Here is a 461,373-nt window from a genome sequence, read left to right as displayed (position 1 = left end):
GGGCAGCTGGAGAACATTCCTGACCATTACCCTGCCTTTATCGGCAAGAGGCATTGCAAGCGGGGTGCAGATTGTGTTCACGCTATGTCTCACCGCATTCACCACACCTCAGCTGATCGGCGGGGGAAGAGTCATGACACTTCCGGTATTTATATATCAGCGAACCTTGGACACCAACTGGCCGATGGCTGCGGTTGCCAGCCTGTTTTTACTTGTGTCTTCCATTGTTGTTTCGTTGCTTGTGAATAAAGGAGCAGAAACGTTGATGTTCCGTCGTTCCCGCAAGGGAGGTCAGGCGTATGGTTAAGTCGAACAGGGGCACCAAGCTGTTACTCTACATCTTTGTGGGTGCCGTAGCGATTTATTTGCTGCTGCCACTGCTGATGATTATGTTGACATCTGTAGGCTCAGGTTCAGCCAGCAAATTTCCCCCGGAAGGTCTAACCTTGAAGTGGTATGCCAATCTGAGTGAGCAGACCCAGTTTCTCGATGCATTCAAGAACAGCCTTATTGCTTCTACAGGGGCGGTTCTGCTGGCTTTGATTACAGGTACGCTTGCTGCGTTAGCAATCGTGCAATACCCTTTCCCGGGCTCTGGTATCTTAAGGGCATTTTTTGTATCTCCAATGGTTATGCCAAAAATTACGCTGGGTACTGCATACCTGATTTTATTCTCAAAAATGCATATTGCAGGCGGACTGTTTGCACTTATTTTGGGTGAAGCGGTCATTGTGCTGCCATTTGTGCTCACTATTGTTGGCAGTGCGTTAGCCAATCTGCACCCGGCTCATCGGGAAGCTGCCGCGGACCTTGGTGCTGGGCCGATACGCATTTTTTTCACAATTACGCTGCCACAGCTCCGACTATCCCTGCTTCTGTCAGGGTCAATCGCTTTTGTCTTCACTTTTGATCAGGTCGAGGCTGCACTGTTGTTGCTCCGTCAGGACAGCTACACGTTGCCAATACAGCTATTCCTGTATATGGAGAAATGGCAGGACCCAACGATAGCCGTGGTGTCTGTAGTTCTGATCGCGTTTGCGCTGGCTCTGTTTATGACGATTAAACTAGTGTTGCGCTCTGTACCAGGACTTGAAAGTTTGTTTGGTCGCAGGAAAACAAAAGGAGGACTGGATCAAAATGAATAATTCACAGCATCTATCCCATAGCTCAAGTCTGAACAGGGACCGGGCGGAAGAAGTGATGAAAACTCAGGGGCTAAGCGCCCTGATCGCAACAACTCCAGAGAACATTCAGTATGTCATCGGGTCCCAGCTGCGTGCAAGCAACTGGACCATGCAGATTTATGCGGTTTTACCTGCCGACAGATCTGCTAAGCCTTGTATCGTCATTCCAACGAATCGGTTAGGCGTTGTAGCCCAGTTCGGTATTACGGGGGTAGATATATTTGCCTACAGTGATTTCTTTGTGGAAGGTTCAATTGAAGGCAAACCTTCCACTGACGACATTGATCTCTTTTATTCTCTTCTGCAAACGACGGTTATTCATCCGGGTCCTGTTGAAGCACTCAAGGCTGCATTAAAACAGCTTGAGATCGAAGATCAGCCGATTGGAATCGATGAGATGCGGATCGCTCCCGATATTCTGGCTAGAATCAAGGAGGAGGTTCCTGACAGACCGGTAATTCCCGCATATAAGTTGTTCCGAGAAATCCGTCTGGTCAAGACACCTTTCGAAATCGAGCAACTTCGTCAGGCTGCCCAATTAAATGAACGGATTGAGCAGGAACTAATTGACCTGATTGCAGCAGGTGTTCATGAGAAGCAACTTGCCGATCATTATCGTCTGGCTGTGATGAGAGCGGGTGGAACTCCGGCAATGACAGCGGTAGGGGCAGGGCCACGTAGTGCGCTACCACTCATCGAAAATTATTTTCATATGATTGAGGTTGGAGATCAGGTCCGTTTCGATCTTTGCCTGCAGCTGGAAGGATACTGGGGAGATACGGGCCGCACGGTTGTTGCAGGGGAACCTACCGCTTGGATGAAAAAACATTTTGCTGCGGTCAAAAGTGGATGGGAGACGGCACTTGAAACGCTGCGCCCTGGCGTCAAGGCGTCGGAAGTATTCCATGCGGCAGTATCTCGCGTACAGCGTGAGGGGATTCCGCATTACCGACGTCAGCATGTCGGACATGCCATCGGGTTGGAACTGTACGACGATATAACCCTCTCCCCGGGTGACCAGCGGATACTGGAGTCCGGTATGGTGTTATGTGTTGAGGTACCCTATTACGAGCTAGGTGCTGGTGGGTTCCAAATCGAGGATACAATTGTTGTAACGCCAGATGGTTATGAGTTTCTGACCCATATGGAGCGGAAATTGTTCACTAAATAACGATAGATGGAAGGCTTCGCTGACCGGCGATCAGACCACAGTCGATCCAAGAAGCTTTCTTACTGGGAAAGTTGGAACATCCATGATTCAGCAGGGAACTAAGACGTTTCGTAACATTAGCCTTGCACTGTTCGCCGGAGGTTTTGTCACTTTTGCTTTGCTCTACAGCCTCCAGCCCCTGATGCCTGAGATTAGCAATGCATTCTCAATTACGCCGGCACACGCCAGTCTTACGTTATCCGTTACAACGATCGCCATGGCACTGACGATGCTGTTCATCGGGTCCTTATCTGATTCGGTGGGCCGACGCTTTATAATGACAGCGGCACTGGTGATATCTTCTGTTATTGCTTTGCTCAGCGCATTCAGCCCGGGATATACGGAGCTTCTTCTGCTTCGTATTCTCCAGGGTGTGGCACTCGCGGGGTTGCCAGCGATAGCCATGACATATCTGTCAGAAGAAATTGAACCTAGAAGTCTTGGTTATGCTATGGGCCTATATATCAGCGGCAATTCGATCGGAGGCATGGCCGGCCGTTTCATCAGCGGTGTGGTGACAGATTGGTTCAGTTGGCGCGCTGCTGTGGGGTTCATTGGTATTCTTGGACTGTGTGCAGCCGTTATTTTTTGGCTTGTTATCCCGCCATCCCGTCATTTTGTCAAAGCTGCACCCGGATTCAAAAATCCAATACCTCTTTTGTGGTCGCAATGTCGCAATCCAAGGCTGTTATGCCTGTATGGACTCGGTTTTCTCCTGATGGGGGGATTCGTGACCCTGTTCAACTATATCGGTTTTGAATTAACGGGTGAACCCTATCATCTTAGCCAGTCTATCGTTGGAAGTCTTTTTGTAGTATATCTGATGGGCACAGTCAGCAGTACCTGGATGGGCAGGATGGCAGATCGGTACGGCAGGTCACATGTGCTTGGAATCGCGCTGGGAATTATTCTGGCTGGTGCAGTCTGTACCGTTCATCCAGCGCTTTGGGTCAAAATTATCGGACTCGCCCTGTTTGCCTTCGGTTTCTTTGGCGGTCATTCCATCGCAAGCAGCTGGGTTGGACTTGTGGCCAATCAGCACAAATCTCAAGCCAATGCGTTGTATTTATTTTTCTACTATCTTGGTTCAAGCGTAAGTGGAACAGGAGGTGGACTGCTTTACAGTCATCTTGGGTGGATAGGCATTGTGGGGATGATCGGTGTGTATGTTTTGAGCGGTTTTGTCTTGTGTAATTTGCTTGTTCACAGGTTGAAGGGACGGGCTACATAAATCAACTTTTTCCGACAGCTATTGCATATCCTGAAATACCGAGTATAATACTTGGTAAATAGACGAAAAGGGGATGCAATAAACGATGAAAACACATGCTGAATTGAACTCACTTCTTGTTGACGATTATCTGGATCTCCTGAACATTGCGAAACAGCTAGGTGATGACGAATGGAAAGATGCTATTCTGCAAGCATTGAAGGAAGAAGTCGATGCGAATCATCATCTGGATTCCAAAGAGGTAAGACAGGATCTATGGATTCAATTTGAAGGCATTAATGAACAAATGCATGATCTGTTAATGCAATTGAAGCATGCCGACAGTCCTGAGGAGAAAGAACAGATTATTGAAATGATCTGGGGATTGAAAGTAGACCGTCATGCGATCACACGTAAACTTGAAACCATGAGCCGTGCCAGTGCTGGACATCAGTAAGCTCTAGGTTGATTATACATTGAAAACCCGCGTGTCTCCTGGGATCATCCCCTAGGTCGCACGCGGGTTTTGTTTTTGCTTTATTGTTTACTACACTTTAGTGAGTGTTCAAAAAGGTCGGTTTTCAGTACCGAGAAGATGGGATGAAGCTAGAAATGGAGTAGCGGAGCGTAGGGAAAACTACGTGAGCAACGGACATTTCGGCTGAATTCCATATTCGATGCTGATGATGCCATTAGGCATCCTTCGTAATCAAAAGCGGACTTTTTGAACTACTTCTATTAAAACTGTTTTGCGAAAGTGCGTGCTTGTTCGATAGCTTGTTGCTTGATCTCATCTGCACGATCTTTATATTGATTATGCCCCTCAACAAAAATGCCATCAAGCTTCGGCACACCGAGGAATGACATGATAATGCTTAAGTAACGATGACCGGATTCCATCTGAGCCGCTGGGCCATCGGAATAAATGCCGCCGCGAGCCTGAATATGCAGTGCTTTTTTATCAGACAGCAGTCCGACAGGACCTTGTTCGGTATAACGAAATGTTTTGCCAGCTACGCAGATCGAGTCCACATAAGCCTTCAGAATAGGAGGGAACGAGAAGTTCCACATCGGGGTTACAAAAACATATTTATCTGCTGAGGCAAATTGATCCGACAGTTCATTCAAACGGCTTACTTTGGTCTGCTCTTCGGAAGTCAGATCACTACCCGATTGCAGTTTGCCCCAACCACTGAAGACATCCGCATCGATATGGGGGATATCCGAGCGATACAGATCGAGGTGAACAACCTCATCAGAAGGGTGACTTTCACGATACGCATCAATAAACGCTTTACCTGTAGCCATACTGAAGGAGGTTTCATGATCATGAGGATGGGCAGTAATATACAATAAGGTAGACATGTAGTTCTTCCTCTCTGTGCGATTAATGGGGTGAAGTAAGCTTGGCAACGATGAAGCGACCGAAGTAGTATGCATCGTTTCCCTTGTTTTATACGTCAGAAAAGATATGAATGGATTGATCATGATACTGAATTGGATGCTTTATAGTGACCAGATACTCAATCCATGTATAATATACAGGACGAGTATTTATTTTCCAAAGACAATAGGATGAGTGAGATGAGCGCACATGGGAATGGACCTGGAGAAGCAACGATTAAGCATTGAAGCAGCGAAATTGTATTATCAGTCCGATTATAGCCAGCAGGATATTGCCGCAAGGTTGGGCGTGTCGCGTCCAACCGTATCAAGGTTACTTCAGTACGCCAAAGATCGTGGATATGTCCGGATTGAAATTATGGACCCGCTGGAGGATATCGACATCATTGCCGGAGAACTTAAGTCAAAATATGATCTGGATACGGCACTTGTGTGTTTTACCCCGTTGAAGAGTGATGAGGAAATACAGAAGCATATCAGTAAACGAGCAGCGGATTATCTTCAAGAGACGGTTCAGGATGCAGATATTATCGGGGTGACTTGGGGAACAACCATGCATGCTGTAGCACGCCAGCTTCGTCCCAAGCAGGTTAAAGGTGTCGAAGTCGTGCAATTGAAGGGGGGCGTAAGCCACTCCCATGTCAATACGTATGCCGCTGAGATTGTTCATTTGTTCGCTGAGGCATTCCATACGGTACCAAGGTATCTGCCGCTGCCTGTTATTTTCGACAACATTGAAGTAAAAAACATGGTGGAAGCGGATCGACATATCGGCAGAATCGTGGAACTCGGCAGACAGGCCAATATTGCTTTGTTTACCGTGGGTACTGTGAAGGAAGATGCATTATTGTTCAGGCTCGGTTACTTCAATGAAGAAGAGCAACAATTGCTGATGAACTCCGGTGCAGGTGACATTTGTTCACGCTTTTTCGACGCGGAAGGTCAGTTGATCAGTGAAGAGATTAACAGCAGAACCGTTGGAATTGATCTAGCCGAGTTGAGAAATAAGGAAAAATCAATCCTTGTCGCCGGGGGACAACGCAAAATTGAAGCCATACACGCCGCGCTCAAAGGTCATTACGCTAATATTCTGGTCACGGATCAGTACACAGCGCAGGCATTACTTCGATTTTAATTTCAAATGAATATGGATGACAACATCTGCCACGCAAAAAGGGCGGATGTTTTGCTTTTTTAGGAAGAAAATATAACGAAGAAGAAATGCAAGTGTAACTATGAACAAAAGTTCAAGTTGATTTTTACATATGTTCATGTTAGTGTAAGGGTATAGAAAATAACTAGTTCAGATAAGGGAGAGATTCAATTGACTACACCACAATTAGCTAAAATGATCGACCATACGTTGCTTCGTGCGGACGCAACGCAAAGTGAAATGGCCAAGTTAACCGAAGAAGCAAAGCAATATCAGTTTGCTTCCGTATGTGTTAACCCAGGCTGGGTTGCTTATGCAGCTGAGCAGTTGCAGGGTTCTGGCGTAGATATCTGCACCGTTATTGGTTTCCCTTTGGGGGCATCTACATCGGAGACAAAAGCTTTCGAAACGAAAGATGCGATTGCTAAAGGTGCAACTGAAGTCGATATGGTCATCAACATCAGTGCTTTGAAAGATGGCAAAGATGATTTCGTTGAACAAGATATTCGTGCTGTTGTTGAAGCGGCTGCGGGTAAAGCTTTGGTGAAAGTTATTATTGAAACTTGTCTGTTGACGGATGAAGAAAAAGTACGTGCTTGTCAGGCAGCTGTGCGAGCTGGAGCTGATTTTGTTAAAACTTCTACAGGTTTCTCCACAGGTGGAGCAACGCCAGAAGATATCGCTTTGATGCGTCGTACTGTAGGTCCTGATGTTGGCGTTAAAGCTTCCGGTGGCGTACGTAGCCTGGAAGATATGCAAAAAATGATCGAAGCGGGTGCAACTCGTATCGGTGCTAGTTCTGGCGTGAAGATTATGCAGGGCGAACAGTCTTCATCGTCTTACTAATTCGTTGTAATCTGACTCGTTAGATAACATCTAGGCTTTGCCTCACGGGATTAATCTTGTTCTTCATGTTAATCATTAATATGGAGAACAAGGTTCAAGCCTGAAAAAGCCTTTTTATTTTTTTAGCCTGAAAACTGATATAAAACGAATTTATTGTAAGCGCTTTACTTGTTTTCTGAAAGGTTTATTTCATTACATGCATGAAAAACCTTTGAGCTGAATTTTCACATCCGGCTTAACTACCTTCAAAGGAGAAATCAAATGAAATTTCTAATTGCCATTATCGGCTTACTCGTTGTTTTTGGACTGGCTTATATCGCAAGCAACGGCAAAAAGCAGATTCGTTACCGGCCGCTGGCTATCATGATTGTTTTGCAAGTTATACTAGCTTATGCTCTGTTGAATACAGGAGTGGGTACTTTTTTAATTGGCGGTTTCGCGACCGTATTTAAAAGTTTACTCGACTATGCGAATGAAGGTATCGCATTTGTATTTGGGGGTTTGACTACTGTAGGTGCCGAAAGCGGGGGGGCACCGTTCTTCCTCAGCGTATTGATGCCGATTGTTGTCATCTCCGCCCTTATCGGTATATTGCAGTATATCCGAATCTTGCCTTTTGTTATAAAATATATTGGTCTGGTATTAAGCAAAATCAACGGAATGGGCAGACTGGAATCATATAACGCGGTTGCTTCGGCTGTATTGGGGCAATCTGAAGTGTTCATTTCTGTAAAAAAACAAATTGGGTTGTTGCCAAAACATCGGCTGTACACCTTGTGTGCTTCGGCGATGTCCACGGTATCGATGTCGATTGTTGGTGCTTATATGACCATGATCGAGCCGAAATATGTGGTTACAGCTCTTGTACTGAACCTGTTTGGCGGTTTTATCATTGCTTCGATTGTGAATCCTTATGAGGTTACAGAGGAAGAAGATATATTGGAAGTACAGGAAGAGGAGAAACAGTCCTTCTTCGAAATGCTCGGCGAATACATCCTGGATGGATTCAAAGTTGCTATCATCGTAGCTGCGATGTTAATCGGTTTTGTTGCCTTGATTGCACTTGTTAACGGAATTTTCAGCGCGGTGCTTGGCATTTCGTTCCAAGAGCTACTTGGTTATGTGTTTGCACCATTTGCCTTCATCATGGGTGTTCCATGGAAAGAAGCGATTCAGGCAGGAAGTATTATGGCAACCAAAATGGTATCCAACGAATTCGTAGCTATGCTTAATTTGAAGGAGACTGCAATGTCTGCCAGAACAACGGGTATCGTATCTGTCTTCCTCGTGTCGTTCGCCAACTTCTCCTCCATCGGTATCATTGCTGGTGCGGTGAAGGGACTCCATGAGAAGCAAGGTAATGTGGTCGCCCGCTTCGGTCTGAAGCTGCTTTACGGTGCTTCGCTTGTCAGCGTGCTGTCAGCGATCATTACTGGACTGTTCTTGTAAACCGGATTATTGGAAGGAGTGCTTAGATTATGTCAACATTCAAAAGAGTACATCTGATCGTTATGGATTCTGTAGGGATCGGCGAAGCGCCGGATGCAGCAGAATTTGATGATTTTGATGTAGATACCTTCGGTCACATTGCACGTGAACGCGGAGGTCTGAAAATGCCTCACATGGCCAGTCTCGGACTGTCCAACATTAAAGAGATCGAGGGTGTCCCTGTAGCGGATGCACCAAAAGCGTATTACACCAAGATGCAGGAAGCATCCAGAGGCAAAGATACTATGACAGGTCACTGGGAGCTGATGGGTCTTTACATTGATACACCTTTCCGTGTGTTCGAGAATGGTTTTCCCGATGAGTTGATTCAGCGTATTGAAGAGAAAACGGGCCGCAAGGTGATTGGTAACAAACCGGCCAGCGGCACGGAAATTCTGGATGAGCTGGGTGCAGAGCATGTTGAAACTGGCGCGCTCATCGTCTACACATCCGCGGATTCGGTTCTGCAAATTGCAGCACATGAGGACGTTGTTCCACTGAAAGAGCTGTATGAGATCTGTGAGTTCTGCCGTGAAATTACACTAGAAGATCCGTATATGCTCGGCCGCATTATTGCACGTCCATTTGTAGGTGAAGCGGGTAACTGGAAACGTACTGCAAATCGTCATGACTATGCGCTTAAACCTTTTGGTCGTACGGTTATGAATGAACTGCAAGATAGCGGATTTGATGTGATTGCTTTGGGTAAAATCGCAGATATCTATGATGGCGAAGGTGTAACTAAGGCTGTTCGTACCGTCTCTAACATGGATGGCATGGACAAGTTGTCTGAAACGATGGATGAAGAGTTCACTGGACTCAGCTTCCTGAACCTGGTTGATTTTGATGCCCTGTACGGTCACCGTCGTGATCCGCAAGGTTATGCTCAGGCACTTGAAGACTATGATGCACGGCTGCCAGAGATTTTTGCCAAAATGACCAATGATGATCTGCTGCTGATCACAGCTGACCATGGTAACGATCCAACATACCGCGGTACAGACCATACACGTGAATATGTACCACTGCTTGCCTACTCTCCGCGCTTCAGCGAGGGCAAAAAGCTTGATCTGCGCAGCACATTTGCTGACCTTGGCGCAACCGTAGCCGAGAACTTTGGAGTGAAAATGCCGGAATACGGCACCAGCTTCCTGAAAGATTTGAAATAACTTTTTCAAAAACTGGATAGGGGAGGTCGGAGTAGCTGCGGCTGCTCCGGTCCTGCCATCATAATAGACTAATTTGTATAACTGGAGGAGATTCATTCATGAGTACACATATTGGAGCAAAACCCGGGGATATCGCAGAAACGATCCTTTTGCCAGGAGACCCTTTACGCGCGAAATATATTGCAGATACGTACCTTGAAGATGTTGTATGTTACAACGAAGTTCGTGGAATGCTCGGTTACACAGGTACATATCAAGGACACCGGATTTCGGTGCAAGGTTCAGGGATGGGAATTCCGTCCTTCGCAATCTATGCTAACGAATTGATCAGCGAATATGGCGTAAAAAACCTGATTCGTGTGGGTACTTGTGGCGGTATGCAGGAGCATGTACATGTACGTGACGTCATCCTTGCACAAGCAGCATGTACAGATTCCAGCATGAACAAACACGTATTCGGTGGATATGACTTCTCACCAATTGCTACGTTCTCCCTGCTGAAAGAAGCATATGACCGTGCAACAGCTAAAGGTATGAAAATTCACGTCGGTAACGTATTCAGCTCCGATTCTTTCTACCGCGATGACCGTTCCGTAACCGAGAAGTTGATGAAACACGGCGTACTCGGCGTAGAGATGGAAACAACAGCATTGTACACCATCGCTGCCAAGTTTGGTGTTAACGCACTGACCATCCTGACGGTAAGTGACCACTTGCTGACAGGCGAAGAAACATCTGCCGAAGAGCGTCAAAAAACGTTCAACGACATGATGGTAGTTGCCCTGGACACAGCAATCACACTGTAATTGTTATTCATAATCATTTGATTTTAATCGAAACTTTTGTTTTAAGCACGGAGTGAAGGAACCGGAATCGATTCTGAAGAAGCGAAGCGTTCGCCTTTGTCTCCGAGTTTTCTCCATTACAAATGGAATCAAAAAAACTTGGAGACAACAGCGATCTAAGGAACGATCCGGAGCCGTAACGACTAACAACAAAGTGTTCAATACAATCAATACACACACAAGGAGAGATCATCATGAGAATGGTAGACATTATTGCTAAGAAACGCGACGGAAAAGAACTGACAACGGCTGAGATTGATTTTGTTGTTCAAGGATACACACAAGGAGAAATCCCGGACTATCAAGTCAGCGCATGGGCGATGGCGGTATTCTTCAAAGATATGACAGACAAGGAACGCGCCGATCTGACGATGTCGATGGTGAATTCGGGTGAAACGATCGACCTGTCCGCTATCGAAGGCATCAAAGTAGACAAGCACTCCACAGGAGGAGTGGGCGATACAACAACACTGGTACTCGCTCCACTTGTTGCTGCGCTGGATGTTCCGGTTGCCAAAATGTCCGGACGTGGACTTGGTCACACGGGTGGTACAACAGACAAGCTGGAATCCGTTGCTGGTTTCCACGTAGAGCTTGAAAAAGAAGAGTTCATTCGTCTCGTAAACGAACACAAGGTTGCAGTTATCGGACAAAGTGGTAACCTTACGCCTGCAGACAAAAAGCTCTATGCACTGCGTGACGTAACAGCTACCGTTAACTCCATCCCACTGATCGCCAGCTCCATCATGAGCAAGAAAATTGCAGCAGGTGCAGATGCGATCGTGTTGGATGTTAAAACGGGTGCTGGTGCATTCATGAAAACAACGGAAGATGCTAAAGAACTGGCGCATGCCATGGTAAGCATCGGTAACAATGTTGGCCGTAAAACGATGGCTGTTATCTCCGATATGTCCCAACCACTGGGTCTGGCGATTGGTAACGCGCTTGAAGTAAAAGAAGCCATCCTCACACTGCAAGGTAAAGGTCCAAAAGATCTGGAAGAACTGTGTCTGGCACTTGGACGTCAGATGGTATTCCTTGCTGGCAAGGCAGATTCCTTGGAGCACGCTGAGGAGAAATTGAAAGAAGTGATCCAGAACGGTAAAGCCTTGGAGAAATTCAAAGATTTCCTGGCAAACCAAGGCGGAGACGCTTCGGTTGTGGATCATCCAGAGCGCTTGCCTCAAGCACAGTATCTGGTTGAAGTTCCAGCAGACAAAGATGGCTATGTTGCCGGAATCGTCGCTGACGAAATCGGAACTGCAGCAATGCTACTCGGCGCAGGCCGTGCAACGAAAGAGTCCGAGATCGATCTCGCGGTTGGTCTGATGCTGAACAAAAAAGTCGGTGATCCAGTCAAAGCTGGTGAGTCCCTCGTTACAATCCATGCCAATCGTGAAGACGTAGCAGATGTCATCGCGAAGATCAAAGAAAACATTACGATTGCGGATCATGCCGATGCTCCTGTATTGGTTCATGATATCGTAACGGAATAATACATTCCGAGCAGACGAGATGTAATCTCATGTCTGACTGAACATGAAAGCCTCGAAGCGATGTAATCCATCGCTTTGGGGCTTTTTTATATACGAAATATTAGATATGAACCTTATATTTTGTGAGATTATATTTACTCTTACTTCAATATTTGAGATAATATTTAAGTTATATTTTTCCTTTTGAGGAGGGTAGGAATCAGGTTAATATAATGATCATCAATAATAGCTCTTTTGAGATACGAGGCATCTCAAGAAAGCTAAATTCCACTCGTTAAAAAGGATAAAATGTTAGGTTTTTAAGCAAGTACATACTTTAGGAGGAATTTAAGTTGTTTAGGAATTTTCAGAAAACATTATTTAGAAGAACATTTATTGTGTTGAACGTTTTCATTTTATTGTTTGTAGCGACAGTTCAATTTAAAGCAGAGGCAGCCAATTCAAACTTTGCTTATGGTGAACTGGAAGCGGGAGCAATCATGCAATGGGGGGGGACAGCACTCCTAGCAGCAGCGGGAAATGCAACAAGTATTGATCCCGTTATTATGGAGCAAGTTCATCAATTTGGACAACAGGCATGGCAAGATGCAGATACATCTACAAAATTAGAAATTACGTCCTCCATTCAGGGGTACGGCGATTTATGGGGTACCAATAGAAAGTACAGTCTACAATGGTCCTCAGATGCGCAGATTTATTTGGTGAAAAAATGGAATGAATACTTCGGTGCAGGAGCCCTGATTAATGCTTCAAACAATAAAATAGATACAGTTGCTACAATTAATTCGGTTATTATGAATTCAATTGCTGATGCCAGAATGGCTGATACAGGGTTTTATCGAGACTTAGGATTCATAAAAAATGCGTTTGGTAAAGATATTTTCCTTAGAGGAGTTCAGATAGATTATCATGGAGCAATAAATATAAATTTTAATGAACCTTATACAATTCCGAGTGACAGCCCATTATTAAAAAAGAAGTTTCCCAACGCGCTTGTGGCTTATCGCGAAGCGGTGAAGGAGTTAGGTATCAAGCCTACATATCAAACGGTACAGCCTCGTTTTGGATTGCATCAGCATCCTTACACGCGTTATGAACCGTTAGCCTTCCCTGAAGAATTCCCAACGAGACTAACCCTTCCCGCCCTTAAAGGAATCGTTAATAACCAAGGTGTAATAACAACTCTCGAAAAACCAAACATTGGTCGGGTCGGAAACAGTTTAACAGGAGAAATCGCCATTAGTTATCCTACATATATTGGAGACACAGGCACGTTTACAAAGGCGGATTCCGTAACTCAGGCACCTCCAGAAGAACCGGTTAATGGAGGTGGGAATGGTAATGGAGAGGGAAGTTACAATGACACGCCTACTTATTCACCGCTTGATCTTATTGTATATAAAGCCATGGTGCAATTCATACAAGAATACCGAATTAATCATTCGAATAACCTGGACCAGCTACTGGAGTATATGAAATTAAATGATTCCGGCAAACCATCCAACAAGCAAGTTTGGAATGAGTGGTTGGGAAGCTTCACCAAATAAAGACTTGAAAACACACTATGAAATGTATAGTGTGTTTTTTTGTTTCATTATTTTAGGTTTCTTATAGCCTATCAGTTCTTCTTAATTGTTATTAAGCTTATCATACGCCATCACCGAATCCGCGTTGGTATAAATATAAGGCGTGGATGGCTCAGATACAGGTGTCACCTTTGTGGCCCGAATCTCAATCGTATCCTTACCGTTCACCTGTGCAGAGCCTATGCTGCCATCGATTTGTACCCAACTGTCTGTAGGAAAGCTATCCGCGTCGGGCATGTGAATCATTACACCGAAGGGGGCCGCATCAGCGGGGCAGCACATGACGAGAAATCGTCCCAGTGCAAAATGTGATTCATGATCCATGCTTTTGTCACGGTAGACAAACCCGGTTAACGAGATATCTTTTCCTGCAAATTGTCGCTGGAACATGTCGATTGTCCCGAGTGTTTCAGAGAAAATCTCGGGATAAACTTTAATGACGGGCTCAACATACAATATCTCTGCCAACTCAGCGAATTCGCGGCTGTACTCATCTGGAGGGACGAATTGTACTTTGGTAGCTGATGCAGACTGAACAGCCGTTGTTTGTTGTGTGAGATCTTGTACAGTTAATTGCGTTATAGGATCCGGTAAGGGTTCTTTGCGACGAATCTCGGGAGGGGCATAGGTGAGAGACATGCCTTTTTGGCTAGCCATGGAGCTGCCGAGAGCCCGGTCAGGTAACAGAAACCCCAGCAATAAGGGTATGGCAATCAGACCATATACCAACGAGCTGCGTAGGAAACCGGAAGGAGGTGGATGTTCACAATCGCAATGAACCTCGTTACTACTGAACAGTCCATGCCAGGCCATGATAACAGCAATAAACAATAAGGGAACAGGACAGCATAGCAGCAGTTTTTGCATCGTGGGTGCCAGATAATAATGAAGCGAATCACTTGAATTCAAGTGAATAATGTACACTGCCACCCCGCCGATCCAGCCTGCACGGATCAGGTTATGCCATTGGATGACGTGTGACCTTGGAACAGGAGGTTTGTTCATTGTATAGATAGTGTGGTTCATAATCATCACCTCATCTCTATTCATAGTCAGTATGAAAGTTCATGGGATTAACCATTCAGGTCATGAAGTATGTTGCTCAACCTTTATACCAGCAGGTTAATCAACCACGAGCCGGCGAAGACAAGCGTAATAATGGCTAGACTTAGACCAATAACAAACCGGGTACGGAAGGTGGAGAGCAGCATCAGGGTGCTTTTGAAATCCAGCATTGGACCAAGCACAAGGAAGGATACCAGCGGCCCCAGTGCAAATGTATGTGAGAACGCAGAAGCCACAAAAGCATCAGAAGTGGAGCAGAGAGACAGTACATAAGCAAATCCCATCATGAACACATAGGAGGCAACAGGACCATTACCAAGTGAGATCAGATCGCTGCGGCTAATGAATGTCTGGATGCAGGCTGTAATCAAGGCACCGATCACCAGATATTTGCTCATATCGACAAATTCGTCTCCGGCGTGAATGAAGAAGCTGCGCCAGTTTTTCACATGGTTGTGATCATGTGCATTTGCGTGCGCGTGAGGTTGCGCCATTTTAAAACCAGGATGCGTCTTAACCTCTGTCGCTGCGACTTTTGGCATCCGAAGGGGAATTCGACGAACAAACACATACACAAGCATGCCTATGGAAGCTGCTACAGCAAAGGCCAGTCCCATGCGGGCAATGGTAATCTCAGGATGGGAGGGAAAGGCGAGCAAGGTTGCGGTAAATACGATGGGATTGACTACGGGACCACTCAAGATGAATGTCACTGCGATATAGGCTGGCATGCCTTTGTGCATCAACCGTCTTACTACCGGGATCATGCCACATTCGCAGATGGGAAAAATAATACCGAGTAGTCCTGCAACCAGCACACCGCCGATCGGATTCTTGGGTGTGAGTTTGCGGACCATTTCTTCGGATACGAACCACTGCATGAGCGAGGACAATAGTACACCCATGAGCAGAAAAGGTGCGGCTTCAAGGAAAATACCTATGAATACGGTTTTCATATTTTGCAAAGCTTCACTGTTCCATGCTTCCTTCAGGTCTGGAGCCATTGTGATCAACACGGGAACAAGAAATGCACAAGGGATCAGGAAGGACAGGAGCTTCAAATTGGCTGCCATTTTCATGAAACAGACCTCCACAACTAGGACTTTGCTAAAATATATGCTTGTACGTGCAGCAACATACATCATTCCTATGTTCTAATCAACATTTTTACGATTAATCAAGATTCTTCATCATATTAGAGTTGACAACTAAAAGAAAACTGCGTATAGTTCGGATTGATCTTATTTAATAGTAATAATTACGATTAAAATTACAACTTAAACAGAGTGGAGGAAGCAGAAATGTCAGATCAACAGGTTCAACAGCGGGTTCCAGTAACCGTACTGAGTGGATATTTGGGTGCAGGCAAAACGACACTTCTCAATCATGTGCTTCATAACCGTGAGGGGATGCGTGTTGCTGTCATCGTCAATGATCTCAGTGAGGTTAATATCGATGCGGGTTTAATACGAGATGGTGGAGGATTATCGCGCATTGATGAGAAGCTTGTAGAGATGTCCAATGGTTGCATCTGCTGCACATTGCGGGAGGATCTGCTGAAAGAAGTCGAGCGGCTGGCGCTAGATGGTTCTTTTGACTACATATTGATTGAATCCACTGGGATTGGTGAGCCGGTACCTGTTGCGCAGACGTTTACGTATATCGACGAGGAACTCGGCATTGATTTGACGAAATTCACCCGTCTCGACACGATGGTTACGGTTGTTGATGCTGCCCAGTTCTGGCGTGATTTTTATTCCAAAGAAACACTGAAGGATCGTGGACAGGAAGCGGGGGAGGACGATGTTCGCGGAATCGTTCATCTGCTGACGGATCAGGTGGAATTCTGTGATGTGCTGATTCTGAACAAGTGTGATCTGGTATCGGAGGAAGAACTGACGAAGCTTGAGAAGGCACTACACGCCATGCAGCCGGAAGCCAAGCTCATTCGAACAACACATGGGCAGATTGATCCGAGAGAGATATTGAATACGGGACGTTTTGATTTTGAAAAAGCAAGCCAGTCCGCGGGTTGGATCCGCGAATTAATGAAAGAGGAACATACGCCGGAGACTGAAGAATATGGAATTCATTCATTTGTCTATCATCGTAAACGTCCATTCCACCCGGAACGCTTACTGCGTTGGATTGCGAAATGGCCAGATAACATCGTGCGATCCAAAGGTCTGATGTGGCTGGCGACAAGAAACCATATGGCGATCTCTTTCAGTCATGCAGGCACATCGAAGCAGCTTGCGCCAGCAGGAATATGGGTAGGTGCGATGAGTGAGGAGGAAAGGCAACTTCATTTTGGCGACACGCTGCCAAGCATACCGGACTGGGATGATGAGTGGGATGACCGGGTAACCAAATTAGTATTTATCGGCATCGATATGAACCGGGCGGAGATCGAACGTACATTGGATGAGACCCTTCTTACAGAGGAGGAGATGTTGATGAACTGGCGTGAACTGAAAGATCCTTTTCCAGCGTGGAGTTGAAGTGAAAAGAAAAGATCTTCAAGTGCAATAATGCCCCTGAAGATCAATGATTATATTGCATTAATGACTTTAGCTAAAGTACAAATCGCCAAGATAAAAATCACCGTTGCCACTTTTTTGCGGACTAAACACAAAGGTAAGGTACACTCCATAGGAACCCGTCCATCCTTGTGGATAATAAATGGCTTTGTAACTGTGTCTTGTTTTGGTTTTATCATCCATTGCAATCACTTTAAAATCAGCTGATTTCACATTAATCAACTGATCTGCATATTTAGTCAGCGTTTTTTTATCATTTGCTGCAATGATACCTTTGACTGTAGTCTTAAATTTATCTTTCTGGGATTGCTTACCCAGATCAAAAATGTCGATCTCGGGATTTTCAATAACTTTAGCATCTATGTATTTATCAAATTCACTAGTGCTACCTGTTTTAAGTGCTTTACCATACATTTTGATCAATGTTAAAGATTCTTTCTGCAATTTGACTATCATCTGAGCGTCAGTTCCAGTCATCTTGATTGAGCCAGAAGTGCTTGAGTTACTTGAACTACTTGGTTTACTTGAATCTTCAGAACCTTTGGTACCTGTACTGCTGTTATTACTTGAACTACTAGACTTACTGTTACCTGAATTAGTGATACTTACAACTTTGTTGCTAACATTCAGAGATACGTTGGCTCCGAGTGCTTCTGCTGTGGTATTTACAGGCAAGTATACATCACCGTCATATACCAGTGCATTCAGTTTGTCTCCAGCTTCATTCTTGGGTGTCCAAGACAGACCGTTTACTTTAAAGCTAATATTGCTGTCGAGTGCTGCTTCAATATCTTGAATTCCGTTTGAAGCTGCTACACCCAGGGCACCGAAAGCCAAACTGCATGCTACCAATGACCCAATAAAAGTTGATTTTTTGATCTTCATCTAGTTCCTCCGTAGGTAAAGTATAATGCTACCAAAGCAGTATATCATATGAAATTATATTGTGCATACAAAATTTTACTGTAACAGATATAGAGTTGACAAAAGAAAAGCCATAGACTAATATCATTAAATAGTAATAATTACGATTAAATAAGAGGAGGCAACAACCATGAGAGTCATTGTAACTTTAGCCTGCACCGAGTGCGGGGACCGCAACTATACAACAACCAAGAACAAACGTAACCATCCAGAGAGACTTGAGATGAAGAAGTACTCCCCACGTTTGAAGAAAATGACGATCCACCGGGAAACCAGATAAAATTTTTTTGTTATTTTTAAATCGTAATATTTACGAAAAGAGGGAAAGGCATGATACTATCCTCCATGCATGATGTTGTATTTGGATATGGCAAAGAGCCGGTCATTGATCAACTGTCGCTGGATATCCATGTGGGAGAGTTCATAGGCATCACAGGTCCCAATGGTTCTGCCAAAACAACCCTGTTAAAGCTGCTGCTGGGGCTATTGAAGCCCTGGAGCGGCACGATACATATGAGTCCGCAGTTGAAACGTGGGAACAAGTCCAATATCGGTTATGTGCCCCAGCAGGTGGCATCGTTTAATAGTGGATTTCCCAGTACGGTGAATGAACTGGTCCGGTCCGGGTGTTACACCAGGCTGGGATTATTCCGCAGATTCACAGCAGAGCAGGATGCCATCGTTGAACGCAGTTTGCGGGAAGTTGGCATGTGGGAATATCGGAATACACGCGTCGGTGAGCTGTCTGGTGGACAGAAGCAGCGGATCTGTATTGCCAGAGCTATGGCTGGGCAACCGCAAGTTCTGGTACTGGATGAGCCAACAACGGGAATGGACCGCCACAGCCGTGAAGGATTTTACAATCTGATGCGCCACTATGCTGATGTTCATGGGTTAACGATTATTATGGTTACTCACGGACTGGAAGAGATGGGGAATCGATTGGATCGTACGATTACTCTGGAGCGGCAAGAAAGTGAGGAATGGCAGTGTTTGAGTACGAATTCATGCAACGTGCCTTCTGGGCAGGTGGACTGATTGGAGTCATCGCTCCAATTCTCGGGGTTTATCTGATGCTCAGGAGGCAGGTCCTAATGGCAGACACGTTATCCCATGTCTCACTCGCAGGGGTGGCGCTCGGTTCAGTCATGAATCTTAACCCGGTGATCTGCGGATTCGCCGTTGCAATTATCGGTGCCTTACTGGTTGAACAACTGCGGCGAAGTTACCGAACCTACAGCGAGGTACCTGTGGCGATCATCATGACTTCGGGGCTGGCTCTTGCTGTGGTATTGATGAGTCTCAAAACCAATCTGTCCAAGACCTTCAGCTCATACTTATTTGGATCTATTGTCGCGGTTAGCGATATGCAGTTGTGGATGATGGCGGGAGTATGTGTCATTGGTTTACTTTTTTTCATCTTACTCCGAAGACCGCTCTATAGCTTTACGTTTGATGAAGAGACAGCTTCCATTGGAGGCGTTCAGGTGAGAGGTTTATCGTTTGCATTTGCCATTCTGACAGGAATGACTGTAGCTTCAGCCATGCCCATCGTTGGTGTGTTGCTGGTTTCTGCTCTTATTGTATTGCCTGCTGCCTTGGCACTAAGAGTGTCTCGCAGTTTTACAGCAGCGATGATCGTCGCGGTAATCACGGGGGTAATCGGTATTTTTAGCGGACTGACAACATCTTACCATCTAAATACACCACCGGGAGGAACGATTGCTCTCATCCTGTTGGTCTTCCTATTGACTGGAATATCAGCGCAAAAGCTGATTGCACGATACAACCGCAAGCGTCACCGTAAAGAAACGAAATCACAGCACGTCATTCTGGTCAACCATTCTAGGAGGAATACATCACATGAAATTCAGTAAAAAAGCTACGCTCGGATTGTTGTTTAGTCTTACACTTATCGTCGCAGGCTGCGGACAAAAATCCGCTTCTGATACAAATACAGCTTCGACGGGCACTTCCGTTCCAGTCGAGAGTGAAGCAGCAAAATTAAACGTGCAGGTCAGTTTCTACCCGATGTATGAGTTCACCAAAAACGTGGCAGGTGATCTGGCCGATGTGCATACACTCGTTCCAGCAGGAATGGAGCCCCATGATTGGGAGCCTACACCACAGGACATTGCCAGCATTGAGAAAGCGGATGTGCTTGTATACAACGGTGCCGGTATGGAATCATGGATTGATCAGGTCACCGGAAGTCTGAGTAACACTTCACTCATTCAAGCGGAAGCAAGCAAGGGCATCAACCTTCTTGAAGGTGGAGAGCATGATCACCATCATGAAGATTCAGAGGCAACAGAACATGACCACGATCATGCAGATGAAGCAACTGCTGAAGAACAACACGATCATGATCATGACGCCGAGGCAGAAGAAGGACATGTACATGATCATGGTGGACTCGATCCCCATGTGTGGCTGTCACCTGCATTGGCTGTAAAGGAAGTGCGCAATATTGAAGCTGGTTTGGCGCAGGCTGCCCCGGAACATGCTGAACAGTTCAAGCAGAATGCAGATGCTTACATTGCTCAACTGGAGTCACTGGATCAGGACTTCAAGGCGGCTGTGACGGATAGCAAACGCAAAGATTTCATCACACAACACGCTGCATTTGGCTACCTTGCCAAGGAATATGGATTGCAACAGGTGCCCATCGCAGGATTGTCTCCTGAGCAAGAACCTTCGGCAGCACAGATGGCATCTGTCATTGATTTTGCGAAAGAGCATCAGGTGAAAACGATTTTCTTCGAAACACTGGTTTCATCCAAAGTGTCTGAGACGATCGCAAGTGAAGTGGGGGCCAAAACGGCTGTACTGAACCCGATAGAGGGACTCACCGAGGAAGAAATTGCGGCGGGAATGGACTACATTAGCGTGATGAGACAAAATTTGGAGGCTCTGAAACTGGCGCTGAACGAATAATAAAAGATCGATTTGATGCCTCTCACCGAAAAAGGTACAATAATACAACATGCTGAGGAATGGACCGCCATTCCTTTGCCTTTTTGCAAAGCAGAGAGCACAGTGATGTGCTCTCTGCTTTGTTGAATAAGGTGACCGGATCGAGGAGAACAGGAGGACGCATTGCATGAATTTAAATGAGGAACATGAATTGCTGTTAAGTGAACAGCCTGCCCATCTGTGGAGACGGCGTAAGCTGGAGCTGATGCACTGGACGGAACGTGATAAACATACGGTATCCGCGAAGAAAACAGAGATTTGGAACGGTGTTGAAGTTGATGCCGAGCTTGTGAAGACATTGTCCATACTTCAGAGTGCGGGCGTGAGGACGGAATTTTCATGTGCAGGGGTGAGTCCGCTTGATGAACCTGTCGATCATTCCCTTTATGCTTATGTTACCCTGATACAAAGTGAGGTTGCAGATCAATTCGTGCACTATGCTCTCCGTCGGATGCGGAATCGACTGCTCGTTACGCTAGAGGCCGAAAAGGGCCGCTATGATCTATCTTCTTTTTTCATTGGACACAATCGGAGCTTCTGCTGGTGGATGGAGCACTGTGCCTTACAGTTCGGAAGCCGAAACGAATCGAGTGAAAAAAGCGTAGTATAAAGAATAGGCTTGTTTACTTGAAGGTAAGGGAGGTTTAACACGATTGAATAAGTGGGTCAAAACGATACTTTTTCTACTAGGCTCCGTCTTTCTTACACGATTCATCCCATTTTCGTCCTTGTTCCGTAACCTGGATACGATGATTCACGAATTCGGTCATGCACTAATGACACTGGTATTGTCCGGCAAAGTGCTGCGCATTGAATTATACGCTGATCATAGTGGTGTAACTTACTCTTCCATGCTGACGCCAGGCAGATCGATCCTGGTTTCTCTGGCGGGATATATCAGTGCATCTCTGTTCGCCTTACTGTTGTTTTACTTATACCGCAAAGGCTTGCACATGTGGGGACTTGGTATTATGACGGCTGTCGCTCTGGTGTCGCTCCTGTTATATGTAAGAGGGGAGTTCGGCATGTTATGGCTGACCGGGTTCATCGTACTGAACGTTGTCATTATGATTTTTGGCGCCAAGATCGTGAAGTTCTATTATCTGTTACTGGCGTTTCTTACGCTGGAAGAGTCGGTTGTTAGTGCGGTATACGTTGGACTGATGTCCTGGACTCAACCTTCACGGGCAGGGGATGCGGCGAATCTCGCTCAGCAGACATTCCTTCCGGCGCTATTCTGGGGAACGCTGTTTGCTTTGTTTGCACTATGGTGTGCCAAGGGAGCACTCAGTCTCTTTTTCCGCAAAGAAGGTACTTCGCGATCGTCACGGTCTCGGGGATTACGAAGAGCGTAACGGATATAAAGTTATATAAAAGCAAAGAAGGCACTTCTTTTCTTTATGAAAGGAAAGTGCCTTTTCTTTTTGGACTTACATCTGATATTAAAGTCTGATAATAAAGATTATTGAACCTAATCTCCAAGATTATCCCATAACACATAAAAGTAATAAATCTCTTCCATAATCGCCTTATCATCCTCTGCCGCAACGCCGCCCTTGATCCGAGCAAGCGTGCCCAGAATATCATATATCGTTTCACGTTCCACACTGAACTGAATGCGGTTAACGACTTTATCCCAGGCCTTCATTGCGTAATCAACTTGAGACTTGGCTTCAGTCCATTTTTTGCTCTCAACCTGTTTCTCTAACGTTTGTATAGATTCAAGCAAGCGATCATCGGTGCCAAAGGGCTTTTTGAGAAAGGATCCGCTAGCCATAATTGCAACGAACACAAGAATGAGGAAGATCGGAAGCACATATAACAGCCAGAAACGCGTTTTCATTCAACCGCCTCCTTGATGTGAAGAGTTTAGAAAGGCCCCTCATAATCGCCCATATCGATTTTTTCGGTGATTTTATCCTTGAACAGATCAACATACAATTTGTCATTGGGCAGTATGGCGGCAAAAGCAATATCCTGTATCGTGATCTTTTGTTTCTTAAGCTGCTCGCTGAGCCAGTTGATATCTTTGTTTCTTTCCTCCAGATTTTGCTTAATCAGCAGGCCATCAATGATAATCTCGGTCATCAGCTTGCTCTTGGGCGGGTGCATATGCATATCTTTGGCGGTTACAGGCTGATTCTCAGGTTTCAAAACAACCGAGAGGCTACCATCCGGCTCCAGAATCGCATAATCCAAAGTCGTAATATCAAATACATCCTTTTGCCGCAGCATCATGGTCAATTCATCAAATTTGACTCGCATTTTACTCAGGTTCTGTTCAAGAATTTTACCGTTTTGGATGATCAATGTGGGGTCAGAGTCCATTAGTTTAGAGATGGTTCGATTCTTCAGTGTAATGTACTGAAAGATGATCGTAATGATTGTGAAAATGGTCAAGGCCACAAAATGAATCCACGCCTTGGACGAAAGATCGGTTGCAAACGTACCCGCAATGGAACCAATTGTAATGCCGTTAATGTAATCAAAATACGTCAAGTTACCCATCTGCTGCTTTCCTAGTACCCTTGTATAGATGATCAGGGTCAGAAAGGCAATAATAGACCGTACAGCAACAACCCATGTTTCTTCCATCATGTATGTATCACCTTCCTTTATTTCACCGTAGCTGTATTAAGAGGTTGTTTAAAAAGTTTGCTTTCGAACAGGTATTATAACAAGCTTTTCCTATGCTGGAGGATCTTATGCTTGAACGCAAAAAACCGAAACCTGGGTATGTATCCCAAGCTTCGGTCTCTATAAATTCTCTATATTAGTTGAACTGATTCATTTACACGTTAATCCTTATACACCGGAATACGCCATAAATCCGCCATCTACCGGAATGACTGTGCCAGTGACAAAGCCGGATTGTCTTTCATCCGCAAGCCACATCAATGTGCCAAGCAGGTCTTCCGGTTTGCCAAAGCGGCGCATGGGTGTATGAGCAATAATTTTACTGGAACGTTCCGTTGGTGAGCCGTCTGGTTGCAGTAATAGATTACGGTTTTGCTCAGTCAGGAAAAATCCGGGTGCAATAGCGTTGACACGAATTCCGGATTCGGCCAGATGAACGGCGAGCCACTGCGTGAAGTTGTTAATGGCTGCCTTCGCAGCGCTATACGCAGGAACTTTCGTCATGGGCGATGGGGCGCTCATGGAAGAAATGTTTATGACAGTAGCGGGAACATCGCGCTCTATCATATGTTTTGCAAAGATCTGAGTAGGGATGAGAGAACCGACAAAATTCAAATCCATCACCTGACGAAATCCCTCTACACTTACATCGAAAAATGTAGTGACATCGTTCTTTTCCAGATCTTCCAATCTGAAAATTTCATTCGTGGTGTTGGCACTGGCGTTATTGCCACCCGCGCCATTGATCAGAATATCACATGGTCCGAGCTGTTCCAGCACCGCATCTGCCGCTGCTTGCACACTATCGGCCTGGGTTACGTCACAGGCAATAGCAATCGCTTTGCCACCGGCAGCTTCTATCGCAGATACAACTTCCTGTCCCTTGGACACCGTGCGGTTCAGGATGGCTACACTTGCACCGTGCCGAGCGAGTTCTTCCGCCATGGAGCGGCATAATACTCCAGCACCTCCGGTGATTACAGCTGTTCTGCCTTCAAGACGAGATGAGCGTTCATATTGGTGTTCACTCATGCTTTTGCCCTCCTTTGCAGGGAATCCCAGACGCCCCAGAGATACATGATCCCCAAAGCCCGGTCATAGAGTCCATAACCAGGTCGGCACTGTTCTCCCCAGAGGTGACGACCATGGTCGGGTCTTGCATAACCTTCATAACCGATATCATGATAAGCCTCAACAACCCCCGCAATATCGACGCTTCCATCTTGACTGCGGTGTGACGTTTCAATAAAGTCGCCGTTTTCGTAGATTTTGACATTACGAATGTGGGCAAATGGAATCCGATCCTTGAACTCGTGTATCATCCCGATAATGTCATTATCAGCATTCGCTCCCAAAGAGCCACTGCATAGTGTCACGCTGTTGTAAGGGCTATCATAAAGATTCAAATATTTCCGAACATTCTCCTGACTTGTAATAATCTTTGGTAATCCAAAGATTGGCCATGGCGGGTCATCTGGATGGATGGCCATTCGAATCCCCAGCCGTTCGGCTGTAGGCATAATCTCTTGCAGGAAATAACGTGCGTGCTCCCACATATGATCCTCGGTTACATCCTTGTAGGCTTCGAACAGACCTGTTAAATACTGCAATCGTTCCGGTTCCCAACCTGGCATGGTGAGTGCGGAGTTTTCCGTAATGCGTCGAACGAGTTCTAGAGGTTCTATATCTGCAAGTTTACTGTGCTCATAGAAGAGGGCAGTTGAGCCATCCTCCATTTCCTTGTGCATATCCGTGCGAAGCCAGTCGAAGATCGGCATAAAGTTGTAACAGATGACCTTCACACCAACTTGAGCCAGTTTCTCCATTGTTTTAATATAGTTCGCAATGTATTTATCCCTTGATGGCAGGCCCAACTTGATATCCTCATGGATGTTCACACTCTCAACGACATCCAGATGTAACCCGGCCTTGTCTGCTGCTGTTTTGACAGCGAGTATTTTGTCCATTGGCCATTCCTCGCCAGCAGGAACATCGTGCAGTGCCCACACAATACCTTCAACACCCGGAATCTGCCGGATATGATCCAGCGTTACCGTATCATTGCCTTCGCCGAACCAGCGAAAAACCATTCTCATCACGTTCACCTCATCATGAATAGTAGGAAGAAAAATTCAGTCATTGAAAATAGGACGGATATGTATCCTGCAGGACAGCCAAATCGGTGACAGTTAAATGCAAGTGTTCCTGCATCAGTCGCTCTGCTGTGTCGGCATCATGCTGCTGAATGGCCTTGACCATAGACCGGTGCTGTTCAATCAGGTGATCCCACTGGTGGTCCGAGGACAGGCGTAACATGCGACTTCGATTCAAATGTACATTCATCTGCTGGATAACAGTCCAGGTGTTGCTTTTGTTGCAGCCTGCAAAAAGAGTGCTATGGAATTCCTCATCCAATTGGAACATTCGTTCATCATCCGGTTTGACCCTGCATTCCTGTTGCCACGCAAGGTTCTGTTCAAGAGCGACCATCTGTTCGTTCGGAAAGTTCTCGCAGGCGAGCCTGATTACGGCTCGTTCGAGCTGTTCACGCATGAACCGTGCTTCCTCAACGAGATCGACCTGAATCAGAGAGACGTATGTGCCACGCTGTGGATACACTTCCAGCAGACCTTCCTGTGCAAGTCTTACAAAACTTTCTCGAACAGGTGTCCGGCTTACCTGGAACTCCAGCGAAATTTCCTTCTCAGAAATAGCTGTTCCCGGAGGCATTTTCAAACTCAAAATGAGTTGTTTCAGCGTGAAGTAAACGACATCTCGCGTTGAGTAAGATTGCTTATTATTCATGGAAGACATATTGCTCGCAACAGGCAACAAACCGGCTTTGGATGATAACTTTGGGGTATATTCCACAACTTCAACTCCTTCAATGACATACTACCATACTTGTATGGTAGTATGGAAGCGCTTTATAAGCATTATATTAAATTTAGTTGATGGTTCACTTGCAGTTCAAGTGATTAAAGAGTACAATTCAGTCATTAGGTTCGAATGTTTAAACCAACAGACATCAAACAGATAAAATAGACGTAGAAACAATGAAGAAGAAATAGTATAGAGGTGAAACCATGGGACAAAAAGCAATTAGCGTTTTTCAAACCTGTATTCCGTTATTTCAGGTGTTAAGTGACAACCATCGTCAATCCATTTTGCTGACACTCACCGAGAAGGGCAGAATGACGGTGAATGAAATTACCGAACAATCCAGCCTATCCCGGCCAGCCATATCTCATCATCTCAAGCTGTTGTTAGAGAAAGGGCTTATATCTGTGGAACAGAAGGGCACACAGCGTTATTATTCGGCTTCATTGAATGCATCGGTGGAACTGCTGAAGGAACTGGTAGCTGCTTTGGAAGAAGAGTGTCTGTAGATTAATCGTGATAAAACATGCTTTTGCATGTGCCTTATAGGTTCGTAAGTTTAAACGCTTGATCAATAATGAATAGAGGAGTATGTATATATGACAACGACTATACAGGAAGTAACCAGTCAGGAAGTTGAACAGATTTTAGAGCAGCAACGACAGTTCTTTCGTTCCGGGGCCACAAGATCGGCAGAAGCTCGAATTGCCCGTCTGACCCAACTGAAGCAGGCCATTCAAAAGTACGAATCCAGACTGACAGAAGCTCTCTATCAGGATTTGGGCAAAAGTGAGTTTGAATCCTACACAACCGAGATCGGATTTATGATGGATAGCATCACACACACCATTCGTAAAGTCAATAAATGGGTGAAACCCGTTAAAGTGAAAACGCAAATGGCACTCCTTGGTTCGAAAAGTTATATCATACCCGAACCCTACGGGGCGGTTCTGATTATCGGACCGTTTAATTATCCTTTTCAACTCTTAATCGAACCATTGGTAGGTGCTATTGCAGCAGGTAACACAGCCGTGCTCAAAGCGTCAGAGAATACACCTGCGGTGTCCGCTGTTGTACGTGAAATGATTGCGAGTGTGTTCGAACCGGCATACGTACAAGTGCTCGATGGTGCAAAAGATACAACAACAGCGCTGATTAACGCGCCATTCGACTATATCTTTTTTACAGGCAGTGTACCGGTTGGTAAGATTGTGATGGAGGCAGCTGCCAAAAATCTCGTTCCCGTTACGTTAGAACTGGGAGGCAAAAGTCCGGTCATCGTTGATGAACAGGCGGATATCAAAGTAGCAGCTGAGCGCATTATATGGGGCAAACTGCTCAATACAGGACAGACCTGTATCGCACCCGATTATTTACTTGTGCATGAGCGCGTGAAGGAACCGTTAATTACAGAGATGAAGGCAGCAATCGTGTCTTTCTTTGGTTCGGATATCCAGCACAACAAGGACTATGGGCGAATCGTGAACAAGGGACATTTTAAACGTCTGACGACTTTGATTGAGCGGGATCAGGCCAAAGTGATATATGGGGGAGCTTCGGATGAGGAAGATCGCTTCATTGAACCTACACTGATTGATGCGGAGTCCTGGGATGCAGCAACGATGGAAGATGAGATTTTTGGACCGATTCTGCCGATCATTAGTTATCGTAACCTGGATGAAGCCATTGTAGAAATCGTAAAGCGGCCGAAACCACTCGCCTTGTATCTGTTCACTTCCGACACCCGGGTTCAGGACAAAGTGCTGCGCGAAGTTTCTTTTGGAGGCGGCTGCATTAACGATACCATCACGCATGTAGCGAATCCACGTCTGCCGTTTGGCGGTGTTGGTCATTCTGGTGTTGGCTCGTATCATGGGCAGTACAGCTTCGAAACCTTCTCTCATCTCAAAAGTGTACTGAAAAAAAGCACCAAATTGAATCTGCCGATTCTGTATCCACCGTATGATAACAAGCTGAAGCTGATTAAGCGTTTGTTGAAATAAATAAGAAAGACAAACAGCCTGCTACTGGACCTATTCCAGAGCAGGCTGTTCCTGTCGGTAACGGGAGGGTGACATGCCGGACCAGCGCTTGAATTGACGACTGAAATGGGCAATATCCTTATAACCAAGCATGACGGCAATATTTTGAACGGACAGCTTCGGATTGCCCAGAAGAAGCTTCGCTTCATGCAAAACCAACTGGGATAATACAGCACGTGGAGACTGACCAAACACCTGCTTGAACACGCGATTACAGTGAGAAGAACTGATGCCCAGCTCTGCTGCAATATCATCAATGCCATAGTGACCGTTGGACTCGTGTCCCTGTTTGAATTGCTGACTCATCAGGCCTTGCAACCGATTACGAATCTGGTGGGCGAGTTCGATCTTCTCGTGTCCGTCGGTAAACCAGTGAGCTGCCTCTTTCGAGACCGCCTCCCACAGATGGCCAAATAGTTCAAATACCGCAGATTGCAGCTGCATACGCTGTACCATCGTATTTGCTGTTTCATCATCCGCAGATGACATCAATTTGCGCAGAACCGGCTCAATCTGCTGTGTAACCGGACTATCGCTACTAAATCGCACTTGTTTGATGCGCGCCAGCAACGATAGGAACAACTGATCATCAATGTCAAAATGCATGCAAAAATACGTGAATCCCTTGCCGTTATGGCTCTGGCTGGAATGAATGCTTCCCGGAGGAATCAGGAGCAGTTCGCCAGCCTTTTGAATGTATAGGGTACCATTCACCATCATGCGTTGCTCGCCTTCCGTGACATAATTCAATTCATATTGAGGGTGCTCATGTGCCGGATAATCCCAGTCCATACCCACACTTCGTAAATGAATGGCAAACAGATTGACCGTTGTTTGTACATCTGGATAAAAAACTTCATGGACACTTTCTCCCAAAGTAGGAGGCAAATACGTTGAAGACATGGAAGATCCCCCTTCATATGAGGTTGTTCAAAAAATGTGATTTTGATTACGCACGTATATCTAATGGAATTTTTTTGTGTAACCGCTTTAATCTATTATAGTCTATCAGCTTGATTTGGGTAAATATCCGATTGATTTGATCATGGTCGGAGGTGGAACCACGTGTTAGGATGGGGCTAATGAAAACGTATGCAACCATTCTGAGAGGGGTTATGATTCATGAATACGTCCAAATCCATCTTTTATAATGCACATCACGCACCGATTGGTGCTTTTGCGAGTTTTACACTGGGTTACAAAGGAGCCAAAGGCGGGCTGGGTCTTGAACTCGGCAAGCCGGCTGACCAGAATGTATATATTGGATTACAATCTCGCGATGGCGACCATTATCAGGCGCTTCCTTTTTATGAAGCTTCCGAGGATGAGAGCAGCCGCTATGATGTAGAGAAGTTGGAGAATGGGGACACTGCGTCGACAACAGCGACCAAAGTTCCACAACCTCTTATTACGGCTTTTCGCGATGAAGATATTACCCGTGAATTTACCTCAGGTACGGATACGTGGACTGCTGGAGATCTGACGTTCCGTATCTACTCGCCTGTACGTCCAGTACCTGATCCAACGAATGGGGATCGTGAAGAATTAATGGATGCACTCGTACCTGCCGTATTGGTTGAGATGACGATTGACAATACGGAAGGTCAACAATCCCGCAAAGCCTACTTTGGCTATCAGGGCAATGATCCGTACTCTGCGATGCGTCTGATTGGAGGACCGGAAGGTGGCTCCATCACAGGTGTGGGACAAGGTCGACTTACAGCGATTATGTCAGCAGATGACGGACTGTGGCCCGCACGCGGATTTACGTTGGAGAAACTGTTGCAGGAGAAACATCGGGAGAATCTGGCATTTGGACTTGGCTCAACCGCTGCACTACTGATGGAGGTTCCGGCTGGAGAGAAACGTACGTATCAATTCGCAGTATGTTTCTATCGCGGGGGCATTGTGACGACCGGAATGGACACAACGTATTGGTATACGCGGTACTTCTCCGATATTCAGGCAGCAGGAGAGTATGCACTTCAACGCTTCAGTGAGTTGACTGCATCCTGTGGAGAGGTTGAACAGCGCCTTGGATCGACTGCTTTGACCGAAGATCAATCATTCATGCTTGCTCATTCCATTCACAGCTATTATGCCAGTACTCAACTGCTGGATGCCGATGGTGAGCCACTCTGGGTGGTGAACGAAGGGGAGTATCGGATGATGAACACACTTGATCTGACGGCTGATCAGTTGTACTTCGAGCTTGCCTTGAATCCATGGACGGTGCGTAATGAGCTGGAGTGGTTTGTGAAACGATACAGTTATACGGATCAGGTTCGTTTCCCGGGGGAAGAGAAGTTATATCCGGGCGGAATCACCTTTACCCATGATATTGGTGTTGCCAATGTGTTCTCACGCCCTGGACACTCGGCATATGAGCTGGTTGGCATTGACGACTGTTTCTCACAGATGAGCCACGAGGAGCTGGTGAACTGGCTCTGCTGCGCGACAGTATACATTGAACAGACACAGGATCAAGCTTTTGTGAAAAACATCTTGCCTGTTATCCAAGATTGCTTCGAAAGCATGCTTAATCGGGACCATCCCGACGCAGAGCAGCGTAACGGTCTGATGGGTCTGGATAGCAGCCGTACCCAAGGTGGAGCGGAAATTACAACTTACGACAGCCTGGATGTGTCACTTGGTCAGTCTCGCAATAATATCTATCTGGCGGGTAAATGTTGGGCGGTCTATGTTGCATTGGAGAAGCTGTTCGCAACTGAGAAGTTGGCCGATCTGTCCCATCAAGCAGGGCTTCAAGCGGATCGCTGCGCTGCCAGTATTGCTGCACAGTTGACTGATGGCGGCTACATTCCAGCTGTTATTGCAGAAAATAATGATTCTCGAATCATTCCGGCGATTGAAGGTTTGGTGTTCCCGTACTTTACAGGCTGTGAAGCAGCACTGGATGTCAATGGTCGCTTTGGACCTTATCTGAAAGCACTCCAAACTCATCTGAAGACGGTTCTTGTACCGGGAACATGTCTGTTCGAAGATGGAGGCTGGAAACTGTCCTCAACAAGCAATAACTCGTGGCTGAGCAAAATCTATTTGTCCCAGTTTATCGCTAGAGAGCTGCTGGGTGTGGAATGGAATGAGACAGGCAAGGCTGCAGACGCGGCTCATGTCAACTGGCTGCTGCATCCGGAGGAATCCTACTGGTGCTGGAGTGATCAGATCCTGTCTGGTGTGGCAGTTGGCAGCAAGTACTATCCGCGTGGTGTAACGTCGATCCTATGGCTACTCGAAGGAAAAGGGAATCACCTTGGGCAGATCTATGCCAGCAAGGAGGCGGTACAATGAGCCAATCCGTCGTTCAATCTGCTTTGTCGGGTCCACAGTACGATGCGTGGCTGGGGTATCACTCTGAATTGCCAAGAGCGAATGAGTTTACCAAAAAGACGGCTCCTGCATGGAGCAAACTTATACTGGCGGAAGAGAACCATGGAGTGATCACAACAGCTCTGACCGAACTTTCACGGGGACTGGAGAGGTTATATGGCGTGAAACCGTCGGTCAGTCATCTGTCTGATGCTCAGGAAAATGAACGGGACAATCTCGCTTCCGCTCCCGCAATACGAATCGGCACTTGGACAGGGAGCGATTCCGTGGCTGGGTCGTTCAGTGAGACAGAGCGTTCAACTGTTCAAGGAGAAGGGTACATCATTCGTGAGAACGAGACCGAGGGTGTACTGGTCATTGGTTCAGAGACTCCTCAAGGTGTGTTGTATGGTGCATTCCATCTGCTTCGGGAACTGACAATGGATCAAGGAATTGCAAGTAAGGCGGATGACGCTGTGAGTAAGTGGAGCTTCATTACAGAGCAGCCAACCAATGCGCTACGGATGATTAATCAGTGGGATAACGTGGACGGCAGCATTGAGCGTGGGTACGCAGGAGAATCCATTTTCTATGATAACGGGGAATTCACGCTGGACTTGGGACGCATCCGGGATTACGCACGTTTGCTCGCTTCCACGGGAATCAATGCCATATCGATCAACAACGTCAATGTACACCGCCGTGAGAGTCTGTTTCTGACGGAACGTTATCTTAGTGATGTGGCGAAGGTTGCCGCTGAATTCAGAGCGTATGGTATTCGACTGTTCCTTAGCGCCAACTACGCAAGTCCAATTGAGATTGGTGGATTACGTACGGCTGATCCGCTGGATGCGCAGGTACGGGAATGGTGGAACATTCAAACGGCCAAGGTGTACGCAGCGATTCCGGATTTTGGCGGTTACCTGATCAAGGCAGACTCCGAGAATCGTCCGGGACCGTTCACGTATAACCGTGATCATGCCGATGGTGCGAACATGCTGGCTGAAGCCCTTCGGCCATTCGGTGGATTGGTCATCTGGCGTTGCTTTGTCTATAACTGCAAGCAGGACTGGCGGGATCGTTCCACTGACCGTGCACGTGCAGCCTATGACCACTTTAAGCCGCTGGACGGGCGTTTTGCCGAAAATGTCATTTTGCAAATCAAAAACGGGCCGATGGACTTTCAGGTGAGAGAGGCAGTATCCCCGCTGTTCGGCGCCATGGAAAATACAAATCAGGTGATTGAATTTCAGATCACACAGGAGTATACGGGGCAACAACGTCATCTCTGTTATCTGGTTCCCCAGTGGAAAGAAGTATTGGACTTTGACACATACGCCAAAGGCGAAGGTTCAGAGATCAAGCGAATCGCGGACGGTTCTCTGTATAAACGACCATACAGTGGCTTCGCCGCAGTATCCAATATTGGTGCAGATGCCTGTTGGACAGGACATCCACTCGCGCAGGCGAATCTATATGGATATGGAAGACTTGCGTGGAACCCGGAGCTGTCCGCGGAAGAGATTGCCGATGAGTGGGTGAGACTCACTTTTGGACATGAAGACGAAGTTGTGCGGCAAGTTACGGGCATGCTTTTGACTTCACTAGATATCTATGAGAATTATACGGCGCCTCTCGGTGTGGGCTGGATGGTTAACCCGGAACATCATTACGGGCCGAATGTAGATGGATACGAGTATTCCAAATGGGGAACGTATCACTTTGCCGATTGTCATGGCATTGGTGTAGATCGAACCGTGAACAGCGGTACAGGATACACGTCACAGTATCACCCTGAGAATGCTGATCGTTATGAGTCCGTAGACACCTGTCCGGATGAGCTGATCTTATTTTTCCATCACGTGCCATACACCCATGTTCTGCATTCGGGTAAAACGGTCATTCAGCATATTTATGATACACACTTTGAAGGTGTTGCGCAGGCAGAGGCGTTAGCCGAGACATGGAGAGGGCTGGAGGGTAAAATCGACCCAGTCATTTTCAGCAAAGTTGCTTCATTACAGGACAATCAGGCCGAACATGCCAAGGAATGGCGGGACATGATCAATACGTACTTCTATCGCAAGAGCGGCATAGCGGATGAACAAGGTCGAACTATCTATTGAGTGGAATTGCGGATGCAGATGAACTTGGTAATTAGGAAGGAAGTAAGAAGATACCTTGTTTTCTTTGATGTACAATAGACAGCATGGACATACATGAGGAGGAGAACCGTATGGGACAACATCAACTGCCCGAGACCATGAAAGCTGCTATCATGACAGAGCCAGGACACATTATTATTGAGGAACAACCCGTCCCGCAACCGGCAGCGGATGAGGTGTTAATCCAGGTAATGGCTGTCGGGGTATGTGGCTCGGATGTGCATTATTTTGAACATGGGCGCATTGGCAGATTTGTGGTGGAGAAACCGATCATTCTGGGTCATGAGTGTGCGGGGATCATTGCTGCTGTTGGCTCGAACGTATCCCGTCTGAAAACAGGGGATCGAGTTGCTATTGAGCCTGGGGTGACTTGCGGACGTTGCTCGGCATGCAAGGAAGGTCGTTATAACCTGTGTCCGGATGTACAATTTCTAGCGACCCCTCCGGTGGATGGGGCATTTGTACAGTACATGGTGATACGTGAAGATATGGTATTCCCGATCCCGGATCATCTGTCTTATGAGGAAGCAGCTATGAACGAGCCATTCTCTGTTGGTATTCACGCTGCACGCCGCAGCAAGTTGGCTCCGGGTACAACCCTGGCGATTATGGGTATGGGTCCCGTTGGACTCATGGCTGTGGCTGCTGCCAAATCTTTCGGTGTAGAGAAGATCATTGTAACGGATCTGGAGGAAGTTAGGCTGGAAGCAGCTCGCCGCATGGGTGCCACTCATACCATTAATGTGCGGAATGAAGATGCGCTGGCTGTGATTCGCGAGTTAACAGGTGGTGTGGGTGTTGATACCGCATGGGAAACAGCGGGGAATCCAAAGGCGTTACAATCTGCTCTGTATTCACTTCGACGTGGAGGCAAACTTGCGATTGTGGGCCTGCCTGCACAGGACGAGATCGCACTCAATGTTCCATTTATTGCGGACAATGAAGTTGATATCTATGGCATATTCCGTTATGCCAATACTTATCCGGCAGGAATTGAATTTCTGAGCTCCGGCCAGCATGACGTGATGTCCCTGATTACAGATCGTTATTCACTCGAAGAGACACAGCAAGCGATGGAGCGTGCATTACACAATAAAAGCGGCAGTCTGAAGGTCATGGTATATCCGAATGGTATGTAAGAACAACCTGGAAGAGTCCTGCGGTTCAGGACTCTTTTTTTGTTTTTTTTGCAAAAAAGTATGGGTCAAGCTCCCATAACATGGTATAATTCATGAAGATTTTAATATATAAATGGATACACACCATATTGGTGAATAAGTACTTAGCGAAAGGAACTGAAGGTTGTGAGAGTACATGAATTTATGATACACGCTGATTTTCATCGGGATGATTTGATGTCGGTATCTTCTCAAGCGTCGCGTTTTTCCTCGGATATTATTTTGTCGTATATGGAGTCTGAGCATGAGCATCGTGTAGATGTCAAAAGCCTGCTTGGAATGGCGTTACTACCCATTCGATATGGTAGTGTTGTCAGATTACAGACAAGAGGCAGGGATGAACTGGAGGCTTTGGAGTACATGTTGAATGTACTGGAGAAAGGGACGGCGTGACACCTGATTAGGTGCAAAATCACAGATATCATATTTTTTTTAGCTATTCCTCAAAACCTGCTGGTACTTTGTCCAAAAAAAGAGTATAATAAAATGTAGTTTGATTCTAAAGAAGTACCCATATTAAAGGAGTGTAAATAGATTATGCCAAAAGTTGACATCCATCCAAAGACACAACTCGTAATTTTTTACGATGCAAGTGCTGATTTCAAATTCCTGAGTTCTTCCACGAAGTTCTCTAACGAAACTATGGAATGGGAAGACGGTAACTCTTACCCAGTAATCCGTGTGGACACTAGTTCCGCATCCCACCCGTTCTTCACTGGTAAACAAAGAAACGTGGATATCGGTGGCCGTGTTGATAAATTTAACCGTAAATACAACATCACCAAATAAGTTTGTCCATACATTACAAAAAAACCTCGGGATTTGTCCTGAGGTTTTTTTGTGTACATTAAAAATTAATTCAACCAATTATTGCGCTTACAACACATTCGGATGTACACTAGGAAACGAGTACGAACATATTGGAGGAGGAAATAGAGATGAGCAGCATCACACATATGGTAACGTTTACACTTTACGCGGGTAAAGATACACCGGAGGCCGAAGCCTTTTTGAAGGAAAGTTCAGATGCACTGGCTGTCATTCCTGGGGTAGAGCAATTTCAGGTTCTGAAACAGGTAAGTGAGAAGAATGAGTTTGACTACAGTTTCTCGATGGTCTTTGTGGATCAGGCTGCGTATGATGCATATAACAATCACCCGGTTCACCGTCAATATGTAGAAGAGCGTTGGGAAAAGGAAGTCAGTCGCTTCCAGGAAATTGATCTCATTCAACATCATAATTAATAGTCTCCACATATAGGGAAAAAGTTGAACTACCATATACAGCATTGAACAATGCTGTATATCTCTCTGAATAATGCGTAATTAATGAACAAAAGTAACATATTTCCGAAATCGTTTTCGACCAAATGGATTCAAGGAGGTTTTCGCTGTTATGCAATTGGATCTCTCAGGAAAAACGGCTCTGGTTACAGGCGCAACCGGACAGCTGGGGAGAGTCATCGCCCGCACGTTGGCAGCCTGTGGCGCCAATCTGGCTCTACATTACATAAATAATGATACCAAGGCTCGGGAGCTTCAAGGTGAGATTGAAGCACTCGGTCGTCAGGCTGTTATTGTACAGGGAGATATTACAAAGCGGGATACAGCATTTCGGATGCGTGATGAGATTCAGTCTGTCCTCGGCGGAGTGGATATCGTTGTTGCCAATGCGGTCATTCAATATGAATGGACAACGGTGTTGGAACAGTCTCCTGAAGATTACTTGAGCCAGTTTGAATCCTGTGTCATGCAAAGTGTGTATCTTGCCAAAGCTTTCATACCGCATATGCAAAACGTCAGAGCCGGTCGCTTCATTGGTATCAATACAGAATGTGCGATGCAAAATTTCGCTCATCAATCGGCCTACACCGCTGGTAAGCGTGGAATGGACGGTGTATATCGCGTACTTGCCAAGGAGGTTGGTGAGTATCAGATTACCGTAAACCAGGTTGCACCTGGATGGACAATTAGTGAACGTGATCGGTCCAGTGAGCCTGGACATGATGAGGCATATACGCGTACCGTGCCGCTGAAGCGCAGGGGTGAAGATCAGGAAATCGCCAATGCGGTAGCTTTTCTCGCTTCGGACCTGTCCTCATTTATCACAGGTGCCTATATCCCGGTTAGTGGTGGCAATGTGATGCCTGCTATCTAGTGTCTGATTGAATTCGGGGATTTCACATAAAAATGAATTAACTGAGTTTAACCGTAATCCGTTTGTCATTCGACAAGCGGATTTTTTGGCATTTTGCTATAGCTGGAATAAAGGTTTAAGGGGCTGGTTTTGTTTCATATATCCAGACATACATATTGAGTTGGTTCGGTTTTCGAAAGATTGGGGTATAAGAATAGGTATATTAACCGAGTGGAAACATAATCAAAATGAGCAATTAAAGGAGACCCATCACTTATGAAAAAAACAGTCGCGGACGTTCTGGTTGAATCCTTATTGAACGCTGGCATCAAACGTATATATGGCATTGTTGGAGACTCCTTGAATGCGGTACTCGACTCCATTCGTCGTTCTGGGAAGATTGAATGGATTCATGTACGACATGAAGAAGTAGCTGCATTTGCTGCTGGGGCGGACGCTGAGGTCAGTGGAAGTATCGCTGTCTGCGCAGGTAGCAGTGGTCCTGGTAATATGCATCTGATTAATGGTCTGTATGACTGTCACCGCAATCGTGTTCCTGTACTCGCTATCGCTGCACATATCCCAAGTGACGAGATTGGCAGTGAATATTTTCAGGCGACCCATCCGGAGTATCTGTTTCAGGAATGTAGTCATTATTGTGAAGTCATTACAACAGCCAAACAGATGCCGCGTTCTCTGACGATGGCCATTCAGACAGCAGTTGCACGTTCGGGTGTGTCCGTCGTTGTATTGCCGGGGGATGTAGCAGGACTTGAAGCAGCGGATCTTCCTGTACCTGAGCATGTGTATCACGCAACCAACCCCGTGGTACATCCTTCTGAGCCGGAACTCGTGAAACTGGCGGAGTATCTGAATCAAGGCAAAAAAATTACGTTGTTGTGCGGTGCAGGCTGCGCGGGCGCTCGGGAACCCCTTATGCAGCTCTGTGATCGCTTGAAATCCCCGATGGTTATTGCACTACGAGGCAAGGAATATTTGGAGTATGACAACCCCTATTCCGTGGGTCTTACGGGTCTAATTGGGTATTCATCCGGTTATCATGCCATGATGGACTGTGATGTATTATTAATGCTGGGAACGGATTTCCCATATCGTCAATTCTATCCCGAAGATGCAAAAGTCCTTCAGGTCGACATTCAATCTTCCCATCTGGGTCGGCGCACGAAGCTGGATTACGGCGTATGTGGGGATGTGAAAGCGACCATTGAAACTTTACTTCCTTATCTAACAGAAGAACACAGTGACAAACATCTGCGTAAAAGTGTGGATCGTTATGTGAAAGTACGCAAAGATCTGGACGAGCTGGCCGTTGGAAAACCGGGTAAAAAGCCCATTCATCCGCAGTACCTGACCAAGGTCATTAGTGATGCCGCAGCTGAAAATGCTATCTTCACCTGTGATGTCGGTACTCCGACAGTATGGGCGGCCCGTTATATCGAGATGTCTCGTAATCGCAGACTGCTCGGTTCATTCAGTCATGGTACGATGGCAAACGCTTTGCCACAGGCCATTGGTGCTCAGGTCGCTGATCCGGGCAGACAAGTCATCTCTTTGTCGGGTGATGGCGGTATTACGATGCTGATGGGTGATCTGTTGACATTGAAACAGCATAATCTGCCGATTAAAGTTGTGGTGTTTAATAATGGAGCACTCGGTTTTGTTGAGCTGGAGATGAAAGCTGCCGGATTCCTGGAATCGGGAACAGAGCTTGTCAATCCCAACTTTGCGATGGTTGCTCAAGCCATGGGCATGGAAGGTATTCGGGTTGAGGATCCGGATGAACTCGAAGGAGCTGTACAGCGTGCGCTTCAGCATGAAGGTCCTGTGTTGATTGACGTGGTGGTGAATCGTCAGGAATTGTCCTTACCTCCGAAGATTGAGTTCAAACAGGCGGAAGGATTCACCTTATGGATGATGAAAGCCGTGCTCAACGGACGAGGGGACGAAATTATTGAATTGGCAAAAACGAATTTGCTGCGTTAAAGTGTTTCAAAAAGCGGATATGCACCGTTTGAAGTTGTAGAGATACTGACTTAAAAAGTATTGTATATGTAAAAGAGGAGCATGCAACAAGACGTTATAGTTGTATGCTCCTTCAATAAAAATGCTGAATATGTGACAAGTGATATAGTATGAATACATATTATATGATTTGTTTTTATATCGAAAGTCTATTAGAATAGGTAAAGTCAGGAAGGTTTTATGCCATTTTTGACCTACATATTGCATCATTGCATGTAAGTACGTTTCATATCGTATTCATCGATCCAATCACAAGATGACACACATACATGGAGGAGATCAACATGAGTCACGCAGGAAAAGTAGCCATTATTACTGGAGCAGGAAGTGGATTGGGCCAAGCAGCAGCATTGAAGCTGGCTGAGAAGGGTGCATCCATTGTCGTTGTGGATCTTGTCGAAGAGACAGGTCTTGAAACGGTTAAGCAGATTGAGAAGCTGGGAAGTAAAGCTATTTTTGTACAAGCAGATGTAAGTAAAGCACCTGAAGTTGAGAATTATGTGAAAAAAACAGTCGAAGAGTTCGGACGAATCGACATGTTCTTTAATAATGCAGGTATTGCAGGTCCTGGTATTAAGCTGATTGAACATACGATTGAGCAGTTTGACCAGATTATTGATATTAACCTGAGAAGTGTATTCTACGGGTTGAAGTATGTAATTACTGAAATGCTCAAAACAGGTGGGGGTTCCATTCTGAACACGGCCTCCACAGCCGGTATTGTTGGTGTACCCGCAGTTGCACCATACGCAGCAACCAAACATGGCGTAGTGGGCTTGACCCGCACAGCTGCGATTGAATATGGCAAGGACAACATTCGTGTAAATGCGATTGCACCAGGTACAATTGAGACACCGATGGTCATTCAGTTCGGTAAAGACAATCCTGAAGTGTTCAAGGCAACTGTTGACAGCATTCCATCCGGACGTCTGGGCAGACCGGAAGAGATCGCGAACTTGGTTTCCTTCCTGCTTGGAGATGAAGCGCCTTATATCAATGGTGCAGTATATCCGATCGATGGTGCAGTTACGGCCCAATAAGAGTTCTGCTTATCGGTAATAGAATAGCCGTTAAAATGGTTAAAGAGAGGCCACTGTTTGCATACAGTGCCTCTCTTTTTGGTTTGTCTTTTATACTACGAACTCATATCAGGCAGCGTTGTGAGATGTATCGGTGTGTGTACTTTTCGCAGATCCTGAACGATACGAGCCTATAACGATGATGACGGCAACAGCAACCCCGACAGCGCCAATCCAGGTAATGGATGATAATGAAACGCTGCTGACCGCGATTCCGCCAATACCTGCGCCGGCAGCCATGGCTAATTGCATAACCGAACTATTCAGACTTAGCATAATGCCAGAGGATTCCGGAGCCATGGTGACCAGGTTATATTGCTGAGTTGGACCCGAAGACCAGGCGGCAAAAGACCACAAAATCAGAACAAGGAAGACAGCGAGATGAGAGCTTGCTGTTATATTCAACAGGACCAGACTTACGATATGCAATGTCATGCCTGTGATCAGCGTTCGTTTGACACCCAATCGGTCAGCACTGAACCCTCCAACTTTTGAACCGATCAGACTTGCTATGCCAAATGCGAGTAAAGCTGAACTGAGTAGTGCTTCGCTCATTCCTGAAACGGATACAAGGTAAGGTGAAATGTACGTGTAGGCAATGGAATAACCACCTAACCAGAAAAATGTCACCAGCAGTGCCAAAACAATTCGTGGCTGTTTGAGCAAAGACAGTTGTTTCTTCAGCGGAACAGGCGCTTCTGCTTTGGAAGGCGGAATGGCGGCCGCAATTACCAGCATGGCGAGAACGCCAAGAACAGCGATACCGGCAAAAACAAGCTTCCAATCCCAAGATGCAGCCACAAGCCTTCCGAGCGGAACGCCAACAATCCCAAGATGCAGCCACAAGCCTTCCGAGCGGAACGCCAACAATCAAAGAAGCCGTAAATCCAGTGATTACTGTGGCGATTGCACTAGCTTGTTTGCCCTCCGCCGCTATTTGGGAAGCAACCGTTAATGCCGTGATAACAACAACACCCGCGCCTAAAGCCATCAACACTCGTGCTGCGACGAACAGTCCATAACCCGGCAACAGGTAAGCAAGAACATTAGCCACAACGAATAGACCGAGGAAGTATAACAACAGCTTGCGACGGTCCCAGCGTGAAGTCGATGCAATAATGACAGGTGTACCTAGCGCATATACAAGTGAAAAAATCGTAATGAGCTGTCCGGCAGCGATTAAAGAGATATTCATGGTATCTGCAATGCGATCCAAAATGCCGGCAATGACATATTCGGACGTTCCCACAAGGAAACTGACCAAGGCAAGAACATAGATTTTGAGCGTAGAAGACATGGAAACATAACCTCTTTCTGATTATTATTATATTTTTAGAAATATAGAAATAAAGACGATAGAACAAGACATGAATGCTCTGAATGCAACCCATCTGCGCGAATGGTAATGCTACAACTTAGATAATGAATAATGGCATAAGCGTTAACTTAGGTGACCTAGTTCTACTAATAAATATTGTACATTGTTTCAATATTTCTAATTATATAGAAATATGACTCAAATTTTTTTATTTATTTAGCAGATAGGGAACAAACTTTTGTGCGGTCTCCGTGTTCAGGCTGTAGTAGATATACGTACCTTTCTTTTGCGATGTAAGCAGACCACAATCGGACAGCTGTTTCAGGTGATGAGACAGAGTCGATAGGGCAACCGTAACAAGGCGGCTCTCCAGATCGGCAGGACACAGGTTGCTTTCGCCCGATAAAATCTGAATGATTTTGTAGCGTGTTTGTTCGCCCAGCGCTTTATGAATTTTGACAACTTGTTCAATCTCATTTGAGTTTGATTGCATAATGATCGGTCCTTTCGTCTTTATTTCTTATTTCTAGTAATATAGAAATAACAGTAGCATATGTTGTTTGAAAAGTAAACTCTCGGACGAAGATTCCATACTTTCTACTGCGTCTGTGTTAACAGCCGAAAGTCTGGAGTAACTTCCCCCGAGAGTTATGTGAGTTGTATATTACCGATCCAGAGAATCAACATAGTCTTTGGCTTCCTTCAACGAAAGACCTCTGGCTTCACGCAGTCGTTTGATCGCCATAATTTTTTTCCCTTGTTGTATAAGTGTAAGCAGTTCCTGATCCAGATCCGTTTGGGCTGGTTGGCTTGTATGGGAAGGAGGTGCTTCCTTCGGCGACAAGGTGTAATTGAAGTCGGATCGGACGCTGCCGGTTGAACCGTTCTCCAGACGCTCGACATCTCTTTTCAATTCATTTAATTTGCGTTGCAGGCTGGTGACTCTGACCAGTAACACAAAGATCAGAAGCAGCAAAACGATCCATACCAAGGTGTTCATTTCCATGATGTAATGTGCCTCACTTTCATTTATTCATATTTAGCCATTATTTTAGTTGAACCGGGATTTCCTTGACACCACGAACATTCATACCTGGTCTCCATTCCAGTTCATTCACATCTGCCTGAAGCTGTATATTTGGAAAACGATTCAGAAGTGTGCTGACTGCAATCTCACCTTCCAGACGAGCAAGCGGTGCTCCAAGGCAGAGATGAATGCCTTTGCCAAAAGCCAGATGCGAACTCTTCTCGCGTGTGATATCGAAAATATCAGCATCCTTAAACTGCTGTTCGTCCCGGTTGGCGGAATCAAGCGCAACAATGACAAGATCACCTTGAGCGATACGTTGTCCACGGAATTCAATATCTTCCAGAGCCCAGCGGGATGTGCTGAACTCCACCGGTCCATTATAGCGAAGCATCTCTTCAATGGCATTGTGAATAAGCTCGGGCTGGTTGATGAGCAGTTCGCGTTGCTCCGGATGCTCCAGCAGGGCGAGAATCCCATTTCCAATCAGATTCACGGTTGTTTCATGACCGGCAATAATTAATAAGGAGACAACGCCAAGCAGTTCTCGTTCAGTTAACTGCTGCCCGGATTCTTCCGCAATGACGAGCTGGCTGATCAGATCAGTGCCGGGATCTTGGCGAACTTTCGCAAACCAGGCCGTCAGGTAATCCGTAAACTCTCTGGCATGCTGCTCAAACAGCTCGGCGCTCTCGGCTATGGAAGCATCAATTATCGTATTGGACCAGATGCGGAATTTGTCACGATCCTCAAGAGGGACTCCCAGAATTTCACTAATGACAATGATGGGCAGCGGGAAGGCAAAGTCATCGATCAGATTCATTTTTTCCTGTGACGGGAGGTTGTCCAGCAGTTCATCAGCAATGTCCTGAATATGGCTCCGCATGTCTGCGACCAGTTTGGGTGTGAATGCTTTCTGCACAAGTCCCCGAAGACGTTTATGATCCGGCGGATCGGAGAACAACATATTATTGGAGAAGATGCTTTGATTGTCAGCGCCGTAACGTCGGACCATATCTTTGCTGAAGCGAGGATCTTTCAGGATCCGGACTGCATCCTCGTATCGCGTAATAATCCAGCCGAATTCCCCGTGAGGAAACATGAGTCTGAAAACAGGCTCCTCTTTTCTTAACATTTCATATACCGGGTAAGGGTTATGCGTGAATTCTTTCGTGAAAAACGCTGGCTTTGAGGACTCGTTGGATTCATTCGGATTCAAATGCAGCATCTCCTCTCATATTCCTGCATAATACCTGCACCCTCTATATATTCAATACACAAGCTTTTGAAACCTTGTTTTTTCTTCATATGGATGATAGAGCAGGAAAATAGAGGAAGATGGAAGAAGACATGGTAGAGAGAATCGGTTATTATGCTTGGTAAAAATGAAAATGAGGTGAACGCTGACATGTCTTACGCACAACTTCCTTTGCATCACCACCAGATTCCGGCAAGTCGAATGGTTCTTGGCTGTATGCGGTTTGGGGGTGAATGGGATGGGCTCCCCATTACTTCAGATCTTGTCGTAGAAGGTCATCGAGCTGTAGAAGCAGCTATCGAAATAGGCATTAATCACTTTGACCTAGCGGATATTTACACACGTGGTAAGGCAGAGCATGTCTTGGGACGAGTTTTATCGGAAACTCCCGGTTTGCGTGAACAGATCATTATACAGTCGAAGTGTGGTATACGTCTTGTGGGTGATGATGAAGGGCCACAGCGTTATGACACCTCAGGTGCACATATCCTGGCGAGTGTGGACGGTATCCTGGAACGGCTCGGAATCGATTATCTGGATATTTTGCTGTTACATCGTCCTGATCCACTTGCCCATCCGCAAGAGATTGGAGAAGCACTGGCTGAGCTGCATCATTCCGGTAAAGTGCGCCATTTTGGTGTGTCCAACATGGGTTCTGAACAGATTCGTCTTCTTCAGCTTCATAGTAAAGTACCTCTGATTGTGAACCAGCTGGAGATGAGTCTGGACAAAATCGGATTCGTAGAGGCTGGTGTGACGGTAAATCGTCCTCAAGCCAGAGACAACGTGTTTCCCTATGGCACGATGGAATATTGTCAGGCAGAGCATATTCAACTGCAAGCTTGGGGTCCCCTTGCTCAAGGGCGATTTACTGGCAGGGTAGTTGAGGGACAGCGGGCTGAGATTGAGCATACGGCTCAATTGGTTGATCGAATGGCTAAGGAGCGTGGAGTTACACCGGAGTCTATTGTACTGGCTTGGTTAATGAAGCATCCAGCAGGGATTCAACCTGTCATTGGTTCGATTCGACCAGAACGTATTCTGGCCTGTCGTGATGCAACAAATATTGAGCTTACCCGTTATGAGTGGTACGAGCTGTATTCCGCTTCATGCGGGCGTAGAATGTAAGTAGGGAATTCTGAGAGATTGGTTCGTTTCGATCAAAATTCATAGATGTTGGGTGAAATTTGGACATATAAGAAGACACAGGCTGCTGATGGCCTGTGTCTTCTTTGTAATAATCGGCTTCATTTGGTTGAAACACATGATCGAAAGTTTAATGAATCCTAAGGTCATATGACCTACAATGCGTATACATGGGTAATAAGCATGCTGATTCGGATCCGAAACCAGTGTGTTGGCACGGTTGTAAGGATGTTTCACCTTCATATTTGCGCTAGAGGCTATGTCCATGGACTTAGGAAGAGTGCTGATAAGAAGGACGTTTCAACCATTTTTATCGTTTTACAGGGTAGTTGCTGGAGTGCTGTGATAAAATGATAGGAATAAGAACATACGATCTGTTTATGTGAGAGGAGACACCTTGACGATGGAGATGCTTAAACCACCCGCCGAGACATTATACGAGGTTGAATTACGCGCGCTGCGAGAGGAAGATCAGGGGAAACGTCCCCCGAACTGGCTGTTATCTCCCGCCTATGTGCGCGATTTTATTATTGGCAGGGATAAGCCCGCGTTATTAAATGGAGAAGAGATCCCGATTACCCGCAAATTCTATGGCAATGACGTGTTAATTGAACGGGCAGTGGTTACTCTGGCAGGCAATCGAGGATTAATGCTCGTGGGAGAACCCGGGACAGCCAAGACCATGCTTAGCGAACTGCTGACCGCAGCGATCTCCGGTACCAGTCTAAACACGATTCAAGGTACAGCAGGCACAACAGAGGATATGATCAAGTATTCCTGGAATTACGCCATGTTGCTTGATAAAGGCCCTTCGGAAGCGGCACTTGTGCCATCACCGTTATATAACGGCATGAAGAAAGGTATTCTTACCCGTTTTGAAGAGATTACACGTTGTCCGGCTGAAGCGCAGGATAGTCTGATCAGTATTCTCAGTGACAAGGTCATGAGCATTCCTGAACTGGATGGTGGTGTACTGTTTGCCCAACCGGGATTTAACGTCATTGCTACAGCCAATATTCGGGATAAAGGTGTTAACGAAATGAGCGGTGCATTGAAACGTCGCTTCAATTTTGAAACAATCAAGCCCATTCATAACGTAAAGATGGAAGCTAAAATCATTGAATCCCAGGCACGAAGCCTGTTGTTACATAGTGGAATTGATATTGAAATTAACCCGGATGTGGTTGAATTGCTGGCTACAACATTCATGGAACTGCGCACCGGCATGACACGGGAAGGATACAAGCTCGATACCCCTCAAGCATCCATGAGTACGGCGGAAGCGGTGTCTGTCTATGTTCAGAGTGCGATGACTTCCTATTATTACGAAGATAAAGCTATTGGGCTGGATCGGTTGGTGCAGAATATGCTAGGGACCATTGCAAAGGAAAACGACAAGGATCTGTCCATTCTCAAAACCTACTTCTCCAAGGTCGTAAAAGAGCGTTCCAGAGAAGAGGGAATGTGGAAGGACTATTATGAGGAGAGAAAATGGATCGGTTAACAGCAGTTCTGGACCCTGATGTTGATCAGTTACAATCCTTGTTCGAATCCCAGGTGTATAACCTAAGTAATCCTACGGTCTATTATCCAATACGACACCATAGCCCTGCATGTTCGTATCACTTGTTACGATTAATTGGGGAGTACAAGCCGGATATCATTCTGATCGAAGGACCGGAGAGCGGTAATCCATTAATTTCAGTGCTGAGTGATGAGGCAACGATACCTCCTGTCAGTCTGTACTATACCTATGAGAGTGAACTAGAGAGAGAAGCCTGCTATTATCCGATGCTTCGGTATTCGCCTGAATATGTAGCTTTGAAAGAAGCAAAACGGCTGGACATTCCAGCGAAGTTTATTGATTTGGACTATCAACACTTCTCCAATCGTGCATCCAAATCCGGCCAGACAGAACAAAAGGAGATCTCTATTCAGGACGAAACCTTGCTTGCGGGGTCTGATTTCATTAACCGATTATGCCAAAAAACAAACTGTCGCAGTTTTGATGAATTGTGGGAAAAGGTGTTTGAAATTGGTGGTCTGGAAAAATCCACTCAGGCATTCGTGCAGGATGTATTCACGTATTGTACTTTATCCCGAATGTGCTATTCCACGGAACGATTACAGTCTTCAGGTGATCTGGCAAGAGAAGCACATATGAAACAACATATTCAACAAGCGGTGCAGGAGCATGACCGTGTGCTTGTCATTACCGGTGGGTTTCATACGTATGGACTGTTGATGTCAGAGAAACATGAATCGGAATTGGAACAGCCAGAAATGAATAAACGACATACAGACCAACGTTTGGATGGACAAGGTAAACCAGGAACGTCTCAACAAAGTGCGGTTAATCCAGATACGGTTCACCAACAAATGTACCCGATGGTCTATACCTTTGCTGAGGCGGATCGGCTCAATGGATATGCGAGCGGCATGCCTTATGTGAATTATTATGATCAGATCTGGAACCAGCTGCTTCGCAAAAAGAGTACACCGTATAATCTAACGGCTCTGGACTTGTTATCCCGGCTGATGCGCCAATTACGGGATGGTCACGAACATGTATCAACGAGTGATGCGATTGAGGCGTACAGCATGATTCAAGGTCTTGCCGGGCTTCGGGGTAAAAGGGAAGGCGGCGTCTATGAGTTGATGGATGCAGCACTCTCTTCCTTTGTGAAGGGGGAGCTTACCTTGGCGACCGATAAACCGCTGCAAGAGCTGCAGCAGTTATTGACTGGAGACGTCATTGGAAGCGTGGCTCCCAATTCATTCAGTATTCCCATCGTGGAGGACTTCAAGGCGCGTTGTACAGAGTACAAACTGCAGATTCGTACAACAGGTCAACACAAGAAAGTGCTGGATCTGTATGCGAAACCGGAGCATCGTCAGATAAGCCAATTGATTCAATGCATCACCTATCTGGTTCCGGAATTTGCGAAACGGCAATCGGGGCCGGACTGGATCGCAGAGCGTGATATGAATCTTGTTCGCGAAACCTGGGTTTATATGTACTCATCCCGTATTGAAGCCAGATTGATAGAAAACTCTCTCTATGGCGGAACACTTGCTGGAGCAGCCACACGCAAAATGGAAGAACAGATGCAAGAAATACCGGATCATCATAGCGGTGAACTTGCCCGACTCATGCTTCAAGCGTTGCTCATGGGGCTTCAAGACACAGCGATGAAACTCTATGAACAGGTGCGCTCGGCGCTGAGAACCGACGGGAATTTTCTATCCTTATGTAACAGTCTGCATATCTTGAACCGAATTCATCAACACCGCAGGTTGCTGGGATTATCTGACGAGCAACATCTCCCTGATCTGGTATCCGAAGCTTATAGAAACGCCGTGGACAAGTTGTTACAGCTCTCCAGAGCCAATTCGGATGAACATGAAGCCATTATTCAGGGATTGAAGCTGTTAGCTATGCTCGCGGAGTCATCAGAGGGGTATTTTCAGGATGAGACATTCCGAATACATCTGAATGAGCTTCTGTCGGATCAGCAGCTTCCGGCTCAGCTGGAGGGTGTGTGTGTGGCTATTTCCTCAGGGCTCGGTGACAGGCCCAGGGATGAGATTGTTGATCGTGCTCGCGGGTATATCCATGGTACACCGGATCAGACCCGTCAAACGGCACTTTTTTTACAGGGAGTATTCACTGTAGCACGTGACGCTTTTTTATATGAAGATCAGCTGTTGTCTGAGTTGAATTATTTGATTGAACAGTTATCCTACGACGACTTCATCAGTATGGTACCGGAATTAAGGCTGGCATTCACCTACTTTACACCCATGGAGACGGGCTTGATTGCGGAGCGGGTGGCGAGTCTGCATCAGGTTGAACCAGAGGAGATGTTGAGGCCTGCGGTCGATGAACAGATGCTGATTCAGTCCAAGACGTGGGATGAAGCGCTTCGAAAGGAGTTTGCTGCATGGAAGCTAATATGAATGAAGCGAATCGGACAACGGACGAAACCGGAGAAATCAATGAAAGTTCCAATCCGGATGGAAGCAAACGAGGGGATCAACATTCTGCTGAAACTTTAAATCGATGGCGTCTGGTTCTCGGTGAATCGGCGGAAGAAGGGTTGTGTAATACAGACCAATACACTTCTGCTGAATTTCAATATACGGAAATCGATGAGATTCTGGGGTATCTCTATAACCGTGAATACGGTGAAGAACAAGGTTATCGAAAAGAGGGAGGACGCGGTGCGTCTAACCTGACTGTACCGAAATGGCTGCACAAGGTCAGGGATCTATTCCCCAAACCAACGGTCGAAATATTGGAAAAACAGGCGCTTGATCGTTATGGGCTGACAGAATTGTTAACGGACAAAAAGTTGCTTGAATCCCTTGAACCCAACATGAATCTGCTCAAGAACATTATGCAGTTCAAAGGACGGATGAAAGGTGAGGTGTTAAAGAGCGCCAAGGATATCGTGCGAACCGTGGTTGAAGAGCTGCGTAGTAAGCTGGAATCTCAGACCCGAGCGAGTATCATGGGCAAGCGCAGTCGCTATACCTCGAGTTCAGTACGATCTTTGCGCAATCTGAATTTCAAGCGAACTATCACCAAGAATTTGAAGAATTACGATAAAAACAAGCGCAGGTTTGTAATTGATCGTCTATATTTCGACGGGAATATCCAGCCCCATAACAAGTGGAACATCATCATTGGTGTGGACGAGAGTGGCAGTATGCTGGATTCAGTCATCTACAGTTCGGTGATGGCCAGCATCTTCTACCGCTTGAATGCGCTTCGCACGAAATTATTCATATTTGATACGCAGGTTGTTGATCTGAGCGATAGACTGGAAGACCCCGTAGACGTGCTCATGAATGTACAGCTCGGTGGGGGGACACATATTACGAAAGCGTTGCGATATGGCGAGACGTTAATCGATAATCCAGGCAAAACCATCTTTATTCTGGTCAGTGATCTGGAGGAAGGGTACCCGATAGCGCAAATGTATAAAGCCTGTAAAGATATTATCGATGCAGGATGCAAGCTACTGGTTCTCACCGCGCTCGATTTTAACGGGGATTCAGTCTATAACAAACATGCCGCACAGACATTAACCAATATGGGGGCACATGTAGCAGCAATTACGCCTAACGAACTCGCGGATTGGATTGGCGAGATCATCACTTAAATTCAAGGAGGAATGTGTAATGCTTACCGCAGACCGCGCAGTTGAAACTTTGGTGGAGAAATTCGCAGTAACTTGTTCAAACGAGTATTCATTAAAAACAGATCGAAGCTCCGAAATTATTGATTACGTCTTGGGAACGACAGACAAGTTCCCGGATATGTTGGGAAATTCGAGTCATTATGTGTATCAAACGATTGATCTGCTCATGAAGCTTGCCAAAAAAGACGACGGAGATATCTTTTACCGTGCCGGGGCTATTGTGATATATCTGGAATCCAATTATTCCAAAAGAAATTCATGGAGAACGGATGCCTTTACTGTCTGTATGGGAAATGACTCCGAAGCTTATGGATTAAGCGGGAAGAGCAAAAGCGCTGATCGCATGGATGGATTGTTGTCTCGGTTGGAGAAAATCAAACAGTTTGCAGGCGAGAACGAAATTTTGACTGAATTAAAGAGTAAATTAAAGCGTGCCCAGTGGCTTTTTGATTCCAAAAAAGCGGACAGTCAAGGGGATTACCGGGATGTAATTAATGCATTAATGCTGCTGCAATTATATTCAAGACTCAGTGACACGGCTTCTCATCTTGCAGAGGTTCAATCTTCTGTTCAATCGTTACCAGTGTTGTTTCAACATGTAATGGCTAATGATGCAGATAAGTTGCGGGACGAGTTACATACGTTGATTGAACCTGTAGTGGTCAGTAATATTCAAGGAAAGCATAACGGATCTTCCCAAGAATTGAAGGATGAATTCCTCAAGGAGAAGCGTAGTCAGCTCATAGCTGAACTGTATCCCAATACGTCTTTCTCTTCAAAAGAGCAATGTTCAAACACAGTATTCCATCAAACAATGGTACTTGTGAGTGGTGCCTTGTTGTACCTGATTAACATTAGTGGAGGTAAACAACGGTTCCTTGATACAAATAGTGAGATTGGGCATGTTTTGCTTCACACAGTACATCAATTACATGAGATTTATCCACTTGAAGTTCGCCGTTACTTGCTGAGTATGGACCCTAGAGCCAAGAGTCCAAATGATCTACTTGCTGGACTTGTGCCTCTGGATGAACCTTATCAGTTGGTTGAAATGTTGCGGGACGAGCTTAATTCGTACACGGTATCTTGGAACATGTTACAATCCGCGATCGCGAATCGTCCTGAACAAGCGATTCGAGCATACGAGATTATCAAACCGCCATTCCTCAAACTCTGCATTCAGAAATTCATGGAGGATCAAGGATTGACATTGCCTAATGCGGAGGGGTCACTGGAGCAAGCGGTATTTAACGCTCTTCGGCATCCTTTGGACGGGGGACGTCAAGGACTTGCGATTGCAAGATACTTAAGTGGGGAAAACACCCTGGAGGAATATTGGGAGGACCCAAATAGTCGCGGGTTGTTTAATCAACTGAATCGGGATAAGAAGCGTGTTCACAACCTCATTAGTATTAGTTTTCTGCCCTTGGATTCGGAGGCGATGCGCAGGTTCGCAATCCTGACCACTCATCCCGATTGGACACTGGATATTATCTCGGACATGTACAATTCATACGCTTTTAGTGGAGAGCAACTGCTTCAACGTTACGGGCAAGACCCTGAGGTGCAACGTGAGAAATTGCTAACCAGCCTGATCTCACTTAATGGCATGACCGACTACAGATACAAATCGATGCCGCATGACGAATACCGCCGAATCATTCAGCAGAATCTGGACTATGCACTGACACAGTACAAGAAACTGCCAACAGATACACGCATTTTAATTCTGGAGATTACCTTTGAACAGCGTGATGAGTTATCGAAGAAAATATTGGCCGAAGCGATTCGTGCCGGATTGCAGGATTCTTCCAAAAAGGCCAACGGCGTGGCGTTAGCGGAATTCAACCGAATTCCTGATCAGGACTTGTATACGCTCATATACCTCTCGGAGAAAAAAGTGGCGATCAAAGAAATGGCTCTGACTGCAATCCGCAGTCTGGAAAACAGCAAGGAACTGTACGGTGAACTTTTGAAGAAAGAGAAGTCCGACGATTGGAAGAGCTTGATCCAAATTCTGCTAGATACCGCAGATCTAAGTCCAGAGTATGCCCATGCTGCACTCGCTGATCAGGCGGATGCCAAAAAGTTGTCGAGACTGAGCTGGTTGTCCTTGAAAGATCTCCCTTCACTGATACGTATTGAAGACAATCAGCCTTTAGATGACCGGATTAAACAGTATGCTTTGGTCCAATCATTGGATCATACATCCGGTCCTAATGAACGGTTGAATGAATTACGAGATTACGTAAGTGAGGCATCGCTCGCTCGTTTTGCAAGTGAACTGCTCCAGGTCTGGATTCAGGAAGGTGCTCCTGCAAAAGAGAAATGGGTGATGTATGTATCAGCACTCTTTGGCGATATTCACATTGTGAATATTCTGGCTCCGCAAATTAAGGAATGGACAGAAAACAGTCGTGGCGCGATTGCAGCAGATGCTGTAAAAGTGCTCGCTTATCTGAAAGATCCATCCGCTCTTATGGCGATTGACAAGATCAAACGTGGCGTGAAGAACCGTCAGGTGAAAGGTGCAGCAGAAGAAGCATTGCAACTTGCAGCCGATAATATGGGACTTACCTCGGAACAACTGGAGGATCGGCTGGTCACCACACTTGGTTTTGATGAAAAAGGAACCATGCAGCTGAGTTACGGAGAGCGTTCCTTCCTGGTTAAGGTCAATGGAGACTTACAAGTCGTTGTCTTAAATGAAGAAACGGGCAAATCCGTGAAGAGTCTGCCTGCTCCTGCACAGAAAGATGATCCTGAATTGGCAGCGCAGTCCAAGGCACGTTTCACACAGCTGAAAAAAGATCTCAAATCCATGGTTAACATTCAGGCGCAGCGTCTGGAAGAGTCATTGTCCAAGCAACGTCTGTGGTCTGCCGATGAGTGGAAAGCATTGTTTGTACAAAATGTAATCATGCAAAAATTTGCTGTTGGTCTGATCTGGGGAACGTATGAGGATGGCGCTCTGATCAGCACCTTCCGTTATATGGAGGACGGCACCTTCAATTCTGTGGATGAAGATGAGGTCGATCTGCCTTCGGATGCGCAAGTGGGACTTATACACCCGTTGGAACTGGATCAGGCAACGCTTGAAGGTTGGACAACGCAGTTGGAGGATTACGAGATCAAGCAGCCATTCGAGCAATTGAATCGTGAGATTCACCAGCCAGAAGATGAGGATAAAACGAAGAATGAATACGATCAACTGCCCGAGTCTGATTTCTCACCAACGGCTTTCCCCAAAGCACTGGAGAAATACGGCTGGATCAAAGGACCGGCTCAGGACGGCGGCTGGTATCATGAATTTTATAAAGAGTACGGAGATCTTGTTGCGGAATTGCAGTTCAGTGGTACGAGCATCACGTATTACGAGGGATTGGATGACATTACCCTGGAATCCCTTCATTTCTTCAAACCGAATAACAAGCAATATTATTACTATGGTGACAACAAATCCATTGCTCTAGGCAACGTTCCAGGTCGCGTGTTCAGTGAAACGATCTACGACATTCTGAGAGCAACGGGGCGTTGATGACGTGAATGGATTCAAGGAAAAATTCCGGATTTTTTCGAAGCTGTGTACGGAGGATTATTTGATTCGGTATGCCAACAAGGGGTTGTACAAAAGGTCTTTGAAAGAGTTGGACAATGGTGTAAGTGTAACGTACACATGGAATGCATCATCTGTGAGTTGTCAGCTCAGTGACGGGACACAATGTACGCTTGAAAATACGCTGGATCATTGGGAATGCTCCTGCCCGGCCGATCATATCTGCAAGCATGTGCTTATTGCAATTCTGTATGATCAACGGGAATATACGGCAGAGGATTCAATGAATGCAGACGAGAAGCATGCGCTGGATAAGGACTCAGGGATATCGGATAATGATCCGTTGGACGTACCAAAAAACGTATCAGTAACAGAATCAGCATCAAACTTAGTATCAAATGTGGACGATCCAAGCGAAATTCCGCATACAGTATCACGTGAGATCGAGTCTCGCTTCCGCTGGATGACGGAGTCTGACCTTACCGTGTTAATTAAATCGTATAGTTCTTCCATGATTGAGGAAGTTGTTTTCCGACTGAGATACCCAGAGGAAATTAAGATCATTGAAGATTCACTTCTTACGGTTCATCTGACCACCCAGAATATCGAGGTGTCTTTTACGGAGGAACCGAACCTTGCAAAAGCACTATGTAAGGTGAAGCAGACAGCCGGAAAAATGGCCAAGCTTGAAGCTTTGTTACGGTACCGGAACTTTAAAGGTCTGGATGATAGGGATGCATTAAGTGGACGGGTGTACGAGGCCAAGTTCTCTCTTCAGACAGTGCAGGAATGTCGGGTTATGCTGGCAGGATTGTTGAAGACGGGACTGGCCCGCCTTCCTCAGTCCTATATGGCACAACTGGAGACATTGGCAATTGCAGCTCATAGTGGCAACCTGCCTGACATAGAACGCAGTTTACGAGGGATTCAAGGAGAACTACAGTTGTTTTTCAACAGACATATACGTTTCTCCATGCAATCCATGTTGGATCGGGTAAGCAAGCTGTATCTTGCACTCCAGGTTCTTGAAGAAGAAAAGGTGTCTGCCATTCAGCAGAGTCAGCTCATTGGCAGTTTTCGAAGTAAATACTATACGGTGCCTTCACTTCATCTGTATGGACTGGGAGCTGACGCGTGGGAGACACGATCCGGTTTCCGTGGAATCACCTATTATTTCTATTGTTTCGATGATGAGGAAATCTACACCTATAGCGATGTACGTGCTGTATATTATGATGATCAGCAGTTCTCGTATACAGAGCATTATGGTGCATTCACACCATGGCTACCTAATCTGACCTTTCGCCAGTTCGTCGGTGAAGAAGTTCAATTCCATTCAGTTAAAGTGAATGAAGAACGCCGGATCTCTTCCGGGGAAGGTGCCAAGCTTGCGATTTTGCCACGAACGGGTGTGGAAACGTTGAATCTGGGCAAAACCATGCAAGATGTAACGACTGTACTTCAAGAGGAATCGCGGTCGTTCGACTTGTTTGCTGCTCCCAAAGAACGATTGGCTGTAATCAAAGTTGCTCGAATCGTGGACCATAACTTTGTCAAACAAACGCAGGAGCTTGTCCTGACGGTTGAGAATACCGAAGGGGAAAGACTGGCACTCACTCTCCCGTATTCATCTGACTGGCAGGCGATGATCCAAAGACTGGAGTCAGGATATGGTTCCCAATCGCTTGAACACTTCTATGCCTTTGTGCGTGTGGAACCAAAACGGATTAGCCCAATCAGTTTCCTGAAGGGCAAAACGGTGCTCAGTCTGAAACTGGATATCGGTAATGGGAGGATGGGCAGACTTGGAAGAATATAATCAGTTCATGCAGAGAATTAACGGCTGGTCAGAAGAGTTGCTGCTGCGCGGGTTATCTCAGTTTACGATCCGAGATATTGAGGTACTTGAGCAGCTCGCAGCGGAATCCTTGCGGTTGCAGATGAGTTTCCTGCATGAGTTGTTGAATCACCTCATCAAGGAAGGGCGTAGCGTGGCTCTTGGACAAGGTAATGAAGAGTTGCTGTTATTTCAGTATTGTCGTCTCACCCAATATGTACAATTGAGTGTGCAAGAAGAGGCGTAATATTGGTTAGTATTCCAAGCGAAGACCCATGAGAGCGATATGATGTAATAAACAAGATGTATTACAAGATGTATTATAGGATAAAAAAAGATTTGTAGAAGACCACAAGGTCACTGCAAATCTTTTTTTATCGTGGAGTAAGTAAAAGTCATTTGCCAAACGAATATAGGTAGGAAGCACGGATCAACACGAGCACTCGTGATCATATGAGCATGGAAGGGAGGGGACATCTAATCGTGGAAGAAGAACAGATACGGAAGGCAGTAGCGAATCGTGATCCTGAAGCCATGGAATGGGTGATGAACCACTACGCAGGTTTGTTATGGAAGATTGCTCATTCCATCCTACATCATGCATCGACAGAAGAGATTGAAGAATGCGTAGCAGATACATTTTTTGCTTTTTGGCAGAATCCGGATGCATTCCAGTCTGGGCGAAGTAGCCTGAAAAATTACCTTGCAACAATCACAAAACATAAAGCGATTGATCGCTACCGGAAATTTAATCGAAGAACTGAGCTTACATATGAAGAGGAGATTCATTCGGTGCAAACGGATGATTTGTTGGTTCAGATGATCAGTAAAGAGACGTATACGGAACTTAATCAAATGATTGAATCTTTTCCAGAACCGGAACGGGAGATTATGAAACGTCGGTTTTATGAAGGACAGAGACCCCATGAGATATCGGAAGCATTGTCCCTACACGTTAGGCAAGTCCATAACAAGCTTTATCGCTCCAGGCAACGATTGAGGACATGGTGGATGAACAGGAAATAAAGGAGGCGATCAAATGCGAAAATCCGAAAAAGAATTCACTGAGCAGAACCTCTTTAATATTAAAAAGTTGTTCTATGATAAAATGGCGATGAATGAACCACCAACCGTTACGAGATCAGATTCATCATTTTATCCACCTGTATTATATCCATCCGATCCATCCGCACAGACCAAGAAGTCCATGAATAAAAGAAAAAAGTATCGCAAAGCCATCTATATTCCTGTAACCGCTGCGTTATCGTTATGTCTTGTTACAGGTGCAGCTGCATCGGTGGGCATCATTGACCTGCCTTCTATTCTTCATTTTCTAGGTGCAGATCGGATTGGCATTCTTCAGCCTGTTCATCAGGTGAGTGAAGATCAAGGGATTCGAATGGAGGTTATAGGTGCTGTCAGGGACGGAGATACAACGGAAATCTATGTTTCATTATCGGATCTGACGGGTCATCGCATTGACGATACACTGGATGTATATGATTACAGAGTAACCGGAGGTAATGCAAACAACGCTCAGATTATTCATTATGATGATGCGAACAAAACGGCTATTGTCCGATTCCTCATTCAAGGAAAAGTCAGCAAAAATCGGATTACCGTTCAGATTAATACGCTGATGTCAGGTGCATCTCGACAAGATGGTTACAACGTACAAGTGGACTGGGAGCAGTTGTTACAAGAAAAGCAAAACAATAACTATGATATCGTGGATCAAGATCGTATAAGTGGCTTGGGAGGTAAAACCGATTTTCAATTGGAAAATGATCCAATTCCGGTACTGCATCAGGATGTAACGAATGTCCCCGTTTCCGGTATTGATTGGATGCATATTTCCAATATAGGTTTTGTGGAGGGCAAGTTACACATTCAGATTAATCCGAATAATGAGATAGGCGAGTATAATCATGGATATTTCTACTTCACGGATGAGCAAGGTCAAAAGCTCGATATTCCCCAATATTCCATTAGCTATGGACATTATATGAAAGATGGGGTCGGGTATGGAGGAGATTATGAGGAGTTTGTGTATGATCTGTCTGCTGTTGACAATTTAGATAAGCTGAGAATTCAAGGCAGCTTTACGAGCATAAGTGAAGTTGTGCAGGGAAATTGGAAAACGACCTTTAACTTGAGTCAAAATGCTTTGAGTAAAACAGGAAACATTCAGCTTGATACAAATGGAGGCTTACAGGCAAATGTTACTCTTTCCCCGGTTGGTGTCACACTTACAGGTGAGGCACTGAGTATGATTCGGATGGAGGATCTGAGTATTGAAGTGCACCTGAAGGATGGTACAAAGTTGACTGGCGCATCCGGTTTCCTCCAGCTGGATCAGGATCTCATTAAGTGGATATCCCCTAAGACCATTCCGGTGAATGATGTGAGCTACCTGCTAATCAATGGAGAGAAAGTAACTTTGCAAGATAGATAATATGAAAAGTGAATTAAAAATCTGGGGATAAGTGCAATCAGAAGGTTGTTCTGTTATCGGAGTGGTAAGTGAGAATATTCTTTAGTTCTACTTATATAAAATGAATTACATGTCATATCCCGATTTATGACGCATACCATTAGGCGAATGCGGTCATAAGGGAGGAAACTGAGATGTCCATGAGCGAACCGCTGTTAACGCAAATTGTGAATCAACACATTCCGGCTGGCGCAACGGTCGTCACTATTGATAAACCTGTTCAACATCCAGCGATCTATGCGGCCGATCTTACCGGTGACGGTATGCCGGAGATTGCTGCAGTCTATCAGATGAATGGTGAGCTGTATTTGCTCATTCTGAAATTTGTTCAAGGACATTGGATCAAGATGGCACTAATTAAGGGATTGGGGTATGGGGTGACTTTAATGACTGCAGCCCCTGTAACTTCAACGGCAAGGAACAATCTCATTATCGGTTGGCGGATTGGTTCTATTTGGTCTAAGCTTGCCGTATATGAGTGGACCGAATCAGGGCTCAAAGATCTGGCGCCTGACGATCTATACTATAGCTATGCAGAGATTATAGATATGCCTGGTCCGCATGGTCGAGATGGGAAAGTGGAGATTGCACTCTGGATACATGACACAGGTGAAGCCTATCGTGTGGAGATTATCCGATGGCAGAATGGGAAATGGGTTCCTGCACCGGACGTATATGCAACCTATTATCCAAAAGTGGTGCAATATTACGAGAAACTAACCCAGCAATATCCTGATTATATCTTTTACTGGTATTACCTTGCGGATGCTCAGTACCACGCGGGCCAGTATCCGGCAGCTCTCGCTTCAGTTCAGAAGGCACTCAGCTTCCCGGAAGCGTATCCTTCCAGAGAGGTACTACAAGAGCTGGAAAAGAAAATTAAGCAGGCGATGGTCCCTATAAGCCATGCCCGGGTAACGACATGGTTATATCCAGTCTCCGTTCGAACCACAAGTGGGACGCGTTCGGGGTATATGGATTCCCAAGGCCACATTCGGCTTGAGCCGGTTCTGGATGACGCGCAAGAGTTTCAGCCGAATGGATTGGCTGTGGTTGTGAAGGACGGTCGTGCCGGCGTTATTAATCTTCAGGGGCAGTATGTCGTTCAACCTGTATACGATTCCATCAATTCCTTTTCCGAAGAACGGGCGATAACAATTGATTCTCAAGGATTTAAGATGATTAATGAACAAGGTACAGTCCTGACCAAACGGGCGTACCCGTATATCTCAAATATGAACGACGGTCGAGCGTTATTTTACGATTCTAATCCTGGTCAGGCAGATGGATCGGTGAGTCGGTATGGTTATTTGGATGCGTCGGGCAATGAGGTGATACCTGCACAGTTCGCTTCTGCGAATGATTTTCAAGATGGTAAAGCGGTTGTGCAGATTAAGGACAATGAATATGCACTCATTAATCGCAATGGACATCGGCTCGCAACGTATCCATATGCCTATGTGGGACCACTAGGGGATGGACTGCTCGCTTTTCAAAAAGAGGGCTCGGGCAAATATGGGTACATCGACGAACGGGGTAATATTCGTATTCAGCCCAAATTTTCATCGGCATTTCCTTTTAACAACGGGCAAGCGATCGTTAATACAGCAGAGGACTACAAATCGATCTACGGTGTTATTAATACGGAGGGATCGTTTATCATTCAACCCGCCTATAATGACATCCGCGAACTAGGCGAGCATCGTTATGCGCTAGGGCAAGCAATTAATCCGGAGCAGCCGTATATTGGCTCTGTATACGCGATTGCAGATACCAATGGCAGAAGACTTACGGAGTTCCTATATCGCGAAGTAGGCAATTACAAAAATGGCCTTGCTTCCGCATCGGATGGCAGACAAACCTATCTGCTGGATCTGAGTGGAAGACCTGCCGCTGGGTATCCACATGTAGAAGGTTCGGGTACGCTGGAGGTCGTGGCACCAGATCTGATTAAGGCCTATGTAGACCAGCGCTTATCGTATGTGAACCGGGCCGGACAGATCATCTGGCGGCAAAATACAATCGTTCCACTTCATCCGCCGTACCGTGTACGCGAAGAGAAATATAAGCCGAACAGGGACTATCTCGTATATTATCCGCAGGTGGAGGGATTAACGAACCAAGCGGAGCAAATTGCGCTGAATGCCAAGTTGAAGCAACTCTCCCAAGTTAAACCGATCCCTGCCGATCAGCAGCTGGATTATACGTATACAGGTGATTTTGATATAACGTTTTATCAGCAGCAATTGCTACAACTGCAACTCACAGGTTATAACTACCCGGCTGGTGCAGCGCATGGTATGCCTACGATGATCTATGCAATCATTAATCTGACGAATGGTCAGTTGTATGAGTTGAAGGATTTATTTAAACCGAATAGTGACTATGTAAAAGTGTTGAGCCAGATTGTGGGGGATCAGATCAAAAATGATCCTCAATACTCGTATGTGTTTCCGGACACCTATACGGGGATTAGTGCGGATCAGCCGTTTTTTGTCACAGCGGATGCTCTACATCTCTACTTCAATCCATATGACATCGCTCCCTATGCGGCAGGGTTTCCAACGTTTACGATTCCTTTTGTCCAGATCAAGGACATCATTAATACAGAAGGTTCGTTCTGGAAAGCTTTCCATGAGTGATTGAGGGTACAGCCAACATTTTAACGAAAATATACGCTAGGGACGTTAAGGCGCAAAGACAGCGAATTTTTCCTGCTTTAAGCAAATGTCCGCTGATGCTTAGCTTATATAACAGTCAAAATGTTGGCGCTACCCCATATAGAACTACTATAAATCAATCATTCCATCCTTTACATACATCAATCCACTCTGAATAACTAGAGTATTTTTCTAATTGTTTTATGGTAAGTTCAATAGCACTATTGCTACTCCCGCAAGCTGGATAGATTGTCTCAAAACGTTTTAGAGATATGTCTAGACAAACAGAAACCTCATTTTTAATAGCAAATGGACAAACACCTCCAATGGCATGACCAACCATATCAATGGCTTCATCAGGAGAAAGCATTTTTGCTTTTGTTTTGAAATACTCTTTGAATTTTTTGTTATCCACTTTTGCATCACCGGCGGCTACTACTAAAACAGCTTGTCCATTCACCATAAAAGAAAGTGTTTTTGCGATTCTCTCTGGCTCACAATCTAATGCAGTTGCAGCCAAATCCACGGTTGCACTAGATACTTCAAATTCGATAATTTCAGAATCCATACCATATTGTTTAAAAAAATCTTTTACTTTTTCAATTGCCATAATCATCACACCTCATTTTAAAATATTTTCTAGAAGATCATAGATGAAACTTGCCTATGTTCTTGGGTAAAAAATCATGTTGTAAATGACACATGGTTCTTGATAGGGATTATTATAGGAATGAAAAACATTAGCACGAAAGCGGAGTGCTTGATTTTCTTTTAAAACAATTTTTTTTGTGTTGACTACCAGCTCTAACATACCTTGTAGCACAAAAACATATTCTTCCACACCTTCAAGGTGCCTTTCAGATGGATGGTGGCACCCAGGATCAAATTCGATATAGAATATTTCAACGTTACGTGTAGGGTCAAAAGGAAAAACAGGAAATGCTCTCATTTTTCCATCATTTTCAATGATAGCGTCTTTGGACCGTATATCAACCGCACTGCACTCATCTTCTAGCTCTTCCAATAATAAAGATAAAGGAACTTTTAAGCCGACTGCGATTTTCCAAAGAGTTGTAATCGTTGGTGAAGACTGTCCTCTTTCAATCTGTCCAAGCATAGGCTTACTTACATCAGTAAGTTTAGAAACATCTTCAAGTGTAAGATTTCTCGTTGCTCGTATTTCTTTTAACCGTTCTCCAATAGTTAATACTGGCGATTGCATTGCATCACTCCTTTTGTCTGTTATAGCATTATAAAATTTAATATAACATACTTATAGTTGAGTTCAATAGGCGGCAGTTAAATGATGTAAGTAACTCCTTCACATATTTATCCATACGAAATGGAAAATATTACGGGAGTTACAGATCAAAGAAGTCATATTTATCTATACAATCAAAAACGAAAACTTTCTCCAACAACAATTTTCTTTGCTTGGCGAGAATGTAAATACTTCACCAGTCATTCTCAAGTTACGCGACGAGGTCATATGTCCAATAGGGCTTATAAGATGCTGTGAGACAACAATAATCCGTGATGAGGTATTATTGCTCCGTGAAGAGGTAGTGATCATTCAGGGCTCTATGAGATATTAATGTGCGTATATAGCACTGAGCTATATTGAGAATGATTATTAATATCAGGAGGGGTGAGATGAACAACACATCTGAAGTGTCGGGACTAATGCAAGTAACGAAGGAGCGCAAAGGTCTGCTGATTACAGCAAGTATCTTCTCGACCCTGTCGAGTCTGTTGCAGATTGTTCCTTTTGTCGGAGTGTATAAGATCGTCGAGGAACTGCTAACGCATGCGGGGCAACCCTCTGCCATGGACAAAGATTTGTTGATCTATTGGGGGATCGTCGCATTCGTAGCCCTCATTGCAGGGCTTGTTGCGCTCTATATCGGGGGGATGTGCTCACACATTGCTGCGTTCAACATTTTGTACCAGCTCAGAGTGAGACTTGCGGAGCATGTTGCCAAAGTACCCATGGGGTATCACACCCGGACGGCAACCGGTGAGCTGAAGAAGATCATCGAAGTCAGTGTGGAGAAAATCGAGAAATTTATCGCCCATCAGTTGCCGGACCTGGTAAGTGCGATCGTTATTCCACTGATGCTCTTGGGATATATGTTCTGGCTCGATTATCGCATGGCGCTGACGCTTTTGGTTCCGATTGGAATAGGGTTCTGGCTCCAAAGTCGCCTTTTCCGCAGCGAAAAAGGCCGTCAGGCTTATCGTGATTTTCAACTTGCCATCGAAGAGATGAATGCGACGGGTGTTGAATACGTGAGAGGTATGCCGGCGGTGAAAGTATTTGGCATTACAGCTGATTCGTTTCTAACGTTTAAACAGGCGGTGACGCGGTACCGGGATATTTCGTTGAAAATAACTGATTTGTGTAAAACATCCTACGGGCTGTTTTTTGTAATCATGATCTCGTTATTTACCTTCATCGTTCCGTTGGGTATTCTGCTGTCGAGTGGAAATGCAGGCAATCAGTCGTTTGCGATCACGTTTATTCTGTTTCTAATCATTACCCCGAGTCTATCTGCTCCGTTATTGAAGTTGATGTATCTGGGTAGTGGGATGCGAGAGATTGTGGAAGGACAGAAACGGATAGAATCGGTGTTTGCCGAGTCGGTTGTACAAGAACCTGAGTTGCCCAAAGTTCCGGATACATATGAGGTTGCCTTTCGTCAGGTATCTTTTGCTTATGAACGTAAGGAGAGCGAAGCATATAAACCTGTACTTGATCAGGTTGATTTTGTAGCCAACGCAGGAGAGATGACCGCACTTGTCGGACCTTCTGGTGGAGGAAAGTCCACCATTGCGAATCTATTGCTTCGTTTCTGGGATGTACAGGAAGGTGAGATTACGATTGGTGGAATTCCGATTCAGGAGATGGGTACGGAGAAACTGATGGATACCGTGTCCTTTGTATTTCAGGATGTACATCTGTTCTACGATACAATTGAAGAAAATATTCGGATGGGCAATACATCAGCTTCACGACAGGACGTTATAGCTGCGGCTCAAACTGCTTGCTGTCATGAATTCATTGAGAAACTGGATGCCGGATATGACACCAAAATCGGAGAAGGCGGTACGTATCTATCTGGCGGTGAAGCACAGCGAATTGCAATTGCACGAGCACTGCTTAAAAATGCTCCCATTCTGGTCTTGGATGAAGCGACGGCCTACGCGGATGCAGAGAATGAGCACAAGATACAGCAAGGTCTGGCCCAATTGGTTCAAGGCAAAACGGTACTGATTATTGCTCATCGTCTAACAACGATTCGTGCAGCAGAGCAAATTCTTGTGATCCGGCAAGGGACAATTGCTGAGCGTGGGACACATGATCAATTGCGTGCATTAGGCGGAGTATATGAGCACATGTGGCAGGCCCATATCAGTGCGGCTTCCTGGAAGCTTGGAGGTGCAGGACGATGAAGAATTATTTATACAATATATCTGGGGGTAACCCGCGTAGTCTGCTACCTTCGGTAATTGCAGCGATTCTGGACGGGATTGCAAAGATTGTTCCTGCGGTGCTGCTTGTGGATATATTCAATACGATCTATAAGTCTTTCGCTGAACCAGACAAAGGACTGGATATCAACCGAATGTGGGTTGTATGCTGCATCCTGTTTGCCTGGCTTCTGGTGGAGTATGTGGCTTATGCTTCGCTCTATGACAAGACCTATCGGGCAGCATACAGCCTCGCGGCCTCAGGAAGGTTAAAGCTGGCCGAACATATTCGCCATCTGTCGCTGGGATTCTTCGGAAAACGTGATCCTGGGGATCTGACGAACCTGATCCTGAGTGATTATGGTCAGGTCGAGCATACGATCTCTCACAATCTGTCGCAGCTGATCAGCGCGATTGTGCTTCCGGTACTTGCTTTTGGCGGACTTCTGTTGGTGGATTGGAGAATGGCCGTAGCCATGTTTGTTGCGGTTCCCTTAGGTGTGGCTCTGTTATGGCTTACGGATTCGATTCAGGCACGACTGAGTGAGAACCATGTTCGAGCCAAAAACGAAGCCGCCAATCGGCTGCAGGAGTATCTGAGCGGTATTCGTGAGATTAAGGCCCACAATATGGGGGGCAAACGTTTTGAACGGCTGCGTCGTTCTTTTGACGAATTGAAATCAGCTTCCATTCGGTTAGAAGGTATTATGGGACCGATGATCATGGGCGCGATGTTGCTTGCACGATCAGGGATGACGTGGATGATTCTAGTGGGCAGTTATTTGCTTGCTGGTGGTGAGTTGTCCCTACCGGTATTTCTGTTATTTTTGCTGGTAGGTACAAAGGTATTCGAACCGTTAACGGTTGTACTGATGAGTTATGGGGAGATGCGGTACTCTGCATATAGTGCAAGACGCATTATGGATGTGCAGCAGGAGGCCCCGATGGCAGGAACGGGAGATGTACAGCCCAATCAGGCGATTTCATTCGACCGGGTGACCTTTGGATATGATGACCAGCAGCCTGTGTTGAAAGACTTGTCCTTTACGATTGAGCCGCATACCATTACTGCCTTGGTTGGCCCATCCGGTAGTGGTAAGAGTACAGTCACACGTCTCATTGCCCGCTTCTGGGATGTACAGCAAGGAACCATTCGCATTGGTGGCAGACCCGTTGATCAGATGAACCCCGAGAAGCTGTTGCAGGATATCTCTGTGGTCTTCCAGGACGTGTATCTGTTCCAGGATACGATCGGCAACAACATTCGTGTAGGAAAGAAAGACGCTTCGCAATTCGAGATTGAGGAAGCAGCACGCAGAGCTTGTTGTCATGAGTTTATCTCCAGTCTGCCTCGAGGGTACGATACGCTCGTTGGCGAGGGTGGATCGACGTTATCTGGTGGGGAGAAGCAACGGATTTCCATTGCACGTGCCTTGTTGAAAAATGCATCAATCGTATTGCTCGATGAAGCTACAGCTTCACTTGATCCGGAGAACGAAGCCGCCGTGCAGCAAGCGATTAATGAATTGGTCGCGGACAAGACGGTTATTTTGATTGCGCACCGATTAAAGACCATTCAGAATGCCGATCAGATCTTTGTATTGGACCAAGGTCAGCTCGTAGAGCAAGGAACGCATGCGCATTTGTTAGATCACTCAGGCATCTACGCTCGGTTGTGGCAATTACAACAGGATGCAGAAGGCTGGCATGTAAAATTGAACGGATCATGAGTTCGATGAGATTAATGAAGTAAATAAGCCTGATGTAGCTCTTGAACTGACATAAAAGGAGAATGACGACGATGTTTAAACGAATTCCTGTATGGATTGCACTATGCTGTATGCTCACCTTGGCGGCCTGTGGAACGACCCAGACCACCAATGAAGTGGCGAGCTCCTCAGAGGGAACCACACAAGCAACGACCAAAATGATTACCAACCCGAATGGAGAAGAAATTACGATCCCTTTGAATCCAGAACGTATTGTTGATCTATCCGGTTCTACAGAAGAGCTATTGATCATTGGGAAAACACCTGTTGCAACGATGAGTGCGGATTACGGTAACCCGGAGGAAATCACTCCAACCATTAAGGATCAACTGAGTGCAGATACCGTTAATCTGGGCTGGTATGGTTCACCGTTCAGCATTGAAGCTATAGCGGGTGCTAATCCGGACCTGATTATTCTGGGAAAGGATTTTAACACGGATCAATATGAAACTTTATCTAAAATTGCACCTACAATTGCATTGCCTTACTCTTACTATGATTGGAGAGAACGCCTGACATTCTTGGCAGATACGTTTGGAGAAGAAAGCAAGAAAGATGAATATCTGGCCAAGTATGATGCGAAATCTGCAGAGTGGAAACAAAAGCTGGAGGCGGCTGTACATGGTGAATCCTTTGCCGTAATTGAGACATATCCAAACAACCTGGTCATCTATTCCAATAAAGGGGCAGCTGAGATGTTATACGGTGAATGGGGCCAGAAGCGCACAGAGGGTATCCCTGATCCAGAGGGCTGGGGCGGTAAACAGATCGCACTGGAGGCTCTGGCTACCGTTAATCCGGATCGTCTGTTATTGATGGAGAATAGTGAGAACAAGATGGTCGATAGTAAGGTGTGGAATAACATGAACGCAGTGAAGAATGAAAAGATCTATAAAATCTCTAATGTCGATAATTATAATTATTCGTACACAGCGATGGGGAGAATGGAGCTTATGGACCGTTTGGGTACGATGATTCTGGAAGGTCAGAAGTAAGAAGTAGTCGTTGGATTAGAGCCATTGAAACGATAGATTAAATTTAACATTTAACAGAACCTAATAACGCCTATGTAATTGTGGAATTGTGTATTTTGTTCGAAATCATGTAACTTGAGCGGTTCTGGCTGCGTTTAGACATTGGGGTGATCTGATGTTGGTGAACGCGGTTCAACGGTACATGGTATTAGGACTTATATTTATAGGTATAAGCTTGACTGCATATCTCGTTCTTGAAAGGGTTGAAGGGTACCATATTACAACGACAGAGTATTACGGCTTACGCAATGCAGGGGGAGTAATATATATTCTTTCGCTTATCCTGGGATTCGGTCACTATTTAGTCGCTTTTTATGTTGTTATTATTAGCCCGATCTCATGGCTGCTGCGGAAATATGTACGTTTTCCTATGGTGAGAACTTTCATCTATATGGTTGGGTTTGGATGGGGCGGGCTGTGGGTTTTTGATCTCATGTACAATCCATATTTCGTGAATGGATACCATCTGAACCGAATGACATCGATATGGATATTTGCCATCGCCGGTTTAGTCTATGCTTTTTTAGAGAATAAGATTTGGCGAAGAGGGCAGATGCAGAACGAACAGAAGGCTACTTAACAAATGTTGAGTAGCTTTCTTGGTTTACATAATTATTATGGTGTTTTCATTGGGGGCTCAGTAGCTAAATACAATATTAGAAAGGATTATGTAAGAGTAAATAGTGATCATGATTAGAAAGGATTATGTAAGAGTAAATAGTGATCATGGTCAGCGGTTAAGTTAATTCGATATTTTGTTGTAAAATTCACAAAGGGTGCAAGTAAAATGAAATAGGAGTTTTATCGTAAAAAGGTAAAATTTTCTGTTATACTATTTGAGTTGTGTACATAAAGTTAGATATTTTAATGAAGGGAGTTCATGAAGTAAATTAGCCGTTTAGTTTAAAATTGTAGTTTGGAGGAAAGCATTTTGTATAAAGCAGGTTTTTGGATTAGATTAGGAGCAGGTGTATTGGATAGTCTTATTATTTCAATTCCGTTAGTGATTATTGCAGGTGTGCTGACGGGCAACTTTGATACGGATGAGCCGATTGCCAAACTGCTTAGTGCGTTATACTCAATTTTATTACCAGTTTACTGGTATGGTCGAACCATAGGCAAACGTATATGTGGAATTCGAATCCGCCAATACGATACACACGAACCGCCAAAAATTGGTACGATGCTGATGCGAGTTGTTGTAGCTGGACTTGTGTACGTATTAACTTTGGGTATCGGAGTTATTGTGAGTGCTTTTATGGTCGGTATGCGTGAGGATCGACGTGCGATTCATGACTTTGTAGCAGGAACAGAAGTAGTTTGGGATTAACTCGAAAAATATAAAGAATTCGCTGTACAGGGGTAAAAATCACTGTACAGCTTTTAAATCATTAGTACTGTTTCACAAAACTCGTATTTTGTACATATGTATACAGTTTGCATTTCCTCAAGCAGTTTCTTTTGAATATCAATCCTCTTCTACATAAAGACAAACAATAGCTTTCTTTTCATTTAGCAAATCACCTAGCCTTTTTACAAAACTCGACAGCCAGTTCCAGTCAAGTTGATGTTGTTGAAAGAATCTAATTCGCTGATTTGCGATTTTTCTTATAAATAATCCATCTCCATTAAAGGATTTGATTAACCTTTCAACTCCATTAATTACGAGGTAATTATAATTAGTGTGCTCCATTAACGAAGTAAACAAAACATTAACTGACACAGATGTCATGTTCAGACTTCGATCTTGGGATTTGTAGATTTCTTTGGTTTTCCATAATAATCGACAATGAGTATTTCTCCCTCATGGCTCAATAGATTACCCGCTATTACTTGAGTTAAATCTGGACCTATATTGTTTAATAAAATAGTAACCTTATTCTCAAAAAAAACAGTTCCTGTAGTCGCTGGTGCTTCCATACGGTTCACTCCCATATTAGTATAGTTCCGTTCGGATACTACTATTATTTAACAATTAGTTCCTTCACCTAGGAAACTAGGTGTTTTCTATGAGTGTTGCTCGTTTTCACTTTGAACGCCTGAATAGTGAACTGGAGCCTAAAATTCAAATACATCTGCTATATTGACATAAAGGTTTACAGATATTTGAATGCACTGACTATTCCATAAAAATCCAATATGAGAATACTGCTATTAGCTAGAACCATTACTAATCTGAATTTATAAATCGAATCAAAGTCAGCATCAGGGTCATCAACTACCTTCTCAATTAAATCCATCATGCGTTTTGGAAATAACAATGCAATAGTTGTAAATAACATCGCAAATCCGCTTAGCAAAATGTAAATAAGAGCACTCGCAGCCGTTTTAATTAACGAATCAGCTTCTCGAGTGACGGTTGAATTTTTTGATGCTTCGTTGAAATTTTGTGTTATCTGATTAAATTCAATAGACGACCAAATTGAGATGCTTATATTAACAATCGAAATAAGAATCAAATATATTATTGCCAAATTAACTGACCAATGATTAGTCTTCATGTGCCTTATCCCTATGCCTATTATCAACAAAGAGATACGTGTTACGTAGCTAAACCATATAATAACGAAACTTTCCTATGAACTTCTTTTATCTTGCGATCAGTAAGCTAATGAAAAAATAGAAACGAAGACACTGGAATACATAAGAATCTCACTATCAGTCATCCCTAGTTATAAATATAAGACTGATAAATGAGGGGTGGCCTGAAGCAGCTGATTATCAAAAGGAGATTAATTCCATTTATAAATGCTAAAACATCCTCCTAATAATAGGTTGATAAGTATTGTTCAGAAAATACTGATTTATAAACGGCAACTTTATATAGATCTCTCCCTTTCAAGCAAAGAATGATACACGTAATTAAGATTACTACTGAAGTGAAAATTGAAATGTGAATACATCAGTTAACATGTGATGCCCGCTGTATTAGTTTTTAATGAATCTCTTGCTTCAATTGTACTGAATGAATTACTAATGGAGTTTTAGCATCTAATATCGGAAAAGAACTCTCTGGGTTATGAATAGAAACTATTCTTCTTCTTCCCGTAACCTCTCTTCGTAGTCATCTTGAGCTTCTTTTTGTCGAATACGTTCTTCAAGATCTGCTTCAATTTCTTCCACGCTAATGTGTTCCTCATTGGCAAAAGCTGATTCTTTTTGTTCCTTATTTCGTTCAAATTCTGCCTCAAGTTCATCAGTACGTTCCTGGTCTTCGTAGGGTTCTGTATCTTCTTGAAATGCATCATCATAATCCTCATCATGACCTAGCGGATCAGTTGAACTGATCACTTCAACTTCATCCAGTTCAATGTAAGGTGAATCAATATCAATTAATTTAATTTGATCGTTATGTGTACCAGAAAAAATTTCAATATAAACCCTTGCATCTACCTGACATTTTATTACACTAGGAAGCTCAATGTTAGGTTCTCTACTACCAACATAATAATTATGATCAACATATACAGTAAAATTCACCTTACAATTAATAATCACTATTTCATCATCAATATCATTCATATAATTATTAATCTCTATATCTTCAACCACATCCACTGCAATAAAGTCTGAATTATATTCGATACTTTCTATATTTGTAAGCTTTTCTTCAATTTCTCCGTGCATATTTTCGTTAATATAAATTTCTATTTGCTCAGCTAATTCATATTCTTGATTATCAACTTTCTCCTGTAGTTCCTCGAAGTTTCTGCTTACAAATTCAAGACTCATTTTAATAAAATCATTGAAGTATATGACAAACACTTCGGCATTGTTCGCTTCCATCTCTTTACGTAGTTCTTCTCGTACTTCTACAATCTTGTTATCTGTTAGTTTGAACCAATCTTCTTTTTTATCTCTTGTTATAAACAAAATAGGTTTTTTTTCTTCATTGGACTTTTTTAATAATTCCTTCCAAATGATTAAATCCCCGAATTTATTTGTGGCTTTGTTTCGATCACTGTATCCTGGCGGGATACTATTTTCATATCGTATGGTACCTTCTTGTTCAATATCTGAGACCTCTTCGTCAGTAAACCCAGTGCTAGTTCTAGAACAAAGTGACTTTTGGAATACTTGTACCAATTTTGATTGAAGGAAATCTTTGTTCTCTTCGGTTGATAAAGCTACATTTAATTTGAACTTGCTGATTGCATCATACAAAACTTTATTTATATCGATTTCAGCAATTAAATCTGACAGCAACTCATGACCTTGTTCATCTAGTTTTTTGTGTAGCGATTGAAATTTTTCATCTATGGCCGAGATAGTTTTATCGAACTCCCTATCAAAATTATTTAGACTTCTAATTGAACCAGTTATTTCACCGGTATAATTGAGTTGGGGATCCATCTCAACATTAGCAACATGGGAAGGAATCCAAATACGATCTTCAATAAAAAGTAGAGTGTCCATTGCATATTTAGAAAGCGGTGAATTACATTCTTGTAAAAAAAGCAATGCAGATGTGTCAACGGATATGAGAGCACTTTTCCAAAGTCTCCTGAAATCTTGTTCACTTAGATAACTCATCTATTCTCCTCCATTACATATTCAGCTTGTATGTTTCGCATTTACCAGTAAAACTTAAAATCAGTTATAAGCGTGACCATGTGACCCAGATCTCTCCTCTTTATTTAACTCAGCTTTAATTACTCACTAAGACTACGATTATGTAAAATAAGAAATAAGGAATTTATTTCTGTACATAGATTTTTCAGTACATCATAGGAAGGCAACCCAAGCTGCGCTTGAAAAGATGGATGAGCCTGCATATTCCTAAATTTTCTTATGTTATGGAATTTATACTTTTGTTCAGTATCTATAATTCTTCTCTTAGACAATCTGTCAATCATAGCTGAAAGTGTCACACGGTTACCTTCAGAGTAATTTGATCCATAGACCTTCTCGTGAACATGAGCAACGGTAGCCTCAAAAGCCTTAAATGCTTGATCCAGCGATAGTGTCAGGAAACTCCAATATAAATAACCGTAGGCAAAGAGAGCTTTAGATACTTCTAACATCTCTTTTATGTCTGGAACAATATGTTCATTAAGATCAAGCTTATCGATCAACTCTATCAAGTGACTCTCCGTAATTTTTTGTTCTTCACCTGTCTGTAGATTGGGCTTAACAAAATAACTAAAAAGTTCATCAGCTTTATAAAAGTTCTCATTTGTTATTCGTTTCATATACATACCCCACTTTTCCAATAGTTTACTTGCTATACATCATATATAATAAATATTATCGGCTACTTAACTGATGAAACATAACCCTTGTTAAAGTTTCAAGTACTCACCTATACTTATGGATCAGAGAAGAGAATGATTGACTAAAAGTTGCAATTACTAGGAGTGAATATACTTTGTCAGCACAAACAAACGTCTCCTTTTCGATTTCTCATAGCCACAAAGCTGCAGAGTGGGATACAAAGAAAAATAAAAGGATTTCACCGAACGATGTAACTGCAGAATCTCATCGTTGAGCATCGTGGGTATGTGAGTTTGGCCATGAAGAGTTTAACCCGGTAAGGATCAGGGTTCGTGATGCCGGCTGTACTGACAATTTACTTCTGGTGAAATGATTAAGTACATCTCCCCATTCTGATGGCAACCAAACCTCATCACAGCTGATACTTTCTAAGATTGCTATTATTCCCTTATCATGGTCACTGTCTTTGTGTGTGCACACAGTAGCATTTACTTTATCCTTACCTACTATGTTTTGAAGTGTTTAGCCACTCTGATTCATCTCCACCATCTACCATTACCGATTTCTTTTAATTATGTACTCTTATTTCTAAATAGAACGAGTCACCTTTATTCAACTTAAACGCTATAAACTTTCCCAATATCCCTTCCTCCTCTTCCCATGGATAATAATATATATTCTCATTTACTCATCACTTTTTTTACATACTTCTCGGCCTTGTAATCCTTACGAACTTCATGCAGCGTAGTTGAATTTGTCTCTGACCAGGATTCAAGTAACCTTCTGGGTTCCGCTTCGATTATTTTACGTGCTTCAAGGGTGTCACCAGCCCTGAAGGCCTCAATAATGTTGGATAAGTCAGTTCGATCAATCAATTTCACATAATTGATACCTGCCAGCATTTCACATGAATCTGTGAATCTGGTTGTTGCAATGACAACCGCTTTTTTGGCCTTATAGTATCTCATACAAGAGAAGACTTCTTGAACGGCACTAATGCCTACCGGATTTTCTACAGCGTATCTTTTGGCTTGGATGACATTTCTGACTCCATCCGGATCAGTAAAAACTACGTCAGCTCCAAAGTCACGACTACCCACAGTCTTATATACACCGGAGTAGCCTAGCTCGATTAATAATCTGTATAGGTACATTTCAAAACCTGAGCCGTCACCCATCCTATCAATATCACCTAAAGTGATATCTCTTAGATCGTAATCCTCCTTATCAAATACAACGATAGTCTTTTGTTTTCTCGACAAGATGAGAATTAATATAGACAACACAAAAACTGCAGCAATAATCAGCAGAAAAATAATATAGTCCATTAGGTCTACCCTCCTTCTAATTTCTAGTACAACAATACCATATATTTCAAGGTTATAGATAGAATTTGTGATCGTAGTATTATGAAAATCAAGATTTTGAACTCTGTTAACAAGCCGTAGGCCAAGGTTTGAAGCGGATGACCCGGTACTTTTGTGAGCTTTTAGGGGTCTCCAGATCCGGCTACTATCGTTATCTTCAAGCAGCAGATGGTACGCTTAAAGCAGGCTCAGCGCGATGAAGATGTCTTTAAATGGGTGAAGAGAGCCTTTCATCGCCCAGGTTTTAAGAAAGGTTCACGTTCCAGCAAAATGACGCTCATCATGAGTTTGGTATCGTGTATAATCTCAAACGAATTCGCAGATTGATAAAGAAATTCGGTTTGGTCTGTCTTCATCTGAAACCCAAACCATTCAAACGGATGGTTAAGGCGGCTCAGGAGCACCTAACATTACCTAACCTTTTATAGAGAGACTGCATGAAAAGAATCCCTGGTCTCGCTCTTCTGACGGATATCACCTATCTACCTTAGTGACAGTCCAAGATGGCCTATTTGTAAACCATCCTCGATATTACTATCTAATCCGAAATGACACCAAGTTCCTGTCCTTTTCGGCAATGGAATAATGTCCTTGTCCCTCTACAAAAAAAGCCGCTATAATAGCGACTTCAATGAGACTATGTTCTTGTTCCTCGACACCCTTTAATCCTCTCTCAGCACAATCTTGCTGGCGACATCCTTGATCCTATGGCTGGCAGATTTTTGTTTCGCGTGTTTCATACATTCCACTTTTTAAAGCTATAACATTTGAGATCTTCACATAAGAAGATCTCGTTTTTGTGATTTGCTACAAATTACGGTAATTGCATTGCTCGATTCATAAAAATCTCATCTACTTGACTCAATGTCATTCCAAAATGTGTACTAGCTCTTTCAAGTATAATGGGATCGTGTATTTCAGGAACGTAATTGTTTCCGTAATCCGTTAAGATATCGAACTCCTTCATCATATAATTGTAAACTGTGTCAGCATCACTGTTTTTAGTATCACCGAATTGTTCACTTTTAGTTGCATAATATGCGAAGGAGGTTGGGGTAATTCGGTTTTTTCTGTAGAGTGCTACGTAATCATTAAAGCTAAAAGGAGATTCATCTTTGTAAAAATCATTTAAATATTTGTAGTAATTAATCAAATCCTCATTTCGACCCTTATAGTTCTTAGGGATGCTATATAAGGACTCTAATGCTTTTTTATCATCTCCAGCTTGGCCATAGATATGATATTTTGAAAAGTGATACATCATCTGGAGATCCTGATCTGTTGTTTGGATCTTATCAATAAACTCCGTTATGAGAGCGTATTGTCCTGTGGCTAAATAGCCATTTAACTCATCCCAAACCTTCTCGCTCTCGGTCGCTGCGGTCTGAGAATCACTCGTGCTAAAAGAATACGTATATCCGATCATTTTTCCAAGAGTCTCTTGGGACAAAACAAATTCACCCTCAAGATTCTCACCTTGTTTACCAATTATGTTTTGAACTGAAATAGGTTGTATGATACCTGCTTGAGACGTGATTTGAAGGCTATACTTTCCAGGAACTAACCCTGCTCCATTATTAGAAATCAACTCACTTTCTAACTTACCATTATTGACTTCAACTTCTTTCTGAGCTGAGAATCCATCTTCACCTGTTATAGATAAAACAAGTTTCATTCTATTTGGTAAATTAGTGGTGCCGGTGAAAAGGAGTCGGCTATCCTTATCGAAATCTTCTTTTACGGAAAGTTCAACATGGAGACTACTACTTGCTTTCTCTGAGCACGCACAGAATAAGAGAATTATACTAAGAAAGAGTAGTATAGATTTTGCATTGATTCTCATAAGCTATGTTTATACCTCCAATTTTTATTACTCCTTATATCGGAGAGACAGTTTTGAATGTTGATACCTTTAGAGATTGCAGTTATTTCGCAAGTTATAGACTTTTTCTAATTAGAAAGGATTATGGGTTTGGCTTATTAAGCCATCTAAGTCCAGCTTGTCCTAAACCTAAAAATTCTACTACCCAGTTGTATATATTAAACGGTTCTAATCCTATAAAATATAAACTACGCGTACAACTCCTTACAGTTGCACGCTCTTTTTTATGTCTTTGTAAGCCACAAATATCCAACTAATTACTAAAAAAGCATGTCAAACGTAAACCAAACGTATCTTTTAAATAAGTATCTGTTGCTAGGATAATTTGTTTCATAGAGTTTGTGATCGCTAATATTGATACTCCTGGTTGGACAATAGAAATTTCAAATTCTGTTTCATAACCAGCTCTCACCATCTTTTTTAACATATTTAAAGTTTGTAAGTTCCCTTTTTCAAATCGTGTTTCACCATAGCTTTTCTGTCTCGAATTTTCCCTTTCAATCATTCTTTGTATTATTTCTAATACATTATCATTCCAAACAATTGATTTTTCAGCTTGGCCGCAAACTTCATATAGATCTGAGACACGAGAACCGGGATGCTCTCCGTGTGAATACTTACAATGATAAAGATGAAATATAATTTTTCTATGCTGCATATCAATTTTAATAGAAACAATATCAGCAATTTCCCCTGATCCATCATCGTCAAAAATTATGTCTGAACTTTGATCGGTTTTAAGTGCATATGATCAATGTTTAGGTATTCATCTAATCGGCAATCGGATCAAGTTCTTGTCTTTTTCGGTAATCGGTACAAGTTCTTGTCCTTAGCTTGGGACAAGACTTGTACCCATAAAATAAAAAAGCCGCTAAAATAGCGACTTTCAATGGGACAATGTTCTTGTCCCTCGACAATAAACGACCATTACCAGGTTAAGGTGAACGACCATAACAGTAATTTGCTTTAAAGTTGTTGCTATTACCTTATACGTGTTTAGTGATAATCTCATTAATTGCACTAATTGAAGGTTGGAAGAAGTAACCCCCACCTGTCATCGTTACAAACTCTTGTAAATTTAGTGTTTTGTGCTCTAATACAAATGTTCTACTCCGATCAGTTGATGTATTTTGTCCGATTATAGGATCTTCTCCTTCAGAGCCCGGAGGATTTTTCTTATTATTTGCCCAAGTTTTTTGCAAGAACTCAAACTGTCTTTCTATGGATGTTTGATATGAAATAAACAATAATCCTCTTTCTTCCTCGGGCACCTCATTAAACGATCTTCCAAATGGAATACCTCTTCTTATAATGCGTCTAAGTAGTGTTTGCTCTGCAGAACCTAAATCAGTACCCATATCCCGAGGATTGACTTTACGTATATGTGCTGAAAAAGGGCATATTCCTCCAAGTCTATCGTTCGTTGCGCCACTTATTACTCGTCCGCCTACTTCCTTACTCATTTTGATTGGGGGCTCCACTTCATTGTATGAAAAGTGATTGCTTTCATACGCATCCTTTCCTATATTTTCTTGATCGTGCTCTGGAGAACGAATGATAGGAGCACCACTTGGCCATCGTCCCATTAATTTGGCTCCAATGAGATCCTCCGATAGTCCGGTCTGCACTTTAATTTGTTTTAAAGAATCTTGAAATGCTTTTACATCTTGGCGTAATCGTCGGAAAACCAAATATGAACCATTACGAGCCCATTTTGGTACATTAATGTACATATCAGGTCCCTTGAGTAGGGGTTGGATATCATCATCAGGGTGAGGCCTTGCTCCTTGTGCTGGGTATCCAAATACAAATTCCCCTGGCCAAATGAGCAGTTCTCCTGGTTTCGAGAATGAAAGAGATCTCTTTTCATCAGGGTCAATGAGTCTTGGAGTCAGGTAATCATGATCACCATCAGAGATTCGCCCTCTTACCCCTGGTTGCGAGATCCCGTCCTTAAACCCAAAATGCTCATGCCCTGGCTTGTCTGGTAGAACTCGTCCTACTTCTTCTTGAATTAAGCGAAGTCCTACATTTTCGGAAATCATCTTCTTTATAGTGTTTACTCTTTCTTGCAAAAAATTTTCATTATCGCTAGCAACGATTAGTACAAAGTCTGGATAGTTGTTCCATCCTCCATATTCCCATTGTTCCGGGTTCAAACGATCTCCAAGAGATCTTCTCGGCATGCCATCTTTAAAAGCTTCGCTTGTAAAATGTACTGATTCATCGGGAACTAGTTTTTCAAGTCCAACATAAGTGAATGCGACATTTATCCAGGTTGATGTTAGTCCTTGTGGATCTCGACCACCAAGTCTTTCACGCATCGACTTAAATAAATTATTAAAACGCAAAACTTCCTCCAGAGAGGAAATCTCGGGTAGAAGTTCCTTCAACCACTTTTTAGTCTGCTGAGGCTGGATGATCTTGAGAAATAGAAAGTTCTGAAAGTCTTTATTAAATCCGGCTAAAATATTTCCTTGGATATCCTGTATATCCAAGACCGGTTCAGATTGCTCTACCATCCATCTCAACCTTTCATAATTTAATTGCGTCTACTGCGCTGCATATCTGTTGGATGTATCATCATTTCAGCTACTGCAGCTGTATTTCCTGGACACTGATGCTGCACATTGTCTGCCTCGCCTTTACGGCATACAATGCCCGTTAATTTAATATCAATGAACCGAGCAACCTGACCACCGTAACGAATCGGTTTATCGTCAATTAAAACTTCTTCTCCATCTGGAATTTCATAGACCGCCCTGACTCCTAGCACTTCCTCACCACTAGATCCATCTTGTCCTCTGATTATTTTCCAATATGTTTTTGGATCGGTACCAGACTTAGTTTTCCACCCATTTGTATCTAAATCATCAATATATAGAGCAACAGGATTTTGTATGGTTATAAAGTACTTATCTCGTGCGAAATCATTTATGATACCCCCAATAAGTGGATCGCTCGCACGTCCTGCGTTTCCATAGTCACTACACTCAATCAACTCATCATATGCCTTTATTTCGTTGCCGTCTTTTATTCGGAGAACAGTAGCACGGGCAGCGATATTAATTTCAGCTGAAAGTGTATTGGACTCATGAGTTAAATGCATCTTGCCTTTTTCGGTATTCCATGCATTGTAAGGGTTATACTCTTCATTCATAAATAACTCTTCTTTAGAGATTCCATTTTTTATATATTGATTGTAAAGTTCTACAATTTTATCTTGATCCAGGGACTTCCAATATTCTTCTCCTTCACATGTAAACGTCACACGTTTGAGCCTACCCGTTTGTTCATCACGTTCTACATGCCATTCACAATATTCATCCTGTGGGCGATAAATATACTTTCCATTCTGAATTAACGTCTCCTCTGCTTCTTTATAAGCTAGCTCCCAATTATCTTGATATTTGTCCGCGATCAGTTTTGGGAATGCCTTCCAACGGATTGTTTTGGTAAGGTAATTTTCTGGAGTATCTATCTTTACAGGGTTGTAAAATTGACATTTTCCGACTCCAACTTCGGATTCGACCTCTGAAATGCACACGTCAAATCTTGTTGATATGTAATCACTCCATTGATTCTTTTGTTCTTCATTCATGTCTTCCAGAAAAGCAGGTGGATCAAATTGTTTAAGTTTTGCCATAGTAAGTTCCTCCTTATTAAATTTAAAATCAAGCTTCACAATGAGTTTTAGATTTATGTCAAAACCACTTGAATACTTTTGCATTGCTTAATTCAGATTCAGGAAGATCCTGTGCAACTTGGGTTTATAAAGTTCCTCTTGACGAATTCATGTTGCCTAGAAAAAGCTGCGATTCATTGATGGCACGTATATGCGTGCCATCATAACCGTCATTTAATCTAGAGACATCTAACGGAAACTGTGTTTTTTAATCGACTGTTTCTGCAAAAGCGATATAACTAACTAGCCCTGTAATATTTAACTTTTTCTCAATTAGCTCAGGTGATCTCATTGAAATTACTGTATTGATCCTAGCAAATGTGTTATTTATTTCTCTTACAAGCAATCCTACAGTCAGATTGCTACTTGAAATGTTTATTATTTTTCCAGACTCATCTTTGTAGTTAGGCAAATCAATACTGAAAGTGTTTAATGCGGTCCAACATGATTTAATAGGCACACCAAAATCTATATAATCATCAGTAACAAAATTCTCTGGATTATCTGGATCAGCATCAATTGTCATTGATCGCAATCGTGCATCATATTCTCTAATTAAAATCGCCACAGTTGTATACCACCTTCACAAAGAAATTTTCTTCTGACTGTCCATCCGTATGTTTTATCCTTTTTTGCTATTTCAAATGTGGATAACCCAAATTAAGCTGTTCCATTCCTCTAAGTGTTTAGTAGTACTATAAGATAGCTTTAATCGTGATGCCATCTTTTCAGTTTTTATCCATCCTCCTAATTCAATATATTCGCAAAATTATTATTAATAAACAGATCATAAATTATACATTGTTGGCAGTGGTGAAATTGACAAAGGTCAAGAAAATTTGAATTTTGATGGCGCTTATAGATGAGGAAACACAAAGACGTTAGTGGAACTGTAATAACTAATTTTACTAAGAATAAATGTTCTTAGATGGAGAACCATATAAGTAAATTAATTTTATGGAGGTAAGATTTGGATGAGCTACATAGATGGTGAGATTTTAACTTTTACACAGAACAATAATGAAATAAAACTTCGAGTGTATGGAGATGAGTTTTACGCGCGGTATGAGTCACTGGAGGGTTATACAGCTATATATGATGATAAGTTACAAAAGTTTTGTTATGCTTCCTTGGTAAATGGTGCTCTGACTTCAAATGGAATAGATATTACTTCTCCTCCACCAGCTGATTTAGAAGTGCACTTATTAGAAAATTCTGTTGTAAAAAATGGTAAATTCAATAAAAAATACAATGAACTTATTTCCAGTGAAAGTAATCCACATGAAAACAATACGAATAAAACTTTAGGGCCAAATAAGGGACTTCTCGAAGGAAGGTCCCTCGCTAAAGGGAATATTAATGGGTTGACAGTACTCGTTGATTTCCAAGACCTCAAATCTACTGTCACCAGCGACGATATTAATGAGATGTTAAATGGAGAGAATTATAAGGAGAATGGAAATTATTGCTCGGTAAATGAATATTTCAAAATTATATCATCTAACCAACTCGACTATAAAAACACGGTTATTGGACCTATAACCTTGCCTAATACAGTAGAGTATTATAAACGTAATCTTCTTGTGAAAGATGCTTTAGATATAATAATAAATGATCTCAATGTTGACCTTTCTGCAGTTGATTCAACTAATTCTAAAATTGTAGACTCCATCAACTTTTTATATGCGGGCAGAACAAGTTATGAAGGGAACCTCTGGCCCCACAATGGTAATGCTAATTTAAACTACAATGGATATAAAATTGATTTATATATGCTTACAAGTATGGGGAGGAATAAAAGTGATCTAAGTATTGGGACATTCTGTCATGAGACAGGCCATTTACTTTTACGTTTCCCTGATATGTATGATTATGGTGAACGTGATGGAGACAATATCAAGAGCAGTGGTATTGGCATGTATTGTCTAATGGGTTCAGGTAATCATTTAGATAATGGTCATACCCCCTCTCCAGTTTGTTCTTATCTAAGAGAGCTTGTAGGGTGGGCTCCTAATATTATTAATCTTAATGAGATAAACGGAGAACTTTCCATAAAGCATGGTGAATATAACACAATTTGCATGTATAGTACGCATAGCGAGAATGAATATTTTATTTTAGAAAATCGCACAAATTTAAATCTAGATAAATATCTCCCTTCCAGTGGTCTGGCTGTGTATCACTGTGATACTTTAGGTTCTAATGAATTACAGACAGGTAGCTCCAATAGACATTATCAATGTGCACTTCTACAAGCAGATGGTAATTCCGACTTGGAAAATGACGTTAACTCTGGTGATGGTACTGATCTATATTCCGAGAAAGATGGTGTAGTTATTTCTGGGAGTACTAATCCTTCAAGTAGGTTGTGGAATAACAGTGACTCGGGATTAGTTATTTCAGACATTTCCAGTCCAGGATCAGTTATAAAACTAAAGATATTAAACAAACCCAATTAATATTGGGGTTGCCGACGTCCTGTTAGCTTATCCCTCTAGCTTCTTGTTATCTGTACGAATCGTAAGCTCCATATAAGAAAATATGAAGAAACCTTGTCCAACAATAACCATTATGGTTTTGTATGGACAAGGTTTCATTTTCCAAACTATGGCTGTCAAAAATCACAATTCCCCAGAGTTAGATGATTCGGATGTTTGCTCATTGTGCACATCGATAAGGTAACTTATTGCCGGTTACTCGTTCTAACTTAGCCTTTAGGTCTTGTATTTGGTATTCAAACTGAAAATTTGCGTGATCGAATCAGGTATCGATGCTTTGAGTTCTTCCAATAATGCTTTTTGTTCTTCTAACGTTTGTAATCGGTCTTTCATATCATCAATCCATGAGTGGATTAAATGATGTCGGCGTCTTACGACCTTGTAGAAGAGTTCACTAACTACTCTTCATACAGCTATTGCTTCATCTATATAAACTTCAGACAACTCACCCACAAAACTTCCTTGTATACCTATTTTTTTAATCGCCCTTCATAATAACCTTCTTGTTATATACCCTGCATCACTATTAGCGGGCTCCGCACCATCATTAATTAGAAAAGAGCCGGTCTCACATGATCAAGTATCATTCTAAACGACTTTAAATCGTCAGTATATTGTTTACCATTTAACTCCATCAATTTTCTATTGGGATTAAAGAAGAAAACCGTATAAAAATATCCTTGTCACCATTAAGAGCTGTTGCAATACTTTTTAGTCCGCCTCCATAATCAATATTGGGATTTTGCATTTTTACAAATCCTGTGTCTTCTTTTTTGTAACACATAAATACATTGTTCCCAATTTCTAAAAATCTCTCGCTTACAGAAGCAGGATGATCCAGTGAATCAACCCCTGGTTCAAGATTAGGTCCACCTGGTTCACCAACAGGCATAAGTTAAACCAATGTTATCACACACTCAACTTGCTCCGTAAATTAACATTTTTTGATTTCTTAAAAAAATTAGTTAATATGCCCAATTGGTACAAGTTCTTGTCCCTAACAATGACAAATCAGCACTAAGTACGGTATCTGCCCCTTGATCCAAAATCACATTCGGCTTCCTCCCCTTTTCTTTGCTAAAGTGCTTGTTAACGAACTTGTTTTATCTATTTCAAATGGGATTACAGTTCAAGTGGAAGTCTCTCCTAGCGTTGAAGCTGGTCTCTTATTCATAATCCAACCCGTAGTCTGTTAATCGCTCAAAAGAGACTCGCTTCTACACTTAGATATTTATCTAATCGGAAATGGGAACAAGTTCGTGTCTTTCAACAGCTAGTTTCATTACGAAATTTCGCTTTTTTAATGCTTGGCAGCCTGTGTTTACCCTCAGAAACGCTGTTGCTTCATCGTGATGTGACAATTGTATAGTGTGTATTTGTCCCAATAAAACCTTTACCTGAATACTTAGATATTCATCTAATCGGCAATCGGACTATGTTCTTGTCAATTCCGGCAATCGGTACAAGTTCTTGTCCTTTGCTTGGGACAAGAACTTGTACCGATAAAATAAAAAAGCCGCTAAATTAGCGACTTCAATGGGACCATGTTCTTGTCCCTCGACAGGTATATTTACTCCATCCAAACATTCCTGCACTAGCCGGAACCTGCCTGCTATTCGTAGCGAACCCCCAATTAATGAAAGTCGAGAAACGGTACAAGCAAAAATACACCCCCTAGAATTTCATCGGCTAAACTCAGGGGTTTAATCCAATGTCTATTCTAAGGGGTGCACTTCATTTTCGAATGATGAAACTAAATTCTTCATCTTTTTCTTGCGACATTCTTGATCTCTAAATGGCGTTTTTTTTGTTTAGCACGCTTCATGCATTCGTTGTAGTAGCTTCTCCCCTCCCATTTTATATGTAGCATTAATGTTTAATTGTCTATTCCATCAAATCTGTTACTGCACCTCTTGAAGCAGAGGAAACTAATTTAGCATATTTGGCAAGTACACCGGATTTCACTTTCAGTGGCGGTTGTACCCAAGCTTGCGCTCGAGCGGCCAACTCTTCTTCTGGCACTTCAACCTTAATTTCCTGAATGTCGCTATCAATGGTGATAATATCTCCATTTTGGAGCAAAGAGATCGGTCCACCTACTTGTGCCTCAGGGGATACATGGCCGACTACAAATCCATGCGAGCCACCCGAGAACCTACCATCTGTTATGAGAGCAACTTTTCCCCCGAGACCTTTTCCTACAATGAGTGCTGTAACGGAAAGCATCTCAGGCATACCTGGTCCACCCTTCGGTCCACAATAGCGTATGACTAATACGTCCCCTTCTTGAATTTCATCATTCATGATCGCTTCTGTCGCTTCATCTTCGCTATCGTACACCTTTGTCGGTCCGGAAAACTGTTGTATCTTCATGCCTGACATTTTGGCAACAGCGCCTTCAGGAGCTAGGTTTCCTCGAAGCACAACCAGTGGTCCATTTGGTTTAAGCGGATTATTGAGTGGACGTATAATCTCTTGATCATTCTGTAGTGGAGCAGCTTCCGCTAAATTCTCCGCCAACGTTTTACCAGTTACGGTGAGGCAGTCCCCATGAAGTAATCCCTCAGCGAGCAATAGCTTCATTACCCCGGAAACACCACCAATATCATTCAAATCCTGCATGACATACTGACCACTTGGCTTCAGATCTGCCAAATGAGGAACACGCAAGCGAATTCGTTCAAAATCATCCAAGGTTAAATCCACTTCTACGGAGTGCGCAATAGCTAGCAGATGGAGAAATGCGTTGGTTGATCCCCCTAGAGCCATAACAACGGTGATCGCATTCTCAAATGCTTTCTTCGTCATAATGTCTCTTGGGTAGATTTCCTGTTCAAGAAGTGAGATGACCTGCTTACCGGCTGCTTCGCATTCCAATGCTTTATCCGCTGAGATAGCTGATGTCGAAGAAGAACCAGGCAAACACATACCCATTGCTTCTGCAGCTGCGGCCATCGTATTAGCGGTATACATCCCCCCACAAGCCCCTGGACCTGGACAAACACTGCATTCGACCTTATGCAATTGTTCATCTGTTATTTTTCCATCTTGATATTGCCCAACGGCTTCAAAAGCTGAAACGATATCCACTTTTTTACCGTCGAGATTACCAGGTTGAATGGTTCCTCCATATACATAAACAGAAGGAATATTCATCCGTCCAATAGCCATCAAACATGCAGGCGTATTCTTGTCACACCCACCGATTGCAACAACGCCGTCAAAACGCTCGGCTCCAGTCACAATTTCAATCGAATCAGCTATAGCTTCCCGACTTGGTAGCGAGAACAACATCCCGCCATGCCCCATCGAGATCCCATCAGAAACGGTAATCGTATTAAAAATTAGTGGGGCACCGCCGTTATTACGTGCGCCCCGCTTAGCTTGCACCGCTAAATCATTGATGTGCATATTACACGGTGTTACTTCACTCCACGTACTTGCTATTCCGATCATTGGCTTTTTAAAATCCTCATCTTGAAATCCAACTGCACGCAGCATCGCTCTGTTCGGTACCCGGTTAGCACCTTCACTGATTACCTTGCTTCGAATGCGAAGATCTTTTTTATTTTCCATGTTTCTTCCCTCATTTCAAAGTATTTCGTTCAGTTCCTGCATCGGTCGAATAAAATTTTGTTTCATTAAATTATGGGCATCGTTGCTATTTTTTCCTTCAAAAGCTTTAATAATCTGATCATGTTCTTCAACTGAAGCTAGTGTAGCCGTAATAGGTTGTTTTAAAAATACGTATTTAAATCGCCTAATGTGAATCTGAAGAGATGTATTAAATGTAGCTACATAAGGATTATCTGAGAGCTCCACAATATAATTATGAAATTGCTCATCCACCTCCATAGCCTGATAAACTTGTCCATTTTTAATAGAACTTGCGAATTCCAAATTTATGGATCTTAGTTTCTCGATCTGTTCTGGAACAATAGTTTGGGCGGTGATTTCAGCAGCTAAGGCCTGAAGAGCAGCCATCGTTGAATACATCTTAAAAATATCGTTTTTCTCAATATTCGTTACTTTTGTTTCTTTTCCTGGATGCATGGACACGAGGCCTTGAACTTCGAGTAACTGAAATGCCTCCCGAATCGGTGTACGGCTGACTCCAAGCGATTCAGCCATTTCCGCATCAATAAGCTTTTCACCTGGTTGCAGTGTTCCATCAATGATCCATCGCTGAATCTGAGAAAACGCTCTTTCTTTTGCGGACATACGGACTGGTAAGGAAAAATCTTTAGGTATTGGCATTCTTTTCATCCTCATTACAATTATTCTTATATGCAATATATCGCATACACGATCGAGAAGCAATTATTATTTCATTTACTCGCTCAATTAAGTTTATCCAGATAACTACCTGTTTTTATTGAGAGTCTGAGACAAAAAAGAGACTATAATTTAAGAGTCTTTCTTTGAGAAATGTTACATAAGTAATATATTTTAATGTGAATGTTCTTATATAAAATTATTTGGTACTAATGAGGGCTTATGTACTTTTTACTTAAGTACACATCTAATCGGCAATCGGACGATGTTCTTGTCCCTCGACATTTAACTCCCACCCCTCCATCGTATAATCTACCTAAAACGCCGAACTCATATTCCGAGTTCGGCGTTTTTAAAATTCAATGGACACAATTAATATGATAGAACGTTGTGTTAAACGTCTATTTTTAAAATGCTGTTCTACGTCCGCAGGCTTTTGAATGCCTTCCAGCCCTTAGTTTCGGGCTAGATGTTTTTGTTTGTCAGTAAAAAGTATTTTCGTATAACTTCCCCGTATGCGCATCAAGCACTTCGGGCGTCCGCTCGTGCTCGCTACCAATCATTTGATACACTAGTTCGTACGGGGCCTCTTCCGCCCTAGCATTGTGCATCCGTTCCCATTGCAGACGCAGCTTGGCCTGTGCCGTCCATCGGAGGATAGCTGTCTGGTAATCAAATGAAGGCACGGTCTCCAGCTTCTTTAACTGTTCTGGCCCTATGGAGGGGGACATCAAACTTTTGACCCTCCCATTAGAGCGGTCAACAGCTAGTTGATAGCATTCATCCCTGACAGATACGTCTTGAACATATACACCAAAGCGAATGATTTCCAAACTATCTTCGTCGTCGGTCTCTTCAGTTAGAAGCTTGAGATACGGCAACATTTCAGCTGCTAGTCCTCGGACATAGTCCATAGCTACTTCTATACATGCGTCTCGATCCCAGGTTAATGGAGCTAGTTGATCTGGCTTACCATGCGAAACAAAGTCAATCAGTTGTCCGGATTGGCTGTCTACTCGCGCCTTGACCGCTCCCTCCATCTGATCAGCCCAATAGGCCTTCCAAGACCGGTCATTCTTGGCTGGACGCTCTTCATTCTGTTGCTTCCACACCATCAACTTGGTGTTCGAGCCAATATTGTCGTCTTGTACTAACTGAAATTGGTCGTTGTTTACGCCAATCCACTCTTCTAGGCTTCGTGCGGGCGGGAACTCACCTGGCCACTCGTCCAGAGTTCTTGGGTCAGAGGGGACAGCTTCTGCCCTATAGGCTGTCGGAACTTCCTCCTGTGATGATGCAGTATAGATTAGTCCTCTACTTCGGGGGGCGTAAACAAGATGGACCTGATCGTCACCATCCGTGTACACGGCTTTGTCCAATACGCAATATTCCACATGTAGCAAAAAATTCGCCTTCATACACGCCATCTGTTCCTCTTCTGGTGTGATCATGGTTGGGAGTGCTGGCCCTGGAACGGTTCCAAAGTACCTAAATCCGACCACGCGACCGCTGGGATGAACCATAATCAGGCATCCCGTCTCAGGAAGTGGCAGCCCCATCGCCTTCTGCTGTCGTGTGTACACAAACATCCCTTCCATCCACTCCATCTCACAATACGGAAAATCACGCAGTGCGCCGGGATAATGATCTTCCAGGAATTGCTCTGCCTGCTGTTTGAGCTCCTCCTCAGATATCCGTGTCTCGTTGTCCAATGAGGCCCAGGAAATGGCATAGTCCAGCAAGTTGCCGTCCCTGGAGAGCGTGGCAGAAACGGCGTCATCACTCCCCGTTTTAACCCATAAGAATCCCGCTTCTCCCTTCCCTGTTCCCCTCCCGGTGTTCTCTTGATAGTCATTGACGATCAGATCATAATCCGGTGAAACGGCAAACTGGTGCTCTGCCTGTTGTCTTAACTGCAGGCGTAATGTATCCAGGTCTCGTTCGAGAAAATCTTGAGCCATTTCGTTGCGCAAATGTTCCAGCCCCTTCCGTAATTGTGTTTTTACAGTACCTAATGGCATATCCAGGAGATGGGCGATTTGCTGTTGGGTCAGGTCCTTCTTATATTTTAAGAACAGGAGCTGACGCAGCTTCGGATTCAGACTGGCCAATGCACGCTCCAGATCCAGGGTTTGATCGATATCATTAACGACCAATGGCTCTTGCGCCTGCGGGTCTTCGCTCAGGTAAACACGCTTGGATTTCTTCAAATGATTGAGCGCCCGGTTCACCACAATTCTGGTAAGCCAGCTCTCAAACGCTTCGGCTTGCTGCAGCGTTTGCAGTGACTCATAAGCCTTAACGAGGGCATCCTGAACGATATCCTCCGCATCTTTGGACTCCCGTACATAATGGCGAGCCACTCGGTGCAGCTTATCCGTTCGATCCTTTATAAGAGATACGAAGGCATCGTGATCTCCGTTTTGTGCGGCGTTGATTTGTTGCTGTGCATCGATCATTGTCGTTCACCTCCTGTTATATAGACAGCTAACTCGGGGGTTTGGATTTAATTAATGTAACATTATTCTTATAGTTGTTCACAAATAAGTGCATATGCTGATTATTTAGATATACACCTAATCGGCAATCGGTACAAGTTCTTATCCTTAGCTTGGGACAAGAACTTGTACCGATAAAATAAAAAAGCCGCTAAAATAGCGACTTCAATGGGAATATGTTCTTGTCCCTCGACAATTCATTTTGGAATGGGCTGGAAAAATGTTGATTCTCGTGATGTCAGGGCATCCTGTCGTCGATCGCTCAGCATGGGCCAGTACCTTCAGCTCTTTCACTTCATCAGTCCAATTATAAAGGTGAACATGAGTTGTGGCTGGATCTTATGGCAGATTTCCAGTGCTCGCTTCGTTGAGCCCCTTTACTGCCCATTAGCCCTTTCATCTCTGCTGTACCTTCTTCCAACAGAATTACCCGTTTTGTCGTAACAACCCCCGCATAACTTCATCGTCGAACGAATTGAATACAGTCAACGTGATAGATCTACGAAAACACGTTACATGCAATTTTAGGCAGCTAATTAAAAGCTCGACTTATTTTAAATTTCAGTATAATCTTGTAATTCTCTTGATCTTCAGATGAAGAGAATTGTCCTATCATCCGATGCATAACTTTTTCTATGATTTTTTCACCCAATTTATAACTTTCTACAGATTCATTCTTTATTTTTAATTTGTTTTCTACACAAATCACAAAATGATGATCTTCTATATAAGTAAATAAATTAATTTTTTGCTCTCGATCTGCATATTTTAGTATGTTCGACAGAAAATTATCAAATACACGTCCAATATTTTCCATATCCACAATAATTATGACATCCGTAGGGGAGGCATTTACAAGTACCTGAAATCCTTCCGCTCGAAGTACAGCTGTAATATCTGACAATACATCATGAATTGATTCCCGAACTGAAAGGGTTACTAAGTCTGCCTCCCTCTCTTTATCTAATAAAAAATATGAAAACAGATCGTCTGTACGATTCTTAAGTTGGAGAGCCTTTTGATACGCACTCTCGATTTGATACCTTGTTTCTACACATAAATCTTCTGGTGTATTACGGGCAAACTCTAAATACATGATGAGAGATGTCAGTGGCGTACGCATATCGTGAGACATTTCGGTTGCAAGATTTCTACTCTCATTTTGCAAATTTTCTATCCTTTCTAACCTGCCTAAAAATGCTTTACGTAGTTCCTCTATACTTTCCGCAATCATCGCCAATTCATCATACCCTCGTACCGTTATAGAATAGTCTAATGAGCCGCCTTCAAGGATATGAATTTCATTATTAATTGTGCGTAAATATTTGATCCCTCTACGTATTCCTAATAAAACAATGGTTATAAATAACATTGCGGACAGCAATATTTCAAGCATGTAGGCCACATTATAGTAGTGAGAAAAATAAAATCCATAGATTGAAACGTTACCTGTCCCATCCTTAAATTGTACTGGGTAAGAGTTCCGTCGATCATAATCAGTTTCAGGCTGACTTCCATATGCTCCTTCGTCATCAGCATGGTACAAGGAATCATATTGAAGCACCTGGTTCTGAAATACGTATAAAAATAAATTACTCTTCTGACTTTTAATCCAGTCTGAAAACGCAATACGATCTGTCGTTGACAGATCGTTTGCTGAAACATATTCTGAAAATTTTTGGACGTAAACTTGAGATTCGGACTTTAAACGCTCATCAGAAGTAAAATAATGATCCATAACCCGATTGCTTATGGACTGCAAAAGTAAAAAACAAAGAACACTTATGGTGAGAGCAATAATTATTAAAACAGTCAACTTTTTAGTTATTGTAAGTTTATGAGTGGCCAAAACGGTAACCTCTTCCCCATTCCGTTAAGATATACGCTGGTTTTGCTGGATCTTCTTCGATTTTCAATCGTAATTTTCGGATGTGTACTACTACCGTATTATTTGAACTGTAGAAATAAGGTTCCTTCCAAATACTCTCATAAATATTTTGGGCAGAGAAAATTTTATTTCTTCTGGTCATCAACAGTTTAAGTAGACCGTACTCCAGATCGGAAAGCTCAATCTTCTGACTGCCTTTCCATACATCGTTAAATTGTTCACTTACTTTTAAGCGTCCTCCGATAAGAAATGTTTCGCCATAATCCTTTTTATCTTGATAAATCGTATACCTACGCAACAAAGCAATAACTCTTGCCAGAAGCTCCTGTACAGAAAAAGGTTTAGTTAAGTAATCATCTCCACCGGCAAGCAAACCTTCCGTTTTGTCCAAAGTTCCGGATTTAGCAGTTAGAAAAAGAATAGGAACATTGTATCGTTCTCTGATTCGTATACAAGCCTCCAGTCCGTTTATTCCAGGCATCATAATATCCAGAATCACCAAATCCAATGACTCATTTACTAATTCAATTCCCTGTTCTCCATCTTTAGCTGTTGTTACTTCATAACCTTCACGGACAAGAGACATACGTAGCAGATCACGAATTTCCTGATCATCTTCAACCACTAAAATCCGGCTTGTCATAGTTCACCTCATACTTGATTTAACTTTTAGCTATCCGTGCGGAGCAATGGCTGTGTACTGCAACGGAAAGCTCCGCCGAAAGAACGAGAAATTTCGTAATCAACATATTCTACTTTGATTCCTCTTTTCTCAAGCTCTTTTCCAATTGTATTTTTGAATGCAATGTCCGTAACATATACTTTGCTACTGATTGGCAATCCATTTACTGCCAAATCTTGAGCATCCTTGTAACTCACTTCGATTTTGTCCCAATTTTTAAGTTCTTCTGGGAGCCCATTGGCTAACGAATCCATGCTAACAATCATTAATCCATCTCTTACAAAACTGATAGCACAATCCAGGTGCAATGTGCCAGGTTCTAGCTTCACCTCAACCACCTTATAACCTGATGGTGTCAAATAGTTTCTGAGCCAATCAATACCGGCTTTGTTTGAAGCTAGACCAGAATTACCGACAAATACAGTCTTTCCATACACGAGGATATCTCCACCTTCAAGGTAAGGACCGGCAGCAGAGTTGATTCCTTTAGAAACGTCTGGTTGTGGGACAGCTACATGCGGAACGTTATTTTGGGCTGCTTCCTTATCCAGAATACTTCTAACAGGTAAAACCTCAAGTCTCCGGTAAGCCGATTTAAATGAACCTTCAATTAGATGATTTCCGATTGTGAAGAATGGATCTCTGACAAAGAAATTAGTTACTCCTTCGCCACCTGTAATGCCATCTTTCACAGCCCCTAGTTGTTTTTCTTTTTCATTTAAAAGGCGTGGACGTTGAACCTCAACCCCGTATTTTTCAAGAACCTTTTTAAGATCTTCACGCTCTTTTTCCCACTTTTTCTGTGCCTCTGCCGGATCCGTATTCATTATAGACATGCCTCCTTCAGGCATAGGCATGTCTCCTTCTGGAAAATCATCAAAATTGAAGTGCATAAAAGCTTCAGATTGTGTCAATACAACTCTTTTTAGCGTGGCGAACTCACTCTCTACATATACATTGTTTTTCTCACTTTTTGTAGTCACAGTTCCATTCACTTCCGTAACTCTATTAACTTTAGACACACCAGTCGCCCCTGCCACTGGTAATATGCTAGTTACCAGTACAAGTGATAATGCTGTTGATCCAACCCACTTCAAACTCTTTCTTTTCATATTAATGCCCTCCTAATAATTTGTTTTAATGCTTACAGTTTGAATTATAGAGAGCAATTCTTAACAGTTTATGAAGGCATACTATTTTAATTTAAACTCCTTCCCGTAAGGTCTGACAAGAGATCTTTAAATGAATCACATCTTCTTCCATCAAAAACTTAAATACCCGCTTCTCCATGTTTTGGCTCATGCAGTTTAATAGAAGGATTGCTAGATAGATAGGTTTCTTCATGTGCAAAGCAAAATAAGGAACGTACAAAAGGGATACCGTGCCCTAGGCTGCTTGGTTTTAGACGATCAGATTGCTTTGCTAAGTATTCCTTCAGGAGATTTAGAGTTACTCCCGAAATATCGACATCCCCTAGATCAGAAACCAACATCTTGAGGGCTCAACCCTTGAATTCGTTTATCTGCCTTATAATGATTCCAAAGTTCAATTAAAATCATAATAAAACCTCCTATTAAGAGCAATTAATTAAGGATGTGATTATGGAACTTCGTCATCTAATTACCTTAAAGACCATCGTTGAAAAAGGGGGATTTAAGAAAGCAGCTTATCAACTAGGTTATGCTCAGTCTTCTGTCACAACGCATATTAAAGAATTGGAAACTGAACTTGGAAAACCTAGCTTTGATCGCTTGGGTAAACAAGTCGTTCTTACTCAGTATGGTCATCAATTCCTGCCGTATGCTTTAAAAATCATTGAGTTGTACACTCAAGCGCTCACTACAAATGATAAGGCAACTGGTAATTTAACACTCGGTATCTAGGAGTCTTTAATGATCTGTCGTAGTCCTTTAGCTCCTCCTTTTTTTGTTGTATTTACAACAAAAAAATATCGTTTATAATCATTCTAAAAGTATGTTTAATTTGTTTTTAATTAGAAAATGAATTTCTGAAAGGATTATAAGAAATGAAATCAAAAAAAATAGACTCAATTGAGGGGCTCAACATCGCTTTTCAAATAAGAGAAAAAGTGTTTGTGAAAGAACAAAATGTACCAATTGAAGATGAGTTTGATGATTATGATAATTTAGATGGACAGTGTGAGCACATCCTGGTCTATTTTAATGAACTACCCGCCGGAACAGGCAGAATTATTATTCGAGATGGCGTAGGTAAATTAGATCGAATATGTATCTTAAAACCTTATCGCGAATATGGTCTCGGTAAATTAATCGTTACATCACTGGAAGAAATTGCAGAAAATAAAGGAATATCCAAAGTTAAATTACACGGACAGACACATGCAGAGGGATTTTATCACAAGCTAGGATACCAGACTACTTCCGATGTATTTATGGAAGATGGAATTCCGCATTATCTAATGGTAAAAGATTTATTATCGAAATGATGCCGTTATCATGTGTAAATCTGGTCGGTTTGTTCTTGTCCTTAGCTTGGGACAAGAACTTGGTTCCTTAAAACAAAAAAAGTTGCTAAGCAGTTTGATTATAACCTGCCCTATCCTCGGTTTTATTGAGCTATCGTTTCCCGAATCTTTAGATTGCAACTTCTTCCATAACTCGCCTCAATTTCTTTAGACAATACATTTGTTTGTTCCCCTAGATATTTCAAGTCGTTAGTCAGAACTGTTGTTCGAAGTATTATCTGTTGAGCGAAGTCGAAGGCACCCAGTAGGGTGCCTTCGATGTTCTAACTGTCTCTCTTTGGCAAGTTGGATAAACGAACTCAAATCCATCAACCAACCTTGTTGGGACACTCGTTCATTGTAAAGAACGTGCAAGTGCTGCAACAGAACCGCGGAAATCGGGTCTGCCGTCAGCCGTCCACAAAAGCTCCGTCACAAATGTATGGCGATTCGGATCGTACAGCGGATCTCCTATAATGTTCTTGTACGTTCTTGCGTGAAACACAAATAGCGTCTCTTCGTCGTCCTCTGACACCGTGAAGGAATTATGACCGGGACCATACATTGAGATGCTCTCATCTGTCGAGAGAACCGCTGTTTGCGACTTGCGCCATGAGTTGGCATCGAGCAAATCAGCATCCGCATCGGCTTCAAGTAAGCCCATGCAATAATTGAAATCCGTGGCGCTAGCCGAGTAAGAGAGGAATACCCGATTATCCTTGCGAAGAAATGCCGCGCCTTCGTTTACTTTATAACCAATGATTTCCCAGTCATATTCCGGCATCGAAATCATCGTTTGCGGCCCAGTGAACGTCCACGGATTGCTCATTTTAGATATATACAGATTAGAGTTACCTTCAATATTCGGATCCTTTTGTGCCCATACGTAATAACGGCTGCCATTATGCTCAAAGGTAGTGGCATCGAGGGCGAAGCTTTCCCATTCGGTACGAACCTGCCCTCTTTCCATCCAACTGCCTTCGAGCGGATTGTCATTTTCATTCTCTAGCACGTACATCCGATGGTCGAACAAGCCTTCATTCGTTTCCGTCGTGTATGCGGCAGCGAAATACACGTACCATTTGTCATCAATAAAATGCAGTTCGGGTGCCCAAATATTGGCACTAAGGATACCATTCTCGCGCTTTCTCCAGATCACTACAGGAGTTGATGTAACAAGCTTCTCAAGGTTCTGGGCTCTACGGATTTCAATCCGATCATACTCCGGAACGGATGCTACGAAGTAATAATAACCATCCGAATGTCTGTAAATAAAAGGATCAGCTCTCTGTTCAATTAATGGTTGAATGTCGTGTGACGCTCGTAGTTGGATTTCCATCTTATCACCTGTTTCATCATAATATAGATTACCCTTTAACAGCGCCTGCAGTCATACCGTCTATGAAATATTTCTGAAAAGCAATGAATAGTATGAAAATTGGAATGATGGAGAAGAAGGAGCCCACGATCAATAAGTCATAGTTATTGCCATAAGGAGTTAACAACGTTTTCAAACCGATTGGAAGTGTATATTTACTCTGATCTCCGAGCACCATGAATGGCCACAATAGATTATTCCAGCTATTCATACCATTCAATATGGCCATTGCTGCAAACGATGGCTTCATAATCGGCATAATTAGTCTGAAATAAATCGCATACTCGTTTGCACCATCAACCCGCCCAGATTGAATAATCTCTTTGGGTATGCTTCGTAGATATTGCCTGAAGAAAAATATTGTCGCGGCATTGGCTATACCGGGCAGAATGATTGCCGAATAGCTATTCACCATTCCCAAATCATTAATTAGGCTGTACAAAGGAACCAGCAGTATTTCGAAAGGCACCATCATAATGAGTAAAACACATATAAAGAGGAAGTTCTTACCTTTAAAATGATATGCTGCAAAACCATATGCAACAAATGCGCTTACAAAAAGTGTTAAAATCACTTGAACGATTGTTAAAATCATACTGTTCCAAAACCACACAAAATAATCATGTTCTCCAGTAAACAGAAAGATGAAATTATCAAAACTCATTATTTCAAAATCCAAACTTAGGTTAAGACCATATCTAACTAATGATTCACCTGGTTTAAAGGAAGATAGGGCCACTGCGTAGAATGGGATCATAATTATAACGAATAGTATAATGAATAAACAAATAATTACTATTCTAGAGATGAAATCACTCCTCGTCTGACTTCTGCCCACTTTAATCCTCCTCCTTTTTGAACATTCCACTAAATTTTAACTGCGTTAAATTGATAACCATAGCAATGACTAACAGAATGATACCAACTGCAGCTGCGTAACCCAGCTTATTCTGCTCAATCCCTTGTCTATACAGATATCCAACAATGGTTAAGCCAATATTTTGGGGTGATTTGTTACCGTTGAACATCATCAGGCTCTCGGTAAACATTGCTAAACCTGCATAAACACTAATTGTTGTAACATATACCGTGGTCGGCTTCAATAATGGCATTGTGATCGTTCTAAACTTCTGCCAAGCAGATGCACCGTCAATTGAAGCAGCCTCATAATATTCATTGTCAATGCTTTTCAAACCCGATAGATAGTAAAGCATATTAACGCCTGTCCATCTCCAACATGCGAGGATTAACAGTGCTGCCATACTCCAATTTCCGTCTTTCAAAAATTTGATAGGCTCTACACCAAATAGACCTAGGAAACTGTTCATTAATGAACCTTCCATCTCACCGAATGTAAGGCGGAAAATGGTACCCGCAACTGCGACAGATGTCAATGCAGGGAGAAAGAAAGAAGATTTAAAAAACTCTCTTCCCATCATTAACTTACTGTTGATCATAACGGCGAATAACATGGGAAAAGGAATCAACAGCACTAAGGTTCCTAACATGTACACAACGCTATTTTTAATAGATGTCAAAAACACTTTATCAGTAAGTAATTTCGAATAATTTGCTTCACCAATCCATTTAGGATCCTGTCCCAGCATCCTATCTTGAAAGCTCATTACGAATGAATTTACAAGCGGAAAAAACCAGAATATCAAAAATATGAGTATAAATGGCAATACAAAAACATAAGGTGCAACTTTTTGAGAGTATACAAATTTCTTTATCATATTCTCAATCTCCCTTGACTATGGTTAAACCTGCCGACCACTGTACCTGCCGACAGGTTTAATCAAATCATTTACTTATTATATTTATTTCAATTCTTGTTCAATTGCTGCTTGTGCTTCATCCAACGCTTCCTTCACGTCTTGGCCATCTTCAAAGATAGCATTCAAAGTAACCGTATTGAATATATTGCCGATGGTTGGTGAAGCTTTAACGGACTTAATCGCTCTAATTTCGTCTTTGATTTCATTCAACGTATCAAATGCATTTGTTTTAAAGTATTGGACGTATTCATTTTCAGGGTTTTTCGTAACTGCATCATCTTTCCATACTTCCATGTTGATTGGGTCAAATCCAAGTGTATTCCAGATTTCTGTAGTAGCTTCTTTCGAAAGCTTAGCAAAGGCTACAAATTCTTTTGCCAACTGAACGTCTTTACCATTCTTAGTAACAACTGTGCCAGTACCGCCTAAGCCAACGGAACGAGGATTACCTTCTTCGAATACAGGCAATGGAGCTATTGCATACTTACCTTTAAGGTCTTTCATTTCGTTTACAAAGCGGGACATGTACCACTCAGGCATCAATGCACTTGCGTAGTTGCCTTTGTTATATTCACCTTTTGCTTCTTCTGTGTCGGGTTGTCCGCCAGGGATCGTATGAATAACATTGTTCTTCTGCAGATCGACTAACATTTCATACGCTTTAATCATTTCAGGCGAGTTCACTTTTGGATTACCATTTTCATCTGTAAAATCGGCATTTTGCTGAGCTAGTAGCAGCGATGCTTGCCACGAAGCTGATGTATCAGCAGTACCTAAGTACTTGCCAGTCTTTTCGTAAACCTTGATACCTGCTTGTTTGTAATCTTCCCACGTTTTGATTGTCTTGTAGTCAACACCTGCTTGTTCGAGAATTTCAGTGTTGTAGAAAGCAAGCGTAGCACCTACGTGATAATCAAAGCCATAAACCTGATCGGCTTTGGAGTAAATCTCGACACGTGAAGGAACAACAACGTCTTTGTATGGTGCAAATACATCATTCAAAGATTCCAGGGGAACGTTGTCACCTTCCAAGAATTTAGGGAATTGACCAAGCTCAATATCCGCGATATCAGGAGCACCTTTTCCGCTTGTAACTGCCAATAAGAGCTTGTTGTGCATATCATCGTAAGGCATAACCGTTACATTCAACTTAATCTGTTTGTCTGGGTTCTGTTGGTTCCATAACCCCAGCATTTTATCCAAATGCTTGCCGTGCAAATCTGCGAATGTCCAAAATGATAATTCTGTTGCATTCTCACCGGCATTAGCGCCTAATTGTTGTGTTTCCGTTTTTGAACCAGAAGGACTACCACATGCAGTAAAAACAAGTGACATAATCAGGAGAGTAACGATGGAGATTAAAGCACTGCGTTTTTTCATTTGTTCGTCATCCTCTCTTTTTTGTTATGCATTTGAAAAGTCGGCTGACTGGTTAGTTCTGTTAATTTAAGCGGTTACAACCCATCTTGGCACCACCATCCTTAACATAATTCTAACCTTTCAAAGAAAAGACCCCTTCGCAACAATTTCTCAGATTCCATATTGTAAGCGCTTTACAAGCCGTATTATAATATATATGAAATAAGCTTTATATAACCAATTGATTATAAAATCATAAAGTTTATGGGGAGATGCTACTCTTTGAAAAAGCTGGCGCTCTACAAACAAATTCGAGAAAATATTATACAGAAAATTAAATCAGGGCAGCTTCGGCCAACGGACCGCATTCCTTCTGAACAAGAACTAATGGACGAATTCAGAGTAAGTAAAATAACCGTCAGGAACGCCCTAACCCTACTAGCTGACGAAGGATTAATTATACGCGTACAAGGCAAAGGCTCATTCGTCTCTTCTAGTCTTGTTGTTTCTAGCATCAATTTCTCGCCATCCCCAAGCAGCGCGTGCTCCATGCCGCTCATCGGCTTCATCATTCCGACGATGAGAACCCGTGTCATTCAGAAGCTCGTTGACTACACGGAACACTTCCTACAAGAAGCCTGCCTCAGCATGGTACTAAGCATCACGCGCGAGTCCTCCTCTATCGAATCAAACGTCATTCGTACACTAACGGAGCTCGGTGTGAAGGGGTTGATCGTTTTTCCAACAGAAGATGAGAAGTATAACGAATCATTACTGCGTCTGTCGCTCGATAAATTCCCGTGTGTGTTCATCGACCGCTATCTGCGCAACATTGAGACGTACACCATTACATCCGACAATTACGGCGGTGCGTATAAAGCTGTATCCCATTTGTTATCCAAGAGTCATCAGCAGATTGCGCTCATCTCACCTGAAAATGCCAATACAGCCGTCGAGGATCGCACGCTCGGCTTTGAGCAGGCGTACACAGATCAAGGCATCTCGATTGACAAGAGCTTGTGGTGTCACATCCCTCTCGACATTCTACGCAGCGAGCAAGCATTGGACTATGTAAGCAACTTCTTGCAGAACCACAGTGGAATTTCGGCAGCCTTTTCCTTGACTGAAGAAACAGCACGCCTTACATCCGCCGCGATCAGTCTTCTGAACGTTCACTCAAATATCGACTTGCTATCTTTTGATAATCCACATCTTTCAGGCGTAGCTTATGTGCAGCAGGATGAACAGGAAATGGCACGAACAGCCGTAAAGCTGTTACGTGAACAAATGGATGATATCTATTCTCCTAAGAACGCCGTTATTCCCGTGCAACTCATCTTCCCTTGACACGACAAACGTTGCAGCCTACACAATGATCTTGTCTTCAGCTTGGGACAAGACTTGGTTCCTAAAAACAAAAAAAGGCACCTCTGTGGAGAGATACCTTTAGCTATATTATCCGCAAGACATGTTTCTGGCTGAGCAACGGATAAACATTGAATAATGCTGCAGATTTCAAACACCATAAATAAATTTAGTTGTCATTGTATACAGCCTCCCTTTTTCGCAGTACCACTACGATATCTGTCTGAGGTACAAATAAATTATAATTCGTTACATGCACTTGTCTCGTTTCGGTTACTGATTCTATCTTTAATTCAGGAGGAAGACAGCGCTCTATGTGAGTAATTAATGTTTCTTTGGTAAATCTCCAAATCACACCATCAATCGAAGAGTTCGCCATATAACCACCGTCCGTTACAGAACCTGAAAGAGACTTGAGAACAACCGGGTCCGCAATAATGATAGATCCACCGTCACGTAACAGTCTGCAGCTCTCTATGAAGGCTTTTTTGTGATAGCGAATGTGATGAAAGCTTCTTGCAAACAAAATCATATCGCAGCTATGATCAGGTAAAGAAGTCGGTTTATCAATGAAAGCATGGATATAAGAATTAAACCTTCCCCACTTCTTTCCAAGTTTTAGAGCATTTATATTCGGATCCATGTTAAGAAAACGAACATCCTTCTGCTTGCGAAGATACTTGTTCAATAAACCTGTACCACAGCCCACCTGAAGAACATCGCCCTTTAAAGGGGGTAAAACTTTGTAAACATTACGAGGAATAGGAAAATTTTGAACGTACATGGCCAATTCGTAGAAAATCGGATAACGCTCTTGCAATCGAACCAATTTACTGGTGTAGAAAGGATTCCGCTTTTTGTGACGTTTAAAGTCCCATTTGTTCAAATAGTAGATAGGGGTTAACAGCAAGAACAGAATAATAAAGACACTTTGGACGCTATAAATTCCAAGTTTACTAAAACGATCATTGGAATTATGAGACATCATTTGTTTAGAAGTATTCAAAATGATCACTCCCCTCTCACAACGCTATAAATGGTGTAGAACCTCTTTAACATAATAAACGAATCCAATATATGGTTGAATGCGCCGAAAAATACAGACATACTGTCCGTAAGCAATGCTTCCTTCCAAATGACTTACGAAGCGAAGGGAATCTGATCATGCACAATTCAATCGTATTTAGAGAAGAGTATTTTTTGACTCCTTCACCTCCGTCCATTTGAAGCTGACAAAAGAAGAGCCGTTTACGATGATGTATCACATGTGTTTCAACCACTGGATTTGAAAGAACAGGTTCCGTTATATATTATGAACTGTCTGTATAAGCCGTTTTTGGAGAAATCATTTTTTCGTGGAGGCCTCAATTGGACAATGTTTGTCGAGCGACGTAACGAATTTCGCAACGTATTCGAACGAATGTTACATCAACAGGAGGCTGGCTACGCCTTATTTAGCTGCTGCTCAATATCAATCATAGTCGTCTTGGTCTGGAATGGTACAATGTTCTTGTCCCTCATCTGAGCATCGAAAAAGCCGCCCACAGGCGACCTTTTGAGCAAGAATACGATTTTCAATTTGAAGTATGATCATCAGGACGATGGATCATATAGGTCTGCATCATGTTCTTCGATCCAATCAATTTGCCTGAATCCATAGCCAGCCATCGTTTGCTGCACATCCAGCACCTCTAATTCCGGTGCCTGCCAAGGCGTTTTTTTCGTTTCCATCGGTCATCCCCTCTTTCTACAAAAACTGGAACCGACTGGAACCAAGATGCGAGCACCCTTACATTACTTGTGCGATACAAACTTTTTAGGATACGATTTGTATCTTTGTGAAAATTATAAGACACAATAAGTATCTAAGTAAACAACTATTTCATCCCTTTCTATGGGTTAAGTATTTCCCTGTAGCGCTACTGACCCAAGTTAAAGCCCACTCTCCTCTATATAGCTTTTTTATTTTGATACTCATCTAATCGTTAATCGGACTATTTTCTTGTCCCTCCACAGGAAAAGAAGTTCCCTACTAAAACTCGTCGACACGCGCTTCACGCATTCAACTGGATAAAGCCATTAGGATATTATATGTGTCAACAAAATTCTAATTAAACTAAAAACCTTCTCTCCGAAGGAAAGAAGGCTTTATGTTTAATTAAGATAAATTTATTAATTCAATCAGTATACTGCTGAAGTATTCTTTGTTCAGCAGAGATTTTCTCCAAGTTTGAGTGAAACAACTGATCCTCCTCCTATCAAAAAAGCAGCCCCGTCAGGAGCTGCCTCATGTATTATGCCTTATATTGTAATCTTATCTGTTTCCGCTAACCAGCTAACTTACTCCGCACCCGGATAAGGATTGATCTTCTGGATCGTTCCATCTTCGTTGTAGTTCAGCTCCGAATATTTAACGCAGCGCTTGTGGTTGACGCCTTCCGACAGGGAGCTGTCGTGATAGAACAGATACCACTTGTCTTCAACTTGCACAATGGAGTGATGGGTTGTCCAGCCGATAACCGGAGAGAGAATCTCGCCCTTGAACGTGAATGGTCCCATCGGGTTCTTGCCGATCGCATATACGAGCTTATGCGTGGTTCCTGTAGAGTAGGACAGATAGTAATAGCCGTTATATTTATGCACCCATGGGCCTTCAAAATATCTCCGTTCCTCATCCCCAGCCAGAATCGGATTCCCGTCTTCATCGACAATCGATATCTCGGCAGGCTTGCCTTGGAAGGACAGCATGTCGTCGCTAAGCAGTGCAACTTGCGGTCCAAGCGCCGGCTGGTCAGGAGCAGGTCCTTCTGCATCTGGCACGAAGCTGCCGGTCTGCCATTTCTCCAACTGGCCACCCCAGAGTCCGCCGAAATAGATGTATGACTGATTGTCGTCATCCACCAATACGGCCGGATCGATACTGAAGCTGCCTTCCATATAATTCGGTTGCGGCATGAATGGGCCTGCCGGAGACTCTGATGTTGCCACACCCAGACGGAAGATGTCGTCATGATCCCGTGCCGGGAAAAACAGGTAATAGGTATTGTTCTTATAAGCGGCATCTGGTGCCCAGAGCTGCTTGGAGGCCCACGGAATATCTCTCAGATGCAACGCTTCGCCGTGATCAACCACCGGGGAATCGAAGTTGTTCATCGAGAGGACATGATAGTCTTCCATTTTATACTGGTCGCCGTTATCGTTGCTCGGCTCGTCATGATCGAGGTCATGGGAAGGATAGATGTAGATTTTGCCCTCGTAGACATGGACGGACGGGTCAGCAGTGAAGATGTGGGTTACGAGCGGTTGGTGGGGCTTAGGTAGTTGTTGTTGATTCATAAGGCATCTCCTTTGGTATTGGAATAATAGAATCCTTCATATACGGGATTACGGTAATTCATTGATTGCATCCTCAGAATTAAAAGCAAGCGTTTACAATCTCTAATGTTATTGTATAAGCTCCGCTTATTCTTTCCTAGTACACATAATAAAGAACTTCCCCCGAAAAAATGTACAATTCCCGCCCATCTCATAATTCTTATATTCTACAATGAAGTGATCTTTTTTGCGTTGTCTTGTCGCACATATTATTTCTTCTCCTCTGGATCGCAACCATTATATGTCTTCACAAGTTTTTGAGCTCGTAAGCTTTTTTCTCGAAGTTCCACCGTCTCACGTTCGTAATACACTTTTCCTTTATTATCACTGCACTCTTTCGGAAATATTTTCACTTATTTCTTCAGGATTTTCAACACCAATGATCAACTTTGATATTTTGAACATACCAACTTTCAAGCTATTCAAATCTAAATGAAGAGTTTCAAGCTCATTTTCAAAAAAGTGGAGTTGATAACCACCATTTGATCTAAATAACCCATTTCTTTTTTCTCCTAATAAAGCACCATATAGTTTAAAAGCCTTGGGTATTGGTCTACCTGTTGTTATTCCCTCGATTAAAGAGTATGGAATTTGCAACCCTTTATCTAATTTTAAAAAGGGTGAGTTTCCAAAGTCGATATTTACGTAGGTTTCCATTAGTTGAATTTTACGTTCCATATTTTGATTCCCCCATTTTCTTTTCAAATAATCCATTTATTTCATAACCCATAATTACATATAATACCCCAGACACCTCTTTTATTCATGAAAGTCTAAGCACTGCCCTCCGCGCCTTCGCGGGTTACGTCCTCCTTTTTATATTCCATTTCCAATCATTTATTAAAGAACCTACGCGTGTAGCATGTAGTGCTTAAACAGGGACTTATCTTTAACCTAAACACTAAGAAAATACTATATTTTCACTGGACAATTAGTTTATTTTTCCTACACATTTGTTAAATGAAATTGCATGAAACTTAGTTAGGTGTTTATCTAATCGGCAATCGGTACAAGTTCTTGTCCTCGACTCGGGACAAGAACTTGTACCGATAAACAAAAAAGCCGCTAAATTAGCGACTTCTTCATCTCTTTCAAGCGTCTCTTAGCACAAAATATATGCCTAGTTCTCAAGCTCATCTACTTGGTTACAACTGTATGTTATGACCTGCTGAAATCATCACCAATGTTAAAACAGAATGGTTTCGGGGGTAACCCCCTCAGGATACTCTTCTTCCCATACGTTTTTCTCTACATAGGCCTGGTACCACATCTCTGCAATTACATCCGGATCATTAATTGCGCCGGTACCTGACTCCTTGATCAATAAACCTAATGAGCGGTGGCCCACAAAAATCCCTTGAGCAGACAATGAAGTATGAAGATTAGCAACATAATTGCGTAACCCTGAAAGAGCAATACCGATATTCCCCATCATGGACACAGGGTACATGGCGGATAATCCTGAGGTAAAGAGCAAGGCTCCCTCTTTCCTGGCGAGCATAGCAGGGAGAACAGCATTGACGACATGGATGGCACTAACCACATTCGCCTCAAATGCGTCCCTGGCGTTCTCCGCCGTTAGCTCCAATACAGAAGTGGGAGGATAATTGCCTGCTGTTGGACTGAATTCCAACACATCAATCTGACCATACTTTTCTTTCATGTTGGTCATAGCCTGTGCAATCTGTTCCTTGTTAAAAATATCTGCTACGAAATAAGATGCCTCGATACCATCCGCTTTCAGTTCATCCACCATATCTTGCAGTTTTGCAGCATTTCTTGCAACTAATGCCACTTGGAAGCCGCGCTTGCCAAAGCTCTTCGCAATAGATAATCCTAATCCCTTACCTGCACCAATAATCGCCAGTGTTTTCATTTATGATTCTCCTTTTATGAATGAGTTAGTGAGTTCAATTGACAGTTTTGATTGTAAAACGTACACTTAAACGACTCAATGGTTGATATTGTTCAATCTGTTAATTAAACATCACTTTTGATAAATCCGACTATTATTTATGGAGGGGAAGTACGAATTGGGTAAAGATAAAGTGGATCTGCGCATTCTCAAAACGCGGAAAGCCATTAAAGAAGCGTTTCTGAGATTAGTACAAACCAAAGGCTATGAACGAATTACTGTGCAGGACATTGCCAAAGAAGCGATGATAAATCGCAACACATTTTATTTGCACTATGTAGATAAACCTCAATTCATGGAGAAGTTATTTCAGGAAAACGTGGAGAGTTTAAATGCTTGCTTAAGCCTGGAAGTGAGTTCAATTCATGAGATGGATAAAGATATGTTTGCTACCATGTTAAAAACGATTTTCGACGATATTGAAGCCAATATGATATTTTTTAAGACAATGATCACTCAAAATATTTATCCAAACTTCTCCGTTTACTTGAAAGAGGCTTTTAAAACGATCATTTTTTCGGGAATCGGCGATCATCGCCACGATGAGAAGATAAAAATTGGCATCGAATACATGATATCTGGATTGGTAGGAGTAATTTGTCTCTGGATAGTTGAACCGGAGAACTACAGGGTAGATAACTTTATCGAGCAACTGAGTGAAATTCACTATTCTAACATGGTTGACTTGCTGAAGGATACTTGATAATAAACTAGTATGATATGAACAGAAAGGCTATTCTTGCCGAATCTGATCTGGCTCGACTCCCTGCTTAGATCTGTCAGAACTAGGCAGGCATAGAATAATGTTTGCAGTCAGATACGAAGATAACGGTACTGTCCTTACTCCGGCGTTCTCAACGCTTCCAAGTACCATGAGCCTGTCATGAATCCACATGACAATCATATTTGGACACGAACATTTGAATTACTACCTCTGCCAAGAAGCCACAATTCGTGTTCCTAAGCATGAGCGTGAGATACCAAGAGCAATCTACGAAACCGACATCGACGAGTTCGTAAGCACATATTCGCGTCCCGATGGTTGGCGCAGATTGATTGGTCTTTACCGGAAAAACGTTATTTCTAATAAAAAAATCGTTATTCACGCGAATTCTTAAATTCATGTGCTTTTTTCTTGCCACATGATCTTCATCATGATGCTATTTAGATAGATACCTAATTCGAAATGACACAATGTTCTTGTCCTTAAAACAAAAAAAGCCGCTGTAATAGCGACTTTAATGGAACAATGTTCTTGTCCCTCGACAGTTTCGTTCTGTTTTTGTTTTTATAAGTTCCCCTTTCTTGCTTTTTTTAGCGATGTCACTCTTCGATCGAATTCATAATAACTTTAAGCCTTGCGAAGCATTTGTCTCTCGCTTAGATGTGAAAGCATATCCTTCGTCATGGCCTTCAAGTCGTAGCGAGCATGAAATCCCCATTCTGTTTTCGCTGCCGTTGCATCAATGGAATGCGGCCAGCTATCGGCAATCGCCTGTCTCTTCGGATCAACGTCATAATCGAGGATAAAGCCGGGAAGCTCATCCCGAATCGCTGCAGCGATCGCCTCCGGATCCACGCTCATTGCCGTGACATTAAATGAATTTCGGTGCATCAACCGGGAAGAATCCGCTTCCATCAAATCGATGATAGCGTTCAGGGCATCCGGCATATACATCATGTCCATGTTTGAGTCCTTGGCGATATAAGATGTATACCGGCCAGCCGTCACGGCTGCGTAATAAATTTCCACGGCGTAATCCGTCGTTCCTCCGCCGGGAGGCGTCATATAAGATATCAAACCCGGGAATCGCAGTCCCCTAGTATCCAGGCCGTATTTGTGAAAATAATAATCACAAAGCAGTTCGCCGGACACTTTGTTCACGCCGTACATCGTATTGGGCCTCTGGATCGTATCCTGAGGGGTATTGTCTTTCGGAGTCAAAGGACCAAAAGATCCAATGGAGCTTGGAGTGAAAAATTGGCAGCCGAGCTCCCTGGATATTTCAAGTGCATTCATCAATCCACCCATATTCAAATTCCAGGCAAGTAGCGGTTTCTCCTCTGCGGTAGCCGACAGCAGCGCAGCCAAATGGATGACGGTATCAACTTCGTACCGCTTGGCGATTTCGAACATCGCCTTATCATTCGTCACGTCCAGCAGCTCGAATGGCCCGGATCGGGTAATTTCGTGGGCTGATGACCTGAGATCCGTAGCAATGACGTGATCCGCACCATAAATTTCACGTAATTTAACAACTAACTCAGAACCGATTTGGCCCAGTGCTCCGGTCACCAAAATCTTGTTCATAAGACATTCCTCCCGAAATGTACTCCCGCGAATGTAGCTAAATCAGCTTCATTTCCTTGCCAACTTTCTCATAAACGGAGATCACCTGATCGAGCATATCCTTGGTATGGGCAGCTGTCGGCATGTTGCGTATTCTTCCGGTTCCTTTCGGAACCGTCGGAAACAGGATTGCCTTGGCGTAAACGCCTTCTTCATAAAGCCGTTTGCTGAACTGTTGGGTGGTTACTTCATCGCCAATGATACAAGGTGTGATCGGCGTTTCGCTTTGGCCTACATCATATCCAAGCCGGCTCAAGCCATTTTTCAAATCACTGCCGTTCTCCCACAGCTTCTCGATCAGCTCTTTGTCATTCATCAAAATGTCGACAGAAGCGCTACAAGAAGCGATTGTAGCCGGAGGTAGCGATGTCGAGAACAGAAACGGACGGCTTCTCAGCTTCAACCATTCGATCAGTTGTTTTTTACCCGCCACATAACCGCCGACAACGCCAATCGCCTTGGAAAGAGTACCAATTTGAAAGTCAATGCGGTCGGACAATCCAAAATGCTTCACGGTTCCCGCACCTGCTCCGAGAACGCCAGAACCGTGGGCATCATCCACATAAGTAATCAGATCGAATTCTTCTGCTATTTTCACGATTTCAGGCAGCTTTGCTATATCACCATCCATGGAGAAAACCCCGTCGGTGATGACCATAATTTTATGGTACTGACCGGATTCCTTGGCATCTTTCGCCTGCTGTCTTAAATCATTCATATCCGAATGCTTAAAGCGAATCACCTTGGCTCTCGACAGGCGGCAGCCATCAATAATCGAAGCGTGGTTCAGCTCATCTGATAAAATCGCATCATGCTGGTCCATTACCGCGGATATAGCAGCCATATTGCAGTTAAATCCCGATTGATACACGATAACGGCTTCCGTTTTTTTGAAACGGGCCAGTTTTTCTTCAAGCTCAATATGAAGATCCATCGTACCATTAATTGTTCTCACAGCCCCTGCGCCTGCCCCGTATGTCTGCGACGCCTTAACTGAAGCATCAATCAGGCGGTGATCTGTTGCCAGTCCCAAATAGTTATTGGAAGACAAATTGATTAAGGACTTTCCGTTGATACGAATAACAGGACCATTTGCACCCTGCAGCGTATCAATGACGTTATATAGACCTTTAGTCTTTAGATCTTCGATGTTCGAACTTAAAAATTGGTCCAATGCTTGACTTGACATTCCATTCCCTCCTCGATATACGCATGTCCTCGTACAGGAGACACAGTATTCTTCGAAAAAACCCTGTTATAAAAGGAAATAAACTAAATTCAATGTATCATCATTTTTATTTTTTGTACACATGTGGCGGACAAAAAAATAAAAAAATCTGCAAAAAAACATAGCGATTGCTTCCCCATTCTCGGAAGCAATCGCTACTAAATCTTTGCTATACTTTTTGTTACATTCTATACTAATTCATCATGTATTAAACTATTATTATGCAATGAGAAACTCTATTTCAACCTGTGAGGTGATTTGATGAACAAGATTTTAGCGATCTCGATTTTGGGAATGGGTTTAACAGGTGCTGTTTTAATCATCTCAATTGCTCTGTTGTTTAACCCCCCGATAGGAAGTGTGTTGAAGATGGTTACTGCTGCTTCAACATTATCTTTTATTATATTTGCTGTTTCGGCTTTGATATTTCGTCGGCGATTAGATGATGAAAATAGAGAATAGTATATTTATACTTCCTCGATTTAGGACGAATGCTTCGCAGTTGCAATCCTAACAATGTTTCTGCTTATCTTCAGAAAATAATGAAACATGCATCCCCCCCCTACAAGCACCCATGCTAAAAAATAGAATCTTCTGTTTTAAAATATATAGAAGCAGTAGCTTTATATCCTTATTTCTCCATAAAAGTCCAATATAGTTGTACCGTTCTTCCTGTTCGACCCGTTGTTTCTCTTTGTAGAGCGTTCGAATGGTTCTACAAAGTCACTTCTACTAAGCTTACAGCATGTAGATACTCAGCATCACCAAAATTACCGATCGGACTGTGAAAAATAAAAACGTCACTTTGTTGGGCAACACCCACTGTTTTCCCTTTATATCCAGGTACGTGATCGCTGACCTGCACTTGGGGCGTCCTAATCTACGGAGGAGCCCTTTTTCGTGATTTAAATACTCATACGTAAACATATACAAAAAAGGATCGTTAGCATTTCTGCAACGATCCCTGTTGTCAGTCCGCTAGTTGAAATCAGCAGATGATCAATTTGATGCCTTATTAAGTTTGATTAAGCTAACGTTTCTCGTTAGCTTAATCTCGACAATAGATCGCTTTCTTTGTAACGATCTCTCTTAAGCTTTTAGATTCTATAGGATAGCAGTGGAATTAATCTTTAGCTTACTCGAATAACTCTCTGAGCATCCTATCCTTGTTATTCACAAACTCTTTCATAATCATATAATGGTCGGTTTCTTCCAATACTTGGACTTCGATACCATCTGGCTTTAGATTGTAAATAATCGAATCTGGATATGCCATAAGGATTGGGGAATGGGTCGCAATTATAAATTGAGAGTTTTGCAAAACAAGTTCATGGATTCGTGTCAGCATCGCCATTTGGCGAAGGGGAGACAGTGCAGCCTCAGGCTCATCCAGTATATATAATCCATTCTCTCCGAACCGATGAATGAAAGTGGAAAAGAACGACTCTCCGTGCGATTGCTCATGCAAGGACTTGCCACCGTACGAATCTTTAATAGGGCGAATAGGGCGACCGAATGAAGGCTGACTGTCCAACTCATCGATCGTTGTGGCTAAATTATAATAACTTTCTGCCCGGAAAAAGAAGCCATCCCTCGGGCGTCGCGGACCTTTAATCAATTGTATATATTCATATAAGTTCGAGTGAGTAGCCTGGGTTGAGAAGGAAAAGTTGATCGTCCCACCCTCCGGGTTAAATCCCCATGCGACAGCAATGGACTCCATCAGTGTTGATTTGCCCATTCCATTTTCACCTACGATATAGGTTACCTTGGGGTGGAAATCAAGAGTATTTAGGTTTCGAATGACTGCCAAATCAAAGGGGTAACGATTATAGGTGGGTACTTGTTGCCGCTTAAGCTGAATTTGTCGTAAATAGGGATGCTGTATATTAATATAGTTCACTCCCTTTTAAAACTTTGATCGTTATGCTTACCTTTTTTTTGGAAAACACTGACTGATGTTTGTCTCAAGCTTTAGTTTACTCCATCAAACAAATAATACCATATACCGAAAATAACCTGTCCGTAAATCGATATCCGGTAAACATTCACCTCTCTCCACTGCTTTGATCTAAACCTTAAATTTTTCTCGCATAAAACATCCACAGTGCAAAAAATACGATTAAAACAAATAATAAGCAAGTTAGTAAGGTATAGAATATCAAGGGATTAAAGAAACCGGCGATCACGGAGGCAATGCCCATACCAATGAGAATGATTGCTGTGCTGAGTGTGCCGGCTCTCTGGAGTATCATTACACTCCGCTCGTCATTCTCCTCAATATACTGCTTCTTCAGCTCGGCTTCATTATTACTGGCTTTTATATACCTGACGAGGAAAAAAGCGACGGCCACTTCAACCCCGATAAAAGCTCCTGTGTGAAATCCCTTTATAAAACTAGGTAAATCGGGTAGTCCACCTCGGTAAAATATAAGTCCTACATAGATCAATAGGGTAGCAGCCGCTACCAGTGACAGTACGTTTTTGCGAGTTTTTACTTTAATCTTGTACTTGTCCATTTACATTTCCTCCACTTCGCTGAAATCAAAAACGTCTTCAATGGCGAGTCCAAAAAAATTGGCAATTTTGTAAGCAAGAATAAGGGAAGCCGTATACTTTCCCCTTTCAAGAGAGGTGATGGTTTGCCGGGTAACACCAACAATTCGTCCCAGCTCTTCCTGTGACAGCTTATGCTGCTTACGCAGTTCTGCAATTCTTGTCTTCAAGTGATCACGTCCTTGCAATGTTTACTTTGCATTTTTAGCATAGTTCACTTTGCATTATGTGTCAAGTTAACTTTGCATTGTTACTTACCTCTGAATGCAAAACAAGCAAAGTCCTCTTTGTAAAAGGAGGGCTTTGCTCGGTTGATTTTGTTTATATAAGATGCGAGAAGAGTTTACTTTAACAGAGCAAATGGTTGGAGCGCTTGGTGTTACCCCTATAGAAACGTATGTAGGCCGTGATTTAATGTTTGTATTGGAAAGTGAAAAAGCTGTTCAAACCGCTACACCTGATACTCTGGAACCAAAGATGGTATACTCGTACACTATTTATTCGGGTCTCGGTGCCACTTATCATCTCCCATTATTCTATCAACAATATGATGGGCTTCCCAAACAGCCGCAATCTCTAATCCTTCGCTTTCTTCGCGAGTAGAAGGTCTAATCTCTCCCAAATGATATATTTCATACCCTCCTGATATCCTATCAATGATACAGGCAGGTGGGGGCCACGCCTCTTCTTCATTCGGGAACGGACGATTCTCAACGACCGGCCAATCACCTGATTTCAGTACATCATCATATACACCCACGATAAATTGGTATTCCTCTTCTTGAGGTATCTCTTCTATCGTGTCACTTATCACATTATAGATTGCAATGCTGGCATCTTTAAGCCTTCTCCCAAAGGCAAACTTACCGTTAGGCAGAGGTATAGCGTAGATATCACCCAATTTTATTCGTTTACGTCTCTTATTTTTCACGGTTTTCCAAACTCCTTCGTTGAGGTTTTAAGTTAGTATTTTTCAAGTTCTGTCTTTAAATCCTCAATTAGTATATCGACTTCTAATACAGCAGAATCAGCATTATTTAAGAATATTGAAGGTTTAAAACCCTCTTTTTTTAAATTGGGTAGAAAATCGTCTATGAACTCGTACAAATCCATACTTTTACTTGAGTAAATTTCCCAACCATCAGTTGCACAGTATTCCGCGAATTCTTTCTTAGGCCAAAATGGAAGTAATTTATTACCTTTATCATCTTCAGTAACTGACCAACCATTCTCATAAAGCCCCCACACTTCTTCTGAATCCACTACTTTTTTGATGAAGTATTCATAACGAATATTTGCAGGGAGATTGATGACTGATTCAAATTCTTTCTGATTCATATTTCCTCCTAATGATGTTGTCCTTCGACAAGAGTTGCAGCCGATGAACTACAGTATCAAGTCTAAATTTAAACGACCGATTCCCAGGTAGAAATATTGGGAATCGGTCGTAAGCCTATTTTAGAGTATGAGATTTCAGGTCCGGTTTGCCCAGCATCTGTTCCATCTGATCTTCATTCGCTGTATCCGAAATCGCAAATTACTGTTCTTATTACTGTTCTTTATACACGCGTACATAATCCACTTGCATCGTCGCCGGGATATCGGAGGCGTTCGGGGTACGGCCGCCGTCAAAGTTTCCACCGATTGCCAAGTTCATAATGAGGTAGAACGGCTCATCAAAAGGTGCATTGGGATTATTCGGTGCAGTTGCGGAATACCACTGCTCGTTAGTGACTTTATAGTAAAACTTGCCGTCTACATACCATTTAATGTTGTCCTCTTCCCAGACTACCGAGTATACATGATAATCATTGGCAAAAGTTTGCCCCGCCGGGAAGTGATAATCGCCGCCCGAATACTGGTTCCCGGGCCATTGTCCACCAAAGTGTATAGTACCGCTTACTGATCCAGGCAGACGGCCTCTCGCTTCCATAACATCAATTTCTCCTGATGCAGCCCAAGTGCCGTATACCGAATCTTTTGGAAGCATCCACAGTGCTGGCCATACACCATCACCTGTAGGAAGCTTGGCACGAAAATCGACTCTGCCGTATTTCAAGGACAGTTTATCCTTGGTGTTAATCTTTCCCGAAGAATACTGTGCATACCGATTCGGGTCTTGGGGGAAAGATTTGCTGTCGTTCATGGCTTTGATATTCAGCTTTCCATCCTGTACATATACATTTTGGGTGCTGTTTGTGTAGTGCTGCAGTTCTGCATTTCCCCATCCCCAAGTACCGGGATCGTTGTTAAGATAATATCCTGTTTCATAGTTCCATTTACTTGTATCCAGCGTAGTTCCGTTGAATTCATCCTGCCAAATGAGGTTCATGCCCGCGATTGCCGGGTCGGTTGGCGTTCCGATCGAGATATCCTCTTGATCAGATACATCCGGACGCGGGGCATTTGGATTGCCGATGAAGGTATAGTTGACGAAGTTGTTGCCAATATTTCCACCCGCCTGTCCGTTCAGCGGATATCCGATACGGATCTGCATATTTTCTTGGATTGGCTGGAACCAAAGACCATAGATATAATCGGACCAGTAACCCCACTGATTGGCATCGGACATATTGTTATACCCATTACCGGAGTATGCAAATTTGCTCTGGCTGGAGTTACTCAAATCCACCCATTGCCCATTGATGTTAATCTGGTATACGAAGTTGCCTAGTTCCTTGGCGATTGGCGCGCCCCCATCAATTTTGGGAAGCGGAACCCCAATGGAACCATTCGCATCTGCTGTGAAGGTTGTTCCTTCGTATGGCGTAATGACATATGAATTTCTTGTAGGTTCATTAAACGTAATGGTATAAACAAGATTAGTCGAAGAAGTCTTTGATTCTAATTTGACATTGATCGACTCCGTTACGTTAAACCAGTACCCACCTCCGCCATCAGTGAAATGGCCAAAATTGTGATCGTAGATCCAGCCGCTGGCTGCGTTATTGTCAATATCAATCCAAGTGTTGCTGTTTACAGGTTTGACATACACCTTCAAATCATCCGCAACAGCTTCATAAGTGACCGCAGGATTATTGTTGAACGTTGGATATGTAAAGCCTGCACCGCCTGTGAAACTTGCTGTGATTTGTGGACCTTGTGTCGGGTTCATCGCTGTGATGGTTGTTTTGTTGATGTTTTGGAATACAAGTTGATACTCCAGCTTAACACCATTCGCTTTGGAGTACAGTTGAATCTCGGTTGTTGCGGAGAGGGTGAACCAATAACCATTGAAGCCGCCATCGCTCCAGTGCCCCCAGTTTTGGTTATAGATATAACCGCCTGCCTGGTCGATATCAACCCAGTTGTTTCCCACTTTTACATTAACGCCCACATCACTGTGAACATCATTCCATGTCGCGGAGCCTCCATTGAACTTAGGCATAACAAATCCGTAGCTGGCTTTGCCAACCCCAGATTTAGAAATAACAGGCCCGTCTGCTGGTGAGAAGTACTCCATTGAGGTTACGGTAGTTCCCGCTGCCTGAACCTTTGAAGTTGGCAGTATGCCAATACTAGCCAGCATCACAACCACAAGGAACATACCGAGTACCTTTTTCATAAACCGTTTCGCCGTAAAGTGAGATGGTTTCATAATTATCCTCCTTTAATAGAATAATAGCTTTTCCCAATCCATGTGCATTAAGGAAATCGCTTACATGAAGGGATATCTTTATTCTATCGAATAGGTTAATTCGCTGAAAAGGTACAATTGTTTTTGTGGTATCCCATTTTTTTGGCTTTTGATTCAATCTGCCTTCTGCCGCATCATCTGTCGGTACTCTGTGGGTTGGATCTGCATCACAAGTCGGAACGCGCGTGTAAAGCTTTTGTAGCTTTCATATCCAACCATAGCAGCCACCTCCACAATTTTATGATCGGTTTCGGCGAGAAGCCGCCGCGCTTTATCCAGACGCACATCTCGTAGGTATTCAGCAAAACCTTTACCAATATTCTTCTTAAACAGATTTGAAAAATAAGCATAATTAAGCGATACATGATTGGATACCATCGCGAGGTCCAGCGGTTTGTGGTAACTCTCGTGTATAAAACGAATAGCTTCATTTAGATCCTGCGAATGGCGATAGCTGCACTTATAGTCATAATATAACTGATTCAACCGAAGCAGCTGCTGTTGCAGTGCTTGTATATACTCACGCATCCCTTGATAATCAAAGAGATTACGCAAGGATTCAAGATCCAGCACTTCTTCCCCCATATAAGGGTGGATAACTCGTTCGTATTCCTCCATCATCTGAACGGTGGCGGCGCAGAGCTGTTGGGTATAGCGAATAGGATAACGTTGCAGCACCTTTTTGTGAAATATTGCAGAAATACCCTGAGTAATTGTTCCGCTGTTATCTGTTCCAACCGACTGGAACAGTTCATATAAGTCTTCATAGGGCAGTTGCCACTGCTGTTCCATATGCTCAATATGTGCTGGGGAGATACTGTACTGATCAGGAAACAGGTAACTGTGGCGATAGAGCTCAAGCACTTGGGTATAGCTGTCGGGTAGTTCTTTTAACCCCTGAATCGGGTTAGTCATGGCTGTTATGGCATCGATCTTTCCTTCCTTGAGTGCTGCAGGCAAAACACTTGGATCTATGGACGCATCCACCGCAAGGATCAGGTATGGGCGATGTTGTAGGCAAATACAACCTTGTCTGCCAAACACACGATAAGCAATGGCTTCCATGCTATGGGCGCTGCTGGCTCCGGCCTGGTTAATGCAAACTTCTTCCCGAAGCAGGGCTAGACGATAATTACGCCATAACGCATCATGTTGTTCCTCAATCTGAAGAATCCATGCGTCATCACATAACGCACCTTGCATAAACATTCTTAATTCTTTACGATCGGTCTCTTGGGCAAGACGGGATACACGCTGCATATTATGCGTAAGTGCCTGCCGTGTCTGGATCTCTTGCCATACATGCTCCAGGGAATGTTGCAGATCCTCGCGCTTCAAAGGTTTGAGCAAGTAACCCTTTGCCCCGAGCCCGATCGCTTTTTGGGCATATGTAAAATCACTATAACCGCTGATAATGAGGTATTCCACATCCATGTATTCCTCTTTGGTTTGAGCCATGAGTGCCAACCCATCCATATCCGGCATCCTAATATCGGTAATAACGATGTGAATGCAATGCTGCCGCAATAGGCACAGCGCCTCAATCCCACTCGCGGCACAGTATATGTTGTTCAGCTCCAGAGGAAATTGATGCAGCATGGCCTGCAGGCCGTCACGAATGTGTTTTTGATCGTCCACAATCAGGAGATTAATCATGCTCTACCACCCTCCAAGATTTACATTTTCCCAAGGCAAGCGTATCGTTACACAGGTATATGCACCTTGAACACTATCAATCCAAAGACCGCAATTCTTGCCATAATGAAGCTGTAATCGCTTATTCACGTTTTCCAAACCAAGTCCGCTCCTGCTAGTAACCATCGGTGTATCCGATTCGCTCCTCAGTACTGCCTGAAGACGGTGTAACATCTCAGGCTCTAACCCCTTTCCGTCATCTCTTATGTTAATGAAAAGCAGACTGTCATTCTCCACAGAAAAGGTAATCTCTATAGTTACCCTGCCGCCTGAAGGTGCCCCGTGATGAACTACATTTTCAACGATGGGCTGCATACACATCTTGGGAATGGCATAGCGAAGTATCTCCTGAGGAAGATCCGCCGTCATAACGATACTGCCACCTTCCATAAAGTTGATAAATTCAATATAACTTTGGATATTGGCAAGCTCCTCACGAAGAGCAACGGTATCGCTACGCCACTGCATGCTGTAACGTAGTTGGGAGCCCAACGACACCAATGAATTGGCTATAGCAGGCTGCCTCTGTACCTCTGCCACCATACGGATCGATTCCAGGGCGTTATATAAAAAATGAGAATTAATCTGTGAATGCAGGGAGTGCAACTGTGCGTTTTTGGCAATTAACTGCTTATCCACGACCTGTGTCATTAGACGTTTGACCTCATGTAACATTTTATTGTAATTCACCGCCACCTCATCGATTTCATCCCCTCTTTCGTTCTCATCAAGGCCTGTATCAATCATTGCATCCAGCTCGCCTTTCCGTACCTGACGCATGGATACCAGTACGCTGTCCAACCGCCGGAAAATACGCCGTGTCGTTTGGGATACGAGTAGCATAATCAGCAGCAATACACATAATGTAATCGTTACCACAAATACATACCAACTGCGCGGCCCCTTCATCAATGCCTGATGGGAAGCAATCTCGACCACATAAGTGTTCAACGGAGCGATGTATCGATACAATGCATAGAAGCTCTGATTTCCCACCTTAACCTGAAGCGGGCTTTCCTGCGGCAATATATCCAGCTGGTGATGAATACTGCCAAGGATCTCCTCCATCCCCTGCCCGTACTTCTCAGAAAACTCATGCTGGGGATTGTAAACATACTGGGGAGGATCGCTTGCGTTCATCAACACCGAAAAGAAGTCCCCCTTGCTCTCTTGGAGCAGGTCGCTGAAAAACATGCTGTGCGGGACTCGCACTTCCATAATACTAGGGCGTTTTTGTTCCTGTCCTTGAAGGCGAACCAGACGATAGTAGGATAATGTGTGTTCACCATCCCTAAAAGAAAATAAACGGTAAGCCGCACCACCTTCGTCCCGTAGCTTTATCCAATAATCCTGCGGCCAAAATTTCTTATAATGATAGATTTCAGGCCAGATTTCATACAAGTTTGGGTTATCAACGTAAAAGCTAAGCTCACTGATCATCGCATTGCTTTGAATGATATTAAGCATTTGCTCAAACTGGTTTTGCTTAAACTTCACCAGACGCAGTCCATCCACAAGCATATTGGAATGAATAAAATCCACAAATGACTTTTGAGTAAGGGCTGTATTGGAAGCGTTCTCAATCATGTCCATTCTTCTGCGCAATTGTTCATTCAGCCATGAAACGTGGCTGTTGCCCGTTGCCATAGCATCCTTATATAGCTGGGTTTCTTGCATGCGGATATACACAAAGGATATCAAAATAACAGGTATGGTAATCATCAGGCTAAATGCCAGAAACAGCTTTTGGGATATACGGGCATTGCGATAAAGTTTCCTCAATCTCGTTAGAAGGTATTTCATTCTGATGTATTCACCACCTTGGTTATACCATATATTACTAGTTAGCTGATAGTTAACGATGTAGTAGGGAATGGTTATCTGGCTATCTTGGTTTTCCGCAGTTCCAGTCCAGCCTGGCAGTATTCCATTACTTGGTTAAAGCCATAGTTCACACGGCGTATCAGAAAATTTTCAAAAATTTTGTCAAAGGCAGCTTCATCCTTCGCTGTAATCAGTTCTGGCAGTACTTCTTCCCAATTCTGAGAAATACGTGACCAGGCTAACGCGATATCGGAATCCCCTATAGGATCTAGTCCCTTATAGATGCCGCTGTCCAGATCGGCCTGTTGGTTGGCGAACTCCTCCATTTGCTTAATGGATGGGGCATTCTCTGGTCTCCACTTGTTAACGAAAGCAGGGTTTCGCAGCATCCAGTAGGTATCCATAATGCCATATTCCTTTTCCAGCCGCTCCCTATCCGTGTCATACAACTGAACCATCGCCGCAGTCAACTGCGGTTTGCCGTTTTTCATCGCCCAGGTTTCACCTTCTTTGCCCAAAAATATATCCCTTTGGCCTTCTTCGCTGGCCAGATAGGTCAAAAATCGGATGGCCCGTTCAGGGTTTTCCGTGGATTTGCTAATCATCGTAACCATCCAGCCATCCATGCTGCCAGGAAACAGTTTCGCGGATTCTCCCCTGCTGCTCCGGGGTCCATCTACAGCAATATAGTATGAACTCTGATTCGTAAGGACTTCCAATTTCGAATTGAGGTCCGATATGTCTGTCCATTCCCGAATCATCATAAAATATTGGGCATGGTTGGTTTTTTCCTGCACCTGTGCACTGGAGTCGACCAGAAAATCAACATTAATCAGGCCCTGCTCGTAAGCGATACGAAATGTTTTCAGCCACTCAATATAATCCGGATCTGTCATTCGGTCGTATACTTTACCGTTCTGTTCATGGGGGATCGCAAGCAGATTTTGCAAATATTCGGTCATCCCATAGGATGCATTCCCCTGTGCCCAGAACGGACTGATTAGCTGGCCTTTATAAACAGAATATTGATTCTTCAGCAATTGCAATGCATTTAGAAAACCTTTCGGTGTGGTAAGGTCCGGTTTGTCCATCGACTCATACAGATCTTTACGTACGAGAAAGGTTTGGTTCGCTCCCGTCAAGCCGGTTGAACGCATCTGTTCGGGACTGTACGCATCATTGGGAATGACATAGGTATGGCCGTCTTCCTGCCGATACCATTGTAGAGCACCATCACCTGCTACCTTGTAAAAGTAAGGATCATACTGGTCGGCTAGCTCATCCAGGGCATAGACGAGATTACTCTCCCGAAGTTTGTTAACCGCACTCTCCCAGGAGCCGATGGTTATCAGATCCGGCAGACTACCGGTCGTCAACATTCGTGATAACATCTCGCTTGGTTCACCAGTTGATACTTCAAATTCGATATTGACCCCTGTTTTTTGGGTGACATATTTGGAAGTCAGGCTCTCACCCCAAGTGTGCCCGTACCATTCGGCTCCAACGAACCACGTTAGATTCACGGGGGTGGTATCCAGCTTCCATGACGGTTCTTCCAGATTCAGATTAAGGCTCTGTATCTGCTCCGTGAAGTCAGCCTTTGTCGAAGCACCCTTATCTTCCGCTTGCTCTGACTCAGAACAAGCAGTCAAGCCTGACATCAGACACATCATCAACAAGGCTGTAATAAAAGGACTTCGAAACATAAACACCTGAGCGCCTCCTTTCTATACTGGCCATCTCCTTCCCCATCTGCAACAGCATTCATACTAGTGGTGGTACAACCGATTTTACTACCCTTGGATTAAAATGGAAATGGTTTAGTGGTCGATTCGCAGATGATCCGCAACATTCCCCCTAACGAAACATAACTTGTAATAAATCAATGGAAGGGAGACCAATTCGTGTATTTAATCTGGATACTTATTGTCGGTGGGCTAATTGGCTGGTTAAGCGGAAATCTGATTGGACGGGACGTGCCAGGAGGCGTACTTGGAAATATCATTGCTGGCTTTGTTGGATCGTGGTTAGGGTATGAACTGTTGGGACCGAGGGGGCCGGTGGTGGGTGGATTTCATATCATACCCGCGATCGTCGGGTCGATCATTGCTCTCTTGATTTTCTATGCTCTGGCGCGCGCTGGAGCGTTTCGAAGACGTTAACAGGCGGAGACGACAAGTTTTTACCCAATTGATTGGGTATTGACGTAAAGCTTCTTTCGCCACCGTTGCATCATCTTCTTCACAAAGCATAGTATCCACCCGGTAGTCGAATAAAGCCGCCGATCCTGTTGATCGGCGGCCTCCTTTGGTTTTATGGAAATTAGAAACCACCTCTAGAATGAATGATTTGTCCGGTGATCCATTGGGAATCGTCGCTTGCCAGAAAAGCAATCAGACGGGATACATCTTCAGGAAGACCGATCCTGCCCATCGGAAATTCCGGTAGCAAAGCTTTTTTCACTTCTTCTGACATCCAACCCGTGTCAGTAGGCCCGGGATCAACCGCATTCACAGTAATGTGAAACGGAGCCAGTTCAGCAGATAGACATTCGGTAAAGGTGGAGACAGCGCCTTTTGTTGCGGCATAAGCGAGATTGCCAGGCATCGGCTCCTTACCTTGACCGGACGTGAGGTTGATGATCCGGCCGCCGCAAAGGTCCTGATGGACGGCCAATTCAACCTCCAGCATACGCGCAAATTCGGCCGATAGCATGAATGTACCTCGAATGTTCATGGCACAGTGCGCATCGATCAATGATGCATTTAATTGACGGAAATCAGCTGCTACACTGTAGGTAGCGTTGTTGACGAGAATGGTCGGCAGCCCGAGAGCCGATCGGCATGCATCAAGCAGTTGCGCTGGAGAATTGGGATCGGTAAGATCGACCTCCATATGCGCTGCCTTAACGCCATAGGAGCGAAGTTCTTCGGCAAAGAGATCCGGCCAGTTTTTGTCAGCATCCCCCGGATTCTCTGTTTTATCGTAATCGTACAGATGGGTATAGAACACATTAGCGCCTTCTTGTGCCAACGTGCGGCAGACAGCGGTTCCAATACCTCCGGGGCGGCTTGTGCCTGTCACAATAGCGGTTTTTCCGTATAGTTTGGTCATTTTATTACCTCCGTTTAATAAGGGAGGGAGAAAACCATTTTTCATTGGAGATGGAATTATCCTAGGTATAACAAAAAGCGGATACATCAAGTATCCGCGCCCGGGTTTGATTCAAACGGTTCCTCGCGTCCCTTGAATGATTGCGGATCGGCATCACAAACCAGGTGTGTGGTTATAACCAAAACACCAAGTCGTGCGATCCAGTTTAGATAACCATTACAAGGAAGTCCACATTGTCCGACGAGTCCCCTTTCCTACATCTCCACTTCAAATATTACGAGTCAGACTCAATTACTGTCAAGATAAATACATGGGATTACATTTCCAGTGAATTGGTTGGGTGGTCAAGCATCCAGCTAACCTGCAGACTGTTCACTTTTTTGAATGTAACTTTATATTCGATTTTTACAACTTCAATTCATATCGTATATCAGGTAAATTCTCTTCATTTTCTTGTCCTCTATCAGTAATTTCAAACCCATTATTCTCATAAAATCTTTGGGCATTTTTATTCACTTCAAATGTATATAAAGTTAATTTTCCATTTGCTTGTGCTTTTGCTTTATTAAGCAAGGTTCGCCCTATTCCATTCCCTTGATAATCAATATGAATATAAAGTTGGCTTATCTCAGTTTCACTATAGGCAATCATTCCAACTACTTTTTCATCAATTAACGCTAAATCTATTTGATACTGTTTAGATAGTATATGATTTAAAAAATATAGATGGTTTTCGAAGCTATGGGTTTCAGCCTGACCAATTGCCCGTTCCTTACTATCTCTCCACATTTTCACTGTATGTTCAGCATACTTGGGATTATAGTTAGATATTTTAATTTCAAGTTTGTTCATTAATATACCGCCTTAAATAGAAAGATTTTCAAACGATGCAGTATTGACTTGAAAAATATCTTCTTGATCCAAGATTTCCGTTCCATTGTAAGTAATAATTCCTGATGAGAAATCAATGTCATCAGTGTTCTATGGCCACCAGTTACCTCTCCTGCCCGTCTATTATATGCGTTCATTAATTCTGATCAGTAATTTTTTTAAGATTTGCTTCTCCTCGTCATTAAGGACTTGAACGATTTCATCCTCCACTTTTTGAAATGAGTTATTGAAGTCTTCAATCAAGTCAACCGCTTTTGGTAATACATAAATATTTTTTTGCCGTTCATTATTGGCTGGGATTTTACGTTCGATGAAACCTTTTTGCTCTAGACCTTGAAGCATGCTTGTAACGCTTGCCCCACGCAGATGAAACCGATCTGCAAGATCCTTTTGAATAATATGATTATCTTGATTCTCATAAATATAATCGATTACTTTTCCTTGTTGAGAACTTAATCCTAGCTCTTTTATACTCTCATCCGCTCTTTTCTTTAACTTAAGACCGATAATTTGAAACAACTCCATATAAGGCGTATCTTCTCGGGAATGCATGACCGTCCATCGTCCCCTCTGTAATTGTTAGGAATCTAATTGTAAGTAGCTAAAATATACAGTGATCCCAGTAGGCTTGTCAAACAAAAGTTAGACTATTGACTGTTAGATATCTAACAGTTATACTCCGAAGTGTTGAAACACAAACACATTAGGAGGAGTTATGATGGAGAAATTAAATCAAAATGCTGGGTTAGAAGAAATTACGGCGATTACAAATGTACGAATCTTTGATGGATATCAGATTATTGCTCCCAGACATATTGTCATTAAAGGGGGTTCCATTATTTCAGTGGGCGGAGACATCCCAAGCGATGCAACAATTATCGATGGAGAAAATGCGACATTAATACCTGGTCTGATTGATGCACATGTCCATACCTCAATTGGCGGATTACGAGATGCCTTAAAATTCGGTGTTACAACAGAACTCGAAATGAACGGCGATTTTACGAAAAGAGGGCGCGAAATTCAGCTAAAAAATGTCGATGACATCGCAGACGTCCGATCTGCTGGTACAGCGATTACCGCTCCTGGTGGGCACCCAGATGAATTACTACCTGATGGAGATGAAATACCTGAATTCGTATTAAAGGAACTACAGAAGTTATCGGAGGAAGACCGGGAAGCAATGTTGGCCGCCTACGCTCACGATCACGACGAAATACCTCAAGTGACAACGGTTGAAGAAGCGATCAAACATGTGCATACCCAAGTGGAGAATGGATCTGACTATATTAAGATCATGATTGAAGAGGGAACGGTTATGGGTGCACCCGGCCTGCCTGTTCTAAGTGACGAGATTCTAAAAACAGCCGTTACTGAAGCCCACAAGTTCGATAAGTTGGTCATTGCCCACGTTTTGACGGCTCTTTCATCGAAAGCAGCCATCGATTTTGGAGTCGACGGTTTGGGGCACTTGTTTATCGACAGACCCGAGTACACGTCCGAATTGGTTAAATCCATAGCAGATTCTGGAGCTTTTGTTACACCGTGCTTGGTGTTAAATTCATCGATTATTGGTAATCCGGCATCGGAATTGGCTAATGATCCACGAGTTCATTCCAAATTAAGTCCGGATTGGATCGATATCTTGAACTCAAGCTTCAATACATTCCCACAAGGTAACATGGAGAACAGCTTTAAAAATGTGATGGATCTTCACCGTGCCGGAGTTGATATTCTTGTAGGGACGGATGTCGCACCGGTTCCCGTTCCGAACCTTGGTGGCCTTGCTCATGGGGCCAGTGTTCACCACGAAATGCAGCTGCTGGTGAAGGCTGGGTTCACTCCGATCGAAGCTCTTCAGTCGGCTACTTCCAAACCGGCCCGTTGCTTTGGTCTACAAGATCGTGGCCGGATTACCGAAGGTGCACGTGCTGATCTTATTCTCATAAACGGTGATCCGATCACTAATATTTCAGATACTTTGTCAATCAAATCCGTGTGGTTCAATGGTTCGCAAAAACTAGGCTAAAACTAGTAGTTTATATTTCCTAATTGTAAAATCACTAAGAAGAGGGATTGCAAAAATGCAGTCCCTCTTCGACTTTAATCTAATTATGCTTTTGGAATTGCCCCTATTTGTTGAAGCAAGCCAAGCATATCGGGTTGACCATACTCTTCAATAATTTGGCCATTAGAGATCCGATAAAAATTCATTGCATTTACTTCGATTTTTTTGCTCGTTGGTGGAAACCCGAGAAACTCTCCGTCTTGTGTGCCCTTCATGACAAAATGAGCTGCTATTAGTTCCTCTTCTGCTACCAGCTCCTTAACAGTCCATTGTATATCGGAAAAACCAGATCTCATCATATGAATTATGGAGAGATAACCACTTGGACCATTCATTGGTTCTTTTTGCATAGGTACATAAAAAACAGCATCTGGAGAAATCAATTCTTCAGCAAGTTCCTTGCTTGCCGTATTAATGAAGTTCGTGAAACGATACATCAATTGTTTGTTTTCTGTAATCGTCATATTTAAACCCCTTTCTATTTTCGTGAGCATATGCCTTCATTAAAATTTTATCTCTACTTTAGATAATTGGTAAGTAGGCACCTTAATGTTGCATAGGAACCTTTTTGTAACTAGTATTTTATCTTTAGGTTGCAGAGCCAATAAACTGATCTCTAAATGCTGTCTCCAAGAATTCAAGAACGTTAACATATGATTCAAAAAATAGTCACTCAGTTGCATAAACTCTCTTGCAAACTCCCCTCCTTTCATTTGATTTTTCATCGACAGAATTATAATATAAGCAATGTATTGTTTTGAAAGTAGGCACCTTTTTGTTATATAGGAACCTAATAGTAACTATTGGAGGTGATAATGTAGTGATTTCAAAAAAAGAGTTGCCGTTGTGTCCCGTCGCAACGACAGTTGGATTGATAGGTAACAAGTGGAAGTTATTGGTTATGAGGGATCTTTTGAAGGGAACTCATCGATTCGGAGAACTTCGTAAAAGTATCCCGGAGATCAGTCAAAAGGTTCTCACTGAAAATTTACGTTCAATGGAAGAGGACGGAATTGTCATTCGTACTGTTTTTGCAGAAGTCCCTCCGAGAGTCGAATACAGCTTAAGTGATTTAGGAAATTCACTGAAGCCAATTATATTCTCTATGGAAACATGGGGGCTCGGGTACCAGAAACTCAATGATGAACTTCCAAACGATATTCATCAGAGTGAATGATGTCAAATTGTTACTCCACGGTCATTTCAAAATAGAATGAATCCCTCTACATCTTCAAGTTAAATCAATGGAGGACTCATACGTCCTCCATTGACTCGTATGAGAGAGTTGATCTTCGAACACCAGTTTCTGCAATATTTCTATTGCATGAAGAAAAAACGGGCAAGATCCTCATTAAATGAATGGCTATTTAAAATCAAAATGGATATGCACTGTTTTTGGATACATGAATAATTTCAGATGGAAACCTTGCCTTAAAATATTTTTCGACTTTCAGATGAATTCTTTTCTCGTACCATTTCTCCCAGCCGTTCGCCTCAAATAATTGTGGCATCCCTAACCGCTTAGATCTCATCCCCATTTGACCATCACCAATCAATAGCGTATCAATCCAAATTCGATCAGTTATGCCTTGTAACATGTTAGCGAAATTAGGTGAAAAAGGTAGCACAGGGGAAATAGATACTTGTGTATGTATCCCTGCATCATTTATCTTTTTCAAGGCTTTAACTCGTAAATCTATTCCAGGAGCATAGGGCGAAAAAATTCGTTTCACGTCTTCGCGATCTGTCTCGATTGTCATTGAAACCATAATTCTACATTTTTCCTTTAATTTCAGCAGTATATCAAGGTCTCTGGCAACCAGCGGGCTTCTAGTTTGAATTTGAAGTGAATCTGGTGGGTTTTTATCCATTTCTTCCAACAGGCTTCTTGTAATGTTTGCCTTCTGCTCTACAGGTTGATAAGGATCTGTGGCTGATGACATGAATATACTTATGGGTTTATTTTTACGTCTTAGAAGAGAGACTTCCTTTAGATAGTTTTCTGCTGCATTTTTCTTGACATCCACCCACGATCCCCAAGGAATATCCTTAAACTTTTGAATAGGCATTTCTCTGACGTAACAGTATTCGCAAGCAAATGCACAACCCGTATAGGGATTTAGTGAATGAGTAAAACCAATATCTAGATAACCTTTTACTTCACTTAATATTTTCTTAGACACAATGTCTTTGATTTCAATTGGCATGACGCTACCATCCCCTCAATTACTTTTACGCCCACTTCTCCTCTTGAGTTTTATCTTAAAATTTCTCATGCTACTTGAAATGACGACTTGAAAATTACGTCCCACAAGCGAACCGGGAAATTGGGCATCCTACTGATTTCTCGACTGTCTTAAACCTGCTGCTATTCCTCCTCCTTCGTGGCTTTTCTTTTGAATGTCCTTACTGAATACAGGGGCAGATTTATAATAATGAAGTTTTTTATCTTTGACATCCAAACATAGTTTACTCTGCCTCTTTATTTATCTTTTTTGTGATTCCCGGTTTACCGAAAGATCTGCTCGTATTTGTTGCCGCACCCATAAGTTAGACTCTTATTTTCTATGTTCATGTGGGCAATTCAGTAATATCAACGTTCATATGTTCGGTAAGCATTAAGGTTACATCCACTTTCACTTTGCTCCACAATAGTGTCATTTTATGAAGGTAACCTCTTACGGAATAATCTACCGTTAAACTCAGCTCAGATCTCACTTCATCTATGATTTTTATATGATGTTCCTTTAGCCTTTGCTTTGATTTGTACATTTCTAAAGCTATTTTCTTTTGGGTACCGTCCAGGTAGTCAACATACACAGATTTCATTTTGAAGTTTGAAGCGTATATTTTATGCTTATCTACCTCCAGAGCACCTAACAGATAAGGGAGCTCCACTACCCTCTTTACGAGTGAAAGTTCCTCCAAAGTCTGTCGCACTTTACACGCCTCCTTCTTCAAGTTTTACAGCGACCAATTGATCAAAATCGACCCATTCAAATCCATTCTCCATTTCAATTTTGATTTTCTTTCCAAAGGTACTGACTGAAGTGACGATCCCGTGTATATACCGATTGCCTGACTCAGTAAATATTGCAAAGGTGGCTTGCAATGTATAATTGAGCGACATATCTATATTTTGTGTAATAATCTCCCACTCATCTTCATGGATCAGCGGTTTCGTTAGATAATGAACTTGAGTACGATGCTGTATAATCCGTTCTTTATGTTGTGGAAGCATCATGCGGCTCGATTCCCATAATCCATTGGCCTCCAGTTTTTTGCTCATTTATAATGCCCCCCAATTTTAGATGCTCGATCGATCGCTTGACCCGCAGCCGTAATGGAGCTTGCTCGTAGAATGGCAATGTCGCCAAATCGATCCTTAATGTCGTCCATCACCTGATCAATGGCCCGTTTCTGTTCTTGATCATCAAAAAAAGATAGTTGATATGTATCCGCGTTGGATAATTGAGACAGGGACACGCCTACACGGCGCACAGGTTGCCTATCCCAGTGTTGATGAAATATGCGTTTGGCTATCTTGCATACATCAATGGTTATGTTTGTAGGATCAGACAGTTTAACCTGCCTGTGAAAACCAGTGGGGTGGTCAAAATCCGCTCCAGACACACTTACGGACACGACACTACCCATCAGTCCCTTTTGGCGGGCTCTTCTGCATACTTCTGTGCAGATATCGAGAATAACCACTTCGATCTCCCAAGCCTCTGTGAAATCTCTAGGCAAGGTCATTCCGTTTCCGATATCTTTTTGTGTACTGTGCGTGTTGACGGTTACCGGCGAATTGTCGAGTCCATTTGCGACTCGCCAGATGACTTCTCCATTAACGCCCCACTTACTTCTTAATTTGGAAAGAGGCGTATTCGCCAAGTCTCTAATGGTTCGGATCCCCATCTTCCACAGATGTTTTTCCATTCTTGAGCCTATCCCCCACATATCGCGGATGGGCTTATCTCCAATATGGAGGTGTAACTCCTCTTTTTTTAAGCGGAAAATGCCCCCCTCTGCTTTTTTAGCGATTATATCGCAGCATAATTTACTGATGATTTTGTTTTCACCAATGCCAGCTCTCGCGTAAACGCCTGTTTCATTATAGATTTTGTCTTGAATTTGCTTGGCCAAATCGACTGGATCATTACCGAATAGATGCATAGACCCTGTAAAATCAGCGAATAATTCGTCTATACTGTACGGTTCGACCAGATCGGTGAACTCTTCAATAATGGACATGATTTGAGTGGATACTTCGATATATTCTTGCATGTGTGGTCTCACAATGATCAGTTCAGGGCACTTCTGAAGAGACTGCCAGAGTGGTTCCGCGGTAGACACACCCTTCGCTTTGGCTAGTGGACAAGCGGCAAGGATAATTCCAGAGCGTCTTGCGGGGTCTCCCGCAACAGCTAATGGTCTATTTTTGTATTGAGGCATTTTTGCCTTTTCGACTGAAGCATAAAAGCTCTGCATATCAATGAGCATAATGGTTCGTTGCTTAGTCAACACTGTAATCACTCCTGTACTTTTAAGAACGTATGTTTGTATATATTATAGACCGAACACATGTTCTTTATGCAAGAGGTAAATATTTATATTTAGATTTTGAAAACCCTAGGACACCATAATGAACTGTAGACTGGATATTGTCAGCCACTTTAGTCATCCAAATAATTAATTTTTAGTTTTATTATTGATGCACAAAAAACCAAGTACTTGTCTCACAAAGTGATAAGTACTTGGTCTATTTGATGGAATTTAAAGATTGGATCATCTTTCGTTCGATTGCAAATTATATTTCCTAATTCAATCTTTCCCCGTTGGATTCAATCACCTTTTTATACCAGTGGAAACTGTCCTTTTTACTTCTTTTCAGGGTACCTCCGCCCTCGTTATCCTTATCTACATAAATGAATCCGTAGCGTTTCTCCATTTCGCCAGTTGAGGCACTAACGATGTCGATGCAACCCCAAGCCGTGTAGCCGATAAGATTAACGCCATCGAGGATAGCTTCTCTCATTTGTTCGATATGATCTCGCAGGAAATTGATCCTGTACGTATCATGGATAGAGCCATCCTCTTCGATGACATCAACCGCTCCCAGACCATTTTCAACGATCATTATAGGGATTCTATACCGATCGTACACATGATTGAGTACGTAACGAAGTCCAACTGGATCGATTTGCCATCCCCAATCATTTGCCTTCAAATAAGGATTTTTGAATCCACCAAAGACATTCCCCTGGGTCTCATCACCTTCTGGGCGGGTACCCACTACATGAGACTTGTAGTAGCTGAAGCTATAGAAATCAACACAGCCTTGTTTTAGCACTTCTACGTCTTCTTCTGCCATCTCAATCTGAATATTGTTCTCATTAAAATATCTTTTGGCAAAGTCAGGGTATTCCCCTCTAACTTGCACGTCGCTGCTCAGCATATTGTTAATCTGATCCATTCTCAGAGCCTTCAACATATCTTCCGGTTTACATGTACTTCCGTAACCATGACTATAATTAATCATACAACCGATTTGGAGCGCCGGATTAATCTCATGAGCAAGTTTGACAGCTTTTGCACTTGCTATAAATTGATGATGTAAAGCCTGGAATCTTAATTGCGTACTATCCACAACCGTATTGTTAAATACACCACTATCATCAACTAATAATGCCCCTGCTATATATGCACCTGCTGGAACAATTAAACTATTGATCTCATTAAATGTAATCCAGTACTTCACGACATCCTTGTAACGGGTGAAAATGGTCTCACAATACCGTACGTAGCAGTCGATCATCTCTCTGGAAGCCCAGGCATTGAATTTCTCTGTTAGCGCAAACGGAGCTTCGTAATGTGAGATCGTAACGATAGGTTCAATATTATACTTTTTCAGTTCACTGAACACCTTGTCGTAAAATTGAAGTCCTGCTTCATTTGGCGTTACATCGTCCCCGTTGGGGAATATTCTGGACCAAGCAATGGACATTCTGAAGCATCGAAATCCCATCTCTGCAAACAGACGGATATCTTCTTTGTAATGATGGTAAAAGTCTACTGCCTCATGGGAAGGATAGTTTACACCCTCCTCAATGTGTTTAGTGATCCGTCTTGGAATAGTATGCGTTCCACCCGTCATCATATCTGCTGTACTTGCTTTTTTACCATCAATGTTCCAGGCACCCTCGTATTGATTCGCCGCTGTTGCGCCGCCCCACATAAAAGAGTCTGGGAATACGGTTGTGTTCTTCATTGGAAATTCCTCCTTATATGATCTTAATTAGTTTTTCCCCGATCGTAATCGATGGTTTATCTATACCAATTACATCTGTAAAGTCATCTGAATTCGTAACAATAATAGGTGTAGTCAGATCATAACCTTTGGCGGCTATTGCATCTGTATCGAATTCGATAAGTAAATCCCCAGCTTTTACTTCATCACCTTCTTGTACATGCACCTTGAAATGTTCACCTTTCAGCTTCACCGTGTTCATGCCGATATGAACGAGGAGTTCAGCGCCATTATTCGAGCTAATACCCATTGCGTGGAAGGTAGGGAATACCGCGGATATGACACCATCGGCTGGTGAAACAAGCTTTCCAATTGTAGGTTCAATGGCGATCCCTTTTCCCATAGCTCCAGTTGCAAAGGCTTCGTCCTTTATTGTTGATAACTCTAGAACTCGACCAGTCATTGGTGCTGTGAGTACATGTTCAGAAACACTAACAACAGGCACACGGTTTGTTGAAGATGAATTGGCTGGTGTTCGTTGATCCTCTCCATCCTCAGGCACATCTTCAAATCCTAAAATAAGCGTCATCAAGAAGGTAACAACAAAGCCAATGACCAGACCAATTGCCGCATGGATTAGGTTCCATGGATTATCAGTGATAAATGCTGGTAACGTAGCCAAGCCGGCAATGCCTAGAGCAGATCGAGCTACACCGAACAAGCCAACGTATATTCCGCCTACAATACCACCAATGACAACAGCGATCAGTGGTTTTTTTAACCGTAGATTTACACCAAACAATGCAGGTTCGCTAATTCCTAACAGCGCAGTTACGCTAGTAGAGTAAGCAACTTGTTTAAATGCTTTATTTTTGGTTCTTAATGCGACCGCGAGCGCAGCTGCACCTTGAGCTATATTGTGTACGAGCATACCTGGGCCAACAATGCCATCGGTTTTTGTCTGTGCATAAGCAGTGAGGACAACGGGTCCCAAACTATAGTGCATCCCCGTCAGAATCAGGAATGGGAATGCCCCGCCGATAATACCAGACACTAACCATCCTGCGTGTGTATTGACATAGGATACAGCAGAAGCAAGGTAGTTACCGGCAATCGCACCCAATGGTCCTAGAATAATTAATGTTAGAGGCGCCATAACAAGGATTACAACTAAAGGTTTCAAAATGGATTTGATCACGGAAGGAGAATACTTTTCAGCAAATCGTTCCACATATGACAGGATCCATACAGCTAGAATAATTGGAATAACGGAAGAAGAATACGTCGCTTGTGTGACAGGCAGACCCAAGAACGTAACAGGCTCACCTGCAGACATCAATGCCGAAAAGCTAGGATGTAACAAGATACCCGCAATGGTTAACGCAAAACCCACATTAGCTTTAAGTTTAACAGCAGCACTCCAAGCGAGCAGCATTGGCAAGAAGTAATAAGCCGCATCCCCGACGAAAGTCATAATCGTATTAAATTGACCGTCAAGGTCAACGAGATCAAAGGTTTTCAAAATAAGAAGAACTGCCTTAATCATGGCACAACCGATCATCGCCGGTAGGATGGGTGTAAAGATTCCGGAAATCGTGTCCAGAACAGTAGAAACTTTTCCTTTTTTCACAGTTGGAGCATCATTCTTGCTTGTAAAGTTCCCTAGCTGCGCAAGGGCTTTATAGACGTTGTTGACCTCATTACCAATAATGACCTGATACTGACCTCCACTACTGGCAACGCCCACAACTCCTTGTACGTTTTTCAGTGCTTCGTTGTTTGCAATCGACTCGTCTTTTAAGTTAAAGCGCAGCCTGGTAGCACAGTGTGTAACACTTTCAATGTTTTTTTCACCACCAACAAGTTTTAGAATGTCGGTAGCCGTTTGTTCATGTTTCATTTTTGTTCCCCCTTCAATGCATTATTCTACAAAAAAAGACCTAGAGTTCTATCGAATATAGATATGCTCTATACACGATGGAACTCTAGGTCTTGCCTGCATCACCAGTAACAATCCTAGTATAGTCATTATGGAGCGATGATGGGTCAATCCCTTTCTTCATCAGTCACCCTTTTGATATGAACAGTTAAATACACCAATTCGTCTTCGGTTAATTCTTTCCCATAGTCTACCCGAATCAACTGCGCAATTCTTAGACTACATTGGTACTCTAGCTTATATTTTTCTTTAATAATATTGAGGAAATCGTTATCATTACTTTTCATCACCGTATTGTTAAACAGACGATAGGCAAAAAACTTTAGATGCGTGATCAGTCTGGAGTAGTGAAGGGAGCTTTCGTTAAAGTGAATTTTGAACTGATAACGAATAATATTTAAGACCTTTTGAATCAATTGTGTCATCTTCATGGTATCTTCCATTTCAGATCCGAGCTCTGCATTGACGATATGAAGCGCAATAAAGCCGGCCTCATCTTCAGGCAACGTAATGTTGAATTCTTGATTAATCATATCCAAAGCCTTCAAAGCCACTCGATACTCATTGGCGTAGAATGCTTTAATTTCAGACAATAACGCATTGTTGAAGTTCATTCCCTGTTTATAGCGTGATACGGCGAAGTTAATATGGTCTGTTAGCGTCAAATATATATTTTCATTCAGCTCTTTATCCAAGGACTGCTTGGCATATTGAATAATACTATCGGACACACGGATGTACTCCATCGGAATCTGCGCGAGCAGGGCATATAATTTGCCAGTTACATTTTTGGACTTCAGGAAAAATTCTTTCTCAATCTTCTCTGTGTCCACATCGTCTCCTTTTTTCTTCTGAAAACCAATGCCACTTCCTAGAAGCATCATTTCCTGGCGTCTCTCATTTACAGCGCAGACGACATTATTATTAATAATTCGCGTGATTTTCATACGAATCTCCTTTTAAAATGAAACGTTAACAGAATTTAGCAAATAAAAAAGACCATTAATAGTGCACACATGGTAATTATACTCTACATGTTTGCATATTAATCGGTCTTGCCTGCTGATCAGTAACAATCCTGATTATATTCATTATTTACTTGTACGATTATCTTAGTGGAAGGTGTTAGATTTGTCAATATGGTCATTTGAAGTACTGATGGGGCATTTGCCTGAATAAAACAAGAGGATATCTCCCCTATCCTAGCTTACTTAATTAACTTATTTACAGTGATCATCAGTTCATCCAAAACGTTGTGATCGCCTTCTGAAATGCGTTCAATGACACAGCTCTTCATATGATGTTCCAAAAGCTGCTTTCCTACCCCATTCAACGCGGATTGAATGGAGGCAATTTGGTGCAACACGTCATCACAATACGTATCCTTCTCAATCATTCCTTTTACTCCACGCACTTGCCCTTCAATCCGATTCAACCGGCTAATTAATTTTCGCTTTGTACTCTCCGAATGATGGCTTTTCCGCTCGTTTGAAGATGTATGGTCACATGAGGCGTCCTCAAGTATCGTATCATCCATGTAGATCAACTCCTTTATTACACATTACCATCCCCCCCTACCCTATGTAAAGGGAGCAAGAAGTATCATGGTACGTGCTAAGAGAACGGCTTGTCATCAACCAAGATTGAATCGGTTGGGCAACCATCTACTGCATTTTGTAAGCATATTATACCCTCCACTCCTACAAAGATATATCAGTCAAAGGTATATTTTTATTAAGAATAACCCCGGACGGAAGTTGACCGGGGTCCTAACAGTTATTTAACTAACTCGCTGATTTCAGTTAGATTTTCGGCAAAGCCTACAAACACCTTATCTCCAATGACAATGGTTGGAACAACCTGTTTTCCAGTCAACTTCCAGACTTCCTCAGCGTACTTGGCATCTTCTTCACAATTGTAATCCGTATAGGGAAGCTCATGCTCTTTAAAGTAACGTTTAGCATAATTGCAATCGCTGCAGGTTGGGATTGAATAAATCTGAATGGATTCCGTCATGCCCAATTACTCTCCCTTGTATTTCAATATATATTACGCTCCGATGTTATATCCTTTTTTACGGATCGCTTCTTCAATTTCAGCGATTTGAACTTTAGATTCGTCAAATCGAAGTTCTACTGTTCCTTGTTCAAAATTAACGTGGCCTTCAGCGCCAAGAGCGCTAATTGCACCTTCAATTTTAGATACACAAGAACGGCAAGACATACCTTGAATTTTTACAGTTGCTTCTTTCACTGTTTTCACCCCCTTTCAAGCGTCTTAGACTTCAAGTTTTCCAGTGTCATTCGATTAACGAATTTGCTGAACTTTTCTTTGCCTTTTGCATGCATCTTATAATAATCAACAATTGCGGTAACGAAAGGAATAAGCTGATCCTCCGTTAATCCGGAATGTAGCAGCTTGGCGAAGGAGGGCTTAAGCCCCTTCGACTCGCCACCAACATAAACATTGAACTTATCGCGCATCTTTACGATCCCAATATCCTTAATCAACGGTTCACTTGTGCCTAAGGCGCATCCAGCATATCCAATCTTGAGTGGTGTAGGCGTATCGATACCGGAAATGGCCTGATTTAAATTTTTGGCTGTTTCCAAGCCTGTTTCTTCTGCACCTCTACAAAAGTTGCAAGCGATCAGACTTTTGGTTACAAATCCTGCAGGGTTTATTTCAAGACCGTGATCCTCAAGTTCATTTGTGATATGATCTCGTTGTTCAATCGATACTTCTGCGTAGAGTTGCTTAAAAGGTGTCATTTCCACTTTTGAATCGGGACCAATAATTTCGCCAATTTTAACTAGTTGCTCTGGAGTGAATAAGCTTCCACCAAGTTGGATTGCTGGACTAATCGCTATTTTAATTTGATCTCCCATGCTCATACCTCTCTACTCACTTTACATCTACGACAAAAGGTACTGTAAAGACTTCCCCATCATGCTGGAATTGGCCCCAGATTTTATAGATTCCGCTATGCGGGAAGGAGGTCATAAACTCCGCTTTTGGACCTGTTGCCTTTTCCTCTGTTGGATGAACATGCAGATATTGCTCTGCATCCTCAGAAAGGATAACAACATGACCTACAGCACCGAGGTATTGTTCCAGATTATTGATCCCTTCGTTCGTTGACGCATCCATGATATTAAAGGTCAGATTTACGTCGTTGTTGGCCTTTTTGGTACTCAATGAAAGTTCGATTTTTTTACCATCCACTTCTTTTACAAGGTTGGAATCCGCTTGAACAGGCTTTTGGGCTTTTTCTTGTCCCCCAACGTTCACCCATTCACTGAGTGCAGTACTCGCTCCACCTTTTGGAACAAAGTCGGCAAGGATTTTGTATTCGCCACCGACTGGAAATGAAGTTTCAATCGCAAACTTTCCATTGCCTTTATAATCAGGATGAATGTGATTAAAGTAAGAAAGATCTTTACTCACCACGATAAGGTGCATTCGTTTTTCGTGAACCATTTTAAATTCATTAACCGGATTACCATCGGCGTCCGTGATTTGGATTGTCAGATGCGAATTTTCATTGGCCTTCACATCTGATGCAAAGGAGAACGAGGCTTTAAGGGCACTTGCTGTTGAATCAGCATGAGGCCTTGCATGATCATGACTCGCACCTTCAGTTTCAGAATTCATCTCAGTATGATTCATACCACCATGTCCATCTGTATGTGCACTTTCTTTAGGGGTTCCGCAAGCAGACAACACACCGAAAGCTAAAACACCGGTTAACATTAGCATGATTTTTTTACTCCTCCTCATCATTTTGTTCGCTCCTATTCTAGTACTTTGACTAGTGACGTACTTTTACGCGTTGCAATCGCAGGGCGTTCAGAACGACGGATACCGAACTCAAGGCCATCGCTGCGCCTGCAACCCATGGTGCTAACAGACCGATAGCTGCAATAGGGATGCCTAAAGTGTTGTAACCAAGTGCCCAGAACAAGTTTTGCTTAATGTTGCGCATGGTCTTACGACTCATGTAGATAGCATCAGGAATACTGGATAGATCGCCGCGCATGAGTGTTACATCAGCTGCTTCCATCGCTACATCTGTCCCCGTACCAATCGCCATACCAATATCTGCAGTTGCCAAAGCCGGTGCATCATTGATACCATCGCCAACCATGGCCACTTTTTTACCTTGAGACTGAAGTTTTTTAACTTCTTCCGCTTTTCCTTCAGGCAAGACCTCTGCACGAACGTGGTCAATACCTACTTGAGCAGCGATGGCTTTTGCCGTCCGTTCATTGTCACCTGTAATCATAATGACCTGAATGCCCATTTCTTTCAGACGGCTCACTGCAGCTTTCGACGTTTCTTTAATTGTGTCTGCCACAGCGACCATACCTGCATATTGACCATCAATGGCAACCAGCATCGCAGTTTTCCCTGCTTCTTCCAAACGTGACATCGAATGATAAGCTGCTTTTGCATCGATATTATACTTTTCCATCAGTCGACGTGTACCCACGAGCAGTTGTTTACCTTCAACCATTGCTTGGATTCCGAAACCCGGAAATGCTTCAAAGGATTGAGTTCCTGGTAGTTCGATATTTCGTTCCTGGATGCCCACAACGATGGCTTCTGCAAGTGGATGCTCAGAATTTTTCTCTGCAGCTCCAACAAGTTTCAGGAATTCATTTTCATTGCCAAGAGCGACGACGTCAGTCAATTCAGGTTTACCTTTTGTAACAGTACCGGTTTTATCCAGAAGGATCGCATCAATTTTATGTGTCTGTTCCAGATGTTCCCCGCCTTTGAACAACACCCCTAGTTCAGCCGAACGACCAGACCCCGCCATAATGGATGTTGGGGTTGCAAGTCCAAGTGCACAAGGACATGCGATAACAAGAATCGCAATTGCTTTTTCTAACGAACCTGCAAAATCGCCTGGTGTAACCCAGAAGTACCAAACCACGAAAGCAACTATTGCAATCCCTACAACGATCGGGACGAATATGCCCGAGATCACATCGGCTACCCGCTGAATTGGTGCTTTTGATCCCTGAGCTTCTTCAACAACCTTAATAATTTGTGCAAGAGCGGTTTCTTTACCTACTTTGGTTGCTTTGATCCGAAGAATACCGTTTTTATTAATCGTAGCTCCAATCACAGCATCTCCGACTTTTTTCTCTACTGGAAGGCTTTCACCCGTAAGCATGGATTCATCTACAGATGAAATTCCTTCCAGCACCTCTCCGTCTACAGGTACTTTATCTCCTGGACGAATAAGCACAACATCTCCTACAATGACTTCATCCACTGGAATGGTAAGTTCTTTGCCATCCCGAACCACTAATGCCGTCTTCGCCTGCAGACTCATCAGTGATTTAATAGCCTCTGATGTTCGGCCTTTCGCAAGTGATTCAAACAATTTACCCATAAGAACCAGTGTAATAAGGACCGCACTCGTTTCATAATAGAGGGATGGACCATGATGCATCCCGTCAGCCATACTTGACCATTGAATGGTTAAATACAAACTATAGAAGTAGGCTGCAGAGGTACCAAGTGATACCAAAACATCCATGTTGGCACTCCCGTTTCGGAGAGCCTTATACGCACCCACATAGAACTGTCTACCAATATAAAATTGTACTGGTGTAGCCAGAATTAGTTGGAACCACGGATTCATAAACAAATCCGGTACATAGATCCATGAAGTGAACGAGAAGTGACCTACCATAGTCCACAACAGCGGCAAGGAAAGAATCGCCGAAATCAGTAATTTCCGTTTTTGATTACTCAGTTCTTTCGCACGATGGTCACTTGCACCGTTACTGGTACCGTCTTGTTTGACGATCGCTGTATAACCGAGTTTTCTTACCTTGTCTTTCATGTCTTCGATGGAAACTTCACCAGGAGAAAATTCAACTCGAGCCGTTTCCATGGCGAAGTTTACTGAAGCGTTAGTCACGCCGGGCAATTTGTTCAGGCCCTTTTCAATTTTGTTCGCACATGCTGCACAGGTCATGCCTTCAAGATTGAATTGCGCAACCTCTGATACGGAACCATATCCAAGTTTTTTGATTTTTTCCTCAAGTTCTTTCATTTCCACTTTCGTGGGATCATACGTTACACTCGCCTTTTCCAAAGCAAAGTTAACATTTGCTGATGTGACCCCGTCCATCTTACCGAGGCCTTTTTCGATTTTGTTTGCACAAGCTGCACAGGTCATACCTGTAATTTGTATACTCGACTGTTTTGTCTGAGCCGCTGCTGTTGCCACAATAACTCACTCCCCTCATCGTCCATTACTTACGCTACTTCGTAGCCTTGCTCTTCAATAACTTCTTTAATTTGCTCCAAGGAGACTTGATTTTCATCATACGTCGCTTCAACCGAATCATCACTGAGGTTCACCTTGCCACTCACTCCAATTTCTTTCAGAGCACCTTCGATGGAGTTTACACAATGTTGGCAGCTCATACCTTGTACATTCAAAACAATGTTTTTCATCTTATTTCGTCCCTTCTTGTGGGTGATTTTTTGGTTTAGTTTGACCTAAACGATGGGCTAAACTCTCGAGGCCAGTTTTTCAGGTCTCATCAAGCTCTTGTACAATACAATACCCCCCTACCCTATATTAGTCAACATATTTTTATACCCCCATACCCTATATGGACTATCTTTCTCGTTAGATCAATGAATTATGGAGAGAAGAACCGATTATTTATACGCTGATTGGTAATCGGATCATGTTCTTGTCCTTGATTTGGGAATAAAACTTGGACCGATAAAACAAAAAAGCCGCTAAAATAGCGACTTCAATGGGACCATGATCTTGTCCCACGATATAAAATTCCTTTATTTATGGTTGAATGTTACTCCATCCGCTTACATCACATTGTCCATAATCATTATCACCCACAGCAACCATCGTATCATCCGATTTCAGTCCAATCGTATGGGCACACCCCGCCGAAACAGCTCTAATTCCGTGCCAGCCACGTACATCACATTGGTTATGTTTATTCGAACCCACAGCAACCATTGTACCGTCGGACTTAAGACCAACAGTATGATAACTCCCCGCTGCAACTGCTACAATATCGCGCCATTCGCTTACATCGCATTCGCCATTATTATTTCTACCCACAGCCAATACCGTGCCATCCGATTTGAGCCCAACCGTATGAAGATACCCCGCCGAAACAGCCAATATGTCGCCCCAGTCGTTTACGCTACATTGGTTATACTTATTGTTACCAACTGCTGTTACCGTTCCGTCTATTTTTAAACCGACTGTATGCCAGTCACCCGTCGTGACCGATACAATATCGCGCCAGTTGCTCACGTTGCATTCCCCTTCATTATTTCGCCCCACCGCAACCACGGTGCCATCTGATTTAACCCCAACCGTACGGCACCAACCTGCCGAAACGGTTACAATATCGCGCCAATCGCTTACATCGCATTGGTCATGCTTATTCCAACCTATAGCTGTTACCGTACCATCAGATTTAAGACCAACTGTATGTGCATTACCGGTGTTCGTAGCCATATGAACATTACCAGCCGCAACTGCGACGATATCGCACCAATCGCTTACCTTACATTGACCATATTTATTATCACCCACAGCTGTTACTGTTCCGTCAGATTTAAGAGCAACGGTATGACGACGACCCGCCGCTATGGTACAGTTACGGAACCGTTTCGTCTCAAAAACCGCTTCATTCCGTGAATTGTAGTCCATATCTTTCTCCCTCCACCAATTGAAAATCCGTCGTTAGTTCAACTGTTAAGTCATAAAGTTTGTTGTTAAATCGCATGTTACAAAAGAAAGGCTCGCACAGGCAGGGTATTATTACTTCCCTGCCCAATACGAGCGTCTATGTCATATTGCACTCAAACGGTTGATCCGAATGTGTACTTTTAGCAATCGTTTCATTTCATGTAGCGATATTCTAGTAGATCCTTCAAATTTGAGATTTTCCGCAGCAGTTTCTCCCCGACATTGGTTTCCCTCACCAGCTTCCGCTCCAGTTCTTTGTCCACCAATCTTTTTAGAGATAACACGTCCGTTCCGTTACATAACACATCTTCTTTTGAATTAAATTTCTTATGGGCGACGAGCTGCATGCCAAAGGAATTGTACAACAAGGTATATCCGGCAATGCCCGTTGTGGATTGATAGGCTTTGGAAAAACCGCCGTCAATCACGATCATTTTTCCGTTTGCTTTAACAGGGCTCTCTCCACTAATTTCTTTGACTGGCGTGTGCCCGTTAATGACATGTCCATGATCTGGATTCAAATCAAACTCCTGCAAGATTATTCGACAGATATCTTCATTTTCACGTAAATGGTAGTACGGATTCTTTCTCTCTTTATGTGCTTCTTTATCTTGGATAAAATACCGTTCAAAAGTGGTCATTTCTCTCTTTCCAAAGAGCGAGGAACATTCTCCTGTCCAGATGTACCATACCATATCCGTCGCCAGATCTTCTGTCTCTTCCGGATGCGCAAAGGCGTAACGTAAATAATCTTCAAAAACATCAAGCAATTGACGGCCCGCATATGTCTTGTCTTCAATCTGCATTTCTTCCATATTTCCTTCTTCATCCAAAGGAATACAGCCGTGGATTAACAAATTCCCGTTGTATTTTAAATAAAGGCTGCCCTTTTTCATGAGAAAATTCATATGTCTGGCCATCTTTTCGGAATGCTGAACGGAAAACAACAACTTTTCCATCACCTGGCGTTCTTCCTCAAGCAATTGTTCGGGCTTCTGCGGATTTACGGTTGCAAAACAGGTGTTTTCTAGGTGGTACGTTTTACCGCAGATGTTGATTTCATTGTTGTCGTAATCAATCTGCTCCAGCAAAAGTCTTTCAGACATATTAAAGTATGGGCGTCTCTTGATAATCGGGCTTTCAAGTTTAAACTGAATCATGGCAATGGCTTGGTGAATTTTGGTGATCTGCAGAATTTCCTGCTCCGATACATTATGTCCAGCCTGTAACTTAGGTCTGAAGGACGGATTGTCTTCGTAATATTTCTCCGCCAGGTTTAGCAGTGGGCGCAGATTGATTCCGTATACATCTTCAATGATGTCCAGATTATCGTATCTGGCGCAGATCCGAATAATATTCGCAAGGCAGACCAGAGAACCTGCGTAGGCTCCGATCCAGAGGACATCATGGTTCCCCCACTGTATGTCTACAGAATGGTAGTTGATCAGCGTATCCATAATTTTATCGGGGTACGGCCCCCGGTCATAGATATCTCCAACTACATGAAGATGGTCAACCACCAGGCGCTGTGTCGTATAAGCAAGGCCGATAATGAGATTGTCCGCCTGGCCCAAGGATATAATTTGCCGATATATTTCCTCGTAATAAGGATCCTTATTGTTGGTCGAATCCGTCTTGTATAGAAGCTCTTCTACAATATATACATATTGCTCCGGCAGAGCTTTACGCAATTTTGAGCGTGTATACTTGGAAGAGGCATAAGAAATAAGCTTAAGCATGTGTTCAATTGTTAGTCTATACCACTGGTTCAAAGCCTGTTTATTGCTCAGTTCCCCTATAACCAGCTGTATTTTTTCTTCCGGGTAATAAACCAACGCCGCAAAATCATTGATTTCTTGATCCGTCCAAACCTCCCGGAATAATTCTTTGATTTTCTCTTTGACGGTACCCGAACCGTTTCGTAGTACATGCTGAAAAGCCTGAAACTCCCCATGCAAATCACTGACAAAATGCTCGGTTCCCTTCGGGAGATTGGAGATCGCTTCAAGGTTGATGATCTCTGTTATGATTTTTTCTTCCGTATCATACTTCTCGGCCAATAAATCTAGAAACTGCTCATCCAAAACAGATGTCCCCCTTCAAGGAAGTATGGTGTTGTATAGCCGGGTCCAAAAGCTTTAGACCGATATCAAATTACACTCTATACTTGGCATTGATTATATGATAATTATCAGCAATGCCTTCCCCCATCATACTCCAGTTCATCATATATGAACAAATTTCATTGAATGGATTTGAATGAAGCATGTTTGTAGTTATTTTAGTATTTTACACAATGAAAAATAAACGATCTATTCTCAGAATTTGCTTGTTTGAATTCCCAATCACCATATGTTTTAATTTTTGAAAAACCGATTTGTTTCAGCGACTCATCGAATTCTTCTTGATTTCGAAACCTCAGCTGCATTTTTTCATGCACTAACACTTTGTCTGTTTTAGTATTTTTTACAATTTCATAGAAAGTGTAAGTATCTCCCTCAAACCCTTCATATTCTGTATAAATTTCTAAAGGATCTCCGCTTAGTCTATCTTTAGCTAAGTCAGGAGTTTTGTCCTTCTCCCATTCTTCCCATCCTTTTACCAAAGGGTTTCTTGTATCAAAAATAAAGTGACCCCCGATTTTTAGGGATCGGAATACGTCTGAGATTACTCGCTTCCAACTATCATCTGTAAGAAATACCTGTGCAACATTCGCTGTCATAATTACCGCATCATAGGTATTGGTTTGTAAATCCGCACTATCACCTATAATCCATTCCACACTTTCAGAATTATCTTTACTTCTCGCTATTTCAATCGCTTCTTCATTGGGATCTATAGCGGTAATTTTATAACCGCACGGAACAAGATGAGTAGTCCATCTTCCTGTTCCACAGCCCAGGTCAGCTATAGATTCTACTTGTAATCTCTTTAACAATGCAAGGAAAAATTCATCGTCTTTTCCCCAATGGTTAATCTGGTCATATACTAATGGAATCATAAATAATGTCTCCTCACTTTCAACAGCGTTTTACTGTGCTTAACAGTTTGATGTCTCATACATAAGCTATACGGTCTTATTTTCATTCTGTGAACCAAACACTACCCTGGTTGCTTCTATAAAAGATAACATCATTGGTGAAAGCCACTTGTCTTTATGCCACAACATCTGTGTATATACCTGCAAGTCCGGAATTTGCCAGGGGAGGACAACAAGTTCTCCACGTTCAACTTCAGATTCCGCGACGATCTCAGGAAGAAAGGCAATACCGATTCCTGAAATTGCACATTGTTTAATGGCTTCAGCACTTTGAAACTCTAAATATGTAATGCTATCAATGCCCTCTTTCTCAAATGACCGATCAAACATCGTTCGATAGGGGCAACCCTTCTCATTTGTCAGGAACACTTCATCATGAAAATCTTCCAATTGCAGCACAGTTCGTTTGGCGAGTGGGTGATCTGGAGCAGCTAACAATCGGAAATGTTCTTCCAGCAAAGGTTCCACGGAAAGTCCACTCGAGCGAATGGGTTCATCCAACATATAAACAATATCCGTGGTCCCCTCAAAGAGCGTTTGCTTGAGCTCTTGATTCGGAACTGAGCGGAAAATTAAGCGAACTCCCGGATGCTGCGAACGAAACCGTTGGAAGACAGGTGGAAGCCGATAAGAGCAAATAACCTCATTCGCACTTATCGTTAAGGTTCCACTTAGTTTTTCATTATCATGGACAGCACTACGAGCCTCGTCCATTTTTTCGAGAACGCCTTGGGCGTGTGTTAAAAAGCGTTTACCCGCAGTTGTGAGCGCGAGTTGCTTGCCCAACCGATCAAAGAGGCGAACACCTAGCTCATCTTCCAATGCTTTAATTTGCATCGTGACGTTGGAAGGAACGTAGCTCAGCACTTCTGCTGCCCGCGTGAAATTCAATGTTTTTGCAACCGTACAAAACGTATTCAGTTGACGCAATTCCATCCAATGATCCCTCCTTCATCTTTCAATTTTATTGAATACTATCTTGAATTCTATTCACTTTTATTGAGAGTATCACAGCTCTATACTGAGTACAAGAGATCACAGTGAACCTGTGGTGTTTCATTTTGAAGGGAGCAATTATACGATGGATTATGAAATTTTTAATTTGGGTGATGTACTCTTACAATCAGGAGTGACGTTACCAAACGCTTATCTCGCTTATCAAACTTACGGAAAATTAAATGAACAGAAAGACAATGTTATTGTCTATCCAACGGCTTTTGGAGATCAGCATATTCAGAATGAATGGCTCATTGGCAGCGGGATGGCACTGGATCCAGAGAAATATTTTATTATCGTTCCCAATTTGCTGGGCAATGGGCTCTCTTCCTCTCCCAGTAACACGCCTCCTCCATTCGATCGGGCTAACTTTCCACAGGTAACCATCTATGACAACGTTCGATTCCAGCACCAACTGCTGACCGAAAAATTCGGTATTGAAAAGATTGCTCTCGTCGTCGGGTGGTCGATGGGCGGCATTCAGGCATTTCAATGGGGGGCAAGTTACCCGGAGATGGTTGAACGAATTGCACCTTTCGGAGGCATCGCCAAACCTTGGCCTCACACATTTGTGGTCCTGAAAGGCGTGAAAGCTTCACTGCTATCCGCAGTCGGCTTCGACTCAAGTAAATTAAACCAACTAAGTTCTACAGACATGCGTGCCGTTGGTCGGGTGTATGCGGGATGGGGACTATCACATGCATTTTATAGAGAAGAGCTATACCGTGAGATGGGATTTGACACATTGGAGGATTTTGTAGCTGGTGTTTGGGAATATAGCTTTATGAATATGGATCCGCATAATGTTCTGGCCATGTTATGGACAGGACAACATGCAGATATCAGTGCAACCCCCTCCTATAACGGAGACTTTGATAAAGCACTTCAGAGCATAAAAGCTTATGCCTGTATCATGCCGGGAAGCACGGATCTCTTCTGCACAGCGGCCGATAATGAATACGAAGCTAAGCGTATACCTAATGCTGTCTTGAAACCAATCCAATCGATCTGGGGCCATTTTGCCGGTCGTGGAATCAACAGTGCCGATAATCAATTTATTGATGACAATCTAAAACACTTGTTGTCACTTAGCGCTAATGAATAGATCGTCACTTGCATTGGGAATTCAGTGAAGAGAAGCGTTGATCTTTCGGAGGGAGAGCTCCCCCCAAGCAGTGGTGTTGTTGAGTGATGATGTAGAAATTAAGGAACCAGCAATAATGAAGTTGAGGACCTTATTCCGATGTTTCTTTTGCATCCTCTGCCAGTCTCATCTCTATGGCGTTCATCTTTAGTTCCACCGGATAACTCACTCTGGTTGCCATTACAAACACACCTCCAAGATGATCTTGAAGGTGTGTTTGATTAATACATATTCCTAAGGATTATAACTACAATTAAGTAAGTACAGTCATCGCCTCTCTTGTGAATGGAACCAGATCATCAGTACGTCCTTCTTGAATTTTCTTAACCCATTCAGGGTCGACTAGAAGAGCACGGCCTACAGCAACCAGATCAAACTCATTATTCTGAAGTCGTTGTACCAATCCTTCGATACTGGCGTTACTTGCGCCTTTACCTTCTGTGAACAGACTTGTAAAGTCACCATCAAGACCAATCGATCCAACAGTGATTGTCGGTTTACCAGTCAGTTTTTTGGTCCATCCAGCAAAATTCAGATCAGACCCTTCGAATTCCGGTTCCCAGAAACGGCGTGTGGAACAGTGGAAGATATCGACTCCAGCTTGAACTAACGGTGCGAGAAGCTGCTCCAGTAATTCCGGTGTTTCAGCCAATTTAGCCTGATAATCATCTGTCTTCCACTGAGATAAACGCAGTACAATAGGGAATTCCGATCCCACTACTTTACGGCAAGCCTCAATCACTTCAACTGCAAAACGTGTGCGAGCCATCATATCTCCACCGTAACGATCCGTACGAGAGTTGGTTTTCTCATACAGGAATTGGTCGATCAGATAGCCGTGTGCTCCATGGATTTCAACACCATCGAACCCAACGCGTTTCGCTTCTGAGGCTGCTTTTGCGAATTCCTGAACGATTGTAGCAATCTCAGCTTCCGAATAATCATTAACATGACCTTTGGCTCCCATATGCCAGATCTGTGGAATAATTCGACCACCAGCTTCATGTACTTCAGATACAACATGTGCCCAACCATTCATTGCAGCTTCACCATAAAAGTGCGGCACATTGGCTTGATTGGATGCATCCGGATGATTAATTATTGTCCCTTCTGTCACAATAAGCCCCACTGCGTTCTCTGCTCTGCGGCGGTAATAGCCCGCAACATTCGAACCCGGGATACCTTCCGGAGAAAATTGACGCGTCATCGGCGCCATCACGATCCGATTGGATAACTTCAAGTGACCTAACTCTATAGGTTGGAACAATGCTTCTACGGATTGAGAATAATTCATAATAACCTCCACATATTTCGTTTTTTTTATATAAATTGACCTAGGAGATGTTAAACAGCAATCAGCCTGGTTAACAGCTAGACGTTATTTCCAAATGAATCAATACACGATTTTTCTCGAAAAGCCCCACCTCCTTCAAGCTTTCGTGGTGTATTAATCCGCCTTCAATTATTTTTGACTTCGTAGTCAAGAATTTCACAAAAAAAAGATCAAGACATGATCATGCCAAATGAAGTACGCAGAACCGTCTCGATCTGTTCACGGGATGAACCTGATTTCTCCATAACTCTCACACCAAGAATGGTGTTATTTAGATAAGATGCAAGCTCTATACTCGTATACCGGTTGGAAATTAACTGTTGTTTCTGGCCACTACTTATGATCTTCTCTAATACCAGTTGAATCTCTTCTGCCATGAGCTCAGCTTCGCGTGTGACCTGCTCGTCATCTGTTCCGAATTCGAGTGATGCATTCACAATTAGACACCCTTGGCAGCTAGTTTCATCGTCTAAAAGGGAATATCGTAAGGTATCCAGTTTATCAACGGGAGACGAATCCAGGGCTTCAATCTCTTTCAGTTTCGCTATAACCTGTTCACGGTAAATTGCCAGCGCCTTCAGAAACAACGATCGCTTGTCTTTAAAAACACAGTACAAACTTTGCTTTTTGACTCCTGTAGTACGCGTAAGGTCCTCATAAGAAGTTGCTTTGAAGCCTTGATTCCAGAACACTTCCATAGACTGGTGTAATACACGATCGACATCAAATTCTCTTGGTCTGCTCATGGGATTAATGTATCAGTTATTGACCATGCAGTCAAGAACTGATCATTTTACATCCTAATCTCTACGGTATTTTCCTGCAGGTCCATTGAATGCGGTCTAACTCTTCCGGTAAGCAACCTTGTGAAAAGCATTGATATAACGAAACAGTGCTTCACCATCATCAGGCACATGCGTACTTGTATCCAGTGGTAGCATCATTGCCTGATACGGCTCTGGCACCATTCTATATTGATGGACATAGGAGGTTAGGATGAACCCGTTGCGTTGCCAGAACTGTATGCGTTCCTGATGAGCCTCTGTTGTCCCGAACTCCGCCTCGATAATCATACCTTTGATCCGGTGCTCCCTTAACGCCCAGGCTCTGAGCTGCTCTAGCATCCAGGTCCCTATGCCCCACCCACGCAACTTCTGTTCAACCGCGAGGTAATCGATGATCAGGATGCGGTCCGCAACCTTCCCCTCCAGTCCAGTAACAGCCATCGCAACCACTTCTCCATGATGCACGCCTGTGTGTAAATAACCAATCTTCCGGTCCAGCATACTGCGCAGAATCGCTTTTGTCTTAGCGCCGCTTTGAAAAGCCTCATGATAGATTCGCTCCATCCGCGCCCACAATGCTTCATCCCACTCCTCTATAGTCGTAAACTCTAATTCCAACATCTCATTCGCCTCCAGCTTTAATTCAGATTTATCGTGATTCAAGATATGTAAGAGATATTCCTTCCGGTTTAATGGATAATAATCGTATCTTGTACATGAAGGTACTTCACCATCGAAGGGCTGATAGCCATAAAATTCGGGCGGGTTAGACCTCTTTTTTCTGCGATTCTGAAGACTGTAGCATGCTTTTAATCTTAAAAGTTTATGTTTTTATCGTTCGCATACCTGGCGTATATTCACAAAATTCATCTATCCTGCTCGTTAACGTAATGAAGCAGCCGGTCTAACACAGGCAGCTTCATTTTCGTCGCTTATTCAATTATAGTTTCTACGTTAGCGTAATAAAGCATTAACTCTTAATATCTTCTTTAGCCTTTTGTCTATATCGAATTATGGAAAGAGGTAAATTAACTACTCCAAGAATAAAAGAAGAGCTAATAGATATCCATTGAGATATTGAAGGATAATTTGGTTTTCCGTCTCCTACAGGTCCTATTTTAGGTTGGTGGCTATCCCACAAAACATATAAGAGACCAACAGCAGGTAACAATATGCAAACTACACTTGCAACTATATGTAACACATACTTGTTCAATCCTACCCCTCCATTTATTGTATTCATGTCTTGAACTCTGTTTATATTATAACGTTATCTAAAACGGGAAATTACACTAACCTACTCCTTAGTTTAACAAAAAAATTTCTCCTTTAAGATATTTCCTAAAATAGTTTTCAATAACTGTTGGAAAATTTGCCGCTAAGGATTGTTGTTCATTTGTATTTAGAGAATGGAATGCGAAAGTCCTAATGATTGACCAAATAAAAAATGCTTCTAAATAACTCGACATAATTTTCTTCCAGTTGATTTACTTTGCTATACGATGAAATAAATACTTTCCTATTATCAGATGAAAGATGCAAATTTGAGAATTGTTAGTTGTGGTGTAACAAGGCTTGGAGGTTAGTACTCGCCTCAATCGGTACATAAAATGTATGCGGAAACCGTCGATAAGCTTGACGAGATCGTGTCTACGGCTTCATTCGCTGCGAACTTAATCCCATCACATCAAACTTTGGTGCAGTTGGACCTACTATCATTGGGTTAATGAGTTATGAATTATAAAACAAAGAAAGCAGCTGATCACTTGGGTCAGCTGCTTTCTTATTGTTATAGAAGGTTTTATACATCGTTAAGAGGCATGTAACAAACGAAGATGATACAAGTGTTTATTTATTGCAAAGATTTTTTCGTTTGTTTTCTTTTAGATAGAGAGTTATCAAGCAACGTTGTTACGATGCCAATCACAAGGGCAAGCGCACCGATCCATGGGATGTAGTTCAACAAACTGTGGTTGACAGCAATACCCCCGATACCAGCTCCGGCAGCCATTCCAACTTGTCCAATCGCGCTATGCAAACTAAGTACAATGCCTGAAGCAGCGGGAGCGAGACTTATAAGCTGGAATTGGATCGGCGTACCTGAGGACCAGGCTGCTATTGCCCAGAAAATAAGTAATATATATAGAAGAAATATGGATTGGCCTATAAACGGGAACAACAGTAATGCAGTGGCGTGGAGTACCATGCCACCAGCTAGTGTACGGAATGTGCCCCATTTATCTGTACTGAGTCCTCCTATTTTGGAACCAATAGCACTAGCGATACCAAATATAAACAGGGCTACCGTTACACCTTGATCACTCATACTAAATATATCAAGGAGATACGGTGAAATGTACGTAAATAAAATGGAATATGAGCCTAACCACACGAACGTAATCAGTAACGCTGCTGCGATACGCGGTTGCATGATGAATTTAAACTGATCACGCAAAGGAACAACTTCTTCAGCAACTACTTTGGGTATGATCAGCAGCGCTAGGAATAAGAGAATAAGTCCTATTACTCCAAGACCAATAAATATGATGTTCCAATCATAATGGGAAGCTACAACCCTACCTATGGGTACACCGATAACTAATGCCGTACTATTTCCCATAATAACTGTAGCAATTGAACTGCCTTGCTTTCCTGGATCAGCCAAAACCGCAGCAAGAGTAAGGAGCGTAACCTGAATAACACCGGCACTAAGTGCTGAAATAATTCTAGCTACGATAAGCATCTCATATCCTGTTATCGTTGCAATTAAAATGTTAATAACAGAGAATACAGTTAATGCATAAACTAAGAGTTTTTTTCGGTCTAATTTAGATGTGAAAGCAATTAAAAAAGGAGTACCTACGCCAAATGCTATAGAGAACACTGTAATTAGCTGTCCAGCAGAAGAAACTGAAATGTTGCTAGATTCAGCAATTTTGTCTAGGATCCCGGCAATAACATACTCTGATGCGCCATTAAGAAAACTAATTACAGCTAATAAATATATTTTCCACATATTTTTCAACAATTGCACCTTCTTATTTCTGTATTTCTAGAAAAATAGATTAATTAACTATTCACTAAAATAAATATTCTACATTCACTCATCTGGGACAAAACCATTTTCTATATAAGACCCTTCTATTGAATTAGTAGCTAAAGACCTTCCCACATTAAAACATCCGCTAATCGAATGGTTAGACTCATTTGTGTGTTCCACCTTTCAGTGTTAACTCCGTAAGAGATTTCTCCATATTCAGAGTATTCCTACTTATCGGTCTGTAATAAATTTTGTTTTGCAAAACTTATGTTACTTTTATTATTCAAATAAATATATACATTTTGGCATTTTAGTTTGAATTAACATGAGATCACATTTGTTACTCAAAAGTAACGCAGTGTTTTATTTTATTTAAAAACGGCAGCGTTCCAGAAATAACTTGGAATCACTGCCGCTATTAATAACACCAAATTAGGCTTTGACTGTGTACATCAATTCTTTTTCATTAATTGTGGTACGCCCAGCCGATTGGACATCGGTATATTGAACCATGTTCGTAATAATGACCGGGGTAATCATATTGTAACCCGCTTTTTCGATCTCTTCACGGTCAAATTCCATCAATAGATCACCTACGGATACTTTTGCTCCTGCCTGAATCTTGGGCGAGAAAAATTGGCCTTTCAGCTTTACCGTATCAATCCCGATGTGAATCAGCATCTCTGCGCCAAGATCACTTACGAGACCAATAGCGTGACCACTCTTAGAAACAGAGAATACTGTGCCGTTAACTGGGGAAACTGCACGTCCTTCTGAAGGTTGAATGGCAAATCCTTTACCCATCATTTCTTCTGAAAAAGCAGGATCTGGAACCAGGCTAAGTGGCTTAACTTCCCCACTCATAGGGCTGAATATTTGTTCATCCTGTAATTTAGTGTCTTCAGCTACTACAGGTATAGTTGCAGACGTTGCTGATGGTGCAGGTAACTCTTCCTGGAAGCCCAGAAAATAAGTAATTACGCTAGCTACAACGAATGCAATTAAAGCAGCAATCAGTGCAAAGAGCAGGTTGCTAATGTCTGGACCGACATATGAGGCAGCTCCCGGAAGACCTACAGTGCTAATGAAATAGGCTTTAACAGAAAAGGTTCCCAGAAACGCCCCAGCGACTGCGCCCCCAATGAGCGCTGCAATAAATGGTTTTTTGAATTTCATGTTAATTCCGTACATGGCAGGCTCCGTAATTCCCATAAGAGCGGTCAGTCCTGTAGAATATGAAAGTGATTTGGTTTGGGTGTTTTTAGACTTGAAGCCCACACCAAATGCAGCACCACCCTGGGCCATATTAGCTGCGAACATTAACGGAACGATAAAATCGTAACCAAGTGTTGCAATCGAACCAACTGCAAGCGGCAACAGTGCATAATGCATGCCTGTAATAATCAGCACAGACATTGTGCCACCAATCAAGATACTTGCCAAAATGGATGCGTTATCAAATAACCATCTGATACCCCCAGATAAACCGTTTCCAATAATGCCACCCAGTGGCCCGATCGCGATCAAGGTTAGTGGTACCATGATGAGTAACGTAACAGTTGGTACAACAATCAGTTTCAGTGAAGAATGAGTGATGCGGTCAATCGCTCTCTCCACGTAAGCAGCGATCCAGATTGCAATGACGATGGGAATAACCGATGATGCATAGGATGTGGCAATAACCGTAATGCCTGCAAACGAAGTATTACCCTCTTGAAGCAACGCTGTAATGGTTGGATGCATGAGACCAGTCGCTAGTGCAGCACCTACATAAACATTGCTCCCCATTTTCTTCGCAGCACTAATGGCTAGAATAATGGGCAGGAAGTAGAATGCTCCATCGCCAACCGCAGACAAAATGATATAGGTTGAACTTGTAATTGTCATCCAACCAAGAGCCACCAGAATGGACACGATCCCTTTGATCATACCTGCGCCAGCAATTGCTGGCAGGATTGGCGTGAACATGCCCGATATGAAATCAAATAATGCGCTGATCGGATTCCTTTGTTTCTTTCCGCCTTTTGGAGCACTCTCTGCGTTAGGTTTCATGCTCATATTGTTCACTAGTGCTTTGTACACTTCGGAAACTTCACTGCCAATAATCACCTGAAACTGTCCACCGTTTTCCGTTACACCCATAACGCCAGGTGTGTTTTTTAACGTTGTTCTGTCTGCTTGATTGTTATCGTTTAGATTGAATCTGAGTCGAGTCATACAGTGCGAAACTTGATCGATATTCTCTTCCCCACCAACCAGTTTGAGAATATCTTTGGACAATTGTTGTTTATCCATGATGTAAGGCTCCTTCGACGTATATTAAGGTAGTAAAGCTAAATTTTTGAGGATGGCAAAACAAACTCATTATGTTTTCATATGACAGCTATTGTGACATTCTCAAGCAGACTAAGGAAGCTCAACAAGCTTGAAACTGGAACTAGTTAAGGGTAGGTTGGTTTATTCGTTGCCACCTTCGTTCTCTGACCATGGACGCGTTAGCCAGTTATAATGGAAGTGCGAAACATATGTTATAACGTCATGTTACTCAGAACAGAGAAGAAAATATATATTGTTTAAGTGTTTAGTTTCCTTTGACACGAAATGATTTTTGTAACAAAAATGTAACGCGTTGTTTTTTGGGCATAGGTAATGTATACTGCCTAAGCAGGTTACCTATTATTTTTATTATGGTCTAAGGGAGTGTATATCCATGTTCACCAGTGAACAAATCTCATCCTATAATGAATTGGAACTATCTTTATATAACTATATTTCTCAGAACATGGAAAAAGTGGCGTACATGCGGATTAGAGAGCTGGCCGATGAAACTCATGTATCTACAGCCACCATTATGCGATTTTGCAGAAAGAATCAATGTGAGGGATTTTCGGAATTTAAAGTAAAACTTAAGATGCTCATTTCCCAAAAGGGTAAACTAACGAAGCAGGAGTTAAAAAGTCCACATCATGCTGTGTATGAGTTTTTTGAACGTTCTCAATCTCCTGAATTGGAGGAAAAAATTCAAACGGCAGCAAAGTTAATTGCTAAAGCCAGTAGCGTCATTTTTATTGGTATCGGGAGCTCTGGAATAATGGGTGAGTATGGAGCCCGATTTTTCTCAAATCTAGGGATCTGTTCCGTGTACATAAAAGATCCTCATTATCCTGTTCATATCAAAATGCAAAAAGACAGCGTTACGATTGCATTATCTACGCGAGGTGAAAACCCGTATGTTCTACCTTATCTCCAACGGATCAAGCAGGAGCAAAATAAAATTGTGGCGATAACAAACAATCGCCAATCCACCATGGCTAAAATATCAGATGTGAATATCCCTTATTATGTAAAAGAAGAGTATTATGAATCCACTAACATCACCACTCAGGTTCCTGTTGCGTTCCTTTTAGAATGGCTGGGACGAGAGGTTTTCAAAGAAATGGTAAATACAGAATTAGAGCTATGAGAGAGAACTCGATCTTTTTATAAACACGCACCAGAAAGAGAGCCCTCTAGGCTCTCTTTTCAGTCTTAATGACTCTCTATGGGATGACTACGTTAGACGCTTTCCATTACTTTTTTTCCTCGTGTTGCTGCAATTTGCGTCATAATCATTAGAATGATGATCACAATCATTCCAATCATAGCAGGTGTGAAACTATTGGAAGCATCATGAATCCAACCCAGCAATATTGGACCCATCGCTCCAATAACATACCCGGCAGATTGCTGCATCGCTGACCAGGAAGTTGCATCGTTCACATTGGTTGTAGAATCAATCGGTAACATCAGGTTTAAAGTGAACAAGCCCCCTGCTCCAACTCCAAAGAGTACAACGGAAACCATCGGTATGAAATTCATCATCAATAAAATCAAACCAACAATCATGAACAGAGATTCACCAACCATCCATACTCTTCTTGAAGGAAAGTTCTTCAATAATACAGGAAGTACAAAACTAATTGGGATTTGGATGACAACAAATATGGTCAGACAAAGCGTTGCATAGGATTTGCTATACCCCATTTCCTGAATCATTAACGGGAGCCACGCTGTAAAAGAATAAAACAACATAGCCATTAATCCAAATGAAAGCGTAAGCGTCCATGCGCTTCTATTTCCCCAGGGAAGTTTAATTTGCGGACGTTCTTTTCGTTCACTCACATGAGCAGATTCAGATCGCGGCTTCACCATGATCCACCAAATGATCGCTGCCACAAAGGCAATTAATGCCCACCCTCCTACCGCTGTCTGCCAAGAATTGAAGTATGCCTCTAAGGGAATGGATACCATTGAACTAACTGCAGCCCCTACAGTGATCGCAATACTATAGAGTGCAATCATGGATGGCACATGATCGGGAAAATACTTTTTAATAAAACCTGAAGTTAACGGGCCAATCGAAGCGATCCCGATACCTACGATCAATGCAGATAAAAGTAAAACGAACGTAGACTGTGTAAATAGCCGAGTGCCTATTCCGATTCCCACCACAATCAGGGAATATCCAATGATTCGTTCTATTCCCCATCTCCCACTTGCTTTGACGGCAAAAGGTGAAAATACGCCCATACATAGTACAGGTATAGAAGTTAGCAAACTGGCTAGTGCAGCGCTCATCCCCAGATCTTCCCGAATCGTATCTAGCAGCGGAGATATAGAATTAATAGCTGGGCGCAAATTCAATGTAGCAACAAATAATGCAATTATTAAAAACATTTTTTTTCTCATCTTCTACTCCCATTAGCGCCTGTCGCTATTCACGAAACAAACTGCTCCCGTTGCTCTGAATGACATCTTTATACCAGTGGAAGGATTTCTTACGATAGCGTTCCAATGTTCCTGAACCATCATCATGACGATCCACATAGATGAATCCGTACCGTTTTTTCATCTCTGCAGTTGTTGCACTAACCAAGTCAATACAACCCCATGATGCATATCCTATTAATTCAACACCATCTTGAATGGCTTCAGCAACTTGAAGCAAGTGCTCCTTCAAATATTTAATGCGATAATCATCAATAACGGTTTTATTACCATTTCCGTCCGTAATCAGTTCATCTACGGCTCCTAATCCATTTTCAACGATGAATAATGGCTTCTGATAACGATCATACATCGCATTCATGATGTACCTTAAGCCTTGAGGGTCGATCTGCCAGCCCCAATCACTCGCGGTCAAGAGCGGATTAGGAACACCACCAATCAGGTTTCCTTCTCCTTTAATTTGCTTGGCTGGATCAGCCGTTTCGCAACTACTTTGGTAGTAGCTAAAGGAAATAAAGTCAACGGTATTTTTCAGAATTTCTTCATCGCCAGGTTCAAAATGAATGGTAATTCCGTTATCTTTCAAATAACGTTTCATGTAGCCTGGGTAGTAACCACGCACATGGACATCCGTGAAACCTGTATTCTTATGATCAGCTTCCATCACTTTGATCATATCATTAGGGTCAGGAGTCAATGGGTAAATCGGCATAGCAATGACCATACAACCAATTTTGAAATCAGGGTTAATTTCATGCCCTATTTTAACCGCCAGAGCACTTGCAACAAACTCGTGGTGAACCGCTTGGTACAGATCCTGTTTGCTAAGTTGATCCGCATGCGTGTTAATCCCGCCGCCCACAAACGGGTGTTCCAGAATAGAATTAATCTCGTTAAATGTAAGCCAATACTTCACTTTGTCTTTATATCTGTCGAAAATGGCTCGCACATACCGTTCATAGAAACCGATCATTTTTCGATTCGCCCAGCCATCATATTCCCTAACGAGATGTAGAGGAGTCTCATAATGAGAGATCGTAACTAGAGGTTCAATTCCGTATTTCCGGCACTCGTCAAAAAGGTTGTCGTAAAATTGGAGGCCTTTTTCGTTTGGCTCAAGTTCATCCCCTTTGGGGAAGATTCTGGACCAGGCGATAGACGTGCGGAAAACTTTGAAACCCATTTCGGCAAGGAGTTTAATGTCCTCCTTGTATCGATGATAGAAGTCAATTGCGATTAACTTCATATTCTCCTCTGTTGGTTCTGTTGTTGGAGGTGTCTGAATGCCGTGCGGCATGATATCCGAAATGGATAGTCCTTTCCCGTCCTCTAGATATGCACCCTCAATTTGGTTCGCAGAGACGGAACCGCCCCACAAAAAACCATTAGGAAATTGAAATGTTTGACTCATTTAGTAAGCCCACCTTTCTTTTAAACCTTCAGCTGATCTGGATAAAAAACGAATCCCGCTTTATCGGTTTTTTATCATGTATTTGTTTGCACAACTTATGCTACATAGATTAATTCATAAAATATATGTTATTTCGTATTTAGTTCAAGGTATCACAGATTCACATTTGTAACATAAAAGTAACACAGTGTTTCAAAGGGTTGCTGCATGCTAGCTCGAGGGTAACTTTACTTTTAATAAGCGGAATGGCTCCGGTCAAACAGGGTGCAGCCTCCTCACTTGCGAGCAGCGTCACCTCGTTATTCAATTGTACGTCCTCATTCAAACACGAAAGAAACCCAAGGTCTATGAATCACCTGGGTTTCTCGACTATTAGTTGTGGTGGTTGTAATCACCCCTACATACAGCTTTTAAGTTGTTTTATTAGCTCATCGCAGGCTGAAGAGTTTCCAGCAGTTTCTTAATCTCTTCATCATAGTCCAGTTGGAATAATGGAATTACCTCATCTAATTTTTGCTGGTACAATTCCGGATCCTGGACACGAAGCGCTGCTCTTAATTCCATTTCTTCTTCTGAACCATTGTCGTTCAAAATCATGTCCAGGACATCCGCTTTGAAATATTCACTTGGAGGAAGGATCAAAGCATTCATCAGGAATTGCATAAAAAAGAGATGGTTATCTTTTTCCTGATCCGCTTTTTTCATCGCTTTCTTCGTAAATAAGTTGATATATTTCTGAGCAAAATCTACTCCTTTCAGTTCATAAGGCCCACCATGTTCTACCCCTCTCCAACGCAGGTCAGCCACGGAACTAAGCCACCAAGCCGGATCGATGGCCTGCTGCATACGCAGCAATACGTTCCGTTCAAACTGCGGATCGGGATGCAAGCGCTGTGCTTCCAAACATTTCCCTATAGTCTCAGCTTCGATCGCAGCAACGGTGATGCCTTGTCCATGAATTGGATCAAAGCTGCAAAATGCATCACCAAGGACGAGTAAACCAGATGGCCAATCTTCCATGAGTTCAAAATGCTGACGAATAGACTCGGATATACGATATCCGCGCGGCCCTTGCACAGGCTCCAACCGTTCCATCAACTCCACAATTTTATCTGAAGCAAATAGATGCTTGAGTTGTTCTTGAAACTCCTCTGGCTGAGTTGAAGGATACTCCTCCCCTCCAGCATTGAAAAGAATGAGTCCAGCGATATCATCCTCAATGCGCGTAAATATGCCTGCACGAATACCTTGCTCAGGATCTGAATCAGACATCACGAATTCATTTGGAATAGAGGATTTTATTTTGTAATAACGAGTGCTGTAACCAAGAGATACCTTCAGCACCTCCGGCTCCGGCACATTCAACCCTAATTTATCAAGCCATCTGATCAATTTGGAGGAACGACCAGAGGCATCAATAACCATATTCGCTGGAAGTTGGTCTTCTCGCTTCTCTCCTTTTCTTTCTTTTGTGTAAATTCCTGTAATGGAGTGCTGATCTTCAGAGACCATTAGCCCGGTAACTTCCAAGCTGGTTAAGATGCTTACATGAGAAATGTCCTGGAGTCGTTTGCGCAGCACCCATTCCAGCAAAGCTCTGCTGCACGATGCAATTTTGAATGAAGAAGGATCCTCCTTGTTAACTAATGTACCGTATCGATTAGTAACTATAAGCTTCTCATCGTGTGAAGAGATCGCTCCCAATGCTATCAATTCGTCATTGTAACCTGGGAAATAATGTTCCATAATCAGCGCGCCGCGTGGTTGTACACGGTGTGGATGAAAAGATTGAGGTACACCCTGCCGGTTATTTGGCTCCGAAGGGAATTCATCCCTCTCAATCACACATACTTCCTCATAATAATCGGCTAACATTCTTGCAGTAATTAATCCAGCAATCCCTGCTCCGATCACCACAGCTTTTTTCATGTCAGACACCGAAGATTCATCCTTTCTAGAAATTAGATTTTAATCTACACTTGTAGATCAATCAAAATATTACTTATAATACCAATATATAATCAAAATTTCTTTTATAGTAAGAATCAATATAGCGATGGCATATAGTTAAACTACGATATGGAAGTGGTGTAGATGAAAATCAATGAAAAAAAGCTTGATTTAAGAGTTGCCAGGACTCATAAATTGTTAATTACGGCCTTTAGAGATCTGTTATCTGAGCAAGGCAAACTATTCAGCAATATCACGATTAATGAGATATGTGATAAAGCGATGGTTCACCGTACAACGTTTTACAAACATTTTGAGGATAAATTTGCGCTGTTATCCGCTACCCTCACGTGGGTTCTTCAGGATTATTTACAAATGAGTATAGAAGATCGGCTTCGGCAGCCCTTGCAAAGCCTATCTAGATTCATGTTGGAGAATTTACTGGAGCCGATTGTTCAAAACCAGAAGAATGACAAGGGATTTACTGACTTTTTCAAAAACTATATCGGAGATATATCCAGAAGAGATTTTCTGGAACTAAAAAGAAGAGGTAAACCATTTTCACCCCCCATAGAACTCTTAGCCGAATATCATTCAGGGGTCATTAGTTTACTTGTCACGTGGTGGATATATCATCTTGAAGAAGATGTTACGGCAGGACAGATGGATGAGTATTACTATCAAATGGTTAACGAGAAAATCATGTTAGACTAGCATGAAGCTCACTCTACGCGACGTACCTAGCCAAGTTATCCAGCCTGACCTATTTTCACCACCAGAATAAGAAGGTATCTTATTGTTGAGATAAAATAAAAACCGATGGGCATTTTACTTATGTAAAGTCCCATCGGTTTCTTTAGTTTTAGGATAGTTCGGTTGAAGGCCACAGATGCTGTGAATCTAAAATATAAGTCGATAAAATTATGTCTACTGATCAAAAAAATGGGTTACTATGTAGCAAACTAGCAATGGTTGCTTACCAGAGGCCTATGAAGTAACAACCACCTATATTCATCTTACGAGTTATATTCATTGTAAGCATCTTCAGTCGTCTGCACGTTCTTCAGATACACGATCTGCCCTGACTCGTTCACACGCATAATATCTATACCCGCCTTCGCATACACCGTGCCATCTACTGCTTGCCCGCATACTGCCCAGTTAGTTCGATAACTGCCGTCGGGCTGAAGAACCCATGCATCCCACATATGTTTAATGTCTTTATTGTATTCATAAAAAGTCTTAATAACCACCTCGAATCCTGTACGACTGCTACCGTTTGAAACAATTTCAGCATTCTGCGTGAACAGGGATAACAAGTCCTTCATAGCCCGATCGTCAGTGCGAGATGCATCAAACAAGCGATAATAATTATTTAACATCGTGATGTTTGCATCGGTGTTCAGAGAGTTGGTAGTATTGCCAGCGGTAAGGCCATAAATTTATCCTTTTCAAATTGAAAATTCAGATCTGTTAATACTTGTTGATTACCAAAAAAACTCTTCTTAAACTCTGAAGTACCAATTTCATTTCATTCGGGGTCATACGGTGGGCGTGACTAGGCGGAAAGTTGTGACTGTGAATGTCTTCTCTTCAGTGAAGAAATCTCGTTTGGTAGTGAAATGTAAAAACTTCATAAATTCCTTCGTTTTTATACGACTCCTTCTTCATTTGCGTCCTGTAGTATGTCTTACATCGGGATAACGAAGGAGCACAACGAATGAAGAAAACGATGATGTTAACCTTACTCATAGTCATTACGGCAGGAATGATCTGGTTCAACTGGGGGCTTGTTAGGACAGGTCAGAATCAGCCGGACTCTACATTTGGCACCAGCGGCTGGCAGGAGAATAGGCTTATTGCACATGCATTTGGTGGAGTTAACGGGGCTAGCTACACCAATTCTTATGAGGCGTTTATAACCAATTACAATAGAGGGTACCGTTTGTTCGAGGTTGATCTGGTGCAGACGACGGACGGGAAACTTGTAGCCAGACATGATTGGTCGCAGAAGCTACAGCCGGATTTGGCCGCTCATCGCGGACGAAACGTAACAACGCTTCAGTTTGAAAACTCGCTTATTATGGGAAGATTCCACCCTCTTACACTGCCGGACATACTGCAGCTGATGCAGCAATATCCTGATTTTGACTTAATTGTGGATACGAAAGCAGGCAGCAAAGAGCAAATTCAGCAGCAGTTTGCGCATCTAGTCAATGAGGTTCAACGTACGGATCCTGCACTGCTCAACCGGATTATACCTGAAATTTTCAGCCCGGAAATGTATGACACGGTTATGGGAATCCACCCCTTTCCAAACAAAATATATTCACTTTACAAAACTGGCGCCTCCGCCGAAAGTATTGTAGAATTCGTAAGGGACAAACAACTGACAGCGGTTGCCATGCCTGTATACCGTGTGTATCTAAACCCCAATTTAGTTCCAACACTACATAAGTTTGGGGTAAAAAGCTATGTTCACACCGTCAACAGCAGACCGGTTATGCAGATTCTGTCCAGGTTCGGGGTGCATGGATTTTACACGGATCAGGAAGAATCACCAGCGGAGCTGATGCTTGCAGACGCTCCCCCCGGCCATGTTAAATTTTCGGGATACATGAGTTCCGGATTAGTAAATATAAGAAATATCGTGATGAAGGTGAGAATTAATGGCTATAAATAACATTCTTGTTGTAGACGATGAACCGGAAATTCGAGAAGCGCTTGTTATTTATTTGAAAAGCGAAGATGTGGATGTATTAACTGCCTCTAACGGATTGGAGGCGCTGGAAATTCTTGAACAAGAAACCATTCATCTTATTATCATGGACAACATGATGCCACAGCTCGATGGAATTAAAACGACATTTAAAATTCGTGAAAACAAAAATATACCGATCATTATGCTTTCCGCCAAGTCAGAAGATAGCGACAAGATTTTGGGACTCAACGTTGGGGCTGATGACTATATTACGAAGCCGTTCAATCCTCTAGAGCTGATCGCTAGAGTCAGATCTCAGCTGCGCCGGTTTACGAATTTAGGTTCCTTCCAGTCAAACGGGGATGAGCTCATTCAAGTAAGAGGACTCGTGCTGAACAAAAGCTCGAAGACTGTTGAGATAGATGGAGAGGACGTCAGATTGACCCCGAAAGAATACAAAATTTTGGAGCTGCTGATGGAGAACAAGGGTAGGGTTTTCTCAATCGAAGAGATTTATGAGCGCGTGTGGAATGAACTGATCTTCACTTCAGAGAATACGGTTGCCGTACATGTGAGAAACATTCGTGAAAAAATTGAAATCAATCCCAAAGACCCAAAATATTTAAAGGTGGTATGGGGAATTGGATACAAAATCGAGAAAAAATAAAGCCGATCGGAAGGTTCCAATCGACCTTATTGTCATCATTGTCGCCGCGATTCTATGGAGCCTCGTACTCATAAACAGGTATTCATACACGGGGTTGAGTCTGAGCTATTCAACTTCAAGTTATATCCAGACACTGCTTGCCTTAATTATTCTTTGCCTGCTGGCAAGCAGACTGTTTCTTTATTTTAAGGCACCCCATAGTAGGCGTTCCTTCTGGCATGGCAGTCTGCTGATGGATTACTTTCATATTTGGAGAACCGGTCTTAGAGCCAGTTTACAAAACGGGAGACTAACGTTTGGCCTCATCATGATGCTTTTGCTAACCGCGATAGCCGGCATTTGTATTTGGCAGGCAGTCACATATTACGGACAGGGGTGGCTTCTACTTTATTTGTTGCTCTACGTGTTGTTCTTGGTTCCATATATACTTTCCAAGCTTAGAAGATTCATCGCCATTATCAACGGGAGCAAAGAGATTGCCGAAGGAAATATTCAAAACACAATTCAGGATACCGGCAAGGATGATCTATCCAAGCTTGCTGGTTATATTAACAATATGAAAGCCGGGTATCAAAGCGCGCTGGAGAATCAAATGAAGAGCGAACGGTTAAAAACAGAGCTGATTACCAACGTATCACATGATTTGAAGACCCCACTTACTTCTATTATCAACTATGTTGATTTATTAAAAAAAGAAAATCTGTCTACAGAGACCACCCGATCCTATATTGAAACCCTGGACCGGAAGGCGCTACGGATGAAGCTGTTGATTGAAGACCTGTTCGAAATCTCAAAGATGGCCAGTGGTACAGTAGAGCTGGATATTGAGTACGTCGATGTCGCGACATTGTTGACACAGGCAATTGCCGAGTCCAACACCAGTATGGGACAAGCGTCGCCTGTGATTCGGGAGAGGATTGCGAAATTCCCGATCCATGCACATTTGGACGGCAATAAAATTTGGCGTGTATTCGAAAATTTAATTGGCAACGCGCAGAAATATTCGCTTCCGGGAACCAGAATCTATATTTATTTGGATGAGTCTGATGATCTGGTGCTATTCAAAATTCAAAATACTGCTGCTTATGAGATTGATTTTGCTGCGGAAGAGTTGTTCGAACGTTTCAAAAGAGCAGATGAATCCCGCCAGACAGAAGGCTCCGGCCTAGGGCTGTCCATTGTGAAAAGTATCGTTGAGCTGCACGGCGGGGAGATCAAAATCGAAATTCATGGTGATCAATTCAACGTTATTCTGCATTTGCCCAAGCAGCGCTTAATTTAAAAGTCCTAAAACTACGTTAACCCTCAATGCTCCTTTTCAGGAGTATGAGGGTTAACTTTTCATTTTTATTCAGGTATAAAAGGTGAATCGTATGAATGGCTTACCAACATCGATTCCTAAATATTAGTCCAGAAGGCTGTAGATCTGAATGCTCTCCACCTTGGCATCCTTGATATGGAACGACATCACATCCACATAATTGGATGGCTCGTAACGGAAGTCATCCTCCTCATTAGGGGCTCCATCACCAAGCAGTTTCCCCTCAGGGTAGGCGTTTTTGAGTGTATCCAGGCTATCTCCTGCTTTAATGTTTCGCACTGTCGCGTACTTGGGATCTGTGATTTCGATATGAAAGATGGAGTCTTGTTTTCCCTCTGGTATACTGATTGTTTTAATCTCCAGACCAGGATACGTATAGACCTTTTCTGTAAAACCGATTAACGTATCCATGTTTGTTCCATCGTCGGCACTGTACGTATGAGATTTCAGGTTATCCGGTTTGCCCAGCATCTGTTCCATCTGATCTTCATTCGCTGTATCCGAAATCGCAATGGTGTGCTCATTATAGACAAAAGCAAGCTCCTTCAGCACCACATTGCCTTCCTTCTCCATCGAACCTTCCTTAATAGCTTCAGTCCCCTTTTCTTCAGAACTTTCGGAAGCAGGAGCATTAGCATTTGTTGCTCCTTCGCCTTTGCTTTGTTCATTCGCTGTGTTCTGTCCGGTTGCTGGGGGCGTAGCATCATTGGACTGACAGCCCGCTAATGCCACCGTTAGTAGAGCACCTAGTACGATAACACCTGTTGCTTTGTTTATCAATTTCATCATGATCCCTCCATAAATGTGTGATTTGTTCTTATGAAGTGATTATAAATAAAACATTTGTTAGTCTCATAACAGAAATGTACCAATCTTGTAACGTTAATTATTTACGATTGTGTTTCCGCACGGGGCAACACAATCGTAACGGTTGTTCCTTCCCCGATTTGACTTTCCATGTCAATATAACCATTAAACCGCTCGACAATCTCCTTGCAAATAGAAAGCCCAAGACCTGAACCGTTCGCTGTGCTAGCATTTTTCGCCCGGTAAAAACGTTCCTGTACTCTCTCCAGCTCATCGCCCGCGATACCAATACCTTGATCACGTATCCGTATAACCACCTCACTTGGCGTATGCTCCATCTCTACTTTAATCTGTGAGTGACTTCCTGAGTATTTGATGGCATTGTCCACAAGATTGGCGATGGCATGGGACATCAACATGGGATTGACATCGGAGTAGACTTTTGTCAGACCTCCATCTGTTGATCCTCCCTCCACTTTACTAACCATAATCTCAATTCCTTTATCTTTGGCCTTGGCACCCATACTCGTTGCGACTTGCTGAATCAGTTCGTTTATTTCCGTTTTCTCGACTTCCAGTTCGTTAGAACCAGCCTTGTCGAATCGGGATAACAACAACAGTTCATTAATCAAGCGCGTCAGCCGATCTGATTCCTGCAACAGATGAGCATAGATTTTTTGTAACTCCTTGTCCTCGTTCTCCCCTTCAACCAAGTATTGAGAGAAACCACGAATGGCTGCCAAGGGTGTTTTTAACTCGTGAGATACGTTGGAGACGAATTGCCTCTGGTACTGAATGTAATCATGAAGCTGCCGCCCCATGGAATCCAGTCCATCTGCCAGCATGCCCAGCTCATCCTTACGGTTTAGATGAACTCTCCGAAACTCCTGCCTAGAGAAACTTTGCGCAGCGTCAAGCAACAGTTTAATCGGCTTGGTTGTGTTGCGGGCAATCCACAGACTGGATAACGTAATCAGTACAATAAATCCGCCTGCACCCGCAAACAGGATATAACGGATTTGATCCATAATCGCATAAAAGTAGGAAATGTCCTCCACGAACTCATACACATAAGCGTTCTCGTAGAATTGATCCTGAATGGGCGTCGCGAAATAAAGCAGATGATCTTCCGTTACGGTGTAGGCATAACTGCCGCTCAGGGCTTTCTCAATATTCTTTTCGAAAATAAGAGGTTTGCCATCATTAATGATGATGCCATCCACAGCCAAGCCCAGCAACTGCTTGGAGCTGTCATAGATACGTACTTCCTTGCCTGAAGCTTTCAGCTTCTCCAGAGCGAGTCTGACAATTTCCTTGGTCTGGGGCTCTCCTGAAGATGACCTATGCTGAGATAACACCTCACGGAAGGACAACTCGGACAGATCCGCCTTCTCCATCATCTGTTTCTCAATGGTAATGAAGCTGTAGTAATCGATGGCTTTATTCACCGCAAAAATGATGATGCCAAAGGACAGCACGGAGAAAAATAAATAATTCAGCAGTAACCGGGTTGCATACTTCAGGCCTCGCCACCTCCAAGTTGATAGCCAAATCCATAGATCGTCCTGACATACTTCGGTTCGTCCGCGTTATCCTCCAGCTTCTTCCGTAATCGCATGATGGTCATATCCACACTGCGACTGTCTCCCATAAAATCATATCCCCATCCGATCTGCAGCAGCTCATCCCGGGTAAAGATTTTGTCTGGCCTTTTGAGTAACGTTTCCAGAATTTTAAACTCTTTGGCCGTTAAAGACACGGGTACACCGTTTTTTAGCACCCTGCGGCTTTCCAGATCAAATGTCAGCTCTTCATGAATGATGCGTGTAGATTTCACTTCTGTTCCTTCACTTGATTCCTCCTTGCTCTCGTTTCTTCTCAGAATGACCTTGATCCGAGCGAGCAATTCACGATTGTCAAAAGGTTTGGTCATGTAATCTTCCGCCCCTAGCTCTAGTCCCAACACCTTGTCGATTACCTCATTTTTGGCAGAGAGCATGATCACAGGAACGGCACGTTTCCCGGTGATTTCCTTGCACAGGTCATATCCAGAGCAGTCAGGCAGCATTAAATCAAGCACCACCAGATCCGGCTGAAAAGTATCCAGCAGCTGCAAGGCTATTTTACCGTTCTCAGCCGTTTGAACGACGTAGTTTTCTCTTCTCAGTACAAGCTCAATTAAATCTCGAATTGCAATTTCATCATCAATGACTAGGATTTTCTTCAACTGTACACCCCTATCTAGCCTTGTTTTCACCAGCTTTAATCAATTATTAACCCATCTTAGCACAGGCGCTTTAGATTCCTCCACCAACAGGAAGATAAGGTATATTCCAACGAACCCAACATAACTTGTAATAAACCCGAAGAAAGGAGAACAATCCATGGATCTGCTCTGGGTACTCATTGTTGGTGGACTTATTGGCTGGTTAAGCGGCAACTTAATTGGGCGGGACGTACCGGGCGGTGTACTTGGGAACATTATCGCGGGTTTTATCGGTTCCTGGTTAGGAACGGAATTGCTGGGACCAAGGGGGCCGGTGATTGGCGGATTTCATATTATTCCCGCCATTGTTGGCTCGATTATTGCCCTGCTCATCTTTTTCGCTCTGGCACGCGGCGGAGCCTTCCGAAGACGTTAACATAGAGAGGCGAAAACCGATCCCGTCATTCATTAGTGCAGGATAAACATAGAAGGACCGAAAGCATTCATCGATGGAAGATGAACACTTACGGTCCTTTTTTTATTTTTGTACTGATTTCATCCATTGAGCCAAAAGACAGATCCACCATCCTCTTCATTTCTTCTCTAAAGTGCTTTGACGAGTTTGTTTTATCTAACTCAGCCCGCCGTTTATCTTGCTTCTTATGCTTCGTCAAGTTGTTCAGAAGCTACTAAGCGATGCGCCGAGACAAGCTGTCCGGCAGCATCCTTACCCCAAACTGAAATTTGAACTTGTTGTTCTGCTAAACCGCTTGTTGTAAAGACGAATTCAAAAGAATTAAAGTCTGCATAATAATTTTTGGTTAGGACTTGATTAGGATTGATAGAAATTAACTCAAGTACATATAGTGTTCTTGTTCCATTCAAATAATAACCCTGAATCAAGATATTTGAGCCATCGACTAAGTTGCGATTATCTATTTTGATCGTCAACTGTTGTGTCGGCCTTACACTATTAACAGGATTATTTTCTATCGGACCGGTGGATAAAATCATTCTCTCTTACCCCTTTCCAACATTTAATGTATTTCACTATGACCTGAGGTTTTACCAGCTCTCAGCAACACTAAATACCACATCAACTATATTTGAGCCTGCCCCACCAATATTTGATACAGCTAATGTTACGACCTGATTTTCAGGAAGCGTGAAATCGAATAGTTCTGAAGAAGCTAATATCCTGTTTCCTCCTGTTCCGCCTCCTGTAATTCCTTGAAAAACGACTTCCCCCCCAGTAATCGTCGTAGAAGAGTTGTTTACCAACAGAGCTGTTTCGCTATCGGGAATGATCGTTGTAGCTGTTGGATAATTAATAAATGCTCCGTCGAGAGTTCCACCCACAAGTACTTGATAACTAAGATCTACGGATGAGATAATGTTTATTTCTTCTAGATCCACTTGAACAGAGTTCGTTCTAGCTGATCCCGAAGGAAAGATTGCTTTTCTTGTAAATGATAGGACGGGTGTTAGTGTTGATGTGAGATTGGTAACCCTCCTCCTTTCCGAAGTGACTCTAAAGGTAGGATCATATTTTCCGATAATGCTATATTGTCTTCCTCCAACAAAAAGGGTGTAGGATGTAGCAGTTCCGTTATTATCGATTTGTGCTCTTAATGGAAGATTGGGGTCAATAAAACTCGTTTGACCAGTTGGGGAGAATCGGTGGACGGTAATTACCTCTTGCGCTAAAGTCGCCGGATTAGGGATGACCACTCTAAATTCGACTACTCCATATCCATACCAAGTAAATACGATTTGAAATATATTCCCTTTAGATAGATTAAGTGTCGCTCCGCTTGATCCAGTACCATCCAATCGGTCTACATTCCATGAACTTTGAGGAAAAGTTGTATCGGAGCCTCCTCGCCGTATGACCACGAATACATTTGTGCTATCCACTCCAAAAAAGGCCCCGTTCTGATCGTCAAAGAATCCCCATCTTCCAATCTGATTGCCTATCGGCAGTATAGGTATTCGAACGCCGATTCCGGCTTCTCCTGCGAATCCTGGCTCGTATCTACCTCGTAATACACTTTCTAGAATGGCCGAATCTGTTCCGTTAGTGGTATTGCTTAGATTAAATTCCGTTGCATCATTGGTAACCGTACCATCCCCAGCGGTTGTAACGGAATCTCTTAGAATGGATAGACCATATGCAGATGTTAACTCCACAATTGGGGTTTTTTCCGATACAATCAGCTCATCGAATTGCGAACTTATATTTGGACCCATATTTGAGATTATAATATCCGACAAGATAGTTCCTCCTTAGCAGGAAGGGAAAAGTGAATCCCCTCCTTCTCCTATTACTTTTTACCATTCTTCAGTAAGACTGAAGGTGGCCGTAACAGGATTAGTCCCCCCGCTTAAATTCGCTACGGCTAAAGTCACAATTTCAGAGTCAGGTAATTGGAAATCCAATAATGAAGAAGAAGCTGCTATTCTGACACTTCCCGCAACTCCGGCTACTAAGCCTTGTAATAGGACTTGACCATCCGCAATTGTCGTTAGTGTGTTGTTAATTAGAAGAGCTGTTTCCGAAGTTGGAATATTAGTCGTTGCTGTTGGAAAGTTTACGAAGCCTCCATTAATCGTTCCGCCTAATATGATCTGATAATAAATATCATCTGTAGTTATAAGATCAATACTTTCTAATTTGACACTCACTGAATTTGCCCTACCTGAACCTGGCGGGAAGGATGTCTTTCTTTGGAAAGACAAAATTGGTGTGAGTGACCCTGTTGCAGTTACAGTTCTCCTTTCGGAAGTAACCCTGAAAACGGGATTATATTTACCCAATATACTGTATTGTCTTCCTCCAACGAATAAATTGAGTTCTGATTCTGTGCCATTATTAAAGATTTCCGCACGTAGCGGAAGATTAGGATCGGCCAGACTGGTTTGCCCATTGGGGGAAAAGCGATGAACGATAATTACTTCTTGTGCTAAAGTTGCAGGATCAGGGATGACAACTCTAAATTCGATTACTCCATACCCGTACCATGTAAATACGATTTGAAATATATTCCCTGTAGATAAACTAAGCGTTGCGCCACTCGGACCTGTTCCATCTAATTTATCCACATTCCAAGATGCTTGAGGAATAATAGTGTCAACACCTGCTCTTCTGATCGCTACAAATATTCCATTCACTACGCTCTGTCCAAAGAATAAGCCGTTCTGATCGTCAAAAGCGCCCCATCTGACCACTTGGGCCCCTGTCGGTGGAGCCGGCAATCGAACTCCTATTCCTATTTCTCCCGCTAAACCTGATTCATACCTTCCTCTCTCCGAGCTTTGAAGAATAGCAATGTCAGATCCGGATATAGTTGTAGTTAATTGAAATTCCGTATTATTACTTCCCACTGTAGCATCGCCCAATGTTAAAACAATGTCTCTTAGGTTGGATAAGCCATATACAGAAGTCAACTCAATAATCGGCGTTTTTTCACTGGTTCTTAATTCGTTAAATTGAGAGCTGACATTTGGTCCTACTCCCACGATGGTCGCATTAGGCTCAATCGTACCTGGGGCTCCCGTCGCTCCTGTGACTCCTGTAGCCCCTGTAGCCCCAGTGGCTCCTATGGCTCCTGTAGCTCCCGTTGTTCCTGGGGGTCCTGTTACTTCATTTGCACCTAGCAATTCTGAAGATACAATACGATGGGGAATTACAAGTTGCCCTTCTACATTTTTTCCCCAAACCGAGATTCCCGTCTGATCTTCTGCTAAACCGCTCGTTGTAAAGACAAATTCAAAAGCATTAAAGTTCCCATCATAATTCTTCGTTATTACTTCATTTGGATTCACATTAATGAGTTCGTTTACGTATAAGTTTCGAGCTCCGTCTAGATAGTATCCTTGAATCAAAACATCGGCACTATTGATTAAATCTCGATTATCCATTTTAATTGTCAGTTGCTGCGTTGGCCTTACACCACTGACCGGATTATTCTCAATCGGTCCGGTTGATAAAATAGCCATAAAATTTTATTCTCCTTTTTTCCAAATGATTAGAGGCAGAAATATTCATCCACCTCCACTCCTTTGGTTTTAAACTAACAAAATTTATGCTCTCATTTTCCACCCAGTTACTGAACCTGAATAATTGAAACAGAACCATCTGTAGATGTAGCTGTTGCTGACCCATTATAAAGAAAATCGATTGTAAGCGCAGTTGAAGTAGCATCAGCTAAAAACGTACCCGATACACTTACATTCGCATCTAAAGTTCCTGTAACTGCTCTCCCTGAAAACCGACTTTGAAATACGAGATTAATTCTTGGTGTAACCGTAACGTTCCCAATTACAGAACTCGTTCCTCTAAACGTATACGAAACCAAATAAATGTGCCCTGATGCCAGTACAAAGGTAGTACTTGTTGGGTGTAATATGTTAGTGCCATTAATAAATACAGTCGTATACGAAATAGCTGTCGCATTTGCAACAGAAGGTACGCTAACATTAAATAATCCATTTTGTATTGTGGCATTTGCCCCGGTTGCACCTGTGCTCCCTGTGGCCCCAGTTGAGCCCGTTGCACCTGTTGCCCCACTTGTGCCTGTTTGCCCAGTCGTACCTGAGATCCCCGTGGCCCCAGATACGCCCGTTGCCCCTGTTTCCCCGGTTGCGCCCGTGATGCCCGTGGCTCCCGTTACGCCGGTTGCACCAGTTTCCCCAGTAGCACCTGTGATCCCGGTTACGCCCGTGATGCCTGTGGCTCCGGTTACGCCCGTTGCCCCTGTTTCCCCGGTTGCGCCCGTGATGCCCGTGGCTCCGGTTACGCCCGTTGCCCCTGTTTCCCCGGTTACGCCAGTGATGCCCGTGGCTCCCGTTACGCCGGTTGCCCCCGTTGCCCCTGTCTCGCCGGTTGCGCCTGAGATACCTGTGGCTCCCGTTACCCCCGTTGCACCAGTCTCCCCGGTTGCACCCGTGATGCCTGTGGCTCCGGTTGCCCCCGTTGCACCAGTCTCGCCGGTTACGCCCGTGATGCCTGAGGCTCCGGTTACGCCCGTGGCTCCTGTCTCGCCGGTTGCGCCTGAGATGCCTGAGGCTCCGGTTACGCCCGTTGCTCCAGTTGCACCTCCATCGGGGCCTGTATTCCCTGTAGCTCCAGTTAATCCAGTTACGCCCGTTGCCCCAGTCGCACCGGTTGAACCTGTGTTCCCCGTAGCTCCAGTTACGCCCGTGGCCCCAGTTGCGCCGGTTGAGCCTGTGATTCCCGTGGCTCCATTGTCTTCTAACAATTCTGAAGATACAATACGGTGAGGCGTTACGAGCTGTCCCATGGAGTTTTTTCCCCAAACTGAAATTTCTACTTGTTGTTCTGCTAAACCACTCGTTGTAAAGACAAATTCAAATACGTCTAGGTTTGCAAAATAATCTTTTTTTATGGCTTGATTTGGATTTACGCTAATTAATTCGAGTATATATTCCGTTCTGGTTCCGTTTAGGTAATAACCCTGAATCAAAACAATTGCATTCGTAACCAAATTTCTATTATCAATATTAATGGTCAGCTGTTGTGTTGGTCTTACACCACTGACCGGATTATTCTCAATCGGTCCAGTTGATAAAATGGCCATTTATTTCACCCCGCTTTCTTTACGTTTTAGGAACAGGAGAGAATTGCATTCCTTATATCCTAATCCTTCTCTCACTCCTATAGACCGACAATTTCAACGGTTTGGTCATCCACTTCTCTGTGCCACGAAAGCACTTGTGCCTTTTCTTCACAACAAAAAAAGCCGCTAAAATAGCGACTTTAAAGGGTATTCGTTCTTTTACATCGACCTGAACCGTTCGATGTGCTTGCATTTTTCGCCCGGTAAAAACGTTCCTGCACTCTCTCCAGCTCATCGCCCTCGATGCCGATACCTTGATCACGTATCCGTATAACTATCTCGCTTGTCGTATGTTCCAACTTCAATTCGATTAGCGATGGACTGCCTGAATATTTGATGGCATTGTCCACAAGGTTGGCGATCGCATGGGACATCAGCATTGGATTCACGTTGGCGTGGACTTTCGTCAGAAGCTTATCCTCCGTTTTCTCGACTTCCAGTTCGTTAGAACCATTCTTGTCGAATCGGGATGTTTGAACGGTTCAAGTCTGATCATGACCATCTATGCCCTCCTCAATGGTACTGACCCGTGACATGTTCTTGCGTATCTTGCAGCATCTTGGCAAGCACAACGATCTGTCCTGCGTGATACCCGTAGTGTGCCGATACCTGGATAAGCAGACGACCGATTACTCTTGTATCGTAGGTTTCTTCAGTACACCTATTCGTTCGATGCATTCGGTTCCAATCCTCACGGTCATAGCGAATGATAACCTCTCGGGACAAATCGTCGTTCGATAACGCAGCTACAACATTTTCCGATTCCTTTCTGGTTTCCCGAAGAAGAAGAATCAGCTTTTCTCTCGATATTCCCCCGTCCTTCGTGAATTCACGGGTTCGCGTCCGGATGAACGGTCTGTTGCCGATCGCGCTAACGAAATTCTGATATTCGTTACCTGCCAAATGCAAACAAAGATTACCGACGCTATTCATGGAGCCCTTTATTCTTATCCAAATGAGTTCATCATTCAGCAAGTTCAAACTCTTCTCGATACGGTCAAGCTGCTTGTTCATGTCTTCCATAACGTGTCTGATCAGTTCAATCATGAACATCCCCCCAATTCTCGGTCAGGCGCAAATAATCTTCAAGGGTTACATGCGCGAATTCTCCAACTTGAATGGAGAAACCTGTCAGTATAAAATGAACGACTCGCAAATTTATCATCGTCGTGACCCACCTCCATCTGCTCTATTGAATCCATGATAATGAATTGCCCTTCGAGTGTAAAATGAAAAATACCAGCCAATCGGGCGTTAGCCATACGATTGCCTTCGATGATACTACCGGCTGTGCCAGCTAATATCCTGGTAAAACCGTTACCCGTTCCATTAACCGTGTCATAGGATTAGCAGTCCCCTCCTTGGAAGCGATCTCTCCTGCTATCGCCGCTTTTATTAAAGAGACGCAAAGTTTGCTTACATAAATCTTTTAAATCACAATCAGTACAAGTTCTTGTCCTTGGCTCGGGACACGAACTTGTACTGATAATATAAAAAAGCCGCTAAGATAGCGACTTAATAGGAATATGTTTTTGTCCCTCGACAGATGCCAATTTTAATGTTTAGCGGTTTTTCCCAGTCTTCTTTTTTAAAATGTAATGACAATCTTACCTACAGCGTGGTGAGTTTCACTCAAAGCATGTGCATCATAAATCCCCTGTCTACTAAACGGGAATGTTGCCCCTACAATTGACTTTATCTTGTTCTCTTCCATCAGCTCTGCCATTCTCTGCAATTGATCACCATCTGGCTGTAGCCAAATCCCCTTTGCTAATACATTGTGAGACTTAGCAGTATCATGATTGGGTTCACCAACAATGGTAATTAGTCTTCCGGTATTTGGCTTAAGCACCTTATAGCTATTCTCAGCTACTTCTCCACCCATCGTGTCAAACACTAAATCTATATCTTTTAGAATCTCTTCAAAGTTTTCCTTTTTGTAATCAATGACCTGATCAGCACCTAACGAGTAAAGAAGTTCATGATTTTTTTCACTTGCTGTTGTAATAACATGAGCGCCGGCATGTTTTGCTAATTGAATGGCATACATACCTACACCACCAGCTCCAGCGTGAATAAGTACAGTTTCACCTTCTTTTAGATCGCCATGAGTAAACAGTACCTGCCATGCTGTTAAACCAGCCAAAGGTACAGCCGCAGCCTCCTCATATGAGATTGAATCAGGTAGTTTTGCCAGAAGGTGCTCATCAACTGCTGTATATTCAGCATACGAACCGAAACGTGTTGTATCAGGACGACTGAATACTCGATCCCCAACTTTCCATTTGGTAACGTTTGAACCAATTTCAGTTATGACCCCAGCTACATCCCAGCCTAAGATAATAGGAAATTCCCAATCATACATTTCTTTTAAGTAACCCTCTCTTAATTTCCAATCGATTGGATTAATGGATGTAGCCTCTAATTTTACAACCACTTGATTGGCTTCTGCCCTCGGTTTATTCACTTCCTGCTCAACTAACTCTTCTTTACTTCCATATTGATTAATCACAACTGCTTTCATTTTTGTATCACTCCTCTAAGCTAATATCCTTTTACATGTTATTCCCGATTATTTATTTGTATCTAGTCACTGGGGTTCATGCATATTACCCTTACTCATTTTTAAACAACCAGGATAAAATTATGCAAAAGTTAAGTTAGAATCGTTGGAAATGTTGCTTTTATTGTTATGATTTTACATAAAAAAAACTATTGAGATGGACTTAGTTTTCGTTTATATTTGACTTATCAACAATTGACTAGTCAAACATTGATAGCTCAACAAAATATAAAGGGAGAGTAACTATTATGAAACCATACCAACAAACAAACGATTTTAACGAAATTATTTATGGACGCCGCTCCATTAAGACATACGATTCATCCGTAAAAATCAGCAGGGAAGAAATGACTCAAATCATCAATGAAGCTAGCACTGCCCCTTCCTCCATCAACATGCAGCCTTGGCGCTTCCTTGTGGTGGATACTCCAGAGGGAAAAGAAAAACTCGTCCCACTGTCTCGCTTTAACAAAGAAAAAGTCGCTCAAGCTTCTGCTGTCATTGCCGTGTTTGCGGACAAAAACAACTTCGATTATGCAGAAAACATCTATGGAAAAGCTGTTGAGCATGGCTTAATGCCACAAGATGTTAAGGACTTTCAGTTGAAGGCATTCAAACCGATCTATAACAACATGTCCGATGCTGAAATGAACGATGTCATTATGCTTGACGCCGGTCTGGTTTCCATGCAATTGATGCTGGTTGCCCGTGCACATGGGTATGACACCAATCCAGTCGGTGGTTATGAAAAAGATCAAATTGCTGAAGTGTTTGGCTTGGATAAAGAACGCTATGTACCAGTCATGCTACTGACAATTGGAAAAGCTGCAAGCGAGGGATACACCTCCTACCGTATGCCAGCCGAAGAGACCACGTTTTGGGCATGATTCAAAGCGATAGTGCGAGTATTCTCCACATTGTGATATAGTTGCCTTTAGTTGCTGAATGTCTTGGAAGCAATCTGCCCTTGTTACATGAAACTTTTCAAGACATTCTGCACCATTCAAGGAGGGGCAAACATGAATTGTTCGCTGGAACAAGAAACCTTATTAATATTACTTAAAAATATAAGCAATCAGTTGAAACCTAAATTTGAACGTTGTACGGGGATCAGTTCCTCACGATACGTTCTGCTGTATCATCTCTATCTTCATGAAGAAGTTACACAAAGCCATTTGCAGAAGGCCATTCATATTGACAGTGCTGCTGTTACACGCCATTTGAAGCAACTGGAAGCAGACGGTTTGGTGTCACGAAGAAGAAACCCTGACGATCATCGGGAAACCTTCGTCCGGTTAACAGAACAAGGGCTAACGCATATCGCCAATTTCAAGCAGGATCGAAACCAGTTTCTTCATCAGATGATACTGGATTTCAGTGAAGAAGAAGTTGCAATGATGACCGACATGCTTACACGCATGCAATTTAATCTGAAGGATCTGTAAATTTACAATGACAGTCAGCCTTCTTCAGATTTCTTTTCATAAATGAATAAAACTAGTTAGATGAGATGATACAATATCTCAGATTAACAAGAGATTATAGGCCATATATTATTCAGGCAAGATCAAAACAAACCGCTGAGTGTTTCATTACATGGCGGTTTGTTTTAATTTATCAACAGCTAGCTTTTCGAAATATTACAAGTTAGACTAGCACATACTAAGGAAACAGTTGGCTGAAGCTTACATAATGGAGGTCTCATCATGGTATTTACAATCACAATTATCATCGTTGCACTGTTTGCAATATGGGGAGCCGTCGCTCCTGATCAGCTAGCGGATGTGGCTAATGTTGCCTACAACTTCTCTATTCAGAATTTTGGCTGGTTTTATTTGCTAGCGACACTGTTCTTCCTGATCTTTGCTTTTTATCTGGCGTTCAGCCGATTTGGCGGTATTAGGCTTGGGGATGACGATGATGAGCCGGAGTATTCTACGGTTTCCTGGCTGTCCATGCTGTTTAGCGCAGGTATGGGCATTGGGCTGGTTTTCTGGGGAGTTGCTGAACCGCTGTCCCACTATTTATCTGCACCTGAGGGGGCGGTACCCGAAACAACGCAAGCAGCCATACTTTCAATGCGTTATTCCTTTTTCCACTGGGGGCTGCATCCTTGGGCTATCTATACCGTCATCGGCTTAGCACTTGCTTACTTCCAGTTCCGGAAAGGATACAAAGGGCTGATCAGTTCCACCTTTATTCCTCTGATCGGTGAGCGTCTTGCTGCTGGCTGGCTTGGTAAGGTTATTGATATTCTGGCGGTCATATCCACCATCTTTGGTGTTGCGACCTCGCTTGGATTGGGTGCTCTTCAGATCGGCGGGGGTCTGAATCACTTATTCGGTATTCCTAACTCGACTCTGTCTCAGGTTGTCATTATCATCGTTGTAACCGTACTGTTTTTAATCTCGGCAACCTCCGGTCTGGATAAAGGTATTAAGATTCTGAGCAACGTCAACCTCGTTATAGCTTTGTTATTGATGTTGTTTGTATTGGTGACTGGACCGACTTCTTTTATATTTGACACATTCACAACAACCTTGGGCAGTTACATGCAGAATATTATTAACATGAGTTTGAGACTGACGCCGTTCTCAAGAGAAACCTGGATTGGAGCATGGACGTTATTTTACTGGGCATGGTGGATCTCGTGGGCTCCTTTTGTCGGCACTTTTATCGCAAGGGTATCCAGAGGAAGAACCATAAAGGAATTTGTAATTTACGTCATGGTTATTCCAAGTCTTTTCGGATTTATCTGGTTCTCCGTCTTTGGCGGAACAGGACTTCACATGGAATTGTTCAATGCCGCTCATCTGGCGGAGGCTGTCAAGGAAGATACGACAACCGCTTTATTCCTTATGCTGGAGCAGCTGCCTTTGGGCACGATCGTGGCATTCATCGCCACAATGCTGATCATGATCTTCTTTATTACGTCGGCTGATTCAGCTACCTTTGTACTGGGCATGCTCACTTCAGATGGCAAACTGGACCCAAGTACAAGAGTGAAATTAACCTGGGGAATTATGCAGTCCTCCATCGCGGTAGTACTGCTAATCAGCGGGGGGTTAACTGGCCTCCAGACGGCATCCATTGTAACCGCATTGCCGTTCGCTATTGTCCTTATCGGTATGTGTTTCTCCCTGCTCAAGGCTCTAAAGGCTGAGGACAAAGAGCGCCGTCAGAAGGAAAAACGGCAGCGCCAAAAGCTGAAACGACTGCTGGAGGAACAAGAAATCTCGTTGAATGAAATTTCCGGCAGGTAATGTATACTTGATGTTAAAACTAACAAAAGCCCGCGTCATTGCGGGCTTTTTATTATTTCATGGTATTGATTTTTTGATTACTTGCTGCTCCTATACCAACTACAAAGAGTAACACCGAAGCCCCAAGAAGAATGAAAAGTGGCAGGTTCCAACTATTTGTTGCATCGTGCAGATATCCTATAAGGGCTGGACCGATTGCGGCAAGAAGATATCCGATCGATTGGGCCATGCCAGATAGTTCCGCTGCTTGATGCGCATTTTCAGTACGCAACCCGAAAAACATCATGGCCAAACTAAAGGCGAAACCTCCACCAATTCCGAGTATGACGATCCACAACAGAATGACATTAGAACTATTCACCTCAACAAAAAAAACTATATAGCTAGTATATTGTTTATCTAGATTCTTTTCCATTCCCGTTCAATAGAACGTGATGAGATTTTATTGATAAAATTGTATTAAAAGGATAAAATGACGAGCATCAACGATTTTATTTGAAGAATGGTATAGCTTATGAAAGGTGGTTTAGCAATGAAAATTCTCATCGTTGGCTATTTTAGCGAGACCTCAAAATCAAATATTGCAAGGTGTTTTCCGCAAGACTGGAACGTTGTAATTGTTCCGCCCGGAAAAGAAATGCTGCATCATATTGAAGATTGCCAAGTAATCATTCCTGAACATATTAAAGTGGATCACAGTCTGCTTTCTAACGCAAAAAAATTAAAATTGGTACAGACAGGTGCAGGATTTGATAATGTGGATGTCCCTGCCTGTACACAGCGCGGCATTTGGGTGGCCAATGCTGGAGGAGTGAATGCACAGGCAGTGGCCGAGCACGTCATGGCACTGATATTGTCTTATTATAAAAACATACCGTTTCTTGATACTTTCATGAAAAACAAGATGGATGAAAATCAATTGGACTATACAGGGAGTGAATTAAAGGGCAAAACGATTGGGATTATCGGTTTGGGTGCTATTGGAAAAAAAGTAGCTGCGTTTTCCAGGGTTTTTGACATGAATGTGCTGGCGTATGCGAGAAATGCCATTGTACAATCTGATGGTTTTGTGAAAATGACGGATTTCGATACTCTTGTAAGTACATCGGACATAGTCAGTGTACATGTACCCTTGAATGAGCAAACCAAACAGCTGATCAACAAAGCGGCATTCAAAAAAATGAAAAATACCACTCTTTTTATCAATACAGCCCGCGGAGGCATTGTCAACGAAAGAGACTTGATTGATGCATTAAAAAACGGGGATATTTCAGGCGCATGCCTGGATGTGTTTGAATCTGAACCGCTTCCGATTGACAGCGAGCTCCGGAATCTGGGTAATGTGATACTTACTCCCCATACAGCAGGAATGCCTGATGGTCGGAAATTTCATAAAACAAGATATGAGTTCTTTATAAAGAATATAAGACGTGTAGAAAATGGTGAGGAGCCTGAAAGCAAGCTCAATCAATTATGATGTTTTGGTGTAGGGGTACCTTTCCCCTGCCCGTTTTGCACAGCAATTTACCGCAAGATCCGTAGCGTAAGTGTCCACTTTCTTGACAGAGGTCCAATATACAGATTGATTCGAACTGTCCCACTATTTATGATTTTGCTTAAGTTGGTATTCAAGTTCATGAAGTATGATCTTTTATTGCCAACGGTTAAATCGGTACCAAGTGTTAATATCTTTCCCTGCGTTAAGCGTTCCCTCACCTCTCGTAATGTTGAGCTGTTAATACTCGTTATCTGGTGTTTTGTAGTAAGTAACTAATTGTGACTGCTTGGATTGCCGTTTTTCCTGGTTGGTCATTTCCAGTTCCGTATACATTAGATTGGACTTTGCGTCAAGGTAAATGGTGGTCAAGCGTTCACGGACTTAGGTCTGCATTTTTTCAATGCCTAATGATACAGAAAAAAACCTCAGCCGGGTTAACCGAGATGAGGTTCTTTTAACTTTCTAGCAGGTCTCACGTATGCTTTATTTAATGACTTCAACCTTTTTATCCCCTGCTGACTTCGCTACTTCTAACGTTGTTGTACCCTGAATAGCGACTATCACGCCAGTAGCCAGCATAGAAACGATTAAAGCTGCACTGAGTGCTGTGGACATTTTCTTCTTGACCATAATCATACCTCCTATATTTATTATGTAATAAGTGGCTCAAGACGATGACGAGCCGTGGGTGACTAATAAATTACAATATTTCACTTTTTTATTGAGTAATTCACCTAATGATTGTAGTATAACGTACTGACAATGATTGTAAAACAATTTTTTCCATTTGGAGTCTCATCCCATCGTTCCCACCTTACAGCAGTTCAAAATGAAGTTGAGTCTCAGGTAACTTCGTATTTCCTTTCCACTGATTTGCACCGTATCCCAATTCCAGAACCGCAGCAATGCGCTCGTTACTTAGTACACCAAACATTTCAGTACGGCTCGGGTCGTACATCCAGTCATGCAAGGTACAGCGCACACCCAGACTTTGCTCATGAGCCAGCAAGCGGAAATTCTGAATTAGGCAGCAGACAGCTGCAAAGTCCTCTTCCCGCTTATATTGATCCGCCTCTTCCTTCACCAACACCAGAAGATATGCAGGGGCAGGCTCCTGTAATCCCTGCATGATGTCCCCATACCGGTTATCAGCAAAGATAAATCGCCACGGCTCTCGGAGGCCATCATTTGGCGCCCATACGGCATGATTGAGCAACTCAAGGATTAGATCCTGCGATACCGGTTGATCCAAAAACGCACTCGGACCGTCCATGTCTCCTTCCAAATCTGACAATTTCATTTTCATATCCTCCTCTTCTATGTAAACTGTCCTCGCAATACGGTCCACTTCTGCTCGGCTGGTGTTCTTTTCCGACTTCTTGGCGCTTTGTCGTAATACCCTATATGAAGAATACCAACAAATCTTTCATCCTCACGTAAGCCAATTCCATTGAAGAACCCTTCATGCTGAATCATGGACTCTGTATCCCACAACATTCCTAACCCTCGTTCCCAGCCCAGCAGTTGGAAGCTCTGCATCACCCCGCAGGCAGCCGCATAATTGCGGTCATTGGTCAGACGATTCGGTCCTACAGTCGACATAACAATGACGTGGGCAGGAATATCGGTAAATCTCTTTTTAAAAACATCCAGAAGTTTCCCTGGAATCAACTTGCCGAGCTTGCTTTGTGACATCTGTTCCAGCATGCAGTCCACCAACCGTTTGCGTGCTTCTGGAGTTCCGGCATATACTACACGCCATGAGCCAGACTCAACAAATGGTTGAAGCCGTATAGCCTTACGCAGTAGTTCAACAACCAACTCCTGGTCCACCGGCGTAGAGTTACATTTACGAATACTCCTGCGCTCCCTGATCAATTCCGCCAGACTCATATGCTTCACTCTCCTTTGTTCTATCTGGATTCAATATTTATACTGCTGTCTTGAAGAAATTGATGGATTACTTTTAGCTCCGTTTCCGAATATTTGTCGAGAGTACGATAGAAGCGCTCAGCCTCATGTATATGCAGACGTTCATGCAGTTCAAAGATCTTTTTGCCTTGCGGTGACAACCGGAAATAGCTCTCCTTTTTGTTGTCGTTCATTTTCGTACGTTTGACGAATCCTTCCTCGAGCAGTTTGTTGCCAATTTTGGTGATACTTGCTTTGGACAAATTCATTGCCTCGGCAATACCCGTGTTGTTAATTGGCTCATGCTTGCCTATGCAATCTATCATATGAACCGCGGTCAAATGCTGAGGGATTTTCTCGATGCTTTCACGCTGGGCGATACTTAGGAAATGCTCGATTTCTGTATCCTTGTGGTTCTCATACACATGTAAAAAACGGATAAATTGGTCATAAAGCAACTGTTTTGTTCGATCTTTTGAGATCATTCTTTGATCGCTCCTTATTTACTTGTAAACAAAAATATTCTTTTAAAAATAGAGTTATTCTAAATAAATTCTTATATTTAGTTTATTGGTTAACAATATATCATGAATGATAATGCTTATCAACTATATTCTCTGACATTACAACATTACTCTATAATCCAGGACAGAGACCTGCCTTGAACGGATTATCTTTTAACCTGCTCGTTAGTTAAACAAAAACAGCCGATCACGCTGATCGGCTGCTTTCTTAAACTTGGGTTATTGGACTCAGTATCGTTCTCTCTACTTAAATTATACCGTTATTTTTTATGTTTTTATAGACTGTTTTTTTTGAAATTCCTACACTATACTGCTAAATACAAAACTAAAAAAGAGGTGGATCATTATGGATGACAAAAAAGTGATCATAGACCAAGGTCCTTTTTTTCATGGTACAAAAGCAGAACTGCAAATTGGTGATTTATTAGAACCACAGTTCTTATCAAATTACCAAGAAAAAAATTCTAACCATATATACTTTACTGCAACATTAAATGCTGCCAAATGGGGTGCTGAATTGGCAAGATCTAATGCAAAAGAAAGAATCTACATTGTAGAATCTTTAGGAGATTTTGAAAGTGATCCAAACGTAACTGATAAAAAGTTTCCTGGAAACCCAACACGTTCATATCGATCTAAATCGCCACTTAAAATAATAGCTGAATTAGCTTCATGGGAAAGACACTCTGAAGAAGAGATTAATCACATGATTACATCTTTGAGAAAACTAAGTGAAGAAGGAAAAAATATAATATATGATTGATCCCTCTCGTTTCGTTAAAAGAAAAAAGCCGCTATAATAGCGACTTGAATTGAACATGTTCCCGTCCCACGACATTTCTTTATTGGAATATCTATGAGATACGCCATCATGGAATAAATTTATTATTTCGTTAATATCCACTTTTGTCGATCAAGTGATGGATTCAGTTCACTTAGGAAGAGTTCGGTCCCATCTTCCGATACTTCTAATGCTTTTTGATGATGAGCTGAAGTAATATGAACGGATCCGTCTTTGTTCTCGTGAAGGACCCAACGCTGGTTGTTGTACCCTAAGTAATGATACAGCTGAAGTTTGTTTTGCCCTATATCCAGATCAAGTGTCTGACCGGCCGTAGTACGAATTGAATACGAACCTGCTTCGTCACCTGTCGGAACAAATACCCACTTCTGGATGGAAGCTGCACTTGCATCATGCAAGGTAACCGGCTCCCCGTTGACAAGGTTCACGGTATAAATGGATTTCTGTGTTGCGGCATTTATAAGACTGGACTTGGTGATGTTTGCAGGTTCACCGTTGCTCACATTGACGTTCTGATAAGATGCGGAGCCGCCAAATACATTCAGTCCAAAGTGGCCTTCTGCAAAAGTACCATCCATGATATCTATCACTTTTTGACTGTCCACGTGAACGACAATATGCGGACCATTCGCTTCTATTTTCACCTTATACGTATGATTTGGCTGAATGAACGTTGGTACTTTTGCAAGAACCTGACGTTCTTCAAATCCTCCATTGATTTTATAGAACAGACGAATGGCCTTCATGTTAGGGTCTAGATTCAGATAATAACCACTGCGACCATCTTCGCTAGCCCTGAACAAAATAGAACCTGCCCCTCCTGTTTCACCGAGCAACATGTCTGCTTCATACGTAAAATTCCCAGCCTTCTCTTTGGCAATATAATTCGCATCGCTAAAATATTTACCACGAATCCCATATTCACTAACTAACCATGAAGCAGCAGACAGATCTTTAGTCCATCCACTCAGGTTTGTCCGGAACTCGCCACCTGAGACTTTAACGAGCACACTACTGGAAGCTTTACCATTCGGAGTAGATACAGTGACTGTGGATTCCCCTTCTTTTTTTGCCTTAATAACTGCATGTGAATTGTCTACCAAATCTATGGTTATTACTTCGTTATTACTGGAATTCCACTTAAGCGGTTGAACGCCTAGACCTGGTCCGTACTCGACCATCGCCTCCAGTGTATCCGACTCGCCTACCCCCAGTTCCCGAACGCTCGTATCCATCTTTATTTGAGCTTTTGAAGGAATGTCCTCATTCCAGACAGATTGAAGCTGATGCACTTTCAAGGAAACAACGTTCACATTCCCACCTTTCACGTAAAAACTCATCGCTCTACTAGCAGGATCCGGAAATATTACATCTGAAAAGACGACTTTGCCGTTGTTACCAAAGGCTTCAACAGAAGATTCATCCACAAGAATACGCATCTTGATCCGATTATTCTCCATTTGCGTAGGCGCTTCATGTTTCTTACTGAAAAGATTAGAAAAATCCGTTTCACCGGATGCAGTTCGGTCCACAAACATACGACTATCACTTGCCTTATAACCCACGACCGTCTTCTGATTTGCACCTTCACGAATGTTAAAGCCAAACTCGGTCACTGTGCTGGTTTTAGGGATTTCAATTTCAGCTTCAATTTCGTAAGCACCTGAAATAATACCTTTTAACAGATTCCCGGAAGAAGGACTCACCGACTTGTTAGAAGCAGAATACAAAGGTTTACGCAGTGATTCCAATTCTTCGATTGGACTTTGCACCATCCGAATTCCATCTTTGGTTGTTACCAATGATACTTCTCTCGGAATGGTTAGTTCACCTTTCCAATTGGACGTTGGGAAAGCGAACGGATAGTCCCAATTCGTCATCCACGCCATCATCACTGTGCGATGATCAGGCATGTTAGCGAAAGACATCGAAGCGTAAAATTCTTTACCAAAATCTGTTCTTAACACCTTACCCGCCGGATTATCGTTCACGAATTTACCATCAGCTGTTAAATGACCGATAAAATACTCGGCATCTGATCCACCTGTTTTGGGATTCGCTCCTGTACTGATCATCATAACCCACTTCTTCTGTGACGTTCCGTCTACCGGAAGTTGGAACAAAACCGGGCATTCCCATACGCCTCCGCGTACGTAATCCCCATATCCCCAATTATCTGTCAATGTCCAGTCAAGTAAATTCGCTGACGTGTAGAAACGAATATGATCTCCTCCGGACACAACCATAACCCAGCGGTTATTCTCATCATCACGGATCACTTTCGGATCGCGGAAATCCCAATTCCCAGCTTCATTTCCGCTCTTACCCGGGTTCTCGATCACAATCGGGCGTTCCTTCGAATACTCCCAAGTACGACCTTGGTCTTTACTGTAAGCCAGACCTATACGCTGGTTCCCATTCGGGCTATCTGGATTAAAGGAAGTATAATATGCAATAAGGCCCTTGCCTCCTGAATCTCCGAATAAACCAGATGCATTTGTCATATCCGCAACAGCCGACCCAGACCAGACATGTCCGTGATCATTCCAGGGAAGTGCAATCGGAAGCCGTTTCCAGTTCAGCATATCTTTACTTACCGCATGCGCCCATGTTCCTCCATCCTGATGGAAGAGATGATATTCTCCTTCGAAGTAGACAAGTCCATTCGGATCACTCGCTGAACCACGTATTGGCGTGTAATGATATTGTGGACGATATATCTCATTGTAATATTGGCTCAGTTCCGTCACATAAGTATCCTGGAAGTAAGCCGTCCCCTTTTTTACGACGATTCCGGTACTTCCACTCCTGTAGGTTGAATCTTTCACGTCAATCGCGGCCGTAGTGTATCCGTCCAGGAAGACCTGAATTCGATCTCCTTTTGCCTTGATTTCCACATGATGTTTGGCTCCCATCTGACTCGGATAAGTACGTTGCGAACTGGCAATTACTGTTCCTTTTGTATTCGTCAAACTTACACGGACCTGATCTCCTTCCTTCGTAAGAGTAGCTTCATATCCTTCAGCTCCATCGGTTGAAGATCGAAATGCGAGAGCTGCAATAGAATCAGGACGAAGGGTAATGTTCCCTTCATAAACCATATCAGTCGCCTCTTTGTTATAGATTTGCTGTGCTATACTCCCCTGTTCTACCGTCCCTCTTTTGCCGTTGATATCAGGCTGCCATTTTCCCTTGTTAGAAATCACCGTCCCCAAATTACCTTTCAGATCGCTCACCACGATGTTCGAAAACAAGGCGGATCCATCCCATACATGGAGTCCAAGCTGTCCGCTTTGATACGAAATGTCCTGAACATCAATTAATGGTTTATATTGATTGCCCCAATATACTTTTAGCGAGGAACCCACTGCCTTCACTTTGAGATGATAGATTTGCCCCATTTCAACAGAAACTTTACGCTCCTCCTTTAATTTCCCATCTCCATTTTTTGCATCTCTTAACCGAATCAGACCTGCTTCCGGAACGATTTGTAGCATGTACGAGCTAAATCCATCCTCATTAGATCGAAACAACAATGTTGCATCCGCCTTCGTATCCCTGATCATGACATCAGCTTCATAGATAAAATCATCGGACACTGTCTCTGAGATGGCCATTACATTTTCTTTAGGCTGTGAAGTCAGCAAGATTCCTTCTGAAGTATCCTCTAATCCACCTTTTCCTTTCACTTGCCAGCCTATCAGATTGGTATTCGATTTGGATGCGCTTTCAAAAATATCAAGCTCCTCCTTTGCCTGTTTATTTGTTTCCTGATCAGCAAGTACAGCACTAGCCGCAATTGATTTAGATGTAAAAATACCGTTTGAAGTCAGAGTTAATCCCGTTGCCATCAGAAGACATATTGCGAATTTAGATTTATCTTTCATTCCATACCCTCTTTTCTAATAATATTGTGAAGTTGGTTCAAATTTAATTGGTTTTGGACAACCAGTTCAGTTTGGTTGCCCAAAACCGCGCAGTAACCATTAAGGGGAATCAAGCCATTACTAAATTCTAAACACTCTGATTTTCCCAAATGCTTACGAGATCATTGATTTGAAGCGACACGACCTTTAGTTCTCCGCCAATGGCATAGAGTTCCAGCCCTCTACTTCCCAAGTCGGGGAAAATCGTGTCTGAAATGATAGTTGTCCCATTGTTGCCAAAGATCTCTACACTTGACCAATCAACATAGATGCTCAACTGTATCCGTTTATGCTCTGGCTTCATGGGGGCCTTGTGTTTTGCAGCAAAATCGGGATGGAAATCAACAGCGTTTGACTTCGTTCGATCGACAACCAACTCCTCATCCAAGACATTATATCCGATGACTGTCTCCTGGTTGGAAGAGGAAGACTTTCGCACCTTGAACCCAAATTCTATTGCATTACCGATTTCGAATTCCGCAATAATTTCCATCTTTGCAGCAGAAACAGCAGACAAAACGTTCATATCTGGTTTAATCGTAATGTCTTGTAGAGACAGAATTGATTTTCTGAGTTGATTTAACTCAGTTATGGGTGCTTGAATTAAGCGAAGTCCTTCCGAATACGTCCTGAGCTGAATCTCACGTGGGATGGACATATGACCACGCCATTCTTTAGAAGGAAGAGTGGAAGCATAACGCCAATTATTCATCCAGCCGACCCAAATCTTTCGCCCATCCTCATTCGGGATACCGTCCCAGGTCACGGCCGCGTAAAAGTCAGATCCGTAATCTATCCATTGGATTGTATCGAATGATTCCAATGTTTCATCTAGTGTAAAAGCCTTACCATCAAAGTGACCTATAAAATACATCATGCCAGAACCGCCTGCGGGTGGTTCTGAATCGTTTGGATTTACGCCATTTCTATCTCCGACACTTAGTGTCAGAATCCATTTAGTGGTATTAGGGTCCTCATCCACTTGGAGTTTAAAAACATCAGGACATTCAAAAATTCCACGATGGATGCCCGGAATATCAGAACCGAAACCGCTTGCATAAGACCAATCCTTAAGATTCGAAGATGTGTAAAATTCTACACGGTCGCTAACAGCAAGAACCATTATCCAGTTTGAAGATTCTTCATGCCAGAATACCTTTGGGTCTCGAAAGTCTAGCGTCTCCGTGGGGAATAAAACAGGGTTACCTTCATATTTTGTCCAGGTTCTACCTTTGTCCTTGCTGTAAGCGATGCTTTGAACCTGCGGTTTACCGGGTTGAGTGCTGTTATCATTATTAGTATAAATTGCAACCAATCCTGATCCTGCTTCGTTGAAGAATCCGCTTGTATTGTTCTTATCGACTACCGCACTTCCCGAAAAGATCGCTCCATCTACCCCGGGCGAGATGGCTGGTGGAAGTTCATCCCAATGTACTAAATCATTACTTACTGCATGCCCCCAATGCATTCTGCCGAAGTCAGGCTGCGTATCATGGGGAGTATATTGGTAGAAAAGGTGATATTCTCCTTCGTAATAAACCATTCCGTTAGGATCGTTAATCCAATTTTCCTTAGGGGAATAATGTATTTGCGGTCTATATTCATTTTTATAAATAAAGTTTTCTGGACCTTTGCTGATATTATTTTCACCTGATAGATGTACTTTTTTAATTTTATTCACGCTCCCTTAAGGCTATTTAAAATCTCAAAGAAGTAATATGCATTCCTTATTAACAAAATAAGCCACCTGTTTTCATTTGTCAAAGTATTTTTGTATAAATGAACATTATTTTTTATGTATATATATGTTTTGGTTTACATTTGCACAATTTATGGCTGATTATAGAAAATAACAATTTTTTAGTTAAGTTAATCTAATCATTTCTTTATTATTTCAAACCCATTGGTTTACAAATGTAAAAAAAGGTTGTATCTAAACTTCTCTTTACTTGTTCAGCAAAATATCGTTAGTATTAAACCTAATATTACCGATAAAACAAAAAAAGCCGCTAAAATAGCGACTTCAATAGGAATATGCTCTTGTCTCTTAACATGTTCTAAATAAATTAACGGCTGGCTTATGCTTTAACAACTTCAACCTTTTTATCCCCTGCTGACTTCGCTACCTCTAACGTTGTGTTACCTTGGATAGTGACTATTAGGCCAGTAGCCAGCATAGAAACAATTAAAGCTGCGCTGAGGGCTGTGGAAATTTTCTTCTTGACCATAACCATTCCTCCGATATCTATTATGTTGTGTTATGCGGCTCAAAGAACTATGATGAGCCGGGTGTGACTAGATATTACAATATTTCACTTTTTTGTTGGGCAATCTACCTGGTGATTGTATTATAACGTACTGCCAATGATTGTAAAAGGATTTTTTCCTTGTGTTCAAATACAATAAAGTATGATTGTTTTCTCAGAATTTCTTTTCAAAACTAAAAAATTTGACGGTCATTCTCCTTGATGTAAAGTATCCACATATTCAATAAACCTTTTCGCTGCTGGGGAAATATTATGATCATCTCTCCACTTTAATCCTATTTCCCAGTACCATCCTTCATCAATAATAGGGATCCAGACCAATTCATCTAACATCAACCCCAACGTCTTAGGTAGTACTGATACACCTAGACCCGACTTTATAAAACCGGCTACAGTGATCAGGTCCTCCGCTTCATAAGCCGAAGCAAGAAAAAATCCGGTATGTCGGAACCGGGATATGATCGTTGCTTTTAATCCACAATTGTTTTTCAATCCAATAAATGGCTCGCCAGACAGCTCTGCCAAACTAAGAGCGCTACAAGCTGCATAACGATGTTGGGAGGGAACAACAATGTATAAAGGAACATTTTTAATCGTCTTCCAGTGATGATTATTCAAAGTAGATTCCCTCGATGTAATCATAATATCCGAGAATCCTTGCTCCAGATGTTCATCAATATCTCCTAAGTTCCCTTGTGTCAATTCGAACCGAACTTTGGGATACTTCAATTGATAACTTCGAATTAGGCTAGGGATCAATTCAACACCGAGAATATTTAGATAAGACAACGTAATCACACCAGTATCCGGATTGGACCACTCTTCGATTTCTCTTAGACCATTTTCAATATTATGTAGGGCTCTACCAATCCATTTAGAGAACATAGTACCGTTTCGGTTCAGCTTAATATTTCGTCCATTTCGCTCAAATAAAGGAGCTCCTATCTCGTTTTCAAGCTTGGCAATTGCATGACTTAACGCTGGCTGAGTAATACCGAGTTTTTTGGAGGCTAAGGTCATATGTTCAAGCTGTGCAACGGTCATAAAGTATTCCAATTGTGTAAGTTCCATTAAAACAACCCTCCATATATTAATAATATTCATCATTTCTATTATTATAATAAATTGGACGTTATGAAAGTAGCAAGTGTAGTATTAGTTCTAGCTCCTCTCGAACAACACATTAAGGTTTAGAGACAGAGCAATTTCAAATTAATCATCGAATACCATCACTAGGAGGAATAGTTATGCATAAAGAATTTGAGTTCTCTGTATCAGAATTTAAAGGTAAAAGGGTGCTTGTAACCGGAGGAACAAAGGGAATGGGGCAAGCAGTTGTGAAAAGACTTGCAAACGGCGGAGCTACAGTTCTTACTACTGCCCGTTCCCTATCTGCTGACTTGCCAAATTCGGTCAAATTTGTGCAAGCAGATGTCGCCACACCTGAAGGTGTAGAGCAAATAATTACAGCAGTAAAAGAGCAACTTGGAGGTATCGATATTATCGTCCATTGCGTAGGTGGATCAACGACACCACCAGGAGGCGCACTTGCATTGAGTGATGAGGATTGGCTTCATACATTAAATTGGAATTTACTCGCAGCAGTTCGACTTGATCGTGGCTTAATTCCACTTATGTTAGAAAATAATTCAGGCGTTATTCTTCATTTCACTTCCATCCAGAGACGTTTGCCTTTATATGAAACTACATTGGCTTATGCGTCTGCCAAAGCCGCGCTGGCTAATTATAGCAAGGGATTATCAAATGAATTTTCCCCACAAGGAATTCGCATAAATACGTTGTCTCCTGGGTTTATTCAGACAGAAGCAGCTGACGCATTAATTGATCGGATCGCAACTGAAACCGGAAGTCGAGAAAGTGCCCTTGAACAACTTATGACTTCACTCGGAGGTATTCCAATTGGTCGGCCAGGATTTCCTGAAGAAGTCGCTGAGCTGGTCGCATTTCTGGTCTCAGACCGAGCAGCATCTATTACAGGTAGTGAATATGTCATAGATGGGGGAACTATCCCTACCGTCTAATAATTAATTAATAAAGGGAGAGAACAATATGGATCTCAATCATTTACCGTCTGTAATTGCCAAATACATTACTGCATCTAACAAGCCAGACCCAGTAGTATTTGTAGATTGTTTTTCAGAAAATGCCGTTGTGATGGATGAAGGAAAAAAGCGAAATGGCAAACAGGCGATTCGGAAATGGAGTGATCAAAACCATTTCGCGGCGAATGTAACGTTAGAGCCAACAAAAGCCAAAAAAATAGGTGATGAAATTGTGTTAACATGCAAGCTGGATGGTACCTACGATAAGACGGGTCTACCCGATCCGCTATTATTGGATTATCATTTTGTTATTGTTGACGATAAGATCATTAGACTTTCCATTTTCTAAAGATATCCAAATGGCTTGTCCGCCACGGGCTGCAGTAATAAGCTCTCTTTGTACATGATTTGAACAAAAAGATGCCCCCACAATGATGTATTTGATCATGTAGGGGGCATCTTTTAAATCACGACAGCCGTTCAACATTAATCAAAGGCTGTATTTTGATATCGAAGTCAACATTAATTTTCATATTGTCCCAATATTTTAACCATTGCTCTTCCGTTAGTTCTTTAGAAAACGGCTTAAGTGAATGTGTTCCGACCTCTAAGGGATCCACTTTCAACCGTTGCATACTTTTTAATAATTCTGATGTTTGTTCCTCAAGGTATACCTCAATCTCATGAATTAAATGTTCCAATTGTTCCTCGCTTTGAATATTCTTTTCTCCCTGGTATTCCTCAATTCTTCCTTTCAATCCCACACGTAAAGACAAGGATGAATAATCACTCGATAGATTCATGCGAATATTGGATCGAACACGTCCTAAACTGATAGATAACTTTGGAATGGCCAAGACTTTTAAGAAATGATCGTTATCCAGAAGTTGAAAAATTTCATCACTTACGTCTTGAGTAACCATTACTTCTTTATCATTTCGGAAGAAGGCCGTTCCTACGTAATTGAAATTGTTCTTATCCGCATGAAATACCGGCAGGATCGGATCCTTAAGAGGGGAATATAACATCTTCATGAATTGATGAATATTGACAATGCTCATTTCACCTTGGTTATGTTCCTCGTAATGCTTTAACATCCGATAAAGAAAATAATCTTGGTTTTCTTGCTTCGTCAATTGATTTTTTATGTATTCATCAAAATCTCCTCTGACAATCAATAAATAGACACGCATTGAAATATCGGGATCAACCAATATCGTATTGATCAGCTTTTCAATGCCTTCTTTTTTGGCCAGTTCCTCATTGATTAATAACATTCGCAGCTGCCCCTGTTTTAATTCCCGATAATAAATTAAATTAAACTCCTTGCCTCCCTGCTTTAACAGATCAACTTCCTTGGAGAGAAATCGTTTTTTTTCTTTGATGAGTGGTGGTACTAAAGTGCTGATTTTAAACTTTCCCTCCGTTCCCTTGTCAACCGACCAGAAAACTACCGGAGCGATCTCTTCGATCATATTGTTCTCGGCATATGGAGAAGAGCAACCGGTCATCCACATAAGGCTTACAATCGCCAATAAACCATAATGCTTGTATGGTATCATGCCTACACACTCTCCTTTCGTTTAACCATAGTGAAAAGGATCGTAGGAACAAGTAAATAAATGAATGCACCAAGCCAGATTTGAATGTTCAGTAACATCTTTTGACCCGGAACCGTTTGCCATAACCATTGATCCATTATGATAATACTTATCAAAATGACAAACCAACTCGACAATAATCCGATCCGAGTTGTGCTTTTGTTCATTTTCTTCATAAAGACTCTTCCAGCTCCATATAAACACAACAAAAGAATTGAAATGTCAAATACATAATTAAACATATGGAAAGAGATAAGGATGTAATCGATTCGTTCTAAACCACTCATTTGAATGTAACTTCCCATATATACTACCGGAAAGTTGATCTTGCTTAAAAAGTTTGAACCGTAAAACAATACCGAAGCAATGAACAATAATGAATATTCCATAATCGTCAGCATGTTTCCAATGACAAGATATTTTGATATTTTTTTATTGGAGCTTAACCATGGAACCATAAAGGCCAAATATACTGGACCGGAAAATGCCGACCAAATAAACAACAAGCCCTGCCATGAATGTCCTGACCATTCGGTGGGGATTAGAGGATACAAATCGCGGTAATTTGCAATCGTTGGAAAGAAAAAGGGAATAAACATGATTAAGATCCACGCCCCGCAAAGAAAGGCGATAACGACAAAACGCAATGTTTTTTCCATGCCATGTGAAGCCACAAATAAACTGATCGAAAGAATAACTAGGATCAGCCACTTTTTATTCATTGATGGATATATAAAATTATGGAGCATTTCAACGTAACCCAGTGTGATGATTGAAATTTTTAACAGTATTATTACAAAACCAAGTATTGCGAAAACTTGAACCGCCCGTTTCCCAAAAAGCTGTACAAATCCTTGATAGCCTTTCGATGCATAACTGGAAGTAAACCATTTGGATAGCATCATCAAATTAAGTTGGGACAGTAGCCCCAAGGCGACAATTCCCCAAACCATATAGGAATGAACCAAATAAACCGGCATGATTAAAATAAAATAATGCATTTGCGTTCGATTAACTAATAAAAGGAAATGGATGCCGCCAAGGGTGGAAGTTTGATTGAATAGGGATAAAGTCTTCATTTCTTCATCTTCTCCTGTCGCCATTTCTGTAGTGGTTTTAGATTATGCGGACGCGTTTTCATCCAAATCAAAGGCCCGCGAATAAAGAGGTCAATCCAATCCTTCCCATAAAAAGGTGAAAGCGGCGCTAAATAAGGTTGACCTAATGACGTTAATGCATGGAGATGCGCAAGAATGCCGATTATCCCGACCACGATTCCTGGCAGCCCAAGAAACGATGCAAGGATAAGAAGAAGCAATTGCAACAGAACCATGGATTTTGTCATTTGATAATTGGGAACTAAAAAGAAAGCAATAGCGGATATACCCATCAAAACAATTAATACTTTACTTGCAAAGCCTGCCTCTACAGCCGCTTGTCCAATGACAATACCACCGATAACCCCTAGAGTTTGACTGGTTTTGGTCGGCATTCGCAAACTTGCTTCTTTGATGATTTCCAGCGTTACGATCATGAAAATTCCTTCCACAAACGGAGTAAAGGGCAATTTGCTTCTCGATTCCAATAATACGAAGAGAATCGGCAGCGGAACCATTTGGTAATGAAATGTCGTTAACGCAACATAAAAAGGAATCATCGTCAAAGAAATAATAAAACTTCCATACCTCATTAAACGTAAAAAACTGGCTACCGGCCAACGAAGGAAGTAGTCTTCTGGCGATTGGAATAGATGGAATAATGTAATGGGACAAATTAAAGCAAACGGTGAATTGGAGACTAATAAAGTCAGCTTACCCTCACCTAAGGCGAAGGCGCAGGCATCCGGCCGATCCGTTTGTAGAAACTGGGGAAAGACCGTATGGTTATGATCTTCAATAAAAGCTGCAAGCTGTGCGGAGTCTAAAAACTGATCGAAATCCACACTTTCAATTTTCTCTCTTGCAAGGGAAACAAATTCCGGATTAATTATTCCGTCTATGTACATTAACACAACTTTTGTTTTACTCAGTGATCCTATAGTGAAGCTTTCCGTTTTTAATGTCGTTATAGGCAAACGTCTGCGCAACATTGTAATGTTATTATCGATTTGTTCGCTGAAGCTATCTTTCGCTCCATATATAACCGTTTCCGTTTGGGAAGGTTCAATTGCCCGGCCAAGAGGATTTTCCAACTGTATGCCTAGCCATTGATCGTTGACTGAATCGTATAGAAGAATATATCCTTGCATTATTTTTTGCCCAGCATCTTCGATCGATATAACTTCTGAAACATCAGAATTGATTATGCATGAAGAAAGCGAATTTCCGCCTGATTGATGAAGTGGCTGAATAATCGCCTCGTTTAAACGCTCTTGATCTATTAACGTTTTTATAAATAAAAGATGGACTGAAGCACTCGTACCTATTTTGTGCTCAATGATTTCGGCATCTTCCATATGGTTTAATATCTGTTTTAAATCATCAAGCCATGTAGACTTTTGATGATTTTTCATTTGAGGCTCGTGTTTTTCAACCATGGTCGTCTCCTTTATCAAAGTAATAAAATGGTGATAAGGTTAATATCTTGTCCTGTAATCGAAAAATCATACGACCGGCAATTTGTAGTTTAACAGCAATATCGGGAACAACATGCTACCAGATTAATCTTAATCGAATGAGTGTATTATGGTACCCTACCCTTTGTATCTGTCTCCGGCTTTCCTCTTGGGCGACAAAAAACAAAAAGACAGGCATCAACTGATACCTGTCCCTATCTTAAGTTCATTAGAATTACTATATTGCCCTTAGATAAAGGGCCTACGGTCCCGCAAAATGAACTGAATAATCTGCTATTAAAATCTGCTTTGAAAAGTGGGATGTATATCAAAAGGTAGGAGCAGGTAATTCATCAATTTTCAAACGTAGTAAAATGTACGGTTTTTGTCGCAGGTCTCTTCCATAATGAAATCTCGCCTGCCTATGTAATTGGTTCACAATCACATATAAGTATTGATCCGGACCAATAGAAAACGTATCTGGCCATAAAATTCGGGGATCATGGGCGATGGTTTCCATGATTCCATTCGGCAATATCTTTCGAATACTATCGTTTTCATAATCTCCAGCATAAACGTTTCCTTTAGCGTCCGTGATCATCCCATCAGATGCGCCCTTCTCTCCCCAATACTGCACAAGATCACTTAACTTAAAATCCGGTATCGTTCTGTCTCTTAACGATTCTGTTGAGATCGAGTATAGCTGGCGACTGGTTAATGGACAATAGAATAACATTTTTCCATCAGGGGAAATGGCTATACCATCAGAGGCCAATCGAAACGGAGATGTCGAACCATCCGCGTTTCGATTCATCAAAATTTTACCTTCCACTTTTGGCACAAAATATGGATCGGGTGAGGTCGAGCTTGCTCCATGCAACCGTCTATACGCATTTCCGTTTTCTAAATTTACGACGATAATAGCGCCTGGACCATTGGAAGAAGAATCCGTTATATATGCGAAACCTGCTTTTCCTACACGAAAGTCAAATCGGACATCATTTAGATACGTTGTCGGCAAGACTACATCATCTGCAAATGTATATACTTTTCTAATTGTATTTGTTTCTAAATCTACCGCGACTAATTTTGCGCCGCCTTTAATAGGCTCTGAAAAGTTTGGTGCAGCCGTGTCAAGTACCCACAGGGTTCCCCTTCCATCTGCAACAACACTTTGGACACTGATGAAGGACATAACGATATTCAATGGGTTGATCAAATTCGTTTCTTCATTAGGATAAGGTTGCATCTGACCATCAACAATTTCCGCTACCGTAAATCTAACGTCATCTCCCCATTTTGGAAAGCAAATAAAGGTACGCCCGGTCTCGGATACACTAACGCCTGTAGGCATAGCCCCGTAAAAGGAATGAACGAGTTCTAACTTACCAAAATATTCTTCCATAGGTAACATAGGCTGTATGATGTCCTCCTCAACATAGTTGAATAGATATTACCTATAATTATGTTCAAGACTTTTTCTAATGCCTGGCCCTTAATCATTCTTTTTTTACCTCGATTTTGAAATTGTCCGATACATTTAAAAATACAAAAAAACTTCGGCGTAAGCCGAAGCATGTTGACGTTAACTATATGTGCTCTAGGAAAAATGCTTCCTCCGATCGTCAACGCAAAACTTTGCCAAGCTTATCAGTACCAAAAAGGTTTTATTGTTGGTCCGGTAAACCTAATGCATTGGCTGAAGTTATCGCTTGATCTAAAAATTCCTCTGCTCGGGTCAATTGCTGCCTGGCAATCTCCAACGCTTGTGAATTTGTTGCCACATTAGATTCACTTAACGAGCTTATTGCCTGATTTAAAGCCGTCTGCACCTCAGAAACCGCGTTAGATGCATGCTGCTCCAGCGTATTACTACCACTCGAGTTAAGTGCATCTTCTGCTGGTTTTCTTGCGTTTTCGGTTGCTAGATCAATTTTGTTTTTATTGGGCACCGTGACTCCTCCTTCCATGAGTAAGATCATTCATTTAAACAGAAATAAGTATGGGATTGAGATTTTGTTTATATCCCTGCGACTGTATGGGAATATTCGGATCTTACCTCTCCGGTGATCCATATTAGTATAAGATCCGATGCATTGGAAAATCTAATCTTGATGAAAAAGGAGGGGATCATTTCTGAATGGCTAATCCAACGCTAGCGCCGCACGAATCGATGGAACTGCATGAAGCGTTAAACTTCAAAACGCTCTGCATCGCTAAGTCGAAACTTATGCAAGGCCTGGTCTTTGACCAAGAGCTAAAAGCCTTAATGCAGAAAGACGTAACTCAATCCATACAACAGATCGCTGAGCTGCAAGCAATCTACGCAAGAGCTCCTTTCCAAGCACCCGTTCCAAATAATCCGACACCTATAACACATTAAGGGGAACTCAGATGAATACCGATTATTTAGATCCGATTAATTCATTGAATATGCCGGAAATGGCAGATATGACTTTTGCCATGGACTTCCTTCTTCGTGCCAAGGAGGGTGTACGTAATTTGTCCATCGCCCTGACGGAAACGGCTTCACCGGATGTAAGAGCCCTGCTGCATACTCATCTTAAGCAGGGGATTGCAATGCACCAAGAAATCTCGGAGCTCATGATGCGCAAAAAATGGTTTCATCCTTATGAGTTGAACGAACAGTACCAACTCGATCAGCTTTCGGCGAAAAATACGGTGATGATCGGGCAGATGAATCTGTTCCCGGGTGATACGTCACGTAAAGGGATGTTTGATCGGACCCCAGATGAACATATTGGAGGACATAAAGCATGAAGGCGGTAACGTATCAAGGGGTTAAAAATGTCGTGGTCAAAGAGGTGCCGGATGCGAAGATTGTGAAACCGGACGATATGATCGTAAAGATCACCAGTACCGCCATTTGCGGTTCTGACCTTCATCTTATTCACGGGATGATCCCTAACCTTCAGGAAAACTATGTCATCGGGCATGAGCCGATGGGGATCGTAGAAGAAGTAGGTCCTGGCGTGACCAAGGTAAAAAAAGGTGACCGTGTGATCATTCCGTTTAACATCGCATGCGGAGAATGCTTTTTTTGCAAAAATCAGCTGGAAAGCCAATGTGACAATTCAAACGAACACGGGGATATGGGCGCATATTTCGGCTACTCCGGAACGACCGGCGGATATCCCGGCGGGCAAGCCGAATATTTACGGGTCCCATTTGCCAATTTTACCCACTTTAAGATCCCTGAAAACTGCGAACAACCGGACGAAAAGCTAAGCTTGATCGCCGATGCCATGACGACGGCATTCTGGAGCGTAGATAACGCCGGCGTTAAGAATGGTGATACAGTCATCGTGCTCGGCTGCGGTCCGGTCGGACTCCTGGCCCAGAAGTTCTGCTGGCTGAAAGGAGCTAAGCGGGTCATAGCCGTCGACTATGTCGATTACCGCTTAAAGCATGCAAAGCGAACAAACAATGTGGAAATCGTAAACTTCGAACAGGATAAGAATATTGGGAACACTCTCAAGGAAATGACCAAAGGCGGCGCCGATGTCGTGATTGATGCGGTAGGAATGGACGGCAAGATGAGCGATCTTGAATTTCTAGCCAGCGGTATGAAACTGCAAGGCGGCACCATGAGTGCATTTATCATTGCATCTCAGGCTGTCCGCAAAGGTGGCACCATTCAAGTCACTGGTGTATACGGCGGACGTTATAACGGATTCCCGCTCGGTGACATCATGCAGCGAAACGTGAATATCCGTTCCGGACAAGCTCCGGTCATTCACTACATGCCATACATGTACGAGTTGGTTACGTCTGGCAAAGTGGACCCTGGGGACATTGTTACGCACGTCATTCCGCTCAGCGAGGCCAAGCGGGGCTATGAAGTGTTCGATACAAAAACGGACGATTGCATTAAAGTCATCTTAAAGCCTTAAATATGAATTGATACATGGGAGGACAATCTGAATGGATTCCACATACGCTTTGCATGAGATGCTCGAGGTGCATGAAATAGCTGCGTTCAAGACGGTTTGCATGACAAAATCCAAGACCATGCAAGCTCTGGTAACCGACCCGGAGCTCAAGCAAATTTTGCAACAAGATGCGACATTATCACAACAGCAGCTTCAGGAGCTCGGTGGAGTGCTGTCTAAAGCGACTGTATAGGAGATAAAAAAATGAACCCAATATTAGAACACATGACTGGTCTTAATACGCTGACCGATGACGTGATCGCAATGGATTTTTTGATGAACGCCAAGAGCGGTGTCAGAAACTACGCCATGGCTGTGACCGAATGTGCCACCCCCGAAATCAAACAAATTTTGATGAAACAGCTCGATGAAGCCATAGACTCTCATGAAAAGATATCAAATTACATGGTGCAGCATGGCTTATACCACCCTTACCATATTGCAGAGCAAATTCAGCTCGATCTGAAAAATATTCAGACTGCTATGAACATTCCGTCCTGACACCCTTTTTGATTTTAGCTAGAGACTTCAGTGAACAAAATGTTCCTGTGTCAAGAATTTCAACAATAAAAAAGGCGGATACACTCCGCCCTTTTTTTGGCATCGTCACGAAACACGCATATACAAGCGTTCCTTTACTTAAATCTACTTATTTTTCATCCTGAGACTGTTTATGGACGCTGCTCGCTAATTGAATTAACTATTAGTGAACTCAAGGCTCCAACCTCCATGACATCTCCCAAAAATCAAGCTCAAAGCGACTGCACATCACGAAAATATCTTCCATCCGTTGGTACGTTCCCTCGCTACAGCCTTCTAATAGCTTATCCGTTAACGTCACTAGGGATTGATTGTTGCTGTTGTATTCAGAGGAAGCATATCCTGTGATCCACTCTCCATAAAAAGGATGATCAGCTGCACCTGGCTTTTGAGCAAGGACTTGACCAATCTCCGCATAGCTCCATGAGCAGGCCAGAATGGATACAAGTACTTCTGCTATGCCACCCGCATGGGAAATAGAGAGCATATAGTTAGTATAGGCTGCATTTTTCAGTGCAGGTTTTACCTGGAACACATGATCCTCTGTAATTCCTAATCGCTCCATATAAGAACGATGAATTTTCATTTCACCATTCAGGATGTTATCTACGTTTTTACTAAAAAACTGCATCAATTTGGGGTCGTGCGACTTGACGATACCTAGTGCAAATACACGGGCATAATCGAACAGGTACAAGTAGTCTTGCAGCAAATAATAACGAAATTGTTCAACCGGTAAGGAACCATCTCCGATTCCTTTAACAAAGGGATGCTCGAGACATTCCTTCCACACGGGCTGTGCTGCCTGATATAGTCTCTCTGAAATAGTCAACATGTGTTCCTCCAATTCATAATGTACGTATTAAAAACAAAAAAACGAAACATCCATAGGATGTTTCGCAGACAAATACACTAAAACAAGGGGGTTCGCATGAGCTACCCAAGTACAGTGTTTCATCGTTGCATCCCTACGTTGGCATTATCCAAGTCAGGTAAGGTCGGTTTAACACCCTCTCAGCCGGTTAAGGCTCCCTCGCAAACGGTTGTATGTAGTTGATTACTTTCTTATTCCCATAAAAGAAAAAATAACATCCATTTAGTATATCAAGGGCTGTTAAATATAGTCAAGGCAGATTGTATCGCCCCTCATCACCTTTGGTGACGTATGTAAACGATGAAAACCATCACAACAATGGTTGAGTTTTAGCCACTGTTATGATGTTTTCTATTCTTGCAACTACTGCCGATGGTTTAATGTCCGAGTTTGTTCTTTCCGACAAAAGTGAGTATTCCGTACTGGGAAGTGTTTCTCCAGCTCTCATTGGTCGTATCATTCCACTTGGCTACGCTCTGCTTACCTCCGCCCTGGTTGTCGTTAATTTGAAGCTCGAAACCGAGAACATTTCCTGTTTTGGGCGTCAGTGAATGTAACTGGATTCGGGCTTCTACGAGATATCCTTTATTTGTTTTCTTCACAGCACTTACAAGGCGTCCAGGTGAGGCACCCCCTGCAAAGGTTCCTACATTGTCTGCACTGATTCTGAACTGGGCATCATCATATTGAAAATACGGTGTGCGCTGGTGATTCTCGTCCAGGAAAATCTCAACCGAATCCTGATCCCATGGGTTGATGCTATCTGTGATGATGTTTGGATCAGTGACGTCGATCAGCAGGTATAGATATTCACCTGACCACATTGCGCGAGCCACTGCCTCTGCACCTTCGCTTTGGTTCAACCGGTTTACTTCAATCGGTGCAGCCTTATTCCATGATGTGTCTTTCTTCCCATCAATCTGAACAATCCCTTGTACAGCTTGTGCAGATTTGGGCATAGGGGCAAGCTGAATCACGCCGTATTTGCTTGTATCCTGTTCCTGAGATTGTGTTCGATCATTCCAGTACAGTGGATTATAAGGTTGTGTCCCACTTGAACCGCCATCAGTCACACGGATATCCAATCCGGCTTCATATTCTGATCCGACTTGGATACCACCCCACGGAATGGACAATTCAACCTGATATCCGGCTTTGGTCTCGCGTACACGATATGAACGCTTCTCCACGCCCTCAGCTTTGCCCGACCGCTTAATGATTACATGTCGGTCATCTACTTCATATGAAGTGGTCTTGCCATTATTGAGATCAACAAAGATATCTACTTTGTCATTCACATCTGCCTTCGCATCCTGAACATCCACGAGGATATACAGGTTACTATGATCCCATAAGGTGCGGAAACTGGCTGATCCCGCAGAGTCACCCTTCAGTGGAGTAGACACCGCTTTGTTCCAGAGCGGATCTTGTGACTGTTTTTTGATATCCGGTTTACCCGAAAGTGAGACGGCTCTCTGTGTCAACACAGGCAAGCTGGATTCATCCACAAGTCCCCAGTATGCTTTTTTGGCCTTAAGGGCTGAATCAAACAGCATAGCCTGGTTGTTGTAAGACTTCTCATCTTGGAGTCCCCATAAGGTAACTGAAGAAATGTGGTCTTTGTGTTTTTTGTACAAATCCAACAGTTCCTTATATCGATACGCCTGCTTTACTGCAACTTCATCGGACATCTCTTCACCAAATGGAATTCCGCTATCCACATCCAGTTCCGTGATCTGAATATCCAATCCAAGTTCGGCGAACATGCTGATCGTTTTTTCAATTTCCTTGATGGGCGGGGATTCCAGGTTATAGTGGGATTGCAAACCCACACCATCGATGAGCCCTTTCTCTTTCAGTCGTTTGACCAACTGATACATATGCTCTCTTTTCTCAGGGATTTCCGTGAAGTATTCGTTGTAATATAATTTGGCATTCGGATCGGCTGCACGAGCGAATTCATAGGTTTTCTCAATATAATCCGGACCAATTAGTTCATAAAAGGGACTTTTACGTAAACCGTTGGCATCACCATTGCTATCCGCAATCGCCTCGTTTACCACATCCCAGGCATAGATCTTACCTTTGTATCGGGTCATGACGGTTTCAACGTAATCCTGAATCCGGGCAAGTAGTAATTCTCGACTCGCAGGGTTACCCTGAGGATCCTTGAACATCCACTCTGCTGCATCAATATGCCACAACAACGCATGTGCGCGTACGCCCATACCATGCTCCTCGGCGAACTGAACATATTGATCGGCTGCCTCGAACTCATAAACACCTTCGGAAGGAGACATGTACTTCGGTTTCATCTCATAGGTTGCGGTCAAGCTGTTAAAGTGCTTTGTGAGCAGTTGTCCGTATGCGCCTTCCAACTGCCAGCGATACACCGCTGCACCAATGGGGAAATCATCTTGATACAGGTCCTTCAGAGACAGAATACCTTCTTCAATCTCCAGTTGCTCGGCCAGAGTAAATGATACATCATCCACATAGAACGATAACGTATCTACGCTATCTTCAGAGATGTAGGGTGTTTCGATGAACAAATTCAATTCAGTGGGATCATCGCTATACTGAAATTTTCCGGTGATCTTGTGCCATGTATTCCATTCTGTTTTGGCAATTTTCACGCTACCGATTGGGTTCCAGCTTTCGGAAGTTGTTTTTTTATATGTGGTGAGCTGTAGTGTTTGATCCGTGGTGGGCTCCTGAGTAAGTCTTACATATGCCGCAATTTCGTACTCTTGGTTACGCTTAAGCAGATCCTTCATGGATAACATCGGTCCATGATAGGAACGCTCACGGTTGGCGACCAGCATGCTGGACTGACCTTCGTGTGCTTCCTGCTGTGTCACTGTCAGCCTTTCGCTACCGACACGTGGAGTCCATCCCTGAAGTGTACCGTCTTCAAAGTTTGTGCTCAAATGACCTCCCTCCACTTCCGTAACTGCTTTGGCTGCATGTGAGACATTCGTAAATGGAAGCATGGCGAGTACCAGCACAAGAACCAAGGCCGTTATATTCCATTGGCCTAACCGTTTCATACAATTCCTCCTCTTAATTTGGTCTAAGTATTTCTGAACGGATTAACATCCAGATAAATAGATTATAGCTCTTTAGACAGCGCTTACATATAACAAATTTACAATAATTACAATAAAATGTTATCACTTGGTAATCTTATGTGGGTTTAGGAAGCTGGAGTTCGTTCGCAAGGGATATCAAAAAACCGCTACATATTTGCAAAAATAAAAGACCGTTTCCCGATAAAATACGAGAAAACGGTCATCGTTAGAAAGTATCTTTTTTCTGTTCACTAACAGGCATATAAACTTTGTTTTATAATCGTCCCTCGTGACCCTGATCCTCCTGCACAATTCGAGCTATGTGAATCATCAAATATAATAATTCCTCGTTTGATATGGAGATATCCAGCATATTCTGCACGTAGGTTTTAATCATCTCCGCGCATTTGTATTCAAGCGGATGCTCCTTCACCATGTGCTGAAATATAAAATCTTTCGCCGAATTGCCCAGACGTCCTTCTTGTAAACGCTGGATGAAGAATTGCAAATGTGTGACAAGTCTCACATAATGGATGGAGTTTTTGTTCAATTGCATATCAAAGGTGTATTGTATCAGGTTAAAAATATCTTTTAACATCTTAACGGATTGCATCGTGCGCTCCATATTCTGCTCATGTGTTTGGGCATTCACGAAATGAAAAGCGATATTCCCTGCTTCTTCTTCCGGTAGTTCAATATCCAATTCTAGATTCAACATATGAACAGCTTCAACCCCCAGTTCGAACTCGACAGGATGAAACCTCTGGATCTCCCATAACATGCGATTCTGTAATGCTACACCTTTTTTCCATCGTTCAATGGCAAATGACAAGTGATCCATAAGCGTAAAGAAGATTTGATCGTCAAGAGACAGCTTTTCTTTTGCATTGGTAATCAGTTTGTTTATGACATTCACATGTTTTTCTGGCATGTTTTCGATGGTTCGTACGTAAGCCTGGGCAGACGGATTATTTTGCAGAATGAATCGTTTCTGGATATGCTCTTCATCGAGTCGCTCGCCGACTTTGCCTTTGAATGCCAACCCTTTTCCCATGACAATCATCTCTTGTCCCTGTTCATCTTTGGTCAGAAGCAAGCTGTTATTTAATATTTTGATTACTCTCATGCATTCATCACGATCCTTTATTCTTTCGTGACCGTCTGATCCGAATTTCCGATACATCTGCCATTCTGTTTAATGACCTCTTGATACCACGAGAAGCTTTTCTTCTTCAAACGCTTCAAGTCTTTCAGATCCTGTTCACCGCGGTTTACATAGATCATTCCATAACGTTTCCCATACCCCTGATGTGTGCTTACCACGTCAATAACGGACCAAGGGCAATAACCAATCACATCTACTCCATCTGTTAGAGCCAGTCTGATCTGTTCCAGATGTTTCTCGATAAAATCAATCCGGTACGTATCGTTAATGGTGTTATCTGCCTCAAGTACATCCGGGGCTCCAATGCCATTTTCCGTAATTAGAATAGGGAGACCATACCGTTCACATACCTTACGCAATGTCAGCCTTAGGCCAACCGGGTCGATGACCCAACCATATTTTGTTTTTTCGGTATAAGGATTCTCCGCCGCCCGGTATACTCCCTGCTCACCAAGCATAATTTGCTGATCCCCTGCACGAGCTGTAACATCCGACGCATCGCCCATACTGGCGGCAATGGTTGCCGTCGAGTAGTAGTTGATTGCTACCAGATCGGGGCGGCCAGACCGGATATCTTCCATGTCACCCTGCTCAATAACCGGCTCGATGCCGCGTTCCTGTAAATAACTCCAGAATAATGGATTATACTGTCCCCACACCGATAAGTCGAGAAAACCCCATCCACGAATCGTCTCCCAGTTATGTGCAGCGATTGCATCTGCTGGTTTGGAAGTTGCCTGGTACATGGAAGTCATGTTTAATGCAGGACCAATCTTGCCTTGCGGGAGCATATCATGAAATAGTCGCATCGTTCTGCCTTGAGCTACAAACATGTGATGATTTTGCTGATACAGTTCCTTACTGGAAGGCAGACGTCCGCCTTTTGGTGTACCAATAGCACCTGGATGGAGAATCATCGTATTTTGCTCATTAATGGTCAACCAATATTTCACTTTATGCCCGTAATGTTCAAACAAGATACGCCCATACTCGACGAAGGCATCGATCGTCCCCCGGTTGTTCCACCCTCCGGTTTTCTCAAGCTCGTAGGGTAAGTCGAAATGGTACATGGTCACAATGGGTTCAATACCATGGAGCAGCAATTCGTCAATTAATTGGTGATAAAAATCGAGTCCCTTCTCATTAACAGCCCCTGTGCCTGAAGGCAAGATTCGAGTCCATGCAATTGAAAAACGATATGCTTTGAGGCCCAGCTCTGCAAAAAGCTTCACGTCTTCTCTGAATCGGTGATAGTGATCGCTCGCAACCGTGAAATCGGCGGTTCCAGCCGGATGATCACACATATCGATGACGGACAGGCCTTTGCCATCTTTGTTCCAGGCTCCCTCCACTTGATAGGCCGAGGTAGACCCTCCCCACAGAAATTCATTGGGGAATGGTTTGATCTGTTGATATAACATCTCAAGCACTCCTTCATTTTAAAAGTTGATCATGATATATGACGGGACCATATTACGGTTGTTACGAAAGGTGGATAATGGTTGCTCCAACCTCCACAGGATTCTGCTTCTCCAGCTTAATATCCGAGAAACGCTCCGAATTGGCGATAATGATCGGGGTTATGACTTCATACCCTTCTGCCTTGATGGCATCGATATCAAAGCGGATCAACAAGTCCCCCCGTTGTACGCGATCCCCTACTTTAATGGAAGAGTCAAAATGTCTCCCCTTTAGGTTGACGGTATCCACTCCAATATGAATGAGCACCTCTTCTCCATCATAACCGTTTAATTTGACCGCATGTTTGGAGTCCATGAAAGCCGTAACTTCACCTGCGATTGGTGCATACAGTTCTCCTTTGGAAGGAATAATGGCAGCACCCTTACCCAGTAATCCCAAAGAGAAGACATCGTCTGGTACACGGTCTAGATGGACTAATTCCCCTTGCATCGGGCTGGCGATCGTAAGTGGGCGTAATTCATTTTGGCTCGGTACATTAACATTTGTTATTGTAGAAGACTGTGTGCTTGGGCTGTTGTCTTGAACAGGCTGCCCGGAAAGTGTCTTGTCATCGTTAACGTTGGTATTTCCTTCTTCTTCATCGTCCACTGGATCTTCAAAACCAATGATCCATGTCAGAGCAAAGGTAACGATAAAAGCGATCAGACAAGTCACAATGGCATGAACGATGTTCATCGGATTGCTGCCAATGAATGCAGGTAACGCGGCAAGCCCTGGAGACACGAAGGCATAACGTACTAATCCGGTCAGACCAGCGTATATCCCTGCTACACCACCACCGATCATTGCGGCAATTAAGGGTTTCTTCAGTTTCAGCGTTACACCGTACAAGGATGGTTCCGTGATACCCAGCACAGCGGTGAAACCGGATGAAGCAGCGAGCTGTTTCAGTTTTTTGTTTTTTGTTTTCAATGCTACAGCAAGGGTGGCCCCACCTTGAGCAATATTGGACGCGAGCATTCCGGGACCGTTGATCATTTCATATCCATTTTTGGTCAGTTGGCTAGTTGCAATCGGCGTCATGGCCCATGCGGTACCTGTTACGATCAGGAATGGTTGCAAAGTTCCCATTAACAAAGGGATCAGCCAACTGGCTCTGGCATTAATCGCTTCTGCACCCATCGCAACCAGATCATTCAGGTACGTTCCGAAAGGCCCAATCGCCACCAATGCAAGTGGTGCTGTAATCAATAGTACAATCATTGGTTTCGTGAAAAATTTGATCATTGAGGGCGATACCCGATCCGCGAAACGTTCAATATAAGACATGAGCCAAACGACGATAATAATCGGCAACACGGAGCCCGCGTAATCGGTTAGTCGAACTGGCACACCGATGAAAAACACGTCTTTTCCTTCCGCCATCAGGGCGCTCCATCCCGGGTGTAACAACACGCCGGCAACTGTCATCGCCAGAATGGGACTAGTTTCAAATTTAATGGAAGCTCCATAAGCCAGCAGAATAGGCATGAAATAAAAAGCCGCGTCCGCAATGGTATTAAGGATATAGTAGTTTTGGCTTTCCGTCGTTACGAGGCCTGTCAGCACAAGTACGGCTAATATGGCTTTGATCATACCCGCGCCAATGATTGCCGGAATTACCGGAGTAAATGTTGTTGAGATCACGCTGATGAATCTGGAGATCCAGCTCTGTTTTTGTTTTGGTCCGTTATTTTTGCCAGAATCCGATTTGGATTCCGCACTTCGGGTAGCTGAACCCATCTGCTGAGTGATAACTCGGTAGACCTGCTGCACCTCATTGCCCACAACGACCTGGTATTGTCCACCATTGTTCACAACAGTAATGACACCTGGAAGTGCTTTGAGTTTTTCTGTCTCCGCTTTGGAGATGTCGTGCAGTTCGAACCGAAGTCGAGTTGCGCAGTGCGTAAGCCGAGCGATATTATCCTTCTTCCCAACCAATTCCGTTATCTCTTGTCCCAGCTTGCGATAATCCATACCAATGCCTCATTTCTGAATTTGGATATAAAAAAGACCAAAACGATATGCCTTCCCCTACTCACATAAGGAAAATGCAAAATCATTTTGGTCATGCCTGCTTTACCAGTAACAGCCAAACACTGCTAATATTCAATTCGTTATCGATGTAAACGTTTACTGGATCATAATATCACACAATAAATTAGTTAGCAATCACTTTATTCGACATTTTTCTGCAACATATTTACACCCATGTTATATCAGCACATATTGAAAAAAATCCTACATTAGCTACTATAAAAAAAGCGAATTGAATTTACACCACATTAAATCTAAATGACAGGATGGTGCTAAAAGGTGTCGGTCGTTATATCAACAGATGATTTAGAACTTTCTTGTCCTCATTGTAATGGCGAAAAGCAAGTTAATGAGGAGGACCAAATGGTGCCTTGTCCAAAATGTGAAGGTAAGGGCGTAATTCTAACTACATTAGGACAAACATTACTTCACTTCATAAAAAAACATACTTAAAATAAGTAGAAAGAGACCGTAACTATTATAGTGCGGTCTCTTTCTGTCTTTATCCAATTTATAAACGGTGAAAATGTATCCAATGTACAATCAGGACGTGGTACGCTTGCTTTTCCTTGTTGGATTTAATAAAACATAATATCTTTTGGGCAAATTCTGTTGTCTTTTTTACTATCTAGCTGACAAGCTTATGACCAAATTAGCGGCCTTTTATAGGCTTTCACCCATTCCCCTGCTCAATTGCCTACATACAATACATTAGACTAATGAACAGGAGTGATGTGATATGACATTTTTACCTCCTTTTGGACCTGGTGGAGGGTTTGGCGGACCTGGGGGTCCCGGAGGACCAGGAGGACCCGGCGGATTTCCTGGTCCGCCATCGTTCCCCGGGGGTGGAGGCGGCGGACCACAAGGCGTGCAGGCACCTACAGGGCCGCCACCATCATTCATTCCACAGCAACCCGCTTCGTTATATGCGGTAGATCCAAGAGCCATATCCGGCTGCCTGTTTCGTTACACATATATTTGGCCGGATCGTGGTCCCGGCTTCTGGATGTACCCGGTATTTGTAGGTAGAAATTCGGTGGCTGGCTTCCGTTGGAATGGCTTCTTCTGGCTATACACCGGCATTGATCTGCAGCGAATCAGCTCGTTTAGCTGTTTCTAGAAGTAAATCCCCCTGTATGCGGATTAATCCACATACAGGGGGATTTAGATTTATGGAATATTCACCTTGTCTAAAGCAACTTAATCAGCTTTTCTAGCTCATCAACCAAACTCTTTGCAAGTTCAAAATTAGTATCTTTTAAAGCCAATTCAATTTTCATTTCAACAGACTTTTTCTTTTGTTCATTTTCTAGATAGTTTTCATTAAAATGACTCGTATAAATCATCTGTCTGAATTCTTCTATACTCATTTTACTAATCGTTTTGTCCTCGATAATCAAAACATAATCCATACCATTTACAACCGAATAGAAATCATGAGAAATCATGATAATCGCACCTTTGTAGTCTTCAATGGCTTTCTCCAATGCGATTTGTGTATAGATGTCCAGATGGCTTGTCGGTTCATCTAGGAGCAATACGTTGGCTTGACTGGCAGAAACTTTAGCCAATTGAAGCATGTTTTTTTCTCCACCAGATAAAGATTCAATCTTTTGATCAAGGATTTCTCCTTCAAAGCCATAGTTTGGAAGATATGATCTAATTTCATCATACGTTTGAAAGCCGGAATCAATGAATTCATTTAGTATGGTATTCGAATCTTTTAACATTTCGCCTTGAACCTGAGATAAATAGGCCACTTTAACATCGGTATTTATTTCAATGGAATCCTGATTGTTTTTAAAGATTTCTCGAAGTAATGTCGTTTTCCCGGTACCGTTAGGACCGATCAGGGCTACTTTATCTGTTGATTTGATCTCAAAGTTCACATTTTCCAAAAGCAACTCGTCAAAGGAAACGTTATAGTTATTGACGTTAACCACAACGGTATCTTCCATTTCCTTATCAATCCCAAAACGGATATTCGGCTGTTTGATATCGACAAAGGGTTCTTTTATTCGACGTGCTTCCAATCTCTCTTGAAACTTGACTCTGGCTTTTAACGCTCTTCCTCTGGAGGCTTCCGAATTATACGTGGCGATCTCTCTAAGATTGTCGATGATGTGATCGTATCTCTCAATCTCCTCAGCTTCAGCAACTGCGATTTCTTGCAGTTCGATCTTAGACTGAAGCAGTGAGAAGTTATAATCGATATATCGCCCGTCAAACTCTTGGAGCTCTGTGTTTTCAAGGTGTATGATTTTGTTGAAACAATGGTTCAACAGATACCGGTTGTGCGTAACGACCAGCAGCATTCCCTTGTGGGTGTTAATCAATTTTTTTAGCGCGTTCAGGTTTTCAAAGTCTAAAAATACATCGGGTTCGTCCATAATCATGAAGTCGGGACGATTCAGCATTTCCTTCATCACTTGAATAAGTTTGAATTCCCCGCCGCTTACGGCTGATATACTAAGATCTTTGAGCTTCATGAGGTTGGCAAGGTTTAATTGTTTATTGATGTTTTTTTCGAAATTATCCCCATCCATCGCTTCGAAGGCATCCAAAGCCAATTGAAGCTTTTCCATCAGGGAATCCATATCCGATGTGGTGGCCATCTCCGCATAAATTGCTGTAATTTCATCTTGTATCTTGATGAATTCTTCTGCGATATATTCAAAAACGGTCATTTCTTTTGTTTTATCTACTTGCAAAAACTGACTCACATACCCGATTCTGCAATCGGGGTCTATCTCTAACTTGCCCTCGAACAAATATCGTTCCGGATCCATCAGGATATCGATCAATGTACTTTTTCCACTGCCGCTTGTTCCGATAAAAGCACAATGTTGTGCCTCTTCAAACGTAAATGAAATGTTTTTATATAGTTCCTTTTGTGGAAATGAGAAGGATAGGTTTTCAACTTTTATCATAGTGTTACCTTTCTTTACAACTAAATTGGTGGCTAATATTAAATATATTGTCGAACACAGACTTTTAGAGTAACACTGTTTACCACCAAGTACAATCGATTTTTAGCACTTACCCTCACTTTGAAACTCTAATACGTTCTATAGAATGATGGCTAGTGGACGGTGGTTTCTTCGTAAAACACTACTGACATACTGTTGTCAGTAGTGTATTTGTATAGTTGGAGTAAGCAATTGTAAAGGAGTAGAAGTAAATGCGAAGTGTTTTTGGTCCAAAATGTATTACTTATTATAGGAAGGATGATATCTCGTGAATTTTGCTTCTTTGCGTATCATTACTGATGACGTGGATCGTCTCGTCGAGTTCTATGAGAAAATCACGGGTGTTTCGGCGGAACGCCCTGCACCTGTCTTTGCCGAACTCGTTATGCCATCGTGCACTCTAGCGATCGGCCACTCCCAGACGGTGCAACTATTTGGCGCTGGTTCCGCTGTGGCAGCCAACAATCGTACTGTCATTATTGAGTTCCACGTCCACGATGTTGATGCCGAATACGAGCGCTTGAAGCCGTTTGTCGATGAGTGGGTAAAGGAACCTACCACAATGCCGTGGGGGAATCGTGCTGTGCTGTTTCGCGATCCTGACGGTAATCTGGTTAATCTCTTCACGCCGGTGACCGAGGAAGCAATCCAACGGTTCAGTGGTAGGCTATAAAGGACAGTTGAAATGAGCTCACCAGAGGGAGGCATGCTTTCTAACGATCTCAATAAATGCTTCTACTTGGGGAGAGATCCACTTGTTTTTGGGATACAGCAACTGTGTAGCTAGATTTTGTTTGTACTGCTGACCTGAAAGTTTTTCCTCCTTCAGCTCCTTCTCTACCGTAATTCGAGGTAACAAGGATATACCCATACCGCTCAATATCGACTGTTTCACAGCTTCAATACTCCAGAATTCAATATTGGAAGTAATCCCAATCTGATACTCTTCAATGCATTGTTCAAATAATGTGCGATAACAGCAACCTCTTTCGGTAAAAAGTAAATTGCTTCGTACGATGTCGCGTTGTAGCTCAAATGAATTGGGGTACAACAGCATCATGGGCTCCTCAGCCAATTTCTCACTGTACAGATTGGGATCATGCACCTCTGTCCCCAACATGAAGGAAATATCACTTTTACCTTGCATCAAATTCTCTTTATAATGTACGGAATCTAATTGGTGCCACTCGATATTGACATGAGGATGCAATTTTTTGAATTCCTCAATAATAGGTGGAAAACGATAAATCAACAACGTTTCCCCAATACTGATCACGATATTACCCGTTAATTCCCCTTGTGCAGCAGTCACTTCCTTAATCATGTGATACAGGTCAAGCATTTTTTGGGCATGTGGCAACAATTTTTTCCCAGTCTCCGTTAAAATAACCCGCTTACCAATTCGATCAAATAAAGGGTAGTTAATCTCCTCTTCTAACGCCTTAATATGCAATGTAATTGTAGATTGCGCGTATCCAAGATGTTCAGCAGCTTTGGTAAATCCCTCGTGTTCCACAATTGTAATAAATGTGACCAAATGACGTATTTCCATCATTGGCTCCCTTCTTTTTAACATCATTAAAACTGATCGTTTACATATAAACTATCAATTTAACTAATGGAAAGCAATCGTTTATATTCAATGTAGCTCATTAAGAGCCCATTTCATTTTTAATCTCAATCGTTTATGGAAGGGAGTAATCACTATGCAAACAGCAGCAACGTCATCCATCTTGATTAATGGATATCGAATCGCTTATGAGCAATACGGAGAAGGCTCTCCCATATGGCTCCTTCACGGAACACCCTCTTATAGCTATGAATGGAGAAAAGTAATACCCGCTCTGGTTCAAAAAGGATACAAAGTCTACGTTCATGACCTTCTGGGATATGGAGCATCCGAAAGACCACTCGAAGCAGATACTTCTGTGGCAGCACAATATACGCTGTTCAGTCAGCTTTTAGACGAACTTGGAATGGATCGTTTACATGTCGCAGCCCACGATCTAGGTGGAATTGTTGGCCTCCAACTGGCTCAGGAACAACCTGAGCGTGTACAATCGCTTACGTTACTCAACATGCCCAGCTATGATTCGTGGCCCTCACCAACCTGGAAGAAAATTATTGAAGAACAGCTTGAACAGGTTGAACAAATGCCCCGTGCTGATTTTGATACCATGCTAAAGAAACAATTACCCATGGCAGTGTATAATAAAGAGCTTATGACTGGCGATACACTGGATGCATATCTGGAACCTCATGCAGGTTCATTGGGCAAAGCCTCTTTTTTCTCCCATCAGGTAGCTCACTATAATGCAAAATATACTGAATCCTATGGAACAGATTTACCCAAGCTGAAGGTTCCCGTTCAAATTTTATGGGGGGAAGAAGATGAATGGCAGCCCCTCGCTTATGCAAAGAGGCTTGTCCAGGATATTCCCCATGCCTGCCTGCATGTCATTCCCAAAGCAGGTCATTTCGTTATGGAAGATGAACCTGGGCAATGTTCCGATTATATCGACCGTTTCTGCAATGAGCATCCATGAGTATATTTGTATATTGAACAGAATGTCTTAGAGAAAAATTAAGCGTTCCACTGGCATAAAGCTGGTGGAGCTTTTTTTGGTTAATGACAACGTTTCTTGATGCAAGACGTAACTTCTACATTCGGGTTGAGTGCACTGGTACTACAAATGATCATATTCTCCTACGTATATGTATATACAAATTTAGTGTTAGTCTTCATTTCCCCCTTCAATATTACGATAAATAGTATGGGGTTATACGAATAACCATATTTACTTTATTACATCCAAGGGGGAACCGTACGTGAGACAGACTCGCAAAAAAAAGATGGATTTAAGGTTCAAACTGTATTTGATTATTCTGGTTCCGCTACTGGCCATGGGCGGTCTAATCATATGGGCCACCATCGACTCCAGTGAAAATGCATCATTAATGACCATGCAGCATAACAATCAGCAGCTGGCTGTGAATACCGCCTCTCAACTAGGTCAGGAGTCGGAATTAATTAAGACATTATCTTCTACTGCTTCAGAGGAGAGCAACGAATATAAAAGTCTTAGGGACGAACTCGTTAAAGTTAGGCTTCAATCGGGAGCCTTGTATGTTTATATGTATAACAAAACTTCGGACGGGTGGATTTACACCGTGGATGGAGCGGATTGGAATGATACAGAGTATAGTCCTTACGGCACTGCAATGGAATTCAATCCCCAGATTCAAGAACGCTTGTTACGTGGTGAAGTCGTCACAACAGGCATTGTAGATGATCCAACCTGGGGACAGCTATTGTCCTCCTTTACACCAATCAAGGATTCGCAAGGTACTGTCATTGGCTATCTGGGCATTGATATTTCTGCTGAAGCAGTGAGTCAAGTCTCCGCGACATCTGTGAATAATGCTTATCGGACCATAATCCCGATTTTTGTGGTTGTACTGATTCTTTCTTTGGTCATGATGTTATTCGTAGTACGAGGTATTCTTAGACAAGTACGCGATATTAAGTCAAGTCTCGAGCAGGTTGCTGATGGGAATCTTACAGTCGTATCCACACATATGTCCAATGATCAACTCGGTGACATTAGTGATTTGATTAACATCATGGTTGCCCAATTGACGAACATTCTGATGGGAATACAGCAAGGATCAAATACATTACAGCAGTCATCAAAAGATATTTCGGAAACCGCTCAGACAAACCAGCGTCAGAGCGAAGAACTTTCCAGAGCGATTGAGGAGATTGCCATAGGTTCAATGAAACAGGCTGAAGAGACAGAACACTCCGTCCAGCATTCAGAGAATCTGGGCAAAATAATGGATGAAGTAGGTTCATATGTGAAACAGTTTACTTATACTTCAGAGCAGCTATCTTCTGTTCAAGTACAAGTTACACGTGAACATGAGGTTCTACTTGAGAAGGGCAGAGAGAATGCCAAGCGTGTTGAGCATCAACAGGATATTTCCAGGTCTCTGACGACTCAATCCGAACTCGCTTCCTCTATTAGCGGTCAAATTCACAACATTTTAAAACAAACTCAAATTCTATCCCTGAATGCTTCAATTGAAGCTGCCCGAGCTGGAGAAGCGGGTAAAGGCTTTGCAGTCGTTGCTGGGGAAATGGGACAGCTCGCTCAACAATCCGAACGTTCGATCCAGGAGATTGATGAGATCCTGGGTTCATTTGTTCAAGAGATACATCGGATGGGCAGTCATTTTGATGCAAATATGGTAGCTGTTAAAGAACAGGAGAAACAGATCGCTGATTGTCTCCAGGCATTTGGACAGGTTAGCCGCTTATCGACCGAAGTGCATGAGTTGGCTCAGAGTTTAGACAGCCGGACGATGGACATGCACTCTATTCGTCAGGAGTTGGAACAGAATCTCAGTTATATTGCTTCCGCAACCGAGGAAACTTCAGCCATGGCCGAAGAAGTCACGGCTAGTGCTGTGGAGCAGCAGCGATCGGCAAACGAACTGTCGAACATCTCCGGGGAACTCGCTGGTCTTGCAGGCAACCTCAAATCATATTCCGATCAATTTCAGATCGAAGTCACTAAATAATTTCCCAATCTCATTAAGGGTGTTGTTAGATGACAATTTAGAATCGCCGCCGGAAACGTAACTTTCTTGGAGCGTTAATTTTTCGGAGGACTCAGGGTTCTGATCAGCAGCTTCCACCAACGAATTAGGAGATTCGTCACGTTGACTTAATAATGATTCCTCATTTATAATTCGAACATTAAGAGCCTGCCAGACATGACTTACCATGGATGCCTGGGATATCGATCTGTAAACAAACTCAAACTCAACAGTGAAAGATGTGAATGCATTATGGTTAAAGAGAAATTATATTACGGTAAAGATATCGAGGTTATGTTTAACTCGGATGTTTGCATTCATTCCGGTATTTGTGTAAAGGGCCTTCCTGCTGTTTTTGATTTAAGCAAGCGTCCTTGGGTTGATCCTGATGGTGACACTTCGGAGGCCATTGCCCGGCATATTGACACATGTCCAAGCGGAGCATTGACGTATAAGCTTCTGGACGGTGAATATTCAACAAAGAAAGAGGATGAACATGCATAACGTAGAACATGAACCTGCCAATAAAAGATTCCTTATTCAAGATAACGGTGACATTGCTGCGGTGATGACCTATGTAATCTCGAGTCCAGAGCTATACATAATTGATCACACTTTGGTAGAAAATGCTTACCGAGGACAAGGGCTTGGCGATGAACTTATCAAAGCTATGGTGGAATACGCGCGGGAAAACGGTATTAAGATTTTACCTCTATGTCCGTTTGCCAAGGGACGTTTCGAACGTATTTCCGAATACGCGGATGTTCTCCATCAATAAAACGAATATTCGCAGCTAATTTTCATGTGGTTATACAACAATAAAAGGCGTCTATATCATTTTCTGAATGATATAGGCGCCTTTTTCTTTTTACGTATCCTACTTTACTTTACTATATCGCTTAATCCAACAATAGTTTCAAACGGTCGCAACACCAGTGGCAGCAAGCCATTCTCATAGTTGGTAAGCCAGATCTCTGAGAAGTTGAGGCCAAGCTCATCTTCCTCAAGCTCCACCATGTGTTCAGAAAGATTGATTACTACCAGCACCTGTTGATCTGCCAGTGTACGTGTATATGCATATACACTCGGATGATCCGGCATATGAAGCTCATAGATCCCATAAGTCAGCGTATCGTGCTCTTTTCGCAGCTGAATCATTTCTTTATAAAATTGAAGAATAGAACGTGGTTCCTGGAGTTGTTTCTCTACATTAATATTAATGTAATTGTCATTCACCTTCAGCCATGGTGTTCCACTGGTAAACCCGGCCTCTTTGGCCGAAGACCACTGCATCGGTGTTCTGGAGTTATCGCGACTCGAAGCCCAGATGATGTTCATGATCTCCTCATGCGACATCCCCTCTTCGCGTTTGATCTGATATAAATTCCGATCGGCTATGTCGTTATAATCCGCTATGGATGGGTAAGCCACGTTTGTCATGCCTATCTCTTGCCCCTGATATATGAAAGGTGTGCCTTGCATGAAAAAGTACATGGCTCCAAGTGCTGTGGCACTTTCATACCAATACTCCGTATCATTTCCCCAAGATGAAACTTTGCGAGGCTGATCGTGATTTTCAATAAATAAAGCATTCCAGCCGACGCCTTCCAGTGATTTTTGCCACTTGGTCAAGACGTTTTTCAGTTTGGGAACATCCAGTTGCCTGTCTGTACTGTTTTTCCAAAGGTCCAGGTGTTCGAATTGAAAGACCATATTAAATTTCCCTCTGACTTCACAGATCCAATCCAGCAGATCTTCTTGGTCCTCTACCTTAACTCCATTTGCTTCCCCAACAGTCACGACGTCATATCTGGATAATGTGTTCTCTTTCATTTCTTGCAGATAACTCTGGATTCCCTTCACATTCATATGCTTTTCAAAAGAGGAGATGTATTTGACGCCTTCTCGGATTGGCATATCCAAGAGGCCCTCTTCTTTGTGAATATGGCTGATTGCATCCACACGGAAACCATCAATCCCTTTATCCAGCCACCAATTCATCATTTCATATATGGATTTCCGAACTTCTTTATTTGCCCAATTCAAATCCGGTTGTTTTTTGGAGAACAGATGGAGATAGTACTGTCCGGAGACTTCATCATATTCCCAAGCAGAACCGCCAAAGATGCTCTCCCAGTTGTTCGGTTCGTCCCCATTCTTCCCATCTCTCCAGATGTACCAATCCCGTTTGGGGTTATCCAGCGAAGCTCTGGATTCAATAAACCACGGGTGTTCGTCACTTGTATGATTGATCACCAAGTCCATAATGAGTTTCATGCCGCGAAGATGAACTTCATACAGTAATTGATCAAATTCCGCCATCGTGCCGAATTCATCCATAATGGAACAGTAATCGCTGATGTCATAAACATTATCGTCGTTAGGTGACTTATACATCGGACAGATCCATATCAGATCAATACCGAGATCTTGAATATAATCCAGTTTAGATATGATCCCCTGGATGTCACCAACCCCATCTCCGTTGGAATCCATAAAACTTCTCGGATAGATTTGATAAGCTACTGCTTCTTTCCACCATACTCTTTTCATTGAATACAATCCTTCTTTCTTGAGAACTGAACATTATATAACGTATTATGCTTTAATCATGGATAAGGTACATCTTGGCTTCATATGGACGTAATTCGCTCTCCGAGAGTTCACCTGTATAGTTAGTTATCAAAAGCCGATGGGACCCTGTCAATTGCTCCTGAAGGGGAAGTTCAGTCGTATATCCCTGGAAATTGCATACCACAAGAATTGTCGTACCGTTCAGCGTTCGGGTATATGCAAACACGTCTGGGTTCTCTGGAAAGATCAGCTCATAATCACCATATACAATGACTTCATGATCTTTTCGTAATTGAATTAACTTCCGGTAATAATGGAATATGGATTCGGGATTATTCAAACTTTCCTCGGCATGGATCTGCTTATAATTTGGATTCACCGTAATCCAAGGTTCCCCTTGTGTAAAACCCGCGTTATCTGAAGTATCCCATTGCATAGGTGTGCGTGCATTATCACGTCCCTTGGCGTAGATCGACTCCATCACGCTTTGTTCAGGATAACCTTTCCCCATTCTTTCCTTATAAAAGTTGAGTAATTCAATATCCCGATAATCCTCGATCGCATATTGAACATTCGTCATACCCAGCTCTTCACCTTGATATATGTAAGGCGTACCTTGCATGCCATGAAGAAGGGTAGCCAACATTTTAGCTGATTCAACTCTGAATTCTCCATCATTTCCCCAACGTGATACGATTCGAGGCAAGTCATGGTTATTCCAGAACAGACTGTTCCAAGCATCACCCTTGAGCTCCGTTTGCCACTTGGACAGCACTTTTTTTAATGCCATCACATCCAAAGGTTTAAGATCCCACTTTCCTTTGCCTTCTTGTTCATCCAAACTGATGTGTTCAAATTGGAATACCATTGAAAATTCACTGCCGTCTGGGTTGCTATACAGTTTGGCGATTTCCGGAGTGGCGCCCCATGTTTCTCCAACCGTAAGCAGGTCTTCTGTTTTTTGAAACGTCTCCTTGCTCAGTTCCCTGATGTATTTATGCAGATTAGGTCCGTTTCCCGTAATTTTCAAATCCGGTTCTTTACCAATTAAGTCGATCACGTCAAGTCGAAAACCACCCACACCCTTGTCGATCCACCAATTGATCATGTTGTATATCTCCTGCCGGACTTTGGGGTTTTCCCAATTGAGATCAGGCTGTTTTACGGAAAAAAGATGCAAATAATATTGCCCGATCTCAGGCACCCATTCCCAGGCTGAACCACTGAAGGTAGACCCCAAGTCGTTCGGAGGCGTTCCTTCAACACCATCTCTCCAGACGTAGTAGTCATGGTAAGGATTGTCTTTACCTTTTTTGGCTTCTAGAAACCAGGGATGTTCATCCGAGGTATGGTTCAACACCAAATCCATGATGATCCGAATGTCTCGTTTCTTGGCTTCAAGAATTAACGTTTCCATATCTTCCAAAGACCCAAACATCGGATCGATGTCCTGATAATCTGAAATATCATATCCGTAATCATCTTGAGGAGACTTGCAGACAGGTGATAACCAGATCGCACCAATGCCGAGTTGCTGCAAATAATCCAATCGAGACACAATGCCCTCCAAGTCTCCGATTCCATCACCGTTTCGATCTTGAAAGCTGCGTGGATATATTTGATATACAACAGTTTCTTTCCACCATTTTTTATTTTCCATGTTCCATTCAACCTTTCTAAGGCTATTCTTTGACCGATCCTACGACAATGCCAGTCACAAAGTATTTTTGCAGCAAGGGATAAATCAGCAATAGCGGGATAACAGCAACTACGATTTTGGCTGCGTTCAGGTTTTTGTTCGAAATTTCAGTCAGGTTGCTGAGTTCACTGGAATTGGTGCCAGCTTGAAGCAAATCGGCAATATTCACGTTAAGGGACTGAATATAGGTCATTAGCGGGTAATTGCTAACTTTGGTCATATAGATCAAACCACTGAAGAAGTCATTCCATGTACCCACGATACTGAACAAGGCGACTGTCGCCAGCGCAGGAATGGACACAGGGACATACACTTTGAACAAGACCTGAATGGGATTTGCTCCATCGATGAATGCTGCTTCTTCAAGCGCCTTAGGTACAGCGGAGAAGAAATTCATCACGAGAATGACACTGAATATGGGGACAGCGCCTGGCAGAACGAGTGCCCATATCGTATTCAGCATGTCCAGGTTTTTGATCAGCAGGTAACTCGGAATCATGCCTCCGCTAAACAACATGGCAAAAATCATGATATTCATATAAATGTTTCTGCCTTTGAAATCCCTCTTCGATTTGGATAGCGGATAAGCCATTAAAATAATCAAAATCATGTTAAGCACAAGAGTAAGCGCGACACGTAGAACAGATATGCCAAAGGAACGCCAGAACTGTGCATCATCAATAATTTTGGTATAAGCCGCTGTTGTAAAATTGACCGGAACGAGACCTACTGCATTTGCGGATACCGCCTCGCTGCTGCTGAATGAAATGGCGACGATATTCCATAACGGAAGAAGGCAGACCAATGCCAGCACGATGACGATGGCATAGATGACAAACCGGCCAATTCGATCTTTGAAGTTTGCAGAATAGGACACAGGTTTGGCCTCCTTAGAATATTTTTCGATCCGTATATTTTTTGGCTAACTGGTTGGCAGACAAGAGCAAAACAATGCCGATTACGGACTTGAACAAACCAACAGCTGTACCGAAGCTATACTGTCGCCCAACAAGACCGATCCGATAGACATAAGTATCCAGAATGTCGCCTGACTCATAGACAACCGGGTTATACAGATTATAGACTTGATCGAAACCGGCGCTCAGAATGTTGGTCAAGCTCATTACGCCCATGAGCAGAATAATAGGCAGCATGCCTGGCAATGTAATATGCCATACTTTTCTCCACCAACTGGCTCCATCCATTCCTGCCGCTTCATACAGACCGGGATCAATGGACGTAATGGCAGCCAGATAGACGATGGAACTGTAACCAAATTCTTTCCATACATCAGTTCCTATAATCAGTGGCTGGAACCAGGTGTTACTGCCAAGGAAATTAATATTTTCGAGGCCAAAAAATGCCAACATTTGATTCACAATACCATCCAGACTGAACATGTTGACAACGACGGATGCCAGAACAACCCAGGATAGAAAGTGTGGCAGATAAACAATCGTCTGCACGGATTTTTTAACGTATTTGATACGAATTTCATTTAATAAAACGGAAAAAATGATGGCCATCATCGTTCCGAGCAGAATCTTGCCAATCGCAATCACCAACGTATTGCTGACGACCTGCGCGATATCCGGCAGCTTGAACATATACATAAAATGCTTCAAGCCTACAAATTCAGAGCCGAACATGCCCTTGGCCGGTATATAATCCTGAAACGCTGTAATGATACCGACCATTGGAACATAGCTGAATACAAGCAAAAATAAAATGCCCGGAATCATCATCATATGGTACATGGCACCTGGGCCGAGCCGCCCTCGCGCTTTCAAATTCCCCTGTTTCATGGATGAACCCCTTTCGTTGAAGAAAGGCTGCGTATCGCAGCCCTTCCACTTTTCATGGATATTATTGTTTCGATGCGATCTCGTCTTCAATTTCCTGAATGACTTGATCACCACCCTGTTTCTTCCAGTTGCTCACGAATGTATCGAAGTAATCGAGCGATTCTGAACCCGTTATGATTTTGATAAACGATTCCTGTTCCAACTTCGTCAGATTGGCCCACGTCTGTTTCATGCTTGGTGTAGTGCCAGAGAAAGCAGGTGTCATCCATACAAATTTGCTTTCTTGTGTCAGTTTGTCGATTAGTCCCACTCCGTTGATCCGCGAATGATATTTTGACCAAGCAGTCACATCATCCGTATCCATGTCGCTCAAATAGGTTTTGATGCTTCCGATATTGTTCTTCGATTCGGTAGTGCGAACCTCATCCAGGGAAATCTCTCCTTTGATTCCTCGAACAACATCAGAGTAATCATCCAGCAGCGATGTAGCCGAGTTGACTTCGATATTAAAAGGTCTCGTAGATCCGTCTACCCCGGTCTCCTGATATTTGGCAGCTTCCGGCATGGTTGTTGCGGCATCTTTATCATTGGCCAGTTTATCGTAGAACAGGTTTACAATCTTAACGGCCAGTTCAGGGTGTTCATAACCCTTTCTCACCACGATAAACTGATTGGATGGATTGGCATGCGCCACGTTGACCTTGCCGTCTGCATCTTCCAGCGTATAAGCCGAGAATTTCGCATTTTTATCCATCTGTTTTGCACTGATCAGTCCCCAGTCAGGGATATGCCACGGTCCAAAGGCAATACCGCTTTGGCCATTGGCGTAGAGTGCGGTAATATCATCAAACGTGCGGGTTCCGAATTGCGGGTCGATAATACCATTCTTGAACCAATCCGCCATGGTACCCAGCATTTTCTTCGTTTCTTCTGTTGTGGAACCATACACGATTTTGCCGTCTTCACCATTCATCCAATATTGCGGGAAGGCTCCCTCGGTTGAGGCCACACCCAGCATCGTATAAGCAGAGCCATTATAATCTGTTGTATTCATCGTGTTCACAAATGGAATACCTACCGGGTTCCCGGATTGACCAGGATCTCTTTTCAGGAATTCCAGTGCTGTTTGCTCCACCTCATTCAGCGAAATGGCGCCGTCTCCATCTGCATCAAGTTGAATCCCCAGCAGATCCAGCCAATCTTGACGGACCCAAACCATCGTTGGTGCGGAATCCAGGGAAGTCGCCGGAAGTCCCATCAAACGTCCATCAATCGTTGCATTGTCTAATGCTCGGCCGTCGTAGGAATCGTACATTTGCTTGATATTATCCGTGGCATATTGATCGTAAATGGATGTCAGATCCTCAATCAGGTCGTTATCCACCAGCTCTTTCAGTTCATCTTTGGAATCAACACGCATCATGTCAGGCAATTCCCCGGATGCGATGGCAAGCGATACTTGACGACTATAATCTTCACCATTGGCTTCAAATTGATCTGTAATCTGAGCGTTAAACGTGTCTTTGACCAGCCGAGTATATGCGTTGTTCTCATAGGTATCACCAGTCGGCAGTTTTGGGTTGGCTGTGGTTACCCGTCCCATGGTTACGGTAATTTCGTCTTTATAGGCACTGAACGGATCTCCAGGCGTTACCTCATATTTGCCTGCTTCCTCTGCAGTAGGAGGATTGGAAGTGCCTCCGCATGCCGCTAGGGCTGCAACCATCAAGGCGGACATGGACAGCACGGCCAGACGCTTTGTCACCCGTTTGCTTTTCATAGACCATTTTGTTCTCATCTAGTTCGATTCCCCTTTATTCTGATGTTCAATATATTTGTTTGCGCTTTCATTATAAAATGAAGTGAAGGCCAATCGAGATAGGGATTACACGTCCGTTTGGATAGAGAAATGGTTACAGTTTTCAGTCCGTATGATGAAGTATGGTTAACTTGTGATCATTTACCCTACCTACTGACTAACATTTGTCTATCTACCCCTCTTCTCGATCAAAACAAAAGCCGGCAGCTCCTAAAACAGGAAGCTGTCGGCTATTTATTTCCTCTACCTAGCTGCCGATATTCGCTTGGCAGAAGACCTGTCAGTTCGCGGAAAATCCGGCTGAAATATTTTTCATCCGTATAACCCACTCGCTCCGCAATCCAGAAAATCGTATTATTCGTATTGAGCAAGTACTCTTTGGATTTCTCTACCCGGATGAAGCGGGAGTACTCATTAAAGGTTTTCCCCATCAGATCTTTGAAACATTGACTGAAGTAACTTCGGCTGATATTGAGTTGTTGGGAGAGACCTGAAGCTGTATAGGCCTGTTCCAAATCCTGCTGCACGATCATCACTGCTTTTTTCACGGCATCGATGATTTCCTGTGAGTACGAAGTCTGTTCATCAGCCTTGCGAATGCTTGCAGCAGTCTGTTTGATCCATTCTTCAACCTCGTACCAAGACTCGAAAGAATGGATCATCGCGATTCTTCCAAGCGTAGTTTGGGCAAAAAGGTGGTTCCATTCCATCACGATTGAGTACAGCAATCCCATCAACTGACCTTTATGTAATCGTAAGGATATAAACTGATCAATGAGTTGATTGTAGTAACTGTCATGGTGGGTCCATGGGGTTTGGAACCAACTTTGTTTAATCCGGTCAAGGTCCTCATCCTGCGGTTCTTTTGAAAATGTATCTTCTTCATTCATGGAAATGGTAATGACTTGGTTATTGGGATTGTACGCATAGAATAAAGTCGTCTCTGTATAATTCCTAATCCAGTTTTTGATTTGCGACCATGTTCGCTCTTGTACATCAGACAAAACTAACAACGTACACTGGGGAACGTGATGCAGGCCTTCCTTCAATTGATGAAATAGTTGATCCTCTTCGGACGGGGGTGCAGCCCACATGCAGCTATTACGCTCAACCTCCCATCTAATCTCATCTTCATGCGCAGTTAGCTCCATTGGCCACTTCTGCTCTGATTTACGATCCTGTGAAACAAGTGCATACACATTTCGATAATGGACATTGATTTCATCCAGCGATGGCATCTTTCTTATCGTGCTTGTCAACCCGTTAATTCGGGTATGAATCCGTTGCAGAACATGTTCGAATTGCTCTTTCTCCAGCTGCACTTTGGCTATATAATCGATGGCTCCGAGTCTTAGCGCTTCCTGGATATAATCGAAATCCTGATGCAGTGTTAACACAACAATATGAAGTTCTGGATAGAGCTGCCTCGCAGCTCGCATCAGTTCAATCCCTGACATGACGGGCATCGCAAGATCCGTTAGCATCAGATCGACTGGTTGGGTTTTTAGGAAATCCAGCGCTTTCGCCCCGTTGCTGGCCTCTCCTACAACCTCCATGTTGAACTCGTTCCATGGCATCGCAGAGCTAATGCCTTTGCGTACCAGCTTATCATCATCTACAATCAATACCTTAATCATGCCGAGATATCTTCTCCTTTAATAGGCAATACGAGCAGTATGCTTGTCCCTGTTCCCAATTCACTCTCGATCACCAGTTGTGCTTGGTCCCCGTACTGTGCCTTTAACATGCGGTGAACATAATTGAGACCGATGCCCATCCCTACTTTTTGTTGTTCAGCTTCACGATTGTTCAGCAGATTATGAATGGTTTCCTCAGTCATACCTGCACCATTATCTTGTATCATAATGTTCAACGTTGAAGTGCATGTCACTTCAATCTGAATAAAACCTTCGTCACTTAATCCATGATATAACGAATTTTCAACCAGCGGTTGCAGAATAAAGCGGGGCACAGGAATTTGAAGTACTTGTTCATCTGCAGTAATGCGGACGTCAAATTCAAAGTCATAGCGAATTTGCTGCAAAATTAGATACTGTCTTAGGGCATCGATCTCCTCTTCCATAGTGGATACTTGCCCTAATTTGCCTAGATTGTAATAGAGCAGCTTGTTCAACGATTGTACCAGCTTGTCGATCTCCCCTTGTCCGTTCATGACGGCCAACCAGTGTACCGTATCGAGCGTATTCATTAGAAAGTGCGGGTTGATCTGATAGAGTAGCTTTTCCACTTCCAGGTCTGCACGAATCTTCTCTTTCTGCTGAACTTCCTTGAAGAGGTCACCAATCTGATGCTGCATATTCGAAAATTCACCCAACAGAAAATCAAATTCGGGAATCTGAGTGCGAGCTCGGCTCCCTTTTGTTTGTGGATTCTTGGACATTCCATTGATCTCCGAATGAAACAGACCGAGTGGTTTGTAGACCATCTTCCACAGAAGCCAAGCGAGAAACACGGTAAAGCCGAGGAAAAATAAAGCGACCAGCAAAATTTGAAGCAACCACTGGTTTTTCTCCTGTTGATATTGAGACTGCGAAATGACCGATACGACACTCCATTTCTGTGAGGAATCCTCCTTGAACCAGTGATACCCGCGGGATATCCCGTCTTTGGCAGGATCTACTGTTAAGCTGGAGAAATTCTCCCCTACCTTCATGGCTTCCGGTATTTCACTGTACACAATGTTTCCCTCACCATCCAGGATGAGATGAGATAATGCGCCGTTGTATTGATTGTAGCCCAAGATATCTTGAGTGAGGCGAAAGCCTGATTCTACGTAAATGAACACGTCGTTCCTCTCGGATAGTTGCACTTTGCGCATAGCAGACAGAACGAGTTGATCATCAAATCGGTTCATACTCATATGGGGGCCATAGTACTTAATGCCATAGGTTTGGAAGAGCACAGGCAGAGACTCAGGAGAGAAACGATCCTTAATCGGAAAGTTGCCGAACTGAGTAGTACCTTCTTTTTGAAAGTAATATAGGGTCAATCCGATATTAGGATTGGTGAAGGTCACAACACTTAACTCGTTTTTTAATTCGTCCCTGGCCTCAATCAGTTCGAAGATATCGGAGGACGGATTCAAGAATTCATCCATTCTTTTGCCTAAAGTACCCCTGTAAGATAATTGTTGCGTCACATGATTCAGATTGGTGATGGAATTCTCCAATGAGGATGTCACCTGCTGTAAATTGCTACGGATACCATCATCGATCTTATTTGCGAAAATGGAGTCGATCGTATAATAAGAAATCGCAAATATACTGATAAAGGGGATAAACGCACTGAGAAAGAACAGTAAAAATATTCTTTTTTTAAGTGTCATGGGAACCTATTCTCCTTCTGAAAATGAAACAGCAAGCCTCCTGCGTATGGAAGCTTGCTCTGAATATACATTCAAGCGGACAGGCTGTCTGTATCCTGTCCAAGTCCAATTTCCTTTCATCATTATAGATTGATATTCAAATAAGTCAAACGCTTTCATACTGTGCATATATAAAAAGTGCTACTCCTCAAAATGATGAGGAATAGCACTTTTGTATGCGTACCTTACTTCAGTTGTATCACTTCTTGTTAATGGAATGCTCGAACATTTCAGTCTACTCTCGTACCGTCACATTTAATTTGTGTGATCTGGTTTCCCCTGAAGAATTACGAAGTACAGCTTCATACTCGTAGATTCCAGGTACCCTTCCAGAGATTGAGGTAACCGCAGACTGTGCACCAGGAGAATGAGATTGCAGCATTTGTGTGTCAATCGATACACCATTTTCGTAAAGTTCGTATTCGGTTGCGTTTGTTCCCCACCACAGATTCATTGTGACATTATAGTTGCCGTCACCGTCCCAGTTGTCGTTCGACAGAACAGCTTGCCCCGGGGAAGCATCCGTGACGATGACTGTCAGTGGAACACTCATGGTTGAACCCAGTGCATTGATCAATTCTCCAGTATAGATATAGGTGCCATTTTTCTTTCCAGTAATATCAACTTGAACAGATTGGGCGGACGGGGATTGATCGACCAGAGAAATTTCTTTAATCAATTCACCGTTCTCATACAGTTTGAACTGATTGCCGTTATTACCCCACCATAGATTCATCGTGATCGTGTAGTCGCCGTCTTTGAGCCCCGTGTCGTAACCATTATTATCAGATAACACCGGAGTGCCTGGGGCACCGTTTGCAAGTGGCGTTGTCTGATGGAGCCATTCCTCCCACTTAATCAGCACACTTGCCTGCTCATCCGTAAATACGGTTCCTCTAGCTGCTTGAACGTCATTACCGTAGGATACAAGCAATTGACGCGCTTTTGCTCCTTCACGATTGTTTGCTGCCTGTTTGGCCTGCTCCAACGTGTTTGTGAGCTGATCAGCAAGAACACCAGCATTAGGATCAGTCGATTCATCTGCAAAGACGTTGGTCAGATTGATCAGGCTGTCGAATGTAGCAATAACGCCAAAACGATATTCTACCGTCTGTTCCCAGCCAGCCAAATCGGAGACCGTTGCCGTAACCTGGTTCAGGCCGGGTTCCAGTGTATACGCAGGAGTGTCGAGAAGCACACCCTCCGGTTCTTCCACACCGGATACCGAATCGGAGGCTGTATAGCCAATTTCCACATGCTGATCAATGGTGTATTCGGTTTGACCATGAATTTCAATGGTTGGAGGTACGAGATCAATGGATATGGACAAAGACTGTTCACTCTCTTTGTTACCGTCAACATCGACGCTCCAGTAGGTGATGGTATGTGTACCTTCTTCAGTTAGGGTCAACTGTGTGCCACTCACCGTTTCGCCACCATTGATTTGATAATAGGTCCCTTCGATATCGGAATCTTCATCGCTTGCTGTGAAGGTTACTTGGACTGGAGAAGTATACCAGTCGTTCTGCGATTCTCCTTCCACAGTTGCCGTAGTATGCGGAGCCTTCTGTTCCGGAGATTCCCCTTCCAGCGTGACAAAATCAGATAGCGGAGTATTCAATTCCTTCACAAGACGTGCCACGAGTTCAGAAACCTTGATTGCACCGTTCATTTGCAAATGTGTATTGTCTTCCGTTGTGCCTACCCACATGAATATCGATTTGGTTCCTTCAGTGCCAAGCTCCTGGAAATGCTCCCAACTGGCTTGGTTCAGATCGATGATAAGCGTTTCCGTTTCCTGCGCCGTTTCTTTCATCGCCTGTACGTATTCCGGGAAGCTTTTGTTCAGCACTTCTCCGGTAAAATCACGACGATTCACTGGCGTGACCAGAACTGGAATTGCCCCTCTCTGCAGAGCACCGTTAATGTATTCTTTCAGATATACCTTAAATTGCTCTGGTGTCAGATAACGCTCTGGACGTGAAGGTGTGGAATCGTTATGAGACCACTGCATGAACAGATAATCGCCTTCTTGAATGTCGAGTAAAATATCGTTAAGATATCCACCGACCAGGAAGGTTTTGCTGCTCAAACCTCCAACTGCCCGGTTATCAATACTGACTTCATTTGGATCAAAATATCCACCCAATGTTTCTCCCCAGCCTGCTTGCGGACGATAGTTTTCCGCGTAATTGGCCACAGTCGAATCGCTGGCCAGATAAATAACCGGTTTATCGCTTGCACTGTGATCTGGCAGGCGCTCCAGCTTCATCGCATTGATCTTCGGTGCATTTCCGGTAAAGTTGAAGTTAAACACCCCATCGATCAGGGCAATGTCATACGTGATTTCTTTGAATTCGCCCTTGGCAATGCTTGTCAGCGGCAGCTTTGTCATCTGCTCTACAACGACATTTGCGCTGGTTGATTCCTCTGCATCTCCGATGGTCATCGTTACCCGGTAATTCGCCGGCTCCATTTCCACCAGGAAAGAGGTACCATTTACTCGTGTGAAATCTTCCTTAAGCAAATCTCCGGTTTCCCGGTTCTCATCTTTGGTCAGTGCAGTATCAGCAAAGCCGTACCCGTTGCCTTCGATGTATGCTCTTTTGGCATCTACTTTAATGTATCCGTCGGCTGCGCCACCAGAACCAAAGTCAAATTTGTATTCGTTTATCTCTTCGCTCGCTTCACTTGTCAAAGAATCCTTCGCAACAGTTAACATGTTAAACGTATGGTCAACTTGAGCTTGGGTAGCTTCCGTATTGAAAATGGCTTCCGCAGCTACCAAAGCCCGGTTCACCACGGCCTTCGACGCATCTGTATAATCTGACAGATCTAGTGCTTTGATCTCATCATACAGAGCGATCAATGCAGTCTGATCGCCACCCTCTGAAGAGAGCTGAGTGCCTTCAATTCGCACGTTGTCGATCTGGGTAGTCCAGTTCAACGTGCCTCCACCGCCTTTTCTCGTGCCCAGGAACCGCATGGATCTGACGTTGTCCGCATATGCGGCGGAACTCAGTGGGATATCTTGAATCGTTTGTGTAAGTGTCGGATTCGCTAGGTTCGTTAATGTCAGATCAAGTGTTTTCTCGGCAAAATTAACGGTAGCATCCACATTGACCCACTGGTTCTTGGAAATATCTGTAGCCGTTCCCCCTTCAGGTATGGCTGTATCACCCGCGCCGTAGTCCGGATTATATGCACCGACATAATAATGAATTTTGGTGCTTCCGGTTTTGGTAAACAGCGTGAAAAGGGCATTTTCGTTAGAATCCTGTATTGTGAGGTGACCTTCTGATGGATATGCACTCACATTACCGGATTGCCAGTCAAAGTTCACGTTCACCTGATCGCCGTTCACGGCATCAAACAGACGGAATACCTTGGCCCGATTGCCCGATCCGGAACCCGCGACGGATAGTACCTTATTTCCGGACTGTTCAACTACCGTTCCCGCCATGGTTCCTGCGATACCCGTAGCATTGACCATCGCATACTGGTAGTTGGCAGCGTCGCCTTCAAAATCCTCCTCATAGAGCTGGGTTTCTGGCTCTGGTTCTGGCTCGGTAATATCTGGGTCAATGACCAGTGATGAGATACTCAGCTCCATGTCTTTGACTGCACCAGCAACGAGTCCGGCAATTTTCTGTGCACCATAGCTGCTGAAATGGGTATTATCGTTGATTCCATTCGGGTATTTCGGATATTCACCCGGATTAGCGTATAGGAATACTTTTTCCGTAGCTGTATTACCAATTTTGTCGTAGTACGCAATACTTAACTTGCTCAGATCAATCAGCGGCACGTCAAGCTCTTCTGCCACTTCTTTGGCAGCCTGCACGTATGCTGGGAAGCTGACGTTGAACTCCTGAGTCACCGTGTTGAAATCTCTGCGTCCAACCGGAGTGAGCAATACGGGTGTAGCGCCGCGCTGTTTGGCACCGTTTACATAACGAGTTAAGTAGATCTTATAATCCTCAGGGGATGCATACCGGTCCGGTATCCCTGCACTAGCGTCGTTATGACCAAAGGAAATGAAGAAGAAGTCCCCCGGCTTAATTCGTTGCAGGATTGTATCCAAACGACCGTCTACCATAAAGGATTTACTGCTTCGGCCACCGATCGCATCGTTCACGACGACTGCCCCATTGGAGAAATAACGTCCGAACTGCTGGCCCCATCCTTCTTGAGGAGCCTGCGCTTCACTATAAGATTGCATGGTTGAATCACCAGCCATATAGATCGTTGTTGCCGCACCAGCCGCTTTCTCTGGATATTTCTCGATGATGACGTCTTGGATGTCTATGGCTGTACCCGTGAATATAAGATCGAGCTGTCCATCCACCACAGCAATATCATAGGAATACTCCAGTGGTGCTCCTGCTGTCACATTGGTTACGGCGAGCTTCTGGACGAATTCGGATTTGACTCCAACGTTCGAGTCATTTGCATCATTGCCCAATCGCAGCGTCACCTTATAGTTTGTATTGGGCAGATCAACGGCAAATGTCGTGCCTGCCGCGACCGAAACCTGGTTTGCCCCTACCGTAACACCACTTGTATCCTTGAAGCCGTATCCCGGATCTTGTGCGTAGAGCGTATCCTGTATGTTCGTACTTCCTGACGCAGTCTCTGTACCGAAATTAAAGCGGTAGACCGGCTCCGGCATTTCAGCTTCGCGAGTCAGCGCCAGATCGGCTTTAGGGAATGCTGTAGCTTCCGCTCCAAGATAAAAGCCGGTATGAGGCGGCTGGTTGTAGGCTACATTTTGCCAGGCTACGCCAAGTCGATACACAGGGTCCTGCATCAGCGTAGGGATGCGATAGTCTGAAGGAATGGTCGTTGTGTAGAGACGATACTCCGAACTATCTTCGCTCCGCAGCAGAAGCTCCTCACGCCAGTCGCCCAGAATGTCCGCCTGAAATGCCGGATTGCCTTTGGTATGGTTGTTCGTTAACGTACCGGTTGCCCGGAAGATTTCATTCAGCTTTTTGTTTTGGTAATCCCACTTATAGATGAGCGGAATTCCTTTGGCTGTGCTATTATCCCACTCATGGTCCAATAGCTCCCGCTGAAGATCTCCATCCCACCAGATGGCGAAATTGGCGGTTTTGGGCCCTTCGTCCACAGTGTAGATAGCCTCTCCGGCAGCTGAATAAGTATTGGTTACTGGGACACTTTGCCCGTTGGTAACGGTCGTGGCCCATGATTCGTAACCCGGATAGTTCGGATCAATGTCCGCCGACATCCCGCGACCGGTGTCAAAACCTGTTTTCTCACCCCAAAGGATTTCACCTGTTGCCGCATCGCGCATCTCCAGTCCGTATGCCGCATCCGAATGCTCATGCACACTTACGACCTGATAGCCCTCCCGGTTCGGATTGAGCTGGCCGGCATGCATAGCATCACCGTGTCCGAGTCCGGTGCTGTACAGCAAGCTGCCGTCATCGTCAATGGCCAAGGCGCCAAACATAATTTCGTCCTTGCCGTCCTTGTCGACATCCAGCACACTTAGATTATGGTTGCCTTGTGATTGATATTGTGATCCTGCTTCGTTTGTGTCGAACGTCCAGCGTTTGACGAGTTCCCCGCCAACATAATCATAAGCAACAAGCACTGTGCGGGTATAATAACCCCGGCTCATCACGACACTTGGCTTCGTACCGTCCAGATAAGCAATCGCGCCAAGGAACCGATCTACACGGTTGCCATAGCCGTCACCCCAATCGTTGACGTTGCCTCTTGGCGGATCATAATTCACAGTGGATACAGCCGCGCCAGTCTCACCGTTAAACAGTGTGAGATATTCTGGACCTGACAATATGTATCCGCCGTCGTTGCGATAATCCTTCGTGCCATCACCAATGACTGTGCCTTGGCCATCCTTTGTGCCGTCCGCCGTCTTGACAACAACCTCAGCCCTTCCGTTGCCATCGAGGTCATACACCATTAACTGCGTATAATGCGCTCCGGCGCGGATGTTGACTCCCAGGTCAATTCTCCACAGCTTTGTGCCGTCCAGTTTGATAGCATCGATATAGACATTGCCGGTATAACCGGCCTGCGAATTGTCCTTGGAATTGCTCGGACTCCACAGGAAAACAATTTCATATTCGCCATCCCCATCCAAGTCAGCTACGGAAGCATCTCCTGCATAATAGGAGTAAGTTCCACCATCCTTAGTCCGGCCATCGGCCGGTTTATCGAGCGGGATAGGGAGATAATCGTTATGCCAGACTGATACAACCTCCGGCTGCATCTGCTCTTTGCCTTCAATAACGGTGGAGATCTGATATTGCGAGCTGTCGAAACCAGTGGTGTCCACATAGTTCGTCACATCGCTTATGGGTGATGCGTTCACTTTGGTTCCATTTTTATATATATTGAAAGCGATATCATCTGGGTCGTTGTTTAAATACCTCCAGCTTAAAAAAACGCCGTTGTCTACAAGAACCGCAACCAAACTCCGGTTCAGGTATTCTGCTTGGCGACCCGGCAGGCCGTTTGATGATGACTCTGCACGCATCGGTGCCGGAGGAACAGCCAGTGAAATAACCATAAGGAGTGCTAAAAAAGATACAAACATCGATTTCTGGATGGAAACAGTTCTTCGGATCATTCGATTAACTCCTCCTTATCTAAAAATTCATTTTTAGAATCATCAGTTCGATCCTGCCCAGCTTGTTGTCATATGAACACAATTTACAGCCACCTCCTTTTTATGTTACCGCTTACATTTATCTTACAGGTCTAAAAAAAGACAGACAATCTAAAAAATGTGACGTATTATATAAGATAATTGACTTTTTTAGGAAGGAGATGAAACGATGGTTCATACGGTTTCTTATGCTTTTCGTAATGACGATACATCAATCATGACACTGGACTCTATTGGATGGCAGATCGTTTCTAGCGAGGAATATTGTTGTCCAAGTGATGATAGACCGGACCCGGGGCACGTCGTTTTTCAATACACGCTTAATGGCCAGGGTTATCTGGATATTGACAATCAAACGCTCCCTTTACCGAAGGGGCATGCCCTACTTGTCAAAATCGCAGGAGAACATTGCTATTACTATAAACAAGAGAACAACGAACCATGGGAATTTATATGGATCAACATTCGCGGGGATGAAGCTAACCGAATTTGGGATATGATGCATGATAATGAGGGACATGTCATTCGACGAAACGCGGACTCTCCCTTGATTCAAGAGTTATGGCAAATTATCAATTTGATTCATCAAGAGAAAGTTACGGACAAGTATCGCTTGTCCATGCAAGTCTATCGGTGGTTGCTTATCCTGGTACAGACGAGTCGGGATGCGGAGAAGGATATCGGTGCCCTTTCCATAACAACAATTGAGAAATGTAAAAAGTTCATTCGAGAGAATTATGCATCTCCATTGACGTTGGATCTTCTAGCCAGCCATTGCGATATCAATAAACACTATTTGTGCAGGTTATTTCAGAAATCCGAGAAAACATCACCGTTAGCCTATCTCAAAGACAGACGCATTGAGGTTGCAATCCGGCTACTCCGCACAACGGAACTTCCGATTTCTCAAATTGGCCAACATTGCGGCTTTGAGAGTCCCAGCTACTTCGGCAAAGTTTTTCGTCAATATATGTCCATGTCTCCCAAAGAATATCGTTTGAATAAGTTAGAGTTTCCTTATGAGGCCATCTATTATGAGTAGCTAAACTCGCTGTTTGCTAGATGTCCTTGGCTCGGGAACTGCTCTTATACCAATACAATAAAAAAAGCCGCTAGAATAGCGACTTTTAATGGAACTATATTCTTTCTTGTGTGCTTCGACAATTGCTGCAATTATTGAGCGGTGTATCCTCCGTCTATGATCAAGCTGTTTCCTGTCATATATGAAGAATCGTCACTAGCTAGGAACAGAACGGCTTTGGCCATCTCTTCTGCTTGACCCAGACGTTTCATCGGTGTTGCCGCAGAAAGTGCTTGCTTGCTCTCTTCCGGGATAATCGGTGTATCGATAAAGCCTGGGCAAAGGGAGTTCACCCGAATATTCTGCTCAGCATACTCGAGCGCGAGTGAACGAGTCAGATTCACAACGCCGCCTTTAGCTGCATTGTAGGCTGCTGAACCAGGCGAACCAACCCATCCGTACATGGACGCCGTGTTAACGATTGTGCCTCCGCCAATTTTCAGCATTTCGCGGATCGATTCACGAGCGACCAAGAATACGCCGTCCAGATCAACATTGACCGTATTGCGCCATTCGGCATAATCAAGCTCATGCGTCGGATGAACACGTCCAATTCCCGCATTGTTGAATACGATATCGACTTGACCAAATGCTTCTACGGTTTGTTTGAAAATCTCAGAAACCTCTTCTTCACTTGTTATGTTTGCTTTAATAAAAAGAGCCTCTGCTTTAAGCGCTTTCAGTTCCTGCTCAAACGCCTTGCCTTTTTCTTCATTCAGATCCACCAAGACCACTTTAGCTCCTTCGGAAACGAATAAGCGAGCTGTCGCTGCACCAATCCCGGATGCTCCTCCTGTGATGACTGCAACTTTATCTTGAAGTTTGCCCATGAATAAATCCCCCAGTATAATATTTTGAATAGCGCCTATATAAATAGTGCTATATGATGTTTACAAAACTAATTCTATGCTTAAAATTGTAACAATCCAATCATTAAGATGTGACCAAGTGTCTACCTCGTAGACACTTTATAAAACTATGTCTATATTTATAGGAGTTTTCTTGAATGAATAATGAACTTATTGTGACATCTCAACATCGTAATCGAACCAAGGAGCACCTAAAAACTGCTCTGATTCAGCTCATTAAGAAAAAAGGATTCCATGGTGTTTCTGTCAAAGACATCGTTGATCAGGCGGGTTATAATCGCAGCACGTTTTATTTACACTACCAGGATAAATATATTCTCGCCGAAGAGTTGTTGAGTATGACACTCGAAGGATTGAGGGGCGCAGTAGGTAAACCCTATTGGCACGGTCAAAAGGTTTCAACAAACAAGCTGGATGCCGAATCTTTTCAAATCGTGGATTATATCTACGAACACCGTGACTTCTTCGAACTGATTCAATACGATGATACGTTACCTGGTTTACATACAGGCTTTCCACAAACCATACTCAAAATCTATCAGGAGCAATTTGTCTTTGAGACGATCAACAACTCGCCAGTTAACATGGACTATTTCAAATACTATACCGCCTACGGTTTTTTTGGGCTGTTGAACAATTGGATATTAAGCGGATATCGTGAGTCACGCGAGGCATTTATCAAAAACGTGATTGAACTCACCAAAACGCATATTCACTCTTTTCATTATGTCGGTAACACGTTTGAATCATGATCTCGAGTAAGTTGATTAAATTAGATGCATACATAAAAAGTCGCTATATTAGCGACTTCTAATGGGACTATATGTTACCTTATATGCATCACAGCAATCCTTATTGAATAGCCAATTTCACAAATCACAATTATTTATTGTCCAATCGGAGATGACACAATGGTATTGTCCGTAGCTTAAATTTGTCCAAATGAGATTAATATCTTTCGAGTTCTGCCTTCAAATCTTCAATTAGTATCTCGACATCTAGTACAGCAGAATCAACTTTATTAAAGAATATTGATGGTTTGTAACCCTCTGTCTTTAAGTTTGGCAGAAATTCGTCTATGAATTCGTACAAATCAATACGTTCACTTGAATAAATCTCCCAATCATCGGTTGCACAGTACTCCGCGAATTCTTTTTTAGGCCAAAATGGAAGTGATTTGTTGCCTTTCTCATCTTCAGTAACTGACCATCCATTCTCATAAAGACCCCACACTTCCTCTGTATCTACTACTTTTTTGATGAAGTATTCATAACGAATATTTGCAGGGCGATTGATAACAGATTCCAATTCTTTTTGATTCATATTTCCTCCTAATCATGTTTTATCATTTTCATTTGATATCGTATCTGTATTACATCTTATAGTTTTTGAATATTTTAAACACTGTTTTCGTAACCTCTTCTTACCTTGTAACCACGTTTATGCTGCATTGGTATCCCCTGAGGACTCTTACATTTTTGTGTTTCTTGCTCATATTATATTTAGATCACTTTTGATTTCACCTCGCAATGAAGTTGAAACCTTATCATCATTTGCTACTCTGTAAGTCTAACTTGTTTTCCTGACCATCCCATTTTCTTTGCGGCAGACGACGTTCCCTTTTTGATTGCTTTTACTGCAGATTTTGTTATAGTCTTCTTAATAGAGGATTCGACAATGTTTTCTAGAGGCAAAATAATTAATGTTCTAGGGTTGCAGAAAATTTTTCAGTACCTCTTTTATTAATTAAAGCAACTTCAAAATCAGATATCCATGTAAGTTCACCTAGATGTTCAGCATAGGCAAATTCATCTGGTTGTTCTGATATGACCTTCTCTAAATGTACTTGCGTACCATCATCACGTTGTAAAATAGATAGGAATATATCCATGCTATCTACATTATGATGACAAATGACTCTAGCATTGTACTTTTTATTAGGGCTCTTCACGTCTTTTTTCCAAGTCCATTCATTTACATAATCTAACTCCTCTATTTGCAAAGCTATCTCCTTAAACGGATCAATATCCCAATTTTTACTTAGAGCAAGTTTCTCTATGCCTTCCATTAGCAGGCGAAGCGTAGCCTTTTTTTTCTCCAACTCATTTTTTCCACTAAAGTCATTCAAACTAAATTGGATCGGTACCGAACACACACCAGAAACGTTAACAATACGTTCATCCGTAATGTTTTCTACACACTCTATTAGGACTTTCCAACAATCTTTCGTTTTGTATTTCCCCAACAGACGTTCATACATCGCTGTAATACAGCGAGTTTCCAAACTAAAAGAGCGTCTTTTCCATTTCCAATTCAACGCATAATCTAATTTCGTAGCTTCGTTGTACTCACATTTTTGTTTTTTCATTATAGATTCAATATTTTCATCATCTACAATATACGGTAAATCCAAATTGAATCCTTTTAGATACATCTGGTTCTCTCCTTAGATTACTCCCGATGGTAAGTGCATTATTAACTTCTATCCAAACTTGAAGCCCAATTTTTGAAGCAATTAAGCATCTCTTCTAAATTTTTTGCTCCCCCTGCACTGTGAAACACTCCATCTCTCACGATACAGTAGAACCAATCTTCTTCAGTTCTCTCTTCTTCAATCGAATCAAATGGCGCATCTTCTAAATAGGTATCCGTCAAATCGATTTCGACAGACCAACCAGGATTATCCACCGTATCAATTCGCACACCGTATGAATGCTCCCAATCTCCGTCACAGTTTTCATAATACCAGCTTTGAATCCATTTTAGGATATCCATCATCGTGACCTCTTTTTAGTTTTTTCTACTCTAGGAACTATTTATTTAAAGGGGTCCTCATGCCATGTTTCATACTTTTTTCGTATGAATTACCTTTTAGTAATAATTTGCTTTTTTTATATAGGGTATACTTAAAAGCAAGGGGAATCAAGGAGGTTATTATGAAAAAAATAATATTGTTTATATTCATTAGTATGATTATACTTGCGGGCTGTTCTAACAAGGATGAGAAAGAGAATTATCCAGTTTTCGATGGCACTGTAGTATTTAAAACAGATGAAAATGACAAGTACAAATTTCTTGTACTACAAAATATAAGTAAGGAAGACCTGGAGAATGGAAATCTTGAGGATTTTATAGAACTAGCACAAGACCAGGAAGCTTCGTATTATTTGGTCGATAGAGAAACATATGAAACATTTGAAGTAGGGCAAAGAGTAAGAATCACTGCTGGCTTTGACCAACTAGAACCCTCGCCACCCATTAGAACGGTTGTGAGTATTGAACAAATAGGCTAAGAATTCTTCGATTGTTCAAAACGATAAAAAGACCTTAACGTTTCCACGAACGTATGGTCTTTTTACCATTTTGGTTTCAAGAGTTCGGAGTTAAATCTCGTGCGGTTAAATCCGTCCGCCCTCTTCTCTCGTTACCCCTTCTGAAAACTCCAGGCAAATCAATACTAAGGCTTTTGAGGTTTCTTAATCATCTCTACGCCGTCAAAGGTAAGGCTGTCAATATCCGTATCCTTTTTCAACATATATTTATCAAAGAACGCCTTTGTATAAGAAGTGATGATGTTGCGCTGTTCCATCGCGTCTCGGGTTCCTCTGGATTTTTTATCCGTAGTTGTAAACAAGGAATCGGAGAAGTCACCATGGACTACATTATCAATAATGGCAAAGTAGGTGTCCTTACTGTTGGATTCAAGGAGAAATGCATTCGTGTTATAGGCTAGCACGGTGCTAAGCTGCATGAAAGGTTTCTTAAAATCGCTATCCAAGGCACCTAACATATTACCGTCAAGGTTTACAGCGCCGACAAATCGGTCATCGTCACGGCTAACAATTGCCGCTGTCGTTCCTCCAAAAGAATGTCCGAACACACCCATACCGAGATCAAGCTGTAATCTGCCTTTAAATATGGATTCCATGTCACCTGTATTCATTTTGTACAAGTTATCTGCAACATATCGAATATCCTCGCTCTGTAAAACGGCATATTTTGCAAACTTGACTGCTTCAGGCGCCGAAGTTAATTTGCGAGCAATTTCAATAGCTTCTTCTTCCTCAAGCTTCTCAGTCACAATTTCAGGTGGTGTTAGGGTGGCCGCTTCCATTCCGTATTTCGTTACTTCGTCCATAAATTTCTCTGACAACCCAACCGTTCGTCCATCTTTAAGTTTGTACACACCACTTTCGGCATGGCCAATGGATACCACAATATAGCCAGCACTTGCCAGGTCTTGAGCGAACAAAGTGCCTTGCTGTGGGTAAGCGCCTGCGCCATGAACAAAGAATAAAACCGGATATTGTTTTTCCTTTTCAGACAAGGCCAGATCGTCGTAAGACCACGTCTTGAAATTGGAATCAAAAAGCTGCTCACCACCCGCTGTGCCCCCTAATCTAACCAAAAGCTTATCCCTCAGTGAATGAAACTCCGGAAATGCATATTCTGCCGTCGGCTTGCCCTCATTACTGTCGGACGGATAGAAAAATAATGCCGTCAGTTCTCTTTCTGAATGGTCTGATGCTGTGTACTTGAAGTCCATCTGTGTACGCCCGACCGTATAACTTCCCATCGGTTTCGGAAACTCATTCTGTGCGGAAGCAACGCTATTTTCAGGTTTCGGAATTTCCTCCTGTGTGGAAGTCCCGCTACTAGTGCTACTGCAGGCGGATAGCATGGTCAGTGAGATAACAGTTGCCAGAATCGTTGTCAGTCTTTTTTTCATCATTTTTCCTCCAATTTGTATTCATGCAACTATCATAAACGGAGGAGAAAAATAAAAAATCGTACAAAAGGGCAAGTCCCCAGTGTACGATCGGGCAAATCTATGAAATGTTAGATTATAAATGCAATATTCCACGCTCCACCGCGACGGCGACGGCCTGCGGTCTCGAATCCACACCCAATTTATTGTAGATACTCGTTAAATGAGTCTTTACAGTCCGTTCGGATATGCCCATATCAAAGCCGATTTCTTTACTTCGAGAGCCACGGGCAATTGCTTGAAGCACGATTAGCTCTTTGTCTGTGAGAGATATCCTCGTCGAGGATGATTCTTTCGCCTTTTCTGATGTCTTGTGAGCAAATACTTTCTCGCTGATCTCCGGAAGTAGCAACGTTTCTCCCCGCATCGCTGCATCAATCGAACGAAATATCATCTCTCTTCCCGTGTCCTTTAGCAAATACCCTTTAGCACCTAAAGCCAGCCCGCGGATCATCATTTCATCCTCGTTATATGTAGTCAAAATAATGATCGGTATATCCATTCCTTTAGCTCTGAGCGCTGTCATGGTATCAAGGCCACCCATTTCAGGCATGTTTAGATCCAATAGAATAATGTCCGGCTTGTAAGTATCTACCCATCGAATCGCTTCCATACCGTTAGATGCTTCTGCAACTACCTCGTACCTTTGATTGGTTTCCAGGATCAGCTTAAGTCCCTCCCGAACGACGAAATGGTCGTCCACGATAAGAATCTTGATTGTCATACGTTGGTTTCCTCCTGTTGTAATGGGATGCGAACAGAAACTTGGGTTCCTTGCTTTCCGCTTTCAATTTCGATCTCCCCGCCCATAATTCGGGTTCGTTCATATAAGCCAATTAGACCATAACTACCGCATTGTTTCTCGATGAGGTTGGTATCGAACCCTATTCCGTCATCCGTTATGCTTAGCTCGATTTCGTTTTCCCGCGCAGCAACCACGACTTCTACATTCGTAGCATTAGCATATTTAGCTGTATTGGCCAAGCATTCTCGGATGATATGTAAGCTATGTTCGAAGATCAACTTCGGCACCACCAGATGGGGCATCGATAACCGAGTGACAATACGAATCCCTGTCATTTGTGAGAAATGTTCAGCCTCTTCCTTCACCGCTTTAGAAATATTTATGACCTCTGCAGAATACGAACGCAAGTCGTCAATTGCGCTTCTCGCTTCTGAAAGCGTGCGCTTGGCTTGGGCTTTTGACAACTGAACAATCTCGTGGGCACGGTGGTTATTATCATTTTCTAAATGCGCATCTACGGCATCAAGCTGCATGATGAGACCTGCCAGCCCTTGTGCCAAGGTATCATGTAAATCACGGGCCATCCTTTGACGTTCATTGGCAATCGTTAGCTCCTCAACTTTCCTGTGCGCTCGTTCCAACTCACGTAAAAACGACTGGGTCCGCAATTTGGCACGAACTTGTTTATAGAACAAAGCAGCATAGCCGATTACGAAAAACATGATGAAGAAGAGCGATGGTACTGTAGATGGCAAATCCTCGGTAGTCCCGAGCCAAACCAGGGAGACAGAAAACAAGGTACAGTAAAAGGTACATACCAGAAGCACCTTCATCCGTTGAGCGTATACGCCAATACTCTGACCGGCCAAAGCCGTCAATAGACTTACAAAAATGAGAGAATGAGCATTAGGCATGAATAACGCACACCCCCAGACAATACATCCTTGTGTCACAAAATAAATCCAGGGTCTTCGATCGACAACGTATCCTGCATACCAATGCAGCAGAACGTGAACCAGAATGAGAGCTGTAAACATCATAAATTCAAACCATGTGGGCAACATCGGTAGCTGGGAGTACAATGCAGAAAAATAAATCAGAATACCCCAGATCAAAGCAGGCAGACGAGAATCACGCAGAACATTTTGAATATCAGATCGGGAGCTTGTATACGGTTTGTCTTTCGAATAATCACTCATGCTTGATCACCTCTATCAAGTACTATCTCAAAACAATCTCTCTAAACACAAAAAAAACGGTACATTACTGTACCGATCATTGACTCACTCCATCTATGTTAATGTACGAAGTGTCTCGAAGTCCAGCCCCAGCAGAATCGTCACAATTCCACGCAGCCTTACCGCCCCGCACTATCCCATCATCCATTTCTTCTGTGAGCATGTATTCCTCTATTCTGCTGCTATACTACCCAATTTCATTTCATGGTCCTCTGCTCCTTCCAAAAAGACCGTCACATGTTTTCCAATACACCAGCTGCATGCTTTGTTTCTTTATATTTAAAGTAATCAAAATCGGCATGTTTTCGGGTTCCACCTAGATCCTGCACACAAAGACCGATATAGGTTCCCGTAAACCGGATATACTCCGGAGATTCATCGGACAGATGTGTGATATCAACCCACTCGCCTGCTGTATTCCAGGATGAATCACTATTTAACGAATAATAAAAGCGGGCGCGATCTTGATCCACCACAGCCTTTAAACGGAGCGTGCTCACCGAATCTAGCGGAATATCCTCCAGCAGTTCGTCGTATACCCCGTATTTGGACTGAATAATCCCCAGGCAGTGCTCTTTCTCTTCATGATAAGTTACACGTAAGTAGAGATAGTCCTGGGTATCGTAGTACAAAATCAATCCTGCCATTTGCTGTGGATGGTCCGGCGCAAATTCCAGACACGTCTCGGCTTCACACTCCAAGGCCTGAAGTCTCCGTGCGATCATGCTTTGCCTGTGCGTTGAACTCATCGACTCCATGCCGTGCAAGCGTAAGTAACCGGGGCGTTCCGTCAAGCTGAGCCAAGTCGAATCGGGTGGAATGCGAAGTGTATTCCAATCATGCCGAAGCTCAAAGTGATCGAAATGATCCATTTCAACAATCGGCTCAAACGGATGGGACTGGTTCATCGGTGCAGGCACCTGAACCTCCGGATATCGGTCACCGCTCGCAAGTCTCAGCCAGCCGTCCTCACTCCACGTACATGGCTGAAGTGCGGTCTCACGTCCAAGAATGCAATATTTGTGCTGAACGGGTCGTCCGACCAGATGAGCCATGTACCATTCGCCGGTATGCGTTTCGACCAGACTACCGTGGCCTGCCTTTTGCAGAGCTAAATCCGGTCTGCCGTATGAAGTGAGGATCGGATTGGCAGGATCGACCTCATAAGGACCTTGTAACGTACGGGAACGTGCTGAGGTAACCGCATGCTCATAACCGGTTCCACCTTCAGCCGTAATGAGATAATAATAGTCGTTGTGTTTATACAGGTGGGGTGCTTCGGTCAGGCCTAATTCTGTTCCCTTAAATATGTTAACGGCCGGTCCGATCAGCTTATGTTCCTGGACGGAATATTCCTGAAGAACGATGCCTGCAAACCGATTTTTGCCCTTACGATGATCCCATATCATATTGACCAGCCACTTACGCCCGTCTTCATCATGAAACAGGGAAGGATCAAAACCGCTGCTGTTCAGATACACCGGATCGGACCAAGGGCCCTCGATATCCGTTGCTGTCACAAGGTAATTGTGGGTATCTTTAAAAGCGCCTACCCGGCTTTTAACATCGGTGTAGATCAGGTAAAACACACCGTTGTCGTAACTAAGACAGGGTGCCCATACGCCTCCGGAATTAATGTTGCCCTCCATGTTCAACTGCGTTACACGAGTCAGCGGAGAAGCGATGGGTCGCCAATGAACCAGATCCCGAGAATGGTGAATCCGTACACCAGGGAACCATTCAAAGGTGGAAGTAGCGATATAATAATCCTCCCCTGCTCGGCAGATGGACGGATCGGGATGGAAACCGGGAAGGATGGGATTGGTGATCATTTTCTGGATCTTATTCATGGAAGAAACCTCCGGTATGAAAGTGATGATCTGTACAACAACAGATATAAGAAAGGTGGATATCAGTACCAGCCTAGCGCTTTTTTGCCGGCTTCCAGGGCGGTTATGATCCGCTCGACATCATATACATTCCCTCTCCAAGTCCCACCGCTGACCGATTGCAATGCAGCCCAGAGCTTTGTATCATCCGGCAAAGCTTCATCAGGTCTCATATCCGGATGGAAGGGCCTTTGTGCCAGGATGAGAGCACCTTCTTCCGGCGAAAACGCCAGCTCTCCTTCTCCGACAAAGTTAATGCTACCCTCCAGTGTGTTACGATCAACCTCGATGTCAATCAGGTCTCCGTTCCGCAGCTTGCCAATCGGTCCGCCTGCCAGCGCTTCGGGGCCAACATGACCAATACACGCTCCGGTGGAAACACCGGAGAACCGGGCATCCGTAATCAGTGACACGTATTTGCCAAAAGGCAAATGTTTAAGCGCAGATGTAAGCTGGTACGTCTCCTCCATCCCGGTTCCCGATGGACCTCGCCCGAGAAGCACAACAACGTCGCCAGCCAGAATACCTCCGGTCTTAATCGCATGGATCGCCTCACGTTCGGTGGTAAACACCTTTGCTCTGCCACGATGACGGTATACGCCATGCTCATCCAGCACAGCAGGATCAATAGAGGTGGATTTGATGACAGAACCTTCTGGAGCGATATTCCCGGTTGGAAATGTTACAGTCGATGAGATTCCAAGCCGCTGAGCGTGTTCTACACTCATGATGACACTGTCCGGATCGATGCCGTCCTGCTCTTTTAACTGCTTCCGCATGAGATGACGGCGTTCCGACGATTCCCACCAGTCCAGTACCTGACCCAATGAAGTACCTGTAACCGTTGGTACAGACTCATCCAACAGACCAAGCTGTCTGAGGTGTAGCATGACCTCCGGTACACCTCCTGCCTGAAAGACACGTATGGTCGGATAAAAGATCGGTCCGTTTGGCAGGGCACTAACCAGCCGCGGAACATTTTTGTTGACCTGTATCCAGTCCTGTACCGTGGGTACGGTTAAACCCGCTGCATGGGCAATCGCCGGTATGTGAAGAAGCAGATTGGTCGATCCTCCAAACGCAGCATGGACGGTCATCGCATTGCGAATGGATGCATCCGTGACGATGTCTGCCATCCTCATCCCCTGAGACTCCATATGGATGAGTGCACGTGACGATTGGCGCGCCATTTCAAACCAGATCGGCTGCCCGGAAGGTGCAAGCGCGGCATGTGGCACTGTCATACCCATTGCCTCGGCTACAACCTGGGCTGTAGCCGCGGTACCTAGAAACTGACAGCCTCCTCCCGGTGTAGCACAAGCTCGGCATCCTAAATCCGACGCCATTTCCAGAGAAAGTTCCCCGTTGACGTACCGTGCACCGATGGTCTGAATTTTACCGGCGTCCTCTCCATCGGTAGGCGGAAGTGTGACGCCACCGGGAACGATTACGCCAGGCAATTGCGGCATGCCGGCAAGCGCGAGCATCATCGCTGGAAGGCCTTTGTCACAAGTGGCGACACCAAGCACGCCTTTACGTGTTGGCAGCGAGCGAATCAGTCTGCGAAATACCATAGCGGCATCGTTCCGGTACGGAAGCGAGTCAAACATGCCGGTTGTCCCCTGAGATCTGCCGTCACACGGATCGCTGACATATCCAGCAAACGGGATTCCTCCCCGGCTTGACAGTTCTTCTGCGGCAGCCTTCATCAGCAGGCCGACCTCCCAGTGACCCGTATGGTAACCGAGTGCTGCCGGGCTGCCATCTTCATTGCGTATGCCACCTTGCGTACTTAAGATCAGATATTGTTTTCCGTTCAATTCCCCGGGCTTCCAGCCCATTCCAACATTCTGGGACATGCCAAACAAGTCGCCGCTTGGAGCATTCCGCAGCAAATCATCCGTTAAAGGCAGACGTCCGGCAGCCCCTGGAGCATGTGCTATGATATCGAAGCAGTTGGACGCGGTCTCTCCCATAATCGACGTAATCTGTTCGTACATGATAGCCTCCCACAGTTTATGACTTCACAAAGACCGTTTTGATGGCCGTGAAAAACTCGATAGCCGCTTGCCCCTGTTCTCTGGAGTGTGAACTTGACATCTTCATTCCGCCAAACGGAGCCTGCAGCTCTACGCCGGCTGTTTCTGCATTAATTCTGACCAGTCCTGCATCCATGTCCCGGATGAAAGACAACATGGCTCCGACGTTCTGTGTATAGATGGAAGCACTCAAGCCATAATCGCTATCATTAGCCGCTTCGATGGCTTCCTCCAGGGAATCTACCGCAATCAAGGCCAGAACCGGGCCAAAAATTTCTTCCCGGGCGATGGACATATGGGATTCGACCCCTTCAAATACGGTCGGCTGCACATAGAATCCCTCTTCTAATCCCGGACCGTCCCCTCTTTTTCCACCAGTGAGCAGAACGGCACCTTCATCTTGGCCTTTTTGAATATAACTCAGCACGGTATTGAGCTGTCCTTCGCTTGCACATGGACCCATCCAGCTTCCAGAAGACATGCCGTCACCCAGCCGAATTTCCTGGATTTGCGAGAGCAGCTTTTCTTTGAAGGCATCGTATACTTTTCGTTCAATAATGACCTTGCTGGTGGCCGTACATTTTTGCCCGGTCGATTTCAACCCACCGCTGATCGTGGCTTCCACAGCCAAATCCAGGTCAGCGTCAGCCGCGATAATAATCGGGTTTTTCCCACCCATTTCAAGTTGATACTTGGCCCCACGTGCCAGTGCTGCGCCGCCGACCCGTTTGCCCACTTCATTGGAACCTGTGAACGTTATTCCGCCCACATCCGGATGCTCAGCAAGTGCAGATCCGATCACTGAGCCTCTGCCGCATACCAGATTAAGAACGCCTGCCGGAATGCCCGCCTCTTCAAAACACTCCATTACTTTAGCCGCAGTGACCGCAGTTTCCTGAGCAGGCTTCAACACAACCGTATTGCCGTAAATCAAGGCCGGAGCCGTTTTCCAAATCGGAATGGCTACCGGGAAATTCCAAGGAGCAATAACCCCAACAACGCCAAGGGGTACGCGAGTCGTAAACATCAGTGCTTCGCTGTCCGTTGATGGAATGACATCCCCGGTTTTTCGCATGCCTTCTCCGGCGTAATACCTTAAGATTGCTACACCGCGCAGTGTCTCTCCTTTAGCTTCTGGGAGTGTTTTGCCCATTTCCCTGGTCATCGCCTCTGCAACTTCATCGGCCCGGCGTTCCAGCACATTGGCTGCTTGAAATAGATAGTTTCCGCGTTCCGCGCCCGATAACCTCCGCCAATCTTTTGCTGCTTCCTTCGCGGCTGCAACAGCCCGGTTCAGATCCTCTACGCCTGAGGTGGGTACGTAGCCAACTACCTCCTTCCGATTCGCCGGGTTGATGCTCGGTTCGGTTTCACCGGATGTCGCCTTCACCCATTCTCCGTTAATGTAATTGCTGTATGTCTGCTCTACCTGAAATGTGGTCATTGCATTCATCCTCCTTGTACATTAGTTTGAAATGACTGGATTAATAAGTGTCCCGATATCGCTAATGGATATTTCAATGCGGTCCCCGGGTGCAAGTGTAAAATCATTGGGTGGCACGATGCTTGTGCCTGTTAATAACACCGTACCGTCAAAGAGATCGTTATCTCTGGCCAGAAAAGAGACCAGCTCATCGAGTTTTCGGTTTAACTCACTTGTGCTTGCCTCGCTTTTGACAACTATTTCACCTTCGCGATATATTTCGCAGACGATGTTGAACGCATATGGATTTTGCACCGTTTCCGCTAGACGAATGGCTGGCCCTATCGAGCAGGAATTGCGCCACATTTTTGCTTGCGGTAGATACAGCGGATTCTCCCCTTCAATATCGCGGCAGCTCATGTCATTACCAACGATGTATCCCACAATGCTGCCATCCGCGGCAAGCACCAACCCCAGCTCAGGCTCCGGGATCTGCCAATTGGAATCGCTGCGAAGTGTGACAGCCTCATTGGGCCCGATGGTGCGGGCTGCTGTAGATTTAAAAAAGATCTCCGGTCTTTCGGCATCGTAAACTTTATCGTAAAAGGTCTTTGCATCCAGCTTGCCTTCCGTTGCTTCATAATTTCGCGCTTCCCGGCTGCGCTGATAAGTCACACCCGCGGCCCATACTTCCGGAGCTTCCAATGGAGTGAGTAGATGTAAGGAAGTCCAATCGTCAGTTAACTTGTTTAACGGTTTAAAAGCGCTTTCAACAAGTTGAACTGGAGAAATCCCCTGCTTTCTTGCTTGATAGATCAAAGTCATAAAATCTGCTTGTGGCAAACGATACGCTTGTTCATCATCCGTAACGGCTGCCAGCCACTTCTGTTGTCCGTCCAGAAATCGAATAATTCTCATTCAAGCTTGCCTCCATTTTTCCCCATCGGGTTGATAATACTACCATAGCACCCGCTATGGTTCATGACGATGTTCTAATCACTCCGACGATTTACCCTTTTCACGCATTTTTTTCTGTTAAGATGAGGTTAGATCCATTAAACTAAAGATAATTTACGAGGACAATCCGATGACAGGATGTTGGTATATAGAATAGTACAAGGGGGTTGGTTTGCTGTGACCAAGCTTTTGGATGCTGTGTATTTAGGGCGTCTGCCCGATGTTCGCATGTCTTTTCAATTATTGGGGCTGCATGCAAGAAAAGTAGATTCCAGCTGGACTTATCCGTCTCATGAACATTCAATGTATGAAGTGCACTGGATGATGGACGGGCAGATGAACATGGTTGTCAACGGGCAGTCTTATCGGCAGTCGGTTGGCGACCTTCTGTTCATCCGGCCTGGTATGACCCACTCTTGCACCGGAGCCGGACCAGAGGGGTTCACTTATTTTTCTGTGCATTTCAGCATACACGATACATCCTTTTGCAGAGAACTTAACCGTTGCAAAGACATCTATTATCCGGCAAATTCGAATTTGGCTCTGGGGCTCTCCCCTTCCCTGTCTACCTTGTATAGTTTGGCTACAGAGCATTTGTCTAGCTCGCTATCTTCCTCCAAACAAATGAAGGTACACGCCGCCGTGTTTGAACTGCTCGGTTCCCTGGTCGGTCAGTTATCTCAGCAAGCATCCGTTACGTTGTCGAGAAAAGAAACCATTGCCCATCAGATTGCTGAGCACATTGAGGATTCGGTAAGGTATATCCATCTTCACGGGGAAATTCAGGAGAGCGATCGAACCTGGATTCAGGACATTGCCAAATCGCTGAGCATAAGCCCGTCACAGGTTAATCGTATTTTTCGGGAGGTATACGGCATCGCTCCACGCAAGTTTCTATCCGAAACCCTTCTGAACGAAGCGCAGCGGCTGTTAAAGCAAACCGACTTGAACATAGACCATATTGCGATGATGCTGGGTTATAAGACCAATGCGCATTTCAGCCGCCAGTTCAAGCGGTGGACAGGCATCGCGCCAAGCGAATATCGCAGCCATTCGCAACAGGCCGGAGAAGCCAACGATGCGGATGACTAAAAGTTTAATCATAAAAAAACCAACTATCTGAGCCGCATAGGCTGATCGGTCAACAAAACAGCTACTGGATGACCAGCAGCTGCTTTGTTTTGTCTGGATTGCTTAGATCATGTGTTTGAGGATTACGCTAAAATAAATGATGCAAGGCTTGCACTTCCAGAACCTCTGTACGTAAAATACAAAGCTTGTATACCATCCGGAATGGTCATCTCGACTGAATAGGGTTTCCAATGATTGGTGAAATGTACCGGGATTGTACCCAGGACAGGACCGTCCCATGCGGTTTTGACCTCAAATACCCCGTGACAATATCCCCGTACCTTGATCGAGACCTGGCGAATTCCTCGGCAATCAAAGTATTTAAAACCTGCCGTTGCGGATTCAACCATATTGGCGATATATCCGACTTCTTCATCACCGTCTCTACCATCCTGGGTGATCTTTGGAAAGCGGCTGTCCAGCCAGGCTCCTGCTCCAAAACCTCCAGTGTACTTCTGATCATCTTTGGTCAAAAGATTACATGCAAGATATGCGGGGTACTCGCCTTTTCCTTCAAGCGGTCTCCCACTTGGACCAGAGGAGGTCATTTCCACCTGAGGAATGCTGCCGTCCTCTGCAAAAGATATCTTCTCAATACAGCCCTGCCGGTTGAATGCGTCCCCATTGGTATGACGGTGATAGAAGACATACCAGTCTCCGTTGATCTCCACAATGCTGCCATGGTTATTGCCTCCATAATACATGGGTTTGTCAGTAGGTTTGTAGGAGTCGATATGGAGATCACAGTTGCTTACGATGACGCCCTGATATGTAAATCCTTTATTTGGAAATCGACTGGTGGCATAACATAATTCATGCATAACGATAGAAGAATACACCAGATAGTAGGTATCACCTCTCTTCCGAATGGAAGGCGCCTCAAAAAATTCATGGCCCTCATAACCGCTGCCCTCACTGTAAGGCTCGCTCGGTGCTACGAATATGGGTTCTTCCACAATCGTCAGCATATCCGGACCTAGCATCGTGGCCATCGCGCCATGTCTTGATTGGTCTCCGGCCGCACAGAAGCCGGTATACAGATAAGTGTGCTGTCCTTCAGTCATCACGCCGGGATCGAACTGGGGCTCGTCCCCTTCTCTTTCACCCAGACGAGTGCCGTCGCCATATTGTACATAACCGTAGAATTCATATTTACCGGCAGGTGCATCACATACAGCCACCGAAACAACGGGTACCTTATCCAGCACATAATACAGATAATACCGCCCATCAGGACCCAGCGTAACATCTGGTGCATACAAGCACATATGGCCATTCGGATTCAACGGGTCATCTGTTTTTCGGTAGATCGCCCCTTCATTTCTCCAATTCCCCAGGTCATTCACGGGTGCAGACCAGCATACATAATCGTTCAGACAGAAGGCATGTCCGTTAAAACGGTCATGTGAACCATACACATACACTCTTTCATTGAATACATAAGGCTCACTATCAGGTACGTACTCCCAGGATGGAAGATATGGGTTGAACCCCTGCTTGTTCATTCCAGCTACACTCCTCATATAATTGTAATAGTACATTCGTTCTATGAAATAAAGATAACTCTCGTATAATAGAAAATAGCTTAAGTAGTGTATGGGTTATTCTTTTCTACAACTTAAATATAAAGGGGAAGAACCATGACATCTATTTTTTACGTTGAATGTGACGCGGTACATCAGAATCATTTTGTTTTTGATATCCCTGAAGGGCATGATGCCTGGTTATTAGTCATTACACAGACCCCTGCCCAGTTTTGGGTTGATGGACAACTTAAGGAATACCCGGCTCATTGTGCTGTACTTTTCAAACCGTATCAAAAAATATATTATCGGGCTTGTTCAGAGCGCTATATAAATGATTGGATTCGTTTTGAAAGTGATGAACCGTTTGTAACCGATACCTCCCTTCCGCCAGGCACACCTTTCCCACTGGATGATCCGGAATACTGTCATAAGCTGTTCCAATTGCTTGTTGCAGAGCATTCTTTTCAGAACGATTACCGGGAATCATCCATCAATTGTCTGCTGCGAACCTTGTTCAATAAATTGCTTGAGTCTTGTGTCCAAGAGGATATTAGTCCTCAGCACTATCCTCTGTTGAAGCTTCGAACGGCAATTCATAACCGTCCCAGCCATCCTTGGACAATATCAGAAATGGCGAAGATCATAAACGTCAGCCCGGGGTACCTGCAGTTGATGTACAAGAAATCGTTTGGCCTCTCGTGTATGGAGGATGTTATTCATAGCAGAATACGTTTGGCCAAAGAATATCTCAGACATCATTTGTATACGGTTGCAGAGATTGCCGATCGATGCGGTTACCGTAATGTCGAGCATTTTTGCAGGCAGTTCAAACAAATGACCGGTTCCTCGCCTAAACAGTTTCATAAACGACGTGAAGGTGTCCCGGCTGACTTAACAGATTTGGGATATAAATCTCACTTTTAAGGGGGATGTACTTAGATCTATGGAAAAATTCCCACTCTGTCCAATACGCGTTTACACATACCTTAGCCATCCAATCGGTATAAACGTCATCGAGGTTGTTAGCGTTCTCTGCTGTCATTTTAAGTTAAGGTTTTAGACTGTATGATGCAATGACATATTCTCAAGCATGATTGATCAATTATCATATTGTGATACGCAAATCACACGTGATTCTCGTTATAACCTTGTTATACACCAAAAAGATCTCTTGAGCAGTGAATGCTGAAGAGATCCTCTTTTTATTTTACTCATAAGCAAGAATTACCCATCACTGAAATTACACTGGATCTGGCGTTCCAGTCCTGCTTCTCGATTTCTTAAATAGTAAGATGGCAAGAAGTAAAGCAATGCTTACAGCTCCAAACCCCAACCAATTTAAGTACAGGACAGATGTACGACTGATCACAATCCCACCTAATCCAGATCCCAGTGCAAAACCAAATTGGATAAATGACGTATTTACGCTAAGGGCAATGTCGGGATTACGAGGTGCCAGTGTAACCAGATATAGTTGCTGGGCCGGAGATATGCTCCACGTTGCTAACATAAAAATCATTAAAACCAAGATTAACATGATAAGATTAACTCCAGCTAGAGCAAACAAAAGAAGAGTTACGCCTTGTAACAGAAGGCCTAGACAAATTGTAAACTTTGATCCCTTTGCATCTGCCAATTGTCCGCCCACTTTTGATCCGACAAAGCTGCAAATTCCCGCGAGAAACAGAACACCGCTTATCTCGGTCATAGAAAGAGTGGATGTAGCTTGCAAGAAAGGCGTAATATACGTGAACAGTGTCGAATAGCCGCCGATATACAATAATGTAATAAGCAAGGCAGTCAGAATGAGTGGATTTTTCAAAATGGAGAGCTGCATTCTGAGGGTGATCTTTTCTTCCTCTTTGATTGCCGGAACCTTTTTGTAGATAATAAGTAATGGAAGAACACTTAACAATCCAATGAATATAAATAGAACTCTCCATCCAAACATTTCACTAAAAAATGTGCCCAATGGGACACCGAGCACTAGCGAACTGCTTAGCCCCATCAAAATGATGCCGATGGCATTGCCCCTTTTTTCTTTTTCAACCAGTCGTGTCGATACGGCCATTGCTACTACGGTAGCCACTCCTCCGCTAGCCCCTTGAATAATTCGCACCCATAGTAAAGTTTCGTAAGAAAGGTCAACAAGCATAAGTCCGTTGCTGGCAATAAACACACTGAGGGCGGACAACAGTAACTTCTTGCGATCCATATTTATTGTAATTGCAATGAGAATCGGAGCGATAATGGCCGCTGCCAGAGCGAATACAGTCACCAGTAAACCCACTTCGGAAGTAGATACGCTCAAGTCTGAGGCGATCATTTCTATGACTCCTGTAATAATGTATTCAAGGGTTCCGATCAGAAAAACAGCCAATGCCAAGATATATATAATCCATTTATTTTTCACTTTAATCCACTCCGTCTTCTTCAGTTATCTATTCTTCAGTTATCTATTTAATATTGGAATTTGTATTTCTATAAACTGTACATCTTGTTCTTGAGATAAGGGTAAATATAATTCCCTACCAGCTCCGTTCTCCTTGATCTGATAGTTATTCTTCTCAATCCATGTAGCTAGATGAACACAGGCTTTACAGGCAAAGGTGGCATTGGAACGATAAGCTATGGTGGCCATCATGGGCTCGGCAGGAAGAGTCCGCAGTTGAAATGGGTCGGGAGGTGAGCGCAGATCACAGGTTAAGAAGTAACCTATTTCAAACTCGAACTCTTCCTCTTGTCCTGCGATTTCTTTCCACAAAACAACCTGAGGACCGTCAATCAGTTGGCGCATTTCTTTTGTTAATGACTGATCAAACTGACGAAATAAACTCGGGATCTCCTCTTCCCTCCCACACCCTGTCTGAAAAAGAAACTGCCGAGCACCCTCCTCTTTGATTAGAATTTCTTGTCCAGTTTCGACGTGCCCCTCTTCCTCTATAAGCTGCATGCGTTCCTCAATCCGGACGAGTTTGGCTTGTTCCGTATCGATAATCTGCTGAATTTCGCTTCTTTTTAGCTTAAACATGCCTTGAATATTCTCCAATGTAATATGCTCCTGTAACAGCTGTGTGATTTGTGGCAACGTGAACCCCAATTCTTTATAAATGAAGATTCGGTTAAGCTCGAGAAGCTGATCTGCGGAATAGTAACGGTAACCTGTATCGTGATCTACCTTTCTCGGCTTAAGTATGCCAATCTGGTCATAATAACGCAGTGTTTTTAATGAGACCCTACTTAGCCTGGAAAACGCACTGATTTTGAACAACATATCATCTCCAATCTTTTAACATAATGCGAGTATATAGTTTCCCGTACAGGGGAAAGTCAAGGGTGTATATGCTTCTCATTTGCCTAGCTAAATCAACCACCGTCCTTGTCATCACTCTATGTTGCTGTTAAATGTAAGTCAAAGAACCGTTTCTGAATGAAACGTTCATTTTTTTTGAACAAAAAAATGCCACTCATCGTGGCATTCTCTCGGTACGCATTCAATTATCCTGCTCAGCATTACTAATTTTTTTAAATAAACAGATTATGATTGGCTTGTGATGCTTGTCCAAGATAGTAACCTACGCCACCAATTTTGACTTGGTCTATTAATTCTTCACGCTGAATTCCCATTAAATCCATGGACATTTGGCAGGCAACGATCTCTACTCCTTGTGCAATTGCGCTCTCAATCAATTCCTCCAACGACGGCACATGATGTTTTTTCATCAAACCACGGATCATTTTCGGGCCTGCTCCAAGCATATTCATTTTAGACATGCCAAGCTTCTGGCTCCCGCGAGGTAACATCATATCAAACATACGGCCGATCATATTTTTGGATAACTTCTGCGACTGCTGCTTGCGAATAATACTCAATCCCCAAAAAGTGAAAAATAGGGTTACTTTCCGTCCACTGGCTGCTGCCCCATTTGCAATAATGAGTGAAGCGATCGCTTTGTCCAGATCACCACTAAAAACAACCATCGTGCTGGCAGGATCGCTGATTGGGGCATCGGATACGGGTTGTGCTGTATTTTTAGCAATGACAGACTCAATCGTACCGCCTTTCAGTCTTTCCAACTGCAAGATTGTGGAACCCGACATTGTCGCCCATGCTTTGACATCTTCATAGAATCCTGGATCGGAAGCTTTCACGCGAAGTGTTTCCCCGTTCGAGAGTTGATCCATTTTCTGCTTAACCTGAATTAGCGGACCAGGACAACTTAATCCGCACACGTTCAACTCATGATCAATACGTTGCGGCTGTGTTGAGTCAGTGGGAATAGACTCCTTTTCCACAGGTTCAGGACGGTCTTTTTTTGCAGCAGTAAATGTAGCAGGCTTAAACTGGGCTTGACGGTATGTTTTATAACCACCACTCAAGTTTTTTACACTAAAACCATGCTGACGCAAAATTTGCGAAGCAGTGTAACCACGTAAGCCGACTTGACAGTATAGCCAAATTTCTTTGGATGGGTCTAATTCATCTAAACGTTGACGAAGCTCATCAACTGGAATAGAGATTGAGTCCGGAATATGACCATTTTGATGCTCAATTTCACTGCGTACATCCAGAAGTATCGACCGCCCCGGCTGACGATCAGCCAGTTGATTATAGGTGTACGTCTGAACACGTCCGGTAATCATATTCTCTGCTGCATATCCAGCCATATTCACGGGATCTTTGGCAGACGAATAAGGAGGCGCGTAACACAGTTCAAGCTCTGTTAAATCCCGGACATGTCCTCCAAAATGAATGGCTACAGCAATATCATCAATTCGTTTATCCACTCCATCATAACCGACTGCTTGTGCGCCTAAAATTATGCCTTCAGGAGTAAACAGCAGTTTAAGAGTAATTGCGCTTGAACCCGGATAATACGATGCATGAGAAGCAGGGTGTACGATAACGGTTTGATAGTCCACGCCCAGGCGCTGTAGTGTTTTTTCATTACTGCCTGTCGTAGCTGCGGTCATTCCAAATACTTTGATAATGGACGTACCTTGTGTCCCTTTATAGGTAGAAGGAAGCCCTGCGATACGGTCGGCAACAATACGGCCTTGTTTGTTGGCAGGTCCGGCAAGTGGTATCGTTGCCTTCGTACCATGAATGGTTTCCGTTACTTCGATGGCATCTCCAACAGCATAGATATGTGGCACACTACTTTCCAAGGCTTCATTTACGATAATATGTCCACGTGCACCCAGCGAAACGCCGCTATCTTTCAAAAAATAGGTGTCCGGCGTTACGCCTATCGCAAGAATAACCATGTCAGCTGTCAACACATGACCATCGGCAAGTTCAACCCCTATGCCCTGCTCCAGGGAATGAAATCCCTGAACACGTTTGGAAAACAGCAGGTTTACACCATGATTCTCCATTTCCTGTGCTAATGCGGCTGCTAACTCGGTATCATAGGGTGTGAGTACTTGTGCGTTCCCCTCAATCAGCGTTACATCCAGACCAGCTTCCTTTAAATTCTCAGCCATTTCCACACCTATAAATCCACCGCCTATGACAATCGAAGACTTGTTGTTAGACGAACTTACTTGGTCTTTGATCCGATCAATATCTGGAATACTTCGTACGGTATAAATTAGCGGATTGTCCTTACCCGGCAGATCGGGAATGATCGGTTTTGCACCTGGTGACAATATCAACTCGTCATAACTTTCTTCATATGCACCGCGCTCCTGGGATTGTATCTTAACCACTCGCTTCTGCGAATCAATAGCTACGACCTCACTTCTTGTACGGACATCGATACGAAAGCGATCTGCCATCCCTTTTGGCGTTTGCACCAGCAGACGCTCTCGATCATCGATTGTGCCACCTATATAATAAGGTAAACCACAATTGGCAAATGAGATATAGGGTCCCTTCTCAAAGATAATAATCTCGGCATGTTCATCCAGACGGCGAAGGCGTGCAGCTGCAGATGCACCTCCAGCTACACCGCCAACAATGAGTACTCTTTTGCTCATGATTCACAATCATCCTTTTCAAATAAAGTTTTGATAATCTGTTCAACCCGTTGATCGGCAAGCACATAGTTCACTTCAAGACCATTCCGCTCCGTAGCAACAATACCTGCACTGCGAAGTTTCTGGAGGTGTTGTGAGACTGTTGATTGGGGAAGATCCAGACATTCCTGCATATAAGAAACATTACATTTTTTTTTCATCATCAGTCCCCGCACAATGCATAAACGAATGGGGTGAGACAAAGCTTTCAGCAGATTAGCTGGTTCATCGAACTGTTTAATGTTATTACTGTCAAAAGCGGGAGTGTTCAAAAGTATTCCTCCTAAATCGTTATATCGTAATAATACGATTTATTGATTCGCCTGTCAAATGTATTCTGGATTGAATGCGTTCAATAAGTCGCATACTCGCTCAACCCTACGGCTTTGCTTGTTCCAGGTGGATGATAAAAATGCCTGCCAAAACCGCTAAAAGCGACATTTGACAGGCATTCATGCTGTATCAAGCCTTCATTAAATAGCGATTCAATTGAATTGCTTATTTTAGAGTATAACAGGCTGAATCAGTCCGTCCTTACCAAAAAGAAGCGGGTCCATACATATTTCGCGGTGATAACCCTTTCCAGAGGAGAATCTGGATAGTGGCGTGACAAAACGGTGATAGGCAATCCGGTATTGAACTGTTTCGGAATCATTAAATATACAGTGATGCCCTGTGCCCAGCATGCCCTTCTCGACATTTTTGCTCAGGATTGGGTATCGATAGGTAATTGGACCGTATAACTGCTCTGCCGTACCGTAATTCACATGATAGTCTTCGCTGCCTGTATCATCACAGGACCACGTAAAGTGGTATAGTCCACCCTGCTTCAGCACGGTAACCGCCTCACGAAAATCATGCAAGCCCGCCAGATTGCTCATTGTGTCCTCAACGACACTTATCATGTCTTCACCAAGCTCCACAATGGCACCATGTCCATTGCCAAATAGCAGATACGGTCTTCCATCATCTTCGACATAGATGGAGGGATCAATAGCTTGGCCCATAGTAATGCCCAGACGTTTCAACTGCTCCATTGTGATTAAAGGCTGTGACTCGGCCAGGAATGGACCAATCGGTGTATCTGCTACAGCAACGCCGATGGCACTCTCGCCGTTCAGCATTTTGCCGCAGAAATAAAAATAGAACTTTTCGTTACGGTTGGCTATTGCCGGTGCCCAGGCATTACCGGTTGCCCAGGCGACATCCTCTGTTCCCAGATCAAGGATAACACCTTCATCTTGCCAATGCTTCAAGTCAGAAGAAGAAAACACTTTGAACTGTGTCCCCGACCACCCCTCGAAACCATCTGTTGTCGGATACATATAGTAACGATCCCCAAACTGTGCGACATCAGGATCGGCATATTGTCCGGGAAGCACCTGATGACCATCCCCAAAAGCCGCGAGAAGCCGGCTGCACTCCTCAGCTGTGATTGGCAGGACACTTCCATGCCGCTTTTGAGTCGTTCCCATATCGAATTCACCATCAGGGACGATTCGGAATTCTCCACTTCCCAGATCTGTAGTCAGCAGAGGAAGATAACCCTTGCCTTCAGCAAATCGATCAACAATCAGGCACCATTCCTCCCGGTCATTGAATTTAAAGATTTGAGGTCCCTCCACACCTGCCATAGCCTCCAGTACCGGAGCTTGAAGTGTAACAAATGCCCCTTTGTCGAGAGAGTCTCCTTTTTCTACCCGTATGTTTTTGGTTGTTTCATCCTTGGAGTATCGATAATAAGAGCCATCCGCAGGAAGAATCGTTGTATCAATAATATGATTATCCCGCTCAATGTATTTTTCTGATGCAGAAAACGTACGAAAGTCTTTTGTACGAGCGCTGTATATTTTTTGTTTTCGTTCTTGCTCCTGTGGTTCCTGCGTCGCAGAAGCCCAGAATACAAGAAACTCATCTGCCATTTCATCATACACAGCTTCTGGTGCCCAGACACATCCAGCGCCCTCAACACCTAGTGTAACGTTCCATGGGGATGACCAGTTTACGAGATTGCTGGATTCCCATACGATTACGTCAAGGCTCCCGGCATTAACGGCATGAGTCCATCCTTTGCCGCTTGCGATGCGGAGATCCGTAGCAATCAGATAAAATTTATTATCCTTGACTGAACGAACCAGAAACGGGTCCCGTACCCCCTTTTCTCCAAGGTCTGAAAACAGCACAGGTGAGCCGCCATTAAGATCCTTCCAGTGAAGGCCATCCTCGCTATAGGAGAAATAAACCTGCTCTCCGTCTGGTTGTTCGCCAATAAAATGTACAAAGAGATACCCATCATATTTTGGAGTTGTTTTGGTCAATGGTAAAGAGCCTCCTGAAAATGAAATTGATTTTATATTAACAGTAATATAAAAATGAAAGCGTTCTACTTATGTTGTATCATACTTCAAAAACAGTAGAATGAGTATATTTTTATAATCTCGTATGTTGCAGATCATGTGAATTTTTCGCCGGAAATATATTGCCCTGATTGGAATGTTTGACTTGCTCCTCCTGCAAAGAATTATCACATCCCCTTTATTTTGTTTATTTTACCTCTGGTAAACAAAGTTCTTGGTGTTCATTTACATATAAATGCTAATCTTCTTAATGATGAACAAATGAATATAGATTCATGCATTCATTTTTGTTGTTGAGATATTACGAGGAGGAATCATTGTGAAATTATCCAAAAGAGTATTACCAGCGGTAGCGCTGACTCTGGCTGTATCGGCTTCTACTCTCTTGTCTGCAGGACAAGCAAGTGCCGTTCAAGCTGTAAGTGTGGAGAAAAAACAAATCAAGAACATCATCTTCCTCATTGGGGATGGCATGGGGAGCTCTTATACTTCTGCCTACCGTTATATGAAAGATGATCCTTCGACAAAGGGCATGGATAAAACCGTATTCGACCCTTATCTGGTTGGAGCACAAATGACCTATCCGGATGATGATAAACAAAATGTAACGGATTCCGCTTCCGCAGCAACGGCCATGTCGGCGGGTGTGAAAACCTACAATGCGGCCATTGCGGTTGACCCTGAGCAGAAGGAGGTCAAAACCGTACTTGAGCAGGCAAAAGAAAACGGGAAAGCCACCGGACTCGTGGCTACGTCGGAGATCACTCATGCCACACCAGCTGCATTTGGTGCCCATGATATCAGTCGAAAAAATATGGATGCTATTGCGGACGATTATTATGATGAGTTGATTAATGGCAAGCATAAGGTGGATGTACTTCTGGGTGGAGGGAAATCCAATTTTGTACGCGAGGGTCGTGACCTGACGAAGGAGTTCCAGAAGGCCGGATTCAGCTATGTGACGGATCGTTCCTCTCTCCTCGCTGATAAGAATCAACAAGTTCTTGGACTGTTTGCGGACGGAGGTCTGGACAAGTTGATTGATCGTACTGCTGCAACTCCATCATTGGCTGAGATGACCAATACAGCGATTGATCGCCTCAGTTCGAACGACAAAGGATTCTTTCTAATGGTCGAAGGCAGCCAGATCGACTGGGCAGGACATGATAATGATATCGTTGGTGCGATGAGTGAAATGGATGATTTCGCAGCAGCATTTCAGGCAGCTATTGATTTTGCCAAAAAAGACGGTGAAACACTTGTCGTAGCTACTGCCGACCACTCCACAGGTGGACTTACGCTTGGAAAAGACGGAGAGTACAACTTCTTCGTAGACCCGATCAAAGCTGCACTGCGTACACCTGACTTCATGGCAGCACAAATTGCAAAAGGTGCTTCGGTTGAAGAAACACTGAAAAGTTATCTGAAACTGGAGTTGAAACCTGAAGAGATTCAATCGGTGAAAGAAGCAGCCCAAACTGCGGATGTAACAAAGATTGATAATGCTATTGAAGCGATTATTGATAACCGTTCATTTACCGGCTGGACAACAGGTGGACATACAGGTGAAGATGTTCCGGTCTATGCCTACGGTCCGGCAAGTCATCGCTTCGCCGGTTTGATCGACAACACAGATAATGCCAAGATCATATTTGATATTCTCAGCAAGCACCAATAATTCGACAATAATTCAATAGTTTAGGATCATCCCTTCTCTTCTTTCATCCGAAGAGAAGGGATTTTTTTCATAAAATCCTTATTGATATGCCACTCTACCTTTTTATGAACATCCTTAACCGTAGCCGTTCTATACTTTTCTTTTTTCATGACCGAAACTTGTCCATTCACTTCGAGTAAGGCGTACGCCTATTCCGAATTTGCTAATATGCATTATATCCCATGGAGTTGGTTACCTTATACAACACCACTTGTATTGAAGTGAGAAAAATCCGATAAATGCTGATGCGGCTTATAGTGAAACTACAGAAGTAACAAAGCTTTGGAGGAAAATGGCATGTTAGGAAACATTCTGTTGGGTATGGTCATTCCCATTATATTGGGTGTATGGATTCTGCGTCGGAACTTTACAATCCTTATTCTATATTATCCACTTGGTGTGGCTATTTCAGCATCCATCAACAATATCGGGTTTAATTACTTCTGGAATATTCTGCCGAATACTCATAATCAATCCTTGGCTGCTCTTCCAATGGATCTTGGAGTCTATCCGATCGCTGGTTGCCTGATGATGTATATGATTTCAGAAAAAGGCGCCAAGCCATGGTTGGCGATTCTTGTTGCATCATTGTCGCTGACATTAATCGAATGGGTTGCCAAAATAATGGGGCATGTCATTTATTTTAATGGATGGAACATTCTTTGGACCTTTTTGTCATACCTCCTGCCATTTGTTCTTGCTTATGGTTACAGTAAAATATTGAGGTATACCAAGTGAAGTTTTACTGAAGCTTTCCACTAATAAGGCAGGGCAGATGATATGGGTTAACGCTGATGGGCATACGTGCATATCTTAACTCATATTTGTCTTGGAGGGATTCGTAATGTATGTGGCATATCCGTATGGTTACAGGTACACTTTTACTCCGGTATGGGCAACATCATCAGCCGAAGCACTTGAATTAATCAAAACGGCTGTTCAAGGAGAAAGAAATGATGAGATATTCTATGATTCACTGATTCAGATGTCACCTGATGCCAATCAGGCTGCCATCATCACGAGCATCCGCAATGATGAACGCGGACATAATCAAATGTTCCGCCACATGTACAAGGATCTGACAGGTCAGGAGATTACGGGCGTAAGCAGTGAGCCGGTTGAGACGGTCACCTCTTATCTTGCCGGACTGCAAAAGGCGTTTCAGGGTGAATTGGCCGCCGTGGAAAAGTATAGAAAAATATGGTTTGGTCTCCCTTATGGCATATATAAAGACACGGTGTGGGGAATCATCCTGGACGAACAGAAACATGCGGATAAATATAACAATCTGATTACCTACAATTTGCCGAGATAGTCATGTATGGGATAAATAACGCGCGTATTCTTTTAGTGATGAACAATTGAAATCAGCAAAAAACCAGTGAATGAGTAAAGCTCACTGGTTTTTTTCCTTTGCTGAGTCTCTCTTATATAAACTTGCTATCAAATGCACTCTTCCAACGTATCAGGTTCCACATGAACGTGAACGGTGTATACGTCATGTTCCTCCATTAACTCGTTCTCTACGTCTGTACAGATATCGTGTGCTTGTTGAAGATCCAGCTCAGCATCAACTGTTATGACAACATCCACTACAACGTTATTGCCATAGTTCCGCGCTCTCACGTCTTTAACTGTCTCTACGCTGTCAATTCCGGCAATCGTTTTTTTGTACTCCTGAATCAGTTCAACATCAAAACCATCCGTCAGATGATGTGTGGCTTCCTTGAAAATGTCCCAAGCGGTCTTGCAGATCAGGAAACCTACGATGACAGCCGTTACAGGGTCCAGCCATGGGAGGCCGAACTGGGAACCCACGATCCCAATGACCGTACCGGTGCTCACCCAGGCATCGGAGATATTATCTCGAGCTGCAGCCATGACTGCCTGACTTTTAATACGAGTAGCAAGTCTCTTGTTATAGCGATAGACCAGATACATGATAACTGCGCAGAAAATGCCTGTGTACCCAGCGATGATATCCGGAGATTCATGTTTACCCTGAAACACAGAACCAATGGCTTGAAACAGTACTTGTAAACCTACTGCCATCATAATGAAAGAAGCAACAAGTGACGCAACGGTCTCTGCTCTCCAGTGACCATATGTATGATCTGTGTCGGCTGGGCGTTGGGCAAGCTTCAAACCGATCAGTACAGCTATTGAGGCCACAATATCGGTGGCATTGTTTAATCCATCCGCCTTGAGCGCTTCTGATCCGGCCATACTGCCAACGATCAGTTTTAATACGGTCAAACATATGTAGGCGATAATGCTGATGATAGCTCCGCGCTCCCCCAGCTTTAAATTATCGTATTTAAGTTGATCCACATGATATCCTCCTGCAATCTTCAATTCAAGCACGTGTATGATGGTACCATTGAAGATTTGTGTGGGTCTAGAGAAACGTTTTGAGTGTGACGAAACATAATCTGAACGCGGCAATTTTTTTACGAGCATCCAAAAAAGTTGGATTTGGCAAACTTAAGTGATTAATGGGTGGTAAGAGGAAGGTGGCCGACTGCCTTCCCTTGTAACCACACTTTCTTGCACTTGGACACAAAGAGCCAAATGGATCGTTTTGATCCACTCGGCTCTTTATGTTATTTTACAATAATTTGTATAACATCACTTACCGTTGTTCCACTTCCATTCATAAATCACTGCCCTTATTCAGAAAGTGTCGATTCAACTGGCGGCTCATTGGCAAGCTGCTCCGAATCATCGGAATGCCGTTCGAACATAACTGCGTCAACCCTCGTATAGATCATATCCGCAGGAAGCGTTGGCGGGTCTACCGTGGTAGGCGAAACTCTGGTTAACCGGACATACTCGCTACCGTCACCCGTAAAGTCGAACGTTCCCAAATTAACCCAACCCGATGAGCCGGCCGTTGCATCGATATAGGTGACCTCGGTACCCGTTTTATGTTTCACTTCCACTTTGACATTGTTATCGTTTGCTGTCGTATGGACAAGTTTGTAGATCGAGACCGTATATTTCCCCTCTGGAAACTCGCCTTTCCACGTTGCTGATGATCCTTGAACTGTTGAATAGCGGGATTTAACCCCAATTTTGTATCCGGCTAAATTGCTTTGGCTCCACGACCCTTCTGTCGTGTATAACCCTGTTGTATTTGTACTGTCCACGATAACCGTTAGGTCCCTGATCGTGATATTCAAAGGTGCTGTGGTTAAGGTCACACCGTCAATCGTGACCGTAGCCCATACCTCAATGTGATCCGTGTTCCCATCGAGATTAAGAAGGGTCAACACCCCACTGCTATTCACTTCAGCCAGATCCGTACGATCAACGAAATACTGTACATCGGCATGTGTTAGATCACCGATCAAACCGTTATCCAAATAGCCGGTTACGCTCAGTTGTGCGGTTTGAGTCATCTGCAGCTCGTTCCGATCGGACAGGATCACAGCAGACTCCAATTGCGGTATCCTGTTTGGGTCCACCCACATGATTGCATCGGCAACGACTCTGGACTTGTTGGCCTTATTGGTTAATTCCACGTACCCGCTATCGCCTGCAACAAAAGGATAATCCCCCAGGTGCACCCAAGTACCATTCGCTGTTGTCTCATCAACTGTCACCGTCTCGGAGCCTCCGCTATAATAAACGGTAAATGAGGCATTTGTTGCCCAATTTTCACTCGCAGCCGTGATTTGCGGAATCTTGTAATACACACTGTAAGTGACACTTTCCGGCAGCTCAGGCCGCCATCTCATTTTGCTTGTTGCTGTGCCGGTCGTAGATTTGGCATACACATAGTTATCATAATAATAATCGTTAGCTGTCGTATCCCTTATCCAGACGCCTTCTGTCTCCGCCTCCGTATTATCCACGATGATGGTTGAACTATCCTGCCCATCGGGTTGGACTGGAGTTTCCGAAACCTGATCCGGCAGATAAAGTGTCCGCTTGCGGGTCTGTTTCCCCTCCGATTCCACGTAATACGTGAAAGTTTGGGATAAATCATTCACTCGTATCGACCATTCCATCGGGTATATCGTATCTGGGATGGTCGTGTACGTGGCCCCGCCATCCAAGGAATAATGGATTGTCGCTGGTTTTGTCGTTTTGGCCTGCACATAAGCATCATAAACCGTTTCGTCGGGCTTAACCATCAGCATGCCTTTAACCGCATCAATTGGACTGTGGGTATCAAAGAAATAGCTTGCACCCGATGTATCAGCCGTTCTAACCTGATGCAGCGGCACATTAATGTTAAGTCCTTCTACAATGATCGCGGTGATGCCCTTGCCTGAAACCGTGGTTTGAATGATTCCGCCACTCATTACCGTTTGCTCTGGTGTGCCATTGTCGCGGATGATCGTTACGGTATAATCCTGTGCCGGGTTGAATCCAATGATCTGTTCATTCAATTCAATCGGAGTCTGAACTTCTTCAGACGATGCATTGCTTAATCCGATGTAGAATTTATCCCCGCTCTCACCCGTTATCCAATTCAATTGAGGATGGTTGGTCTTAATAATCCCCTTGGGCATCCAAAGCCAAACGTCGGAGTTACCATAAAATTGACCTGGTTTATTCCCATAAAGGTGATATTTGAACCATAAAAAATTCGTTTCAAATACGGAAGGAAACGTAATGCTCCCGTTTGATTTCAATGATTGTTCGCTGATCAAATAATCCATCGTTTGCCCGAGTTGCCCCGGAATATGGTGATAATAGATGGATGTAGCCCCGCTTGGGCCTTCCAGAGGAAAGTCCGGTTCAAGTTGGCTAACGGCGAAGCCTTTATAATAATAACCTGGATAACTGGAATATCGTCCAATAACCGCATTATGAGCAATATCCTGCAGCAGTTCATCCCCTGTATAGAGCGACAATCTCAGCATGAACGGAGCTTCCTGAGCATTCATCCGATAATAACCGGTTGTACTTCCTGCTTCAAACGTCAATCCGCTCGGTGAAACAAGCCAACGCTCCGCTTGAACACCTCCGGCAATATCTTCGGGAAGCTTGAGTCTTGGATATTGAAATTTACCACTTTCCGGCCAATGGAACGACTCGGCGTAATTATATGTCTCCGGCTGAGGAATCGTAACGTTACCTTCAGGAACTGGACGAGCAACAAACATTGTTGCATAGCGTTTGGCTTCCTTATAGGCGGCATCCAAGTATTTGGGATCCTGAGTTTCCTCATATAGCTCCAAGATCTCCATCCACAGCTTGCTATAATAATAAATGAACTCATTTTTACTCACATCGACGGATGCTGGCGTATCGATATGTTGCGTGATATAACTGTCGGCTGCATCCTTCGCAGCTTGCAAATACTGCGCATCTCCCGTCATCCGATACATCATCAGGGGTTGAATAACAGGCCCGCGGTCTTTCTGATCCGGGTCACGTACGAGGTATTCTTCCTGTGCCAGCGCCCCAATACCAGCTGTAGTTCCCATCATCTGGTGAACAGCGGTGACACTTGAAACATCAAACGGCAGAGTAGCCATTTTCCATAACGAAGGCACACCGTATACTTTTTTCTGCGTTGGCGACCAACCGATACCATTTCGTGATACGCCATACTGGACGGACGGTAGTGCTCTCGTATCGTAAAGCTGGTCATCTCCAGTCAAATAATAAGCTCCCAAAAGAACCGCATTTGAGCTTGTTCGGACGCTATCCTCGTTTTCGATATCAATAAAACCCTTGGCACGGCTCCACCACCCGCTGGGTGATGGGACATAATTCACAGAGTCGTCCCCTTGTGGCTCAACTTTAAGCAAATCGATCATATTAAACATCGCATCAGTAAGCGATTGATCTGACACATTTTTCCGGTATGCCGAATAATCGTACTCATTGCGAAGAATATCCACGTAGGACTCATATAGATTGCTTTTTTGAGCGATTAGCCCCATATGAAATTGATAGGTGTTTTCTGCGGTCATTTGCGAATAAGTCCCTAATTGAGGCGCATACAGAATTGGCTGCACGCTGCCTTCGTTGTTAACCAGGCTCATGCCAAGCCGTTGTTTCGTAACACCTCCCGTCGGTTCAAATTCAACCGGAAGCTCTGCCGAAGGTACAAATACGCCATACGTTAATGGATTTCCTGAACCATCTTTTTTCTCAACCAGGCTCATCGGAGCGCTCAGCTCTCTTAAACTTGTTGATTCCACCGTACCTACCATTTTGGCATGTGACCTGAATCCATTTAACACTTCATTGATGCCCGAGACTGCCTCTGTTGTGAAGGACTGATATCCAATCACATAATTGCCGTCGCGGCGAGGTGTAAAGGCAAAAGAAACATCTGGTTTATCCCCTGCCATGGACCAGTTCACTTCAAAATCGTAATCACTGCCATGCGTAGCATCGGTTAATACCGCCGTCTGGCTGTCTGGAAAATGGACCCCGTCGAATGTAATCCAGCGTTTGTTCATCGTATCGTAGTAATTGGTTCGGCTCCCCGCATTCCCATCCAATAAAACCCATTGTTCCTCAAGTCTTTCCACCACAGTATTTATTGGCTCCCAGTTTCCTGTTTCTGTGTTTTTGTAGAACATGTCACGAACGATGGATTTTCCCCCATCCCATGCCGCTTCATAGAAGGTTGCCTTGTAGTTTGCATTTTCGATGCTACCTTTCTCTGTGTAACTGAGATTTGTTAATGTGCGGCTCCGCAGCGGGGGCAAAGGTGGTGCCTGTTGACGGATATTCCCCTCGAACTTGACTGCATCGGCCCGCGTAATAATTGTACCCGTAGAAGGCTGTGTTCGAGTCAGCCTGACAAATTCGCTATCATCACCACTAAACTCATACTCCCCCAGATCCACCCATCCAACCGATGGACCTGACGAAGGTCTTAGATCCATAAACTTAACATCCGTAATCCCGTTATGAACAATCTCAATTTTCACATTACTATCTGCTTTATCCGCCCAATCCAGCTTATAGAACGATATTCTCGCCGTCCCTGCTTCCAAGCGTGGATTCCAGGTGATGCTTCTACCTACAGCGTCTGTAAATTTGGAACTGGAATTATTGTATCCCTTCACTCCCGCGCTTGTGCTCCAATATGGAGCGGAGAATCCGTTATTAGCGTTGCCGGAATCAACCGTAACGACATGATCAATTGTGAGGCTCCCATCATCAATGATGATTGTCTTATGTGGCTCTTTCTGCTTTATATTTCCTTCGAACTTAACCGCATCCGCGCGTGTAAGGATCGTGTTTGTGGTGCCGGTAGACCGGGTCAATTGAACAAATTCTTCACCAACTCCAGAAAAATAGTACTCTCCCAAATCAACCCACCCTGCGGGAGCGCCAGATGAGGGTCTTAGATCCATAAAGACTACATCCGTTGTTCCATTATGAACAATTTCGATTTTTACATTGCTATCAGCCTTATCCGCCCAATCCAGCTTATAGAACGATATTTTCGCGGTTCCTGCTTCCAAGCGTGGATTCCATGTTATCGTTCTGCCTGCTGTACTCGTATATTTGGTGCTGGAAAGATCATACCCCTTCACCCCTGTGCTTGTAGTCCAATTTGGAGCCACATATCCATTGTTCTCGTTACCCGCATCAGGTGTCACAACATCATTGATCTTGATACTCCCGTCATCGATGATAATCGTCTGATAAGGTAAGGTCTCCGCATCAGCGGCCCTTATTCCGATCAGGCTGGAAGGAACTACGACCGTCAACATGAAAACGATGAAGAAAAACAGCTTCCTTTTGACCATACAATTCACAGCCTCTCCTTAAAATGATAACGCTTCCAAAAATGAGTTACCTTTTGCTCTAATGATCGTAAAAAAGCACTTAACCTTCCCCTTCTGTCTAATTCCGCTCTGTCGTTTTTATCTTAGCATGTTACATGACGGTGAAATTTCTTTCATTTTAAGAATTTCTTATACGATTTTAAGTAAAAAAAGAAACCTACATCCTAATTGATTGCTCAGTTGCAGTCAGATAGAATATAGGTCTTTCAAGTGTTCCAAGAGGACTTATCAATTATAAAGGCGGCTGCACCAATAACAATTTTCCAAGCTGAATGACGGTTTGATCATACCAAGCTGGATGTTGCCGAACATGTTCCATACCTCGTTCATTGCCACTTGCCTCAAACACGGCCGCTTTGTCAGTTTTCTCGTGATCGATCTCGAAGCGAACTGTATGTTTCCCATTTGGTAGCTCCGGCAAGAAAATATATTGATTTCTATTATGATCGTTGTAGAGCGTGAATCGATCAATAAGGAAGGGTTCTCCTCCATCCACCGACACCTTCAATCGGCCAGAATCCGGCCCCCCGATATCAAATAAGCCGATGTGGGTTCCCTCAAACTCCACTGTGATCGCCTCTCCGGCATCAACTGCTCGCCATAATCCGGGGAACAACCAATCATACTCACGCACTAAAGGAAAATCATCAGAGGTCATGTAAGACCATCCTGCGGAAAAATGAGTAAGACGATCCAGTGGCAGCATGGTTGCATACTCCCAAGGATTGGCCGGGACCAAGGGGTCCTGCGGCAAGTGATGTTCGACTTTTCCCACGTGATCTCGAAGTTCGCTCATTTTCTCAAACGAACGAATGATGGTGTCTGTGTAGATCTGGTGTCCTTCGGGAATCGTCGGATGGATCGAATCATGCGTGAAAATAACGGCTCCGGGGATGGACACGTCTGCTCTTGAAGTAAAAATAAGCTTTCCATCCGAAACCAATTGACTGACCGCTACGCCCAGATGAATCGAAGGAATACCGTAATAGTCGGCGACTTCCTCTTGCATAAGAGCGCCCTTCTGGTATTCGCCGGATTGAAATGAGGTCAAATCCCGCTCCTTGATCGTATATACAAACAGGATATCGATAAACCGGCTGCGCTTGCGAATCTGTCGGACAATGCCTTCGATCCGCGCCTTGGATTCGGGAACTCCGCCATCGTTGCCAACGAATTCAACAAATACGAGATCAGGCTGATGACGAAGCACATCTGTCTCTGAACGGGCGCAACCGAGGTCCGATCCTGTTCCATCAATGCCTGCATTCACAGCGCGGATATCGGCATGGGGATATTGTCCTCGCAGCCAATCCGCCGTCATGACCCTGTATCCTTTCGAACGTGTATTACTGCCGCCAAAATAAACGATTGTTACTGTTTCCCCATTTTCCAACTTCTGAATGACATTAGGTAGCCCTCTTCGTGGGAAAAATTCCTTCATCACGACTTCACCCGCCCTCACTTAGCGTTTTTAGGAGCAAAAAATTTCACAGCAAACACTTCATAATAAGGCGAACCATACGTTGCACAGAAATCAAACCGGATTTGGGTTACACCTTCTGCATGCACCTGATGTTTATTCAATGAAAGATAATTCCCACGGACTTTAATTTCATTCTCGGTTCCGTCTTCCAAAGTTAAAGTCACATCATAATCTTGAATCAACGACTCGATTGGATCATCGAAATGCTCCAAATTCAGCTGCGAATTGAAAACAAGATGGATTTCATCCAGATTCTTGGGGCTTGCAAAACCAAATTCCAACCATTCCTGTCCTTCCGTACGTTCCGAAATCCAGATGTTTGGCAGACCATAAGGTCTGGAGAAACCGTTGACGACATTCGCGGGATTATACATATCCTGGGATGGTATCAGATCTTTGAAGCAAATGCTCTTATTAAGTTTCTTCAGCCTGGATGGCTCTTCCGGTCTATAAAGGAAGCTCACCGCTCCAGTCATTTTCTCTTCATTGCCATACACGGCAAGGCTCGCCGTACCTTCCAATACGATGTAGATTTTGTCGTCTTCTGGCTTCTTGAGGCTGAGGTCCAGTGTAATCCAGTCATCGTGACCCGCTGAAATCACCAAGTTGTAGCCCTTCAGCTCGCTGGTGGGAATATAGTTTTCCTTCCGAGCCCCGCCAAACAGCTTCACTTGCAACGTTTCCGAATGCTCGGATTTATTTTTAATTTTGATCTGCACGCTTTCAGCCACGGATGTCTGAATCGGCAAGACCAAACATAACGCTTTCTCCAAGAAGATCTCTTCGGTTGTATGAAGTTGTTCATAGCTTCGCTGAGACGAGGCACGAATCGTTAATCCGTCTACGAAATAAGGATCTAGCGGCTCTTGAAGCCCTACAATTGTTTGCCCGTCTCGAAGCAACTGCGCCTGAAGCTCACCCATATGCGCTTTGACGATGGCCGCAGGGTCTGTATCATATTTTACGCATAACGCAGCAGCCGTTCCTACCGCCTGCCCCATACAACCACAAGTTGCCATCACCCTTGTAGACCCAAAAGCCACATGAGTAGCGCTTATATTACGGCCAGCGAACATGAGATTAGGAATATTGCGTGAAAATAAGCTGCGAAAAGGGATATTATACAATCCCGGCACAAAGTTCCACGCGGTAGCCGGCCCTTCATCGTAGATGCCTTTATTTGCATGCAGATCCATATACCAACCTCCGACGGATACCGCATCTTCGAAATGAGTCTTTTCTGTAATATCGTTCTGAGACAGCATGTGTTCCCCTATAAACCGCCTCGACTCCCGCTTTCCCGGAATCGGGCATACATAATCCAGGATGAGGTTGTCTACATCATCAAACTCACCGCTATTTTTGATATAATCCCAGATCCCGTATACCAATTTCCGCAGTTCCAACGCGATGTCTTCATTATTCTTGATAATATCCATATGTCCGCCGTATTCCAGCCACCACAATCCGCCAAGCCCGTTGATTTTCCTTGGAAAAGATCGATGGTTTAATCCTTTTCTGATACTATCAAAAAACTCTAGCTTCGTAATATCATACGCAAAGCCTGGCCTTTCATAAGGAACGGAATAGTTTACGTCACGGGCTTGAAACAGAATCGTATCACCCATGGTGTAATGATCCGCCACTTCTGGAGCGAGCTCCTCCTGGTATTCATGCTTCGCCTCTCTTCCCCATCGGAAGTGAGCACCTGCTTGGTATCCAACAATTCCATCACCGGAGCAATCGATATAGGTTGGGCTTTCAAAACGAAATTTTCTTTCGGAAGCCAATTGAAGGCCCTCCACCCATTGAATTCTGCCGTTCTCCATGCCCGTTTCATGCACACATGTATTCAGAAATAGAGAAATGTTGGGTTCATCATAAACCATGTCAAGCAAGACCGTATCCGAAAGTGAAAGCATAAGTTTTTTGTTGTATAACGGATTATAATGAAAGATCTTCAGTTTGAGTTCTTCCACCAACCCGCCTTCGCGAGCATAATAGGATGGACTGTTTCCGAGATATGCCGACCCGTTAATGTGAACTCTGACCTCGCTGCTCGCATTTCCACCCAGAACTGGCCGATCATTGATAAGTGAAACCAGCAACCCTTGGCGTGCGGCAGCAATGGCAGCGCATATCCCGGCAATTCCTCCACCTATGACGGTTACATCTGATTTCATAAGCTCCATTTTGATAACCTCCATGATTAGATGCTCCTATCATGGTAATGGTTTTGACCCCTTTTTTTTTACAGGATTTCGCGAAAAAATCATACATTTTTTTGTATCCTTATTTGAATTCCTACCGTGTCATTTTTATCCGATATTGCTTAGGTGTATCCCCCGTATATTCTTTAAAAAGTTTGCAAAAGTACCCTTCATTGACGATACCTACCTCCTCGCACAATTCCAATAAAGAATAATCTCGAACGTTTAACAACTCGAGGGCGAGATGGATTTTTTTACGGTTAATGTAGCTGATCACGCCTTCGTTCATTGTTTTTTTGAATAAGCTGCTAAAATACGACGGCGCTAGATTCACTTCCTCCGCAATTGCCTCCAGCGTTAAACGTTGTTTCAGGTTTGTCTCTATATAATGCATAGCACTCATAATTTCTGCACGATGTAACAGTTGGCCCGCATGCACGTATTCGAATGTGAAGTCGCCAATATAGGCGAGCTGCTCCTGAAAAGCCATAAATTCCATGGGGAAGTCTGGAACTTCCATGGCCATCTTATTCCCCGATTTAAATTTCACGGTAATGTCTCTGTACAAGTCTCTAATCATTGGCACCATGATGGACTTGTGGATTTTATGGTCCGTAGCAAATTGCGACAGATCGGCAAGTGCATTATCCAGCTCTTCCTTGGAAATCTTCCTCTTCAGCCGTATAAGAAAATCAGCAAGCTTCTTCTGAAAGTCTGCTTTTTTGTCATTATGGTATTGGAACCGATGCATCGGTGTTTTTACAACTTTTTCGGTATGATAATAGAAATCCTCACTCACATTTTTAGCTTCCGTGTACGCCTGTTTGATCGATTCCCAGCCTCGGTGCGGACCACCAAAAGCGACAGATACCCTTTTATTCAAATATTGATGCAAATGAGAGATGATCTGCCCTCCCAAGGATAAACAAGCATATTCCGTTTCCATATCACTGCGGTTATTTTCCCAAGATAAAAAGCCAATAAAACGATTATCGGACAGATCCGCAGCTACGCCACTGCTACCATTCATCACTGTTTCTTCGATGATATTTGTTATCGCATACTTCAAGATGTTTTGATCTGCGGCCGCGTATTCGTTTCGGAAACTTTCGTACGTATTCATCTCAACGATGAAGCAGCAATAGTTGGCTTGAAAGAAATGAAACTGCATGCGATTGGCAAAATCCGATGCCCGATGAGAAGGAATTTCACCTCGGATCAATTCGTTAAAAAATTGCTTGCGGACTCTGTATTTATTTTCAAGCACGGATACATTTAACGAGTGAAATTCCGCTTCTTTTTTCTCAAACTCATTTAAAATTCCGGCTGCCTTATCCAACGCTCGATTCAAATCGGCTTCCCTCAGCGGAACCTTTACAATGTACTCCAATACGTTGGCTTGAATCGCCCGCTGAGCGTATTCGAAGGATGAATAGGCGGTCAGAAGTATGTACTGGGTATGGGGGAGCTCCGCCTTGAGCTCCTCAATCATGGAGATGCCATCCATACGCGGCATTACAATATCGGATATAACGATATCCGGTTTAAGTTTTATGATCTCCTCGATCCCATTCAGCCCATTATTCGCTTTGCCCACCAGAACAAATCGTCGATCCCTATGAGAGAGTTCATTAAAAAACAATTCCAATCGTTGAATGATCAGGTCTTCATCGTCAACAATGAAGCAGGTATAGTCTCTCCCCATTATGCATCTCCTTTTGGCAATTCTGCCGGGAATACAGCGCGTATACGGGTTATTTCCTTAGGTATGCTAATGATATCCAGCCCGAATTGATCTCCGTAGTGGAGTCTTATTCGACCATGAATATTGTTCAGCCCGATTCGTTTTCTTTTTACTTCTTCTTCACTCGGTTCTGAGATTAAAATATGCTTTATTTTATCAGCTGGAATTCCCTCGCCTTGATCAACAACTTCGATGATGACGATGCTGTCCTCCCTATACGCATGAATCGTAATAGGTCCCTCAATTCCCCCTCCGTTATAACCATGGAAGATGCTATTCTCCACAAGGGGCTGCAGCAGCATTCGAAAAACAGGAAAATCCATCAGTCCTGCTTCAATATCTTCAATCAAGTGGAAGTTTCGGTTATACCGAATGTTCTGGATCTCGATATAGTCCGCTACATTGCGTAATTCCTGGCGTAGGGAAACCTTCTCAGATGCATCGTCTATCCCATACTCCAATAATGAAATTAGTGACCCGATCACCACATCTACTTTCTCTATTTGTCCGAGACGTATCACATTGCTGATTGAACCAAGTGTGTTATACAGAAAATGTGGGTTTATTTGAGACTGTAACACTTGGATTTCCAGCTTCCGCTCAAGTTCATTATGAAGTTCAGCTCGGCGAATCAGTTCAACAATTTGCTGAAGCATACGATCGAATGCCCGTGAAAGATCGCCAAACTCATCGTTTCGATTAATCGTTATAGTCGTTGTGAGGATACCTTGTTCCACCTGCTTCATTTTTGTTTTGAGCGTATAAAGTGGTTTTCTTATATATTTGGCAACAAAAAAAGAAATGAACAAACTTAAAAGAAGACCTGCAGCGAGCAGCTCGAGGTAATAGGTTTCCAATCTGGACAACGCTGCTTTTAAGCGTGATTCATCGTTGATCGAGATGATGGTCCAGTTGAACTTCTCCGTTGGTTTTTTCAAAAGGGAGACCGGAATACCATCGTTGGTAAACAGTTGAAGGTTTGTTTCTGTCGTATCCAGAATTTCTTCCGCTGACGTCTCTCCGATCGAAAAAGAATGATCTTGAATATTCAGAGGTCCTTTATTTTCAGAAAATCCGGCAATGATCTTACCTGACGCAGTGATCAGAGCCAGATTCATTTGTTCCTGTTTATTAATCTTGAACAAGGTTTCTTCAATGGCATTTAGATCCAAATCAACCGCAATGGCCATAGGAAACGGAGCACCGTTCAGATATCGAACCATCGTAACGGTCCAGCCAGAATACTTCGATTTGTAAGGTTCACTAACAAAGGTAGTCCTTCTATTTTTGTCAGCCGCATCAAATAAAGGTGCTCTTTCAGATAAAGGTTCATCGAATATTCGAGTAGGTGTACTTCCACCCAGAATGGATAAATCACTTTTGATCAAATAAATATTACTGACATAAATACTGTTGAGTTCATACAGCTCCCTTAATTGCTTTTTAATCACTTCGGTATTGTTAATGTTGGCTTTCACTGATGTTTCAACTGAGAAGAGAATCGTCTGGAAAGAGGAAAAATTAACGGTAAAATACTGGTCAACCTTGTCTAATATTTGATTGGTGTAAAAAATGTCATTGGTTCTTATTTCCTTTTGGACATAGCGATAAGACAATTGGCTTATCAAGATGATGCAGCCTAATACAAAGGCAAACACGATAAAAAATAATTTTAAAGGCAAGCTGATTCTTCTTCGCATCCATCATCTTCCTTTTAGTTCCGTTTTAAACTAAGAATAGCATATGCTAATAAAGAGAGGGGCTACGAATAGCCACTCTCTCTTCGTTTATTTTTACTTGATAAGGCCGGCTTCTTTAAATTGCTGGATTGCGGTTTCCTTATATTTCTGCATGTCAAACTTGGTATCCAGCGTCTGGAGGAAATTGTCCCAGTTGGAAAGAGGCTCTTTGCCCGTCATAAATTTAACCAAGCTTTCATTAATGAAACGAGTGCGGTCAGCATCCAAGGTATCGCTAGGGTCTGGGGTCAATAAATTTCCGGGCAACGTTGGCCCCACATATTGCTGATTGTCCTTGAAAGCTTCCGCTGTCTTCGGATTCTGGAAACTGAAGTACTCCGCATCATCACCACGGCGCGGCATTCTATAATGATCAACCCATAGGTACTTCTCTTTCATTTCCTTCGATAACTCGGAGGTTTTATTTTTGATCTTGCCGTCTACAACATCCCAATGGATGCCTTTAATTCCGTATGCAAAGTTCGGATAGGCTTCTTCATCCGTAAAGAGATAATTTAACATGGACAAGATCCGAATGATTTTGTCCTCGTTCGCTTTTGCGGATATGGCCCATGAATTGCCCTGAAATGATTTTCTCTCTACAATTTGATCCCCGTAAGGACCTTTCATCGGAGGAATAACGATCCATTCGGGCACCTCGCCACTAATTTCTTTCATTTTCTGTTGATAATCCGGTTCCAGTCTACGAGCATCTCTGATCATGAAGCCAACTCTACCCTTAAACATCTTTTGGTCCAACAGATCCGGCGAATTCATCGTCACCCAGTCCGGGTCAACCACCTTGGCTGTCATCATTTTATTAATGTAAGCAAGCGCCTCTTTCATTTTGGGATCGATAAACAGAAATACCGGTTCATTATCTTTTATCTCAACGGCTGAAGGAGGATTGACGCCAAACATCCACATCAAGCTATCAAAGCCATAGGTTTGCAGATTACCTTCTTTATTCATACCACCGATGAATCCGTACGTATCGTTTTTGCCATTCCCGTCCGGATCTTTCTCTGTAAAGGCTTTCATAACTTCGAACAACTCATCAGGTGTCGTTGGTACCTCCATATTCAGCTTTTTGAGCCAATCGTTACGGATGAAGAAGCTTCGACTGATACCGTTTACATTATCATAGCCTGGAACTCCAATGGTCTTCCCTTGATAGGACATTGCCTCCCATGAGTCGGTGCCAAATCGTTTCTGTAGTTCAGGGAATTGGTCCATATACGGTGTCAAATCGGCAAGAACTCCTTGGTCGTAATATTGCGCAAGATCAGCACGACTTTTCAAAAAGATCAAGTCTGGAATATCCCCGCCTGCAATGAGTGTATTCAGTTTGGTTGTTGCTTGCCCAGCCTGAGGAATCATCATCTCCAAGTCGATGTTCATCTCTTCTTCCAACATTTGGCGTTGAATATCTTCATCACGTGGAGGTACCGGAGCAGCAGCATTAAAAGTGCCTTGGTTAAACATTGAGATTTTCATTTTTGTTGCAAACTGGCCAGACTGGCCTTGCGAATTACTCGAAGTTATCGATGTAACTTCTTCATTCCCCCCACATCCTGATAAAAGCGTTCCAAGTCCTAAGATTGCCGATAGAATAGCAAATGAAATCTTTTTACGCTGCATATTGACCTCTCCTTTGCTTGTATATTATCACGGTTTCCCCGTAATAAGTTAGGTTGGAACACCTTTTATCCTTTAACGGATCCCAGGAGTACACCTTTGGTAAAATGCTTTTGCAAAAATGGATAAACGATCAATATCGGGACTGTAGTTACAACTACTGTAGCCATCTGCACAGCGAACGTACTGACAGCCCCGGAATTGGCGAGCGAATCAGCGCTTTGAGTTGCAACGTTAAGCAGAATGTTGCGCAAAATCACTTGAAGTGGCATGTAGTTGGAATCATTGATATATACAATAGCATCAAAATAACTGTTCCAATGCCCGACTGCGTAAAATAAGGAAATGGTGGACAGGACGGGTAAGGACAGGGGTAAAATGATCCGCCATAACGTCTGAAGTTCACTGGCACCGTCTACCCTCGCTGATTCCTCAATTTCACCAGGCAATTGTTCAAAAAAACCTTTGATGATCACCAGATTAAATGCACTAATGAGATTTGGAATAATCAATACCCAAGGACTGTTTAACAATCCCAAAGAGCGGATTAGTAAATAAGTCGGAATTAATCCCCCACTGAACATCATGGTAAACACAATGAAGAGTAAAAATGGACTTCTTCCGGGCAAATATTTTTTGGATAACGGGTAGGCCGCGATTACCGTAAAAAACACGTTTAACGCAGTCCCTACAATCGTTCGGAACAACGTAATTTTATACGCCTGCCAGATCCCATGAGAAATGAATACTTCTTTATAGGCCAGAAAGGTAAAGGATTCTGGTATAATCACAATCCCTCTTCTTAATACTTCCGATTCAGGTGTTACGGAGACAGCAACCACATATAGAAAGGGCAGCACGCACAGTAGGGATAATATAATAAGAACTACATAAACGACGGTTTGCCAGACTTTTTCCCCGATTGTCATATGGATCATTCTAAAGACCACCTCACCAGATTTGCCCATCGAATTTTTTGGCGAGCTTATTCGCTGCCAACACTAAAGCAAATCCGATGACAGCTTTAAACAATCCTACAGCCGTAGCCAAGCCAATCTTAAGACGTTCCAACCCTTCGCGGTATACCCATGTGTCAATAATATCGATCTTCTCCTGGTTAAAGGTGTTGGCAAACATGAATATTTGGTCAAAACCCGCATCCAGGATATGGCTTAATTTAAGAATCAGCATCAGAATAATGACTCCTCGAATACCGGGTAACGTGATATGCCAGAGCTGTCTCCATTTGGATGCACCATCCATTCGAGCCGCTTCATACAAGCTTGGATCGATTCCTGCCAAGGCAGCAAGGTACAAAATCGCCCCCCATCCAATATCCTTCCATACTTCAGATAAGATGATCAGCATTCTGCCCCAGGCAGGTTCGGTTAGAAACGAAATGGGTTCAACACCAAAGTCCTTCAAAATCATGTTAAAGAGACCATCGCCCGGGGCAAGTAAGGCTACCATAATTCCATACACAATGACCCATGATAGAAAATGAGGCAAATAAGTGATTGTCTGTACGATTTTCTTAAACCATTGGCTATACACTTCATTGAGGAGTAAAGCAAGTACGATTGGCGCGGAGAAACCGAACAATAGCTTATACAGCGATATAACAATCGTATTTTTCATGATGTCCCAGAAATAAACTCCGTTCATAAAATCCGTAAAATTTTTGAATCCCACCCATGGGCTATCCCATAGTCCCAAAGCCAGGTTGTAGTTTTTAAAAGCAATCATAATTCCCGCCATAGGAATGTATTTGAATACCGCAAAGTAAATTAAGGCTGGTAATAAGAGAGCATACATCACTTTGTGCTTTTGTATCGTCCTTATCCATGTCTTTCGCTTTTTGGAGATGGGAATGGCGTCCGCTGCCAACTTTGCTTGCATTTCATCACCTCGTCTTTGTTTGTATTTGTATAATAGCACCCACCTATCGGATAAATTTCTGAAATATCAAGAATTTCTTATAAGATTTTAAGGAAGTGTGCCTGGCTCGTTCCAACAGCTAATCCCGGCCAAGTGGAGGTTGAGCAGCAAGTGAGCGAATATACTATGTTCTATAACCAGAACCGATTCCAGAAAAGACTAAACGGGCGTTCCTCGGTTGAATACCGGGAAACGCCCGTAGCTTCTTAAATTCGTTGCGCCGCAGCTTGGAGCGCTTCTGTGAACTTCGATGCTTAAAGCCATCCCTTCAAGCAATTCGATTAATTATTCAGCTTTCCTGCCATTTAGCTCGGTAGCTTGGAATGTAGTCCATTTCCCATTAAGATACCTCCAAATGAACAGCCCTCCTTTTATCAACCAATCACAATAGATAGCTATCCATGTTGCAAACATCCCCATTTCAAATAGGTATACCAAGATATAAGCGAACATAATTCTACAGCAAAACATAGTAATCATACTCACTAGCATGGGGTATTTTGCATCTCCAGCAGCCCGAAATACCGATGGAAGTGCATTGCCGAAAGGCCAAATCAATATCATGACAATCGCATGGCTCCACACAATCTCAGTAGTCCACTGCGTTGCTTCTGCTGAAAAATTATAAATGCTCAGTATACTTGGGAACAAGGCTAAACTCACCACGGAACTCACAATCTGTGCCACAAAAATGATACCAAGTATCTTTTTCGTATAGTATCTAGCCTGTGTAAAATCTCCAGCACCTACACATCTGGAAATGACTATGGACATACCTAAACCAATGGCCATTCCAGGTAAAGCTTGCAATGAAGTAATCGTACTGCCAACCGAATTTGCAGCTATAGCAGCTGTTCCAAATGTAGATACCAAACTTAGTATCAACAATCGTCCAAAATAGAATATTCCATTTTCTATTCCATAAGGTACACCAATTCGCATGATCTGTTTAATCATCATTGAATTAAACTTATGCTTTACGGTTTTATTCTGATGAAGAATTTGCTTAGGATTTGTTAGATGAATTAGAACGCATACTGCAGCACCTATCCTGGAAATTAAAGTAGGAATAGCAATCCCTGCAATCCCCATATTGAACCCATATATGAACAAGACATTGCCCGCTATATTCAGAATGTTCATAGCCAGCATAATTTTCATAGGCAATTTGGAGTTGCCCATCGTTCTGAATATGGCAGCTCCAGCGTTATAGAGAGCTAAAAAAGGAATAGAAGCTCCGACGATCAATAAATAAGTGTTGGCATAGTTATATACCTCGTCGGTGATATTGCCAAAGAGAATATCTAAAATAAAGCTTTTAAAGAGATAAATAAAAATCATAATAACAAGCCCTGCTGCTCCAGCAAACCAAACTAATTGATTCGAGGCTTCTCTGGCCTGATTTTCCTGTTTTTTTCCGAGATATTGCCCTACAATCACTGTGCCACCCGTAGCTAAAGCTGCGAATAAACTTATTAACAGTAACATAATCATTTCGACTAAAGAAACTGCAGATACGGCTGACTCTCCTATAGAAGCTGCCATGATTGAATCTGACAATCCGATCAAAGATGCTAAAATTTGTTCAATAATTAACGGGATAAATATTCTCATCAAATCTTTATCCGTAAATAACAACGGGGTCGAAAATGGCATTTTCAATTTATTCATAGTTTCAACCTCATATTCTATTATTCACTACATAACTCTCAAGTCACGTTCTCCATTCATTGTAAATTCCTATCTGTATAATTACTAATACCTATGGTGTATTTTGTATCATGCCTAATATGTATCGTATAATCATCTGTGAATGATTTATCCGATGTATTATGAAAGGATGATAAGTTGTGGATATTCGGGTTTTAAAATACTTTTTAACTGTGGCTAAAGTAGGCAATATAACAAAAGCAGCAGAAATCCTTCATATTACGCAACCAACACTAAGCAGGCAGCTTATGGATCTTGAAGAAGAACTGGGTACGCGTTTGTTGATACGAGGAAAAAGACAGATTACACTAACAGATAGCGGTCTCTTGTATCAGCAACGGGTAAAAGAAATCATTTCCCTCTTAGACAAGACAGAAAGAGATCTGGCAGAACAAAAGGATTTAATTGGTGGAGTAGTTTCTATTGGATGTGTGGAGTCCATTGTATCCAAAGCGTTGGCAGAAATTGTAGAGAAATTCTCTAACCGGCATCCTAGAGTACAATATGAACTGTATAGTGCAGATGGAGATGACATTAGAGAAAAGCTTGATCGAGGAAATATCGATATTGGCATATTATTGGAACCCATTGAAACTGCAAAATATGACTATGTTCGATTACCCTATCCGGACAAGTGGGGCATTCTGATGAGACGAGATGATCCTCTTGCTCAGAAATCAACCATTGGGATTCAAGAAATACTTTCATTACCCTTAATTCCACCCCGTCGGACAATTGTGCAGAATGAGATTGCAAGTTGGCTTGGTGTGGAGAATGATCGTCTTACTATTTTTGCTTCCCATAATTTATTGACTAATGCGATGCAGTTGGTAGAACGGAAACTGGGGTATGCCATATGTGTAAGCGGATCATATACAATCCGGGAAAGTAATAGCACATGTTTTGTTCCCTTTGAACCTGAACGAATAACAAATCATGTACTCGCTTGGAAAAAGAATAGGATATTTAGCTCAGCTACCGCTCACTTTATTCAATTTATAAAGGATATCTATGGTTCATAATAAAAGTGCGCTTTACCTTTAGTGTGGTTATTCTTCAATAAAACAAGGACACGTTATTAACGTGTCCCCAAGATAACAAAAGGTTAAATTCTCAATGAGAGATTTGTTTTTTAGGAGTATACATATAAATTCTTAATAGGATAAACGCCAGGCTCAATATCAAAAATAACAGTCCACCTACTACAATGTACCGAACCCCCATTCCTGATATAAACAACCCTCCGACAGTTGTTCCAATGGTTACGCCCAGGTTACCAGATGTTAGAAATAATCCATTCGCGAATTCAGGGGCTTCCGGAGCTGCTGACGTAATCCAATACTGACTAATATTGCTTGCGATTGCATACAGCACTCCCCATATAACAACAATAATGAACATAGGGACAGTGAATTGGCCCATAAAGAACAGGAAGATGTAGACTACTCCAAATACAAATGGATAGATCATTACGGACTTAATTGCATTTTTGGAAAGCAATCTTCCTCCTAATACGTTACCAAACAAACTGGCTGCACCAAATATAACTAACATTAGACTGAGGCCTTTCCCAGAAATATGAGTAATGGTCGCAAGATATTCGGCGAAGTAACTATACACTCCAGCCGTTGCTGCATTTACAAATATAACGGCAACAATAGATTGCCAAGTTATTGCTTTCTTCAATACACGTAGTTGAGATCCGTATGAAAGCCTTTCTCTGACAGGCATGGATGGAACAAATAGCAATACACCAATGAATGCTACTGCATTCACGATAGCAAAAAAAGTCATAGCAGCATCAATTGAAGCGATACTGGCAATAAAAGTTGTGATGGGTACACCTAGCACAATGCCAGCAGACACGCCCATAATGACTTTTGACACTGCTCTAGGGATCTCTTTCTCACTAACCGAACTAGCTGCTGCTGTCAGAGCGATCGAGATATAGACGGGATGTAAAAATGCCGGGATAACACGAGCAATTATTGCGAATGTAAAGTTTGTTGCAAATATAGAGAAAATATTACTAATCACGAACACACCGAGTACAAGTAGCATTACCCCTCTGCGATTAAAACGCGAAAACACTAAAGGCAGAATGGGACCCGATATCGCAACTGCAAGTGCAAACAGACTTACTAGCAATCCTGCTTGAGACACGCTAACATTGAACTGTTCAGCAATTTGAGGCAATATCCCAATAACGCCCATTTCAGTATTTAAGATTCCGAAGACACCCAAAGTTAATATAAATATAAATAAATTATTTCGTTTAAACATGATTATTACCCCCACCGTTGCTCCATATTCTCTTTCTCATGCTGTACTCCGCCCAAGATGATATTCAAATGATTGAAACCAAACTCTCCTCCTTTTGGCTGTAATCATCTATTTTAATTCAAATTCACATTGAGGGCTTAATACTCATTTGTGTATTATTATATATAAATAAAATGTATCAACAACCACAAAACATCAGGATTCGTGCATTAATACACAACGCGACTCAAATTGTGAATTACTTTTCAAGAAAGTTAGGTGGATGTACATGCTTAAAGTGGACAGAAGAAGTTTGAAATCTCAAGAAGCTATCAAAAAAGCAGTGATAGAACTCATGTCTGAAAAAAGTTTTGATGACATTACGATTCAGGATATTGCTGATCAAGCTAATGTTAATCGTAGAACGATCTATCTGCATTACTTGGATAAGTACGATCTACTGGATAAGCTTATTGAAGAGCATATTGAGGAATTAAAGAGATTGTGTGAATTGGAAGCTGAAACGGATACATTAGAGGGTAGTGCAACATGGTTTTTATATTTTGAACAACATTATTCATTCTTTTCAGCAATGTTAACTAGTAAAGGAGCTCCTTTTTTCCGTAGCAGGTTCCTCGATTTTGTCACAGACGATATTAAGAATGGTTGGGATATGTCCGAGGGAAAAAAACAAGGAATAGATGAAGAGCTTCTTATTCAATTTATCTCACCAGCTTATGTAGGAATTGTAGAATGGTGGTTTATTAATGACATGCCCTATTCACCTCAAGTTATGGGAAAACAAGTGGGAATGTTATTGGAAAATAACCTCTCCTAAACAAAGATGATTCATTCCCAACTATAGTCTGATTTCTTCCAACGCAAAAAAAGGCAACCGAATCATTCCTGTTCGGTTGCCTTTGATTTAGATATAAAACTTTATATACCTTTACTTCTCCGATGGGAGTGGTGTAAAGAGCAGATTGACCGGCAGGTTGCTTCCCGGCGCGGCAGAGAATAGAATGGTTACGCTCTCTCCAGTTGAACCGGTGCGGTAAAGCACGCTTTGTTCACTTGAATTGGCAACCGCAACGTTACCATCGGCAATCGATACCAACTGATTGTTCACCAGAGCTACTCCGGAGTACTTCCCTCCACGAGGGTTAAAGGAGATAAGTGTACGCGGTGCAACATTGGTCAGCGTGATTTTGTACAATACGCCGAAATTACCCGCATTGGATGCGTCTGTGTAAGCCATCGGATCTGTTCCTACCAGATTGGGATCGCTTGAATTGTCACCAAGTGGCAGACGGGCAGGTTTGATTCCCACGTGCTCATCGTACTTTATAATGCGAGTCGCATTCGGGTACGTACCCCGGTTGTGTACTCCGTCACGATCCAGCACAGGTAGCAATGACAAAGCCTCGAAAGGATCTTTATTTTCTTCCACCAGGATAACGTTATAGTCTAAGGAATAATCACTATAAGCGTCCGAATAGAGGGAGATTACTTGTCCTTCTTTCATCGGCGTTTTATTAAGTTCTGTCAAAATCAGTTTGCTTTCCCCAGGTTGAAGGTACTCTTTCTTTTGATCCGCTCCAGTCTGAATCGACTTGAACCATTTATCAATAGACAATTTCCCAGCTACGGTAGCATACGGTGTAGGTCCGGCAAAGCCCATATTCTGTTGTTCAAATACGGCTGGATTCGGATTGTTATTGGTTGCAATCACATACATTTTTACTCTTTTGCCTGTATTGTTCACGTGGTGAATCATGAAACGGGTCTGTCCCGAAGATGATTCTTTATATACAATGCCTTCCGTATTCACAGTTTCCGGACTGTTACTGCGGATCAGCAAACTTGGCTCATCCATGTACGTATAAGGCACTTTCTCCATCGTAGTCACTTCGCCGCCGTTAAAGGTGAATTTCTGTCCTACCGGCGTGAAGAGTAAATTAAAATCGGTAAATGAATATAAGGTCTCATTGGTTATGGTGATGACTTTGGAGTACGTGTTCGTAGCACCGTGATTGTCAGTTACCGTAAGAGTCACCGTTTTTGGACCCGGTTCAAAGAACGCAAGTGAATTGTTCTCCCACGCCGCTTTAACAATATTATTTTCATCATCTGTACTTTGGTCTGTGTATGTTATTTTTTCGCCCATTTTATACTCTTCTTTATCCGTGGCGAACATGGCTACAGGAGGAAGATTAGGAGCCAAAACTTCAATCGTAGTTGAATAGGGATCGCTCCATTGACCATTGGAATCCTGTACTTGATATGAAATCGTATATGTACCTGCTTGATCAAATGAATCCTGGCGACCAGTCCAGCGTTCGTCAACGATATCCATTCCATTAGGTGAACTGGAAGAAGTCACGTAGTCTACTTGATCACCCGCAAAGATTTCCTTTTGGGAAATGGTAAAGCTTGCAACAGGTTTTGTATTAAGATTCAACACAACCGTTTTAGCCGACTGATTCACTTTATAGGTGATGTTCAGAGCTTGAGTAATGGAAGTTAACGGCACCATGAATGTACTTTTTTGCTGATAAGCAGGGCCTTTCATCGTTCTGGTCTCTCCATTTACCGTATAGTCCTTGCTGTTAGTTTTGAATCGGAGTTCATCTTCACCACTAATAATGATGGTTTCCTTGGTTTTGTTATCATATTTGACGCCATATCCCACACGGTCAACCAGCGCACGGATTGCAACATAGGATACACCGTTTTTTACAGCCATTGGCTGTCCAGCAAGATACGTTTTTCCATCCTGCTCCATTTTGTTGCTATTCATGTACAACGTCAGATTTCCACCTGCTACTGCAGGAGACGTCCCATCAACGGATGGTTGCTCTATCTGAGCAGGCGTAGCTGGCGTTTCAACCTTCTCAGGGGTTTCCTCTTGAACTACAGGTTTTGTACCCGTTTCGTTTGCAGGGGTCTCTCCCCCATCCAATGCAGGTTTCTCGCTATCTGTTTTGGGTGTTGCCTCAGTGCCGGTTGAGGTTTGAGTGTCCTTGGCTTCAGTGGGCGGAGTATTGATAGATTTGTTATTGCTCTCCGTCTTCACTTCACGCTCTGCAATCGGCTGCTCTTGCTGTAACACCTCAACTGATTCTACATTGGCTGTGTTTACTGACGCGGTGTCACCTTGCGGTGCTGATTGCGCACTCACAGAACCAACTGCAAATGCTTGAAAAACGGCTAAAGCGGTAAAAATGGATAATTTCTTCTTCATATTCATGTGTTGTCTTTGGCTCCTTCTACTCTCTAGTAATGTATAACCCCTCAAAAAGTCATAATATTAGACGCTAGATTTAGGAAAAAGTTTCTAATTGAATTGTAAATTATGGATTTATGTGCAACTATTTTTTCAATGTTTGGTTATAAGTTCTTTGAATAAGAAGCGCCTGTTGCATAATAGTCTTGATTTTGCACAAGATAATTCATGTCGCATTTTATAAAGAGGTGGATCAATGACCCCAACCAATCAGGCTTTCTCTGTATTAAAAATGAATATTTCTTATGTTGAACAGTCCCTCTACTGTACTGACGATTTGAAACAACAACAGCTTCTACTTAATGGTGTACAGAGTGTGCTTCTCTATATCGATTCACTTGTAGATCAGGAGATCATTCAAACACATGTCTTAACAGCACTGAATGGCCAAGCTCATTCGGAAATCTACCCATCGTTCACCACTTTAGAAAGTCGAAAAGATACGGATCTGCAACGTGGAATAGATTCACTTATTCAAGGGAAAAGTCTTTACATAATCGATGGGTACCCGGAGTTTTACATTCTTTCTACCGAGAAAATGTATGTCCGAAGCACAACCGAACCGGAGAATGAAGGCGTTATTCGAGGGCCGCACAATGGATTCGTAGAGCAACTTTCGGTTAATTTGAATCTGATCCGTAGACAAATTATTAGTCCATCCCTAATCGTTCGATATTTTAACGTCGGCGAGAAGACACATACCAAAATTGCAGTTGTATATCTTCAGGACTTGGCCAATCCGGAGTTGGTGAACGAAGTAAAAGAGCGAATCACGTCCATATCTTCAGATATGGTGCTCGCTCCAGGTTTTATTGAAGAGTTTATGGAGGATAACCCCTTCTCTCTGTTTCCCCAGCAGCTCAATACAGAAAGACCTGACCGGGTTATTGCCAACTTGATGGAAGGACGTGTCGCCATACTTGCCGAAGGAAGTCCTTCAGCTCTTATTGCTCCAGTTACGTTTTTTGCTTTTTATCAAAGTCCGGATGATTATCATGGTCGCTGGATTGTCAGTTCCTTTTTACGTTTAATTCGCATGATGAGTTTTGTCATTGCTTTTACATTACCTGCTGTTTATATTGCAACCATCTCTTTTCACTCCGCTATTTTACCGATCGAACTGGCACACACAATCAAGAAATCATTGCAGAACATCCCCTTTCCTGCACTTGTAGAGGCAATGTTGCTTGAACTGATCTTTGAAGTATTAAGAGAAGCCGGGGTCCGACTTCCCAGCCGAGTGGGCCAGACCATCGGCATCGTTGGCGGTTTGGTTATCGGAGATGCTATCGTTCGTGCGGGTCTTGTATCCTATACAATGATTATTGTGGTTTCACTAACCGCTATCTCGTCGTTTTTGGTGCCTTCACATGAGATGAGTTCGGCAGTCCGTATTCTCCGCTTTCCAATGATGATTGGAGCGGCGCTTTTTGGATATATCGGCATCGCATTTGGTCTGGTGATTCTAACCATTCACCTCTGTAAGATGGAAAACTTCGGATCGCCTTATTTTGCTCCAGTGGCCCCTTTCCGATTAGCTGACATGAAGGATGTATGGATTCGATTTCCCATCTGGGCGCTTCGCGGGCGTCCTCATGATGCCCGCCCGCAGCGGCTGAATCAGCAGAAGTTCTCTAGGAGTTGGAAAAAACGTGAATAAGGAAACAACAATCACTCGGGGACAACTATTCTTGCTCATTTTGAAATTTGAGATCGGTGTAGATATTCTGTCCCTCCCTTACCGTATACACCTTATCTCTAAAGGCGGAGGATGGATTTCTGTTTTTCTTGGAGGGTTCCTGATCCAACTTGTCATACTGTTGTGCTGGCTTTTGATGCGAAGATTCCCGAGTTCATCCATTTATGACATTGTAACGCTGATTACGGGGAAATGGATTGGCAAGTTGCTGATCATTGCCTACGTTGGATATTTCCTGTTAATGGGTACTTCTGTTCTGGTGAACGCCTACAGTGTGATTAACCGCTGGATGCTGCAGGATACGCCTCGATGGGCTATATTAGCCCTCTTCTTGTTCAGCAGTATCTATTTGGTTCGGCAAAAATTACGAATCATTGCGCGAGTACTTGTACTCATCTCCTTTTTGGTCTTGCCCATGATGGTATTGATCAGTTATGGACTCAAGGAAGTTAATCTGTTATATCTTTTGCCGTTAACCGAAGCGGGATGGCCCAATATCATTAGTGGATCAACCGAAACATTAATGGCTATGTTTGGATTCGAGTTTTTTCTCGTTGTGTTTCCTATGGTTGAAGGTAGCAACGGTGGCAAACTCAAGTCTGTTGCTTTAGCAAGTGCTGTAGTCGTGGTGTTGTATGCATTCACCGTGTTCATTTGTTCAACGGCGTTCAGCCCCCAGCAACTTGACTTAATGCCTGAACCGGTCATATATCTGCTCCGCTCTATCCCACTTGGAACAATGGATCGGGCCGATTTCCTGTTCCTCCCTATCTGGTTAATTTCCATTTTTGGGGCCATATGTGGCTATTACTATACGGCATCCTATGGTATAAGTTATCTCTTCAAACAAAAACACCATAAAAAAGCGGTGCCTTATGTCGTTCTTGCTTCTTGCATAATTGCCTATCTGCCACAACAGAAGGAAAAACTTGAGTTAATTAGTACGATAGCCAACAGATCGGCATACTTTTTTCTCATGATCCTGCCTCTGCTCCTGTTGATTCTATCTTATATAATGAAACGAAAAGAGAAGATGATATGAGTAAACGGGGGAAAATCCTCATCCTACTGACCCTCCTCATGGTGATGACGGGATGTTGGGATCAGGATAGTTTAAAAGATGCAAGACTGGCTAATGCTTCGGCGTTTGACATCACCTCAGAGGGTGAAATTAAACAGACGCTTGAAATTGTCGATGATTCTGAGAGTCAACAAGGGAGCAACGGTAATGAAGTCCACTCAGGCACCGGGAGATCCGTCCGTCAAAGTACGGATAGAATTCGCGCTAAAGTGACTGGTGATATCCGGTTTTTTAAATATGGGATGATCTTATACGGCAACAAACTCGCACAAAATGATATCTATCCCTACCTGGACGTCTTATATCGGGAACCCGATTACCCAACCTCACATGTGAAAATTGCGATTGTGGATGGCGATGCCGGAGATCTGTTACACCAAAAAAAAGTTGGTAGCATATTGATTGGTGATTTTATTACGAAAAAAATTAAGAGTCTGGAGGAATTATGTATTTTTCCGGAAATGACGTTAGAGACCCTTCTCCCTCCCATGCTGGATCCGGGACAGGATTTTACACTGCCTTATCTATATAAGGATGGAGAGGAGATTGATGCTCGGGGAATCGCCCTGTTTCATGGGCAAAGGTTCAATGGGAGTCTTACGACCGAACAGGCTCCTCTATACATTATTATGAGTGGGAAATGGAATAAAACAGCGCGTTTTGTCAAAAAGGTCCACCCAGGGCCTTCCAGCAACCCGCGGAACTATGTCACTTATGAAGCAAATATCGCACAAATTAAGCGCAAACTTGCGGTAAAGGTGGCAAGTGATAGCCAAATTGATGTGAACCTCCGTATCGAACTTCCAGTAACGATCGTTGAGTATGCAATGAATCATCTTCAGGAAAAAGACACAATTGAACGTCTGAACCGCAAGTTAACCGATGACATGACTCAGGACGCAGAACAAATTATCAAGACACTTCAGCAAAGTGGTTGTGATTCCTTCGGTATTGGCAGACATTTAATTGCCCATTACCCGAACTTATGGAAAAGCCTAGACTGGAATAAAGAATATGCCCAAGTTCGTTTTCACCCGGAAGTAAAGGTTACAATAGTCGGCAGCGGCGTTTTAAATTGATAACATGCTGTCGTGCAATTGGGAAAGCTCTCTTCCATTTGGAAGAGAGCTTTTGACTGTTGACTTAAAAAGAAGGATTTCCTAATATCTTTAGTCGTTAAGAAGCACTTCAGTGGAAAGTTTTATCGTGCCTGGTTGAGTATAACTTCGGCAGTGAAGCTGACCTATAAAATAGGTGAAAGAAGACGTGATATTCCTTCTTTAAATTTGATAATAAGGGACCTGTTTCTATAACGATCAGAAGTAAGTTCTGTACTTAACTGGCTATCTTGATGAAACAATTCTTGAAGTTGTTTCGCAACTCGCTCGTCATATACAATTGCATTCACCTCAAAATTCAACCTAAAGCTCCGGGAATCAATATTCATCGTCCCTACTGAAGCGACTTCTTCGTCTACTACAATGGTCTTTGCGTGTAAGAATCCATTATCATACAACAGAATCTTGGCTCCATAGTCCAGCAATTCACCAGCATACGCCCAAGTCGCCCAATATACAAACGGGTGATCGGGCTTATTGGGAATCATAATGCGCAGATCCACCCCGGATAGCAGTGCGATTTTACATGCATCCATAAAAGTGCTGTCAGGAATAAAGTAAGGCGTTTGAATATACACACTCTTTTTGGCATTTACTATAAGCTTGATGTACATATTCTTCAGGTGTTCCACCTGTGAGTTAGGACCACTAGACACAATCTGAACTGGACTTGAACCATCAAGCCTTGCTGTGTTGAAGGAGAATTGTTCGTAACTTACTTGATCGGATTTGCTGGCGTGTTTCCAATCCAAAATAAACCTTCCTTGAATATGATTAACGGCATCCCCGTGCAATTTAAAATGTGTATCACGCCAGTATCCAAACTTTTTATCCATGCCTAGATACTCATTTCCCAGATTAAATCCGCCAATATAAGCAATCTCCCCATCAATAATACAAAGTTTTCGATGATTTCGATTATTCATACGGAAATTTAATGGCCTAATCAGTGACGGGAAAAAGACCTCTACTTCTCCACCGGCAGAGATCAGTTCTCTGAAAAACTTCAATGAAAGTTTCTTTGAACCAATTTCGTCATAGAGAACTCGCACTTTTACGCCTTCTTTAGCTTTTATAGTTAATTCATCTCGTAATTTCTTCCCTAAGGAATCCGGTTGAATAATGTAATATTGGATGTTAATCTCTTTCTTGGCTTCCTTGATATCTGCAAATAATGAATCAAATTTCTCTTGTCCATCATCGAAGATGAATATCTCATTGTCATTGGTTAGGATTGCATTGGATGATGTGAGATTCAATTGAATCAAGTCAGCATATTTCATGAGCAGGGGGTTGTTTTCCTTACGTTGCTGCTTCAATGTCACTAACTGGTTCTCGACAATTAACTTTAGGGAGTTTCTCTCTTCAACTGAAAGTCCGTAGAAATTTTTCTTTTTAAGGTTACGTCCCAAAAAGAGATAAACGATAAAACCTAAAATAGGAATGAAGTAAAATATCATGAGCCAGGCCCAAGTATAACCAATGTCTCTCCTTTCAAAAAACAAAAATACCGCTGAGAGTAATATGTTTATAATCATAACGAGCGAAAGTATCAGCGTGACCATACTGCTATATCTCCTGCCTTCCATTGACTTTATGTAAATAATAAAAAGTGCTTATTACTTAGCTGTTCTCGAATGAAGCCGCCATCACAAAGAATATGATAACATACTTGAGGAATACTAAATCTATTAAATGATAATCACTAGACATCGAACCAAAAAAGAATCCACTTCCTATAAAAGAAGGGATTCTTTCACATTGAATATCCTATACTTAGAATCTGTAATTCAAAGAGAACGCAATTTTGATACTTGTTGTTCCCGCACCGGCTCCAATGAGACTTATAGAATTAATTGTTGGTGCAGTATAAGATCTACTGCTACCTGGGGCTACGACAAAACCAGGAATTTGAACACCGTCAATAAGCAAAGCAGCGGTGGGTGAAACCCCCACTCCGTTATTCTCAATTAGAATAGTTCCGTTTATCAGAAACGTTGAGGAATTTTCGTATATAATTGTTGGTGTCCCTCCCGTATCTGACAAATTTATCGTAGTACATACGGCATCGTTCACCACCGCTGGAGAAACCGTATTATTACAATTACCAATTTGAGCCATTTGTGAACCTCCTTAAAAATGCTCTTTCTATAAATATATGTGGGGAGATAGTAGTGGTTCGGGCTATTCCAACTTTGTTTCCATTTATTCCTCATCCTCTTCTTCATTTAGAACTTGATAGTATATATCTATTCCAAATGTGCCGCTTGCAATATTGTTTAAGCTCTTTTCAATCTCCACTTCAATATGATGCATTCCGGCACAGCTAAAAGCACAGGTGTTACCCGGTAGAACAGGAAGCGAACACGTTCCTTCATTATGTATTATGTTCAAAAAGACAGATGAATTACTTTGTTTATGATTATAAATACTTACTGTACCATGTACTTTTAAGGCTGAAGATGCTGACCACAGCGTTAAAACCTCTGTTATGTTTGCTGAATTTATATGGAACTCCCCACAAATAGTTGTTTCAGCGAGACGAGTATTCACTCAGACTGCTCCCTTCCATAATTCTTCCTTTCATTTATTTTATTAGTGATCTGCTGTTTTCATGTATGATTATGCTCCTAATGAACAACAAAAAAACCGCTACATTAGCGGCTTTTAATAGTACTATGTTCGTGACTTTAAACGATATACGACCGACTATCCAATCTCCCCTGCTCGTTAGTTCCTTACAACAGGAATCCACATTTCACCATATACCAAACCGTTTTTCTCTCCCATTTCAACTGTTGTATTTGGACCGCCAACATAGGCATAATCTTTTTCTACGGGGAGGGCTTGACCAAAGGCAATGCCAGTAAGCATATTATTGAGCGCATCAGCCGTTGCAGCTTCGCCCTTCACAACCAGGTATTCTCCCTTAGGAAATTGGATTACTCTCGTTGCTTCTGGCAAAGTTTCTGCTGTCATGACACCAGCATAATGCATCATCTGGTTATTTACTGCTTCGTTTACGGCAAAAATGTAGTCGTTTGTTGCCAGAGACTTTAGTTTGTCCAGGCTTCCATCCTCTTTCACCGTGGACCAAAAATCCGCCTTCTCCTTGCTGATGCCAACATAGTCTGTATAGTCGCTCTTAAGATCCGTTCCAATACCTAACACGATAAAGCTCTCTTTTTCTTCGAAATGATAATTACTCATGGTTTACACCGTCCTCTTTAAATTTTCAATTGATTTGTGTTTTCACTTGATAGGTTTATAATAACCTTAAATCATGTCAGAATATGATACTGTTTAGGGGGCCCAATGAAAAAAGTTGAACGCATTAATACCATCACGCGGTATATCAATAACCGTGCACACTTTACCATCTCTGAAATCATGCGAGAATTTAATATTTCTCGTTCGACAGCCATTCGAGATATCAGAGAAATTGAAGCCATGGGAATGCCACTTGTCGCTGAAGTTGGGCGGGACGGGGGTTATTTTGTCATGAACAACTCCCTCCTGCCCACGGTACGGTTTACCGATAATGAAATCAAAGCGTTATTCATTGCTTTTATGGCGACAAGAAATCAACAGCTTCCTTATCTGAAGAGTCGTCAATCTTTGGCTGAAAAGTTATTGGGCCTTATCTCAGAACATCAGCAAGATGACCTTGTACATTTGAATCAAATATTGCTTTTTGAAGGAACCAATCCCCATAATCCAGACTTGCTTGATCTATCAGACCTGCCTCACCCTACCTTGGAAAAACTCATCCAAATTCTTCTTATAGAACGTTATTTGTTAGTCACTGTCCAAGAAGAGAAGAAAACCAAGTCCTATCCCATTGTTCTCTTGCACCTTCATCATCAAAAAGGCCATTGGATCATTGAAGGTTTTGACTTGGAGGAAGAAAAAAGACGAATCGTATCCGTTGACAACCTCATCCATGTCGAAGCATACCCGGCGAAAAAAAGACTGAGTACAAAAAAGATTGTAGAACAACTCAAACGAAATACACAGGAAGAAGTTATCAACCTTGTTCTGGAACTTGGTCCAAAGGCAATTGCGCAATTCAAAAAATACCATCCTTTAAAGTTTTCAATTGCCTATACAAATCCATACCAGACTACGGCTCTCCTAAAGGCATTTATGAATGTTCATAACTCAGAAGAGTTAACCGAAATCACCAATTGGTTGCTTTTTCTAGGAGAAGATATCAAGGTGAAGGAGATTCCGGAAGAAGTCCTGAATGCTGTACAAGAGAGATTAAGCTTATACCAAATGAAGCAGTGAGCAGCCCCCTCCTACCTAGTCTCTCCATTATCTAACAATACCTTACCTGAATTCAGGCTGAGGGTTCAGCACGGAAAACCAAAAAAAGCCGCTATTGCAGCGACTTGTGATGGAATCATATTCATATTCATTCATGTCTTACGCCAATGTTTGGCGAGCTGTTCCTTCAATACTAAAAGTCAGCATTAGACTGGGCATGATTAGGTGTATGCTGCGGGACGTTTTTAACGAGTAGGAAATAAGTAACAATGGCAATGATACTGGTCATTAACAAAGTGAGTCCTAACGGGACGGCAGTGTCCTCACCCGCGATGCCGACCAGAGGAGCAACCAGTGCACCCAGAAGAAAAGGAACAACGCCGAGCAGTGCTGCTGCACTTCCGGCCATCTTAGCTTGACTCTCCATGGCAAGTGGGAATGCCGCTGTAGACGTAATGCCGATCGAGCATACAAAGAAGAACAATGGAATCACCAATGCGAAAAGTGGACCATGAGCCAGGGTGACGACCAAAGCAGCCACACTTGCTATTATAGCAAGCCATAGTCCCGATAATAGCAGCGTCTGCTCAGGGATACGTTTAGCTAGTCGACCCACGATTTGAGATCCGATGATCAAGCTGATGCCGTTCGAAGCAAATAATATAGCAAATACAGTGGGTGTGACGCCATATATATTTTGGTAAATAAATGGTGTTCCCGCCACATAAGCAAAGACCCCTGCTGTCATAATTCCCTGTGCCAGCATGTAGCCTACAAACTTACGGTCACGCAGAAGCATTCTGTAATTACCCAATTGCTGTTTGAAGTCAGGAACTATACGTCTTTCGATAGGGTGTGTTTCTTTTAAGCTCCACTTTGTCATGATTAATAAGAAAATTCCCAAGAATGAAAGGCAGATAAACACGCCAATCCAGGTTGTGAATGAAAGAACCCCACTTCCCGCGATGGGTGCTGCCAAAGGCCCCAAATTCCCTACAAGCAACAGCAAAGAGAAAAATTTAGTGAGTTCATGTCCACTGTATAGATCTCTAGCTATCGCACGGGAAATGACAATTCCAGCTGAAGCCGCAAATCCTTGCGTGAAACGAAACAAAATCAATAGTCCGATATTCGGAGCAAAAGCACATGCCAAGGAACAAATAATGTAGGCTGCCATACAGATCAACAATGGTCTACGTCTACCGTACGCGTCACTCAAAGGACCCATAACGAGTTGTCCTACACCAAGTCCTAATAAACAGGCAGTAAGGCTAAATTGTACAAGTGATGCCGTTGTATTCATATTTTGTGCAATCTCCGGAAAAGCCGGTAAATACATATCAATCGTAAATGGACCTAATGTAGAAAATAAACCTAGTAGTATTGCCAGTCCAAAAACATTCCAATTCGTGCTCTTCGCCATAATAAATAAAATCTCCAATTCCTTATATAATTTGCAAGCCTAATCGAGTATAAGACATAGAGTTAACTGTAGGTCAAGTCTTAAGACTATTAAAACCAAAAAAAAGCCGCTTATTAAGCGACTTTGAATGGAAAACTATTTAAATTGTGTAACTCCCCCGGCCTGAACCCATATGACTCATGATCATTTCGGCAGCTCGCTTGTAACCGCCAGCCTGCCTTAGAGATTCACCAATGAGGTAAGCCTGCCGTCTATAAAGTGAATTGTGTAGCACTTCTGTTAATGCCTCTCTCAAATTAGTTGCACTGAGGTTATGTTTATTTAAAGTAATACCCGCGCCGAGCTCCTGTACCCGATTGGCGACAAGAGGCTGATCCGATGTTAATGGAATCATCACCATTGGAACGTTATAATATAACGCCTCACTTGTGCTGTTCATTCCAGCGTGTGTAATAAAAACATCGGTATGCTGCAGCATGTCCAACTGGGCAATGTATGGCTTGACGATAAAATTAGGTGGTATTTGATCAGCCAGCGGCTCCATATCCGTGTATTTTCCTGAAGATAAAACAACATTCACGGGTAGATCCCCTAATGCTTCAAAACAAAGCTGATAGAAATCCAAATTTTTATTTAAAATCGTACCCATAGCAATGTACACGGTTTGCGGGTACCGTTCACGAAGCAACTCAAACGAGAAGGTCGGAGCATCTTGGCGTGTTATGATCGAAGGACCCGTGAAAATAAAACGATCATCCAGCTTTTCTGCCTGCGGCTGAAAATAACGGCTGGTGTACACGAGCTTTAACTGACCTGTATGTGCCGGAATCTCTTCCATAGCTGGAATACTCACTTGAAGCTCTTCAGCTAACTCCGTTGTGATCTTCATCGTAGCCTCATAAAGCTCCTTCGTCTCCGTCTCATTCAGAACTGAGCTAGATCCCAGAGGCTCCACAAAAGCAAAGGACGCAATCGAGCACACCGCAGGAATTCCCAGTTTTTCTGCAAGAATAGTCCCTCCCCATCCCATCAGGGAATCAAAGATCATATAATCAAACTTTTGATCCTCGATCACCTGTAGCACATTGGGGATGATCCTCCGGATAATACCGCTTACCATCATATAAATGAACTGATAAGAATGCTTGTATTCCTGGGGTTTCAACACCGGATCATGAGAGAAGGCATCTTGTGGAAACGGATAGGTAATGATCTGGGCACCGGTTTGTTCAATTCGGGAACGATACTCCTCCGTGCACACATAGATGACTTCCTCACCATTGTCTATCAACTGAGTAACTAATCCTAACGATGGATTCACATGTCCTTCAGCTGGAGTAATGACTACTAATACACGTGCCATCTTACCCACCTCCCAATGCAATTAGTCCCCCCGTTCTTCGTGATGTATTTAACGACGCGGTCGTCATCCGTTACATGGAGATGTTATCCTTCACTTGGTTGATTGGATGATGTTCTTGATGAACGAGTTTGGTAATTCGTAGTGATGCCAAGAAACTTAACAAGACCCATAATAATTGCAGTGTTAACACGATCAAAACACCTGTCGATATGCCCCACTGTAACGTTTCGGACAAGGCAATCAGAGCGCCACCAACTCCAATGCTTACGCCCATGTAGAAGGAATCCACAAATTGCAGATTCGCGGACATTTCTCCCTCTTTCCTGGGCAAGGCATGTTGTAAAGCAATGGCTGCTGTTGTAGGGTTGGCCAATCCAACACCGAACCCTGTAATCATTTGTGAGAGAAGGATGAGTATAATCCCACCGTCCGTCAAAATAAGAGCCAGGATCACAAGCGCAGTTCCAACGATCATAATCCCAATGCCCGTCATGACCCTACCCTTTCGGGCCCGACCTTGATCTCGTGCATCAAGCTTGGCTTGTAACCACGCTGCGGCGGACCAGCTCAGAGAACCTGCTGCTACAATGAGGCCAGCAAGGTCAGCTGATAACCCCTTCACTTCGGTTAGTGCCAAGATCACAAAACTTTCCGTTGTAAAATAACAAGCAACATATAGACCCCTCGATACCAAAGTAGCAGGCAATCCTTTTTTTACCGAAAAAGTGCCCACAGGCAGCAATTTACGCATTGGTTGGATCATGACGACTAATCCAGCCAAAGTGAGTACTATGCCTTTCCAATCGGTTATCATACCAAGTCCTGTGAGTAACAGCCCCGTTCCAACCGCAAGCAGAATCGCATACATAATCTTTGAGTCAGTTGCTCGCGCTGGACCTGACAGATCTTGCTGAAGCTGCAAATTACGGAAAGAACGGAATGTGAGACTCAACGCTATTCCAATCAAGGGTAGAACGATCCAGAAAACATATCGCCACGAGATGTAGGAAGCAATAAGGCCTGCTGCATAAGGTCCGATTAAGGTTGGTAGGACAAATGCCATAGAGAATGCGGCCAGGATTTGAGTACGAAGTGTATCTGGATAATGTAACGTCACACAGGTATAAACACATGTGATCAGGGCCCCCGCTCCAAAACCTTGAAGGGCTCTTCCGGCAATAAGCATGTGCATATCGAAAGAAATAGCGGAGACCACAGTTCCTAACACAAAAACACTAAAAGATATCAGCATGGATGTAAAAACGCCGCGCTTGTCAATCTGCTGACCCATAACCAAAGTTCCAATAAGCTGAGATAACAAAAATGCGCTAAAAATCCAACCGTATAAATGAATACCCTCTAAACTTTGTGCCATTTTCGCGGCAATCGTTGTGATAGCCAGTCCTTCAAAAGCTACGGTTGCCAGAACCAGCATAATCCCAATTGTAGGCGCCCTGTACTGAGCATCAAAAATCCCAATCTGATTGTTGTTTGTCTTCCACACCTCCATAATTTGATGGGTATTATGGTAAAATAAACCTTTTTACTTCCTGAATATACATGAAGTGTTATACTTTGTAAAGTTAAATGTTTAAAAAGTAAGATTATGGTCTAGAATAGGGTTCCCCATGTTCAATAGGAGATTTTGCTTGAAAATATGCCATGTTCATTACAGTCAATTTGGAGAAGTTCATCCTCCAGGATCCAGGCATCTGTTTTTTCAACAAAGAAATGAAATCCTCCAATGGATTGAACCAATGCGGGATCGACCGGTGTAGCACTCGCATTTATGCCAATTGTAAAAGCATCGGAGCCTCCTCCGATATATTTTGCGTAAATCCTTACATATTGGTCCTCTTCCAATTCCCATTCATTCTTAAATGAATCGATTGCTTGTTCAGATACTACAAATGAGATCATTGCTCTGCACTCCTTCCTTCATTAATCACATTTTTTCACTTCGCCACGATAATTGGCCATTCTGAAACTGGCTCCGCATCCACACGAAACTTTGGCATTTGGATTATTCATGGTGAATCCACCTAACATTCCGCTCTCTTCATAGTCAATCTCAAGACCATCAATATATGGAATACTGTTTGCGTGAACCAATATTTTAAATTGCTTTTTATTTAACACAATGTCTTCTTCTGCCTGCTGTTCATCCACGATAAGAGTATAAGACAAACCACTGCATCCCCCTTCATCAACGCCTACTCTAAGAAAGGCATTTTGGATATCCGCACTTGATAAGATCTCAACGATTTTGTCCGATGCTGTATCACTGACCTCAATGATCATCTTTATTCCTCCCGGTGGTATCATTTTGAAATTTGGTATCCCAGTCCATTAGACAGGGTATGAATGCTGCAAGAGCAGCTCCTTTTGGCGTAAGTTCATAAATAATTTGTGTAGGGCGTGTCCGTATTGTTCTTTTGACCAAATGATCATGTTGAAGACCCTTTAAACGTCTGGAGAGGATCATTTCGGAAATGGAAGGAATGTTATCGAATATTTCACCGAATCTCTTCGGGCCTTGAGACAGAGCACATAAAATATGGATCGTCCATTTCGTTCCGATGATGCGATAAGCTGTAAATAGTTTATTCGGATCCTCAGTGAGCAATGGTCTGTACACCCACTTTCTTATTCATCTGCGTGGTGAGATCCGAGTACTGGCAATGATACTCGTGACGATCAACAAGAGATGGAAACCCATGGCTACAATTAAGCCGGATTGAAGTGACATACCGCCAGCCTGACACACGACAAGTATGGAACCACCAATGCCAATCACTACACCAGGTGTAAAAGAATCTGCAAATTGCAGATTTGCCGAGGTTTGGCCCACGCCTTCTTCCCCCGTTTGGGAGAATGCGACAACACCACTAATCGGATGCGCCAATCCAATACCAACTCCTGCAATGATCTGCCCAATAACTGCGATGGTAACGGTCACAACAGGTACCCAAAATACGATGGCAATCCCTATGGCAAGTAACAATACGCCAAGAATAATTCTCATATGACGTCCACTGCCCTGATCTGCCGCATCCCACCGTCCTTGCAGATACGCAATGATACACCAACTTAATGCAGCACTCGCCACAATTAATCCGGCCTGAGAAGGTGTAATTCCTTTCACATCGATTAGAGCCAATACCAGGAAATTCTGTGTACTAGTATAGGCAGCGAAGAACAATCCACGTGTTGCCAAAATAGCTGGCATTCCTCTGCGCAACGTAAGTGTTCCCTTCGGTAGCAATTTACGCAGAGGAAATATCATCAATACTAGGCCAATCACGACTAAAACAAATCCCATAATGCTCGGAAGCCTACTTAGACCAACCAGGAAAATCCCTGTACCTAACGTTAAGAGTAACGCCATCCAAGTGGATGAAGATCCGCTATCCCCTCCTGTCTTCTGCACTTTCAATTTCCTAAAGGCAGGTAAACTAAGCAATGCTGAAACCACCAGCACAGGTAAGATCCCCCAGAAAACAAAGCGCCAGGACCACTGATCTGCGATAACTCCTGCTACATATGGACCGAGCATGGACGGAAGAACATAGGCAGTACCAAATGCTCCAAGAATTTTGGCACGCAACTCATCCGGGTAACTTAACGATATAGCTGTATACACACAAGTCATCATAGCTCCGGCACCCAAACCCTGTAGAGCCCGTGATCCTATCATGGTATACATGTCGCCTGCGGTTGCGGCAGCGATCAGCCCTACGATAAATAACAGAAGTGCAAAAGTGAACGGTGCTGCAGGTCCTCTTTTATCAATGATTCGACCGACGACCAGCGTTCCGATAATCTGCGCAAGCAGATAGGTACTGAATATCCATCCGAACAGGCTAAGGCCGTTCAAGTCTCCAGCAATCGAAGGAGCAATGGTGGTGACGGATAGACCTTCGAATCCAACGGCCATCACTGATAAAATAATCCCTATGGTTAGTGCAAAATAACGCGGACTGAAAATACTTTGATGATTAGACGACATGAAATGTGACCTCCAAGAAAATTGGTATGTATACATCGTATCCGGATACTTAGTAAACATTTTTGTTTATAATGTCTAAGCTACAGTCCGGCTTTGACTTTGTCAACATTTTTGTTTAAAATGTAGTTAGTCATGTAGACTCAGTTGCGTCACAAGGAGGTGCACCATGAGCGGAAATCAAACTAAAAAGGATGTCTCGACCAGTACCCGGAGAGCAATTATTAATCTGTTAAAAGAGCGCGGGGGAATGGATGTTGTCACTCTCTCCTCTCAGTTTTCGTTATCCGGAATGGCTATTCGTCAACATCTGAATGCGCTAAAAGGAGAAGGATTGGTCACCACTGTGGAAGAGGCCCGTCCCATGGGTCGTCCCACCAAGTTATGGATATTAACTCCCGCGGCTAATCGTTTTTTTCCAAGTGGATATTCGGATCTATCCGTCAGCCTCATCAATTCAATGAAAGAGGCTTTTGGTACTGAAGGGCTGGACAAGCTGCTGGATGTTCGAAATAAAAATATGCAAGAACAATATCTTCAGCATCTTGGCGATTCATCAGGAGTTAGAGAGAGATTGGAGAAATTGGCCGAAATTCGTACGAATGAAGGTTATATGGCCGAGGTTAAGGAGCAGGATGATGGCAGTCTCCTATTCATTGAGAAGCATTGTCCGATCTGTGAAGCGGCCGCGGTATGTACCGGGTTATGCAAGAATGAGTTACATTTATTCAAAACAGTTCTAGGCGATAATGTTCATATTGAACGGGGAGAATACATTCTAGCCGGAGGAAGAAACTGCGTATACACCGTTAGGCATAATAAGCCATGACCAAAAGAGCAACCTCATTGGAGATTGCTCTTTTGGTTTGGTTTTTGAACTGATTATGTAATTTTGAATTGAGGTAGAGTATAGTAAGAGTGTCGAAAATATACTCTAGGAGGCTACTGCCATGTCACAAAAAATCTGGATGAACCTGCCGGTGAAAGATGTTGTGAAATCCACTACCTTTTTCAATGAGATTGGATTCCATGGGGAGAATGTTGGCAACGAGAGAGCCCAGCTTGTCATAGGCTCAACAACGATTCTACTGTTTCCGGAAGCAACCTTCGAGAAATTTACAGGTGCCAAAACCGCAGATACTTCCCATAGCGCAGAAGTGATATTTTCCATTGGTGCTGACAGCAGAGAAGAAGTTGATGCTTTTATTCAAAAAGTAGAGATTGCTGGAGGAACCATCTTTGGCAAGCCTGGTGAAATAGACGGCTGGATGTACGGCGCTGGATTTGCCGACCTGGACGGTCACCGCTGGAACCTGTTGTATATGGATGAGAGCAAAATGCCGAAACGGTGATGTATAACGCCTATCACTACGTCCGCCTCTTATCCTCCAATTTTGGAACCCTCGAATCGGCCAGTCATGGAGATTCTGAAGTAATTCGTTACGATACTAAAGATAAGGAACACGATTCCTCCAACTACAATATATTGTGTACTTATTCCAGTTACGATTAGTCCACATACACTAGCACCAAGTGTTGTTCCCAGGTTGGAAGAGGTTAGAAAGATCCCATTCGACAATTCGGGTGCCTCTGGTGCTGCCGCTACCACCCAATATTGAGTGATATTGCCCCCTATGCCTCCTATGATCCCCCAAATGAAAATAAGGAAGGCTGTTGGCACACTGAATTGTCCGAAGGTGAACAACAAGATGTATATCGTTATTAATGCAATGGGATACATCTTGATCGTTCTTAAAGGGAAATTAGCGAGCAGTTTCCCTGCTATCATGTTCCCAACCATATTGGCCAAGCCATATAGAAATAACAACACACTGACGGTGTTCCAGTCATAACTTGTCACGGTTTTCAGAAACTCGGCAAGGTAACTATAGACCCCAAATACAGCTCCGTTCATGAAAATCACGCCAGCAATGGATAGCCACATCACGGATCTTCTCAATACATACAGATGAGTACCCATAGAGATTCTTTTCGTAACTGGCATTGAGGGCACAAAAAGAAGTGTTGCTACAAATGCGACGATTGTTACGGCAGCAAAGAACAACATCGCATAGAACAACGATGTGCTGGTGGCAATCAAGCTCGAAAGGGGTACTCCAAGTACCATGCCTGCCGACACGCCTACAAATACTTTAGCGACTGCCTTGGGCGCTTCTTCCTTGGGGACTGACGCCGCTGCGACCGTAAATGCCAATGAGCAATAGACAGGATGGAAAAAAGCCGGAACGACACGTGCAATGACCAATACCGTAAAGTTTGATGTGATGGCGGAGACCAGGCTGCCCACAATAAAAATGCCAAGTACAAATAACATGACATGCTTGCGGTTCATGCCCGAAAATAATAAGGGCAAAATGGGGCCAGATACAGCAACCGCAAGCGCAAAAAGACTCACAATCAAACCAGCGGTTGAGATACTGACCTCGTAATGTTCTGCAATCAAAGGCAAGATTCCGATTACGCCCATCTCCGTATTTAAAATACTGAATACCCCAAAGGTCAGAATGAATACAAGCAGGTGATTTCGTTTAGTTGTCATATGCCATGGATTTAGAGAGATCCCGGTAAGCATTGATCTCTGTCTGAAGGTTGGCAATTTTCTGCTCTGCATCAGCAGTTAAAGCAGCCTTAGCAATAGTTGTGCCCATACCTCGACCAGCGCCATTGATAAACCATACTTTTGTCTTATCCATATCATTCATTCCTTTCAATTTCTTCTCCAGTTGCCTTGCTTTTTAGTTTAGCGTTTATACACCACATAGCAAATACTCATATCTTATAACAAGTTATGCTTGAAAGGCATTTCTGTAAGGTTTATTGTAGAATATAAGGGATAAAGGAGGAGTTACGATGGAGATTAGAGTATTGCGTTATTTTCTTACGGTCGCCAGAGAAGGAAGCATTACACGCGCTGCTGATTTCTTGCATGTTACGCAGCCCACCTTGTCCAGACAATTGAAAGACCTTGAACAAGAGTTGGGAAAGAAATTATTTATTCGCAGTAGTTACAGTATTATTCTCACAGATGAAGGTATGCTTTTAAGGAATAGAGCTGAAGAAATTGTAGGTATGGTTGATAAATTAGAGGCAGAATTTGAATCCATGGAAGAAACCATAAGTGGAGATATTTATATTGGCGGTGGAGAAACGGAAGCCATGAAACAGATTGCAAGAGTGGCAAAAGAAGTTCAGAATAAATATCCCGATATACGCTATCACCTATACAGCGGTAACGAAGATGATGTAACTGAGCGGCTTGACAAGGGACTCCTTGACTTCGGTATTCTAATCCAGCCAGCGGATGTCTCCAAATATAACTATATCAATTTCTCGGACAAAGATGTTTGGGGAGTGGTGATGAGAAAAGAAAGTCCGCTCGCCTCCAAAGATACGATTCGATCTACAGACTTATTACATGTTCCACTGATCTGTTCACGACAGTCGATGAAGCAAACATTTTCGAAAAATGAGTTTGCGGATTGGTTTGGTGAAGATTTTGACAAATTAAACGTCGTAACTACATACAATCTTGCATATAATGCTGCCATTATGGTTGAAGAAGGCATTGGTTATGCATTAACACTTGATAAAATAGTGAATACGTCCAGTGAAAGCGATCTTTGTTTCAGACCTCTAGAGCCAAGACTTGAATCTGGGTTAAATATCGTTTGGAAAAAACATCAGGTCTTTTCGACTGCTGCGGATTTGTTTTTAAAAGACATTCAGGCTAAATTTTAGACTGATAAAGGGATTAACGTGAGTATAAGAAGAAACCCACCGGAGTTTAATTCTCGGTGGGTTTCTTTATGACTTGTTCAATCCCGAGTAAAATAAGCTTCAAGCCGAACTCGAAAGCTCCGTCGGTTCCCATCACCTCAAACAGACCGTTCTTATACATCCTGCTGAAAAGTCCAGCTTCCTTCTCACTCATAGAATCCAGAAGTTGGATCATCTCTTCACCCTGAAGTGCTTCCTGATCCTTAAGAACAGCAGATATATTGCGCTGATGCTGATAATCATCCAGGACGAAGTAGAATACATAGTTCACAAGCGTGAGAACGGCCTGTAATTTCTGTTCTTGCTCTAGTGGCGTTGATTCCATACAGAGCAACATGCGGTTGGTGAAGCGGATCATGTCCGGTTCATGGGGCAGCGTCATCATCATGAGCTGTGTGGAGCACGGGTATCTGCTGAGCACACTCCGTACCGTCACCGCAAGCCCCTCCATCTGCTCCTTCCAGTCCCCTTCAGTATGAAACTCGTCCAGAATAATTTTCGATATCTGGTTGGCCAGACGCTGGTAGAGCGTCTGCTTGCTCTTGAAGTACCAGTATAGAGATGGAGCCTGAATCCCCAACTTGTCTGCCAAGCGTCTCATGCTGAATTTCTCGATGCCCTCTTCTCCAAGAAGTTCCCACGAAGTTTCCAAAATCTTATCTTCCGAAATCTGAGGCTGTTGTTTTTTCATCGGTATCCGCCCTTTTATCTAACAGTGTAAGTTTATGCTTTACAGGTTCATAAGTTCATGATAACATCTAACACTGTAAGGTTCAATCTAACGCTGTTAGATTAGATCAATATTAACGAAGAAAGTAGTGACCCACATGGATGCAGAAAACCTCCATTACTTTGAAAAAGCACCAATCGCCAAAGCCGTAGCTCACTTTGCTGTCCCAATGATGCTAGGCACGTCAATGAGTGTTATTTACTCCATCTTGAATGCCTATTTCCTTGGCACACTTGGTAATACGGCAATGTTAACCGCACTCGCATTAACTTTACCTTTATTCGCGGTCATCATGGCCCTTGGTAATTTAATTGGTATAGGCAGCGGTACATTCATCTCCCGTTTGCTGGGAGAGAAAAAAGTAGATGATCTGAAGCATGTATCTTCATTTGCCTTTTACAGCAGTTTAGTTCTCGGAATTATTGTGATGGCCGTTGGGCTCCCGCTGATTGAACCAATCGTTCATGGGCTGGGGGCAACGCCAGAGTCCTTCGGATTTACAAAAGAGTATGTCACGATTATGCTTATAGGTTCACCCTTCGTCATCTTATTCTTCACCCTGGAGAATATCGTGCGCTCAGAAGGTTCAGCAATGACTTCTATGACCGGTATGATTCTCAGTGTTGTTATAAATATTATCCTCGATGCACTATTCATTTTTGTCTTCCATTGGGGCGTGATTGGCGTTGCATCTGCTACCGTCATCTCCAACTTGGTTGCGAGTGCATTTTACGCATTCCATATGAGTTATAAGAGTCAATTCTTAACCGTCTCCCTGAAATGGTTCAAGGTGACGAAGGACATCCTGAGTAATGTGTTCAAAATCGGTGTTCCCGTCTTTGTTATGAGTGTCTTCTTGGGTGCAATGTCGCTTATTCTTAACCTTTTTCTTGTCGAATATGGGGATCAGGCCGTTGCTGGGTATGGAATCTCATCACGTTTATTACAATTTCCTGAGTTTATTCTGATGGGTTTGTGCGAGGGAGTTGTGCCGTTGATTGCCTTCTCATTCACAGCGAACAAATTACGCATGAAACAAACGATTGGATTCACGATAAAATCTATTTTGGGTTTAGCCATCCTGTTTGGGGTTGTCGTCTATCTGATTTCCGACCACTTGATTGGTTTATTTACGACTGACCCGCAATTAATTGAAATGGGTAGCTACATTCTTCATGTAACCTTTTTATCCTTGTTCATTACAGGAATGACTTCTTTGTTTATGGGGATCTTCCAAGCAACAGCCCAAGGAACCGCCGCGTTTGTTATGTCCATCATTCAAGGAATTACACTAATTCCTGTATTGTATATTGCTAATCAAATGAACGGCTTTCATGGAGTGATCTGGTCGCTCGTTATTGCGGATGCCGTGGCGTTCCTAGTTGGGGCCATCATGTTATATGTTTTGCGGACCAAATTGCAGCCGGATCTGGAACATTTAGCACAGTAGATAACATATAACACGCAAGAAGGCAGGATAAGGGCGCTCCCGCTCCCTGACCCTGCTCTTTCATTTCCAAATGACAATTATTTATCTAACGATACTAGGAAACTATAACTGTAACTGTTATAAGGAGAGCTTGGTCAACATATGTTCTATTTCATCCATATACCCTTCCACTGTAATGCTTCTCGGAGCAAACAGAAATAATAGTGATTGTTTCCATTCCGAGCCTGCAATAGAGGTTGGTAACATCGAATGTTCTGTATTAGAGAAGATTTTCACATGAAGCAAGGAAGATGGCTGAATTCCTTTACGGTATGCTTGCTCTGTATCAACAATGTCCACATTCACATCATCTTCTCCAAGCAGAAGTAGTACAGGGGTTTTGAAATGATGCAAATCCGCCGTGGCATCTGAAGCAAAATTTTTCTTTATGAAGTTCCAGCGTTCTTTGGAAATCAGATCATCCTCTCGAGCAATCTTGGTGTACTCTTCATATGTGCCTTGTTTCTTTAAAATCTCTTTAATCTGGTTTTCATAATCGACCTGATTTTGAATCTCCTCCGTGGAATAACTATCTTTCGCCATTTGGCCGCGTGTGTTGTATTCTCCCTGTTCCAACCAGTTTATCGCTGGTGATACCAAAATACTGAAGGCAAGATGTTCTTTCCCAGCAAGCTTAGGAATCACCCAGCCTGCTTGGCTGGCACCCCATACGCCTATTTTGGAATCATCAATGATGGATTGTTCTTTCGCCCATGCAATTGCTTGTTGTGCCTCCACAACACGATCATCCATGCTTTGATCTAGCCAGTTTCCCTCTGAACCCCCGATTCCCCGTTTATCTAGCGACAAGGATGCATACCCGATCGATGCCAGTCGCTCCCATAACGGTTTGTATCCCTCACCATGAGTAGAGTCTATCGGACCGTCACCGTGAATAAACAGTACTAGACCTAGCTTGTCTGAATGGTTTCTGGGTAACGTGAGCGTACCTGTTAACTTACCCTGTGGAGATTGAATTTCAATGGTTTGTTCCTCCATGTCAAAATCACTTTGATCGACTATGTACAGTCCTGCACCAACCATCAGTAAGATTGCCACAATAACTGAGATGTATCGTTTTTTCCAATTAAACATAACTATCTCCTTTGTAAATCATATAATACCATTGGTTTTCGCCTAAGAGCAGGCCGGTCAGAAAGCTGTTTGTGCTATACTGCTTGCGAAATTGATAGCGTTCATATAACTGTATCGCTTGATGATTCTGACTTGCCACATGCAAGCTAAGAGATGATATTGATTTGGATTGCAACATATATTTCTGTGCCCATTGAAGCAACTGCGTACCAATTCCCTTGCCTTGGTGCTGTGGATGTACAACCAGATCTTCCACATAACATTCACCTAATGTAGGAGTATGCTTCAGCAGATGTAAACCAGTTATTAACTGAAGCAGTTTCCACATGCCAACCCTATTGCACTGGCCCCACCAATGAGGATTGGCACGAACGCTTGTTATTGCTGCTCTGTTATCTGCTTCCTTCCATTTCAAGCACATGGTGCCAACAATTTCCTCATTTTCACGAGCAATGACTCGAAGAGTACTTTGTTCCATGGGCGGATGATTGAGCAACTGTTCAAATGCGTAAGCCAGATCAGTTATGGACAATGAAGTGATCTTTTGAAATTTGTGTCCAAAACCATAAGCCATGAGTTCAGCAACAGCTTGATGAAACTGGGGACAAACGGGTTCTATCTGAATGGAAGTTGTCACTGTGTGCCTCCCCTACTCGATCATTTGTAACAATAGCTCATAATGAAGCTTTTCTGGTGTGAATAAAGATAAATAAGATTTTTCTACCATAATAAGTGGACCGTGATACGGATAGCCCTGGTGTTCTGCATAAGCATAAAATTCGTTGATATGTTCTTTGAGTTCAGCTTCAATTTGTACATATACATGACGAGAAAGGTATTTTCCTCTAGGCAAAACTAAATCGTTTGCTCCCTCCTTTTGTGTATAAATTCCTACGGTGTCCGTCTCGTCGTACGCATAATGGATGTCGGCTTCAAATAAATTGGGAATGTTTCCTTTATGTTGGGTCAGTTGCCTTGCTTGCAAGTACCCTTGCGCTTCCATATGGAACCACAGTGATAAGTGAATCTCCTCACGAGTAACAATATAATAAGTCACTTGATCCTCAAGCGGAATATGCTCTTGCTCATGCAACAACTTGCTGATAAGGTGCTTTGTTTGCTGAAGCTGAGTGATGGCTTCTTCCGTGTCTGCCAACGCTTGGCGAAATAATGATGTGATTTGAACGGTTGTCAGATTACTCAAACATTCCTTGATCATTTGAACAGACAGTCCCATTTTGCGAAGCAACAAAATATGAGATAGACGGTAAATTTCATCTACCCCATACATCCTGTATTGGTTTTCTGCTATATAAGCAGGGTGTAACACCCCTTTTTCTTCGAAGTATCGAATTTGATGTACAGAGACTTTCATCAGCTTTGCCAGCTCACTAATCGTAATTTCATCACTCAACCAATTCACCACCTTTGCTGTTTTTCATATTACAAGCATAAACCTTAGGTCTGACCTAAGGTCAAGTTTTATTTTAGCCTCTCCTGATAACAAAAAAACCACGGCACCAGATTCGGTACCGCAGTTTATTAATCAATCATCCTATTGGATTTGTTTCATGTAAGATTTGAATTCCTCAGCAATTTCTTTGTATTTGGTATGATGCAGGTAATGTGAACCTTCCATTGGGATCATCTTACCCTGTGCGGATTGTTTGGCTTGTTCTTCATGTAGCGGAATCCACTGCGGGTTTTTCTCGTTATTGGATTGAACAAAGAGAAGCACTGGCAGATCACTAGGATACGTGAGTTTTTCTCCATTTTTGAAATTGGAACCCAGATGTTTAAGCTCATTTACTAATGTCGGATTTGTCGAGACTTGATTCGAAATCAACTTCATCTGTTCTTTGGTATGTTCATCATAGTCAAGTGATGCATATGAATCACCACTCACTTTATTGAGTACTCTCATTAAGCCTGATTTTTGAAAGAATTTCATTAAGTTCAAAGGTAATTTAACATCCATGCCAGGTTGATTCGGAACACTGCTATCGATCCCGACAAAAGCAGAGACTTCATCCGGATACGTGTTCACATAAGTCGCCGCGTACAGTCCCGTGATGGAATGCCCCATCAGAATATAACGATCTATACCGAGCTGCTGTACAGCTTCATGAATTTCACTAACAATATTCTCGGTGGTTCTCTCCTTTTCGGTTTGGTCGCTTAACCCATAACCGAAAGGCTCAATCGCCACAACTTTGTAATCAGAAGTTAATTCATCGATTAACAATTTGAAATCAAGTACTGGTGACGGTGTTCCTTGTCCGGGAAGTAGCACGATGGTTTGTTCGCCGCTACCTTGAATGGATACATTCATATTCTTCCCATCAATATTGACATATTGGCCGTACGATTCGATTTTCTTTTTCTCGGCCCCATTACTTATCGTATGAACGACAAACGTGATGCCCATGAACAGCACCAGCGCGCCGACAATACCACCTATTATTTTCAACCATAAGTACCGTTTTTTACGGCCCTTAGTCCCCGTTGTTGTTACATCCACTGCTTCTGCCATTTCCATCTTCTCCTGTCGTTTATATCTGTAGAGCCGCTCTTGCGACATAGGTATAGTGTAACCATGAAAGATGTCCCCTTCGTGACGGGAATATGAACGGAGTATGAACTACAAAAAAAAGAGAGCTGCTTGTTGAGAGCAGTTCTCCATAGGATAAGACAGTTTTAGTGGTCCAGGAACACAAGCTGAATGAAGAACAATACCGCAAAAATGTAGAAGATTGGATGAACATCTTTACCTTTTCCACGAAGCAGCTTGAGTACCGGATAAAAGATGAAACCTACGCCGATGCCTGTTGCAATACTATGCGTCAATGGAGTAAGAATGATAATCAGGAAGGCAGGAAATGCTTCTTCGAGATCATCCCATTTGATTTTGCTGATAACGTTAATCATAAAGTATCCAACAATGATCAGTGCCGGAGAAGTAATCGCCGGAATGCTTGATATTACACTTACGATCGGTGTGAAGAACAAGGTCAGCGCAAGCAGTACACTTACCGTTACCGCTGTCAGTCCCGTTCTTCCTCCTGCAGCTACCCCTGTGCTGGATTCGATGTAAGCCGATGTTGGACTTGTTCCGAGCAAAGCACCTGAGGTTGTTCCTACGGCATCTGCCAATAATGCGCCACGCGAGCGTGGGAATTTACCATCCTTAAGCAATCCTGCTTGTTCAGCAACGCCGAGCATCGTGCCTGTCGTATCAAACAGCGTGATCAACAAGAAGGTAAATATGATTGTATATAAGCCATTCGAGAATACCCCTGCCAGATCCAGTTGCAAAGCCGTTGACGCGAGGCCTTGCGGCATGGATACAATCGATTCCGGCATTTGGAATAGTCCCATAATCCAGGCAAGTATCGCTGTTACCACCATTCCGATGAACAGGTAACCTTTCACATTATAAGCCATCAGCACAACGGTAATAATCAATCCGATAATGGTCAGATAAGCCATCGGCTCAGCCAAGTTTCCGATCGTAATCAAATTCGATTCTGAATCGGCAATAATCCCGGCATTTTGCAAACCTACCGTTGTAATAAACAATCCGATCCCTGCGGTTATGGCATGTTTTAAGCTAGCAGGAATTGCATCTAGCAACATGTAACGGAATGAAGTCAGTGATAAAATAATAAACAAAATCCCTGCTATAAATACGGCTCCCAGTGCAACCTGCCAAGATACGCCATACCCGGCAACTACGCTATAGGCAAAGAATGCATTCAGCCCCATACCCGGCGCGATGACGATTGGATAATTGGACCATATTCCCATAATCAGAGTTCCCACAATACTTGCCAGTACCGTTGCTATGAATACTCCGTTAAAGTCCATGCCCGTGCTGCTGAGTATTCCTGGGTTTACGATAACTATGTATACCATTGTGAAAAATGTTGTAACCCCTGCGATAATTTCTGTGGGGATGGTCGTGCCTCGTTCTTTAAGTTTGAACCATTTGTCCATGGTAAAGCCAGCCTCCAACTTTCAAATTATACTCCAAAGCTAAAAACAAAAAATCCTAATCTTCATATAGGATTGTAATATTGTCGCTCCTATATTCGTTGTTAGGATTTAAAGATTCAACAGCTAAGCTCTAAACTAAACATAAAGATACTCATATCTGTTTTCAACCTGAAGTCCATTTCGTATTCTAATTAAAATTACATGCAATGTCAATGAATTAACGATTTGTTCACAGTTATTTACGAACTATACAGACATCATCTCTTTTGTTCATTCGTTTTTAGGATAGAGTAAGTACGTATCGCTCAATGTCTGCGATATATGAAGAAAAGACTGCCAGCAATGTTCACTGACAGTCTCTTGCTTAATTCGTAGTAGGTTTCTCTTCATATTCGCTGGATAATTCTTTTAGCGATTTGATTTTGCCATGGGGATGATGTCATTCCTGAACAACTTTATTCTGCTTGTATAGGTAATAAGAGAATTAGGCAAGCATATAAGACAAATTATAGAGAATTCAGAAGTTAATTGGCAGGACCCAGATTAATCAAGCTGACCTCGGATAATGAGACGGTTGTGTTGCCATCTTGCTCACCATCAATGTTACCCAGATCAAATGAAATTCGAGTATTCGCATAGCTGTCTTCTGTTGCATCAAATGTAAACGTGAACTCCTGTTCTTCTGGGGTCAAATCAACTCGTGCCCCAAAGAACCCATGCCATTCATAGTTGGCAGCTGCATCGACCCATCCAATCCCCAAACCCAATTTCCTGGACTTCTCCGCTTTGGCTTTAAACGTTAATTTATATTTAAAACCTTGCTGTATGCCGAATCCTTCATTGATGACTTGACGATCCCATGGATGCTGTCCTGCATGACCAATCTTGGCTTGAAGCTGTTGATTGCTAACTTGCATCTCAAGGTCCGCTGCATTACCATCCGCGTGGGTAAACCAACCTTCTGCACCTTTGGAGAAGTCCCCATTGGGAATAAGGTTAACATGAGCTGGCTGACCTCCTTGATCTGCATTCGGATTAACTTCATATAATTGGACGTTATTGATGTGAATCGAGTGTTCACCTGTAGATAGCGGATATCCTAATCCAAATGCAAGCATAGCTGCCGAATCGGAGGTATCCCCCATAGTGAAGGTGTAAGTATACGACTTTTGATCTGCGGTTAATTCCACTTCTTCTTCAAAATACTTCACAAAATCGCCTGCATTCTGAGAAAGAACCGCTTGCATGGATTTAGGACTTGAAGCAGATGCCTCGAAGGTAAGTCGGTACGTTTTGTTTGCATCCAGTTTGATCTGACCTTGTTGCAATAAAGCATCCCACCAATGTTCACTTGTACCAGGCAATTTAACCATTAATCCTTCACCCTCGTCATGTGAGGCTGTCAGATCATTAGGAGTTAGCTCCCAATGATTCAGATCAGCTGTTAGCTCACTGTTCTGAATTTTGTTTTGTGAAATATCCACCCAACGTGTATTATAATCTGCTCCTTCAAAATTCACATAATAGGGTTTGCCTGCTGTCAAGTTGACCCCTGGAAAATACACCGTTTTATATGCTTGCCATCCACCCGTGTCTCCGAGACTCAGGTCTGATTGTGCAACGGTTGTACCTTGTTCATCCTGAATGCTGAACTGAACCTTGGAATCACTTTTTCCACTGGCCATTCGGGCAGACAGAACATATACTCCGTCGTGAGCTACATCGATTTTATATTGCAGCAGATCTCCCTGATCCATGTAACTGACATGTTTTCCTCCTTCTACGGAGTCCTCCAGTTGTAAGCCCTGCATCATCCAGGCTTCGGTTGCAGGAACATGTGCGTAGCCATTCACTGACAGAGGTTTGCCGCGTTTCGTCAGACGAACATTGTCCACATATACCTTACCTTTAGAACTGCCGAATAACAGTTTTAGCTCGGATTGTGCGATTGATGCTCCATCTCCAATGATGATTTCTCCGGTGTATGTTTTCATTTCTTGGTTCAAGGAGAGGTTTTGTCCTTGATGAACCTGTACCGTATGCCCATTACTGCTGACAACATCAATGTCGATACTTCGCGGTGTGTCTGCCTTGGCATCTAAGGAGAAACCATACGTTGTATTCGCTTCCAGTTTCAAATCGGGTTGGTTCACCGAAACTTGTTGTGGGTCATTATTCGTTTGAGTAACATCAACAACCAGCTGACGCTCCATAATTGGGAATTTCGAAAAGTTATTTACACTTATATTGGCTTCAGCATTCTCCTGGACGCTGGTGGTCCAGAAACCGAGGCGTTCCTTACCTTGATCAAATGTACCATTGTAAATGAAATTACCATCAGGCAGCGCGTTCCGTTCAACCGTTATTGGATCAGCCTCACCCACCTCAATCAGTCTGACATTGGCAAGCCAAACCGTTGTATCATCCAGCCCCAGATTAAATTCAAATCTGGCATTGTTATCCGTGCCATCCCGCATATTAAAGGTATAGTCATAGGATTGCCAATCTGTCGTGAGTGCAAAGGTGTTATCACCCGAATAATTGGTCCAACTTTTTTCGAATTGGTTCAGTTTGGACATGATCGTACGGTTAGCAGATGCTTTCGCATCAAATTGTATCTTGTACTTTTTGTTTTTCTTGATGTACATCGGCATCTGAGTGAGTTGAACCGAGTAGTTTTCAGTACCCGATGCATCAATGGTAACTTCTGCTGCTTTCCCTTTCTGCTCATCTGTTACAACTTTGACACTGCCAGCTCCATCAGCATTTGTGATGAATTTCCACTGCAGAGGCACTCCATTGTCTGCAGCCCCTTCCGCAAAACGTTCATTGTATATTTGATTGCCATCGGCTTGTGGGTCACGCTGTTGCACAGGCTCGATGGGATTTGTTGTTACATCAGGCCATGTGTCTAGATTTTTGTAAGAATATACTCGCACAAAATCAACATTCATCTTTTCGGAAGTGAAGTTGCTTTCAGGTGCCCCCGGCCAGTCTCCTCCAACTGCCAGATTCAGAATCAGATAGAATGGACGATCAAATGGTGCAGGGAACGTATAATACTCGGGTTGGCCGGCGGCCTTCGTTTGCCAGTTGGTCACTTCATGATGCAGCTTTCCATCCACATAGAAACGAATCATACCCGGCAACCATTCCACCTGGAAATCATGATAATCGTCAGCGAAAGTTTCTCCCTTCGGAAGAGTAAGGCTTCCCTGATCATGTCCATGGGAACCGTCAGGCTTCACACTGTCATAATGCAATGTGCTATATACCTTGTTATTACTCTCTTTGCCACCAATTAGCTCCATAATATCGATTTCTCCAGAGGCAGGCCATCCACCATAATGTGCTTCATCTGTTGGCATCATCCATATGGCAGGCCACATGCCTTTTTCGATCGGAAGCTTCGCACGTACAACTACTTTACCGTAGGTCCAGTCGCCTTTTCCCATGGAGATCAGTTTGCCAGAGCTGTAATCTTTACCGTTTTTCGGACCCTTTTTTGCTTCAATCTGCAACACGCTTCGATTCTGATCTTTCGTAATGCGAGTGTTGTCCGGGCTGTAATATTGCATTTCATTGTTATAAACGAGTCCTGTATCCTGCACGGTCCATTTGGAAGAATCAATCGAAGGTCCGTTAAACTCATCATTCCAGACCAGTTCCCATTGATCATGCGGAATCGTTGTTGCTGGAACCGGTTTTTCGCCCGCCGGATTGCTTGGTGTCGATGGTGTAGACGGTGATTGCCCGTCTGGAGAAGATGGTGTGGGTGTACTTGTCACATTTGTTGAACCACCAGGCTGCGATGAAGCAGGTGGTTGGGCTTCACCCACCATGGATGTGCGCAATCCTTGTTTTACTTTCTCTCCGTTGATCACAACATCATCGGCATCTACACTCAATTTTTGGATTGTACCTTTGGTATCCATTTGAGTCTGACTCGCTTCTGCATGAATATTCATGGAATCAATCAGGCTGTTTGAAGAGATCTCCAGAATGGATTTCTGCTTTACATGCATCTCCTGAATGTTGCTTTCTTCCGTAATGGCAATTCTGACGGGTTCCCCACGTTTGTCAACGACTACTCGCTTCAGCTTGGAGTTGTTAATGTTGATGGAATGACTGCCTCCGCCTTTAATGATGACACTTCCTGTAACAGTTACGCCCTGAAGAACAACAGATCCCTCGCCTATGCCTTCTGCCAGTAGCAGATTTCCATTGACAACCATATTTTTCAACGTGATATCCGTTGATTTAATAATCAAGTTGCCATCTACCCGGGACTCATATGCTCCAGGAGTGCTTTTTACATCTGCAATCATCGCTGACAGTAACTCTGCCGTCTCCGCTCGTGTAATCGAGGTTTTAGGATTTAATTTGCCTTGGAAACCTTTAAGAATATTTTCGTTCACCAGATAGGTAAGCGCTTTCTTTGCATAACCGGAAATATCATCTGCATCCTGAAATTTCAATTGTTCACTATCTTCATTTGTAACCGCTGAAAGTTGAAAAGCTCGATCTACCATAACCGCTGCATCTTGGCGTGTAATCGGTTGTTGTGGTGACAGATGTTCACGGTCTGTCCCTTCGATGATGCCAGAACCATTCGCTCGTACCATCACGTCATAGTACCAATCGTCTGAAGTCATATCCGCATATGAACCAGTCGCCGCATTACCGGTGAAACCAAAGGCCCGATCCAGAATCATGACGAATTCAGCTCGGCTAATGACCTGACTGGGCTTGAACGTACCGTCCGTATAACCTTTCAATAAATTCAAGTCTTGCAAACGTGTAACTGCAGATTGTGACCAATGCCCCGTCAGGTCTGTATAGGGAACAGAGAAGTGCAGGCTTTTTGCCTGCACATTTCCCACCTCCGCTTGACCCTGTACACTTTCTGCTCCAGCAGTTGCTGGATAAACGAGAGAAGCCATTAAACTCCATGCCACCATACATGCCAGTCCTTTTCTCATCCTTCTTCCTCCCTCAGCTCAGTTATCCTTGCATTTGCATAGCCTATTCCTTGACTGCTCCAATAACGATCCCCTTAACGAAGAATCGTTGTAAAAACGGGTATACCATCAGGATCGGAAGCGCGCCGATAAAGATCTGTGCTGCGCGTACGGTTCGCTGCGAGATATTCTCCAACATGGAAGGATCGACGTTGATTTTGCTGAGATCTTGCTGAACAATAATGGTCTGTAATAGAGAAGCAAGTGGATAATTTTTAATATCAGACATATAGATCATGCCGTCGAACCAGGAGTTCCACTGATACACCATCGTAAATAAGGACAAGGTTGCGATAGCTGGAAGTGAAAGCGGTACGTAGACCAGAATCAACGTTTTGATATGACCTGCTCCATCCAAATAAGCTGCTTCCTCAAGTTCTTTAGGCAGACCGCGGAAGAAGTTCATCATGAGAATAACGTTCCACACGGACAGTGCGCCAGGCAGAATAAGCGCCCAGATTGTATTCATCAAGCCAAGCTTCTGGATCAGAATGTAACTTGGAATCAAACCGCCGCTGAACAAAATGGTAAATACGAAAAACCACGTATATAAGGAGCGACCTTTAAAACTGATATCTTCCTTCGACAACGGAAATGCGGTTAAGAGCATGATGACCATACCAATGATCGTTGCAATTACAGTCCGTTTAAGTGATACGATCAAGGAGTTGATGAAGTTCGAATTCCCGAATGTTTTCACATATGCGTCCGTTGTGAACCCGATGGGCCAGAAGGTAACCAGGTTTGATGATGCTGGCGCCATACTGCTGAATGAAACAGCCAATATATGAATAATTGGTAAAATGCAGAGTATCGATAATATCCCAAGAAAAGTATAGTTAGCGATGCTGAATATGCGGTATCCTTTTGTTTTATAATACAAGCCCTTTTCTCCTCTCTAGAAAACTCGATAATTAGCTAGTTTGTAAGCCATTCTGTAAGATATAACAATCAAAATGGTAGCAACCACAGATTTGAACAACCCTACTGCTGTGGCAAAACTCATCTTCCCGTTCAGAATTCCGAGTCGATATACAAAGGTGTCAATGATGTCGCCTTTGTCATACACAAGTGGATTGTACAAGTTGAATACCTGATCAAAACCGGCGTTCAGGATATTGCCGATAGAGAGTGTCATCAGTACGATTGTAATCGGCATTAATGCCGGAATCGTAATGTGCAGCGTCTGTTTAAATCGGTTGGCCCCATCCACCTCGGCAGCCTCGTAGAGCGCAGGATTAATTCCTGAGAGAGAAGCCAGAAATACGATCGTACCAAAACCAAATTCTTTCCACACATCACTGAGGATCAGCGTTATCCGGAACCATGTACCGTCTCCCAGGAAGAAGATCGGTTCTCCTCCAAAGGCTACGACAAGCTGGTTGACCATGCCGCCCTGAGGAGACAGGATATCGAGCAGAATACCACCGAGAATAACCCATGATAGGAAATGCGGTAGATACACAAGCGTTTGACTTACTCTCTTGAATGCCGTCAAGCGTACTTCATTGAGCAAAATGGCAAACAGGAATGGAGCGAATAGTCCTGCGATGATTTTGAAAAATGCAATGACCAACGTATTCCAGATCACCTGACCTACGTCCGGATATAAAAATAAATATCGGAAATTGTCCCAACCCACCCATTTGGATTCAGAAAATCCCAAGTATGGTTTGAAATCCTGAAAAGCAATTACAATGCCGCCCATCGGTATGTACTGAAACACCAGTGCCAGCAATACAGCTGGAATGAGCATCATATGCAAGGTCCAGTTCCGTTGCATATTCCAGCGCTGTTTAACCCTGGTGGAGCGCCGTTTATGCGGCGTTTCTAACGTATGTTCCTTCACTCCTGCATCCCCCATGTTCTAAATTTTGTATTTTACAAGTCATCGTGAACTTGTATATTAAAATTATAGCAATGGAAATTTGTGATCTATATCCTAATATTGCAACAACGATATCAATATTTTAATAAGATTAAGGAGGTTGGACTTTGTTCACACGCTTGAATGTCTTTACCAAAATTACACTGTTGTTTGTGATGCTGCTTATTCTGGTGCTGTTTCTCTATACATACTCGAACCGGGAAAGCGTGCGTGTTATCGAACACGAGATTCAGAACAATACGATGAATCATCTCTCGACATTTGCTGATTCAGTAGAATCCAACATTTACCAACTGTCATTGTATGGGATGTCTATTGGGCAAGATTCGAGTATTCAGGAATATCAACGTCCCGACTACAAGGACATTCCCTATGAACGTGTGAAAGTTGGAAGTGCCATTCTGGAGAAAATGAATCTGTACAACGCAGCAAGCAAATGGCATTCGACCATCACACTATACTTCCCAAGGATGCAAAAAGTGATATCAACGGATTATTATGCTTACATTCCGTACAGGGATGATGAATTTAAGGAGCCTCTCTCGCAATCCTGGACCTATGCTGACAATCAGTTTATCTGGTACACTACCGATCCAACGACAGCGATGGCGAGACCTGGCAAAGCCAGATTGATTACCAAAATCAGTTTTCCAGTTCATCACTTAACTGCACTTCTTAATCAAAACAAGTTAAACAATAAGGGCGATCCATTCATGTTCCATCCCGACTATGGTTTAATCAGCAATAGCTCTGGAAAGGAAACCCTGAATGCCATCCTGCCCTCTCTGAAAGAAGCAACACTGCAAGCCAGCGGCGGATTCAGCACAACGTTGAACAAAACGGAATATTACGTCTCCTATATTCAATCCAAGAGCCTGGGCTGGTATTATGTTGACTATGTGCCGATGCAGCAGATTTTGAAACCGATTACGAGCAGCCGAAATCTTTTTTACGCTTCAATTGCCGTTCTGATCGTGATGAGCGTTGTTGTATTATATACACTCTACCGAAGTGTGCAGCTTCCACTCTTACAGTTGGTGAAAGGGACGAATCGCTTGTCAACCGGGGACTTTTCCGTTCGGCTGCATCATTCTGCACGCAATGAGTTCAGCCTGTTATTTGCACGTTTCAACATCATGGCTCAACGAATTCAAGAATTAATCGAGAATGTATATGAGGAGAAATTAAGAAGTCGGGAAGCCACGCTCAAACAGTTACAATCGCAGATTAATCCGCATTTTCTATATAACTGCCTGTTCTATATCAAGAACATGGCCCGAATGAAAAATGAAAAGGCCGTGGTAGCCATGGCACTGAATCTGGGGGAGTATTACCGATACATAACCAGGTCCGAAAAGGATCAAGCCACGCTTCGTGAAGAACTGACGATGGTCAAAAATTATTTGGAAATCCAGTCACTTCGTCTGGAACGAATGCATTTTACAATCGACGTGCCCCATGATATTTTAGATAAAACAGTTCCCAGACTAACCCTTCAGCCTATTATTGAGAACGCTATTATTCATGGTCTGGAGCCCAAATCGGTGGATGGTAAGATTAAAATCTATGCGGACTGCGAGGATGATGTGTACACGATTATCGTGGAGGACAGCGGGCTTGGTATGTCTGAGAAACAGCTTGATCATCTGAGGGATAATCTTCTTAAACCGCTGGATGAGAATATGGGATGTGGTACATGGAATGTCCATCAGCGTTTGTCTTTTCTGTACGGTGAAGGATCTGGACTATCCTATGAACAGTCTTCAATGGGTGGAATTAAAGTTAACATCACATGGCACGACAATACAGACAAGTAGGTGAACGACCCATGCTGCAAATATTACTAGTTGACGATGAACGTTCCGTCGTGGAAACGCTGGCAGAGACCATTCCGTGGGAAAGCTGCGGGATCGGTACAGTTCATGAAGCCTTATCCGGTGCAGTAGCGCTGGAAATTATGGACAACCACGATATTGACATTGTAATTACGGATATACGTATGCCCGAAATGTCAGGCATTGCACTAATTACAGCGATTCATGAAAAGTGGCCGCATGTGCAGACAATTCTTTTATCAGGTCACGCCGACTTTGAATATGCGAAACAGGCCATTGCACAGGAAAGCTTTGATTACTTGCTGAAACCTGTTAGTGATGAAGATCTCATCGAATCCGTGCAACGTCTTGTTCATCGAATTAAAGAAAAGTGGGAAACCGCAGCATCTCATCAAAGAGCCTTACACGCCTTTCAGGATCATCTGCCATTGCTTCAATCCACGATGCTGCATGAGTTGCTGACTGGAAAAGTCTATGATCAGAAGACGCTGGCAGACAAGCTTGATCTGCTGGAGCTTCCCTACTCCGTAGGAGAAGATCTCGGCATGCTGATTATTCGTATGGAGAAACATCTATCCGATATGGCACACGGCGACCTGGCTTTAATGGAATATGCGATATGTAATATCATAAGTGAAGTGATGCATAATCATTTTCATATCTGGCACACACGAGACGTGCATGATTACATTGTTGTTCTGGTAAGCATGAAACATTCCACAACGATGAGTTACAGCAGGAGTGAGACGCCTCAGACATTGCTTGAGCAGTATGCTGCCCAGATTCAAACCAATGTTCAGTTATACTTGAAAGGTGCTATCTCCATTTCGGTCTCCAGTTGGGGCAAGTTTCCCCATGAAATTGGAGAACTCTATGAGCGAACGGTTATGTCCATGCGTAAACGGATGGGTCAGGTGCAAGGTTTGTTTGTCACCGCTTCCGATGAAACGGATGCTAACCCTCTACATACGATCAGGTCGCTGTATCAGCCACCAACGTTGATTAGCCTGCTCGAAGCTGGTCGCTTTGAGGATGTGGAACAGAAAATCGAACACATTTTTGCGGAACTGCTGCATTCCAATGAACATCATGATATTGCCGAGTCAACCTTTGAGGTGTATTTTGCTATAGCGGGCGCGTTTGCGTACATCATTCATAAAAATGGCAAACAAATCTCTTCTTTGATTCCAGCAGAGTCCTATCGTTACTTTCAAGCTCCCAGCTATTCCACTGCGCAGCAGCTACAGGACTGGTCCGTCCGTACACTTCATTACATACGAGATGATGCTGAACAAGAGCTTAGAGACAATCACAGCACCATTGTGCGCAGCGTCAAAAGTTTTGTCGACCTTCATCTGGCTGGTGATGTATCACTGCCTGCAATTGCTGACCATGTGCATCTGCATCCAGTGTACTTGTCCAAGGTATACAAGGCGGAGACAGGTGAAGCACTTACTGCCTATGTGTACCGGTTAAGAATGGAGAAAGCAGCCTATCATTTGCGAACATCAACCGCCAAAGTGTTTGAGATTGCAGAACTTGTCGGTTACAACAATACCGCATATTTCATTCGAGTTTTCAAGAAATTTTATGATCTTACACCGCAGGAATATCGGGAAAATCTGCCGGTTTAAGAGAGTACACAGACCAGACTTGACGTTCTAGTAATCTCTCCGGTTTCCCCTTCTCCATATCAAATACAAAAAGGCATTGCCGGAGATCTTCTCCTGCAATGCCTTTTTGGTGCTTATGTGGCCGGGATGAATCATTTCAGCCAGCCCTTTGTCATCCTATTTTCCGCTTTTCACGGAATCATACCACTCGTTAACTTCTTTCGTAATCTGATCTCCGCCTGAAGACTTCCACTTCTCAACAAATGAGTCGAACGCGTCCACAGAGGTTTTGCCATATACAATTTGAGAGAAGGTATCCTTCTCCATCTTCGTCAAAATGTCATTGTTCATCTGCATCGTCATTGAAGGTGCACCGGTAAACATTTGATTGAACACGATATCCTTTTGATCCAAAACAATCTTGGCTGCATCAAGCATAGGTACTGGTACACCTGATTTGATTTTTTTCTCAAATGGTGTAGTTGCTTCTTCACCGCTTGCCAGCTTGGCAAGTGTTGTCATACTTAGATTGGGAATACGCGCTCCATCAAAAGTCAACGTGTACTTCTCGGGAGCATAACCCCCCGTAAGACTTGCATCGGTTGATGGTTTCCCATCTACCATAACCCAATCGTATCCTTCCGCAAATCCATGCTCAAACTCATCGCCCTCTTTAGGATTTGCATAGTGATCAAAGAGATAGTTCTGATAGGTGAAAAAGGCTTCCGGATTTTTCATGTCTTTGTTAATCAGAACTACGCCGTTTCCGTTTGACGTACCGTGTCTTCCTGCTTGACCGTTTGGACCAGAAGGAATTGGATACGCCTTGTATTCAGCCTCCGGATTGTTTTTCTTCACATCCTCCAGCGGCCAGGATGGCATCCAGTGAGGACCAACCACAATACCTGCTTTTCCGGCAGTAAATTCTTCAGCTGCTTTTGTCTCATCATACACGCCGGCTTCTTCCGGGATATACCCTTTGCTCATCCAGCTCTGTAATTTGGCCAAAGCCTGCTTTGCACCAGGTGTAACGGAACCGTATTCAAGTTTTCCATCTGCCGTCAGATTCCATTGGTTTGGCATTGTACCATAAGCGCCAAATACCCACCCAGCTTCTGACATCCATGTGTTCAGCCAGTTCTTGAAGCCAATGGTGAGTCCGTAAGTGTCCTGCTTCCCATTGCCATCCGGATCTTGATTCGTAAACGTTTCCATAATGACTTCAAGATCATCTATCGTTTTAGGTGCTTCCAGATTGAATTTCTTCATCCAGTCTTCACGGATCCACATGACAGGATCACCATTATAGGAATAGTCCAGAATCGGAATACCGATCTTTTTGCCATCTTGCATGTATGGATACCATACGGAAGGATCTTCGTTTACGGCTGCTTTCCATGTGTCGCTGGCATATTTGTCAAACAACTCGCCCGCATCGACAAATTTTCCGGACTCAATCAATTCACGCACCAGATTGAATTCGCCGCGATACGAAATAATGTCCGGCATGTCCGCATTGGAAGCAAGCGATAGACGCAGTTTTGTCTCAAATGCATTATTGGTGGATGGAGATATCCACTGGTTTTTCAACTCAATTCCGAGTTTCTCCTTGGCCCATTTTGTATGGACGTTGTTATCCTGATCCTCGCCTGACTTAAACTTCACGTCTGGACCCCATGGTCGTAAATACGTAATGGATACTGGTGGATCATACTTCCCATTTTTGAGCTCCAACGTTGTCGCTGGTGTACTCGATTCAGTTTTCTTATCGCTCCCGTTACTACACCCACTCAAGGCTGCAGATAGGGCCAATACACCGATCATGACCAAACTGCCTACTCGTCTCTTTTTACTTGTGTCCAACTTCGTTCCCCCAGTCTATGTAATGTTGCTTACAGGTTAATCATAATGAATTTTTGATATTTATGCCCATACTAATATTGCAACATTTATTGCATTAATTTAGGATATTGGATATTGAATACATATATTGAATAAATACAATACCAGAAAATAGAAAAAAGCAGCCGCTAACGGCTGCTTCAGTCTGCTTAATTACTCGTATATTTAACCCAATCGTACTCAGCATAGAGCGGATTAGCCCCGTTATAAGGACCGAGCCAGCTATCTACTCCTGTTCCATTCCACAAGTTCATCATGATTTTTCCGGGTGTTTTAGGAATATTGCTGGTTGCCGTGTGTTTCAATACACCATCAACATACCATTTGATATGTCCCGGCTGCCAGTCAAATGCGTACGTATGGAAACCTTGGGATGCATCAAAACCTAGATTGATAATCTTCTCATGATTACCAACCCCATTGGTATAATAATTAAACTGAACTTTGGTTGTGTCTTTTCCTAAAAATTCGATATCAATCTCATCCCATTGGGTGCCATGTGCGGGCCCTGTGTATGTGAAAAATGAGGAAACTACACCTGTGTTCTTGGCAGGTTTCATACTGACTTCATATAAGCCGTACCCATACGTATTCGTGGTACGATACTCTCCGCAATCAAACTTGTTCTGTGCAGAGCTGGTCAAACCAAGCTTAAGCTTGCCGTCACTTGTAAAATTAACATTGTTAGCCCTCCACGTACAGTTAAACATGTTCCCATTGGAATACCCATCCGCTTTTTGCCATGTACTTGCGTTAAAATAGGTTAGAGGTTCCCAGAACACATAACCCGCGAAAGCGCTTACCGAAAAAAACAAAGAGATGACACCAGTTACCGCCAAAGTATACCAAGACTTCCTCTTCATCACACACCTCCATGAATGATTCCAACATGTATAATCAGCGCAATAATAGATAGCGCTTACATGGTTGGTATTTCCATTTTATCCGGAAGCATGGTGGTAAACTATAGCAAACTTTAAAGCAGAGATATTCAATTTTTAAGATCCTCGTTCTTGTATCTAATCATGTTATGTTAAGACTATGCCAGTTTCATACACGTAAGATGGATTGAATGAAGCGCCTGCCCTTCAGCATAGAAGGAATCAGGCGCTCCATGAAAACCATTTTTACATATATCTCAACATGTTTGTTTCTTTATTCACCCTAAAAGGGTTCTATTTCGCACCAGCTCGTACCAAAATGTCTTCAATTTCTTTGAAGCCATTATTCTTCGCATGACTGAGTGGTGACACCCCATCACGGTCCGATATGTTTACGTCTGCTCCATGATTAATGAGTAATTGTATCGTCTCCTGCTGCCGAGCATTGCCATCGTTAAGAATGATCGCTTCGAGTAGTGCTGTCCATCCCAATTGATTCACATGGTCCACATCCACCGAAGTTTGAGTGAGTAGTTCTTGCACTACATCCACATATCCATGCTCCGAAGCTGGAATAAGTGCTGTCCCTCCATATCGATTTGTTATCGCTGGGTCCGCTCCCGCCTCGATTGTCAGCTTCAAAATATCCAAGTATCCTTCAGCACCAGCATACAGAAACGGGGTATTTTTCATATCGTCCTGTATATTCACATCTGCCCCCGCTTCAATTAACACTTTAGCCGATGTTAGATCATTATTGTAAGTTGCAATCATTGTAGCGGTTCGTCCACTCTGATCTTGAGCATTGATATTGGCACCTGCTTGAATCATTTGTTCGATGCGTTCAGTATCGCTGTCCTCTACTGCCTTGAACAGCTGTTCATCTGCTGAAGTCATGGCCTTTTCCTCCACGTTAGAGTCGTTTCTCATTTCAGGCACGCAACCTTGAACGATCAACATACTGCTTATCAGGACAACGATAATCAGCGTTTTACTCATACTGCCTCCTTTACTCCAGTGTCAAGGTGACCGAAGAAGCGATACTCCAATCCCCAACTGGGTTTATTGTATACGTAGTACCCGGAGTCAACTTTCCATCATTTGTTAGGTCGAATACACCCGTCGCACCTTTTCGACTTGAATATTTATAAGTGGCCGTCAGAACATCCCCGCTAGGTGAAGTTAACGTTACACTTCGACCAGAGAACAGTTCATCCCCAGGGTCCTGGTCAAGCGTAACTTCAATGGAGGTTTCGCTCACTGCTTGAGCACTTGCAACCACCAACGAATCAAACGATTTCGCTGTAAATGAAGCATTTTCTAGGTTCGCCCAATCCGAAGTAACCGTATATGTGACACCTGATTTCAGCGTTTGACCTTCAGGCAAACGGAACTTCGGTTCTTGTTTACCGTCTGTGGATTGCGTGAACGGGACATATCTGGCAACGATAGGCTCGCCACCTTCTGGCGTAATTACAACTTGTCTTGCCTGCATGGAAGAAATGATTTGATATGTTTTGCCTCCTGCTTGCTCTTGATCATTCAGCACAAATGCATTAGCTCCTCGACCACCGCTGTAAGCCGAAATGATGTAACCGTAATCCACTACACCATTCACTTGCAGTGCTTCAATCTCGAATGTATCATTCGTTACTTGACTAGCCGTTGTCATGTTTATTTTCGTGGCACTGCCTTCAAAGGAATCAGCGTCTTGCCCTTTGTAAGTCAGGTTGTACACTTCACCAGCATCTTGTACGGACGTTGGAACGATGTAAGTCGCAATCGACCCTGTTTTCAAACGGGGCATATTGGTTAACGTCAATCCGCCACTAAACGCAAAGTCCGTTTGTGCCTTGGCAAAAGCTTCATTCGCTGCTGTCAGCGGTTTGTCAAAAGTTACAATTAACGTAATGCATTCAGTGATCTAACGCTCTTGATTTGAGCTTGCTCCGAAGGAATAGCTTGGTGTGCGGTTTGTAACAACACTGCTGTTTCGCCACGCGTTGCTGTACCGTTCTCGGAGTAGAACTCGCTCATCCAATGGTGAACGGACTTAACATCACGTTGCATCGCTTTGGATACGACCTGTTCGAGTTCAGCATCCGACACTTGACTTTGCGGATTGAATTGTCCATCGTTAGCCTGCATGATGCCAAGTTCAACAAGCTTTGACGCATATGGCGCATACCATGCATTCGGATTCACATCTGATAGTTCTACGATTTCTCCCGTCTTGCTCTCCAAATTAAACGTTTTGAAAACCAATGAAGCTAACTCCGCACGCGTAATGGCTCGATGTTCACCCATAGATTGATCTGCATACCCGTTCATGATCTTCAAGCTATTCAGATCCTTGATAGCAGCTTCAATCTGTTGTTGGGTAAGCTGTGCGGTTGTTGCTGCAATGTTAGTAACGTATGTAGCTGCATGTACTTGATTCGCAGTTAACGGGAACACTGCTGTACCTAATGCAGTTATGGTTAGAAATGTAGCGATTTTGCGGGTTGTAGAATTCATAGTTGAATTCCTCCTCTATAGGTTGTAGTTGCCTGTATCTATAGAATAGAGGACAAAAAGAAACTCCCAAGGCTAAAGTTATTAACAAAATATAAACTGGCTCTAAATTTTCACGAAACTTATGCAGTAAACCGGTAGCCTGCACCCCAGACGGTTTCAATATACTCCGGATTTTTGGGGTCTGTCTCCAGCTTGCCGCGCAGTTTGCGAATATGGACAGTAACCGTTGCAATGTCTCCGGTGGAATCCATGCCCCAGATCCGCTCGAACAGATCGGATTTGCTAAATACACGGTTGGGATGACTCGCAAGAAATACAAGTAACTCGAACTCCTTGGTTGTAATCGCCACCTCTTCTCCATTAACAAAAACACGCCGTGATCCTTTATCAATGTGAAGCCCGCGAATGTGGATTTCATCCTGCTCAGCTGGTTTGTTTTTGCCAAGTAGTCTCTCGTATCGGGTCAAATGAGCCTTTGCTCGTGCAACCAACTCACTTGGGCTAAACGGTTTTGTAATAAAATCATCCACTCCCAGATTAAATGTCCGGATCTTATCGATTTCTTCCTTTTTTGCGGAAACGACAAGGATGGGCACCTCTTTTACCTCGCGAATGCGCCTGCAACATTCGAATCCGTCAAGTCCCGGAAGCATCAGATCAACAATGATCAAATTATAGTCCCCCTCCAGTGCCTGCTTCAGACCTTCATCTCCAGTATGGCAGAGATCCACGGAAAATCCGTTGAGCTCAAAATAATCCCGTTCCAGTTCCGCAATCGTTGTTTCGTCTTCAATGATCAAAATGTTTGCCATTACTCATTAGTTCCTCTCTTCATTCAGCCGTTTCAGCTTGATATATATGCTCGTGCCATCATTGGGCTGGCTTTCTGCCCAGATAAAGCCCCCATGTCCATCAATGATTTGGCAGGCAATTGCTAGCCCGAGCCCACTTCCGCCCGTTGAGGAATTCCGAGATTGTTCTGCACGATAGAAGCGTTCAAATATATAAGGCAGTGCCTCTTCAGGTATTCCCCTGCCATTATCTTTAAAGCCCATCGTAATCCAGTTCTCATCAGCTTGAAGTGTGATCTCGAATCGTTTATGTTCATTCTCCATGTATTTGAGTGCATTATCCACCACATTAACAACGGTACGTTTTAACTTCTCCGGATCCACAGCAGCCATAGCGGGACCAGACACCTGGTTATTCCAATCCAGGGCAACGCCTTTATCCTCCAGATCATATCTCAGCTCTTCTATGCTATCTTCAAGGAAATCAGCGAGATCAACTGTCTTGAACAGGAACGGCTCTTGGTTCAAGTCGAGCTTGGAATACAAAAACAGTTCATCCACCAGCTTATCCATGCTAACTGCTTTGGAGTGAATGATATTAACATAACTCTCCATTTTCTCTGGAGTATTAGCCACGCCGTCACGAATACCCTCAATATACCCTTTGATATTGGTAATCGGTGTACGGAGATCATGCGAAATGTTGGAGATAAGCTCTTTGCGGTTCACTTCGTCCTGCTGTCGTAACGCATAGGAGAGCTGTAATTGATTCCGCATGCTCTCAAACGCTTCGCTGAGTTGACCAACCTCGTCATTAGAGTTTAGCTGAAGTTTAAAGGATAGATTACCATCCTTGATATGTTCGGCTGAACTTCGTAGTTGATTCAAGGGTTTAATGAAGCTGCGCGTGATCCAGCGGAACAAGAGCAGATTTGCAATGATGAGGACACCAATAAGCAGGAATGACATCACAGGCAGCAACTTGCGAGTAAGCTCCGCAAAGGGGCTTCTCTCGCGAATGACAAAGATACTCCCCCGTTCCCCATCTGAATATTGAAAATCAAATTTTGCATACGCGTAAAATCGCTCACCAATATTGAAGGTGCTCCGAATCTGATAATTGTTAAGATCATAGGCAGGCAGTGCTTGCTTCAGTTCTTGCTGGTTGAAGGTCAGTGATTCGAAGATCTGACTATTCTCTCGTCTGATGTAGAGCCCTGACTTCTCAGCTCGAAGCTTCATATCATATTCACGCAGCAAAACCTTGTTCTGCAGGTCATCCGGGTCATTTTTGGCCAGAAACTTCATCTCTTGAAAGATCGATTCTCCCTGTTCAGTCAGGGGGTTGATCTGATAATGTACCTTGTAAATATCGCGGAAACTCTGTAGATCCCCTGTAGCCGCAATCGTATACAGACTTGCCGTAAGCAGGATGAACAGTAGACTTATAACAAGCATGCCCGTGAAGGACAGCAGCATTTTTATTCGAATTGACATGGGTTCCCCTTCTCAAGCAAACAATTGGATTAGTTAGTGCACATGTTAACACAAGATGGATTCTATTGCCCATATGTAAAAAAGAGCTTTCTTTTTCATTATATATGTTGACAGTGATAATCGTTATCAATAATGTTGGAGTAAGGTGCACAACGATTTATCTTAGAATGACCGGCAAACACTTTTGAAATGAGGTACGTAATGTGAAAGTAGACGTTAATCAGTTAGCAGCGCATTTTGCACACATTCCTTTTCAAGTAGAAGGCGTATATCGATATGCTAGAAATCCAGGGGTTCCCCAGGCTGACTATACCGATTCTTTTCCTGGATTTGTATTTCCTCTTACAGGAAAAATACAATTTCAATTTGATGGTACACCCTATATTTTTTCACCAGGAAAAGTTGTACATGGGGGCGCGAAAATGAAACTGGATCAAACCGTGTTTCATAGAACGGACTGGGAATATATCCTCGTTTTATACCGAATATGTAGTTCGGACCTCGAAGAGACAAGCTTTTCCCATCAGCATTTTGAATTATCAACGGGTCAGTCTCCACGTCTGATCGAATTAATCATGCGTCTTTGGCATGTGTATAACCAGCGTGGAGGTATTTCAAAGTTTCAGACCGAAATGCTGTTTCGCGATGTACTGAATGAGACCTTAATATGTGTTGATCATAGGCAAAACAGTTGTGAAACAGATGTTTTATTCGAACGGATCTCTACCTATATCCAAGAATACTATGATCAAAATCTGACTGTCGGATCGCTTGCAGAACAAAATAATATTAATCGAAATCGACTTTCCTACGTGTTTAGAAGACATGCAGGTATGGGTCCAGCAGAATATGTATTGAAATATCGTATAAACATGGCACAACAAATGTTATTGGCAAGTGATGCGTCTGTACAACAGATTGCCGAGACCGTTGGCATTGCTGACCCCTTTTATTTTAGCAGAGTGTTCAAGAAACAATATGGTATTTCTCCTACGGAGTATCGTCTGAAGTTCATCAATAATCCATCCTGATTTCAATAGGCATCCATGTTATACCAAAGCTTAAATCAGTATACTGAACATATAGGATTAATACACAGGAGGAATGACGATGCACTATCAAGCTATTAAATTAAATGAGGAATTTTCGAAATTAAACGATCTTTGGTCTCCGAAACTCATTGGTGAAATGAATGACTATCAATTTAAGATCGTTAAGATTGCTGGAGATTTTGAGTGGCATGTTCATGAGGAGACTGACAAGTTATTTTTTGTGCTCGAGGGGGAAATGATAATTGATTTTCGTGATGGGCAAGTGAAGATTTCCAAGGGCGAGATGTATATTGTCCCTAAGGGAGTCGAGATCAAACCTTCCGCCGAAAAGGAATGTCATATCATGTTGATGGAGCCTAGAAGCGAAGTAAACACTGGCGGGACTAAGGCCGAATAAGCGTCAGTTATTGGAACCAGGAAGTTAATTTGCAATATCAGAGAGCCGATAACCCCGTAATGGGGTTATCGGCTCTGCGTCTGTACGGCTAGCTCTTCGACATACATTAATCAGCAAACTCTCGGTTATGTCACTTGTTGCTGGTCTTCCTGATCAATTCCACACCATCGTATGCCAGAATTTCCACACTTGCTGCCTTCTGCAGTATGTAATGATCAAAAAAGTTCTTCGCATAGTCTGTAACAATATTTCGCATCTCCATAACATCCCGTTCACCTCTGAGTTCCTCATTAACACTGGTAAACACGATGTCACAGTAATCCAAATGTGCAACACGATCAACTGAGAAATAATAGGTTTCCATGCTATTGTTAGCGCCAATAATCGCATTCATATTATAGTTAGGTTCACAAAACAGGAACAAGAAAGGTTTCTTAAGATCGCTGTCAAGAAGTCCAAACGCACCGCTATCCAAACCAATCCCGCAGGTGAACCGGTCATCATCACGGCAAACCATCGCCGTCGTAGGCCCTCCATAGGAATGTCCGACTATACCCATGCCGATGTCAAGCAACAATCTGCCCTTAAAGATGGAATTCAGCTCTCCAGAGTCCAGTTTGTAAAGATAATCGGCTACATACCTTACATCTTCTGCCTGTAATTCACTATACTCTGTTATCTTGGAAAGTATCGGTAGTGCAAGCACGTTACGGCACATCTCAATGGCAGTTTCATCGTCAGGACGCATCTCCATCTTACCAGCCAACGCCAGCATCTCCGGATCTTCACCAAACGCTGTAATGACATCCGAAAAGTCCTTTGATACATTAAACAGGCGCCCATCTTTACGTTTATACATCGTGCTATTCTGATGGCCGATGCTTACCACAACATACCCCATGCTTGCCAAGTCTGTACAGAGCACTGTCCCCCATTCTGGAGATCCGCCCCCGCCGCAAACATAGAATAACACTGGATAGCGCTTTTCCTTCCCGGAAAGAGCAAGGTCGTCGTAACACTGGGTCTTGATATCTATAGAGAAAACATCCTTCAACGCATTGACAAGTGGCTGCTCATTAAACATCTCGTAGACTTCAGGAAACATGTACGTTGATGTAGTCTTACCTTCGCTACTGTCAGACGGATAGTACACAAAAGCGGTCAGTTCTCTTTTGGAGTAATCTGATGCCGTGTACTCAAAATCCATCTGGGTTCGACCGACAGTATAGCCCCCAATTGGTTCTGGAAATGCGTCATAGGTTTTCATTTTCTTTCCCCCTTAAGATCGCTAACCATTTCAGAATATTTATGATCTTCAAGCAGCCCATGACCCATAAATTCAGCAAAGTACTTGCTGATCTTATGTTGCAGCTCAGAGTCCTTAATATCGAATTCCCTAAAAAACAAGATTAAATTAAGCTGCATTGACTCAAACATAAAAGAGATCAGATCGTCGTCAACATCCGGTCGGAGATATCCATCAACCCTCATTCGGCGTAAAATGTCCTTGATCATGGGGAATGACTCGCCCTTTAACACATTCACATATACTTTCAGCAAAATGTCCTCAGGAATATATGAAAATGTTTTAGTCAGTTTGATTTCCAACTCATTCAGTGGCTCGGTCACCATGCCATTAACGTTACCAAATAAGCCAGTAAGGAAATAGCTGTAAAGGGAATCTTCATTACTGTTACTGAAGTATGTAGCTCTTTTCTGGGTCACAATACGTATTAAGTGACAATAAAGGTCATCTTTGTCTTCAAAATACCGATAAAATGTTCCGGGGTGCATGGACAAACTATCCAAAACCATCTTCATAGTTATATCCTCGTAAAGATTATCAACAAAAAGATGCATAGCGCTATTCGATATTTCCTCGCGCCTTGCTTCGTCTAAACGAAAGAAAGTATTTTTTGGCATAGACTACTCCTTAATGTATAGTGTGAACTGATTCACACTATACTGATAATAAATTCACAAGTCAACTAGTTTTGAAAAGATTCGGGAAGAAATATGCAAGAGCCGCTGATCACTCTGATCAGCGGCTCTTTGAGATGTTTGTATTAAAATCAGTTGGTGAGGGATGAAATTCATGAATATCGGATCAGATATCTATTCAACGAGAAAGGACTTCAAGTACTTTACCACTTCCATCTTCAATAATACGTATACTGTTGTCATCGATGAGTTGAATGGTACTATCTGAATTCAAAATTTCCTGCTGGTCCGTTACCCCGTGAGCAATGGATTTGCGAATCAGACCTTTATTTTTGAATACCAAGGTGTAAAGATCGTAGTCTTCCGTTTTTCGATTAGTGTGTTCAATGATGACAATAAGTAGATTTTGGGGACTCCTCTTGAAATTTATTTTAAGATCATGAGTATTCACATTCATGTCCTTGATCCCTAAGGGTATCAAACTCTTTTGTCCAGTAGAAGCATTCGTAATCTCAAGGTCTCCTTTTGCAGTGCGAATGACATAGGTGTAACCCATGTTGCTGCCATAAAAAGTATCAGTATAATTGCTCAATCCAGTCACGGTTACCTTGTTCGTTTTCATATCTTGATGAGTCACTTCCCCGTCCAAAGCAGATGCAAGAAATCTAATGGGTACATAAAGGTGACTAATATACGACACAGGTTCTGTGCCCATATCTACTTTTTGACCATCTACCTCGGCAATGCTGCTTCCCAAGTGCACAACAATATGCTTCTGACTGCTCTTCAGTACGGCCGTATTATCATCTTCCATCCCCCACACTAGGCCTGCCTTAATACCGAGTGAGAAAAAACTTCCGTAAGTGACTCCATCCTTGATTAACGTCTGAACATGGTTAATACGACCGTCTGCCCACTGAATTTCCAAATCAACATATTTGGATGCTGCTTCAGATTTTTGCGCCCCCAATGGTAATAACACCGACATCACTAATGCAACGACAACTACTTTTTTCAAATGCTTCATTCTCACAGCGATTCACCCACTTCATGTAATTTTTAATCTTACAATAGTAACGTTATGTTCCAATAAAAGTTTGATCAGCTTTAGACAGGAATTCGGTCCCTGATAAACAAAAAAAGCCGCTAAAATAGCGACTTTTAATGGTACTATGTTTTTGTCCTTGGCTTCATTACAACTCGAGATCATCAGCGAGTCCTTCAACACCTGTGAAGATGGAATCCCCGTAACCCCAGAAGTTGTTGAAATCGATAATGTAGATTTTTTTGTTTTTAACTGCGTTAATGTTTTGCACCTGCTTGTTGGCAAGCAGCTTTTTAATCGTTTCTTCTGGATCAATACCACCTGCATACCTCGAAATAATCATTGCATCTGGATTAATCTCGATTAACTTCTCCAGACTGAGTGTGCCAGTTTCATTAATCAGCATATTATGCATATTGATTAATGACATTGCACTTTCAATAAACGTATCACCATTTCCGTTGTAAATTCCAATGGTTCCATCACCATTATCCGAAAATGATGCATAGTTGATCGTTTCAGAGCTAGCTCGGGCCGACAAGGCATTCTCGCGTGCTTTAAGCGTCTCAATATATGCCGCTGCATTGGCTTGTACGTTGAATATCTCACCTAATTCAGTAATATCCTGATACAGACTATCTAACGATGCATCAGGAACACTGGTGCTTTGTACGTACGTTTTAATCCCCATATCATTCAAGCTGCTTACTGTACCAACACCCCAGTCCGCATCCTCAAACAATCCACCACGCCCTACAACCAGGTCAGGCGTAGCCCCTATCGTCACTTCCTTACCTACATAGCCTTCAGCAAGCACAGGAATTTGTTTAAACTCGTCAGCAATATCTTCAGGTACACTACCAAACAACGCAGCTACACCTACAAGTTTGTCTGTCAAACCAAGGCGAATCATCAGCTCGGCTGCACCTTGGGTATTGGCAACTACTCGTTCAGGTGCCTTGTCAAACGTTTGATCCTTCTTCACCCATGTGCCGTTCTCTGTTGTATAATTTGAAACGGTTACCGGGTAAGTTGTTTCAGCAGGTGCTGAAGTCTCTGCATCCGATGTCTTCTCATCTGTTGCAACATTTTTCGCTGCTTGTTGCGAGTTATTGTTTGCCTGATCGCTACCATCACTATTATTGGAGCAGGCTGCAAGTACAACAACAAGTGCAGCAATAAAACAAAATAACATTCCTTTTTTAAAGTGTGTAGACATTTAATTCTCTCCCTTTTGAATCCTTAATTTTCTATTTATGCATTATGTAAAATAGTTATTGTCAGTATACAGCAAATGTCGAATCTCGTAAATGATAATTATAATCATTCTCAATTGATGAAAATAGGACATTCTCCTCTCCGTTTTTTTCTATTGCTTTCGTCAACAATAACAAAAAAGCCGATCCAATTTATGATCGGCTTTGCTTGACACTATTCATACTCCAGTTGCTCTATCTGCTCTTACCAACCGCGGTTGGACATGCGATCTTCTGGAGCCAATTTAGAAATTTCGATCCCTTTCATCGGGGCGCCCAAGTTTTTGGATACTTCAGCAATCAGTTTGTAATCGGTGTAATGTGTTGTAGCTTCAACGATTGCACGAGCGAATTTCTCAGGGCTATCAGATTTGAAAATACCTGATCCTACAAACACACCGTCTGCTCCCAGGTGCATCATTAATGCTGCGTCCGCCGGAGTAGCTACACCGCCTGCTGCAAAGTTAACGACAGGAAGTTTTCCATTTTCATGAACTTCGCGCAGCAACTCATAAGCTACACCCAGATTTTTGGCTTCAGCGTACAGCTCGTCTTTGGACATATTTTGCACTTTGCGGAGCTGGCTGTTAATTAGACGCATATGACGAACTGCCTCAACAATGTTGCCCGTTCCAGGCTCACCTTTTGTACGAATCATCGATGCACCCTCACCAATACGGCGAAGAGCTTCTCCCAAATCTTTGGCTCCACATACAAATGGTACAGTAAACTCATGTTTATCGATATGGAACACTTCGTCTGCAGGCGTAAGAACTTCACTTTCATCGAGATAGTCCACACCTAGGGATTCAAGCACTTTGGCTTCTATGTAATGACCGATACGTGCTTTGGCCATAACTGGGATAGATACAACCTTCATAACCTCTTCAACGATGGTTGGATCTGCCATACGAGCTACACCGCCAGCAGCGCGAATATCGGAAGGTACCCGTTCAAGAGCCATAACAGCTGTTGCCCCTGCCGCCTCAGCAATTTTAGCTTGCTCTGCATTCATAACGTCCATGATGACGCCACCTTTTTGCATCTCAGCCATTCCTCTTTTTACACGATCTGTACCTGTTTGCATGATTGTAATCCTCCTAAGTAACTTTTGGGTGGTTTTCAATAAAGGCATCGCTCTAATCTATGATTTAGTATAGAATGAGAATGGTCATATAAAAAGATCCAATATTTTTGGTTTTTATTGTACCACTTCAATGATAACTCTGGAGGTCCTATGCAATTTCATGTAGCTTACAGTTCATATTTGAACCGAAAATATACCAAGATGAAGGCCCTCTATCATGCCATTCGTGATGCAATTCATGAAGGTAATCTTATACATGGCGAGAAGTTACCCTCTACTCGAGAGTTAGCCGCGACGTATCACATTTCCAGAGGAACCGTGAATCAGGTCTATGATACGTTGACTGCTCAAGGTTACATTCATTCAGAGCATGGAAGAGGAACCTTTGTTGCTTATCAGTTGGACTTAAGCAATGATGCATCCACCGAGAAAGCTTGTACGCATCACTTATCCGCCTGGGGAAATCGTATTCAGCAGTTTGAACAGCAGTCGATTCAAACAAATACACCGTCCAATGCTCATACACTTGATTCCAGAATGAATAGCGACGAAGTGATCGACTTTAGCAAATATCAACCTGATTTCTCCAAGTTTCCTTACGATGAATGGAATAATCGATTGTATGCAGAGATAAGGCAGCGTGAGCATCACCTGAAAACAACCTCTGCCATGGTTAGTTCAACCGGGGATCCGAAATTGAGAGAAGCCATTGCTGCCTATCTTCGGAGGATGCGGGGCATTCAAGTTGATCCGGATCATATTGCAGTAACTGCAGGCTCCATGCAAGCTATAGCTCTACTCACTCAATTACTTGCAGATCCTGGGGATTATGTAGTGACAGAGAGTCCTTGTTATGTCGGGATTTCTAAAGCCATATTGGCTGCGGGTGCAAAGTTGATTGAAGCTAATCTCGATGGTCAGGGCGTTGTGCCCCAGGACTGGGAAGCACGTATGATGTTTGTCACGCCGTCACGACAATTTCCTACTGGTGAAATGCTCAGTCTGGAACGCAGACAAACCTTGCTGGACTGGGCACAGCGAAATGATGCCATGATTGTTGAGGATGATTATGATAGTGAATTCCGATATCGCGGAATGCATGTTGAACCACTGAAAACACTCGATAAAGCAGGACGTGTAATCTACCTGGGTAGCTTTACCAAAACCTTGCCTTTAGAAGTACGACTTGGTTATGTGGTTCTTCCCCCTACCTTAGCAGATACCTTTAGAAAGGCACAGGCATTATACGAGCCAAGACCCGTCAACCTGATCGAACAACGGGCATTAGCTGCATTCATGACAAGTGGTCAATATGAACGTCATCTGCGCAGAATGAATCGATTATACAGTCGGAAATTCCATCTGTTACTCAAACTTTTGAACAAGCAGCTCTCTACATGGTTTGATTGGGTGGAGAATGAAGCGGGTCTCCACGTGTTTGGCTGGTGGCGAGGTAATGTGACCACTTATGAGGCCTTTCGGGAATCAGCTCGGTCACAAGGTGTGGTATACTCAGAAGTCAGCAGTTCAACGTCTGTTGGTACGAAGTATGGTATCTATTTGTCTTTTGCACATTTGTCAGATGAACAATTACAGGAAGGCGTATCCAGATTAAAAAATGCCGTTACAACTGCATTGTGAGGTAAATCGTCTCCAAAATGTAGTACAAGAAGATCATCATTCGGAAGAGGGGCGATCGTTATGAATTGGTTAAATGAACTTTATAAAATAAATAAGCAGGAACCGGACAAGGAAATCGAACGTTCTTTGGTTAACGCCATCTTCCGAATATATGACCGGTTCCCCCGAATTGGCCTTAGAGAGCGGATCGGACAGCAAGAAATGTCTCTCGATATCGCCGATGCTTATATCCATGGGCATAATGCCATGATTGAAGCTGGTGTCGGAATCGGTAAGTCTTTTGCGTACCTGATCCCAAGTCTGCTCACGAATCAAATGTCTCAGAAACCAGTCATTATAGCGACATCCTCCATTCAGCTCTCGGAACAGATACATAAAGATTTAAGGATTATTGGTAGTCGATTGGGATTCTCAACGGTTCGCTCCGTCGTGGGAAAAGGCATGGGTCAGTATGCCTGCCGAAGTAGAGCAGCGGAATGGATCAATCTTGATGATGCAAACTCCTCCGTGTCTACCCTTGCGCAGCGCATATTAGATTATGAAATTGATGAAAGAGCCGATATTAAAGCTGGGGTTAGTGATGCCGAATGGTCCCACGTTTCCGTGAATGATTGCAAATTTGAACGTTGTCATCATAAAACTGCATGTTTGTTTTACGATATGAGAGCGAAATTAAATGCAAAAGCTCACGAGATTGATTTTATTATCGTGAACCAGGACTTGCTCATACGAGATTTGATGAAGAAAAAAGAAGGAACCAAGAGCATCATCTCAGAACAGCCTGCTCTGATCGTCATTGATGAAGCGCATAATCTGGAAGCAAAAGTTCGGGATGCCAGAACACTCGAGTTCACTTATCGGGGAATCTGCCGCATTCTGGATAACACGGTGCAGCTTCTAACGAAGCAGTCCGGGGATAAAAGTCTCTTCTCACAATCCAAGTTCATCAAAAACTGCGCTGAGCGCATCTTCAAACAGGTAAACGCGGATCTGCTCCACCATGCCAAGCAGGATAACGACCGAATCAAAGTGTCGGAAATCAAAGGAATACCGTTAAACCAAGTCTTAAACGATTTAAAAGATCTCAGTCTGCGACTTTCCATTTTGACCTCACGCCACGAGCGGGAGATCGATGACGCTTTTGAAGCCATCAACGGGCTTATTACCCTCATTCGTGTCTTATCTGAAATTGAGGACAACTATCTTTTATGGGCAAGCAGCCCCCTTAGAGTAACCACAATCAGCATCTGTCCCAAAGATATAAGCCAATTTCTGAAATACGCTTTATTTAATGGTAAGGTACCTGTAATCCTAACATCAGCAACGCTGTGCCAAGGCGGGGATACGCTGGAGGAACAATATTCTTATATGACGCACTCCCTTGGTTATAAGGGAGATTTCTTAGAGCGCCAACCCTCCCCTTTTGACTACACCAACCATGCCACGATGTACATTTCGAACAAAATTCCATATTACCAACATGACCAGCGCGAAATCTATCTTGAAGCAGCTTATAAGGAATTGGTTCAACTCTGTAATCTAACTCAAGGAAGAACAATCGTCCTTTTTTCAGCAAAAGAGGACATGAAATACATTCACAAAAAGTTGATCTCAAGGGCTAATGAATATACGTGGGCACTCCATGTTCAAAAAGAGGGATCATCACAGGACAGTGTCATCGCCGATTTCAGGAAAAGCAAAGGTGTCCTCCTGGGTACTGGTGTATTCTGGGAAGGCGTGAATATCGAGGGGTCTGACCTGTCGCAGGTCATTATTTTCCGTCTGCCCTTCCCTGTTCCATCGGATCCTGTATATGAATATAAGGCATCTGTAACGGAGAATTCGTTCATGGAGGTATTTGTACCGGACATGCTTCTTCGGTTACGGCAAGGAACGGGTCGTTTGATTCGAAGTGAAACGGACCTCGGCATACTCAGCATACTTGACTCTCGTCTCAGCGCAGCGGCCAAAAAGAGTTATCGGGAACAGGTGCTGGACACGTTACCGTTCAAAAAACTGACAGAGGATTTTGCGGTTTTGGAGAAGTTTGTCCAAAATAAAGGAATACGACGTACGGATTAGAAGTGGAATAACACGTAACCTTGAAAAACTGCCTAAATTACATGAAGCAGCCCTTCCACCTATCAAGCGGAAGGGCCAATTTAAATGCTGGAAGTAAGATTTATGCTACAATATATTCCAGATCTACGAATCCCAAAGGAGGCATTACTATGGTTGAAAGACCAACTACAGAGGAATATGCAGCTTATTATAAAGGGTACATCCAGCTTGTTCCTGAAGGGAACATCATCGAACGCTTAGAGCTGCAAGCCAATATCATACCAACTTTGCTCTCTTCATTGACAGAGGAGCAAGCAAATTATCGGTACGCCGAAGGCAAATGGAGCGTGAAAGAGGTCATCGGTCACCTTTTGGATAACGAACGCATCATGAGCAGCCGATTGCTTCGCATCGCCAGAGGTGAGCAAGCGAATCATCCCGGCTACGACCAGGACGTGCTTATGCAGACCCACCCTTTCAATGCGTATACCCTGGCCGATTTGAGCGAAGAATATGCCGTCACACGCCGCTCAACCATTCTTATGCTTCGTCGCCTCACCCCGGAAGCATGGCTCTGTAGAGGGATCGTCAGTGATAACACTGCTTCAGCTCGATCGATTGCATTTGTTATGGCTGGACATGAGCTCCACCATTGTTCAGTACTTCGCGATCGCTATTCGTTGGATTTGAAATTATAAAATTCATCCAAAAAGACTTTGAACCTGCATTCGCTGTAGGATCAAAGTCTTTTCTCATCAGTCGTTTTATCGTTCAAATTATCGTTCAAAATGAATCCGATGTGCGTCCTCTCGCAAAGATAATGTGGAATAATCATTTAGAATCGGAATGTCCCCATTGAATTCAATGGGCAGTACCACATAGCTGGACTGAAAATAATCCGATCCGTTCCAGCGATCTGCAAAATACAGATACTCCTCCGCTGATCGTTTCAGCACAAACGCTGGTTGCGTTTGGTACGTCGTTTCATCGCCAAAATCGCTGAGCATCCCCCATGGACCATCCATCGTATTAGCCATCGCGTATTTCCCTTGATTGGGAGCCCAACCCGTGCAAAATGAGGTCACCATATAATACTTCCCTTTCCGTTTGAAGACGGCTGGCGCCTCCCGATACTCCCCCTGCCACACCTTTCCGATAAGACTTTCGACATTAAGGTAATCTTCCTGCAGACGATAGATGTGCAGGTCTGCATTGTCTCTGGCAGCTGAAATAAAATACGTTGCCCCGTCTTCGTCCTGAAAGAGCGTGCAGTCACGCGACATATACCCGTACGGATTAAAGCTGCCATGATACACGAAATGACTATCCGGAGAATCCGATGTGGCAATGGCGCATGCGGCATCGTTGTAATTGTTACCATTCTCATAGTGAGCCCAGAGTACAAACTTTTTGGTCACCGCGTTGAAAAGCACTTTAGGCCGTTCGAGATTTACTTTTCCACCTTTATCGTTCACTAATGCCAGATTCGTCCGAACTCGAATGGGTGCAGCTGGTGTAGAGGTGGTCAAGATATGGTTTCGAAACTCCCAGTTGAATAGATCTTTGGAACGGTAACAACTCACATATATATCGTCTCTCCGATCTTCGCCATACCAGTAATAATAGTCATCATGGAATAACATATGTCCACCATGAGCATGGATTGGATTACCGCTTGAATCATTCCAGATGCCACCATTGGTTAATTGATTATTCACACCGTTACCTCTCTTCTTTTAAGAACATCGTTAATTGGTGTCCGATCCAAATACCTTCACTTCCCATAGTCTTGGCGTGTACCAATTGTTGGGGTTGTTATGAAGTGCCGCATTTTGCATATTAATTCGTACATACCTGGCAGCAGTGCTCGATAGCGTATCTGATGTGAAACCGTAAGATGTATTATTAGTTCGATCCAATGCCACGGTCCAGTTTATATTATCCGTACTGGTCTCGATTTTGTATTTGTAATAACCTTCGGAGCCTTTTTGCATCCACCAGGAGATTTGCACATTATTCAACTGTTGAACAGAGCCGAGATCGACCTTCCACCAATGTGGCCAGGAACTGCCTGTGCCTACCCATTCGGTTTGATAGTTGCCATCATTAGCATAACTTGCCGGATTTGTTCCAGTAACCGTTTGGGCTGTTGCCGGTTTACCTTGTGACAGCAGTTTTCCATTCTGAACGGGAACGACAACATCATCGCTTGTGTTGTACAGGACTTGATCAAAATAATCATAAAATGCGTAACCATCAGAGAACCAAACGGGAAGCAGTCGTTCCTCTGTTGTTCCATTTTGCGTACCTGCCCAGCCGAACATCCAGCGATACGCAACCATAACCACGTTGTTGCCCGTATTTGGCTTCACCCGCATGACGGAACCCGACTGCGCCGAGAAGGTTGACGTGTTGCCAATCGTCCGCAATTCAGACCAATCTCCGTCTATGCTTGTTGCTGATGAATACAAGGGTATACTCGGATACCAACCTGCCGCTTGGGAAGAGAACAAATAATAAATGCCATCTTTTTTGATCATCTTGGGCAGTTCCCTGTGTTGATTTTGATAAATAACAGAAACTTGATGATCCACATCCAACCAATCGGAGGTTAACTTATATAAGATGGTGTCCGAATTATTATTGGCCGTAGAGATCAGATACGCCGAATCATCATCATCTTTGAAAATGGAGATATCCCGGGATTGGTTCCCTTCCGGTCGAAAGCTTTTGTGAAATGTAAAGTCTTCTCCAGGCGTGGCCGAAGCCACCGATACTCTGGCAAGTGTGTAGTCTGTACTGTTCTCATAGTGAGCCCAAAAAACAAATTTGTTCGTGGGCGCGTGATATAGGATATTGATCCCTTCAAATTTAGAGTTGGCCAGATCGGGATGATCCGTGTAGGACAGGACCACTTTGTCGTTACCGTAGGTGATGTCATCCGTTGACGTCTGTTGAATCATTTCGCCAAAACCGCCTGATGACTTTTGCACGAAATTGAATCTGTAGTAGGTGTCTCCCACTTTAAGTTCATTCGGGAGCATAAGCGTTGATTGCGTTGTGTTATCAAAAGTTGTGAGGTTTTCTGGAAGGCTGTAAGGGGTATATTCTGGCGAGACAGCGGAGGTTAACAAGGAAGTTCCGCCATATGCCTTCACTTGGTATTTGTACGTACTACCTATGTTGAGGTCATAATCATCCGTCGTTGTACCGGTTAGGGTCTGTAATAAATCATAGGGCTCATTGTTCTCGGATCTATATAACTCGTATGCAGTAGTTCCCTGGACAGGTGCCCAATGGATTTTGGCATTGGATACTTCGGATTCATTCTTTAGCACAAACAATGTTGCAGCAACATGGGTCTCTTCACCAGCAGCGTGAACGGTTTGAGCTGAGGACGTTAAATGAACTGTTAACAACATCAATGCAATGACGATAGCCATCCACGATTTACCTTTGATCATGTCTCATCATCTCCTTTTTTTAGAAGACCAACCTTCCTGTTGCCGGAAGGCTGGTTCAGGTGAAACTAGATTTTATTTCAAATTCATCAGTGTCATTACATCCGTCTCGCTGGCTTGGTTGTACCATTCATTAACTTCTTCGATCACGGTGTCTCCGCCTTTTTCATGCCACTGTTTCACAAAGGTATCAAATACTTCAAGCGGCTCATTGCCATATATGATTTTGGTGAACGTCTCTTGTTCCATGGTGGTCAACTGTTCCCACACATTTTGCATCGTTGGCGTTGGTGGACCGTTAAACTCATTTGGCAGTAAAACATCTCTGTTTTCATACGAAATCCGGTATCCGTCCTGCGTCGTTTGATCCTTCGAGGCGCTCTGAATGAGGACACCCGTGTCGGCTTTAACCCCATTCGCCAGATCGTAGTAGGATTGGCCGGGGCCATCAACACTCGGTGTATTTTTGGTAAATGCCATTTTCCCAACACCCTGCACAGCCTCTAATGGCGTATTGAATTTCGTTGGATCAAAAGTGACTTCATCGTTAACGATATCGTAATCGTATCCTTGAGCGTAGCCGTATTTGAACTCTCCCGTGCTGAACGCTGCGTCGTACATTTTATCGTAGTACAGGAAGAAGGCTTCCATGTTCTGAAAATCCTTGTTAAACATGAACACACCATCGTTCAACTGGGCGGATTGGTAGGTCTTATCACCGTTCACACCTTGAATGGTCGGATAAGCGCTGATTTTTGCACCCTCCACATTTTTCTCTACGTCCTTCACACTGTCGTACAGCCAAGGACGACCAATGATGATACCAGCTTTCCCCTCCGTAAAATCAGACAGTGCATCCCAGGCACCTTGGGTGGCCAATTCTTTGTTCAAGTACCCTTGTGCATACCAATCGCGTAACTTGGCAAGTGCCTCTTTGTTGCCAGGAGCCACAGATCCATAGGTGAGTTTGCCATTGTCGTTATGCCATTGCCTTGGAAGATGTTTGCCCGTGTATGCGCTGAATATCATGACTGGATCGCTGACCCAGCCCGTGTTGTAGGAATCTTTACCTGAAAAAGTAAAGCCGTATGTGTCTTTCTTGCCGTTCCCATCTGGGTCCTCATTAGTGAACGCCGCGATGACTTGTTCAAACTCATCAATCGTTGTTGGCGCTTTCAAATTCAATCTGTCCAACCAGTCCTGGCGGATCAACATGACTTCGCCTTCCGTCAAATTCGGCGCGATCGCCATTCCGTAGACCTTACCCTCCCTAACCACTGGATTGAAGGTGGTTGGGTATTGTTTGTATATTTCTTTTATCCGGTCAGGCATGTAGGTTGAGATGTCTTCTGTAATCTCCTTGACCTGCCCCGACTCGATCAGATCATTGACCAGCATGGTATCATAGACAGGCAGAACGTCTGGTAGTTTCTCGGAACCCGTCAGTGCCAGCCGCAGCTTGGTATTATATTGTGAAGCATCACCTCCCAGCAGGGTGGTTTGGATTTTGATACCCAGGTTTTGTTCGCCCCAACGGGTCAATACATTGTCATTCAACGTCTCACCGTTGATGTACTTTCCAGCATTTTCATCCTGTTGTTTGGCGATGGTAATTGTAAACGGTGGGTCATATTTTCCGTCCTTAAGCACCGATGCCGGTGCGGTCTCGGAAGCACTCTCCCCTTTGCTACAGCCAGCCATAAGAACAGCCGACAGCATAACCATACTTACCATTTTCCATAAATCAGTTCTTTTCTTCATGGAAACATGCCCCCTTCACTCATACTCAATTTGTTTGTCGTCATCCTAATTATTCTTTGACGGCTCCTAGTACAATTCCCTTCACGAAATATCGTTGTAAAAAAGGATAGACCAAAATGATCGGTAGCGTGCTTACAAAAATTTGCGCTGCTTTGATGCTTTGCTCCGACATGGCTGCAACTTCAGATTGGCTCATCGCCATATTTTGCATATTGCTCTGCACGACAACAGTCTGTAAGAACGAAGCCAGCGGATACTTACTTGCATCCGACATGTACAAAATCCCGTCAAACCAGGAGTTCCAGTGCCCCACCATAATGAACAAGGATACGGTCGCTATGCCAGGCAGAGATAATGGTAAATATATTTTGCTGAGAATTACGAAAAAGGAAGCTCCGTCAATGAAAGCTGCTTCTTCCAGGGCTTTTGGAATCGTTTTGAAAAAATTGACGAGAAGAATCAAATTATAAGCACCGAAAGCGCCCGGTAACACAAGAGCCCATATGGTATCCTTTAATCCAAGGGCTGTGATCAATATGTAAGAAGGTATCAATCCCCCCGAGAAGAGCATGGTAAAGATAAAAAACCACATGAGCACATTGCGTCCCCGGAATTCCTTGGACAAGGCATATCCTGCACAGGTAAGGATAAACATGCTGATGGTTGTACCCAATACGGTTCGAGTGATGGATGTCAGCATGGCACCGTTGAAATTAGAATTGTTGAACGTTTTTACATAGGCATCCACGTTGAACCCCACCGGCCAAAATGAAACCATATTACCGCTAATGGCCGCTTTACTGCTTAGAGATTGCGCCAACAGATGAAGCAGTGGAAGAAAACACGCCAGACCCGCCAGTATCATGAACGCGTAATTAAAATAGGAGAATACTCTATAACCTGTCGTTTTATGGTACATGATCCCTCTCCCTCCTTGTTAGAATATTTTGTAATTGGCATACTTATAGGCCAGCCTGTAAGAGACAACGATCAAGATCAAGCTAATTCCCGATTTGAACAGTCCTACAGCGGTCCCGAAGCCGTATTGCCCGTTTAACAAGGATGAACGGTAGACATAGGTGTCAATGATATCTCCCGTACTGTAGACAAGCGGATTGTACAGATTGAAAACCTGATCAAAGCCCGCGTCCAGAATATTGCCCAGACTCAGCGTAGAAATGACGATAATCATGGGCAACATGCTAGGCAAAGTTACGTATCGAATTTGCTGCCGGCGTGTGGCACCATCGATCTCGGCCGCTTCGTAATAAGATGGATTAATTCCCGCAATGGTCGCCAGATAAACAATCATGCCAAAGCCAAAGCTCTTCCACACATCGCTGATCACAACCGTAAATCGAAACAGATCAGGATCACCCAAGAAGTAAATGGGATCGTTCCCGAAAATACGTGTCAAGATGTGATTGATTCCTCCGTCTAATCCCAGAATGTCGATCATCAACCCCGCGACCGTTACCCAGGACAAGAAATGCGGCAGATACACCAGTGTCTGAACACTTTTCTTAATGCCCATATTTCGAATCTCGCTCAGCAGGATAGCCATGACGATTGGAACGATAATACCAACGATAATTTTAGAAACGGCGATAATTAACGTATTAACAATCGCTTGTGTGGCTTCTTTATACTGGAAAATTCGTTCGAAATTATCTAACCCGATCCACCGTGAACCTGTGATGCCCAGCCATGGTTTGTAGTCCTGAAATGCCATGAGCAAACCTACCATCGGGCCATAAGAAAAGATGCAGACAAACACAAATGCGGGAATACACAGTACGTACAAAGGCCAGCTTTTCTTGATTTCCTTTTTGAATGAAGTCCGCTGGGATAGCTTTGTTTTTGTTTTTTTCGCGGATCTGGCGGGTACAATCTCGTTAATGTTGCATACCTCCTCTATGATGGTTCTTCGAAAGCGATCCTTGAAGATAAGCTTAACAAAAGCGCTTTCACTCCAAAATGCCAAAATCTCAAGATCATCACCCCACCCTGAAGCACTTTAAAACCGCTTTCATTTATCGTCGTTGCTACCCTTCCGCTTTTTGAAGGTTTGGCTTATATTAAAGTTAATTCGATATGGATTTTAAACTTCTGCGTTTGGCGATATGAAAGGAAACATATATGATCAGAAAAATGTATATGAAGCGATTCATCTATTTCTTTGTTTTTTTTCTGCTGCTGACGTTAAGTTTGTTTTTCGTGATGAACCGATTAAGCTCCAAGACACTTGAAGAAAATCTGATTAGTGCTTCCAAAAACCAGCTTGATTATGTGAAAGGCATTCTTGACGGGATTATATACGAGGCTAATATGTACGGGGTTCAGTATGCGGCAGACAGTGATGTCCGGTTTTATCAGAGGCATGTTATCGAGCTGAGCAATTACGATTCCCAAATGAAGAAAAACGATATCGTTGATCGCTTGCGGCAAACGCTACTATCCAGTCGATCGATTGAATCGATCGGCATTTACTGGAAGTCTGAAGAAACATTTCTGTCCACCAACAGTACGCCGGAGGCGAGACTTCCGTTCAAGGATGTTCATCAACGGGGATGGCAAATCGTCGGCAATCGCTTGTATTACTTTGCCCTCTACCCTTACATCCAAAAATCCGGACAAAATGAACCGACTCAGTACGTCGTTGGTGTAAAGCTGAATACCGATTATTTGAAAAATCTGCTGAAAAAGGCTGTGAACAACGACAGCTCAAACGCTTTTTTTTGGTTTAATTCCCATCAGTTATGGAGTGAGAAAGAAGTCGACAACGATCTATTGAAAGCGGTTACCGATATGCTTTCTCCACAGCCGGAGATCACGTTGAAATATGATTATCACACCAAGTCGGACGATTACTATGTTCTTTCCCGATATATTGAATCAATCGACGCCTACCTGATTACATATACACAGACGAATGATTTTCTGCAACCGATTGACCGCAACCGCAAAGTTTTTTTTGCCAGCATTTTAGCCGTTTTCACGCTTGGTCTGTTTGTGATCTTTACGTTTTACCGGAACTATTACCGTAATATTCGTTTGTTGGAGCGGAAGTTTTCACAGGTTGAACAAGGCAATCATAATACTCGTATTACCGAAAATACGGATAGAGAGTTTTACAGCCTGTTCAGAAGTTTTAATCATATGGTTACCGAGATCCAGGATCTGTTCGTATCCTTGAAGACTGAAACGGAACTAAGACGAAGTGCGGAACTTCAACAACTCCAGGCTCAGATCAATCCCCATTTTTTGTACAACAGTTTGTTTTTCATCATGTCGGTGGCTCAATTCTCACCTGATTCTGTCATGCGCATGAGCAAACATCTAGCTGAATATTATCGTTATTTAACCAAGTTGGACCGGCATGAAGTCACGCTGGAAAGCGAGCTTCAGTTTGCGGAACATTTCTTGATCATTATGGCTCTTAGCAAAAAAATGGAGTACAGTATTGATCTGCCGCCAGAACTGTCCTCCCTTCACCTCATGCCGCTGATAATCCAGCCAGTGGTTGAAAATGCGATTCAACATGGCATTGAAGGACAACAAGGTGCCCATCGGGTGACGATTGAAGTAAAACAGACGGAGACTGCGATAACGATCAAGGTCTCCGATGACGGTAAAGGTCTTTCACTGGATGCTATCCGCAGTCTGGAGGCTCGGCTTGAGAGTGATACCCCGCCTGAAGGAATTAAAGGCGTAGGGCTCTGGAATGTAAATCAACGTCTGAAAAATACGTACGGCGAACGTAGCGGGTTACATTTTACTACTAATGATTGGGGCGGCTTGTCCGTGCTGCTGCTCATCAGCATTCCCGTGGTGAAAGGAGATAACTAATGCGATTATTAATTGTGGATGACGGACATTATGTCGTTGAGTATATGAAGCACTTGCTCGATTGGAACACCTTTGGCATTGATCAGATCGAGACGATGACCAATTCGATTGAAGCCCGAGAGATGTTGACTCAAAACCACATCGATATTCTGATCACTGACATACGAATGCCTGAGGTTTCCGGTATTGATCTGCTTCAACATATCCACCAACATAACTTGCCAACCAAAGTGATCATCCTTTCTGGCTACTCCGAGTTCGAATATGCGCAACAAGGAATCCGTTTAGGTGCGCTGGACTACTTGCTCAAACCTGTCGACAAAGATGATGTGGAGAAAGCCATGTCCAAAGCCATCAACAATATTACAAAGACTAAGCCCGCTCAATCTGTTGCATGGGAGAACTTCGATGGATTGGAGTATCTGCTTTCCTTGCTTGTTCACAATGAGACATTAAGGAAGCAATATGATGCGTATACTGAATTTTTAGGTCATCGTCGTATGTGCTGCTTCAAGCTGGAGGGTTTCACACAGGAACATGAGGATGCTATAAAACATGCTGTCGGAGACAAATTGGATCGTCTCGTGTGGGCTGCGGGAACGGGACTGTTCGGTCTTGTTCCGGAAGAAGCTGCTGCAGAACTGACCATCAAACTGGAGCAATCGGTCGCGTCTCCTCCATTTTTGTTGACTGATCGAAATTTGACCCGACAGATGTTCTACAGGTTCTTTCTTAATGAGGACGTATACTCAGACGACTTCAATGGCATATTCAACCATTCTCCGTCATGCGGTGATTGGGAGTCCGCGGGAAATATCATTAAAAAATATGATCACTTCCATCTCCATAAACAAAAAATAATCTTTCTCATGGAGACCATTCTATATGTATATCTAACGGATAAGGATCGCGATCCCTCTGAAACCGTGGAGTGGATATTCAACCAGTTACGGTATCCTGATGAACTATCCTCAACTCTCATGGATCGGGTCAGTCGAATCAGAAACAACAAACAGATGTCCATTCAAACTATCGTTGACAAAGTACAAACGTATATCGAAGACCATCTGTCACATGGCCTTAGCCTGGATGAACTGGGGAAAGTTGCACATCTCCATCCTGTTTATTTTTCCAAACTATTCAAACAAGAAACGGGCGAAAATGTGTCAAACTACATTTCCAGGAAAAGGTTGGAGAAGGCTTCTCAATTGCTTCAAGATTCGGAACTCCGTGTAGCCGATATAGCGCAGATGGTTGGTTACCGAAAAAATCAATATTTTATCCAGTTGTTCAAAGTCGAATATGGAGTTACGCCCTACCAGTACCGCAGAAATATGATCCATCAATGAGAACGAATAAATAATTTCATCAAATTGATATAAATCGGGTTGACCATGTAGCCATTTGGACTTACGGAATATCTTTTACCCGTGTCCAACCGTCGTATTTGTTCCATTTCCTTCTCATTCAACTCAAAGTCGAATGTTTCTTTGTTCTCTTTTATCCGTTGAGGATTCGATGATTTGGGGATGACAATAATTCCGCGTTGCAGATGCCAGCGCAAAATGACTTGCGCAACCGATTTCTGATGGCAAAGGGCAATTGCCACCAGCTCCGGATGCTCCAGCAGCGCTTTGCTTCCCTGCCCCAACGGTCCCCAAGCCTCATGCAGAATCCGATGTCGAACCATGTAATCATGCAATTCGTGTTGCGGAAATTCCGGATGGGTCTCGATCTGATTTACCATCGGCGAAATCCGGGAATGTTTCTTCAGATGCTCCAGATGCCGGATCTCGAAATTGGCTACACCTATAACTTTGATTTTACCTGCGTCGTATAACTCTTCCATCGCCTTCCAGGCGTTCACGTATTGAGGACCGGCAAAATGAATCAAATACATATCGAGATATGTTACGTTCAGCTTCTGGCAAGTCTGCTCAAACGCCTTTTTCGTCGCACGGTACCCCAGGTCTGTCGTCCATACCTTGGAGGTAATGAAGAACTCCTCCCTGGGAATGCCGCTGTTTTGGATGACCCGACCTAGCGCCGCTTCATTACCGTAAATTTTGGCCGTATCGAAATGGCGATAACCCATTCGAATAGCCTCCTCGACAGTCCTTTCGAAGGTCCCCCCGTCTTTGATCTTATATAGGCCGAACCCGAGTTGAGGAATGTCCACTCCGTTTGCCGCTGCGACTGTCTGATTCATTCGCAACTCCCCCTCCCCGTTTTTTCTAATTGTTGTTCCGATGCTTGTTCTTCACATTGCGTTAGCAACTTTTCTATCTCGTTCACCAGGTTTTTCAACAATTTCAACTTGCTACCGGAGTCAAGGCTGTAATAGTTGAGAGTTCCTTCTTTACGAACACTTATTATCTGTGATTCTTTCAATATTTTCAGATGATGTGATACGGTCGGTCGGGAAAGATGAGTTTTCATCCTGATCTCTCCTACGCGCATGCCGGGTTTTTGCGGCCCTTGAATCAAGGCTATGAGGATGGCTTGCCGGGTCTCGTCTCCGATCGCATTCAACACCTTCTGATTGTTCTTAAATTCGATAGCAATCGTGGTCGCAAGTTCCTGATCCAGGTAAATCATCCCCTTCCATTTAGAATGTGTAATACTTTTGTAGATACAGCCTATCACAATCTCGGATTCGGCTGTACATCGGGAAAGAAATTCAAGAACCTATTTTTCCCATGTCTTAAGAATACATTAGCAAAAGAAGAAGCCACCCCTGACGAATGGAGTGGCTTCTATTAATAGTTGTTATTTTTTTTAAAAGGCATGAAAATTCCAATCAGTTGTTGAAGTAATGAGACTGTTTAAGGTCGGGAATCAGTGCAGGTTGCACTGGCCGCCATCCCATAAGTTCCTGAGTTGCAATGCTTGATCTCGGGATATCGAGCGATGCGAGTGTACTGAGAAAGCCAAAATGGGCATCTGCCTCTTCGCGTGAAATGCTGACTACAGGTACGTTCAGCTGCTCACCAATAGCACTCGCGATGTCGCAAAATGGCACTCCTTCATCTGCGACCCCATCTAGTCGTGAACCAGCGGGTGCCTTTTCTAACGCCAGGCAATATAGATGCGCGGCATCAAGGCGATGCACAGCCGGCCAGCGGTTGTTCCCCTCTCCCACATAGGCTGAGAAGCCCTTAGTCTTGGCAATATTGATCAGGCTCGGCACAAATCCTGTGTCACCCTCACCGTGTACCGATGGACAAAGCTCTACAATCGATGTACGCACTCCACGCCCTGCCAGCGCTAACACTATGTTCTCCGTTGCCACTGCATTCACATGTGTGGTGATTACGAACGGCTTGCCAGATCCTTCAAGTGCCGCCCCCATCGCTTCTACGGCATGCAGATCTGTTGTGAGTGCTCCAGCGAAGTTCGAGAAGTCGTGATGGAATGCCAGATGAATGACGCCATCCGCAGCAGCTGCACCACTACGGAGGCTGTCAAGATCGTTGATGTCTCCGCGGTGTACTTCGGCCCCGGACTCTTCTAGTTTCGCAGCACTACTGTCTGAACGCACGAGACCGATGACCTGATGCCCCCTTTCAATAAGTTCGCTGGTGACAGCGGAACCGATGTAGCCTGTTGCTCCTGTTACGAAAACGCGCATCATGAAATCCTCCTTAAGTTACTCACCCTCATTGTATAACTATGATCACCAAGCAATGGGTCCATCCTCATCTGAAAATGTTCCTGTTGGGCCATCCGCTCCAATCATCGCCAGCCGGACCGCTTCACGAGCCCCTTGTTCAACACTACGAGTACCAGCAAAATTATTAAGCGCAGTGGATGTGAAGCCTGGACATGCCGCATTGACCTTGATGTTTGTTGATTCAAGCGCAAATGCAAAGGCAAGTGTCATCGCATGAACAGCTGATTTTGATGCTAGGCACCAAACATCGCACGATGCGAGTTTTCGGGAATAGAGTTCCAGCTAAGGGAGCCGCCGGTACTGCCTATGTTGACGATACGTGCTGCCGGGGCCTCCCGCAAAAGTGGCAACATCGCCTGCGTAACAGCAATAACTCCAAAAACATTAGTCTCATAAACTGTACGAATATCTTCAAGCGAAGCAACGGTCAAAAGACCACTCGCTGCGCCACCGTTCGGAAATGGTTCACCCGATCTGCCTGCGTGCGAGATCCCCGCATTGTTCACGAGTACATCGAGACGACCAAATTCGTCCCGAATACGTTCTGCAGCAGCAGCGATGGAATTTTCATCTGTAACGTCGAGCTGGAGAGCGTGTGAATTCGAACCGATGCTTTTTGAGGCAGTTTCTCCATTCTCCAGGCTGCGAGATCCGACGAGCACGGTGAATCCTTGTTTCGTGAGATCCTTCGCAATTTGAAGGCCGATACCTTTATTAGCCCCGGTGACCAGAGCGACAGGTTTATTTTGCATAGTTATAATCTCCTTTATTTTGTGATTGGTGGGTCCATATGAACTAAGTTGACGTGTCAACCTCGGATCAAATTTAGCACATTGAAGTTGACGCGTCAACCATGTTATTATGCTCCTATGGATAAAAATGAACTTAACGAAGAAGAAATGCGAATATGGCATATGTGGAAAGGTTCCTTTCAGACCATCTTCGGTCGCATCGTCAAAGATATGGCCGATCACTCAGGACTGTCAGAGGGTGATTTTGGAGTATTGGACCGATTAGTCCTTTTTGGGGATGGTAGCCTTCGCCAACAGGAATTAGCCGACTCTATGGACTGGGATAAAAGTCGGTTATCTCATCATCTGAAGCGTATGGAAAAACGTGGACTCGTGATGAAGAAACCATTAGACAACGATCGTGGAGTACAAGTTAGTATCACATCTTCTGGAAAATCAATGTTAGATGATGCCCGTCCCTTCCTCTCCAAGGCAATACGCAAACATTTTTTTGAACAATTAACCGAACAAGATATCGAGTTGATTACTAAACTGGCGGAAAGGACAAACTCAAGCTCTTAGCGTCTTATCTAGCCGCCGTCTCGACCACGTTTGTTAAAGGTGAGCTTCTAACAAACGTGGTTTCGGTTTGTCAACCAACGTAGAAGGTATATGAAAAATACGTGTCACTTTGTGAGGATTTAAGTTTTTGTTCTCAACATCTAACATGCCATTATCTGGTCACAAATCGAGATGATGGCCTCTACCTTGTAAACAATTAAAATCGTGCTATCCTTATGATGAGGTGGATCAGATGGCAAATATTCAAGAGATTGCACGTCTTGCAGGCGTTTCTACAGCAACCGTTTCAAGGGTAATTAATAGACATCCTTATGTAAGCGATTTAACAAGAGAAAAAGTCTTGAACATCATTGAGCAATTGGATTATGTCCCTAATTCGAATGCAAAGTCCTTAAAAAATGGAGCGACAAAAGTCATCGGTGTTATGGGTGTTACTTACAATCCCCTTTTGATGTCACTTGTCCGTTCATTTCACATGATATCCCAAAAATACGGATTCAACATTATGCTTTTTATGACAGACGGAGATCGTGATAAGGAGCTTGTGGCGCTTGAAATGTTACGCAGTAAACAGGTGGATGCCCTTCTTTGTCTGGTTCGGACGATTGAGTGGGATATCATCGAATCCTATACAAAATATGGGCCAATTGTAACATGGCAGCGTCTTACCAGCGACACCATACCGTCCGTATTTATGGACCAATATCAAGGTTATACGCTGGGTCTCGAATATCTGTATGCCAGAGGTTATCGTAAAATTTTGAACGTATATTCGTCCAAAGGACAAAATACCTTGGAGCGAATAAGAGCTTATGAGGATTTTGTTGAAAAGCATGGGTTGAAGAACACCGGCTTTCCGCAATTTCATAACAAAGTCACCATTCATGATGGTGAGGAAATAGCGCGATGGTGGATAGAACAAACGGACAAGCCGGATGCCATTTCCTGTTCGACTGATGAGGTAGCAGCAGGTATTTTAACGGAGATTCAACGCTCGGGGTTTTCGGTTCCGGATGATGTGGGAATCATGGGATTTGATAATACAGACAGCGCTCACCTGCTGGATCTGACAACGATCCATTACCCCGTGGATAAACAAGCAGAGAATGCCTTTAATATTATTATGAGTATGCTGGAAAATTCGGCATCCAATCTTAATCCTCTTCAGTTTAGACTGATTGAACGAAAATCTACATAAAACAACATCCATCCTTTTAAAAGAAAAAAAGAGCCCATTTGAGATCATGAGTTCTTTTCTCTTCCATCCCGTTAAACTTCATGAACGAACAACATTCAGGCCTGTCCCTATATGAGGGACAGGCCTGAATGACTTCAATCTCTAAATAAATTATTTGTGAAATTGCGGAAGATGTTCTTTATGCGCTTCCAACATTTCATCTAAAACTACCTTAGCAATGTCACCGCTGGTAACGAGCGGATTAAGTGTGAATGCTTGTAGAGCAGTTGCATAATCTCCTGTGACCGCTGCTTCGATCGTCAGTTCCTCCATTGCCTTCATCACCTGCAATAGCCCTTTTTGTGCGGACGGGAATGCGCCAAAGTGAACAGGCTCTGCACCATGGGCTGTAATGATACTTGTAACTTCGATGGCACTGTTATATGGTAGATCACTAATTGCTCCGCGGTTCTGTGTGTTGACTACCATATGCGTTCCCTTGTTGTTATATACGGAATTAATAACTTCACAAGCTGCGTCGCTGTAATAAGCACCTCCGCGTTTTTCCAATTCCTTAGGCTTGTAATTCAGGTTAGGATCTTTATAAAGTTCAAACAAACTTTCCTCCAGGCGTTTCACAACCTGCCCGCGAGTTCCTTCGCCATTGACCGCTTCTACTTCCTCTTCAAGCATGCTGTCGGTCATGTAATAGTACCGGTGATAAGGACAAGGCAGCATACCCAGTTGGAGAATTTGCTCATACAAGAAACGCATGCTTTTTATATTTTCGACCATTTTTTCTGGCTCGGCATCAGGACCGTAGAGCTTTTCGATGGCCTGTTTAGTTAGCTCTTTACCATCTCGGTCATAAATTTTGTGCCAGTGAAGGTGATTAATACCGGCAAATTTGAAGAACAGTTCCTCTTCATTTTTTTCCAGAACAGCAGCTTCATTCTTGGAGGAGATAATCGGAACATTGCACAAACCAATGACCTTCTCCCATTTACCATATTGGAGCACAGCTTCCGTTACCATTCCCGCAGGGTTCGTGAAATTGATTAACCAAGCATCTGGGCAAAGTTCCTTCATGTCCTCAACAATTCCAAGAACGACCGGAATGGTACGGAATGCTTTGAACATCCCACCTGCTCCGTTGGTTTCCTGACCAATCATCCCATGGCTAATCGGAATCGTTTCGTCCTTAATACGAGCTTCCAAAAGGCCGACCCGGAATTGGGTGGTGACAAAATCGGCATCGGCCAACGCTTCTCTTCGATTAAGCGTCAAGTGAATATCACAGTCGATTCCCGCCGCTTTTACCATCCGTTTAGCCATGGCTCCTACAATTTCAAGTTTCTCTCTTCCTGCTTCAATATCTACAAGCCACAATTCACGTATTGGAAGTTCATGATGCCGTTTGATAAAACCTTCGATCAATTCTGGGGTGTAACTCGATCCGCCGCCAATCGTCACAATTTTTAATCCCTTTTTCATTTTGAAGTCCTCCTTGTTCTATTGTGTTCTCAATTTGGACTCTATCTTGTGTAATGCATTACATGTCAAGAACTTTTTTAATGGAATTAAATGGGATTAATTTGTAACTTGAAACCGCTTTATCACTTGTGCTATAGTTACCTCAAATAAGGATTGTGACCGTTGATTCGGGCAATACCTAAGAAAGTTTGAATGCCGTTAACCAATTGGCGGCGTTTGAACTATCTTAGGTTTTTTTTATGCATATTGCAGAAAACAAGGAGCCGATGCACATGATTATTGAAAAAGTATTAAACAATAACCTTCTGCTGACCCGCAATACAAAGGGGAAGGAAGTCATCGTTATGGGTAAAGGCATCTCCTTCCAAAAAAGTGCAGGTGATGAGGTCGATGAACACAAGATCGATAAAATCTTCCATTTAGCCGAGCATGCATTTGCTGTAAAAATGGCTGAACTGATACATGAATTACCCGCCGTTCATTTCGAAGTTGTGAACGAGATCGTAAAACACGCCAACCATGCACTTGGTACTGAACTCAGCGACAATATTTATCTGTCGTTAACCGACCATATCAGTTTTGCCATCCAACGTAAGAACAAAGGTATGGAGATTAAAAATGCCATGCTGTTCGAAATTAAACGTTTCTATAAAACGGAATTCAGTATCGGATTGGATGCACTGCAGTTAATCAGCGACATGATTGGAGTTTCGCTCGGCGAAGATGAGGCTGGTTTTATCGCCTTACATGTAGTCAATGCCCGACTTGACGGCACTGAAATGAAATTGACGATAAAGATGACTGAAATTGTCAACGAAATTTTGAAAATCGTCACGTACCATTACGGCACTGTTCTTGATGAATCGAGCTTAAATTATTCACGTTTTTTAACACACCTTCAATATTTCGCCATGCGCTTATTGCGCCACGAGATTCACCAAAGCGGCGAAGATTTTTTATATCAGCAGGTGAAAAAGACTTATGTCAGAGCCTTTTCTTGCACTTGCAAGATCAACGAGTACTTAGAAAAAACGTATGTACAGTCCTTAAACAAAGATGAATTCGTTTACTTAACCATTCATATCCAGCGGCTTACTGAACGAAGCACTTTATAGCCCTATTTCTTTCAAGCTAAAACTTCATATACAACACATTAGGATAAAGGATTGTGACTGGTAAAGCAGGCAAAACCTGGACTGATGGCAAAATGATTTTTCTTTTTATTTTGCCACGAGTTCAGGTTTTGCTGCTTTTTGGAAGTGAAACGATGTAAGCCGGCACATCAGGAACGAACAGCTCACAACCTGAGATCAATTACCCATCATGAAGGAGGCAATATGCTATGAGTAATAAAGACAAAGAACTGTCCATACGTGTTATTGAACTTGTTGGCGGTGAATCTAATGTGAATGATGTATATCACTGTGCAACCAGGCTTAGATTCACCCTGAAAGATCATACAAAAGCGGATGAACAGGCGTTGAAAAATACAGCTGGAGTCATCACCGTTGTGAAAAGCGGCGGTCAATTTCAAGTCGTCATCGGCAATAACGTGTCCACAGTTTATGAAGGAATCATGGAGCACACCAACCTTCAAGATGGCGGCAGCAAAACGGATACTAAAGAGAATGCAGAAAAAACAGGAATATTCGGAAAAACCGTAGATCTTATTTCCAGTGTTTTTTCCCCGTTGCTCAGTGCGCTAGCTGGCGCTGGATTGCTCAAAGGTCTGGTTGTTTTGTCTGTGGCGCTCGGCTGGCTAGATGACACCTCCGGAACTTATCTAATTTTAAACGCGGCATCAAGCAGTGTATTCACCTTTTTGCCCATATTTTTGGCAGTTACTGCCGCAAGGAAATTCAAAGCTAATATGAACGTATCCTTGGCTATTGCAGGAGCCCTGGTCTTTCCGACCATTTCCGCTGCGTTTAATAGCGGTCAAACTTATGATTTCTTAGGCATCCCCATAGTGCTTGTGATGTACACTTCCACCGTGTTTCCAATCCTTCTGGCGGTGTGGGTTCAATCTCATATAGAAAAATGGTTCAACTCGATTATTCACCAGTCTATCCGCAATATTCTTGTGCCGATGCTGTCGCTTCTAATTGTCGTCCCGCTTACCATTCTTGCTTTTGGACCGATCGGCAACAGTGTTAGTCAGGGGTTAGCTAGCGGTTTTACCTCACTCATGCAATTCAGCCCAATGTTGGCAGGAGCAGTCACTGGTGGTTTCTGGCAGGTCATTGTTATCTTTGGACTTCACTGGGCTTTTCTTCCAATTACACTTAATAATCTGGCGACAATAGGCTATGACTTAATGCGGCCGATGTTGACCGTAGCCGTGCTGGCTCAAGCCGGTGCTTTGCTCGCCGTTATGCTGAAAACCCGCAATTCACAGCTTAAAACCCTTTCCGGATCTGCTACGATTACTGCAATTTTCGGAATTACGGAACCAGGCATTTACGGGGTTACTTTACGATTGAAAAAACCGTTCATTTACGCATGTATTTCCGCAGCGATAGGGGGAGCAATTATCGGAGTCGGGGGTGGTCGGGCAGTCGCTTACTCACTTCCCAGCCTGCTCGCTTTTCCTACTTACGTAACAACGGGGTTCGCCTCGGTTGTGATCGGTGTTTCCGTATCTTTTGTCCTGGCTTTTCTACTCACGTTGCTGCTTGGATTCAAGGATCTTGAGGCTACTGTTGAGGAGCCGCAGACTGAAACTTCTGGACAGGAAAAACAAGCGATTGAGCCAAGTGAATCTCGGTTAAACAAGGAAATCATTGTGAGTCCGCTGAAAGGCAGTGTTCAGCTACTTGAAGATTTGCCTGATCCCGCCTTCTCTTCAGGTGCCATGGGACAGGGGCTTGTCATTGAACCCACTGATGGAATTTTGGTATCGCCAATCAATGGTGTCGTAACCACCGTATTCCCTACCGGTCATGCGCTCGGTCTGACCACGGACAGTGGCATGGAGCTTCTGATCCATATTGGAGTGAATACGGTAAAGCTAAAAGGACAATTTTTTGAGAAAAAAGTTAAAGAGGGCGATCGGGTTTCTTGCGGGCAACTGCTTGTAGAGTTTGACGCGGAGCAAATCCGGACAGCGGGTTACATCACTGCCACCTCAGTCATCGTTACCAACTCTGCCAACTACTTGGACGTGTTAAAAACTACCGAACAGGAAGTGAAGCAAGGCGATTATCTAATGTCGGCGGTAGTCTAACGATTGGAGATGGATTACCTGTCGGTAATTGAACTATTTTCAGGTTATATAACTGTCTACTAATTCACTTATTCCGTATGATCCAAAGAAGCCACTCCGGCAAAGGAGTGGTTTTTCTCTGGATAGCACTTTCCGTTTATTTATCAGCTACAATTGTAAATTCCCATGGAAGTTTTCGGTTTGCCAATCACGATGTCGGATGAAACTCTTGGACCAGTAGGCATCTCTGACTCCACGCTTAACTAGATAATACCAAACGCCTTGTTTCATGAAGACGAAGCAGTTTTGTTGTGATTTTTACATTTCTAATCTATATGAGCGATTAGCTAAAATTGCTCAAGTATATATAATCATCAGTACATCTACCAATTTTCAAAAACTCTCTTTTAGTTTTTTAGAATTGGCATATCCTTAAGTAAATTTTTTAAGTTTATAGCATCCCATGGAAGATGTTCTGTGATACCTAGTCCAACAACCGTAGTTAACAAGCTAACTTCTTGTATTAAAGTTATCAGCTCTGTAAGTTGCATCGTACCCATACGAGTATGAATTTTGTCAGACAGCGGCTTAGCAAATGACAATGACCTGAAAATCTTCGGATCAAGTACATCCAAATCCAAATGAATTACTACGTATTTGATTTGATTTTCTGAAATCCAGTCCAATATTGGTTTATTATTATCCTTTAATTCGGCGCTAGTTGCTGAACTAATAGATAACCTAGAAATAAGTTCCGATTCATGTTCAGTTGTTTGAACAAGTCCCGCTAACATAACGTTCTTCGGTAAGAAAGGCTTTTTAACCTTTTGAGAAAATTCTGGCGCTCCCTCACCTAACAGATTTCCTAATATATGAGCATGCCCGTTGGGCGTCACCTCTGGGGTTGCCACGTCAGGATGTGCATCGATCCATAATAGTCCAACTTCACTATTATAACGCTCATTTAAATAGGCGAATGGCGCTTGTTCAACCAAACAATCCCCGCCAAACATAACAATTCGATCGGGTTTATAAGCTTCAATTAAATGAGTTGCTGCATCCAGTTGATTCAACAATTGGTTCTTACCTACGATTCCTCCTAAAATACCTTCCTCTGTGTGGAGAGTCATATCTTCACTATAGGATACAGGTACTTTAACTGTCGTATGATTATTGTTTTCTGGAGCTAACCATGCTAGGAGCTCAGCTCCAAGAATATAACTTGGTTTGTTTCCTCCCTGCCACTGGGGCATTAGCATGCGTAACGTTTTAACAGTTTTATTATCAGTCACTTGTTTGTTCTCCTATCTAATACAGATGTAGTTCTTATGAATGCTACTAAGGAGACTAACTATATGAAGAAAGTGCTTCTGTTCCTTAATATCGATGGTCCCTTTCATTAAGCGCATACTTTTGAAGCATTAGTATCTTAATCGTTAAGGATAGGCATTTTCTGAAGTAGTTGTTTTAAGTTTATTGCATCCCATGGAAGATGTTCGGTTATCCCGAGACCAACTACATCAGTGACATCACTAACTTCATTGATCAATTTTGCTACCTCAAAAAGTTGCATTTTGCCCATAGGAAAATCAATCTCTAAGTCTGATAACGGATTTGCAAAGAGCAATGATCTGAAAATTTTCGGGTCAAGAACGTCCAGATCCAAATGAATCACCAAATATTTAATCCTATTCGTTTCGATCCAATCCAACACAGTTTTGCTACTTTCTTTTAATTGAGAACTGGACGCTGATTTAATTGATAATCTTGAAATTAGTTCCGATTCTTGGCCAGTCGGTTGATCTATTCCCGCGATCATTACGTTCTCTGGACGAAAAGGCTTATCTACTTTAGCAGCGAATTCAGGAGCTCCCTCACCTAATAGATTACCCAATACATAAGTATGACCATTGTAGTATTCTTTTGGTGTTGTTATATCAGGATGCGCATCAATCCAAAGTAATCCCAACTCACCACTGTAACGTTCGTTTAAATAAGCGAATGGGGCTTGCTCCACTAAACAGTCTCCTCCAAACATGACAATTCGGTCTGGTTGATATGCTTTGATTAAATGATTTGCCGCATCAAGTTGATTTAATAATTGCTCTTTTCCCACAATATCACCTATAATACCTTCCTCTTTTTCCAAGGGGGTATCATCGCTCATTGAAACAGGTACTTTAACGGTTATATGCTTATTATTCTCTGGAGCTAGCCATTCAAGAAGCTCAGCTCCAAAGGAGTAATTAGGATTATCTCCCCCTTGCCATTGAGGCATTAACATACGCAACGTTGTCGAATTTTCTTTGCTTTTCATGATCTTTTCTCCTTTACATCGAGGGTACAATTTAGTATACATGAGTCACATATTATGAATAGTACGCACTTTTATGATAGTTACTTTCCAAAAAGATAGTGTGTAACTTATAGATGAATTCCACAGGCGGTATCAAAGATACAAACATCTTTCGTTGTTATCTGAATAATAACGTTAAAATCACTTTGAAATGGATATTTTCCAATATTAATTAGTATATAATTGCAACCCACTAATTGAATGTCTGTTTTCTACCTTAATTGCCACAGGTCATCCGTTTAAAACGACCTATGGCAATATTATTATTGCTCAATAAGTTCTGAAAGCCATTTATTTGGTGTCGAGAATGCATACCACTGATTGAGAGCTCTACACAGATAGTATGACATCCTCAGTTTGAAATAATTGAGTAAAATACTTTTGTCTGTTCCCATTAAAGGATTTCAAAATTTTTGATCGTTGCATCTGGTCGCAGTATCTTATCCTCTCTCATCTCAGCTAGTAGCTTACCTTCTTTAACTTTAGTAACCCAATCGTGGTTAGCTAGAGCTCCCTTTCCTAATGTCACGAGATCAGCCTTATCATCAGTGATGATTTCAGATGCTTTTAATGGATCTTCAAGTTGACCGTTGGCAATGACAATTTTACCTGAAAATCTTTTAGCTAGTTGTACCAATGAAGGCCCGTTCTCTTCGAAAGCAGGCTTCCATGCCTTATATTCAGTCACATGAATGTAATCAAGCCCGGTTTGCCCTAATCCACCGAAAATGACTTTAGCATCTGCTTCACCTCCACCCCATTTATGGATATAGTCATTGACTTTGGCTTGAGAAATTCGAATACCTACTGTAAAATTCGGTCCAACGGCTTTACGGACTGCAGATGAAACTTCAATTAAAAGCCGTACCCGATTTTCGGTCGAACCGCCATACTCATCTGATCGTTCATTAGTGTAGTCGGTCAAGAATTGATCAAGCAAGTAACCATTGGCTCCATGAATTTCAACACCATCAAACCCTACTGCTTTTGCCCGGATTGCTGATTCCACAAATCCCTGAATCACTTGTTCGGTATCTTGCTTTGTTGCAGCTATCGGAGTAGGAAATTTATCAACTCCACCATAGAACGCCAAAGGATCTCCTTTAGGTTGCACTTCTGAAGGAGCTAGGTTATGGGAACTGAAGCGATTTCCTTGAGAAAGTGCTCCTGCATGCTCAAGCTGAACTATAATTGCAGCATCCGCTTCATGTACAGTATCCACGACTTTTTTCCAAGCAATAGCTTGTTCTTCATTTATCAAGCCAGGTTGGTTAAAGTAACATTGACTGTACAATTGATCTGTGTATGTTCCTTCTGTAATGACAAATCCAAAACCTCCACGAGCAAAAGACGCATAATATTCAGCCATCTGCTCCGTGGCAAGACCTTCCGGAGTAGCACTCGTACGAGTCATTGGAGCTACTCCTACACGATTTTTTAGAAAGTTATAACCAACGTTGACAGGTTCAAACAATTTATTTTTTGGTACCAAGTTAACCATCCACCTTTAACAATTATGTTTATATATCTTTCAGAATATGAACATTATAAAATGAATGAAATGAACAGTAAAATTGATGTTATTGAATCTTTAGTTCATTAAAAATGAACTCACTTTAGGAGGGTATCTATGGAACTCCGCCATTTGATTACATTAAAAACTATTGTTGAAAAAGGAGGATTTAAGAAAGCAGCTGAACATCTCGGTTATGCTCAATCTTCTGTCACGACACATATTAAAGAATTGGAGGAAGAGTTCGGTAAGCCTATTTTTGATCGCTTAGGTAAACAAGTTGTGCTCACACAATACGGACATCAATTTCTGCCGTATGCTCATAAAATTATTGAGTTGTATACGCAAGCACTTACTTCAAATGATGAGCCCTCGGGAAATTTGACACTAGGTATTTCGGAATCCTTAATGATCTGTCGCATCCCTTCTTTATTGGTTGAGTATGGTGAGAAATATCCGCAAGTTAATCTTTCGCTCAAATCACTTGACTACCAAGATGTCTCTCAAGCTGTTCAAAATGGTGAGATTGACCTTCTTGTTGCCTTAGAAAAAGAGGGATGGGGGGCTCCCGAACTACACTGCGAACGTTTGGTGAGAGAAAAAATGGTCCTTATTAGTCCCCCTCATGAGAAAAACCATGCAAAAGGAACTGTGTTATATACGGAACGTAGCTGCAGTTACAAATCTGTATTCAAGGATTACATCAATTATAAAAAAGTCGATGTTATGAACAGTATAGAGTTCCAAAGTATCGAAGCGATTAAGCAATGTGTGAAAAACGGACTAGGCATTTCGATGGTTCCTTACTTTTCTGTCAAAGAAGAATTAAAATCCAAAAAATTTCAAGGCGAAGAAGTTGGGTCTGACCGCCCTACAATATCCACATATTTGGCATATCACAAAGATAAGTGGATTTCACCTGCAATGAAACAGATGATTAATCTAATTCAAAAACACGCAGCTAATTGGGAATAGCTCACTTTTGAATAAAAAGAAAGTCAGCTATTAAATATAATAGCTGGCTTATTATTATGTGCATAATAGAAACTCCTTACTCAAAAAATCTTGGGATATCTACTAAAAATAAGTGTTTCATTTTCACATTTTTGAGTAGGAATTTTTAAATATCAACGACGATAGAACATTTATTAGCGCTGGGGCTCAAATCCTCAGGTAAATGTATCAACTTATCTAATAGGAAAAAATATACAAATCATAAAATCATCCAAGGCATATTCAAGAAAGTGGTCAACCACGCTTCAATCTAATCCGAAATGACACAATGTTCTTGTCCCTCGACATCAACTCATAATATATGGGTATCGACCGAACCATTAAAGGTTAGGATGACATCAGGTCTCGCATCCATAATCTTTTCCAGATTGGTTGAGTCACTACCCAAGTCAATAATCTGGGCAGGACAGGCGTAAGGCTGTAATGTAGCAAACTCCTTCATTGCTTCCACCCCACTAGTTGATGCGAATGGAGACCTATTCAAAGCAAAAATTATCTAATCGATCATTGTAATAAGTTCTTTCCCCTCAACCTTTTAGATAGGCAATTACATGAATAAACAAAAAAAAAGCCGCTGCTTTAGCGACTTTGAATGATATTATAAAACCAACGATTTAAACTCTTGCATACCTAATCTCCAGCAGAGTATCCTATGAAAAATATTTCCCTGAGTGCAGATCTTCTATTTCTTGAGAAAGTCTTTTAGTATGTAACTTCATAATTCTCCAACCTCCATACTTACACATAATCACTGTTCTTTTCGTTTAAAAAACATCTTGCCAACCATAAGTCCCATAGCCGATGAACAGATCAGATACCCAAAGAACAAGAAAAGTAAATAAATAACATGAAGATCTGCAGGAATCTGTTTCAAACCTTCAAACCAAGCAAAACGAAAAGGATAAAAGATGACTACCCAAATGATCAGCAAGAAAAGAAGAAAATTAATTATTTTTAGCACTATAATGATCCTTTCAAGCTTGAGTGGAAACAGTTGAATGTATATGCTTCATCTTTCATTTCGCATTACGTTACCACTGCCCGCACTATATTAGTTAGCTTATGTATTAGGGTTGATATGTTGAAACTATAAATAATTACTAATTATAACAGGAAACATTAGGGAGATGATCGTTACGGCATAAAGAAGCCCTTTCTTTTGGTGGAACGAGCTTCTTTTTGCGTTTCACGATAACACTTTATGCTTACTGAACACCAGGCGCGTTTTCATTCGTAGTTAAATTCGATCTTTTCTTCTTTCTTGGCTGCCCTTTCCAGGACAGATAAGTCCAAATCCGTAGGATATACTCGACAGGTCCATTGCTAAATTTCTTAAGATATAGCGGACTGAGCCACAATTGAATAACGTAGACAGCAAGCGCAATAAGTGCTCCGATAAACACGCCAGCACTTCCAAACAGTCCCAGGCCATATCCATAGAAAATTGTTGTACAGATTACGCTCTGCATCAGATAATTCGTCAACGAGAGACGGCCGACCGCCTCGAACCTGCCCATCAGGCTGAAACGGCGGTTTCCAGCATACAACAGCGCGAATGCGTATATGTATCCGAGTGCAAGCAACGCTCCTCCAAGCGTCCCCCCGATTCCGATTCCGAGCCAACCTTCCGCACCCAATTGTGGTGCCAATACACCGTATGCTTTGAGTATCAAACCTACCGGAATCAATAATGATGCCCGGCGAAGATATATAGCTCGCATCGTTTGGGGATCGCTAAACGTGCCTATTCTGGCAGCGTGCATGCCGAGCAGGAACATCGGCACCGTCATGAGTGGTGCTAACATCAGGGCTATCAGGGCAAATGACAGCTCCAAATCCCCGCCGAATGGATCGCCGTTATTACTGAAATTCCTGATTTCCGCGTATGTGCCGTTGCCGTATACATCCTGACTTTGAATGATGTAGTTCTCCATATGAATGGACTCAATCGCCAGCGGGTTCATCGGATTAGATGCCGGGAGACCAAGTATGCCCGCTCCCATGAGTAGCAGTACCGCCCATATGAGCAACGTTTTGGGCTTCCGATTAAGGAACATGAGCAAGAAGAAACCGAGTACACCATAAAATGTAAGGATATCCCCTTCCCACAGATAGATGATGTGCAGTAATCCGATTCCAAACAGTAGTAGAAAACGGCGTGCCAGATGACACTTTGGTCGTAAATCTCGTGATTTTAGGCTTTCCGAGAGCTTAACCATTCCAAAGCCAAACATAAATGCAAAAATCGGCATAAAACTTCCCACCACAGTGATCAGCAGGAATGAGAGGAAAGCCTGATCTGCTCCGCCAATCCCGAACAGTTGGGGTTTGCTCTGGCCATACATTCCATATTGGAAAGCCAGCATATTCGCCAGCACAATGCCGACCAAACTGAATCCACGCAGTCCATCAATGACTTGAACGCGCTTTTTTGATGTGCTCAATCAATCACCTCTGTCTATAACATAAAGATCAGATCTAAATATACGTTAAATCCTTCCATAATTTCAACATAAATTAATAAGCGAACGTTTATATTTTGATTTACTTTGACGTACCAATAAAACAAAAACAAAAAAAGTCGCTAAATTTAGCGACTTTCAGTTTGAACACCTTAAAGAGTGACAATAATCGGACCATTTTTAGTAAGGATAATGGTATGTTCTATTTGAGCTACATAGCTGTTTTTAGTAACAAAGGTCCAGCCATCTCCAGTTTGGACTACTTCTTCTTCTGAAGTTGAAATAAATGGCTCGAATGCGATAACCATACCTTCTTTTAACAATTCATCATCCGATGGATCATTATAATTATAGATGTGGTCAGGTGCTTCGTGTATTCCACGTCCAACACCATGTCCTGTAAGGTTTTTGATAACCGTTAATTCATGCTGTCTAGCAGTTTGGAATACGGCTTTTCCGATCCCGCTTTTTTTGGAGCCCGGTTTTGCTTTTTTTAGACCTGCTTCAAATGCCAATTTAACAACGTCGCATATTTTCGTTAACACTTCTGCACCTTCGCCTACGACAAACGAGAGTCCCGTATCTGCAAAATAACTGTTCTTGGAGCCAGACACATCAATATTGACGATGTCCCCTTCTTGAATAACCCGGTCTCCCGGAATACCATGTGCCACTTCTTCATTAACACTAATACAAGTAAATCCCGGGAAATTATATTCACTTTTTGGAGCAGAAACTGCGCCAGCTTTCTCAAAAAGCTCTCCTGCCAAATCATCAAGTTCTTTAGTCGTTACGCCTGGGATGGTTCTTTGAACCAATTCATCTCGAATAGAAGCTACAATTTTGCCAATTTCCTTCAAGCCATTAAAATCTTCTTCTGTTCTTGCGATCATTTTTTCTTACCTCACTATCTTTTATCATTAATTGATTACATAAGTGTTATCTTTGATTGCACATTAGATAATCATATCCAAAGCAGCAAAGCTTCGCAACTTTTTTATCAACATTATGAGTGTGGTTATTCTCTTGTACCTTCGTATTATTGAAGTTCAATTCTCCATCCCTTCATATATTCTGCGCCATAAGTGAGCGTATAGTTTTGAAGTAGTCCTTGTATGGTGGTTATCTGTTCTAGAATAGAGTTACTACTAGTCCTGACGATAAATACAGGCAAGATATCGTTTTCCCTGAATTGGTTGAGCAGCCATGTCAAAACTTGAAAATCGTCACGGTTTGCATTATCCAAAGTTTCTTCAAATCGAAAAATGTTGTTGGGGCTTACGTTATTTTCCTGAAGGATCTTCTTAAGATACGCATGTGAATCACCTTTTACTAATTCAGATAGCTTGATCAAATATGGAGAAGTTGAATTTTGTTCATCATGTCCAAATATATCGATGTGAATCCATTTATTTAGTTCGCTGTTTATCGTCTCAGGAATTTCAAATAATCTACGATGTCTTGCAAAAACTAATGCTGGATCGATGATTTCCCTACAGTGATCTTTCATCTCCTGTTTCTTTTTATGTTGTTCACGAAATGCTTTCGGTCCTTCCGGGAAAATCTTATTAAATCGTTGATAAAAATATCTGGGTGAAGAAAAACCACTCTCAATTGATATTTCTACCAGACTTCGATCTGTCGTCAATAATTGTTTGATTGCGTGCTCAATGCGCAAGTAATGAAGCAAGTTTTGCAGCGTATCTCCTATTAATAACTTGAATTGTGATGATAAATAATCCAAATTCAAATACTCCTCTGTGTGCTTGGCGATATCATTCAAAGATGCCTTGTTAATAAACCCCCTATTATTGAATAAGTAATCATATATTCTTCCTATTCGTTGCAGCTTGGTTGGGTTCCCTTCGAACAATCTTTTCGCATCAAAATTCATAATAAGCAGGTCCAATAACTGTTCGACTGTATTCTTTAACGTGAAAAATGGCATCTCACTCTTAGTTACAATTGGAGTTATTAACATGCATATGGCCTCAATGATTCCTTCTGCTCGTTCTAAACCTAGATATGCTCCAGGGCTAAATTCATGCGCAAACCAGACATAGGATAAATCAGGGTAATATTCCTTTGCAAATGCAGCATCGATATTTATTTGGAGGACGACATTGTTTTCATCGGTCTGCCATAGACGGTGAACTTGATTGATATTGAAAATTTCTATTGTACCAGCACCTAATGTTTTTTTCTCATCTGCAATGGCAACATGAATGCTACCTTCCAATATAATCACCACTTCAATGGAATTATGCCATCGGAACGGTTCATCTTTGAACTTTAGAAACTGTACGTTCATGGGAGAACTGTCGGTGAAATAACCCCTACCACTCATCTTGTGATCTCCTCCTTCCACTCCAATCCAACGAGTCGTAAGCAACATACAAAGGAAATCTAAGAAATGAACCCACAACTCAAAGAAATGTGAATTGTCCACGCTTCTGCATTTTAGGAAAATAAATGATAGAACATCAACAAAATCTTAAATGAAGGATTGGGGAGATATGAATGAACCAAATTCAAATCACACAGCAACTTAATGCACAACAACAAGAACAAGTTGCTCATTTATTTTACGAAGCTTTTCCATTGAAAGTAACACATCTTTGGTTTTATGCAAAAACGAAAAAACAAGCAGTAGAACTATTAGCTCAGTCTATTCAATTTGAACAGGGCATTTACGCATTAAGATATGATGAAGTAGTAGGATTTCTCGGTTACAATTTAGGAAAAAAAGCGTTCACACCTGCCAATTATGCAGCTTTTCGGAACGTGTACTCCCCAGTGGTAGCGACTTGGCGATTTTTATTTTATGCGTTTTATTTGAAATTTCATTTGTATCACGAACATGTATTGCATATTGACCCTATTGCCGTATCTGAAGAAGCACGTGGTCATGGCATAGGTAAATTGCTATTAAGTAAGTTGGAGCAAGTCGCAAGAAATAAGCAAATTACTATAATCAATCTAGAGGTCGTCGATACGAATCCTTCAGCACAAAAATTATATGAGCGGTTCGGTTATATGCTTAAAAAAGAACTGAAATCGGGCCCGTTCACTGCGAAGGCAGGCTTCAAAAAAGTGATATTTATGCAAAAATGCTTATCGAGCACCCATTCATCAATCAAATCAGAATAAAGGAGGCCAAGCGGATCTTGTGTCCACGTTAATAACAGCAACCGTTTCTTTAAACGCTCTGATGACAACATACCGATTTCTTGCTCAACAGGCTTACCATCTTTGAATAAAATGGTTGCAGGAATGCTCATAATCTGAAAACGTGACGGGATTTCCACATTGTCATCCAAGTTAACTTTAACAATAACAACTTTAACATCTTCCGTGTTTTCCTTAGCTTAAACATGTTCCCTCCTTTCATTAGTGTGATGGAAACATGGGGAATGGATTATAAAAAGCTCAATGAGGATACTTCGACCGATACAGACGAATAGGATTACGGACAGTAGAAAACGAGCGCATCCATGTTTAGGATGCGCTCCGAACTAGCTGTTCATGGAAAAATCGCTTTTGGCCCACTCAGCGACTCTTCGACTACTTTCTTCTTCCGATAAATCTTCAATCCGGGTAAGAATAGACCAGCGTACGCCAAAAGGGTCTAGTATACTTCCGAATCGATCACCAGACGCAAAGTTAATAATCTCTTCTCTTACTTTCGCCCCTCTGGATACGGCGGTTGCAATGGTTTCATCCACATTAATGACATAAATCCCTAAAGAATAACATGCATGATCTTGATCTGGGGGCAAAGCCAATTGATATGCCGGGTTTGCAGCCCCCAGCTGTAAAAAACCATTTCCAAAATCTAATTCGGCATGAACAATAATCTTATTACGATTTCCATCTGGATGCTCAGTGATATCTTTCACCCTTGCATTGAAAACAACTTTGTAGAACTCTATTGCTTCAGAAGGGTCTTTCACTGTTATAAATGGGGTAATCGATGTAACGCCGTTAGGTGTACCCTTCTTTGTATATTTTCCTGAAACTGCCTTGTGTTTTGTCTGTTCACTCATATGTCTACTCCGCCTTCCTTCTCAGTAATCCGAGATTGTCATCATTATAAAACAACTTCACTGACATCTACTGTCAGTGAAGCTGTTAAAGTTGATAGTACTCCATTAACTCGGATACAACAGCAACAAGTCTGTCCTTCAAGCGCTGTGGTTCGATGACTTGAATGGATCTCCCATAGGATAGGAGAAAATAGGGGACGTATGTATCAATTGATTTTTCATCAAATAAAAAGATGGCTTGATTAGAAGTCCGCTCTTTCAGATAATGTCCCATAAACCAATGCAGCCCCAAGTCATCCAATGCCTCTGATCGGCCTTCGATAACCAAGGAGATTAACCCCTCTTTGCCCCCTACATCAGGTAATAAATTTTGCAGAAAAAATTCACGGGCTGAAAAAGCTTCCGAACGCTTAAAGCGGAGCGGAGTAAGCTTGATTCGCAGAATACGATCTGCCCGAAAGCTGCGAAATTCATTTCTCAAGTGGCAAAACGCAATGGTATACCATTTATTATTCCAGTAAACCATTCCATATGGGTCTATTACTCTATTCTTGGGTTGTTCCTCACGGCTTCTGAGATAATCAATTTCGACAGAGCAATGATTAGCCACGGCTTGCTCCAATTCCGCCAAGATCGGCTGAACCGATGGATCTCCCATGCGATTGATAACGTTAAACCCGTCTAAATGACGGCGAAGTGTGTTTTCCTGATCCTGATTTGTATACATTTTCAATTTGGATGTGGCATTGTCCAATGCCTCACTTAAAGGGTATCCAGCTTCTTTTGCAAACACAGCAGCTTGGAGAAGTGCCTTTTTTTCATCAATATCAAATAACAGAGGTGCCTTGATATGCTGATTCAGCAAGCTATACCCGCCGTTGTGACCCGTATCGGAAATGATCGGTACTCCACTGGCACATAATGCATCAATATATCGATATACGGTTCTTATATTGATTTCTAACTTTTCGGACATCTGTTTTGCAGTTACTTTGGTGCCTGAATTCAGCATCCATAGAATGGCTAACATATTATCGTTCTTTGGCATAACCTGCATCCTCATCTTCAGTTCATTATTGGATATCTCTACATTATATCAGTACAGCATATTTTACATAAAACAACTTCGTTGGGCGATACTACCTAGAAATATATTCTCCGGTTTGGAGCGAAGGCCAATGAAGAAATCCACAACTAATATTAATACCTCCGAGGTCATTATTGTAGTTATCAATTCAATACTCGGAGCTGGAATTCTAACACTCCCTCGCACAATTAGTAAAGCAGTAGGGACACCAGATGTATGGATTTCTGTCATTTTATCAGGATTAATTGTAACCACAATCAGCATTCTTCTTGTAACCTTGTGTCGTAGATTCCCCGGTAAAACGGTATTCGAATTTATACCCGAAATCACAGGTCAGTGGATTGCTTATCTATTGGGACTTTTAATTATCGTGTATTTTGTTGTTCTTTGTTCATTCGAAGTTAGAGTCATGGCCGAAATTACAAGTATGTACATCCTTGAGCGCACGCCTACTTGGGTCACCATTATGGTCAGTCTGTGGATTGGTATTTATATGTTAACGGGTGGTCTTAAGGTCATCATCCGGGTCTTTTCAATCGTGTTGCCCGTTACGCTTGTGTTGTTAGCGTTGGTTTTCCTTTTAAGCAGCAAGATGTTTGAAATTAATAACCTCAGACCACTCCTGGGCGATGGATTCATGCCTGTGTTTAAAGGTCTTAAACCTTCGTGTCTCTCCTATTCTGGATATGAAGTATTACTCATCATCACAGCTTACATGGTGGACGTGAAAGCGAGCAATAAAGCTGCTATATACAGCATACTTAGTTGTACGATCATATATTTGGTCACGATTGTTACCGTTGTAGGAAACTTATCTTTGCCAGGAATTCAAACACGAATGTGGCCAACGTTCGACATGGTTCGAAGTTTTGAAATTGAGGGGTTTCTTTTTGAGCGATATGAATCGCTGTTCATTGTGTTTTGGCTGATGCAGATCTTTGCAACCTATGCTTTTAAACACTATTTTGCGGCAATCGGGATCCGAGATTTGTTTCGTCTCAAAAATATTACGAGCATACAATTCGCCATGTTGCCAGTCTTGTATGTAATTGCTTACTTGCCTAAAAACCTGGAGGAAACGTTAGCTTTGGGTGATTTTCTTGGCAATATGTCCATTTTTTTATTTGGCTTGTTACCACTGCTACTGCTAATAATTAGTTTTGTTCGTAAAAAAGGCGGGAAGCAGGCTTCTAGTGAAGCACTTAAGACAAGCTGAATGTTTGGTTCTTATTGTATGTAGACAGTAAAAAAAGAAAAAAGCCGCTAAAATAGCGACTTTAATGGGAGTATATTTTCTTCATTATTTATTAAAAGTAACCTTTTCTGTACCACCTTCAAAAATGATGGATGTGTCCCGCGGCTTCGATTCCGCAATTTTACGGCCGCCTCTGTAGGAATAAAGTACGCCAGCTTGTTTGCGAACAGCCTCATATTCGTTCTCTGCTTCAAGTACGATGAAGTTAGCAGGTTTACCTTCTTCAATACCGTATACATCCTCAATGTGTAACGTTCTTGCGCTGTTTTTTGTAATGAGGTCGATCGAATTCACGATCTGGTCGTAACCAAGCAACTGCGAAGCATGAATCCCCATGTGCAGTACTTGCAGCATGTTGCCTGTACCGAGCGGATACCATGGATCGAAGATGTCATCGTGACCAAAGCACACATTCAGACCTGCTTCCTGCAACTCTTTGACACGCGTCAGCCCTCTTCTCTTCGGATACGTGTCGAAGCGTCCTTGCAGGTGAATGTTAACCAGCGGATTGGAGACAAAGTTCAGATCAGCCATCTTCAGCAAACGGAACAATTTGTACGTATAAGCGTCATTATATGACCCCATCGCTGTTGTGTGGCTTGCCGTTGTTCGTGAACCCAGTCCACGTTCGTAAGCTTCCTTGGCAACAACTTCAACAAAACGGGATTGCTCGTCATCGATTTCATCGCAATGGATATCGATCAGACGGTCGTATTTTTCGGCCAGATCAAACGCAACTTTCATTGAATCAACGCCGTATTCCCGTGTGAATTCGAAGTGTGGAATGCCGCCGACCACGTCAACGCCCATTTTCAGTGACTCTTCCAGCAATTCTGCCCCGTTTGGATAAGAGTGAATGCCTTCCTGTGGGAAAGCAACAAGCTGAATGTCCATATATGGAGCCATTTCTTCTTTTACTTCAAGCATCGCTTTAACAGCAATCAAGCTTGGATCGGTAACGTCCACATGGGTCCGTACATGCTGGATACCTTGTGCCAATTGCCATTTCAGTGCCGTTTTGGAACGTGTTTTAACATCTTCATGTGTCAAGAAAGCCTTGCGCTCTGACCAGCGTTGGATGCCTTCGAACAGCGTTCCGCTTAGATTCCATTCCGGCTCGCCTGCAGTGAGCGTTGTATCGAGATGAATATGCGGCTCAATAAACGGTGGCAGCACAAGCGATCCGTTAACATCCAGGATCTCTTCATTCTCGGTCACTTCCAGTGATTGTGTAATTCGTTCAAACTTTCCGTTCTTCACAACGATATTCCATAGTCCTTCTTTACCCCGCAATTTTGCGTTCTGTATAATCATTTATTTTCCCCATTTCTTTGGTTTCTTTGGCAGGAACAATCAGCATCAAGACGATATAGGCCACTGCTGTACCAAGTAGTGCATTCAATGGTGTTACGCCAGGAGCCAGTTGAGCGAATGCCACGCCGATGGCCCAAGCCACCATCGCTACCCAGTTTACATTTTTGAATGACATGTCGGCAAATGGCTTATAGTTTCTACGTTTCACAATGAAGTAATCTGCGATAATAATAGCCCCGATCGATGGTACCGCCGCGCCCAGTACGTTCAGAAAACTGACGAAGTTGTTGTACATCCACATGGCGAATACGGTACCCACGATACCGTTTACGACGACGAAGAATTTCTTTGAGATTTTGGTGATGTTCGCAAAACCAAGACCCGAAGCGTACAGTGCATTATCGTTGGTTGTCCAGATATTCAAGCCTAGAACGATGATTGCCGGTATGATCAATCCTTGCAGGAACATGACCTCCGAGATATCGGCCAAGTTATATGCCATTGCACCAACTGCACCAAACAGAAACATGAGTGAGTTACCCAGGAAGAATGCAATCACTGTTGCGGTAACTGCCTGTTTCGATGTCCGGGAAAATCGGGCAAAATCGGGTGTCAGCGTTCCGCCGCTTATGAATGATCCGATACAGATCGTTAATGCTGCCGCCGCGGTAAGCGATTGAGTCGGCATGTAATCAAGCAACCCTTGCAGACCACCCAGCGAACCTGCACCTTCGAACATGGAGTAACCACCGAGAATGGCAATCGCAGGAACCGCGATATATCCGAGAATGACGAGTGACTTCATGCCAAAGATGGCTGATGCCGTCATTGCAAGTCCGAACACGATAATTAGCAGGTACACGTTCCAATCCATGGCTTTGGCGACTGGAATCGCGAACATGGCTACGCCTACTCCGAACCATCCGACTTGTGTGAAGCCTAGCAGGAATGAAGGCAGATACGACCCTTTCGCACCGAACGCATATTTAGCGAGCAAATGTGTTGACAGGCCCGTTTTGGCAGCGATATGTGCCAGTGCCCCTGTGTAGATACCGAGCACCAGATTACCCGCAAGCACGATGCCAATGAACTCCATGAACGTCAAGCTTACGCCCAACGTGCCTCCTGCCAGCATGCTTGCTGAGAAAAATGTGAAACCGAGCATGACGGATAACGTCTTCCAAAAGTGGTTTCTTTGTGATTTCGGCACAGCTTGCCATGAAAACTCTTGATCTTGTTTGCTCATCAGAATACCCCCAACGTAAAGTGTATCTGATACCAAAAAAAGCAGAAAAAAGAGGCTACTCGTCAAGTTATACACTGACAAGTAGCCTCTTTTTGCATCATAATCCGCGCGAAGACACAGAGCATCCCATGACGGGATAAGCCCTGATTCTCGCGTGATTATGAAATCCGCTGCCCTTGCCAGCCTCTCTGGACTGAATTAAAGGTACCAGTATTCAATTACATACTATTATTTTGGAAAAACCTGCAGTTGTCAATGTCATTATTATCCAAAGGTTATTAATTCCTTATACAGCAAGCTGTTTTTGATCACGCATACTCCGATGACAACACACCTGCGGATTGAAAACAAAGCAACGAACAAATAGATGCACGCATTGACATTTGTACAAATAAATTCACTGCGTTTTTTTCATTGTAAGCCGCTGAAAAGGCACCTATAATTACGTTGTAATTGATAATGGTTATCAATGAGAAAAAGAGAACTCAGGGGGAAACAATGATGAACAGTACAATTAAGAAACACCTATTCATATGGGGAGCATGCTTCCTTCTTCTATCCGTCCTTGCAGCATGTAGCCGTTCGGAAAGCGCTCCTTCACAAGAAGCTGTGAAGACCAACGAACAAACGACAAAAAGCTATACAACCCAAACAGGCGAAGTGATTGAAATACCCACTCAGCCGCAACGGGTGATCTATCTTGGTTCAACACTTGGAGATCTCCTGGCCATGGATATTTCCGTCGTTGGAGCCAATCTGATTCATGCTTCCGAAAGCTATATTGTAGACCGATTAGAAGGTATTGATGATGTCGGAAATCCTGGTGATTTGGAGGCAATAACAGCCTTGCAGCCTGCCTTGATTTTGAATGGTTATAACCAAGATGCTGACCGAAACACCGCTTTTTCGAAGATTGCGCCTACCATTCCGTTCAACTCGGCGTTACCATTTACGGAACGCGTACGCGAACTTGGCAACATTTTTGGCAAACAGGATGAGGCGGAGCAATGGATCAGCAGATTTGATACAAAAGCGGAAGCGATGTGGGACAAGCTGAATGTGGCAGAGGGCGAGACAGCGACCATCTTCTTGCAGTTGGGTAAACAGCTCTATGTGATGGGCAATCGTTCATTGGGTGTAGTCTTGTATCAAGAGCACGGATTTGCAATTCTACCAGCAATTCAGCAAAACATTATCGACAAGGAGCTAACATTCGTCGAACTTTCGGAAGAACTAATGCCGGACTATGCAGGAGATCATCTCTTTGTCCTAACGCTGGATAATGACGAAAGTCGAGCTGAATCTGATCGGTTGTTACAGAGCACACTATGGAAAACATTGCCGGCCGTTCAGCAAGGACACGTTTACACAGCATCAGCCGATTGGAATACCGACAACCTGCTGGCACTGGAGCAATTGCTTGATGAACTACCGAAATGGATGAATCAATAATATCGCATAGATAACGTCAAAAATCCTCCAACCCCTTTGGGTTATGGAGGATTTTTGGATTTTGTAAACTTCTGCTACGTGTAATAATGTCTGCAACGAAACATTATCTAACGTGTAAAATGTGGTAAACTAGTAATTGAGAATTATTATCACTAGATCGGAGTGCTCCAGAATGCAAATGGCTTCCCTTTACATCCAACTGCAGCAGCATGATCTGCTTCAGCTCACACCACTGCAGGAAACCAATCATCATAATCCGTCAATCAAGAGCAACGCTGCCAATGAATATACATTGCTTATTGCTCTGGATCATGGAATTCGGGTGTTAACAAACAACATCTCCCAAGATCTGAGCCAAGGCAGTTGTATTCTGCTCCCTACTCAGCAATCCTACATTCTCAAAACGATAAAAGAGCAAGCGCATGTAGCCCGGTTGACCTTTCTTTCTTTTCAAGTGGATCAGTTGACTCTGCTTCCGGCTTGCCCTCCTCTTATTCTGGGCTTTCCTTACAGGCTGTCTCTTTCTACTATAAAACTTGCGTTTGCAAGTGAAGACTGGATTTCTCCGCTGCCTTTGCAATCCAACAAGCAAAATCGGTTGCAGGAGAAGAAATTCACGCCTACGCATCATTCAAAATCAGCAGTTACTCAGGCCCGGCTGCAACTGCTACTTAGCCTGATGGCTCAGCTAGAAAGCGCTGCTCCGCCAGTGCAAAATGATCAAGCGGTACAGCGTACACTCAGCTATATGGAGCAGCACTACAACGAAGATCTGACCGTAGAGCTTTTGGCGGAAATGGCCGGCATGGTTCGATGGCAATATAGCAAATTGTTTAAAGTGATTACTGGCAAGAAGCCGACCGATTACCTGGCAGAGCTTAGAGTCAAGCATGCCAAAAAGCTATTGTCCAGTTCTAGCGATACCTTGCGTGAAATATCCAGACAAGTCGGTTTTAAGGATGAGTATTATTTCAGTCGGCGCTTTCATCAGCTCACAGGACACCCTCCACGGGAATACGCCAATATACTAAGACGTACCAGGCAAAGAACGATAACCGATTCCCTCGGCAGGCAGATTTCGCTCCCTGATGCGGCTATACGAATCGTGGCCACAGGTACCAATACCCTTGGTGAGTTGCTTGCTATCGGTATCCGTCCAGTCGGTGCGGGTATAACTACAATGAAATCACAAGTCATATATCGGAACAAACTGCTTCAGATCCCTGACATTGGACTGCAAGCCGCACCGGAACAAGTCTGCCTGCTGAAGCCTGATCTTATTCTGCTAGGCAACTATAGTGAGCAACAGTTACCTCGACTGGATGCCATTGCACCTACCATCGTTTATCGCGAATCAACCAGCACTTTTGAGCGTCTTCGTTATATTGCGGATCTTTTCGGTCGAAGCAGAACGGCTGAACAGTGGATCGACCGCTATGAGGAAAGTGTCAGGAGGATCCGGCGACAATTGGCGGATGATTATATTGCAGGAGAACAAGCAACTGTCTATCTGGTGCTGGGTAAGAACATATATGTTATGGGACAGACGGGATTTGCCGCTACCGTGTATGAATCACTTGGCTTTCGACCCACCGAATCCGTAAATCAACTGATCATTAATGGCAGACCTTGGATACAAATCGATCACAATAAAATCACACAATACGGTGGAGACCGAAACTTCGTGATGGTACCTCAGGAGGAGATGAATGTAAATATACCTTCTCCGCTCCAAAGTTTGGTTGGCATGTTGTTACCCAGTAAAGTACATATAGTAGAAGCTGGCTGGAACTACGATGATCCCCTTACCCGTGAGAGGTTATTGACGATTCTACCCTCTATTTTTGCTAAGGATGGACTCACACCTCTGCTAGCAAATGAAAAAAAATAAACCGTGAAGCACGGTTTATTTTTTCGAAAGATTTTCACCATCTTACGATATGTGTCCAACTACCTCTGGTAATACTCTTTCATATTCCTTATATAAAACATAACGATTAACACCTCTGGAAGAGTTAAGTGCTTCATGCGCGTGCTGAATAGCGGTATCGCGGTTTTCTGCTTTGAGTTCAATACACGAGCAATGTTGATCGCATCCACTGTTTTTTAATGGATTGAAGTCTTTCACGCGCATCTTCACTTTTCCCGTCTTCCAAGAGTAGAATGGTTTCGTAATATGTACGGTAGTCCGATAAGCCGATATGAGGTACAGCTTGCCGAATGGCAAACATATCCTTGCGATATAATCCGTAAGCTGCCTTGAACTGTGCTTGTTGTTCTTCGCTTATATTTCTGCATAATTTGCTCCATAACTAGTTCTACCTCATCATCAAGTCTGTTTGCAAGAACATAAATAATGTATGTCCCAGGTGTATTTTGCTGCTTTGATAAAAAGGACTCTAAACGATCTATACGCTTATCAAATACTAAAGGATAAAAAACATGCTTAATAAAGGCGATAAGAATGGTAACGACTACAACCCCCACAATCAGAAATAGAGGATATTCGTTTATTTGCATAAACAAGACAAACATCAATACAACCAAATAAAACGTGAATTCCCACCAAGAGTACCTCATTATGAATCTCCTTCGAATAGTAAAATAACAAGCAAGTTATATTATATCAAAATTAATTCCCCTTTTTGTATAATGTTAGGAAATAAAAAATACGAAAAACAGTCTCCTCGTCTTAAATTTAAACCTGACAGGATTTACTGATACAACAAAAAAGCCGCTATATTAGCGACTTTCAGTTGAAATAATTGAATTTATTAATGTGCACTTAATAGTTCTTCAAAAGCTTTTATGTTCGTGTCAAAATCAGGAACGGTTTGAGTTTCTTCAGCAGATTTGACCAGTTTTACTACTAAATCATTATAAGGTGTGACAATTCCCGTACCTTCTGCCCTGCTTGAAACAACTCCGTTAATGTAATCAATTTCCGTTTTGCGGTTCTTCTCCAGATCTTGAAGCATGCTTGCTTTGAGCAATCTGGAGGGCTCCATCACGTAACGTAATGTTTTCACCCGTTCAGGGATATCTTCTTTGCTGTTCAGTTCGAGTGAAGCGATGTCGAATCCATTCATTTTAACCAAGGTAACCCCATTGGCGCGAGCAACTTTAATTGTCTCGTCCGCAATATGGGCTGCACTCACAATGCCGGCTTCTTGATCAAGAATGTCCCCATATTCCCCATTCAAAGCAGCTGATAAACCACTAAATGCATTGTTGATCAGCAATTTGGACCATTTGGTTCCAACCAGGTTATCGGAAATGTGTGTTCCACCTACAAGGTCCAACACCGATTTCACGCGCTGAATTCGTTCGGTGATTTCACCATTTAATTCACCAATCTGAAAAGCATACTGCTTAAATTGAGTGTACTCGATGGTCAGGCTCGACACACCCGGTTCAATGAGCGTAGCGCCAAATTCAACGGAGCCAGCAATGACACGTTTTTCACCCACAATGGACGCCACTTTTTCTTCCGGAATCCCGTTCTGCAAGGAACACACCATACTGTCTTCATTCAAGAATGGAAGTAGTTCCTGAAGGATGGAATCGTTGTAGAGTTGTTTGGTTAAAAGTAACACGAGGTCATACTGTCCTGATTTTTGATCAGGAGTAATTGCTTTTACTTTGGCCTGAAACTCTGTGGTACCCGTCACTTTAGCACCGGTCTGATTTAAAGCATTTACATGTTCTTGATATGCATCAATTAACTCAACGTCCAGTCCACCATCCGCAAGGTATGCACCTACGATGGTTCCCAAAGATCCTGCTCCTACAATTGCAATTCTCATTTTATTTTTCCTCCTTATTTTTCTTCCAGGTAGTTATATACAGGTTGTGCAGCGTTTAAGGTTAGGTTGGTAAGGATATGAGAAGCGGATACCACTTCCAACACAGGCAGATCTGCAAGAGGTGCTAACGCATGTTCGAACAATTGAAGCCGGGCAGGTCCTGTCCAAGCCTCCTTCACTTCGATGTCCGTAATTTGAGTACGGATCAGATCACATATTCTTAAATTCCCGGTATAGTCGGTAGCCATCTTAATCATAAAATTAGGTCGGCATATTTCACGTTTGGCGAACTCTTTATCCATCTCCACATGTTTATATCCCATCGTTGCCGTGGCTACACGCAGCGTTCCATAATCAAGTGTGCCGACAAGTGTATCTGAATCGGTATACAACTTAGGCGCACCCAGTTTTTTCGGATAGGCGGTGAGCTCTCGACCACTCGCAATCGCGGGGAAATTGTCTACGTACATCGAATGCACATAATCACCTTCCTCCCCATTAAATTGAACAGGGATAACTTGTCCAGCTTCTGTATAAGCACCCAGTCCAGAAACATCCGGCATCCACATCACTTCGAATTTAACCAATGGTTCTGTAATTTCCAGTGGTTCTGGTACGGCTGCCCGCAACGCCTTTTCATCGGTTCGGTAAATAATATTCAAATATTCACGATTCACGAATTTGTACGGTGGCATCGGGTATGCCGGTGCCGTTAGTGGTGTATTCAGATTTTTAGCTATGTTATTCACATCGATTTTCATCAAAGACACCTACCTCATAAATTTAGTTAAGTTTTGTTATATAAAAATTTGATCTGTATCTCATAAAAAAATTCTACATCAATATTTAAATTTAATATAATACATAATAAGTACTATATATATTTATCAAAATAAATAAGGAGTGCAGATAAATGGAATTGCTTCAGCTTAAATACTTTCAGACCGTTGCCTATACCGAACATATCTCCAAGGCAGCTGCGCAATTGAATATTGCTCAACCTTCCCTAAGCTTGACGATTAAAAGACTTGAGGATGAACTGGGCACCCCCTTATTCCACAGAAGAGGACGAAACATTCAATTGAATTCCTCAGGTGAAATTTTATTGAAGCACGTAAACAGGATTTTTATTGAAATTGAAAATGCAGAGATGGAGATTAAAGCGGAGGAACAGCAAATATTCAATACAATCAGGATCTCAATTACGAATACCCGATTCCTCACAGGTCTCATTAGTGACTATATCAACGGTACCCCCGAAACCAAGCTTCATCAGGGTATTGGGACACGCAGTGAAATTATTACAGAATTGAAGAAAGGCGACATGCATCTGGGCATTACGGGGCATCCGATTCAGGATGAGGAGATTGAGAGTGTTGTTCTTGTTGAGGAGGACATTGTTCTTGTTGTGCCCACGGATCATGCATACGGCGGAGAGACAAGCATTTCATTAAGTGTTGTTGCAAATGAGCCCTTTATTTCCCTTGCCGATAATAAGGAGTACAGCCAATTTACCACCATGCTCTGTGAAAAAGCAGGCTTCCTCCCCAATCATGCATTTGAGGTCGATTCTCATACCCTGCTTGAAATTATCAGGCTTAATCAGGGTGTTGCATTAATTCCGATCTCCGTATGTAGAAAACTAGGGTTACGTTATGTAAAAATTGCAGTTGATTCAGCTATATATCCCATTAGCCTATCCTGGGTCAAACAAAAATGGTTATCTCCTGCTGTAAGAGAATTTCGTAATTTTATTACTTCGTATTATGAAGACCATGCTGGCTTGTTTAAAGTGGAATAGGATTTCTTTATACATGACAAACGATAAAAACAAAGACCAGGTTTGTTCCTTGGAAGGAACCGACATGGTCTTTTGTCGTTATCGTTCTTAGCTATACTGCAGTCTGTCCTTATACCAAACGTCCGGAATCATCTTACGCTCCAGTTCCAACAATTCATGGATGATCTTGTCTGCGTCACTGATGGAACTCACGAGCGGGTCAGTGAGCATCGCCCTTCTCAGCTTCTCGTAGCTCTGTTCCAGAACAGCTTCAACTGTGAGCTCATGCGTATCCAGTACAAGTTCTTGCATACCTCTAATTCCACGTGGCATCTCGCCTACATGGAGTGGCTTCACCCCATCCATATCTACATCGCACAGTAGCTCCAGGAACGAATCGTTATTCATATTGGTTACAGCGCCTTGATTGAGCGTATTGATAAAGAACTTTTTGCCCAAATTCCCCACCATATTTTCGATGATATCTGTCGCATGATCCGGTCCGAAGGTGCTCATGTAATTGGCAATCGGGATGTGTCCTGTAAGGAAGTCATCGACTTGCTGCCACATTTCATCGTGACGCTCATATCTGTCCTCTGTCTCCCAGATCGATAATGGCGGGATGGTGTCCGCAGTTTTACCAAGACCCTGCCAATACCGAACGTATTCCTTCGTATGCGCCGTACAAGTGGGAATGATTCCAAAAATATCATACAGTTCATAGGTGATCGCATCGTTAAAAAGAGCTTTTGCGCCGCGATCACCGCCGTTATTCTCGTCACCTGCCATCTTGCGCATGGCTTCTGCGATCGTGGGCATCACATTTTTTCCTTCATACTCGGCTTTGAGCAGCCAAGTGAAATGATTGACACCAGCGATTCGAAAATCGAATTTCTGGTTGATCTCCTCAGTGAACTGGCTATTGTCCCCAATGATACCCGCTCTTACGGCGTAATAGGCTTTTTTATGCGGCATATGATGACTATCACACAGCGCAAAAGATTTAAGTTTCGGTGCATAACGATGTAATGCAATGCCGTGAACGGTAGATGGATTAATATAATTGATCACCCAAGCATCCGGACATAACTCCTCAATGTCTGTGGCGCATTCCATAATAACCGGCAGTTCCCGCATCGCGCGAAAGATTCCGCCCGGGCCAATCGTATCGCCAGAACACATGCGAATCCCATACTTTAGAGAAATCTGACAGTCGATGCCCCGATATTTCACCGATTCTTCCGCAAAGCTGAGCACAACAAAGTCGGCTCCCGGAAGCACCTGTCTTCGATCCACCGAGCCCTCAATCTTTAAGGATACGTTGTTCTCTCTCGCGACCTTCTCCGCCAGTGTTACCATTTTCGAGAGACGTTCCTCGTCCGTATCCACCAAAGCCAGCGTTCCCTGATTCAAATATGGGGATTGAACCATCTGCCAGATGGACTGCCGACCAAAAAACAGGCTGCCCGCCCCAATAACAACTACCTTTGGATGTTGTGTACTTGTAGCATTCATCAATAACCCCTCCTCGTAACGATATAAGTTCATTATAGGGGAGCGGGCTGGAATCGGAATGTGTGATAGTTTTCAAAACATGTCATATCGTACGATAGTTAACAAGGGATAAATCCTTTATTATAATAGTTATAACATGAAGGATGTCATAAAGTAGAGAGGATTAGGTTGGATTAGATGCATTCAGGAACTGTAAATATGAGTATAATCAACGAACTTTCGGAGTATGTCACACTTCGCATGAGCTCTTATCTGGAACAAACGCACGACAGCGATTGGATGGAACACAAGTCTCATTCCGATTATGATCTGTGGTTCATTACAGCAGGCTCTGTCAAGATTACCATCGATGGAATCGAACATATGGCGGGCCTGGGTGACGTCGTGTTTTTTTATCCGGATATGCCCTACACTGCTTCCACGACCGGAGAGCTGTGCCGATTTGTATACATGCACTTTGATTTCAGCATCGCTGAGCAAAAGCGAATTCTCGTCGAGTTTCAACTCCCTGGCATCGTACCTGGCAATCTGATTCAAGAAGAATCAACGCTATTCACTTCGTCCTATCGAAGGTTCAAGCAGATTAGCAGCCCTTCCGGAAGTCCACTCTACTTGAAAGCCTCTCTGCTTCTCGTCATTGCCAAAATTTTGGAATTACACGGGCAGGGCCTATATCACGGTGAGTTTCTGAACGATCGAAAGCCGAGGAAAATTGAAGGAAGTCTTGAAGTTCTGCAGAACGTGTTCCCATACGTGGATGCGAATTTGCATCGTGCCATCCGAGTTAACGAACTTGCAGATATTGCTGGCGTCTCCGAGAAATACTTTATTTCGTTGTTCAAGAAAATTCTAGGTATTACACCAGGACAGTACATCAATCAGATCAAAATGAATCGGGCCAGAGACTATCTGTACGAGAAAAAATATACGATTCAGCAAATTGCTGGATTTCTGGGTTATCCCGATCCCTTTACGTTCTCCAAAGCCTTCAAAAAATTTTACAATGTGCCTCCTTCCAAATTTGAATAACATGCTGCAGACAAACAAAGAGGCAACCGGTCGATCCGGCTGCCTAATAACTTGATGAATCCTTGGTTATTCAGGGTTTAGTTTACGTACAGGTCCCTTCAGCGTCCCTCATACTCAAACGGAGCTTCACTCGAATAAATGTCATGGAAAAATCCCTTATATGGTATATCCTCTTCCAGACATTTAATGAGATACAACAGTGCTTCGTCAGTTTCCGGTTCTTCGCCAGCACGCTGCATTTCCTCAAATTGACCTAGAATATTCTCCAAGAGAGTAACTTGAATAAATAAAGGCAGCTTCTCCAACATCGAATCTTCGATCTTGGTCTCGGAAGTATATCCAGCGAGGGCATTTTGAAAATAGTCATCCATGAACTGTCTGCGTTTATCCGCATCCGACTCAAATTGAACCCAGCCGACTCCATGTGTCCATAGATCGGCCAGATCATACATATACCAACCGAAGCATGAATTATCAAAATCATACACGGCGATCTGACCGGTATCAAAATCGATCGAGTAATTCCCGTCATTATAATCAAAATGGATCATGCCAAATGTCTCTTGGTTTGTATCCAAACCTTCTAAGGTATTCAGAAGCTCAACCATCTTCTCCTTAAGTAGAGGAAATGATTCAGGTACTAGGTTATCGATATATTCACCGCTGTAATTGTCAATCAAATGATGCCGGCGATGGACGGGAGTGTACCCTTTCGATAGCTGATGCATTCTGCCCAGAACTTTACCGCTATTATAATAGTATTCGCTAAGTGGAACGCCTTCCCGGTACTGATAATGGTTCTCTACCAGCAACTTCCCTGTGGCCTTCACAAACATACAGATAAAGAACGTATGCTCACCATAAGTGACCTCTTCTAACAGATCGCCCTTTTTCGAGCTGACTACATTCGAGACACTTGCACCGTGCTCAAACAGATACCGGACATACTCCAGTTCGGCAATGTAATCTTCCCGCTTTCTGTCAGGCAAAAAAGACACCCGTAGAATTAGCGATTCACGCCCCTCTTGCTCGCAAGTGTAAACCACATTACGTCCACCCTCATGAGGCGGAATAAGCTGAATATTGTAACCCTCCAGGTCAAACAACTCGGATACCAATGCCAGTACATGCGTATTGCTGATGTTAACAGCTTCGTTAAAATTAATAATAATCTCCTCCAGTAAACATTGTTTGGACGGTTTCCCGCACTGCAATGTCCACAAAAGGAATCTCTGTAACGCAAATATCCTTCTGTGAACCTAAAGCAAAATCACCTTGTTAGACATTTAAAAACGCTCCTTTTTGTTCAGATGGTTACATCTTATCCTAATATTCCACATTTTACTAGCCAAATTTATAACTCAGCAGCCTCGTAATAGTACCTTATCAAAATGTCCTGATCGTAGTTGCCGAACCCTTTCCCGAACAACGTAAGTCCGCCTCGACCGGGCACCCCTTCTTCCGGTCTTAATCCAAACGTCCAGTAAGTGGATGAATCCAGCTCCAGATCATGGATACGCACATCTGAGATGCGCTGGCTATCCATAAACGTCCCTTCTCCGTTAATACGCAGCACCTTCAGTACACCATACTGGTTGACGTCCAATTTCCACCATAGCGGTGTATGTTTGCCCTTCCGATCTCCAAAATCCCCTGGGCTTGTCCAAGTTCCGAGGTGATGACCATTAAGGGAAAAACGGATGTCAGAAGGCCAGTTTTCATTAACTTGGGGTGCTTCCGAACTGAGTTCGAGTGAAATTTCAATTTCCTGGAGATGCTGTTCTGTATTCAGATAATTGGGAATCTTATATTCAAGAAAACCTCGTGCCATCCAAAGGATTCCCGCGTTCACCCGATCCGGGTCCATAAAGCAGGCAGGCGTGTCGTACTGTCCAATCATCTGCGTAGTTGTCGCAATCCCGCAGGTCGGCCACGCTTCATAATCTGTATACTGACCTACCGGTATGGATATTTCATGGTAAGGAGCATCAACAGGCTCTGGTGACAGGTTAATAGTCATGAATTCTCGTACGATAAAACAGTATTTATAGGTTCCACCGTTCTCCCGTTTCATTCGGCTACCGACAATTCCTGCTTTTTGCAGCTTGCTTACATGTGTACTTACAATAGCTTTGCTCAGAAAAAGCTCTTGGGCAAGCGCATTGATATGCATTTCCCTGTTTTGTAGCAGCAGGCGCACAATGTTTAAACGGGCTTCACTTGCCAGTGCCTCGTAAATTAGCAATGAAGCTGCATCTGTCCCAAGCATCATGATGTCCACTTCCTTTTTGAGTAAAATCGATCTATTTCAATTTCAGGATTCGTTATTTAGCGAACTCATAAAAATGAACTTGCTCAATATATAAGCATTATGATACATATTAGATAACAAATCAATGATTTGATTTTGCTTTTAAGCGAATTCAATACCACTGTTAATTCTTTTAAAAATATGAATTCATCCAATGGAGGTACTTACCATGCTTACATCCAAAATGCTTATCGATAAAGACTTTCAGATTGCTGAAGTAGATCCGCGTGTCTATGGTTCATTTATAGAACATCTGGGACGGGCCGTATACGGCGGTATTTATGATCCAGGTCATCCTACGGCAGATGCTCAAGGTTTCCGTCAGGATGCCATTGAAGCGATTAAAGCTTTGAATGTGCCAATTGTTCGTTATCCGGGCGGCAATTTCGTATCCGGTTACAATTGGGAGGACGGCGTTGGTCCGGTAGCGGAGCGTAAACGCAGACTTGAACTCGCTTGGTGGACGATTGAAACAAATGCGGTAGGAACAAACGAATTTGCAGATTGGGCCAAACTGGTTGGAACCGAAGTCATGATGGCTGTAAACCTGGGTACTCGCGGCATTGATGCGGCCAGAAACCTGATCGAATACTGCAACCACCCATCTGGCACATACTGGAGTGATCTGCGTATCTCTCACGGTTACAAGGACCCGCATAAATTCAAAACCTGGTGTCTAGGCAACGAAATGGACGGCCCTTGGCAGATTGGTGCAATGACTGCATATGAATATGGGCGTATTGCCAATGAGACCGCTAAAGCGATGAAATGGGTAGACCCGGATATCGAGCTTGTGGCTTGCGGCAGTTCCAGCCGTGACATGAGTACATTTGCAGATTGGGAAGCAACCGTGCTGGATCTCACCTATGAAAATGTGGACTACTTGTCCCTGCATCAGTATTACAACAATAATAAAGACAACACGTATGACTTCCTGGCGACATCGCTGGATCTCGATCAATTTATTGATAGTGTGGCTTCAATCTGTGATTTTGTACAAGCCAAGAAACGCAGCAAAAAGAAATTAATGCTGTCTCTGGATGAATGGAATGTCTGGAAATCCATCGGCACAAGCCGTATGGAAGAACGGTGGCAGATTGCGCCTCCAGAGTTTGAAGATGTGTATACACATGAAGATGCACTGGCTGTGGGCTGTTATCTGATTACCATACTCAAGCACGCCGACCGTGTAAAAATGGCTTGCCTTGCTCAGTTGATTAACACCATTGCACCAATCATGACGGAAAATAACGGAGCAATCTGGTTCCAGACGACGTATTTCCCATTCATGCATGCATCCAACTTCGGTCGTGGTACGGTGTTGCGATCCATCACAACTTCACCTAAATATGATTCCAAAGACTTTACAGATGTGCCTTATCTCGAAGCAATCAGTGTGCATGATGAAGAAAACGGCACGATCACAATCTTTGCGGTGAACAGACATCTGGATGAGAAGTTGGAACTGAATGTGGATCTGCGTTCCTTCGGAGAAACCACATTTGTGGAGCATATCGTATTGGAGAACAACGACTTGAAAGCAACCAATACTAAAGAAAACCCACGTAACGTTGTTCCTCACAACGGCGGATATACAACGGTTGACCAGGGTAAAGTGCAAGCAGTCTTGAACAAAGCATCATGGAACGTGATTCGCCTCAAAACCAAACAGGCATAGAGGCTTAATAACAGCGGAATAGAATCAGTTTCTACTCTGCAACATCAGCATTGTTTTCCGCACCGCGTGCAGCTCCCTGCGCGCGGTGCTTTTTGCTGTATGACAGTGGTCGGTCGAAGTACATGGTATCAAAGTTAGATTTTAGACTCGTATTTGAAACCTCAGTTTTTATTCCTCGCAACGAACGAATTTAACGAACACAGGAGAAGTTATGCTGCAGAATCAGCCCCTTTTTCATACTATGTCCTACATTTTGCAGCAAATAGGGTTTGTCATATTCGTTAGAATTTTAATGGCTTGATATTGACTCGAATACGGTTTCTGAGGTTCGTTAGCGCTAAGCAAGCATGCTAAATCGAGCTGGTTCGAACCCCATTTACAGCATAAGCAAATAAGCCACCCTCCGTTTGGCGTACGGAGAGCAGCTTGCAGTGAAGCATCTAGCGAAGAAGCTGAAACAGAACAGAGAAGAAGATAAGGAACAGACCAGACCAGAAAGAGATCAAATCACCCAACATACTAGCAATGCTTCCTTCCCAAATGCAACGAAGGTTGTGTTCTATTTCACGATTTTCATTTCAAGTATTATCCTTGTTGTGCTTCCTCTTCAACTTCGGTTTCAGCCTGAGCTGCTTGGCTTGCTGGAGTCATCAGCCCTTGAACTGCCCCCATAAATGGCTGAATCTGCTTAATCATGCCATACCCCATTTTGACCACAGGTGTAAACCGCTGGATCATGCCAAACAACCGCATACCCCCGCCTAACATACCTCCAATCGAGCCTGCACCGCCAAAGCCACCTAACAATGAGCCTAGCATAGGCATGAAAGAGGATACCTGGGCTTGCCTAGACGTTGAACGAGACATCGACCGGGATCGTACTTGCGACTTACGTGTGCTGTTCACCCGTTTACGGTTTCGAGAGGATGCTGTTTTTCTCGTAGCCCCTGCTTTAGGTTTGGTTTTGCGAGCACTGCCTTCAGATGAGGGTGCTGTGATTGCGGCCTGAGTAAGCTTTCCGCCCCCGGTAAGCACTACGCCTTCGCTGTTAACGCCAGAGATGTACCCGACGTACGTCTCGCCATTATGAAGAGTCACGCAGACTGGGCGATCCTTGAGCCGTTTCACCCGGACGTGTATTTCATTGGTTGTAGCCATGGATTTCACCTCACTTGACTTGATCTACTTCAGTCTACGCAATGGGTGGACGACTTGCCTGTGCGAATAACACATCCGTGTGCCGAAAGCAGGAAGATTCTAACACGGCTCCTGCCTCAGATATGCTCAATATACATCTCATTCAAAATATGACCCATACGATATGTGTGCTCTGCCAATTCAGATTTCACATATGATTCAATATCACTCTTTTCGATATTGTACAAGACCTCAATTTCTTTAGAAAAAAGAAGGTGTCCTTCATTGATTTTCTGCTCCAACGAGGTTATCTGTTTGGGTTTCAGATCACTACCGAGCACCTGCTGAAGTGCTTGCACATATGTTTCAAGAGAACGCGCTCCGACAATTTTTATACCCTGATTCTCTTCATTCACAATGATAATGGATGGGAAACCTCTAACTCCCAAACCAGCGACACTCTCAAAGTCTTCCTCTAATAAATCTTGTGCAGATTGCTGTGCAGCCGCCTCAACCACTTCTTTTCCATTCAAGCCCAGTTGATTGACGATATCCGTCAGCACATCATCTTCTCCAATATTTCGATTAAATACAAACACGGCTTCACGCGCACGTCTTAAGAAGTCCTGCTCTTTCCCAGGATGTGTACTCTGAATGACCTTAAATACGCGAGATGGCGGATAGGAAGAAAGTATTGGATTATCGTGCCATAAGGAACCGTCGATGGGCATGCGTGAATGTTCACCCACTTCCTTCCAATGCGCTGCAACGTCCGAAGGTTTCTGAATCCCGTTAGCGCCATCCGAGAAACCATTCCAGTTAGCCAGTAGCCCACCCATTTTGATTTGTAGCGTAAAATAATGGCCGTATTCCTCAATAAACCGATGAAGCACAGGCTCAAGTGCCCAGCAGTGAGAGCAGATCGGATCTGTTGCGTAATATAGAGTTATCCTTTTCTCAACATGATTCAGATTGATTTCTTGCATCGCCTCTTCTTCGCTCACACCACATACGCCTGTTTCCAGATCACACATCATAGATTCGTTACTCACGTGTATCCCGCCTTTATATTGTCTTATGAATTGATTTTCTTGTGTTAGTTTGATTATAATGTCTACAATCTTCTGAACAAGTACGATTCTTTTTCTGACTTAGTATCAAAAAGTATACTATTGGAGGGTATCAAGTGAAATACGAGTTTAATTTTGATCAGTTATGTCCAGCGACTTATGCATTTCAGGTCATTGGAGGCAAGTGGAATCTTCCGATCCTGGCAATCCTCAGTGAAAATGACTGTATACGTTACAATGAATTAAAAAGAAGACTGCCTGGCATTACCGGAACGATGTTAACGAACTGTTTGAAGGATTTGATTCATTCCGGCATCGTGCATCGGGAGCAATATAACGAGGTGCCACCGAGAGTGGAGTATTCACTCACAGAATCAGGCAAGGAATTGGTTCCTTTAATTGAATCCATGGTAATATGGGGTCAGAAAAATATGACAGCAGGCGTGAAGCAACAAGATATATAACTCCTGGCCTATTGTAACCCCTTATCATAGATGTTCATTTTTGAATCGCTCTGTACACTTTGTTCAACGACAAAAAGGCTATTTCACTGGATCATCATGTCCTTTGAAATAGCCTTTCCTTTATAAATACAAGACGGCCGCTTGTTTACAACGTGTACACATCTAACTATTCAGGTCGTCATCTTCCTCATTTCCTAAATACATAACCGTTTTTTCTCCCTCAACCAATCTAATGATCTGCTTTCGTAATTTTGAAGGAAATAAAGGTAGTTCGTTTATATTTTTAATTTCAAGCCATTCATATTCCACCTGATTTTCGTCATTTGGCAGAATAGAACTATCTTGGTCCATCAAACCTATGTACTCGCATAAAAAAACAAAATCTACACGATGAAGAGCCTCACCGTATACACCTTCAATGACAAATTCCAGTGATAACGGTTCTACATCTATTCCGATTTCTTCCGCAACTTCACGCTTCACAGCATCCGTCAGGGTTTCACCTGCATTCTGGCTCCCACCAGGCAGAATGTAGATGACTTCATCATTATCATCCTGCTTCATTGCAAGCATTCTCCCGTCTTTAATGATCAATGCTTTTGCAGAATTTCTAATCTTTCTCTCCATTGCTAATCCCCCATATATATCTGTATCATGTTGTTGAAGGTTGATTCCATTTAACCTCACGATCTCCATGAAGAATATTTTAACACATACCTCTAAACAAATTCTGAACAATCAAATCAACTCACTCTTGGCGACCTCCATGAAAGCAGCCATAGACGGAGAGATCCATTTTTCCCGATGCCAGAGCATTTGCGCAGAAAAGGATACATCTGATAAATCCCACGGTAGTGCAACCACTTCCCCATCGCTCAACTCTTTCTTCAAAGCCATTTCAGGTAATAAAGCGATCCCTAGACCAGCCACAACACATTGTTTAATGGCTTCTACACTATGAAACTCCAGCTCTGTCAGAGCATCTGCACCTTTCTTCGTTATGGATTGGTCAAAATAAGTGCGATACGAACAGTTCTTTTCGGTCAGCAAAAAATGCTGTTTGTGGAAGTCATCGATAACTAACACGGAACGCGATGCTAACATATGATCGGGAGAAGCCACCATTTGAAAGGTCTCATCCTTTAAAAACTCTGAATGAAGGTCTTTGGAATTAATTTGCTCATCCAATACAAAGACGACATCGGCATGCCCTTCTCTCAGACTCGATTTAAGCTCTTGCCCAGACAGGGGGCGGAACAATAACCGCACACCAGGATAGTCCGCTCGGAAGCGTTTGAACAAGGCTGGAAGAAGATATGCACACAGCACTTCATCTGCTCCGATCACAACCGTTCCCGCCAATTCTCCGTGCTGACTGGATATACACTTTGCTTCCTCTACATCGTTTAATATCTTAGTGGCGTACGGCAGAAACTGTTGGCCAGCATCCGTTAACACAACCTTTTTGCCTAATCGATCCAGCAATTTCACCCCGAGCTCTTCTTCCAGCGATTTGATTTGCATGGTTATGGTAGACGGTACATAGCTCAATAATTCAGCAGTTTGACTAAAGCTGCAGGTCGATGCAAGTGTCCAAAAGGTTTTTAGCTGGCGTATTTCCATGAGTCAGGCACCTCCTAAGTTCAAAATAAATGAATGATATGTTCGATAACGTTTCGTTGAATTGATAATAGACGTATTGTAGAGTGAAATCAAGTTATTACTATTTTATAAGGAGAATCAATCTATGAACGATTATGAAACATATAACCTTGGAGATACATTACTTCAATCGGGACAACAGCTCCCTCAAGCCTTTATCGCTTACAAGACCTATGGAAACTTAAATACGGCAAAGGACAATGTTATTGTTGTCCCAACATGGTTTGCTGGAATTCACACAGATAATGAATGGTTAATTGGAACGGACAAAGCACTGGACCCCAGTCGTTATTTTATCATTGTGCCCAATATGTTGGGTAACGGATTATCGTCTTCTCCAAGTAATACCCCTGCCCCATATGATAAGAACAACTTCCCTATCATCTCCATGTATGACAATGTGCATGCCCAACAAAAACTCATCACTCAAAAATTCGGTATCTCCAAAATCAAACTTGTTGTGGGCTGGTCTCTGGGAGCCATGCAGGTTTATCAATGGGGAACCAGTTATCCTGAGATGGTCGAGCGTATTGCCCCCTTTGGCGGGACGGCAAAGAGCAGACCCCATACACAGTTGGTATTCAAAGCAATGATCGCGGCGTTACAGGCAGATTCAGTTTATAAAAATGGTAGATATGAACGCCCTCCGGTTGCCGGTCTCGCAGCGATGGGAAGAGCTTATGCTCCATGGGGGTTCTCGCAGGCATACTATTTGGAGAAATTGTACCAATCTGAGGGGTACGACTCCTTGAAATCTTATGTAGAAGATTACTGGGATCAAGTATTTCTTCCCTTCGATGCTAACGACTTGATTACCATGTTACGTACAGGAATCTATGGAGACATTAGCGATAATCCCGTAGATGACGGCAACTTCGAACAGGCGTTAAGCAAGATCACTGCTCCTGCACTCGTTATGCCAGGATCAAGTGACTTGTTCTTCACGCCAGAAGACAGTTCGTATGATGCTCAGCATATGCCAAACGCGGTGTATCAACCTATAGAGTCCAAGTGGGGACACTGCTTTGGAATCGGAGCAAACGAAGAGGATTCACTCGTTATCGATCGTCATCTAAAGCAATTTTTGGAGTCATGAGTAAAAAAAGAAGGAGCACAAAGTAAAAAAAGTGCACAAAGCTCATTATTCTTTTCTCCGCTACAACTCAAAAGTAAAAAAAGATACCAGTTCTCGTCAATAACCTTTATATCACGTTCCCCCTTTCTCGTTTAGAATATTTTCAAGTAAGCGTTATTGAAATATGACTGATAAGGGGGAAAAGAAATGAACAAGAAAACGAAAGCCTTAGTCTTGTCTGTGTGCATGTCAACCTTATTACTCGCAGCCTGTAGCAATGGAAGCGGTGCCGATAAAGGTTCAACGACGGACACGGATTCCAACGAGGCTGGAACGACAACCATTCACACCGTAACATCAGAATACACTTCAGCAAAATATCCAAAGGGCGACGATATCACCAACAATGTATGGATTAAGCGATACAAAGAGAAGTTTAATATCAACGTCAAAACAGACTGGGTTAGCGATGAGTACGATACAAAACTCAATTTGGCTATCGCATCGAACGATCTTCCTGACGTATTCAGAGTTAATCCATCACAACTGAGACAGTTAGTCGAAGCAGATATGGTCATGGACCTTACCGAGGTATTTGATCAACACGCTTCAGATCGTCTCAAAGGTTACATGGAAGCAGATGCAGACAGTTACGAATCTGGAAAGAAAGACGGTAAGCTATACGGGATACCACAGATGCACTGGGGATTAATTGAACAACCAGACTTCATCTGGATTCGGAACGACTGGAAAGAAGAATTGGGAGTCCAAGATCCAAAATCTGTGGAAGACATCAAAAATATCGCACTAAAATTCATGGAAAAACACGGTGGTTATGGTATAGCGGTAGACCAATCGTTGGATTACCTCAACCTGCTGGCCATTGCATGGAATGCGCATCCGGATATGTGGATGGAGGATAGCACTGGAAAACTCGTGTACGGCTCCGTGCAGCCTGAGATGAAAAATGCGCTGGCTGAGTGGTCAGAATGGTACAAGCGAGGCATCATTGATCCGGAATTTGCAATCAAAGACTTTAATGCGATGAACGCGGATATCGTAGCCGGCAAAGTGGGAATGCAGCCTTATTACCAATGGTGGGGTTATAATCCGGGTGTCGATACGGTATCCAATCTGGGTAAGGACGCCATCTTCTACCCTTATATCATCCCTACCGTTGATGGGAAAGAAGCCAAACAATCCATCTTTTTCGCTAACAACAATTATATCGTTATGAAAAAGGGATTTAAGAGCCCTGAAGAAGTGATCAAAATTTTGAACGACTACGCTTATATTGTGGATGAAGGCAATGGCAAGGAATCCACAGAAACGTTATCCGCCTTGCTGGACAACGATATTGCCCATGTTGTTGGAGCGTTCCGTGTACTTAATCCGAATTCCGATTACGAGCAATTTGAGGCGGTCTCCGCTGCCCTTCAATCCAAGGATACCAGTGGACTCACAACTTCGGGTATGTGGCAAAAATATAACAACAGTGTGGAATTCATGGAGAATGCAACCCCAGGAGCAGTTGGTGATTATTTGCAACAAGGGGCTCCAAAGAATGCGTATGGTCTTGCCAAGAAAGTACTGGACAGCGAGAACTATACAAAGACGGCCTTATGGGGTGTTACGCCAGAAATACTTTCAAGCTACGGAACAACCTTGGATGATATCCTGACTGAAGGTTTCACCAAGATCATTATGGGTAGCGAAAGTATCGATTATTTCGATGTTATTGTCCAGAATTGGCTTGCAGCCGGGGGCGATGACGCAACTCAGGCAGTTAATGAAGCCTACGGGAAGAAATAATTTCGTTTGTCACAAAGAGGGGACGAGGGTTATCTCTCCCCTTTATTTGATAGCGATTACATTTGGCGTACAAGGAACGGAGGAATATGTATGTTGAGAAAATGGAAGCAGCAGAGTCCTTACCATCTCATGTTGATTCCAAGCCTGGTCTTGGTCTTCATCTTTTGTTACATCCCTTTCTACGGACTTATTATTGCGTTTCAGAAGTACAATCCGGGCCTTGGCTTTAACTCGCCATGGGTAGGATGGGATAATTTCACCCACATATTTAATCAGCCGAACTTTGTAAGAACGATCTGGAATACATTGTACATGTCTGTCTTTAAGATTATCGGTGGTATAATCGTACCCGTAATTTTTGCATTACTGCTTAACGAGGTACTGCATAGTGGAATCAAACGTACATTTCAAACCCTTGTCTACATTCCGAACTTCCTCTCTTGGGTCATTATGGCTGGTATCATGCTGGATATCCTTAGCTCCGACGGCATTATCAATACATTTCTAAGTGTATTTGGGATTGCACCGATCTCCTTTCTTGGCACACCTTCTATTTTTCCTTGGACGATGATTGTGAGTGACATATGGAAAGGATTCGGGTTTGGCACGGTTGTTTATTTGGCAGCCCTGACCAGTATTGATCCGGGACTTTACGAAGCCGCCGTGATCGACGGAGCGAAACGGTGGAAACAAACCATCTACATTACGTTGCCTCTACTCATGCCAACCATTGTTTTAATGACCGTACTTTCACTTGGAAACGTACTCAATGCTGGCTTTGACCAAATCTATAATCTCTACTCCCCTGTTGTCTATCAGACGGGTGATATTATTGATACCTATGTCTACCGTTTAGGAATTCAACAAGCACAGTATTCAATTGGTACCGCTGTTGGGTTATTCAAATCGATCATTTCCAGTGTCCTCGTTGCTGTATCGTACATCCTGGCTTACAGAGTGGCTGGTTATCGTATCTTCTAAGAAGGAGGAACTCACATTATGATCTATGATAAAAGTATGAGCAGACGTGTGTTTCTTATCTTAAACTACACCATACTGCTTCTAATCTCTCTCCTATGTATTCTGCCGTTTATCAACCTGCTGGCTGTTTCATTCAGCAGCAGCTCAGCTGTATCTGCGGGGAGTGTCACGTTCTGGCCTGTGGAATTTACGACAAAAGCCTATGAATTTGCATTAACTGGAGGATCATTTTTCTCCTCTCTCTGGGTAGCCATTCAACGAACCGTTATCGGAACGGTGGTGAATCTGGTTCTGATCGTACTCACGGCTTATCCCCTCTCCAAATCAAAACAAAAATTGATGGGGCGTAATATCTATATGGGATTTTTCATAATAACCATGTTATTCAGTGGAGGACTAATTCCAACCTATCTCGTGGTTGTCAAAATGGGACTGATCGATTCCATCTGGTCTCTGATCCTGCCTGGGGCCCTCCCCGTATTCAGTATGATTATCCTCATGAATTTCATTCGGGGGCTGCCCGAGGAGATTGAAGAATCAGCCATTATCGATGGTGCCGGGCCTGTACAGGTATTGCTTCGTATTCTACTCCCACTTCTCAAGCCCGCTCTCGCTACGGTTGGTTTGTTCAGTATCGTTGCCCACTGGAATTCGTGGTTCGATGGCATTATCTATATGAACAATCCAGCCAATTATCCATTACAAAGTTACCTCCAGACCCTTCTGCAAAGTTTTGAGCAAATCATGCTGAAATCTGGGTCAGATTATACGCAGCTGTTGTCCATGATGAACGCCAGAACGGGGCGCGCCGCTCAGATGTTCTTGGGTGCCATTCCGATTTTACTTGTGTATCCGTTTTTACAGAAATATTTCACCAAAGGTTTGGTGTTAGGTAGCGTCAAAGGGTGAACAAAAGGGCTTGCAGTTCATACTGCGAGCCCTTTGTTTATATCTAAACTTATTTTTTATGATCGCTGTACCGCATTATGAGATGCATAAATGAAAGCTTGTATGACTATTTGGGTTCTAGGATGGCAGGCAGCAGAATGGAGAAAATGGTACCTTCACCTATTTTACTCTCCACCTGAATTCCATAAGGTTTACCAAAATGAAGTTGAATCCGCCGCTGCACATTATGCAATCCAATCCCATTCGTTCCCCTACTTGCACCGGACTTTTCTTCCAATAGATTCTGCATCGTATGATGATCCATACCAACACCATTATCGCAGACCTCGATCACAACTTCATCCAGCTGTGATTGAATCCGAATGGTGATGATTCCGTCTTCTTCGAGTTCAGCGAGTCCATGAAATATTGCATTCTCCACAATGGGCTGTAGAATCATTTTGGGCATGCGATAATCCAGCAGTCTATCCTCAATCTCGTATCTCATCTGAATACAATCGTAGTACCTGACATTCTGGATCGTTACGTAATTCGTTATATTATCAAGTTCCTCACGAATGGTTACGAGGGTTCCATCAGATTTTGTTGCATAGCGAAGCATCGAGATTAGTGCATCGGTCATTTCCACGATTTTGTCTGCCTGCTGCATCGAGGCAATCCATTTAACCGACCCAAGGGTGTTATACAGAAAATGAGGCTTGATCTGGTCATGGAGCGCACGCATCTCGGCCTTGGCTTTCTCTATTTCTTCCTGCTGCATCCGTTCGACCAACCGCTTCAATTCATGAGACATTCTGTTAAATCGAATGGATAAATGTCCAATCTCGTCTTTTGATCCAATAGGTTCAACTTGTTCAAACTGACCTTTCTCGACTAGAGCAATATTCCGTAGCAGTTTTTTAATGGGAGTTGTGATGACATGAGATAAAAAGATGGATATGACGGCAGCAAAAAGAACAATGACAATGGCAAGCGTCACCAGATTACGACCCAATATTTTGCCATCAGCAGTCAGCTCATCCAAAGGCATATATAAGTAAGTTGTCCATTTTTGCTGACTAAGGGGACTGGTCACCACGACATTTAGTGATTCAGGCGGACGAACGTTGTCCCGGAACAGTGTCCCGATCAATCGTTCGTTCACGTTATAAACGATCTTGTCATCCTCATCAACGATCATGAATCTGGAGCGCAGCCCTTCCTGCAAGTTTCGATTGACGATTTCAATGAATTTGATATCAATGCTGACAACAATCACGCCAAGCAGTTTTCCACTAGTCACATCATGAATTTTGCGAGCGTGTGACACTGCCAGTATTTTATTCTCCAATTGCTCGTCGATTCGTGTTGTGAGGGTAATGGTTCGATCATTATCATGCATGAACTTTTTAAACCACAATTCGTTTGCTACTTTGAAGTTTGGATCAATGGGTTGATGTGGACTGACAAAAAGGTCTTGCCCCCCGTTCATATTGTAGAGGTAGATGGAGAATACGCGATCTTTCATCATGATGTAATTCATCAGAATATTGTATGCGGCAATCTCATGTTGTTCATCACCCTCTCGCAGGAAATCCTGGATCGGAAAACTCCCTTCATGGGTCGCAGATAGATTGTCACTAAGCCCATTGCTGGCTAGCAGCGAAATTTTCTCAATCTCCTTGAGGAACTCGTCAATGCGGATATTCGTCTGTTTGGCCAGATCGTTTAGCAACGTTGTATAGTTCTGTGCCAATAAACGCTCTGATGAGTAATACGAATTGATTGTCATCACCAATACCGGAAGGATAATGACCGTCATACAGATCACCATAATTTTGTACTTGATTCGGAAGGGCCGAACATGCTTCATATGCTGCACCTCTATTCACCGATTACATTCATCCCTGCTGTAATTCTCGATATTCCTCAGGAGTGACACCTACCGATTTTTTGAAAATCTTACTGAAGTACGTGTAATTATGGTAACCCACCTTTTCTGCGATTTCATACACTCTCATTCCTCTGCTCAATAGATACGCCTTGGCATGTTCAATTCGAACTCGGGTCAAGTACGTGATAAAATTCTCTCCTCGTTCCTGTTTGAACACACGGCTGAGATACGACGGATTCACACTAATTTGGCTAGCGATACTTTGCAGTGAGATATCTTCCGCATAATACTTGTCGATCAATTCGGTGGCGAGATCGGTGTAAGTGCTTTCCTGTTTGATTTGGGAATCGGTTTGGAAGTAATATGCAATATGAGCAAGCATATCTTGGTGGATATCCTCCCAATACTCCCCCTTTAGAACGATTTCATAGGGTGATTTTTCTGTTAAAGAAGGGGCACCTCTTTCCGTAGCTCGGGATAGATGGGAATGTATCGTTTCCATTACCATGATATATTGCTTGCGAATGCTATTCTCATCTGCTCGTAGCTGTTCCAGATTGGATCGGATTCCTTCAAGGAACTTTTCCGCCATTTGGTTGTCTTTGCTTACCCACAACTTCAACAAATCTCGTTCTTGTTGCGGGCTTAAAGCCCCCTTAACTTCATGTCGATCTGGGGATTGAACCATATCATCGTAATACAACACCTGGTTGCTTCCTGTGAAGAAACTCTGTTGTAGGGCCGTTTCTGCCTCTTGGCAGGCCGTCCTGATGTGAAGGAAACCGGAAGTCATTCTACTTACCCCAGCCGTGAGTGATAGATTCATAAAATCCTTGATGGAAGACAGCAATTTATTACATAGTTTATTCAAGTCGGCGTGTACAGATTGGCTCTCAGGAAGTACATTGACGATCACCCAATATTCAGAGGAACTTTCAACAAAAATCTCTTTCTCCCACTTCGATGGAATGATCTCTTCCATAATATTAAGAATCGAAAATCGGAGCAGCTTTTCCCCCTTCTCAACATATTTCCGCTTTGCATCCTCGTAATAGTTCACGATGAACTTCATGACAACCAACTGGTCTGAACGTATACGAAAATGCAGTTCTTCCGCTTTGGTGACGATATCCTCCTCACTAATGAATCCGCTTACAATATCTTGGAAGAAACTATCCTTTAGATATCTTAGGCTCTTGGAATAGTCCTGTGTTATAGAGGGTGTGTTGGTTGGGTGAACATGTTCACTTTGCAGTTTCTGTCCAACCGTGCTCAGGAGGTCAATAAGGGAGGATTCGGTGATCTCACTTTTAATCAAGTAATCTGAAGCGCCAAGTTTTAGCGCCTCTTTCACATAATGAAATTCGTCAAAATTACTCAGGATGACATACTTACAGGTTTTCAGTACGCAGGAGGCCTCTTGTATAAGCTGTAGCCCATCCATAATCGGCATCTTAATATCTGTAATAATTAGATCAGGCATCACTTCAAGCGCAAGGCTTAATGCCTCTTTTCCATTTCCCGCCTCACCAACAACATAGAAATTGTACTCTTCCCAATTCAGCATGGAACGAATTCCAACCCGCATGAGCAATTCATCATCTACGATCATCAGTTTATACATGCGTATCCCCCAACATGAACCATTTTTAGATATTTTACCATTAAACGGACTGTTGCAAAGATGTCTAGCGAACCTTATTGAATTGCGGGTATCATAAATAACACTTTTACAGAACATACGTTCCTGTTATAATCAGATTATCGTATTTGGTGTAGCATAACATGACCGTCTGGAAAGGATACATATCATGAATTTATACAAGTTTGAATTAACGGTGAACGGATATCTATTACGTGTTCATTTCAGTGCATCTGAAGAAAGTGGTTTGAAATGGTGCAAACGAATTGCTTCTGAATTCCAGAATAACGTTGCCAATCTGGAGATCAAGGTTGATATACATAAAAAGCAGAAACAAAAGCATGCACGGGATTATCACGGAAAACCATATTTGTATGATAGGACACTAAGGAAAAAGCCGCTTGCGAAGAAAAATAAAACGGCTGAATCATCTGTTGTTATGTAAAGGTAAATTAACATTGCTGCTTAACGAGTCTTCTCAATAGAAAGACAAAAAGACTAAAGAACGATTAATTGATGATAACATCAGTAACGTTCTTTAGTCTTTTATGAAGTACTATCGACACCTTGAGTAGACTGAAATTCCTTTCACGCCCCGGCGTCTCCAACCATTTGTCGTTCAATTTGTTTCATTTCATAAAAATAACCTTTTTGCTCCATCAGCTCAGTGAAAGAACCCGATTCTACAATCTTGCCTTGGTCCATGACCACAATCCGATCCATCTCTTCCAATCCCGTCAGCCGATGGCAAATCAGAAGAAATGTATCTTCGGATGCTTGTGCAAGAAGATGCTGGAGCACATGTTTCTCTGTGACGTAATCCAACGAAGAAGTTGGTTCGTCCAGAAGCCATAACCGTCCTTTGCGCAGCATGGCCCGTGCGAGAGCCAGCCGCTGCTTCTCACCATCCGACAGGTTCTCCCCTTTTTCATAGACCATGTCGGTCAACAACTTATTCGGCAGTTGGACTTTATCCAGCACAGCCGACAGTTGTTCATCCGAATGTTCTTCTCCATTCAGCAACAGGTTGTCCCGGATGGTTCCCCGGAAGAAGTGGCTTTGCTGCAACACGACATTCGTTCCTTGCCAAATGCTCTCTTCATTCAGTTCCTTCACCGAAACATCGTTTAATCGTATATCGCCAGACGTTGGTGCGCGCAACTTGAGTAACAAATCAATAATCGTTGACTTGCCTGACCCGCTCGGCCCGACAATCGCTGTTTTGGAGCCTGCTGCAAGTTGCAGAGATAGCTCCCTCAGCGCCGGTCTCCATTCCCCTTCATATTGAAAGTTAACACCGGATAGGTCAATCGAAACCGCCTGATCGGCTGAAACTTCACCGCTTGGCTGTACAGGTTGTACATCGGAGGTCGGCACCGTTTCCGCCAGTCGCTGAGCGGCGTGTTCGCTGTCCTGCTTATATAGAGGCAATATAGCCATTGCGGCAGCTTCTTCGAACACGGTCTGCGTGGCCAGGATCAGCATGGCGAGAAATACACCGGCAAATGCTCCATTCACAATTAAGAAAGCGCTGAGTGCTAGCACTCCCCATGTAACGAGATACGTCACAAAAACGTGCATGGACTGCCCGCGCAACAGGTGCGAAGCGGCTTGTTTCTGCTCCGTTGCCAATGCAGCGGAAGCCTGCTGAAGCTGTTGCTCACGCTGTTCCAATTGGCCGTATACTTTCAAATCCCTGAAACCATACAACACTTCGGTCACTTCCGTGGACAGCAAGGCCCGTTGCTGGCGGACACGTCCGTGTATTTTTCGCTGACCTAACAAGACAATACCTGGTACAACAAATGCCGTAATCAGCATACCTAGTACTAACAAACACGCAATCCAGATCGAAAAGGCCGAAGTGAACAGCATGGTAGCCAAAAACACCATAACGACCATGATGGGTGGATACGCGACCCGCAAAAAGTAATTTTGCAAACTTTCCACATCACCCACGATCCGCGCAAGCAGATCCCCGCTTCGGTTTTTGTTCAATATACCTGGCGTTACCGGGATCAGTTTGGCAAAAAAGGACGTCCGCAAACGGCTCAGCATGGAGAATGTCGCCCTGTGCGAATACAAGCGTTCCCCGTAGCGACTTGCCGCTCGAAGGAAACCAAGTAGTTTGACCATGGAGGTGAGTACAATTAAGGTGTACAGCGGTGGCGCAAATACTGTTTGAGATATCATATAACCACTCGCGGAAAAGAGAGCTACCCCTGCTATGCCGGCGATAAATCCGCCCAATATCGAAAGCAAGATATCCTTGCGCTCCTGAATCATCGCTTTTGACAGAATCGTCAGCTCATTCATGCTAACCCTCCTTTCCGTTGTACATCAACCATCTCCGCATATTGAGGCAGACGCGCCAGAAGTGCTTCATGGTGTCCTGAATCCACCAATACCCCACTATCCATAAACAAAATGTTGTCCGCATGTTGAATTGTATATAAACGGTGTGCCACCGTAATCATCGTTGCCGTTTTCGCTAATGCCGCAATGGATTGTTGCAATACCCGCTCGGTGTGTAGATCCAGTCCTACGGTGGGTTCGTCGAACAAAATGACGTATGGTCTCTTCAGAAAAGCACGTGCTAAGGCAAGTCGCTGCTTTTCCCCACCAGACAGCCCCCGGCCACCTTCACCAACAAATGTGTCCAGTCCCTGCTCCAATTGAGCGACAACGCCAGCAAGTCCTGCTTCCTCTGCCGCCTGCTCAATTTCAGCTTTGGAGACGTTCCGACCCGCGCCAATCGCGATATTTTCGGCAAATGTACCTGCAAAAATATACGGATGCTGTGTAATATAGCTAACACGTTCAAACCATGCAGCCTCATCCTGTTGCGAAAGCTGGCTTCCGTTAACCAGAACCGCTCCCGAATCTGGTTTCAGTAAACCGGCAATGAGATGAAGCAGCGTGGTTTTACCTGAGCCACTTTTGCCTACAATAGCAATCTGTTCTCCCGGTCCAATCGAGATCTGTCCTGTCTCAAGTCCAAAGGAATCAGGTGTGTACTGGAATCGGACATCGTTCAGTTCAATGGTTGGTGGCATTGTTATCAACTCGGCACGAGCTGTACGAAGCTCTTCCATCTTTGCAATTGCATCGACATCGGTTAATTCGCTTTGATCCGGTCCTTCTTCAGGCTTCGTTTGTGTGCTCTTGACACTAGTGTCCGCGAGCATCTGTTCCACCTTGCGAATGGCCCCCATACTGGTTCGCCCGCTGTGGAAAGCCGTTCCTGTATTCTTCAACAGACTGTAAAACTCAGGGACGAGTAACAACACGAGAAAGGCCGTGTGGAAGCTCATCGATTTGAAAACCAGTAATTGAATAGCCAGTTCAAGCGCGACAATACCAATGCTTAACATCACGATCGATTCCAGCATAAACGTATTTGTAAATGCAATCTTCAAAATGCCCATGGTGGCATCACGATACCCCAGACTGCTGCGTTCAATCTCCTGCTGTTGACGTTTAGCCCGTCCGAATATTTTTAACGTAACCAGCCCTTGAAGCGAATCCAGAAATGTACCGGAAAACTCAGCCAGTTGCGCGTATTTTTCTTCTGATTTGTTCTTTGTCTTGAGCCCAACCAAGATCATGAACAGCGGGATAAACGGTGCCGTAAACAGCATAATCCAGCCTGTGTTAGAGTGCTGCGTAAACGTAACAACCAGAATCAGAATCGGGATCATCGCAGCTTCCATCATTCGAGGCATATATTGACTGAAATAACTGTCAGCCTCATCTACAGCATCCAAAGCAACACTGACCTTTCCTCCCGTCTGTCCACTCAGGGTTGAAGGCATGGAAGCGCGGGTCAGGTTCTGCAACACAGATGCTCGCATATTTGTCTTGGCGCGTACTGCCATATGCAAGCCCACTTTCCCATTGCCATACGACAACAGTGAGCGTACAGCCATAACAACCAGTAATAGGACAAGCAACAGCATCACTGATGAAAAGGAAGCTTTCTCTACAAAGATTCGCTGGACTGCTTCAGCCACCAAGGTGGCCTGGCTTATAATAGCTACACCAAGGGCCAGCGAAATGATCGCAAGGAGAAGTCTGTTTTTTGGTTGTAAAGACATTTGCTGCGAGATCAGATTGGATTTGCCTCTCCTTTTCATTGAACGCTCCTCCTTTATTTTTTCCCTTTCACATAATCCGCATCAAACAGGAACAGTTTGAAGACCAGGATTAGAGAAGGAATTAACAAGCACAGACCACCGATAAACACAACGACGAGTGCAAAGCCCATTGCAGGTGATGTGGCGCTACTCTGAATGGTGATGTATGGATCGAGAATGTAAGGATATTGCCCAATCCCGTAAGCAAAAAAGGCTGTGAGAAATTGCAGCATGATGCATATAAAAGCTAAACCATAACGGCGTCCGTTATACAACAGCCACATGGCAATCATGAAAAACGCAACGGAAAGCGCCAGCAGCCACCATAAATCCATCATATTTTGAAAATGACGCTCATTGTGTTGACCCAAATATATAAATGCAGTCAGCGCGAGAATAATGGTCGGTGTGCTCCAGAACAAAGCATAGTTCCGCATGAGCTTCAATGCCGAATGATCCTCTGCCCGAGAAGCGTAAAATGTGAGAAATGACCCACTAATGAACAATACGGACACGATCGCCAGTCCAACGATGCTCCACGATAATGGATTCGTAAATAGTGCCCAGTAATCCAGGGAAACGGTATCTCCCTGCTTCAAAATAAAGCCACCTTCAGACAGGGTCAGTGCCACTGACAATGACGCTGGAATAAGCAACCCTGTAGCTCCATATAAGAACAAATACACGATACTTTTTTTGGAACCATAATTTTCGAAAGCATAGAACGACCCACGAATGGCAAGTAGAATGACGGCAATACTTCCTGGAACAAGTAGCGCGGAGCCATAATAATAGGCCGTGTCCGGGAAAAATCCGACGATACCAATATAGAAAAAGACAAAAAATACATTGGTGATCTCCCAGACAGGTGATAGATAACGGGAGATCAGACGATTAATCAGATGATCCTGCTTTGTCAGGCGTGCATAGAAGGCAAAGAAACCTGCTCCAAAATCAATGGAAGCTACAATAAGATAGCCGTACAAGAACAGCCAGAGTACCGAAATACCAATTAATTCATAACTCATCAGGCCTGATCCCCTTTCTTGGCTGATTGATCATGCTTCTCCTTCAACCATTTCTCCATCTCGAGTTCAGCAGGATTGTTATTGAACAACCGTCTCAGTACGACGACACACATAACGCCTAGCAGGATGTAGAGAAGCAAGAAGACGAAAAATAAAATTCTCACACTCGGTGAAGAAGTAGCGGCCTCTTCTACCCGCATATAACCTCGGATGATCCATGGCTGCCGCCCGATCTCTGCATAGAACCAACCCATCTCAACGGCCAGAAAAGCAAGCGGTGCACTCAGTGCAACCATACGAAGCATCCACTTGTTAAACTGATTACGTTTCTTCCAGAATACAAACAGGAAGTACAGACTTGATATAGCAAGCAGAGCGAATCCAATACCAGCCATTAGATCAAACAAATAATGAACAAGTAAGGGCGGGTGTTCATCTGGTGGAAATTCGTTCAGCCCGGTTACCTCGGCGTTAAAGTCTCCAAAGGCAAGGAAACTGAGCAGTTTCGGCAAATGAAGAGCGCCTATAATTTCATGTTCTGCATTCAGCCATCCCAAAAAAATCAAATCCGCGCCGCTTTCCGTCTCGAAATGCCACTCGGCAGCTGCGAGCTTCTCCGGCTGATGCTCAGCCAAAAATTTGGCAGACACATCTCCAGCTAAGGAATTTAATAAACTGAATACCAGCACAACGGCCATCATGAGATTCAAGCCTTTTTTGTGGTAGGCCGACACCCCTTTTCTCAGCATCGCAAAGGCTGCTATTCCTGCCAACAGGGCAGCTCCTGTCAGATAAGCCGAGCTTAATACGTGGAATACTTTGGAGAAGGTCGCCGTATTCAGCATCGCTTGTACGGGGTTCACTGCCATGAATTGACCTGCTTCCATGACAAAACCTTCAGGCTGGTTCATGAATCCGTTCACTGTTGTAATAAAAACAGCTGACATGCCTGCCCCGGCGACAATCGGAATAGTCAGCAACCAGTGGATATACGGATTTTTGAACCGATCCCACGTATACAAGTAAATTCCCAGGAAGATGGCTTCAAAAAAGAATGCAAATACTTCCATAAATAGTGGCAGTGCAATGACATTCCCGGCCAGCTTCATAAAATTCGGCCATACCAAGGCCAACTGTAGTGAGATCGCTGTGCCTGTCACGACACCAACCGCGACAGAAATGACAAACCCTCTGGACCACCTCTTTGCCATAAGTATGTAATGGTGATCCTTCTTCCGAATGCCGATGAACTCTGCAATAGCAATCATCAAAGGTACGCCGACACCAAGCGTTGCAAAAATCACGTGGAACCCGAGCGTCAAACCAGTCACTAGCCTGCTCCATAAAACCGTATCAATAGCCATTCTTTGTGTTGCCTCCTTTCAAACTCTGTTCAATTTAGAAACATTCAATATCAGATTTGGCCAAGCTCAATGCAGAATTGCGAAAAATTTCACAAAGTTAGGTATGACGATATCTTGCCACACCTATAATGCGTTTACTCCTGTAGGCCCCCGATAATAACAATCATTGGATGCCTATTAAAATCTGATATTGATGCACTTAAAGTACTAACGAAACCTATTAATCAAAATTATTATATCTTTATTTTTACCTAATTCAATCAAAGACACGTCTTCTACCCTAAACGTTCAAGAAAGGATCAACTCTTTCTGACAACTTGGTGAAAATCAAAAAATACACCCAATGGAGCTATTGATTCATTGGGTGTAAACGTGTTATTGCACGGCAGATTCTCTATTTTACTTGCTTACTTGCTCTGGACTCACCGCACCTGCCTCGCGACGTACGCTCATGATGAACATTGATGCAGCTAATATCGTAAGGATGATTCCAAGCATCTGAAATCCTGTCACATTAAATGTATCTCCCATGACAATCCCAATTAATAACGACGATAAGATGGTCCCCAGATAGCGTGATGTATTAAAAATACCCGATGCGACTCCAATCATTTCTTTGGGTGTGCTTTTGAACAGTGCTGCTTGCATGCCGACCGCGTTTAGGCCGTTACTTATGCCAAATAAAGCTAAGGCAACAATGATTATGAAGATTGGAGAAGTTTCATTCATAACAACGATCAATATAGAGCCAAATGTCATTAAAGAAGCGGATACGATCAGAGCTGGCCGTGATCCTGATCTGTCAATCCAGCGCCCTGCGATTGGAGCAATAATGACTGAACATAACCCCAAAGCTAGCATACTCATTCCTGTATGAACTTCGTTGAGATGACGTACCTGCTTCAAATACGTAGGAACTCCAAAAAAAAGTGCGTAAAACAGGATGTTCACCAGCATGTATTGCACATTCACCCAAGTCATCTCGGGATATGAGGCAAACGTTCGCAGAGGGATAAAAGGCGTGGCTGCTTTTAATTCATGTCGGATGAACATGACGAGTGCGATTAACCCGATCCCCCCTGTCAGCAGATGCCATGTTGAAATATCTCCTGTGGAACTTACTGAAAGTAAACCGATGAGCAGAGTCACCAAAGCTACCGTAAACATCAGGATACCTGGTGCGTCAATTAACGCAAGCCATTGCCGAATGGACATGTGACCAGAGATAGACGGAGATTGATCGTCCTTCGGGATTGTTTTCCAGGCGAACCAAAAGCTTGCCATGACAAACGGAATATTAACGAAGAATATGCTGTGCCAGTCCCACCAATGAATCAATACCCCACCAATAAAAGGTCCAATTGCAGCTGCTCCGGAGAGGAATATCGCCAAGGTGGACAAGGCAGATGCTTGCTTGTCAGTCACGTTAATTCTTAAAATCGCCATTCCGACGGCCACCATCATACTTGTGCCAATCGATTGAACGATCCGGAATACGATTAGCCACGAAAAGCTGGGAGACCATGGAGCTAACATGGATGAAACGAAAACAATAACAAGACCCAGAAGGAAGATCTTCCTTCGACCAAACAAATCACTACACTTCCCCACAACGGGTTGAGCAACAGCACTCGCAATGTAAAACGATAAAATAATCCACGAAACGGCTGTAAAATCAAGCTGATACACGAGTTGTAATCTTGAGATAGCCACAGAGATCATGGAGGAATTTAACGGATTTAACATGATTCCGAGCCCAACAGCTAACATCAATCCTTTTTTCTGAATGTTCAATGGTACACCTCTCCTTCTTCTGCTGTCATCTTACTTGAAATCATTCATATATTCCAACGCATTGTATGTTATGATTTGATGAACTAGAAGGAATGAAGGAATGGTGTAAATGGAGCTTCTTCAACTAAAATATTTCCTGACGGTGGCCCGATGCGAGCATGTTACGGAAGCTGCGGGAAAGCTGCATGTCACGCAATCCTCCCTGAGCAAAACGATACAACGATTAGAGGACGACCTTGGAGTCCCTTTATTTGATCGAATCGGGAGAAAGCTGCGACTAAACGACTTTGGAAGAACATTTCTTCAGCGAACTGAAAAAGCCTTATTTGAATTGGAACAAGGAAAGCGGGAAATTGCTGACCTCTCCAATCCGGATCAGGGTACACTGCAATTGGCGGTGACTACGGCGAGCACATTGCCAGGTATACTGCGGGAATTCCGGAAAAACAAGCCGGATATTCAGTTCCATGTGCTAATGGTTTCGTTAGAAAACATGTCCAGACTTCTGCATCGGGGCGAGGTGGACTTTTGTCTCTCCTCCCCTCCGATTGAAGGTGACGATATCGAATGTCAGATACTATATGACGATCCGATTGTAGTCGCTGTTCCTATGGGTCATCGATATGCAGACCGAAGCAGCATTCAATTGACAGAGCTTAAGGACGAGTGGTTTGTTGGGGTGAAGCAAGGGTATGGGGTTCGTGATATGGTGGATTCCGTATGTCAATCCGCTGGTTTCCTACCGAAGTATGTATATGAAGGGGATGAGCCTGCAAGATTAACAGCCCTTGTGGAGGCGGAGATCGGTCTCGCTTTTATACCTAGCACAGCCAGAAACCCGCACGAGCGCATTAAATATCTTCAGGTAGAGGAACACCAGCTCGTTCGGGAAATCGCTCTACTTTCGCACAAAAACAGGTATATTTCCAAAGCCGCTTTAGAGTTTCGCAGCGTAGTTATGGACTATTTCAATGCTATGCCACGAGCATAAATTCAGTCCAGAGGAGTCCATTCGAACATCTGAAATTCCACCGCATAGAGGCTCATATCAATGTGGATAACACCCCTTCCATGAAACTGGCAGAGAGTGTTGGTATGGAATTTGAATGTCTACGTAAAGGGTTTATACACGAAAATAATGAATGGACCGATCACTTGGTGTATTACAAAAATTATAATTAAACGGTTCATACAACTCATTCTAAAACAAGGGAACTCCATATCAAGAAGTTCCCTGTTTTCTATGTTTGTTGAATATTCTTCTTTTTGCGATGAAGGGTTACTACTCCCAAACTAACTGCTGAAATCGATAATAGGATTATTGCATTACTTGAGACTAATGATTGCACTGTATCTAGTCGTAATAATTGCGTAATTAACCTTCCTTCATACGGTGAAAGTGTGGCTCCCAAGTTATACGCGATCAGAACAATGGTCGTACCCAGCTTTGCCATTTTGGCGATTTGTTGTGCAAAAGTATGCAATAAATAGGGCATTATACAGCGGAATGAAAACCCGATGATCATTGAGCACACGGTAGTAAGCATGATACTTTGCGAGATCGTCGTAACGAACATCGAGCTTCCAAGTAACAGAATCGATAATGGAACAATATAGTTACCGAGTGTTTTGTATACTTTCCCAAAAGAAAAGCCGGCAACAAAAGCTCCCAAACCTATAAATGCAATCATGTTGCTTCCATTTGTCGCAGTTCCGATATTTTTTTCCAAAATCAAAGGAGTAATCTGTAAATTATAATTGATGAAAATAGCTACTATTACAAATAATAAGAGACCATAGCCAATCATGACTTGAAGGGCTTTTTTATTATTTGTGTGGCTTGGATTCGTGGTGACCTCTTCTCTTATATTAAGCTCTTTTTTATCAGAAGGAACGAAAATCAGGAATGCAATGAAAATAGGAAGTGCCAGGGCGTAGACATAAAATGATGTGTGCCAGCCCATTTTCAATAGTTGACCAACGAGTAGTGTTAGACAAATGCCTCCTAATCCCTCAAAGGCACTTTCTAAGCCAATTACGGTTGCTTGTTTAGCTGGATTCTTATGATACATATCACTGATCATCTGAATGATGAGCCGGTTAAATAAACCTACACCTAACCCAAACAAACAGCGAGAAATGAACAGCAACGAAAAGAGGTCATGATACAATGCAGGGAATACTCCCGCAATGAGAACAAGCCCTAATCCAGTTAGTATAGTTGCTTTCTTCCCAATAAGAAGTTCAAGTCGATTAGCAATTAACACACCAAGAATGACAAATAATGAAGGTATGGTTGTTAATAATCCTACGTGTGTTACCGATATCTCTGGAAAATCATTGGTTATTGCAGGAATGTTAGCGGCAATCACTGGACCTGAAGAAATTAATAACGCAACGGACAATAACGAATATGTTCTAAGCTTCTCCATGGATATTATAAAAAACCAACTCCTAACTGTTTGTTTTTGCTCCATATGGCCGATAGTTAGCCTTAATGCTGCGATAAATGGATAAAGCAGTAACGCATAAGTCGATGACTTCATACGTTACTGCTCTGTCGATTAGAGTTCTTTGCCGTTACTTTGAATAACTTTTTTGAACCATTCAAAGGATTTTTTCTTGCTGCGTTTCAACGTACCATTTCCAGCGTCATCTTTGTCGACATGTATGAAACCGTATCGTTTACTCATCTCTCCAGAACTTGAGCTTACTAGATCAATGCAACCCCAGGACGTGTAACCCAACAACTCTACGCCATCTTCTTCCACTGCTGTTATGAAAGCTTGGATGTGTTGACGCAGATACTCGATTCTATAATCATCCGCAATATATCCCGTCTCATCAGGAGTATCTATCGCTCCTAAGCCATTTTCAACGATGAATAGTGGCTTTTGATATCGGTCATACAAGGAATTCATTGTAATTCTTAGACCTTCAGGATCGATTTGCCATCCCCATTCACTCGTTTTCAAATGAGGATTGCGCAGTGTTGGAAACAGGTTAGCTGCCGTTTGTGTGTTTACTTCCGGGTCTGCACTGGTTAATCGTGAACCATAATAACTGAACGAAACGAAATCAACCGTATTATTTTTCAAACATTCCTCGTCCCCGTCTTCCATGGCTAAATGAATATTCATTCGTTCTAACATTTTCTTGGCATAGTTTGGGTATTCTCCTCGGGATTGTACATCGACGAAGAAGTAGTGCTCGCGATCTCTTGTCATGGCTTTCCAGACATCATCTGGTGCACATGTATACGGATAAGTGTTGGCACCTGCTAACATACAGCCAATCTTAATTTCCGGGTTAATTCTACGCGCAATTTCAGTTGCTTTTGCACTTGCGATCAATTGATGATGAGCCGCCTGATACTTCACAGCATCCTCATTCTCACTTTCTTCAAACACTAGGCCAGAGCTGCCAAAAGGTAGATGCAACAGCATGTTAATTTCATTAAAGGTAAGCCAATACTTCACTTTATCTTTATAACGGGTGAAGATCGTTTCACACAGTCTCTCATAATAATCCACCATTTTTCGACTTCTCCACGATCCAATAGTTTTCACCAAATGAATAGGGACATCAAAATGGGTAATGGTGACTAACGGCTCAATGCCATACTTCAAACATTCGTCAAATACATTTTCATAGAATTTCAAACCCTCTTCGTTGGGTAACTCGTCATCTCCATTAGGGTAGATCCGAGTCCATGCCAAAGATAAACGGAAACACGTAAAGCCCATCTCTGCAAATAAAGCAATGTCTTCTTTATACCGATGATAAAAATCAATAGCCTCATGACTCGGATAAAAATGTTCTTGATCACACTCCAACATTTTTAACTGTCCTCGCATGACAGGAACACGATCTTTCCCTGCCGGGATTACATCAACTGTGGATAGCCCCTTGTTGCCTTCTGCATATCCACCTTCACATTGGTTAGCAGCAACTGCCCCACCCCACAAAAAGTCTTTTCTTAAAGTCATTAAAACACACTCCTAACCTGTAGTTTTGTTAAGCTTTGACAACCAACAATGTATTGTTAAAATCAATATTTTTGGGACTAGTCTCTGCGATCACATCCGAGTAACTATACGAATTGGTTACAATAACGGGCGTTTGAGTGACATATCCTTCTTGTCTGATTTTGTCCAGATCAAAAGTCAGCAAGGTCTGTCCTTTTGTAATTCTCTGACCTTCTTCAACGAACGCTTCAAAATATTTTCCGTTCAGCTTTACCGTATTTAAGCCGACATGAATAAGAATTTCGACTCCTTCATCGGATAATAGTCCAATAGCATGTTTCTTAGGAAATAGAGATACAATCATGCCATCAAATGGAGCAATGACTTTCCCCTCGCTAGGTTCAATAGCAATTCCTTTACCCATTGCCTCTGATGCAAACGCTGCATCTTGTACATCCTGAAGTTGAATAAGCTGACCTTTAAGTGGCGTTGCAATAACAGAATCTTTAATTGTAATGACTTCATCCGCAACCCCACTCCCTTCGTTCGCATTTGAAACAGTGTTCTGTGAAGGTGCATCTTTTTCATATTTCAAACTGAGCAAATAGGTAAGTACAGCAGTTACGACAGTTGTTATAACAAGTGCGATCAAAATGTTATATAGATTCCAGATATTTTCACCAATGTACAGAGGAATCGCCGGGATTCCTGAAGCGCCTGTTGCGTAACGAGAAACATCCATTAGCCCTGCAAAGAGTCCCCCACTGGCAGCTCCAATCATACCCGCGACAAGTGGGTATCTCTTCGGTAAATTTACGCCGTAAAGAGCTGGTTCCGTGATTCCCATCAACGCGGTGATCCCACTGGAAGCAGAAATTTGTTTTAATGCTTTATCCTTGGTTCTCATCCCTACAACTAATGCCGCAACACCTTGACCTATACAATTGATCATCGCTCCAGGACCGAGGATATTCTCATAACCTGATGTGGTGATTTGAGCAATGGATAGAGGAACAATATTATGGTGCAGTCCAAACATAACCAGTATTGGCCAGAAGGTTGCTACCAGGAAAATAACCAGCCAGCTACCATGTGCACCCAGGAATTCAAAACCCATCGCTAAATAGGTTCCAAAAAATGACCCCAGTGGTCCCAATACGGTTAAAGCCAAAATTCCCGTTACTAAAATAGTGCACATGGGAACAAAAATAACTTTCACTGCATTCGGAATGATCCTTTTAAACAACGATTCAATATATGATTGTGACCAAACGATTAAGAGAATTGGAACTACAGAAGAACTATAAGATACAAGAGTTAGCGGGATTCCAAAAACACTCACGTCAGACCCATCCAAACGCAATTGTGTCAAGTTGGGATGGAGTAAAACACCGGCTAAAACGAGTGCTAAGACGGGACTGCATTTTAGTTTGTTTGCGGCTGAAAACGCCAACAAGAATGGTAAAAAGTAGAAAATAGCATCTGACATAAGACTTACGACATAGTAGGTTTGGGAATCTTTTGAAATCCAGTTGAACAAAATAAGTAGAGCGAGTAATGCCTTGATCATACCAGCCCCAGCTATAGCAGGGACAATCGGACTAAATGTCCCCGAGACGAAATCGATTAATTTCCCCAAAATACTAACTTTTCTAGCTTGAGTTGGTTCACCCGATGAACTCGCGTTAGGTTGAAGATGCTTGATCACTTCTTTGTAAACGTCTTCAACATGTGTGCCGATGACGACTTGAAATTGTCCGCCGCTCTCAACCGCATCAATAACACCGTCAAACGATTTAAGCGCTTTTTGATCTGCTTTATTAGTATCATTCAGTGCAAATCTAAGCCTAGTCATACAGTGAGTCAGAGTGGATACATTCTCACTACCGCCCACTTTCTCTACAATATCTTGAGCCAACTTCTCGTATTTCTTGCTCATCCAATAATGCCCCCTCTTGTTGTTGCCATCTAAATGAATGAGACCAAAAGCGCTCTAAATAACTTCTCTTTGCAATAAAAAAAGCTATTTATCTGAAATACATAAAGGCTGCATTCATTACACCTTTAAAATATCATCTGATAAACAGCTATAGCCAATACCTATAATTCATACTTTATTATGCCTGAAAGGCATGCCTGATATGTTCCAAAAAACGTACCTCCGTTTGACTGAATACCTTATGTTTTTTCCAGACAATCACTGTTGGAAACTGAAGTTCCGGTTGAAAAGGTCTGAAGCATAATGTGTCAGACTGCTTCATTGCAAGCGCACCCTCAATACAGATGGCCGTCCCTAACCCCTCCTCTACGAGGTTAAGTATGTTAGATATTAAATTATAGGTCGCAACGAAGTTTAAATGTGCATACTCATCGGCAAACCAGCTTGCAATCTCATTCTGTACGACAGATCGGCTGGATATGAGCAGAGGCACTCCGGCTAAATCGGTTGAAGTGACATATTCTTTTTGTGCAAGAGGTGATGAGGTCTTCATAAGGACTCCCCAGCGCTCCTTCTGGGGCAGTCTGATGAAATCGTATTTCTCAATGTTAATGGGCTCTAACAAAATGCCCACATCGAGCAGTCCTTTATCGATTCGCTCCTTTATATCATCCCCCGTTCCACTATAGATGTGATATTTAACCTGCGGATACTCCATATTGAAGTCTTTTAATAATTGTAAAATAACATTGGACGTTAATGATTCAACACTCCCGATCGATATGGTTCCTCCAACCAGGTTGTTCTGATCTTTAAACTCTTTCTCTGTTTTATCCGCAAGTGTGAGAATTTCTTCTGCTCTTTGACGTAAAAGCATGCCTGCATCTGTCAGTGTTATTTTACTTTTCCCGCGTATAAACAATTGAGTTTCTAAATTTTTTTCCAGATCAGCCAACTGTCTGCTTAACGTTGGCTGTGTCACATGTAAGATCGTTGCAGCATGTGTGATATTTTCTACTCGAGCTACTGTCAAAAAATATCGAAGTACTCTTAACTCCATAATTCCTCCTGATTTACGTTCATTTAAGTGTCTACTGAATCATTCATTTCTTTACTATACCTTCCTGTTAACCAGAAGAAGACAGTTGATTGGGATAATCAACTGTCTGTTGTTTCAAATAAAGAAGATTATTTCTCTGGAATGATTTCATTAACGCAGGCTAAAGCATTTAGTGTTCTAGGAAATCCCATGTAGGGAAGGCAGTGAGTTAGAGCGGTGATCATGGTTTCTTTATTATTGCCAACATTGATGTTACCCTGAACATGTGCTTTGACTTGACTATCCGCACCTCCGAGTGCACTTAGTATACAAAGAGTAAGCAGCTCTCGTGTTTTCAGATCCAGACCACCACGGGTATAGAAGTCTCCAAAACAAAATGCTGAAAGATAGTCCTGTATATGCTTCTGATTTGACGGGGCATTTTCCCGGTTTTTCTCAATAATATCGCCAAAAAGCTCTTTTTGAATACCAAGTCCTTTGTCAAAGCGATTATCTTCTTCAACCCGTTTTTGACTTTCAAGAGGCAGTGCAACATTTCGCTCTTTGAACACTTCATTCATTTCCGATATGGCATTTAAGGTTTTGGGGAATCCCAAATAAGGTGCGCATTGATAGATTGCTTCTTGGATCTCCGTTGGAGTCAACCCAACATTTAGCGCTGCACGAGTATGTGCTTTGAGCTGTGGCAACGTTTGATTAGTAGCCAGTACGACCAAAGTAATAAGCTCTCGTTGCTTATCGTCAAGAGTACCTTGATCAAAAATTTCACCAAATATGAAGCGACTTAATATGTCCTGAAATTCAGGATCTGTAGCATATGCCGCTGGAACTCCCTCGCCGAATAGCCTTTTATATGTTTCCTGGCTCTTTTCGATTCGATTCATATTCATCTAACCTCCTGTTTCTTTTTAGTTAAAACTAGGTGTACCCATTTTATATTGAAAGAGGAAAGAATCCATATCCTATTCATATCATTTTATTGCCTAATCCTATCAAATGATTGTTTGTTGATGAAAAAAGCGAACAAAGCACTTGCGTGCCCTGTTCGCTCTTCTTGGTGCAGCCATATTACTGTCTTCACCTTACTCGCCCAAGCTGTTCCAGAATGATTGGAACGCGCCTTTCTCCACTTCCAGGAATGCCGGAACATTACCATAACGCACCAGACCTTCACCGAATAGAACCAGTGGGACCTGCGTTTTATCTTCCAGCGTGAGATAGATGATCTTGCGATCTTCCTTGCCGTAGAGGTTCTCTTCCAACTCTGGGCTCGTTGCGATTGGTTTGGCAGCATTTAGCGATGAGATGAAGCTTTCCAGTGATTCATCCGCTGCTAACGGTTGAAGCTGCTGCAATCCATTATTCCAGCTGTTAAACGTCTCCCATTGCGCCGAGGCGATGTTGCCTTCGAGATGAAGCTTGCCGATCAGGTCGGCACCAGTACCAATGGTGATCCCGTTGTTCTTGTCGAATAACTGAGCATACACCTGACCATCGATCTCGGTGTAGGACATGATGCGGAAGTCCTTATCGTAGCCATTAACAGCATAGATGTCAGCTTCGCCAATGTTGGAAGCAAGCTCCGTATATTTATCCTGGCCGCTCAGCTCATCAATGCCGCCAGTGGTGGTACCCAGTTTATCCCCCCGCAGGCTGAGTGCATTTGCACCTTCAAGCAATGTTGGGGACTGTGTATATACGCTTCCTCCATATACAACCAGTTGCATCATATCAGCCATCGCGCCTTTGCCCTGTGAACTCGGCAACTCCATCTTCGGAATCACGATCGGATCAAACGATGCTCCTGGAGTCACCGCTGCCACCTGTGGTGTTGGTGCGGCTGGTCCATTGAATTGTTGCCATACACTTGGCGCAGCCAATCCAATGCTGGCAGCGATAACAACACTTGCTGCAATGTATAGTGGTTTACGTTGACGTTTTGGTCCCTGATGTTGCGTGTTTAAGGATTGCTCTACCCGTTTTTTCATTTGCTCGTTTGTTTTCATATGATCCACCGCTTTCTTGTAGTTTTGTTTGAATTGTTCTTCGTTCATTACAGTTCCTCTCCTTCCAGCTCCAGTTTTAACAGCTGTCTTCCTCGTTTCAATCTCATTTTCACTGCTGATTCGCTAATCTCCAGGATCTCGCTGATTTCTCGGATCGGATAATCTTCGTAATAATACAGATGAACCACCGATCTATACTTGACGGGCAGTGACAGCACAAGTTCGATCAGCGCGTGATCTTCAGGGTTGTCTGTTGTAAGAGGATCGACTCCCTCCAGCTTGACCTCCCGTTTGCGCCAGCCTCTGCCTAATAAGGATTTGCAATGATTGGTGATGACCCGAATCAACCATGCTTTTTGATGCTCCGCATCGTTGAACGTAGGGGCTTTTTCTATTAGTTTGATGAAGGTATCCTGAGTGGCTTCCTCCGCGTCTTCTCGTCTGCCGAGGTGCACCATGGCAATCCGGAACAGCGTATCCGCGTATGTCTCATAGACTTTCATCACATGATCGCCCAGCTGGGGCACTGATCGCTGCATGGTTGTTATGCCCTCCTTTATACCTCTAACACTCTTACGGACGGCATTTGGTCACATTTTGTTTTAGGATTTTTTTACTGGTCCATTTCATTCAAAATGCAAAAAAAGAAAGCAGCTCCATGAAAAGGAGTTGCTTTCTTCATCTTCGTCTTTATTTTCATATAAAATGCATATCGTTTCACCGATTAGAATTTCTTCTGTAAAAGCTCGATATTGTCTTCCAAACTGCTGTCCAAGCTTACGCCTACCTTCTGCAGTTTGTTTTGGTAATATGCTTTTACATCTTCCCACTTATAGTATGGATAGGTCTTTGTTTCGATCGGGAAGGCGATCTCTTCTTCATTTCTAAGCATTTTCACGAGAACATCCTTACCATTGGAATACAGAATCCATTGAATATTTGCTCCCATTGGTGAGATAACCGAGCCATTCCAGTTTTGGGTCACGTCCTGCGGTTTGTCGATACTCACATTAGCTCCGGCGATATCCAGGAATGAAGATAGTGGAATAATTGTTTCTGCGTGAGCAAAACGAAATATACCAGCCGTGTCTTTCTGCTGAATGGACTGTTCGGTAGACACGATCAACTCTTTGACCAGAGGTGAAATGATATTTTGCGGCAGATCCGTTGACGTTAAAGATGGACCTTTTTCATAAAAGTCATTGATATTGTCAATGCTCTCGTACCATCTCAACTGATTAGCCGTGAAATACCGCCCGAATTCGAAGTCACCTTCTCCTTTAATATTCGAAGATATGATGTAGAGTTCATATAGATTAGAAGCAGCCTCGGTTGGGTTGCTGAGCTTCACTTTTCCCTTCTCATCTTTCAGTTCAAACTCTCCAGCGTTCAGCCGTTGATAGAAGTCATCAGAGAAAAATTGCAGAAGGACCTCTTTTGCATAACGCGTTCCAGTGCTCTGTGTGACATAATCCTCGTATAACTTAACCCAGTCTCCATCTTCTACGTACTCGTTATACTTCGTAGCCAAGTCGTAGGGCCGTAGATAGGGGTCTTTCCCTTCTTCAAAAGCTGAAGCCAGAATGTCTACCTTGTTATCTCCCAAGCTTTCCTTTAACCCGTCAATAAACTGATCTCTGCTCTGCGGCGTTCGATCTTTGAAGGTTGCTTGTGCAATCACTTTTTTATCCGATGTAAAGAGTTCTTTGAAATTCTGCCCAACTCTGGCCCCTATTCCTTTCAGTTCTTCTCCACCCGTAGTGGATAACAATCCATAATGATCTTTTTCAACCTTCATCAGATTGCCAATTTCCTTCTTCAGCTCTTTGCCCAGATTAGTGATCTGCCCGTCCTTTTCAGCGATGTCGAGCAGTTCAAATAACGTCTTGTCGTACTTGGAACTGGATAGATGTCTGGAACCATGTCTCCCTATGTAGTTAATAAATATGGGTTCATATCCAATAGGAGCTTTTGTATAACTTGTTTCCTTAAAAGGATATGGCGTTTTGGTACCGCGGTACCCCTGCTGATCGCTCATTTTTTGTCCAACAAACACCGATTGGGTGTTGTTATCCCAGTCTACCTCTTGCCCCAAGGCTTCACCAATCGCTCTTGCAGGTACATAAGTGACCCCATTGTAGAGAAATGATTCGCCTTCCACCCTTTGACCGTTTACAACAACATTAGCCGATTGTTCAGAAACTTCGATCATGCGTTTGGAGCCTGCGCCATATACGTCAAACACACTTACAGACGTTAAGATGGCGAGTGATGCTACTGAAATTACGATTTTTCTGATCATCATAATGAATAGTTTTCTCCTTATTCCGCCTGATATTGGTTTATTTTCGCTCATCATACTATAGGTGAGAAGTGTCTGCGCCGTATCCATCCTATGTTAATTAATTGTAAAAGAGTACATATAAATATTGACGTAAAGTCTCATACGACAAAAAGAGCCGCTCCTTAGCGACTCTGACTTTTCATTATAAAAAGCTATCTTCTCTGCCATACAATAAAAAGATAATTGCTATTTGCCCCGCATTACAGCGGTTTTCTATATATTTTTATATCTATCCCTGACTCCGTCGGATGACCTTCTCCAATAAGTGTCTCACAGTTCAAGAAGGATAAGGCTTTGCTGTCTGTAATCATTTTGGGGGAAGTACGAAATAAAGCAGTTTTCAGCGTTTTATCAATATTCCCGTTATTTTCGATATAAATTTTGCATGAATGCCCTGAGTTGTCGGTTCCTTGGAGCATGTATCTTGCCGATAGAGTATGCGGACCACCATTCTTCCCGATGATCTGCGTATCCACTCCTCCACCCAGCACAATTCCCTCAAAGTACTTTCCGGTTACGCTGCCTGTAAAAGTAATCATAACAACCGAATCATCTTCGCTATTTTGCAAATCAAATGATTTCTCAATGTTCACATGTACCGTAAACAATTCCTCTAATTTCACGTATTCTCACCTCCATATATGGACAATTATAACTCTACTCATTAGACTGCTTCACTAAAAAAAAGATTTACATATTTCCTTCAAATCATTTAAAATGGTTTACACAATGTAAAGGTTAACAAGTTGTAAACGAAGGGGTTAATGACGTACATGAGTACATTACCAAAATCAGTTCGCTTTCCACTGTTCATTCTGATGTTAAATCTGTTTATCGCTTTATTGGGGCAAGGGATGCTTATCCCCATATTGCCGGAGTATTTGAAGCTTTTTCATGCGGGAGGCACAGTAGCAGGATTTTTAGTTGCCGCCTTTGGTGCGGCTCAATTCTTCTTTTCACCTCTCGGGGGACAACTGTCTGATCGATTTGGACGCAAAAAGTTGATCATTGCAGGTATGTTTCTGTCTGTCATTTCAGATATCATATTTGCGCTGTCGACGTCATTGCCGTTCCTCTATGTCGCACGGTTTATCGGTGGAATAAGTCTCGGTTTAATGGTTCCTGCCAACCTCGCATATGTCGCCGATATTACAACGCCAGAGACACGTGCAAAAGGTATGGGCTATTTCGGCGCAGCTATGAATTTGGGGATGGTTCTCGGACCTGGTCTGGGCGGTCTCATCGCCGAGATGGGCATTCGCATGCCCTATTTCTTCGCAGCGGGTCTGGGACTGATTGCGGCCCTAATGACGCTGCTATTGCCTGAGACACTTCCCCCCGAGAAAAGAACGGTCTCCATCCGTCTTCAAAAAGGAGATCACTTGGGCAAGAAAATCTGGAGTTCTTTTAAAGTCCCCTATTTCAAATACTTGATTGTGTTGCTTGTCATGACCTTTGGTCTCATGAGTTATGAGACAGTATTCGCGCTTTTCGCAGAGCAAAAATACGGATTCGACGCTGCAACAATCTCCATCATTATTACTTTGGGCGCGATTATCGGTATCGTTGTGCAGATCTGGCTTTTGGATTGGTTCGTACAGAGAATCGGTGAAGTTAAGTTGATCCGTCTATCTTTAATAGTCACACCCATAGCTTTATTGTTAATGTTAATTAAGGTCAACCTTGTGTTTCTGTTGTTCGCTTCTGCGTTATTCTTTGCCTTTAATTCGTTTTTGCGACCTTCGGTCAGCACGTTAATATCCAAAAATGCAGGAGATCGGCAAGGTTATGCATCGGGTCTGAATACTACATTTTCCAGTCTCGGCACGGTGATTGGGCCGCTGATCGCAGGACTATTGTTTGACAAAAACATAAACTTCCCGTATATTTTTGGTGCAATTATGCTGCTCGCTTCTCTCGGACTGACCTTAAACGCATTTCGTTCGAAGAAAGGACAATTGTATACAAGTGAATGAAAACTGGCATCAACAATTGGGAAATAAACATCGTGATGATTTGATTGCAGCAGGTAAGGAGCTTTTTTTGAAATATGGATTGCTCCAGGTGAAGATTAAGGATGTATGTACGAAAGCTGAACTTAGTAGAGTGACCTTTTATAAACATTTCCAGTCTATGGATGAACTTCTTCTAGCCATTCAGATGCAACTGATCGAACATTTAACGGATGAGGTTAGCCGTGCTTCAACGAAGGACTTGAACGGGCGGGAACAACTCACGGTTATGTTGAATGCATGGGTTGTTTATGCCGAGAATCATCCAGACTACATCCGGTTTATTCAATTGTTTGATATCAACTATGAGATGTATGATTTTAGCCCTGAATTAAGAGAAGAGTATGATAAGTTCAACCAGAACGGGAAAGAGAATCATTTCCTGTTGGACGCTTTATCCCAAGGCGTTGTTGACGGCAGTATTAAGAATCCGTCTCCTCCGCTGGATCTGGCTCAGTTTATCTTCACAACGATGATGGGCATGCTCCAGCGCATGGTAACTATTCGTGGTGCTCATGATAATTCATTGGATATGCGGATGACGGAGCAATTTGTGAAGATGCTGCTTCATTTTGTTTGTAGCGAAGAAATACCCGAGTGATGGCATGGTACATGGATCGATAAAACAAAAGTTTGAAATAAAAAACGGATTCCGTATGCTGGAATCCGTTTTTTTCTTCATTAATTAAGCGTTAATCCGTTAGTACGGGTAATTGTCCTCCAGCTTTCAGTTGACCAAGCAATACTTTGATCCCGGCAGACGTATTTGGTTCCTGCTTTCCATACACAGCAATTCCTGAGCGCACGTTCTGCAAATAGATCGTTTCGTAAGGGTTACCGAGAGACAACAGCGTGTATCGCTGATTACTCTTGTTCATTGCATTAATCAAGGTTTGATAATCACTCCACCCGAACTGGCTGGCCACATTGCGGAATTGGTAAGAAGCAAGAATGACATAATTGGCTTTGCCAATCGCCTGGAGCGTTTCATTCATGTTGCCTTGTCCAACAAGTGATATTTCAGTCTTTAACGACAGGTTATTAGCGGCTTGCAACAGTTGTTTCTCAAGCTGTTTCGCCTGTTCCTGCTCGGCTGCGACAATAACAACCCGGTCACCTTGCTTCATTGGATCAGGAAGCACACCTTCGCGACTGCTGAGTACAGTGACTGCTCGCTCTGCGATTGTCTGCTCCACTGCTCTGTGTGCCTTTGATCCGATGATACCGTTAAGCTGAGTTAGCTTTTGCGCAAGAGTTTGACTGCGTTCAAACAAACCATATTTCGCTTTCATCTCCAAGATTCGTTTCACAGATGCATGTATGGTTTCATCCTTGATCGTTCCTTTGTTCACCGCGTTTACCAGCGTTTGATGGGCCGCTGCTGAATTTTTTGGCATAAGGATGATATCAACACCTGCGGAAACGGCTCGTTCTACCGATTGATTCTCCCCAAAATGCTCTGCAATTGCATTCATGGTAAAGGCATCCGACACAATGAGACCTTTGTATCCCAGCTCTCCGCGAAGCAGTCCTGTCAGTACCTTTTTCGATAAGGTGGCAGGAATCGGCACACGTTCACCGTCCTTGAGGGAAGTAACATGTTCGTTGTCAATGGCAGGGAAAGCAATATGTGCGGTCATAATCATCTCTACATCATTTTTGATTGCAGCCCGAAACGGTTTTAATTCGACCGCATCAAGCCGTTCTCGGTTATGGGCAAGCACAGGCATACCAAGATGGGAATCTACCGTTGTATCTCCATGTCCCGGAAAATGCTTAACTGCCGCCATCACCCCTGATTGCTGTAGCCCTTTTATTGTTGCCAGACCAAGCCGTGTCACCAAATCCGCATCCGAGCCAAACGACCGTATACCAATGATGGGGTTATCTGGATTGCTATTGATGTCCAGCACTGGCGCAAAATTAATCTGCAGTCCCAGTGCCTTCAGCTCCTCCCCTGTCAGCTGACCAGCTGCTTCGGCTAGTGTTGCATCTCCAGTTGCGCCAAGCGCCATCTGACCGGGAAGGTTCGTACCTCCTGGTATTCGTTTAATAACGCCTCCTTCTTGGTCGATGCCAAGAAATAGAGGAATGTCACCTGCTTCTCTTTGTATATCATGTGTGAACGTTGTAAGCTGCGTCACGTCTACAATATTTTTGTCAAAAAGAATAAGTCCGCCCAAGTCCTGATCATGGATAGTTCGTTTCAGCCCCTCATTAACGGTCGTTGTCGCTTTACCATTCCATTGCCTAATGTCAGGCATAAGCATCTGACCAACTTGCTCGCTCACCGTCATATAGGATATCAGTTTGTCCCAATCTTGTGTCCGAATGGCCACTTCACGTTCGAAGCGAATTACTCTCGCCATAAATACGGCATATTCAGCGCGCGTGACAGCTTGGTTCGGACGGAAGGTGGCATCTGAATAACCGCCGACCAAGCCGTTTGAACTCATAATAAGAATGGGTGCTGCTGCCCAATGCCTGTCCGTGTCTGTCCATTTTGCGGCGTTCTTACCTTCCACGAGTGCATATGCCCGTGTAAGGAAGGCCGCAGTCTCTGCGCGGCTAAGTGGTGCATCCGGACGGAAAGTTCCGTTAGGAAAACCACTTGCAAGTCCATTTTTAGCAGCTATCATGATTTCTCGATGGAAAGGATGTGTAGTTGGAACATCGGAATAAGTTGTGCCTTCCACTGCTCTTTGAAGCTGATCTGAATAGAGCTCGCGCACCATAAAAGTGACAGCTTGTGCCCTTGTCACAAGTGCCTCTGGCTTGAAGATCCCATTGCCGTATCCGGCTACTGTTCCCCGTTTCGCCATATACGTGATGCCATCCTCTGCCCACTTTGAATACTTTAGATCAACAAACGTTTCTTCCGCAGCTGCCGTTCCCACCCCTATAAGCATAGAGCCAACAACGGCACCAATAATCGTCATCCATTTTACATGCATTTGTTTCACTCCTGTTGTATTCTATGGATGAATAGACGTTACTACGGTATAGTTTGTTGCGTTTTCATAAGTTCAATGAAATTATATTCAGGTCATGACTATCCCTTCACGCCACCAATCGTCATACCCTGGACAAAGTATTTCTGTAAGAATGGATACACCATCAGAATAGGAACACTTGCAATAATGGTCATGGTCGCTCGAATCGAGGTTGGTGTGACCGCCGTTGCATTGCTCTCGGCAGACTGATAAGCATCACTTGCTGATGAAGTCGCTGAGGTCGTCGAAGTTTGCAGAATCTTCATCAACTCATATTGCAATGTGCTTAATTCTTTATTGGAAGAGTTGTACAGGAATACATCGAACCAGGAATTCCATTGTCCCACAGCTACAAAGAGTGATACGGTTGCCATTGCGGGAATCGTTAGCGGCAGGACAACGCGGATAAATGTCGTGAACTCCCCTGCCCCGTCAATACGGGCTGACTCCAGAATGCCTTCAGGAAGACCCTCAATAAATGAACGGATGACGATCATATTGAAGACACCGATTACACCCGGAATGATATATACCCAGAAGGAACCGATCAATCCAAGGTCTCGAATCAGCAGATAACCGGGGATCAACCCCCCGCTGAAATACATGGTGAATACAAAAAACATCGTAACAAACTTGCGAAGCACAAATTCCTGACGACTAACCGTATACGCGAGCATGGCTGTACAGAAGACGGACACCACGGTTCCAATGATCGTACGCAGCGCCGAGATCAGAGTTGCGTGATAAATATCGGATTCGCCAAAAATGTATTTGTAGTTGTCCAGTGTCCATACACGAGGCCATAGATATATTCCACCCCGAATGGCATCATTTGCATTATTGAAAGATACGGCAATCATATTAACAAAGGGATAGATCGTCACAATCATCAGACATACCATGAAGATGATGTTAAAAGTGTCAAACGCTCGATCCCCGGTGCTGCTATTCCGCAAGCGGGATGTGTTTCCTTTTCGCATGGCATAGGCCTCCTTTTAGAATAGTCTGCTCTCTCCCATTTTTTTCGCTATATAGTTCGCTGAGAAAAGGAAGATGAAGCTGACCACCGTTTTGAATATGCCAGCTGCTGTACCTAAGGAAAAGTTCCCCATCCCTAATCCATATTTCAGTACAAAGATGTCCAGATTCTCCGAATAGTCCATATTCATCCCGTTACCCAGCAGATATTGCGGTTCGAATCCGGATTCAAGAATACTTCCCATGTTCATGATCAACAAGATCACAATAACCGGTTTCAAGCCAGGCAGGGTGATATATAACATCCGTTTGAAGCGACTGGCTCCATCAATCTCGGCAGCCTCATATTGCGCCGGATCAATTGCCGTAATTGCTGCCAGATAGATAATGGTGTTCCAACCGACATCTTTCCAGACCTCAGTTGCCCCCAGAATACCCCAGAAGTATTCTCCTTTCCCCATCCATAGTACCGGACTGTCAATCAGGTGAAGCTTCATCAGCAGCAGATTGATAATTCCGTCTGGTGACAGGACTGTTAATACAATGCTGGAAGCAACAACCCACGAGATAAAGTGAGGCAGATAACTGACGGTTTGCACAAAACGTTTAAATATGACATTTTTCAGCTCATTCAACAAGAGAGCCAGCGTAATTGCTGTCACAAATCCCAACACCAGTTTAATGGAACTCATAACGAGTGTATTTCGCAGCACCCGGTAGAAGGTATTGTCTTCAAATAACGTACTAAAATGTTGCCAACCTACCCATTGCTGATCCGAGAAGGACCTTGCCGGTTTGAAATTCTGAAAAGCCATGGTCCATCCCCATAACGGCAGGTACTTGAAGATAAAAGCCCAGATGACAAAAGGAATACACATCCAGGCAAGCGTTCGTTGCTGCACAAGTCGCTTAAAGAACGAGTGTGCTCTGGTTCCCTTCGGACTCGAGGCCGGAGGCATCGAGTTAAGGGAGACATTAGGTTTCTCCACGGTGAACCTGCTCCTTTCCTGTGCTGTTATTCATGCGAGGAGAAGCCGGAGTTTATGCTCTTTCGTCTTCTCCTGCGCATGTAACAGTTTGTTTTAAAGAGGTTGTTCAAAAAGTCCGCTTTTGATTACGAAAGACGCCTTGCGGCATCATCAGCATCGAATATGGAATTCAGCCGAAATGTCCGTTGCTCACGTAGTTTTCCCTCCGCTCCGCTACTCCATTTCTAGCTTCATCCCATCTTCTTGGTACTGAAAACCGGTCTTATTGAACACGCACTTAAAGTGTTCGTATTACCATTTTCCTGCAACACGATCCTTCACAACTTTGGTAATGGTCGCTTCATAACCAGCTTTATCCAATTTGTTCAGTTCAGCCATGTAGGCATCCCACAATTTATCAAAATTCGATGGCGCTCCCAAGATCATCTCCGGCAAGTATTTACGTTGCAAATCATCCGATTTGGTCGTGAAGATCTGTTCAGGTGATCCTTGCTCCAATGCGATGGACCATGCCGGGAACCAAGGCCGCTCTTCCGGTTTGTTAAACAATTCACTAAAGGTTTGGATACCGTAGGCTTCAAGGAATTTCTTATCTCCCTCGGTGTAAGATGCAGCGGCCACTTCCGGCTGGTTGCCAGGGCTATAAGCGTTACCATCGGTTAGTGTAGATTCACCGCCATATTTCGGCCAGTCTGTCCCAAAGTAGGTGAACCCGAATTTACGGCTGAGCTCCAGATCATCATGAGCCTTGCGTTGATCTTCATTTGCATAATAGAATCGGCCCTTTTCATCCACACTGTACGTCTCGTCCTTGATTCCCCATTGCACCAGAACCTGATTCTCTTCCTTCAGCAAATTATCGAAATATTTGATGATACGAACAGGGTCTTTGGCATTCACCGAGATGCCTGTTGCATAGTTGTTGACAAAGCCCGGAGGATCAACATACTGATCCTTAATTCCTTCATCAAACACAATCGGAAGTGGTGCATAACGTTTCTCATCAATGCCTGCCGAGAGCAGGTTTTTCGACGCGTCTCCAACCTGCCAGCCATAATTGAAGTATCCTAACACACGACCCGAAGTCAGCTTGGCCAAATACTGGTCTTTGTTCATCGTAAAGGATTCCGGATCAAGCATACCTTGAGCATTGATCTCATTTAACTTCTGAATCCATTTTTTCTGGGCATCTGTTCCGGCGACAACTTTTGCCTCATGGGTAGTCATGTCCACCATAACACTGCCATCGTTCGGATAACCGGCAAGATGCATCGCTGGATTTTGCAGTGTGAAGAAGTTATTAGCCACACCCGCAAGTGACACAAATCCGATTGTGTCTGCACCGTCGACAGTTGGATGTTTTTCCTTATAATCCTGAATTAGATCAAAATATTCATCCAGTGTAGTGATCTTGGGATAATCAAACTCTTTGAGCACAGATCGTTGAATCCAGAAAGCTCCTCCGCCCACATTTGGACTACCTGAATACTCACCCTGATTAGCCGTATAAGGCAGGGCATAGATTTTACCGTCTTCGGCATTTTTCATTTTATCGAAATATGGTCCATACACCCTTTTGATATTAGGAGCATATTCCTCAATCAGATCATCCAGCGGAATATAGGCCCCGGCATCCAGTAACTTGGACATCTCACCACTGGAGCTAATGACATCAGGATAGTCTCCACTGGCAATCATGACGCCGGCTTTTGTAGCACTATCACCTACCAGATATTCCATCTTCCAGTCCACACCCGTCTGCTCTTGCAACGCTTTACCGATGGTTGTTTCGCTTGCCAGAACATCCTTCTTGCCTGGAGAGAACATGTAATACGAGAACGTGACTGGACTGTTCTCATCATCACCTGTGGCTGAAGGCGCTGATGACGAACTGTTCTGACTGCACCCAGCCAGCAAAGCTGTTAGTAATACAGCTAAACCCGCTGTTCTAAATTTTGGTTTTAACATGTGAATATTCCCCCGTTCCGTGTTTTCTCTCGTGGATTACACTCACCATTTGCCAGCTACACGATCCTTAACTGCCTGTGTTATCGTAGCTTCGTATGTTTTATTGTCGAGTTGATTCAATTGACTCATATATTCATTCCATGTGTTCTCGAAAGTGGAAGGCGAATCCATAATCATTTTGGGTAAATATTTCTTCTGGAGGTCTTCTGCCTTGGTGATAAAAATCTGTTCAGGAGAGCCCTGCTCCAGTGCAATAGACCAAGCAGGAGACCAAGGACGCTCATCCGGTGTGCTGAATAGTTCTGTGAATGTCTCCACACCATATTTCTCTAACAACAGCTTGTCACCGTCCGTGTAACTAAAGGTAGCCACTTCTGGTTGGTTGCCCGGTCCATAGGCGTTGCCATCCTCCAGCACGGAGTTATTCCCGTAACGAGGCCAGCTGTAATTAAAATAGTCAAAGCCGAATTTACGACTTAATTCTGGATCTTCATGTGCCTTGCGTTGGTCATCATTTTCAAAGTAAAAGCGACCCTCATCATTCACACTATACGTCTCGTTCTCAACACCCCATTGAACCAGAATCTGGTTTTCTTCCTTGAGCAAATTATCAAAATATTTAATAATTCGCACGGGATCTTTAGCATTTACGGTAATTCCCACACCGTAGTTGTTCACAAAACCTGGCGGGTCCACATACTGGTCTTTGACACTGTCATCAAATACGATCGGGAGAGATACGTATCGTTTATCGTCAATACCAGCCTTCTTGAGGTTGTTCGTTGCATCTCCAACTTGCCAGGAGTAACTGAAATATCCCAGCACCCGACCGGACGTCAACTTGGCGAGATACTGATCCTGGTTCATTGTGAAGGATTCTGGATCAAACATCCCCTGTGCGTTAACCTCGTTCAGCTTCTGAATCCATTGTTTCTGATAATCAGATCCGGCTACCAGTTTGGCTTCATGACTCTGCATATCCACCATCACACTGCCATCGTTTGGATAACCTGCCAGATGCATAGCCGGATTTAGCAGGGTGAAAAAGCTGCCCGATTCACCAGCAAGTGTGGCGAAGCCGATGGTTTCTTTTCCATCGATCTGCGGATGCTTTTGCTTGTATTGCTCAATCAAGTCAAAATATTCGTCCAGCGTTTTGATCTTGGGATAGTTAAACTCTTTCAGCACAGCACGCTGAATATAAAAGCCGGTCTGAAAATTAGGCTCTGACACATAACCGATGTTGGCAGTGTATGGCAAGAAGTATATCTTTCCATCCTCCTGTCTGAATTTGTCCATATAAGACCCGTATACCCGCTTGATGTTAGGCCCGTATTGATCGATCAGTTCATCCAGCGGGATAAAAGAACCTGCATCCATCAATTTGGCCATTTCACCACTGGAGTCGATGATGTCGGGGTAATCCCCACTCGCAATCATTACACCTGCCTTGGTTGCACCGTCGCCCACCAGATATTCCATCTTCCAGTCAACGCCTGTTTGCTCCTGTAGCTTCTTGCCAATGGTCGTGCTGCTTGCCAGAATGTCCTTCTTGCCACCGCCAAACGTGAAATATTTAAAGGTGACCGGGGTGTTGTCATTACTGTCAGGATAAGAGGCTTCCGGGCTGGCTTTATTACAACCTGCCAGGGTTACAGCCAGTAAAATGGCCAGACCTGTTATAATGTTTTTTTTTCTAAACATGTAGCAAATGCCCCCTTAAAGTATTGTTTGTGTCTTTAAGCCTTCTCAATATATCAAGATAGCGCTTTCAAAGTTACCCATGAAAGTGTACCTCCTACTTTGAAAAGTATATCCCTCGTATTTAGTCGCCTGGCATGGCTGATGGATCAAGTGGAAGCTTAATTTGGATACGCGTACCTTCTCCTTCCCATGTCTGGATGTCGAATGTAAAGTGATTTTTATAACAAAGTTTTAAGCGACTATACGCATTTTTCATGCCAACATGCTCTCCCATATCGGTGTTTTGATCCAGGTAACTTAACAACTCTTCTAATTTTGCTTGTGACATCCCTATACCGTTATCCGTTAGTCTGATATGGAGCTGTTCATTTTCCATTGAAACAAAGAGTTGAATGATGCCTACACCCGGAGATGACTCAATTCCATGAATACTTGCATTCTCAACAAAGGGAAGGATAACCATCTTGGGGATTCGGTACATCAGTACCGCAGGATCTGCTTCAATGGTATATTGGAGTTTTTCTCCAAAGCGGTATTTCTGAATTTGCAAAAAACTCTCGATGAGTTCCAATTCTTCCTTCACTGTCACATCATTCTGATTCCAACTAATCGACTTGCGAAACATCTTGGCCATGTTATGCACGATTTTGGCAGTCTCTTTCTCACCTTTGATGAGGCTCCGCATACGTACCGACTCAAGGGTATTAAACAAAAAATGAGGGTTGATCTGACTATGAAGTGCATGAAGCTGCGCTTGCTGCTGCTTTAACTCCAGGTCTTTCTTTTGGATGTCAGCGAGATATACCTCATGAATCAGGTTATGGATCGTCTCGGTCATTCGATTAAATTCCATCGTGAGTTGACCTATTTCATCTCTTGCATCTTCAGGCGGAATCGTCTGGAAATTTTGTGTTTTTACTTTTTTCATATGTTTCAGAATACGCACCAGCCTGACATGGATGGATCTGGACATAGCCGCGATGATAATAGAAGGCAGGACAAAATTAATGCAAGCCAGCCATACGACGAAGGAACGGGACTTTCGTACCTCCTTCAACACAATTTCTTCATCCATTACTCCATGCAGGGACCACCCTTCCAGATAGTTAATACCTGTATACGTAAGTTCAAAGGGAATCATTTTGTTCGGAAACTGGATCTCGCTGTAACGTTTCCCTATCTGAGCTTCTGCTGTAGGATCATTTGAAAATTGGATGTGTCCCCCCGGATCAAGCAGATACACTTTTCCATCAAATCCGCTGTTGTGAAAATACTGCTTGATCATATCCATATTCAGGTCAATTTTAAGTAACTGCTCTCTCCCCCCTGTGTCCAGATTGTCGAGCCGTTGAACCAGACTTAACATCTGATCCGATGAGATCAGTGCTGGATAAGGGGCGGTGTATGCCTGAAATTGAACGTACCAGTTAGAGCTTCGGACCACGTCAGTTAAACGATCAATATAACCGGAAGATAGAATGGTAGAATTATCGGTATACACTTGATACCAGCGAATTCCCTGATTCAATTGACCGGAGAATTGCCCTTTTAGATAGGAATTATAAGCGTCAATGTACTCAAAATGACTTTGAAATGAACGGGAGATGGTGTCATTGAATACAGGGTCAGTATATAACGAATAAGAGAGGCCGACGCCCTGATCAATGGTTACCCGCAGGTCGTTCTTCAGATTGTTCAAGGCCATGCCGGCATCACGAGTTTTCTGACTGCGAATATTGGCGGATGTGACATTGTAGAACACCACATTGGTAACAACGATGGGAATAAACACAGATAAGACATACATGAGCAGTAACTTATCTCGAAGCTTCATGTAATTCAGGTTCCATCTTGGCATTGTGCACCTCGCTGCTCATTTCCCATAAGGAGATTGCGATACTCTGTAGGCGATAACTTAACCAGTTTCTCAAACTGGGTTACAAAATAATCCGCATTCTGAAATCCTACACGTGCAGCAACCTCGTACATTCTCAGATCCGTCTGGCGCAATAACTTCTTCGCTTCATGAATCCGCAGGTTGAGCAGATAGTCATTGAAATATTGATTGTAGCTTTTGCGGAATAATCGCCCAAGATAAACGGGATTCATATAGAAGAGCGCAGCAATGCTTTTGAGATTGATGTTCTCGGTATAATTTGCATCAATATATCGTTTGATCTTGCTGATATCCCCTTTGGATCGTTCCATCCGCAGATGAGAGACATAATCCTCGGCTTCCTCCAGCGCGATGAGAAAAGCATTTTTCAATAGTCGTAAATTCCAACCTTCATGACTTTGTTGTGCCAGCTCCTTCAGTTGTTGCAACCCTTCATCATTACCACCCATTTCGTGGACTACAGCGAGAATACCCGTTATATAACGCAAAAGAGAACCCGATACAGCCTGAGAAGAAAATCGATTCATATGAAACAATTTGAATTTCTCTTCTACAATCTTGTGGTAAGCTGACCTATTCCCCTCTTCCAGGCTCAGAATTAATTGATCCACCTCGTCCTGGTATACATTGAAAACAAACAGTGGTTTGTCCTTGATTTCCGTATAACGTACGACACCACCAGTTTCAGCATATTTATGCTTGGCTGCTTCTTCAGCCGCCATAAGGGATTGTGTGACATCACCAATTTCTTTGACGAGTGTTCCTGCGTAAAGACCGATATCCAGGTTGAACCTTTTGCTCAGTGTTATATGAATATTATGCAGGTTATCCTGTAACGCCGAGTCTCCTTGATGATGATCAGGCCACAACAGTAATAAAGCAAACGTGCCGCGTTGTTGCTCACTGATGAACATTTTACATAAATTACTCTCCAGAGAATGTACTGCTTCACGTAGCTGTTCAATCGTAATTTTAATTGCATCTAATCCGGTCTGAAGTTCAATCAAAGTTATGAGCAGACTGGAGTTACGATTGATGCCAAGCATCTCGGCATATCGATGTTCATCCTCCTTCTGTACATGGCCTTTGATCACATCCTCCAGCATGATGTTACTGGCCTGTCCCTCAGTCAAAAGAATATGTTTTCTTTTATTGCAAATCAGATTAGCTGACTTCTGCAACGTCGCCGTCAGTTCTTCATCATCAATAGGCTTCAGGATATAGTCATGAACACCGTACCTGATTGCCTGCTGTGCATATTTGAAGTCATGATAACCACTGATGATAATGAACACAGGTTCCAGATGTGGTATTTTCTCTACGGCACGTATCAGTTCCAGTCCATCCAGGATTGGCATACGGATATCTGTAATAATCACGTTTGGTTGCAGGCTTTCAATCAGATTTAATGCCTCTACACCGTTCTCTGCCTCTCCGATAATCTCCATATTAAGATCCATCCAATTTATGAGTTCATACAGCCCCTTTCGTATATACATCTCGTCATCTACCAGTAATACTTTTAACATCCGTTTGTCCCCTTTCCTCCAACGAAAATAAACCGCCGGTAGCGTCTCTCCCTATCGGCGGAATGAATCTAATATGGTGACTGTTGTAGTTATTGCAAAATACATTCATTCATGTCGTGCATAATCCCAATAGTCGCCTACGAGGCCTTCGATGATCGATCCACTAGCCCATGGCATCAAGCAAAACCAGGTGCTGGCTGGTGTACCATCCGCATATTTTTCAGTGACCAGTCCTTCCGAATGACAGAAGCGTTCAGACATCCATCCTTTTTTGCCATAGCCGAATTCTTGATCATAACGATTATAGGTCTGACAACCCCACCCGATGGTATCCATCATACGTTGACGAACATAATTCTCTTCCCGCTGTCCAACATAATACAATAGCTCATCCACTAGATTGCTGGACATAGGGTGAATATGCGGATTAGCTACTGAAGTAACACTTCCTCCGGAACTGGACCAGCCTAATGTACTGAGTGGCGGAATCTTAATAGGTGAGTTGTAACAAAATTTGAAGCTGAATTCATAACTGATCGCATCTCTCATGTGATCTAGATACAGCTCGTCACCGGTCAACGCGTGCAGAAACCGAACAGCTTTGATGTAAGCCAGAATACCTTCCGAATCAACTGCCTTGTCCGCATCCAGCGGAGCGCCGTAACATTCCATGTGTTGCACATAGGTGTTGTAATAGTGGGCTTCACTTCGTCTGAGCTCTTCCAGAGAAGATTCATCATGGGTTAACCAACAGTGATATGCCTTGGCAGCAAGACACCAGACTCCACTAAAAGCATCATATTCAAGACCTGCTCCGGTCCGCTCTGACAAAATGGTGGGATATTCTCCATCCGTATTTTTCGTGCACTCCAGACGATCAAGTATTTGTTTGACGTAAGCAAGCCAATCATCGTGTCTCACATTTCGAATGCGCTTCTCATAATCGTAGCTTTTCAGAATGTAGAACATCGCTTGAGCTACAAGGTAAGAGGAATGTCCTGGGGTACGCATGCCGTCGAACCACCAGCCTTTAACACTCCAGATCCCATCCTGATAAGCGTCATACGGAAGTCCAGATTCGGGATTCATGGCATTCTCGATAATATTGGTAATACAGGATAACGCCTGCTGTCGCATGGGCTCATTATTCAGGCGCAGTGCGGCCATAAGCATTGGTGCAGCGATGGTCATACCATTTGTCCAACTGATTGAGATAATTTTGTTGTATCGGTAGCCACCGGTTTCAGCAGCATCTTCATATACAAATGTAGAGTAATGACGATCCTCCGGAAGCCAGGCATACTCATAGATGGCATTGGACAAATCCGTTACCGTTGTCTGAGTGTCACTTCCTTCTCTTGGTTTTTCGTGATACCTCTTATAGATTGTTTCCAGTGCTGGATTGATGCCCAGTTCTGATTCAGACTCGTAGTTATATAGTTCAAGTGTGAGCCCAACCGATTCACCTGCAGCAAGTTCAAAACAGTTTTCTCCAAGGGCAGCTCGCTCGTGGACAAGTCTGGATTTGATAAATAACAACGGAGCATTCTCATATCCCAACGTATATCCGACCGCACCCTTTTCAATAGAACATGTGAATCCCCCATATTGCACAAAGTTTCCTTCCATTCCTGGATACCATTGCTGCTTATGGCCTCCTGTATTGATCCAGTAGGGACTTGCGCTTAGACCAACAATCCGACCTTCATCATAGATAAGTGCAGCTGGATGAGACAGACGATCACTTCTTACCATCCACCAGGGTGATGAAGGACGAGAAGGACTGCCCTCCCTTAGCCTGGGGAACTCATTTGGAACATTCTGAGGTGCTTCGCCCCGGTTGCGGCCATACATAAATGCAGGTAAAAAAAACCTCGGATTCTGTTTGTCCAACGGTATTTCCACATGAATAACCCCTGCCCAGGCATTCTGGCCCTCGTTGTAAATCTGAATGTCGGCTTGCCATGGAGCTTCTGCACTGCCGTTTCCGCTTATTACTTTTACGCTAGCTTTGAGAGCATGCTTGTCCAGTGCCGTGTATTCTACGGTGTCCTGCACTTTACTTCTAGCCGTGAAAATCAGATCCATCTTTTCCTCCAATCGCGTTGTACACACCTGAGTGGAAACGCTTGCAATTATGTATCCATCATGCTAGGATGGTTACATTTTATAGGTTCACGTCTGCAATTTCATTGCACAAACGGCTATATTTATTGCGCGAAACGACAAGGAGGTCATATATCTGATATGAATGAGACTTCAGAATACCTGTTTGATCCAATCCAGAATGAGCTGTTGTACCTTCATCGCACCACCACGTATAATATGGGAACGTTTTATCATCGACATAATGCATACGAACTCTACTTATTTCTTCGTGGCAATGTAAACTTCTATATTGAGAACCGTTGTTACCATTTGCAACGTGGAGATCTGCTCGTTCTTAACCCGGAGGAGATGCACCGTTCCTTTGCCTTGGACAAAAACGAATATGAGAGAATCACCATAAATCTGAAAAAGTCATATCTGAACCGCTTGTCTACTTCAAGCACCAACTTATCCGCATGTTTCGACTACCGTCCCAAGGGTAAGGGTAATATCGTACATCTTGAAGAGGACGAACTTCAACGAGTGCTACAATTAGCTGGCGAGCTTGAACAGTGTCTCTCATCAAGTGACTATGGAGCGGATATTCTGAGGAATATTTTGATTACACAGCTACTTCTTCTAACGAATCTAACTTTTCAAAATACGGATTTTGTTGCAACGGATATTATGCCTGAACTAGTTCGAAACACGATGGATTACATTGAATGTAATCTGACGAGGCAACTGACGCTCGAACAATTGTCAGAGGCTATGTTCACGAATAGCAGCTATATTAGTCGGCAATTTAAAAAGCATACCGGACTCACGATTCGAGCATACATTCTTAGTCGCCGTATAGAGCTGTCGAAATCTTATTTAATCGAAGGTTTAAGTATTACAGAGGCCTGTTATCAATCCGGTTTTGGAGATTATGCCAATTTTATTCGCAGCTTCACCAAGCAGGTAGGCACTTCACCTGGTAAATTTGTTAAATATGGAAGTCTTCTTTAAACATTGCATTAAGCAAAACACGCCAACTCTTGCCTATATCTTATATTATCTCAGCCAAAAAAAAGAGCGAAGACCGGCAGTTTTGTCAGCCGGCATTCGCTCAGGTAATCAGTAAGTTCTTATTTGTTATTCCAGTCGTATCCTCTTAGTTCAATTATTGAATTGGGGCCAGGAAAGGTTAATTCTATCTTTTGGTCCAGATAGGATACGGTTACTCTTGATTCTGCAATAGAGCGAATTCTGGTATTGAATAGACGACCATTATTCCATTCCAGATCTATTTCAAATCCGCCACGAGCCCGAATACCACGAATATATCCTTTTGGCCAAGCTGATGGCAAAGCAGGTAACAATCTGATTACTTCGTTATGACTCTGAAGAAGCATCTCTGCTATCCCTGCAGTACCTCCAAAGTTCCCATCAATTTGAAATGGAGGATGGTCACAAAACAGATTGGGTAACGTGGAGGAACGTAGAAGTTCCACGATGTTATCGTGTGCAAGTTCCGACTCCTCTAATCGTGCCCACATGTTGAGAATCCACGCCCGGCTCCATCCTGTGTGTCCACCACCGTGTTCCAGTCTTCTGTCGAGTGTTACACGAGCTGCCTTGGCCAGGTCAGGTGTTGATTGCAACGTAATTTGCGTTCCAGGATGCAAAGCGAATAAATGGGAAATATGTCTGTGACCAGGTTCCAATTCATCATAATCGTTACTCCACTCTTGGATCTGGCCATGTTTGCCAATGGAGGTCTCCGGTATTTTGGTTAAAGCACCACGGAGTAATTCTCCAAATTCCTGATCCTCTTGCAATATTCGGGTACTTTCAATGCAACGCGTGAAGAGTTCTCTAATAATCTGATTGTCCATTGAAGCACCAAAACATAAAGCCCCCGACTCTCCATTATCTAATATATAGCGATTTTCCGGTGAGGACGAAGGACATATCACCCAATTGCCGGTAGGATCCTCTATTAGATAATCCAGAATAAACATAGCCGCATCTTTCATCGTGGCGTAAACTTTTTTGAGAAATTGAACATCCTTATTGTATTCGTAGTGGTCCCATAGATGTAATGAAAGCCATGCTCCTCCCATAGTCCAAAAGGTCGATGTCATGCATACATCCTGCGGAGCAGCGTCTGCCCAGATATCCGAATTGTGATGAGCAACGAACCCCTTGCATCCATACATGGTTCTAGCGGTTTCCTTTCCCCGGACTTGCAGTCGATCTATAAAATCAAACAATGGAACGTGACATTCAGACAGATTGCAGCTTTCTGCAGGCCAGTAGTTCATCTGTGTATTAATATTAATCGTATATTTGCTATCCCATACAGGAAGCATGTCTTTGTTCCATATCCCTTGAAGGTTTGCCGGTAAAGAACCTGGACGACTGCTTGAGATAAGCAGATAGCGACCAAATTGAAAGTATAGACTCATCAGTTCCGGATCATGCTTGCCAGCTCTAAGCCGCTCAAGGCGCTGATCGATTGGAAGTTCGGAATATACAACATCTTTATTTTCATCTTCGAGATGTATATCCATCTTTTCGAATAAGGATTGATAGTCCGAGACATGATCGGCGAGCAGTTCGCTATATGGTTTTGCGGAAGCAGCATCAATTCGGCGGAGGCACTCCACTTCGAGTTGTTCCTTAGGTACTCGGAAATCCGTGCAAGCCGTGATTAGAATAGTCGCTGAATTACCATCCTTCAGAGAAAGCTGGCCGCTTGAATAATGAACCTGCCCTCCTTCAGATATAAGGCGAATCGCACAACAAAATCGGATTCCTTCTTCTCCCCCACTTCTTCCCCGGATGATCAAGTCATTCGTTCCACGCTTCTCGATCCGGTCCAGATAGGATTGGAAACCAACAGGATGCTTAAGAATATCGGAATAGGATGTTGATTCCAGAACGGTTCCCCTGCCAAAAACAGTGGAGAAAGATAACTTTCCAGGCACGCTAGATTTGAGATGAACAACGAGCACTTGATCCGGGTAGCTAGCAAAATATTCTCGGCTGTAAATGGATTGATCTGCGGTATAATTCACGTTTACCTTGCCTTGTTCCAGATCGAGATGTCTTTGATATCCATTTGGTTCATGTTCACTGTGATCCATAGCGATATAGAAGTCCCCTAATGGCTCATAATGCCTTTGCCCGTCAGGAACACCTACCAGAGTATCTGCTGCGAGTTCTTCTGCTTCCCTAATCTTACCGTCAAAAATCAGGCTTCTGATCTGAGATAAAGATTCAAGTGCTTGAGGATTATTCCGCTGCATCGGCCCACCATACCACAGACTATCTTCATTAAGCTGAATTCTCTCGATCTGTGTTTTTCCAAAAATCATGCCTCCAAGAGTTCCATTTCCGATAGGCAATGCCTCTTCCCATGTCCCAGCAGGTTGATTAAACCAGATATTTTTGGTCTTCACGTTAAAACCTCCAACGAATTATAATTCCTCACATTTTCATGTTTAGTGTGTTCCGTTTGTATGTTCTTTCAGTGTACTGTAATCTCTTAAGCATCTAAATGAACAAAATTAACTTGAATTATCACAATCTTATCCCAACATTAGAGGTGTAATCGTGAATTCCGAAACTGACAGTACAAATTCTTTGTTCTGGGCAAGAAAGTATAGCTATTGGCAATAAAAAAAGCCGCTATTATAGCGGCTCTGTTTCGTTCATTTATTTAGCTTACGTGAATGTTGGCATAAGTTATAAAATATTTCGCTCCATTTGTTGCATGAATTGCCTCAATATCAGCCGATCTTCCGAAGAAATGGATTGAAGTAGTTTCTCTTGTTGCTCTCTCCATTTATGCTCAACCGGTTTTTCTAATTCTTTGCCCTTATCGGTTAGAAAGATACGCATGATCCTTGCATCCTGTACATCACGTTTGCGATATATAAATCCGTTCTGTTCCAGTGATTTGACCATGTTTGTAACCGTTGGTGGTTCGCATTTCATATGTTCACTTAGTTGCATCTGGGTTACCCCATCACCCAACCACAGCCGATACAACAGATTATCTTGTCCTACATAGAGATTAAGTTCCCGAAGAGATTCACTATAATTTCGACGCATTTGGGAGGAAATTCGATCTAAAGACTGTCGAATTTCACAATCTACTGTATCTGTCATGAACGATCCCTCCCTAACATCCGAATTATATTTAGCAGACTAAATGTATCATGGAGATATACAGGTGTCAATTCACCTTAGTGTCGTCTTTAAGGGCCTTTTCCTATCCAAGTTTCACCCGAAAGATTGGTTTAGTCCTTATTTTTTGGCAAAACCTTGCTTGTTCAAATAGGCCATCATTTGCGGTTGAATACTTCTCTCGAGGTGATCCTGGATATGGTCACTCCATCCTTTTACTTTTTTTACGGTGAAAGGGGCTCTCGTCGGACGATTTTCATAATACTTCAGCATGGTCTCATCATAGATTGCTAATTTCTCTTGATCCATTGGTTGGTATTGATTATCAAGCAATACCATGGATTGAGGGAGTCGAGGTTTCAGTTCCGGCTTATCTCCAGCTGGATTACCGATACATAACCCCACCAGAGGGATAACAAATTTAGGTAAATTCAATACGTCAGATAGTTCGCTAATATTAGCTCTGACCGCACCAATGAACACTCCGCCAAGTCCCAGCGATTCAGCCGCGGTTAACGCATTTTGTGCCATCAGGCCAGCATCGAATGAACCAATCAACAGAAATTCAATATATTCAATATCCACATCCGGAGCGATTTCATGATTTCGGTTGAAATCTGCACAGAAGATCCAGAATTCGGCCGCTTCTTCAATATAGGGTTGATCGACACACAGATGTCTGAGTTTTTTTCGAAGTACTGGATCTGTGATGCGTATAATGGATACCGCCTGCAGAAGACTGAACGATGAAGTTTGATTTGTTGCCTGAAATATTGCATCTATTTGTTCCTCAGTTAGGGGTTGAGATGTGTAAGAACGAAACGATGTATGGTTATGAAGCAATTCGAGTGTGTTATTCATTAAACGCTCTCCTTTATTCGTTGATTCCATGTTCCTGCAATCCGTATTCGTAAGGAACGCCCATATTCTCGCGTAGTGTTTTTCCTTCATATTCCTTATGGAACAAACCGCGTTCCTGCAAGATAGGTACTACCTGATTCACAAAATCTGCAACGCCATCAAAAGATACATCGGGCACGACTGAGAATCCGTCACATGCTTCAGCCAAAAACCATTCTTCCAAGAAGTCAGCAACCTGTGTCGGGGTGCCTGCAACAACCGGATGATAGTTGATGACCCCGTGAGCGAGAACATCCCTTACAGAGAGTCCTTTTTTTAATAACTTTAAGGCTCTCGGAGAACGTGGGTCCATGGGGTTGGCATATGCATTTTTCAACAAGTCTGGCGCTAAAGGTTGATCTATATCTACTGAGTTTACCGATAAGGGTAAACCAACCATGGAGCCGAGGTAACTTACCCTGCTAGGGATTTCCTGGGGATTAAAACTCATAAGCTGTTTCCGACGATCCAGAGCTTCTTCCTCCGTTGAAGCCAGAGAAAACATAAAACCAGCAAACATTTTGATATCATCGGGGTTTCGACCGAAACGGGCAGCACTTTGCCTTATGGCTTGTCTGTGTTCACGGGCAGACGTAATATCATAAGGATTGGCGTACACTCCCGAAGCATATTTCCCAGCTAATTCTAATCCTTCACCTCCTCCCCCTGCCTGGAAAATCACTGGCTGCCCTTGCTCAGAGGGCGGAATGGGCAAAGGACCACGAGATGCATAATATTGACCCTGAAGGTTAATAGGCTGGATTTTGTCCATATCAGCAAATTCCCCTCCTTCTACATCTAACGTCCAAGCGTCTGGTTCCCAACTCCCCCACAAGGACTGAACAATTTGTATGCTTTCATGCGCCTTGTCATAGCGCTCTTGGCGATTTTCAACCCTGGCACCGAAATTAGCAGCCGCTAGGGGATCGGATGTGGTAACTGCATTCCATCCCACACGTCCATGACTGATAACATCCAGTGCTTTGAACTGACGTGCAATGTTGTAGGGATAATTAAATGTTGTAGAGAGGGTAGCCACAAGCCCGATGTGTTGTGTCTCTCTTGCTACTGCCATCAGTGCCAACATGGGGTCCATAGGAAACATAGGTGTCTGTGGGCCTAAATTATTGGATAAGCCTGGAGTGTCAGCGATGAAAATCATTTGAAATTTTCCTTGTTCAGCTAATTTAGCCCGTTCTACATAACTATCCATATTGGTGTAAGCTGCAGGATCCGTGCCAGGCATTCTCCATGCGCTAAATTCGGCTCCATAACCCGAAACCATCTGTAAAGCCAGTTGCATTTCACTTCTTTTTTTCATAACGATTTTCTCCTTCGTTCTGGACAGGCACAGATATTTGTGCCCTTACTATAGCGTGAATATATTTAGCATGCTAAGTATATGGATGGATCAGATTTTGTTCCGTTTAGTGAGGGTTATAGATATTGACGTTCACCGGTCTGGGCTGATTTCTCGACGGCATCCAGTAACTGATGTAGTTTCACCGCATCCGCGAAATTAGGTGCTAAGGTAGTACCTTCTTGAATATCTTTGGCAAACTTACGATAAGCCTGAGCCATGTTCAGAACAATTCCGGAGTCGTTATATAAAGAATGTGGAGCCGAGTAATAGGCATCGGGAATGGGTAGTTCACGAAGCTCGTTGTCCGTAGATCCTGCACCGCGTAATTGGTGTGATCCGAATTGAATGGATGCCGGGGCGCTCAGCACAATCGTGCCATTGTCTCCGAAAATTTCAAGTGTGAGTCCTGTCTGATGTTTGACTCCACCTTGAATATGAACACTGGCTGCTGCACCATTAGTCAATTTTCCTGTAATCATGATCTGATCATCCGTTGTTTTCTTGATGACTTTCTGAATATCTACCAATTCAACTTCTGGAAACTGTTGAGCTGTGGTGGCAGACAATTCTGTAAAGTCCCCAAGCATGTAAGTGAAGGCATCCAGATTATGGCCCCCTACAATGGTCAGCAAGTTCCCTCCAACTTTCCGGTCATACAAGTACGCACTCGACTTGTCACCAACGCCACCCATGCCATCAATGGCGATCTTCAGGTTGGCAGATAACACTTTACCCACATAACCTTCTGCCAATAAATCTTTTACATATTGAACGGCCGGGGCTTGTCTAGCCTGTAATCCAATCGCATTTGGCTGTTGTGCGGACGCTACCCATTCCTGCATTTCCAAGGCTTGCTTTGTATTCGAACCCAGTGGCCATTCACAATAGATTGGTTTGCCAGCAGGTACAACGGCTTTAACGGCGTTATAATGTTCCTTGACGTTAATACTGACAACGACCATATCCACATCAGGATGCTGAGCCAACTCTTTCATATTATCAAAGCCGTGATCTGCATAGAAAGCTTCTGCGCTTTTCTTTGCACTCACCATATTACTTGTCCCAACCGCTGTAAGCTCGAATTCATCCAAATGCTGAATAGCTGGAATATGTGTTCCACTCGCCCACCCGTTATTAATGGATGCCCCTATGATACCTGTACGAATTTTTTTACTCATTGTTAAACATCTCCTTTGTTAAAATTTACAGTATGATCGAATATCGGTTTGGCTCCAGCCCTTATCAGTCACTCATTTCTATGATATATTTATTTAGCTTGCTAACTATTCAATCGAGATAACATTAATTATTCTTTCATACTTTAGGTAAACTAAAATTGTTTTGGTGTTGACACCATCATAGGTGTATTTGTTTTATTAGCAAAGAGGGCAATTTAAATGAACATAGTACATCTTTATGTACCTTTGGATCAGGAGTGATATGAATGAGAGTTTGCAACGAAGGTTTTGAACAAGAGTTTATAGATGGAAAAAGTGACATGTACGCCATAGCTTTTACTCAGAATGTCCTTTCTGGGCGTTGGAAATATTTTATCTTATGGTACCTAAAAGACGAAACACGGCGATATACAGATATCAAAAAATTCCTTGGAGATCTGTCTCAAGGCTCCCTTACAAAGCAGCTTAAAGAGTTGGAGAATGATGGTGTTATACAACGTGTTGTATATCCGGAAGTTCCTCCGCGAGTTGAGTATTCGTTAACAGACAAGGGAATGAAGTTACTACCGATCCTTGAAAAGATGGAGGACTTTGGCAAAGAATACGGCTAAACCACTTAATTGAAATGGCTAGCTTAACCCAAAAAAGCCGCAATTTAGCGGCTCTTTTACTCTGAGAAATTTTTATTCTACTTTATAATCAGTAACTACATCAAATTCTCCAATAATATTGTCTCCTTCTACATCATACAAATGAATCGTTCGAACAGTACCATTCACTTGTGTTTGTGCCAAGGCTTCTTCGATGGTAGTGATTTTAGGTGTAAGATCTTCAGCTTTTAGATAACCCTCGATTCCATTGGTGCCAATTGCAGCAATCAAATCGGGTTCAACCCCAATGATTGGTTCAGATAATGCTGAGCCATAGGTATCGCCCTGTGAATTGACATCATATTTAGTTTGAAGCAATAATTCGTGAATCGTTTCCGATGTTTCAGTGTTGTTTTCAAATAAAACATTTGATGAATTTACGTTCGATAACTTTAAGTTTGGCGATTTGTATCCAGTATACCGAGTGTATCCATTCCCATTATAGAATTCACCAACGTTCTGAGCATAATACGTCGTTTTAGTCGTTATTCTTGGAGAGTAGACAAAAAAACTAGAGGTTTTCGACGTATTATATGTCATGGAACTTGAAGCTGTTAAGCTTCCGCCAGATGTGTACAATCTAGCCATAGCTCCCATATATCCATTTGGAACACTTGCTGAAGCCTTCACTGATGCAACGGCTTCAGCAGTCGTACCTGTAGTGAAATTTCGAGTCCATACTTCAGATGTGAAAGTGTACGTGTGTCCCTTAATTTTGGGTGTACTATACGGTGAAGATGCAGTATTAGCCAGGACTGTTGAAGATGCCAAAAATAACGATAGAATACAAATCATTACCGTACTAACTTTCTTCGTTTTTCTCTTATTCATAGTTTATCCTCCTCATAATAAAAAATATTTGGATTATAGTTTCAATCTTTAATCCCTCTCTGTAAATATATTAAATTTATTGTAATAATTAGATTTATTTTCCTTTTATATCATAGCACTGTTCCAGTTTTTTTGAAATAAATTCGCTAGTTTTCTTGCCTTAACATCAAAGAAATACTTTTGACACCTTGCTCCGGAATTCACGAATCGCTCCTTTTCAGCTCTGCCTTTCGATGTGGGTATCTTCCTTATGGCTGGATGTCTTATGATATACTATATTAACAGGCATCGAGCACATCCATGGTTAGTAGCAGTTGTATCAGCTCTCATATTGACTATTGTAGAGTGGATCGCCAAAGATTACGGAAAAGTGTGGTATTTTAATGGATGGAACTTCCTCTGGTCTTACGCTTCGTATTTTAATCCCTATGGTGATGGCGTATGTATACAGTTTGATCTTCTACAAAATGTTCAAACCACGTAACCCTTCATAAAGTATGTATTCTCAGCCAGCATAGGCAAATCAATAGGTTTCCATATTACTTATCTTTGTTAAAGGGGGGATGATATGTTTTTCTTCTTTTTCTTTCTGTTACTTGGAATGATTGGTTTATTCTTTGGAGTTAGAGCACTGAGACGACCCAATTCATGGCCTTTTAATCGTACGAAGGATGAACTTCATGAATACGATATGATGGGCATCAAGTTTAGAGGCGTTTTTCTCCTTGCTTTTGGTACTGTTCTGACTATCGCCTCTTTCAGACTTCTTCTTATTTAATAAAATCCAAAAAAGCCGCTAATATAGCGGCTCTCCATCGGGCCTTACTCTGGTCCCGCTCAATATTGTGATATCAACTATTAATCCTATGGTTTAATATTAGCTTGCTGACCATCAGGAGCCACCGACTTATCGTTCGTCTTCATACCCCTGCGCTTCTTGTACCCTTTAAATATGAAATACCCCACTATGATTAAGATAATCGGCATTCCGTACAGTAATAGAGGAAAAAACATATTTTTTTCTTATGTTAATTGTATAGACAAATAAAGTTGCTATTATAGCAACTTTATTAAAAGACATTTTTAGATTTCTTAAGCATTTTCAGGTTCATAAATTCCGTAACCATTCTTGCCATTCTTTTTAATCTTGTACATAGCTCCATCCGCATGTCTCAGAAGTTCGGAAGGCTCCTGTCCATGCTTGGGAAATAGGCTGATACCAATACTCATCGAAAGGTTGATATAGTTTCCGGCAATTTTGAAATGGGTACTGAATGCAGCTTCCAATCTTTTGGCGATGACTTCAGCATCGTGATCATCTTTCAGATGGCTTAAAATGATGAATTCGTCCCCGCCAAGCCGAGCTACAGTGTCCGCACTTGGAATTGTTTCACTTAATCGCTTTGCCATTTCCAGCAACACTTGATCGCCAACATGGTGTCCATATGTATCATTCACTTGTTTAAACCCATCAGCATCCACAAACATGACGGCTAGTTTGTTATGGTTTCTTTTGGCATTACTGATGGCCCAGGCAAGACGGTCATTATAAGCAAGACGATTAGGCAGACCGGTAAGTGGATCATGCAAAGACAAATGCTTGCTGATTTTCTCGGAGATTTTGATTTTGGCGTACTCCGTCTCCAGTTCTTTGATCAGATTTTTAAGTTTATATACCCTGGTATTGGTGTTAGTCATGTCAGTAATCTGAATAAGGGCATAACTCCGATCTTCATGATAGAGCGGTTCAACATGCATATTTTGTCTGAATAATTGTTCATCCTCTCCTTCATTAGGAAGAATGAATGCCTTATGTAACGCGCTTGAGCAAAATCTGCTCTGTCCATGATACAGCGCATTTTGCAAAATATTTAAATACATGTTCGACTTAAACCGTGGGCAGACCTCAAGCAGATTCAAGCCTACTACCTCTTCTACATTCTTGCCAGTAAAGCGCTCCAACCAGGCATTCCACACAACAATTTTCAAATGCCTGTCCACGATCATTATTCCCATATGGGCTTTGTTCAAAGCTTGTGAAATAAGATTATCCATTGCCCGCCTCCAACAAAGCGTCCATTTTGGCCAGCAGGCTCGATATGGAGTTCATACTCAGTGCTATGACAATGATACCTGTCACATCCGTATCGGCAAGTAAAAACGAGGTATGTAAAACCAGGACATAAACTTCATTCTGAAGCAATATTTGTTGATCGGAATTGGTGACATAGATCAGTTCAATATCAGGCAGGACGTATTCCAGTTTGATCTCGAGGAAATTACCGAATTCTCCAATAATCGCGTTAAGCAGGACATTGCTAACTTCCTTCAAAACGTCCAAATCCGTATCCATCAGGTTCGGATCGTTCGGTATAACGCTCTCACCCAGTTCTCCAAGACAGATGTTTGCCAATACTTTAGCCTGCTCAACAGGAAACATCAGAAATGCTTTTCCCTGAAATTCGTATCCGAACTGTAAGGATGACCTAAACAGGTGACCTTCACTAAAGAAAATGTTGTATCTTCGATCTCCAGGATCAACATCGGATATGGAGATTAGTTCCACTTCCGGAATATTCAAAACGATACGCTTGTCTACAATCTCTGACAACATGTTAGCCGCTTGTCCCACGTAAACGTTCACTAGTTCAGTAAGCAAATCCTTCTGTAAATCATTCAGCATGATAGGCCGCCTGAATCAGTTGAATCATGGTAGTTGCCTTCTCTGCGGTTAACGGTTTATTCAGAAAACCAGAAATGCCTAACATTTCAACTTCATCCCTAGTTGTCTTCTGAATATCTGCGGATAAGATAATAATTTTGACATTGCTATCCGTTTCTCGAATCATTCGAAGCATTTCTTGTCCGTTCAAACCAGGCATTAGCAGGTCGGTGGTTATAAAATCAGGTTGAAATTCCTTGAATAGGTTGTATCCTTGCTCTCCATTATTAGCAATCTGAATCTCGCATTCTGGAATATGATCAACAATCAGCTTTGTAAGTAATTTCTGTACGAAAATGGAGTCTTCCACGATTAATACTTTCATTTTCTCTTCAGTCTCCTTGATAAAGTGGTAAGGGCTCGGGATGGTCAGGCGCTGTGGACAGTTCTTGATATAGGGCTTTCGCGCGCAGTGGCACCCTGAAAAGAGACTGACTGGTGAATCAAGTAAATATAAATTATAGTAACTTTAATTTAATTGTCAACAACATTATTGAATAAGTTAGATTCGTGTGCAATTGACATACTACGGCCCGCCGTTTAAAAAAACATAAAAAAACGGTCACCTAGTGACCGTTTTTGATCGGTTATCTGGAACTGCATTAAGTTTACTCTTTTACCCCTCCAAGCTGCAAGCCATGAACGAAATACTTCTGCAAAAATGGATATACGACTAAGATGGGTAATGCCGCAACAATCGTAATCGCTGCCCGAATAGATACAGGTGTGACCATGTTACGCGCAGCACCAAGATCTGCACCATTGGCAACGGCTGCACTGCTGTTGGAATTCATAGAAGATGATAATAGTTTCATCAACTCATATTGCAGCGTGCTTAGGTTTTGTTTGGAAGATGCATACAGAAACGTATCAAACCAAGAATTCCATTGACCGACTGCAATGAACAGTGCAACAGTAGCAAGAACCGGTTGGCACAGCGGTAGAATAATGGAAATGAATGTTCTGAAATCTCCAGCACCATCGATTTTGGCGGATTCGATCAATCCCTCGGGTAGTGTCTGGATATAAGTTCTAATAACAATCATATTAAAGGCACTGATCAGCCCAGGAATAATGTACACCAGGAAGTTGTTTAACAAATGCAAATCTTTCATTAGGAAGTAAGTTGGAATAAGACCTGCACTAAAATACATCGTAAGAACAACTGTAATGGTAATGGGCTTTCGTAATATATAATCTTTTCGGCTTAGTGTGTAAGCCAGCATGGAGGTTAAGAATAGACTTAAAACTGTCCCCAAAACCGTTCTCGCCACAGATATACCAAAGGCGCTGAAGATGGTCCCTCCTGCAAATACTGCTCTGTAGTTTTGATCTGTCCATACCCGAGGCCACAGATAAATCCCACCCCGGATGGTGTCATTACCGGCATTGAATGATACGGCGAGTGTATTCACAAACGGATACAGGGTAACAATCGCGATTGCGATCATCAGTATACCATTTAACGTATGGAAGACAATCGGTTCAAGCCGAGATTTATTGATTCCCATCTCTAGTCCCCCTTATATTAATCGGTCTTCCCCGAGCCGTTTGGAAATTGAATTCGCCGCAAAGATCAGCGTGATACTAACTACTGTTTTGAAGATACCTGCCGCAGTAGCCAAAGAATAATTCCCGATCTGTAGTCCGTACTTCAGGACAAATATATCTATCGTCTGTGACCAGTCGACAACCACACCATTACCTAACAGATACTGAACCTCGAATCCAGCTTCCAAAATCCAGCCCATATTCATGATCAGCAAAATGATAACAATGGATTTGATTCCGGGTAAGGTCACATACAGCATTTTCTTATATCGGTTCGCACCATCAATCTCTGCCGCTTCATAGAGGGAAGGATCGATAGACGTGATGGCCGCCAAATAAATAATGGCATTCCAGCCAACTTCTTTCCATACATGGGATGCGCCTACAATGCCCCAGAAGTATTCCGGAACGCTAAGCCACATGATAGGTTCTTGAATGATATGCAGCTTCATGAGTACCACATTCACAATCCCACCATCTACAGATAGTGAACTTGCTACGATACCTGTCACAATAATCCATGAGAGAAAGTGAGGTAAATACGATATTGTTTGAATGGTTCGTTTATATAACTTATGTTTGATCTCATTAAGTAAAATGGCAAATATAATTGCTGTGGCAAATCCGAGCACCATATTGATGACGCTCATCGCAATGGTATTACGAAGCACGTTAAGAAATGCATCGTCTGTTAGCAAAAACTTAAAGTGTTTGAGCCCGACCCATTCCTGCTGCGTGAAACTCTTCGCAGGACTGTAATTCTGAAAGGCCATAACCCAGCCCCAAATGGGATAATACGAGAATACGAGAATGTACGCAACGATGGGCAATGACATGAACATGAGTTGTCTTTGTCCGCGCAATCGTTTTAACAGTGGTGCTTTGGGAACGACTGTACGGGTGGTTTGCTCTGGTATGGCTCCAGGCGTGTTCGCCATCTTTCACTCCTCCTATTGGCTTGCAGCGACTTTAAGCATGATGTCCCCGGAAGGCACTCGCCTGAGTAATCCTTTGGTTGATACCTTCCGAGAGAATCATTGCCGCATTTTTTTATTTAACAGACCAGTTCTCGATTCTCCATTTCAGTTGATCATTAATTCGATCTTCATAGGATTTGACATCGATCTTCTTGTAAGCGTCTACATATTCAGTCCAAATGTTATCGAACTCATTCGGTTTTGACATGATTGCTTTAGGCAAGAATTTCAATGAAGTGTCTGTCATTTGTTTGTTCGCTACCGCAGCATCAGAGCCTTCTTTCAGATCGACCTGCCATGCTGGATAGTACACTGGATTTTCTGGTGCAGGAGAGAAGAAGTCACTCCACGTTTTGAAGCCGTATGCATCCAGAAGTTCTTTATCTTCCGGTTTGAGGTTGTCATAGAATTCCTCAGGTTGGTTGATCGCTCCAATTGCATTGCCATCTTCAAATGTTCCTTCAAGCTTCGGTGCAGCAGCGTAGAAACCTTCAGCTTTGTTAACCAATCTCCATGCTGGATCATCCTGCTCTGTCCGTTGCTCTGGTGTACGATAGAATCTTCCCTCTTCATTCACTTGGTAGTCTACACCCTCTTCACCCCATGACAAGAGCTTCTGGTACTTCTCGTCCATAAGCTTATCGAGGAATTTGATGAGTGCGACAGGGTCTTCGGCATCTTTACTGATACCAAAACCATTGTTCAAGTTAATGACCGGACGATCCAGATAATGATCTGTGATACTTGTATCATAGACAAGCGGGAAGCCTACGTATGTCTGACCAATTTTCCCCTGTGCTACGAGTGGGTCTTCGCCGGCTTGGAAATTCCAGTGCTGGTCGAACATACTAAGCACACGTCCCGAAGAAATTTTGGCCAGATATTGATCGTAGTTCTGAACAAAGGCTTCTTTATCCAGCAATCCCTCGTTGTACAGATTGTTTAGTTCCTTATAATACCGTTTGGAGATATCTTTGTCGGCAAAAACGGTTGCGACTCCACTATCATCTACGACTACGCCCCCGTCGTTGGGGTGACCCGTAAGATGTTCAGGTGGGTTAAGCAAAGGGAACGTCCGCCAGTCTGAAGCCAATGTAGTGAAACCAATCGTTGGTTGACCATCAATAGTTGGATTCTTGGCTGCATAATCACGGACCAACTTTGTGAAATCATCCAACGTTTTAGGAGTTGGGTACCCGGCATCCTTCAGTATGGACTTTTGGATCCAGAATGCAGGACCAGAATAATAGTTACTAATGAACTCTCCTGTATACACTCCATAGTTAGGCAACCAGTAAATATGTCCGTCACTGGAATCTTTCATCCGGTTCCAGTCTTTACCGAAATGTTTCTTCAGATTAGGTGCATGCTCTTCAATGAGATCTTCGAGCGGAATAACCGCACCCGCTGAGACCAACTTGGTGTCTGCTGTGATCAGATCCGGGAAATCGCCCCCGGCAATCATAACGCCCAACTTCTGTTGAAGATCACCTACTAGAAACTCCATCTCAAGATTAACGCCGAGTTCATCCTGAATCTTCTTGTAGATTCGGTTATCTTTAGCTGGCGCCTGATTTGGCGTTCCGATAAAGGCCGAGATGTTCAGTACCTCTTTCCCATCCTTTGTAGTCGCTTTCTCATTGTCACCGCTGCATCCTGCCAGTGCCAAACTCAAAGCCAGAACGAGTGATACGGAACCCCAAAGCTTCTTTTTCTTAAGTCCCCCCATGTACTTGCCCTCCTTGGAAGTGGTATGTCTTACTGTTTTTAGTATGAAGAAATGTATGCGGTTACAAAATATATACATTTAAGGTCTACCCCCCTGTAATTGTAGGTCTTATTCAGGAGGGGTTCTTCTTTTTCATGGATCAATTCGCATACTTTTGCCTGTATTCTACTGGTTTCATGGCTGTTCGTTTTTCGAAGTGTCTGAGAAAATGCTGGTAACTGCGGTACCCTACTTGCTCCGCAATCGCACTGGATGTTTGATTCGTCTGCTGGAGCAGACGCTTCGCTTCTTCCATTCTTAGATCATGTACTACCTCGATTACACCCTTACCATACTTTCGCAAAAAGGATTGCCCTAAATGGACAGGATTCACGTAGAATCGTTCTGCGAGCTCCTGGATCGTAAATGTCTCCCTGTAATGCATCTGCACATATTCAGCAACCGTCGCCTGGATGCCACCCATTTGCCTCTCCCGGAAAATTGCCAGTGCTGACTTACATTGCAAACAGAAATGTTCCAGATTGTTAGCAACCTCTTCTATATTTCGATGGCCCTTCTCCAGAATTCCGCTCGCCAATTCGTTCATTAGAGCATTAGGTTCTCCTCCTAATTCTCTGCACAGGGACAATCCGCGGAATATAATATGGGTAGAGAAAATATGTACAATCTCTGGCGCAGCCTTCATCTGTACAAACAGTTCAAAAGCACTCCGAATCGCAGACGAGAGGTCCTCCACAGAACCGTTTTCAAGCAAATCGCAAATATGGTCCACCTCTGACAGCGTTTCCGGATCAAACTGCCAATTCTCCAGCTGAATATCTTCGGCAAACAAAAGATGCTCTTGATTAAAAAACAAATAACGCCCAACTTCCTGAGCGGAGCGGAAGGATTCAGATAAATGCTCCAGTTTGTTGACCGTTAATCCAACCGCGATATGAATATCTCCGCAGCCGTTATGTTGCATATTATTCATTAAACGCTGGGTAAAAGCTTTAATTGCTTCAAACGTCTCATTTCTATCATTCGTTTCCTCCCCCCATACAAGTCCCAATGAGTCTCTTGTTCTGTCTATCACATAACAGCAAGTTGTTTCTTCAGCCGTTTGTTCGACTACTGGACAGACTTCCTGAATATCTCCCTGAAAGGCTATCCGCAGGTATGCCCAATGGGACTTGTTTAAACGAGGAAGTATCTCTGACATCTCCTCCTCCGATATATTTTGCTTATCCTTAATCAGTGCGGACAAAAACGCTTTGATCCTTTGCTCATTTGCATGTTCCCTTATACGCTCCTGGGTTTCACGCTCCTGCAATTGCATACGGAGACGGACCAACATATCCTCTGCTTCTGTACTATCAACCGGTTTGGTTAAATAGTTGGAGACACCTAATCGAATAGCTTGTCTGGCATAATTAAAGTCACTGTATCCACTCGTGATGACAAACAGCACAGACTCATGTTCCAATCGTCGTGCTTCTTCTACAAGTTGCAGCCCATTCATCACAGGCATACGAATGTCTGTCACCACGAGATCAGGTCGATCTTGTTCCATCATCCGAATGGCTTCCTCACCGTTGGCGCACACACCTCTGATTTCAAAACCATACTTTTCCCAATTGATCAGAAGCTGTAACCCTTCAATGGCATAAGGTTCATCATCGACTAATAGCACTTTATACATGAGAGTTCACCTCCTATTTCCTCTGTTCCAGCTTGGAGATCGGTATACGGTACCCTGCAATAGTTTCCTTTCCAGGTACACTGCTTAGATCAAATATCGCATTTCCTTCATAAAAGAGTTCCAACCTGCGGTAGACATTGCGGAGTCCTACATGCTCGCCGTTCCTGGGTCTTTCAGAACGAATATCTCGCAGGAGCTCGGTTAATCTCCCTGCATCCATACCGATTCCATTATCGATCACCTGAATAACCAGTTCAGAAGTGTTTCGACTCGCCGTTATCTTGATCTGTCTTCCATTTTTTCGCGCCTGCAAGCCGTGTTTGCAGGCATTTTCGACGAGCGGTTGAATACTCATTCGGGGAATAAGCAACGAAGCTGCATCAGGATCAACCTCGAAGGTGTAATCAAACAGCTCTCCAAAGCGAAACTTCTCAATCTGGAGATAAAGATTCGTAAATTGTAGCTCTTCTTGCAAAGGAATCAGATTGTCAGAATGACTGAGCAACTGTCTCATCAGCTTGGACAGACTTTTAATAATCTCAATTACTTCCGTATATCCATTCTTTGTACTAACGACTAGCAAGGCATTCAATGTGTTAAATAAAAAATGGGGATTCATCTGACTCTGGAGCATGGACAATTCAGTCCTCACTTGATCCAGCTCCAGATCTTTTTGGCGGATTTCCAGTTTATATACGTCATTAATCAGCGTATGAATTTTACCAATCATGATGTTAAATGTACGAATAAGCCCGCCAATTTCGTCGCGGCCTTCGTGAATTTCAATCAGATCGAATCGTTCGTTACGAACCTTCTCCATATGTCTTGACAACTTGCGAATCCGATAGTGGTAGGAACGCAAAATAATGTAGATCAATACAGAGGGGACCACGATACTTAATGCGAGCAACCCCAGAATTGATTTAAAGGCTTCTTGCAAAAGGTGGTCAAGGTGACGCGTATCGGCAACTCCAATCAATTTCCAACCCTTTAGGTAGGCTAGATTCCCCAACGATTTTTCGAGCGTGTAAGCAGAATCTCCAGATTCCTTGAGCATTGATTCATTATCAAGGGGGGATAAGTCGGTTTCGCTGAAATCCCCACTTGAAACGACAGTTCGATTGTTGCTGTCCACCAGACGCAGCTGAAGACTGTCTGATTCACGATTTAAAATGCTGTACACCCGGCTAAGTTCCAGATCAATCTTGGAATACTTGTTGTAATTGGCATAGGAAGTATAGGTATCCATTTTGCCAATCACACTGATTCTTCTTCCCGCGTTAAATCCGGATGGCTCAATATAATCAACGACAAGAATGCCTCCACTGGTGGATTTCAGCTGTTTCAATCCAGGGAGTACATTCTTGTCTTTCATCACGATATAATGACTGCCCGTCTGAATGGTATCGTTATCCGTATAGATACGCACCTCCAGAATATTCGCTGACATGTACCGTGTTAATTTATCTCGCAGGAATGCATGGTAGACGTTGTAATAATCCACGGGGGAGTGATAGGTCCGATCCAGTGCCTCATAGAGCGAATCGTCTGCTGCAATAATTCGGCTCAGGGCAACGCTCTCATCAATCATGCCTAGCAGTTCCCCCGCAGCCCTGTCGATGGATTTACGTAGATTTTCCTGTTCTCTAATCTTGATATCCGCAGAGGTTCGTTCATAAAAGAAGATATTAATCGTTATTACAGGAAGGAGAATACTAAGTACATAAATAAGCAGAAATTTGGATCGGAGAGGAATATCATTAACCTTACTGAACATCCAGAATTTATGACGCATATAATCACCCTTGGTTTTTGTTTTTATAGACTGACGGAAGCTCCCCTGTATGCGCTCTGAACTTTTGGGTGAAATATTCAGCATCATGATATCCTAGCCTGAATGCAATGTCAGTGATCTTCATATTGGTACGTCGCAGGAGTTTACGGGCCTCCTCAACACGAAGCTGGTGCACATAGTCACTGAAACTGACCCCCATCTCCCGCTTGAACTGTTGACCCAGGTAGGCAGAATTCACGTGAATACGATTAGCTACATCCTGTAATTTAATTTTACTTCGATAGTGCTGCTTCAATTCATTCACTGCTTCTGCAACCAGCCCTCCCGTACCCGTCTTTTGCTTCAATTCAGACTGGGAAAGTTGCTTGGACAGTCGAACACACAGGTCTTGCAATGTGCCGGAAGACCAACTCGCAGCCTCATGCCAATCTTTTTCACATAGTATTTCTCTGCAACCCTCTCTTTTTCCATATTTACGTAGCAACTCCCCATGGATATATCGGATGACATGATGTATCCATTCCAACGAAACCTCTGCTTTCTCACTTTTCTCTAATAGTGCACTCACTGCAATATCGATAGAATACGTATTTTCTGCTTCAATCAACGCCAAGATCTCTTTGGAGATGTTCATCATTTGCTCTAAATCATATTCTTCGCTTATTAGATATTCATTAAGATGATTCTCATAGGCTTCATCTGTAACCATGACTCCATTTTGCTGTTTTTGCTCATTTCTGCGTTTGTCCAGAGGTTCAATCATGTCCATAAGGATTTGATGAATCTCCTCGGGAACAAGAGGTTTAAGCACGTACTGATCGACCTGATACCGTATGGCTTGCTTCGCGTAATTAAAATCGGAGTATCCTGTAACGATAACAATTTTAGAGGTATAGGCGAGATCTTCTCGCAAGGTGTGAATCAAACCAAGACCATCCATAACAGGCATTTGAATATCCGTGACGACAAGATCCGGTTCAACCGAGTTGAATAAAGCAAGTGCTTCCTCCCCATCTGTTGCCGTTCCGCAGAGTTCATATCCACAAGCTCGCCAGTCAATCATTGTTCTCCATCCTTCTAGCATAAACGGCTCATCATCCGCGACAATGACCTTGTACATTAGCTCACCTCACTTTTATCCTTGATCAGCTGCATGTATTTTATCTATATCAATAGGTAGATTCCAGTTGTTCTGAAAACGCTAAACAGCAGAACAACAGCAGGATTGTTGTCTGCTCGTACAACTTTGGAGAACAAAATTTCTACCAGTCTCATCGTCATTTATCAATAACATAGAACATGGTTCCATCGGACCGTACTATAAGAACGCTCCGATTTTAGCGAAGTGCCGGGATAACAATTCAAGTGTAACGCTTACATTTTGGTACAACAACCTGTTAAACTATAGGTTTTCACCCGACAAAGTATAGGTTTAGATCAGAAGTAATCTATTGCCAGGTAAAAGAGTTTTCATTCTCCACGCACAATACGGAATCCTTGATCGGGACCAAAACCATTTGCATCAAATTTGCCTCGAAATGATATTTCATTGTTATTGACACCGCCGATCCAGCCTCCGCCTTTCACAACTCGCCAGGATTGATTGGGACTCTCCGAATCGCTGTACCAGTCCCAGCACCATTCTCTCACATTCCCAGACATATCATAGATTCCTAACTCATTCGCCTTCTGAGTTCCGACTTTTTTGGTTTGATTACGGTTGCTCTCAATAGCGGGCCAGCTCCAGTCACCCGTCAGAATGTTCTCGCCGGCATTTACCCAGTACCAAGCCACTTCATCAGGATTGTTACTTCCGCTGTATGTGTAATTTAAGCTCTTTTGACC

The 461,373-nt window shown here is 43.2% G+C and carries 388 protein-coding genes, 5 pseudogenes and 1 riboswitch (2 of these 394 only partly in view); of the genes and pseudogenes, 131 read left to right on the top strand and 262 right to left on the bottom strand.

Features of this window, described 5'->3' with window-relative positions; genetic code table 11:
- The 5 genes from CXK86_RS13785 to CXK86_RS13765 all read left to right on the top strand — a co-directional run.
- Positions 1-307, top strand: partial view of an ABC transporter permease gene (locus tag CXK86_RS13785; protein ID WP_076250386.1) — the 3' end only. Its footprint begins 611 nt before the window's first position; 307 of the gene's 918 nt are visible here — the last part of the coding sequence; its start codon lies beyond the left edge, outside the window; the stop codon is at positions 305-307.
- A complete protein-coding gene (locus tag CXK86_RS13780) occupies positions 300-1,145 on the top strand; it encodes an ABC transporter permease (RefSeq protein WP_076250388.1) in 846 nt (281 codons plus the stop codon). The genes CXK86_RS13785 and CXK86_RS13780 overlap by 8 nt, the downstream gene beginning before the upstream one ends.
- Positions 1,138-2,355: a M24 family metallopeptidase gene (locus CXK86_RS13775; RefSeq protein WP_076250391.1), complete on the top strand. Its 1,218-nt coding sequence runs from the start codon at positions 1,138-1,140 to the stop codon at positions 2,353-2,355. The genes CXK86_RS13780 and CXK86_RS13775 overlap by 8 nt, the downstream gene beginning before the upstream one ends.
- A gap of 82 nt (positions 2,356-2,437) precedes the next feature.
- A complete protein-coding gene (locus CXK86_RS13770) occupies positions 2,438-3,625 on the top strand; it encodes an MFS transporter (RefSeq protein ID WP_076250393.1) in 1,188 nt (395 codons plus the stop codon).
- A gap of 85 nt (positions 3,626-3,710) precedes the next feature.
- A complete protein-coding gene (locus CXK86_RS13765) occupies positions 3,711-4,061 on the top strand; it encodes a hypothetical protein (RefSeq protein WP_036613800.1) in 351 nt (116 codons plus the stop codon).
- A gap of 281 nt (positions 4,062-4,342) precedes the next feature.
- Here the strand turns inward: CXK86_RS13765 and CXK86_RS13760 are convergent, their stop codons facing one another.
- Entirely contained in the window at positions 4,343-4,969 is a 627-nt protein-coding gene (locus CXK86_RS13760) for an FMN-dependent NADH-azoreductase (protein ID WP_076250395.1), read from the bottom strand.
- A 235-nt stretch (positions 4,970-5,204) separates the two neighbouring features.
- Here CXK86_RS13760 and CXK86_RS13755 point away from each other — a divergent pair, with 235 nt between their 5' ends.
- From CXK86_RS13755 to CXK86_RS13725, 7 genes are all read left to right on the top strand, one after another.
- Positions 5,205-6,143, top strand: a complete 939-nt coding sequence (locus CXK86_RS13755; protein ID WP_036613997.1) for a DNA-binding transcriptional repressor DeoR — start codon at positions 5,205-5,207, stop codon at positions 6,141-6,143.
- A 213-nt stretch (positions 6,144-6,356) separates the two neighbouring features.
- Positions 6,357-7,007 carry a deoxyribose-phosphate aldolase gene (deoC, locus tag CXK86_RS13750; protein ID WP_076250397.1) on the top strand — a complete coding sequence of 217 codons (651 nt, stop codon included), beginning with the start codon at positions 6,357-6,359 and terminating at the stop codon, positions 7,005-7,007.
- Positions 7,008-7,268: 261 nt separating this feature from the next.
- On the top strand, positions 7,269-8,456 hold the full coding sequence (locus tag CXK86_RS13745; RefSeq protein ID WP_036613804.1) for a NupC/NupG family nucleoside CNT transporter: 1,188 nt from the start codon (positions 7,269-7,271) through the stop codon (positions 8,454-8,456).
- Between the two features lie 29 nt (positions 8,457-8,485).
- On the top strand, positions 8,486-9,664 hold the full coding sequence (gene deoB / locus CXK86_RS13740; protein WP_047843308.1) for a phosphopentomutase: 1,179 nt from the start codon (positions 8,486-8,488) through the stop codon (positions 9,662-9,664).
- A 98-nt stretch (positions 9,665-9,762) separates the two neighbouring features.
- Complete coding sequence (gene deoD, locus CXK86_RS13735; protein ID WP_076250399.1) at positions 9,763-10,470, top strand: purine-nucleoside phosphorylase; 708 nt, start codon at positions 9,763-9,765, stop codon at positions 10,468-10,470.
- Positions 10,471-10,703: 233 nt separating this feature from the next.
- On the top strand, positions 10,704-12,005 hold the full coding sequence (locus CXK86_RS13730) for a pyrimidine-nucleoside phosphorylase (protein ID WP_076250401.1): 1,302 nt from the start codon (positions 10,704-10,706) through the stop codon (positions 12,003-12,005).
- A gap of 332 nt (positions 12,006-12,337) precedes the next feature.
- On the top strand, positions 12,338-13,552 hold the full coding sequence (locus CXK86_RS13725; protein ID WP_076250402.1) for a hypothetical protein: 1,215 nt from the start codon (positions 12,338-12,340) through the stop codon (positions 13,550-13,552).
- Between the two features lie 81 nt (positions 13,553-13,633).
- Here the strand turns inward: CXK86_RS13725 and CXK86_RS13720 are convergent, their stop codons facing one another.
- Both CXK86_RS13720 and CXK86_RS13715 read right to left on the bottom strand, forming a co-directional pair.
- Positions 13,634-14,617, bottom strand: coding sequence for a TIGR03943 family putative permease subunit (locus tag CXK86_RS13720; protein WP_083684359.1), 984 nt, complete (start codon positions 14,615-14,617; stop codon positions 13,634-13,636).
- 83 nt (positions 14,618-14,700) lie between these two features.
- Entirely contained in the window at positions 14,701-15,735 is a 1,035-nt protein-coding gene (locus tag CXK86_RS13715; RefSeq protein WP_076250405.1) for a permease, read from the bottom strand.
- Between the two features lie 222 nt (positions 15,736-15,957).
- Between CXK86_RS13715 and CXK86_RS13710 the strand changes: the two genes are divergently transcribed.
- Positions 15,958-17,157 carry a GTP-binding protein gene (locus CXK86_RS13710; RefSeq protein ID WP_076250407.1) on the top strand — a complete coding sequence of 400 codons (1,200 nt, stop codon included), beginning with the start codon at positions 15,958-15,960 and terminating at the stop codon, positions 17,155-17,157.
- 69 nt (positions 17,158-17,226) lie between these two features.
- On the opposite strand, the gene CXK86_RS13705 is transcribed toward CXK86_RS13710, so the two are convergent.
- Positions 17,227-18,081 (bottom strand): stalk domain-containing protein, encoded by an 855-nt coding sequence (locus CXK86_RS13705; protein ID WP_076250410.1) that lies wholly within the window; start codon positions 18,079-18,081, stop codon positions 17,227-17,229.
- A gap of 169 nt (positions 18,082-18,250) precedes the next feature.
- Between CXK86_RS13705 and rpmG the strand changes: the two genes are divergently transcribed.
- The 6 genes from rpmG (at position 18,251) to CXK86_RS13675 (ending at position 22,451) form a co-directional block, all read left to right on the top strand.
- Positions 18,251-18,400 carry a 50S ribosomal protein L33 gene (rpmG, locus tag CXK86_RS13700; RefSeq protein WP_036613813.1) on the top strand — a complete coding sequence of 50 codons (150 nt, stop codon included), beginning with the start codon at positions 18,251-18,253 and terminating at the stop codon, positions 18,398-18,400.
- Positions 18,401-18,450: 50 nt separating this feature from the next.
- Positions 18,451-19,158, top strand: coding sequence for a metal ABC transporter ATP-binding protein (locus CXK86_RS13695; RefSeq protein ID WP_076250412.1), 708 nt, complete (start codon positions 18,451-18,453; stop codon positions 19,156-19,158).
- Complete coding sequence (locus tag CXK86_RS13690; RefSeq protein ID WP_076250414.1) at positions 19,104-19,997, top strand: metal ABC transporter permease; 894 nt, start codon at positions 19,104-19,106, stop codon at positions 19,995-19,997. Before CXK86_RS13695 ends, CXK86_RS13690 begins: the two co-directional genes overlap by 55 nt.
- On the top strand, positions 19,984-21,057 hold the full coding sequence (locus tag CXK86_RS13685) for a metal ABC transporter substrate-binding protein (RefSeq protein ID WP_076250417.1): 1,074 nt from the start codon (positions 19,984-19,986) through the stop codon (positions 21,055-21,057). Before CXK86_RS13690 ends, CXK86_RS13685 begins: the two co-directional genes overlap by 14 nt.
- A 166-nt stretch (positions 21,058-21,223) precedes the next feature.
- A complete protein-coding gene (locus CXK86_RS13680; RefSeq protein ID WP_076250420.1) occupies positions 21,224-21,706 on the top strand; it encodes a hypothetical protein in 483 nt (160 codons plus the stop codon).
- A 43-nt stretch (positions 21,707-21,749) separates the two neighbouring features.
- Positions 21,750-22,451 carry a M50 family metallopeptidase gene (locus CXK86_RS13675; protein WP_076250422.1) on the top strand — a complete coding sequence of 234 codons (702 nt, stop codon included), beginning with the start codon at positions 21,750-21,752 and terminating at the stop codon, positions 22,449-22,451.
- A gap of 116 nt (positions 22,452-22,567) precedes the next feature.
- On the opposite strand, the gene CXK86_RS13670 is transcribed toward CXK86_RS13675, so the two are convergent.
- From CXK86_RS13670 to CXK86_RS13650, 5 genes are all read right to left on the bottom strand, one after another.
- On the bottom strand, positions 22,568-22,939 hold the full coding sequence (locus CXK86_RS13670; protein WP_076250424.1) for a DUF4363 family protein: 372 nt from the start codon (positions 22,937-22,939) through the stop codon (positions 22,568-22,570).
- Between the two features lie 26 nt (positions 22,940-22,965).
- Positions 22,966-23,694: a DUF421 domain-containing protein gene (locus CXK86_RS13665; RefSeq protein WP_083684362.1), complete on the bottom strand. Its 729-nt coding sequence runs from the start codon at positions 23,692-23,694 to the stop codon at positions 22,966-22,968.
- Between the two features lie 207 nt (positions 23,695-23,901).
- Positions 23,902-24,765 carry an SDR family oxidoreductase gene (locus CXK86_RS13660; RefSeq protein ID WP_076250426.1) on the bottom strand — a complete coding sequence of 288 codons (864 nt, stop codon included), beginning with the start codon at positions 24,763-24,765 and terminating at the stop codon, positions 23,902-23,904.
- Complete coding sequence (gene uxuA, locus CXK86_RS13655; RefSeq protein WP_017688206.1) at positions 24,762-25,829, bottom strand: mannonate dehydratase; 1,068 nt, start codon at positions 25,827-25,829, stop codon at positions 24,762-24,764. Before uxuA ends, CXK86_RS13660 begins: the two co-directional genes overlap by 4 nt.
- Before the next feature lie 40 nt (positions 25,830-25,869).
- Positions 25,870-26,547, bottom strand: coding sequence for a GntR family transcriptional regulator (locus CXK86_RS13650; RefSeq protein ID WP_026081054.1), 678 nt, complete (start codon positions 26,545-26,547; stop codon positions 25,870-25,872).
- Between the two features lie 272 nt (positions 26,548-26,819).
- Here CXK86_RS13650 and CXK86_RS13645 point away from each other — a divergent pair, with 272 nt between their 5' ends.
- Together CXK86_RS13645 and CXK86_RS13640 are read left to right on the top strand one after the other, a co-directional pair.
- Positions 26,820-27,122 carry an ArsR/SmtB family transcription factor gene (locus tag CXK86_RS13645; protein ID WP_017688208.1) on the top strand — a complete coding sequence of 101 codons (303 nt, stop codon included), beginning with the start codon at positions 26,820-26,822 and terminating at the stop codon, positions 27,120-27,122.
- A gap of 90 nt (positions 27,123-27,212) precedes the next feature.
- Positions 27,213-28,616, top strand: a complete 1,404-nt coding sequence (locus tag CXK86_RS13640; protein WP_074095359.1) for an aldehyde dehydrogenase — start codon at positions 27,213-27,215, stop codon at positions 28,614-28,616.
- A gap of 30 nt (positions 28,617-28,646) precedes the next feature.
- Here CXK86_RS13640 and CXK86_RS13635 read toward each other — a convergent pair whose 3' ends face one another.
- Positions 28,647-29,558 (bottom strand): AraC family transcriptional regulator, encoded by a 912-nt coding sequence (locus CXK86_RS13635; RefSeq protein ID WP_076250429.1) that lies wholly within the window; start codon positions 29,556-29,558, stop codon positions 28,647-28,649.
- Positions 29,559-29,777: 219 nt separating this feature from the next.
- On the opposite strand from CXK86_RS13635, the gene CXK86_RS13630 reads away from it, so the two are divergent.
- From CXK86_RS13630 to CXK86_RS13590, 9 genes are all read left to right on the top strand, one after another.
- Entirely contained in the window at positions 29,778-31,967 is a 2,190-nt protein-coding gene (locus tag CXK86_RS13630; RefSeq protein ID WP_076250432.1) for a glycoside hydrolase family 52 protein, read from the top strand.
- Positions 31,964-34,111 carry an alpha-glucuronidase family glycosyl hydrolase gene (locus CXK86_RS13625; RefSeq protein WP_076250434.1) on the top strand — a complete coding sequence of 716 codons (2,148 nt, stop codon included), beginning with the start codon at positions 31,964-31,966 and terminating at the stop codon, positions 34,109-34,111. The genes CXK86_RS13630 and CXK86_RS13625 overlap by 4 nt, the downstream gene beginning before the upstream one ends.
- Before the next feature lie 110 nt (positions 34,112-34,221).
- A complete protein-coding gene (locus tag CXK86_RS13620) occupies positions 34,222-35,289 on the top strand; it encodes an NAD(P)-dependent alcohol dehydrogenase (protein ID WP_076250436.1) in 1,068 nt (355 codons plus the stop codon).
- A gap of 183 nt (positions 35,290-35,472) precedes the next feature.
- Entirely contained in the window at positions 35,473-35,721 is a 249-nt protein-coding gene (locus tag CXK86_RS13615) for an HPr family phosphocarrier protein (RefSeq protein WP_017688214.1), read from the top strand.
- 144 nt (positions 35,722-35,865) lie between these two features.
- Complete coding sequence (locus tag CXK86_RS13610) at positions 35,866-36,117, top strand: type B 50S ribosomal protein L31 (protein ID WP_036613829.1); 252 nt, start codon at positions 35,866-35,868, stop codon at positions 36,115-36,117.
- Positions 36,118-36,266: 149 nt separating this feature from the next.
- Complete coding sequence (locus tag CXK86_RS13605) at positions 36,267-36,572, top strand: Dabb family protein (RefSeq protein ID WP_076250438.1); 306 nt, start codon at positions 36,267-36,269, stop codon at positions 36,570-36,572.
- Between the two features lie 151 nt (positions 36,573-36,723).
- Positions 36,724-37,485 (top strand): SDR family NAD(P)-dependent oxidoreductase, encoded by a 762-nt coding sequence (locus CXK86_RS13600; RefSeq protein ID WP_076250441.1) that lies wholly within the window; start codon positions 36,724-36,726, stop codon positions 37,483-37,485.
- A gap of 255 nt (positions 37,486-37,740) precedes the next feature.
- Positions 37,741-39,468: a ubiquinone-dependent pyruvate dehydrogenase gene (gene poxB, locus CXK86_RS13595; RefSeq protein WP_076250443.1), complete on the top strand. Its 1,728-nt coding sequence runs from the start codon at positions 37,741-37,743 to the stop codon at positions 39,466-39,468.
- 323 nt (positions 39,469-39,791) lie between these two features.
- Positions 39,792-40,547 (top strand): SDR family NAD(P)-dependent oxidoreductase, encoded by a 756-nt coding sequence (locus tag CXK86_RS13590; RefSeq protein WP_076250445.1) that lies wholly within the window; start codon positions 39,792-39,794, stop codon positions 40,545-40,547.
- 108 nt (positions 40,548-40,655) lie between these two features.
- Here the strand turns inward: CXK86_RS13590 and CXK86_RS13585 are convergent.
- The 4 genes and pseudogenes from CXK86_RS13585 to CXK86_RS13570 all read right to left on the bottom strand — a co-directional run bounded on the left by CXK86_RS13585 (position 40,656) and on the right by CXK86_RS13570 (position 44,159).
- Positions 40,656-41,883: pseudogene (locus CXK86_RS13585) on the bottom strand (MFS transporter).
- A 229-nt stretch (positions 41,884-42,112) separates the two neighbouring features.
- Positions 42,113-42,397: an ArsR/SmtB family transcription factor gene (locus CXK86_RS13580; RefSeq protein WP_036613842.1), complete on the bottom strand. Its 285-nt coding sequence runs from the start codon at positions 42,395-42,397 to the stop codon at positions 42,113-42,115.
- A 171-nt stretch (positions 42,398-42,568) separates the two neighbouring features.
- Positions 42,569-42,910, bottom strand: coding sequence for a ribosomal protein L7/L12 (locus CXK86_RS13575; RefSeq protein ID WP_076250447.1), 342 nt, complete (start codon positions 42,908-42,910; stop codon positions 42,569-42,571).
- A gap of 40 nt (positions 42,911-42,950) precedes the next feature.
- On the bottom strand, positions 42,951-44,159 hold the full coding sequence (locus tag CXK86_RS13570) for a cytochrome P450 family protein (protein WP_101313861.1): 1,209 nt from the start codon (positions 44,157-44,159) through the stop codon (positions 42,951-42,953).
- A 180-nt stretch (positions 44,160-44,339) separates the two neighbouring features.
- On the opposite strand from CXK86_RS13570, the gene CXK86_RS13565 reads away from it, so the two are divergent.
- The 10 genes from CXK86_RS13565 (at position 44,340) to CXK86_RS13520 (ending at position 61,071) form a co-directional block, all read left to right on the top strand.
- Entirely contained in the window at positions 44,340-45,317 is a 978-nt protein-coding gene (locus CXK86_RS13565; protein WP_076250649.1) for an aldo/keto reductase, read from the top strand.
- Positions 45,318-45,738: 421 nt separating this feature from the next.
- Positions 45,739-46,839 carry an ATP-binding protein gene (locus tag CXK86_RS13560; protein ID WP_076250451.1) on the top strand — a complete coding sequence of 367 codons (1,101 nt, stop codon included), beginning with the start codon at positions 45,739-45,741 and terminating at the stop codon, positions 46,837-46,839.
- Complete coding sequence (locus CXK86_RS13555; protein ID WP_076250453.1) at positions 46,827-49,295, top strand: DUF5682 family protein; 2,469 nt, start codon at positions 46,827-46,829, stop codon at positions 49,293-49,295. The genes CXK86_RS13560 and CXK86_RS13555 overlap by 13 nt, the downstream gene beginning before the upstream one ends.
- Complete coding sequence (locus tag CXK86_RS13550; protein ID WP_256719993.1) at positions 49,280-50,503, top strand: VWA domain-containing protein; 1,224 nt, start codon at positions 49,280-49,282, stop codon at positions 50,501-50,503. The genes CXK86_RS13555 and CXK86_RS13550 overlap by 16 nt, the downstream gene beginning before the upstream one ends.
- A gap of 19 nt (positions 50,504-50,522) precedes the next feature.
- Positions 50,523-54,080 carry a DUF4132 domain-containing protein gene (locus CXK86_RS13545; protein WP_076250455.1) on the top strand — a complete coding sequence of 1,186 codons (3,558 nt, stop codon included), beginning with the start codon at positions 50,523-50,525 and terminating at the stop codon, positions 54,078-54,080.
- Between the two features lie 100 nt (positions 54,081-54,180).
- A complete protein-coding gene (locus tag CXK86_RS13540; protein WP_180361758.1) occupies positions 54,181-55,917 on the top strand; it encodes a hypothetical protein in 1,737 nt (578 codons plus the stop codon).
- Entirely contained in the window at positions 55,904-56,182 is a 279-nt protein-coding gene (locus CXK86_RS13535; protein ID WP_076250459.1) for a hypothetical protein, read from the top strand. The genes CXK86_RS13540 and CXK86_RS13535 overlap by 14 nt, the downstream gene beginning before the upstream one ends.
- 236 nt (positions 56,183-56,418) lie before the next feature.
- Positions 56,419-56,961 (top strand): sigma-70 family RNA polymerase sigma factor, encoded by a 543-nt coding sequence (locus CXK86_RS13530; RefSeq protein WP_076250461.1) that lies wholly within the window; start codon positions 56,419-56,421, stop codon positions 56,959-56,961.
- A 13-nt stretch (positions 56,962-56,974) separates the two neighbouring features.
- Positions 56,975-58,390: a DUF4179 domain-containing protein gene (locus CXK86_RS13525; RefSeq protein ID WP_076250463.1), complete on the top strand. Its 1,416-nt coding sequence runs from the start codon at positions 56,975-56,977 to the stop codon at positions 58,388-58,390.
- 173 nt (positions 58,391-58,563) lie between these two features.
- A complete protein-coding gene (locus CXK86_RS13520; protein ID WP_076250465.1) occupies positions 58,564-61,071 on the top strand; it encodes a WG repeat-containing protein in 2,508 nt (835 codons plus the stop codon).
- Between the two features lie 154 nt (positions 61,072-61,225).
- Here CXK86_RS13520 and CXK86_RS13515 read toward each other — a convergent pair whose 3' ends face one another.
- Together CXK86_RS13515 and CXK86_RS13510 are read right to left on the bottom strand one after the other, a co-directional pair.
- The gene (locus tag CXK86_RS13515; RefSeq protein ID WP_076250468.1) at positions 61,226-61,699 is read right to left on the bottom strand and encodes a YbaK/EbsC family protein; all 474 of its coding nucleotides are present in this window, start codon (positions 61,697-61,699) and stop codon (positions 61,226-61,228) included.
- Positions 61,700-61,753: 54 nt separating this feature from the next.
- Positions 61,754-62,311, bottom strand: coding sequence for a helix-turn-helix domain-containing protein (locus CXK86_RS13510; protein WP_076250470.1), 558 nt, complete (start codon positions 62,309-62,311; stop codon positions 61,754-61,756).
- Positions 62,312-62,742: 431 nt separating this feature from the next.
- On the opposite strand from CXK86_RS13510, the gene CXK86_RS13505 reads away from it, so the two are divergent.
- The 4 genes from CXK86_RS13505 to CXK86_RS13485 all read left to right on the top strand — a co-directional run bounded on the left by CXK86_RS13505 (position 62,743) and on the right by CXK86_RS13485 (position 68,693).
- Complete coding sequence (locus CXK86_RS13505) at positions 62,743-64,542, top strand: ABC transporter ATP-binding protein (protein WP_076250472.1); 1,800 nt, start codon at positions 62,743-62,745, stop codon at positions 64,540-64,542.
- Entirely contained in the window at positions 64,539-66,290 is a 1,752-nt protein-coding gene (locus CXK86_RS13500) for an ABC transporter ATP-binding protein (protein WP_076250474.1), read from the top strand. The genes CXK86_RS13505 and CXK86_RS13500 overlap by 4 nt, the downstream gene beginning before the upstream one ends.
- Before the next feature lie 71 nt (positions 66,291-66,361).
- Positions 66,362-67,324: an ABC transporter substrate-binding protein gene (locus tag CXK86_RS13495; RefSeq protein WP_256719994.1), complete on the top strand. Its 963-nt coding sequence runs from the start codon at positions 66,362-66,364 to the stop codon at positions 67,322-67,324.
- Between the two features lie 970 nt (positions 67,325-68,294).
- Positions 68,295-68,693, top strand: a complete 399-nt coding sequence (locus CXK86_RS13485; protein ID WP_083677446.1) for an RDD family protein — start codon at positions 68,295-68,297, stop codon at positions 68,691-68,693.
- Between the two features lie 404 nt (positions 68,694-69,097).
- Here the strand turns inward: CXK86_RS13485 and CXK86_RS13475 are convergent, their stop codons facing one another.
- The 10 genes from CXK86_RS13475 to CXK86_RS13430 all read right to left on the bottom strand — a co-directional run bounded on the left by CXK86_RS13475 (position 69,098) and on the right by CXK86_RS13430 (position 80,079).
- Positions 69,098-69,283: a hypothetical protein gene (locus tag CXK86_RS13475; RefSeq protein WP_036673690.1), complete on the bottom strand. Its 186-nt coding sequence runs from the start codon at positions 69,281-69,283 to the stop codon at positions 69,098-69,100.
- A 176-nt stretch (positions 69,284-69,459) separates the two neighbouring features.
- Positions 69,460-69,864 carry a hypothetical protein gene (locus tag CXK86_RS13470; RefSeq protein ID WP_036673688.1) on the bottom strand — a complete coding sequence of 135 codons (405 nt, stop codon included), beginning with the start codon at positions 69,862-69,864 and terminating at the stop codon, positions 69,460-69,462.
- Between the two features lie 529 nt (positions 69,865-70,393).
- Positions 70,394-71,896, bottom strand: coding sequence for a PIN-like domain-containing protein (locus CXK86_RS13465; RefSeq protein ID WP_036673686.1), 1,503 nt, complete (start codon positions 71,894-71,896; stop codon positions 70,394-70,396).
- A 119-nt stretch (positions 71,897-72,015) separates the two neighbouring features.
- On the bottom strand, positions 72,016-72,555 hold the full coding sequence (locus CXK86_RS13460) for a DUF4145 domain-containing protein (RefSeq protein WP_036673684.1): 540 nt from the start codon (positions 72,553-72,555) through the stop codon (positions 72,016-72,018).
- 702 nt (positions 72,556-73,257) lie between these two features.
- Complete coding sequence (locus tag CXK86_RS13455; RefSeq protein ID WP_076250484.1) at positions 73,258-73,905, bottom strand: restriction endonuclease; 648 nt, start codon at positions 73,903-73,905, stop codon at positions 73,258-73,260.
- 853 nt (positions 73,906-74,758) lie between these two features.
- Positions 74,759-75,787, bottom strand: coding sequence for a hypothetical protein (locus tag CXK86_RS13450; RefSeq protein WP_036673680.1), 1,029 nt, complete (start codon positions 75,785-75,787; stop codon positions 74,759-74,761).
- A gap of 292 nt (positions 75,788-76,079) precedes the next feature.
- A complete protein-coding gene (locus CXK86_RS13445; protein ID WP_036673678.1) occupies positions 76,080-76,484 on the bottom strand; it encodes a hypothetical protein in 405 nt (134 codons plus the stop codon).
- A gap of 328 nt (positions 76,485-76,812) precedes the next feature.
- The gene (locus CXK86_RS13440; RefSeq protein WP_180361757.1) at positions 76,813-78,324 is read right to left on the bottom strand and encodes a Dyp-type peroxidase; all 1,512 of its coding nucleotides are present in this window, start codon (positions 78,322-78,324) and stop codon (positions 76,813-76,815) included.
- A 44-nt stretch (positions 78,325-78,368) separates the two neighbouring features.
- Complete coding sequence (locus tag CXK86_RS13435) at positions 78,369-79,472, bottom strand: hypothetical protein (RefSeq protein WP_051449947.1); 1,104 nt, start codon at positions 79,470-79,472, stop codon at positions 78,369-78,371.
- 247 nt (positions 79,473-79,719) lie between these two features.
- On the bottom strand, positions 79,720-80,079 hold the full coding sequence (locus CXK86_RS13430; RefSeq protein WP_036673674.1) for a hypothetical protein: 360 nt from the start codon (positions 80,077-80,079) through the stop codon (positions 79,720-79,722).
- Positions 80,080-80,485: 406 nt separating this feature from the next.
- On the opposite strand from CXK86_RS13430, the gene CXK86_RS13425 reads away from it, so the two are divergent.
- Positions 80,486-81,970, top strand: a complete 1,485-nt coding sequence (locus CXK86_RS13425; RefSeq protein WP_036673672.1) for a M6 family metalloprotease domain-containing protein — start codon at positions 80,486-80,488, stop codon at positions 81,968-81,970.
- A 673-nt stretch (positions 81,971-82,643) separates the two neighbouring features.
- Here the strand turns inward: CXK86_RS13425 and CXK86_RS13420 are convergent.
- The 7 genes from CXK86_RS13420 to CXK86_RS13390 all read right to left on the bottom strand — a co-directional run bounded on the left by CXK86_RS13420 (position 82,644) and on the right by CXK86_RS13390 (position 92,464).
- Positions 82,644-82,901, bottom strand: a complete 258-nt coding sequence (locus tag CXK86_RS13420) for a hypothetical protein (protein ID WP_036673671.1) — start codon at positions 82,899-82,901, stop codon at positions 82,644-82,646.
- Between the two features lie 992 nt (positions 82,902-83,893).
- Positions 83,894-85,585 carry a dihydroxy-acid dehydratase gene (ilvD, locus tag CXK86_RS13415; RefSeq protein WP_017688240.1) on the bottom strand — a complete coding sequence of 564 codons (1,692 nt, stop codon included), beginning with the start codon at positions 85,583-85,585 and terminating at the stop codon, positions 83,894-83,896.
- 15 nt (positions 85,586-85,600) lie between these two features.
- Positions 85,601-86,266: a GntR family transcriptional regulator gene (locus tag CXK86_RS13410; RefSeq protein ID WP_100527506.1), complete on the bottom strand. Its 666-nt coding sequence runs from the start codon at positions 86,264-86,266 to the stop codon at positions 85,601-85,603.
- Positions 86,267-86,766: 500 nt separating this feature from the next.
- A complete protein-coding gene (locus tag CXK86_RS13405) occupies positions 86,767-88,743 on the bottom strand; it encodes a sigma-70 family RNA polymerase sigma factor (RefSeq protein WP_076250487.1) in 1,977 nt (658 codons plus the stop codon).
- A 571-nt stretch (positions 88,744-89,314) separates the two neighbouring features.
- Positions 89,315-90,631: a sensor histidine kinase gene (locus CXK86_RS13400; protein ID WP_076250489.1), complete on the bottom strand. Its 1,317-nt coding sequence runs from the start codon at positions 90,629-90,631 to the stop codon at positions 89,315-89,317.
- The gene (locus CXK86_RS13395) at positions 90,618-91,313 is read right to left on the bottom strand and encodes a response regulator transcription factor (protein ID WP_036673666.1); all 696 of its coding nucleotides are present in this window, start codon (positions 91,311-91,313) and stop codon (positions 90,618-90,620) included. Before CXK86_RS13395 ends, CXK86_RS13400 begins: the two co-directional genes overlap by 14 nt.
- 26 nt (positions 91,314-91,339) lie before the next feature.
- Positions 91,340-92,464 (bottom strand): dimethylarginine dimethylaminohydrolase family protein, encoded by a 1,125-nt coding sequence (locus CXK86_RS13390; RefSeq protein WP_083684368.1) that lies wholly within the window; start codon positions 92,462-92,464, stop codon positions 91,340-91,342.
- A 489-nt stretch (positions 92,465-92,953) separates the two neighbouring features.
- On the opposite strand from CXK86_RS13390, the pseudogene CXK86_RS13380 reads away from it, so the two are divergent.
- Both CXK86_RS13380 and CXK86_RS13375 read left to right on the top strand, forming a co-directional pair.
- A pseudogene (locus CXK86_RS13380) lies at positions 92,954-93,232 on the top strand (LysR family transcriptional regulator); the annotation flags it as partial.
- Positions 93,233-93,378: 146 nt separating this feature from the next.
- Positions 93,379-93,819, top strand: coding sequence for a GNAT family N-acetyltransferase (locus CXK86_RS13375; RefSeq protein WP_076250492.1), 441 nt, complete (start codon positions 93,379-93,381; stop codon positions 93,817-93,819).
- A 373-nt stretch (positions 93,820-94,192) separates the two neighbouring features.
- Here CXK86_RS13375 and CXK86_RS13370 read toward each other — a convergent pair whose 3' ends face one another.
- The 4 genes from CXK86_RS13370 to CXK86_RS13355 all read right to left on the bottom strand — a co-directional run bounded on the left by CXK86_RS13370 (position 94,193) and on the right by CXK86_RS13355 (position 98,373).
- Positions 94,193-95,176, bottom strand: coding sequence for a glycoside hydrolase family 43 protein (locus CXK86_RS13370; protein ID WP_076250494.1), 984 nt, complete (start codon positions 95,174-95,176; stop codon positions 94,193-94,195).
- Positions 95,177-95,204: 28 nt separating this feature from the next.
- Positions 95,205-96,023, bottom strand: a complete 819-nt coding sequence (locus CXK86_RS13365; protein ID WP_370511417.1) for a carbohydrate ABC transporter permease — start codon at positions 96,021-96,023, stop codon at positions 95,205-95,207.
- Positions 96,024-96,054: 31 nt separating this feature from the next.
- Complete coding sequence (locus CXK86_RS13360; protein ID WP_076250498.1) at positions 96,055-96,951, bottom strand: carbohydrate ABC transporter permease; 897 nt, start codon at positions 96,949-96,951, stop codon at positions 96,055-96,057.
- Positions 96,952-97,035: 84 nt separating this feature from the next.
- Positions 97,036-98,373 carry an ABC transporter substrate-binding protein gene (locus CXK86_RS13355; RefSeq protein ID WP_076250499.1) on the bottom strand — a complete coding sequence of 446 codons (1,338 nt, stop codon included), beginning with the start codon at positions 98,371-98,373 and terminating at the stop codon, positions 97,036-97,038.
- Between the two features lie 261 nt (positions 98,374-98,634).
- Between CXK86_RS13355 and CXK86_RS13350 the strand changes: the two genes are divergently transcribed.
- Positions 98,635-99,699 carry a GntR family transcriptional regulator gene (locus CXK86_RS13350; RefSeq protein WP_017688249.1) on the top strand — a complete coding sequence of 355 codons (1,065 nt, stop codon included), beginning with the start codon at positions 98,635-98,637 and terminating at the stop codon, positions 99,697-99,699.
- A gap of 187 nt (positions 99,700-99,886) precedes the next feature.
- Here the strand turns inward: CXK86_RS13350 and CXK86_RS13345 are convergent, their stop codons facing one another.
- The 5 genes from CXK86_RS13345 to CXK86_RS13330 form a co-directional block, all read right to left on the bottom strand.
- Positions 99,887-100,723 carry a class I SAM-dependent methyltransferase gene (locus CXK86_RS13345; protein WP_076250501.1) on the bottom strand — a complete coding sequence of 279 codons (837 nt, stop codon included), beginning with the start codon at positions 100,721-100,723 and terminating at the stop codon, positions 99,887-99,889.
- A 587-nt stretch (positions 100,724-101,310) separates the two neighbouring features.
- On the bottom strand, positions 101,311-101,448 hold the full coding sequence (locus tag CXK86_RS31845) for a paeninodin family lasso peptide (RefSeq protein WP_106427116.1): 138 nt from the start codon (positions 101,446-101,448) through the stop codon (positions 101,311-101,313).
- A gap of 609 nt (positions 101,449-102,057) precedes the next feature.
- Entirely contained in the window at positions 102,058-103,053 is a 996-nt protein-coding gene (locus CXK86_RS13340; RefSeq protein WP_076250504.1) for a glycoside hydrolase family 43 protein, read from the bottom strand.
- Positions 103,054-103,416: 363 nt separating this feature from the next.
- Positions 103,417-103,770: a hypothetical protein gene (locus CXK86_RS13335; RefSeq protein ID WP_076250506.1), complete on the bottom strand. Its 354-nt coding sequence runs from the start codon at positions 103,768-103,770 to the stop codon at positions 103,417-103,419.
- Positions 103,771-104,278: 508 nt separating this feature from the next.
- Positions 104,279-104,968: an SDR family NAD(P)-dependent oxidoreductase gene (locus CXK86_RS13330; RefSeq protein WP_076250508.1), complete on the bottom strand. Its 690-nt coding sequence runs from the start codon at positions 104,966-104,968 to the stop codon at positions 104,279-104,281.
- A 157-nt stretch (positions 104,969-105,125) separates the two neighbouring features.
- Here CXK86_RS13330 and CXK86_RS13325 point away from each other — a divergent pair, with 157 nt between their 5' ends.
- Positions 105,126-105,710, top strand: a complete 585-nt coding sequence (locus CXK86_RS13325) for a TetR/AcrR family transcriptional regulator (RefSeq protein ID WP_051447337.1) — start codon at positions 105,126-105,128, stop codon at positions 105,708-105,710.
- A 648-nt stretch (positions 105,711-106,358) separates the two neighbouring features.
- On the opposite strand, the gene CXK86_RS13320 is transcribed toward CXK86_RS13325, so the two are convergent.
- Together CXK86_RS13320 and CXK86_RS13315 are read right to left on the bottom strand one after the other, a co-directional pair.
- Positions 106,359-107,318 carry an L-threonine 3-dehydrogenase gene (locus tag CXK86_RS13320; protein ID WP_076250511.1) on the bottom strand — a complete coding sequence of 320 codons (960 nt, stop codon included), beginning with the start codon at positions 107,316-107,318 and terminating at the stop codon, positions 106,359-106,361.
- Positions 107,319-107,355: 37 nt separating this feature from the next.
- Entirely contained in the window at positions 107,356-108,546 is a 1,191-nt protein-coding gene (locus tag CXK86_RS13315) for a glycine C-acetyltransferase (RefSeq protein WP_076250513.1), read from the bottom strand.
- Positions 108,547-108,846: 300 nt separating this feature from the next.
- Here CXK86_RS13315 and CXK86_RS13310 point away from each other — a divergent pair, with 300 nt between their 5' ends.
- Positions 108,847-109,047, top strand: coding sequence for a hypothetical protein (locus CXK86_RS13310; protein WP_076250515.1), 201 nt, complete (start codon positions 108,847-108,849; stop codon positions 109,045-109,047).
- Between the two features lie 673 nt (positions 109,048-109,720).
- Here the strand turns inward: CXK86_RS13310 and CXK86_RS13305 are convergent.
- From CXK86_RS13305 to CXK86_RS13260, 9 genes are all read right to left on the bottom strand, one after another.
- The gene (locus tag CXK86_RS13305; RefSeq protein ID WP_370511418.1) at positions 109,721-110,473 is read right to left on the bottom strand and encodes an AAA family ATPase; all 753 of its coding nucleotides are present in this window, start codon (positions 110,471-110,473) and stop codon (positions 109,721-109,723) included.
- 190 nt (positions 110,474-110,663) lie between these two features.
- Positions 110,664-111,104 (bottom strand): hypothetical protein, encoded by a 441-nt coding sequence (locus tag CXK86_RS13300; protein WP_036613899.1) that lies wholly within the window; start codon positions 111,102-111,104, stop codon positions 110,664-110,666.
- On the bottom strand, positions 111,105-111,311 hold the full coding sequence (locus CXK86_RS13295; protein WP_036613900.1) for a helix-turn-helix transcriptional regulator: 207 nt from the start codon (positions 111,309-111,311) through the stop codon (positions 111,105-111,107).
- Between the two features lie 323 nt (positions 111,312-111,634).
- Positions 111,635-112,072, bottom strand: coding sequence for an Imm26 family immunity protein (locus CXK86_RS13285; protein ID WP_076250517.1), 438 nt, complete (start codon positions 112,070-112,072; stop codon positions 111,635-111,637).
- A 32-nt stretch (positions 112,073-112,104) separates the two neighbouring features.
- Positions 112,105-112,479, bottom strand: coding sequence for a DUF2750 domain-containing protein (locus CXK86_RS13280; RefSeq protein ID WP_076250519.1), 375 nt, complete (start codon positions 112,477-112,479; stop codon positions 112,105-112,107).
- A 211-nt stretch (positions 112,480-112,690) separates the two neighbouring features.
- Positions 112,691-114,739, bottom strand: a complete 2,049-nt coding sequence (locus tag CXK86_RS13275) for a glycoside hydrolase family 16 protein (protein ID WP_256719995.1) — start codon at positions 114,737-114,739, stop codon at positions 112,691-112,693.
- A 153-nt stretch (positions 114,740-114,892) separates the two neighbouring features.
- Positions 114,893-116,434, bottom strand: coding sequence for a response regulator (locus CXK86_RS13270; protein WP_076250521.1), 1,542 nt, complete (start codon positions 116,432-116,434; stop codon positions 114,893-114,895).
- Positions 116,435-116,437: 3 nt separating this feature from the next.
- Positions 116,438-118,255 (bottom strand): sensor histidine kinase, encoded by a 1,818-nt coding sequence (locus tag CXK86_RS13265; protein WP_179087848.1) that lies wholly within the window; start codon positions 118,253-118,255, stop codon positions 116,438-116,440.
- A gap of 95 nt (positions 118,256-118,350) precedes the next feature.
- Entirely contained in the window at positions 118,351-120,003 is a 1,653-nt protein-coding gene (locus CXK86_RS13260; protein ID WP_076250657.1) for an extracellular solute-binding protein, read from the bottom strand.
- A gap of 198 nt (positions 120,004-120,201) precedes the next feature.
- Between CXK86_RS13260 and CXK86_RS13255 the strand changes: the two genes are divergently transcribed.
- The gene (locus CXK86_RS13255) at positions 120,202-120,459 is read left to right on the top strand and encodes a GlsB/YeaQ/YmgE family stress response membrane protein (protein ID WP_036613911.1); all 258 of its coding nucleotides are present in this window, start codon (positions 120,202-120,204) and stop codon (positions 120,457-120,459) included.
- A gap of 160 nt (positions 120,460-120,619) precedes the next feature.
- On the opposite strand, the gene CXK86_RS13250 is transcribed toward CXK86_RS13255, so the two are convergent.
- From CXK86_RS13250 to CXK86_RS13240, 3 genes are all read right to left on the bottom strand, one after another.
- Positions 120,620-121,411, bottom strand: a complete 792-nt coding sequence (locus CXK86_RS13250; RefSeq protein ID WP_076250525.1) for an SDR family oxidoreductase — start codon at positions 121,409-121,411, stop codon at positions 120,620-120,622.
- A gap of 405 nt (positions 121,412-121,816) precedes the next feature.
- Positions 121,817-122,263 (bottom strand): GNAT family N-acetyltransferase, encoded by a 447-nt coding sequence (locus CXK86_RS13245; protein ID WP_076250527.1) that lies wholly within the window; start codon positions 122,261-122,263, stop codon positions 121,817-121,819.
- A 162-nt stretch (positions 122,264-122,425) separates the two neighbouring features.
- Positions 122,426-122,854: a MarR family winged helix-turn-helix transcriptional regulator gene (locus CXK86_RS13240; protein ID WP_076250529.1), complete on the bottom strand. Its 429-nt coding sequence runs from the start codon at positions 122,852-122,854 to the stop codon at positions 122,426-122,428.
- 166 nt (positions 122,855-123,020) lie between these two features.
- Between CXK86_RS13240 and CXK86_RS13235 the strand changes: the two genes are divergently transcribed.
- Complete coding sequence (locus CXK86_RS13235) at positions 123,021-124,331, top strand: amidohydrolase family protein (protein ID WP_076250532.1); 1,311 nt, start codon at positions 123,021-123,023, stop codon at positions 124,329-124,331.
- 83 nt (positions 124,332-124,414) lie between these two features.
- On the opposite strand, the gene CXK86_RS13230 is transcribed toward CXK86_RS13235, so the two are convergent.
- Complete coding sequence (locus CXK86_RS13230; RefSeq protein ID WP_076250534.1) at positions 124,415-124,834, bottom strand: ester cyclase; 420 nt, start codon at positions 124,832-124,834, stop codon at positions 124,415-124,417.
- Positions 124,835-125,190: 356 nt separating this feature from the next.
- Here CXK86_RS13230 and CXK86_RS13220 point away from each other — a divergent pair, with 356 nt between their 5' ends.
- Complete coding sequence (locus tag CXK86_RS13220) at positions 125,191-125,547, top strand: winged helix-turn-helix transcriptional regulator (RefSeq protein ID WP_036613919.1); 357 nt, start codon at positions 125,191-125,193, stop codon at positions 125,545-125,547.
- Between the two features lie 196 nt (positions 125,548-125,743).
- Here the strand turns inward: CXK86_RS13220 and CXK86_RS13215 are convergent, their stop codons facing one another.
- The 18 genes from CXK86_RS13215 to CXK86_RS13125 form a co-directional block, all read right to left on the bottom strand.
- A complete protein-coding gene (locus CXK86_RS13215; RefSeq protein ID WP_076250537.1) occupies positions 125,744-126,577 on the bottom strand; it encodes an SPL family radical SAM protein in 834 nt (277 codons plus the stop codon).
- Positions 126,578-126,941: 364 nt separating this feature from the next.
- Positions 126,942-127,310 (bottom strand): YhjD family protein, encoded by a 369-nt coding sequence (locus tag CXK86_RS13205; protein ID WP_076250539.1) that lies wholly within the window; start codon positions 127,308-127,310, stop codon positions 126,942-126,944.
- Position 127,311: 1 nt separating this feature from the next.
- Positions 127,312-127,659, bottom strand: a complete 348-nt coding sequence (locus CXK86_RS13200) for a YolD-like family protein (protein ID WP_036673624.1) — start codon at positions 127,657-127,659, stop codon at positions 127,312-127,314.
- Positions 127,656-128,873 carry a DNA polymerase IV gene (locus CXK86_RS13195; protein ID WP_076250658.1) on the bottom strand — a complete coding sequence of 406 codons (1,218 nt, stop codon included), beginning with the start codon at positions 128,871-128,873 and terminating at the stop codon, positions 127,656-127,658. Before CXK86_RS13195 ends, CXK86_RS13200 begins: the two co-directional genes overlap by 4 nt.
- Positions 128,874-129,189: 316 nt before the next feature.
- A complete protein-coding gene (locus tag CXK86_RS13190; protein WP_076250542.1) occupies positions 129,190-130,641 on the bottom strand; it encodes a glycoside hydrolase family 1 protein in 1,452 nt (483 codons plus the stop codon).
- Between the two features lie 13 nt (positions 130,642-130,654).
- Positions 130,655-132,520, bottom strand: a complete 1,866-nt coding sequence (locus CXK86_RS13185; protein ID WP_076250544.1) for a beta-glucoside-specific PTS transporter subunit IIABC — start codon at positions 132,518-132,520, stop codon at positions 130,655-130,657.
- Between the two features lie 146 nt (positions 132,521-132,666).
- The gene (gene licT / locus CXK86_RS13180) at positions 132,667-133,506 is read right to left on the bottom strand and encodes a BglG family transcription antiterminator LicT (RefSeq protein ID WP_076250546.1); all 840 of its coding nucleotides are present in this window, start codon (positions 133,504-133,506) and stop codon (positions 132,667-132,669) included.
- A gap of 260 nt (positions 133,507-133,766) precedes the next feature.
- Positions 133,767-134,096, bottom strand: a complete 330-nt coding sequence (locus CXK86_RS13175; RefSeq protein ID WP_076250548.1) for a metal-sensitive transcriptional regulator — start codon at positions 134,094-134,096, stop codon at positions 133,767-133,769.
- 239 nt (positions 134,097-134,335) lie between these two features.
- The gene (locus tag CXK86_RS13170; RefSeq protein WP_074095290.1) at positions 134,336-134,575 is read right to left on the bottom strand and encodes a glutaredoxin family protein; all 240 of its coding nucleotides are present in this window, start codon (positions 134,573-134,575) and stop codon (positions 134,336-134,338) included.
- Between the two features lie 33 nt (positions 134,576-134,608).
- Positions 134,609-134,812, bottom strand: coding sequence for a heavy-metal-associated domain-containing protein (locus CXK86_RS13165; protein WP_074095289.1), 204 nt, complete (start codon positions 134,810-134,812; stop codon positions 134,609-134,611).
- A gap of 5 nt (positions 134,813-134,817) precedes the next feature.
- Positions 134,818-135,447: an NAD(P)/FAD-dependent oxidoreductase gene (locus CXK86_RS13160; protein WP_076250550.1), complete on the bottom strand. Its 630-nt coding sequence runs from the start codon at positions 135,445-135,447 to the stop codon at positions 134,818-134,820.
- Between the two features lie 16 nt (positions 135,448-135,463).
- Positions 135,464-136,318, bottom strand: coding sequence for a hypothetical protein (locus tag CXK86_RS13155; protein WP_256719997.1), 855 nt, complete (start codon positions 136,316-136,318; stop codon positions 135,464-135,466).
- A 52-nt stretch (positions 136,319-136,370) separates the two neighbouring features.
- The gene (locus tag CXK86_RS13150) at positions 136,371-138,809 is read right to left on the bottom strand and encodes a heavy metal translocating P-type ATPase (RefSeq protein ID WP_256719998.1); all 2,439 of its coding nucleotides are present in this window, start codon (positions 138,807-138,809) and stop codon (positions 136,371-136,373) included.
- A 29-nt stretch (positions 138,810-138,838) separates the two neighbouring features.
- The gene (locus CXK86_RS13145; protein WP_047843207.1) at positions 138,839-139,039 is read right to left on the bottom strand and encodes a cation transporter; all 201 of its coding nucleotides are present in this window, start codon (positions 139,037-139,039) and stop codon (positions 138,839-138,841) included.
- 352 nt (positions 139,040-139,391) lie between these two features.
- Complete coding sequence (locus CXK86_RS13140; RefSeq protein WP_076250554.1) at positions 139,392-140,279, bottom strand: RCC1 domain-containing protein; 888 nt, start codon at positions 140,277-140,279, stop codon at positions 139,392-139,394.
- 191 nt (positions 140,280-140,470) lie between these two features.
- On the bottom strand, positions 140,471-142,402 hold the full coding sequence (locus CXK86_RS13135) for a fructose-1,6-bisphosphatase (RefSeq protein ID WP_076250556.1): 1,932 nt from the start codon (positions 142,400-142,402) through the stop codon (positions 140,471-140,473).
- 197 nt (positions 142,403-142,599) lie between these two features.
- A complete protein-coding gene (locus CXK86_RS13130) occupies positions 142,600-143,319 on the bottom strand; it encodes a class I SAM-dependent methyltransferase (protein WP_101313859.1) in 720 nt (239 codons plus the stop codon).
- Positions 143,320-143,385: 66 nt separating this feature from the next.
- Entirely contained in the window at positions 143,386-144,294 is a 909-nt protein-coding gene (locus CXK86_RS13125) for a LysR family transcriptional regulator (RefSeq protein ID WP_076327456.1), read from the bottom strand.
- Positions 144,295-144,439: 145 nt separating this feature from the next.
- On the opposite strand from CXK86_RS13125, the gene CXK86_RS13120 reads away from it, so the two are divergent.
- Positions 144,440-145,459 (top strand): alpha/beta fold hydrolase, encoded by a 1,020-nt coding sequence (locus CXK86_RS13120; protein ID WP_101313858.1) that lies wholly within the window; start codon positions 144,440-144,442, stop codon positions 145,457-145,459.
- A 292-nt stretch (positions 145,460-145,751) separates the two neighbouring features.
- On the opposite strand, the gene CXK86_RS13115 is transcribed toward CXK86_RS13120, so the two are convergent.
- The 6 genes from CXK86_RS13115 to CXK86_RS13090 form a co-directional block, all read right to left on the bottom strand.
- The gene (locus CXK86_RS13115; RefSeq protein WP_174806470.1) at positions 145,752-146,792 is read right to left on the bottom strand and encodes an NADH:flavin oxidoreductase; all 1,041 of its coding nucleotides are present in this window, start codon (positions 146,790-146,792) and stop codon (positions 145,752-145,754) included.
- A gap of 209 nt (positions 146,793-147,001) precedes the next feature.
- Entirely contained in the window at positions 147,002-147,577 is a 576-nt protein-coding gene (locus CXK86_RS13110; protein WP_036673614.1) for a TetR/AcrR family transcriptional regulator, read from the bottom strand.
- A 96-nt stretch (positions 147,578-147,673) separates the two neighbouring features.
- A complete protein-coding gene (locus CXK86_RS13105; RefSeq protein WP_257467840.1) occupies positions 147,674-148,279 on the bottom strand; it encodes a GNAT family N-acetyltransferase in 606 nt (201 codons plus the stop codon).
- Positions 148,280-148,586: 307 nt separating this feature from the next.
- Positions 148,587-148,832 (bottom strand): hypothetical protein, encoded by a 246-nt coding sequence (locus CXK86_RS13100; RefSeq protein WP_076327461.1) that lies wholly within the window; start codon positions 148,830-148,832, stop codon positions 148,587-148,589.
- Between the two features lie 636 nt (positions 148,833-149,468).
- On the bottom strand, positions 149,469-150,632 hold the full coding sequence (locus tag CXK86_RS13095) for an MFS transporter (protein WP_257467846.1): 1,164 nt from the start codon (positions 150,630-150,632) through the stop codon (positions 149,469-149,471).
- 456 nt (positions 150,633-151,088) lie between these two features.
- Complete coding sequence (locus CXK86_RS13090; RefSeq protein ID WP_101313855.1) at positions 151,089-152,951, bottom strand: beta-glucoside-specific PTS transporter subunit IIABC; 1,863 nt, start codon at positions 152,949-152,951, stop codon at positions 151,089-151,091.
- 415 nt (positions 152,952-153,366) lie between these two features.
- Here CXK86_RS13090 and CXK86_RS13085 point away from each other — a divergent pair, with 415 nt between their 5' ends.
- Positions 153,367-154,119 (top strand): MurR/RpiR family transcriptional regulator, encoded by a 753-nt coding sequence (locus tag CXK86_RS13085; protein ID WP_076250570.1) that lies wholly within the window; start codon positions 153,367-153,369, stop codon positions 154,117-154,119.
- Positions 154,120-154,211: 92 nt separating this feature from the next.
- Here the strand turns inward: CXK86_RS13085 and CXK86_RS13080 are convergent, their stop codons facing one another.
- The 3 genes from CXK86_RS13080 to CXK86_RS13070 all read right to left on the bottom strand — a co-directional run bounded on the left by CXK86_RS13080 (position 154,212) and on the right by CXK86_RS13070 (position 158,763).
- On the bottom strand, positions 154,212-155,384 hold the full coding sequence (locus CXK86_RS13080; RefSeq protein WP_101313854.1) for an MFS transporter: 1,173 nt from the start codon (positions 155,382-155,384) through the stop codon (positions 154,212-154,214).
- A gap of 25 nt (positions 155,385-155,409) precedes the next feature.
- Entirely contained in the window at positions 155,410-156,834 is a 1,425-nt protein-coding gene (locus CXK86_RS13075) for a glycoside hydrolase family 1 protein (RefSeq protein WP_101313853.1), read from the bottom strand.
- Positions 156,835-157,257: 423 nt separating this feature from the next.
- A complete protein-coding gene (locus CXK86_RS13070) occupies positions 157,258-158,763 on the bottom strand; it encodes an FAD-dependent oxidoreductase (protein ID WP_180361761.1) in 1,506 nt (501 codons plus the stop codon).
- Between the two features lie 165 nt (positions 158,764-158,928).
- On the opposite strand from CXK86_RS13070, the gene CXK86_RS13065 reads away from it, so the two are divergent.
- Positions 158,929-159,498 carry a TetR/AcrR family transcriptional regulator gene (locus CXK86_RS13065; protein ID WP_076317758.1) on the top strand — a complete coding sequence of 190 codons (570 nt, stop codon included), beginning with the start codon at positions 158,929-158,931 and terminating at the stop codon, positions 159,496-159,498.
- A gap of 302 nt (positions 159,499-159,800) precedes the next feature.
- On the opposite strand, the gene CXK86_RS13060 is transcribed toward CXK86_RS13065, so the two are convergent.
- Positions 159,801-160,166 (bottom strand): nuclear transport factor 2 family protein, encoded by a 366-nt coding sequence (locus CXK86_RS13060; RefSeq protein WP_256721204.1) that lies wholly within the window; start codon positions 160,164-160,166, stop codon positions 159,801-159,803.
- A gap of 338 nt (positions 160,167-160,504) precedes the next feature.
- On the opposite strand from CXK86_RS13060, the gene CXK86_RS13055 reads away from it, so the two are divergent.
- The 3 genes from CXK86_RS13055 to CXK86_RS13045 all read left to right on the top strand — a co-directional run bounded on the left by CXK86_RS13055 (position 160,505) and on the right by CXK86_RS13045 (position 163,434).
- Positions 160,505-161,467 carry a phosphatidylinositol-specific phospholipase C/glycerophosphodiester phosphodiesterase family protein gene (locus CXK86_RS13055; protein ID WP_101313851.1) on the top strand — a complete coding sequence of 321 codons (963 nt, stop codon included), beginning with the start codon at positions 160,505-160,507 and terminating at the stop codon, positions 161,465-161,467.
- The gene (locus CXK86_RS13050; RefSeq protein WP_036613934.1) at positions 161,454-162,152 is read left to right on the top strand and encodes a response regulator transcription factor; all 699 of its coding nucleotides are present in this window, start codon (positions 161,454-161,456) and stop codon (positions 162,150-162,152) included. The genes CXK86_RS13055 and CXK86_RS13050 overlap by 14 nt, the downstream gene beginning before the upstream one ends.
- A 412-nt stretch (positions 162,153-162,564) precedes the next feature.
- A complete protein-coding gene (locus CXK86_RS13045; protein WP_218973870.1) occupies positions 162,565-163,434 on the top strand; it encodes a sensor histidine kinase in 870 nt (289 codons plus the stop codon).
- Between the two features lie 123 nt (positions 163,435-163,557).
- Here the strand turns inward: CXK86_RS13045 and CXK86_RS13040 are convergent, their stop codons facing one another.
- The 3 genes from CXK86_RS13040 to CXK86_RS13030 form a co-directional block, all read right to left on the bottom strand.
- Entirely contained in the window at positions 163,558-164,259 is a 702-nt protein-coding gene (locus CXK86_RS13040) for a hypothetical protein (protein ID WP_101313849.1), read from the bottom strand.
- Positions 164,260-164,363: 104 nt separating this feature from the next.
- A complete protein-coding gene (locus CXK86_RS13035) occupies positions 164,364-165,728 on the bottom strand; it encodes a sensor histidine kinase (RefSeq protein WP_257467839.1) in 1,365 nt (454 codons plus the stop codon).
- A 71-nt stretch (positions 165,729-165,799) separates the two neighbouring features.
- Positions 165,800-166,507 carry a response regulator transcription factor gene (locus tag CXK86_RS13030; protein ID WP_076250590.1) on the bottom strand — a complete coding sequence of 236 codons (708 nt, stop codon included), beginning with the start codon at positions 166,505-166,507 and terminating at the stop codon, positions 165,800-165,802.
- A gap of 157 nt (positions 166,508-166,664) precedes the next feature.
- Here CXK86_RS13030 and CXK86_RS13025 point away from each other — a divergent pair, with 157 nt between their 5' ends.
- The gene (locus tag CXK86_RS13025) at positions 166,665-166,922 is read left to right on the top strand and encodes a GlsB/YeaQ/YmgE family stress response membrane protein (RefSeq protein ID WP_024630063.1); all 258 of its coding nucleotides are present in this window, start codon (positions 166,665-166,667) and stop codon (positions 166,920-166,922) included.
- Positions 166,923-167,146: 224 nt separating this feature from the next.
- On the opposite strand, the gene CXK86_RS13020 is transcribed toward CXK86_RS13025, so the two are convergent.
- The 8 genes from CXK86_RS13020 to CXK86_RS12990 form a co-directional block, all read right to left on the bottom strand.
- Positions 167,147-167,500 (bottom strand): hypothetical protein, encoded by a 354-nt coding sequence (locus tag CXK86_RS13020; protein ID WP_036671514.1) that lies wholly within the window; start codon positions 167,498-167,500, stop codon positions 167,147-167,149.
- 51 nt (positions 167,501-167,551) lie between these two features.
- Positions 167,552-168,760: a hypothetical protein gene (locus CXK86_RS13015; RefSeq protein WP_101313847.1), complete on the bottom strand. Its 1,209-nt coding sequence runs from the start codon at positions 168,758-168,760 to the stop codon at positions 167,552-167,554.
- Between the two features lie 57 nt (positions 168,761-168,817).
- Positions 168,818-170,485 carry a hypothetical protein gene (locus CXK86_RS32685; RefSeq protein ID WP_180361743.1) on the bottom strand — a complete coding sequence of 556 codons (1,668 nt, stop codon included), beginning with the start codon at positions 170,483-170,485 and terminating at the stop codon, positions 168,818-168,820.
- Between the two features lie 107 nt (positions 170,486-170,592).
- Entirely contained in the window at positions 170,593-171,789 is a 1,197-nt protein-coding gene (locus tag CXK86_RS32680) for a beta strand repeat-containing protein (RefSeq protein ID WP_483870017.1), read from the bottom strand.
- 476 nt (positions 171,790-172,265) lie between these two features.
- Positions 172,266-172,505 (bottom strand): sensor histidine kinase, encoded by a 240-nt coding sequence (locus tag CXK86_RS13000; protein WP_257467845.1) that lies wholly within the window; start codon positions 172,503-172,505, stop codon positions 172,266-172,268.
- A gap of 133 nt (positions 172,506-172,638) precedes the next feature.
- On the bottom strand, positions 172,639-173,172 hold the full coding sequence (locus CXK86_RS12995) for a DUF1572 family protein (protein WP_101313845.1): 534 nt from the start codon (positions 173,170-173,172) through the stop codon (positions 172,639-172,641).
- Complete coding sequence (locus tag CXK86_RS32675) at positions 173,165-173,290, bottom strand: hypothetical protein (protein ID WP_257467838.1); 126 nt, start codon at positions 173,288-173,290, stop codon at positions 173,165-173,167. Before CXK86_RS32675 ends, CXK86_RS12995 begins: the two co-directional genes overlap by 8 nt.
- Before the next feature lie 423 nt (positions 173,291-173,713).
- Positions 173,714-174,649 carry an NADP-dependent oxidoreductase gene (locus CXK86_RS12990; RefSeq protein WP_047843194.1) on the bottom strand — a complete coding sequence of 312 codons (936 nt, stop codon included), beginning with the start codon at positions 174,647-174,649 and terminating at the stop codon, positions 173,714-173,716.
- A 287-nt stretch (positions 174,650-174,936) separates the two neighbouring features.
- Here CXK86_RS12990 and CXK86_RS12985 point away from each other — a divergent pair, with 287 nt between their 5' ends.
- From CXK86_RS12985 to CXK86_RS12975, 3 genes are all read left to right on the top strand, one after another.
- The gene (locus tag CXK86_RS12985; RefSeq protein ID WP_036615355.1) at positions 174,937-175,575 is read left to right on the top strand and encodes a nitroreductase family protein; all 639 of its coding nucleotides are present in this window, start codon (positions 174,937-174,939) and stop codon (positions 175,573-175,575) included.
- A 132-nt stretch (positions 175,576-175,707) separates the two neighbouring features.
- Complete coding sequence (locus CXK86_RS12980; RefSeq protein WP_036671493.1) at positions 175,708-176,133, top strand: MarR family winged helix-turn-helix transcriptional regulator; 426 nt, start codon at positions 175,708-175,710, stop codon at positions 176,131-176,133.
- Between the two features lie 261 nt (positions 176,134-176,394).
- A complete protein-coding gene (locus tag CXK86_RS12975) occupies positions 176,395-177,951 on the top strand; it encodes a glycine betaine uptake BCCT transporter (RefSeq protein ID WP_036671491.1) in 1,557 nt (518 codons plus the stop codon).
- Positions 177,952-178,003: 52 nt separating this feature from the next.
- Here CXK86_RS12975 and CXK86_RS12970 read toward each other — a convergent pair.
- Positions 178,004-178,306, bottom strand: a pseudogene (locus CXK86_RS12970) (MFS transporter); the annotation flags it as partial.
- 177 nt (positions 178,307-178,483) lie between these two features.
- On the opposite strand from CXK86_RS12970, the gene CXK86_RS12965 reads away from it, so the two are divergent.
- A complete protein-coding gene (locus CXK86_RS12965) occupies positions 178,484-179,428 on the top strand; it encodes an NAD(P)-dependent oxidoreductase (protein ID WP_076253201.1) in 945 nt (314 codons plus the stop codon).
- A 504-nt stretch (positions 179,429-179,932) separates the two neighbouring features.
- On the opposite strand, the gene CXK86_RS32065 is transcribed toward CXK86_RS12965, so the two are convergent.
- The 4 genes from CXK86_RS32065 to CXK86_RS12945 form a co-directional block, all read right to left on the bottom strand.
- On the bottom strand, positions 179,933-180,079 hold the full coding sequence (locus tag CXK86_RS32065; RefSeq protein ID WP_179087923.1) for a hypothetical protein: 147 nt from the start codon (positions 180,077-180,079) through the stop codon (positions 179,933-179,935).
- Between the two features lie 184 nt (positions 180,080-180,263).
- On the bottom strand, positions 180,264-180,749 hold the full coding sequence (locus CXK86_RS12955; protein ID WP_076253200.1) for a nitroreductase family protein: 486 nt from the start codon (positions 180,747-180,749) through the stop codon (positions 180,264-180,266).
- A gap of 17 nt (positions 180,750-180,766) precedes the next feature.
- On the bottom strand, positions 180,767-181,342 hold the full coding sequence (locus CXK86_RS12950; protein ID WP_076253199.1) for a nitroreductase family protein: 576 nt from the start codon (positions 181,340-181,342) through the stop codon (positions 180,767-180,769).
- Positions 181,343-181,362: 20 nt separating this feature from the next.
- Positions 181,363-181,845 carry a MarR family transcriptional regulator gene (locus CXK86_RS12945; RefSeq protein WP_017688279.1) on the bottom strand — a complete coding sequence of 161 codons (483 nt, stop codon included), beginning with the start codon at positions 181,843-181,845 and terminating at the stop codon, positions 181,363-181,365.
- A 385-nt stretch (positions 181,846-182,230) separates the two neighbouring features.
- Between CXK86_RS12945 and arr the strand changes: the two genes are divergently transcribed.
- Positions 182,231-182,647, top strand: a complete 417-nt coding sequence (gene arr / locus CXK86_RS12940) for an NAD(+)--rifampin ADP-ribosyltransferase (protein WP_101313844.1) — start codon at positions 182,231-182,233, stop codon at positions 182,645-182,647.
- A gap of 122 nt (positions 182,648-182,769) precedes the next feature.
- Here the strand turns inward: arr and CXK86_RS12935 are convergent, their stop codons facing one another.
- The 4 genes from CXK86_RS12935 to CXK86_RS12925 form a co-directional block, all read right to left on the bottom strand.
- Positions 182,770-186,573: a GH32 C-terminal domain-containing protein gene (locus CXK86_RS12935; RefSeq protein ID WP_076253198.1), complete on the bottom strand. Its 3,804-nt coding sequence runs from the start codon at positions 186,571-186,573 to the stop codon at positions 182,770-182,772.
- Between the two features lie 127 nt (positions 186,574-186,700).
- Entirely contained in the window at positions 186,701-188,293 is a 1,593-nt protein-coding gene (locus tag CXK86_RS12930) for a glycoside hydrolase family 32 protein (RefSeq protein ID WP_076253197.1), read from the bottom strand.
- 397 nt (positions 188,294-188,690) lie between these two features.
- Entirely contained in the window at positions 188,691-188,840 is a 150-nt protein-coding gene (locus CXK86_RS32060; protein ID WP_164783315.1) for a hypothetical protein, read from the bottom strand.
- Positions 188,841-189,068: 228 nt separating this feature from the next.
- The gene (locus tag CXK86_RS12925; RefSeq protein ID WP_076253196.1) at positions 189,069-189,950 is read right to left on the bottom strand and encodes a LysR family transcriptional regulator; all 882 of its coding nucleotides are present in this window, start codon (positions 189,948-189,950) and stop codon (positions 189,069-189,071) included.
- Between the two features lie 176 nt (positions 189,951-190,126).
- On the opposite strand from CXK86_RS12925, the gene CXK86_RS12920 reads away from it, so the two are divergent.
- Complete coding sequence (locus CXK86_RS12920; RefSeq protein ID WP_036615385.1) at positions 190,127-190,921, top strand: SDR family oxidoreductase; 795 nt, start codon at positions 190,127-190,129, stop codon at positions 190,919-190,921.
- 28 nt (positions 190,922-190,949) lie between these two features.
- Entirely contained in the window at positions 190,950-191,291 is a 342-nt protein-coding gene (locus CXK86_RS12915) for a nuclear transport factor 2 family protein (RefSeq protein WP_036615388.1), read from the top strand.
- 118 nt (positions 191,292-191,409) lie between these two features.
- On the opposite strand, the gene CXK86_RS12910 is transcribed toward CXK86_RS12915, so the two are convergent.
- From CXK86_RS12910 to CXK86_RS12890, 5 genes are all read right to left on the bottom strand, one after another.
- The gene (locus tag CXK86_RS12910; RefSeq protein WP_076253195.1) at positions 191,410-192,504 is read right to left on the bottom strand and encodes a Ger(x)C family spore germination protein; all 1,095 of its coding nucleotides are present in this window, start codon (positions 192,502-192,504) and stop codon (positions 191,410-191,412) included.
- A 2-nt stretch (positions 192,505-192,506) separates the two neighbouring features.
- Entirely contained in the window at positions 192,507-193,646 is a 1,140-nt protein-coding gene (locus CXK86_RS12905; protein WP_255319871.1) for a GerAB/ArcD/ProY family transporter, read from the bottom strand.
- On the bottom strand, positions 193,619-195,079 hold the full coding sequence (locus CXK86_RS12900) for a spore germination protein (protein ID WP_076253193.1): 1,461 nt from the start codon (positions 195,077-195,079) through the stop codon (positions 193,619-193,621). The genes CXK86_RS12905 and CXK86_RS12900 overlap by 28 nt, the downstream gene beginning before the upstream one ends.
- A 346-nt stretch (positions 195,080-195,425) precedes the next feature.
- A complete protein-coding gene (locus tag CXK86_RS12895) occupies positions 195,426-196,511 on the bottom strand; it encodes an L-dopachrome tautomerase-related protein (RefSeq protein ID WP_179087922.1) in 1,086 nt (361 codons plus the stop codon).
- Between the two features lie 253 nt (positions 196,512-196,764).
- Entirely contained in the window at positions 196,765-197,049 is a 285-nt protein-coding gene (locus tag CXK86_RS12890; protein ID WP_076253191.1) for a hypothetical protein, read from the bottom strand.
- Positions 197,050-197,237: 188 nt separating this feature from the next.
- Here CXK86_RS12890 and CXK86_RS12885 point away from each other — a divergent pair, with 188 nt between their 5' ends.
- Genes CXK86_RS12885 through CXK86_RS12865 form a run of 5 tightly spaced genes read left to right on the top strand, consistent with a single transcriptional unit; the run spans position 197,238 to position 199,551 of the window.
- Complete coding sequence (locus CXK86_RS12885) at positions 197,238-197,480, top strand: spore gernimation protein GerQ (RefSeq protein WP_076253190.1); 243 nt, start codon at positions 197,238-197,240, stop codon at positions 197,478-197,480.
- 11 nt (positions 197,481-197,491) lie between these two features.
- Positions 197,492-197,878, top strand: a complete 387-nt coding sequence (locus CXK86_RS12880) for a spore coat protein (RefSeq protein ID WP_076253189.1) — start codon at positions 197,492-197,494, stop codon at positions 197,876-197,878.
- Positions 197,875-199,011, top strand: a complete 1,137-nt coding sequence (locus tag CXK86_RS12875; RefSeq protein WP_036615410.1) for a zinc-dependent alcohol dehydrogenase — start codon at positions 197,875-197,877, stop codon at positions 199,009-199,011. The genes CXK86_RS12880 and CXK86_RS12875 overlap by 4 nt, the downstream gene beginning before the upstream one ends.
- 31 nt (positions 199,012-199,042) lie before the next feature.
- Complete coding sequence (locus CXK86_RS12870) at positions 199,043-199,243, top strand: hypothetical protein (protein WP_076253188.1); 201 nt, start codon at positions 199,043-199,045, stop codon at positions 199,241-199,243.
- An 11-nt stretch (positions 199,244-199,254) separates the two neighbouring features.
- The gene (locus CXK86_RS12865) at positions 199,255-199,551 is read left to right on the top strand and encodes a spore coat protein (RefSeq protein WP_036615415.1); all 297 of its coding nucleotides are present in this window, start codon (positions 199,255-199,257) and stop codon (positions 199,549-199,551) included.
- Positions 199,552-199,762: 211 nt separating this feature from the next.
- Here the strand turns inward: CXK86_RS12865 and tenA are convergent, their stop codons facing one another.
- From tenA to CXK86_RS12840, 5 genes are all read right to left on the bottom strand, one after another.
- Positions 199,763-200,425 (bottom strand): thiaminase II, encoded by a 663-nt coding sequence (gene tenA / locus CXK86_RS12860; protein WP_076253187.1) that lies wholly within the window; start codon positions 200,423-200,425, stop codon positions 199,763-199,765.
- Positions 200,426-200,537: 112 nt separating this feature from the next.
- Positions 200,538-200,635, bottom strand: a riboswitch (TPP riboswitch).
- Between the two features lie 206 nt (positions 200,636-200,841).
- A complete protein-coding gene (locus tag CXK86_RS12855; RefSeq protein WP_076253186.1) occupies positions 200,842-203,514 on the bottom strand; it encodes an endo-1,4-beta-xylanase in 2,673 nt (890 codons plus the stop codon).
- A 295-nt stretch (positions 203,515-203,809) separates the two neighbouring features.
- On the bottom strand, positions 203,810-204,661 hold the full coding sequence (locus CXK86_RS12850; RefSeq protein ID WP_076253218.1) for a PRD domain-containing protein: 852 nt from the start codon (positions 204,659-204,661) through the stop codon (positions 203,810-203,812).
- Positions 204,662-204,678: 17 nt separating this feature from the next.
- Entirely contained in the window at positions 204,679-206,121 is a 1,443-nt protein-coding gene (locus CXK86_RS12845) for a glycoside hydrolase family 1 protein (RefSeq protein WP_076253185.1), read from the bottom strand.
- Between the two features lie 61 nt (positions 206,122-206,182).
- Positions 206,183-208,141: a beta-glucoside-specific PTS transporter subunit IIABC gene (locus CXK86_RS12840; protein ID WP_076253184.1), complete on the bottom strand. Its 1,959-nt coding sequence runs from the start codon at positions 208,139-208,141 to the stop codon at positions 206,183-206,185.
- A 339-nt stretch (positions 208,142-208,480) separates the two neighbouring features.
- Here CXK86_RS12840 and CXK86_RS12835 point away from each other — a divergent pair, with 339 nt between their 5' ends.
- Positions 208,481-208,654 (top strand): tryptophan RNA-binding attenuation protein, encoded by a 174-nt coding sequence (locus CXK86_RS12835; protein WP_076253183.1) that lies wholly within the window; start codon positions 208,481-208,483, stop codon positions 208,652-208,654.
- A 286-nt stretch (positions 208,655-208,940) separates the two neighbouring features.
- Positions 208,941-209,324: a hypothetical protein gene (locus CXK86_RS32055; RefSeq protein WP_047843165.1), complete on the top strand. Its 384-nt coding sequence runs from the start codon at positions 208,941-208,943 to the stop codon at positions 209,322-209,324.
- A 70-nt stretch (positions 209,325-209,394) separates the two neighbouring features.
- Here CXK86_RS32055 and CXK86_RS12820 read toward each other — a convergent pair whose 3' ends face one another.
- Positions 209,395-211,134, bottom strand: a complete 1,740-nt coding sequence (locus CXK86_RS12820) for an ABC-F family ATP-binding cassette domain-containing protein (protein WP_076253182.1) — start codon at positions 211,132-211,134, stop codon at positions 209,395-209,397.
- 307 nt (positions 211,135-211,441) lie between these two features.
- On the opposite strand from CXK86_RS12820, the gene CXK86_RS12815 reads away from it, so the two are divergent.
- Positions 211,442-211,846, top strand: a complete 405-nt coding sequence (locus CXK86_RS12815) for a VOC family protein (RefSeq protein WP_076253181.1) — start codon at positions 211,442-211,444, stop codon at positions 211,844-211,846.
- A gap of 18 nt (positions 211,847-211,864) precedes the next feature.
- Here the strand turns inward: CXK86_RS12815 and CXK86_RS12810 are convergent, their stop codons facing one another.
- Entirely contained in the window at positions 211,865-212,725 is an 861-nt protein-coding gene (locus tag CXK86_RS12810; protein ID WP_257467836.1) for a LysR family transcriptional regulator, read from the bottom strand.
- A 154-nt stretch (positions 212,726-212,879) separates the two neighbouring features.
- Here CXK86_RS12810 and CXK86_RS12805 point away from each other — a divergent pair, with 154 nt between their 5' ends.
- The 4 genes from CXK86_RS12805 (at position 212,880) to CXK86_RS12790 (ending at position 216,553) form a co-directional block, all read left to right on the top strand.
- A complete protein-coding gene (locus CXK86_RS12805) occupies positions 212,880-213,719 on the top strand; it encodes an alpha/beta fold hydrolase (protein ID WP_076253179.1) in 840 nt (279 codons plus the stop codon).
- A 283-nt stretch (positions 213,720-214,002) separates the two neighbouring features.
- The gene (locus tag CXK86_RS12800) at positions 214,003-215,757 is read left to right on the top strand and encodes a methyl-accepting chemotaxis protein (protein WP_076253178.1); all 1,755 of its coding nucleotides are present in this window, start codon (positions 214,003-214,005) and stop codon (positions 215,755-215,757) included.
- Between the two features lie 270 nt (positions 215,758-216,027).
- Positions 216,028-216,279, top strand: coding sequence for a (4Fe-4S)-binding protein (locus CXK86_RS12795; RefSeq protein WP_036616061.1), 252 nt, complete (start codon positions 216,028-216,030; stop codon positions 216,277-216,279).
- Entirely contained in the window at positions 216,272-216,553 is a 282-nt protein-coding gene (locus tag CXK86_RS12790) for a GNAT family N-acetyltransferase (RefSeq protein ID WP_036615433.1), read from the top strand. The genes CXK86_RS12795 and CXK86_RS12790 overlap by 8 nt, the downstream gene beginning before the upstream one ends.
- Positions 216,554-216,657: 104 nt before the next feature.
- Here CXK86_RS12790 and CXK86_RS12785 read toward each other — a convergent pair whose 3' ends face one another.
- The 8 genes from CXK86_RS12785 to CXK86_RS12750 form a co-directional block, all read right to left on the bottom strand.
- Positions 216,658-218,328: a glycoside hydrolase family 13 protein gene (locus tag CXK86_RS12785; RefSeq protein ID WP_076253177.1), complete on the bottom strand. Its 1,671-nt coding sequence runs from the start codon at positions 218,326-218,328 to the stop codon at positions 216,658-216,660.
- Positions 218,329-218,380: 52 nt separating this feature from the next.
- Complete coding sequence (locus tag CXK86_RS12780) at positions 218,381-220,009, bottom strand: glycoside hydrolase family 13 protein (protein WP_076253176.1); 1,629 nt, start codon at positions 220,007-220,009, stop codon at positions 218,381-218,383.
- Between the two features lie 22 nt (positions 220,010-220,031).
- A complete protein-coding gene (locus CXK86_RS12775) occupies positions 220,032-220,925 on the bottom strand; it encodes a carbohydrate ABC transporter permease (RefSeq protein ID WP_076253175.1) in 894 nt (297 codons plus the stop codon).
- A 13-nt stretch (positions 220,926-220,938) separates the two neighbouring features.
- Positions 220,939-221,853, bottom strand: coding sequence for an ABC transporter permease (locus tag CXK86_RS12770; RefSeq protein ID WP_076253174.1), 915 nt, complete (start codon positions 221,851-221,853; stop codon positions 220,939-220,941).
- 61 nt (positions 221,854-221,914) lie between these two features.
- The gene (locus tag CXK86_RS12765) at positions 221,915-223,651 is read right to left on the bottom strand and encodes a type 2 periplasmic-binding domain-containing protein (protein WP_076253173.1); all 1,737 of its coding nucleotides are present in this window, start codon (positions 223,649-223,651) and stop codon (positions 221,915-221,917) included.
- A 251-nt stretch (positions 223,652-223,902) separates the two neighbouring features.
- Positions 223,903-225,309, bottom strand: coding sequence for a response regulator transcription factor (locus tag CXK86_RS12760; RefSeq protein WP_076253172.1), 1,407 nt, complete (start codon positions 225,307-225,309; stop codon positions 223,903-223,905).
- Positions 225,306-227,018, bottom strand: a complete 1,713-nt coding sequence (locus tag CXK86_RS12755; protein WP_076253171.1) for a sensor histidine kinase — start codon at positions 227,016-227,018, stop codon at positions 225,306-225,308. The genes CXK86_RS12760 and CXK86_RS12755 overlap by 4 nt, the downstream gene beginning before the upstream one ends.
- A 274-nt stretch (positions 227,019-227,292) precedes the next feature.
- Entirely contained in the window at positions 227,293-233,679 is a 6,387-nt protein-coding gene (locus CXK86_RS12750) for a rhamnogalacturonan lyase family protein (RefSeq protein ID WP_101313842.1), read from the bottom strand.
- A gap of 208 nt (positions 233,680-233,887) precedes the next feature.
- Here CXK86_RS12750 and CXK86_RS12745 point away from each other — a divergent pair, with 208 nt between their 5' ends.
- Complete coding sequence (locus CXK86_RS12745) at positions 233,888-234,760, top strand: AraC family transcriptional regulator (RefSeq protein WP_076253169.1); 873 nt, start codon at positions 233,888-233,890, stop codon at positions 234,758-234,760.
- A gap of 131 nt (positions 234,761-234,891) precedes the next feature.
- Here CXK86_RS12745 and CXK86_RS12740 read toward each other — a convergent pair whose 3' ends face one another.
- Positions 234,892-235,629 (bottom strand): SDR family NAD(P)-dependent oxidoreductase, encoded by a 738-nt coding sequence (locus CXK86_RS12740; RefSeq protein ID WP_076210575.1) that lies wholly within the window; start codon positions 235,627-235,629, stop codon positions 234,892-234,894.
- A 176-nt stretch (positions 235,630-235,805) separates the two neighbouring features.
- Here CXK86_RS12740 and CXK86_RS12735 point away from each other — a divergent pair, with 176 nt between their 5' ends.
- Positions 235,806-236,420, top strand: a complete 615-nt coding sequence (locus tag CXK86_RS12735; RefSeq protein WP_076253168.1) for a TetR/AcrR family transcriptional regulator — start codon at positions 235,806-235,808, stop codon at positions 236,418-236,420.
- A 196-nt stretch (positions 236,421-236,616) separates the two neighbouring features.
- Here CXK86_RS12735 and CXK86_RS12730 read toward each other — a convergent pair whose 3' ends face one another.
- From CXK86_RS12730 to CXK86_RS12720, 3 genes are all read right to left on the bottom strand, one after another.
- The gene (locus tag CXK86_RS12730; RefSeq protein WP_076253167.1) at positions 236,617-236,991 is read right to left on the bottom strand and encodes a DUF2750 domain-containing protein; all 375 of its coding nucleotides are present in this window, start codon (positions 236,989-236,991) and stop codon (positions 236,617-236,619) included.
- 376 nt (positions 236,992-237,367) lie between these two features.
- Complete coding sequence (locus CXK86_RS12725) at positions 237,368-238,102, bottom strand: hypothetical protein (RefSeq protein WP_076253166.1); 735 nt, start codon at positions 238,100-238,102, stop codon at positions 237,368-237,370.
- Positions 238,103-238,143: 41 nt separating this feature from the next.
- Complete coding sequence (locus CXK86_RS12720) at positions 238,144-238,443, bottom strand: immunity 53 family protein (RefSeq protein ID WP_076253165.1); 300 nt, start codon at positions 238,441-238,443, stop codon at positions 238,144-238,146.
- Positions 238,444-238,604: 161 nt separating this feature from the next.
- On the opposite strand from CXK86_RS12720, the gene CXK86_RS12715 reads away from it, so the two are divergent.
- Positions 238,605-238,961 carry a DUF3221 domain-containing protein gene (locus CXK86_RS12715; RefSeq protein WP_076253164.1) on the top strand — a complete coding sequence of 119 codons (357 nt, stop codon included), beginning with the start codon at positions 238,605-238,607 and terminating at the stop codon, positions 238,959-238,961.
- Between the two features lie 164 nt (positions 238,962-239,125).
- Here the strand turns inward: CXK86_RS12715 and CXK86_RS12710 are convergent, their stop codons facing one another.
- The 7 genes from CXK86_RS12710 to CXK86_RS12680 all read right to left on the bottom strand — a co-directional run bounded on the left by CXK86_RS12710 (position 239,126) and on the right by CXK86_RS12680 (position 248,688).
- Positions 239,126-240,397 carry an alpha/beta hydrolase gene (locus tag CXK86_RS12710; protein WP_257467834.1) on the bottom strand — a complete coding sequence of 424 codons (1,272 nt, stop codon included), beginning with the start codon at positions 240,395-240,397 and terminating at the stop codon, positions 239,126-239,128.
- A 115-nt stretch (positions 240,398-240,512) separates the two neighbouring features.
- A complete protein-coding gene (locus CXK86_RS12705) occupies positions 240,513-241,160 on the bottom strand; it encodes a response regulator (protein WP_076253163.1) in 648 nt (215 codons plus the stop codon).
- Positions 241,157-242,380, bottom strand: coding sequence for a sensor histidine kinase (locus CXK86_RS12700; RefSeq protein ID WP_076253162.1), 1,224 nt, complete (start codon positions 242,378-242,380; stop codon positions 241,157-241,159). The genes CXK86_RS12705 and CXK86_RS12700 overlap by 4 nt, the downstream gene beginning before the upstream one ends.
- 272 nt (positions 242,381-242,652) lie before the next feature.
- Complete coding sequence (locus tag CXK86_RS12695; protein ID WP_083684768.1) at positions 242,653-244,269, bottom strand: glycoside hydrolase family 43 protein; 1,617 nt, start codon at positions 244,267-244,269, stop codon at positions 242,653-242,655.
- A gap of 62 nt (positions 244,270-244,331) precedes the next feature.
- Positions 244,332-246,308 (bottom strand): YjhG/YagF family D-xylonate dehydratase, encoded by a 1,977-nt coding sequence (locus CXK86_RS12690; protein WP_076253161.1) that lies wholly within the window; start codon positions 246,306-246,308, stop codon positions 244,332-244,334.
- Positions 246,309-246,324: 16 nt separating this feature from the next.
- Positions 246,325-247,791, bottom strand: coding sequence for an alpha-ketoglutaric semialdehyde dehydrogenase GucD (gene gucD / locus CXK86_RS12685; RefSeq protein WP_036671416.1), 1,467 nt, complete (start codon positions 247,789-247,791; stop codon positions 246,325-246,327).
- Positions 247,792-247,812: 21 nt separating this feature from the next.
- Positions 247,813-248,688 carry a fumarylacetoacetate hydrolase family protein gene (locus tag CXK86_RS12680; RefSeq protein WP_076253160.1) on the bottom strand — a complete coding sequence of 292 codons (876 nt, stop codon included), beginning with the start codon at positions 248,686-248,688 and terminating at the stop codon, positions 247,813-247,815.
- 216 nt (positions 248,689-248,904) lie between these two features.
- Between CXK86_RS12680 and CXK86_RS12675 the strand changes: the two genes are divergently transcribed.
- Positions 248,905-249,819 (top strand): helix-turn-helix domain-containing protein, encoded by a 915-nt coding sequence (locus CXK86_RS12675; protein ID WP_076253159.1) that lies wholly within the window; start codon positions 248,905-248,907, stop codon positions 249,817-249,819.
- 122 nt (positions 249,820-249,941) lie between these two features.
- On the opposite strand, the gene CXK86_RS12670 is transcribed toward CXK86_RS12675, so the two are convergent.
- On the bottom strand, positions 249,942-251,363 hold the full coding sequence (locus CXK86_RS12670; protein ID WP_076253158.1) for a family 43 glycosylhydrolase: 1,422 nt from the start codon (positions 251,361-251,363) through the stop codon (positions 249,942-249,944).
- A gap of 135 nt (positions 251,364-251,498) precedes the next feature.
- Between CXK86_RS12670 and CXK86_RS12665 the strand changes: the two genes are divergently transcribed.
- Complete coding sequence (locus tag CXK86_RS12665; protein ID WP_076253157.1) at positions 251,499-252,308, top strand: helix-turn-helix transcriptional regulator; 810 nt, start codon at positions 251,499-251,501, stop codon at positions 252,306-252,308.
- Between the two features lie 316 nt (positions 252,309-252,624).
- On the opposite strand, the gene CXK86_RS12660 is transcribed toward CXK86_RS12665, so the two are convergent.
- From CXK86_RS12660 to CXK86_RS12640, 5 genes are all read right to left on the bottom strand, one after another.
- Complete coding sequence (locus CXK86_RS12660) at positions 252,625-253,797, bottom strand: MFS transporter (protein ID WP_076253156.1); 1,173 nt, start codon at positions 253,795-253,797, stop codon at positions 252,625-252,627.
- Between the two features lie 39 nt (positions 253,798-253,836).
- Complete coding sequence (locus CXK86_RS12655) at positions 253,837-254,655, bottom strand: MerR family transcriptional regulator (RefSeq protein WP_076253155.1); 819 nt, start codon at positions 254,653-254,655, stop codon at positions 253,837-253,839.
- A 254-nt stretch (positions 254,656-254,909) separates the two neighbouring features.
- Positions 254,910-257,366 (bottom strand): FAD-dependent oxidoreductase, encoded by a 2,457-nt coding sequence (locus CXK86_RS12650; protein WP_076253154.1) that lies wholly within the window; start codon positions 257,364-257,366, stop codon positions 254,910-254,912.
- A complete protein-coding gene (locus CXK86_RS12645; RefSeq protein WP_036615511.1) occupies positions 257,363-257,677 on the bottom strand; it encodes an ArsR/SmtB family transcription factor in 315 nt (104 codons plus the stop codon). Before CXK86_RS12645 ends, CXK86_RS12650 begins: the two co-directional genes overlap by 4 nt.
- A gap of 231 nt (positions 257,678-257,908) precedes the next feature.
- On the bottom strand, positions 257,909-259,723 hold the full coding sequence (locus tag CXK86_RS12640; protein ID WP_076253153.1) for a glycoside hydrolase family 43 protein: 1,815 nt from the start codon (positions 259,721-259,723) through the stop codon (positions 257,909-257,911).
- A gap of 352 nt (positions 259,724-260,075) precedes the next feature.
- Between CXK86_RS12640 and CXK86_RS12635 the strand changes: the two genes are divergently transcribed.
- Positions 260,076-261,440, top strand: a complete 1,365-nt coding sequence (locus CXK86_RS12635; RefSeq protein WP_076253152.1) for an alkaline phosphatase — start codon at positions 260,076-260,078, stop codon at positions 261,438-261,440.
- A 26-nt stretch (positions 261,441-261,466) separates the two neighbouring features.
- Here the strand turns inward: CXK86_RS12635 and CXK86_RS32670 are convergent, their stop codons facing one another.
- Complete coding sequence (locus CXK86_RS32670) at positions 261,467-261,589, bottom strand: hypothetical protein (protein ID WP_256720127.1); 123 nt, start codon at positions 261,587-261,589, stop codon at positions 261,467-261,469.
- 187 nt (positions 261,590-261,776) lie between these two features.
- Between CXK86_RS32670 and CXK86_RS12630 the strand changes: the two genes are divergently transcribed.
- Both CXK86_RS12630 and CXK86_RS12625 read left to right on the top strand, forming a co-directional pair.
- Positions 261,777-262,217: a CBO0543 family protein gene (locus CXK86_RS12630; protein WP_076253151.1), complete on the top strand. Its 441-nt coding sequence runs from the start codon at positions 261,777-261,779 to the stop codon at positions 262,215-262,217.
- 106 nt (positions 262,218-262,323) lie between these two features.
- Complete coding sequence (locus CXK86_RS12625; RefSeq protein WP_076253150.1) at positions 262,324-262,794, top strand: ferritin family protein; 471 nt, start codon at positions 262,324-262,326, stop codon at positions 262,792-262,794.
- Between the two features lie 128 nt (positions 262,795-262,922).
- Here the strand turns inward: CXK86_RS12625 and CXK86_RS12620 are convergent, their stop codons facing one another.
- From CXK86_RS12620 to CXK86_RS12580, 9 genes are all read right to left on the bottom strand, one after another.
- Entirely contained in the window at positions 262,923-263,810 is an 888-nt protein-coding gene (locus tag CXK86_RS12620; RefSeq protein WP_076253149.1) for a cation diffusion facilitator family transporter, read from the bottom strand.
- Positions 263,811-264,148: 338 nt separating this feature from the next.
- The gene (locus CXK86_RS12615; RefSeq protein ID WP_101313840.1) at positions 264,149-269,212 is read right to left on the bottom strand and encodes a golvesin C-terminal-like domain-containing protein; all 5,064 of its coding nucleotides are present in this window, start codon (positions 269,210-269,212) and stop codon (positions 264,149-264,151) included.
- Between the two features lie 271 nt (positions 269,213-269,483).
- Positions 269,484-270,692 carry an SGNH/GDSL hydrolase family protein gene (locus CXK86_RS12610; RefSeq protein WP_101313839.1) on the bottom strand — a complete coding sequence of 403 codons (1,209 nt, stop codon included), beginning with the start codon at positions 270,690-270,692 and terminating at the stop codon, positions 269,484-269,486.
- Positions 270,693-270,709: 17 nt separating this feature from the next.
- The gene (locus tag CXK86_RS12605) at positions 270,710-272,941 is read right to left on the bottom strand and encodes an FAD-dependent oxidoreductase (RefSeq protein WP_101313838.1); all 2,232 of its coding nucleotides are present in this window, start codon (positions 272,939-272,941) and stop codon (positions 270,710-270,712) included.
- A 97-nt stretch (positions 272,942-273,038) separates the two neighbouring features.
- Positions 273,039-274,649: a response regulator transcription factor gene (locus CXK86_RS12600; RefSeq protein WP_101313837.1), complete on the bottom strand. Its 1,611-nt coding sequence runs from the start codon at positions 274,647-274,649 to the stop codon at positions 273,039-273,041.
- Entirely contained in the window at positions 274,649-276,166 is a 1,518-nt protein-coding gene (locus tag CXK86_RS12595) for a sensor histidine kinase (protein ID WP_257467833.1), read from the bottom strand. Before CXK86_RS12595 ends, CXK86_RS12600 begins: the two co-directional genes overlap by 1 nt.
- A gap of 315 nt (positions 276,167-276,481) precedes the next feature.
- A complete protein-coding gene (locus CXK86_RS12590; RefSeq protein ID WP_101313835.1) occupies positions 276,482-278,068 on the bottom strand; it encodes an extracellular solute-binding protein in 1,587 nt (528 codons plus the stop codon).
- A gap of 65 nt (positions 278,069-278,133) precedes the next feature.
- Positions 278,134-279,003 carry a carbohydrate ABC transporter permease gene (locus tag CXK86_RS12585; protein WP_036615551.1) on the bottom strand — a complete coding sequence of 290 codons (870 nt, stop codon included), beginning with the start codon at positions 279,001-279,003 and terminating at the stop codon, positions 278,134-278,136.
- A gap of 13 nt (positions 279,004-279,016) precedes the next feature.
- The gene (locus tag CXK86_RS12580; RefSeq protein ID WP_036671347.1) at positions 279,017-279,964 is read right to left on the bottom strand and encodes an ABC transporter permease; all 948 of its coding nucleotides are present in this window, start codon (positions 279,962-279,964) and stop codon (positions 279,017-279,019) included.
- A 132-nt stretch (positions 279,965-280,096) separates the two neighbouring features.
- Here CXK86_RS12580 and CXK86_RS33015 point away from each other — a divergent pair, with 132 nt between their 5' ends.
- Entirely contained in the window at positions 280,097-280,213 is a 117-nt protein-coding gene (locus tag CXK86_RS33015; protein ID WP_370511442.1) for an IS3 family transposase, read from the top strand.
- 75 nt (positions 280,214-280,288) lie between these two features.
- Here the strand turns inward: CXK86_RS33015 and CXK86_RS12575 are convergent, their stop codons facing one another.
- Entirely contained in the window at positions 280,289-281,674 is a 1,386-nt protein-coding gene (locus CXK86_RS12575) for an MATE family efflux transporter (protein ID WP_257467832.1), read from the bottom strand.
- A 179-nt stretch (positions 281,675-281,853) separates the two neighbouring features.
- Here CXK86_RS12575 and CXK86_RS12570 point away from each other — a divergent pair, with 179 nt between their 5' ends.
- Positions 281,854-282,735 (top strand): LysR family transcriptional regulator, encoded by an 882-nt coding sequence (locus tag CXK86_RS12570; protein WP_101313834.1) that lies wholly within the window; start codon positions 281,854-281,856, stop codon positions 282,733-282,735.
- Between the two features lie 91 nt (positions 282,736-282,826).
- Here the strand turns inward: CXK86_RS12570 and CXK86_RS12565 are convergent, their stop codons facing one another.
- Positions 282,827-283,996, bottom strand: a complete 1,170-nt coding sequence (locus CXK86_RS12565; protein ID WP_101313833.1) for an MFS transporter — start codon at positions 283,994-283,996, stop codon at positions 282,827-282,829.
- Positions 283,997-284,264: 268 nt separating this feature from the next.
- On the opposite strand from CXK86_RS12565, the gene CXK86_RS12560 reads away from it, so the two are divergent.
- Positions 284,265-284,813 carry a TetR/AcrR family transcriptional regulator gene (locus CXK86_RS12560; RefSeq protein ID WP_036615561.1) on the top strand — a complete coding sequence of 183 codons (549 nt, stop codon included), beginning with the start codon at positions 284,265-284,267 and terminating at the stop codon, positions 284,811-284,813.
- Between the two features lie 111 nt (positions 284,814-284,924).
- Here CXK86_RS12560 and CXK86_RS12555 read toward each other — a convergent pair whose 3' ends face one another.
- Positions 284,925-287,225, bottom strand: a complete 2,301-nt coding sequence (locus tag CXK86_RS12555) for a copper amine oxidase N-terminal domain-containing protein (RefSeq protein ID WP_101313832.1) — start codon at positions 287,223-287,225, stop codon at positions 284,925-284,927.
- A 232-nt stretch (positions 287,226-287,457) separates the two neighbouring features.
- Between CXK86_RS12555 and CXK86_RS12550 the strand changes: the two genes are divergently transcribed.
- From CXK86_RS12550 to CXK86_RS12540, 3 genes are read left to right on the top strand one after another with little or no spacing between them, the layout of a single operon-like run.
- Complete coding sequence (locus CXK86_RS12550; RefSeq protein WP_101313831.1) at positions 287,458-288,921, top strand: spore germination protein; 1,464 nt, start codon at positions 287,458-287,460, stop codon at positions 288,919-288,921.
- The gene (locus tag CXK86_RS12545) at positions 288,914-290,002 is read left to right on the top strand and encodes a GerAB/ArcD/ProY family transporter (protein WP_101313830.1); all 1,089 of its coding nucleotides are present in this window, start codon (positions 288,914-288,916) and stop codon (positions 290,000-290,002) included. Before CXK86_RS12550 ends, CXK86_RS12545 begins: the two co-directional genes overlap by 8 nt.
- Positions 289,999-291,120: a Ger(x)C family spore germination protein gene (locus CXK86_RS12540; RefSeq protein ID WP_101313829.1), complete on the top strand. Its 1,122-nt coding sequence runs from the start codon at positions 289,999-290,001 to the stop codon at positions 291,118-291,120. The genes CXK86_RS12545 and CXK86_RS12540 overlap by 4 nt, the downstream gene beginning before the upstream one ends.
- Positions 291,121-291,284: 164 nt before the next feature.
- Here CXK86_RS12540 and cls read toward each other — a convergent pair whose 3' ends face one another.
- From cls to CXK86_RS12520, 4 genes are all read right to left on the bottom strand, one after another.
- Positions 291,285-292,724 carry a cardiolipin synthase gene (gene cls, locus CXK86_RS12535; RefSeq protein ID WP_083684765.1) on the bottom strand — a complete coding sequence of 480 codons (1,440 nt, stop codon included), beginning with the start codon at positions 292,722-292,724 and terminating at the stop codon, positions 291,285-291,287.
- Between the two features lie 211 nt (positions 292,725-292,935).
- A complete protein-coding gene (locus CXK86_RS12530; RefSeq protein ID WP_076253140.1) occupies positions 292,936-293,280 on the bottom strand; it encodes a DUF3992 domain-containing protein in 345 nt (114 codons plus the stop codon).
- An 84-nt stretch (positions 293,281-293,364) separates the two neighbouring features.
- On the bottom strand, positions 293,365-293,712 hold the full coding sequence (locus tag CXK86_RS12525; RefSeq protein ID WP_076253139.1) for an S-Ena type endospore appendage: 348 nt from the start codon (positions 293,710-293,712) through the stop codon (positions 293,365-293,367).
- A 177-nt stretch (positions 293,713-293,889) separates the two neighbouring features.
- Entirely contained in the window at positions 293,890-294,369 is a 480-nt protein-coding gene (locus CXK86_RS12520; RefSeq protein WP_076253138.1) for a GyrI-like domain-containing protein, read from the bottom strand.
- A gap of 105 nt (positions 294,370-294,474) precedes the next feature.
- Here CXK86_RS12520 and CXK86_RS12515 point away from each other — a divergent pair, with 105 nt between their 5' ends.
- Positions 294,475-295,449, top strand: coding sequence for a helix-turn-helix transcriptional regulator (locus CXK86_RS12515; RefSeq protein WP_076253137.1), 975 nt, complete (start codon positions 294,475-294,477; stop codon positions 295,447-295,449).
- A gap of 172 nt (positions 295,450-295,621) precedes the next feature.
- Here CXK86_RS12515 and CXK86_RS12510 read toward each other — a convergent pair whose 3' ends face one another.
- The 7 genes from CXK86_RS12510 to CXK86_RS12480 all read right to left on the bottom strand — a co-directional run bounded on the left by CXK86_RS12510 (position 295,622) and on the right by CXK86_RS12480 (position 302,223).
- A complete protein-coding gene (locus tag CXK86_RS12510) occupies positions 295,622-296,851 on the bottom strand; it encodes a multidrug effflux MFS transporter (protein WP_076253136.1) in 1,230 nt (409 codons plus the stop codon).
- Positions 296,852-296,990: 139 nt separating this feature from the next.
- A complete protein-coding gene (locus CXK86_RS12505) occupies positions 296,991-298,214 on the bottom strand; it encodes a macrolide family glycosyltransferase (protein WP_036671332.1) in 1,224 nt (407 codons plus the stop codon).
- A gap of 70 nt (positions 298,215-298,284) precedes the next feature.
- A complete protein-coding gene (locus tag CXK86_RS12500; RefSeq protein ID WP_036671331.1) occupies positions 298,285-299,724 on the bottom strand; it encodes an MFS transporter in 1,440 nt (479 codons plus the stop codon).
- Positions 299,725-299,846: 122 nt separating this feature from the next.
- Positions 299,847-300,134 carry a HesB/YadR/YfhF family protein gene (locus tag CXK86_RS12495; RefSeq protein ID WP_076253135.1) on the bottom strand — a complete coding sequence of 96 codons (288 nt, stop codon included), beginning with the start codon at positions 300,132-300,134 and terminating at the stop codon, positions 299,847-299,849.
- A gap of 21 nt (positions 300,135-300,155) precedes the next feature.
- Entirely contained in the window at positions 300,156-300,515 is a 360-nt protein-coding gene (locus tag CXK86_RS12490) for a HesB/IscA family protein (protein ID WP_017688344.1), read from the bottom strand.
- Positions 300,505-300,852, bottom strand: coding sequence for a winged helix-turn-helix transcriptional regulator (locus tag CXK86_RS33010; RefSeq protein WP_370511441.1), 348 nt, complete (start codon positions 300,850-300,852; stop codon positions 300,505-300,507). The genes CXK86_RS12490 and CXK86_RS33010 overlap by 11 nt, the downstream gene beginning before the upstream one ends.
- 12 nt (positions 300,853-300,864) lie before the next feature.
- Positions 300,865-302,223, bottom strand: a complete 1,359-nt coding sequence (locus CXK86_RS12480) for an MFS transporter (RefSeq protein WP_076253134.1) — start codon at positions 302,221-302,223, stop codon at positions 300,865-300,867.
- A gap of 166 nt (positions 302,224-302,389) precedes the next feature.
- Here CXK86_RS12480 and CXK86_RS12475 point away from each other — a divergent pair, with 166 nt between their 5' ends.
- A complete protein-coding gene (locus tag CXK86_RS12475) occupies positions 302,390-303,049 on the top strand; it encodes a helix-turn-helix transcriptional regulator (protein WP_036671328.1) in 660 nt (219 codons plus the stop codon).
- 121 nt (positions 303,050-303,170) lie between these two features.
- Complete coding sequence (locus CXK86_RS12470; RefSeq protein ID WP_076253133.1) at positions 303,171-303,572, top strand: VOC family protein; 402 nt, start codon at positions 303,171-303,173, stop codon at positions 303,570-303,572.
- Between the two features lie 29 nt (positions 303,573-303,601).
- Here CXK86_RS12470 and CXK86_RS12465 read toward each other — a convergent pair whose 3' ends face one another.
- On the bottom strand, positions 303,602-304,780 hold the full coding sequence (locus CXK86_RS12465) for an MFS transporter (RefSeq protein ID WP_076253132.1): 1,179 nt from the start codon (positions 304,778-304,780) through the stop codon (positions 303,602-303,604).
- On the bottom strand, positions 304,770-304,934 hold the full coding sequence (locus CXK86_RS32665; RefSeq protein WP_156946122.1) for a hypothetical protein: 165 nt from the start codon (positions 304,932-304,934) through the stop codon (positions 304,770-304,772). Before CXK86_RS32665 ends, CXK86_RS12465 begins: the two co-directional genes overlap by 11 nt.
- Before the next feature lie 157 nt (positions 304,935-305,091).
- Between CXK86_RS32665 and CXK86_RS12455 the strand changes: the two genes are divergently transcribed.
- Positions 305,092-305,979, top strand: coding sequence for a LysR family transcriptional regulator (locus CXK86_RS12455; RefSeq protein WP_076253131.1), 888 nt, complete (start codon positions 305,092-305,094; stop codon positions 305,977-305,979).
- Positions 305,980-306,025: 46 nt separating this feature from the next.
- Here CXK86_RS12455 and CXK86_RS12450 read toward each other — a convergent pair whose 3' ends face one another.
- The gene (locus CXK86_RS12450) at positions 306,026-306,709 is read right to left on the bottom strand and encodes a TetR/AcrR family transcriptional regulator C-terminal domain-containing protein (protein WP_076253130.1); all 684 of its coding nucleotides are present in this window, start codon (positions 306,707-306,709) and stop codon (positions 306,026-306,028) included.
- A gap of 136 nt (positions 306,710-306,845) precedes the next feature.
- Between CXK86_RS12450 and CXK86_RS12445 the strand changes: the two genes are divergently transcribed.
- Positions 306,846-308,198: an MATE family efflux transporter gene (locus tag CXK86_RS12445; RefSeq protein WP_076253129.1), complete on the top strand. Its 1,353-nt coding sequence runs from the start codon at positions 306,846-306,848 to the stop codon at positions 308,196-308,198.
- Between the two features lie 117 nt (positions 308,199-308,315).
- On the opposite strand, the gene CXK86_RS12440 is transcribed toward CXK86_RS12445, so the two are convergent.
- The 8 genes from CXK86_RS12440 to CXK86_RS12405 form a co-directional block, all read right to left on the bottom strand.
- Positions 308,316-309,332: an alpha/beta hydrolase family protein gene (locus tag CXK86_RS12440; RefSeq protein ID WP_076253128.1), complete on the bottom strand. Its 1,017-nt coding sequence runs from the start codon at positions 309,330-309,332 to the stop codon at positions 308,316-308,318.
- Positions 309,325-309,969 (bottom strand): GNAT family N-acetyltransferase, encoded by a 645-nt coding sequence (locus tag CXK86_RS12435; protein ID WP_076253127.1) that lies wholly within the window; start codon positions 309,967-309,969, stop codon positions 309,325-309,327. The genes CXK86_RS12440 and CXK86_RS12435 overlap by 8 nt, the downstream gene beginning before the upstream one ends.
- A gap of 12 nt (positions 309,970-309,981) precedes the next feature.
- Entirely contained in the window at positions 309,982-310,746 is a 765-nt protein-coding gene (locus CXK86_RS12430; protein ID WP_076253126.1) for a MerR family transcriptional regulator, read from the bottom strand.
- Positions 310,747-310,887: 141 nt separating this feature from the next.
- The gene (locus CXK86_RS12425) at positions 310,888-311,865 is read right to left on the bottom strand and encodes an alpha/beta hydrolase (protein WP_101313828.1); all 978 of its coding nucleotides are present in this window, start codon (positions 311,863-311,865) and stop codon (positions 310,888-310,890) included.
- Positions 311,866-312,029: 164 nt separating this feature from the next.
- Entirely contained in the window at positions 312,030-313,328 is a 1,299-nt protein-coding gene (locus CXK86_RS12420) for an NCS2 family permease (RefSeq protein WP_017688352.1), read from the bottom strand.
- 524 nt (positions 313,329-313,852) lie between these two features.
- On the bottom strand, positions 313,853-318,310 hold the full coding sequence (locus CXK86_RS12415; RefSeq protein WP_076253124.1) for a carbohydrate binding domain-containing protein: 4,458 nt from the start codon (positions 318,308-318,310) through the stop codon (positions 313,853-313,855).
- Positions 318,311-318,353: 43 nt separating this feature from the next.
- Positions 318,354-319,232, bottom strand: a complete 879-nt coding sequence (locus CXK86_RS12410) for a carbohydrate ABC transporter permease (RefSeq protein WP_017688354.1) — start codon at positions 319,230-319,232, stop codon at positions 318,354-318,356.
- A 15-nt stretch (positions 319,233-319,247) separates the two neighbouring features.
- Positions 319,248-320,132: an ABC transporter permease gene (locus tag CXK86_RS12405; RefSeq protein WP_100527900.1), complete on the bottom strand. Its 885-nt coding sequence runs from the start codon at positions 320,130-320,132 to the stop codon at positions 319,248-319,250.
- 212 nt (positions 320,133-320,344) lie between these two features.
- Between CXK86_RS12405 and CXK86_RS12400 the strand changes: the two genes are divergently transcribed.
- Positions 320,345-322,054 carry a sensor histidine kinase gene (locus tag CXK86_RS12400; protein ID WP_083684762.1) on the top strand — a complete coding sequence of 570 codons (1,710 nt, stop codon included), beginning with the start codon at positions 320,345-320,347 and terminating at the stop codon, positions 322,052-322,054.
- Between the two features lie 11 nt (positions 322,055-322,065).
- Positions 322,066-323,706, top strand: a complete 1,641-nt coding sequence (locus tag CXK86_RS12395) for a response regulator (protein ID WP_036615627.1) — start codon at positions 322,066-322,068, stop codon at positions 323,704-323,706.
- A gap of 156 nt (positions 323,707-323,862) precedes the next feature.
- On the opposite strand, the gene CXK86_RS12390 is transcribed toward CXK86_RS12395, so the two are convergent.
- The 7 genes from CXK86_RS12390 to CXK86_RS12365 form a co-directional block, all read right to left on the bottom strand.
- The gene (locus tag CXK86_RS12390) at positions 323,863-325,509 is read right to left on the bottom strand and encodes an extracellular solute-binding protein (protein WP_051447411.1); all 1,647 of its coding nucleotides are present in this window, start codon (positions 325,507-325,509) and stop codon (positions 323,863-323,865) included.
- A 227-nt stretch (positions 325,510-325,736) separates the two neighbouring features.
- The gene (bglS, locus tag CXK86_RS12385; RefSeq protein ID WP_036615630.1) at positions 325,737-326,450 is read right to left on the bottom strand and encodes a beta-glucanase; all 714 of its coding nucleotides are present in this window, start codon (positions 326,448-326,450) and stop codon (positions 325,737-325,739) included.
- Positions 326,451-326,762: 312 nt separating this feature from the next.
- Positions 326,763-327,467, bottom strand: a complete 705-nt coding sequence (locus tag CXK86_RS12380) for an ankyrin repeat domain-containing protein (RefSeq protein ID WP_101313827.1) — start codon at positions 327,465-327,467, stop codon at positions 326,763-326,765.
- Positions 327,468-327,477: 10 nt separating this feature from the next.
- Positions 327,478-328,275: a hypothetical protein gene (locus CXK86_RS32900; RefSeq protein ID WP_306821943.1), complete on the bottom strand. Its 798-nt coding sequence runs from the start codon at positions 328,273-328,275 to the stop codon at positions 327,478-327,480.
- A gap of 95 nt (positions 328,276-328,370) precedes the next feature.
- Positions 328,371-328,985: an S-layer homology domain-containing protein gene (locus CXK86_RS32895; RefSeq protein WP_306821942.1), complete on the bottom strand. Its 615-nt coding sequence runs from the start codon at positions 328,983-328,985 to the stop codon at positions 328,371-328,373.
- 119 nt (positions 328,986-329,104) lie between these two features.
- Positions 329,105-329,797, bottom strand: coding sequence for a response regulator transcription factor (locus tag CXK86_RS12370; protein ID WP_047843050.1), 693 nt, complete (start codon positions 329,795-329,797; stop codon positions 329,105-329,107).
- Positions 329,798-329,803: 6 nt separating this feature from the next.
- Complete coding sequence (locus CXK86_RS12365) at positions 329,804-331,273, bottom strand: sensor histidine kinase (RefSeq protein WP_101313826.1); 1,470 nt, start codon at positions 331,271-331,273, stop codon at positions 329,804-329,806.
- A 203-nt stretch (positions 331,274-331,476) separates the two neighbouring features.
- Here CXK86_RS12365 and CXK86_RS12360 point away from each other — a divergent pair, with 203 nt between their 5' ends.
- Both CXK86_RS12360 and CXK86_RS12355 read left to right on the top strand, forming a co-directional pair.
- Positions 331,477-332,304: a helix-turn-helix transcriptional regulator gene (locus CXK86_RS12360; RefSeq protein WP_076253119.1), complete on the top strand. Its 828-nt coding sequence runs from the start codon at positions 331,477-331,479 to the stop codon at positions 332,302-332,304.
- Positions 332,305-332,383: 79 nt separating this feature from the next.
- Complete coding sequence (locus tag CXK86_RS12355) at positions 332,384-332,722, top strand: cupin domain-containing protein (RefSeq protein WP_076253118.1); 339 nt, start codon at positions 332,384-332,386, stop codon at positions 332,720-332,722.
- Between the two features lie 130 nt (positions 332,723-332,852).
- Here CXK86_RS12355 and CXK86_RS12350 read toward each other — a convergent pair whose 3' ends face one another.
- The 5 genes from CXK86_RS12350 to pdxS all read right to left on the bottom strand — a co-directional run bounded on the left by CXK86_RS12350 (position 332,853) and on the right by pdxS (position 338,054).
- Positions 332,853-333,989 carry an alpha/beta hydrolase gene (locus tag CXK86_RS12350; RefSeq protein ID WP_076253117.1) on the bottom strand — a complete coding sequence of 379 codons (1,137 nt, stop codon included), beginning with the start codon at positions 333,987-333,989 and terminating at the stop codon, positions 332,853-332,855.
- On the bottom strand, positions 333,986-334,645 hold the full coding sequence (locus CXK86_RS12345; RefSeq protein WP_076253116.1) for a TetR/AcrR family transcriptional regulator: 660 nt from the start codon (positions 334,643-334,645) through the stop codon (positions 333,986-333,988). Before CXK86_RS12345 ends, CXK86_RS12350 begins: the two co-directional genes overlap by 4 nt.
- Before the next feature lie 196 nt (positions 334,646-334,841).
- Positions 334,842-335,690 (bottom strand): stalk domain-containing protein, encoded by an 849-nt coding sequence (locus CXK86_RS12340; protein ID WP_101313825.1) that lies wholly within the window; start codon positions 335,688-335,690, stop codon positions 334,842-334,844.
- A 166-nt stretch (positions 335,691-335,856) separates the two neighbouring features.
- Positions 335,857-336,927: an ABC transporter substrate-binding protein gene (locus CXK86_RS12335; protein WP_036615655.1), complete on the bottom strand. Its 1,071-nt coding sequence runs from the start codon at positions 336,925-336,927 to the stop codon at positions 335,857-335,859.
- Between the two features lie 242 nt (positions 336,928-337,169).
- Positions 337,170-338,054: a pyridoxal 5'-phosphate synthase lyase subunit PdxS gene (gene pdxS / locus CXK86_RS12330; protein WP_200868523.1), complete on the bottom strand. Its 885-nt coding sequence runs from the start codon at positions 338,052-338,054 to the stop codon at positions 337,170-337,172.
- Between the two features lie 147 nt (positions 338,055-338,201).
- Between pdxS and pdxR the strand changes: the two genes are divergently transcribed.
- The 3 genes from pdxR (at position 338,202) to CXK86_RS12315 (ending at position 342,451) form a co-directional block, all read left to right on the top strand.
- Entirely contained in the window at positions 338,202-339,692 is a 1,491-nt protein-coding gene (pdxR, locus tag CXK86_RS12325; RefSeq protein ID WP_076253115.1) for a MocR-like pyridoxine biosynthesis transcription factor PdxR, read from the top strand.
- Between the two features lie 60 nt (positions 339,693-339,752).
- Positions 339,753-341,774, top strand: a complete 2,022-nt coding sequence (locus CXK86_RS12320) for an ATP-dependent DNA helicase (protein WP_076253114.1) — start codon at positions 339,753-339,755, stop codon at positions 341,772-341,774.
- A gap of 149 nt (positions 341,775-341,923) precedes the next feature.
- A complete protein-coding gene (locus CXK86_RS12315; protein ID WP_036615666.1) occupies positions 341,924-342,451 on the top strand; it encodes a DinB family protein in 528 nt (175 codons plus the stop codon).
- Positions 342,452-342,529: 78 nt separating this feature from the next.
- Here the strand turns inward: CXK86_RS12315 and CXK86_RS12310 are convergent, their stop codons facing one another.
- From CXK86_RS12310 to CXK86_RS12290, 5 genes are all read right to left on the bottom strand, one after another.
- The gene (locus tag CXK86_RS12310; RefSeq protein WP_051447401.1) at positions 342,530-343,471 is read right to left on the bottom strand and encodes a family 43 glycosylhydrolase; all 942 of its coding nucleotides are present in this window, start codon (positions 343,469-343,471) and stop codon (positions 342,530-342,532) included.
- A 30-nt stretch (positions 343,472-343,501) separates the two neighbouring features.
- A complete protein-coding gene (locus CXK86_RS12305) occupies positions 343,502-345,217 on the bottom strand; it encodes a discoidin domain-containing protein (RefSeq protein ID WP_051447402.1) in 1,716 nt (571 codons plus the stop codon).
- Between the two features lie 72 nt (positions 345,218-345,289).
- Positions 345,290-346,975 carry a type 2 periplasmic-binding domain-containing protein gene (locus CXK86_RS12300; RefSeq protein WP_076253113.1) on the bottom strand — a complete coding sequence of 562 codons (1,686 nt, stop codon included), beginning with the start codon at positions 346,973-346,975 and terminating at the stop codon, positions 345,290-345,292.
- A gap of 49 nt (positions 346,976-347,024) precedes the next feature.
- Complete coding sequence (locus CXK86_RS12295; protein ID WP_017688372.1) at positions 347,025-347,894, bottom strand: carbohydrate ABC transporter permease; 870 nt, start codon at positions 347,892-347,894, stop codon at positions 347,025-347,027.
- An 18-nt stretch (positions 347,895-347,912) separates the two neighbouring features.
- Positions 347,913-348,797 carry an ABC transporter permease gene (locus tag CXK86_RS12290; RefSeq protein ID WP_036616097.1) on the bottom strand — a complete coding sequence of 295 codons (885 nt, stop codon included), beginning with the start codon at positions 348,795-348,797 and terminating at the stop codon, positions 347,913-347,915.
- Positions 348,798-349,114: 317 nt separating this feature from the next.
- On the opposite strand from CXK86_RS12290, the gene CXK86_RS12285 reads away from it, so the two are divergent.
- Positions 349,115-350,824, top strand: coding sequence for a sensor histidine kinase (locus CXK86_RS12285; protein WP_036615670.1), 1,710 nt, complete (start codon positions 349,115-349,117; stop codon positions 350,822-350,824).
- Entirely contained in the window at positions 350,824-352,173 is a 1,350-nt protein-coding gene (locus tag CXK86_RS12280; protein ID WP_076253112.1) for a response regulator, read from the top strand. Before CXK86_RS12285 ends, CXK86_RS12280 begins: the two co-directional genes overlap by 1 nt.
- On the opposite strand, the gene CXK86_RS12275 is transcribed toward CXK86_RS12280, so the two are convergent.
- The 5 genes from CXK86_RS12275 to CXK86_RS12260 all read right to left on the bottom strand — a co-directional run bounded on the left by CXK86_RS12275 (position 352,167) and on the right by CXK86_RS12260 (position 355,249).
- Complete coding sequence (locus tag CXK86_RS12275; protein WP_036615674.1) at positions 352,167-353,033, bottom strand: aldo/keto reductase; 867 nt, start codon at positions 353,031-353,033, stop codon at positions 352,167-352,169. The two genes, CXK86_RS12280 and CXK86_RS12275, sit on opposite strands and share 7 nt — an antisense overlap.
- Positions 353,030-353,422, bottom strand: coding sequence for an ArsR/SmtB family transcription factor (locus CXK86_RS12270; protein WP_047843023.1), 393 nt, complete (start codon positions 353,420-353,422; stop codon positions 353,030-353,032). The genes CXK86_RS12275 and CXK86_RS12270 overlap by 4 nt, the downstream gene beginning before the upstream one ends.
- A 202-nt stretch (positions 353,423-353,624) precedes the next feature.
- Positions 353,625-354,455 carry an SDR family oxidoreductase gene (locus CXK86_RS12265; protein WP_101313824.1) on the bottom strand — a complete coding sequence of 277 codons (831 nt, stop codon included), beginning with the start codon at positions 354,453-354,455 and terminating at the stop codon, positions 353,625-353,627.
- A gap of 45 nt (positions 354,456-354,500) precedes the next feature.
- Positions 354,501-354,707, bottom strand: a complete 207-nt coding sequence (locus tag CXK86_RS32660; RefSeq protein WP_257467826.1) for a Rossmann-fold NAD(P)-binding domain-containing protein — start codon at positions 354,705-354,707, stop codon at positions 354,501-354,503.
- A gap of 23 nt (positions 354,708-354,730) precedes the next feature.
- Positions 354,731-355,249 carry an SDR family NAD(P)-dependent oxidoreductase gene (locus CXK86_RS12260; protein WP_257467825.1) on the bottom strand — a complete coding sequence of 173 codons (519 nt, stop codon included), beginning with the start codon at positions 355,247-355,249 and terminating at the stop codon, positions 354,731-354,733.
- 117 nt (positions 355,250-355,366) lie between these two features.
- Here CXK86_RS12260 and CXK86_RS12255 point away from each other — a divergent pair, with 117 nt between their 5' ends.
- Positions 355,367-355,810: a MarR family winged helix-turn-helix transcriptional regulator gene (locus tag CXK86_RS12255; protein ID WP_101313823.1), complete on the top strand. Its 444-nt coding sequence runs from the start codon at positions 355,367-355,369 to the stop codon at positions 355,808-355,810.
- A gap of 232 nt (positions 355,811-356,042) precedes the next feature.
- Positions 356,043-357,008: a LacI family DNA-binding transcriptional regulator gene (locus CXK86_RS12250; RefSeq protein ID WP_101313822.1), complete on the top strand. Its 966-nt coding sequence runs from the start codon at positions 356,043-356,045 to the stop codon at positions 357,006-357,008.
- Between the two features lie 150 nt (positions 357,009-357,158).
- Here CXK86_RS12250 and CXK86_RS12245 read toward each other — a convergent pair whose 3' ends face one another.
- The gene (locus tag CXK86_RS12245; RefSeq protein WP_076253107.1) at positions 357,159-358,481 is read right to left on the bottom strand and encodes a 6-phospho-beta-glucosidase; all 1,323 of its coding nucleotides are present in this window, start codon (positions 358,479-358,481) and stop codon (positions 357,159-357,161) included.
- Between the two features lie 272 nt (positions 358,482-358,753).
- Between CXK86_RS12245 and licT (CXK86_RS12240) the strand changes: the two genes are divergently transcribed.
- Both licT (CXK86_RS12240) and CXK86_RS12235 read left to right on the top strand, forming a co-directional pair.
- A complete protein-coding gene (licT, locus tag CXK86_RS12240; protein ID WP_101313821.1) occupies positions 358,754-359,596 on the top strand; it encodes a BglG family transcription antiterminator LicT in 843 nt (280 codons plus the stop codon).
- A gap of 227 nt (positions 359,597-359,823) precedes the next feature.
- On the top strand, positions 359,824-361,707 hold the full coding sequence (locus tag CXK86_RS12235) for a beta-glucoside-specific PTS transporter subunit IIABC (protein ID WP_101313820.1): 1,884 nt from the start codon (positions 359,824-359,826) through the stop codon (positions 361,705-361,707).
- A gap of 386 nt (positions 361,708-362,093) precedes the next feature.
- Here CXK86_RS12235 and CXK86_RS12230 read toward each other — a convergent pair whose 3' ends face one another.
- The 3 genes from CXK86_RS12230 to CXK86_RS12220 all read right to left on the bottom strand — a co-directional run bounded on the left by CXK86_RS12230 (position 362,094) and on the right by CXK86_RS12220 (position 365,534).
- Entirely contained in the window at positions 362,094-362,945 is an 852-nt protein-coding gene (locus CXK86_RS12230; RefSeq protein WP_036616104.1) for an arginase family protein, read from the bottom strand.
- A 170-nt stretch (positions 362,946-363,115) separates the two neighbouring features.
- A complete protein-coding gene (locus CXK86_RS12225; protein ID WP_036671243.1) occupies positions 363,116-364,003 on the bottom strand; it encodes an arginase family protein in 888 nt (295 codons plus the stop codon).
- 433 nt (positions 364,004-364,436) lie between these two features.
- Positions 364,437-365,534 carry an NADH:flavin oxidoreductase gene (locus tag CXK86_RS12220; RefSeq protein ID WP_257467822.1) on the bottom strand — a complete coding sequence of 366 codons (1,098 nt, stop codon included), beginning with the start codon at positions 365,532-365,534 and terminating at the stop codon, positions 364,437-364,439.
- Between the two features lie 138 nt (positions 365,535-365,672).
- Between CXK86_RS12220 and CXK86_RS12215 the strand changes: the two genes are divergently transcribed.
- A complete protein-coding gene (locus tag CXK86_RS12215; RefSeq protein WP_036615694.1) occupies positions 365,673-366,530 on the top strand; it encodes a LysR family transcriptional regulator in 858 nt (285 codons plus the stop codon).
- Positions 366,531-366,861: 331 nt separating this feature from the next.
- Here the strand turns inward: CXK86_RS12215 and CXK86_RS32045 are convergent, their stop codons facing one another.
- The 4 genes from CXK86_RS32045 to CXK86_RS12195 form a co-directional block, all read right to left on the bottom strand.
- Positions 366,862-367,011, bottom strand: a complete 150-nt coding sequence (locus CXK86_RS32045) for a hypothetical protein (RefSeq protein WP_180361756.1) — start codon at positions 367,009-367,011, stop codon at positions 366,862-366,864.
- Between the two features lie 763 nt (positions 367,012-367,774).
- On the bottom strand, positions 367,775-369,013 hold the full coding sequence (locus CXK86_RS12205) for a DUF418 domain-containing protein (protein WP_101313818.1): 1,239 nt from the start codon (positions 369,011-369,013) through the stop codon (positions 367,775-367,777).
- Between the two features lie 170 nt (positions 369,014-369,183).
- Positions 369,184-369,924 carry a type I methionyl aminopeptidase gene (map, locus tag CXK86_RS12200; RefSeq protein ID WP_101313817.1) on the bottom strand — a complete coding sequence of 247 codons (741 nt, stop codon included), beginning with the start codon at positions 369,922-369,924 and terminating at the stop codon, positions 369,184-369,186.
- A gap of 146 nt (positions 369,925-370,070) precedes the next feature.
- Positions 370,071-371,378: an AraC family transcriptional regulator gene (locus CXK86_RS12195; RefSeq protein WP_180361755.1), complete on the bottom strand. Its 1,308-nt coding sequence runs from the start codon at positions 371,376-371,378 to the stop codon at positions 370,071-370,073.
- Between the two features lie 173 nt (positions 371,379-371,551).
- Between CXK86_RS12195 and CXK86_RS12190 the strand changes: the two genes are divergently transcribed.
- Complete coding sequence (locus CXK86_RS12190; RefSeq protein ID WP_101313815.1) at positions 371,552-372,181, top strand: GNAT family N-acetyltransferase; 630 nt, start codon at positions 371,552-371,554, stop codon at positions 372,179-372,181.
- Here the strand turns inward: CXK86_RS12190 and CXK86_RS33005 are convergent.
- The 3 genes and pseudogenes from CXK86_RS33005 to CXK86_RS12175 form a co-directional block, all read right to left on the bottom strand.
- Positions 372,064-372,375, bottom strand: a pseudogene (locus CXK86_RS33005) (thioredoxin family protein); the annotation flags it as partial. The gene CXK86_RS12190 and the pseudogene CXK86_RS33005 sit on opposite strands and share 118 nt — an antisense overlap.
- A 171-nt stretch (positions 372,376-372,546) precedes the next feature.
- A complete protein-coding gene (locus CXK86_RS12180) occupies positions 372,547-373,077 on the bottom strand; it encodes a VOC family protein (protein WP_101313813.1) in 531 nt (176 codons plus the stop codon).
- Positions 373,078-373,162: 85 nt separating this feature from the next.
- Positions 373,163-374,125 carry a helix-turn-helix transcriptional regulator gene (locus tag CXK86_RS12175; RefSeq protein WP_101313812.1) on the bottom strand — a complete coding sequence of 321 codons (963 nt, stop codon included), beginning with the start codon at positions 374,123-374,125 and terminating at the stop codon, positions 373,163-373,165.
- A 130-nt stretch (positions 374,126-374,255) separates the two neighbouring features.
- Between CXK86_RS12175 and CXK86_RS12170 the strand changes: the two genes are divergently transcribed.
- Complete coding sequence (locus CXK86_RS12170; protein WP_101313811.1) at positions 374,256-375,380, top strand: GerAB/ArcD/ProY family transporter; 1,125 nt, start codon at positions 374,256-374,258, stop codon at positions 375,378-375,380.
- 84 nt (positions 375,381-375,464) lie between these two features.
- Here the strand turns inward: CXK86_RS12170 and CXK86_RS12165 are convergent, their stop codons facing one another.
- Together CXK86_RS12165 and codB are read right to left on the bottom strand one after the other, a co-directional pair.
- A complete protein-coding gene (locus tag CXK86_RS12165) occupies positions 375,465-376,733 on the bottom strand; it encodes a cytosine deaminase (RefSeq protein WP_101313810.1) in 1,269 nt (422 codons plus the stop codon).
- Positions 376,702-377,979: a cytosine permease gene (gene codB, locus CXK86_RS12160; protein WP_101313809.1), complete on the bottom strand. Its 1,278-nt coding sequence runs from the start codon at positions 377,977-377,979 to the stop codon at positions 376,702-376,704. Before codB ends, CXK86_RS12165 begins: the two co-directional genes overlap by 32 nt.
- A 501-nt stretch (positions 377,980-378,480) precedes the next feature.
- Between codB and CXK86_RS12155 the strand changes: the two genes are divergently transcribed.
- Both CXK86_RS12155 and CXK86_RS12150 read left to right on the top strand, forming a co-directional pair.
- Entirely contained in the window at positions 378,481-379,431 is a 951-nt protein-coding gene (locus CXK86_RS12155) for an ABC transporter substrate-binding protein (RefSeq protein WP_101313808.1), read from the top strand.
- A 172-nt stretch (positions 379,432-379,603) separates the two neighbouring features.
- Positions 379,604-381,322, top strand: a complete 1,719-nt coding sequence (locus CXK86_RS12150; protein WP_101313807.1) for an AraC family transcriptional regulator — start codon at positions 379,604-379,606, stop codon at positions 381,320-381,322.
- A 178-nt stretch (positions 381,323-381,500) separates the two neighbouring features.
- Here CXK86_RS12150 and CXK86_RS32040 read toward each other — a convergent pair whose 3' ends face one another.
- The 3 genes from CXK86_RS32040 to CXK86_RS12135 all read right to left on the bottom strand — a co-directional run bounded on the left by CXK86_RS32040 (position 381,501) and on the right by CXK86_RS12135 (position 383,998).
- Positions 381,501-381,662, bottom strand: coding sequence for a hypothetical protein (locus CXK86_RS32040; protein ID WP_180361753.1), 162 nt, complete (start codon positions 381,660-381,662; stop codon positions 381,501-381,503).
- A 543-nt stretch (positions 381,663-382,205) separates the two neighbouring features.
- Positions 382,206-383,237, bottom strand: coding sequence for a ketopantoate reductase family protein (locus tag CXK86_RS12140; RefSeq protein WP_101313805.1), 1,032 nt, complete (start codon positions 383,235-383,237; stop codon positions 382,206-382,208).
- A 14-nt stretch (positions 383,238-383,251) separates the two neighbouring features.
- Positions 383,252-383,998, bottom strand: a complete 747-nt coding sequence (locus CXK86_RS12135) for an acetoacetate decarboxylase (protein WP_083677352.1) — start codon at positions 383,996-383,998, stop codon at positions 383,252-383,254.
- A gap of 152 nt (positions 383,999-384,150) precedes the next feature.
- On the opposite strand from CXK86_RS12135, the gene CXK86_RS12130 reads away from it, so the two are divergent.
- Positions 384,151-385,038 carry a LysR family transcriptional regulator gene (locus tag CXK86_RS12130; RefSeq protein ID WP_101313804.1) on the top strand — a complete coding sequence of 296 codons (888 nt, stop codon included), beginning with the start codon at positions 384,151-384,153 and terminating at the stop codon, positions 385,036-385,038.
- 87 nt (positions 385,039-385,125) lie between these two features.
- On the opposite strand, the gene CXK86_RS12125 is transcribed toward CXK86_RS12130, so the two are convergent.
- A complete protein-coding gene (locus CXK86_RS12125) occupies positions 385,126-386,532 on the bottom strand; it encodes a family 4 glycosyl hydrolase (protein ID WP_101313803.1) in 1,407 nt (468 codons plus the stop codon).
- 177 nt (positions 386,533-386,709) lie between these two features.
- Between CXK86_RS12125 and CXK86_RS12120 the strand changes: the two genes are divergently transcribed.
- A complete protein-coding gene (locus CXK86_RS12120) occupies positions 386,710-387,561 on the top strand; it encodes a helix-turn-helix transcriptional regulator (RefSeq protein ID WP_101313802.1) in 852 nt (283 codons plus the stop codon).
- 98 nt (positions 387,562-387,659) lie between these two features.
- Here the strand turns inward: CXK86_RS12120 and CXK86_RS12115 are convergent, their stop codons facing one another.
- Both CXK86_RS12115 and CXK86_RS12110 read right to left on the bottom strand, forming a co-directional pair.
- Positions 387,660-388,784 carry a phosphotransferase enzyme family protein gene (locus CXK86_RS12115; protein WP_257467820.1) on the bottom strand — a complete coding sequence of 375 codons (1,125 nt, stop codon included), beginning with the start codon at positions 388,782-388,784 and terminating at the stop codon, positions 387,660-387,662.
- A gap of 131 nt (positions 388,785-388,915) precedes the next feature.
- A complete protein-coding gene (locus CXK86_RS12110) occupies positions 388,916-389,833 on the bottom strand; it encodes an ArsR/SmtB family transcription factor (protein ID WP_101313801.1) in 918 nt (305 codons plus the stop codon).
- Positions 389,834-390,041: 208 nt separating this feature from the next.
- Here CXK86_RS12110 and arfA point away from each other — a divergent pair, with 208 nt between their 5' ends.
- A complete protein-coding gene (gene arfA, locus CXK86_RS12105; RefSeq protein ID WP_047843004.1) occupies positions 390,042-391,550 on the top strand; it encodes an arabinosylfuranosidase ArfA in 1,509 nt (502 codons plus the stop codon).
- A gap of 585 nt (positions 391,551-392,135) precedes the next feature.
- On the opposite strand, the gene CXK86_RS12100 is transcribed toward arfA, so the two are convergent.
- Together CXK86_RS12100 and CXK86_RS12095 are read right to left on the bottom strand one after the other, a co-directional pair.
- Positions 392,136-392,708 (bottom strand): hypothetical protein, encoded by a 573-nt coding sequence (locus tag CXK86_RS12100; RefSeq protein WP_101313800.1) that lies wholly within the window; start codon positions 392,706-392,708, stop codon positions 392,136-392,138.
- 116 nt (positions 392,709-392,824) lie between these two features.
- Positions 392,825-393,739, bottom strand: coding sequence for a DsbA family oxidoreductase (locus CXK86_RS12095; RefSeq protein ID WP_101313799.1), 915 nt, complete (start codon positions 393,737-393,739; stop codon positions 392,825-392,827).
- A gap of 134 nt (positions 393,740-393,873) precedes the next feature.
- Here CXK86_RS12095 and CXK86_RS12090 point away from each other — a divergent pair, with 134 nt between their 5' ends.
- Positions 393,874-394,221 carry a winged helix-turn-helix transcriptional regulator gene (locus CXK86_RS12090; RefSeq protein WP_076253083.1) on the top strand — a complete coding sequence of 116 codons (348 nt, stop codon included), beginning with the start codon at positions 393,874-393,876 and terminating at the stop codon, positions 394,219-394,221.
- Between the two features lie 162 nt (positions 394,222-394,383).
- Here the strand turns inward: CXK86_RS12090 and CXK86_RS12085 are convergent, their stop codons facing one another.
- Together CXK86_RS12085 and CXK86_RS12080 are read right to left on the bottom strand one after the other, a co-directional pair.
- Entirely contained in the window at positions 394,384-394,848 is a 465-nt protein-coding gene (locus CXK86_RS12085) for an NUDIX domain-containing protein (protein WP_180361752.1), read from the bottom strand.
- A gap of 111 nt (positions 394,849-394,959) precedes the next feature.
- Complete coding sequence (locus CXK86_RS12080) at positions 394,960-395,844, bottom strand: LysR family transcriptional regulator (protein ID WP_101313797.1); 885 nt, start codon at positions 395,842-395,844, stop codon at positions 394,960-394,962.
- A 124-nt stretch (positions 395,845-395,968) separates the two neighbouring features.
- Between CXK86_RS12080 and CXK86_RS12075 the strand changes: the two genes are divergently transcribed.
- The 4 genes from CXK86_RS12075 (at position 395,969) to CXK86_RS12060 (ending at position 400,660) form a co-directional block, all read left to right on the top strand.
- Positions 395,969-396,979 carry an alpha/beta fold hydrolase gene (locus tag CXK86_RS12075; protein ID WP_101313796.1) on the top strand — a complete coding sequence of 337 codons (1,011 nt, stop codon included), beginning with the start codon at positions 395,969-395,971 and terminating at the stop codon, positions 396,977-396,979.
- A gap of 186 nt (positions 396,980-397,165) precedes the next feature.
- Entirely contained in the window at positions 397,166-398,770 is a 1,605-nt protein-coding gene (locus tag CXK86_RS12070; RefSeq protein ID WP_101313795.1) for a type 2 periplasmic-binding domain-containing protein, read from the top strand.
- 90 nt (positions 398,771-398,860) lie between these two features.
- The gene (locus tag CXK86_RS12065; RefSeq protein ID WP_036615758.1) at positions 398,861-399,751 is read left to right on the top strand and encodes an ABC transporter permease; all 891 of its coding nucleotides are present in this window, start codon (positions 398,861-398,863) and stop codon (positions 399,749-399,751) included.
- 18 nt (positions 399,752-399,769) lie between these two features.
- Entirely contained in the window at positions 399,770-400,660 is an 891-nt protein-coding gene (locus CXK86_RS12060; RefSeq protein WP_101313794.1) for a carbohydrate ABC transporter permease, read from the top strand.
- Between the two features lie 106 nt (positions 400,661-400,766).
- Here CXK86_RS12060 and CXK86_RS12055 read toward each other — a convergent pair whose 3' ends face one another.
- Both CXK86_RS12055 and CXK86_RS12050 read right to left on the bottom strand, forming a co-directional pair.
- Positions 400,767-402,512 (bottom strand): cache domain-containing sensor histidine kinase, encoded by a 1,746-nt coding sequence (locus tag CXK86_RS12055; RefSeq protein WP_101313793.1) that lies wholly within the window; start codon positions 402,510-402,512, stop codon positions 400,767-400,769.
- A 28-nt stretch (positions 402,513-402,540) separates the two neighbouring features.
- Positions 402,541-404,157 (bottom strand): helix-turn-helix domain-containing protein, encoded by a 1,617-nt coding sequence (locus tag CXK86_RS12050; protein WP_180361751.1) that lies wholly within the window; start codon positions 404,155-404,157, stop codon positions 402,541-402,543.
- Between the two features lie 187 nt (positions 404,158-404,344).
- Between CXK86_RS12050 and CXK86_RS12045 the strand changes: the two genes are divergently transcribed.
- Positions 404,345-404,620, top strand: a complete 276-nt coding sequence (locus tag CXK86_RS12045; protein WP_101313791.1) for a hypothetical protein — start codon at positions 404,345-404,347, stop codon at positions 404,618-404,620.
- Positions 404,621-404,763: 143 nt separating this feature from the next.
- On the opposite strand, the gene cydC is transcribed toward CXK86_RS12045, so the two are convergent.
- The 5 genes from cydC to CXK86_RS12020 all read right to left on the bottom strand — a co-directional run bounded on the left by cydC (position 404,764) and on the right by CXK86_RS12020 (position 412,497).
- Positions 404,764-406,491: a thiol reductant ABC exporter subunit CydC gene (gene cydC, locus CXK86_RS12040; RefSeq protein ID WP_101313790.1), complete on the bottom strand. Its 1,728-nt coding sequence runs from the start codon at positions 406,489-406,491 to the stop codon at positions 404,764-404,766.
- Positions 406,488-408,311, bottom strand: coding sequence for a thiol reductant ABC exporter subunit CydD (gene cydD / locus CXK86_RS12035; protein ID WP_101313789.1), 1,824 nt, complete (start codon positions 408,309-408,311; stop codon positions 406,488-406,490). The genes cydC and cydD overlap by 4 nt, the downstream gene beginning before the upstream one ends.
- A gap of 14 nt (positions 408,312-408,325) precedes the next feature.
- Positions 408,326-409,339, bottom strand: a complete 1,014-nt coding sequence (locus CXK86_RS12030; protein WP_179086461.1) for a cytochrome d ubiquinol oxidase subunit II — start codon at positions 409,337-409,339, stop codon at positions 408,326-408,328.
- Positions 409,339-410,703, bottom strand: a complete 1,365-nt coding sequence (locus tag CXK86_RS12025; RefSeq protein WP_036615789.1) for a cytochrome ubiquinol oxidase subunit I — start codon at positions 410,701-410,703, stop codon at positions 409,339-409,341. The genes CXK86_RS12030 and CXK86_RS12025 overlap by 1 nt, the downstream gene beginning before the upstream one ends.
- Positions 410,704-411,102: 399 nt before the next feature.
- A complete protein-coding gene (locus CXK86_RS12020) occupies positions 411,103-412,497 on the bottom strand; it encodes an MFS transporter (protein WP_101313788.1) in 1,395 nt (464 codons plus the stop codon).
- A 109-nt stretch (positions 412,498-412,606) separates the two neighbouring features.
- On the opposite strand from CXK86_RS12020, the gene CXK86_RS12015 reads away from it, so the two are divergent.
- Positions 412,607-413,488 (top strand): LysR family transcriptional regulator, encoded by an 882-nt coding sequence (locus CXK86_RS12015; protein ID WP_101313787.1) that lies wholly within the window; start codon positions 412,607-412,609, stop codon positions 413,486-413,488.
- A gap of 20 nt (positions 413,489-413,508) precedes the next feature.
- A pseudogene (locus CXK86_RS12010) lies at positions 413,509-413,679 on the top strand (GNAT family N-acetyltransferase); the annotation flags it as partial.
- A gap of 59 nt (positions 413,680-413,738) precedes the next feature.
- On the opposite strand, the gene CXK86_RS12005 reads toward CXK86_RS12010, so the two are convergent.
- From CXK86_RS12005 to CXK86_RS11965, 9 genes are all read right to left on the bottom strand, one after another.
- Positions 413,739-415,043 (bottom strand): MFS transporter, encoded by a 1,305-nt coding sequence (locus CXK86_RS12005; RefSeq protein ID WP_218973869.1) that lies wholly within the window; start codon positions 415,041-415,043, stop codon positions 413,739-413,741.
- An 18-nt stretch (positions 415,044-415,061) separates the two neighbouring features.
- Positions 415,062-416,486 carry a 6-phospho-beta-glucosidase gene (locus CXK86_RS12000; RefSeq protein WP_101313786.1) on the bottom strand — a complete coding sequence of 475 codons (1,425 nt, stop codon included), beginning with the start codon at positions 416,484-416,486 and terminating at the stop codon, positions 415,062-415,064.
- A gap of 28 nt (positions 416,487-416,514) precedes the next feature.
- Positions 416,515-418,404, bottom strand: coding sequence for a beta-glucoside-specific PTS transporter subunit IIABC (locus tag CXK86_RS11995; RefSeq protein ID WP_101313785.1), 1,890 nt, complete (start codon positions 418,402-418,404; stop codon positions 416,515-416,517).
- Positions 418,405-418,582: 178 nt separating this feature from the next.
- Positions 418,583-419,464, bottom strand: a complete 882-nt coding sequence (locus CXK86_RS11990; RefSeq protein ID WP_101313784.1) for a LysR family transcriptional regulator — start codon at positions 419,462-419,464, stop codon at positions 418,583-418,585.
- A gap of 128 nt (positions 419,465-419,592) precedes the next feature.
- Complete coding sequence (locus CXK86_RS11985; protein ID WP_101313783.1) at positions 419,593-420,348, bottom strand: carboxymuconolactone decarboxylase family protein; 756 nt, start codon at positions 420,346-420,348, stop codon at positions 419,593-419,595.
- 198 nt (positions 420,349-420,546) lie between these two features.
- Entirely contained in the window at positions 420,547-421,518 is a 972-nt protein-coding gene (locus CXK86_RS11980) for a hypothetical protein (protein ID WP_101313782.1), read from the bottom strand.
- Positions 421,518-422,009 carry an RNA polymerase sigma factor gene (locus CXK86_RS11975; RefSeq protein WP_036615805.1) on the bottom strand — a complete coding sequence of 164 codons (492 nt, stop codon included), beginning with the start codon at positions 422,007-422,009 and terminating at the stop codon, positions 421,518-421,520. The genes CXK86_RS11980 and CXK86_RS11975 overlap by 1 nt, the downstream gene beginning before the upstream one ends.
- 185 nt (positions 422,010-422,194) lie before the next feature.
- The gene (locus CXK86_RS11970; RefSeq protein WP_101313781.1) at positions 422,195-423,775 is read right to left on the bottom strand and encodes a histidine-type phosphatase; all 1,581 of its coding nucleotides are present in this window, start codon (positions 423,773-423,775) and stop codon (positions 422,195-422,197) included.
- 239 nt (positions 423,776-424,014) lie between these two features.
- Positions 424,015-424,437, bottom strand: coding sequence for a DUF3237 domain-containing protein (locus tag CXK86_RS11965; RefSeq protein ID WP_036671166.1), 423 nt, complete (start codon positions 424,435-424,437; stop codon positions 424,015-424,017).
- Positions 424,438-424,587: 150 nt separating this feature from the next.
- Between CXK86_RS11965 and CXK86_RS11960 the strand changes: the two genes are divergently transcribed.
- Positions 424,588-425,790, top strand: a complete 1,203-nt coding sequence (locus tag CXK86_RS11960) for an MFS transporter (RefSeq protein ID WP_101313780.1) — start codon at positions 424,588-424,590, stop codon at positions 425,788-425,790.
- A 16-nt stretch (positions 425,791-425,806) separates the two neighbouring features.
- The gene (locus CXK86_RS11955; RefSeq protein WP_244988348.1) at positions 425,807-426,427 is read left to right on the top strand and encodes a TetR/AcrR family transcriptional regulator; all 621 of its coding nucleotides are present in this window, start codon (positions 425,807-425,809) and stop codon (positions 426,425-426,427) included.
- Positions 426,428-426,518: 91 nt separating this feature from the next.
- Here CXK86_RS11955 and CXK86_RS11950 read toward each other — a convergent pair whose 3' ends face one another.
- From CXK86_RS11950 to CXK86_RS11915, 8 genes are all read right to left on the bottom strand, one after another.
- Positions 426,519-428,780, bottom strand: a complete 2,262-nt coding sequence (locus tag CXK86_RS11950) for a glycoside hydrolase family 3 N-terminal domain-containing protein (RefSeq protein WP_101313778.1) — start codon at positions 428,778-428,780, stop codon at positions 426,519-426,521.
- Between the two features lie 98 nt (positions 428,781-428,878).
- A complete protein-coding gene (locus CXK86_RS11945; RefSeq protein WP_036615816.1) occupies positions 428,879-429,799 on the bottom strand; it encodes a carbohydrate ABC transporter permease in 921 nt (306 codons plus the stop codon).
- Positions 429,800-429,814: 15 nt separating this feature from the next.
- Positions 429,815-430,756, bottom strand: a complete 942-nt coding sequence (locus CXK86_RS11940) for an ABC transporter permease (RefSeq protein ID WP_047844314.1) — start codon at positions 430,754-430,756, stop codon at positions 429,815-429,817.
- Positions 430,757-431,077: 321 nt separating this feature from the next.
- Complete coding sequence (locus tag CXK86_RS11935) at positions 431,078-432,754, bottom strand: ABC transporter substrate-binding protein (protein WP_101313777.1); 1,677 nt, start codon at positions 432,752-432,754, stop codon at positions 431,078-431,080.
- 42 nt (positions 432,755-432,796) lie between these two features.
- A complete protein-coding gene (locus CXK86_RS11930; protein WP_101313776.1) occupies positions 432,797-434,458 on the bottom strand; it encodes an ABC transporter substrate-binding protein in 1,662 nt (553 codons plus the stop codon).
- Positions 434,459-434,579: 121 nt separating this feature from the next.
- On the bottom strand, positions 434,580-436,316 hold the full coding sequence (locus CXK86_RS11925; protein WP_101313775.1) for a sensor histidine kinase: 1,737 nt from the start codon (positions 436,314-436,316) through the stop codon (positions 434,580-434,582).
- Positions 436,298-437,884 carry a response regulator gene (locus CXK86_RS11920; protein ID WP_101313774.1) on the bottom strand — a complete coding sequence of 529 codons (1,587 nt, stop codon included), beginning with the start codon at positions 437,882-437,884 and terminating at the stop codon, positions 436,298-436,300. Before CXK86_RS11920 ends, CXK86_RS11925 begins: the two co-directional genes overlap by 19 nt.
- Positions 437,885-437,989: 105 nt before the next feature.
- On the bottom strand, positions 437,990-439,972 hold the full coding sequence (locus CXK86_RS11915) for a hypothetical protein (protein WP_101313773.1): 1,983 nt from the start codon (positions 439,970-439,972) through the stop codon (positions 437,990-437,992).
- Positions 439,973-440,131: 159 nt separating this feature from the next.
- On the opposite strand from CXK86_RS11915, the gene CXK86_RS11910 reads away from it, so the two are divergent.
- Complete coding sequence (locus tag CXK86_RS11910; RefSeq protein WP_036671148.1) at positions 440,132-440,983, top strand: AraC family transcriptional regulator; 852 nt, start codon at positions 440,132-440,134, stop codon at positions 440,981-440,983.
- Between the two features lie 119 nt (positions 440,984-441,102).
- Here CXK86_RS11910 and CXK86_RS11905 read toward each other — a convergent pair whose 3' ends face one another.
- The 5 genes from CXK86_RS11905 to CXK86_RS11885 all read right to left on the bottom strand — a co-directional run bounded on the left by CXK86_RS11905 (position 441,103) and on the right by CXK86_RS11885 (position 447,592).
- A complete protein-coding gene (locus tag CXK86_RS11905) occupies positions 441,103-443,421 on the bottom strand; it encodes a glycoside hydrolase family 95 protein (protein ID WP_101313772.1) in 2,319 nt (772 codons plus the stop codon).
- A gap of 286 nt (positions 443,422-443,707) precedes the next feature.
- The gene (locus CXK86_RS11900) at positions 443,708-444,133 is read right to left on the bottom strand and encodes a MarR family winged helix-turn-helix transcriptional regulator (protein WP_036671145.1); all 426 of its coding nucleotides are present in this window, start codon (positions 444,131-444,133) and stop codon (positions 443,708-443,710) included.
- Between the two features lie 138 nt (positions 444,134-444,271).
- Entirely contained in the window at positions 444,272-445,012 is a 741-nt protein-coding gene (gene nfsA, locus CXK86_RS11895) for an oxygen-insensitive NADPH nitroreductase (protein WP_076253054.1), read from the bottom strand.
- Between the two features lie 13 nt (positions 445,013-445,025).
- The gene (locus CXK86_RS11890; RefSeq protein WP_076253053.1) at positions 445,026-446,372 is read right to left on the bottom strand and encodes an NtaA/DmoA family FMN-dependent monooxygenase; all 1,347 of its coding nucleotides are present in this window, start codon (positions 446,370-446,372) and stop codon (positions 445,026-445,028) included.
- Between the two features lie 116 nt (positions 446,373-446,488).
- Positions 446,489-447,592, bottom strand: a complete 1,104-nt coding sequence (locus CXK86_RS11885) for a Gfo/Idh/MocA family protein (RefSeq protein WP_076253052.1) — start codon at positions 447,590-447,592, stop codon at positions 446,489-446,491.
- Between the two features lie 266 nt (positions 447,593-447,858).
- Between CXK86_RS11885 and CXK86_RS11880 the strand changes: the two genes are divergently transcribed.
- On the top strand, positions 447,859-448,203 hold the full coding sequence (locus tag CXK86_RS11880) for a winged helix-turn-helix transcriptional regulator (RefSeq protein ID WP_047842975.1): 345 nt from the start codon (positions 447,859-447,861) through the stop codon (positions 448,201-448,203).
- A gap of 72 nt (positions 448,204-448,275) precedes the next feature.
- Here the strand turns inward: CXK86_RS11880 and CXK86_RS11875 are convergent, their stop codons facing one another.
- From CXK86_RS11875 to CXK86_RS11820, 11 genes are all read right to left on the bottom strand, one after another.
- On the bottom strand, positions 448,276-449,073 hold the full coding sequence (locus tag CXK86_RS11875) for a hypothetical protein (RefSeq protein WP_036615847.1): 798 nt from the start codon (positions 449,071-449,073) through the stop codon (positions 448,276-448,278).
- Positions 449,074-450,165: 1,092 nt separating this feature from the next.
- On the bottom strand, positions 450,166-451,128 hold the full coding sequence (locus CXK86_RS11865) for a sensor domain-containing diguanylate cyclase (RefSeq protein ID WP_036671133.1): 963 nt from the start codon (positions 451,126-451,128) through the stop codon (positions 450,166-450,168).
- Positions 451,121-451,756, bottom strand: a complete 636-nt coding sequence (locus tag CXK86_RS11860; protein ID WP_076253050.1) for a chemotaxis protein CheC — start codon at positions 451,754-451,756, stop codon at positions 451,121-451,123. The genes CXK86_RS11865 and CXK86_RS11860 overlap by 8 nt, the downstream gene beginning before the upstream one ends.
- The gene (locus CXK86_RS11855; RefSeq protein WP_036615858.1) at positions 451,746-452,120 is read right to left on the bottom strand and encodes a response regulator transcription factor; all 375 of its coding nucleotides are present in this window, start codon (positions 452,118-452,120) and stop codon (positions 451,746-451,748) included. The genes CXK86_RS11860 and CXK86_RS11855 overlap by 11 nt, the downstream gene beginning before the upstream one ends.
- A 283-nt stretch (positions 452,121-452,403) precedes the next feature.
- Entirely contained in the window at positions 452,404-453,306 is a 903-nt protein-coding gene (locus CXK86_RS11850; RefSeq protein WP_017688457.1) for a carbohydrate ABC transporter permease, read from the bottom strand.
- A gap of 12 nt (positions 453,307-453,318) precedes the next feature.
- Positions 453,319-454,284: an ABC transporter permease gene (locus tag CXK86_RS11845; protein ID WP_017688458.1), complete on the bottom strand. Its 966-nt coding sequence runs from the start codon at positions 454,282-454,284 to the stop codon at positions 453,319-453,321.
- Between the two features lie 112 nt (positions 454,285-454,396).
- Entirely contained in the window at positions 454,397-456,052 is a 1,656-nt protein-coding gene (locus CXK86_RS11840; RefSeq protein WP_036671131.1) for a type 2 periplasmic-binding domain-containing protein, read from the bottom strand.
- 139 nt (positions 456,053-456,191) lie between these two features.
- Positions 456,192-457,733 (bottom strand): response regulator, encoded by a 1,542-nt coding sequence (locus tag CXK86_RS11835; protein ID WP_101313771.1) that lies wholly within the window; start codon positions 457,731-457,733, stop codon positions 456,192-456,194.
- A 13-nt stretch (positions 457,734-457,746) separates the two neighbouring features.
- Positions 457,747-459,510, bottom strand: a complete 1,764-nt coding sequence (locus CXK86_RS11830; RefSeq protein WP_257467815.1) for a sensor histidine kinase — start codon at positions 459,508-459,510, stop codon at positions 457,747-457,749.
- Positions 459,511-459,532: 22 nt separating this feature from the next.
- Complete coding sequence (locus CXK86_RS11825; protein ID WP_101313769.1) at positions 459,533-460,648, bottom strand: response regulator transcription factor; 1,116 nt, start codon at positions 460,646-460,648, stop codon at positions 459,533-459,535.
- A gap of 350 nt (positions 460,649-460,998) precedes the next feature.
- Positions 460,999-461,373 carry the 3' portion of a formylglycine-generating enzyme family protein gene (locus CXK86_RS11820; RefSeq protein ID WP_101313768.1) on the bottom strand. The gene runs 465 nt beyond the window's last position, so the window shows 375 of its 840 coding nt (coding positions 466-840); its start codon lies off the right edge, out of view; the stop codon is at positions 460,999-461,001.

Source organism: Paenibacillus sp. BGI2013, from assembly GCF_002843485.1.
In the GTDB taxonomy this organism is placed as follows: Bacteria; Bacillota; Bacilli; order Paenibacillales; family Paenibacillaceae; genus Paenibacillus; species Paenibacillus amylolyticus.
The sequence above is the reverse complement of the archived record's forward strand: the minus strand, read 5'-3'. Positions and strand labels throughout refer to the sequence as shown.

Coding starts and splice junctions, on each gene's coding strand:
- CXK86_RS13780 (WP_076250388.1), top strand. CDS start 300: ATGGTTAAGTCGAACAGGGGCACCAAGCTGTTACTCTACATCTTTGTG.
- CXK86_RS13775 (WP_076250391.1), top strand. CDS start 1,138: ATGAATAATTCACAGCATCTATCCCATAGCTCAAGTCTGAACAGGGAC.
- CXK86_RS13770 (WP_076250393.1), top strand. CDS start 2,438: ATGATTCAGCAGGGAACTAAGACGTTTCGTAACATTAGCCTTGCACTG.
- CXK86_RS13765 (WP_036613800.1), top strand. CDS start 3,711: ATGAAAACACATGCTGAATTGAACTCACTTCTTGTTGACGATTATCTG.
- CXK86_RS13760 (WP_076250395.1), bottom strand. CDS start 4,969: ATGTCTACCTTATTGTATATTACTGCCCATCCTCATGATCATGAAACC.
- CXK86_RS13755 (WP_036613997.1), top strand. CDS start 5,205: ATGGACCTGGAGAAGCAACGATTAAGCATTGAAGCAGCGAAATTGTAT.
- deoC (WP_076250397.1), top strand. CDS start 6,357: ATGATCGACCATACGTTGCTTCGTGCGGACGCAACGCAAAGTGAAATG.
- CXK86_RS13745 (WP_036613804.1), top strand. CDS start 7,269: ATGAAATTTCTAATTGCCATTATCGGCTTACTCGTTGTTTTTGGACTG.
- deoB (WP_047843308.1), top strand. CDS start 8,486: ATGTCAACATTCAAAAGAGTACATCTGATCGTTATGGATTCTGTAGGG.
- deoD (WP_076250399.1), top strand. CDS start 9,763: ATGAGTACACATATTGGAGCAAAACCCGGGGATATCGCAGAAACGATC.
- CXK86_RS13730 (WP_076250401.1), top strand. CDS start 10,704: ATGAGAATGGTAGACATTATTGCTAAGAAACGCGACGGAAAAGAACTG.
- CXK86_RS13720 (WP_083684359.1), bottom strand. CDS start 14,617: ATGAACCACACTATCTATACAATGAACAAACCTCCTGTTCCAAGGTCA.
- CXK86_RS13715 (WP_076250405.1), bottom strand. CDS start 15,735: ATGAAAATGGCAGCCAATTTGAAGCTCCTGTCCTTCCTGATCCCTTGT.
- CXK86_RS13710 (WP_076250407.1), top strand. CDS start 15,958: ATGTCAGATCAACAGGTTCAACAGCGGGTTCCAGTAACCGTACTGAGT.
- CXK86_RS13705 (WP_076250410.1), bottom strand. CDS start 18,081: ATGAAGATCAAAAAATCAACTTTTATTGGGTCATTGGTAGCATGCAGT.
- rpmG (WP_036613813.1), top strand. CDS start 18,251: ATGAGAGTCATTGTAACTTTAGCCTGCACCGAGTGCGGGGACCGCAAC.
- CXK86_RS13695 (WP_076250412.1), top strand. CDS start 18,451: ATGATACTATCCTCCATGCATGATGTTGTATTTGGATATGGCAAAGAG.
- CXK86_RS13690 (WP_076250414.1), top strand. CDS start 19,104: ATGGCAGTGTTTGAGTACGAATTCATGCAACGTGCCTTCTGGGCAGGT.
- CXK86_RS13685 (WP_076250417.1), top strand. CDS start 19,984: ATGAAATTCAGTAAAAAAGCTACGCTCGGATTGTTGTTTAGTCTTACA.
- CXK86_RS13680 (WP_076250420.1), top strand. CDS start 21,224: ATGAATTTAAATGAGGAACATGAATTGCTGTTAAGTGAACAGCCTGCC.
- CXK86_RS13670 (WP_076250424.1), bottom strand. CDS start 22,939: ATGAAAACGCGTTTCTGGCTGTTATATGTGCTTCCGATCTTCCTCATT.
- CXK86_RS13665 (WP_083684362.1), bottom strand. CDS start 23,694: ATGATGGAAGAAACATGGGTTGTTGCTGTACGGTCTATTATTGCCTTT.
- CXK86_RS13660 (WP_076250426.1), bottom strand. CDS start 24,765: ATGAGTGAACACCAATATGAACGCTCATCTCGTCTTGAAGGCAGAACA.
- uxuA (WP_017688206.1), bottom strand. CDS start 25,829: ATGAGAATGGTTTTTCGCTGGTTCGGCGAAGGCAATGATACGGTAACG.
- CXK86_RS13650 (WP_026081054.1), bottom strand. CDS start 26,547: ATGTCTTCCATGAATAATAAGCAATCTTACTCAACGCGAGATGTCGTT.
- CXK86_RS13645 (WP_017688208.1), top strand. CDS start 26,820: ATGGGACAAAAAGCAATTAGCGTTTTTCAAACCTGTATTCCGTTATTT.
- CXK86_RS13640 (WP_074095359.1), top strand. CDS start 27,213: ATGACAACGACTATACAGGAAGTAACCAGTCAGGAAGTTGAACAGATT.
- CXK86_RS13635 (WP_076250429.1), bottom strand. CDS start 29,558: ATGTCTTCAACGTATTTGCCTCCTACTTTGGGAGAAAGTGTCCATGAA.
- CXK86_RS13630 (WP_076250432.1), top strand. CDS start 29,778: ATGAATACGTCCAAATCCATCTTTTATAATGCACATCACGCACCGATT.
- CXK86_RS13625 (WP_076250434.1), top strand. CDS start 31,964: ATGAGCCAATCCGTCGTTCAATCTGCTTTGTCGGGTCCACAGTACGAT.
- CXK86_RS13620 (WP_076250436.1), top strand. CDS start 34,222: ATGGGACAACATCAACTGCCCGAGACCATGAAAGCTGCTATCATGACA.
- CXK86_RS13615 (WP_017688214.1), top strand. CDS start 35,473: ATGATACACGCTGATTTTCATCGGGATGATTTGATGTCGGTATCTTCT.
- CXK86_RS13610 (WP_036613829.1), top strand. CDS start 35,866: ATGCCAAAAGTTGACATCCATCCAAAGACACAACTCGTAATTTTTTAC.
- CXK86_RS13605 (WP_076250438.1), top strand. CDS start 36,267: ATGAGCAGCATCACACATATGGTAACGTTTACACTTTACGCGGGTAAA.
- CXK86_RS13600 (WP_076250441.1), top strand. CDS start 36,724: ATGCAATTGGATCTCTCAGGAAAAACGGCTCTGGTTACAGGCGCAACC.
- poxB (WP_076250443.1), top strand. CDS start 37,741: ATGAAAAAAACAGTCGCGGACGTTCTGGTTGAATCCTTATTGAACGCT.
- CXK86_RS13590 (WP_076250445.1), top strand. CDS start 39,792: ATGAGTCACGCAGGAAAAGTAGCCATTATTACTGGAGCAGGAAGTGGA.
- CXK86_RS13580 (WP_036613842.1), bottom strand. CDS start 42,397: ATGCAATCAAACTCAAATGAGATTGAACAAGTTGTCAAAATTCATAAA.
- CXK86_RS13575 (WP_076250447.1), bottom strand. CDS start 42,910: ATGGAAATGAACACCTTGGTATGGATCGTTTTGCTGCTTCTGATCTTT.
- CXK86_RS13570 (WP_101313861.1), bottom strand. CDS start 44,159: ATGCTGCATTTGAATCCGAATGAATCCAACGAGTCCTCAAAGCCAGCG.
- CXK86_RS13565 (WP_076250649.1), top strand. CDS start 44,340: ATGTCTTACGCACAACTTCCTTTGCATCACCACCAGATTCCGGCAAGT.
- CXK86_RS13560 (WP_076250451.1), top strand. CDS start 45,739: ATGGAGATGCTTAAACCACCCGCCGAGACATTATACGAGGTTGAATTA.
- CXK86_RS13555 (WP_076250453.1), top strand. CDS start 46,827: ATGGATCGGTTAACAGCAGTTCTGGACCCTGATGTTGATCAGTTACAA.
- CXK86_RS13550 (WP_256719993.1), top strand. CDS start 49,280: ATGGAAGCTAATATGAATGAAGCGAATCGGACAACGGACGAAACCGGA.
- CXK86_RS13545 (WP_076250455.1), top strand. CDS start 50,523: ATGCTTACCGCAGACCGCGCAGTTGAAACTTTGGTGGAGAAATTCGCA.
- CXK86_RS13525 (WP_076250463.1), top strand. CDS start 56,975: ATGCGAAAATCCGAAAAAGAATTCACTGAGCAGAACCTCTTTAATATT.
- CXK86_RS13520 (WP_076250465.1), top strand. CDS start 58,564: ATGTCCATGAGCGAACCGCTGTTAACGCAAATTGTGAATCAACACATT.
- CXK86_RS13515 (WP_076250468.1), bottom strand. CDS start 61,699: ATGGCAATTGAAAAAGTAAAAGATTTTTTTAAACAATATGGTATGGAT.
- CXK86_RS13510 (WP_076250470.1), bottom strand. CDS start 62,311: ATGCAATCGCCAGTATTAACTATTGGAGAACGGTTAAAAGAAATACGA.
- CXK86_RS13505 (WP_076250472.1), top strand. CDS start 62,743: ATGAACAACACATCTGAAGTGTCGGGACTAATGCAAGTAACGAAGGAG.
- CXK86_RS13500 (WP_076250474.1), top strand. CDS start 64,539: ATGAAGAATTATTTATACAATATATCTGGGGGTAACCCGCGTAGTCTG.
- CXK86_RS13495 (WP_256719994.1), top strand. CDS start 66,362: ATGTTTAAACGAATTCCTGTATGGATTGCACTATGCTGTATGCTCACC.
- CXK86_RS13475 (WP_036673690.1), bottom strand. CDS start 69,283: ATGGAAGCACCAGCGACTACAGGAACTGTTTTTTTTGAGAATAAGGTT.
- CXK86_RS13470 (WP_036673688.1), bottom strand. CDS start 69,864: ATGAAGACTAATCATTGGTCAGTTAATTTGGCAATAATATATTTGATT.
- CXK86_RS13465 (WP_036673686.1), bottom strand. CDS start 71,896: ATGAGTTATCTAAGTGAACAAGATTTCAGGAGACTTTGGAAAAGTGCT.
- CXK86_RS13460 (WP_036673684.1), bottom strand. CDS start 72,555: ATGAAACGAATAACAAATGAGAACTTTTATAAAGCTGATGAACTTTTT.
- CXK86_RS13455 (WP_076250484.1), bottom strand. CDS start 73,905: ATGGACTATATTATTTTTCTGCTGATTATTGCTGCAGTTTTTGTGTTG.
- CXK86_RS13450 (WP_036673680.1), bottom strand. CDS start 75,787: ATGAGAATCAATGCAAAATCTATACTACTCTTTCTTAGTATAATTCTC.
- CXK86_RS13445 (WP_036673678.1), bottom strand. CDS start 76,484: ATGCAGCATAGAAAAATTATATTTCATCTTTATCATTGTAAGTATTCA.
- CXK86_RS13435 (WP_051449947.1), bottom strand. CDS start 79,472: ATGGCAAAACTTAAACAATTTGATCCACCTGCTTTTCTGGAAGACATG.
- CXK86_RS13425 (WP_036673672.1), top strand. CDS start 80,486: ATGAGCTACATAGATGGTGAGATTTTAACTTTTACACAGAACAATAAT.
- CXK86_RS13420 (WP_036673671.1), bottom strand. CDS start 82,901: ATGCCTGTTGGTGAACCAGGTGGACCTAATCTTGAACCAGGGGTTGAT.
- ilvD (WP_017688240.1), bottom strand. CDS start 85,585: ATGGAAAATAAAAAAGATCTTCGCATTCGAAGCAAGGTAATCAGTGAA.
- CXK86_RS13410 (WP_100527506.1), bottom strand. CDS start 86,266: ATGCCAATACCTAAAGATTTTTCCTTACCAGTCCGTATGTCCGCAAAA.
- CXK86_RS13405 (WP_076250487.1), bottom strand. CDS start 88,743: ATGATCGATGCACAGCAACAAATCAACGCCGCACAAAACGGAGATCAC.
- CXK86_RS13395 (WP_036673666.1), bottom strand. CDS start 91,313: ATGACAAGCCGGATTTTAGTGGTTGAAGATGATCAGGAAATTCGTGAT.
- CXK86_RS13390 (WP_083684368.1), bottom strand. CDS start 92,464: ATGAAAAGAAAGAGTTTGAAGTGGGTTGGATCAACAGCATTATCACTT.
- CXK86_RS13375 (WP_076250492.1), top strand. CDS start 93,379: ATGAAATCAAAAAAAATAGACTCAATTGAGGGGCTCAACATCGCTTTT.
- CXK86_RS13370 (WP_076250494.1), bottom strand. CDS start 95,176: ATGGAAATCCAACTACGAGCGTCACACGACATTCAACCATTAATTGAA.
- CXK86_RS13360 (WP_076250498.1), bottom strand. CDS start 96,951: ATGATAAAGAAATTTGTATACTCTCAAAAAGTTGCACCTTATGTTTTT.
- CXK86_RS13355 (WP_076250499.1), bottom strand. CDS start 98,373: ATGAAAAAACGCAGTGCTTTAATCTCCATCGTTACTCTCCTGATTATG.
- CXK86_RS31845 (WP_106427116.1), bottom strand. CDS start 101,448: ATGGAAACGAAAAAAACGCCTTGGCAGGCACCGGAATTAGAGGTGCTG.
- CXK86_RS13340 (WP_076250504.1), bottom strand. CDS start 103,053: ATGAATCAACAACAACTACCTAAGCCCCACCAACCGCTCGTAACCCAC.
- CXK86_RS13335 (WP_076250506.1), bottom strand. CDS start 103,770: ATGGAACGTAAAATTCAACTAATGGAAACCTACGTAAATATCGACTTT.
- CXK86_RS13330 (WP_076250508.1), bottom strand. CDS start 104,968: ATGAAAACACTGGCGATTATTGGTGCAGGTAAGGGATTAGGATTATCT.
- CXK86_RS13320 (WP_076250511.1), bottom strand. CDS start 107,318: ATGAACAAGATTTTGGTGACCGGAGCACTGGGCCAAATCGGTTCTGAG.
- CXK86_RS13315 (WP_076250513.1), bottom strand. CDS start 108,546: ATGTCAAGTCAAGCATTGGACCAATTTTTAAGTTCGAACATCGAAGAT.
- CXK86_RS13310 (WP_076250515.1), top strand. CDS start 108,847: ATGAACAAGATTTTAGCGATCTCGATTTTGGGAATGGGTTTAACAGGT.
- CXK86_RS13300 (WP_036613899.1), bottom strand. CDS start 111,104: ATGGACAAGTACAAGATTAAAGTAAAAACTCGCAAAAACGTACTGTCA.
- CXK86_RS13280 (WP_076250519.1), bottom strand. CDS start 112,479: ATGAATCAGAAAGAATTTGAATCAGTCATCAATCTCCCTGCAAATATT.
- CXK86_RS13275 (WP_256719995.1), bottom strand. CDS start 114,739: ATGAAACCATCTCACTTTACGGCGAAACGGTTTATGAAAAAGGTACTC.
- CXK86_RS13270 (WP_076250521.1), bottom strand. CDS start 116,434: ATGATTAATCTCCTGATTGTGGACGATCAAAAACACATTCGTGACGGC.
- CXK86_RS13260 (WP_076250657.1), bottom strand. CDS start 120,003: ATGTTTCGAAGTCCTTTTATTACAGCCTTGTTGATGATGTGTCTGATG.
- CXK86_RS13250 (WP_076250525.1), bottom strand. CDS start 121,411: ATGACCAAACTATACGGAAAAACCGCTATTGTGACAGGCACAAGCCGC.
- CXK86_RS13245 (WP_076250527.1), bottom strand. CDS start 122,263: ATGAACAAACTTGAAATTAAAATATCTAACTATAATCCCAAGTATGCT.
- CXK86_RS13240 (WP_076250529.1), bottom strand. CDS start 122,854: ATGCATTCCCGAGAAGATACGCCTTATATGGAGTTGTTTCAAATTATC.
- CXK86_RS13235 (WP_076250532.1), top strand. CDS start 123,021: ATGGAGAAATTAAATCAAAATGCTGGGTTAGAAGAAATTACGGCGATT.
- CXK86_RS13230 (WP_076250534.1), bottom strand. CDS start 124,834: ATGACGATTACAGAAAACAAACAATTGATGTATCGTTTCACGAACTTC.
- CXK86_RS13215 (WP_076250537.1), bottom strand. CDS start 126,577: ATGCCAATTGAAATCAAAGACATTGTGTCTAAGAAAATATTAAGTGAA.
- CXK86_RS13200 (WP_036673624.1), bottom strand. CDS start 127,659: ATGAGCAAAAAACTGGAGGCCAATGGATTATGGGAATCGAGCCGCATG.
- CXK86_RS13195 (WP_076250658.1), bottom strand. CDS start 128,873: ATGCTCATTGATATGCAGAGCTTTTATGCTTCAGTCGAAAAGGCAAAA.
- CXK86_RS13190 (WP_076250542.1), bottom strand. CDS start 130,641: ATGAAGAACACAACCGTATTCCCAGACTCTTTTATGTGGGGCGGCGCA.
- CXK86_RS13185 (WP_076250544.1), bottom strand. CDS start 132,520: ATGAAACATGAACAAACGGCTACCGACATTCTAAAACTTGTTGGTGGT.
- licT (WP_076250546.1), bottom strand. CDS start 133,506: ATGAAAATCACGCGAATTATTAATAATAATGTCGTCTGCGCTGTAAAT.
- CXK86_RS13175 (WP_076250548.1), bottom strand. CDS start 134,096: ATGGATGATACGATACTTGAGGACGCCTCATGTGACCATACATCTTCA.
- CXK86_RS13170 (WP_074095290.1), bottom strand. CDS start 134,575: ATGACGGAATCCATTCAGATTTATTCAATCCCAACCTGCAGCGATTGC.
- CXK86_RS13160 (WP_076250550.1), bottom strand. CDS start 135,447: ATGGGAGATCAAATTAAAATAGCGATTAGTCCAGCAATCCAACTTGGT.
- CXK86_RS13155 (WP_256719997.1), bottom strand. CDS start 136,318: ATGCTAATGTTAACCGGTGTTTTAGCTTTCGGTGTGTTGTCTGCTTGC.
- CXK86_RS13145 (WP_047843207.1), bottom strand. CDS start 139,039: ATGAAAAACATTGTTTTGAATGTACAAGGTATGAGCTGCCAACATTGT.
- CXK86_RS13140 (WP_076250554.1), bottom strand. CDS start 140,279: ATGGACTACAATTCACGGAATGAAGCGGTTTTTGAGACGAAACGGTTC.
- CXK86_RS13130 (WP_101313859.1), bottom strand. CDS start 143,319: ATGATTCCATTAGTATATGACCAGATTAACCATTGGGGAAAAGACGAT.
- CXK86_RS13125 (WP_076327456.1), bottom strand. CDS start 144,294: ATGGAATTGCGTCAACTGAATACGTTTTGTACGGTTGCAAAAACATTG.
- CXK86_RS13120 (WP_101313858.1), top strand. CDS start 144,440: ATGGATTATGAAATTTTTAATTTGGGTGATGTACTCTTACAATCAGGA.
- CXK86_RS13115 (WP_174806470.1), bottom strand. CDS start 146,792: ATGAATTATTCTCAATCCGTAGAAGCATTGTTCCAACCTATAGAGTTA.
- CXK86_RS13110 (WP_036673614.1), bottom strand. CDS start 147,577: ATGAGCAGACCAAGAGAATTTGATGTCGATCGTGTATTACACCAGTCT.
- CXK86_RS13095 (WP_257467846.1), bottom strand. CDS start 150,632: ATGTGGAAAATATATTTATTAGCTGTAATTAGTTTTCTTAATGGCGCA.
- CXK86_RS13090 (WP_101313855.1), bottom strand. CDS start 152,951: ATGGATAAACAACAATTGTCCAAAGATATTCTCAAACTGGTTGGTGGG.
- CXK86_RS13085 (WP_076250570.1), top strand. CDS start 153,367: ATGTTCACCAGTGAACAAATCTCATCCTATAATGAATTGGAACTATCT.
- CXK86_RS13080 (WP_101313854.1), bottom strand. CDS start 155,384: ATGAGAAAAAAAATGTTTTTAATAATTGCATTATTTGTTGCTACATTG.
- CXK86_RS13075 (WP_101313853.1), bottom strand. CDS start 156,834: ATGAGTCAAACATTTCAATTTCCTAATGGTTTTTTGTGGGGCGGTTCC.
- CXK86_RS13070 (WP_180361761.1), bottom strand. CDS start 158,763: ATGAAAAAAGCTGTGGTGATCGGAGCAGGGATTGCTGGATTAATTACT.
- CXK86_RS13065 (WP_076317758.1), top strand. CDS start 158,929: ATGAAAATCAATGAAAAAAAGCTTGATTTAAGAGTTGCCAGGACTCAT.
- CXK86_RS13060 (WP_256721204.1), bottom strand. CDS start 160,166: ATGTTAAATAATTATTATCGCTTGTTTGATGCATCTCGCACTGACGAT.
- CXK86_RS13055 (WP_101313851.1), top strand. CDS start 160,505: ATGAAGAAAACGATGATGTTAACCTTACTCATAGTCATTACGGCAGGA.
- CXK86_RS13050 (WP_036613934.1), top strand. CDS start 161,454: ATGGCTATAAATAACATTCTTGTTGTAGACGATGAACCGGAAATTCGA.
- CXK86_RS13040 (WP_101313849.1), bottom strand. CDS start 164,259: ATGAAATTGATAAACAAAGCAACAGGTGTTATCGTACTAGGTGCTCTA.
- CXK86_RS13025 (WP_024630063.1), top strand. CDS start 166,665: ATGGATCTGCTCTGGGTACTCATTGTTGGTGGACTTATTGGCTGGTTA.
- CXK86_RS13020 (WP_036671514.1), bottom strand. CDS start 167,500: ATGATTTTATCCACCGGTCCGATAGAAAATAATCCTGTTAATAGTGTA.
- CXK86_RS32685 (WP_180361743.1), bottom strand. CDS start 170,485: ATGGCTATTTTATCAACCGGACCGATTGAGAATAATCCGGTCAGTGGT.
- CXK86_RS32680 (WP_483870017.1), bottom strand. CDS start 171,789: ATGGGACAGCTCGTAACGCCTCACCGTATTGTATCTTCAGAATTGTTA.
- CXK86_RS13000 (WP_257467845.1), bottom strand. CDS start 172,505: ATGCTGATGTCCCATGCGATCGCCAACCTTGTGGACAATGCCATCAAA.
- CXK86_RS12995 (WP_101313845.1), bottom strand. CDS start 173,172: ATGATTGAACTGATCAGACACGTTATGGAAGACATGAACAAGCAGCTT.
- CXK86_RS32675 (WP_257467838.1), bottom strand. CDS start 173,290: ATGATAAATTTGCGAGTCGTTCATTTTATACTGACAGGTTTCTCCATT.
- CXK86_RS12990 (WP_047843194.1), bottom strand. CDS start 174,649: ATGAAAGCAGTTGTGATTAATCAATATGGAAGTAAAGAAGAGTTAGTT.
- CXK86_RS12985 (WP_036615355.1), top strand. CDS start 174,937: ATGAAACCATACCAACAAACAAACGATTTTAACGAAATTATTTATGGA.
- CXK86_RS12980 (WP_036671493.1), top strand. CDS start 175,708: ATGAATTGTTCGCTGGAACAAGAAACCTTATTAATATTACTTAAAAAT.
- CXK86_RS12975 (WP_036671491.1), top strand. CDS start 176,395: ATGGTATTTACAATCACAATTATCATCGTTGCACTGTTTGCAATATGG.
- CXK86_RS12965 (WP_076253201.1), top strand. CDS start 178,484: ATGAAAATTCTCATCGTTGGCTATTTTAGCGAGACCTCAAAATCAAAT.
- CXK86_RS32065 (WP_179087923.1), bottom strand. CDS start 180,079: ATGGTCAAGAAGAAAATGTCCACAGCACTCAGTGCAGCTTTAATCGTT.
- CXK86_RS12955 (WP_076253200.1), bottom strand. CDS start 180,749: ATGAAATTGTCAGATTTGGAAGGAGACATGGACGGTCCGAGTGCGTTT.
- CXK86_RS12950 (WP_076253199.1), bottom strand. CDS start 181,342: ATGAGTCTGGCGGAATTGATCAGGGAGCGCAGGAGTATTCGTAAATGT.
- CXK86_RS12945 (WP_017688279.1), bottom strand. CDS start 181,845: ATGATCTCAAAAGATCGAACAAAACAGTTGCTTTATGACCAATTTATC.
- arr (WP_101313844.1), top strand. CDS start 182,231: ATGGATGACAAAAAAGTGATCATAGACCAAGGTCCTTTTTTTCATGGT.
- CXK86_RS12935 (WP_076253198.1), bottom strand. CDS start 186,573: ATGAAAGATAAATCTAAATTCGCAATATGTCTTCTGATGGCAACGGGA.
- CXK86_RS32060 (WP_164783315.1), bottom strand. CDS start 188,840: ATGGTCAAGAAGAAAATTTCCACAGCCCTCAGCGCAGCTTTAATTGTT.
- CXK86_RS12925 (WP_076253196.1), bottom strand. CDS start 189,950: ATGGAACTTACACAATTGGAATACTTTATGACCGTTGCACAGCTTGAA.
- CXK86_RS12920 (WP_036615385.1), top strand. CDS start 190,127: ATGCATAAAGAATTTGAGTTCTCTGTATCAGAATTTAAAGGTAAAAGG.
- CXK86_RS12915 (WP_036615388.1), top strand. CDS start 190,950: ATGGATCTCAATCATTTACCGTCTGTAATTGCCAAATACATTACTGCA.
- CXK86_RS12910 (WP_076253195.1), bottom strand. CDS start 192,504: ATGATACCATACAAGCATTATGGTTTATTGGCGATTGTAAGCCTTATG.
- CXK86_RS12905 (WP_255319871.1), bottom strand. CDS start 193,646: ATGGCGACAGGAGAAGATGAAGAAATGAAGACTTTATCCCTATTCAAT.
- CXK86_RS12900 (WP_076253193.1), bottom strand. CDS start 195,079: ATGGTTGAAAAACACGAGCCTCAAATGAAAAATCATCAAAAGTCTACA.
- CXK86_RS12895 (WP_179087922.1), bottom strand. CDS start 196,511: ATGTTACCTATGGAAGAATATTTTGGTAAGTTAGAACTCGTTCATTCC.
- CXK86_RS12885 (WP_076253190.1), top strand. CDS start 197,238: ATGGCTAATCCAACGCTAGCGCCGCACGAATCGATGGAACTGCATGAA.
- CXK86_RS12880 (WP_076253189.1), top strand. CDS start 197,492: ATGAATACCGATTATTTAGATCCGATTAATTCATTGAATATGCCGGAA.
- CXK86_RS12875 (WP_036615410.1), top strand. CDS start 197,875: ATGAAGGCGGTAACGTATCAAGGGGTTAAAAATGTCGTGGTCAAAGAG.
- CXK86_RS12870 (WP_076253188.1), top strand. CDS start 199,043: ATGGATTCCACATACGCTTTGCATGAGATGCTCGAGGTGCATGAAATA.
- CXK86_RS12865 (WP_036615415.1), top strand. CDS start 199,255: ATGAACCCAATATTAGAACACATGACTGGTCTTAATACGCTGACCGAT.
- tenA (WP_076253187.1), bottom strand. CDS start 200,425: ATGTTGACTATTTCAGAGAGACTATATCAGGCAGCACAGCCCGTGTGG.
- CXK86_RS12855 (WP_076253186.1), bottom strand. CDS start 203,514: ATGAAACGGTTAGGCCAATGGAATATAACGGCCTTGGTTCTTGTGCTG.
- CXK86_RS12850 (WP_076253218.1), bottom strand. CDS start 204,661: ATGAGAGTAATCAAAATATTAAATAACAGCTTGCTTCTGACCAAAGAT.
- CXK86_RS12845 (WP_076253185.1), bottom strand. CDS start 206,121: ATGTTATATCAACAGATCAAACCATTCCCCAATGAATTTCTGTGGGGA.
- CXK86_RS12840 (WP_076253184.1), bottom strand. CDS start 208,141: ATGGATTATCGCAAGCTGGGACAAGAGATAACGGAATTGGTTGGGAAG.
- CXK86_RS32055 (WP_047843165.1), top strand. CDS start 208,941: ATGACATTTTTACCTCCTTTTGGACCTGGTGGAGGGTTTGGCGGACCT.
- CXK86_RS12820 (WP_076253182.1), bottom strand. CDS start 211,134: ATGATAAAAGTTGAAAACCTATCCTTCTCATTTCCACAAAAGGAACTA.
- CXK86_RS12810 (WP_257467836.1), bottom strand. CDS start 212,725: ATGGAAATACGTCATTTGGTCACATTTATTACAATTGTGGAACACGAG.
- CXK86_RS12805 (WP_076253179.1), top strand. CDS start 212,880: ATGCAAACAGCAGCAACGTCATCCATCTTGATTAATGGATATCGAATC.
- CXK86_RS12795 (WP_036616061.1), top strand. CDS start 216,028: ATGGTTAAAGAGAAATTATATTACGGTAAAGATATCGAGGTTATGTTT.
- CXK86_RS12790 (WP_036615433.1), top strand. CDS start 216,272: ATGCATAACGTAGAACATGAACCTGCCAATAAAAGATTCCTTATTCAA.
- CXK86_RS12785 (WP_076253177.1), bottom strand. CDS start 218,328: ATGAAAAGAGTATGGTGGAAAGAAGCAGTAGCTTATCAAATCTATCCG.
- CXK86_RS12780 (WP_076253176.1), bottom strand. CDS start 220,009: ATGGAAAATAAAAAATGGTGGAAAGAAACTGTTGTATATCAAATATAT.
- CXK86_RS12770 (WP_076253174.1), bottom strand. CDS start 221,853: ATGAAACAGGGGAATTTGAAAGCGCGAGGGCGGCTCGGCCCAGGTGCC.
- CXK86_RS12765 (WP_076253173.1), bottom strand. CDS start 223,651: ATGAGAACAAAATGGTCTATGAAAAGCAAACGGGTGACAAAGCGTCTG.
- CXK86_RS12760 (WP_076253172.1), bottom strand. CDS start 225,309: ATGATTAAGGTATTGATTGTAGATGATGATAAGCTGGTACGCAAAGGC.
- CXK86_RS12755 (WP_076253171.1), bottom strand. CDS start 227,018: ATGACACTTAAAAAAAGAATATTTTTACTGTTCTTTCTCAGTGCGTTT.
- CXK86_RS12750 (WP_101313842.1), bottom strand. CDS start 233,679: ATGATCCGAAGAACTGTTTCCATCCAGAAATCGATGTTTGTATCTTTT.
- CXK86_RS12745 (WP_076253169.1), top strand. CDS start 233,888: ATGGTTCATACGGTTTCTTATGCTTTTCGTAATGACGATACATCAATC.
- CXK86_RS12740 (WP_076210575.1), bottom strand. CDS start 235,629: ATGGGCAAACTTCAAGATAAAGTTGCAGTCATCACAGGAGGAGCATCC.
- CXK86_RS12735 (WP_076253168.1), top strand. CDS start 235,806: ATGAATAATGAACTTATTGTGACATCTCAACATCGTAATCGAACCAAG.
- CXK86_RS12730 (WP_076253167.1), bottom strand. CDS start 236,991: ATGAATCAAAAAGAATTGGAATCTGTTATCAATCGCCCTGCAAATATT.
- CXK86_RS12725 (WP_076253166.1), bottom strand. CDS start 238,102: ATGTATCTAAAAGGATTCAATTTGGATTTACCGTATATTGTAGATGAT.
- CXK86_RS12720 (WP_076253165.1), bottom strand. CDS start 238,443: ATGGATATCCTAAAATGGATTCAAAGCTGGTATTATGAAAACTGTGAC.
- CXK86_RS12715 (WP_076253164.1), top strand. CDS start 238,605: ATGAAAAAAATAATATTGTTTATATTCATTAGTATGATTATACTTGCG.
- CXK86_RS12710 (WP_257467834.1), bottom strand. CDS start 240,397: ATGAAAAAAAGACTGACAACGATTCTGGCAACTGTTATCTCACTGACC.
- CXK86_RS12705 (WP_076253163.1), bottom strand. CDS start 241,160: ATGACAATCAAGATTCTTATCGTGGACGACCATTTCGTCGTTCGGGAG.
- CXK86_RS12700 (WP_076253162.1), bottom strand. CDS start 242,380: ATGAGTGATTATTCGAAAGACAAACCGTATACAAGCTCCCGATCTGAT.
- CXK86_RS12695 (WP_083684768.1), bottom strand. CDS start 244,269: ATGAATAAGATCCAGAAAATGATCACCAATCCCATCCTTCCCGGTTTC.
- CXK86_RS12690 (WP_076253161.1), bottom strand. CDS start 246,308: ATGTACGAACAGATTACGTCGATTATGGGAGAGACCGCGTCCAACTGC.
- gucD (WP_036671416.1), bottom strand. CDS start 247,791: ATGACCACATTTCAGGTAGAGCAGACATACAGCAATTACATTAACGGA.
- CXK86_RS12680 (WP_076253160.1), bottom strand. CDS start 248,688: ATGAGAATTATTCGATTTCTGGACGGACAACAGAAGTGGCTGGCAGCC.
- CXK86_RS12670 (WP_076253158.1), bottom strand. CDS start 251,363: ATGAACAAGCAGGGGTTCAACCCATATCTTCCATCCTGGGAGTACGTA.
- CXK86_RS12665 (WP_076253157.1), top strand. CDS start 251,499: ATGACATCTATTTTTTACGTTGAATGTGACGCGGTACATCAGAATCAT.
- CXK86_RS12650 (WP_076253154.1), bottom strand. CDS start 257,366: ATGAGCAAAAGAGTACTCATTGTTGGCGGTGTAGCTGGAGGTGCATCT.
- CXK86_RS32670 (WP_256720127.1), bottom strand. CDS start 261,589: ATGAAAAAAGAAAAGTATAGAACGGCTACGGTTAAGGATGTTCATAAA.
- CXK86_RS12630 (WP_076253151.1), top strand. CDS start 261,777: ATGTTAGGAAACATTCTGTTGGGTATGGTCATTCCCATTATATTGGGT.
- CXK86_RS12625 (WP_076253150.1), top strand. CDS start 262,324: ATGTATGTGGCATATCCGTATGGTTACAGGTACACTTTTACTCCGGTA.
- CXK86_RS12615 (WP_101313840.1), bottom strand. CDS start 269,212: ATGGTCAAAAGGAAGCTGTTTTTCTTCATCGTTTTCATGTTGACGGTC.
- CXK86_RS12610 (WP_101313839.1), bottom strand. CDS start 270,692: ATGAAGGAATTTTTCCCACGAAGAGGGCTACCTAATGTCATTCAGAAG.
- CXK86_RS12605 (WP_101313838.1), bottom strand. CDS start 272,941: ATGGAGGTTATCAAAATGGAGCTTATGAAATCAGATGTAACCGTCATA.
- CXK86_RS12600 (WP_101313837.1), bottom strand. CDS start 274,649: ATGGGGAGAGACTATACCTGCTTCATTGTTGACGATGAAGACCTGATC.
- CXK86_RS12590 (WP_101313835.1), bottom strand. CDS start 278,068: ATGCAGCGTAAAAAGATTTCATTTGCTATTCTATCGGCAATCTTAGGA.
- CXK86_RS12585 (WP_036615551.1), bottom strand. CDS start 279,003: ATGATCCATATGACAATCGGGGAAAAAGTCTGGCAAACCGTCGTTTAT.
- CXK86_RS12580 (WP_036671347.1), bottom strand. CDS start 279,964: ATGCAAGCAAAGTTGGCAGCGGACGCCATTCCCATCTCCAAAAAGCGA.
- CXK86_RS12575 (WP_257467832.1), bottom strand. CDS start 281,674: ATGAATAAATTGAAAATGCCATTTTCGACCCCGTTGTTATTTACGGAT.
- CXK86_RS12565 (WP_101313833.1), bottom strand. CDS start 283,996: ATGTTTAAACGAAATAATTTATTTATATTTATATTAACTTTGGGTGTC.
- CXK86_RS12560 (WP_036615561.1), top strand. CDS start 284,265: ATGCTTAAAGTGGACAGAAGAAGTTTGAAATCTCAAGAAGCTATCAAA.
- CXK86_RS12555 (WP_101313832.1), bottom strand. CDS start 287,225: ATGAATATGAAGAAGAAATTATCCATTTTTACCGCTTTAGCCGTTTTT.
- CXK86_RS12550 (WP_101313831.1), top strand. CDS start 287,458: ATGACCCCAACCAATCAGGCTTTCTCTGTATTAAAAATGAATATTTCT.
- CXK86_RS12540 (WP_101313829.1), top strand. CDS start 289,999: ATGAGTAAACGGGGGAAAATCCTCATCCTACTGACCCTCCTCATGGTG.
- cls (WP_083684765.1), bottom strand. CDS start 292,724: ATGGTCACGCTGATACTTTCGCTCGTTATGATTATAAACATATTACTC.
- CXK86_RS12530 (WP_076253140.1), bottom strand. CDS start 293,280: ATGGCTCAAATTGGTAATTGTAATAATACGGTTTCTCCAGCGGTGGTG.
- CXK86_RS12520 (WP_076253138.1), bottom strand. CDS start 294,369: ATGAGTAATTATCATTTCGAAGAAAAAGAGAGCTTTATCGTGTTAGGT.
- CXK86_RS12515 (WP_076253137.1), top strand. CDS start 294,475: ATGAAAAAAGTTGAACGCATTAATACCATCACGCGGTATATCAATAAC.
- CXK86_RS12510 (WP_076253136.1), bottom strand. CDS start 296,851: ATGGCGAAGAGCACGAATTGGAATGTTTTTGGACTGGCAATACTACTA.
- CXK86_RS12505 (WP_036671332.1), bottom strand. CDS start 298,214: ATGGCACGTGTATTAGTAGTCATTACTCCAGCTGAAGGACATGTGAAT.
- CXK86_RS12500 (WP_036671331.1), bottom strand. CDS start 299,724: ATGGAGGTGTGGAAGACAAACAACAATCAGATTGGGATTTTTGATGCT.
- CXK86_RS12495 (WP_076253135.1), bottom strand. CDS start 300,134: ATGATCTCATTTGTAGTATCTGAACAAGCAATCGATTCATTTAAGAAT.
- CXK86_RS12490 (WP_017688344.1), bottom strand. CDS start 300,515: ATGATCATTGAGGTCAGTGATACAGCATCGGACAAAATCGTTGAGATC.
- CXK86_RS12480 (WP_076253134.1), bottom strand. CDS start 302,223: ATGTCGTCTAATCATCAAAGTATTTTCAGTCCGCGTTATTTTGCACTA.
- CXK86_RS12475 (WP_036671328.1), top strand. CDS start 302,390: ATGAGCGGAAATCAAACTAAAAAGGATGTCTCGACCAGTACCCGGAGA.
- CXK86_RS12470 (WP_076253133.1), top strand. CDS start 303,171: ATGTCACAAAAAATCTGGATGAACCTGCCGGTGAAAGATGTTGTGAAA.
- CXK86_RS12465 (WP_076253132.1), bottom strand. CDS start 304,780: ATGACAACTAAACGAAATCACCTGCTTGTATTCATTCTGACCTTTGGG.
- CXK86_RS32665 (WP_156946122.1), bottom strand. CDS start 304,934: ATGGATAAGACAAAAGTATGGTTTATCAATGGCGCTGGTCGAGGTATG.
- CXK86_RS12455 (WP_076253131.1), top strand. CDS start 305,092: ATGGAGATTAGAGTATTGCGTTATTTTCTTACGGTCGCCAGAGAAGGA.
- CXK86_RS12450 (WP_076253130.1), bottom strand. CDS start 306,709: ATGAAAAAACAACAGCCTCAGATTTCGGAAGATAAGATTTTGGAAACT.
- CXK86_RS12445 (WP_076253129.1), top strand. CDS start 306,846: ATGGATGCAGAAAACCTCCATTACTTTGAAAAAGCACCAATCGCCAAA.
- CXK86_RS12440 (WP_076253128.1), bottom strand. CDS start 309,332: ATGTTTAATTGGAAAAAACGATACATCTCAGTTATTGTGGCAATCTTA.
- CXK86_RS12425 (WP_101313828.1), bottom strand. CDS start 311,865: ATGGCAGAAGCAGTGGATGTAACAACAACGGGGACTAAGGGCCGTAAA.
- CXK86_RS12420 (WP_017688352.1), bottom strand. CDS start 313,328: ATGGACAAATGGTTCAAACTTAAAGAACGAGGCACGACCATCCCCACA.
- CXK86_RS12415 (WP_076253124.1), bottom strand. CDS start 318,310: ATGAGAAAAGGACTGGCATGTATGGTGGCATGGAGTTTAATGGCTTCT.
- CXK86_RS12405 (WP_100527900.1), bottom strand. CDS start 320,132: ATGCAACGGAACTGGACCTTGCATATGATGCTCATTCCAGCTGTATTG.
- CXK86_RS12395 (WP_036615627.1), top strand. CDS start 322,066: ATGCTGCAAATATTACTAGTTGACGATGAACGTTCCGTCGTGGAAACG.
- CXK86_RS12390 (WP_051447411.1), bottom strand. CDS start 325,509: ATGATCGGTGTATTGGCCCTATCTGCAGCCTTGAGTGGGTGTAGTAAC.
- bglS (WP_036615630.1), bottom strand. CDS start 326,450: ATGAAGAGGAAGTCTTGGTATACTTTGGCGGTAACTGGTGTCATCTCT.
- CXK86_RS12380 (WP_101313827.1), bottom strand. CDS start 327,467: ATGAGTAAAACGCTGATTATCGTTGTCCTGATAAGCAGTATGTTGATC.
- CXK86_RS32900 (WP_306821943.1), bottom strand. CDS start 328,275: ATGCCCCGTTTGAAAACAGGGTCGATTGCGACTTACATCGTTCCAACG.
- CXK86_RS32895 (WP_306821942.1), bottom strand. CDS start 328,985: ATGAATTCTACAACCCGCAAAATCGCTACATTTCTAACCATAACTGCA.
- CXK86_RS12370 (WP_047843050.1), bottom strand. CDS start 329,797: ATGGCAAACATTTTGATCATTGAAGACGAAACAACGATTGCGGAACTG.
- CXK86_RS12365 (WP_101313826.1), bottom strand. CDS start 331,273: ATGTCAATTCGAATAAAAATGCTGCTGTCCTTCACGGGCATGCTTGTT.
- CXK86_RS12355 (WP_076253118.1), top strand. CDS start 332,384: ATGCACTATCAAGCTATTAAATTAAATGAGGAATTTTCGAAATTAAAC.
- CXK86_RS12350 (WP_076253117.1), bottom strand. CDS start 333,989: ATGAAAACCTATGACGCATTTCCAGAACCAATTGGGGGCTATACTGTC.
- CXK86_RS12345 (WP_076253116.1), bottom strand. CDS start 334,645: ATGCCAAAAAATACTTTCTTTCGTTTAGACGAAGCAAGGCGCGAGGAA.
- CXK86_RS12340 (WP_101313825.1), bottom strand. CDS start 335,690: ATGAAGCATTTGAAAAAAGTAGTTGTCGTTGCATTAGTGATGTCGGTG.
- CXK86_RS12335 (WP_036615655.1), bottom strand. CDS start 336,927: ATGTCTACACACTTTAAAAAAGGAATGTTATTTTGTTTTATTGCTGCA.
- pdxR (WP_076253115.1), top strand. CDS start 338,202: ATGCAATTTCATGTAGCTTACAGTTCATATTTGAACCGAAAATATACC.
- CXK86_RS12320 (WP_076253114.1), top strand. CDS start 339,753: ATGAATTGGTTAAATGAACTTTATAAAATAAATAAGCAGGAACCGGAC.
- CXK86_RS12315 (WP_036615666.1), top strand. CDS start 341,924: ATGGTTGAAAGACCAACTACAGAGGAATATGCAGCTTATTATAAAGGG.
- CXK86_RS12305 (WP_051447402.1), bottom strand. CDS start 345,217: ATGATCAAAGGTAAATCGTGGATGGCTATCGTCATTGCATTGATGTTG.
- CXK86_RS12300 (WP_076253113.1), bottom strand. CDS start 346,975: ATGAAGAAAAGAACTGATTTATGGAAAATGGTAAGTATGGTTATGCTG.
- CXK86_RS12295 (WP_017688372.1), bottom strand. CDS start 347,894: ATGTACCATAAAACGACAGGTTATAGAGTATTCTCCTATTTTAATTAC.
- CXK86_RS12285 (WP_036615670.1), top strand. CDS start 349,115: ATGATCAGAAAAATGTATATGAAGCGATTCATCTATTTCTTTGTTTTT.
- CXK86_RS12280 (WP_076253112.1), top strand. CDS start 350,824: ATGCGATTATTAATTGTGGATGACGGACATTATGTCGTTGAGTATATG.
- CXK86_RS12275 (WP_036615674.1), bottom strand. CDS start 353,033: ATGAATCAGACAGTCGCAGCGGCAAACGGAGTGGACATTCCTCAACTC.
- CXK86_RS12270 (WP_047843023.1), bottom strand. CDS start 353,422: ATGATTTACCTGGATCAGGAACTTGCGACCACGATTGCTATCGAATTT.
- CXK86_RS12265 (WP_101313824.1), bottom strand. CDS start 354,455: ATGCGCGTTTTCGTAACAGGAGCAACAGGCTACATCGGTTCCGCTGTC.
- CXK86_RS32660 (WP_257467826.1), bottom strand. CDS start 354,707: ATGACACTTGCCTTTGCATTTGCGCTTGAATCAACAAACATCAAGGTC.
- CXK86_RS12260 (WP_257467825.1), bottom strand. CDS start 355,249: ATGCAAAATAAACCTGTCGCTCTGGTCACCGGGGCTAATAAAGGTATC.
- CXK86_RS12255 (WP_101313823.1), top strand. CDS start 355,367: ATGGATAAAAATGAACTTAACGAAGAAGAAATGCGAATATGGCATATG.
- CXK86_RS12250 (WP_101313822.1), top strand. CDS start 356,043: ATGGCAAATATTCAAGAGATTGCACGTCTTGCAGGCGTTTCTACAGCA.
- CXK86_RS12245 (WP_076253107.1), bottom strand. CDS start 358,481: ATGAAAAAGGGATTAAAAATTGTGACGATTGGCGGCGGATCGAGTTAC.
- licT (WP_101313821.1), top strand. CDS start 358,754: ATGATTATTGAAAAAGTATTAAACAATAACCTTCTGCTGACCCGCAAT.
- CXK86_RS12235 (WP_101313820.1), top strand. CDS start 359,824: ATGAGTAATAAAGACAAAGAACTGTCCATACGTGTTATTGAACTTGTT.
- CXK86_RS12230 (WP_036616104.1), bottom strand. CDS start 362,945: ATGCTAATGCCCCAGTGGCAGGGAGGAAACAAACCAAGTTATATTCTT.
- CXK86_RS12225 (WP_036671243.1), bottom strand. CDS start 364,003: ATGAAAAGCAAAGAAAATTCGACAACGTTGCGTATGTTAATGCCTCAA.
- CXK86_RS12215 (WP_036615694.1), top strand. CDS start 365,673: ATGGAACTCCGCCATTTGATTACATTAAAAACTATTGTTGAAAAAGGA.
- CXK86_RS32045 (WP_180361756.1), bottom strand. CDS start 367,011: ATGAAGGAGTTTGCTACATTACAGCCTTACGCCTGTCCTGCCCAGATT.
- map (WP_101313817.1), bottom strand. CDS start 369,924: ATGATCGCAAGAACAGAAGAAGATTTTAATGGCTTGAAGGAAATTGGC.
- CXK86_RS12195 (WP_180361755.1), bottom strand. CDS start 371,378: ATGAGTGGTAGGGGTTATTTCACCGACAGTTCTCCCATGAACGTACAG.
- CXK86_RS12190 (WP_101313815.1), top strand. CDS start 371,552: ATGAACCAAATTCAAATCACACAGCAACTTAATGCACAACAACAAGAA.
- CXK86_RS12180 (WP_101313813.1), bottom strand. CDS start 373,077: ATGAGTGAACAGACAAAACACAAGGCAGTTTCAGGAAAATATACAAAG.
- CXK86_RS12175 (WP_101313812.1), bottom strand. CDS start 374,125: ATGCCAAAGAACGATAATATGTTAGCCATTCTATGGATGCTGAATTCA.
- CXK86_RS12170 (WP_101313811.1), top strand. CDS start 374,256: ATGAAGAAATCCACAACTAATATTAATACCTCCGAGGTCATTATTGTA.
- CXK86_RS12165 (WP_101313810.1), bottom strand. CDS start 376,733: ATGATTATACAGAACGCAAAATTGCGGGGTAAAGAAGGACTATGGAAT.
- codB (WP_101313809.1), bottom strand. CDS start 377,979: ATGAGCAAACAAGATCAAGAGTTTTCATGGCAAGCTGTGCCGAAATCA.
- CXK86_RS12155 (WP_101313808.1), top strand. CDS start 378,481: ATGAACAGTACAATTAAGAAACACCTATTCATATGGGGAGCATGCTTC.
- CXK86_RS12150 (WP_101313807.1), top strand. CDS start 379,604: ATGCAAATGGCTTCCCTTTACATCCAACTGCAGCAGCATGATCTGCTT.
- CXK86_RS32040 (WP_180361753.1), bottom strand. CDS start 381,662: ATGTTTGCCATTCGGCAAGCTGTACCTCATATCGGCTTATCGGACTAC.
- CXK86_RS12140 (WP_101313805.1), bottom strand. CDS start 383,237: ATGAGAATTGCAATTGTAGGAGCAGGATCTTTGGGAACCATCGTAGGT.
- CXK86_RS12135 (WP_083677352.1), bottom strand. CDS start 383,998: ATGAAAATCGATGTGAATAACATAGCTAAAAATCTGAATACACCACTA.
- CXK86_RS12130 (WP_101313804.1), top strand. CDS start 384,151: ATGGAATTGCTTCAGCTTAAATACTTTCAGACCGTTGCCTATACCGAA.
- CXK86_RS12125 (WP_101313803.1), bottom strand. CDS start 386,532: ATGAATGCTACAAGTACACAACATCCAAAGGTAGTTGTTATTGGGGCG.
- CXK86_RS12120 (WP_101313802.1), top strand. CDS start 386,710: ATGCATTCAGGAACTGTAAATATGAGTATAATCAACGAACTTTCGGAG.
- CXK86_RS12110 (WP_101313801.1), bottom strand. CDS start 389,833: ATGATGCTTGGGACAGATGCAGCTTCATTGCTAATTTACGAGGCACTG.
- arfA (WP_047843004.1), top strand. CDS start 390,042: ATGCTTACATCCAAAATGCTTATCGATAAAGACTTTCAGATTGCTGAA.
- CXK86_RS12100 (WP_101313800.1), bottom strand. CDS start 392,708: ATGGCTACAACCAATGAAATACACGTCCGGGTGAAACGGCTCAAGGAT.
- CXK86_RS12085 (WP_180361752.1), bottom strand. CDS start 394,848: ATGGAGAGAAAGATTAGAAATTCTGCAAAAGCATTGATCATTAAAGAC.
- CXK86_RS12080 (WP_101313797.1), bottom strand. CDS start 395,844: ATGGAAATACGCCAGCTAAAAACCTTTTGGACACTTGCATCGACCTGC.
- CXK86_RS12075 (WP_101313796.1), top strand. CDS start 395,969: ATGAACGATTATGAAACATATAACCTTGGAGATACATTACTTCAATCG.
- CXK86_RS12070 (WP_101313795.1), top strand. CDS start 397,166: ATGAACAAGAAAACGAAAGCCTTAGTCTTGTCTGTGTGCATGTCAACC.
- CXK86_RS12065 (WP_036615758.1), top strand. CDS start 398,861: ATGTTGAGAAAATGGAAGCAGCAGAGTCCTTACCATCTCATGTTGATT.
- CXK86_RS12060 (WP_101313794.1), top strand. CDS start 399,770: ATGATCTATGATAAAAGTATGAGCAGACGTGTGTTTCTTATCTTAAAC.
- CXK86_RS12055 (WP_101313793.1), bottom strand. CDS start 402,512: ATGAAGCATGTTCGGCCCTTCCGAATCAAGTACAAAATTATGGTGATC.
- CXK86_RS12050 (WP_180361751.1), bottom strand. CDS start 404,157: ATGTATAAACTGATGATCGTAGATGATGAATTGCTCATGCGGGTTGGA.
- CXK86_RS12045 (WP_101313791.1), top strand. CDS start 404,345: ATGAATTTATACAAGTTTGAATTAACGGTGAACGGATATCTATTACGT.
- cydC (WP_101313790.1), bottom strand. CDS start 406,491: ATGAATGAGCTGACGATTCTGTCAAAAGCGATGATTCAGGAGCGCAAG.
- cydD (WP_101313789.1), bottom strand. CDS start 408,311: ATGAAAAGGAGAGGCAAATCCAATCTGATCTCGCAGCAAATGTCTTTA.
- CXK86_RS12030 (WP_179086461.1), bottom strand. CDS start 409,339: ATGAGTTATGAATTAATTGGTATTTCGGTACTCTGGCTGTTCTTGTAC.
- CXK86_RS12025 (WP_036615789.1), bottom strand. CDS start 410,703: ATGGCTATTGATACGGTTTTATGGAGCAGGCTAGTGACTGGTTTGACG.
- CXK86_RS12015 (WP_101313787.1), top strand. CDS start 412,607: ATGGAGCTTCTTCAACTAAAATATTTCCTGACGGTGGCCCGATGCGAG.
- CXK86_RS12005 (WP_218973869.1), bottom strand. CDS start 415,043: ATGAAGTCATCGACTTATGCGTTACTGCTTTATCCATTTATCGCAGCA.
- CXK86_RS12000 (WP_101313786.1), bottom strand. CDS start 416,486: ATGACTTTAAGAAAAGACTTTTTGTGGGGTGGGGCAGTTGCTGCTAAC.
- CXK86_RS11995 (WP_101313785.1), bottom strand. CDS start 418,404: ATGAGCAAGAAATACGAGAAGTTGGCTCAAGATATTGTAGAGAAAGTG.
- CXK86_RS11990 (WP_101313784.1), bottom strand. CDS start 419,464: ATGGAGTTAAGAGTACTTCGATATTTTTTGACAGTAGCTCGAGTAGAA.
- CXK86_RS11985 (WP_101313783.1), bottom strand. CDS start 420,348: ATGAATCGAATCGAAAAGAGCCAGGAAACATATAAAAGGCTATTCGGC.
- CXK86_RS11980 (WP_101313782.1), bottom strand. CDS start 421,518: ATGAACGAAGAACAATTCAAACAAAACTACAAGAAAGCGGTGGATCAT.
- CXK86_RS11975 (WP_036615805.1), bottom strand. CDS start 422,009: ATGCAGCGATCAGTGCCCCAGCTGGGCGATCATGTGATGAAAGTCTAT.
- CXK86_RS11970 (WP_101313781.1), bottom strand. CDS start 423,775: ATGATGATCAGAAAAATCGTAATTTCAGTAGCATCACTCGCCATCTTA.
- CXK86_RS11960 (WP_101313780.1), top strand. CDS start 424,588: ATGAGTACATTACCAAAATCAGTTCGCTTTCCACTGTTCATTCTGATG.
- CXK86_RS11950 (WP_101313778.1), bottom strand. CDS start 428,780: ATGCATGTAAAATGGATGACGATTATTGGTGCCGTTGTTGGCTCTATG.
- CXK86_RS11945 (WP_036615816.1), bottom strand. CDS start 429,799: ATGCGAAAAGGAAACACATCCCGCTTGCGGAATAGCAGCACCGGGGAT.
- CXK86_RS11940 (WP_047844314.1), bottom strand. CDS start 430,756: ATGCCTCCGGCCTCGAGTCCGAAGGGAACCAGAGCACACTCGTTCTTT.
- CXK86_RS11935 (WP_101313777.1), bottom strand. CDS start 432,754: ATGTTAAAACCAAAATTTAGAACAGCGGGTTTAGCTGTATTACTAACA.
- CXK86_RS11930 (WP_101313776.1), bottom strand. CDS start 434,458: ATGTTTAGAAAAAAAAACATTATAACAGGTCTGGCCATTTTACTGGCT.
- CXK86_RS11925 (WP_101313775.1), bottom strand. CDS start 436,316: ATGCCAAGATGGAACCTGAATTACATGAAGCTTCGAGATAAGTTACTG.
- CXK86_RS11920 (WP_101313774.1), bottom strand. CDS start 437,884: ATGTTAAAAGTATTACTGGTAGATGACGAGATGTATATACGAAAGGGG.
- CXK86_RS11915 (WP_101313773.1), bottom strand. CDS start 439,972: ATGGATCTGATTTTCACGGCTAGAAGTAAAGTGCAGGACACCGTAGAA.
- CXK86_RS11910 (WP_036671148.1), top strand. CDS start 440,132: ATGAATGAGACTTCAGAATACCTGTTTGATCCAATCCAGAATGAGCTG.
- CXK86_RS11900 (WP_036671145.1), bottom strand. CDS start 444,133: ATGACAGATACAGTAGATTGTGAAATTCGACAGTCTTTAGATCGAATT.
- nfsA (WP_076253054.1), bottom strand. CDS start 445,012: ATGAATAACACACTCGAATTGCTTCATAACCATACATCGTTTCGTTCT.
- CXK86_RS11890 (WP_076253053.1), bottom strand. CDS start 446,372: ATGAAAAAAAGAAGTGAAATGCAACTGGCTTTACAGATGGTTTCGGGT.
- CXK86_RS11885 (WP_076253052.1), bottom strand. CDS start 447,592: ATGAGTAAAAAAATTCGTACAGGTATCATAGGGGCATCCATTAATAAC.
- CXK86_RS11880 (WP_047842975.1), top strand. CDS start 447,859: ATGAGAGTTTGCAACGAAGGTTTTGAACAAGAGTTTATAGATGGAAAA.
- CXK86_RS11875 (WP_036615847.1), bottom strand. CDS start 449,073: ATGAATAAGAGAAAAACGAAGAAAGTTAGTACGGTAATGATTTGTATT.
- CXK86_RS11865 (WP_036671133.1), bottom strand. CDS start 451,128: ATGGATAATCTTATTTCACAAGCTTTGAACAAAGCCCATATGGGAATA.
- CXK86_RS11860 (WP_076253050.1), bottom strand. CDS start 451,756: ATGCTGAATGATTTACAGAAGGATTTGCTTACTGAACTAGTGAACGTT.
- CXK86_RS11855 (WP_036615858.1), bottom strand. CDS start 452,120: ATGAAAGTATTAATCGTGGAAGACTCCATTTTCGTACAGAAATTACTT.
- CXK86_RS11850 (WP_017688457.1), bottom strand. CDS start 453,306: ATGGGAATCAATAAATCTCGGCTTGAACCGATTGTCTTCCATACGTTA.
- CXK86_RS11845 (WP_017688458.1), bottom strand. CDS start 454,284: ATGGCGAACACGCCTGGAGCCATACCAGAGCAAACCACCCGTACAGTC.
- CXK86_RS11840 (WP_036671131.1), bottom strand. CDS start 456,052: ATGGGGGGACTTAAGAAAAAGAAGCTTTGGGGTTCCGTATCACTCGTT.
- CXK86_RS11835 (WP_101313771.1), bottom strand. CDS start 457,733: ATGTATAAAGTGCTATTAGTCGATGATGAACCTTATGCCATTGAAGGG.
- CXK86_RS11830 (WP_257467815.1), bottom strand. CDS start 459,510: ATGTTCAGTAAGGTTAATGATATTCCTCTCCGATCCAAATTTCTGCTT.
- CXK86_RS11825 (WP_101313769.1), bottom strand. CDS start 460,648: ATGTACAAGGTCATTGTCGCGGATGATGAGCCGTTTATGCTAGAAGGA.